Origin of the sequence: Haliscomenobacter sp., assembly GCF_965225875.1 — a bacterium.
Lineage (GTDB): Bacteria > Bacteroidota > Bacteroidia > Chitinophagales > Saprospiraceae > Haliscomenobacter.
Genome location: NZ_CBDDBS010000003.1, coordinates 1095761 through 1557133 on the forward strand (window position 1 = coordinate 1095761; position 461373 = coordinate 1557133).

Genomic DNA, 461373 nt, shown 5'->3' on the forward strand with positions numbered 1-461373 from the left:
ATTGTATGCCACAGACGGGAAAATGAGTGCCGAATTGCAGGCCGATTGGTTGACTGGATCAGCTGCCAGTGGCTTAAAGGCCGTGGTGGAAGTGCAACTGCGCGAGTCCAGCACCCGATTTGCCAAATACCCTAGCTTCGACTTTGACGATCCTGCCCGCAAACTGACCAAAACGGAGCCCAAAGTCATTTTTGACAACGTATTGGATGGCTCAGGGCACGCCAAAGTCAGCGCCACTTTATTGGAAGAAGACCTTGCACCCGGTATGTTGAGCGCTTCTTTCCAAACCCGGGTGTTTGAAAAAGGTGGCGACTTTAGTACTGATAACATGACGGTGAAATACTCTCCCTACGACAGCTACGTGGGCCTGGAGATTCCCCGCAACAAGTATGGTAGCCCACAATTTGAAGTGGGCAAAAACAACACCATCGGTCTGGTTAACGTGGACAAAAATGGTAAACCCCTGACCAATCGCCGCTTATCCATTGGCTTGTACAAGGTAGAATGGCGCTGGTGGTGGGATCAATACCAGGAAAATGAAGCGAACTACAATTCGGGCGAGCACGTTGGTGCCGTAAAAACTGCTGCCGTTACCACGAATGCCAAGGGTGAAGCTTCCTGGAATTTCAAAACCGAAACCTGGGGCCGCTATCTGGTCCGCATCTGTGACACCGAAAGTGGGCACTGTACCGGTGGATACGTTTACATTGGCACCCCCTGGTACGAAGGCGACGAAATGGATGAGAGTTTCCGCGAAGCCGCAGCCATGCTGAGCTTCCGCGCAGACAAGGAAAAATACAATGTGGGTGAATCGGTAACATTGACAATCCCAGGCGGTAAAAACGGTCGGGTACTGGTTTCGCTTGAAACGGGTACTAAAATCCTGAAAACTTTTTGGGCTAAATCGGTAGAAGGAGAAAACAAAATCACCTTCAAAACCACACCCGATATGTCACCCACGGTTTATGCCAACGTAGCGCTGATTCAACCGCACGGACAGGTCGAAAACGACTTGCCGATTCGTTTGTACGGGGTTACGCCGATACAAATTGAAGATGCGGAAACCATCCTTACGCCAACCATCGAATGTCCCGCTGAATTCCGGCCTGAAACCACGGTAAGTGTTGAAGTGGCTGAAAAATCAGGCAAAGCCATGGCATACAGCCTCGCAATTGTGGACGAAGGTTTGTTGGGTTTGACGCGCTTTAAAACGCCCGATCCCCACTCTGCTTTCTACGCTCGTGAAGCACTGGGTGTACAAACCTGGGATATTTACGACAAAGTCCTGGGCGCTTTTGCCGGTGAACTGGAAAGCATCCTCAGCATTGGGGGCGACGGAGCCATTGACCCTAGTGCCTTGAACAATACCGCCAATCGTTTCAAACCAATGGTAGTCTGCCAGGGGCCCTTCCAATTGGGCAAAGGCCGCAGCAACAAACACCAAATCAAAATACCCAACTACATCGGAGCAGTACGGGTAATGGTGGTTGCAGCCCAGGATCATGCCTATGGCTCGGCGGGCAAGAGTGTGCCTGTACGCAATCCGTTGATGGTGCGCACTACCCTACCCCGGGTGATTTCGCCGGGTGATCAGTTTGAGTTACCCGTCAACGTATTTGTGACCGACGCCAAAATCACCAATGTGCAGGTGAAGGTGAGCGAAAGTTCTGGCCTGGTTTCGGTAGAAGACGGGGACCAAAGCATGAGTTTCAGCCGCAACAATTCGGATCAGATTACGGGCTTCAAAATCAAGGTGAAGGATAAAATTGGCGTTGCCAAATTCAAAATTGTCGCTACGGGCGGAGGCGCTTCTTCTTCGGAAGAGATCGAAATCGCTGTGCGCAATCCTAATCCTTACCAAACCAAAGTCTTCACCGAAGTGGTTGAAGTAGGCAAATCCTGGGAGCAACCCTTGGAAGTATTTGGGACTGCTGGCACGCGTAGTGCGATCCTGGAAGTGTCCAATGTTCCACCGCTCAACCTGGGTGAACGTTTGGGTTACCTCCTCTCCTACCCTTATGGCTGTATTGAACAAACCACCTCGGCCGCTTTTCCGCAATTGTTTGTTGGCAACATGATGGAATTGAATGAGGAGCGTCAGCAGCAGGTCGCAGAAAACATCAAGGCAGCCATCGAACGCATCAAAGGGTTCCAAACCAACGAAGGTGGCTTTACTTATTGGCCGCGCGGCAGTGGCACGCCCGATCAATGGTCAACCAGCTACGTGGGGCATTTCCTCGTTGAGGCCAAAGCCAAAGGGTACGATGTACCACAAAACATGCTCAAGGACTGGGTGAAATTCCAGAAAAAAGTATCCAGGATGTGGGATTCCAAACTCCCAGCTTACGGATTCTGGAGCAATGAAGGCCACGAATTGAACCAGGCTTACCGCCTCTATACCCTGGCCTTGGCAGGTGAAGCTGACATGGCATCAATGAACCGTTTGCGCGAAAATCCTAAACTTACATTGAGCGCCCGCTGGCGTTTGGCAGCGGCTTATGCCTTGGCGGGCAAAGCTGAAGTTGCCAAGGAATTGGTTCAAAATCAAGCTACTGAGGTGCCCGATTACACCGAATTGAGTTACACTTATGGCTCAGGCATGCGCGACCGTGCGATGATCCTGGAAACCTTGGTTTTGCTCAAAGACATGAAAAAGGCGGGTGCACTGGTGCAATACATCTCCAAGGGGCTGAGCAGCCAAAGCTGGTACTCTACCCAAACTGTCGCTTACAGCCTCATGGCGGTATCTAAATACCTGGGCGATGACAAGGCGACGCAGGCCTTCAGCTTCAGTTATTCGCTCAGCGGAGGTACTTCAACTTCGGCCAACTCCAAAAACGCGGTGATGCAAATCAACCTGCCGACGGGTGGAAGCAATACTTTGATGGTAAAAAACACCAGCAAAGCCAAACTCTTCGTGCGGGTGATGCAAAAAGGTCAACCTACTGCCGGGCAAGAAACACCCCAGGCAAATGACCTGAAGATCAGTGTAGTCTACACGGATATGGCCGGCAAAGTATTGGATCCAGCCAATTTGCCCCAAGGCAAGGACTTCATCGCCGAGGTGCGGGTGAATCACCCCAACTCTCGTCCGATCCAATTCGACGAGCTGGCGCTGAATCAAACCTTCCCCTCCGGTTGGGAAATTTCCAATAGCCGCATGACGGATATTGAAAGCACTTCCTCTTCAGGCTACGACTACCAGGACATTCGCGATGATCGGGTGAATACCTTCTTCGACCTGGGCCAAAGCCAAAACAAATCCTTCAAGGTGCGGCTGAACGCGGCTTATCCCGGACGGTATTATTTGCCTGCGGTGTCCTGTGCAGCGATGTACGACAATTCGATTAGTGCAAATACGAAGGGAATGTGGGTGACGGTGAGTAAGTGAAAGTGAAAAGTGAATAGTGAAAAGTAATTGGCAAGCAATGTTCTGGGATGTTGCTTGCCAATTGTTTTTTCGCTTTGCTCAATGCTAATGTGAAATCAACAATTATCTATAAGCTCAAGGGGTGACAACACCGTATGACATGAGTGCAGAAATCTTAAACCATACACCAACATCGGGAGACTATCCGGAAAAACATTTTGGCCTGGGTTTCACTTCTTGCCTTTGGGTAAAGTTTATGGACAATGACTTTCAAGAATGGGTTGGTTGCTTCTCCAGTAATTACCGACCGTTCAACAAGGTTTTAATTGACAATGCCAACAAGACAGCTTTTGTAGTAGCTGGTGGGCAAGGTTATTTGATTGACATTTCGACAAGAGAGTTATTAGACGAAATAGAGGGTGTTCCAGGTATTGAAAGTATAATTCATACAACAAACCCTGAATATTTTTTAGCTGGGTCTTGCTGTTGTATCTACATTTTTGACAACAGGAAACTTATCAAACGCTACGACCCTGACTTCACGGTCGATGGAATTTATTTTACAGAGCAAAAGGGCCAAAAAGCAATCGGGCATTTATATTCCTATGAACATCAGCAAGACTTAAATATTGGCTTTTCATTTGACCTTGTGACAAATGAATTGACCATAGACAAGAATGTAAAAATTAGAAAACTTGGGCCTTTTGAATTTGTAACAGTGACAGAAAAAGAAATAAAAGAAAATGAAAGCTTTTTCACCAAAGTATTAAGGCGACTAACGGACCAATGAAACGAAAGTTTGCACTTAAGTCTAGGCGCTGTGGTGCCTCTTCAGTGCCTAAGGTTTCTATGGCTTGCTGAAAACTTTTTCCTATTCATAGATATATTGGAGTTTTTCCTTGAACATCCTGCGCTAAAGAGCTTTTCGAAAGTCTGAAACTTTCGAAAAGGTCAAGCATGCACCATTTTGAAAAAAAAATTTCTAGGCTTACACTTTTATAGCAGAAAAAAGTGTAAGCCTAGAAACGTCATTGGTAAAAGAAACAATAGCACGAGAAGTTAAGCAGCTCTAAAACATCCCACCCTTTTTGTATTTTTGCACCCAAAATCACCCCAGCTACTCATCAAAACCAAATAAGCCATGCAAAGCCCAACAATGGTTGCTTCACTGGAAGCCTACTTCCAAACCTTCCGTAAAAACGTCATTGGTGCGAATCAAAAATTCCAGAGCCCTTATGGCGAAAAAAGCATCATTTACGCCGACTGGACGGCCAGTGGCCGCTTGTACCAACCCATTGAAGACATTCTGACCCATGATATTGCGCCATTTGTAGGCAATACCCATACTGAAACCACGATTACTGGGAGTGCCATGACCCAGGCCTATCACCAGGCTAAGGCCATCATCAAATCCTACGTGGGCGCACAAACTTCGGATGTACTCATTTCCTCCAACTCAGGCATGACCGGAGTAGTCAATAAATTTCAACGGATTTTGGGGCTCAAGGTCCACGAGCGACACCAACACCTGGTCAAATTGCCTGAACACCAGCGGCCGATTGTGTTCATCAGCCACATGGAGCACCACTCCAATCAGACCAGCTGGCTGGAGACCCTGGTGGATGTAGAGGTGATTGCGCCAACGGCAGATGGCTTGGTCGATTTAGACAATCTGGAGGCCATGTTGCGGCGTTACGCCAATCGTGAAACCAAGATAGCCGCGGTGACTTCCTGTTCCAACGTGACGGGTTTGTTCACCCCTTACCACGAGATTGCCAAAATCATGCACCAGCATGGCGGGCTTTGTTTTGTGGACTTTGCCTGCTCGGCGCCCTACATCGACATCAACATGCGCCCGAAAGATCCGCTAGAGCATCTGGACGCCATTTTCTTTTCGCCCCACAAGTTTTTGGGTGGACCTGGTTCTACGGGCATTTTGATTTTTGACGCCAAATTGTACAAAAACCGCATCCCCGACAACCCAGGTGGTGGTACCGTAGATTGGACCAATCCCTGGGGTGGCCACAAATACATCGAAGAAATTGAGGCCCGGGAAGACGGTGGCACACCTGCCTTCTTACAAACCATGCGGGTTGCGCTCTGCATGCAGCTCAAGGCTCAAATGGGCGTAGACAACATCCTCCAGCGCGAGCACGAACTCCTGGATCTCATTTGGGATCGCCTCGAAGCCATTCCCAATTTACACATACTGGCTCACGGGCACCGCGACCGTTTAGGAGTGATTTCCTTTTACATCGATGGGCTGCACTACAACCTGGGTGTACGGATTCTCAACGACCGTTTTGGCATCCAGGTCCGGGGTGGTTGCTCCTGTGCGGGTACTTACGGGCATTACCTGCTGGAAGTTTCCCGGGATCATTCCCGCTCTATCACCGATAAAATCAACATTGGCGACCTGACTGAAAAACCAGGCTGGATTCGGATGTCGATCCATCCGGTGATGAGTGATGCAGAAGTGAAGTACCTTGTGAGCGCAATCGAACAATTGGCTCAGGAGCATGAAACCTGGGGCAAGGATTATGTGTATAATGTGCATACCAATGAGTTTCAGCACCAGAGCAACCTCAATGTGGAGGAGGAGTTGGTAAATCAATGGTATAGCAAATTGCAATAAAACGGATCAATGCGTATTTTTTTCGACAATGCCGCCACTACCCCCATCGACGACCGCGTGATTGAAGTGATGGTGGATGCCTTACGCCACACCAATGGCAACCCCTCCTCCATTCATCAGGAAGGGCGCACGGCCAGATCAGCCATTGAACAGGCCCGGCGGCAAATTGCCCGTACTTTGAATGCTTCAATTGGGGAGATTTTTTTTACTTCGGGCGGTACAGAATCGAGCAACATGGCGCTCAAACGTTCGGTGCAAGACTTGGGCGTGCGTCGGATAATCAGTGCGCGTACGGAGCATCATTGTGTCTTACATTCTTTGGAAACGCTGGCGAAGGAAGAAGAAGTGAAGGTGGTATTTGTGGATCAGGCTAACAATGGCCACATCCAAATCAACCATTTGGAGGAGCTTTTGCAAGATGCTACGCATAAGACCCTCGTTTCTTTGATGCACACCAACAATGAGGTGGGCACTTTATTGGATTTGGAACAGGTTTCGGCACTTTGTGCTCAGTATGGGGCTTTGTTTCATACCGATACCGTGCAGAGTATGGGTTTTTACCCTATCGATGTGGCTAAAACCAAAATCGCCTTTTTGACGGGTTCAGCGCACAAGTTCCACGGCCCCAAGGGGATCGGCTTTATTTACATCAACAGCGAGAACATCATCCACCCCTACATTGACGGCGGTTCGCAGGAGCGCAACATGCGGGGTGGAACCGAAAACATTTCCGGGATTTTGGGGATGGCCAAAGCCTTGGAATTGGCGACGACAGAAATGGAAACACGTCGCGCTCACATTCAGGGTTTACGCGATTATTTTGCGGAGCAATTACAAGCTCATTTTGCCGATCTGGAATTCAACGGCGATCCATTTGGGCAGGGGCATTACAAAATTCTTAGTGTGGGTTTTTCTCCGAGTCCGCGGGCTGATTTGTTATTGCTCAACCTCGATATTGCCGGGGTGGCTGCTTCGGGTGGTAGCGCTTGTAGTTCAGGGGTAGATGTCGGGTCACACGTCATGGATGCATTGAAACATGGGTCGCCTCGGCAGACGCTGCGCTTTTCCTTTTCGTACATGAATAGCAAGGAAGAGGTGGATCAGGTTGTTCAGCGTTTGAAGGAGATTTTAGGTTAATAGTCATTTGTGGCTGAATAATTGTGCTCGTTTCATCAATGTGTTTTATGAAAAAAAACCTACTTCTGCTCTTCGGACTTTTCTGCTTTGGGATTTTGTTCGCTCAAAAAAATGAACCCAAATTCAAGGTTCTCGCCTTTTACACCGCCCAAAACGACCGCGCCCACATCAGCTTTGTGCATGAAGCCAATCGTTGGTTTGCTAAGATGGCAGAGTCCCATCATTTTGCCTACGATTCAACCAACAACTGGAGTTTGTTGAATGCCCAACATTTGGCCAACTATCAAGTCGTTGTGTTTTTGGATACCCGCCCTGAAGCTCCCGATCAGAGGGCTGCTCTACAAACTTATCTGGAAAACGGCGGTGCCTGGCTGGGTTTTCACTTCGCGGCTTTTGCCCTTACCCCTTCCAAATTCAACCAGGACTGGGACTGGTACCACAATCAATTTCTTGGCGCTGGCGAATACAAAAGCAATACCTGGCGGCCAACTTCGGCCATTTTGCGCAAGGAAGGCAAACATCCGGTTTTGAAGGGCATCCCCAGCACTTTTAAATCCTCGCCCAATGAGTGGTACCGCTGGAAAAATGATTTGCGCAGCAATCCGGATATTCAGGTTTTGTTGTCCATTGATCCCAGTAGTTTCCCTTTAGGTACCGGCCCCAAACCTCACGAAATATGGCACAGCGGGGATTACCCGGTGGTTTGGACGAATAAAAAGTACCGCATGTTGTACGTCAACATGGGGCATAATGACATTGATTATGAAGGAGGGACAAACAAGGAGTTGTCTTTTCAATTTGGGAATTCTGTGCAGGACAAGTTGGTTTTGAATGCGTTGAAGTGGTTGGGAAAAAGTAAATAAGCATTCCTTTTTCACTCCATAAACTTCACCCCATACTTACGCTTCACTTCCTCAATTCTTCCAGCCAAAGCCTTTTCTTTTTGATTCATTTCGTTCAACACCAGTTTTGGCATGGGGCATTCCAATAGTGTTTTGTTGCCTTCGCTGGAGACGAGGATGTTTTTTCCATCACCAGAAAAAGCAGCTATAGGTGGAGTATCATTATCTCCCGTGTTGAGTTCCATCCAAAGATTGCCGTAGATGTCCCACAAACGCAGTACTCCGTCTGCGGAAGTGCTCAATAGAGATTGACCATCCGGTGAAAAAGCCAAACTCGTGATTTCGGCCTGATGACCAGACAGCAATAAAACCTCACCCCGCTCAAAATGCTCCAGGTAGATGTTGTGATCCGCATCAGCGGTAGCCATAAATTGATCCTTGGGATCCAGGACGGCTAACACCTCATGACCTTCTTCACTGTAATTCGCTTTTCGAAACAAGTCCCCCTCCGGAGAAAGCAGAGCCATACTTGAATCAGCTGCGATGGAATAAATAAAGCGTTTTTGCTGAGATACGTGCAATTGACGAATGGGGCTGTGGTGCAAAGTCAGATTTGGCAAGGAATTGCCTTTAAGGTCCCAGCGGTACAATTTGCCATCGTGCCCTCCAGCCAAAATCCGATTGCCCTTTTCGGAAAAAAGAACAACATAACTATAAGCCGGAGCATTGGGCAATTGAATAAATGTACCTGCGCCAAGATTCCAGAGTTTGAGGCTTCCATCGGCGGAACGAGTCAAAATGGACTGTCCGTCCGGGCTGAAAAGCGCATTGTAGGTATTGACCTTGTCTGGGAAAACCCCCTTAAGTTGCCCATCTTTACTCCAAAGTTTGGCCTGCTTGTCCCGGGAAGTAGTCAGCCAAGATTGACCATCCGCAGCGGCATTGGTGCTCAAGACCGATGCTGTGTGGGCCTCAATGGGGTTGGCTACATTGGTCGAAGCATTCCAAAGCCAGGCTCGCCCCGATGTGCTGCCCAGCAGGTAGTTGTCGCCGGAACGGGCAATCGCGTTGGCCAAAATCAAAGTGTCTTTACCTGTTTGAACCGGGCTACTTTTGCCTTTGCTCAGGAAGACCAATTGCTGCTGATCCTGGACAGCCAAATAGTCCTGGCCATTCGCCAGCGGGTAAATGGCATTGAAAGATTGCGCGGACTGGGCTAAAGGATGATTTAAGGTATCCCACACCGCTTGTGAAAAGGCGCGCATCTGAGCTGGAGAAATGGGCCATTTGTCATTCAACTTGGTAGACAAAAAGGCCAAAAACAAGGCATCTCCAGCTTTGTTGTTCGTACGCAGATTGTCGGAAAGGATGGCCAAACGGAGCATTTCGGCCTGTTTGCTTTGGGCCCGGGCGATTGCCGCATTTTTTTCAGCTTCCACCTTGGCCAGGGCTTCCGCATTCTTGGCTTTATCGGCCAGGTCTTGAGCTTTTTTAACCTCCTCGCCAGCCTCGGCAGCCTCGGCCACTGCTTTTTTTGCAGCCTCACTTTTTACAAGCAGGTCCGTATCAATGGCTTTTTGAGCCTGCCTGATGAGGTCGTATAGGTCATTTTCCAGTGGTTTATCCGGGCAATTTAAAGCGGCGATGTAACTGTCGATGGCCCGGTTGTAATTTCTTTTTTTAAACTCCACTAGTCCATCCTGACGCACATCTTCAAAACATTTTTTGGCTTGTGCGGATAGGTCGTTCAGCGCTCCTAAAAAGAAGCAGCAAGCCACCAAAATCCAAGCCTTTTTTATCATCTGGTGCATAGTTGATCATTTTAGGTTAAACGCCAATTGAACTTTCATTGCATTGCTGCCATCGCCTAATGGCCTAGTATCCAAGCGCAGGGAAAAAGATTGGTTGCCACAATATTTGTCGTATTGCTTTTGCCTGGCCATGGTGTTTAAGGCTCGATAGAGGTACACTGCTGCATCCAGACTCAATACCGCCCAACCCGCATAAGTGTACAAGCGGGCCTCCTTTTCATAATCTTTTGCCTGATCAAAGAAGGGTTGGGCCAATTTATAGGGTTGATTATTGGAATAGTAACTCTTATAGGTATTGTATGCGTCGATTTTTTTACTTTTTTGGAACTGGCCAATGCCCGTCAGAATCAAACCTCCGGCAGCAATTCCCAAATGCGGCAACTGTTGGCCTAGGGTAAAAGCTGGCCGAACATCCGCACAATCTACATTCCCCCATAGCTCTGCACTGAGCACCAACTGGTATTTTTGGCCAAAAATGAGTACATCTTCCAGCGCATCCAACCAGGTCATACTCCGTAAACCAACGGTGCCTTCAGTCAATGACCCTAAAGCCCCTTTGGCTTTAAAGGGCAAAGGTGTGATCACTCGGCCAGTTTGATTGAGCAATAATACACTGGTTATGTAGTTGAAGCCTTTTTCCGTGGAACCCAATTCGTAGGCAAGCTGCAAATCGGCATCTTCCAAACGAAGACCAGTGATGGCCATAAAATAACTCGTGGTGAAGTCAACATGTTTGGTTTGCTCGGGATTGAACTGTAGGGCCAATTTACCGGATTGTTCCACGACCTCAAATTGGATGGTGTCCCGTTGGGTATAGATCAAAGCCTTCTTCTGCGCACAGAGGAGTCCGGGAAGCAGGCCTAAGAGGAATATGGTGATGATTTTTTTCTGCATGGCTAGTTGGTTTCGGGGGTATACATCCAGAAGTCGGGATACAGGATAAATTCCAGGTTATTGTTTTTGATTTTTATGCTGCGTCCACCACCTACATAGGCCTTGTTCCCAATTACAAATGATACAGCATTTGAACGGCCTCCACCCAAAAGTGAAGTTCGAATTCTCCATTTTTTTCCAGAGATGGCGTTAGGGTTGAACTCCCACAAGTCAGCCAAATAGGTACCAGTTTCAGCCAAAAAACCCATTCCGAGATATCCTTTATCTCCAATACTGAAGCCGAGGGCTCCTCGACGAGGGCCTCCCGGTAATGCATCAATCAACAACCATTGATTGCGATTTGGATCAAAACTCCAAAAATCTTTTAGGTCTTCAAAACCACTTGTCCCAGTGCCTACATAGCCCATGCCGCCCAAAGAAAAAGCAGCCGCATTTTTTCTACCTAAGGTCTGTTCAAGAGTGCCTGTTGAAAGTTGTACGGGCAAAGATTTTACCTTTTTCCAGCGAGCACCTCTTGGTGTTTGAGGGTTGTATTCATAAAAATCATTCATAAAAACCTCATTTCCATTTGTATCGATACTTCCTCCTGCTCCAATGTAAGCTTTGTTGTTGATTACAAAAGCCACTGCGCCATCTCTACCTCCACCAGGAAAAGTATCCACCAGGTTCCAACTGCCACCAATGGAAGCAGGATCAAAAGCCCAGATTTCGTCATAATATCGTCCATTGCCTTTATTGCCCAAACCTACGTAAAGTCGGTTATTGAGGTTAAAGGAGATAGCGCCAACAGTAGGAATACCATTGAAGGATTGAATTTCTGTCCATCTACCCAAAGTATCGTTTAGCGGGTCATACTGATAGGATACATCTACAGCATCTGAATTGGTAAGCAAACAGTCCTCCTTATTGCATCCAAGACTGATGTAAGCCCGATTTCCCACCGCTCCACCTATCATATGTGCCCTGTTTTCTGGCATGTTTTTAACCCTGAGCCAACCATCCCTAATTTTTACAGGAATCACTTTTTTGCTGTATACGATCTGGCCATCCCTAGTTTGGACGTAGGCTTTGGTGTAATAAAGCGTATTGAAAGCCAGGTTTTTGAAGGTGCTATAAAAAGTACCATCATCGTTGGAACTTTTTAAGCTGGTTTTTTTTACTCCAGGCTTTAAAAACAATTTAGCAGTGTCTGGGTCAAGGATATGCCCTCGGTCAATGATAGAGTCTTGCAAAGCTTCAAGCCCAAATAAATTCGCCGACACTGTAACTTCATTGTTATAACCATTGGTAATGGTATCTGTTTCAACCAGGAAATTGAAAGAAAAACTCTCTAAATTCCCGTAAATAGGTCCAACATCGGTGACGGCATAAGCTCGGAAATGATAAACTATCTGGTTTGGCTCCAAGGAAGGAAGTGTATCTTTAAATCCTTCCTTATTCAAAGCACCGAGTCGAAGTGTTTCAATGCCAGCTCGCCCCATCTCAAAATCTTTGAGTTCTCCGGACCAATTTTTAGCCCAAACGAACCCGTGATCACTCAATGGGTTCTTATTCCCAATTGTCCTTTTTACATTTCCAGACAAGATAAGGGTACCTAAACCGAGCCCTCGTGGTTTTTCAGTAAAGACCTCGACAAAATCCAGTTCCACTAATTCCGGGCCAATGCAACCACTACTCAGTAAAAGTAGAAACAGGCATATTTTACTTTTTAGGTGATATCCCAGATTTTTCATTGGCGAATTATTTTCTTGTAAAATGTCAATTGACCTGTTTTAAACTGAATCAAATAAATGCCTGGAGTATGTGTCGATAAATCTACTGCAAGTGTTTCTTCTTTAAACCCTCTGCGGGCCTGACGCCAAAGGACCTTCCGTCCTAATGCATCCAGGATATTTATTTCAATAAGTGTGTTTTGTTCTAGATGAAACTGGATGTTAAACTGCCCATCATTGGGGTTAGGGAAAACCTGGATTGCATTAGCGAGTTCAAGATCCAGTGTCCTGGTTACCAATTCCGGACCATAAGTAGCCTTACAGCCATTTGCATCAGTAACAATAAGCTTAAAAATCCCTGTGCGCAATCCGATTAAATCTTCTTGAGTAGAAATCAGGGTATCATTTCTGAACCATTGGAATTGATACCCCGGAGTGCCTCCACTTACTCTTACCTGGATGTTTCCGCTCTCCCCCGCAGCAGGATGGATTGATTCTTTGATCACTGATGGGTTGGGATTTACTTTTATTTCAACCTGATCACTTGCTTCACAGCCATCTTGCGTCACTGTGACGGTAAAGTTGGTACTCGTTCCTGGGCTAACTCTGATTTCAGAGCTACTTGCATTGTTGCTCCAACGGTAATTAGTGCCGCCGCTGGCACGCAAAATGGCATTTTGGCCCGAACAGATACTTTGGTCAAGACCCGCATTGGCTGCGGGGAGCGATTTGACGGTAACCCGAACCTGATCAGTTGCTTCGCAGCCATCCTGGGTCACTGTGACGGTAAAATTGGTACTTGTTGCTGGATTTACACTGATTTCAGAACTTGTTGCATTGTTACTCCAACGGTAACTTGTGCCTCCACTGGCGCGTAAAATAGCATTTTGACCTGCACAGATACTCTGATCCAGCCCTGCGCTGGCAGTAGGGAGTGATTTGACAGTAACCCGAACCTGATCAGTTGCTTCGCAGCCATCCTGGGTCACTGTAACGGTAAAATTGGTACTCGTTGCTGGATTTACACTGATTTCCGCACCCGTTGTATTGTTGCTCCAACGGTAGCTAATACCACCAGTAGCACGTAAAATAGCATTTTGGCCCGCACATATAATTTGGTCCAGGCCTGCATTGGCGACAGGGAGGGATTTGACAGTAACGCGAACCTCGTCCGTTGCTTCACAGCCATCTTGCGTCACAGTAACTGTAAAATTGGTACTCGTCGCTGGATTTACACTGATTTCCGCACCCGTTGTATTGTTGCTCCAACGAAAGCTCGTGCCTCCAGTGGCTCGCAATATGGCACTTCCTCCAGCACAAATACTTTGGTCAAGTCCGGCATTGGCGGTAGGGAGCGATTTGACGGTAATCCGAACCTGATCAGTTGCTTCACAGCCATCCTGGGCCACGGTGACCGTAAAATTGGTACTTGCTGCTGGATTTACACTAATTTCAGCACTAGTTGCATTGTTACTCCAACGGTAACTTGTGCCTCCACTGGCGCGCAAAATAGCATTTTGCCCTTCACAGATACTCTGATCCAGCCCTGCATTGGCAGAAGGGAGTGATTTGACGGTAACGCTAACTTCGTCCATTGCCTCACAACCATCCTGGGTCACCGTGACCGTAAAAATGGTACTCATTGCAGGGCTTACGCTGATTTCAGCACTAGTTCCATTGTTGCTCCAGCGGTAACTTGTACCTCCACTGGCGCGCAAAATGGCATTTTGCCCTGCACAGATAATTTGGTCCAGCCCGGCATTGGCTTGGGGAGGTGATTTGACAATGACGCCAACTTCATCTGTTGCCTCGCAACCATCTTGCGTCACGGTAACCGTATAATTGGTGCTCCTCGATGGATCTACACTAATTTCTGAACCCGTTGCATTGTTGCTCCAACGGTAATTGGTGCCGCCACTAGCACGCAACGTAGCCCTTTCACCGGGACAGATGCTTTGGTCTATTCCGGCAGTGGCATTAGGTGTTGGTTTAAAATTAACTGATACCTCACCCATACCAGTACAGCCATTTACCTCTGTTACTTTTAGGGTATATTTTCCGGCTACACTTACAGGGATTGTACTTGAGGTGGCCCCGGTAGACCAAGAAAAGAGATAAGGAGTAGTGCCTCCAGTTATTTGAGGGCTTATGGTCAAAGGTGTTCCAGCGCAACCTGAACGATTGTCACCAAGGGCCACTACAGGTTTGGGCCGAACATTGACGGTTACCCTGGAAGTAGCGGTACAACCAGATACAGTAGACTTTACTTGATAAGTGGTTGGGCCCACCACATTCGCTGTAAAAGTAAAGGTGGAGCCAATGCTACCATCTCCCCAAGTGTAATTTCCAGTCCCTTGAGGAGTTAAAGTAACGCGGTCTCCTTGGCAAACGGAAAAACCTTCACCTAAATTCACACTGGCGGCGGCACAAGCTTTTTGCTTTAATATTATTCTGCGCAATTCTTTATTTTGCCCCAATAAAACGAGCGTATCAAGTCGTGGAGTAGCGTTCGGATTGGGACTCAACACATTTATTGTCAATTCATCATCTCTGTTACCAGCACCTCGGATGGCTTGAGCCCACGAGCCAAGCCCCGACATCTCCCACTTGATATCTGATTGAACCAAAGCTTTAAAAGTTATGGGGAATGTGGTGGCGTTTGCATCCAATTCTTTAAAAGCTGGTGTAACACGGAGGTTAGAAGGTGTCCCAATGACTTGAAAACGATTTATAACTGACTGAGCACCAGGATTAAATTTTTCACTGGTATTTGAATTAAAAACCGGTTTTACCTTAAAGTTTTTCTCGTCCTTGATGATACGGATGTTAAAACTATCATTAGGTGCATAACCACATTTTAGCCCATCACCAGTCTGGTCTGCAAAAAACTGGAATATCAATTCCTGGCCATTCCAGAATTTTCCATTTTCCAAAACGTAGTTTCCTTGACCCTTATCATACACAAAATTGATTTTATCTCGTAAAGTGAGGCTTAGATTATCCATTAACAATCCACTAATTGCCCTTACTCTAACCGTGTGTGGATTTGTGGTGACGGTAGGACAAGCTGTTTCATCAAATTGAAAATCGGGGTTTTGGTCTTCTTCGCATTTTAATTCCAATCCATAGGTAGTTCCACCAGTACCTTTTGGTGCCTCCTTGTCTACAATTACGTAATAATCTCCTGCATCCAAATCAATGGGGCCGATCGAAGCAACCCCTCCAGATGAGCTGGTTTCTGCCGTAGCGAGACAGTTTTGTCCACAATTCTGGTTGTATAGGAACATACCCATAGCAGAAGAAAACCCATTAAGTGTCAGCGTTATCCGCGACGGGACACTAAGCGTGAATTTATGTACCAAATCCTCACCCAGGTATTTGCGGTTGCTTTGGGCACAAGTACTGTATACCGCAGAATCATCCTTGCTGAATTCGGATCCTTTAGTTGCCAGATTGCCATTTACGACAGGCTTGGAACAATCAAGGATGATTGGATTATTCGTTAAACAAGGACCACAAGCCCCTTCATCTTCCAATTTGGATTTGGGGCTCGGCTCCTGAAGTCCGGGGATGGCAATACAGGTATTGATTCTTAAGGTAAAATTAGTGGGCGTATCACTAAGCAAAACCACATAATACAGTGCTTTTTTAGTGACATCTAATCGGATATCCTGAATTAAATTTTCTTTGAAAGTTGGTACTCCAGGATAAAATTCATTGGCAGGAATACAATTTTGAAAGCATAGATTACTAAGGGGGTCATCACAATTGCACTTGAACACAAAAGGTCGGGATTTCCCCTTTTCTGTGTACCAATATATTCCAATTGAAGAATTAACTTTTGGATCATATTGAAATACAAAAATCTCGCCATAAAGCTCACCAGGCGCTTTATTGCCAAAGACATCTCGAACACAAAGCTCATTGGCCAAAGAATTAGGTAGAAGCCCTGATTCCAGCCTGCCTTGAGCAGGTGGCCCCTCAATTTCTATAAAACTTCCGCCATAATTGCAAACCGTTTCATTGGCACAAGGTTTGGCTGTAAATTCTCTGTTGGTGTAAAGGTCGCAGCCTGCCAAAGAAGAATTATCGTATTGAATCCCGGACTTAAGACACACTGGGGAATAAATGAGCGTAGCTTGACAGGGCAAGGCTCTCCATAAACAAATGTTATCTATCGCATAGTTACAATTGGTGTCCGCATAAAAATTAACTGCACCCAAAACCTTCAGTGGGTTGGTGCCGCGGTTAAAATCCCAGGCACTAACGTACTCATCATTGATCCAAAGCTCTGCCCGGTTTTTGTTGAGATCAATAATTTGCATCACCCGATTCCAGCCACCGTTTACATAATTGAAACTATCACGTTTTGCAGTTTCGGCCTGGTCGCCAATTCTCAAATAACCTACTCCATTGCTTTCAAAAGAAACATGGTAAGCCCAATTGGGGCCAGCGCCAGTGCCTCCATTTTGGTTGTGCTGCAGGTTATAATAGGCTCGCTTGTTTTGGGTCACAAAAAGATCCCAGGACAACCTGTAACGGCCGCTGTTTCGGTTTCCTAACAACAGAAGTACATCAGGGTCGGAATTTCCGGAATTCAGCATTCCCAAAAATTGAATATTTTGATCAAGCCGAATGAAAGGTCGATCTGAATTGGCATCCCATAGTTTCCATAAAGGATTACCACTTGCCGGAAAAACTGCCTGGGTACTGTAACTATTGAAATTTTCGCAAATATCAACGTTTGCTCGGTTGGTAAGCGACACGTTGAGGCGCTGTTCGTAACATGTCCCACATTGTTGTTGAGCAAAAATTTGGAAATTAAATCCTAGGAAAAGGTAAAATGCTGATAGGCAGCAAATGAGGAGTTGGGTCTGTTTCATCTGTGGGTTTTTTAGTTTCGTGTCTAAAAATAACTAAATTGTTAAAGCTTTGCAATTCAACAATGAAAATTCTTTAAAATTCAATATAAATTAGTTCAACAAGTTCAACTTTCTCGTTGCCAGACCATCTCCTGGTTTGAGCCGCAATGCCTTTTCATAACTTTCTCTGGCCAGATCATTGTAACGCCCTACAAAACCATCGCCGGCATCAATCAATTTCTTGTAGGTTATTTCCAGTTTATTTTCTGTCTCTTTGATCAACCCTGCAATTCTTTCATCTGCACTTATCATTTGAGCTTTTTGATACAGCTTAATTACTTCAAAAAAATCTTCATCCTGGGTTAAAGCAGTAGCTTGTTCAACCAATTTTTGTACTTCCCCCCATCTTTGGGTTAGCTTACTCAAGGTATCTTGTAAAGGTTGGGTGATGCCCACATTCAAATCATCTATTGCCCTCAGTTTTTCCTGAGCAGCTTCATATTTTCCTTCAACTTTTAAGGTATTAGCAACTTGAATCTGACCATTTACAAAAGCTTTTGCCAACTCATTTTTTGCTCTTCTCGTTTGTTCAGCTTTAACTATAGCGAAAACCAAAGCAGCAATTGATAAAGTAGCCAAAACAATCGCCACCGCAGCCGCACGCGTTGCCCGTCTTCTTTTTTCACGTTCTGCCAGCAGTTCAGCTTGTTCTTTTTGTAAAAGTTCAGCCTTGCTTTGTTCCACAAAAGCCAACAAGTCAGCGCTGAGGCGAGGCTTCAAAGTAGGCCACAGTTCCTCGATGACATTGATTTGTTTTTTGCTCAGGGTTTCTTTGGTTTCCAGAAACTCCTTATGCGCAATCAGCAGGCGGGACAAGACCTCATTGACCCTGCGCTGGGTTTCACTGCGCTTTTGGTCAATTAAAAGTGCCAGTGCATCGTGGGCCAGTTCCAGTGAATGTTCAGATTGTCGAAGGATCCGCCGGTTAATCAATTGCCGGATAATGTAACCAAGTGTTTGGGGATTTATACCGCTCAGCCACTGGGCTACTTGTGCGTCCAAAACCAGATTTGCCTCCGTACCCGTGTAAGTTACCGGTCGTTTGGTGCCTTCGGGGGTAACAAATGCGTCCAAAACGGTACTTACTGCATCCTCCGGGCTATCGGTGTATTGTTGCCCGACGTTGCTCTGCAGTTGCCATTTTTGCTCGTCCAGAAATCGCCCCAATACATCTTCAATATCGCCCAGGGCTTTGATTCCAGAAAGATTAAAAGTCAGTTGAGGCCAAGTTTCGGTATTTGGTACATTTTGATCCGGATATTTTTTCAAAAAGGCATCGCGGTACAACTGATCCAGGTAAACTTGCAAATAAGGCAATTGTATCCCGGACTTTCCTCCCGAAATATTGTCATATATGGCTTTGGTGCTTTGCTGGATCGGCTCCTCAAGGCTGATGTGGTAATTTTTACAGGATTTTTCTACAACTTCAGTCACTTTGGAATAACCCATAGGCTCTACTCGTAGCCGGAAATCAAACAATCGGGGAAGTTGTTTTTCCAGGTTGTACAATTGCCCGATAAACTCCTCCCGAACGATCAAAATGACCCTGCAAGCCGCTTCCATTTGGGTCAATTTAACGAGGGTTTCAGCTAAAATTTGTTGTTCTTTTTCTGTCCCCAGAATGAACAGCTCTTCAAATTGATCAAAAATCAAATAAACAGGCCGTAGGTAATACCGGAACAAGTAGCTTATCCGATCAGGAAGAGCAGTAATTGCAGCAGCATCTTTAGGCATTACCCCCTGGATGGTTTGGTCAAGTGATTGGTTAAAATCGGCTCCACGGCGCAAGAAAAATGGGAACCAATCGGGGCCATCAAATTTACTGGCCAAGCCACATTGAACCAGGCTGGTTTTCCCCGTTCCGGACAGCCCATAAATCAGAATCAAAGAAGATTTAAATACCATTCGGTACAATTCTTCGGTTTCATCTTCTCTTCCAAAGAAATTATCGCGGTCCTGGTAGGCATAGGCATCCAAAAATTTAAATGGGGTTTTCATAGCAATTGTCGCATGGAGTGATGGAATAACATTTCAGCAAAAGCTTCAAATTGCGCTTTAATTACCAGGTAGTTTTTTTGGTTGGCAATCAAAAGATTAGAGTCGTTTGGCTTGTAAACATGTCGGTAGACGTACATGTCCTTATCCCGGTTGTAACGATCAAAATAATACAATTTTGCAATAGTGGCCTTTTCATCAAAGGCATTTTCATCAATGATAAAAGGTGATAAATTTAAAAATTCGCTTTGACCGGACTTCTCTTTCATTAGCAATATAGAAGCTGTATCCATGTATTCCTCCAGGATACTAATTTCTTCCTCTAAGCCTACAAACCTTTGCACCAGTCGAACAATATGATGTTTGAATTTGGCTTCTTTCAAATGCCGATATTTAACGACCCCGATGCTTTTTACCGAGGCAAAAGTATAGCGGGCGATAAAGCCCAATTCTTTTAATACTTCGGACAACTCCTCTTCAGCCAAAATGCACAAAGTAGTGGCTTCATCTTCACTGATTTTTTTACTTAAAGTGCGGCTTTTGATTGAATCCAAAAATTGGCATGCTTCAAAAAAGGGCTCACCTTCCTTAACAATATCCGCAATGTGTTGTAATTCATCAATAAAATATTGGATCTTATTCTCATTAAGGAATTTCCGAATTTTGTCGATCAAGGGAATGAAATTGAATTTCTCCCGTTCATCCGGATTCAAGGTTAAAAATTTTTTAACCTCTGCTTTCGTATCATCGTTGATGGTTAAGGCAGGGAGATGACTGAGCGATTCCCACAATTGTGCCAGCATGATGAAGCCAGTCAACTCCATGATGGTGTCATACACTGTAGCAATCTGGCCCAAACGAGGTAAGCCAATCTTGTCAAAAAACACCAAACCATTTTCTGCCACCGGATCAGGAACCAACAGTTTCCGTACTTGTTCACTTACCGGGTGCGGCAAACATCTCAATACTGTGTCTCTTTTATCCAATAAACTCACGGTACCACCATAGGCTTGATTTTCCCAGATTTTTTTCACATCCGAGTTATAAGAAGCAAAAGTAGACACCATGGTATCCAGCAACAGTTCATTGACGACCAGTTCTGTGCCTGAATTATTTGCTGTTCCAACTGGCAAAGACCACTCATGGGCATCCACTTGATCTGCCTCATAAAAAATGCCCCAAACTGGGGTTTCATGAGCCTGTTTGGTCAATATTCCACGCGTAAAAGGAGTACTTGCTTCGATGGTCAACACTTTAGCCCGGGCAGCTTCAAATGCCGCGTTAATGGATTCCTGATTGCTCAGGGATCGATAAAATTGGATTGCAAATTCTTTGGCTTTATGGTCTTCAACTGGAGAACTGGTTGCAATGACCAAAGGAATTTGTTTTTCCAATAGCCTGGCAACCTGGCCAGCCGTTGAGCATCCATTTAAAATTACTGCCTTTAATCTGGGACAATTGCCCAACATCTCCGCGATGCCGAGTGCACTTGCCTGTTCATCATCAAGGGAAAGGTGTTCTTTACCGGCATGGCCACTGTAATGGAAAAGCACAATGTTATTGCGATACAGGGTGAGGTATTCTGCCAATTTTTCTATACTAACCGATTGATCGCGGTGAATCACAAAATGGGCTTGGGCCTGTCTGGGCGCAAGCAAACTATAGATAAAATTATCTTCAGCTTCCAGCGCAGCGAGGGGGTTGTCCCGGTCATTTGCAAAGGCAAAAAAAAGTATGTCCATATGACCTAAATTTGAGTAGGCTCTAAGCGTTTGTTTAAGTTTTTTGTTCGGTCTACAAACGGCCCAAAACTTAAACAAACTCTAATTTATATTTATTCCAACACAAATCTGTAGAAAAATGTATTGTACTATTGTGCAGATGAAAATCGCTTATGGATTCTACGCTTAGTTTACCCTTAAAAGGCTTAAAAGTCCTCGAACTCGCTACCGTTCTGGCTGGCCCGGCGGTGGGCATGTTCCTGGCTGAACTGGGGGCCAAAGTCATCAAAATAGAAAATCTGACTACCAATGGCGATGTTACCCGCAGTTGGAAACTGACCACTGAAGACCCCAATTGGGCTTACTCCGCCTACTATTGCAGCGTCAATTGGGGCAAGGAAATCCTGCTCATGGATTTGAACCAAGCACAAAACTTGGCCTGGTTGCAGGAACAAATCAAAACCACCGATATCGTTCTGGCCAATTTCAAACCCGAGTCTGCCCGGCGGATGGGTTTGGATTATGCCAGTTTAGCCAAACTCAATCCCCAATTGATCTACGGGGATATCACTGGTTATGGCTCTGGCGACGAACGCCCAGCTTTTGATATGGTCTTACAAGCAGAAGCTGGTTTTTTGTACATGACTGGCGAAAAAAATGGTGCTCCGGTAAAAATGCCCGTGGCTTTGATCGACTTGTTGGCTGCGCATCAACTCAAAGAGGGCATCTTGCTAGCCTTGCTGCAAAAGGAAAAAACCGGGTTGGGCACTAAAGTAACGGTATCCCTGTACGACACTGCCCTAGCCTCCCTCGCCAATCAAGCCACCAATTGGTTGATTGCCGGAAAAATTCCCCAACGGATGGGCACCTTACACCCAAATATAGCGCCTTATGGCGAGTTGCTGGAATGTAACGATGGTGGGCAGATAGTGCTGGCGGTTGGCAATGATCGGCAATTTCAGCTATTGTGCAAAACCCTGGATCTAGAGGACCTGGCACAGACACCTCAATATTCTGACAACAAACAAAGGGTACTAAATCGGCAGGAGTTATTCGTGCAATTGCAGGCAAAAGCCGGGCAGTTTAGTCGGGAAGAGTTGCTAAATAAATTGCATCAAATGGGGGTGCCTGCCGGGGCAGTGCGGACCATGCCCGAGGTATTTGCAGAATCGGCTGCACAGGAATTGCTATTGCACTGGGCTTTACCGGATGGGACAGAAGTCAGGAGTGTTCGATCGGTCGTGTTTGAGTTGGAGCAAAACCCAAATGAATAAAACCCAATCAAGAAATGACCAGCACATGTTTGAACGGCGTTTTGCCAGTCAAATAGACATTCAAACCAGGCTGGCGCAAGGTGCCATTGTGCGTCGTATACACTTCACCATCGAGGCTCCTCAGCCTATTGTGGGCATAAATGCCAGGGCCAAAGTTGATGGTATCTTTTCCCAAAGTATAGGTCCCTGTTCCTGATTGCAAAAAGTAGTTTTGGGGCTGATCTTCAAAAGTTTTCATTTCCGAAAGTTGTCCTCCCTCTTTGAAACACAATTCTATAGTTATGTCGACGCCTTCAATGCCTGTGGTCCCAAATTCGAGTTCAAACCCATTTTGTACGGCTTGAATACGAATGCTTGTTTCAATGCTTTTCACATTGCTTACGGGCCTATTTTCAAAATCCATTTTGTTCCAAAACCGGTGGTCAATGCTTTCGGAAAGTGGGTAGTCTCCGTCTTTGCGGCGTTTATTTTTGGGCAAGGGTTGGTAATACGGCACGTCAATTTTCTGTTTCAAAACGTACATATTGCCCTCTTTTTTTACTCCATCACTGCGAAAGTAGCCCGTGGAGAAAAAATTGCTTGACAAGCGGACGTGTTTTAACACCGCCTCACCTTTGCGGAAAGCAAAAAAAGTGGGATTACTCGAGCGTCCCGACGCGATGATTAAGGGTTTGTCTGTACCCCCAAATACCGTTGCAGTCTGGTCATTTTGGCGGAAGCGTACCAGACTATTGGCCGGAAAAAATTGTTCATAGTGGGTATTCAGTGGCTTTGGGCTAGGCATTTCTTGTTGCAGAGAGCGGTCCTCCAGGAAATAAAATAAGGATTGACTGCGTACCCTTTCATCAAAACCACCTTGCTCTTCTAAAAACTGGGCAATGGCAGCAAATGTCTGGTTCTTATCCAAAATAGCCATATAACGATAGAGCACATAATAAGTCAAGGCGCTCCAGCTGCGGTATTGATCCTGGCGGCGACTGTCTACCGTAACCAATTCACCATTGGGTTCGAGGTGGTAAAACACTCTTTCGAGGTTTTTGCGAACTGGTTCCAATAATTTTGGCCTTTTCAACAAGCGGGCAAGGGTAATCAAAGCCTTGTCAATGTGCTCTGAATAGATCATGCTGCGCTCCAGATAGTGCCCGTCGCTGTCAATAAATACCCCTTCAGACAGCCACTCCTCGATGCGATCGAGGTATTTTTTGTGGGGATACAAGTGATTGACACGCGCCAAAGCCGAAGAGACCACCCAACGGTGATTGGGTGTGTGAACGCCTCCCTCCACAAGAGCATCTCCTGCCTTTATGATGAAGGTTTTCGCCAAAGATTTGACTTTATCCAATTCTATCGCTTTGTTTCGCTCCAAAACAGCAGTAGCGGCGCAAACCGGTTCTAAGATGAAGGCTGTATCGGGTGGAGATTCGACATTCCCAAGATTTAAAGTGCCATCCGCTGTTTGAACTTTAATCAGAAAGTCCATGATGCGCTCCATCAAGGGGATCAAAGTGGCAGCTTGGTAATATTTTGAGCTTGGTTCGCAATAAGCACAAGCTAAATTAGCGTAATCGTGACCCAATTGCCGCTCCAAAACCTGGATATCTCTGGAAAATTTGCTAAACAGTTTTTCAATTTCTTTGGCATTGGCAGCCACAAGGCCCTGGAAAAAATCTATTGGCTGAGCAGAAAAAAGTGTATTACCATTTAAGTCCAGGTAAGCAAAAGAAGGGATGGCAAAGGCAATGGTTTTGATTACGGCTCTCCTTTTCATTTTTACACCCGTTTAAAAAGAGAAACATGCCCCGAAGAGCATGTTCCTCTCAATATTTAGCAGCCTAATATCCAGGATTCTGTTTCAAAGCTGGATTAAGCACAAATGCATTCGTTGGAATGGGCAAAATACGGCGATAAGTATCCGTATTCGTTTTAAAGCCCCATTTTCCTTCAAATTTTCCGTAACGAATCATATCGTTGCGGTGCCAGCTTTCCCAGGCCAATTCGCGGCATCTTTCACTGTACACGTCTTCCAAAGTGACAGCTGTCCAGGCTGGACTTGTTGATCTTTGTGCCCGCAATTGATTTACCAGGGAAAGTGCAGTTGCGCCTCCAGTTGCAGCCCCACCCCTCAGAATGGCCTCCGCTTTCATCAAAATAATGTCGGAATAGCGCAAAAATGGAATGTCATTGTTCTGATTGCGGCTGGTGGAGCTTGCATCAGGATAAAACTTGACATTGCGAATGCCCATGTTCCAGGCAATTTCATCGTTGCCACAATCGAATAAAGTTGGACTTTGTCTCAGGGTAATATCCGGTGTGATTTCGACATGGTAAGTAAGCGCAGCGCCGCCATCTGAACCTGTGTAAAATTGGTCATACCCCTTTTTGGTGGTTGTCACCATCAGTGGCGATCCATCCGCATTGTATTGTTTGCCAACCAACCACTGTTTATTGCGAATGTCGTTGGAGTCTCTGGTGAAATGAGCATAAAATTCAGGCAAAGTACTCCGTGGTGCACTGGGTGTAAAGGGCAGACTGTAACGCTTGGTTTGTGAGCGCAACACATCATAACGAGCATGGTATTGGAAGCCATTTGTGCCTGGTAATGAGGCCATTGCCGGATCGTAAGGTATGGCAAAAATGAATTCCTTCATGGCTGGTCCATTGTTAGGATAAAACATTTGCAGGTAAGAAGCCCGCGGTTCGATGGCAAATTTGCCGGAGCTAATTACGGCATCACAAGCAGTAATGCATTCATTGTATTTGGCTGTACCTGTATAGTATTCCGCGTTCAAGTACATTTTAGCCAACAAGGCCTGGGCCGCAAATGCCGTGGGCCTACCATAGGTGCTTACATCTACTGTAGTGCTCAAGCTGGGTAAAGCATCCTTGATTTCTTTTTCAATAAAAGCGAAAACTTCGGCACGTGGAGCATTGGCTTTGGGGGTAAAATCGCCATAGGTTGTGATGATTGGTACATTGCCAAACAAATCCATCCACATGAAGTAAGCAATCGCCCGCACCATCCGCAGCTCTGCCAACATTTGTGGCTTGGTCGTATTGTTGTCAGGCATGTTTTCACCCAAAATAGCCAGGGCTTGATTGGTAGTCCCAACGATATTGGAAAACCAGCTCCAGGCAGAGTTGGTCATCCCGTGATCGGGCGTCCAGGAATGGTAGTGCGGCATTAAATAACCCTGGTTGTCGTACCAGTTGCCACCACGTGCGGGCATGATGGACTCATCCGTACTTTGTGACTGCAAGAAGTGATAATCCAAAGCAAAGTTGCCCCGCAGCGCCGCGTAAGCTGGTCCGGCGGCCTGGACAAATTGTGCTTGGGTTTTAGGAAAGGCATCGGGAGTCAAAGCGGATGTGATCGGAACATCCAAATCATGACAAGCTGGCATTATAGAAATGATACCGGCCAGTAAAACTATTTTTATAAATGACTTTTTCATGGTGTCAATGATTTAATATGGTTAGTGATTGGCCTTTAGCGTTCTTCACACCAAAAACCCACCATCCACTAATGAATTAAAAAGAAGTGTTCAAACCCAACATCAGGGTACGTGTTTTGGGATAAAAGTTGTTGGTATCTACCCCTGGAGCAATACCGCCTTGATTGACTTCAGGGTCAATGCCGGTGTATTTTGTCCAGGTAAAGGCGTTATTGACCGCTGCATAAATCCTTACAGATTGCAGGTATTTGCTGATGCCTTTGATGGTGTACCCCAGGGTCGCATTGTCGAGACGCACATAAGAACCATCTTCAACGAAACGGGAAGAATACCGATGCGAATTGACGTCTTTGGCTGATTCGGAAGCGACATCAGTCAAGATATTGGTGAATTGTGCGGTAGTTGGTCTGAACAAATCGGCGCGAGTAGCATTGAAAATTTTGTTGCCAAAAACCCCTCTGATGAAGAAGTTGAAATCAAAGTTGCCAAACCGCAAAGTATTTGTCCAACCCAACAACAACTTAGGCTGAGGGCTACCAACGTAGTAATAATCCGTTCCAATGGCCGGTGTAGTTGTCAATTCTCCATTTTTCTTGAAGTATTGAGATATGCCATTGGCATCTTTTCCAGCATAGCTAAAGGAGAAAAATTGGCCCAATGGGTAGCCTGCTTTCAAAATCTGGAGGGTACTACCCGTTTGGCCACTGCCTTCAGGCTGGGTCAAACGCACTGCATCACCACCAGAAAACAGCGGGTTGCTCAGACTCACAATTTTGTTGGTGTTGCTGGCCAGGTTGATTCCAGAAGTCCAATACAAGTTTTTAGAGCTGATGGGCGTGATGTTAAGGCTCAATTCTACTCCTTTGTTGTTCATGCTCCCACCATTGGCAACGATGCTACCTGCGGGTACTAAAACCCGATCCACGGCATAACTGTAAATCATGCCATCAGTGGTTTTTTCGTACACTTCCACGGTACCGCTGAGCTTACCTTTCAGGATAGAGAAGTCCAGGCCAATGTTTTTGGTTGTTGTTTTTTCCCACTGCAAATCTGGATTAGCTGCTTTTGTCGGGCCTAAAGCTGCCGTAAGGGTGCCGTTGTTGTAATAAGAACCGAGGCTACCAGATAGGAACAGGGCCGTATAGGCGTTGAAACCCGAAGAGTTACCCGTTACTCCATAGCTGGCTCTGATTTTCAGGTCATCAAAGAAGTTCTGATTTTCCATAAATCCTTCTTCGATAACCCGCCAAGCGGCTCCTACTGAAGGGAAGTAACCCCACTGGTTGTTCTCACCAAACACCGAACTACCATCCCGGCGGATCGATCCTTGCAACAAGTATTTGTCGTTGAAGCTGTAGTTCAAACGGGCAAAATCAGAGATCAAACGGTTTTGCTGATAAATGCCATCCGCGCCAAAATTGATGCGGTAACCATTGATTGCATAAGGGTTACTCAAGGCAAAGTTGTTGAAACCGATGTTGTCAACCGGGAAGTTGGTACTGGTCACCTGGAAACCATCCCCGATGGTGTTGTCCTGCCAGGAATAACCGACCACCGCTTTGATGTCGTGGCTACCAAAGGTTTTGTTCCAAGTCAAAAAGGTCTCCAGGATGTTGTTGGTGTTCTCGTAAGTGTTCCGCACCGCCGAGCCATTGGTGCCAAAGTTTTGCAGGAAGTGGACAGCAGGTGGTTCCGGTTTGTAGTAAAAATTGGCACTGTTGTACTGGGAGTAATAACTGCCATAATACTCACCATGCAAGGAGGTTGACCTTTGGTGGGAAAAATTCATATTGTAACTCAAACCAAATGGCAACTGCACTTGCGCGGTAAAAGCGCCAATCAAGTTGTTGAATTTGGTCTGATCCTGGCCATTTTCAACCATCGCTACCGGGTTGAAATACCCCCCGGTCGTAAAGTTTTCAAAGAAAGTACCATCCGGGTTTCTAACCGGGGAGGTAGGTAAATAAGTGATCATCTGGCCTAAAACGCTGTTGCGTTGAGGGGTATAATCCGATTTTGTTGATGCGTTTGACACCTGCATCCCCAACTTGACCTTGTCATTCAACAAAGATTGGTCAAATTGCAGACGGGCGATAACCCGCTGAAAATTGCTTTCCAACAAAATCCCTTCCTTGTTCATGTAGTTGAGGCTGGCGCTGTAGGTATGGTGCTCGCCGCCGCCGCTGAAGGATAAATTGTGGTTGTAGGACATCGCCTGCTCTCTTTGTACCGCTTTTTGCCAATCGGTATCAGCCCCTTTGTCATTGGCAGGGGTCATGGATTGCCCATTAGCAGCCAAAAAAGCTTTCAACTCAGCTGAATTCATCATATCGAGGCGGCTGGCAACCGTTTCCGATCCTACAAAACCATTGTACGAAACAACACCTTGGCCTTTTTTGCCTTTTTTGGTGGTGATCATAATGACCCCATTGGCTGCACGATTCCCGTAAATAGCTGTTGCCGCTGCGTCTTTCAACACATCAATCGTGGCAATGTCGTCTGGCGCAATGGTTGAGATGTCGGCACCGGGTACGTTGTCAATCACGTAAAAAGGGCCTTGTGAACTATTGATGGTAGATGCCCCTCTCAGGATCACGGCAGCGGGGCGATTGGGGTCGCCACTTGCCGAGATGTTGAGGCCAGGAACCTTGCCTTGTAACAATTGGCCAACATCGCTGATGGCCCCCCGGTTGAGGTCTTCGGGTTTCATGGTGGTTACCGCACTGGTCAAAGTCTTGCGGGAAGATTGTCCGTAACCAACTACCACAACCTCATTCAGCGCACTTGCCGCATTGGCCAAAGATACATTGATCACTTTTTGGTTGTTGACTGAAACCTTTTGTTCAGCGTACCCTAGAAAGGAAAAAACCAAAGTTGCATCAGACGCGCAAGTAAGGGAGTAATTGCCATCTATATCCGTCACGGCACCATTGCTGGTTCCTTCGACGCGGATGTTGACCCCGATCAAAGGCTCGTTGTTGTCAGCAGCAGTCACTTTTCCCGATACAGTTATATCGGCAGAAGCTGAATCTGCAAATGTTGGTAAGGAAAGTAATGCGCATAGGCATAGCAGTAGCATCCTGTGCAGGAGCATTGGTACTTGTTTCATGCTAATGTTGTTTAAACTAGTGAAAGAAGGTGTTTGGTGTTAAAAAATTTGGTGTTAAAAAATAAAGTTTACGTTACGCAAGCCATGGTCAGTAGCTGCATTGAATCAAAATTTTGTAAAATGGCTTTAATAGTAGAAAGTAGTAGGGTTACAACTGCCTTTGGTGGCTTATTTCAAGATTTGAACCTTTAAATAAGCCATCAAAAGCACACTTGAGCTGTTGATAATTTGGTGTCCAAAGCTAAGCTTAGTTGGTTTTAGCTAGTGGTAACTTTATTTGGCAAGAACTCCTGGAGAGAAATTTAAAATTTCAAGGTCTCTGGCAAGTATTTCGCAATGAGATCCTCGTAGTAGGGTTTCAACTCTTTTACATTCGGTGGAACAGGCACTTTTGAGTACAAATCATACGGATTGAATTTGTTGACCCATTCAAACATGGCATGATCGTGTGCATCCATCAAATGGTCGTATGCATGTTCGCGGTGCTGTGCATAAAATGAATGGTAACGAATCATATACAAGGCTGGCTCAGGCAAGTAGTCTTTGAGCATTTGGTACAAATACTCATCATGCCCCCAGGACATGTGTACATTACGCAAACCGCAGTTTGGCTCGTAAACGCCGTATTTTGTATTGTAACGGGCATCCTTTGAATCAGGATTGGCCTCAAAAAATTCTGGGTAAACAATCTTGTCTGAATATTGGCAACCAACCGGGAAGGTATCCCCTACTACAGCCCATTGGGGCTCGCCAAATAAGCACAAGACCTTGCCCAAATCATGCAAAAAGCCGGTTAAAACAAACCAATCGGGATGTCCATCGGCTCTTATGGTTTCAGATGTTTGTAACAAATGTTGCAATTGATCGAGATCAGTATCTGGATCCGAATCGTCCACCAGCGTGTTCAGGAAATCACAGGCATCCCAAACCCGCATTTCCTTTTTGTCAAACTTCAAAAAATCAGCTTCTTTCTCCCTTACGAAATCATAAGTTTGATAGGTATGATTCAAGCGATAAAACTCTTTTACAGTATCGCGTTGTGGAGTATCATAGTTGCGGTATTCTTCCTTGGTTTTGGCGGGTTGGTGGGGCTCTGGGTAACGAATGAGTACATCGTCTTCCCATTCTTCAATGCTGGCTAAAGGTGCAATTTCATTTTCTGTAAACGTTGCCATTATTGTTTGATCTGAGTGATTGGAATGCAAAACTTGCACTTAAAGATAAGACGAATACCTAGGCTTGGGCGACCAGATTTAATGCAAACGTTTGCAAAAATGAATTAAACCGGATTTTGCACATAAATTCAAGTCAAAGTAGATTCTCTAATAATTAGTTCAGGAGGCAAAATAATATGCTCTTTTTGCTGGGTATTGCCTTCCATATTGTTTAAAAACAGACGGGCAGCTTCCTCACCCAAAATCTTGCTGGAGCGATTGACTGATGACAAGGAAGGATTGACATAAGCTGAAAATGGTGAGTTGTCAAAACCAATGACTGCTACCTGTGCAGGGATGGAAAAGCCCATGCCCAGAATGACTTGCATGGCTGCGATCGAAACGTAGTCATTCACCCCAAAAACGCCATCAGGTGGCTGGCTCAAAGCCATCAATCGACGCATGGGGACAATTGCACTTTCAGCTTTAAAATTGGTGGTTGCAATCAATTCTTCGTTGAAGTCCAGGGAATATTTGGCCAAACATTCCTTATACCCCCTGAATCGCTGCTCGGATACCGCCAGGCCGTTTGGGCCTTTCAAATGGGCGATGCGCCGACAGCCCCGCTGGATCAGGTGCTCAGTAGCCGCGAATGCACCCAGGTAGTCATCAACAGTTATACTACTGGTTGCTACTCCATCGTATTCTCTATCAATAAAAATAAGGGGAATGTTCCTTCGACTCATGTCATCGAGGTGTTCATAATGCCCAGAATCGTAGGTTTCTTGCGAGATGGATAAAAAAACGCCCTCTACCCTATTGGCAAGTAATTTATCAATATATTGTTTTTCAAGCAGGTAACTCTCATTGGTCACACAAATCGCCAACATATATCCGTGGATTTGAAGGACACTTTGGAGCCCTTCAATCATCGCTGTTTCATGAAAATGGTTGAGGGTTGGTACAATCACCCCCAAGGTTGCCGATTTTTTATTCAGCAAGCTCAGGGACACTGAATTGCGCTGATAACCTACTTTTTGAGCGTAATCCTGAATGTTCCGCCGGGTATCTTCATTGATCAGCGGATGATTGTTCAAGGCTCGTGATACTGTGGAGGGAGAGCACTTAAACTTTTTGGCGATGTCCTTTATGGTTACGGGATTTTTGCTGTTCATTCCTTAACGATTATTGCAAAATCCCCCCGTCTGCCATAAACATCGCGCCGGTGGAATAGGTCGAAGCATCCGAGGCCAAAAAAAGCGCCAGATTAGCTATTTCCTGCGGCTCCCCGATACGACCAAGTGGTGTTTGTTTGAGGTAATACTTCAGCATGGCTTCATTGGACCACAGGGCTTCGCTAAATTTGGTTTTGATCAAGCCCGGGCAGATGGCATTTGCCCGGATGCCATATTTCCCCCATTCTTTGGCCATCGATTTGGTTAGCATATTCAAAGCTGCTTTACTCACGCTGTAACAGCCTAGGCCTTCGGTGGCAATAAAAGCTTCAACGCTGCTGATGTTGATGATGGCGCTATTGGGTTGGGCTTTGAGATAAGGAAGGGCAAACTTAGCGAGTTCGAGGGGAGCTTTGACGTTGATTTGCATGATTTTATCCATGGCATCCACGCTGTCTTCCAGGGGGCCAAAAACGGGATTGGTTGCGGCATTGTTGACCAAAATATCGATCCTGCCGTACTGTTCAACGGCGAGTTTAACGAGATTTTCCAGCGCTTGGGTATCTCCCACATGGGCGGCAACAGCCAATGCTTCGCCCCCCGCAGCCTGAATTTCAGCAACGACTTCATCTACCGCAGCTTGTTTGCGGCTGCTGACGATTACTTTGGCACCGTTGCTTGCAAATGTTTGGGCGATTGAGGCCCCGATGCCTTTACTGGCACCCGTAATGATGGCTACGCGGCCATCGAGGCGAAAGGGATTTTGCGACATGAGTGAGCGTTTTACGGTTCAATTCGTGTCGCAAAATAGCGGATATTCGCTAAGGAAAGAAAAAAGAAGGCGTATAGGAAAAGAAAAAACTTATGGGATGAGGTTTTTGCCCATCTCAACCAGTTTTTCCAGTAAAAATACTTCAGGCAGGATTTTCTTCTCCTCCAGTTCATCAATCTGCTCCATGATTTGTTTTTCACCAAATTGGAGCACCTGGCCATCTTCTGAAGATTTGGCGACCGTATTGAGGTATAAAAAGGAGTACAAACCGCCGAAGGCAACGAAGCTAAAAAGTGCAGTTTTGAGTATCAATTTCCTTTTCATAATGTACAACTTAAATTGAGTTGTGGTTTCGGGAACGAAATTAGGTCTTTTTCTACTTGCAGTCTGGTTTAATCGACTGAAGTGTTGAATTTTCGTCTTGAACCGTGTAAAAGGAAAGACGAGTCAACAAACCAATTGGTTGCAGAAGAATGCAAAAAATTACGAAAAAGTTCCAAAAAGATGCAAAAAGATGAAATGTCTATTTTACAGTTAATTTAAGAGCCTATTTTTCAGGTGAATCAGGAGCAGTCCAACTAAATAGACGTACAGGATTATCATCCCCAGACATGTTCATGTAGCGCTCAAAAACAAAGTGCAGTTTCTCCAATACCCGAATGGATTTTTCATTGTTCAGGCTGGTAATGGCCATCAATTTTTCAATTTGTAACTGCTGCTCAACATAAGTCAAGTAAGCACTGGTAGCTTCGGTGATGTACCCTTTGCCTTCGTAAGCAGGCAATAAGGCATAACCTAAATCCGGCAAAGGTAGAGTATCTCTTTTGAGCAAACCACACATCCCAATTGGGGTTCCTGTCGTTTTGAGTTGGATCAATAAAAGTCCGAAGCCGTGTTGCTCATAACTTTTAAGAGGACCATCCCCGAGGTATCTGATGGCATCTTCCGTAGTGTGGATATTGCGGTAACCAATGTATTGCAACCAGCCGGGGCTGTTGACCAATTCAATGATAAAATCGGTATCGTTGAAGCTCAATTTGCGCAAAATCAGGCGCTGGGTTTGAAGGATTTCAGGCATGATATTAAAATTCAATGTTTCTTAATCGGGCGCTAACCAGTTCCCGGAAGGATTTTCCAATTGGCAATTTGCGATCGGCGATGCTTACCTCTTGCTGATCGTAGTTTTGCAAAAATTTGAGGTTAACAATATAAGAGCGGTGAATGCGCAGAAAGAGCTGATCGGGCAGTTCCTTTTCCAGTTGAGACAGGGTTATTTTGGGTAATAGGCTTCCTTCCGTGCTGATGATTTTGACGTAGTCATCCAGTGCCTGCAAATACAAAATGCGCTGAAAAGGCAAACGATGCACTTTTCGATCAGCCCGAATGCTCAAAAATCCACTGTCTTGACCGGTTTTTTCCAAAATCCGTTCCTGTTCCAAACGCTCCAGTGCCCGCTCCATGGCTTTTTGAAACCGTTCGGGAGAAATGGGCTTCAATAGGTAATCCAGGGCGGCCAGCTCAAAACCTTCCACCGCATACTGGGGATAAGCCGTTGTAAACACAACCATAGGTGGATGCGACAATTGACGGAGCACATTCAAACCACTTATGTCAGGTAAATGAATGTCCAAAAACAACAAATCAGGAGCCTCCGCTTCGAGTACAGTCATTGCCGTTTTTGGGGAATGGTGCACCCCCATACAAGTCCATTCGGGATAGTCTTGCAGGTAGCGCAACAGCACCCGGGCGGCGGGTGGTTCATCCTCCAAAATCAGGCAGCGGTAACTTGGTTTCATTAGCCGTTTTTCAAAAAATCCAGGAGTTTTTGCACTGCCCTACCCCGATGGCTGATGCCATTTTTTTCATTTTTGTCCATTTCAGCGAAACTCAGCGAGTAGCCATCGGGCACAAAAATGGGATCGTAGCCAAAACCACCTTCACCGTATTGTTCTTTGCGGATTTGACCGTACACCAGGCCTTCAAACAAGTATTCCTGACCATCCAAAATCAAGGCGATTACGGTTTTAAAGCGGGCGCTTCGGTCGGCGTGAGGCTCCAGATTTTTTTGCAATAAATCTATATTCGCCTGAGGATCGCGGTCTTCGCCTGAATAGCGGGCGCTGTGTACCCCAGGGGCGCCGCCAAGGGCAGTGACTTCGAGGCCAGTGTCTTCAGAAAAACAATTCAGCCCGTAATTTTCCACCACGTACCGAGCTTTTAGCAAGGCATTGCCTTCTATAGTGTCAGCCGTTTCTGGAATATCTACGGTACAACCGATGTCGTGCAGGCCCTTTACCTCATACAGGCCGTCTAGCATTTCGCGTACTTCGCGGATTTTATTGGGGTTTGCTGAAGCAAAAATCAAAGTTTTCATGGCGGGTTATTTGCGCGATCAAGGTAATTAAAAAAAATAAACTGCACCAAGTTCCAAGTTGGTGCAGTTTATTTCTAAGGTGTTCCTTCAGTGCCTCAGGTTTCTTAGGTGGTAAAATTATTCCTGCTTCGCAGGCTTTTTTCTTTTCACCACCTAAGAAACCTGAGGCACTGAAGAAGCACCTTAGTTGTGGTCCGCCCCATCATTCTTCACCCGATTGATGATAGCGGTCCCAACCTTTTTCCCCAATTCCAATCCCACTTCGTTGTCTGTGCGGAAATGGATACCCCCTTGAAAACGGGATTCAGCCCCATCCTTTGCCCTTTGCCGAAACAAGTCACTTTCAGCAGGGAAAAAGTAGGCATATAACTCCCCCATGACCCCACCAATGGCAGCGTGACCTGAAGGGTAGCCGGGGAAAGGAGGTGTATGGATCAACACTGGTTGAAAAGTGGTGTCGTATTGATCTGGACGAATGCCCCAGTAGATGTATTTGGCATCCCAACAGGCGCTGAATCCATCGTAAATGCCTATCGCAGCAATGGCGTAGATCCGGGCAGCACGTGGTGGATTGAGATGGAGGTTGTTTTCAAAGATTTTTTTCTCCAGCAAATCCTCCCAAACCGACTCACTGGCAAAATGGAAGGCATTGGCAATCGAGTTGAAAGTAGGTTTGTGCTTTTTGAGCTCCTCCATGTCCTTGGCAAAATCAGGTGGTGGGCCAGGCCGATATTGGCTGCTGCTTGCCAGAACCACTGTTTTGTTCAAACCAGCCAAGGGAAGTGCAGCGTATTTGCCTTTCCAGAGACCCGGCTCACTTGGCATTTTGCCATCCCAAACTTGCTTGGTGGTAAAATCCTTGGTGTGTTCGATTTCCTTTTCGGCAATCTTTTTTCCCAAATCAAAACCTGCCTTAGTGTCGCTGGGAAACGCCACCCCAGCGGCAACCCGCGAAGCCATTAGTCGCTGGGCCATGTGTTGGACCGAATCGGCCAGGTTTGGATAAAAATGGCTGATGATTGTAACCGCGACACCTGCCGCAACCGAGTGCTCACAAGGATAACTCGGGCTGGGGGAGTTCACAATCAACGCCTTGATTCGTTTGTCTGCCACATAAGGTCGAGGGCGCTTGTAGGTGTATTTGCTATCCCAAGCACTGATGGTGGCGTCATAAATGGCTACGCTGAGCAGCATATTGGCCAGAGCGCCGTTGTTGCTGGCGTCATTCATCCACAATTGGCCCATTAGGTGTTGCCAATGGTAGCCGGGGGCGCCAGCATTCCAATACATGATTTGTTGGCGGCTTGCTGCATCAAGCTTTTGCTGCTGAGTGAGCACTTGTGCAATCTCGTCTTTGTAAGTGCTTGGAGCGGGCAATCGATAGGTTTGGCCAGATGGGATAAACCAGGTTTTCCAGGTACCTGCACTAGATCCTTCCTGGGCATACAATGGAGCAACCAGTAAAAACAGGGCTGCTAACATGGGTAATTTCCTTTGCATAAATGAAGTATTTTGGGCAATACTATCTCTATTGGAAAAACCCTTCAAGTGTGCGTCAATCAACAACCAATTCCGGTAAACGAATAACAAGAGTTGGTCAATGAGTGCCCGCCGCACTATTGGACACTTTTGTATTTCAGACTCGAAGGACATGAATTGCCACGTGCTTTAGCGCGTGGCAACTCATGTCCTCCGAGTAAAATGTCCAGTAGTATGGTGCAGCACAATCCAATTAGTAAACCGTTTCTGGCGATAGCGAAAAGAAAAAGTGCAGTGTTTGCCGAAAATAAACCCAATGCGAAACAAAAAAATTGAACCAGTAGCTATCTTGCACTCGATATCGCAATTATCAGGTAACCTTTCATCTGCGCGCCAACAACATGAAGAAGATCATCTATTTACTGACGCTCCAGATCAGTCTTTCTTTATCCAGCTCCAGTTATGCCCAGGTCTCCAATGAGCTGCTCTTTGGGGTGGCGTACTACGACGAATACATGCCCTACGAGCGCCTGGATAAGGACATCGCGATGATGAAAGCCAGCGGTATCAATTTCGTCCGCATCGCCGAATCCACCTGGAGCACCGTTGAACCACAGGACAACGTGTTCAATTTCTACCACATCGACCGGGTGCTGGATGCCATGCACAAAGCCAACATCAAGGTGATCATTGGTACGCCGACCTATGCGGTGCCTACCTGGTTGGTCAAAAAGTATCCCTCCGTTTTGGCGGTGACCCCACAAGGTCCCAGGCAGTACGGTGCCCGGCAAAACATGGACATCACCAACGAGCACTACCTCTTCCATGCCGAGCGGGTAATCCGCAAAATGATGGAACACATCAAAGACCACCCGGCGATCATTGGCTATCAGGTGGACAATGAAACCAAATCTTACCAAACTTCGGGGGATAATGTACAAAAGCAGTTTGTTCAGTACATGAAAACCAAGTTCAAAACCCTGGACAACATCAATAAAATTTATGGCCTGGATTATTGGAGCAACCGCATCAACAATTGGGAAGATTTTCCTTCGGTGAACGGCTCTATCAATGCGAGTTTGAGGTCTGAATTTGCCAGATTTCAACGGCAACTGGTGACCGATTTCCTGGCCTGGCAAAGCAAAATTGTAAAAGAATACGCCAAGCCAAATCAATTCGTTACTCAAAATTTTGATCTGGAGTGGCGGGGTTATTCTTTTGGGGTACAACCTGATGTTGATCACTTTGCCGCAGCAAAAGCGCTGGACATTGCGGGTATCGACATCTATCACCCTACCCAGGAAAGTTTGACGGGTATTGAAATCTCCTTCGGCGGCGACATGGCCCGCTCGATGAAAGGTGGCAAAAACTATTTTGTGATCGAAACCGAAGCGCAGGGATTCCCACAATGGGTGCCCTTTCCCAATCAACTGCGTTTGCAGGCATTCAGCCACCTGGCTTCTGGGGCCAACATGGTGGGTTATTGGCATTGGCATTCGATACACAACTCAGCTGAGACCTACTGGAAGGGCTTGTTAAGCCACGACTTTGAGCCCAACCCAACCTACAATGAGGCCCAAACCATTGGCAAAGATTTCCAGCGATTGAGTCCTAAACTGATCAATCTCAAGAAAAAAAATGAGGTAGCGGTTTTGTTCAGCAATGAGGCACTCACGGCCTTCAATGCCTTTAGTTTTGGCTGGGGTGCCCGTGAAACCTACAATGACATCTTGCGGCCCTATTACGATGCCTTGTACAACCAAAATGTAGGCACAGATTTTATCGACCCATCAGTAGAAGATTTCAGTGCATACAAACTCATCATCGTCCCCGCATTGTATGCTGCCAGTGACGCTTTGCTGCTCAAACTCAATCAATTTGTCAAAAACGGCGGCCATGTCTTGTACACTTTCAAATCTGGCTTTTCGGATGAAAATGTCAAAGTGCGCAGCAGCATTCAGCCTGGAATCATCAACGAAGCTTGTGGGATCAGTTACAGCCAGTTTGTCATACCCAACAAGGTCAGTTTGAAAGGTGATCCTTTCGGAGTAGGCGCCCAGAATAACATCCACACCTGGATGGAATTGCTTACACCCACTACGGCTAAAGTACTGGCTTATTACGATCATCCGGTTTGGGGCAAATACGCTGCAGTGACTCAAAATCAATACGGTCAGGGGGTAGCTACCTACGTGGCAGCCATGACGACGCCCTTGCAAACCGAAAAAATTGTCAAAGCCGCCCTCGAAAAAGCAAAGCTTTGGGGTGCCGATCAGCAGTTGCATTTCCCACTCATCACCAAAATGGGTGTCAACTCAGCTGGTAAAAAAATCCACTATTACTTCAATTATTCCAGTGCGGCTAAAAAAGTGATTTATCCGCACAAAGCTGGCAAAGAGTTACTGGGCGACAAAGTGGTTTTGATGAATGCTGCTCTGGACTTAGAGCCTTGGGGGGTAAGGATTGTGGAGGAAAATTAAGTTATGCGTATATCGCAAAAAAAATACTGAGATGAAAGCCCTTTTTATAAATTTTGTTTCATCACACCTGTGCAGTTATGGAAAAACGCCAGGTACAAACACCACACAAATGAAAAAGATTTTTGCTTTAATCCCCGTATTTTGTCTGTTTAGCGTTTTGGCTTTTGGCCAATGGGTCAACGACAAAGGCCACTCCAGAGTAGCCTTCATTGTACAGCACCACGGTATTTCGGAGGTGGATGGCTTTTTTAAAAAATACGAAGCCACTTTGACTGCCACCAAAGACGATTTATCCGATGCTGCTTTTGAAGTGACCATTGAAACGGCGAGCCTCAATACCGAACTGGAAATGCGCGACAATCACCTGCGCAGCCCGGATATTTTTGATGTTCAAAAATTCCCGACCATTACCTTCAAAAGTACTTCCTTCAAAAAGAAAAAAAAGAACCTGTACACCATGACCGGGAACCTAACCATCAAAGGCATCACCAAGCCTCTGACATTGGATGTGACCATGAACGGCCCGGTAGAAAACCCGAACAAAAATGCCAAGAACATCCAGGTAGGCATCAAGGCTTTGGGAACCATCAAAAGAAGTGAGTTCACCGTGGGCCAAAACCTGACCACGGCTTTTGTTAGCGATGAGATTCAACTGCGGATTACCGGGGAGTTTAATAAGGCTTTGCCGAAGTAATCCTTGAAGCTAAAACCAAAATTTTAGGTTTTTAGATCATCCCATAGGGGGAAGAGGACAATGCTGCATCTTGTCTGTGATCCTTTAGAAAAAGGTTCGAATCACCGACTGTGTAAACTTTGTTCTCTTCCTCGATTTTGTATTGAGGGGCAATGGATTACACATTTCAGTAACCAAAGCCCACGTACAATGCGTAAATTCCTTGGCATTTTTTTCTATTTCCTTCCATTGCTGAGCTTTGGGCAAGGAAACAAACTCATCCCCTTCAACCTTTCCTTTTTCAACGAAGCCACTGCCATCCCATTCACCCAGGCATTTTCTACCCCGATTCACCCTGGTCTGCAAATCGGAACCGAGTTCAACCTAAAGACCAAACCCTCGGCCCGTCTTTTCCAAACTGCCAACCTCAGCTATTTCTACCATCATCGCCTCAACCACGGCATAGGTGTATACTCTGAGCTGGGCTACGAGCAACGGTTAAAATCGGGCCCTGCTTTCAGTGCCTTATTTGGGCTGGGGTACTTGCACACTTTTGCTACGGCGGAAGAATTCAGTTTTCAGGATGGGCAATACCTCAATAAAAATGATCGGGGCAATGCCCGCTTGCTGGCCTCCCTGGCTTTTGATGTAGGTTTTTATTTAAAAAAAGACCAGCCCAATAGCCCTAAAATCTTTTTGCGCTACCAATCCTGGCTGGAATATCCTTATTCCCCTGGCTTTATTCCCTTGATGACCCATACGAACTTGCATGTGGGCACCAAATTTTTCCTCACCAAAAAGAACCTGAGACAATGAAAACCCTATCTATACTCGGTTTACTGATTCTGACCTTGTTTTCCTGTCAAAAAGGAGAAGTCATCAGCCCGAATAACTACACTTGCAACTTCAATTTTGAAGACAGCAGTCAATCCCATCCCCGCCGCTCAAAATACCAGGCCCAAATCGACGACATGACCCAAAAAGGTGGCGTGGTAGGCGTGAGTATGTCGGTGCAGGATCAGGACGGCCTCTGGCTCGGCAGTAGCGGCAAAGCAGATTTATACAACAACATTGACTTGATGCCCTGCCACATCACCAGAGTCGGCTCCACCGTGAAAATGTACACGGCGACCCTTATCCTTAAATTGCAGGAAGAAGGGAAGTTGAATTTGGATCAAAAAATTGCGGAGCATTTGAGTGGAGCCTCCATCAAACGCATCAAAAACGCCGAAAAAGCAACCATCCGCCAGCTTTTACAACACAGCAGCGGGATTTACAACTACATCCAAAGTGCCCAGTTTCAAACGGCGTCAATCAACAACTTGATCAAAGAATGGCACGCCGAGGATTTGCTGCAATACGCCTACGACAAACCTGCTTATTTTGAACCCGAGGCCGACATCCGTTATTCCAATACCAATTACATCTTACTCGGGCTATTGATCGAAAAAATCGAGGGCAAAGCCCTTTATCAGGTTTTTGATGAAAAAATTTTCCAGCCACTCAAATTAAAATATACCTCATTCGCTGGAAAAAACCCTGTTCCACACAACATCATTCGAGGCTACATCGACTTGTACAGCAACTTGCAGGTGATCGAAAGCACCTATTACAGTGGTTGGGATTATTATACCGCCGATGGTGGTTTAATTTCAAATCCTTATGATATGACGGTGTTTTTTAAGGCCTTAATGGCCGGAAAAATCATTAAACCGACTTCGCTGCAGGCCATGTTGAGCTGGAAAGCGCCTAAGGAACAAGATCCTGAGTTTTATCCCATTCAATACGGTTTGGGCATTTTCAGAATGGAAACACCCCGCGGCATAGCTTATTTCCACAGTGGTGACGCCATCGGGTATTACGCCAATATGATGTATTTTCCTGAAGATGGGACTACAGTCGTATATGCTGTGAACAGCAATTATGGGAAGATTGACCAGGCTGTTTCGACTAAAAGTGCCATGGAAAAAATAATTTTGGCGACAAAAAAATAAACATTATCCCAGCACAAAACGACAAAAGGCCACAGCAGATCAGTGCTGTAGCCTTTTGTCAAATTTGGATAAATAGAGTGTTATGCTCTACCTGGAAATTAGTTTCATATACTACTTGGTTCCAACTGCTGAAACCACGATTCTTTTTCCAGGCCAGCGTAAGTTCGTTCGATTCCTTCTCTCAATCCAATTTTGTGTTTCCATCCCAAGGCATGGATTTTTGACACATCCATCAATTTACGTGGTGTGCCATCTGGTTTAGAGGTATTTAAACGAATATCCCCGGTATAGCCAACAATCGTTTTAATGAGTTGAGCCAATTCTAAAATGCTTAAATCCTCACCAGTGCCGATATTGATGTGACCGATTTCGTTGTAATTGAGCATGAGGAAAAGACTAGCTTCAGCCAGGTCATCCACGTGTAAAAACTCTCGTAGCGGTTTCCCGCTTCCCCAAATTTCTACATAGCCTTCTTCTTTAACTTTGGCTTCGTGAAATTTTCGGATAATTGCGGGTAATACGTGGCTCGTTTGTAAATCGTAATTGTCGTTGGGTCCATAAAGATTGGTAGGCATTGCAGAAATAAAGTTACAGCCAAATTGACTTCGATAAGCTTCACATAATTTGATGCCTGCAATCTTTGCAATGGCGTATGGTTCATTGGTAGGTTCCAGAAAACCTGAAAGGAGGTGTTCTTCTTTGAGTGGTTGTGGTGCCAATTTTGGGTAAATACATGATGAACCAAGGAACAACAGCTTTTTCACACCTGCTTCTTTCGCTGCATGAATGACATTGTTTTGAATCATCAAGTTGTCGTACAAGAACTCCCCTCTATAGGTATTGTTGGCAATGATCCCTCCAACTTTAGCAGCCGCGAGAAAAACATATTCTGGCTTTTCATGTTCAAAAAATGCCTCAACGGCTGCTTGATTGCGTAAATCAAGTTCAATTGAAGTTCGCAAGACCAAATTTTCGTGCCCTTGCTTTTTTAAGCAACGAAGAATGGCTGAGCCCACCATTCCTCGATGACCAGCAATGTAAATTTTGCTAGACTTTTCCATCACATTTAAATTTGCCTGTTATTGTTTTATTCAAATTCATTTTTTATGGCGAAACCAGCATTTTTGAGTACGCGGTTTTGATGGAATAAATCCAAATCAGCTACTACCATTTCACTCACCAACTCATTCAAATCATACTTAGGCTCCCAACCCAGTTTTTGGCGGGCCTTGGAGCTATCACCAATCAATAAATCAACCTCGGCAGGTCGGAAATACCTTGGATCGATGGCAACGACCTCACGACCTGGCTCTAAATGAAATTCAGGATCATTTGATGCTGCAACTATACCAATTTCATTACTCCCTTCTCCTTTAAATTCCAGTTCCACGCCTATTTCTTGAAAGGCCATTCTCACAAAATCACGAACCGAGGTTGCTACTCCAGTCGAAATCACGAAATCTTCAGGGCTTGGTTGTTGAAGCATCAGCCACATTGCCTCTACATAGTCTTTGGCATGTCCCCAGTCTCGCTGAGCATCAAGGTTACCTAGGAAAAGTTTGTCCTGTAAACCCAACCCAATTTTGGCCACTGCTCGGGTAATTTTGCGCGTAACGAAGGTTTCACCACGTAGTGGGCTCTCATGGTTAAATAAGATGCCATTGCAAGCATAAAGACCGTAAGCCTCTCGGTAATTGACTGTGATCCAGTAGGCATAAAGTTTGGCTACCCCATATGGAGAACGCGGGTAAAAAGGAGTACGTTCGGTTTGAGGCACTTCTTGTACCAAGCCGTACAATTCTGAGGTAGAAGCTTGATAATATTTTGTTTTTTTCTCTAAACCCAAAAATCGTATGGCTTCCAACAAGCGAAGTGCCCCAGTTCCATCTGCATTGGCGGTGTATTCGGGCGATTCAAAACTAACCTGCACGTGTGATTGAGCTCCGAGGTTATAAATTTCATCAGGCTGGACTTCCTGAACGATCCGAATTAGGTTAGATGAATCGGTCAAATCCCCGTAATGGAGAAAAAAATTCAAACCCCGGTCATGAGGGTCTTGATAAAGATGATCGATCCGGGTGGTGTTAAACAAGGAAGAGCGACGTTTAATTCCATGTACTTCATACCCTTTGGCTAGAAGCAATTCACTGAGATAGGCTCCATCCTGGCCTGTAATCCCGGTTAGTAAGGCTCGTTTTTTGTTCATGTCAATTAAAATTTTCGAATTACTATAGTTGCTTGGTTTGCCGCCAATTTTGAAATAAATTTTAAGCCTTTACCCCTGTCATTACCAGAGATAAAGGCTCAAAAAGAAATGCTTTTATTCTTATTTAAGTGCTAGTTTCTGCCCACCACAAAAGGAAGGGCCTTACTGAGCAAGATGCCAGAATGGTGGAGATAATACATTCCAGTATACAAATCTGGCAAATTCCATCTGATTGTATTCCAACCTGAAATGGTTTCTGCTTGGAAAGATTTGATTTTACGACCAAATTGATCAATGATCGTGAAAATGACCGAAGACTCCCGAGTAAACAACTTGATGGTTAATTCGGCGTTTCCCCCATTTAAAGGGTTAGGATAAATTTGCCAGTCATCTGCTTCACAGTCTGTTTTTTCTTCCAAAATTTCGGAATAGGAAGATTTTCCATCTTTGTAAACATACTTCAAGCGGTAATAATTCAGCTTCTGAATTTCAGCATCCAGAAATTGAAAGGATTGTAAGCCCGTTTTTCCATTGTTTTTGATCTTTGCAATTGAAACAAAAGTATTTCCATCCCTACTCTCCTCCAATTCAAAATGGTCGAAATTGTCATTGAGTGTCCAAGTCCAATCCAACAGTACCCGGCAGTCATCGATGCGGGAATTGAACCCTTCCATGCTACCCGAGGAATTGGGAAGGTTCCCGTTTTTTTTCATTAAAACAATTGAAGTATAAGGCTTCAAAACCACTTTGTCGGTATAGGTAGTATTTTTTACATCCACATAACTGGTTGCCAGTGGGACTGTCTTATCTGATGAGGTCGGGTTGTATTCGAATCTGATGATTTCATCCTCTTTCACATTAACCGCAGAGGCTTCAAATAGACCTACATTGTCCAACCAATAGGAGAAATTCTCATTGAATGCTTGAAAGATCAAGTGGCCTGCGGATACAGAGCTTGGAAATGAAAAGAGTACCTCGTATTCCGTTCTGTTTGGGTTGAGGTAAATTTTCTTCGAGTTGGAGATAGGATTCCATGGGGAGGTACTTTGTCGTAAAAACACCTCAATCTGGGTTTCTCGTTCTGCTTTGGCACTGAAACGTAGAATGTACTGCTTGGTTCGATCAATCGCCCCACAATTCAAAGCCACTACTCCCTGGGTTTTTCCGGAGATTTTTACGGCTCTTTTATCCAGCACACTGTTGGTAGACCAGGTTGTCGCACAATCGCCATTGGGCGACCAACAAGACACGCCCATTGAAGTGTTCTCAAATCCGGGATTGTTGTATTTATTGCGACTGGCGTCAATTGAGACCAAGTTGTAGGGCCGAAATCGCATTGTGCCTCCGCCACCATCGAGGTTTTTTCCATAAGGGAGCATCGGTCCTCGGGTATCGTACATTTTTTTAACACTACCCACCCCAGCCTGATTGAAATCCGCCATAATGGTCAGGTTTTCGTCAAAGGGGCGGACATAATAATTCCCGGAAAAGCTTCCCATGGTGGCAAAGTCATTTGCGTCCGACTTGAAATAAAAGGTTGTTTGATTGGTCGTTTTTGAAAAAAGGTTATTGGCCGTAAAAACCGCATTGGTGATGGGATTCCCTAAATCGTCATGTACCGTTTTGATTTGTACTTTATTGTTGTACAGGGTGTTATTTTGGATTTTGATGTTTCTTGCATTGTGAATATAAATGCCATTGTTGACACAATTCGCAACGGTATTCCCAATGACATCAACATTTGTGGCATTGTCATCCAGGTAAATTCCTTCCGCAGCAGCATAATCGGTGCGATTGGTGCCTTCGGGTGCGCCCAAACCATTCAACACAATATTGCCAACAACACTCCGATTCAAAAAAGTAGTATTGGGCTTCCCTGTCCAGGTATAAATTCCACTTCCATCATCAATAACCAGGCAAAAAGTGTCAATGTAGTTGTTTTTGATGAGGTTATTGTCGCCAGCAAATCTGATGCCAACATATCCTGTTTTGACAATGTGGTTGTATTCTGCTTTAAATCCTTTTGTATAACTGATGATCCCATAGGCCTGATTTTCCGTAATCATACCTGGAAAAACACCCGTATTTCGGATTTTATTGTTGGTTAAAACGGCATTAGTAGCGTCGTATTTCAGATTAACGGCAATGCTGTTGGAATTGATGATTTCGGAGTTTTCCAAGGTGAAATTCGCACAGTTGTGCACACGTATGCCATCTATTCCTGAAAACAGGATCTGGGTGTTTTTGATTTTCAGGTTTTTCAAATTGGCTGCATTGGAATAAACTCCGTATTGGTTGGCCCCTTTGATAACCAAATTGGCAATTACAATGTCATTGGCTTTTGACTCAATCAGGGTATTGGTCGTTGCAATTTGAACACTATAGGCCGAGGGAGATTTTGTACCAAAAAAAACATTGAGTTTTTTTGTCGTCGGATTGTAATACCACTCCCCAAATTGATCAAGTGTTTTGAGGTCATTTTGAATGAAATAGCCATAGCCATCCACTAAATTGTAATCGGTAGCCTTACTGTAGTTAATTCTGGCTTTAGTCGTAGTGGTAATTGGTACCCTTTCGATGGTCCATCTGGAAGTTCGAACCACCAATTCTGCATTATTCCAGGCAGGGCTTTCGGGCAATTGATTGTCAATGAGGTACAAACTTCCATGCCCTTCAAAAGTTAAAAATCCTTTATTGCTGGCATCGGCGTTGGGATATCGGCCCATGGCGTAGCTGACATTGTTGATTGCCACCATGTTTACTTTTCCTGCGGTATTGATCACTGGACTTTCAAAAATACCACCACCAACCGGAGTCCAGGTTGAAATATTGGAAAATCCACTGATCACGGGAGGTACACCATTTCCGTAAGCTGCAAGAACGATGGGTAAGGAAGCCGAGCCAGATTTAACGATTTGTATGCCACCGGAAAAAACCTCTCCACGTTTAAACAGCACAGAATCTCCGGGCTGAAGTTGGGAAAAGAAGGTATTTAACTTCGTAATTGTTTTCCAGGGAGTTTGAGCATTTCGCGCCTGTAAAGGGCTTCTGTTGTCATCTCCTGTTGAGGCAGAAAAATAGTAATTGGCTGCAAATGAGTTGAGTGCGCTGCTAAGAACTAGCAGCGTCAGAAGTGTGAATTGTTTCATAATCGGTTTTTTAATATAAGTTACTCGCTAATAAGAACGCAAAGTAACTTTCTTTGTTATCCGAAATACTTCAACAATTTATTATCAATGAGGAGTTTACTACATTTCTGCATCAATTTAAATGCTATTTTAGATTTTTCTGCAATATCTAAAAGGGAGTTTTTGCCATCTGCAAAATTCAATAACCAAAGCATTGCCATTTGTAATTCTTTTTGGTCACTATCCCCTCCAATGGCTGCATACAAGCCTCTTTTTCCCAATTGTGGTTCACATTTTGGGTGAAGATTTTGAAAAAAGAAGTTCTGTTCCAAAATCTCAACAATTTCCAAATAGATGTCAAATGAGGCTTGCAGAAAATTGGGCTGAATCAGTTGGAGGTTGTCGCCAGAAGTGTGGTATTCGGGATAACTGCCAAAAGGCGAACGCGTTAAATTGCCAACTGGGAGATTGAATCCTGGCGAGCAAAACTGACGCTCATCATAACCGTAAGGAAAAAAATCGATGACTTCACAAGGGTAGCCAGAATTCCTCAATACATAAGAAACCACCTGATCAATTTCGGAATCACCCCTCCGGCTTTTTTTAAAGGTAAATCCGCCAGCATCCCCGACCAGAGAAACAACCAGGCCATGTTTAATGTGGTCAACTTTATGTTCATTCCGGGCCAGCCAGGTAATGGAACCGATGGTTCCAGGAATAAACAGAAACCGATAAGAGTACCGGTTTTTTTGTTCCCGAAGTAGTTGAGCCAAAAAGGTCAATAAACCAATCCCCGAAAGGTTGTCATTGGCCAACGAAGGATGGCAAATATGGGCCGAAAAAAGTACCTCTTCTTGCGAAGCGCCTGGAATATAAAGCTCGCCGTAAGTCAAACTGCCATCTTCCAAGGTTGAATCAATATAGACTTCATATTCTCCATCCTGCAAGTCCAGATATTGATTGTGGGCCATACAAAAACCCCAATTTTCCTGATAGTAAGAAGTTCGGTAAGGAATCAAATCAGGTTTATCGGGCAGTGTGAAGAGGTGCTTCTTCAAATCTTCCAAGCCCATCACTTGGTGTATAGGTGTGCTGTATTGTAGGATGTGGAGATTGTGGTCCTTAAAATCAATTATTTTCTTCCCATCAGGGCCGATAATCCATGCATCTCGAATATTCCATTCCTTAGGCACCGTCCAATCGAAAACGGGCGTATTACTGGGCACTTCGTGTATTTCGATGGGAATGTATTCCTGAAGTATCTGTAAGGATTGGCGTACTCCATTTCCAGTGATGCTTCTACAAATCGGGAACAATCTTTCAGCTAAAGCATACATGCTTGCGCCGGTTGAAACTAGGCTCTCCATAAATCCAAATTAATGGTTTTTCTCCAACTGGTTCCATCTGCGGTAAACTGGCTGTACCGACTCCCCTTCTAAATAATTTTCTACACCTTCCGTGATTGCTTTTTGATAAATGCCAAGCGCTTCATGGAAAATTTCGACGGTTTGATCAATGTCTTTTTCCTTGTGTGCATAACTCAACACCAGGTTTGGAGCGATGACTCCTCCTTTGATCAATTCTTGCAACAATAAGGTTCGGAAAGGTTGCGAGGGGCGGCGTTGTTCGTCGCGGGTAGAAAAAACCAAACATACCGGAAAACCATGTATCCCTACATAGTCTTGTAGGCCATGATGGGCTATCGATTGATTAAGACCCAGCCGAAGCCGTTCTCCTTGAACTTGCATGTGTCCGATCACGTCTTTTTCCTGGTATTCTTTAACCACTGCGATAAAAGCTGCCAAGGCGTGATTTTCAGCTCCGTGCGTAGTAGACAGTAAAAACACCCTTTCCTTGTCGTGGTGCAAACCACCCAGCTCCATAATTTCTCTTTTCCCGGCCAGAGCCGAAATAGCAAAGCCATTGCCCATGGCTTTGCCAAAGGTAGAGAGATCAGGAACGATATTGTACAGGGTTTGTGCACCTCCGATATGCCAACGAAAACCAGTGATCATTTCATCGAGGATAAATACCGTGCCATTTTCCTTACACAATTGTTGGACTCCATGAAGGAATTCTGGGTCAAAAGGGTCGTTTTTTTCTACTTCCATGATCAGGCAAGCCAACTGACCTGGGTATTGGTTAAACATGGACTTGACACTTTCCAGGTTATTGAATTGGAAAGTTACGGTCAGGTCGCGTACCGATTGGGGTATTCCTGCATTGACCGCAGTGGTGCCAATGAACCAGTCGTCAACCGAAAAGAATGGATGGTCCGCACAAATGGCTACCATATCCCGCCCAGTGTAAGCCCTGGCCAGTTTGAGTGCCGCTGTGGTGACATCCGATCCGTTTTTAGCAAATTTGACCATATCGGCACCGGGCACCACTTTTAAAAAAGCCTCGGCTGCCTCCAGCTCAATCGTGGCTGGGCGGGCAAAATTGATGCCCTTCCACATTTGTTGGCAAGCCGCGGTAATTACAGCTGGGTATCCATGGCCCAGCGCTACAGCGCGCAATCCCATCCCGTATTCGATGTATTCGTTGCCATCAATGTCCCAAACCCTACAACCCTCACCTCTGGTAAGATAAGGCGGATGGAATTCTGGGAATTGATCGTCCCCCTTTGCATAAGTATGACAGCCCCCAGGTATGAGTTGATGAATTTTTTTCTTCAACTCAAGCGATTTTTCGAAGTTTTTGTGTTGCATGTGTGTGGTGAGGTTTTTTATTCCCGTTTTAATCGCCTGGCATCACCCAGGTTAAAGCCCAAAATAGGAAGCCATAAAAAGAGCTCCTTGCTAATCCAAGACCTGGACCTCAGGAATTGGGATTACAAATTTCCCTCCCCAATCCAGTACATGCGCCATTTGTTGGCTGATTTCTTTTTTGAGATTCCAAGGAAGGATCAATACATAATCAGGACGGGTTTCCTTGATTTTATCTGGAGCGTAAATTGGAATGTGGGTTCCAGGAAGAAAATTTCCTTGTTTATGAGGGCTCCGATCAACGGTATAATCCATAAAATCGGTGCGAATACCACAATAATTCAGGAGTGTATTGCCCTTCCCTGGGGCGCCATAACCAACCACCGTTTTCCCATTCCTTTTTGCTTCGATTAAAAAACTGAGGAGCTTACGTTTGGTTTCTTTGACCTTTTCTTCAAAAGTTGCGTAATACTCCAGGGTTTCCATCCCAAGTTGTTGCTCACGTTGAATAAGTTCGGCTACGCTATCGCTGACCGGTTTGGATTCATCGTCGGTATGGCGGCCATAAATACGCAAAGAGCCTCCGTGGGTAGGTAACTCCTGAACATCAAATAAAGTAATGCCGTGGTGTGCAAAAACCCGATTGACCGCTACAAAGGAAAAATAGGAGAAATGTTCGTGATAAATGGTATCGAATTGGTTTTCTTCGATCAACCTTTGTAAATGAGGAAACTCCATGGTGATCACCCCACCTGGAGCCAACATTTCCTTCATCCCCCGCACAAAGTCATTTAGGTCAGGAACGTGGGCCAATACGTTGTTTCCCAACAACAAATCGGCTTTGCCATATTGGTTGGCCAAATGGTGAGCGGTTTGAGTACCAAAGAACATTCCTTCGGTCCGAATGCCTTTTTCACGGGCTGCAGCAGCCACATTCCCGGAGGGTTCAACCCCCAAAACTGGGATCCCTTTTTGGACAAACCACTGTAAAAGGTATCCATCGTTGCTGGCAATTTCCACGACTAGCTTATCCGAATTGAGGCCAAAACGGTCAATCATCAACTCCGTATACAAGCGGGCATGCTCCAGCCAAGAATCTGAGTAAGAAGAAAAGTAGCCATATTCCTCGGAAAAAATTTCATCCGGTGCGGCAAACTCTTCCAATTGTACCAACCAGCACTCATGACAAACATAGGCGTGTAGAGGATAAAATTTTTCAGCCTCATTGGCTTGTTCTGGTTTAACGTGTTTTTGGCATAAAGGCGACATGCCTAAATCGACTACACCAAACTTCAATTCATTCGCACAAAAGCGACATTTACTGCTACCCGATGGGTCGTTTTTTTGGGTTTGTGTTTGCATAAAAGTTGATATTATAAATTCCAATCAAAAAAATCACAATGCGATGCCTTCAAAAGCATCAGAAAGTAAAGGAAGGTTTTTGTCTTTTTCAGAAATGGTGCTTACCTCCAGAGGCCATGCTATTTCGATTCTAGGGTCGTTGTAACGAACACCTCCATCTGAACCAGGTGCATAGAAGGCTGTATGGTGGTAAATGAGTTCACAATGATCCTGCAAGGTTTGAAATCCATGGGCAAAACCCTCTGGCACGTAAATCATTCGCATATTTTGTTCGGACAATTCAACCCCAATATGCTGTAAAAAAGTTGGCGATTGGTGCCTAAGGTCAACGATAACGTCGAAAACACTGCCTTTGATGCAGCGGATCAATTTGATCTCGGCGTGCGGCGGCATTTGAAAATGCAAGCCGCGCAAAGTCCCCTTTTGATTCGAATGCGAATGATTAAACTGGACAAACTCTTTATTGTGGCCGATAGTGGCGAATTCCCGCTTGCAAAAGGTACGTGCAAAGAAACCTCGTTCGTCACTGAACGGCTCCAAATCAATGATGTAAGCACCTTCCAATACTGTTTCATGAAAAATCATACACCAGCTTTAGTTGACTATCCATGGTTTGGCGAGCCAGCAGATCCTTAATGACATTTAACCGAATCAGTTCGGACTGATGGTAATTGGCGTCCTGAAAGTGAATAGATTCCAGCCCTTGGATCAATCCCTTCACAGTATCCTGAAGTTGATATTGCGGTTGATGATGTGGCGCCAATGATTCAAAAAGGTCGAAGCTCACGCGATAGGACCGTTTATCAGGTTGTGCATCGGGGTTGATGGATACGGCAATTCCTGGCAAGATTTTCTGAATCTCTAAAGCCAAGTCTTTGATCTGATAGTTCCATTGATTGCTTCCTGTGTTCACGGTAATGAAGGTTCCTCCATTTCGATTCTCGCGTTCTGCTGCCCAACGGATTGCTCTGGCCATATCCAAAACATTGATCAGTGGCCGCCAGGGTGAGCCATCGCTGAGGATAGTGATCTTGCCGGAGGTTATGGCTCCGGCTACGAAATCGTTGAGCACCAGGTCCAGGCGCAAACGATCGCTCATGCCGCAGGCAGTTGCGAAGCGCAAACAGGTAATTTGAAAATCCTCCGCAGCAAGTCCTTCCAGTCCAGCTTCAGACATTACTTTAGACTTGGCATAAGCCGTTAGAGGATCTAGCGTAGAAGATTCAACCCGGGGTGCGTCTTCAGCACTTCCATAAACACTACAGCTGGAAGCAAAAATGAATTTTTTCACCCCTTGCCTTTTGGCCATTTTGGCGATTTCAATATTGGCCTTGTAATTGATCTCCAGAGTAGGCTCTTCGAAGCGATTGCCAATTGGATCATTGGAAATCGCGGCCAAGCTGACCACTACATCCACCCCTTCCAGCAAGTGTTCCGGGAATTGCCGTACGTCTCCGTAGTACTGTGCATTGAGTAGCGAATCAGGGCTGATTGTATTGCTGGTAATGTATTTGGAAAAATATCCGATATCATAACCAATGAGGAAAGCATCGGGGTGAAATTTTCGAAATTCTTTGACAATACCTGGGCCAACGTAGCCGAGGTTACCTGTGATGAGTATTTTCATGGTGAAACGATATGAATTGATTGTATAATTCGACACTGCCTAGCTTGGTTGCGTGTTTTTTTTGTACAGCATATACAATGAAAAACTTGCAACCATAAAAAGAAAGGCGCAATTGGTTTCCTTAAATTCAGCCATCGGGTGAACTGGAAATAGTTGCTTTGCTTTAAATAGCGTGTAGATAGCTTGATTCAATACAAAGAAGAGACCGACCCAAAGTGGGACAAGTGGAAAATAAATTTTACCGGTGAAATTCCTTACCTTCTGGGATAGTGCGTTGATTGTAGGAATAAACAAACAGAACCCCAGCCAAAATAAGATTAAAATTCCTTCAGGTGACAACCAATGGCTAAGGCCTAATTGTACCTCGCCAGTAGTACTTCTATCCTTTGCATAAAGAACTTTTAAATTGTGAAGATTGGTTTCTCCTTGCAGATTGTGATCAGCAAGCCATTCTGTTGTGGAAATTCCAATGATGCGTTGGCCCCAACTGATTTCTTCACCTGCACAAAAAAAGAAAAGGAGCCCTAGTCCGAGATAAAAATAATTCCTTCTGCTTTTTAGGAAGTAAATTTTCTCAGCAGATCTGGATTTAATAAAGACCAAAATGCATATACAACTTGCAATAAAATAGAACAAAGCAGATAAGTTTTCAACAATTCCATCTTCTACAGTGAGGTTCTCAATTTGTTCTTGTGTTTGAATAAATAACAGTGAATAAGGAAAAATCAACAAGAAAAATACAATCGTAGGGAGGAGGTAAGCTCTGGTAAAAGTGCTTGTTTCCATTCTGATAGCTGTTTGATGATTGAGGTAATAAAATGTTCACAGATGGAAATAGGAATAGTCAAAAAAATTGGAGTCAGTCAATAGGAATAGGGGTATTGTGATTATTGCCAAACCTTCCAGGGTGCCTTGCCTGATTCCCACATTTGTTGGAGTTCATTTTTATCACGTAAGGTGTCCATGGGAAGCCAAAACCCATCATGTCGATAGGCCATCAACTGGCCATCTTCAGCCAAGCCAGTTAGGGGTTCATGCTCCCAAAATGTTTGGTCTCCTTCAATGCGTTGAAGTACTTGGGGCGACAAAACAAAAAAACCACCATTGATCAATGAACTTTCGCCTTTGGGTTTTTCCATAAAGCTGTTGACTTGTTCCTTTTGGATATCCATGACCCCAAAACGGCCAGGTAAAAACGTTGCAGTAACGGTGGCGTCTTTTCCATGTTTAAAATGGAAATCAATCAATTCACTGACATTAATGTTTCCCACACCATCTCCGTAGGTGAAACAAAAGGCTTCCTCATTCTGAATGTGGCTGCTCACCCGTTTGAGTCGCCCTCCTGTCATGGTATCCTCTCCAGTGTCTACCAGGGTAACTTTCCAGGGCTCAACCCTTTTTTGGTGCACTTCAATGGTGTTGGTTTCCAGGTTAAAAGTCACATCAGATTGATGGAGGGCGTAATTGGCGAAATACTCCTTAATTACATACCCTTTGTATCCACAGCATATGATGAAATCATTCACCCCATAATGAGAATATATTTTCATGATATGCCATAAAATAGGTTTTCCACCAATTTCAACCATGGGTTTTGGCTTGAGGACTGTTTCTTCGGATAAGCGGGTACCAAGGCCGCCGGCTAGAATAATTGCTTTCATTATGGTGCTGTTTTAATTTTTGCTTTAATCATTCCATAGATAAAGATGGGACCGTAGTAGAGGTATCGTCGCCACAGTCGTTTTGGCTCACTAATCAGCCTTCCGAACCATTCCAATCCCAAATTAATCCACAACTGGCTTGGGCGCTTCATGCTTCCTGCATAAAAATCAAAGACAGCGCCAATGCAACAGGTTATTCTGACATCCAAAGCTTTGTGAAATTGGTAGGCCCATTTTTCTTGCTTTGGAGCGGTCATGCCTACAAACAATACCTCCGGTTGAAAAGCATTAACAGCTTCAATCATCACTTGACTATCTTCCGCTGTGAACGAAGTTTTATAGGGTGGGGAGAAAAAACCTGCGCTAACTCGGGGGTATTCTTTTTTAAGGCGGTTTTGAATTTCCAACAATACTTCTTCTGAAGACCCCAAATAAAAGCATTTTCCACTTTTATTATTCAGGTAGGCTAACAAGTAATCATGTAAATCAGCACCAGCAATTTTTGGTACTTTTTCTCCGCTTAAAAAGCGAATAGAGGCCGTAATAGCTACCCCATCGGGAAGCAATATTTCTGAGTTAAGGAGCGCTTTTTTAAATTCAGGATCTTTTTCTGCGATGCAATAAGAGTATTGATTGAGCGTATTGACCAGAATTTTCTGATCAGAAACGAGTTCATCTAGTGATCCTGAAAAAAGCCTGAAATCAAAAAATGGAGTAGATGTATAGTTCATTGGTAACTGTTGTAGTAATCCAAATTGCAAGCAACTCCATTTTTCGCCCCTTCGTACACGGAGCGTAGGCTTTTTAAATTGCCTTCTGGAGTGTAACCATCTTCATATGTTTTCCTTGATCTTAGTCCGTATGCTTCTTTTTCCGTTTCGGGCAAGTTATTCCAGTACTCCAATTTTTGAGCTAAATCGGTTGCATCGCCCATTCTAAAGTGCAGTCCATTGTGGTGATCCTCAATCATGAATGACATGGCACCGATGTTACTGGCGATGATTGGAGTTCCGGTGGAAAAAGCATGCAATAACGTTAAGGGCATTCCCTCATACCAAATAGAGGGGAAAACAAGGGCGCTGCAATTGCGCAATTCCTCAGATAATTTATCGTGGGGCAAAGCTCCCAGGTAGCTGATGTTTGGATGCAAGCGTGTACTATTTCTGACCTCTTGGTCCATTGGGCCATAACCATAAATCACCAGTTTAAATGGGGCTTTAGAAAATGCCTCCAACAACACCTTTACACCTTTTTCAGATACAAACCTTCCAATGAATAAAAAATGGTCATTCCTTTTGATTTCCTTTTCAAATGATGGGTCGGGAATAGAATTGTTTTTAAGCGAAAACTTGTTTTTCGGAACTCCCAGGGTCGATTGCATAAAAACTTTAAGCTCAAACTCTGAGTTGACAATGTAAGCGCTCACTTTTTGCCAGGTTTTTAGTTTTTTATGCAAATAGACGGTGAAAGCCAACCAGAAGGTCTGAATAACAGAGTCACGATATACTCCAAGGCGCACTCCTTTCCAGGGGAATTTTTTCGTAATGCTATCCAAAAACAGCTCTCCATTGTGCAAAAGTGTTCCTGAGGGACAGATGAGCCTGTAATTGTGTAAGGACAATACAACTGGAGTCTTGCAAAAGTGGCACGCTACAATAACCGAGGGAGAGGCTGCAAAATGCCAATTGTGTACATGCACAACATCGGGCTGAAATTTGCGGATTTTTTTTACAGTGGCCCAAAATGAAAACAGGTTAAATGGCAGAAAAAAAACTGGCAGTAGAGCACCCAGGAAAGTGCCTGGATTTTTAAATTTCAATAGCTCAACCGTAAATCCCGCGTCCTGTAACAATGCCATTTCATCAAGGACCAAATTATCCTCCCCACCTTTGAATCGGTAAAAAGTATGAATGAATAATATTCTCATATCACTTATCCTTACAGATTAACAATTAAATTTTATTGCCTCGACAACCCGGTTTTGATCCTGTTCAGTCAGGTCATAAAACATGGGTAATCGAAGCAAACAATCTGTATATCCATCACTATTGCTTAGTTGCCGCTGGTCGTGCTTGTCTGCATAAAAGGAGCTTTTGTGTAATGATAAATAATGGAAAACCGCGTGAATGTCTTTTTGCTTAAGTTTCTGAATGAGGTCTGTTCGTTGTTGTAAATCCTTTAAAACCAGGTAAAACATATGCCCATTGTTCGTAGCGTATTTCGGAATGTAAGGAAGCTGAATGTTTTCTTCCCCGGCAAAATCCTTCAAGCCTTCGTAATACCTCTCCCAGATTTCTAATCTTCTTTTTTGAATGGCGGCCAGGCTTTCCAGCTGGGCATATAAAAAGGCAGCAATGATCTCGGAGGGTAAAAAGGAAGATCCCATGTCCACCCAACCATACTTGTCCACTTCCCCTCTAAAAAACGCAGAGCGGTTGGTTCCTTTTTCCCAAATGATTTCAGCACGTTTGACAAAACGTTCGTCATTTATCACCAATAATCCACCTTCCCCACTGATGATGTTCTTCGTTTCGTGGAAAGAAAAAGCAGCTAAATGGCCAATTCCACCCAAAGGCCTGCCTTTGTAATACGCGTCAATGGCTTGGGCCGCATCTTCCACTACCCACAATCCATGGGAATTGGCAAGGTCCATGATGGCGTCCATATCGCAAGCAACTCCTGCGTAATGAACCACTACAATCGCCTTGGTTTTGGGTGTGATCAATGCTTCGATGCTGCTCTCGTCAATTCCAGGGTGGTCTGCTCGGGAATCCGCAAATACAATTTTTGCCCCTCTTAACAAAAAGGGGTTTGCGGTGGATACAAAAGTGTAGGAAGGCATGATGACCTCATCTCCGGGCTCGATGTCAAGCAATATGGCGGCAATTTCCAGGGCATCGGTACAGGAAGTTGTCAAAAGGCACTTGTGGAAGTGATAATGCGATTCAAAAAAGTGCTGACATTTTTGTGTGTAAGCTCCATTACCACAAAGTTTTCCAGACTTCAAGGCCTGACCAATGTAGTGTTCTTCCGTTCCGGTAAGAAATGGTTTATTGAATGGGATTTTCGATTCCATTTTTATAATTAGGGTTCAACAATTGGTTTATTGAGAGAGAATCAATTGAGAGCTTTCAGTATGCCCGTTTTAAAGTTTTCGACCATGGTTTCAATCGTGTATTTTTTAGCACTCTCCCTACAGTTTCCTAGCATCTGTTTATAATCTCCACTAAGCAAAAGTTGGGTAACTGCTTGGCTGTAATGATCGATAGTATTGTCAACGATTAAGCCATTTTTCCCCTGTTCGAGGTATTCTATTTCCGGGCTGTGGAATTCGTAGTGGGTAGTCACGATTGGGGTTTCAAGTGCAAATGCGTCCAATATTCCCAAGCCTACCAGACCGGGCATAAGAAAGAGGGCTGAAATTTTGAAATATTTAACCCTGTCTTTGCCAAATTTTGGACCTACATAATGAATCCAGGAATGCCTGGCGGCAGCCTGGGTTATTTTAGAGGCATCTACACCCGAGCCAATAAAGATCATCTGGAAATTGGGCACTTCCTGTTTAATCCTCAAACAAGCTTCCAGCAAAAAATCAATCCGTTTTTCTGGATAAATTCCTCCGCAAAAGATACAAACCTGATCTCCCTCTATACCCAATTCTTCTTTCAGTGCGGCCACTTCCAGGTCAGTAATTTGGGCATATTCCTGCTGAATAAATTGGGTATCTATTGCATTTTGCACAATGGTGATCTGTTCCCCTGGGTAACCTTTTTCAACAAGAAAATCTTTAACTCCGCTGGTATAGGCAAACCACCAATCGCATTGTTTCAAAAAAAGATATTTGAATTGATTGGCGAAACTATTCGCATTATCCTGCCTGTTTCTGCCATGCCCCCAAAAGCCTAACCTGACATTGGAAAGCCGCCTTTGGACCATTAACAGATAATTCAAAATCAATTTGTTTGCAGATTCAACCACAATTAAATCCTTGTCTTTCAATTCCTGCAAACAAGGTTGCCAAATCAGGGTTCGGTTGCCCAATTTGATCTCTTTATTGGGGACGTACTTACTCCATTCCAGCTCGACTTCATCATTTTTCAGTCCTTCTTCGCTGTTCTGCTTTCCATAAATCAAGGTCAGTTCCACACCTTCTTCAGCAAGGGCATTCTTCAGTCCATCAAAGAACTCTCGTCGATACTGAACCAGGGTTCTCTGAATGATGGCTACTTTTTTCACGGGACTATAATTTTATACGTGTTACTCACTTGTCGATTGACTGAAGTTTCAATTGGTATTCATTTATCGCTTCCTTGTATATGGCCGTCAAACGTTGTAGATTGACTTGTTGAGTATGGTTTTCTTCATATGTGGCTCTTGCTCTTTGGGAATATTGCTCCTTTGCTTCTTCTGGAAGGGCACTCCAGTAAGCCAATTTTTGCGCTAAATCTTGTGGGTTCCCAGCTTCGAAATGCAATCCATTGTAGTGGTCACGGATCATTGTTGACATAGCCCCCAAATTACTCGCAATAACCGGTGTGCCCGTTGAAAAGCCTTCAATTACGGTCAGGGGCATTCCTTCATACCAGATCGAAGGAAATATAAGTGCGCTACATTTGCGTAATTCTACAAACAAGTCATCATGCGGCAGTGCTCCCTTGTAACTTATGTTTGGATGTAGTTCTGCAAAATCTCTCACCCTTTGCGTCAAAGGGCCATAACCATAAATATGCAGTTGAAAATCAGTGTTGGCAAAGGCCTCCAAGAGGACTTCAATCCCTTTTTCAACCACTAATCTGCCTACAAATGCAAAATATTTGCCTCTGCCATTTTTTGCCCAATGGTTGGGGTCAATAATAGCGTTTTGCTTAACGACAAACTTATCGGCAGAAATACCAAAATTAGATTGTAAAAAGACGTCTTTCATGAACTCTGAAAAGACAATGAACTTGCTTACTTTTTGCCAGGTTTTTAATTTTTTATGCAAAAAAACGCTGAAAGCTAACCAAAAGGTCTGCAAGCTTGAGTTTCGATAGGCCCCAATTTTAACGGCAGTCCAGGGAAATTTTTCATTCAAGCTTTCTAAAAAAAGTTCATTTTTATGAAAAAGTATGGCAGACGGGCACAGCAATCGAAAATTGTGCACGGTCATTACCAATGGTGTTTTTAAAAAATGAGCAGCTACAATAACGGAAGGTGAAGCAGCAAAATGCCAATTGTGTAAATGAATGATATCCGGTCGGAATTTGCTTATCTTATTTATTGTTTTTATAAATGAAGCCACATTGAAAAGCAGAAAAAATAGATCAACAATTGCACTCAAAAAGTGCGTAGGGTTTTGGAATGCCAAAAGTTCAACAATAAAACCAGCGTCTTGAAGTAAAGCTATTTTTCCAAGCACCATATTGTCTTCTCCACCCGTTTCCCGATAAAATGAGTGAATGATCAAAATTTTCATCTAAAACAGTTTTGGACATGAGGAAAAACCTTGTACCATTTTGGGAAAGCAGGAAAAAACATTCAAGCTGTTTTTTTGAATAGGTCATATACAATAGGAAATAAAGTCTTCACCCATAACTTGAGGAAAGATGCAGGTAAGTTTAGCGGAAAATGTTTTTTTATAAATAACAAATACTCTTTATAAGCCAGGCCTTTTACACTATACAAATATTTAACTCGTTCTGAAAGTTTCACCTGGCCAGATTTCCAGTTTTTCTCATGATCATTGGCACAGAATCCAAGAATACCTGGTGCAACAATTACCGAAAACCCAGCCTTTTTGGCCCTTAGGGTATAATCGAAATCAGCAATCGCATGGGTGAATTCCTTCGACAAAATGCCAATTTTAGCCACAATTTCAGCAGGAACCAGCATAATGTTCGAATTGGCCATGTCGCATTCTATGCTATGCGCTTGGGGTTGCACCCGGTAACTTTTAGGCTGATATTTTGAATACAATTTTCTACCTCCATAGGTAATTTCCTCAGAATTTGGGTCTTTGGTTGTTCCAACAGTAATGGCTTGCTGGCCATGTTTGGCATAATGGTCAATACAACTTTGCAACATTATCCTTACTGTATCCCTTTGCAAGAAAGTATCATCATTCAATAGCAAATAATAATCTGCATTGGAAGAGAGCGCATTCGTCCATGAATGGATCATTCCTCCAGCCCAAAACAAACGACCATTGCCATGGTAGACATGGGTATCTGGATATTGTTCCAGAATTGCCTGGGTTGTCCCGTCAGAGGAAGCGTCATCCGTCAAAAATACTTCCAAATCCAGGTCATTGGGGATTTCCTGATCTTTTAGATTGCTCAAACAGGTAAGCGTTTTGTCTTTCCTGTTGTATGTTGCCAACAAAACAGCAATTTTCATAAGCGTTATTCAACTTAGTTTGCAGAAGAATATTCACTATTTAACAGAACTGGCCTTTTAACCAGTACATAAATAGGGTTGGGTAATTTGTAATAAGGGAGGAATAAAAACATCAGTACTATCGGTGTGGTTAAGATTGGAGAACCAAAACCCAGTACAACAATGACCAATAAACAGTAGACCACGCATTCAATGTACTTTACATTCCTTTTGCAAAATCTTGCATAGCAACTCATCAAATATAAAAAACCAACTACGCCATATTTGGCCATAAAATCCATAATACCGTTGGATATATTGACACTGTATACCTTATTCATCAATTCATCATACATGTTGCTAACTCCCAAAATCAGTTTGTGTCCGAATAAATTATAGATGTAGGTGATACTCGCGAAACGGTTTAAACGCATTTGCATTTCTATTTTATCATAATAGCGCGACAAGTGGTCAATGTTTTCCAGTTTATCCATATCGCTGCTGTAAAGGGCCACTATTTTTTCGCCTATAAATGGCGTTTTTATCATGATCAGCACCAAAAGTGGGATCATCAGGATTATTCCAAAATTAATTTTCCGGTTTCTGAAACGGTATACCATAAACAAGATGATCAATAACGCCAGGTAAGCTGTTGTAGAAACAGTTGTAATGACCCCGATGATGAGAATAATGGAACTGCGGTCAAACTTAAATTTGTTGATGAATAAATTCAACATCAGCGTAATAATCAAAAAACAACCAAAGCCCCCCGGCTCCCACACAAAGCCCGAGTTTCGGTAATCATGTAACTCCTTGGTGTAGGTAAAAATCAGGCAATTGGAAAAAATTTCGCTATAAGGTTCACCAGGAGTCAAATGAAACATTTTGATAAAATTGAAAAAAGACTCCCCTACAATCAATTGACAGGCAAAAAAGAAAAAGGAAACTAGGGTTAAATCAGTCATTACTTTGACAAGGTTTTGACTGACTTCATGTTTTAAAATAGCCACAAATAAAAAACACAAAAAAAGAAACTTGAATAAAAAAAGCACATCACTGACCAAAAACGGCATGGGCAGGGTATTAAACACTACATTCCTAATCAAAATAAATGCAAAAAAAGCGGCTGAAAACCCGCCAAATATCCTCAATTCTTTCTTGGTTAATGCATTGAATTTCAAGGCCACAAAGAGAAAGGAAAGCAGAACCATGAACCACAGCAAATTGCTGGATGACAGGATATTGGATTTTGCCCCCAACAACAAAAAAAGAAAAGTCAATAAATAATTTATCCTGCTTCGCTTCATGAATAAAGGTTTTTCAAGCCCATTAGGAACTAGCTTGCGTCTTTTGTTCCTGAGACAAGTTGGTGGTTAATTTTTGGAATCGCCTTTCATTAGGAGTCTTAATGTGTAGCGTCCTCAAAATTTTTCCGGCCCAGGTTCTGGGTTTAATCACCAAACCATAATGTCCTAAAATCAGCAAGCATCCTGCGCATCCCGCTATCACCCTGACCAATGGGTTAAGATCGTGGTAGACACGGTTGCTCCAACCAATCTCACTAATGGTATCCTTGGCTGCTTTCAGAATTGGGAAATAGCCCCAGATCTTTTTTTCGCCTAAGTTCCTGGCATAGCCATGAAAACCCGCAGATACACCACCCGCTTCCTTATTGTAGCCAACAAAATCAAGTCGTTTTACCTTGCCTTGGTAAACCAAACTCGCCACAAAATGCCAGGCAGCGCCCAGGGTAGAATAAAAAGGGATTCTTTGGCCCTGTTCCCGGCGCATCAAACCATGAAAAATGGACCCCAGGGTTACTTCAGCATAAAACTTGAGGGTACGTAGAATTGGAATAGACCCTCCGTAATCAACCGCTAACTCTCGAAAAATTAATTTCCCCTCATCAACAAGGTCAAAATCCCCACTAACCAGTGAATAGTCGGGATTAGCTTCCATGAAGTCAACGTATTTCTCAATGGTCTCAGGCTCAAAGGTGTCGTCATCGGCCAGAAAAATAAAATACTTCCCGGTGGCTTTTTCCAGAACGTATTCAAAATTCCGGGCCAAGCCAAAATTTACTGGCTGGCGATAGTACCGAACCCGCGGTTCCCTTTTCATCAGCTCCCTAACATAATCTTCGGTCTGATCAGTAGAAGCATTATCCGAAATCACAATTTCTAGATGCTGATAAGTTTGTGCCAAAATAGAATCGATTGCTCTTTCCAGAGACTCCACCCGATTGTAACTTGGCACACCGACACTTACTATTGGGAGATGATTGCTTGATGACATGATGAAAGATTTTACTTTAAGAATTCGGACTAGCTGAATTAGTTGCTTGGCTAAAATGCATCAGCCATAAACTATTTTTTGGCCCAGATACCTTTTGCTTTGTTTTCCAGCAACAAATAACTTTGAACAGGATAGATACAAGCGGCTATGACCAGGATTACGATTGCCCCCATGACAATGCCGCCCAATCCCATATTAAAGGTTTTTGCAAAAAGAAAACACAAGGGAATATTGATGACGATACCCACTACCGCTACCAGTATTTGGGTGTACAATACGCTCAGTCCATTCAAAACTTTATTAAAAATATTGTTCCAAAACCACAACACAACATAAAGGCCCATAAACCACTTTAGGGATTCGGGCACGACCACTGTTTCTCCAACCCAAATGTTTTTAATGGGTTGAAAAAACAAGATAAGCCCAAGTACCAGTACAACGTACCCTACAAATACCTTAAGCAAGAATTTCAGCTTGTTTTTTATCCAGTCCAAATCACCTTTTGAGAAGGCTTCCGTACTGGCTGACCAAAGCGGTTGAACCAAAATGCTTGCAAGAATTGTAGCAACCTGAAAAATTTTTTGGGTCACATAATAAGGGGTAACCTCAGCAGCACCATACAGTTGGGAAATGATCAGGCTATCTGTCGTCAAAACAACCACCACCGATACCTCAAGGATAAAAAAGCGGCCACCGAGGTTGGCGATACTCCTGATTTTATCTTTATCGAAAAATCGAAAACTTGGGATCAGGCGGGGATTGTATTTAAACGTAAAATAGCTCAACAAAATCGACCCGGCCATCAACGAAAGGCTGTACCATTTTGCAACAAACAAAAACCTGGACTCCATGGAAATGGAATTCGAAAACAGCAAAAAAACAAGCAGCATTAGAAAATTCCCAATGATCAGCCCCAACGAAATGAAACTATTTTTCTGGAGGGCATTCAAAACAGCATTCGTCAGACTTAGCAAGAAATTAAAAATGATGCTCAGCACCACGATTAAAACACCCACTTTCAATTGATGGGCATCAATAACAGTTGTGTTGAAAATGGCCTGGAAGTTTAAAAAACTAAACAATGAAACCGTCAGCACTGCAATGGTGATCACTATTGCGCCAAGCGAAATATAGGCAGTAGATACATATTCCCTGGCAGCATCAAAATCACCCAGTGCCAAAGCTTCGGATAGTTTATTCCGCATACCATTTCCAATACCGATATCCATAAAAATGATCCAGTTGGCGCTAGCAATAAGGGTAACCCATACCCCATAAAGTTCTTGCCCGAGAAACTGAATGTATAGTGGAACCAGCAACAAATTGAGTGCTACACTTGCACCTTTTAGGATTAAAGAGATAAAAACCTGCTTGTTAAAATTCCTGTCTCTCGTTCCTGACGTATAACTTTCAGTTTCCCCTTTCATTTTTGGCAAGCCCCTATTTTCCTGGATTTAGAATGCATTTTTCTCTCCTTTCAACATGTTGAATACCGTCAGGAAAATGCATTTACAATCGAACCAGATGCTCCAGTTTTCAATGTAATCAACATCAAATTCCACACGTTTGCCCATCTGGTGTAGCTCTTCGGTAGGGCCACGCCAGCCATTAACTTGAGCCCAACCTGAAATTCCCGGCTTCACCTCATGACGAATCATGTATTTGTCGATCAAATTGGAATAAATTTCCGTGTGCTTGATCATGTGTGGTCTTGGACCAATAACCGACATGTCGCCCAATAACACATTGAAGAACTGCGGGAACTCATCAATATTGGTTTTCCTTAAAAAGGCCCCAATCTTGGTAACCCGGGCATCGTTTTTGACCGCCTGTTTCTGGTCACTTTGTTCATTGACCGTCATGGTCCTGAATTTGATGCAACCAAAAGGTTTATTCCAGTAACCAGTCCGCTTTTGTATGAAAAAAACGGGGCCTTTTGATTCAAGCCGGATCAACAAAGCAATAATGGGAAAGAATGGCAAAATCACCAGGAGCACCATGATGCTGAATAAAATGTCAAACCAACGTTTGAGCAATTTATTATGGGGTATGCACAAAGGTTCCTTTTTTCGCCGCACAATCGGTAGGTGCGCCAACTGTTCCACATGAACACCGCGTTCAAAAAAGTCAACACCAATTGGCACAATTTCAAAATCGATGTAATTATTCCGGCAAAGTTGAATGATGCGTTGCACCATCTGTTTGGGCAAGTCGCTGTAGAAATAAAATAACTTCTTGATGTGGTAATGGTTTTCTACCAGGTAGGTTTCTATGTCATCATAGGTGCCTAAACTGGGAACACCGGGAAGGTTTTCCTGAGCAAAGCGCCCTAAACATGACACATTTCCATCTCCATAAATGGACGAAAGCCCTTTATCCAGGTATTTAAGGTTGGTGTTCCCTCCTCCTACCACCGCATAGGTCAAATCAATAACCTTGTTCCGGTTGTAATACCGAAAGGCATAATGGGAAACGGTTGAAAGGAGCATGAATGCAGAAAAAGACTGCATCAAAAAATGTACCTGGAAGGCCTGGAAAAAAAACTGGTAATAAACCAGGGTGATTAGTCCGAAAAAAATCAAGGTATTCCAAAATAAATCCCTGATTTTCAAATCCAATCTAGCTCCCTCAAACACCCGGTAAGTGTCCGTAAATGGGAGATAGATAAACCAGATTGAATTGAAAATAAGAAACATTAGATTAAATTCCCTGGCCATTTCCCGGCCAGCTAGCTGACTAAAGGGAACTTGGAGCAATAAAAAACCAAGCAAAGACAGATTCAAGATTACCCAATCAAAAAAAACTGCAAGTGTAAGTTGCCGGGCAGTGTCTCTTTCCAGCTTCCCTGGGTCAGCTTGGTGTGAATGTTGGTGAATGACCTGTTTGCGTAAAACAGGCATTTGTGTAAGTGAATGATTCATGGCGAGAATAATTAATTTAAACTGGTTGGTTGTTCATTCCATAACTGGAAAATTAGTTTCTGTAATGGTTATAGGTATATCCATAGGCGTCATCCTGTTTTTTCACACCATTAAAAATGATGGAAGGGTTAACTAATTTATGTTGTTCGAAAAATTCTTTGGCTTTCTCAATCATGACCTTCTTTGTATAACTCGAACGTATTACAAACAAGGACTTGTCCACATACTTATTAAGTAAAATGCTGTCGGCGATGATTCCAATTGGGGAACAATCAACAATGATGACCTCATAATTCTCTCTCAGATAGAAAAACAAGTTGGACAATTGTTCCTCAGTAATGATTTCCAGGAGGTTGACAATAACCGGTCCTCCTGAAATGAAATGCAGGTTGGGGATTTCACTTGAAATTTGGATGACTTCGTCCAACTTCAATTCATTCAGGAAGAAATTGCTTAGGCCGATTTCTGCATTCCCATTGAAAAATTTATTAACGGAAGGCCTCCTCAGGTCGAAATCGACAACTACCGTTTTTCTTTTGCCAAGGGCAAAACTCCGGGCCAGGTTGGTAGCAATAAAAGTTTTCCCCTCGTTACTTGTACTGGAGGTAACCATAATACATTTGGTTTTCTCCCGATTGTAAAATTGCAGGTTCGTTCTTATGGTTCGGAACCGCTCAGTGGCTAAATTCTGTGGATCGCCTATCAAAAGCTGTTGGCTTTTTTTGTTTTGGTGATTGACCACCCCCAGGATTTTATTCTCTGGAAGAATTTGTTTGATGTCTTTTTCCGTCCGAATTGCCCCTTTAAAAAAGTCAAGGAGGACAATCAGGAAAAAGGGAATGGCCATCCCGGCCAAGCCAGCTCCGGCAAAAATCTGCACCTTTTTTAATCCAACCGGATCAATCGAACTATACGGTGGATCTACAATCATCGAGTTGGCGTAATCACTCACCAAAGCCATGGATACTTCCTCTCTCTTTTGCAACAAATACACATAAAGGTTTTCTTTTACCCCTTGAGTACGCATTTTATCTGCCAAACCTCTTTCTTTCATGGGTACGCTGCGCAATCGGCTATTGGATTTATCATATTGGTTTTGGAGTTTACTCAAATTCAGTTCAATATCATCTTGCATGTTGCCAATTGCGGCCACGATTGAATTGCGTAAACTTCTCAGTTTTTGATTCGTCGATTGTACAACCGGATTGGAGGGTTGACCTGACATCAAAAGCCGTTCTCTTTGCAAAACGAGGTCGTTATAAGGCTGAATCAAGCTAAGTACCTTGCCATCGTACAAAGAGGGATTGATGGGAAGCATTTTAAAGTTGTCACTGGTATCCCTCAGCTCTGAACTTACCGATTGGAGCATTCTTGATTGCAGCTCCAAATTTCGTTGTTCCCTGGTCAGGTCTTTTACATCTCCCAATGTTGTTTCTAAATCAGATGTGGTTGACGAGATAATTTCGTTGTTCAGTTTGAAAGCTTCCAGGGTGCTTTCCGCAGATTCCAGTTCCTGGCTAATGTCCCGAATCCGGCCATCCAACAGTTCGAGGGTTTTAAGGGTGATGTCGGTATTTGCCTGGCTTTTGACCTGGTCAAATTTTTCCATCAAACTGTTCAATACCTCTATGCCTCGCTGCGGAACTTCGTCAACCATAGTCAAAATCCTAACCGAGGAGTTGTTTTTCTCGCTGCTCAGCTCAATATTTAAATTATCCAGGTATTTCTTTGCAACTTTTTTGGCATCCAAAAACTCAACATGCATGGTTTTTCCTGGCGCCAGGCGCGAAGATTCAACTCGGGAAATGCGGAATTTCCCAAATTCATTTGAGAATAGTTTGCCAAAATTGTAGGTTCCAGATTTGGATCCCTGAGAAAACTTAAAGGTGTATTTGTTGACCGGGGTTATTTCAAAAGTGGTATTGTCGATGTGGTTTAGTAAAAAGGAATCAACAACAATTGGGAAGTCCTTATACGCATCACGTTCCGATAATTTGTCCTTCCAGAAATACCTGGTTTCAAGGCCCAACTTTTCCACTACAGATGTCATCAGGGAAAAAGAAGTCAAGATTTCAATATCATTGCTGGCCTTATCCGAGGTTGCCGAAAGCAGCAAATTGCGTTTGAGGAAATCATCATCTGATCCGGAATTCTCTTCACGTTCTCTGATCAATAGTTTGCTGGTAATTTGATAAACTGGCTGCAATTTTTTGTAAATGATATAGGCCAGTCCCAAGCTGATGATACCGCAAACTAGATAGATGTACCATTTGTTGAGAACGTAATTCCTGAACATTCCGAAGAAATCAATTTGACCTTCCGCAGAATCATTTCCGCTTTGGTTAAGTAACACCGCTTTCTGATAGTCAAATTCGTTCATGGTACAATGTTTCTAGTGTTATTTTTTAAAAAGGGCAATCAATACTGCGGCTACTGTTGCCGCCGCAGACAAAATAGGCACCGCCTTAGAACTCTGGTCTTGGACAGCACCAGCCTTGGCCCTCAAGGGCTTTACATAAATCAAATCATTCTGTTTAAGGAAGTAATACTCTGAATGAAAAAAATCAGCTGATTGAAGGTTAATATGGTTCAATGACCGCACTCCATTGCTTTCCCGAACAAGCAAAATGTCTCTTCGATCCGCGTAATCGGTTAAATCACCAGCCAAGGCTAATGCATCAAGTACAGAAATGCGCTCGTTGACAACATTAAAGGCGCCTGGATTACGAACTTCCCCTGAAACAGTCACCCTGAAATTTAGTAACCTCACGTTGACTACTGGGTCTTTCAGGTATGTTTTCAGCCTTTCCACCAGTGAATCCTTAACTTCCGTAACGCTTAGCCCCTCCAGTTTCAGCCTCCCTAAAACCGGAAAATCAATCATTCCTTGTTGATTCACCAGAAACCCCGTCAGTTGGATGGCTTCGATATTGACAAAACTCTCACTCTGCTGACTAGAAGTTATATTAAAGGGGGCAACAAGCTCCATTTCGGAGCCGAAAACCTTAATTGATAACACGTCATTGGGCTGAATTTTGATATCTGGTAACTTGTAAGTAAGCAATTGGGTAGTATCGGGGAAATTTTCCTGATAACTTACCAATTGTTTATGTGACAAACAGCCTGAACCAGTAACAAGCAAAATAAAAACCCAAATTGATATTGAACAAATGCGCATTTTTAAATATATTAACAGTGTTTTTCCACCAAGGAACGAATCAATTTTTTCGAGATATGGCTTCGCCATTGATAAGTCGCTGTACATTCCTGTACGCAAAGCTTACCCAGCCCTCAAGGCAGCTGCCCTAAAGGAAATTCAGATTGTCTTAATTGTGAAAGCCTGGATGCACATCATTAGAATAAATCCAATAACAAGCCACTGGTTACCACTGCAAAGCAGACAACCATTTTTGAACCAAAATTGAATTAGTTTTAGCGTAATAGTAAATACTCACAAGTGTGAACAGTGCAAGGGAAATCTTTGTACAAAGGTAGTGTTGGGAGTCAATATATGAAAAAAGAGTAAATTAAAAACAATGTAAATCAGGGGGGGGAGAACAATTACATAACATTTAAATTAACTTAATTTGATTAAGGTTTTTGTGCAAAAGCACGATTAAAATACAAATATAGGGGTTAAAATTGAAAAATAAAATACCTGCCGTTAAAAAAAATATTAACAGCGTAAGAAGAAGATTACCAATTATACCCTTCGGAGAAACTATGGACCGATGAAGTTGTAATCCTTCAGGATATTTTTGCGCATAAAATTTGGTGTATCAACATTAGATACTAGTTTTATCCGGTATGGAAAAGTTGAACACTACTTTTTTCTTAAACACCCTATTTTTCACCTAAATTAGGAACCCTGATGTCTGCTACCTCTGCCAATATGCGTTTGGCCATCATCGCCTCGGCTACTGGAACACTGTTGGAATGGTATGATCTTTTTTTAGCGGTGATTTTGGCCAAAACCCTTAGCAGCCAACTCTTTCCAAGTGGAGAAAGCACCTACTTTTTGGAAACCTTAGCCATTGTAGGCTCATCGTTCTTCATCCGCCCATTGGGTTCTTTATTCTTCGGGAGTATGGGCGACCGCAAAGGCCGCAAGCAGACTTTTTTGTTGTCCTTGTTAGTGATGGGGGGTGCTACCTTTTTAATTGGTTTGATACCTACCTACCAGCAAGCTGGTTGGCTGGCCCCCTTGTCATTACTGGTTTTGCGCCTGGCTCAAGGCTTTGCCCTCAGTGGCGAATATTCTGGAGCCATTATTTACGTATCTGAAAATGCACCTGCCGACAAACGCGGTTTTTATACCGGGTTTATCCAGGCCACAGTGCCAGTCGGATTGTTGCTGTGTTTATTGGTGGTCATTGGTACCCAGTCTTTAATGAGCCCCGAAAGTTTCAATGCCTGGGGTTGGCGTTTGCCTTTTTTGTCAAGTGCTGTTTTGGTGTTTTTCTCTTACATTGTGCGGAGAAGGATGGAAGAAACCCCAGTTTTTAGCCAATTAAAAGACAGTGGCAATGTTTCCAAATCCCCCATTCGCGAATCCCTCAACAGTTTCCCCAAATGGCGATTGATTCTGATGCTCATTTTTGGTGGCAACGCGGCTCAAAGCTCCATCATGCAAACCTCCCAGTTCGTCACCCTTTATTTTTTACAAAGAGCTGTAAAAATTGAGGAACAACTCAGTTTTATCATTTTAGCGACGGCGCTGCTCCTGGGTACACCCTTCTTTCAATGGGCTGGAGCTTTGAGCGACCGGATTGGCCGAAAAAAAGTGATCTACGCCGGGATATTGCTTGGGATGATTTCAATTCCGCTTTCTTTTTACTTATTCAATACGCTGGGCAATCCCGGCCACTTGACTGAGCCTCATTCCATCAGCATTGGCCTGACGCTTTTGTTCATTTTGCTTTGTTTTGTCAATATGTTGTCCAGCGCTTTGGTATATGGCCCGATGGGGGTTTTCATGACCGAGTTTTTTGAAGGAAGAACCCGCTACACCAGCATGGGCTTTGCCCACAACATTGGCAATGGTGTCATCGGTGGAGCTACTCCATTGGTTACTGAATTTCTGAAAGCAAACCTGGTTGTCGGGGCGCTATTGGCACCTTATATTGGGTTGCTGTATCCACTGGGGTTAGTGGTGCTTGCTTTGATCATCAATCCTTTTTTGAAAGAAACCGTAGGGAAAAATTAAGATCATGCAAAAACAGTTTGCCAGCGTAGCCGATCAGGAGGAAAAGCAAATCAGTTTCCTCGAAATCGCTAAAGATGTGTACGCCTACACCACCCAAGGCGATCCCAACAGCGCCGTAGTAGTTGGGGATGATAGCGTCTTGGTGATGGAAGCTCAGGCAACCCCGGTGATGGCCAAAGCTTTGATCGAAAAAATCCAGACAGTAACCGATAAACCCATCAAATACCTCGTACTCAGCCATTATCACGCCGTGCGCGTGCTGGGTGCGTCCGCATTCAAGGCCGCTGAAATCATCGCTTCAGAACAGACTTACGAAATGATCCTGGAGCGGGGTGAACAAGATTTTAAAAGTGAAACGGATCGTTTTCCACGTCTGTTTCGCTCGGTGGAAAGCATTCCCCATCTGACCTACCCTACTCAGACTTTTGCCAATAGCATGACGATTCACCTTGGAAAGAGAAAAGTTGAACTTAAACACCTCGGTGCAGGCCATACTCGTGGAGACATCGTTGCCTGGGTGCCCGATTGCAAAGCATTATTCAGCGGCGATTTGTTGGAATACGGTGCCACTCCTTACTGCGGAGATGCCCAATTGGAAGAATGGCCACAAACCCTGCAAAAAATCAGTGCACTTCATGCCGAAACAGCGGTGCCAGGGCGTGGAAATGCCTTGATGAACTCCGCAGAGGTCAAAGCAGCCATCGAGAGTACCCAAAACTACGTAGCCATGTTGCTCGATACCGCCAAAGCAGCTGTAGTGAAGGGCTTATCCCTGACCGATGCTTACCGCGAAATCTACGCCCAGATGAAACCAATTTTTGGCCACTACGTTATTTTTGAGCATTGTATGCCCTTCAACGTGACCCGTGCTTACGAGGAGGCACAAGGCATCAAACATCCCAACATTTGGACGGCTGAAAAAGACAAAGAAATGTGGTTTGCCCTTCAAGCCAGTGTATAGAATGAGTTATGCCTACCAAAGCTATCCATTTGTAGCGCCACCCGAATTGGGTGGAGAAACTGGCTTTGTTCACGATGCCGTGGTCATTGGTGCGGGACCGGTAGGTTTGACCATGGCTCTGGCTTTGGCCAAACAAGGCATTAAAGCACTGCTCCTGGACGACAACAATCAGGTGAGCGTAGGTAGCCGGGCGATTTGTTTTTCCAAAAAAAGCCTGGAGATTTTCGACAAATTGGGCGTAGCCAAAACCATGCTCAGCAAAGGGGTGCGCTGGAATGTAGGCCGGATTTTTTTCCGCGATATGGAAATCGATCGCTTTGACTTGTTGCCCAATAAAAGCTCCAAATATCCCGCCTTCATCAATTTGCAGCAATATTACGTAGAGCAGTATTTGATTGAAGCGGTGCTGAAGGAGCCTAACATTGAAGTTCGCTGGTTGAATAAGTTGCTAGCCATTCAACAGTGCCCTGAATATACCGAACTAAGCATTGAAACCCCATCCGGGAATTACATTTTGCGAACCAGGTACCTGATTGCTGCCGATGGAAGCCGGAGCACAACCCGGAATTTATTAGGTTTGGAACTAAAAGGTGAACAATTTGAAGAGCGTTTTTTGATCGCCGATTTTGTAATGGAAGCTGATTTCCCGGCAGAACGCTGGTTTTGGTTCGATCCTCCGTTTGCTCCGGGCCAAAGTATCCTCCTGCACAAACAACCCGATAATCTTTGGCGTTTGGATTTTAAACTGGGCAAAAAAGTGGACAATTCGATCCTTCAAGACCAGGATTTCTTTCGCCAAAAAATCAAAAGTGTGGTGGGTGATCGACCATTTGAACTCGATTGGACCAGCATTTATAGCTTTAGTAGCAAAATGTTGGATCGTTTTGTGCATGATCGCATCTTGTTTGTGGGAGATTCTGCGCATGTGGTAAGCCCATTTGGCGCCAGAGGTGCCAACAGTGGCATTGAAGACGCCGACAACCTGAGTTGGAAATTGGCCAAAATCCTAAATGGAGAGGCCAGCGAAAAAATACTGGAAACCTACAATGCCGAGCGAACTGCCGCTGCCCAACAGAACATCACCTGTACCGGGGCATCCAACCTCTTTATCGCTCCCCCCTCCAAAGAAGCTCTTGCTTACCGAAACAGCATTTTGGAAAAAGCCAAAACCGATCCTCTCGCCAAAAAACAGATCAATTGTGGTCGCTTGAGTGTACCTTGTGTTTATGGGAAGTATCCTGGTTCTGTAGAAGGCGATTGGAGCAAGCAGGAGGTGGCACCGGGGCGGGCTTTGATTGATTGCCCTTGGGAAAACGAGGGTAGTTTTTTAATTGACCAAATGGGCTACCATTTTACGCTCCTTATCTCAAACCAAACTTTGAGCCAGAGCGAACAAAAACGTTTGGAACAAAATGGAATCCACATTTTAAACATTGACTCAGTGACAAACGCAGCATTGATCGAGCAATACGAACTGAGTCCCGGAGCTGCCTATTTGATTACACCTGATCAGTACGTTTTGGGGCGTTGGAAACGTTTTTCTCTTGATGTGGTGCTCCTTTTGCACTATACTTATCTGTCGGGCGAATTGGCCGCAATCAATATCTGGGAAGAAACTGAACAGGAAAAAATTGATGCTGCCGTAACACAACGAATAATTTCCAGTTAAAACCAAATTCCACCGCAGGTGGCCATAAACTTTTTCAACTCCTAACCATATGCCAATCTACCACAAACTTGGAAAAATCCCCCCCAAACGGCATACCCAATTCCGCAAAGCCGACGGGGGCTTGTACTACGAACAACTTTTTGGCACCATTGGCTTTGACGGAATGTCCTCGCTGCTGTACCAGGTGCACCGGCCAACGATGGTGAAGGAAATTTTTTCCGAAACCGACATTTCGCCTAAAATCGCCGTAGCAAAAAGTATGCAGGCCCGGCTGCTGAAGGGATTTGAAATAGATCCTCAGGACGACTTTTTGCAAAGCCGAACGCCGCTACTGGTCAACAGCGACATCCACATTGGCCTGGCCGCACCCAAACAATCCTTGCGAAGCTATTTTTACAAAAATGCCGACGCTGATGAGCTGCTGTTCATCCATCGGGGCAAAGGTACCCTGCGCACTCAATTGGGCAATATCCCCTTTGAATACGGCGACTACCTGCTCATTCCCAGGGGGATGATTTACCAGATCGATTTTGATGGGGAGGACAACCGCTTGCTGTACGCCGAGAGTTTTCATCCCATTTATACCCCTAAGCGCTATCGCAACTGGTTTGGGCAATTGCTGGAGCATTCGCCTTTTTGCGAGCGGGATTACAAGCTGCCGCAAGACTTAGAAACCTACGATGAGAAAGGTGACTTTGTCATCAAAATCAAAAAACAAGGGATGTTGTACGAAATGCTCTACCCTACCCATCCTTTCGATGTGGTAGGTTGGGATGGCTACAATTTCCCTTATGGCTTTTCCATCCATAACTTTGAACCCATTACCGGGCGGGTGCATCAGCCACCACCAGTGCATCAAACTTTTGAGACCAAGGCCTTCGTAGTCTGCTCGTTTTGCCCCCGTTTGTACGATTACCACCCCCAAAGCATCCCAGCCCCTTACAATCACTCCAACATTGACAGCGACGAAATGCTGTACTATGTAGATGGCGATTTTATGAGTCGGAACAACATCGAACAAGGGCACATCACCCTTCACCCCGCCGGGATTCCGCACGGGCCTGCTCCAGGTGCCTATGAACGCAGCATCGGCCAAACCAAAACCGAAGAACTGGCCGTGATGATCGATACTTTCCGCCCGCTTTCCATTACCGAAGCTGCGCTAAAAATCGATGATGGAAAATATTACAAAAGTTGGTTGGAGTAAATCGCAAATGAGATGTCCGTAATGAAAACATACGCTTTTGCTTTTGGCATTTTTTCCAAAGGACGACAAAAAAAACGCCTGGCTGCTCGCTTCAAGGACCAGGTGGTAGACTTATATGCTTTGGCTGAGGCCGGTTACTTCGGTGATTTGGGGATCAAAAAATCGATTTTCCGTCAAGATTTTTTGAATGACTTTATTGGCCTGGGCAAAGCTAAAACCAATGCAGTTAGAGCCAGATTGGGGGAATTGTTTGCACAGCCAAATAAGCAGTTGAGCGCTTTTTTGTATCCAGAAAATGAGGTCAAATTACACCTGCCCGTCAAAATTGGTGATTACACCGACTTTTACTCCAGCGAGCAGCATGCTTATAATGTTGGGGTAATGTTTCGTGACCCTGACAAGGCCTTGTTGCCCAATTGGAAACACCTGCCGGTAGCCTACCATGGGCGGGCCAGTTCAATTTTTGTTTCAGGCACCAATTTCCACCGGCCCAAAGGACAAATCAATGCTTCGGATGCAACTTTACCGATTTTCGGGGCCAGCAAAAGGGTAGATATTGAGTTGGAGATGGCTACCATTATTGGCAAAGGTAACCCAATCGGCGAAGCCATAGATGTGAATAAAGCCGAGGAACATGTTTTTGGGTTTGCTCTTTTCAACGACTGGTCGGCCCGCGATATCCAGCGTTGGGAATATGTGCCATTGGGGCCATTTTTAGGCAAAAATTTCATGTCTTCCCTGGCTCCCTGGGTAGTTCCCATCGAAGAACTGGAGGCGTTCCGGGTGCCTGCCGAAGTGCAAAATCCAGCCGTTTTACCCTACCTAGAGGAGCAACAGCATAGAAATTTTGATGTACAACTGGAAGTTTACCTCCAACTACCTAAGGGAGAAATAGTAAAAATCTCCAGCTCGAATTTCAAAAACATGTATTGGACCGTAGCCCAACAAATCGCCCACCACACCGTCAATGGTTGTAATTTAAATGTAGGGGATGTCTTGGCTTCTGGTACCATTTCGGGTAAAAATCCAGATAGTTTTGGATCTTTGTTAGAACTGAGCTGGGGAGGTAAAAAACCCCTTCAATTACCCGATGGGACTACTCGTAGTTTTTTGGAAGATGGTGATACCGTCATCATCAAAGGATTCGCAGCGAAAGATGGAATCAGGGTTGATTTTGGTGAAGTTCGTGGGACGGTTTTGCCCGCACGATAAAAAAGACAAACAATGGAACGAAAAACGGCAACACTCATCGGAGCAACTGGATTGATTGGCAGTCAAATTTTACAACAGTTGATCGATGATGCTGATTTTAGGAAGATCAAAGTTTTGGTGCGCCGCCCATTCAAATTTGTTCACCCCAAGATAGAACTCATCCAGCTGGATTTTGGGGATGAAGTGGCCTACCAGGCTGCCATCGCAGGGAGCGACGTGGTATTTTGTTCGGTAGGGACCACCCTCAAACAGGTAAACAGCGACATGGTCGCCTATCGCAAAATTGACTACGACATTCCTGTAAATGCAGCCCGATTTTGCGTGGCTACCGGATGTCCGAAGTTTCTTCTGGTTTCCTCTATTGGTGCCAATAGCCAGAGTTCCAATTTTTACTTAAAGCTTAAGGGTGAAGTGGAAGAGAAAGTTGGCAGCTTGGGAATCCCCTCCGTTGCCGTTTTTCGCCCATCGATGTTGCTGGGAGAAAGAGCAGAATTTCGGCTCGGAGAAAAGGTTGGACAGGCTTTGATGGGTGTTTTGGGTTTTATGATCCCCAAACCCTACAAAGCCATTGATGTAAAAATGGTCGCAAAAGCCATGATTGCGGTGGCAAAAAAAGAAACTCCAGGCCTGGAGTTTTATACTTACGCAGAAATGCTCAGCCTGGCTGTTTAAAAGCGCTTTTTCAACCTTCACTAGCGCTCTTTTTCTAATAAATCTTTTGCTTGTTCAGGCACAGCACTTAAATTTACCCATCAAACATTACCTGCAACATGACTCTGCAAATCCGTACCCTTGAAGAATACCACGCGGCCTACCAACGCGCAGTTGACCATCCTGAAGCATTTTGGGCAGAACAAGCTGAAACCTTTCAGTGGCGCAAATCCTGGGATAAAGTATTGGACTGGAATTTTGAGGACCCCGATGTAAAATGGTTTCTTGGAGGACAGCTCAACATCACTGAAAACTGTTTGGACCGCCATTTGGCCACCCGGGGAGACCAAGTTGCCATCCTCTGGGAAGCCAACGACCCCGAGGCCCCTAATCGCAGTTTCACTTACCGCCAGCTCCATTCCGAGGTTTGTAAGGCCGCAAATGCACTTAAAGCGAATGGCATTCAAAAAGGGGATCGGGTGTGTTTTTACATGCCAATGGTGCCTGAACTGGCCATTGGCATCCTGGCCTGTGCACGAATTGGTGCCATTCACTCGGTGGTATTTGCAGGTTTTTCGGCTCACTCTTTGTCGGATCGCATCAAGGATGCTGAATGTAAAATGGTGATCACCTCGAATTACAACAGCCGTGGAGCCAAACATATTCCAGTCAAAAAAGTGGTTGATGAAGCCATACTCATGGGTTGTAGTTCGGTGGAAACCGTACTGGTGTATCAATGTGTAGAAGATCCTGTGAGCATGCAAGCTGGACGAGACAAGTGGTGGCACGATGAGGTCGACCATCAATCCAGTGACTGTCCCGCTACCGCAATGGACTCCGAAGACATGCTCTTCATCCTGTATACTTCCGGCTCTACGGGCAAACCCAAAGGAGTTGTCCATACCTGTGGCGGTTATATGGTGTACACCGCTTACAGTTTCCGCAATGTATTTCAGATTCAGGATGGTGACATCTATTGGTGTACTGCCGATATTGGCTGGATCACCGGCCACTCTTACATTGTTTATGGGCCGCTATTGAGTGGAGCTACTTCCATCATGTTTGAAGGGGTACCTACTTATCCTGATGCGGGTCGTTTTTGGGAAATCTGCGACAAACACCAGGTTACCCATTTTTATACCGCGCCTACTGCCATTCGGGCCCTACAGGCTCAAGGCGATTCCTGGGTAGAAAAGCACAGTTTGGCTAGCATCAAGGTACTTGGCAGTGTGGGCGAGCCCATCAATGAAGAAGCCTGGCGCTGGTACAATGATAAAATTGGAAAAGGGAAAGCCCCTATCGTGGATACCTGGTGGCAAACCGAAACGGGAGGGATTCTGATTTCCCCCTTGGCGGGCATTACCCCGCTCAAACCCTGTTACGCTACCCTACCCTTGCCAGGGGTTCAACCTTGTTTAACCACTTCCGAAGGAAAAGAAATTGAAGGAAACGATGTGGAAGGTTTGTTGTGTATGAAATTCCCCTGGCCCTCCATTTTGCGGACGACCTATGGGGATCACGAACGTTGCCGCCAAACCTACTTTAGTCCCATAAAAGGTATGTACTTCACTGGTGATGGGGCACGCCGCGACAAGGATGGGTATTACCGCATCATCGGTCGAGTAGACGATGTAATCAATGTATCTGGCCACCGATTGGGAACGGCGGAAGTAGAAAATGCCATCAATCAACACCCAGGAGTGGTCGAATCCGCAGTAGTTGGTTATCCCCACGACATCAAAGGTCAAGGTATTTATGCTTACGTCATTACGACCGACCCGGTCAGCGATGAAGACAAATTCCGCAAAGAGGTATTGGATGTGGTGAGCAAAGAAATTGGTCCCATTGCCAAACCTGATAAAATACAAATCGTGAGTGGTTTGCCCAAAACCCGTTCTGGCAAAATCATGCGCCGGATTTTGCGCAAAGTAGCCGAAGGGGATACTTCAAATCTTGGTGACGTTTCCACGCTCCTCAATCCGGAGGTAGTAGAGGAAATCAAGAGTGGGGCGGCGCAGCTTTAAGCTAGGCTTAGCTGGTACAAGTCTGGAGACTTGTACCAGCACCAGTGCCGACGTGGCACACCTTTAACAGGCTTTTGAATTCCCCTAAAATCCCCATCACCAAAAAAACACTCTTGCCATGACTTACCAGGAATTTCATGCACGCAGTTTAGCTTCACCGGAGCAATTTTGGGGGGATCAAGCCAAATTGATTCACTGGTTCAAATTTCCTGAAAGTATCCTTTCTAAAGATGAGCATAAATTGTACCGTTGGTATCAGGATGGAATGCTCAATACCTCTTATCTCGCCCTGGACCACCATGTAGCCTCAGGCCGGGGCGATCAGGCTGCTCTGATCTACGACTCTCCGGTTACCAACAGCAAGAGCGTTTACACCTATTTGGAACTACTGCAAGCGGTTGAACTTTTTGCCGGAGTCCTTAAAGGTCAAAAGGTGCAAAAAGGAGACACGGTAATCATTTATATGCCAATGATTCCCGAAGCGGTCATTGCCATGTTGGCTTGTGCACGCCTGGGAGCCATTCATTCAGTAGTTTTTGGCGGGTTTGCCGCCCACGAGCTGGCGATCCGGATTGAGGATGCAAAACCCAAAGTGCTGCTTACTGCCAGTTGTGGAATTGAATTCACCCGGGTCATAGACTACATGACGATCATCAATGAGGCCCTAGATGAAGCAGTATTTCAACCGTCCAGTGTGATTGTTTATCAACGAGAACAATATCAGGCACCACTCAAAAGTGGTCGGGACTACGATTGGGAAACATTGTTGAAGAGCGCAAAACCTGCAGATTATGTTCCTTTAAATGCAGGCCATCCGCTGTACATCATTTATACCTCTGGCACTACGGGTGCCCCCAAAGGCATCGTACGCGAAAACGGCGGACATGCCGTTGCCATGCAATTCAGCATGAAATACATCTATGGCATTGAACCCGGCGAAGTATTTTGGGCAGCCTCCGATGTAGGCTGGGTAGTGGGGCATTCCTACATCGTTTATGGCCCCTTGATCATGGGAGCTACTACTGTGTTATACGAGGGAAAACCCATCAAAACCCCTGACGCAGGTGCATTTTGGCGCATGATTGAGGAATACCAGGTCAATGTATTTTTCACAGCACCAACTGCCATTCGAGCCATAAAAAAGGAAGATCCCGAAGGCAAATTGAAGCAGGAATATGATACAGCTTCTCTCCGGTACTTGTTTTTGGCTGGCGAACGTTGTGACGTATCCACTTTAGAATGGTCAAAATCCGTATTGAACATTCCGGTTATCGACCACTGGTGGCAAACCGAGTCCGGTTGGCCCATGTTGGCCAATATGGTCAATGTGGAATTGTTGCCCATCAAACCTGGCTCGGCTACCAAACCAGTTCCGGGCTTTGATATCCGGGTAGTCGACAGCGAAGGAGAGAGTATGCCCCCAAACCAGGAAGGAGCAGTAGTGATCAGATTACCTTTGCCTCCGGGGTGTTTGCCCACCTTGTGGAACGACACTGAGCGGTTCATCAAGTCTTATTTGGCGGCATACCCCGGATATTACTTTTCTGGGGATGGAGGCTACACCGACGAAGAGGGCTATATTTTCATCACTGGCCGCATCGACGATGTAATCAATGTAGCGGGCCATCGGCTTTCTACCTCCGAGATGGAGGAAATTGTAGCAGCCCACCCTGCAGTGGCAGAATGTGCCGTAATTGGGGTAAAAGAGGAATTAAAAGGGCAGGTTCCGGTGGGCTTTGTGGTGCTCAAATCCAATGCAAATATCAATGAGGCAGACCTGGAACAAGACCTGGTTGAGATGGTTCGAAATCAAATTGGTCCCATTGCTTGTTTTAAAAAGGTGATGCTGGTACCCCGCCTGCCTAAAACTAGGTCTGGCAAAATTTTGCGTAAAATCATGCGACACATTGCTGATGGTGAAAAATACGCCACGCCCTCTACCATTGAAGATGCCAGCGTACTCAGTGAGCTCACCACAATCATGGTGGACATGAAAGTGCAATAGTAGTGGGGCAAAATGATCACTTATTTTTTTATCGCCCCAAAAAGAAATGTATGAAAGGAAATGTGCCTTCTCAAAAAAAACAGGTCTACCCCATTCAGGAACACTTGCTGGAGTATTTGAACAAATACAATCGTGCGGCTGACCTGCCATTGCAATACGCCGATTTGTTACGCTACAATACTGCGATACCCCTGATTGATCAAGAAGGCAACGACACCCTTTGGGAAACAGTGTATTATCCTGAGTACGATCAAAAGGAAATTTTCCAGGCGCTGAAGTACATCTATTCGCTCCTCAAGGTAGATGGCAACGTGGAATTGTTAGACCACCTGACCATTGCCCGGATCGACTACTGCAATTTTGGCAATTCCAAACCTTTCCGCATCCGCATCATCAACCGCATCAATGACAATTACGATCACTTTTACGTCAAAAAGGCGGATGCTTCAAGGGTGTATGGACTGGAACTGGAAGACATTCTTTCACCCAATACCATGATTTATATCGTGAGTGGCAGCACCCTGATCGAAGAACACATTGCCGGGGTACCGGGGGATGATTTTATGAAACGCCACTTGAATGAATCCGTTTTTAACAAAACCCGGATCGCCAAGGAGTTTGTAAAATTTAACGAACGTTGTTTTGCCCGGCTTTTGGGGGATATGCGTTCATACAACTACGTGGTAGACATCACCCCTGATATCGAAGGCAACCAATACCGCATGCGCGCCATTGATTTTGACCAGCAATCTTATGAGGGGCGTAAAAGTTTTTATCTCCCCCAATATTTCAGGGAAAACAACCCAATTATCTTTTTAGGCATCAACAACATGGCGCCTGAATCTGTTTTACAGTATCAATTGGAAGAACGTAGTTTGATGGCAGTCCGAATGAAAACACAACCCAATCGTACTGCACTTTTTTTCCAAACCATGATGGCCGATGACATCGCTCCTTCTGAAAAAATCCAGCAATTACGGGAAGAACTGATTTATCACCACAAGAATGACATTTTTGACAAGTGTTTTACGATGGGACAAATTGTGGTGAGCAATATCAATTTGTTGACGATGAAATACCATCGGTAGAAAAAAAAAGGCCTCCCCCGAATGCGGAAAGAGGCTATCCCAAAAACCGATTATACGTTACTGTGGTGTTGCAAGTGCTCAGAATCAGACCCCATTAAACCCTCGATGAAATCGTCAAACCCTGGTCAATTCTTTGCGCTGAGGTAAAATTAATCAAAGTTTTTGTTATATAAAAAAAATATTTCTCTTTCGTCTAAAGTTGCACTATGATTTACGGATCGGAGGTTTTACCAAGGTTAACGGCAGTGGAGGAGCAAAGATACGCCCGACACCTGGCTCTACCTGATTTTGATTTGCTTGCCCAGCAAAAACTGAAGGCGGCAAAAGTCCTGGTTGTGGGGGCTGGCGGACTGGGCTCTCCTCTCCTACTCTACCTGGCTGCGGCAGGAGTAGGTAAGATCGGCATTGTGGATTTTGACACCATCGACCTCAGTAATTTACAACGCCAGATCCTTTATACGCCCGAGGATTTGGGTAGATCTAAAGCCCATACTGCAGCACAACGCGTTCAGGCTTTAAACCCACATGTGGAAGTTCAGGTTTACGACAATGCCTTAAATGCTGACAATGCCTTGGAAATCATCGCCGAATATGACCTGGTAGCAGATGGGACCGATAATTTCCCTACCCGTTACCTTGTCAACGACGCTTGTGTACTAACCGGAAAAATCAACGTATACGCCTCCATTTTCAGGTACGAAGGGCAAGTTTCGGTTTTTAATTTCCCCTTCCCCGATGGCAAACGCGGACTCAATTACCGAAATCTTTACCCCGAACCGCCGCCGCCTGGCACGGTACCTTCTTGTGCAGAAGGAGGAGTCCTGGGGGTTCTTCCAGGAATCATTGGAAGCATCCAGGCCAATGAGGTCATCAAAATCATTACAGGTATCGGTGAGCCGTTGGTGGGAAAACTGTTCCTTTTTGATGCAGCCAGTATGAGTACCCGCAGCATCAAATTGATCGCTCAGGAACCTTACCCGGTCACCACCTTACGCGAAACGAGTTATTACTGTACACCATCTCAACTGGAAGTTCCGACCATTGCAATGGAAGAGTTGGAAAATTGGCGTGCTCAGGGACACAGTTTCCAGCTCATCGATGTACGTCAACCGGAAGAATACGCCCGTTATAACCTGGGTGGGGTGCTAATCCCCCTAGGCGAATTGATGGAAAATCTGGACAAAATTGATCGACAACACCCGGTTGTCATCCATTGCCAAAGTGGAGCTCGTAGCAAAGAAGCCATTCTGCTTCTCCAGCGGCAAATGGGTTGGCAACACCTGTACAATTTGATAATGAACTGATGTACATTGAAAAAGCATACAAAGAAATTAACACATCACGATAGTAGCAGATTAGCCTATTAGCACACTATCTTTAGCCCAACAAAACCAACTTATGATCAATATCCTCGACCTTCAATTTCTGGGCGCTTCGGAAGCAATCGCTGTTTTTTTGATTGAAACTGATAGTGGTCCAATTTTGATCGAAACTGGTCCCTATTCCACCTTTCCAGCCTTGGAAGCAGGGTTAGCCCGACATGGCTACACTCCTGCCGACATCAAACACGTTTTTATCACCCATATCCATTTTGACCACGCTGGCGCCGCCTGGGCTTTTGCTCAACATGGCGCAACCATCTACCTGCACCCCTTCGGCGAAAAGCACATGAACAATCCTGAGAAATTGGTCAATTCTGCCCGGCGCATTTATTTGGACCAAATGGATGTGATGTGGGGAGAAATGAAACCAATCCCGCAGGCTCAATTGCGCGTAGTGGCACATGGTGAAACCATCTATTTGGATGGAATAAACCTCAAAGCCTGGCACACCCCAGGGCATGCAGTGCATCACCTGGTTTGGCAAATTGGCGACAAAATTTTCACTGGTGACGTGGCAGGAGTTAAAATTGGAACAGGACTTGTGGTTCCCCCTTGCCCCCCGCCAGACATCAACGTCGAAGATTGGTTGCAGTCCATTCGTTTGTTGTCTAGTTTAAAACCAGCCGAATTGTACCTTACCCATTTTGGATTGGTCAGAGCGGATATCACCAATCATTTGTTGGACCTGGAACGGCATTTATTGGATTGGGCCAATTGGATCAAACCTTATTATGAAGATCAAACCCCGGCGGAAACGATCATTCCCATATTTGAGCAATACGTACAGCAACAATTGGTAGAGGGTGGCGCTACACCGGTTGATTTGGAAAAATATGCCGCCGCCAACCCTGCGCACATGAGTGTGGCGGGTTTGTTGCGGTATTGGGCCAAGAAGACGGAACAGTAAACCCATCAATTCCCCAAAATCAAATCTGCTGCCTTTTCAGCAATCATGATAACCGGGGCGTTGGTATTCCCCGATACAATGGTCGGCATGATCGATGCATCTACTACTCGTAGGCCTTCGATCCCATGCACTCGTAATTCTTCATCCACCACTGCCATCTCGTCGGAGCCCATTTTGCAGGTTCCGACGGGGTGGTAAACCGTTTCTACCCGGCGCCTGATGTGTTCGATGATGGCCTCTTCTGAAGCGCCTTTGGCGGGCGGGGTCACACTTGACTTCGTGACAGAATTTAAAGGAGTTTGGTCCATCAATTCCAAAGCCAATTTTATTCCTTCCACCAATATTTCCAGGTCCTGCTCTTCGTTAAGAAAATTGGGCTGAATCAGTGGTGCCGCATTGGGGTCAGCTGATCGCAAACCCAAATAACCCCGGCTTTTGGGTTTAAGTAAGGTAGGCAGAATGCTGAAACCATCTACCGTTGGTAGGGTTTTCCAATTGTGCAGATCCGTATTGTAATCCGCCTGGATGGGCGCAAAATGCAATTGCAAATCCGGCCGATCATTGTCCTTTAAAACCTTGGTAAATGCAACTGCCTCCAATGGGCCGATGGTCATGGGGCCGGATTTTGAAATGGCGTATTGCAGTAAATACTGCAACTGGCTTAGCGGCTTCAGTGCGTGATTGAGTCCTTTGGTATGCGTAATGGCCGAAGCATTGACAAATAAATGGTCTTGCAGGTTTTGACCTACTCCTGGTAAGGCTTTTTTCAAGTCAATTCCCCATTTTTTGAGTTCCTCTACTGGCCCAATGCCCGAAAGGAGCAATAATTGCGGACTTTGAAAAGCGCCCGCACACAAAATGACTTCCCGGTTTGCTTTGGCAGTTTGAAGGGTTTTCCCAGCTTGTAAAAACTCCACACCTACGGTCCGGTCTTTTTCGATCAGCAAGCGCTGGGTTTGCGCCTGGGTAATCACCTGTAAGTTGGGCCGGGAAAAGGCTGGTTTTAAAAAAGCAGTGGCCGTGCTGTGCCTTTTTTGGTCTTTGATGCTAAATTGAAAATATCCCGCCCCTTCCTGTTCAGCGCCATTTACATCGTGATTTTCCGGTATTCCTAAGGCTTTGCAGGAGGCCACAAACGCTTCAGCGGCTGCGGATCGGTATTTTTGATTATACGTTATATTGAGCAAACCACCCTGGCCATGGTATTTTGGATCCAATTCCGCCAACTGCTCATTGTGCTCAGAGCGTTTAAAATAGGGTAAAACCTGATCAAAACCCCAGGATAGGTTGCCCAATTTGGCCCAATCGTTGTAGTCTTCATGATTGCCCCGAATGTAAGCCATCGCATTGGTCGAGCTACAACCTCCCAGGGTTTTGCCCCTGGGTAAATATACGCGACGGTCGTATAACTGCGCCTGAGGTTCGGTTTCAAAACCCCAGTCCACTTCCGAACGGTGCAGTTTGGCGTAACCCGCCGGGATGTGGATTTCCAGTTTGCGATCCGGTCCACCAGCTTCCAGCAATAGGACCTTATTTTCAGGATTAGCCGACAGGCGGTTGGCCAATACGCAACCCGCCGAGCCTGCTCCAATGATGATGTAGTCGTAAGTCATGCGATCAAGAGTTAAAAGACCAGTTTCAAAACAAGGTTATGCCAAAAGCTCATCCACCAGTTTGCGTACTCCGGTGCTGGCCTTTTCAGCAATTATTTTCACTTCAGGATACAATTGAGTGGCCAAACTAGGTTTGGGATCAACATAATAAATCGGCGCACGACTCGGCGCGTAATCCACCAGACCCGCCGCTGGATACACCTGCATGGAAGTACCAATGATGATCAAATGATCACATTCACCCACCAGCAGAGCACCATCGGTGATTAGAGGTACCATCTCTCCAAACCAGACGATGTGTGGCCGCAGTTGTTTTCCTTTTTCACAAAGGTCACCCAGATTCAGGTCATCCTCCCAATGGTATATCAGGTTCTCATGCACCGAACTACGGACTTTGCGCAATTCCCCATGCAAGTGGATGATGGAGCTACTGCCCGCTCGTTCGTGTAGGTCGTCTACGTTTTGGGTGACAATATGCACTTCGTATTTTTGCTCCAATTCAACCAAAGCTCGATGCGCCGCGTTGGGTTCCACCGTCTTGAGTTGTTGCCGTCTTTGGTTGTAAAAATTAAGCACCAAACCCGGGTTTTTACGCCAACCTTCGATGGAAGCCACTTCCATAATGTCGTGTTGCTCCCAAAGTCCATTGGCGTCACGAAAAGTACTGATGCCGCTTTCGGCACTCATTCCGGCACCAGAGAGGACCACAATTTTTTCTTTTCTCATGGGTATTTAGTAGGATTTTTATTTGAGGGCTTGATAAACAGCCACCCGAAATTTACGGACAAATTCTGAATAATGCGCATAGGGGTGAACGTTGGTAAACACCAACATAATCAGGTTTTCCTTGGGGTCAATGGTGTATTCCGAACAATACATCCCACCCCAGGTTACTGCACCCGGCGTTGCATTGTCTCCATAGTGACTTTGTTCCGAAATCACTTGTAAGCCCAGGCTAAATCCATCATTGCGGTCCCATACTTTTAGGTCGCCAATTTGGTTGCGCAAAAACAGGGATGTAGTATTTCGACTCAACAAACGTTGGCCATTAAAAGTGCCCTGGTTGAGTACAAATTGGCACAAACGGCCGTAATTTTCAATGGTACTCACCAAACCTGCGCCGCCTGAAAAATAGGTTTTGGCTCCCTCAATGGCAAAATTGCGATAGGTTCGATTTTCATTTAGGCTTAAAGTACCTCCAGCGCTTCCTTTTGAATACAGTTCCACCAGCCGCCCTGCTTTTTCAGTTGGCAGGTAAAAATAGGTATCGTTCATCCCCAATGGTTTGAAGATTCTTTCCTGAAAAAAGACATCCAACGGTTTTTTGGAAACAATTTCTATCACTCTACCTAAAATATCCGTATTCAGCCCATAGGTAAATTTTTCACCAGGATCATGTAAAAGTGGTCTGGCAGCCAGTTTTTTAATCCCGTCTTCCAGTCGCTCTGCCTCAGTGGAACAAAAAAAAGGCAGTTTAAATTCCGGAACCTGATCCAGTGGATGCTCATAGGGTATTCCGGCGGTGTGAGTCAACAAATGCCGAAGGGTAATGCGACCTTTTGCCGGGCGGGTTTCGTATTTCCCGGTAGCTGGATCATGTTTGGTCAGCACTACAGGATTAGAAAACTCTGGTAGATACTGGTCTAGCGGGTCATCCAGCGTCAATTTGCCTTCTTCCAATAACATCAAAATCCCAATGGAAGTTACCAATTTACTTTGGGACGCAATGCGAAAAATGTCGTCCTTTTTTAGCGCTGTTTTTTGTTCCAAGTTGGAGTAACCATATGCTTTATGATGGATTATTTTTCCATTATGCGCCACAAAAGTCACTGCATTGGGGGCTTTGCCCTCCCGAACGAAGCCATTTAATAAGTCATCTATTCTTTGTAAGCGAGCCGTGTTGAATCCTGCTTCTTCCGCAGTTTTGGCAGGTAAAAATGCATTGGCCTGGCCTAGACTAAGGTCAATTAACCAAAAGTAAACAATGCAAAAAGTGATAATCAAACGCATGACAACTATTTTTATGCCAATATAAGGCACTTACCGAAAACATTTTCATCCCTTCCTTCCTTATAGTGGTAAATAGAACGCCCATGAAGACCAATTTAAACCTAGCCCTTTCCCTATCTGGTGGAGCGGCAAGAGGTGCTTATCAAATCGGAGTATGGCAAGCCCTGTACGAAAATGGTTTTCAAAACAACATCAAGGTAGCTACAGGTTCTTCCGTAGGGGCCATCAATGCCGCCCTTATCGCCCAGGGCGATTTACCCAAGGCACTGGACCTTTGGACCAATAGCCAACCGGAAGAAGCTTTTGATCAATTGCGCGAAAAACCAGAAGAAGGATACTTGGGTTTGGTCAAGGATGGGCTGCTCAATCGGGGCATTCGCATCAATGGTTTGAAAAAAATACTCCGCAATGCGCTTAATGAGCAGAACATCCGCAAGTCCAACATTGATTTTGGTTTAGTAGTATACAACCTGACCAAACGGCGAGGAGAATCGTTCTTTCAGGAAGATATCCCAAAAGACCTATTGGTAGAATACATCATAGGTAGCGCCAGTTTCCCTGCTTTTCAATCCCATCAAATTGGGAAAAATAAGTACATCGACGGCGGGCTTTACAAAATTATGCCCGTGGATTTGACCTTTCAAAAACCCAACATTGACCTTTTGATTGGCATCGACGTCGCCGAGGCCTCCAAGTTTTTACCCTTACTGTGGGGAATGAAACGCAAATACGGGGAAAAACTCCTCTATTTGCGTCCATCCCGCCCATTGCCCAATCCAGCCAATTTCTCTGCAAAAGCGAGGGCGGTGCAGCTGGAAATCGGGTACGAGGATGGGTTAAAACTGGTGAAAAAAATCACTTATTAGACTTTGTTTAGTTTTTTGTTCCAAAAATAGTAAAATGGCAAACCTGTGGCAATCAGGCCTATCCCCAATAGCGCTTCGCGTGGTTGGTTGATCAAGGTATTGCCAATTAAAACGACACAAAAAAAGATAAAAACTATAGGAACAACTGGATAACCCCAAACGCGGTAAGGGCGGTGGGCATCCGGCATTTTGCGCCGCAAAACAAATACACCCATTGTCGTGGCTCCATAAAACAGGAAGGACGCAAAAATCAGCATATCCGTCAATTGATCAAAACTTCCGGAAAACACCAGGCCACAAGTCCAGATACACTGATAAACCAAAGCCTTACTTGGCGTTTGATAAGTAGGATGAATTTCGTCCGCACCTTTAAAAAACACCCCCTCTCCAGCCATGGCAAAATAGGTGCGCGCAGCCAACAAAATTGTCGTATGTGTAGAAGCCAAGGTGGTCACTAAAATCAAAATAGAAATAAAGTAACCTCCACCAGCGCCCCAAAAGGATTTTATGGCCTCAACAGCAGCAATACTATTGGTTGATCTTTTGATCTCAATGAGTTGGTCCACGGGTAACAATACCAAATAAGTGATATTGGCCAAAAGGTATACTGTAATTACTGTCATTACACCCCAAAACAGGATAATTGGCAAATTGCGGTTAGGGTTTTGGATTTCACCACCAATGTAACCAATCGTATTCCAACCTTCGTAAGCCCAAAAAGCGGCCAGCATGGCCGTAAACATGGCCGAAACCAAGCTGCCCCAGCCGGGGCTTACGTACCCCGTGGCATTTTGACTCAATCGGCTCCAGTCCGCCTGAGCACTACTCAAACCAAATACAACGATGGTCATGATGCCCAAGAGTACCAATATAATCAACCATTTACTGATTTGCCCCCCCAGCTTCACCCCTCTAATGTTGACAAACGTAAGCAATACAATGACAAGTACAGTAAAGAGTTTAACACTCAAGTTGTCAAATGGATAAATCCAACCTCCTATATTTATACCTGCCCATTGTGGTAATAATTCCGGAATTGGAAATAGTGAATTAAAAGATTGGGTAAATACATAGGCAATCGAAGCAATGGCAGCAGTTTTAATTACAGCAAAATTCGCCCATCCGAATAAAAATGCAAAAAACTTGCCGTATATTGTTCTATAATAGCGGTATTCGCCGCCTGTTCCAGCCAACAAACTTGCTACTTCGGCATTGCTAATCGCTCCAGCCAAGCTGATTAACCCGCCGAGCAACCAACAAATCATAACCAACCAAGGCGATTGAAGTGTTTCAGACATTGGGGCTACTTTTTTGTATACCCCTGAGCCGATCATCGAACTTATGATCAAGGCTATTGCTGTCGGCAAGGTAATGGCAGCGGCCAGTTGTTTGGTGTTGTTGGTGTTTGACATACTCAATCTTGTAATTTTTTTTTGCTAGTTAGTTCCAAAAATACAACCCCATGCCAAAGACACAAGTTTTATTTTTCCCCTAATTCTAAATTTATAAAAATGCTGAAAATTGTGAACCAAACATCAAGAGGATAATCATTCTCTTTACCCTGTGGAACTGTGTAGTTATTGGTTATGCCAATCCTTTTTCGTTCCCGAATGAACCTGTTTTACCCGATTTAATGATCACTGAACCTGCTCACTATGATTTCACGTACGACGACGTTGATTTTATGTTGCAACTAATTGAAAAACACCGCAATCTTAAGCCCTCCAATGCTTTTTTGGACTATGGTGTGATGTTTTTTCCCGAAACCGATCCTGCTAGCAATCAATTGCGTTTAATTGCTAGAGCTTGTATTGTTTTTCCTTATGAAGCGGTGCCACTTAATTTACCTGGGAATTATTTCCCGGGAGTGCTAAGCGGTGAAAGTTTTTTTGATGATGGCTTTTTGAAAACCTTCAAAAAAGACCCTAAACAAGCCAATGGTGCTGCTCAGGCTTATACTTTTGCTGTGCTGTACGAGAATCAGCTCCAAATTTTACTTTCAGGGTCTGGTACTGTGGGCATAAAGGCTTATCAGGCCAAAGTGGATTACGGGGCACCTGTAGCGCCAGCCACTACATCGGTTTTTTACAACCTCAATATTGTAAATGCTGTTCCTGGGGTTAATTTTGGACATGGTGGTATGTTTTTTCTAGCATGGCCTTGTCCGCCAGTTTGGCGTGAATAATCAGGCTATTCATCGAACAAATCCTACCTACGGGCGAAAATCCAGGCATTCCTTCCTGGGTTTTCGCCTTCTTTATTACCTTGCTGATGAATTTACATTTAAGGTAATCTGTGATTAAGACGCCTGTCATTCCTTTCATTTACTGGTTATACTCATTCCTGTTTTTGAGTGTAAGCAGCTCCGTGTTTTCACAAAATGACCTTATATTTAATGAACTTAGCTCCAACAATGGGCTGGAAGACTCCAAAACGGTTTTCGTTTACAAGGATTCCCGAGGCTTTACCTGGATTGGAACCTTAGGTAGCCTTTACCGCTTTGATGGATCAGAAGTATTGGCTTACGGTTCAGCTAAGGGGGTCACTGAGTCTTATTTGCAAAGCTCAATGTTTGAAGACAAGCGGGGCAATTTGTGGTTTTGTACCTTTGATAAACTTTTTTGTTACGAAAGACAGCGAGATACTTGCCTGACCTTTGGGGGATTCAAAGAAAAAAATGGGGTAGAAACCATTGCTGATTATGGCCTAATTCACCTGGATAAACAAGACCAACTATGGGTAACAGCGGGTGGCAATGTTTTCCGATTGAATTTGAGTCAAACTTTAAAGCACAAAAAGCTCTCTTTCAATACAATTGCCACAGGAAACGCTAAAATTGAAGGCAAACGGTTTTATCCACTCCTCAACCAACAAGAAGAATTAACAGGTTTTTTTGAATATTTTCTGATCGGATCTGGAATGAAATTGTGGACCAGGAGTACAACAAATCAGGGATTTACAAGTAAAGCTTTTTTTAGCGCTGATCATACCCAATCACCTCCTTTAAAAATCAAAGAGGTGTTACCTATTTCCGGGCAAAACAATCAATATTTCCTGATTACATCAGAAGGTATTGTAACATTTAGCAGCAGCAAGGAACATTTTTCTACTTTTTTTAAGCCTCCAAGTGACTTACGATTGTTCTTTGCCATTTATGTTCAGCCCAATGTTTTGTTGTGCAGCACCAATGAGGGTCTCCATTATTTAAACATCCAAACCAAACATTGGTCCAAGGCTACGGATTGGTCTGCTAAGCTGAATACAAATGAAATTTCCCGAAAGAACATTAGAGATTTGTATTTAGACCGCGACAATGTTCTTTGGGCCATGGTGTACGATGAAGGTTTGTGCTTTACGAATCCAACCTTATTTAGGGCCAGTTTTACTCCGCTGGATTATAAAGTTGAAAATTGGTTAGAAGTATCAAAAAACGAATGGCTATATGGTACGCCCAATGGCCTTCTTTTGATAAAAAATGGAGAGGAAAAAAAACGCTTTTTGACTGCAAGAATTACGGGTATTCATAAAGATCATAAAAATAACATCTGGGTCATAAGTGATACAGGGCTTTACACTTTTAACGCTCAAAGTCAAACCTTAACTAAAATCCGGGATGATTCTGATTATTTGTTTGGTTTTTATCAAAGTTCAGATGGCACGTATTGGATTGGTACCACTAAAGACACCAAAAAATGGGATCCAATTCAAAACCAAAAAAAAGACATCAATGCCTACACTGCAATGTTGTTAGGTGGCAGGAGTTTTTGGGAAGATCCAATTTACAAACGTTTTTATCTCCAAGAAAATAGCAGTAATCTGCACATCATGCATTACCATGAGGGGAACTGGAAAAAAGATACCGTGTTCTCAATCAAAGGTTTTTTAGCTGGGTATTTGCTGCCTAAAGGGTCCGACAAAGTATGGGTAGGCACTGTTAGCGGTATAAAATTGATTCATCGTACCAAAGCTACAATCGAAGACCTCCCCTTTCCCCCCACCTGGCCAAATACCAATATTACCGGAATGGTCCAAGACCCACAAGGCACCATTTGGGTGAGCACCAATTCCAATATCCTGAGTTTCGATGCCAAAGGCAAACCTTTACGAATGTATGCTGCTCGGGAAGGGTTTATTGCCGGTCCTTTCCAAAATGAAGGTATGCGAGTGCTGGCAGATCAAAGCATTGGCATAATTGGGAAGTACGGGCTCAACCGTTTTGAACCAGCCCGCCTAAATCAAAAACACCCCTTGCCCAAAATACAAATTACCCGTTTATCGATTCAAGGCAACCCTTACCAAAAATTATTTCCTCAAGACACCAGCATTTCAGAAAAAAAGTGGATCCGCTTGAAATACCGGCAAAATTCCATAGCCCTGCGCTTGGTTGGCATAGAAATGGGGCAGCCCAATCAGGTTAAAATCCAGTATTATTTAAAAAATTGGGAAAAATCGAGCGAAGCCAGTATCCGCAATCAATTCGCAGAGGTTCGTTATAGTAAACTTAATCCGGGCACTTATACCTTATTGGCTCGTGCCGCCAATGCGAATGGAGAATGGACTCCATGGACTCCAAAACTGCAAATCGAGGTGGTACCTCCAATTCGAATGCGTTGGTGGTTTAAATTAATCGCTGGATTGGCTGGAGCAATGGTTGTCGCAGCTGGAGTTCAGTTTTATTACCGTGCTAAACTTCTCGATGCGCGCATCCGCAATGAAGAGCAAGAACGAATCCTCCGGGATATTCACGACCTCACGAGCGGAAAAGTGGTATTCTTTCAGGATTTTCAATCTTTTGCAGAACAGGAAATCCCCGGAACTGAGGCAAAAGCTAAAGCCCTCGGCATTGCCGATCAGGCTTTGCAATTGTTCAAACGAATTTCGGCAGCCGTCCGCAATAGCACAGAATCAGATAGCACCCTGCTGGAGTTTTTGCAGCAACTCATCGCCGAAAGCAAAAAGAATGTTGGAAATAACCTCATTTTTTCCACCAAACTCGATTCCAGTATTCCTTATGCCTGGGTAGCCGGCGAATACAAAAAGCACTTGCGCCTCGTGCTACAAGAAGCCATTGGAAATACGCTTAAACATGCAAAGGCCACAAACCTTCTGCTAAGCATTAAAATTGAGGAAGGAATATTAAAAATAGCCTTAAAAGACAATGGTATGGGCATTCTAGAATCTAAGATCGCTCAAATTAAACCCACGGAAAAAATTCAGGATTCAGGAAATGGTTTAGGAAATATGTTGGCAAGGATAAAACAAATCGGAGGGGAAATTAAGTGGAGCAATGATCAAGGTACCGTGGTTTTAATTTCAATTTCTTTGCATAAAATACGTCCAAGGCGGAAAATTTTCTTCAACTTTATGCGGTTTTAATTATTTTAAAACCTGATTTGCGTTTGGGAACTCGGAAAGTTGAACACATGGAAAAAATACACGTAGCCATCGTCGAAGATCTGGATGATTTTCGAGTAAGATATAGTCGTCTGATCAATACTACCCAATCATTCGTTTGTTTACCCGAACATCAATTTTCCAACTGTGAGGATTCTACTTCCACTCTTGTGAACGACCAAAGAATTAAAGTGGTCATTCAGGATATTGGGATGCCCAAAGGACATATCAACGGCATTGCCAGCATGCAACAAATCAAACACAAACGGCCAGAATTGCTTTTTATGATTGCTACCGTTTATGTAGATGACCTTTATTTGTTTGAAGCATTGTGCGCTGGTGCCGATAGTTACCTGCTAAAAACTGACCCCGATGCGGTTTTTATGCAACATTTGCATGATTTAGCACTTGAGAATGGGCGGCCTTTTAGTGGAGCACTGATGCGCCGCATTCTGGATGTTTTCCGGAGCCAAGAGTCCGATTCGGGTAAAGTTAAACTCAGTCCAATCCAATCCAAAATCCTGGAAACCATGTTGGAAGGGGAAGTCAACGACACCCCCTATTCTTATGAAGAGTTGGCGGAAATTACAAGGCGAGATGTAAAAGACATCACTCGTGAAATCAGAACAATTTATAAAACGCTGCATGTCAACAATCGAAAGGAAATGATCAGGAAGTACCAAACCTTGAAAGTTCGTTTTTTTGGATTCAATTAATTGTGGTTGGCAAGGCGCTGAACTGGTTTATTTTGATTAAAAGGATACGAATCAAAATAAGCACTGGTTTCTGGGTTGCACCCCTGGTTGTATTGAGCAATCAAGTTTTGCAGGTCTTCGTTCAATAACTCCAGATCAAGATAATCGGCTTTTTTACTTTTTAATTCTGGGGCGATAAATTCCTTCAAGTACTGATGCCATTTTTGACTAAAACCATTGGTTTTGACCCCTCCTACTGTTGTACGATGGTAAATCAGGTCATTGAGGTTGCGTAAAAAAGAGCTGAATGGGTGGGATGCAAAACTAAAAAATTCAGGGTCATCACTTGTTTCCACCCGCCTGATGCGAATTCCATGCTGCTCATAGAAGGGGAAAATGGTTTTTTTCAAAAACTCTGCGCATAGGTATTTATCCGGGGCATAAGCCACCATTGCCTGTATATAACCGGAATAAGCATCCAGCCCGAAATAAAGGTGTACCTTCCCTAACCAAGGCAATTGGCCTAAAAAATAAGAAAATACAGTAATTAAATCACCAGGCGCGTGGATTTTTCGATCCATCTCTAATAAGACAGGATTGTGTTTGGCCACAAATTCTATTTGCTCAGCATTGAGTACATATTTGTTGGTTTCAAGAACTTTTTTTTCCAAAGCTTTATACCGAGCCTTAGCTGTGCCCAATTTGTGGACATTCAGAATTTTTTGGACACTCACCGAAGATACCCTGATCCCTTCTTCTAGCAGTTTGTACCTGATCCCATGGCATCCAAATGGAGAGAGTAAAGCAAGGTCTAGGATTCGTTCGACTGCTTCTTCGCCCATTTTTAGCGGCTCATACGGTTTGGGGCAGGCTGGTTCAGGGTCTTTGAGCAACTTGTAGTATTGACTCCTACTGATACCCAAAGTCTTACAAGCCTCACTTACATTTTTGCTCGATTGAATGATATCCAGGTAATCCCTTCCTTTTTTGTTTTTTGGCATAACGAATAAATGTCTACAAATTTAATTAACTCTGTTCATACCTTCAATAGGGTCTGAAAAAAAAAAAGCCTCCATATTTGCATCATGGATTCGTGACAGGCATATTTTCCTTCAACTTTCCTACAAACGCCTATTCCCAAAACCAACGCTTATCTACATGAATCACTATCACGAAAAAGCAATTGAACACTGTAGTGCTACTTGCACTCAAATTCGTGAAGTTCCCTCTTTTTTAATTAACTCCTCCTCCCTCATCTTTTAGCACGCTAATTATTAGTTTTGAGGGAGGGGTTTTTTTAACCTTTGTTTATTGCGGGTTAGTATAAAAAGTAGTTTTTTTGTACATATCCATATAATCCCTTGTATTCCAAGTTGTAGAACACTGTACTAATTTTGGCCCTGAGTGAACTATTCTTTTTTCCAGATTAATTTTCTACTAAGCACTTGTCCCTAAACACTCAGGAAATGTTGAAAGTCCCCCTCAAATTGGGTATAATTGGCGTCAGATCCTTATCAAATTGATCTGACGCCTACATGCTCTCGCTTCTGTTCAAATTCCAATCTTTTATTCTCCTTTAAAGTCACTTTTGGCAATGTAAACCAGCAAAAAGCCAATCACTACCATCATTGTGCGTGCAATAAAACCAAAAAAATGCCCTGGAGCATCCAACCAGGTCAAAAAGGAGAAACGTAGGCCAACAAAACTTAGCGCCAGGGCGCCAATGCCTAAAGTTACCAAAATAAAGCCAACCAAGCTGAGCAGTGCGGCGTTCTTTTTCATAGTGCAAAGTATTTTCTTCCGTTATACCACCCTAACACTTCTGTTGGATTGTGGTTGAGCAAAATTAGGAGCTTTGCTGGTATTTCACAGAAATCACTACTTTTACACACCGTCTGTGGTGTATTTCGGACTAACATTGCTACATGAGTCAATCAAACCAGTCGTTGAAAATCATTGAGTGCCCCCGCGATGCGATGCAGGGTTTAAAGGATTTTATTCCAACTGAGCTGAAAGTGAATTACATCAACCTCTTGCTGAAAGCGGGGTTCGACACCCTGGATTTTGGCAGTTTTGTATCGCCTAAGGCCATTCCTCAAATGCGCGACACGGCCGAAGTACTCAGGAAATTGGATTTAAGTGGCAATCCAACCAAATTACTCGCCATTGTCGCCAATAGCCGGGGTGCCGAAGATGCAGCGGCCTTCGAAGAAATAGACTACTTAGGCTACCCATTTTCCATTTCCGAAACATTCCAATTGCGCAACACCAACGCCACCATTCAAGAATCACTGGAGCGGGTAAAACAAATTCAGGAAATTTGTACCAGTACCGGCAAAGAATTGGTGCTCTACATCTCAATGGGCTTTGGCAATCCTTATGGAGATCCCTGGAATGCTGAAATTGTCAAAACCTGGGTAGATCAGCTACAAGCCCTGGACATCCGTATTTTTCAACTTTCAGACACCATAGGTGTGGCTACACCACAAAGTATTCGCTATATTTTTTCAGCCTTGATTGCATCCTACCCAAATCTGGAATTCGGTGCTCACTTTCATACCGTTCCACAGCTTTGGCACGAAAAAATCGAAGCTGCCTACCAGAGTGGTTGTCGCCGCTTTGACGGTGCCATCAAAGGATATGGGGGCTGCCCAATGGCCAAAGACGATTTAACTGGAAACATGCCAACCGAAAACATGATCGCCTATTTTCACGAAGTCAATGAGCCAACCGGTGTCAATTTGGAAATTCTGTTGCGGGCCCTAGCCAAGGCACAGGAAGTTTTTCCAGCGCATTAGTCTTCTTTCATGAACACTTTTTTATACATTTTTTGCGTTATTGCCGCAAATTTTTTGTTCAACCAGTTCCACGAAGCATGCTGATGAGACCTACTTTAGTCCGTTTTTCCTTTCTGTTGTTTGGCTTTTCCGGCCTTTATGCCCAAAACGAACCCATGCAGGTAATCCGTTGCCTGGCTATTGAACCCGATCAAAGTATTCGGAACATCTACGTTGACGAATCCAATCAAAAATGGGTCGGCAATGGTAGTGAGGTATACCAGGTCAAAGCCCTTGATTTAGCCAATAAATTAGTATTAAAACCAGGTGAGCAATCCCTTCTCTCGGTAGCTGGTGGAAATGCGGATGTTCGTTGGAACATTGAACAGTTGCAGAGTTTGCTCAAAATCAAACTCAACGCCGACAATCGGATAAGTACTGGCTACTACGATACCCAAAAAGACTTGCTGATTCTTGGAACAAGTGGGAGTGGTTTTTTTGAACTCAAAACCAAGCCCACTCTACAATTGGTTGGTTCTTATACTACGGCCAATTCGAAATTGCGCTCCAATCACATTAACCTGATTTATGCGGATAGCTACAACAAAATCTGGGTTGGAACCGATCAAGGTCTGCTCCAGGGTAGCTCTGGCAAATGGGAATTGGTGAATAAATATTTCAATGTCAGTGGTCTCCAAACTTATTTGCCCTTTACTTATGTGCTTTCTGATGGCCAACTTTGGCGCTGGGATGGCAAAGGAGAATGGGAAGATTATGGTTTTGACGAGCGGATGGTTGAAGGAAGCATCGAAGCTTTTGCCCTCGATGTACAAGGTCGTTTTTGGGTAGCCTCTGAAATACTGGCCCGTTACGACCCCGAAAGTGATAAATTCCAAACCTTTGGTCCGGCAGATTATTACACCAGCCAGTTCCCTTCGGTCATCACCATCGATAAAGAAAATGCCATCTGGGTTGGAACCGATGATAAGGGAGTGTATCTGGTAGAAAAAGCCAGCGCGATGACCCTTAACCTCATCACTGGTATCGTAGCCGGATGTGACCCCAAGGGGATGACCATCAAAGCCAAAATCACGGGGGGAAAAGCACCCTTTACCTATCAGTGGAGCAACGGCCAGAATGCCGAAACAGCCAAAGACCTCGGCCCCGGAGAATATGCCGTGACCGTAACCGATGCAGCGGGTTTGAGCAAAAACAGCCGGGCTGTCTTGCCTGACCCCCGGATTACCCTCAAGGTTAGTCAACAAAGCGAGGAATCAGGTGCCAACGCCAAGGATGGTGTGGCCGCAGCTATCGCCACTGGAGGTAGCCCCTCCTACACCTACCTTTGGGACAATGGAGAGACCAGCAACATCGCCAAAAAGTTGGCAGAAGGCACCCACACCGTGGTTGTCAAAGATAAACTCGGCTGCTCCGCTGAAGGTACTGTAAACATCACCCAAAAGACGGCCGCATTGCGCGTCGTGCTTGCCGAAAAGCAAAAACTCAATTGTAATGGGGATAAAAGCGCGGCTATTGGCCTTACCGTTTCTGGCGGCAAAGCACCCTTTCAATATCAATGGAGTAATCCCGCAATAAGTGGCGAAGCCCCAACTGGACTGGCTGCCGGCGATTACCAGGTGACCATAACTGATGCTAGCGGGCAAAAGACCAGCAGCACCATAAAAATTGACCAACCTGCCGCACTAAGCCTCAATTTGCGGGTACAAACTCCCGCCAGCACCAACAATGCTGACGGTAAGGCCCAAGCCCAAGTGAGTGGGGGCACTGCTCCCTATACCTATTCCTGGGACAATGGCGAAAACACCACCCTGGCCAGCAAACTAGCTCCAGGTCAACACAATGTGACGGTCACCGATAGCAAAGGCTGCCGCACCCAAGGCAGTATTGAAATTTCTGAAAATGTGCTTGCGCTCAATGCCAATTTGCGGGAAACCAAAAAATTGGATTGCGCCGGGGCCAAGGACGCAGCCTTACAAGTAGAGGTGAATGGTGGTAAAGCGCCCTTCACCTACGCATGGAGTATTGCTGGCAATAGCGGAACCCAAGCCAGTAACCTGGCTGCTGGCGATTACAGCGTGACCGTTAGTGATGCCAGTGGAAAAAATGTAACCGCAACGGCAAAAATTGAACAACCCGCTCCCTTGCAAGTACAAGTCAATGTAACTGCGCCTGCCAGCACCAACAATGCCGATGGCAAAGCTACCGCCCAGGTAAGTGGGGGCACATCAGCTTACAATTACCGCTGGGACAACGGCGAAACGTTGCCTAGTGCCAGCAAGTTAGCTCCTGGAAAACATAGCGTTACCATTACAGATGCCAAAGGTTGTAAAGCCGAAGCAAGTACCGAAATTTCCGAAAACATCCTCGCCCTGGAAGTAAAGCTGGTTGCACAAACAGCCATCAATTGTAATGGTGCCAAGGAGGGTGCACTACAGGCGAGTGTCAGCGGAGGTAAAGGACCATATACCTATACCTGGAGTGCCAAAGGTTTGAGTGGCAACCAGGTCAAAGGATTGGCTGCCGGGGATTACAGTGTGAGTGTGAGTGATGCCAGCGGCAAAACCGCCAGTACTTCCCTCAAACTAGAACAGCCTAATCCCATCCAGGTAAAAATCAATGTCCTGTCTCCAGCCAGCACCAACAATGCTGATGGCAAGGCAACAGCTCAAGCCAGTGGTGGTTCTGGAACATTTACCTACAAATGGGACAATGGTGAATCATTACCCAGCGCAACAAAATTGTCTCCCGGTAGCCATACCCTCAGCGTAACGGATGCCAAAGGTTGCACCTCAACGGCCAATGTCGACATCACGGAAAATATTCTACCTCTGGTGATCGAACTGGAGGAAAAATCGTCGATCCCTTGTTTTGGTGCCAAGTCAGGTGCAATCCTCGCTAAAGTACAAGGAGGTAAAGCCCCCTACCGTTTCCAATGGAGTGACCCCAATACCAGGGATGAAGCCGCAATTGGTTTGTCTGCGGGGAATTATAGCTTAACAGTAACAGACGCAACTGGTGCTCAAAAAACAGCCCAAATGAGCCTTAACCAGCCTGAAGCAATGAGCCTTAGTTTGAGCAAAAAATACGGCGTAACGGCTGAAACGGCTAAAGATGGATTGGCAACGGTGCAAGTAAAAGGAGGAACCGGTCCACTCAAATATGCCTGGAGTACCGGAGAAACCCTGCCTACTGCCCAACAGCTTGGTATGGGTAAAAACACCGTTACAGTAACCGACGCCAAGGGTTGTGCGGCCACCTTAGGGGTAGACATCAATAAAAAGAACATTCCCGAACTCACGGCAGGTCGCATCCGCAATGGTCAAGCCATTCGGGTGGAACAACTCCAGTTCGACATCGATAGCATCAACATCAAAGCTTCTTTTATCCCAATCCTGGACGAAGTATTTGAGTTTTTAACCGATAACCCTGGCATTACGGTAGAGGTTGGCGGACACACCAATGGTTTGTGTCAGGACGAGTTCTGTATCCGATTGTCCACAGCCCGTGCCAAATCGGTTGCCGAGTACCTGATCAACAAAGGCATCGATGCCAAACGGGTCTTGTTCAAAGGATATGGCCGTACCATCCCCATTGCTACCAACTCCACACCTGAAGGTCGCCAAAAAAACCAGCGGGTGGAAATCAAAATTGTCCGCATGAATGGATGAGAATGGGTGTAAAAGTGTGATCGTGTGGGTGTGGGTGTGTTGGGGTAACTCTAGGTGGTTGCTCTAGGTCCAGCTAAGTGCTGTATCAAAAAAATCGAGGGCCTAGGGTCAAAAAATCGATAGCATCAGAGTTATTCAGCCAACCCACGGATTCATCCGTGGGAGGCCCCCCACCGCCCCAACCCACGAATTTATTCGTGGGGAAATCCGCGCCAACCCCTCCTCCCCAAACTTTTTTCCCACATCCTTTGTCCGTGTGAAATTTTTCCCTATGTTCAGCCTGAGAAACCAAATAATAATTTAGAGCTGTTGCTTTAGCACCTCTAATAACCCTTCAACTCAAGCTGGCTTATGAGCGGACAATTGGACACCAAAGACATCATCGTCTTTCTCATTTATTTCGTCTTAGTCTCAGGTTATGGCTATTGGATTTACCGTCGTAAAAAAAGCGCCACCGCCGACACCAAAGACTTTTTCCTCGCCGAAGGCACCCTCACCTGGTGGGCCATCGGTGCCTCCCTGATTGCTTCCAATATCTCCGCTGAACAATTCATCGGTATGTCGGGCTCAGGTTTTGCGATGGGTTTGGCCATTGCTTCCTACGAATGGATGGCTGCAGCAACCTTGATCGTTGTTGCTGTTTTTTTATTGCCCATCTACCTGCGCAATAAAATTTACACCATGCCCCAATTTTTGGCCCAACGTTACAGCCCTTTGGTCGCTACGGTGATGGCTGTATTTTGGTTGGTGGTGTATGTTTTTGTCAATCTTACATCTATTCTACACCTGGGTGCATTGGCCGTGAGTACCATTTCAGGCATCAGTTATGAAGGTTGCATCCTGGGATTGACCATTTTCGCGGTCTTCATCACCCTGGGGGGTATGAAAGTGATTGGTTACACCGATGTGATTCAGGTGTTGGTCTTGATTTTGGGTGGACTGGCCACAACTTACCTGGCCCTTGATTTGGTAGCACAGCATTATGGCTCCAGTGGCGCCTTGAAAGGCCTGAGCTTGCTGGGTGAAAATGCCAGCAGTCACTTCCACATGATTTTGAATCCTGGCCAGATGATGATGCCCGATGGTGAAGGTGGGCAAAAAGATGCCTACCAGGATTTGCCTGGCATCGCGGTTTTGTTTGGAGCCATGTGGATTGCTAACCTGAGTTACTGGGGGATGAACCAATACATCACCCAACGGGCCTTGGGGGCTGACTTAAAAACTGCCCGGGCTGGGCTCTTGTTTGCTGCATTCCTTAAATTGCTGATGCCCATTATTGTGGTGTTGCCCGGGATTGCTGCATTTCTCTTGTTCCAACAAGGTGAGTTCCAAACCGAAATCACCGAAAATGGGTTCGTCAAACCGGATAAAGCTTATCCTGTTTTGATCAACTTATTGCCAACTGGGTTAAAAGGGCTTTCTTTTGCAGCGCTTACGGCTGCCATTGTAGCCTCCTTAGCCGGGAAAGCCAATAGCATTTCAACCATTTTCACCCTGGATTTGTACAAAAAGTACTTCAACCGGGATGCCAGCGAAGCCAATCAGGTCCGCGTGGGGCGCATTGCCATCGTTGTAGCCTTAATCATTGGGGCTTTTGTAGCACCTGTGTTGCGCAACTTTGGTCAGGCCTTCCAGTTTATCCAAAACTTCACTGGTTTGATTTCTCCAGGGATTACCGCAATCTTCTTACTGGGCTTTTTCTGGAAAAAAACCACTGCCAATGCTGCACTTTTAGGTGCTATTGTCACCATACCAGCAGGCATTGCTTTGGAGCAGTTGATGTCAAATCTGCCGTTTATGCACCGCATGGGTTGGGTGTTTTTAATCGTAGCCGGCTTAATGGTCTTGACCAGTTTGCTGGATAAAAAAGGCCGCGACAATGTCAGGGCTATTGAAGTAGATACTTCCGATTTCAAAACTGCGCCGGGTTTTACCATTGGTATGATCGTAGTAGCAATTATCCTCGGGGTATTGTACTCCGTTTTCTGGTAATAGCAACTTAAGACCTGGAGCACAAATGGTCAGCATTGAAATCTAGTTTCATTGCTGGCCATTTGTGTTAGTTCCGACAATTCTAGGTTTAAGACCATTCCCAAATAAATTTAAACACATAGATTTCATCCTTTTCTTTACATTTGTGCACCCGGTATTTGCGTTATCAAGATTCAGGTTTTTGCTTCAGCGCTATTATGGGGCAAAAAAAACTCATGTAATTCCGAAAACCAATACACCCATGGTGAGAACGATACGCATCCTGGTGTTTCTGCCGATGTTGTGCTTTTCAACAGCTATTTTTGCCCAATACATCCCTCTGGCCGATACGACCATCCGCGCTTGCGGCGGATTTTTGACCGATTCTGGTGAGCGCAACTTCAATTACCGCGCCAACGAGAATTTGGTTATGACCATTTACCCGGATCCAAGTCAAGGTGCGCGGGTACGCCTCAATTTTCCAGCCATAAATTTAGGTAGAGGAGATCGGCTTTGCTTTTATGATGGCAAAGACACCCTGGCCCCATTGTTGCAATGTATTGACTTCTCACGGGGCAATCAGCCTTTCTACGTCCAATCTTCGGCAGCAAATCCCGATTCTTGTATAACCATAGCGTTCCGTTCTGATGGCCAGCTCGAAGCGGCAGGTTGGGTTGCTTCCATTGAGTGTATTCAGGTTTGTCAAAATTTTGAAGGCGCTGTTCTGTTCTCAGACCCTGCCCCAATCCCCCAGGATACCAATAGCATCAACCTTTGTCCTGGTGACAATTTGTTTTTACGGGGGCGTGGTTTTTACCCCCAAAACAATACCCTGTATGAGGAAAGCGACAGTAGTTCGGTTTTTTCCTGGGATTTTGGCAATGGTGATGTAAAGACTGGCAAAAACGTAGACTATACCTATCTGGAGCCTGGTGGCTACACCGTTCGTTTAAGGGTGGCCGATATCCGTGGCTGCCAAAGTACCAATGTGGTAGAGAAAAAAATCCGGGTTGCGCCCAGACCCCGTTTTAGCACCGATACCAGTTTACTTCCAGAGATATGTGCTGGAGACACCTTGCGGATCCTGGCCGGAGGGCCGAATACCCCTGGGGCAGCCGTTAAAGTGACCGCACAAACGACCAGTTTTCAAACTGAACTGGTTAAAGGAGACAACCAGTTCATCCCGGATAACGATGGTCGAAAGCTGGAGTCAACTTTGGTGGTCGATGGCTTCTTTGTGGGGCAAAACATTACCGAAGTAGACAACCTGGAGGGAATTTGTATCAATTTGGAGCACTCCCAAATGCGGGATTTGAATATCGTTTTGCGTTGCCCCAGTGGTCAAACAGTCACCTTACAGAACTTCAACGGCCCCGTTGGAAAAGCAGTTGAGCTCGGTCAATCCAATCCGAACGACGATGCCGCTCCCCGCCCAGGGCGCGGTTATGAATATTGCTGGAAAACGCCCGTGTCCAACAACAACTGGAGCGATTATGTCGATTCCTTTAATCTGGATAGCTTACCCATTGGAGAATATCGTCCCTTTCAATCTTTGAATCAATTGCTGGGTTGTCCGCTCAATGGCAACTGGACCCTGGAAGTAGAAGACCTCAATACGGGTGAAAATGGCTTCATCTTTGCCTGGAGCCTGGATTTTCAACCCGCCATTTTTCCTAAAATTGAAACCTTTAGACCCGGTATTGCCGATTTAACCTGGCGCTTTCACCCTACCATCTTGTTTCAGGATGAAAACAGCGCTTCGGTTTCTCCATCAGATGGTGGCCTGGCCTCTTATCGTTTGATTGCACAGGATTCATTTTTGTGCACCTTTGATACCACGATCACCCTGCGGGTAAAACCCAAAAATGATCCATCATGTGGAACTTGTTTGTTAACTTTTAACCCGCTGCCAGATACCACAATTTGCTTGGGTGATAGCCTGGCAATGTCCTTTGTCCCCAATGAGCGTTTGAATCAAGTCCTGGTGTACACTTCTTTTCCACAATACAGTTTCAACTTTACACAACACCCTCCTGGTTCGCCTTATGAATCGATTATTCCTGTGACTAAGGTTGCCCAGAGTACGCTGACCGATCCCCGCAATCAAATTGAATCCGTTTGTATCGACCTGAATTCCGATTGGAATTCCGACCTCAATATTTTTTTACGTGCACCTAGTGGTGAGTTGCTTGAGTTAAGTACAGGGAACGGAGGTTCAGATGACAATTACATATCCACCTGTTTTTCCCCACGCGCAAGTGCCCCCATCAATTCGGGTACAGCTCCTTTTACTGGCGACTGGCTGCCCGAAGGCAGTTGGAACGACTTGCGTGGTGCCAAAATTGAAGGCAATTGGACCTTGCTGATCACCGATGCATTTAGCTCCTCACTACAGGAAATCAACGAATTACTCAGCTGGTCGATCCGTTTTCGATCAGTGGATACCTTGACTTACCAATGGTCCCCTGCAAACAGTTTGTCTTGCAGCGATTGTGCCGAGCCAAAGGCCTTGATCCCTACAAACACCCGTATCCGGGTGCAGGCACAAAGCCGTTACGGCTGTACTTTTGAAGACGAATTCCAGGTAACGGTGCGCGACACTTTTCCTGCCCCAAAAGTCACTTGTGCTCAGGTTGGGGCACGGAGTATTCGTTTTTCCTGGTTGCCAACCGCCGCCAGCCAATACAGCATCCGCTTTTCGATCAATGGGCGGGATTCCATTTTACCCATCGCCATTAGTGATACCTTCTTCAGCGTACACAATTTGATGCCCAACGATGAAGTAAGGATTGCTGTGCAGGGTTTTAGTACCGATTCCAGCAATGTTTGCAGCTCTGGCATTGGCGTTGCAGCTTGTAACATTCAACCTTGTGGTATCAATGGCATCATCACCCGCACCAAAAACATCTCCTGTGTAACCGCCAACGATGGCGCTTTTGAACTTCAATTGAGCGGTGCGGTAGGAACCGTACAGTCCGATTTGACTGGCCCCATTGGTTTGATCCAACCCTATCGCAATGATAAACTAGATTTTGGTAATTATCAACTGATCCTTGTTGACGAAGCGTTGTGCAGTGACACCCTTAACTTTAGCATTGGTCAAAACGATTCGCTCAACCTGACCCTTAGCCCAGATCGAACCCTCAGTTGTGCCAAGGATCAAAATGTCAACATCGCTTCCAGCATTACAGGTGGTACTGCTCCCTTCCGCTACACCTGGAATAATGGAAGCCCTAGTTCTGTTTTGAGCAACGTTGGTGCAGGTCGTTATACCCTAAGTGTGTCTGATGCCAATGGATGTAGAGGAACCCGTGCCATCGTTATCAACGAACCCGCTCCCCTAATGCTGGCCATGATTCCAGAAAATGTATCTTGTTTTGGGGCAAATGATGGGAGCATCATCGCTACAGGAATGGGGGGTACTGGAAATCTGAATTACCTTTGGAGTGATGGCAACGTACAAAACAACCGCAATAGTCTCCGTGCAGGCAACTACTGTGTAACAGTCACAGATGCCAATGGTTGTCGGATGAGTGATTGCCGAAACATCACCGCTCCCAGCGAACTCAAAATAGATTCCATCCGTTTACGCCAGCCCACTTGCGCTGACCGCAGGGATGGACAAGCGACGGTTTTGGCCTCAGGTGGCACCGGAGTTTTGGATTACCTGTGGAATGATCCCCAGGGACAAATTAGTCGGACCGCCAATTCTCTGGCTCCCGGCCAATACCAGGTGATGGTTTCCGATTCCAACAATTGTATGGTCAACCAAACCATCAGTATCGTCGCACCCACTGCCTTAGCCCTACAAATCACCCCCCAATCGGTAAAATGTAAAGGTGGCAACGATGGCCAGGCCCGCATCCAGGTCAATGGAGGCACCAAACCCTATCGTTACACCTGGGAAACGGCCAATCAAAATGACACCACGGCCAGCATGTTGAGTGCAGGCTCTTACGGCATCACCATCACCGACGCAAACAATTGCAGCACCGAAGGCCGAGCCATCATCAATGAACCCGCCAATGGGCTTTCTCTGAGTTTGGAACAAGTGCAACAAGGTTGTTTTGGCGCCAAACAAAACAGCGCCCGGGCCCTCCCTTCAGGTGGATCGGGGGCACCTTATACATTCCAATGGAGCAATGGCAGCACTGCTCAGAACCCAATTGCCCTGGATTCACTTTCCTACACCTTGACGGTAACTGACGCTACGGGTTGCGCCCAAAGCAGCTCCATCAAGCTGAAGGATTTGCCCGCTATGGAACCCAATACCATCATCTCCCAACCTTCCTGTTTTGGCGGCTCTAATGGGGCCATTGGCATCAATTTAATCATTGGCAGACCCAACGCAGACCTCAACCAATACCGTTTCCGCTGGAGCAATGGTGAAACCACCCCCATTATCCGGGGACTCCGTGGCGATGAAACCTACTCAGTCACCATTACCGATCCACAAGGCTGTATGGCTTCTACCACCCGCACGGTACGCCAGCCCAAAGCCATCACTTTTGAAATAGCAGCAGATACCCTGGCTTGTAATGGTGCAGCTACTGCAACTGCTACCATTCGCAATATCGTAGCCGACACCCGCAATTTTACCTTCAAGTGGGATGCGAGGGCTGGAAATCAGACGACCCAACAGGCGACCAACTTACGGGCTGGAATTTACTCGGTTACCGTAACCGATGAATTTGGTTGTTTTGGCATTGGTGCGGTACAATTGCAAGAACCAACATCGGTGCAAGCATCCGTGCAGGCATCTGGGCCATTGTGTAATGGAGACAGCACCGGGCGGGCTGCCATCAATGCATCCGGCGGAAATCCTGGATATACCTACCGCTGGAGTAATGGGGCCAGTACTGCCTTCGTCAGCAATGTACCAGGAGGTCTGTATAGGGTGACAGTAACCGACCGCAAGGGCTGTACCAGCATCAACAATGTAAACATCCCCATTCCGAACCCGATCAAACTCAACATCAAAACCCAGGATCCTACTTGTAACGGCGACCTGGATGGTTCGATAGTTACCAATCCAAGTGGCGGGAAAGCGCCCTATTTATTGAGCATCAACCGAGGTGTTTATCGTCCTACCTTAAGCGCAATTGGATTAAAGGCGGGAAATTATGATGTATACATCAAGGACGCCAATGGTTGTATTACCGTGGAATCTGCCCAAATTGTGGATCGTCCTGCCTTTGCGCTCGATTTGGCCCAAACCAGCTTCACCATCCAATTGGGAGATACCCTACAACTAAAAGGTGAAGCCATCAACAATCAAGGGAATGTCACTTATACCTGGATTGAACCGTACACCGGAACGCTCAGTTGTACAACTTGCGCCTCCCCTACCGTTCGCACCCAAAATGGCATTGAGTACAAATTGACTGCCAAAGACGAAAAGGGCTGCATCGACGATGTCATTGTCAAAATTTTCGTCCGCAAACAACGAATTGTGCTGGTGCCAACTGGTTTTTCCCCCAATGGCGACAACAACAACGACCTCTTGTTGGTACATGGCCAAAATGGCGTCAAGATCAAAACTTTCCAGGTATACGACCGCTGGGGAGAAGCCGTATATATCCGCGAAAACTTTGACATCAATGACAGTAGTGCTGGCTGGGATGGGAAGTACCGCGATCAGGCTTTGAACCCGGGAATTTACATGTGGTTTCTGGAAGCAGTGTACCCCGATGGGTTTACCGAAATCCGTAGGGGCCAAACGACTTTATTGCGCTAATAATGAATACTCTGAATACCGTATTGTTGAGCACCCAATTTTGTCCGCCGGTGCAGTACTTTGCCAAAATTTTGCAGTATGACCACATTTGGGTAGAGCACCGCGAAAACTACCAAAAAGGCAGCTACCGCAACCGTTGTCACATTGCTTCAGCCAATGGCTTATTGCGTTTGTCCATTCCACTGGTCAAAGGCAAAAACCATCAAACGCCCATTTGGGAGGTGCGGATTGACTACAAAACTAGTTGGCCCGCGAAACAATGGGAGGCTATTACTTATGCCTATGGCAGTGCACCTTATTTTGAAGAATATGCCGCTTTTTTGGCGCCACTACTAAATGGAGACAAACGTTTTGAATACTTGTTTGAATACAATGCGGCGCTATTGAAGGCCTTTCTTAAGTTGCTTAACCTGCGAAAAAGCATTCATTATACGGAGGATTATCATTTTACCGCACCGGATGGAATACTAGATTTGCGACAAGTCATCTCCCCGAAACTCGAGTTGTCCAGCGATCCACATTTCATTCCCGATCCCTATCCCCAAGTATTCAACTATAAGTATCCCTTTATGGAAAATTTGAGTATATTGGATTTGCTTTTTTGCACCGGACCTCAAGCTTTGTTGGTGCTGCAAAAAAGCGCCCGATAGCCACCCGTGCAAAACTGCCTTCACATGTCTTTGAAAAGTATTCAAACCGAAATTGATGCCGCTTACCTGTATCAAAAGCTAGCTGAGCACGAAGAAGATTCGGCCATAGCCCAGGTATTTGCCCAAATGAGCAGCATAGAAAAAGGGCACGCCCTGGCTTTTTTAAAAGCCCAAAACTTGCCAGAAACGGCCTTACCCGGCCCCTCAGGGCGTGCGAAAACCTTAAATTCCATCGGGCGTATCTTTGGGTATGACTATGTGCTCGGCGTTTTGATGGATACCGAAAAAAGCATCTCCAATGCGATGTTGGTAGCCAAACGAAAAACCAATAGCCCGGTAAGTGGGACAGAAACCAACCACGTCAAAATATTGCGCAACATTTTGAATGGCGATGCCAAGGTTGGCAGCAAAGCCATCACCAAATTTGAAAGCCGGCACCGTTCCGTAGGGGGCAATGCTTTGCGCGCAGCAGTTTTAGGTGGCAACGATGGTTTGGTCTCCAACTTTAGTCTGGTCATGGGGGTTGCAGGTGCAAGTGATGGCGAAAGTGGGGTTTTGGTAGCTGGTTTGGCGGGTTTGCTGGCCGGAGCTTTGTCTATGGCCTTGGGCGAATGGATCTCGGTGAAAAGCTCACAGGAGTTGTATGAAAACCAAATTCAGCTCGAATTGGAGGAACTCGAAACCAATCCCGAAGGCGAGCAACAAGAATTATCCCTGATCTATCAATCTAAAGGCATCAATAAAACCGAGGCTGAGCGGATGGCTGCCGAAGCCATGCAGGATACCGCCAGAGCCCATCAGGTTCTGATCGAAGAAGAATTGGGCATCAATCCCGAAGAACTCAAAGGGTCGGCTATTGAAGCGGCTTTGTACTCTTTTGTTTTGTTTGCCATCGGAGCCATAATCCCCGTTTTTCCTTTTTTGTTCATCAGTGGATTTAAAGCCGTATTGTACAGCTCCGCCTTGAGTGCTTTAGGCTTATTTGGCATTGGTGCGGCCATCACTTTATTTACGGGAAAAAGTGTGTGGTATTCTGGTTTGCGACAAGTGTTTTTTGGACTGATCGCCGCCGCCATCACTTTTGGTATCGGAAAAATCATTGGCGTTTCACTGGCTGGATAAATTGCGATTGCAGGTATTTTGTGCTAAATGCCTGCAATCAACTCTTATTTTATTTCGCTTCATCCCATCTTTTCTACATTTCAACCCAAATTTTATTCATTTCGACGAGTACAATAGGGGTAGATGCATCCTTATGCATCTATACTACGTCTTTGATGGCAAATCAGTGATGTTAAAGAACTCACCGGATTTTAACCAACCAATTGCAACTAAATCATAGTCTTTATAGACAAAAAAAGCCAGCGATTGGAACTTTCTTTTGGCAAAACACACTAAAAGAAAGAAAAAATACCAAAACGAAATCCGAAAGCGGATTTGCTCCGTACTTAATTTCAACAATCGATCTTGTTTAACGTTTAAAAGAAAATGCTTAAACAAAAATCGAAACCCTTTGGAAGTTCGCGCAATGAAATGTTAAGGTTTTTAAAAAACATTAACAGTACTTTAAAACTTCATTAAGCAACATCCGCCCAATAAAATCAGTTTTATTGGAAAGCTTTTGAGAGAAAATTTTTGTCCAAAACCCATTTACATATCCAAACGTCATGAACATCCGAAAAATCAAATTGGCCCTTACGGTAGGGCTCTTAAACCAAGAAGCGGGGAATGTCGTTCACGACATTCAAGCGATGATGAGCGACTTCCGCGAGGAAGTAGGTGCTTATGTCGGTGCCAAAGTGGTTAAAATGGCCAAACTGAATCCAACCCACGTACAACAAACTTACGCCCTGCAATACGAGCGCTGTACCTTAAAAGTTGACCTGATTTCTAATCCGGCTACCAACTTGCAAGTTGTACGGAACTTCTCCCTTGCATCTTAATCCCATTGTCCTTTTTTAACCTTGTTCGTTTCATTCAAGCTAGCACAATGAACATTTCTAAAAACTAAGCGGAATCGCGCGTCATGCCCGGTTCCGCAATTTTTTTTAGGCCCCTTCGCTACCCTTTTTCAACCCGCCCAGCATTTCTTTTCAAATAATTAACATCTTTTTCGTGCATGGTCTTGGAATTATGAGTACTTTTGCGCCTTGTTTGAGTAAAGGGGGGTGACGCAATCGCATTTTTGCCGTCAAATCCCGACGAAAAAATTCCTATGGAACTGCGCAACATTGCTATTATCGCCCACGTAGACCACGGCAAGACCACCTTGGTTGACAAAATGATCGCCGCCGGCCGTTTGTTCAAAGATCACGAACGCCCCGGAGAATTGATCATGGACAGCAACGACCTGGAGCGGGAACGTGGCATCACGATCCTTGCCAAAAACGTGTCTATCCGGTACAAAAACTACAAAATCAACATCATTGATACCCCTGGTCACTCCGATTTCGGCGGAGAGGTTGAGCGTGTACTCAATATGGCCGATGGCGTGCTACTTTTGGTGGATGCTTTTGAAGGTCCAATGCCACAAACTCGGTTTGTGTTGCAAAAAGCCCTGGAGATGGGCAAAAAACCAATCGTAGTAGTCAATAAGGTAGACAAAGAAAACTGTAAGCCCGACGACGTGCATGAAGCCGTTTTCGACTTGATGGTGAACCTAGATGCTACCGAAGAACAATTGGACTTCCCTACCCTTTTTGGTTCTGGTAAAGGTGGCTGGTTCAGCCTCGACTGGAAACAAAAGACCGACAGCATCGTGCCTTTGTTGGATGCTATCGTTGAGCACATTCCTGCCCCACAAGTGAGCGAAGGCAACACCCAGTTGTTGATAACTTCCCTGGATTATTCCAGCTTCATTGGCCGGATCGCCATTGGACGCCTCAACCGGGGTACGCTGAAGGATGGCCAGTTTGTAACCTTGTGCAAAAAAGACGGTAGCATGGTGAAAAGCCGGCTCCGTGGCCTATATGTTTTTGAAGGTTTTGAAAAAATGAAGGCCGAAGAAGTACAGGCTGGTGAAATCTGTGCATTGGTTGGTATCGAAGGGTTTGAAATTGGCGATACCATCGCTGATATCGAAAACCCCGAAGCATTGCCACCGATCTCCATCGACGAGCCAACCATGAGTATGCTCTTCACCATCAATGATTCACCATTCTTTGGTCAGGAAGGGAAGTTTGTTACTTCTCGCCACATCAAAGAGCGTTTGGAGAAAGAGCTGGAGAAAAACCTGGCTCTGCGTTTGATGGAAACCGATTCTGCGGATTCCTGGCGGGTGTTTGGCCGGGGTGTATTGCACCTTGCGGTACTCATCGAAACCATGCGCCGTGAAGGTTACGAAATGCAGATTGGCCAACCACAGGTAATCATGAAACGCATCGACGGCCAACTCCACGAACCAGTGGAAGAACTGACCATCGACTTGCCCGAAGATGTATCCGGTAAAGCGATTGAAATGGTTACACGCCGCAAAGGGATGATGACCTCCATGGAACCAAAAGGCGATCGCATGATCTTGCGTTTTGAAATTCCATCTCGGGGTATCATCGGCTTGCGCAGCCAAATGTTGACTCAAACAGCTGGCGAAGCCGTAATGACCCACCGCTTCATCGCCTTCCAACCACACCGTGGTGAGATTCCTGGACGTACCAACGGATCGTTGATCAGCAAAGACCCAGGTAAGTCTATCCCTTACTCTATCAACAACTTGCAAGAGCGTGGCACCTTCTTCATTGGCTCCAATGAAGACATCTACGAAGGCCAGGTTGTGGGGGAAAACAGCCGTCCTGGTGACATGATCATCAACCTGACGGTGACCAAAAAATTGACCAACGTACGGGCTTCTGGCTCCGATGATAAAATCCGTCTGATTCCACCCCGTCGCTTCACCCTTGAAGAGGCATTGGAATACATCCAGGAGGACGAATACGTAGAGGTAACGCCTGCAAACATCCGCTTGCGTAAAATCTACCTGAAAGAGCACGAGCGCAAGCGTTTCTCGAATAAGCAGACGGTTGAATTGGTGGAAGAATAGTCTTCCTCACTTCGACGAAAAATGAAAAGGCTTTCAGCAAATTGCTGGAGGCCTTTTTGTTTTTTTGGCTAGGGTGCCTCTTCGGTGCCTTAGGTTTCTTAGGTGGTGAAAGAGTATCCTTTTTCACCACCTAAGAAACCTAAGGCACAAAGGAACACTTCAGGAGAGCGCTCGAATATTTTTTTACAAAAAATTCCTAGGCGGGAACTTAATCTGCCGCCCCCCGGTTAACACCTACAATTCAACAATTGAAGGTCAAAAACTTGTCCACATGACACGCTCATCATTGTTCACCGCAGTACTCCGACGCCAGGCTTCTCCAGCAGCGCGACCGATCCGAGATCGGGAGGGTGCTGAGGTTCGGGAGCGTGGGTAATCTTTCCTGATCAATCTCCACGGTAAATACAACGATTATCCCACGGCTAAAGCCATGGGCTGAGGTGTGATGTGGCCTCCCACGGATAAATCCGTGGGTTGGCGAAGGCATCTGCACGGTGAAAAACCAACTCTTTCACACCAACATTTTCACACTTCACATTCACATACGATAGGGTGCCGTAGTTCAATGGTAGAGCAGGGGATTGTCTATCCTCAAGTTGCGGGTTCGAGTCCCGTTGGTACCGCTGGGATATTGGGCAGCCACATTGGGCTGCCCCAACACACCCAACCCACACCATCACACTTTCACACCCACACCCATTCTTGTAGGAGTCATCTAATTGGCTAAGAGACTTGCCTTGGGCGCAAGGGAATGCCCGTTCGAATCGGGCCTCCTGCACTGTATAGCTTTGTCGTTCAATGGAAGGACGTCAGATTACGAATCTGAGGATCGGGGTTCGAGTCCCTGCAAGGCTACAAGAAGACTAAACCTTGGGTGTTGGGCAGCAACATTGGGCTGCTCCAACACACCCACACTTTCACACCCATTTTGCTCCTGTTGGCAAACTGGCTAAGCCTCCGCACTTTCTATGCGGACATTGCGGGTTCGAATCCCGTCGGGAGTACTATATTTGTCTTTCTCAAGGGTAAATATGTCACGATTTTTTACCCTTGAGAAATTTGATACAGTGCAAGCAAACAAGGCCCTATCTTGATTTTGTAAACTAACCATCTTCTATGTCATCAACACTTCAGCAAATCCCCATTTTCGATGCTCTCAAATCCAGTCAAAACATTCTACTGGCAGGTGCTGGTGGAGGATTCGATATTTTCAGTGGCATCCCGCTTTATTTCAGCCTAAAAAAGCAGGGCAAAAAGGTGGTATTGGGAAACCTATCCTTTACCTGGCTCCATGAGTCAAGTTCTGAAAATGTATTCCCATTCTGTTACAAAATTCGAATTGGAGATAGCGATTTGTCTGGAAGAAATTATTTCCCGGAGCGCTACCTCAAACTGTGGCTGAGCCTCCAGGGAGAGTATCCCGATGTGTATGCATTTGACCGAATTGGTGTCAACCCCTTAAAAGAAGCCTATCAATACCTGATTGAAAAACACAACATTGATACGGTCATTTTAATTGATGGCGGAACGGATAGTTTGATGTTCGGCGACGAGGAAGGTTTGGGCACACCCCAGGAAGACATTTGCTCTATGGCCGCCGTGTATAAAACTGGTATTTCCAAACAGTTTTTGATCAGTGTAGGTTTTGGGGTCGACCATTACCATGGTGTGTCCCATTATCGGTTTTTGGAAAATGTTGCTGAATTGATCAAAACTGGCGGTTATCTGGGGCTTTTTCAAATAACCAAGGAAATGGATGAAGCTCAAAAATACCTGGAAGCCATCCAATTCGCCAATGAAAGAATGCGGGGAATGGAGAGTATTGTTTCCAATTCCATTGCCAGCGCATTAGAAGGTGAATATGGTGATCACCACAAAACCCGGCGTACACAGGGCAGTCAGCTTTGGATTAATCCTTTGATGACCATTTATTGGTGTTTTGACTTGCCCAAAGTAGTCGAAAAAATCAAATACTACGATTGGATCAAGGATGTGAATACCATTGGGGAGTTTAATGGAAAATTGGCACAGTATCAAAGTAGTTTGAGTGAATTCAGACGGGGTTGGCAGTTACCGCTATAATTTTGCTAGAATCATTTGAATACAAAACATGAATCATCCCGAATTTTCAAAATAATTCCAAAGCGACATAATTTTCACAAAGAAAGCACAAAGGACACAAAGCGAAGCATCGTCTAAGTCTAACTTTGGGTCCTTTGTGCCCTCTCTTTTCCCTTTGTGATAAAAAAATGTCGCTTTTATAATGTTCTAAGAAATTTGGGATGACTTAAGTTTCTACCCCCCGTTCAACACCTCCACCGGGTTACTCCTCGCCGCCTTCATCGTCTGCGACCCAATCATCAAAAATGCAATCAGCAAAACCGCCAATAAACCCACAACCAACTCTGCGATTTGCACTGGAGTATGATAAGGAAATCTCCTCAGCACCACGTTCTCAAAGAAAACATAAGTCACTGGTAGGGCTATCAGCGCCGAAATAGACAACAGCGTTAAAAAACCACGGCTCAGCAAGAATACAAGATTGCCAGAGCTTGCCCCCATCACCTTGCGGATGCCGATCTCTTTCAGTCTGGTTTCCGTAGTAAATACCACCATCCCGAACAAGCCCATCGACGCGATAGAAATGGCCAGGAAGGCCAGGAAACCTATAATTTTGATCATGGACGAGAATTCGCTATAGGCCTCTTCTATTTCCTCATCATAAAATTTAGCATCAAATGGATGGACCCGATCGATCTTTTTCCAGGTGGATTCGATTTTTGCCAGAGTCGCCAGCAGGTCGGCACTTTGTATTTTGGCATTGATCATGGTCCGGTCTTCGGGTGTCCAGGGCATAAATGCAGTCGGCCCGATGAGGTTGTCCACTTTGCCGTAATGAAAGTCTTGCATGACACCTACAATGGTCAACTTCTGTCCATGCAAATTGAAATTGCTGAAGGTGATCTCTTCCCCAATGGCCTTTTCAGGGTCGCCATTTGCGATGTTGAATCGTTTTAAAACCTGCTCATTAACAATCACCTCTTTGACCGCCTGGGCCGTGCTAGGTCGTGCAATAAAATTTCCGCCAGCCAAGAGTTTATACCCATGCAAAGGCAAATAGTTTTCGTCAACCTGGTTGGTCAAGACCAGGGCCGAGTCCCTTGAATTGCCGTATTTCACCATACCTCCCCAGGCATTCCCAACGGCGGTGACAATCAACGAACGCGACAAATCTGTTACTTCCGGCATTTCGCTCAGCTCCTTGAATAGTGCATCGGATTGATTGCCCTGCATGTTTATGTTCAGGACGTTTTCGGTGTTGAACCCAAGATCGAATGCAAGGATGTTTTTATACTGCACGTAGCTGACTGCCGTTGTGGTGATAAAGATCAAGGTGACCGTATATTGAATCAGCACCAAAGCCCGCCGTAGCGTAAGGTGTTTGAATACCTTGATGGAGGAAGTATTTCCTAACGCACTGATCGCACTAACCTTCGAAAAGAATATGGCGGGCAAAAAACCTGCAATCACCCCTACAACGATCGAGAAGAGAATAAAGGCTGCAACCATACCAGGACTGAGGTTGAGTTTCACCGTACGCTGCATTTCTGGCGCAATGTTGATCAACTGTGGCCGCAAGATGAGGAATAGTAAGAATGATAGAAAAAGGGCTGCCAGAGAAATCATAACCGCCTCGGCAAGGAACTGCATGCGCACCTGGCTCTTCTGAGCCCCGATGGCTTTGCGGAGGCCAATTTCCCTGAAACGGCGCATGGCTCGCGCAATCGAGAGATTAGTATAGTTGAAACAGGCCGACAACAACACCACGAAGGCCAATCCGCCGAGTATCCAAAGCGCAATAGTAGGCATATGAGGGCTTATGGGGCCGCTGGGACTGGGATCGCGGAGCCCCTCTCCTACTACAATTTTGTACAAAGGAAGGAGCTCAAGTTGGACCTTGGTGTTTTCTTCGGCAAGATTTTCCTCCGCTGCAATGGCGTCGAGTTGGGTCTGGATAATAGCCTTATCTGCTTTTTCAGGCAGCAAAAGGTAGACATAACTAGTTCCAATGCTCGTCCAAGCCTCAAAACGTTGATCTCCTTTGTTGAGTTGCTCCGCCGTGGAAAACGATACCAGGGCTTCAAAGCTGATGTGCGAAAAGAAAGGCACATCCTTCATGATACCGGTCACCTGGTAATCGAGGGTATCCAACTTAATTACCTGGCCAAGTGCAGATTGGTCGCCGAATAACTTCTGGGCAGCAGTTTCAGTAAGTACAATCGAATAAGGGTCTTTCAGTGCCGTTTCGGGATTTCCTTCCAGCATCGGAAAAGTAAAAACCCGGAACACCGAGGGCTCCGCCCAAAAACCCTTGATGGGGAGAATGTTCTCTCCAACTTTCGCATCCCCCGAAAAGTCGTTGCGCAGGATCGCCACCTCTTCTACCCCGGTCACTTTTTCTCGAATCAATTTCCCGGACTTGATTGAAGCAGATGCAAATTTGCTGCTTCGTTCACGATTGGAAGTTTCTATACTGGTGATGCGATAAATCCGCTCCCCATTTTTGTGGAATCGGTCATACGAGCGCAAATCGAGCACAAACGCAATCAGCAGTAAGCCGACGGACATACTGATGGCCAGGCTGACGATATTGATGGAGGAAAATAGTTTGTTGCGCAGCAAATTGCGTCCCGATGTTTTGATGTAACTTCCAATCATGATGTAGTTGATTAAAAGGTTGACAAATGTTGGTTTGCGCACCGTATAACTCCTGAAGAACTTGATGGCATCAATGATGTAGATCAGTTTCGCGCGACGCGGCCCGAGGGACTGTACATTGCGCTCAAAGTATTCATGGAGATCGCCGCTCAGGTCCTCCAGAAGCTCGGGTTTACAATACCACTCGATGAAGCGCTGCGTCCAGAGTGGCGGTTGGTGTTCCTGCTGCTCTTTCATCTTAGGTGCTTATCCAGGTAAAAGGTGGTATCCGGTCCCACAGCTGATCGCGTATCGATTTGGCGTTGATCAGGGCTGCTTTCCCTGCTACCGTGAGTTGATAGAATCTTTTGCGTTTACCACCCCGGTTTTTTGTGGCTTCACCCAGCTCGCTGTTCACCAGTCCTTTTTCTTCAAGGCGGTTGAGAACTGCATGTACCACGCCGAGTTTTACGGTGCGGCCGGTGTGGTTCGAAAGCTCATCGCAGACCGCTACGCTGTAGGCCTCTTCCATCAGTGCGGCGACAGTGAGCAGAACTAATTCTTCAAATTCTCCAAGGTTGGTTCCTTTCATGTGTGGTATTGATTGGTGAAGATATGGGTGTGGAGAGATATTACATACAAAATGGGATGAAATGGTGGAAAAATGGGGTGGAATAATCAGGGTCAGCATGCACCATGTCAGGGAAACTTGGTAATTTGGTTGGTTCATTTCCCAACCATATTTACACATTCCTGCGTCTATAGATACGGACATTACGCATGCAAGTTGTAAAACAAAAAAACTGATTATGAAAAAGATAGCCCTCACTTTTAAAGCTATAATTTTGTTGATCCTCGTGCTGCCCAGTTGCCAAAAAGAAGATATAAAGTGTTCTGGCGACACAGAATTTTGCTCATTTATTGACAAAGAAGAGTATAACAGGACTGGGTCTGTCATCAATAAATGGCTTGCAGGGCAGAAAAAAACGCTTTCAGAAAATGAAAAATTGGAACAACTCAGGGATTGGCTGGAATGTAAAAATTGTGTTTCAAATGTAAGAATAGACTGTAATTCTTGCATTTATACTTACCCTGCACAAAGCGAGTTAAAAATTTCATTTATTATTAAGGGACAAAAAATAGAAAAATGCCTTGATGTCATTATGGATGATCCTTTAAGGGTTAGAGGCTATCACGACTAGAAAATAGCCGTAAAAATATACGTTTACTGCGCCTCTAGTACCAAGATTGATGGCAAACAAAATTTGTTCGCCAGTAAAACACAATCAAGTGAAAAAACTCATTGCAGCAATCAATATGAGCCTGGATGGGGTATGCGACCACACTGCTATGGCTCCAGATGGTGAAGTTCATCAGCATTATACCGACTTGTTAAAAGAGGGATCTGCCATATTGTATGGAAGGATAACCTATCAGCTCATGGAAGATTTTTGGCCAAATCTGGTCAAAAACCCTAGTGATAATCAGGCTCTAAATGATTTTGCTGAGGCCATTAATGAAATTCCCAAAATTGTTTTTTCCCATACCTTGAATCACTTGGAATGGGAAAACTCGAGTCTGGCCCAAAAAGCCCTTCATGATGAAGTTTTAACGCTCAAACAAATAGCAGACAGGGATTTTTTTGTTGGAAGCCCAGGTCTAATCATCAGCTTGATGAATCTAAATTTAGTGGATGAATTGCAAATCTGTGTTCACCCGGTAGTGGCAGGAAGCGGCAGGCTCTTGTTTAACAACATTCAAGAAAGGAATGAACTGAAGCTGGTCAAGACAAAAATCTTTAGTTCCGGGGCGATTATTCTTTATTATGAGCCAATTAATGCGCCAGAACTTTAGCCGCCATTCATGCTTAAAGTAGATGAAGAAATTTTTGATTGTGTCGGAGTGAGGATCAGCCAAGGCGACACCGCCAGCATAATCCTAAAAAACCATACGATTGCAAAAAGTAAATTAATGGAAATGCACCATGTCGGTATCGTTGTTGAGTCCCTCGATAATGCAATTTCTTTTATCTATTTGAGCAGACAGAAAATTTGATTGCTCGGGAGGACAGGAGGTGATGCAAAAGAAAATAAAAAAATATGTTTAATAAAATAGCTGTAAATTAGATTAGACATTTTCGCATTGCAATAAAAAAAACGCTTCTTCTTAACAATTTGCCTACCCTATCATCACCTGCTTACCTTTCACTAAACTGTTGCAACATGAGAAAGAAGTTCATCTTTTGGGTGCTACTATCATTTTGTTTTCCCTTTATTTCGGAAGGTCAAAGTTTAGTAGCCGACATCAACCGTTCTGAGCAGGGAGGGCGCCCCCTTATGTTAACATCTGGGTCCAATCACGTTGTTTTTACTGCTGAACATGAAATTTATGGCCGGGAATTGTTCGTCAGCGACTCCACCCATTTCACAGCACATTTGATTAAAGATCTTAGTCCTGGAAATGCCAGCACCATTTTTATAGAAGTTGCCATAATTGATACGAACTGTTATTTCATTACTTACCATGACGCTGGGATTTTACAACTTTGGGTTACCAGCCTGATTCACACCAATCCAGTATTGTTAAATACGTCGTCTGCAGCTGGTTTTAGTAAATCTGGAGGCAGTCAAGTTGGGCAATTTACCCGGCTTGGTGATGAAGTCTACTTCATATTCCATTCTTTGGGTTTATGGAAAACCGATGGTACGCCCGAAGGCACCCAATTGATAAAAAACTTTGACTTCAATGTTAGTCCCAGCTGTCTGGGAGTGTACAACAACCAGTTGATATTCCTGGCAGAAAACAGTTTGGGTGTGAGCCAGCTTTGGAAAAGCGATGGCACGGACACAGGGACTCATATTATCAAATCGATAGATACCCAATTTGGAATTCAGGCTTATGTTCAATTTAAGGATAAGCTCTATTTTGCAGCTGATAATGGAACAAGTGGTTTGGAACTCTGGCAGTCCGATGGCACTGCAGCGGGAACCCATTTGTTTGTTGACCTGGCGCCAGGAAATGCTAGTAGCTCTCCTTCTTTCCTAACCGCCGTTGGAGAAAATTTATTCTTTGCGGCAAGTACCGACAACAACTATAAACTCTGGCGAACCCAGGGCACTCCTGAATCTACCCAATTGGTGAAGGATATTCGACCAGGTTTAGCCTATACTCCATTATCTTTCCAAGGTTTTAAAAACACCTTATTTTTCCTGGCTGATGATGGCATTCATGGAATAGAATTATGGAAAAGCGATGGAAGCGCAGAGGGTACAAAATTGGTAAAAGACATTTTTATTGGTCCAAAAAATGCTTATGACTACCTGGTTTTTAAAACCACCACTACCGATGATTTTTTATTTTTTGTAGCCAGAGATAGCCTGCAAGGCAAAGGATGTTGGCGCACCGATGGAACAGAGGAAGGGACCATCCGCCTTCATGACCTGGCGGCTTGGCCCAATTATGCCGATTATGGCGTGGCCATCAATGATATGGTCAGTTTTCAAAATGCGGCTTATTTTGTGGATTTGCATGAATTCAGCGGTCTGGAGTTGTGGAAAACAGACGGGACAATAAAAGGAACGGGCATTTTTACCAAAATAAAAAATAAATCGGCAGGTTCCTTTCCTGGTAACTTACTTGCACTCAACGACCAGTTTCTTTTTTCAGCGAGAACTCATCCGGATGGCTTTGAACTGTGGAAAAGCGATGGGACGGCCAATGGGACCCAACTGGTAAAAGACATCAATCCGGGTGCTGAAGATGCTAATCCACAATTTTTTACCCGATGCAAAGACCATGTTTATTTTTCTGTACAAGATTCTCTGGTTTTCCAGCACATTTGGAAAAGTGACGGCACGGCAAAGGGTACGGTAGAGCTTAAAGACTACCTGGGAAGAAAATTATCATCTTTCAATACCATGGCCGTTGTCAACGATAAATTGCTAATTAATGCCACTCATGTAGAAAAAAATGAATTATTGTGGGTTTCAGATGGAACAGCTGAGGGTACAAAGGTTTTAAAGGAGCCTTACCCGGCTAACTCCCGGCTACATAACTACCCTGGATCGATTCAGGACACCGTATTTTATTTTACCGCTACGGATGCTTCCGAGCAGCCACAGCTTTGGAAAACCGATGGCACCCCTCTTGGTACTCATTCGGTTACAAGCAACAAGCCAATTAAAAGTGTAGGAAGAGTGTTGGCCAAAATAAATAACAATGTATTTTTTACAGCTGTGAGCCAATCTTTTGGAGAAGAATTATGGGTGAGCAATGGAACATCTTTTGGAACCCGCCTGTTGAAAGACATAAATCCTGGCCCCGAGCATTCCGGTATACAAAACGAAATTATCGTAAATAACAATCTGTACTTTACAGCTACCGACGGTGTTAATGGCCATGAACTTTGGAAAAGCGACGGCACCGCGCAAGGAACTATTCAAGTTAAGGATATTGTTCCAGGCAGTTTTTCTTCTTACCCTTACCAACTAACCGCCCATAAGAACGAGTTATTTTTTTTAGTAGACAGGGATACAACAGGAACTCATGCGCTTTGGAAAAGCAACGGTACACCTGAAGGCACTCAACAAGTGAAAATTATCGCAAATTCAGGGGATAGTGGCAATTTTATTCGTCATCTTTTTTCCTGGGGGGCTTATCTTTATTTTTCGGCCAGTGATGGCTTACATGGGCGGGAACTTTGGCGCAGCAATGGTACGGATACGGGTACTGTAATGCTCATCGACCTGTACCCCGGCTCCGCCTCCAGTGACCCGGAAAATTTCTTGGTATTCCACACCCATTTGTACTTTTCCGCCAATGATGGCCAACACGGAAACGAACTTTGGCAATTGGTACCAGGCAATGTAGTTTCAGTCAAAGAAACTCTTGCTGCGCAGGTTCTGCTTTTTCCCAATCCTGCTACTGATCAACTTATTGTCCGGCAAATCAATGACTATAAAACTTTACATATTCGTTTATTCGATGCTGCTGGAAAATTAGTAATTCCAGAGGTTGTCACGCACAATTCCGATGCGCCACTACAGGTTAGCCAACTGTCAAGCGGGCTTTATTTATTGGAAATCCGTGAGAAAGGCACGAAAAAAAGGAGGATTCAAAAAATCTTTATAGTGCATTAATTCCTTTTAAGTAGTTCACGACATCAAATGAAGCAAACATTTTGATTGAGACAAGTTTTGCGCAGGTTTGAAAGGATCAAACCTGCGCAAACAAAACCAGGATGCCTTAAGCGTTTAATTTCCCATCATTTCTGAACAATACTTTAGCGATAGTTCCAGGCGTTCAAACATCTTGTTGAAGTGCCCACCTTTGAACGTATAATATTGATGCGGTACATTGTGATTGATCAGACCATCGTGGAATTTTGCCGGAAGATCTTTCCATGGGTCATCCAAAGCAGCATCGATGTATAAACCGTTTAAAGTACGCAAGTGAGCAGCATGGCTGTCGAGTAAAGTATAAGGATCATGAGCCAACCATTTGTTGAATATGTCTTGCCGGCTAGCCCCAGAAGGGTAGTCCACGGGGATATCGACATACCAAGGTGGGTTATTCATATTTGGCGACCAGGCTGCGGCCATCCCATAAGTTACAGCCGTTAGTGAATATCCAGGAATAGGTCCATTGAACCCATTCGGGTTTTCCAACAGGAGAAAGGGGTTTCCTTCTTTCAGCCCATCCAACCACAATATACCTACATGGGCTGCCACAGTACCAAAGGTTTCGGAGCGCATCAGGCCCATCCGAACTGCGCCGTACCCGCCCTGCGAATGCCCAATCACCGAGCGCCCGTGTCGGTTGGCGATGGTTTTGTAATGGCCGTCCATGTAATCCACAAGATCTTCTGCGATAAAGTCCTCATAGTTGCCTTGTAACACCGAGTTGGTATAAAAACAAAAACCGTATTTGGTTTTGGCATCTGGCATCGCAACCAACAAGGGGGCGATGGCCTTGGCAGTGATAAGACTATCGAGCCAGGCTTTAAAACCTTGCTTGGGAAAATCCGGCTTTTCGTACATAGTTGCCCACCGGTTGGGGTCTACATAGGAACTGTCTCCGAATGGCATTCCGTGCAGCAAGTAAACGACTGGATAGGTTTTAGTTCCTTTGGGATCGTAGCCGGGAGGGGTATAAATCAATACCTTACGTTCGGCGGGGTCACCAAAAAAGTTACCCACCAGGGCAGAACTGGTAAATTTTATTTCTTCCAGTTTACTGGGGTAATTGACGCCAGGGGTATCATCATCGTCCTTTTTGCAAGCCGTAAAAGCAAAAAAGACGCCCAAAGCCAGGGTAAGCAAGTTTTGCAATTTCATGATCATTTAGTTTTAGTGGTGAATTTTTACATTTTAAAGAGGCTTAATTCATTTAAAGGGATTTAAATTTCCACCTGGTTTTATTGGAGAAATACCGATTCCAGTTGTACTACCTTATAACGAAATTCCCTCTTTCCTTTTGGCGCATCATAAGCCATAAATATGGCCTCTGGTTTGCCATCCAAATCAATATCATAAATTGCCAAATCAGCACCTTCCCCAACATCACCTACCCCTGTAGTTGTATAATATGCAGGCAGTGGCCATTTAGTTGTAACCCCATTTTGATCTACATCCCAGCCAATTTTATACCGGAAATTGTTGTCTCCATTTGGTGAATCATAAGCCATAAATATCAATTCTGGCAGTCCATTTTTATCTAAATCTTCAAAAGCAAGTCCAGCACCTTCCCCAAGGTCTCCCACTCCCGGTATAAAGACCGGATTTGACCAAATACTTGTCTTACCCTGAGTATCAATATTTTTCCCTACCTTGTACCGAAACTGATTACCACCCACTGCCCCGTCGTAGGCCATGAGCACTATATCAAGTTTTTTGTTTTTGTCTAAATCATAGAGTGCAATTCCTGCTCCGTCACCTACAGCTCCCAGCCCTTCAACATGCACTATTTCGCCCCATTGAGTAGCGATACCTGCATAATTCAGGTTTTTCCCTACCCTATAACAAAACTCATTTCTCCCTGCTTTATCAGCATAGGCCATGAGGATCAGGTCTGGTTGATTGTTATTGTCAATATCTCCAATAGCTAAACCAGCTCCCTCTGCCATACCTACTCCATCAATTGCATACACTGGACTCCATGATTTTGGTTGCCCTTTTGCATCTACGTCAAAGCCAACTTTGTATTTAAATTGACCGGGCACTTGAGAAGCCTCATACGCCATTACTATTAAATCAGGATATATGTTTCCGTTCAAATTTGCAAAGGCAACTCCCGCCCCTTGTCCAAGGTCTCCTACCCCCGGGGTTGAAATGTAAGATTTGATTGGGGCGCTGACTCCGCTGATTTTTATTTTCATATTTGGACTGGAAGGCGGAATCGAGCTTATTTCAAAAGGAGCATTCGTTCCATCAGCCCATTGAAGGTTTACCTGTCCAGGCGTGTTATTTAGAGGAGAAATATCGTAACCAGTTGTTTTATTTGTTCCGTCCCATAATTCCCAGTGGATTGGAGGGCCGTATATCGGCCGGATCATTCTAATGCTTCTTCTTCCCCAATTGTTATATTCCATTTTCACCCAATCATTTGGATTTACACCTAATGGGCAGGGCAGGTTGTTAAAAATAGCAGGATTTTCAATGATATGCCAAATAGCTATACCGAAGAAAGGCTGGAGTTTATTATATGATGTACCTTTCCAGCGATTTTCTATGATAAAATATTCATCGGATCCTCTTTTTGGATCATACAAAATAAGCGCTTCAAAGCTGGTCGCTATGTCTTTAACCTCATACCAACCATCACTTTTAACTACTTTAGGATTTAACCAACCTAGTTTTAATTTATGAAAAGGATCTAAATGGGAGGTCGCTTGATCCATCAGAGAATAAGGACCGGCTGCATAAGGTTGGACGAAATTAAAATACATATCGTCCGCATTAAAGATCAGATGCGCTAATTCGTGCGCAGCCGTTCCCAGACTAATTGGGTTACCAATATAGGCTTCTGATAGGGCATGGATTTGAACTCCATCCACGGTAAGATAGGCTTCATCCGGAATTTGTCTTCCCACTACAACAGGAAAACTACGCTTTGTTCCAAAGGGGCCGTTCTGAGGTATTATGATAATGATTGCCAACTCGTTAGGAGAAAGCACCCCATCTTTATTGAGGTCATAAGCTTTGAAGTTAAATTCATTGTCTGCCATTCTAACAGCTTCCATATATTTATTCCGGTGACCATGAATAAATCCTTCTGCATCTAGGTAATACTTGGCATACTTTTGTCCGTATTTGCCGTTGACATCGACCCAAAGATGCTGATCACCCGCTGCCAAATTATTCGGGTCATAATTTCCTTGTCTCCAATAATATTGCCAGGGTTGTTTGGCTTGATACCACCCTAAAACAGCGGCTTTTCTGATGGTAAATTTATTTCCTGAATTTTCAGAATAATAACTACTTACGCTTGATGAAGGTCCAAAAAGTAATTTTTCAATACTATTCTTATCTGGTACAAATTCTCCGGGGCGCTCAGGGTTCCACAAAATAGCTAGAACATTATTACTCCCCACTGTTTTAGTCAGTCCAAAAGCTGGCTTGGTAAAATCCGGAACTAATCCCGATTGTGCCATGGGTTTACTGCTCCACAACAGGAGCAATATTAATAACGTAAAAAGACTAAACGTTTTCATAAAAAAAGTTTTGAATGAAAATTATAGGTGTATTGAGTCAGGCCAGTTCAAAGAAGTTTTGAACGTCCTGATTCTACGCGTTACGCTTATCCGCTTTGGGTAAGCGCAACTTTTGTCAAAGCCTAAAATTGTATTCAAAATTTTTAAGTTATTTTGCCTGGCGTCCCAAATGCTTTTCTAATCGTCCCAAAGCGTTTTTTTGCCTCTGATTTTACCTGGAGGCGTTCCCCAAGCTTCAGAAAATACCCTACTGAAATGAGAGAGATTTTTAAACCCTACTTCAAAAGCGACATCTGTTACAGTCAGTTTGGTGGTTGTCAACAATTCTTTTGCCTTGTAAAGGCGGATTTCTTGTAAAAATTGGTGTACGGTTGTATTGGTTAGTGCCTGAAATTTTCGGTACAACTGCGAACGGCTCATGCCCAAGGTCCGGCACAGTTGTTCCACCCCAAATTCCTCCTCAGCAAGATGGGCTTCCAGCGCATGGCGTACTTTTTGCAAAAAAGCATGTTCCTGTTTTCGCTCTTCTACAGGCCGTTCTGCATCCTCGTGGCCAAAATTCTTGAAATGCTCCTGTAAGGCTTTTCTCAACTCGATCAATTTTCGCACGTGTACAAGCAGCTCTTCCCGATCAAAAGGTTTGGCCAGGTAAACATCGGCGCCCCGCTCCAGGCCTTCGAGCTTGGATGGCATATCCGCTTTAGCTGTCAATAAGATAATGGGAATATGACTGGTTCGAATGTCCTTTTTCAAGCGAGAGCACAATTCAAATCCGTCCATTTCGGGCATCATTACATCGCTGATGATCAGGTCAGGTACTTGCTCCAGGGCCAATTTCCAGCCCGCAGCTCCATCGTAAGCCACTGCAATATGATGATAAGGCGAAAGCAGCCCTTGCAAGTATCGCACTGCATCCGGATTATCTTCTACCAGGAGCAACTTGAGGCTTTTGCCCTCCTCCGGTTCATGAATATTGCCTGTTTGGCTGAGGAAGTAGTGATCCGTCCCACTGGTTGGCAACTTATTCTGTATTTCCGTATGACGGGCTGTAGACAGGTGGGTTATCGGCAAGATTAGCGTAAAAATTGAGCCCTCCCCTACTTTGCTTTCCAGGCGGATCCTACCACCCATTAACTGTGCCATTTCCTTGCTAAGTGCAAGACCAAGGCCAGTACCTGCTGTTGCCGGAGTAGAATGGCTTTCCACCTGAAAATAACGATCAAAGACCCGGTTTAGTAAGTGGGGGGGAATTCCAATGCCAGTATCCCGCACGCTAAGCAATAATACTTCTGACCCATTGCTCCCTTCAACATTCAATTGAATTTCAATTTTGCCCCCTTCCGGGGTAAATTTAATGGCGTTGGAAAGCAGATTGGAAAAAATATTGCTGATTTTTTCCGGATCTAAATCCATGTCAAATTGCGGTCGAACCGATTTAAAAATCAACTCAATCTGTTTTTGCGTTGCTATTAAATGGAAGGATTCGCTGAGGTGGCGAATGTAAGCAACAATGTCATCATGGACCATGGTAATCGGCATTGCCCGGGCCTCCAGTTTCGACAAATCAAGCATCTGATTGACCAGGGCCAATAGCCGAATGCCGTTACTTTTGATCAATCGGGTACCTTCTTCCAGCCACTGTTCCGGCTCCCGTTTCACCTGATCGGCCATCCCCAGAATGATTGAGAGAGGAGTCCGGAATTCGTGGGTGATATTGGTGTAAAATCTGGTTTTCAGGTCATCAAGTTCCTTCATCCTACCGACTTCCGCAGCTTTCATTTTTTGCAACTGTGCGGTGAAATAGTTCAGGGCAAAAAAGACAAAGAAGGTGCCGAAAACAAATTTTGTAATGTAAGTTTCAATAAAAAAAAGATCGGGTGCCTTGTATCCTGGCCAGATGTAAGGCTGAGCCAAAGTGCCGCCGATCACAGCAATGATGTACAAGGCAAAAACCGCGATGGCACGTTTTTTATTAGGGAAAATGATGGCCTGAATGGGGCCTACAAGGCCTACATACACCACTCCTGCAGAATAAATCAGTCCTCCTGTAAGTATGGTTTTCACCGAGGTAACTGCTACCACAAGCAGCTGAAAAACCAGACCATAGGTTTCAATGTTTTTCCGGTAGAAATGAAAAATCACCAACAATAATGAACTAAACACCACAACAATGCCACTCAAAATCACCACATCCTTTTCTCCTTCGAAAAAACCAAAAATTACTTCAACACTAGGAAAAAGCACAAAACTAGCTACAAAAATCCACCAAATCTTTTTGAGTAAAACCGTATCTTCAGTATCTCCTGGTAGGTACACCAGTTGGTACAAAACATGTTTGAACCACTTTTGTAGAAGTAGCCTCATGATTTTAAGCCCTTTTTGAACTCCCGAAATTCCAATCCTAACCATTGAAAAAACCTCATCCTACTGCATTTTAAACCTGCGCAAACAACACCATGTAGTTTTTCCCGTATTTTTTGGCGCATTGTGGGCAATAAGCGTAGTGGATGTAGTAGTCCTTGGCTTTTTTGCCCTCCTCAGCTAAGCGTTTTTCCATGGTTTTGATGTGCTGCGGTTCTGAACCATACGGTCCATCAAATACACCAGCTACAAAAGTGCCTGAAAGGCTGGTGTTTTCAGCTCCTTCCACATCTTTACTTACTGAATAAAAGATTTCCGATTGAAAGGCTGAAGGGTCGTGAAACAGTACCAAAGCATCTGACCGTTCAGGGATATTGGCGTTTGCTTTGTCGGCCAAATCACCCAATTTTTTCATCCTTCTTCCAATCGTACCAGGGAGTGGAATGTGTAAAAAAGTAGGAACTGTTGCTTTAATGAAAGTTTTATGGTCCCATTTAAAGGTTTTATTGTCCCACTTGGTGACTTCAAATTTGGGGCAACATATTTCGGATTGAGTTGTCATAGTTGTATCGGTTTTAATGGGTTATTCTTTGAAAAAAAAGGATACACCAACTTGCACCATAATTTCGCCGAATGCAGCGAGAATAGCCTTAAAAAAAGTCAATATGGAGGGTAATAGTGGTCATAGGTTTATTCCAATAAATATTGCCAGCAAGCGACCAATAGCCCAGCGATTTGCATTGGTGCACATACCTTTTCAGGGTGTTTAAGCGTATAAATGAAACGAATCTAGCCAAAACACCTTTACATGCAACACCACAAAATCACCCTCTTCTTGTTCCTGTTTGTTTTCCAACAAATTGCCGCCCAAACCGAAACCGCCATCCTCTCCGCCATCCGCCAGGAATCCGCCCGCAATTCGCAGGTCATGCACACCCTGAGCCAATTGTCTGACGTACACGGACCCCGGCTGATGGGAACACCCAACTATTACAAAGCCGCCCTCTGGACCCAACAGCAGCTAAAATCCTGGGGCATTACCAAGATTGATTTACAATCCTTCGACCGAGGGCATCGCGGTTGGGCGGTACAGCATTTTCAGGTGGAAATGACTGCGCCTCAATACAGCCATATCCCGGCTTATCCCCTCGCCTACACTTCTTCCACGGATGGAATCAAAGAAGGCGAAGTCATTTACCTCCCAAGCCTGGATTCCGTCTATGGACTCAGCGGCAAATTGCAGGGCAAAATCCTGATGCTGGGCTCCTATTACCAGCCAGTCAGCAATGTCTACCATCCTTTTGCGCAACGCTTATCCCCCAACATTTTGCAACAAGCCGAACAAAACCCCGACCCCAACGACCTGATCATCGGCTACCACAGTCGCCGCTCCACCCCTCAGGTGTTTCAATTGCAAAACCTGATCCGCAAGCGCCGGGAGCAATTTTTGAATTTTTGCAAAAACCAAAAGGTACTGGCACTACTCGAACCCAGCGATTTTCCTTACGGCATCCTGCACGCCGACGGCAATCGGGCCATTCCTTCCTACATCCGTGTGGGCGACATCCAGCCCATTGCTTCCTTTGTCATTGCCAATGAGCATTTCGGGCGTTTGCTGCGCCTGATCAAAATGGGGATCAAACCCAGACTAAAGGTCGAGCTCAAGGCCCAATTTTACCAGGAGCCCAAATACAATGTCAACGTCATTGCTGAAATAGAAGGCAGCGACCCGCTGCTCAAGGATGAATTGGTGATCATCGGGGCCCACCTCGACAGCTGGCACTCTGGAACGGGTGCAGTCGACAATGCCTCGGGTTGTGCGGTCATGTTGGAAGCCTTGCGGCTCTTAAAAGCTAGTGGAGCAAAGCCCAAACGAACCATACGCCTGGCTTTATGGGGTGGCGAGGAGCAAATTTTTGCTGGTTCAGCCGCTTATGTAGAACAAAAAGTGGGCGACCTCAACACGGCCAGCCCGCAAAAAGAACAAGCCAAAATTTCGGCCTATTTCAACCTGGACAATGGCGCGGGAAAAATCCGGGGCATTTACCTTATGGCCAACCCGGAGCTCAAACCCATTTTTGCCAGCATGCTCCGTGCTTTTGCACCCGACACCATTTTGACCCTACAAAACGCCAATCAAACGGATCATGAGTTGTTTGATTTTCAAAACATTCCCGCCTTTCAGTTCATTCAGGACCCGCTCGACTACATGAGCGCTGTGCACCATACCAATTTGGACCTATACGAGTACGTCCCAGCCAAAGACCAACAGACCAATGCCGAATTGGTGGCGTACCTGGCCTATCAGGTGGCCCAGCGGGCAGATCTTTTGCCCCGCAAAAAGTTCAACTCGCCTATCCCCAGCCTTGTGGGCAATGCCCATTTTCAGGTTAAAGGTTTTTTACAGGCCCAGCAAGTCAGTTTGGTCAGCGATTTCAACAACTGGAACATGTTCGGCACCCCCCTGGCCAAAACCGCAGATGGTTGGGAATGCCGCCTGGAGCTTCCACCCGGCAAATACCTCTACAAGTTCATCGTGGACGGAGATTGGACGGCTGACCCCAGTACGCCCAGTGATAAACTGGTCCGGGACGGAAAAGGGCATGCTGGTTTGACGGAATTTTGGGTAAAATAACCCTATCAAGCAGAAGGGTACAGGAAACTTCCCACCAAATTATTCCTACTTTTAAGCCGAACAAAACAAAAAACCTATGTCAGAAGTCCAAATGGAGCAAACAATCGTCGCTCAAAGCGAAGAATTTGAACGCGAGCCAGTGCCCCAATCAAAATGGAAAAGTTGGAAAAGCTTTTTGGGGATGTACGCCGGTGAGCACGTAGCGGGTACCGAATTCATCATTGGCCCATTGTTTCTCACCACCGGGGTTAGCGCTTTCGACCTCATTGTCGGGCTATTGATAGGCAATCTCATGGCCGTTTTGTGCTGGCGTTTTTTGACCGCTGAAATCGCGGTCAAACATCGTTTGACGCTTTATTATCACCTGGAAAAAATTTGCGGCAAAAATCTGGTCAAGTTCTACAATGTAGCCAATGGAGTCCTGTTTTGTTTTTTGGCGGGTTCCATGATCACCGTTTCCACCACAGCAGTAGGGATTCCTTTTGACCTTCCCATGCCCGCCCTCAATGATACGATGCCCAATGGAATTACCTGGGTTGTCATTGTGCTGATCACTGGAGCCCTGACCTCCGTTATTGCAGCACGGGGGTATGATTCGGTGGCCAAAGCTGCTAACTGGATGGTTCCTTTCATTCTGTTTGCTTTTGTTGCAGCAGCAGTAGTAGCATTGGGGCAACTGGGGGTAAAAAATTTCGGTGACTTTTGGAACATCTGGGGCGAAGGCTCTGAACCTTTCCCCGGTAAAATCAAGTATACATTCTGGCACGTAGTGCTATGGTCCTGGTTTTGCAATGCGGCCATGCACATTGGCATGTCTGACCTCTCGGTGTTGCGCTATGCCCGCAAGGCCAGCGCGGGTTGGACAACCGCGGCGGGCATGTTTGTCGGGCATTACATGGCCTGGATTGCCGCAGCTTTGCTGTATGCGGTGTACCTGAAAAGTGCTGAAGCACAGGAGATGTTGGCTCAAGGCATTGCACCTCCGGTCGCTCCCGGCCCACTGGCCTATGGGGCCATCGGCTATTTGGGCATTCTGGCCGTTATTTTGGCTAGTTGGACCACTGCCAATCCTACGATTTATCGGGCAGGCCTGGCTTTTCAGGCTATCTTCCCAAAATCTTCTACTTTCTGGATGACCATGCTGGCCGGAGGTATCGCCACCATTGCAGGGATTTTCCCAGCTTTTGCCATGAAATTGCTTGATTTTGTAGCCCTATATGGGTTCATTTTAGCACCAATTGGCGCCATCATCGTTTTTGAACATTTCTTTGGCGACAAATATGGCATCATCAGCAATTACGCCGAAAAAGCGGGGATTTCCTTTAACGTGATCGTGCTCTTATCCTGGATTTTGAGCGCAGGTCTTTGTTATGTGTTGTCGGTATCCCAGGGCATCTTTTTGTCGTTTTTGACGCTGCCAGCCTGGTTGGGTTGTGGGGTGCTGTATTTGGTGTTGAGTAAGTGGTGGCAGAAGAAGGTGGCTTAACATAAGATTTTTTAGCTCTGGTGAGCATAAGATTTCCTCCTTATTTGGAACCTCCCGAAAGTTTTAAACTTTCGGGAGGTGTGTTTTTGGGATAGTGGCGCCGTATGGTAACTTAGGTAAGCTTTGCACGAGCTGAAAATTTCCGTGCAATAACTCATTATTTTAACTGCCCAAGCAATAAGCCAGGAGTATAACGCAGGTCGTTTTTTGGGTTTACTGTTCGTGAGCTCAGGTTGGGGATATTTACATCGTACAAATATTTTAAAGCGCTGGGATGACCATCGTAACGCCCATCTACCGAGACAAAGACCCAATAGGGGGTATGAGATGGATTGTTGTAAAAATAAAGATTTCCAAGTTTTTGGCCTTTTTCTAGGTTCCACAATTGAAAGGGCTCGTCTGGAGATTGGATAATTCCAAATTTGTCTAAAAAAGGTATAGCTCTGATTGAAATAAACGGGTAATAGTTCTTTACTTCTTTCAGAACTCTACCATTTTGATAATCTACCATTTTTAAAGATGAATGCCATTTTACGAGTAAATAATTATCCCTTCGGGAAAAGCTCAGTTCAGTTCCGATCACCCCCGACAAAACATGTATAGCTTGTTTTTCAAGGTCATAAACATGGACAAAATCCTTGTCCCGAAGCCTCAAAGCCAGCCACCGGCCATTGTTTGAAATGACAAACGATTGCAATTCGTATTTCTCCCACAGGCAGACTTTAGCAATTAATTTCTCCGTTTTAACGGAATAAACCATTAATGTATCATCCTCAAAAGGTGCATTGTATGCGAGGTAGCTTCCATTCGCAGAAAATGTCACATTTTTAAGGCCTTGATCGGGCAGCTTCCATACAAATTCGGGGTTAGGGAGATTCTTTTTACCGTGTCCAGGTAAATCCCCATCAAAGTAACCAACAAAAGTAAGTTGGTTGTTTTCCCTGCTCAGGTGCCCATAGGTATCATAACCTGCTGTATTGGTAATTGTTTGATGATTTCTTAAGTTTATTCCTAACAGTTTTAATCCCTTATTAAATTTGGCATTGTAATAAAGTACATCACCCAAAAGACTAATTTGTCGTAGCTCCACCGCCGAATCCCCAACGGAAAAAACAAGATTCTTTTCCAAGTCCATCCCCTTAATGCCGTTGTTGGTGCCCATAATTAGGTATCTACCACTGCCCGAAATGCCGTACAAGGGGTTTATCTTTCCTATTGAATCCACGTTTTTACCTTGCTGCTGATCGTAGGTCAATAATTTATCACCATAAGGTTCTACCTTAAAATACATGATCTGGTCAGGTTTTGACTCATTGAAGTAGGCATCCAATCCAGGTCTTTTTTTAAGGCTTAGTTCCTGATGATTGGGCTCCTTAGCAGCATAGTCTAAACTAAAAATGTGTGTTAAAGAATAAGCCAGGAGCTGAGCCCTTTGGGGATGAAAATGCAATCGTTCGATTGCTCCCTTAGACCCGCGATTTGCCACAAAAGTTGGCTTGAAGGTCTTTAAATCTACCAGGTACACATTGTTATTCGCATCGGCAAAAGCCAAACCAACATTGTCTTGTTTTATTGCAATGGCGAGAATGGGTGCAGAAGTAATTTTTAGTTGATTCAAAATATTGGCTTGTTCAATTCCACAGATCAAAATACTGCCCCGAGAGCTTCCCACAAAGAAAGAGCGACCATCGGCGCTCAAGGCTAATGTAGTGATAAAATGCCCTTCCAAGACCAGTTTTCGAGCTGTTTGGGAAGTGCTTAGATCATAGATCCAGATTTCATTTGCCTTCACAGCCTGGATCAAATAACGATTATTGGCAGTCAACAAGGGAATAATTTTCTTGTAATTGTCAGAGCCACAAGACTTGATCAATCTACCAGTTGCCCGTTCAATAATTTTGCAGCCCGTTTCTGTGACCAAAACAATTAATTTTTCATCCTTTGAAAAAAACGCCTTTTTTACATAAAGTCCTTTCCAAGTAAGTGAAATTTTGGGGCCAACATCTGGCTTATTCAGGAGAGGCTCTTGCAAGTTTAATTCCCAATATGCATTTATAACGGCAAAATCCCCTGGCGTTTCAGTCGAATCCACGCTTGCTGTTACAGGTGTTTTTTTCGGTACAATTCCATTTAGTAAGGCAGGGATCGTGCTTTTTTGAGTAAATCCATTTGCTGCTACTGGGCTGATCTTGCCCTCTTTATCAAGGTAATGCAAATAATGAATTGCATCAGGTGAAGCTTCTACTGCCCCATTCTGGCTTTTAGATAGCCACTTATCTGCTTCACCCAGGTAGATTTGTTTTTCAAGTTGCCCCGTCAATCCATTGATCAAATAAATCACCCCACTGGCTGCGGCAGCTATGATCTTTTTTTGGCTGGGAAAATAATGAGCATCGATGCCTCGGTTCACCAATACCTTGTAAAAAACCATTGCCCCAGAAAAATCATAAGTAATCAGTGCCCGACCAGATAAAGTGTAAATCAACTGATCCGCTATGGAAACTCCGATTACTCGACCAAAATTGAGCTGGGGCTTAAACCTGAATACTTCGCTGTTTTTTTCTATGTCCCAAATAACGACCTGCTGGGTTTCAGAGTCGTCAACCAAAACCCTGGTATTGTCTGGAAAAAAATGGAGGTACAATCGGCCTGGGTCTTTACAGGTATAAGGGATTTTTAGTTTTAGTTCCCCTGATTTTAAAAAGTGTACATTAATACCTGTAGCATCAATTAATGCCAGTAATTGATCAGCTTCGTCGATGTAGAAATGATAAAATTTATACTTCGTGTTAATACTGTACCATTCTCTCATGTTTTGAGCATCCCAATAGATAAAGCGCTCAGCTCCGGGAGTAATTAGAGCCAGGTTTCGCCCAAATTGGGTGGCTTGAACTTCTTTTGCATAAGTTATCGCAGGGGGTAATGGGTAAGAAAGCTGATCCAAAACACTGACATAAGCCCCATGTGTATAGTCAACACTCAGCACTTTGTGTCCTCTTTTATTTCCTTCCGGATTCACTCCTTCAATAGAAGAAAAATGTGCCATCCCAGAGCTCAAATCTACCTGTTTTAAGTAAGCCCGATCTGAAGGGTGTTGTTTGTTTGGATGCACAAAAAAAACCGCACCGCTGGGCATTACATATGGCTGAGTATATGAATCAATATTGGCAAAAAAATCAGAACAAGTGTGCACTATGGTTTCGAGTTCCCAGTCCCAAAGCCAAATTTTTTGTCCGTCGGAAAGCAGCAACAAGTTTCCCTTTTCATTAAAATCAATTAAACTAATCTCTTTGGTAGGGAAATCTCCAAATTTGAGCAGTTTAGGTCCTTCGGTCGACCAAAGTTCTACTCTGCCATCATAGGACCAGGGCTTAGCATAGTATTTGGAATGGTTTTTAATTTTATTTTCCTCCTGCAAGATACTTTCGTTAGATGCTGAAGGAGTATCATCATCCAAAGTCGATAGGTATTCTCGTTCAGCTATGCTTGGGTCTACCGTAAGCTTGCCGGTAGCTAAATTGATCCAGCATTGCTGATCACCATAGCTGTAGGTCAAAATGTGGGCTTCTTTGGTTGTTGAAAAACGTGTACTAACGCTAATTGTAGAATCTTCAACTGTATACAATTCTTTACCACTTGCCACATCCCAAATTTTAAGGATTGCATACTCATCCTGGCTGATAAAATACTTATCCTGATTGACAAATTGGAGCCTTTCGATTGGCCGCTGATGGCCAATATTCAGTACTATTTCTCTCGTGCTGGAATGAGCGTTTTGTGCAGGCAAAATGAAGGGGGAATAAAAAATGCTGAGGTAGAGCAGCAACCCGAATAAATTGAGCGTTTTGAGATGCATAAAGAGGTATTAGAATGTACGCTTCAAAAATACAACAAGGTATTTAACTAAGAAAGCCCCTCTGCACAACTCAGATCGGTCTCCCCATCAATCACCCGCCCTAATAAGGCCCCAGCCGTCCCATTTCCCCTCTAGAATAACGCCCCTTCGCCTCAACCATCTGCTCAGGCGTTGTCATCACAAAGGGGCCGCCATACACAATCGCTTCATTCAGGGGTGTACCAGTTCCGAACAAAAACTCAAAACCTTCCGGGCCTGCCTGCAGGGTCGCTTCATCACCTTCGGGGGAGTAATTGACCATCATTTGCGCTTTGAGGGTATCTTCGGAAGCCGCCTGTGCCGTCCCCTTCAGTCCGTATACAAAAGCCATGGCGGCTGCGGGCAGGGTGATCGATGTTTTGGGTGCTAAAAAAACGTGGAGGAGGTCCACCCTGGTGAGCACCTCGTTTTTTGCAGGTATACCTTCATATTGCCCCAGGATCACCCTTATCTGGGCCCCTGGCTGCTCCACTACGGGGATTTCCACGGCGTCAGCATGTTTGGCCAAAGGCTCAACAAAACGATCGGCCTTGGCATGATTGATCCAAATCTGAAAACCATGACATTCCACCCCGGGCACCTGAGGAAACTCATCATGGTGCATCCCACTTCCGGCCTGGGTGATGTGCACCGCACCTGGCCCAATGGTGCTAAAATCCCCCTTGCTATCGCGATTGATAAAACCGCCCTCACTATCGGGAAGCATGTACGTCAATACGGAGATACCTGCGTGGGGATGGGGACCAAAAACCGGTTTTTCCATCCGAAATTCGGTGATGACCAAAAAAGGCTCAATTGGGAATTGTCGAGCCATCATGTTCACGCCCCGGAGCCCGGGAAAATCTTGCGTAAAATTCAATTGGCTAAGTTCAATGATGTTTTTGTTCATTTTGTTAATGAGTTGAATGTTAAATACGCAACAAAATGTGCAAAAAAAACCTTAGGGTCGATAAAAAAATAAATGTCCATTTTGCCTCACTACTTACTGCTACCTCAGGTTTTCAATGCTGTGCTTTAGTACCTTCAGTACGATTGTTTTTTCTTCATCCGAAATCCCCCTCAGGGCATCCTCAATGGATTGTTTGGCACAAGTAGCGGTATCTTTTTCCAGAGCCTTTCCTTTTTCCGTCAAAAATATGTTGAATACCCGGCGGTCTTTGGGATCGTCCCGGCGTTCAACAATCCCATCTCTTTCCAGAATGTCCACAATTCTGGTCACGTTGGCCCGGTTGCGATTTGTACATATAGCCAATTCATTTTGGGATCGCCCATCTTTTTGCCAAAGGTGACTCAACACACTGAACTGTTCCGGGCTGATCGGCAGGTTTTTGGCTTTCATAAGTTTGGCCAAATGCCTCACCAAAGCAGTATGTGCAATTCCTAAAATTCGACCATATGAATGCTGAAATTGAAAATCCGACATACAAAACTGTTAAATAAAAAACCGTTAAATACGCAACAAATTTAAATGCTTTTTTTTAGAAACGCAAGTCAAAAAGAGTCGCCCCCAAAAAAACCATAAAATCCAGATTTAAAATCCCTAAAAGTCAATTAATCGTGGTAAGATAAGGAGAGAAGTTGTTCTTTTGTGTTCCATTCAACCTCCAAGCCATGCACCACATCCGCCAAGCCACGCCCTCCGACGCACCAGCAATTTCCGCTCTCCTCACCCAACTCGGCTACCCTGGCACCTCGGACTTTCTCCCTCAAAAACTGATCAAAATGCTCGAGCATCCTGATGAAATCTTGCTTGTTGCTGAAATGGAGGATCAAGTGATTGCCTTTATTTCTTTCCACATCATCCCCCAGATTGCCCTCCCTGGTGATTTTGCCCGCATCAGTTATTTTGCCGTTGATGCCCATGCCCGCAGCCTGGGTGTTGGGAAAGCGATGGAGGAGTATTGTGCGGCCCTGGCCCAGACCCGACAATGTGACCGCATTGAAGTACATTGCCATTCTCGCCGTACCGATGCACATCGTTTTTATTTTCGGCAGGGTTATGAAGAATCCCCAAAATATTTGATCAAAAAGCTGAGGGATTGAGGGCGCAGTACTGTAGTTTTATAGCAAAATCGAATGACGAATTTTTCGAGTGACGAATGACGAATTTGGGCTACCCGGTATTCGTCATTCGTCACTCGAAAAATTCGTCACTCAAAAACACTCAGGCCATGCCTAACCGTCGTCGATTCATCCAACAACTCAGTGTAGCAGCTGCTGCCGCTACAGTTCCTTCCTGGTTTTACATTCAGCGCAGTCCAGATTTGCGGCCACTGTTACCTGGCGGAGTCAGTGCCGGGGATGTGATCCAGGATCGGGCCTTGATTTGGTCGCGCAGCGATCGGCCTGCCCGCATGTGGATCGATTGGTCGACGACCGAAAGTTTTAAAAAATTCAATACCATTCAGGGGCCTGCAGCATTGCCAGAGTCTGATTTTACCAGCAAAATTGACTTGACCGGTTTGCCCACTGGTCAAGAGATTTTTTACCGAGTGCGTTACCAAAGTTTGGAAGACCTCAAACTCTGGAGCGAACCCAGTATTGGCCGATTACGCACGGCTCCCGGGAGCTTCCGCAATGTCCGTTTCCAATGGGGTGGCGATACCTGCGGGCAAGGTTGGGGCATCAACCCCGAACTGGGAGGCATGAAAATTTACAGCCAAATGGCCCAGCGTAACCCCGATTTTTTCATCCACAGTGGCGATACCATTTATGCCGATGGCCCCATCCAGGCCGAAGTCAAACTCCCTGATGGAAAAATTTGGAAGAATATTGTAACTGAGGAAAAATCAAAAGTGGCGGAAACCATGCAGGAGTTTCGAGGCAACTACCGCTACAATTTGCTGGATGAAAACCTGCGCAATTTCAACGCCAAAGTGCCCATCCTTTACCAATGGGACGACCACGAAGTACTCAACAACTGGTATCCCGAGGAAATCCACGACGACAAACGGTACAGCGAAAAAAACGTGGCCTTGCTGGCCGCCCGCGCCAAACGGGCCTTTTTGGAATACAATCCCATTCGTAGCAATGGCGAGGACCCCGAACGCATTTACCGCCGGGTGTCTTATGGCCCACTCTTGGATGTATTCATGATTGACATGCGCTCTTACCGTGCCGCCAATGGCCCCAACAAACAAACCCAGGCTGGGCCAGATACCGCCTTTCTGGGTCGTCAACAAATCCAGTGGCTCAAGGAAGGGCTGCTTGCCTCAAAAGCGACCTGGAAAGTGATCGCCTCCGATATGCCCCTGGGCTTGATTGTGTATGACGATTATGCGACCAAGGGTACTTTTGAAAATGGGGCCAATGGCAATGGGCCTGCCCTGGGAAGGGAGCTGGAAACGGCGGATTTGTTGCGTTTCATGCTCCACAACGAGATCAAAAATGTGGTTTGGCTGACCGCCGATGTGCATTATTGTGCGGCGCATTATTACGATCCGGCCAAGGCGCAGTTCAAGGAGTTTCGGCCTTTTTACGAGTTTGTGGCGGGGCCGCTGAATGCGGGCACTTTTGGCCCGGGCGAGTTGGACAATACTTTTGGTCCGCAGGTACTTTTCCAAAAAGCGCCTCCAACTGGGCAGGGCAACCTTTCTCCACTGGCAGGCCTGCAGTTTTTTGGAGAAGTGAACATCGATGCAGAGACGGCGGAGATGAAAGTGGCCTTGTGGGACAATCTGGGCCAGCGTTTGTTTGAGCAGAAGATTGTGGCTCAGTGAGCCAAAGTTTAACAGCAATTAGGTTGTCCAGTTGCAACCTTTTTATCACCACAAAGAAAAAAGAGGCCACAAAGGACACAAAGAAAAGCGTTGTCAACGTCCAACTTTGTGTCCTTTGTGTCCTCTTTTTTAACCTTTGTGGTTATAAAATGTCCCTTTGGTGGTATTCTTTAGTTCGTCTTCCAACGTTCCGCCCGCCACTCTTCCTGCTGCGCCTTATTCATAAAAGTCCAGGCCAAAATCCGGCTGGATTTATTGCCTTGCCCCATCTGAATGACTTTGATGTCGCTGACGCCAATTTTTTGCAAAGTTTTATAAGCGCTCTTGAGGTGAGACTGTTTCAACACCAAACTTGAGAACCAATAAACCGAAGTGCGGAATTGCTGGCTTTGTTTAACCATCAGCTGCAAAAAGGCTTCCTCGCCCCCTTCATAACTCAGTTCATTGCTGAGAATGCCCGTGAGTGGGCTGAGTTGGGCGTTCTTTTTGCTCTTGGGTGCAGCTTCTTTCGCCGGAGCAGTTTCCACGGCAGCACCCATGTGGTAAGGAGGGTTACAAATGCACAAGTCGAATTTTTCATCCGCTTGAACAATCCCCTGGAAAAGGTCTTTCACATTGTTTTGCACCCGCAATTCGACAAATTCTTGCAAAAAGGCATTGCCTTCCAAGATCTGCTTGGCTGACTCAATGGCGACTGGATCAACCTCCGAGCCCACAAAAGACCAACCGTAAGCCTCGGCACCAATGATGGGAAACACCAAACTGGCACCTACTCCAATATCCAGGCAACGGATGTTTTTGCCCAGTGGAATAGAGTCGTGGTTGGTGCCCAACAAAGTGGCAATGTGGTGAATGTAATCTGCCCGCAAAGGCACCGCAGGGCACTGGTAACCAGCAGGAATGTCCCAGGTTTCAATGCCATAATACTGCTTGAGCAGGGCTTTATTGAGCAATTTGACCGCCTCCAGATTGTTAAAATCAATGGATTGGTCATTGTGCATGTTCATTTTGATGAAAGGCTCCAACTCTGGGCAGGCCTCGGTCAACAGTTTCAGGTCGTAACGATCCTTGTGAGGGTTACGGGGGTGAAACTTAGGGATGTCCTTGGTGTTGTCCTTTTCTTTGGGCTTGTCTTTGGCACGGCCCTGATGGGGTATGCTGGATTGAACCTTGGCGTTGGGTTTGGCCTTGGGTTTGCCACGATCTTCCCACTTGCGTTCGGGGCGGTCGTTGTATTTGCGTTCGGGGCGATCATTGGATCTCCATTCGGAACGGTCTTCTGATTTCCCTTTGGAGAAGTCGCCAGATTTGCGCTCGGGGCGGTCCCCAGATTTTCCCTTTGAATAATCGCCCGATTTGCGCTCGGGTCCATCACCCGTTCTCTTTTTGGGATACTCGCCTGATTTTCCTTTAGGATATTCACTGGATCTCCGTTCAGGATTATCTCCTGTTCTCTTTTTAGGATATTCGCCTGATTTTCTTTCTGGTCCGTCGCCAGATTTCTTTTTGGGGTATTCTCCTGATTTGCGTTCAGAACGTTCTCCATCTGGGCCTTTGGAAAATTTCTTGCCCTTATTGTCTGAGCCTCCAGCAGATTTTCCGCCTGAAAATTCACCAGGCTTGCGCTTGGGAGGGCCGCTGCTTTTCTTTTTGGGCTTCCCCTCTGACTTCCCCTTCGATTTCCCTTTGAAATCGTCTTCGTTTATCTTTGACATAAAACCTTTTTCGATTTGTAGGGGCACAAGGTAATACTAAAAGCCGACACTATTGGTTTTTTATTCAGAATCAATATTTTCTGCAAAACAAAGAGCTTGGTTGAGCCTTTATTGAAAACCCAAAAACTTGGTGAATTTCCCCAAACGCAGGGAATCACTGGAAGGGCCACTCAATTGTAAACCTGTACGCAACAAGCCCGAGCGAGAGGAGAAGACCCCTACCCCATCCGTAACATTCGTGTATTTGGCACTGGCCTGTGAGCTGGTAATGCCTAGATTTGCCCGGCTAATGCGTACAAAATCAGCCATTTCTTTGCCTCCAGCAGTAATCAGCACGTCAAAACCGTCAAAAATACGGCGGCGACTTACACTGCCATCGATATTGCTGGCCAGGAATTTGTAAAATTGTTCTCCAGTGATGGTGTAAGCTACCCGCAGGTCCTCGTCGGTGCGCTCCAGGTCCTTCACCACTGGCCATTCCAAAGTTTTGTCAACAAAAGTATTGGCAGAAGTCGACTCGCGATAGTGAATCCGTAAGCGCAAATCGAACAAGCGAGCTGTAGTTGGCGCATTCCAGGCAAAAGTGATGCTGCGGTTGTAATCCACCATAGTGACTGGGCTAGCTGGTCGATCCAGGGATTGTAAATCACTCAAAACCGTGGTTTGGGCGCTAGCTGGCGCAAGTCCTTCGCCCGGGGTGACGGTCACTTTTAAGGTCTCTCCACCTTTTAAGTTAAGTTGGTTGGCTTTGATTTTATACAAGTAGTTGGGTGCTTTGGCAAATGGGCCTTCCTCGCGGACGTAGCCCTCCAAATTTCCATCCACGCGGGTGAGCACAAATTTTTGAGTGGTACCCACTTTTTCCAACTCCACTTTGGCATTGGGAAAATAAAGGTTATTGGGATCAAGGGCCAATTGAGTAGCATCGGCACCTCCTGTCAAAAACGAGCGTTCCACCCGGATGTAATGAGCGGTATCCTGTTTATTAATGAATGAATATACTACTGGTAAGGACTCAAAATCTCCTTCCAGGTCAAAATCGGTGGTACAAGCCACACAACAAAGCAACAACAATGCCCATACAATGCGCATAAAGTCTAGCATTTTTTCGTTCAATTGGAGTTTGTTTTGATGCCTCAAAAGTAACAAAACTATTCATGCCTTGTCTAGGAAAAGCAATGATGGCTTTTTGTCAGACAAACTTGATTATTTTTTATCTTTGCGCCTCAAATTTTCAACGATTTATCATGTCCGTCAACAAAGAGGTTAAACGCATCACGACCCACGTGTTGCAGGCGATGAAAGCTAAGGGAGAAAAAATTGCCATGCTGACCGCATACGATTTTTCCCTGGCAGGAATCATCGATGCCGGAGGGATCGACATTATCCTGGTTGGCGACTCTGCCTCCAATGTCATTCATGGGCATGAAACCACCTTGCCGATTACCTTAGATCAAATGATCGATCACGCTTCAGCGGTGGTACGCGCAGTCAGTCGCGCTTTGGTTGTGGTGGATTTGCCATTTGGCACCTATCAGGGCAATTCCAAATTGGCACTGGAATCTTCCATCCGCATCATGAAAGAATCTGGTGCCCACGCCGTAAAAATGGAAGGTGGCGCTGAAGTGGCGGAATCCATAAAGAGAATTCTAAGTGCAGGTATCCCGGTAATGGGCCACCTCGGGCTGATTCCTCAGTCCATTTACAAGTTTGGCACTTACGCCGTACGCGCCAAGGAGGAAGCGGAAGCCACCCGTTTGGAAGCGGATGCCAAATTGTTGGAAGAACTGGGCTGTTTTGGCATTGTGCTCGAAAAAATCCCGGCTCATTTGGCCAAAAAGGTCAGTGAAAGCCTCTACATTCCCACGATTGGTATTGGTGCTGGCCAACATTGTGATGGGCAGGTACTGGTCACCCACGATATGTTAGGCATCAACAAAGAATTTTCCCCACGTTTTTTACGCCGCTACGCCGATTTGTTCGACGTGATCAAAGGAGCAGTGGAGCATTACGTCAAGGACGTGAAAGCCCGCGAATTTCCTAATGATCAAGAACAATATTAGGAGTAGTTGGGGAGTTGAGGCGTTGAGAAGTTGAGGCTACCGCGAGCGACTCAGACAAGGACTATGTCAACGCCGCTCGCGGCAGCCTCAACTTCTCAACTTCTCAACTCCTCAACTGAATTCACCCACTTTTTGAAACCCAAAAGTTCATTTACATTCTATGAAAATCCAGGTCCGCACACTGTTGATTGTGCTGTTGTTGTTGCTGGTTGGCGCATATGCTGGCTACCGCATCATTTTGGGAGGTTCGGAAGTACCTTCCAGCATCGGAAAAGACTTTCACGTTCAAATTCCCCACAATGCTACTTTTGATGAAGTGGTCGCCTTGCTCAAAAAAGAAGGTGTGGTCAGAAAAGAAGGTGTATTTAGGCAAGTAGCCGAACGTATGGCTTACAAGCAAGATCCCATGCGCAGTGGGCGCTACAAAATTGAACCCGGTTGGACGGTCATCCACCTGATCCGGCATTTGCGCAGTGGGGAGCAAGCTCCAGTGAAAGTAATCCTTACCACCGAACGAACCCTGGAAGAGGTAGCGGAAAAAGTATCCCGTTTTATTGAACCCGATGCCAAAACCCTGGAGGCGCTTTTTTTCAACGAAGCTTACCTAAATAAAATCGGCTACACCAAAGACAACCTCATGTCGATTTTCATCCCCAATACCTACGAGGTGTACTGGAACCTGACTCCTGAAGAATTTATGGAGCGCATGATCTTGGAACACAAACGTTTTTGGGGTCAAAATGACCGCCTCGCCAAAGCCAAGGCAATGAACATGACTCCTGAAGAAGTATACACGCTTGCCTCAATTGTGGAAAAGGAAACCCTCAAGGAAGAAGAAAAACCCACCATAGCAGGGACCTACCTCAATCGACTCAAAATCGGCATGCGTTTGCAGGCGGATCCAACGGTGGTTTTCGCCACCCGCGACTTTACTACCAAACGGGTTACCAACTACCATACCAGTTTTGAATCTCCTTTCAATACCTATATGAATGCGGGTTTGCCGCCAGGCCCCATCACCATGACTTCCATTTCCAGCATCGACGCGGTGTTGAACCACGATAAACACAACTACACCTATTTTTGTGCGATTGGGGATGGATCGGGTTTGCATGCTTTTGCGGAGGACTATGATCAGCACTTGGTCAATGTGCGGACTTATGTAAGAAACCTGGAAGCTAGAGGCCTGCGCTAGGCTCTAATTTTTTTATAATTTCTACTTATGGCATCGCTAAGGTGCCTCTTTGGTACCTTTGGTTTCTAAGGTGGTGAAAAAGAAAAAAATATTTCACCACCTTAGAAACCAAAGACACTGAAGGAATCACCTCAGGAAAGGTATTTCAAAATCTTCCCTAAATTCTAACTAAAAATAAGTCGGTTGTTTCTGCGGCATATTTGAAAAAATACTTGCATTGTAAAAAGTTTAGGTTTAACTTTGAATTACAAAGTACTTTATGAAATCGAGACAAGCCTTAATCTTCACGCTACTTGCCATCAGCCCCGCCTTGCTCTTCAAGTGGTTGCAACGCGATTGGAGCAGCGATGAATTGCGCTTTTTGCTCTATCCGGTGCAATGGCTCGTTGCTGTTTTTACTGGCCAATCCAGCGTATACCTGGCTGGCGAAGGTTACAAATTCAGTGGCTTCATCATCGAAAAATCCTGCGCGGGAGTCAATTTTTTGGTCATTTGCTGGTGTACTTTGGCTTATTTGAGCATTCAAAACCAGCATCAGCAGTCAATCAAAATCAAAGCCTTGTTGTGGAGTATTCCGCTCAGCTACAGCTTGTGTATTCTGGCCAATACTTTCCGTATTCTAAGCGCTCTGGTTTTACAACGTTTGCCTGGAGTGCATGGCCCCAATGTACACGAAGCATTAGGCGTAGTGGTTTACCTTTCCATTTTATTGTTGGCCACTGCTCTTTTTCATCACTTTTTAAATTTTTCCAAAAATGCAAAATTGGCGTAGCCCCTGGTGGATTTTGGTGAGTGGTGTATTTCCAGTTGGTGCCTTGTTGGCCCTTGCAACGCAGATTTTTTACATCATTGCACCACAGCTGGATGGAGAAAGTAAAACTGCCTGGTATATCTTGGGTATAAGTTTAAGCCTATTGGGTTTGGGGCAGTTGGGCTATTACCTTTTTTTGCATTTCAATCGAGCGAAGAGTAATTTGTATTACCATATCGCTGTTTACATCCTGTTTTTTTGCTGGTTATTGGGTTACCTACTCAATGGCGAAACCCTTATTCCCAACGATATCCCGACCTGGATGCTCAGCGACGAAGCCCGCTTCTATCCTATCGGTTTCCTGATGCCCAACATGGCCTTTTCCATGTACAGCATCATTGCGTTTTTAACCAATTTTGAAATAGATCCCAAACCGCTGCACAACCTGTTTGGGGCCTTCAGTGTAGCATTGATTTCCTACATCGGGCTCAATGTAATGATCATTAGCGGCATCCCTGAACGGTATTTTCCACATATTGCCATCCTGGGTTTGTTCTCCATGTCGACCCTCTTCTTTTTCTTTTTGGGCCGCAGTATTTACATTTTTGGCCACCGTCCCTGGTCGGCCTGGTCACAATGGGATGTGCTGATTAAGGGAATTTTGGGAATCGCCTTTCCCATCTGGGGTTTGATGTTGAACAACAGCCAAATTGGCTACCTTCCCGAGCATGTGTTTGGCAATTTTTCCAGCCCCTGGTTTTATGCATTGGCAGTGGTGAATGGGGTATTGTTCACCCTTCCCAATTACCCTCATCCCCTTTATCGACTGGTTCTTTTTCTCTTGCGCAGTCTATTTTTCCCCTACATCCTTTATTTTGCTTTGGTTTTTTTGCCGTTTTTACCCTTGGCAATCCCGGCCATTCTGGCCATTGGAACTGGTTTTTTGATGCTGACTCCGGTTATATTGCTCGTTTTACAATCAGCGACCTGGATTAAAGACTTACAGTTCCTGCAAAATCATTACCCAAAGTTCGGCATGATCATGAGCGCGGTACTGGGTGCTTGCTTGCTCCCGAGCTTTTTGTATTTCTCAGCCGTTCAGGATCGGAAAGCCTTGCATCAGGCGCTTGACTACGTCTATGCCCCTGATTTTGACAATCCCAGCACTTTTAAAATCGCCGATGCCAGATTGGCTAGAGTTTTTGCCGCCATTCAACAAAACAAACGCCGCCGTTCTATGGACATTGGCGGCAACAGTACCCCTTACCTCTCCCATTTTTACAACAGCATGGTACTGGATAACCTGACCCTTTCCGACCGCAAGTTGAACAAACTCGAAGCGATCTTTTTGGGCAAAGACCTACAATTTTTCCCCGAAACCATTCAGCGCAATTCCATTCCCCAAATCAAAACGGCACAGGTCGAGTCCAAGTGGAATGAAATTGACCAATCCTGGACCAGCACCCTACACCTTGAACTGGAAAACCCGAGTAGGAATCTGGAAGAATACCGCACCCTCTTCTCTTTGCCCGACGGCGCACTCATCCAGGATTATTACCTCTATATTGGGAAAGAAAAAGTGAAAGGTGAACTGGCCGAGAAAAAAACGGCTACCTGGATTTATGAGCAAATCCGCAACAATACCAGAAGAGACCCGGGGTTGTTGAGTTATCTGGATGCCAAAACTTTGTCTTTGAGGGTCTATCCTTTCCAGGCCAAGGAAGTCCGTAAAACCGGGTTTACCGTCATCCACAAAGAGGCCTTTCAATTGACTTTGGATCAAAACCACGAATTGACTTTTGGTGAACTCCCCAGAAATCAAAACCTAACAGCCCCCATCATCATCGGCAATGGACAAGTGGCTTATATTCCCATGGCCCTGTGTAAAACCTTACCCAAGGTCAAATTAATGCCTCATTATCATTTCATTGTGGATTGCTCCGCCAAAAGCAAGAAGCACATCAATGCGCAGATTGCCGACCTGGAAAATTTGATTCGGGAGCGAAAACTGCCAAAAGAAACCCTTCATTTCCACTTGGCCAACCGCGATGTGAATACCCTCACTCAAAATGAAAACTGGCAAGCGGCCATCCGCAATGAGGCCAAAGTAGGCGGCTTTTTTGCCGAAAGGGCTTTTGAAAAGATACTGTATTCCTATACCGATCAGCCTTTGAAGCATTATCCTGTAATGGTGCTGGTAACGGAAAACTTACCCATTCTGCCTGAATTCACACCCCGTATGGCTCATTTCGTATACAATGGCTTGCAGTACTATCATTTGGGGCATAAGGCTTTAGAGGAAACTGATTTTTGGGGAAACTCGGCGCCAAGCGGTGCAGAACCACAAGCCATTGACGCAGTAGCTTACCCCAATGCACAGCAGCCTTTGGCTTATTTGTCCACGCAACAATTGGTCCACCTTCCCAAAAACCAAGCTGCTTCGAGCCTCAAAAAAGGAAGCTGGGAATCCGCTGCACTACTCCAGGCAGAATGGCGACACTTGGAAGCCCATCCTGAATTAGGTGAAACAACCTGGCAAAATTTGATCAAAAAAAGTTTTAACACAGGCCTGCTTACCCCCGAAACTGCTTATTTGGTTTTGGAAAATGAATCCCAGCGGCGCTTGTTGAGGATGAAACAGAAACAAGTGTTGCAGGGGAAAAAAGCCTTTGATGTAGGTGAAGAGCCAGTGCGGATGTCAGAGCCAGGGTTTTGGGTGTTATTGGGCTTGATGTTATTGATTGTTTATTGGAGGAAAATGCGGGTTTAATTCATTGCTCTTATTTTTCATTTAAAATCTGGCTTTACAATTGAAATTGCCCTAAAAACCCATAACAAAACCAGCAAAAAAACACCTGTGGATTGATTTTGCACAGGAATAACCCATATTTGCCTACCCAATATCCTATCACTAAGCCTACTTTTGTCGAAATTTAATTCCCTAAATTTCAACTCTGGCAACAAGATGGCTCGAAATCCGCATTACTTTTCTCAATTGGCGCATATAGAAGTACTGAGCACCGATTTGGAGGCTTCTGTACGTTTTTTCACAGAAATAGCCGGCATGGACGAAACCGGCCGCGAAGACAACTCCGTTTACCTCCGCGCCTGGGGCGATTATTTTCACCACTCCCTCAAACTGACTCAAAGTGATCGTCCGGGGATGGGCCATCTGGGCTGGCGGGCCGACAGCCCCGAAGCACTGGAAGACGTGGTTCAGTACCTCGAAAGCATTGGAGCAGGCATTGGCTGGCATGAAGGTGACCTGGGCCATGGCAAAGCCTACCGCTTCAAATCCCCTGATGGTCATCTCCACGAAGTATTTTGGGATGTAGTATGGCTGCGGGAAGAAGGCAAAAGAGGAAGTGTATTTGCAGATCGTTACGCCAGCAATCGCCGCATTGGTGTCAATCCCCGGCGTTTTGACCACATCACTTACAACACCAGCAATTATTCGGCCGAAAAGGCATTCTGGAAAGGTTTGGGCTTGCGCAACCCTGATGAAGTGCGCATTACGGATGAAATTCCGCCAGTAGGTGGACTTTGGACCACCGGAAACCTTTCCCACGATATTGCCATCTTTACCGATCCGAGTCTGAAACCTGGAGAGGCCGCCTTAAATCACGTTGCCTATAATTTTGACAGTCGCGAAGAGGTTCTGCTAGCTTGCGACTGGATCATTGAAAATGGCTATAAACTCGCCATGGGTGCGCCTACTCGTCACAAAGCTGACGAAGGTTTTTTCATCTACGTCGATGAGCCCGGCGGCAATCGTTTCGAATTCTACGCAGGCGCCCGCCTGATTTTCGCCCCTGACCACGGGCCAGATATCCACTACCTGAAAGACAATCCAAACGACGCATGGGGCAATACCAACCCCTGGGCCGGCGGCGATGGTTCTTTCAAAAAGGAGCACGCATCACACAAACATTAATTTAGGGTTGAGAAGTTGAGGAGTTGAGGCTGCCGCGAGCGACTTAGACAAGGACTATGTCAACGCCGCTCGCGGTAGCCTCAACGCCTCAACTCCTCAACTCCTCAACTCCTCAACCATGTGGCACTATTTTCCCAACCAATACATGCCCTCCTATCAGCTGAACCGGGCCCTGAGTCAAGCCCATTACGGCGGCGGGGAATTTGCGGAATGCCTGGAGGCAGCGGCTGAAATCACCCCTGGTGACAACGAGAGTTTTCACCAGGCCTGGTCCAAAATTGGCAATAAAATATACGCGGAAGGCGAAACTGCTGCCCAAAATGGCAATCGCGCCACCGCCCGGCGGGCCTACCTTCGCGCCTTCAATTACCTGCGCACTTCCGAATTTTTTCTCAAGCCAGCAGATGCCCGCAAATTGCCGACTTACAACAAATGTATCGATGCCTTTCGCAAGGCCATTCCCTTGATGGACAATCAGCCCTTGCAGCTTAAAGTGCCTTTTGAGGGGTCTTATATGCCGGGCTATTTGTTTAAACCTGCAGGAGTAACCAATCCACCCATGATGATCATGTTTGGGGGTTTGGACAGCCTGGCTGAAGAGCTATATTTCGGGCCAGCCAACTGGCTCAATGAACGGGGAGTTGCTCTAATGGTGCTCGATGGCCCCGGTCAAGGCGAAAGCCTGCGCATCAACCACGTTCACTCGCGTTACGACTACAATGTGCCTGCCACTGCTGCTTATGAATGGGCCATAGCCAATTTGCAAACTGAAATTGATACCCAGAGCATTGGGGTAATGGCAGTGAGCATGGGAGGTTATATGGCGGCTCGTTCAGCAGCTTTTGAGCCACGTTTCAAAATCTGCGCCATCTGGGGAGCAGTTTGGTCCTATTACGACATTTGGAAGAACCGTCCGGACAACCACCCGCTGGCCGAAATTGTGATGCACATCGTTGGTGCCGATAACATGGCCGACGCCCGCGAACGCCTCAAAAATTTCACATTAGAAGGCGTGGCAGAAAAAATCTCCATGCCCACCTACATTTTGCACGGGGAAGATGATCGGCAGAATTTTGTCGAAAACGCCTACAAAACCTACGAGGCGTTGACCTGTGAAAAATACCTGGAAATAGTCCCGAAGGAAAGCAGTGGTTCCGCCCATTGCCAAGTCGACAATTTCACCAAAGTGTTCAACCTTTACGATTGGATTGCCAAAAAACTGCACGAATGATCCATCAACTCAAAAAAGGCATTACTTACGCAGAAAGCCAGGATGCCGATGCAAAGGTACGAGCTACTGTGGAAAGCATGTTAAAGGCGGTGGCTGAAGGGGGCGATGCAGCTGTGCGGGAGTACTCGGCCAATCTTGACAAATGGTCGCCCGTAAGTTTTCGCCTGTCACCCGCTGAAATTACCAACATCATCGAAGGCTTACCCAAACAAGTGATTGATGACATCATTTTTGCACAAGCTCAAATCCGCAATTTTGCCCAACATCAACTGGCTGCACTCAAAGACATTGAGGTAGAAACCTTGCCCGGGGTGTTCCTGGGCCACAAAAACATCCCTGTAAACAGTGTGGGTTGTTACATCCCCGGTGGGCGTTACCCGATGGTTGCCTCAGCGCACATGAGTGTGTTGACAGCCAAGGTGGCAGGTGTCAAACGAGTGATTGCCTGCACACCTCCGATCAATGGAGCCATTCCAGCAGCTACTGTAGCCGCTATGCACATGGCTGGTGCGGATGAAATCTACTTGCTCGGCGGTGTGCAAGCAGTGGCCATGATGGCCCTCGGAACGGAAACCGTGCGAAGTGTAGACATGTTGGTCGGCCCCGGCAATGCGTATGTAGCGGAAGCCAAACGGCAGCTTTACGGAAAAGTGGGAATCGACCTTTTTGCCGGCCCAACCGAAACCCTCATTATCGCCGACGATACCTGCGATGTGGAAACCTGTGCAACCGACTTGCTAGGACAAGCGGAACATGGACCAACCTCCCCTGCCATTTTGCTCACGACCAGCAAAAGTATTGCCGAAGGCATCGAAGCTGAAATCGAGCGCCAATTGACGGTATTACCTACCGCGGATGTGGCTGGGGTGGCCTGGCGCGATTATGGCCAAGTTATTCTGGTGGATACGGTAGATGAATTGGTACAAGAGGCCGACCGGATCGCTAGCGAACACGTTCAGGTAATGACCGAAAACCCAAGGTATTTCCTGGAAAAAATGACAAATTACGGTGGTTTGTTCCTGGGGGAAAAGACCAACGTGGCATATGGGGACAAGGTCATCGGCACCAACCATACCCTGCCAACCCGGGAAGCGGCGAAGTACACTGGTGGACTTTGGGTAGGCAAATTTTTAAAAACCTGCACCTACCAGGAGATCCGCACTCCGGAGGCCAGTGCAATGATTGGGGAATATTGCTCAAGGCTGTGTGCGATTGAGAATTTTGCCGGGCATCAGGCTCAGGCGGATTTGCGGGTGCGCAAGTACAAGTAAACTTCTAAGGTGTGACTTAGGTGCCTTAGGTTTCTTTGGTGGTGAAGAACATTTTTTCACCACCTAAGAAACCTAAGGCACTTAAGAATCACCTCAGGAATAAGTGTTTTGTTCAAATGGATTTAACCGGAAAAATTGCGTTGGTTACGGGTGGTGCAGGCGGCATCGGCTCCGCTATTTGCCACAAATTGGCGGCAAATGGGGCCCAAGTCATTGTCACCTACAACAGCAATGCGGCCAAAGCCGAAGCCTTGCTGCAAAGCCTACCGGGCCAGGGCCATTCCTGTTTCCATGCCCCAAATACGGATGCTTCCAAATTGGCCGAGATGGCCCATTTGATCCAGGAAAAATGCGGCAAATTGGACATATTGGTCAACAACGCAGGCATCACAACTCCCGTTCCTCATGCCGATTTGGATGGGCTGAGCGACGAATGGATTGACCGCATTTTTCACACCAATTTGCGTGGTTCTTTTGCCATGATCCGGGTTTGTAAAAACCTTTTGTTGGAGGCAGCAAAAGAAAGCAATTCGCCCAGTTTGGTGGTGAATATCTCCTCCGTTGCCGCCGTCACGGGCATCGGCAGCAATGTAGCTTATTGTGCTTCCAAAGCGGCCATCGACAGCATGACTCGCTCTTTGGGCCGGGCCTTGGCGCCACAAATTCGGGTGGTTTCGGTTTCCCCAGGCTGGGTGCTCGGCGAATACACCCAAAACATTGATCCAACGTATTTGAAAAAGCAAGAAGAACTTACTCCACTAAACCGATTAGCCAATCCTGAAGACGTCGCCAATGCCATTTATGCCTTGGCGACCACTCTTACCTTTACCACTGGTTCAATCATTCCGGTGGATGGGGGCAGGGTACTTGGGTGATCGGTTCAAGTGTTCAAAATTTAAACCTATGTCAGCAGCAAAAAAAATACTCATCGTTGGAGGCGGAATTGGTGGACTTTCCGCAGGCATCGCCTTGCGCCGGGCCGGCATCGAGGCAGAAATTGTTGAATTGCAGTCGGAGTTCAATGTATACGGCGTAGGCATCATCCAACAGGCCAACGCCTTGCGCGCACTTGACGCTCTGGGAGTAGCCGATGAAGCCATGCGCCGGGGCTCACCGTATGGCAAAGTCAAAATGTGTGCGCCGCATGGTTTCCAATTTGGGGAAACAGGCACGCCACCCATTGGTCGATTCCCCAGCCACAATGGTATTTCCCGGAAAATTTTGCACGATGTACTCTATGAAGCTGCGCAGGAAAATGGCGTGGTATTCCGCATGGGCATCACCGTTGAACACATCGACAATCAGCCTGATCGGGTTGTGGTTCAATTCACTGATGGCAGTTCCTGCACTTACGATCTGCTGATCGGTGCCGACGGGGTCAATTCCAAAGTGCGGAATTTGATTTTCGGGCAATTTACCCCCAAGTACATCAACGCCTCGGTATGGCGTTATGCCTTCCCACGTCCAGCAGGCCTGGAAACTGGTTACATGTATTTTGGCAAAAAAACCAAACTGGGTTTGATCCCAATGACGGCGGATACCATTTACATGTTTGTGGTTTCTTCGGAAGGTGAAGACAACCCCTTCATTCCTGAAGAAGAATTGGTGCCTCGTTTAAAAGCCTATTTGGAAGAATACAGTGCTCCCTTTGTACAAGAGGTTTTGCCTCAAATTACCGATCCCAAAGGGGTCATTTACCGTCCATTGGAAACCCTGATGACTCCGGCACCCTGGTACAAAGATCGGGTTGTTTTGATTGGAGATTCTGCCCATGCCACCATTCCTCAATTGGGTTCTGGAGCGGCGTTGGCTATTGAAGATGCAGTGGTATTGGCGGAATTGTTGCAAAAAGAAAGCGCCATGTCCAGCGTTTTGGAGCAATACATGGAGCGACGCTACGAGCGTTGCAAATTGGTGGTGGATGTATCCAATACCCTCTCCGAATGGGAACAAATGGAATGGAAGGGTATCCCGCTGCCGGAGGGAGCCAACATAGGGGCACTGATGGGTAAAACCTTGATGACTTTGACGCAACCGATTTGATTGACCTGAGAAATAATCACATACGGCTACACCCGCCCTACTTAAGTGCCTCTTAGGTGTCTTTGGTTTCTTAGGTGGTGAAAAAAAGAAGAAACCTGCGAAGCAGGGAAATTTCACCACCTAAGAAACCAAAGACACCTAAGAGGCACTTAAGGGAAAGCTGGATTTAGCACATTCCCTACAATCACATGAAACTGGTAACTTTCAAAAATAAAAGCGGGGAAGCCCGCAGCGGCTGGCTCAGTGGTGACGGAGTCGTTGACATGCAATTGGCCGACGCTCAATTGCCCACCGACATGCTCAGCTTTATTGACGAGCACGAGCGTTTTTTCGCCTTGATTGAGGAAAAAGGTTTGAAGAACCTGGCGGCCCATTACTCCTTGTCTGAAGTTCAACTCCTCGCGCCCCTACCCAATCCCCGCAGTTTTCGGGATTACATCGGTTTTGAGCAGCACATGCTGAATGCCTCCAAAACCTTTGGCCACACAGTAGGTGAAGCCTGGTACGAAATGCCCATTTTTTACTTCACCAATCACCACGCCATTTACGGCCCCAATGACGACATCAAACGCCCGGCCAAAGAAACCCGCATGGACATAGAGTTGGAAATGGCGGTGATCATGGGCAAAAAAGGCAAAAACATTAGCGCTGCCGAAGCCAATGACTACATCTTTGGGTACACTGTTTTTAACGACTGGACCGCTCGGGCCATCCAACGCCGGGAAATGGAAGTGCCGCTTGGCCCGCACAAGGGTAAGGATTTTGCCAACGCCATTGGTCCATGTATTGTAACCAAAGACGAAATGGAGCAATACCGAATAGAAAACGACCGCTTCGATTTGGCCATGACTGCCCGCATCAACGGAGCAAGCATCTGCGAAGGCAATTACCAAACCGTGTATTGGACCTTCCCACAAATGATCGAACGTGCATCTGAAAATGATGTAACTTTAATGCCGGGCGAAATCCTGGGCTCTGGCACCGTAGGTTGGGGTAGTTTGATTGAGAACAACTTTTCCGTGCATCGCCCCCTCGAACCCGGGGACGTGGTAGAATTGGAAATCCAGGGAATTGGAATTTTGCGCAACCAAGTAGTGGGGTAAAATAAGTGCTCTAAACCATGGTCAACAAAAACAAAGAGTGGCAAGCGACTTTATTGGATCCAACAGCATTGGGTAAATTCCTGAGTCCTGAGCCGGGTTGGGAACAACAAATCCTCACCCCCTTGCACCCTTGGTTCCAAATCAACCCCATTGAGGTCTTTCGGCCTTACCTCAAGTTCCCTTTGGCCCCACACCGCAAAACGGTATACGACTTTTTATTCCTCACCGCCGGAAGCACCACTCGCAACAAGGGCATCGACAACTACACCCTTGGTCCCAACAGTTTTTTCTTTTTGCCCGCTTATCAAATTCTGACCAGCGAGGCCATGAGTGAAGATGTAAGGGGGTATTATTGCCATTTTGACCCGGAGATTTTTAATAAAAAATTCATCCAGAGCGATTTGTTCAACGAGTTCAACTTTTTGAAATACAATGGGCACCCGGTAGTGACGATCAGTGATGAAGCGGTGCCCAAAGTTGAATACCTGCTGAATCGCCTGGTTGAGGAATACCGCACCGGGCGCAAGGAATCGCTGGATTTGATTCGCTCCTACCTGCTTACCCTGTTTTATGAGTTGCGGCGCTTTAGCCAACATGCAGATGTTAGTTCCAACGACTCTGCTGCACAACTCACCCAGCGCTACAAAGAGGCCTTGCCACAGCAGGTCTACACTTTTCAAAAAGTATCTGATTTTGCCAAGTATTTAAACGTATCACCAAACTACCTCAATCGCTGTGTCCAACGCACCATGGGCAAGTCTGCCCACGATTTATTGAATGAAACCATGCTGCTGGAGTCCAAGGCACTGCTTAAACAATCTGCACTCAGTATCAGTGAAATTGCTTACAAAGTGGGCAAAAAAGACCCCAGCGATTTCAGCCGTTTTTTTAAAGCCCAAACGGGAATGACCCCCAAGGAGTACCGGGAATAAATCTATAGGTTTTCCTGACGGCAACGTATAAATTTTAAGTTTCATACAATTCAATTTTTCTGCCGGATAGCGGGGAGATGGGCGATTGCTCCTCTCTTTTTTATTCTTGGGAAAAAGGCTACTTTGTTGTGTATTCTAAGTTAAAAACAATTGCGTATGAAACACACCTCTTTTCACATTTCCCTAATTGGAAAAAGCATTCTGCAGCTGCTGCTTTTTTTGGCTTTATCCGTAAATCTGCTCGCACAAAACAAGGGCTTTACAAACCTCAAAATTGAGTCAGTGCAGGTGGTTCCAATCGAATCCAAAGCCACAGCAGATGCAGATTTGACTCAAATCTGGAAGCTGGGCGTATGCTTATATACCTTTAGTAATTTTTCATTTCCAGACCAGCTCGCTAAAGTAGATAGCGCTGGATTGACTTACGTGGAAGGCTATACTTTTGGCAAAGCTGGAGTAGAATTGAAGGATTCCATGATCATGAGTTTATCCCCATTTGGCATTGAAAAATTAAATGCATTGATCAAACGACATGGGCTCATCATGGAATCCATCTATGTCGTTGGGGGCAATACAGTAGCAAAATGGAAAAAAGACTTTGAACTGGCCAAACAACTCAAGGTTAAATACGTAACCGCCGAACCCGCTGTCCATCAGTTGGATATGGTCGATAGCCTGGCGGGTATTTATGGCATAAAAGTGGCCATCCACAACCATTGGAAGGGCAACAGCGCATATTGGCATCCTGATTCGGTATTGCTGGCTTTGAAAAACCATCCGAATTTTGCGGCTTGCCCCGATCTCGGTCACTGGCCAAAAAGTGGCATCAATCCAGTGGAGGGTTTAAAAAAACTGGAAGGTCGGATCATTGCCATTCACCTGAAAGACATTGCCGAATACAATAACCCTAAACTCACCGATGTCCCAGTGGGTACTGGAGTGATCAATTTTCCTACCGTTTTTGAGGAGCTAAAAAGGCAAAAATTCAAAGGCCACATCATGATTGAACGGGATACAAAAGAGAAACCGAGCAATCTGGCTTCGGTCATTCAAACTGTAAACTATTACCGGGAAACTTTGAAGTTGCCTACTCCAAAAAAATAGAGCTAAGCCACTCAGGATTGATTCTGCACAGGTTTGGTAGCAAAATGTCTACCCTATCGGCATGAAGCTGAGTATTTTGAGAACCAATCAGTTCCTAAAATTTCACCTACATGCAGATTTACAAACACTCGGATTATCGATCCATCCTTACTTTGTCCTTCGGCTTCATGCTACTCAACCTAGACAGGTGGATCATTGCTCCTCTTTTCCCCGTTATCCAAAAAGATTTGGGATTCAATTACCAGGATTTAGGTGCTGTGGTGGGTGTAACTGCCCTAGCCTGGGGCCTGGTTTCGCTCATTTTTGGCGGATTGTCGGATAAATTAGGCCGCCGAAAAATATTGATTCCGACCTTGGCTGCCTTGTCCATTTTTTCCGGCATCACCGGTTTGGCTTCGGGTTTGGGCACCATGCTGCTGCTCAGAGGGGTGTTGGGCATTTTTGAAGGCGCATACGTTCCAACAGCATTTGCAGCCGTCAAAGATGCTTCGGTTCCCCATCGGGTAGGTTTCAACATGGGTTTGTTGGGCGCAGGCAGTGGGTTGGCTACGGCGATTGCCCCCATTTTGGCAACCCAACTCTTGTCTGCCGTTCCTTCCTGGCACTGGGTTTTCGTGTGGGTATCCATTCCTGGATTGATCGTGACTTTTTTGTTGTATCGTTTCATCAAGGATCAGCCCCAGGTTGAAAACCTCCCAACCAAAAACATCAACATCAAAGCCGTTTTTAAATACCGCAACATCAAAGTTGGAACCATGGTCATGTGTGGGGTGATGGCGGCCATTTTTGTGCTGACCGCGATGATGCCCAATTATTTGACCGATTACCTGCATTTAAGCCTGCAACAAATGGGCTTTGTGGCTTCAGCCATTGGGATCGGTGGCTTCTTGGGTATTCCCTTGGTCAATGGCTTGTCGGATCGTTTGGGGCGAAAGCCCGTGATTATTGGGGCCCTGGTGGCTGCGGCTCTGGCGATTGTCATTTTATCCAATATCGGTGCCAATCCCCTCGCGCTGTTTGTTATCCTGTTTTTCGCCAGCGCTTTTATTCTGGGCAGCCTGGTCATGTTGGACGGCCCCATTGCTACCGAGACGGTTCCACCTTCGATGATCAGTGCGGCATCGGGGTTGATCATTGGGATTGGAGAAATTTTTGGGGGTGGCGTGGCTCCGGTGATTTCGGGGATAGTGGCAGAAAAATTCGGGATTGAGCAGGTGCTGATGGTCGCGCTGGTTGGGATACTGTTTGCGATTGGCTGTGCTTTCTTTTTGGTGGAAACGGCACCGGAGAAGCAAGGTGATTAAGCGTAATCCAAGGTGAATCCTTTGGTTAATTAGGTTTCTTAGGTGGTGAATGCTTCTTTTTCACCACCTAAGCAATGGTCGTAAAAAATCAGTGAGTCTTTTTAACTTTACAGAGACCATTCATACCTAAGCTACATCATGAATCAGACCTATCACCAAGTACTCCTGTTTTGCCTCTTCAGCCTGTGGTCCACTGGTAATATCCGGGGCCAGTCCAATCCATGGCCCGTGCTCAAACATTATGACGAACAACATTTGTTGAACGTCGCCCTTCCCTTGGGGGGCATTGGCACAGGCACCGTTTCCCTAGGTGGCCGTGGAGAATTGCGCGATTGGGAGATCATGAACAAACCTGGCAAAGGTTTTAGCACCCTTACCGATGGCAATCAGGCTCCGTTTTTTGCGGTGTACGTTCGCCCAGAAGGCAAAGCCCCGATGACCAAAGCTCTGCTTGGGCCACTACACCCCAGTGAATACCAGCATTACGAAGGCCGGCCAGTCAATCACCACGGCATGCCCCGCTTCAAATCTGCATCTTTTGACGCTGCTTATCCCTTTGGGCAAGTGAATCTCAAAGACGACAAATTGCCCATCCAAGTCAAAATCAAAGGTTTCAACCCGCTGATACCCGGCGATGCCGCAGCCAGTAGCATCCCCATGGCTGTTCTACGATATGAGGTACAAAATACCGGAAAAGTGCCAATTGAAGTGGCCGTATGTGGCACCATGCGCAACTTCATCGGCATTGATGGGAGTAAACAAGGCAAAAACTGGAAAGGCGACCTCACTTACACTGGAGCCAAGTCCAATCAAAATGAATACCGCCAAAGCCCACAGGTGCGTGGCATTTATATGTACAGTAATGAAGTTGACCCACAGGACCCCGCCTGGGGAAGTATAGCCCTCACCACCCCCGAGCAGGATGGCATATCCTGGCGGCGCTCTTCTACCCCCAATGACTGGGAAAATTCCATTCTTGATTTTTGGGATGATTTTAGCGCTGACGGAGCATTAACAGATAAAGACAAGTTGGTAGACGACAATCCCATGGCCTCTCTGGCTGTCAAAAAACAGATTCCCGCTGGTGGGAGCATCAGTTTTACATTTTATCTGAGTTGGCATTTTCCCAATCGACTCGATTGGAACAATGCCTGGAGTTTTGGTTACCGGGGTAAGGTGATTGGCAATCATTATACCAACAAATACAAAGATGCCTGGGATGTAGTGGAGAAAGAAACTCCTCGTTTGCCCAAGCTGGAGGAGAAAACCCGGGCTTTTGTCCAGGCTTTTTTAGAAAGCGATTTGCCCGAAGTGGTGAAGGAGGCAGCTTTATTCAATCTCTCTACCTTGCGTTCTCAAACCGTGTTCCGCCTACCTTCTGGCCACCTGATGGGCTGGGAAGGAATAATGAATGAAGCCGGTTCCTGTTATGGCAATTGTACCCACGTCTGGAACTACGAAACCGCCACAGCCTTCCTGTACGGCGACCTGGCCAGGTCGATGCGGGAGGTTGAGTTGGTATACGGCACCAAAGACAATGGCAAGATGATGAACCGGGTCAGTCTGCCCCTTGAAGCCAACCTCAACATTGACCACGTAGCCGCAGCTGACGGGCAAATGGGTTCCATCATGCGCTTTTACCGGGAATGGCAACTTTCTGGCGATCTGGAATGGCTAAAAAAACACTGGCCCAAGGTCAAAAAAGCCATGAGTTATGCCTGGATTCCGGGTGGTTGGGACGCCAATCAGGATGGGGTACAGGAAGGCCGCCAGCACAACACCATGGACGTTGACTACTTTGGCCCCAATCCCCAAATGCAATTCTGGTATTTTGGTGCCCTCAAAGCTAGTGCTGCTATGGCCCGGGCGATGAATGAGCCGCAGTTTGCTGCGCAATGTGAACAGATCTGGGCCAAAGGCAACAAATGGGTAGATGAAAACCTCTTCAACGGTGAATATTACGAGCACAAAATCACCGACCCTAAAACCTTCCAATTCCTCAACACCAGCGACCCGAAAACGGAAATACCTACCTTTCAATTGGGCCAAGGCTGTTTGGTGGATCAATTGGCTGGGCAATACATGGCCCACGTTTGTGGCCTGGGTTATCTGGCCAAAAAAGAGAACATCCAGACCACCCTGCGCAGCATTATGAAGTACAATTACGTGGAAGGTTTTAATGAAATATTCAACAATATGAGGTCCTATGTGATGGATCAGGAAGCGGGCTTGATCATGGCGAGTTGGCCCAAAGGACGGCTCAAAGTACCCTTTCCCTATTTTGCAGAGTCCATGTCTGGCTTTGAATATTGCGCTGCCATAGGTATGCTTTACGAGGGCATGCAAGAGCCTGGGTTGAAATGTATCCAAAGCATCCGTGACCGTTTTGACGGGCAAAAACGCAACCCTTTTGACGAACCAGAATGTGGGCACCACTACGCCAGGGCGATGGCCAGTTGGTCAGCAGTGTTGGCATTGACGGGTTTCCACTATTCAGGCATCGATAAATCCTTGCAACTGAGTCAAAAGCAAGGACATTTTTTTTGGTCAAATGGTTACAGTTGGGGAACGTATCGGGTGCAAAAAACGGGTGATGTCGTCGAGTTTCGCATGAGTGTCTTAAATGGAAATTTGGCTTTGAATAAAATTACCCTGGAAGGTTTGCCGCCACACGACTTCAAAAAAACGCTCCTGCTCGGGGAGGATGGGCAAGTGGTCATTGATTTTAAGGGGAAGTAGGCGTTTAAATTTTTTTTCAGCAAAAATTGCTAAAACACGGGTTAATTGCACTTTCTTCGATATCCTTAACCACACAAAACCTTAACCATATGCACAATCGCAGAAATTTCCTCAAAAACATTACCTGGGGAGCAGGGTTTGCTTCCTTGGGATTGCCACAATTGGTGCAAGCCAAACCAGTTTCCAATACTGAACAGCGTGATACTCCAATACTCGATGCCGGCAAACAGCAGTTCAACATGTGTGGCTTCGCGGCCCCTAAACTCGATAAAGTACGCATCGGTTTCATTGGGCTTGGCAATCGTGGGCCCGGCGCAGTTAGCCGCATGAGCCGCATTGAAGGGGTGGAAATTGTAGCTTTGTGCGACAAAGACCCCAAACGGGCCAGCAAAGCTCAGGCAATTGTAGAAAAGGCTGGGCGCCCCAAAGCCCGCGAATACAGCGGCAATGACGGCTGGAAAGCCATGTGTGAAAGCGCAGACATCGACCTCGTGTACATCGCCACCCCCTGGAGCCTACACACACCTATGGCAGTTTACGCCATGCAGCAAGGCAAACACACCGCCACAGAAGTGCCCGCCGCCAAAACCATCGACGAGTGTTGGCAGCTGGTGGAAACCTCTGAGAAGACCAAGCGGCATTGTATGATGTTGGAGAACTGCTGCTACGATTTCTTTGAGCAACTGACTTTAAATATGGTGCGCAATGGCATGTTTGGTGAGCTGGTCCACGCCGAAGGGGCCTACATCCACAACCTCTTGGAGATGAATTTCAACAAATCCTCTTATTCGGACATGTGGCGCCTCAAGGAAAATTTGCGCAACGGCAACCTCTACCCTACCCACGGACTGGGACCAATTGCCCAATGCCTTGATATCAACCGAGGCGATCGTTTTGACCACCTGGTGGCCATATCCAGCAACGATTTCCAAATGGGCAAAATGGCTCAGGAAAAAGCTAGCTCGGATGCTTTTTACCAGGAATATGTGGGTAAAAGTTTCCGGGGCAATATGAACACTACCATCATCCGTACCCAAAAAGGCAAAACGGTCATGCTCCAACACGATGTGACCTCTACCCGCCCCTACTCGCGCATCCACGTGTTGAGTGGCACCAAAGGGGTAGCCCAGAAATGGCCCAATCCCGCTAAAATCGCCATCGGTGAGGAATGGTTGAATGAACGGGAAATGCAGGATTTGGAGGAAAAATTCAGCACCCCGCTGGTCAAACACATCGGTGAAATTGCCAAAAAAGTGGGCGGCCACGGTGGCATGGACTTCATCATGGACTGGCGTTTGATCGATTGCCTGCGCAATGGGCTTCCCCTGGATCAAGATGTGTACGATGCAGCAAGCTGGAGTGCAGTTGCCCCCTTGAGCGAACAATCAGTGGCAAAACGTGGAAAATCGATCGATGTACCCGATTTCACTCGTGGTGCCTGGCAACAAAACAAACCAGTCAGTTTGACGCTGGATGGTGGGGCAACCACCGAGGTGCGGGCGCTGGCCAAGGGATAAGGTATCTTCTTAGGTGTTTCCTTGGGTGCCTTCGGTTTCTAAGGTGGTGAAAGTTTTTTTTTACCACCTTAGAAACCGAAGGCACCCAAGGAAACACCTAAGAAATTAAAGCTTTTCTCTATTTTTACACAAACAACAAAAACATTAGATCCAATGTACAAAAAGCAAGTCCTGCTGAGCTTGTGTCTGCTTTTGTTAGGCAGCAGCACTATTTTTGCCCAAAAAACCATCAAGACCCTGATCGTGGATGGCCAAAACAACCACAACCAATGGGCCAAGATCAGTTTTATGATGAAAAAATACCTGGAAGAAACGGGCAAGTTTTCGGTGGATGTGCAACGCAGCTACTACACCTGGAACGGTGGAGAATACATCCAGCAATATCCCATTCCTGGTTTGCGCAAAACGGTGGAGTTGCCAAAATCGCGCCCAGATTCCAGCTACATTATCGACTTTTCCAAATACGACCTCGTGATCTGTAATTTTGGTTGGAATGCGGCTCCCTGGCCCGATGCAACCCAGGCCAATTTTGATGCCTTTATGAAAAAAGGGGGCGGCCTGGTGGTCATTCACGCTGCAGACAATTCCTTCCCAAACTGGCCCGCTTACAACCAAATGATTGGTCTAGGCGGCTGGGGTGATCGTACGGAAAAAGATGGTCCCTATGTGTATTATGACGACAAAGGCCAATTGGTGCGGGACATGGCTCCCGGACGGGCTGGTTCCCACGGTGCCCAGGCCGAATTCCTGATCACGGTTCGTGATAGCAAACACCCCATCACCAAAGGTATGCCCCTGAATTGGCTGCACAGCAAGGATGAAATGTACGATCGATTACGTGGACCTGCCGAAAACATGCAGGTGTTGGCCACAGCATTTTCCCCAAAAACCAATCGGGGAACCGATCGCCACGAGCCCATGCTGATGACCATCAAATATGGCAAGGGTAGGGTTTTTCATACCCCACTTGGCCATGCTGATTATTCGGTTGAGTGTGTGGGATTCATCACTTGTTTGCAACGGGGTGCGCAGTGGGCAGCTACGGGTAAGGTAACGATTCCAATCCCAGCGGATTTTCCCACGGAGAAAGAATTGAAAGTCAGAAAATTTCAATAGTTTTCATTCAGGGTAAAGGTGGGCTTTTTACGTCTGTTCTACAATCGTATTTGATTTATTCTATCCCACATCGACGATAGAACAAACAAAAAAGCATAGCAAAAAAGCTCATTAGCCTAAATTCTTTAAGGATAAAACTGAATTTGGCCACATCAATTGATGGTACAGCAAAATCACTGTATCTTCATTGGATGTGGCCAAATAGGTGTTTAGCGATATTGCAAATATTTCAGTATCCCTTTCTCTTACTCCTTCAATTGGGTTTCCAAATCCTGCCAGCTCCTATTTTTTGTATGCCTAAATTGGTTTATATTCAACCCAACTTTGTTTACAACCAACATAAATAAATGAAAAATATACACTTGATCTGGGGTGTCATAATCCCACTGGGGCTGCTTCTAAGTAGCAGTATACGACCAACTGCAAGGCAATCCTCTGGAGCCTGGATGCAACTCATCAATGGAAAAGACATGAGTGGTTGGAAAGCCAGTGAGAACAAAGAAACCTGGTCCGTTACCCCCGAAGGTTATTTGCAGGCAGTAGGCAAACGCTCACACCTGTTTTATGAAGGAGAATACCTCAATGGCGCCTTCAAAAATTTCGAATTTGAAGCGCAGGTACGGACCTTTAAATTGGCAAACTCAGGAATTTATTTCCATACCAAGTACCAGGAGTCTGGCTGGCCAGGTCAGGGTATCGAAATCCAGGTGAACAACTCCCACATTGGCGAAGGAGATTACATCGAGCTCAAACGGATGGGTAGCCTCTACGGCGTGCGCAATGTATACAAAACTTTCGCTAAGGACGATGAGTGGATAACCGTAAAAGCCAGGGTAGAAAATGACCGGGTGCAGATTTGGGTGAATGAAATCAAAACCGTGGATTACATTCAGTCTGAGCGCCGGATGGCTGGCATCAAAAAATTATCTTCTGGAACTTTTTGCCTGCAAGGGCACGACCCCAACAGCAAAATGCAATACCGCAGTTTTAAAGTCCGCCGCTTGCCCGACGCTGCCAGTTCAAATCTGGCACCCCTCACCTATGCGCCCTGGCAGGATACCTTGCTTAAATATCAGGGACAGCAATTTGCTTTTATCGATTTGAACCCACGTACCAGTTTGTCCCCCCAGGATTTGGCCAAGTACGTTTATTCCACTGGCATCAATGTAGCGCTGCTCAAAAACCCAAAAACGGCCAAAGAACTCTCTGAAGCCAAAAAACTGCCCCTTTTTACTGGAATCAAAGTCAATGCCGACAATTTGGCGAACTTAAAAGCCAATACTGCGGACTACATCATTGGGGAAAGCACAGGAATCGAGTCAGCCCGAACTTTGCTGAATAGTAAAAAAATCAATGTTTGGTCAGACAAAGGCCAGGACTTAAATACCGATCAGGCAGACGAACTACTGGACCTCGCCAAACAGAACAATGTAGCCATTGAAATAGACAACGTTAGCAAAACTCCTTCTTTGGCTGTATTGCGCAAAGCCAAAGCCAAGGGCTGTAAATTCACCTTTGCTGGATTGGTTCCAGCTGACAAACTAAGCCAGTCTTTGTATGTGGTGGAGGCAATCAGAGGCGCAAAATTGAGTTACAAGGATCAGTATGTTCCAAAATGGTAATGAACAATATGGAGTATCGAGCACTTGGAAGAAGTAGTGTACAAGTAAGCAAAATTTGTCTTGGCACCATGACTTGGGGCCAACAAAACAACGAAGCTGAAGCACATGAACAAATGGATTACGCGCTGGAGCAAGGCATCAACTTTTTTGATACTGCTGAGTTGTATGCAGTACCTCCGCGCCCAGAGAACAATGGTTTAACGGAAGCGTACATTGGGACTTGGTTTAAACAATCGAAAAAACGTGGGGAGGTCATTTTGGCTACCAAAATTGCCGGGCTTCGTGCCGACCTCAATTTTATCCGCAATCATGATTTGGCGTATGGTAAAGCTCAAATTCATCTGGCTTTGGAAGGAAGTTTGAAGCGATTACAAACCGATTACATTGACCTTTACCAACTCCATTGGCCGCAACGCAAAACCAATACTTTTGGAAAATTGGGGTATCGCCACGATCCGGATGACGCATGGGAAGACAATTGCCTGGAAGTTTTAGAAACCATGGATGGCCTGATCAAGGCTGGAAAGATCCGTTATTTTGGGCTATCCAATGAAACGCCTTGGGGACTGATGCACTTCATTCGACTGGCGGAAAAGTACAATCTGCCGGTACCGGTAAGTGTGCAAAACCCCTACAGCTTGCTCAATCGCTCCTTTGAAGTGGGCTTGGCCGAGTGTGCCATCCGGGAGAATTGTGGCCTCTTGGCTTATTCACCCCTGGCCTTTGGCTTGTTATCGGGTAAGTTTCACAAAAAGACGGACACGCCCAATGATCGGATCAATCAGTTTAAAGGTTTGTCGCGGTACAATGGGACATTGTCCTGGGCAGCTACCGAAAAATACCTCGCGCTGGCTGAACAACATGGACTAACCCTGGTCGAAATGGCGCTGGCCTTTGTGACCCAGCAAACTTTCACCACCTCGAACATCATTGGCGCAACGACAATGGAACAATTGAAAGAAAACATCAAAACGGCGGAGCTGGTGTTGTCGGATGAGGTTTTGGCCGGAATTGATCAAATTCAAGTGGAGATTCCGAATCCGGCGCCTTGATCAAAACACAAAAAAAACCTGAATGTTGGTAATTTTCACGACTGCTTAGGTGATTCCTTTAGTGCCTGAGGTTTCTTAGGTGGTGAAAGAATGCCCTGCTTCGCAGGTTCTTTTCTTTTTTACCACCTAAGAAATTGTAGAAACCATAGACTCACCTCAGGTTATGAATCTTTCATCAAAACCTCCGCAAATTCCCCTTCACAAAATCCCATTCCGGTGTCAGCACGGCCTCACCACTGGTGTTTGTGCTGTACCAGGGGCTTAACTTTGGATCATTTGGGTTTTGCAAAATATGAATGTCCTGTGCGGGCATGTAGCTTTGGGCCAACAAGAATAGCTTTTCGCCGGTTTTTGGATTTTGCGCCATATCCACTACGATCACGGCATGGCCAGGGCTGCCACCGCGAATCAGCACATCGCCAATGGTCATTTCGTTGTATTTGACGGGCTTGAGCTCCTTTTCTAGAGACAAAGTGCCAGCATAGCTGTACACCATATCGAGATAGCTGCGGAAGGTTTTGTAGCTTCCATCCACTGCACCCTTTTTGTACCAACTCACCTGATTGCCACTTACTTTGACGCGATACCCTTCCCGCCATTTGCTGTAGCTACAATTGAAACCATTGGTAAAATTGAAATGGATGTCCGCGTAGCGTTTTTGGGCGAAGAGGTAATCGGCACGCAAGCGCATCACTGCATCAGCGCATTGTTGCAGGTCGCGGTTGCCCACGTCAATGTCCATAACGGCTACGTGCACCTGATTGAGCTTGGGTAAACCATTGTACAAAAACACGCCAGTACCGGCCGGTTTGAGGGTGATTTTGCGCAAATAGGCTGCAAAACTGCCCGGGGCCGTAGCAATTCGTTCAAAACCAACTGGGGGCTTGATGCGGGTTTCTATGTTGGTTCCTTCCACTTGAATAAAAGCGGAGTTCTTTTGGCATGCAGCAAAATTTAGTGCGCTTAAAAAGCACAGCAAAATGAGGTATTGTTTTGGGTACATGTTTAGGTTATGAGGATGAAAAATACTCATTTCCACCAGGAATACAACAAATGTACTTCAAAAGCACCGCCAAAATAACGTGGTAAAGGTTCTACTAAAGGTTGATCATAAGCTAGTCCGATTTTGAACTGCCCATTTTCAATCCGTACTTGTTCCCCTAGCACGAAGCCGGTTTCTAACCGAGCTGATCCTGTTAATTTTTGCCCAAACGCACCGCCAAAACCAATCCCGGCCCAGTACAATTCACTGATTTGCAAACGTGCATTAACATCCACACTAATTGGCGCATTGGGTACATAGCGCAACCAACCTGAAGTTTCGAGAAAAGAGGTACTGTTGCCCAAAAAAGTATCAAAATATTTTCCAGCTACGGCATAAACGTGAGGCAAACGTTTGACATCATAACGACCATTTTCCGAAACAAAGCGGGTATCCAGTCCGAATACCTGTGGGATGGAAACCCCCAGATAATATTGATCTTCTTCATAAAAAAAGGCACCCAATGAAAAATCAGGATACATCAAATTGTCATCGACGCTGGGGCGATTGGCGAGGTCTGGAAAGTCAATTTCGCTCAGTTTGGCCCCGTATTGCACCAAACCAGCGCCCAGGCCAATTACCAATGCCCGATCACTGCGGCCACCCATATCGAGAATGTAGGCGTAATTTCCATAAAATCCAGTTTGGCCCAATTTTCCAGTGCGGTCATTGATGACGTGGGCACCAAAAACAGCATTGCGGTCATCCAAAACCATTTCAAAATTGAGGATTTGAGTTTCGGGTGCATCGTTGACATTGAGCCAATTGCGCCGATAAGCCCCACCTACCGTAAAATTCAACTCATTGATGATGTAGTTATTGGACAGTGCCGCGGGGTTGATCACGTTCCATTGGTCGCGGTAAATGGTGAAGTTGGGGAGTTGTTGGGCACTGAGTTGTGCCACGCTCAACAACAATATGCCGATAAATAGGTATTGGATTTTCATGACCTTGGGTTTTTAGGATGCGGTGTAAGACCAAATGCTTGAATTACTAGGGGTTTTCTTTTTTGAACAAATAAATCGCTCCGGTTTGGGGTTTGCCAACCAGTTTGCCATCGTCGTAAGCCCGGATGACGTAATAATAAGCCCCAGGCGGTAAAAATGGCCCCATGTCTCCAGACCGACCTCGCCAAGGAGCATTGTTGTCATAATCATCGTTGCGGTATACAATATCTCCCCAGCGGTTGGTGATTACAATGTCTACTGAACTGAAGCCTTGTAAACCCCTTATTTGTAAAGTTCCGTTGGGGCCAGGATCCTCCAACACCATCCCTTCGGTAGGTTTGGGCAAATTGAATACTTCCATGGTTACAAGTGCCGAATCGCAAGGACTGGCACATTTTGAAGCCTCATTGCACACCGTGTACGTAAAGGTCAATACTCCGCGGAAATCGGTCTCAGCAGTGTAGCGGAAACTTTTATTCCCTGGCACGTATTCAAAAACACCCATCGTTGGTGCACCCGACCAGGAAATACTGGTATCCTGGAGACCAGTCAGGTTATCATTGAGCAGGATGTTCATCGCAGCAATGTCCTGGGCCCGTTCGATGGTGTATTTGTCATCAACCAATTGCGGACCTTTCTCCAAAAATACCGTTACTGTATCCGAAGCAGCTTGAATACATTTGCCGATGGCGATGCGCCATACAAAACGGTTGGCCCCAATTTGTAAGTTTTGAGCCGTTGCATTCGGCGAGTTGGCATTTTGAATGGAGGTTCGGGTAGACAAGGCAAACCAGGCAGCTTTGCCAGATTGGGGCGCTTGGGCCCTCAAGGTAATGCTGGTGCCCTGGCAAAGCGTAGTATCCCTTCCGGCGCTAAAACTATTGGGTGGCAAAGAAATCACATCCACAATCACTGGGCCAAAAACACTGGAACGACAACCCGCCGAATCCCGCAATGCAGAATATTCACCAGAAAACGCACTACTGGCCGCTTTTAGCTTGAGTGAAGGGGTAGTGGAAGTCATTTCTTGACCATTGGGCAATTGCCAGATGTACAACACATTAGGCCCTTGAAAGAGGTCATCGGCGCGCAAGGTGAAAGTTTCGTTGCCACAAACCGTATCGGGTGCAACAATGCCATAGAGAGGTTTGGGCATTCGGCTACCTGCCTTCAGGGTTGTGGAGTAGTTGCCCGTACAGCCATTGGCATCACTTACGGTTACGCTGTAAGTGCCTTCGTTGAGTTCGGTCAAATTGGCGGTAGTTTGACCATTGCTCCAGGCATAAAAGTAAGGGGCAGTCCCACCAACCACTGTCAAAGCAATTGAGCCGGATTCTGCTCCTGCACAACCAAGGTCCGTAGCAATACCTGAAACACTCAGTCCTGTACAATTGTCCCCACTTACTGTACCTGAACGTACCACTGAGCAGCCATTTGCATCTTCAACAGTGACGGTATACACTCCAGCTGCCAAACCGGTAATTGCAGCAGTACTTGCCCCGGTACTCCAGGTGAAGCGATACGGGCTGGTTCCACCACTTGCGGTAGCAGTAGCTGTGCCATTGCGGGCGTTGGGGCTGGTTTCACGAGTAAAGGTAGCATTGGCTTGCAAGGCTGCGGGTTGGGTAATGCTCACATTCTGGGTACGGGTGCACTGATTGGCATCGGTGATGGTCAGGCTGTAATTACCCGCGGCAAGAGCGGAAATACTGCTGGTTGTTGCGCCATTGCTCCAGCGGTAGGTATAGGGTGCTACCCCTCCACCCGCCGTGGCCACGGCCTGGCCCTGGTTTTGGCCATTGCAGCGGAGATTGGTAGGCACAATATTCAAGGTCAGGGCAGGGGGTACAGTGATGGTAGCACTGGCACTTTCTTTACAGCTCGCCGAATTGGTCACCGTTACGGAATAGGTCCCAGCTGCCAGGTTATTAATGGCCGAGGTAGTGGCACCATTGCTCCAGTTAAAAAAGTGAACCCCAGTTCCAGAAAAGGTGACCGAAGCCTGGCCATTGCTTTGGCCATTACACAAGATATTTGTGGTACTGATTTGAGGATTGATCCGGGAAGTGGAGTTGACTTTTTTGGTATCGTTGACCACACAACCTGCGGCATCGGTGACCGTCAAGCCATAATCGCCAGGAGCTAAATTAGTCAAAGCCGAAGTAGTGGCACCATTGCTCCAGGCGTAGCGATACGGGCTAGTTCCGCCACTGACCTGCGTTGTAGCCCGGCCCGTATTGGTTTCATTACAGGGGATATCGAAAGTAGTTAATACCAGAGTCAAGACTGCAGGTTGAGTGACGGTAACCGTACCATTGGCCTGACAGGCACGACTGTCGGTGACCGTCACGCCATAAGTGTTCGCAGTCAAATTACTGATGGCCGAAGTAGTTGCCCCATTACTCCAGGCATAAGTATAGGGCACGGTACCTCCGACAGCTATGGCTTGGGCACTACCGGTGGCAGTTCCATTACAATTGACATTGCTTGCAGTAGTGCTTATTTGTAACTGAGTGGGTGCAATCAATACAACGCTGTCCTTTTTGGTACAAAGGAAGGCATCCGTAACGGTCAGCACATATTTTCCAGCAGCCAGATTCGAAATGCCTGAAGTGGTAGCCCCGGTGCTCCAAAGGTACGTATAAGCTGGGGTGCCTCCGCTGACCGTCACACTCACCTGGCCATTGGTTTGTCCAAAACAAGCTGGATTGCTTGCGCTGATTGTGGTGCTGATTGCCGGCTTTTGCAGGATATTTACATTGGCCGTGTCTCCACACCCCGACTGATCAGTCACGGTCACTACGTAATTTCCAGCTGGAAGATTTGATAAATCAGCCTGGGTAGATCCATTTGACCATTTGTAGGAATATGGCTCTTTTCCTCCGGTGGTATTGGTCGTGATTTGCCCGGTGCTTTGCCCAAAACAATCGATGTTGATGGACTTGGTGGTGATGGATAAACCAGCGCTAGGTGCGTTGAGGACAAAGGGGAAGGTAGCCTTACATCCAATAGCATTGGTCACGGTCAGGTTGTACCTTCCAGCCCCTAGGTTGCTGATGGCTGAAGTAGTAGCACCAGTGCTCCATAAAAAAGTGTGGGCCCCGGGGCTACTTACTGTCACGGTAGCGGTACCATTGTTCTGGCCAAAACAAGCAGGATCAGTCGAACTTACGTTGGCACTGATTGGCGCGGGGTCTTTCAGCGTGAATACCCAAGAATCAGAACAACGGTTGGCATCGGTAACGGCTACTTTGTAATCGCCAGCAGGTAGATTGGTGCGGTTAGCTGTGGTGGCACCATTTTCCCATAAATAAGTGTAGGGTGGAATTCCCCCGTTTTCTTTTAACTCAATCGAGCCACTGGCTTCCCCTACACATTTGGGTTGAACTAGATTGGAGTCAATTTTTAGGGGGGTGGTTTCTATGACCAAGATGGTGCCCGTTTTTTGACATTTGTTTTGATCGGTCAGGGTGACCGTGTAATTGCCTTTGCTTAAATCGGTAATACTGGGGGTAGTTGCTCCTGTAGACCACAGGTAAATGTAAGGCGCAACCCCTCCGGTAACCGTTGCCAGAGCCGTACCATTTTTTGCTCCAGGGCATAAGGTATCATTGCCACTAAGTAGCAGGCTAATGGCTGGGGGTTGGGTAATGGTGACTGAGGCTGTTTTGGTACAATTGTTCTGATCGGTAACCGTGAGGGTGTAGGCACCTGCGATCAGGGAAGTGATGGCCGATGTAGTAGCCCCATTGCTCCAACGATACGTATAGGGGGCGATTCCCCCAGTGACAGCGGCATTAATCAGTCCCGACTTTTCTCCATTGCACGCCACATTGACGCTACTGGGTGTAATAATGATGGCGGCCGGTTGATTGATGTTGACCGATTGGATCGACCTGCAACCTGCAGCATCGCTGGCGGTAACGGTATATGTACCTGCTTTGAGGTTGCTAATGGTTGCTGTGGTAGCCCCGGTACTCCATAAAAAGGTGATGCCCTGATTGAGTCCACCACTGGTACTTGCCGTAGCTGAACCATTGGTACCACCATTGCAGGTGACGTCGCTGGATTTGATGCTGGCTAAAAAATTGGCGCAGACATCTACCACGGTACGGCAAGCTGAAAATTCAGAAGTGTTGCTGCTTTGAGTCATGGTGGCTGTTACCAAATCACCCGCGCTCAACCCCGAGGAGATCGTGAGGTTCCAGGAACCAAATGTATTGGTAGTAACAGTTCCGATAAAAGTTCCGCCCTGACAAGGTGCATTTGGGCAATTGGTATTGTTGACTTTAAAAACCTCTACTGTGGAACCAGCCGGTGCAGTACCAGTGATCTGCGTTGTGGTGGCGTTTGTAATGCTGGGCGTGGTGATGGTGGCTAGGCGTTCAATCCCTATTTTGCTGTTGCAAAAAATGCTATTCCTGCTAATGATTACATTACGACCGGTGCCTACTTGGATACCATTGGAGCTATAAGCAATAATGTTGCTGGAAATGGTTCCAGTAGGTGCCCCGGCGGTTCCCGCAAAAGTGGCAACATCAATACCTGCATTGGTATTCGAAAGGTTGGTGCCACTTTTGTCAACACCGATGTAATTGTTACTAATGGTGAAAGAACCGACGCTGCGCGCAACGGATATCCCAACCAGGTTGTCAAAAATCTGACAGGTACTGATGTCATGGCCATTACCAGTGCTGAGGGCCAGGCCATTAGGGAAGGCAGTAGTGGCAAAATTCCTTAGGGTCAAACCATTGACTTTTACATTATTGGCGGCAAGAACCAAACCCTGAGCTTGCCCCAGCGAACCATCAATGACAATATTGTCGGTACTACCATCAATGTGCGAATTGGCTTTGGTAACAGTAGGCAAAGGAGCATTGGCGATGGGTTGAATGATGTGTGGCCCGGAACCAGTGATGCTGAACTGGATGGTATTGAGGGTAGTAACGTTGTTCATACAGTTGATGGCCCAAGGCAAACTTCCATTGACACCAGTTCCCCCGGTGGTGCGGGTTACCGTAATTGGGTTTGCAGTTGGACAGGCCACCTGGGCAATTAAGGTGGAACTACACAAAAAGAGTAAGGTAAAAAGAGCAATTTGGGATTTTCTCATGGGTAGTCGGTGTAATTTTGTTACCCTTTGGTCCCTCCTCTGGCACTTCGACTTCGCTCAGTGACCGGAGGAGGGACCAAAGGGTAACAAAAACTATTTTTGAATATAATAAAGCGGCATCGCTCGATCCAGCTGGTCTTCCGGCATAAATGGAGCCTGACTGGTAGGAGCGTTCGGGATTACGGATTTTACCAATTGTGGGACGCGGCGTTGCAGGAAATCGTACAACTCACCCAGGTTGATGATGCGGTCCCGATTTACGTCGGCATTGTAGTTACCTCTTGCATCACTAAGGGTTTTATCGGCAAAAGCTTCCAGCATGGCTTCGGTAAAGGCGCCATTTTCCCAATTCTGTGCCTCATATGATTTTTCGTCGGCTTTACAGGAAGAAAGGGTACTCACGCCGGGTTGGGTCTTTGCCAAATCGATCACGGCTTTGCTCAATCCACCAAATCCTTCCTTGGCCCCCCCGCTGTGGCAGGCATCCAGAAAAATGAGTTTTTTACAACTCAAGCGATTGAGTACATCGAGCACTTCTTTTTTGTAATCAATGGAAACGTCCTCGTATTTAGGATTGTAGCCCGTTTGCAGGATTTTAAACTGGTTTTCATAAATTTTCCCATGCGAAGAGATGAATACAATCACCACATCGTTGGGCGTAATCAATCCGTCTTTCCACATGTAACTCAGATCGTACATGGCCTGCTTGATTCCGGTTAAATTGGTGGTTTCGGGGGTAGTGATTTCCTGGACGTGGACGTTGGGATACAATTTATCTACCCCACCTTGATCACGGAAAGCTTCGGCAAAATCTTTGGCGTCCTTGGAGGTATACATCAAGTCGTTGTGAACCGGGCCAATCGCAAGGATGAACAGGTTGGAACGCTGAGGAGCATATTCCACTTCGATATAAGAAGACACTTTTCCATCAACAACTACTTCCAGGCGGTTTTTGCCGAGTATCAGCGGGATTTTATTCCGGTAAGTGTAGGAGTAATAGCCCGTATCCCGCTTCGGTGCAGACAAATCTTGCTCGTTGAATTTGGAGCCTTCCATTTCTACCCCATTCATGCGGAGTTTGAAGTCTTTGGGTTGGAGGCTCTTGTCGTGCAAGACGTTCATTTTGAACTCCATTTGATTGGTTGTCTTCTTGATCTTATTGCCTACTTCATTGGGATCAGGATCGGTCCAGATCATGATGGGGCCATCACCCCCTACTCCACCCCGGCGATCTTCCAGGGTTTTGCGAATTTTTTCAACGCCATTTTCCTTGACGATACAAATGATTTTTACCGAAGGGCCAGAAAATTGGGCTGTTTTAGTAAACAAAAAATCAACTTGTCGCTTGGCACGGGCTGCCACAGCGCCGATGGTATTGCTTGCTGATGCACTTGGTTTGATTCCGGGAGGATACTGAAAGGTAATATCGGTAGGTCCAGAATTGGCATCACCGGAATTTTCCAAAACCACCCGAAGGGTCAGTTCATCGGAGCGAGTACTGGAAAAGAAATTGTGATCGGCAATTTGCAAGTTGGCGGGCAAGGGTACCCGGGTAACAATTTTTACATCCTGATCGGTGAGGTATTTATCGCCTGCTGATACTTTTACATTAAAACTGTGTTCTCCATTGGCGATGTCTTTGCTTCGAACGGGGATTCGAACCATTTTGCCAGCCCGCTCATTGCCAAGCTGCCCCAGGTAATTAACCGTCCAGTATTCCAGCCGGGAGGCACCCATTTTATCTTCAATTTCTACCTTGAGGTCGGACAAATTTGCACCTGACTTGTTGTTCAAGCGAAAGCTCAAATAAGCATTTTCGTTTCGTTGGATGCTTTGATTGTCCAGGGAATTCAGCTTAAGTTCGACAATCTCTACCGCATTCTGGTCTCGAACCCCAACGATGGGCGGATTGTCCTCATCTTCAAGGGGTAAACGCCCAACGAAGGCACCCTGGGGGCTTTTTCCTGCCACTACAACACTGCCCTCGTGGAGAAGGGTTGCTGCTTCCCAGGATTCATTGCTCCCATTGCCCCAATAAACAAAGGATTTCAGCGTCCCATCACTGGTAGCTCTTATCCCGATTGCTTTGGCGTCGCGGGCACCGGTACGGTAAGAATTCGAGTAGCCAAAGAGCCCAAAAGCGCCGTTGTTGTACTGTAGCACGGCGGCGGCAAGATCAAAGCCCCTTTTTCCTAAGGGTTTGTCCCACAACAAACTACCATCTTTCCCAATTTTCAACAACCAGGCATCAGCATCTCCTTCCCCTTTTGATTTGGTCAGTCCGGCCAGGGCATAGTTGCCATCACTGGTGTTGATCAAATCCAAAGCCTCGTCATATTTGGCCTCCTCGTAAACCTGAGACCAAACCTCTGCGCCCCGGGCGTCGATCTTCGCCAAATACACATTGTCACCTTTGCTGGTATTGCCACTGAATACCGCTCCTCCATCATTGGAAAGCACCAAACCACTGGGAATGCCATACTTGTCTTTTCCGATCTGTTTTTCCCAAATCATTTCGTACTTAAGGCTCAACTTGACCAACCAGGCATCGCCATCTTTCTGGTCATTTTTAAAACCAGCCAATACCATAGCTGAGCCGTCGGGCAAAATTTCGATCTGCCGCAGTTCATCCTTACCTACTCCACCGATGCTTTTTTCGTCAATTTTCCGGCCTTTTTCATCCATTAGCAACAACCAGCCATCGTGGCCACCTTTGCCGATTGACTCCGTATAACCAACGAGTAAAAAGAAACCCTGTGGGGTGGCGGCTATATCGTAAATGACATCGTCTTTGGCCCCACCAAAGCGCACTTCTTTAACCACAGCTCCAGTGCTGTAATTGAGGATGGAAACCAGGCCGTCTTTTCCTCCCTGCGATTGCGTACTGCTTTCGCCTACTGCAATGACCGAACCATTGCCAGCTTCAATGACGCGGTGGAACACATCCCCGGCACCGCCAAAGTTCTTGAACCAAACGGGTTTAATGTCTTGAGCAATTGAACTGATTGATAATAAAATACCACCAAGCAGTACGATAAACTTGTTCATTTTGGAAAATATTTAGGTATAATAGTGGTGCAAAGCGAATCCACGTGCTAGATTATTGTTGATCAGATTTCAACAGACTGTGCGGGAACATTTCTCCTGGTATTCAAACGTTTCACAGCGCAAAAGAATTACCATTTGCTTCAAAAGGCTGGGTAAATCTAATACTTTCCGTGAATTTATGAATACTCTACAGCCACAAAGTATGGCGCAAAGTCTATTTGGCATCCACTTCGAGCAGCAAAGGGACAATGTAGCCATCTCCCCGGGTAGATGCCTCAAAAGCAATTTTTCGAGGATGATAACGAATATCACTGGGTGGAATCGCATGTCGATTGAGCGTTCTTAACAAATGTTGCCAAAAATCGCCCTGGTACTGCACCAAAGCTTGGGCTAGACCCTTTAAATCGTTGATGGGGCGCTTGCTGTACAACACAATCAAACGATCTGTTCCTGGGTTCGCAATCTTCAAAGCCTTGTTGGGGCCGGGCACCAATAAAGTGCTGCCTTGACTGAGCACCAAAGCACTGGTGTTTTGGCCCGTGAATTTATCATTCAGGGCTTCCTGCCGAGGAAAATGTACATGGATTTGTCGTTGGGCATCAATGCTTAAAACGTAGAGGTATTCCTCCTCTTTGAGCGTATTGACTTCTAGTTGGAACAATTGCCCCACTGGCCAATCGGTTTTATTGAGTACATAGCGTCCATTCTGAAAACGGACACTGTCCAGCTCAAACTGCGCCTGGTTGCTAAAATTGTCATAGCCGGTAAAATGCTGGAAGCCGAAGGCACCACCCAATTGAACCAGGGGGCGCGTTTCCGCTACGGCGTTGCTTACCTGGTTCCCTGTGGCTGCCTGGCTTCCAGCTTGCATACCCGACTGTGTATTACTCAATTGAATGATGTATGCATACTTACAAAACTGGGCAAAATGTTCGTATTTCACCCAGATGTATCCTTTGTCGCCCCAGTTTTGGCCCCAACTGTTGAAGAGGCGAAAAGCACCAGCACGGTCGTCGTAACCCACTACCACCATGGCGTGGCCACCCGCCGGGGTCACATTGCCCAATTCGGGCCACCAAAACTTGGCGTTGGCCAGGTTGTAAAAATTCCGACGTACGTTCATGCCGATGATCACGGCTTTGAAGCCAGCGAGCGCATTTTTGACCTGTTTGACCTTGGTTTCAAAGGAGGCATCACTTTCAAACAGGGTCAAATAATCGCTGACTGCAAATCGAGTAGCCATTTGGGCCAAATTGGGAGCGGGCGCTTTTTGACAATCGTTGACGTCAAAATCGAATTCTTTGGCCAGGCAGTCGCCTCTTTCTTTGAGGAAACGTAAGGCATCGGTGAGGCGGGCGCCTTTGGCGCAATCTTGTTTGACCTGATTGAAGACAAAAAGAGCGGAGTGGGCATTTTCATTGATCAGCTGGCGGTCGATGCAACGGTTGTGGATGGCCCGCTGGATGGTCATGCCCGCGTAACCTACGGCCCAGCCTACGCAGGAATAGATGTCGCCCTGATGGCGGACTTCTGGGCAAAATTTTTCAAGGCTTACTGCTACGGGCAAATCAGCTTTGCTGTTGACTTGTGCATCCAGTCGCTGGGTTTGGTTGTAAGTTTTTTCGTCGTCCAAAATTAAACCAGCAGGGTACTCTTGGGCAAAGGTGTGGCTCAGCAAAAACAAGTTGCAGAGGATGAGGAATAACAGCCGTTTCATGGTTTTAAAGTTTTAGGGTTCAGGGTTGCGTTTTAAAATTTTGGAGGTTTTCAAAGTTCAAGTTATGCCATGAACTTTGAAAACCAAACGCTTAGTTATTGTTTTTAATCGGAGCAGTTGTGTTCTCTTTAACTTTTGGTGGCACTGCACCTGGCTGATTTTTTACTGGTTGTTTGCCGGGAGGAATAGTAGGTTTTCCTTTTTGCCCGGCTCCATCGTATTTGAAGGGGTCCTTGGCCAAATTGGAAGTACTGTCAATGGGCGGCATGGTTGTGATGGTATCTCCTGGCAGTGGTGCAGGAGTTGTATTTGCAGGGTTGGTGTTCCAGGGATCGGTAGTCGTTCCTGGGGTATTCGTATTGGTGTTTGTATTGGTAGTGGTATTGTTCCAGGTTCCGGTGTTGTTGGCATTGTTGGTGTTGTTCCAATCGGTTCCGGTATTGTTGGTGGTGTTGTTCCAGGAGTTGTTGTTGTACCCGTTGTTGTTGGTCGTATTCCAGGCGTTGTTCAGGTTATTCAAGTCCGTGGCGGGGAAGCCATTGGTTGCGTTGGGATTATTGGTCTGAATGTCGTGGTACTGGATGTAATCAGTGTAGTGATCTCCGTTGCCTTCTCCGGCCTGCACTTCATTCCAGTAGCGCCAGCGGTGGGGTTTCACCAGGTGTTGATTGAGGTAATCTTCGGTATACATGCGGGCTTCGCGTTGCATTTGAGCAAAATATACGGTAAGACCGCGGGTCAGGTTGATCAATTCGGTTACGATCAACAATAAGGCGCTTCCATCCACCTGGTCAGCCGTTGCATCGGCCAGGGTTTGTTGGAAATGCATGGAATAAAATTCTTGCAACTCAATCAGCCGGAGTTTTAATCCATCCGAATAGAGGTCGGGCATTGCTTCAATGGATTTTAATTTTTTGGGATCCAGGAAGTCTTGTTTGACTCCTTCCAGGATTTTATTGGCCCGCTGAGCGGTTTGGTTGAAAGCAGTACGAACTTTGGCCACATCATCTGGTTTCATTTTTTGCTCCTTGGCAATGACATTCATGGCGGCACTTTCAGCTTCCAGTTTCAAATCGTGGAACTTGACCATGAATTCAGTGTTCAGAAATTTGCCCAAGGCGGGGGCTAGTTTCTTGTTGGGTTGTGCGCTCAATCCGGTGATGAGCAATAAAGTGGCGATGAGGGTACACAGATGGGTTTTCATGACAGTTGAATTTTGTATGATGTGTTGAAAAGCCAGGCTTGCGTTCCCAGCCTGATGATCTTTTTTAATAATAACCCTGAAATGTTTAAAATAAGAAGGGCAAAGACGAGGAGACTAGAATATAATCATCACATTTTCAACAAACTTACAAAAAAAAGAGGAGCGCTGCACGGTTTTTTATTCCACTTTGGGGCAACGCGCCGTAGAGACGCACGGCCGTGCGTCTCTACAATCGGGCATCCTCCATTATTTTTACGTTGCCCCGATTTTGTCATGCACTCAAATTTTATTGTCGTACCAGCCGCCCGGTAATCGGCGCACCGTTTCCTGGCTTCAATTTATAAAAGTAAATCCCCGGCGAAAAGCGGGAAATATCAAGCGGCAAAATTTGTGGGCCACTCCCGATGTATTTTTTGGAAAAACTGTACACCTCACGGCCACTCGCATCCACGATGAGCAGCTCCACCGTTTCCCCCAAACCCGCCAAACGGTACTCAAAAGTGACCGATTCGCGGCCGGGATTAGGGTAGAGCTTCACTTCACCAAAAGCCACATTACTCACCCGGTCCGGGATTTCCGCCATGGCAGCATCCAACCAGGTGATGCGGTTGCGGGTCCAGTCTTTTAAAAAAGTAATCTCATTGGCATAGGTTCCACCCACGTAACTATTCGGCCACACGGCTTTATTTAAAATCGGATACAACTGAAAATTCAATGTTTGCGCCGGGCCAATCACGTTCGCCAGTGAATCAATATGCCCAAGTACCCGATCGGTAGCAAAGACGTTTTTGCGCAGTTCAAACCAGCGTTTTTTCATCTTTACCCGAAAAGCTGGGTCGTTGATCAGTTTGTCCCACCAAAAATGAATCACCCAATAGTCCTCTGGGCAAACCTTATTAAAATCGTAAGCCCAGCCCACATAGTATTCGCCCCTGCAATAATTGGCATTGCCAAAGGCGAGGTTGTAATCCCAAATGGGGCCTGCAAAAATTTTGGAATTGATGGCATCATTGTCCTTGTAAAAATAGGCGCTCAGGCGGTAGCCATCCACGTTTTTGGACAACTCGTTCAAGAGAACCATATCAACAAAGGACGGCACATCAATCCATTTGGCATACCCTTCCTTGGGATCGTTAAAAGTTGGGGAATCCATCACCCGCTCAAAAGCCCGCACATGATCCTTGATGTATTGCAGCTGCGAGGGGCGCAGGTCTTCTTCATTGGGGTACACCACTCGGTAGTCGGGAGGGTAGGTTTTGCCCGGCATGGGAAAGGCAGAACGAAAAGTGATATCGCCTGGGTCCAGTTTATCCAGGGCGATGATGTAGCCACCCGTCACTTTTTGCCCCGTGGTGTCCTTGGTACCAATTTTATTAATGTTGACCCGCACCTTGTTGCGCTTGATGCGTTCGGTGAGCATAAATATGCCTTTGTATTGGCCATCCACCTGTACATCCACAAAACGGTATTTGGGTGCCCAGGGCATAATTTGTTGCCCAAGGCGGTACAAAACGGCATCTCGGATCAAGGACTTATCGGCAAAAGGTCCAATGAGGGCCCAATCGCTATGCGCTGGCATGCCCAGGATGGCCACGTCCTGTTCCTCTCCCTTTGCATCCAGGAACTCGATGGAATAAGGTTTTTTGTCACTCAGGTCAAAGGAAGATTTGCCCCGGTACCGGATACCCAGCCGACCTGACAGACTGGGCTGATCGCTGAGCGTGTTGTCCTTGCCCGTCGCATTGGCACGCAACTGGTAGCTGGCGGGCACATCCGTATTCCGGTTGAGGATGGAACCTTGATCGAGGGTGACGGAAAAAATAGGAAGATTGGATTTTTCCAATTTAACCTGGGCGAAGCCAAGACTTGAATGGAGGGTTAAAATGGCAATCCATGCAGGTAAAAATCGTCTCATACATTTTTAAAGCCGAAAATAGAGAAACACTTCCAAAAAGTCTGCCGCCTAAATAACATTTACCGTTTTAGAACTAAAATTGGTGGTTTCTGTTACTCTTACGCTTCAGCTTGTATGACGCGAAAAATTACTTCCCGATTTTTTTTGAGGCTTTTGAATAGGAAGCTCACTTGAAATGAAGCGTTCGACTTCCTATTCAAAACCCAAAATCGGGAAGCTAATTTTTCTGCGTTGCTTTCCGCATTTAATGTAATTTTGCACAAATTTTTTTCCAGCATGGGTCAGATTACCCCTTACAATGAGCAAGAATCCAAAACCAAGCAGGTTTCCCGCATGTTTGACCGGATTGCTCCCTATTACGATTTTCTCAACCACTTTTTGTCTTTGGGCATTGATCGGGGTTGGCGGCGTAAAGCCATCAAAGAAGTCGCTGAGAATCAACCGCAACGCATCCTCGACATCGCAACGGGTACCGCAGATTTAGCCATTGCTATGGCTGAACAAATCAAACCGCAGGAAATCATTGGGGTAGATATTGCCCCAAAGATGTTGGAAATCGGGCGGGTGAAGGTACGCGATAAAGGTTTGAACAAAGTAGTCCATCTCGAAGACGGCGATTCACAAGAATTGCATTTCAAAGACGATCAATTCGATGTAGTCACTGCTGCATTTGGGGTACGCAACTTTGAAAACCTGGAATTGGGGCTCTCCGAGATGTACCGGGTGCTCAAGCCAGGAGGCAAAATTGTGGTCCTGGAATTCTCCCGGCCCAAACTTTTTCCCTTCAAACAAATATTTAATGCCTACTTCAAATACATGTTGCCGCTGATTGGGCGTTTTACCTCCAATGACCAAAGGGCGTATTCCTATTTGTACGAGTCCGTGCAAGTATTCCCCGAAGGACAGGTATTCCTGAACATATTTGAGAAAACTGGATTTAAATCTAACCGATGCACCGCATTAACTCTGGGCGTTTGTTCCATCTACGTTGGGTTCAAGTAATAATTGTACTGGTTTTGGCCGTAGGTAGTCTACAAGCGCAGAAATACCGAGGCAATCCCAACTTTCTGGATTTCAATCAAAAACCATACTATTTCGGCATCACGCTGGGGATCAACTCCTCCAACTTCAAACCCTTTCGCTCCAAACAGTTTCTGATGAGCGATAGCATCCAAACCGTCGAATCAGTAACCGGGCCAGGCTTCAACCTCGGGATCGTAACCAACCTGAAAATGGGGGATTATTTCGATTTCCGTTTTCTGCCAACCCTCTCTTTTGCCGAACGCAACATCAATTACGATAAAGCTAGCCGTTTCCGCGATTTTAGCCAACGTACGGTGGAATCCGTGTTTGTAGAAATGCCCTTTCAGGTGCGCTACAAATCAGCGCCATTTCATGACAAACGGGTCTTTGTGATTGCTGGGGTAAAATACTCATTTGACGTAGCGAGTGATTCCCGCTCCAAACAAGCCGAAACACTGGTACGCATCTCCCCATCCGACTTTCAGTTGGAATACGGGGCTGGCTTGCAGTTTTTCTTCCCTTTCTTCATTTTTTCACCGGAGCTGAAAATTTCCCAAGGAATTGGCAATACCTTGATTTACAACCCTGCATTGCAAGAATCAACGGTACTGGAAAAATTACTCTCCCGTACCTTTACGATATCCTTACACTTCGAAGGGTAATCAATTTTGGTCTACCTGTAAAAAGGGAATGGGCTACGGTGACAAATTGCACCGTAGCCCATTCTTTTTTTCATCTTTCCTCTTCCAAAATCGACCTAGCTTTCCCCTCGCAACTAGATTGATTCAAATTGGCTTTTTGTACCATTGCTAAAACAATCGAGCAAAAAGCCGTGAATTTGCCCAATTTTATTTCCCTAAAAATGTGGATTTGTCAATATAGATGCTAACATTGTAATTGATTTCAACTCTGATCCTAACCTAACTTTTTTTAATTCTATGAAAATAGGTGCCATTAAGGAAACTAGGCCAGATGAAAACAGGGTTGCTCTATCGCCAACTGTATGCAAACAATTGATTAAGAACGGATTTGAATGTGTCATCGAAAGTGGTGCCGGGCTCAATTCCTTCTTTTCCGACGAGGCCTACGTTGAAGCGGGTGCAACAATCCTTTCTTCTGCCAGTGAAGTATTCAGTTCCGCTGACGTGTTGTGTAAGTTAAACCCTCCCAACGAGGAGGAGATTGAAAAACTCCGCGCAGGTACAGTCCTCATCTCGTTCGTTTACCACATGACCAATAAGGCCCTGGTAGAAAAGATCAATGCCCGCCAAGTAGCCTTGTTTAGCATGGACGCTATCCCGCGCATCTCCCGCGCCCAAACGATGGATGCCCTCAGCTCCCAGGCCAACCTCGCCGGTTACAAAGCCGTCACCATCGCCGCCAACGAATCGGGCAAAATTTTTCCAATGCTGATGACCGCTGCCGGGACCATTACGCCCTCTAAAGTGCTCATTTTTGGGGCCGGAGTAGCAGGGCTGCAAGCCATTGGTACCGCCCGACGCCTAGGTGCCGTAGTAGAAGTCACCGATATCCGGCCTGAAACCAAGGAAGAGGTGGAATCCCTGGGGGGCAAGTTCATTTCTTTTGACACAGGCGATGGGGTGAAAATTGAAGGCGGCTACGTCAAAGAAGCCGGTGAAGATGTACTGACCCGTCAAAGGGAAATCCTCAAAAAACACCTGGCGCTGGCGGATGTGGTGATCACTACTGCACAGGTTCCGGGGCGCAAAGCACCAGTTTTGGTCACCGAAGACATGGTCAAGGTGATGAAAACCGGCTCCGTCATCGTAGACATGGCGGTAGAACAAGGCGGCAACTGTGAACTGAGCGAAGTCGGTAAAGTAGTGATAAAACACGGAGTAAAAATAGTTGGTTATGCCAATTTGCCCTCCTTACTGGCCCCCAATGCCAGTGAAAGTTACGCCAAAAATGTATATGCCTTTGTGACCCATTTGGCCAACAATGAGGGCTTCAAATGGGACATGAACGATGAAATCACGGTGGGTACCCTCATTTGCCGCGATGGCCAAATCCTTAAACCCTAAATTTTACACATCAGATGCAAGCAATTTTTGAATTCATATCCCATCATCAGTTGATGATTTACCTGATCGTCCTGATGATTTTTGTGGGCGTTGAACTCATCGAAAAAGTTCCGTCCGTATTGCACACCCCGCTGATGAGTGGGGCCAATGCCATTCACGGCGTCATCATCATTGGGTCCATTATTGTGATGGGGCAGGCAGAAAACCTCTTCGCCACCATCCTGGGCTTCATTGCCGTGTTTTTGGGTACCCTCAACGTAGTCGGCGGCTTTGTAGTGACCGACCGCATGTTGGAAATGTTCAAAAAGAAAAAATAAGCCGCCGTGAAACTATCAATTCTTGATTTCATCTATATCCTTTCTGCCTTCAGCTTTGTATTTGGCATCAAGCTGTTGGGCAAACCCAGCACGGCTCGGCGAGGCAACACCATCGCTGCCGTAGGGATGACTGCCGCCATTTTGGGCACCATTTTCCTGAATGATTCCGTGATGGTCAAAAACTATCCCTGGATTTTTGGAGCGCTGATACTGGGCTCCATTGTGGGTACATTGATGGCCAAAAGGGTTCAAATGACCCAGATGCCACAAATGGTTTCCTTTTTCAACGGGATGGGGGGCGCTTGTGCAGCCTTGATTTCGATTGTAGAGTATGACCATTTTTTGCACCATTCATCCGGCGGTGATTCCGCTAGAATCGTGATTTTGCTGTTGGGCTTGATCATTGGCTCGGTGTCTTTTTCGGGTTCCATGATCGCCTTTGGCAAACTAGAGGAAAAAATCAAAGACCTACACCTGCCCGCCCAACAAGTCATCAACATGGTGGTTTTGCTCGCCATCGTGGCACTGGTGGTTGGTATGGCTGGGGGCTATTTGAGCAATCCTGCTTTCATTTACCTGATTTTGGGTTTGAGTTTGATATATGGCTTGTTGTTTGTGTTCCCGATTGGTGGCGCAGATATGCCCGTGGTCATTTCGCTGCTCAACTCCTTCACCGGGGTGGCAACCGCCTTTGGTGGCTTTTTGTACGACAACAAGGTGATGCTCTTCGGTGGTATCCTGGTGGGTAGTGCCGGTACCTTGCTCACAGTAATGATGTGCAAGGCCATGAACCGCTCCCTGACCAATGTGCTCCTGGGCAACTTTGGTGGTGGAAGTGCAGCGGCTGCGGCAGGCAAAACCGTCTCGGGTTCCATCAAAGAAGTCAGCGCTTCGGATGCGGCCATTTTGATGAAGTATAGCAAAAGGGTGATTGTAGTGCCCGGTTATGGTTTGGCCGTAGCGCAAGCTCAGCACGTTTGCCATGAACTGGAAAGTTGCCTGGAAGCGGAGGGCGTAGAGGTCAAATACGCCATTCACCCGGTTGCTGGGCGGATGCCGGGGCACATGAACATCCTGCTGGCGGAAAGTAATGTGAGTTACGATAAATTGGTGGAAATGGAGTCGATCAATCCCGAGTTCAAAACAACGGATGTGGTGCTGGTTGTTGGTGCCAACGACGTGGTGAACCCGGCTGCTAAAACCGATCCTGCTTCGCCCATTTACGGCATGCCCATCCTGGATGTGGAAGATGCTGCGAATGTCATCGTCATGAAGCGGAGTATGCGCTCGGGCTATGCGGGTATTGAAAACGAGTTGTTCTACTCTCCCAAAACCCGGATGCTTTTTGGTGATGCCAAAAAGATGATGACGGAGTTGGTGAATGAGTTGAAGGCTTCGGCATAGTTCAATACGATCCTTTTTTGATTCGGCTTCGCCAAATCTTTTAAAAGGTCGATTTACGCGCTTCGATCTCTAATTTCAAAAGCGACAATAATAGCAGCACGGATGACACGGATAAAGCGGATCTACGCGGATTTTCATCCCGCCTGCGGCGAAACGTTTTAGCCACTAAGGCACAAAGACACAAAGTCGTTTACCCGAAAATGGTTTCTTGGTGGCTTTGTGCCTTAGTGCCTTAGTGGCTATTTTATCTTATCACGCCGTAGGCGGGATGAAAATCCGCATAGATCCGCTTTATCCGTGTCATCCGTGCTGCTATTATTGTCGCTTTTGTATTGAAATGCGGAGCATCCCCCTCAATCCTGATTGCTCACCTGCACCTCCTTGGTCCTTCCGGCCCGGCTAAAACCCATATCCACCAAAAACTTGGCACTCGCCACCGCCAGGCCCACCCACTTCGAGTCCGACCAAGCCGGAAATTTGGGCAGCAAATGCATGGTAATCGGCATGATGATCGCCAACAAAACCAGCAGGTAGACAAAAGTTTTCATCAGCTCTCCAGCTGGATGCGCCGTTTTAAAGCTCCCGTTGGCAAAATAATTCAATACCAGCCCGGCCAGGTAATTCACAAACAGGACAATGATTTGTGGCTGCAAACCCATCATACTGCTGTTGCCTTTTCTTGCCATGTCAATTCCATTGATCGTAAAGGTGACCGTGAGCATGATGAAGGCGATGCCTAAAAACGCCCCGGCTCCCGTCCAAAAAACCCGCATCAACAGCGTATTCAAAAAAGGCTGCCCCTGCAAAGCAAAAAAAGCCCGAATCAAACTGGCGCCCACAATAAAAATCACTTCAAACCAGAGGAGCCAAACCACCGTCTCCAGTTTCCAGCCCAAGAAAAAGAGGCCAAATAAATTGACCAGAAAACCGATTACGCCCATCCAGAATGGGTGCATGGTGGGTGTGTTGAACCAGGGTTTGTCCTGTAATTCTGCCTTCATAGCATGTTTTTTTACAAAAGTGAGCTTGGACAGTGGGAAGACTTACCAAAGATAAATCTCTTTTTTATATTGCCCCCTATTTACACTTCACCAACTAGTTTGAAACCAATGCGAAACCAATTTACCAGACTCACGTTTTTGTGGGCAAGCCTTTTCATGAGTTGCCTTTCGGCATTTGCCCAAAATACTCCTTCCTGGCTGCGTTACCCTTCCATTTCACCCGACGGCAAAACAGTAGTGTTTACCTACAAAGGTGACCTGTGGAAAGTATCCGCAGAGGGCGGAAATGCCAGCCCACTGACGTTTCACGAAGCCCATGATTTTATGCCAGTATGGTCCAGAGATGGCAAAACGATCTGCTTCGCCTCCGATCGTTATGGCAATTTTGACCTCTTCAGCATTCCTGCCGAAGGGGGCGAAGCCAAACGTTTGACCTTCCACTCGGCCAATGAATACCCCTATGAGTTCAGTACCGACGACAAAAACATCGTCTTTGGCTCGGCCCGTATGGATTTGGCCAGCAACCGCCAGTATCCCACCGGATCACAACCAGAATTGTACCAGGTATCCATCAATGGAGGCAAGGTCAGCATGCTCCTGCCCACCCCGGCTGAAGATGTGAAGTACAACAAGGATGGCAGCAAGATGGTCTACCACGACAAAAAAGGAGGCGAAAACGCCTGGCGCAAGCACCATACCTCCTCGATTGCCCGCGACCTGTGGGTGTACGACAGCAAGACCCAGAAGCATACCAAGTTGACTAGCTTCAACGGTGAAGACCGCAACCCCATTTTTGCGGATAATGACAGAAGCATCGTGTACCTCAGCGAGGCCAATGGTTCTTTCAACGTACACAAATTTGCGCTCGACAATCCAGCCAAGATAGAGGCCCTGACCAGCTTCAAAAAACACCCGGTTCGCTTCCTGAGTCAGGCCAAGGACGGCACCCTCTGCTTCAGCTACGCAGGCAACCTGTACACCATGAGCCCCAAAGGCAAGCCCGTACAGCTCAAAATCAACATCGCTGCAGATGCCCGCCGCAACAACGAACAAATCGTGCCAGTGAGCGCGGGTGCACGCGACATGGCCGTTTCCTCCAATGGCAAGGAGGTGGCTTTTGTGTTTCGCGGCGAAGTGTTCGTCACATCAGTGGAAGGCGGGGTGACCAAACGCATCACCAATACGCCCGAGCAAGAACGCAGCGTGAGCTTTTCACCCGACGGCAAAGCCCTGCTCTATTCCTCCGAGCGCGGCAACAGTTGGAAAATCTACGAGACCAAAATCAGCCGCAGCGAGGAGCCTTACTTCTACGCCTCTACCCTATTGAAAGAAACGCCGATCATCGAAAATGCCAAGGAGAACTACCAGCCGGAATATTCGCCAGACGGCAAGGAAATCGCCTTCATCGAAGACCGCATGACCCTCAAGGTGTACAACATCGCCAGCAAACAAACGCGTACCCTACTCACCGATCAGGAGCTCTTTTCGATGGGCGACAACGACCAGTATTTCTCCTGGAGCCCGGATGGCAAATGGATCCTGTTCGACTACAGTATGCCCGGTGCTCCAACCGGAGAAATTGGCATCATCGCCAGTAATGGCAAGGGCAAAGTGATCAACCTGACCGAAAGTGGCTTCCAGGATTTCCGGCCCAAGTGGATTTTGGGCGGCAAGGCGATGGTTTGGTTCAGCAACCGCGATGGGTTGAAGTCGGTGGCGCAAGGAGGCAATTCACAAGTGGATGCCTACGCCCTGTTTTTCACCCAGGAAGCTTTTGACAAGTACCGCCTGAGCAAAGAAGACGCGGCACTGGCCAAAGAAATGGAGGAAAAAGCCACGAAAGCCGACACCACCAAGAAAAAAGACAGCCCGAAAAAAGACAGTGTAGTGCTCGACTTCGATGACCTGGCCTTGCGCAAAGTCAAACTCACCATCCACTCCTCCAACATGGCCGACGTGTTGGTGAGCAAAGACGGCGAAACCTTGTATTACCTGGCGCGTTTTGAGCGGGGCTACAACCTCTGGAGCACCAACCTGCGCACGAAGGAAACCAAAATGCTGATCAGCCTCAATTCCAACGGTGGCGGCTCGATGGTCTGGGACAAGGAGCAAAAAAACATCTTCCTGAATACCGATGGCCGCATCGTCAAAATTGACCCGGCTGCTTCCAAACAGGAGAGCATCGGCATCAATGGCGAAATGGTGTTGAACGTAGCCGCCGAACGTGCCTTTATGTTTGAACACGTGTGGCGCCGCACCAAAAAAACCTTCTACACCGCCAGTTTCCACGGGGTGGATTGGGACAGCTACAAGCCGGATTACTTGCAGTTTTTGCCCCACGTTGGCAACAACTACGAGTTTGCGGAACTGCTCTCCGAAATGTTGGGCGAACTAAATATTTCCCACACCGGGGCCAGCTATGCTTCTTTCAATGCCAATGGCGACCAAACGGCTTCCCTGGGGGCCTTTTATGACCCAAACTACACGGGTTCAGGCGTTCGCATTGAAGAAATTGTCAAAAACGGCCCGCTAGACAAAGCCAGTTTGAACCTGCAAGCCGGAGCCATCATCGAGGCCATCGACGGCGAGACCATCGTAGCGGGCCGCGATCTGGCGCAATACTTGAACCGCAAGGCGGGCAAAAACACCCTGCTGAGCGTACTGGAAGGTACTACCCGCCGGGAACTGATTGTAAAACCCATCTCGCTTGGGGAGGAAAACGGCCTGCTGTACCGCCGCTGGGTGTTGCGCAACCAGGAGGAAGTGGAAAAATTGTCCAACGGCCAACTGGGCTACGTACACATCCCCGGCATGAACGACGGGGCTTACCGCACCACTTTCGAGGACGTGATGGGCAAATACTTCAATAAAAAAGGCATCGTGATCGATACGCGCTTCAACGGCGGCGGCGACCTGGTGGCCGACCTGGCGACCTTCTTGTCGGGCAAAAAGTTCATGGACTATACCACCGATAACCGCAGCATCGGCTACGAACCCAATTACCGCTGGACCAAACCGAGCATCTCGCTGGTCAATGAAGCGAATTATTCGGATGGCCACTGCTACGCCTTCGCGATGCAAGACCAAAAAATTGGCAAACTGGTGGGCCAACAAGTACCAGGCACTTGTACTTTCGCTGCTTGGGAATCGCTACAAGACAATAGCATCCGCTGGGGTGTGCCGCCCGTGGGCGTAAAAGCGATGAATGGAAAATACCTGGAGAACTGGCCAACGGAGCCGGATATCAAGGTGTGGAATGAGTACGAAATGGTGTGGAAAGGTAAGGATCAGCAGCTGGAGGCGGCGGTGAAGGCGTTGCTGGGCGAGTTGAAGTAGTTTTTTACTTCCTTCAAAATTCATCATTCGCCTTTCACTTCAAAACTCTAAAGTCATGTATTCGGAACTCATGTACTCAAAAAAGATTTTTTTGGTGAAGAGTTAAGCATACATGATTTTAGAGTTTTGAAGTGGGGAGGCAGCTTACAAATTAGGGTTCATTTGACGATGACAATTTAGGCGCTTCGCGCTTTTTTGAGGCTTCGCCGCTTTTTGCAAAAAGCGACGCAATGGGAACACGGATGCCACGGATGCCACGGATTAGAACGGATTTTGACTCACCTTCGGCTCGTCTTTTTCCGCCTGCGGCGGAAAAAAATCCGTTTTTATCCGTGGCATCCGTGTTGCCATCCTGTCGCTTTGGCTGAATTAAGCAGCGCGTTTGAATTTCTAAAAAACACTCCACCGAAGGTGGCTGCTAAACTTTTACATTTCTTCAATACCTCAATCATGACAAAAAAAATCTGTTTATCCCTCCTATTCCTCCTCTCCCTCACTTACTGCTTCTCCCAAAATCTGCAAAAGGACAGCTCAGCAATCCGGCAAGTGCTGACCAGTTTTTTTGAAGTTTTCACCAATCCGGACATGAAGCATTTTGACAACAACTGTGTCCCCAACTTTGAACTGTACGACATGGGTGAAATTTGGAACCGCGAGAGGGTTGCCAAATACGTCAAAGATAGTCAAAGCAAACCCAAAGACTGGACCCGTACCAACCGCTTCGAGTTCATCAAATTCAATTTCCGAAAAAATATTGCCTGGGTGAGTTACCACAATTATGCCGTCATCAACAACTCAAAAACCAATACGACGAGGAATATCCACTGGTTGGAAAGTATGATTTTGGAAAAGATAAAGGGGAAGTGGGTGTTGGTGCAGATGCATTCGACTTTGGTGGAATGAGGGGGCATTCATCCAAAACTCCTTGATTCGAGCTTTTTTGTTTGCTATTTTTTTGTAAATTTGAAAAAAACAAAAAAATGGAAGTTGTTTCCAAAAATTACATCTCCATTGATCCTGAGATTTGTAGCGGGAAACCGCACATTATTGGCCGCCGCATTACGGTGCCGCAGATTGCGATTTGGCACGAATTTATGGGCAAATCAGCCGATGAGATTGCTACAGAGTATGATTTGAGCTTGAGTGAGGTTTATGCAGGTTTGGTTTATTATTTTGATAATCGCCAAGAAATGGATGATTTGATTGCGGAAAGTGAAAGCTTAGTATCGGCTTTGATCCAAAACACTCCTTCTAAAATCAAACTAAGCAATAGTGCCGCGTAAAATCCGCTTTTATTTGGATGAACAGGTCAGCAAATCGATTCAATCAGGCTTAGCTCGGCGGGGTATAGAAGTTTTGACTTCCAAAGAAGCAGACATGTTAGGTACTTCCGACCTTGAGCAACTTGCATTTTGCGAGCAAAATGATTGGGTTATTTTTTCTCAGGATGATGATTTTCTGAAGTTGCATGCTGCTGGCCATAATCACAATGGCATTGTTTATGCCCGCCAAAGAACTTCAATTGGATCTATTATTCAGGGATTGCTGCTGATCTATCAAGTTTTGGATATGGATGACATGGAGAATCATGTTGAATACATTTGATAAGATTAGAGGAGGCAGATGAACTCGACTTTGGTGCATTGAGTTGTGTTCTCCGATGAAGGATTTTTTGAGTGGAGCGTGACTGAATAGCTTACCCCATCTTATTCCGCATTTTTTCAAGCTGCTCCTGCTTCCGCTGCTTTGCATTTGCCAGTGCGGGCCGCAAACGTTCCGATACTCTTGTCCAGGCATCATCGCGTTTGTTTTTGGCCAGGGAATTGATCCATTCTCCCGGCACCCCCTGGATTTCTGATAGCGGTAAATCCTGCCAATCCGTCTTCCGCCACATCACTGGAATGATTGCTTTTTCGCCTTTTTGATGTGCTTGCAAAGCCGCGCCAAATTCCGTTTGGTAACAAAAATCAGAAGCCACAAAATCGGCGCTGACCAAACAAATGACAATATCAGACTCGGCCATTTGCTGAAAAATCTCTTTGCGCCATTCCTCACCCGCATCGATGTCACGGTCGTCCCAAAGTTGGAGTTTTTGCAGACGTACAAGTGGCGACAGGGCGGTACGCAGTTCTTTGAGGGCATCTAAATCGTTATGGGAGTAGGAAACAAAGGCTTTGATGGGGAGTTGTTCTACCTCATCGCGCATGGCTGGATCTTCTACCCCAATCAATAATTCAGCAATGCTTACTCTCTTTTTCAGCTTTTTAACAAAGACTTCCGTTTCTCCAGCAGTTTCTGCTTCGACCAAATAACTATATTCTTCATAGTCATCACACCCAGGGATCGGGACCATTTCTTCAAATTCCAATTTCGTAAACCCTTCCACAATCTCCTTCAGCGTTTCGCGGATATAACTCAAAAAACGCCGTCGTTCCTCGCCACAAACTTCTATCCGAATTTTTTGGTCTTCCTTGTCCCAACGCACCCTGGCCAATGCCTTAAACACATTGGGCTTGTGCAAAATCATGCCCGTGCGCCAACGTTTGGCATCCTGGATAAAGGTATGCAACTTGACCATCAGGCGCGGAAAAATGCTGTCGGGCATAAAATCCGGAAAGTGGATCACAAACTGCAACATGGCCCCTTCCGCTTGCCAATCCGGCGCTGCCACGGGCAACAATTGTGGGATGACATAACTCCGGTTTTCCAACATAAAACACAACTCAAACTCCTCCATCACCCGCACAATGTAGTGCAGTTTGTCTTTGGGATAGTTAAACTGCCGCTCTGTCGTATCACTTTTTTGATAACGTGGATCGTTGATGACTGCGTCAAAGTCGCCTTCGCGCAGGATACCCTCATTTTCCACCACTTTGCTGGAGTTGATGATGCGGTATACCCCATTGGTCAACCAAAGGGGATTGAGGATTTGAGTATCAAAATATTGCAGGTTGCGGAAGTTGATCACCACACCCAGGTCGTGTAAAAACTGCAAGAGCACATCCTGGCTGACTTGCCTACTTACCCCTTTTTCAATGCATACTTTTTGGTATTCCGCTGAGCCAATGTAATCAGCCTCCATATTGGAAAAATGTTCCTTGACCGCCAGCCAGTTTTGGGGAAAAGGCGTCAGGCGGGTGGTGGCACCATCGATGGCCTCACGTAGGGCTTCTTTAAAATCTAAAAGCCCTCGGTCGTTTTCTGTTTTGCAGGATACCCGAAAAAAAGCTTTGATTTGCGGGTATTTTTCTTGTAAGGTTTTGCGCTCCACCTCAAAAGATGGATTTTCATCGATTTTATTCAAGACCACCAATACCGGAGAATTGCCTCCAAAACTGGCGGCGTGTTTGAGCCATTTTTCAGCCAGGTCGTCATTGCGGCTATTGAGCAAAAGTACATACACACTGCGTTGCGAAAGAAAAAACTGGTGGGTAGCGTGCATGACTTCTTGCCCGCCAAAATCCCAGAGGTGGGCGGTGACCTGATCGCCATCGTTCATCCCAAAAGGCACTTTGCGGATGCGGATGCCGTGGGTTTGGCTTTCTTTGCTGTCGAAGTCTTCGCCCATCAGGCGTTTGACTAACGAGGTTTTACCAGCAGAAGCTTCGCTGAGGAAGATAACTTTGACTTCGTTGAGTTTGCGGCCATCATCCCCGAGTTCTTCGAAGTAGTCGCGGACAGCTTGGGGAGAGTCTTTTGCAATTTCGACGGGGGGGCAGATGAGGGGCCAGTCTTTGACGAGGATAGCGGGGGCTGCAGCAATCTTGTCAGCATTTTCATTACAATGATCACTCCAGTCTTGCCATTTTACCGGTATATTGTTTTGAATTAATAAATAAACAGGAAATAAATCATTAATAGTCAAACTCTCACATCCAAGCTGACGTATGTTTTTTAAATTCCTAATCGGATTTAGATCAACAATTGGGTTTTCTTCAAAGAATAACCGAGTTAGTTTATTTAAATTAGTAATAGGTCCCAAATTAGTAATTTGATTACCATCGATAATTAATTCCTTTAAATCTTGGAGATTTGAAATAGGAGCTAAGTCATTGATCTCATTATGAGAGAAATAAAGTAAGGATATTTTTTTGAGATTTTTTATTGGGTTTAAGTCGCTGATTTGATCGAACGAACAGTCAAGTGAAGTCAGGTTACTGAGGTTCGCGATGGGGTTTAAGTCGCTGATTTGATCGAACGAACAGTCAAGTGAAGTCAAGTTGCTGAGCTTCGCAATTGGATTTAAGTCGCTGATTTGATTGCCTCCGCAGGAAAGCGAAGTCAAGTTGCTGAGCTTCGCGATGGGCTTTAATTCTCTGATTTGATTGTTCGAGCAGTCAAGCTCAGTTAGCCAAACCAATTCCTCCAATTCCTTCGGCAATTCTTTCAACTCGCAATTTGAAAGATCAAGCTCTTCCGCCTTACTTTTTTTATTCTCTCTAATCCGTTTAAAGGCTTTTTCCGACATGGTGCCTGATTTAGTTTTATTGACTAAAAGTATATTAGACTTGAGGCGAGTTAATTATCAAGGGATTGGGAGACCTTAGGCATTTCGACCAGCGGCAGCGCCGCCAAAACATCGATAGTTCAAGGAACGAAACTAGGTTTTAAGGTACGTAGTACCGGAACTTTTGCCTTTTATTCCGGTGCGCTGCACCTTAGATGCCTTGCTTGGCCTATGTGCTATCGACGTTTTGGCGGCGCTGCCGCTGGTCGTTGATCCTAAGGTCAGAACTTACTGATTACCAATTCGCCCAAAGTCTATTGTATTTTTTTGCTAAAATAAGCTAAAGCCTCATTACATGTCTAAAAAAATAGGCATGTTTTGAATGAAAATGAGCCTTGCTAGCCCACGTCCTTCCGACTTGCCACAGGTTCATGAAAATCTTTACAGAACCCTAGCCCAAAACTAATCCTTCCTAGGGCCCCCACACACAACTAATTTATAATAATCCGGTGCCAACATTTCAACCTTCTTTCCATACTCCACAGCCTTTGCCAAATTCTGGCTTTCTCCGGAAGCAAAATAATACTCCACCAAATAGGCATAAGCCGTGACCACATTCCTTTTAGTAGCCACATCCGTTTTATCAAAAGTAGGCTCCACCAATTCCAGGTATTTTTGGTAAAAAGGTTTGGCCCTGGTTTTTCGTTCATTGTCCATATCCAATGCCACATTGATTCGAGCACGAGTATACCAGCCTATGGCATAAGTGGGATTCAACTCATTCACTTTGGCATACATAGAATCGGCCATTGGGAAATTTTTAAGCTGCATCTGGCAATTGCCCATGTAGAAGTAATCCCTTTCGGATGGTTTTACCATTTGGATTTTTTCGAGGTAGGCCTCAAATGCTTGAGTGTAACTTTTGGCATCGTAGTACATTTTTGCAATTGTATCAAAAATGTCGGTGCGGCTGGGATCCAGGTCAAAAACCTTCTTGTAGCAGAGCATTGCCAGCTTATGGTCTCTTGATTTAGCGGCTTCTTGAGCCTGTTGGGACAATTGCTCAATGGCTCTTTGAACCGTTGAGGAATTTTCTAAGGTTTGTGCAAATCCGGTTTGAATAAGCAGAACCAGTGTAAACCATGATACCATTTTTTTCGCCAGCATAAGTTCAGGATTTTAATGAATTAACGATTTCTTCAAGGTTTTTCTTTTCATACATGTGAAAATGAGGAAATATTTAAAATTCCCTCTAGTCTCTATCGAAATAAGGATCCACTTTTTTAATTTTTTCCATGTATCCCAAAGCCTTGGGAATATCCTGGCTTTCCCCGGAAACAGCATAAAAGCGGGCCAAATATTGATAAGCATTGATTGCATTTACTTTGGTTCTTTGATCCGCATTGTCCAGATTTGGCTCTACCAATTCCAGGTATTTTTCATAAAAAGGCTGGGCTTTTGTTCTTGGTTCATTTCCTTCATCTAAAGCATCCTTGATTCGTGCTCGAGTATACCAGCCTATAACATAAGTGGGTTCCATCTCATTTATTTTGGCATACACAGAATCGGCCAAGGGGTAATTTTTAAGCCCCATATAGCTGTTTCCTATGTAGAAATAATCTTTGACCGTTGGAGAGACTTTTTGGGCTTTTTCACGGTAGATCTCCAATGCCAGATGGTAGTTTCTAGTTTTGAAATAAATTTTACCAAGCGTATCAAGAATTTCTGTACGACTTGGATCGAGGGCTAAAATTCTTTTGTAGCAACGAATTTCAAGTTCTAAGTTATAGCTTTTTGCGGCCTCTTTGGCTTGTTTGTAAAAGTGTACAATAGAGTCTTGAGCAGAGAGGGTGTTGCTTACAGTTTGAGCATGTCCTGCTCGGGATAGCAAAACCAGGGTGAAAAGTAGTACAATGTTTTTCACAAGCATAGCTGTACTTTTAATGAATGTAATATTATTGGATTGAATGAGGTCTATTACTTTAAATCCTAACATAAGTCATTGAAATAGCAATAAAAACAGAACAATTTAACAAAAAAATTGGGTAAACGAACCACGTCAAGCCCAAAATGCATGTTTTCTAACAACATAGCATCCATTTTAAGCCAAACAAGCATCCGAAAAACCCGTATTTTAGCCCTGGAAACCAAACTTTGACACCATCCAAACATGATACCTCCATCCCCTCCCCAAGACCCCTTCCATCTCGAAATGATCCTCATCCCTGGCGGTAACTTCGAGATGGGTGACATTTTCGGCGAAGGCCCTTACTGTGAACGCCCCGTGCACCAGGTAAAACTCGCCGATTATTACCTCTCGCGTTACCCGGTCACCCAAGTGCAATGGGTGAAACTGATGGGCAAAAACCCCAGTCGGGATCAATCCGACCCTCAATTGCCCGTGGTAGAGGTGACCTGGTACGAAATTCAGGCATTTTTAGAAAAACTGAGCCAGCTTAGTGGCCTCACCTATCGCCTGCCCAGCGAGGCTGAATGGGAATACGCGGCGCAGGAAAGGGGCCAAAAAATTCGTTTTGGCAACGGGAAAAACCAGGCCTCTGCCGAGGAGATCAACTTTGATGCCCAGCACAAAGACAATCAAACATTCGGTTTTGCCAGTACGGGTGAGAACCGCAAAAAACTGAGCCGGGTAGGCAGTTTTTCACCAAACACCCTGGGGCTATATGACCTGAGCGGCAATGTATGGGAGTACTGCGCGGATGTATGGCATGAAAGTTATTTCGATGGCCCCAAAGATGGCAGTGCCTGGGTGGAAGGCGGCGACCAAGATTTGCACATCATCCGGGGCGGATCCTGGAAAACGAGCGCGTACCATTGTCGCTGTACGCACCGCTCACGGGGGCTTCCTGAGTACCGCCTGGATGACCGGGGCTTTCGGTTGGCACGAACCGCGTAGGCGAACTGAAAATGTTGTTTCAACTGAAGTAAAATTGCCACTAGTCCCTGTCTCCCAAAATGAATTCAGTATCCACAAAACGAGTCAGCGGTTTCATCATCTCACAATAAGGCACTTCTCCGTTTTTGCGGTTCCATTTTTAAAGGTGATTTCAATCAAATAAAGACCTGGGTTTTGCAACAAAATTCCTGAGCGGAGGGCATCGCCAGACAAGGGCATTTTCCCACCATACTGGTTGTAAATGGCGATGGATTGGATCTCTTGGCCATCATGCTTAAGGTAAACCAAGCCAGTGGATGGATTGGGATAAATCATGGTTTGGGAAGAAACAATTTCATCAAGAGACGTACTCAGACAATTGGGATCCGATTTCTTCACGGGCTCGTTTTCCATTGTACTCAGCACCATACCACTATTCGCCGGAACGATCAGTTGGTATCCATCAGAGAGTCTGACCGAGGAAGCACTCACTTTAGGAAGGGTTAGACTAACTCCATCTCCCTGCTGATCCTCAGAATAAGTATAGCTGTTGAATGTAGCCAATCCACAATATGCGGGTATTTTGATGCTTATACATTTAGAGTGCCGTGTTTTGTTGACCAAGGCAAACGAAAAATGAGCTGAATTGCTGTCGGCAAGCATGATTTTTGCCCCGGTGATTCGAACCTCATCATCGGGTTGTGACATCATCAGGATTTCAGTTTTCCCTGCCGGAAAATATCGACTGAGTAAAGACCAAGTATAATACCATGGGCGAAGTTTCATGCCGCCATTGTCTCCGGCAACGTTCCACATTCCGGGATCTTTGCCGGCGCCATAGCCGTCTAATGCCCACATCAGTACGGCACTGTTTCCCGCTCTGGCCGCCTGAATGCCATAGTCTAAGGCGTTTAGGCCATACGCGTACCGGGTGGGGTTGTAAGGGCTGCCTACTTTGTTGAAGAAGTACCAGTAATCTACCCCATTGCCCGAAGCGCGATCGGGGGCCACTTCACTCAAAAAAATGGGCTTTGTAGCATCGATAGCACGAACCTTGGCAACATAGTCACGAAGGTAGGTTTCCAATCCTCCGCCCAGGAGCATTTGTGTGCCTGCATTTAAATAGTGGTGGTACTCATAAGCACTAAGTTCTAGAGGGTTGTACTGTGCCGCGTACTGCGTCCAATCATCCCATGAGTCGGCACCTACGAGCAGTTGGGTAGGCAGTTTATAAGCTGTCAGCTTTTTGTGCAGCTTTTTTATCATCAAAGACCAGGCGTCGAAGGAATAATAGGCCAATGGTTCATTGAGCGGCGCGTAGTATTTTATGTTTTTTAAGGCCTTGGTTTTTAGCAAATACTCGATTAAATCCGCCTGGAGGGTAGCAAATTTGTCCGATGTGATGAATGCATCATTGTTTTCAATGCCTGGACTTGTCAAAAGCGCTGGGTTCCAAATCCCCGTCATTACCGCTATACCTTCCGATTCATAGAACTTCAACATCCTGATGGCTTCCTGCATGTAGGTAGATTCCCAGGTATAGTCGCCTGCATTTCCGGATGGATTGAACCAGTCGCGGTAAAAAACAATCCTGACCAACCCTGGCCGCATCTGTTTGATCCGGCTCGTGGTGGTATTCCAAAGGTCAGTGTCCCAGGTCGTAAATCCTTGCTTGTTGCGCATGACCGCCTCCTGATTCCAGCCGAACCCCAGCCAATTCACATTGCTCACTTTGCCACTTGGGCTACTGGTAAAAAAGGCGCCTGGCAAACAATCTTCACTACAATCATTATCCACAAAGACGGTCACGGCAGCGGTACTTTTACACCCACTGTCCTTAAAGGTGGCAGTTACGGCGTAGGTAGTGCTCGAAGTGGGTTGGGCTACTATTCCGTAAGCGTTTTCGCCCGTACTCCACAAAAAATCTACATTCTGATAGTCAACTTTGGCCGTTAGGTCAATTTCTGCTCCAGGGCAAATTTGCAGGTCTGGCCTCAACTTCACGGTATAGTCGGGAATTACCTTCCATACTTCATTTTGTACCCATTGCCAGGTGCAAGTACCGATTTTTACTTGTGCGACATATTTGGTAGTCGTGGATAGATTGGCTTGGGGCGTGTAACTTTGGCCCGTAGCTCCCGCAATTGTCTCAAAAGGATTCATTTGTTTGGTAAGCGGGTTATAAGTTGATTTCAACCAGCGGTATTCTATCGGGCTGTTGCAGGTCGTATTGGGCAAGACCAAAAAAGTTATTGTGGTCGGTGTGTTATTTGGGGTGCATAAATTCGTTTCGGTGGTATTGGTATTTAGGCTTCCAGCATTTAAGCCATCACAGCATAAAGGGTTCTCTTTCTTATCTGTTGCAAGGGAGGTATTCAAATCTATTGTATTGTCTTTAAATGCCTTCCCGGCAAAACCACAATTAATCACCACAAATGCCCCTAAAAGGCAGGAGAGCATTAAGCGGCGCTTCATGATGGATCGTACCAAAATGGAAAAAAATGAATTGCTCATTTGTGAAAAGGTATACTTGGGAATGAGGGAGTAGTCCGAATGTGTTGCTCATGAGGACAGTAAAAAAGCTTCAAGAATGCAGGCCAATGCTCAAAACTACATAAATGTTCCTACTCCCCCACTCATTTCCCCTTCCTGAAATAATTGTCGCAGCCATCCACATAGCTGTCATTGAACTCCAGAACATCCTTACAAAACATAATCCGCCCCACTACCTGGGGCACCAGGGGCTCGGTTTTGATCAGGAAAAATTCCGGGTCACCGCGAAAAATTTTCCAGCGCGCTGTTTGGGTGATTTTGCCACTCTCTTTTACAATCAAGGTATGATCGGCTTTGAACTCAATGCTCAGGCATTTATAGTCTTCACCATTGGCTTTTTCGGTTTTCCAAAAACAACTGATGTACTCCCAATCCCAAACGCCGAGTAGGGCACTTTCGGTGGCTACCGAGTCTCTGGAAATGCTGCGGTGGCAAGACAGCAAATTGAGCTCCGCGGGAGGGGGAGCGGCGGGTTCATTGCAGGGGTTTTCTTCTTTTTCGGGAGCTGGCTCATCGGGATTGCAGTTCGCCAATACCAGGAACAAAAAAAGCGACAGGCTGAAAATGCGGTAGTGTGGCATAGAATTTTTTTGCAAAAGATACGCGATTTTGGATTGTTATACCACATTCAGTTGAGGGTATGACCAGATGGCACAACGCACCGTAGAGACGCACAGCCGTGCGTCTCTACAATCCAGCATCAACCATCAAGTTTCACATTGCCCGATTTTTTCATGCACTCAATTCAATTGGTTCTTGTTTGCTGGATTTTCCATGATTTCCAAAAAGTCTTTCTATTTTTGAAACGAAGTAATTTTTTGTTAAAGAGCTAAGAGCTTGTCTAAGGCTCTAATTCACCCGACATCATGCAAACCAAACACTTTCTGCTTTGTGTACTGATCAGTGCTGCCAGTACACTTTGGGGCCAAAGCACCTATCAACTACAGGGCAAAGTCGCCAATGCCCAAAATGCGCCGCTCGATCTGGTTGCCGTTTCCCTGTTGAGTTCAGCGGACTCCAGCATCCTCAAATCGGTTTACTCGGATGAAGATGGTAGTTTTGTATTTTCTGGGGTTGCCGCAGGCACTTATTTCATCAAGGCTTACCTACTGGGTTATGCCGAATACCAGGAAAAAAAACTGGTGGTAGAGGGCCAGGCTACAACCATTCAACTGCCCAGCATTCAATTGCAAGAAAGCATCAAACAACTCCAGGAGGTCACCATCGCCTCCAAAACGCCTTACGTCGAGCGCAAAATCGACCGCACCATTGTCAATGTTGACGCCTTGCTGGCCAATGCGGGCAGCAACGCCCTGGAGGCGCTTGAACGTGCACCTGGCATCGCAGTGGACCAGAATGGGGTGATCACGCTCAAAGGCCGCGCCGGAGTGGCCGTGTTCATTGACGACAAACCAACTTACCTGTCGGGCGCTGAACTGGAAAACTACCTCAAGTCCTTGCCCGCAGGCACCGTCAAACAAATTGAAATCATGACCAATCCGCCCGCCAAATACGAAGCAGCGGGCAATGCGGGGGTGATCAATATTGTCCTGAAAAAAAACCGGGCTCCGGGTTTCAATGGCAATACCAACCTCAGTATGCAACGTGGGCGATATACACGCAGCAACAACAGTTTGAACCTCAATTTTAACCAGAAAAAGATCAGCCTTTCGGCCAATCTCAACGGTGGTTTTCGCAACTCCTTCCAGGATCTGAACATCAATCGTTATTACAAAAACCCCGACGAGACGCCCAGCTCTTCTTTTGCCCAAAATTCCTTCATTGTTAAAACCGGGCAATCGGCCAATGCCAAACTCGGCCTGGATTATTACCTCTCCGAGCGCACGACCATCGGCCTGTCTGCCAAGGGTTTGTTCAGCCCCTCGGGTTCCAATACCGACAACAATGCCCAGGTAGCCGGTGCCGACCGCAATTTGCAGCAGTTTGTAGACGCCCTGAACCTGGACGATGGCAAATTCAACAATGGGACCTTCAATGCCTACTTCAAGCGGCAATTGGATTCCCTGGGCAGTAGCCTCACTGTAGATGCTGACTATGTGGTCTACGCCTCAAATCGCGACCAAGTCTTCAACAATTTTATCCTCAATCCCAGCAGGGTCTTGTTGTACCAGGATCGCATCAATGGCCAGTTGCCTTCCGACATCAGCATCTACGCCGCGAAGGCGGATTATGTTAAACCACTGGGTAAGGACGCCAAATTTGAGGCAGGGCTCAAATCGGCCTTCACCAAAACCGACAATGAAGCAGCCTACACCAACACCGTCGATGGCGTCACTACCCTCAACTACGACCTGAGTAACCGCTTTTTGTACGACGAATGGATCCACGCCGCCTACGCCAATTACTCCCGCAGCATCGGTCGCTGGGGAATCCAGGCCGGGCTTCGGGCCGAAACCACCAGTCTGAGCGGTGATCAGTTGGGCAACCCGGAGCGGCCCGCCAGCAGTTTCAAGCGCAGTTACACCAATCTTTTCCCCACCATTTACGCAACCTGGAACGCTGACTCATTGGGGCACCACGTGTTCTCCTTCTCCTTTGGGCGACGCATTGACCGACCTTATTTTCAGGATTTGAATCCTTTTGTGAGCCCCTTAGATAAGTTCACTTTTTATGCCGGAAACCCGAATTTGTTGCCTACCTACGCCAACAATTACTCCATCTCCCATTCGTACAAGGGCGTGCTCAACACCACCCTGAGTTACGCTAAAACCATCGACGGCATCAATGAAACCCTGGAAATTGTGGATGGCATTTATTACAGTCGGCCCGGCAACATCGCGACCAACCAAAGCTTCAACCTCGCCATGGATGCCGCCATTCCCGTCACTTCCTGGTACAACATCAACAGCAATGCTGAGCTGGGGTACCTGATTTTTGAGAGTAAATTGTATACCGAGCAACTCAACTCAAGTGGAACCTATTTTCACCTGGTGGCCAACAACAGTTTTCAATTGGGCAAAGGCTGGAGCGCCGATTTACGTGGCGAATACATGAGCGATATTGTGTATGCGCAGTTGCTGATCAAAAGTTGGGGAACCTTGAATTGTGCTTTCCAGAAAAAACTGTTCAAGGACGCAGCGAGCATCAAGCTGAGCATTAGCGACATCTTGTACACCCGCCGCGCCGACGGCATCATCAACAACCTGCGGCTGACCGATGCGGATTGGAACAGCACCATCGATACGCGCTCGGTGACCCTGGCCTTTTCGTACCGTTTTGGCAAAGCCACCAACAACCGGCCTAAACACTCGGGTTCGGGCTCAGAAAGTGAACAGCAGCGGGTGAAGAATACGTGATTTTTCAATACATTACACCTCAAACTCAAAACTATGTCGTCCTTCAAAAACTGCTTCCTGCTGATCATACTCAGCACTTTGACCTTCAGCCTTGGCGCGCAGGTTTTACAGCCCAATACCAAGCCCAACCCTAAGGTCAATTACGAACGGCTCAAGCGCATCGATGCTGTGGTTGAGGAATACGTTCAGCAGAATAAAATCATTGGAGCAGTCACTTTGTTGGTCAAGGACGGTCAGGTCGTGCAGCACCGCAGCTACGGCATCGATGACATTGAAAGCAAAAAGCCGATGGCCAAAGATGCCATTTTCCGCATCGCTTCACAAACCAAGGCCATCACCACGGTGGGCGTCATGCTATTGATGGAAGAAGGTAAAATCTTACTCAGTGATCCGGTTTCCAAATACATCCCCGAGTTTGCCAAGCCGGTCGTGCTGGCTACTTTTAATGAAAAAGACAGCTCTTATACCACAGTTCCAGCCAAGCGCGAAATCACGATTAAGGATCTGCTGACGCACACATCGGGTTTGGGTTATGCCGGGATTGGGTCACCAACCATGCAGGCCATTTACGCCAAAAACCGCATCACTGGCGGGGTGGGCGAAATGACCAATGAAATCGATGCGACCATGAAACGTTTGGCAAAGCTGCCATTGGAGGTGCAGCCCGGCGAAAAATGGAATTACAGTCTGAGTACTGATGTGTTGGGGCATGTCATTGAAATCATCAGCGGTATGGATTTGGAGACCTTTTTCCAAAAACGCATTTGTATTCCACTCGGGATGAAAGATACCTACTTCAATCTTCCTGCCGATAAACATGCCCGCCTGACTGCAATTTACACCCCCGACAGCACCGGGCGACTCAAAAAATGGGCAAATGGCCTGGGCATTCCAGCCGATTTTCCCAATATCAAAAAGTCCTATTTTTCTGGCGGTGGCGGCCTGGTCAGTACGGCTTATGACTATGCCATTTTCCTGCAAATGTTGCTCAACAAGGGAACTTACAACGGGGTAAGCTTGCTTTCGCCACGTTCGGTGGAACTCATGACCACCAATCAAGTAGGTTCACTTTACGGGAGTGGGGCCTTTGGTTTGGGCTTTCGAATTGTTACTCCAGCCATGTCTGATGAACTGAGCAACATAGGAAGTTATGCCTGGGGAGGAGCGTTTTCTACCACGTATTGGGTGGACCCAAAAGCACAGTTGATTGGTTTATTCATGACCCAGCAGTTTCCGGGTACTCCGGCTATAAGTGAATTACAAGGGAAGTTTAAGGTGGCAGTCTATCAGAGTTTGCGGTGATGCAGCGGTTCCGTTCTGTGTTAGCTGGTACAAGTCTCCAGACTTGTACCAATATCAACACGTCTCTGACGTGTCTATTCTCGATATTTTCGCGTTGCCTTTGCGTCAGAGACGCGGAAATGTTGGTACAAGTCTGGAGACTTGTACCAGCTAACAGCATAGTCGACCATTGTAATCAATCAGCTTTGGGTTAAACCTGCTCTTGCCAGTAAAATAATCGATCATGAAAATCAAAAATGCCACCCTCTTTCTTCTTCTTTTATTGTCTTGTAAAAATTTCCTTTTTGCTCAGGCTTTCGCTGAAAGGCCGAACATCCTCTGGATATCGGTGGAAGACATCAGTCCCTTATTGGGAGCGTACGGCGATAAAAGCATTCAGACCCCCAACATCGATCGGCTGGCCAGGGAAGGAATTACCTATACCAATGCATTTGCCACGGCAGGGGTATGTGCGCCCAGCCGGAGTTCCATCATCACTGGCATGTATCCGGTGAGCATCGGCACACAAAACATGCGCACCGGGCCTCATTATGCCTACCGGGAACCAGAGGCAGAGACCTACAAGACTTACATCAGCCTGAAAGACATTCGAGGCAGAAATGTACCAGAATATGCGGCCGTTCCACCACCTTTTGTCAAAGTTTTCACCGAGTACCTGCGGGCAGCAGGCTATTTTACCAGCAACGCCGCAAAAACGGATTACCAATTCAATTCACCCATTACAGCCTGGGATGAAATCGGTAAAGATGCGCATTACAAAAACCGCAGCGCCGGACAACCGTTTTTTGCGGTCTTTAACCACGAGATCACTCATGAGTCCCGGGTATTTATGAAGAAAGCTGACCCTATGCTGGTAGATGTCAACAAGGTAAGAATTCCAGCCTATTTCCCCGACCTGCCAGTGGTTCGTCAGGACCTGGGAAGGGTGTATTCCAATATTGTTGAACTCGATCAACAAATCGGTAAATTACTGGATGAACTGAGTGCCGCAGGGCTGCTGGAAAAAACCATTATCTTTTTTTGGTCGGATCATGGAGGCCCTTTGCTCAGACAAAAAAGGGCGGTAGGGAATTCCGGGCTCCGCGTTCCCTTGATTGTGCGCTTGCCAAATGGAGCGATGGCGGGTACCAAAGTTGAGAATATCGTTTCCCTCATGGATTTGGGGCCAAGCGTTTTGTCATTGGCTGGGATTGAACCACCTGCACACATGCATGGAAAAGCTTTCCTGGGCACCTTCAAAACGAAGACGCCCCATACTTTTGCTTTCGGTGCGGCGGACAGATTTGATGAGGCTGCGGATATGAGCCGCTCCGTGATCGACGGTCGTTTTGTGTACATCAGAAATTTCCGGCCGGAATTGCCCCTGATTTACCGGAATGCTTACCGGGAACAAATTGACATGACCCGCACCCTCATTGAAATGGATCAGCAAGGAAAACTCAGCGGGAATGCGGCCTATATTTTCATGAAAACCAAACCTGAGGAAGAGCTGTATGATCTGGCTAGCGACCCGGACGAGGTTCACAACATTGCGCACTTACCCGAGCAGCAGGCCAAATTGAAGGAAATGCGCGCTGCTCTGGGGGCCTGGCAGTTGGAAATTGGTGATCTGGGATTTATCCCCGAGTCTGATCTGGTCAATATGATGTGGCCGGGAATGGTACAACCCGCTACGGAGCAGGTGACCTTCAAAAAAGAAGCAAATCAACTTAGATTATCCTGCTCTACCGCAGGGGCCAGCATTGCTTACCAGTTAGACGACGAGATAGGTGGAAGCAAATGGCGATATTACCACAAACCCCTAGCTCTGGGGGAATTCAAAAAAATTGCCGCCAGGGCGGTTAGGATAGGCTACAAAACTTCCGCTGTTTCCTATTTGTTAGCAATGAAGTAAGTTAAGTTACAGCAATGCAGTGAGTTTTATCATTTACCCCTTGCTGCATTGTATGCATTTTCATTGCAACAAGTGAACCATACAAAATTTAAACGAACCAGATGGAATTCATTGATTATTACCAAATACTGGGTGTGCCCAAAACCGCTTCTGATGCCGAAATCAAAAGTGCTTACCGCAAACTGGCCAGAAAATACCATCCGGACTTAAATCCAAACAACAAAGAAGCAGAAAGAAAATTCAAAGAAGCCAACGAAGCCAATGAAGTATTGAGTGACCCCGAAAAAAGGAAAAAGTACGATGCCTACGGAAAGGACTGGCAGCACGCAGACGAGATAGAAAGAGCCAGACAACAACAACGTCAACAATCCCAACGGCAATCCGGCCGGCAATTCAGCGAAGAAGACTTTGCAGGCGGCGACTTCTCCGACTTTTTTGAATCCTTGTTTGGCAACCAGGCCAGAGGTGGAACGGGCAATCGGCAAAGCAGATTTAGAGGGCAGGATTTGCACGCTGAGTTGCAGCTCGACTTAATCGATGTGTACCATAGCCACCAGCGCACTTTAAGCGTGAATGGTAAAAATATCCGCCTAACCATACCGGCTGGGGTTGAAAATGAACAAACCATCAAAATTGCCGGGCACGGTACCCCTGGCGCGAATGGAGGCCCCAATGGGGATTTGTACCTCACTTTTTCGATTGCGGACCACCCGAAATTCAAAAGGGAAGGCAGCAATTTGTATACAACGGTAGAATTGGATTTGTACACCGCGCTGTTGGGAGGGGAAACAACCATCGATACCCTGGACGGAAAAGTAAAATTGAAAGTAGCGCCCGAAACCCAAAGTGGCACCAAAGTGAAATTAAAGGGCAAGGGGTTCCCAGTATACAAACAGGCCAATACTTTCGGCGATTTGTACCTTACCTATCAAGTCAAATTGCCTACCCAACTTAGCGAATCTGAAAAAGCATTGTTTAGTGAATTGGCCAAAATGAGAAGCAATGGAAACTAACAATTTGATCCAGCTTGCACAATTTTGCAGCATCCAAAATATAGATACGTCCTTCATCCTGGCCTTACAGGAATATGATTTGGTGGAACTGGTAGTCGTGGAAGAAATCCATTATTTACCAGTTACACAACTGCCGACGGTAGAAAAAATGGTGCGTTTGCATTACGAACTCGACATCAACTTAGAGGGCATTGACGCCATTGCTAGCTTACTGAAACGAATCGACGCCCTCGAACAAGAACTCATTGCGACCAAAAACAGATTGCGGGTATTTGAGCACGGCGGAGTTTGGTGAGCGATATAAAAAGTGGAGGCCAATAATGGTTTGCACAGATAGGTCTCCACTCTTGGGTGACATTTTTAATCAAAACATCAAATCTACCATCACTACCCCATTCTCCCGGTCTTCTCCTTCCACCTCAGCTACGGTAAAGTAAATGGCATATGCTTCGTCGTCCACTTCTTCACTTTCCATTAGGGGATCTTTTTCAGAATAGAGTATATCAAGTTCGTCACCAGCCTTGGGCAGGCCAGGATACAATTTTTCAATGCGCCAGGTCAATAGTTGAGCGCAATGGCCGATCATCTCTTCGGGCATTCCTGCTTCCTCGGCATTGGTTAGTACAATTTCCATGGGTTGTGTTTTGGGTGTTTAAAATACAGGAGCTAAAGGCTAAACCAAAGATAAAATCTTTTGCAATTTATCGGCTGCCCCTGGTCAAGGTAATTTAAGCTGCGGATAGCCTAGAATTGTTTACATTTACCCCTAACAGCATCAGTCTCTACTTCAACTACGCGCAAACAAACACAGCAAAAACTACTGCATGAAATTGAAAGTTACTTGCCAACTGGATTATCAAACACTCCAGAACGTCCCCTTGATTTTTTTATTGAGACTGCGATCAGGATTCAATCAAACGATTATTTCAGAGGAGTTTATCGTTGAACCAGCCGTACCCGTAAAGGAGTACCTGGATTTGTATGGAAATTACTGCCAACGCCTGCTGTCCCCAATTGGTCAATTTTCGATCAAAACCAGTGCATTGCTTGAAACAGCTTCATCGATTGAAGTTGATTTTAATGCAAATTTTGTATTGATTCAGGATTTGCCAGACGATATCCTGCTCTATTTGTTGCCAAGCCGTTATTGTGAGTCGGACAAATTGCTCGCAAAGGCTTCTGAAATCATTTATTATTTATCCACTGGTTATGAAATGGTGGAAGCCATTCGGCAATGGGTTAGGCTCAACATTCAATACGCGTACAATTACAGTACCCCTTCCACTTCTGCCATGGATACGCTGGATAGTCAAATTGGGGTTTGTCGGGATTTATCCCATTTGGCCATTGCCCTTTGCCGCAGCATCAATATCCCAGCGCGTTTTACAGTGGGGTACTTGCACAACTTAGAGCAGATGGACTTACACGCCTGGTTTGAAGCCTATTTGGGCGGCAAATGGTACACTTTTGATGCCACTCAGGAGCTTACTACCGGCGGAAGGGCTGTTTTGGCGTATGGCAGAGATGCTGCTGACGTAGCCACCACCACTTATTTTGGCGACCTACAACTGGATAGTATGTTTGTAGGCGTGGAACAAATTGAGGCTTAGGTGTTTTTGACGTTGTTACTATGCAGTGGGGCAAAATGATCACTTGTTTTTTTTATCGCCCTTATGACAAAACCAGGCCCAAAAAATGAATACAAACTGCACGGGCAATCTGATCAGGGCTGCTTGGTGGCTGCCTACTGCTGGGTTGCTCCTGAACACGTCAATCACGTGTAAGGGCAATAGCAACACCATCAACAAAAGGATGCCAAGCGTGGCATAATGCCGGAAACGGGGAATCATTGCACCAAGGCCAAGGCCAATTTCTACCACTCCTGCAGCAATATTGAGTTCGTCATTCAGCAAAAATTCAGGAAAAAACCCGGCATACATCAATGGATTCAGAAAGTGCGAAACACCTCCCAAAACCATGAGTAAGCCCAATAGAATCGTTAACACCAACTTAAAGATTTTCATTCGGTTTGATTTGAAGCACGATGTGTAAAGACAATAATGTTTTTAAAAGTAAGATAAAGTTTTGTGCAAAGATGCTTACAAGGGGTTTTTCTTTATTTGCCCTAGAATGAGTCCCTATAAAACTACATATCTTTGTGCCAAATCAAACACAATGTCCCAAGTACCCCTCGTCGACAATCAGTTTTTAATCGAAAAAAGGGCTGCGCAAAGTGGGTTTGACATGAGCAATTGGACTTATGTGATTATTCCCGGTATCCCTCCCGAATACAAAGCTCGCGGGGGCACCATTCGGGTACGTGGGTTTATTGATGCTTACGAACTCAAGCAATACAATCTGCTGCCCATGAAAGACCAGCGGATGTTTTTGCCCTTGAACGCGACCGTCCGCAAAAAAATTGGCAAAAAAGAGGGGGACTACGTCCATGTTGTTTTGTTTCACGATGTTTCGCCAGTCGTAATTCCAGAGGATATTTTGGCTTGTTTGCTGGATGCCCCTTTGGCACACCAGTTTTTTTCATCCCTTTCAGAAAGCAACCAGAAATACTACATTGACTGGATCGAGGGGGCAAAAAAAATGGAAACCAAGGTAGAAAGAATTCAAAAAGCCATTGAGCGTTTAGAGAATGGCTTGAAATTTTACGATTGGGTCAATCAGGAATAAACGCCCTACTCTATTTTGTCAAACAATCTCATCGCATCATGCTCATTTTCCTATTCATTTTAGCCTTGTTTATTGGACTTGTTGTGTTGTACCTGCAACTGCCCCAATTTGGCAAAGCGCCTTCGGGTGAAAGGCTGCAACGCATCAAACAATCCCCTCATTACAAAGAAACTGCATTTGCCAACGAGGAGGCAACAGGTACCTTTTCAGAAGGGCACACCTTTGGTGGAGTACTGTACAGCTTCCTGTTTGAAAAAAAGCCTGATCAAATGCCAAAAGAAAGAGTACCCTCCACTTTTACCGATTTGCATCAACTTCCTGCTGATGTGGATGCCTTGGTCTGGTTTGGTCATTCTTCCTATTTCCTACAAGTTGGAGGTATAAAATTCCTGATCGATCCGGTTTTTAGCGGCAATGCCTCCCCCATCTCAGGTTCAAACCAGGCTTTTAAAGGCAGCGACATTTATGCCGTGAAAGATATGCCAGCCCTTGACTACCTGCTAATTACACACGACCATTACGACCATCTTGATTACCCAACGGTCAAAGCTTTGCAAGACAAGGTACAAATGGTGATATGTGGTTTGGGAGTGGGCTCACACCTGGAGCGTTGGGGCTATCCGGCAGATCGAATCATTGAAAAAGACTGGTATGAAAGCCTGACCCTGGGAAAAGGGATGACCCTGCATACCTTACCAACCCGTCATTTTTCAGGGCGCACTTTCAGGCGCAACAATACCCTATGGCTTTCCTTTTTGTTGGAAAGTCCAAATGGAAAATTTTACCTCGGCGGCGACAGCGGTTACGGGGAGCACTTTGCCAAAATCGGCGACCAGTTTGGCCCCATTGATTTGGCCATTCTCGAAAATGGCCAGTACAACCCGGCCTGGCACGAGATCCATTGCTTTCCCGAAGAAACCTTAAAAGCAGCCAAAGCTTTAAAAGCCAAACGCCTGATGCCCGTTCACTCGTCCAAGTTCGCCTTGGCCATGCATCCCTGGTACGAACCCTTGACGGAAATCACCCGCTTGGATAGTGGATATGACGTACCTTTGGTTACACCCATGATTGGAGAATGTGTCAACCTGCAAGAAAGTGGGCAGGTCTTTCAGGAATGGTGGAAAACGCTGCGGTAAATTGATCAGGTTTTATGCTTCATTTATGAAACAGACTATTCATTTTCTTTTGCTCATCCTCTCCTTGCATACCAGTTGCAGCGGCCAGGCGTCCCTATCCGGAAAACTCACCTTCGCTCCCAATGATCAATGGGCCCCTACCCTCTTTTTGATTCAGCCGCGCAGTTTGGATGAGGTGGCAACCAGTTTTTTAGGGCAGGTGATTGATTCGGCCAAAGTAAAAGCAGATGGCAGTTTTGTTTTTAACAAACTACCAGATAGCCCAGAGCCTATATTGCTCGAATTGGCCGTGCAAAAAAAAGGCGAGCAGTTTGTCAACCGCTTGAACAACGAAAATCCGGGCAGCGACAACTATTGCCCAATTATTTGGAAAAATGGGCTCAAACTCAAAATAAAGGCCTCAATAGCCCAATTCCAAAGCACTTTTACCATCGAAAACCCCTCCCCTGAAAATGTAGCCCTGCTAAAATTAAGGGACATTCGCCAGTCCGCTTTTCAGCAATTCCTATCCAAAAACAAGGAAGAGGAGCACGAAGAAACAAAATTACTCGAAGTCGAAGCGGCAAAATTGAACTTTCAAAAACACTTAATTGACTTTGCGCAACAAACCGACCATTTGCTGCCCGCACTTTTGGCCATCCGCTGGGTAAGTCCGAATCAGGATTACGAACGCATTCCCGAATTTCTATTTTCCCAATGTCAAAGATGGCAAGGCAGCCATCCTGGCCATCCCTGGGTGGAGCAACTCTGTCAAAAAAGCAAGCGTGAGCGCCTCCCGGTCTTGATCGGAGATAAGTTACCCGACGCTCTTTTACCCATGCTGGCTGGCGATACCCTTACCCTGGCTCAACTCATTGGCAACCGGCGTTTAACCCTTTTAGACCTTTGGGCTTCCTGGTGTGCCCCTTGTCGGCGCGAAAACCGCGACTTTTTGGTGCCTATGTGGGAACAGCACCACAAAAATGGCTTTGAAATCATCGGTTATGCCTTAGATGCCAGCGCAGCAGCCTGGAAAAAAGCGATTGAAGCGGATGGTGCCTACCGATGGGTACATGCTTCTCACCTGCGGGGAGATGATGCTCCTTTGATGGAAACGCTGCGCATTCAAACGATTCCCGCAAATTTTTTACTGGATGCAGAGGGAAAAGTGATTGCGAAGAATTTGCATGGCCAAGAGCTCGTGAAATTTGTAGCAAAATACCTTGGAGAATGAGCTAAGCGATCAACATCAATCTTCAACCCCCAGTCATCATTTTATTGTTTTTGCAAAAAAACAAACGGGACAAGTGCAATTGAAACCACAAGAGAAAACAAAAGAATGCTCACGAAATAGATCAAGACCACTTTAAAAAAAGCAGCAATCCAGCCTTGTTTAAACAGTTTGTGAATGGCGTAAGTATAATACAGTACCATAATCAGCATGCTCAGCATAGTGATCCAATCCATGTTCAAGTTGAGGAAAAGAACTGGCATAAATACGATTGATGCCTGGGCATTGAAGTAGGCATTAGCCACCAAGTGTTCTGCATAGTTGAGCCCAAATTTTTTGAAAAAAAACCGGGTGAAAATCGCAAAAAACGGGATATACAAAATGGATACAAGCTGAAAATATTGTTTCATTAAATCGTTGTACAGCGTGGCAAATTCATTCGCTTTTTGGTTTTCACTTTGCTGAATCATGTCAGCCATCCCCGCAGCTTGTTGATCATAAAAACCAAATCCAATGTAGATCAATGCAGCAACAGCCGTCCAGAATATAAGGTATCTAAACGGAGAACTATATTTTATCGTTTTCCCAGCAAGGTAATCCAACACTACCTGATCTGGCTTTTTAAACAACATGAAAAACGTATAAATTAACCCGTGATCCACATTGCTGATCTGATTGAAAATATCTTCAAAGATTGCGCGTATGGTGATGCGGCGCTGGATTACTTTTTGGCCGCACTGCCCGCAATAGACGCCAGAAAGGGGGGCTGCACAAGATTTGCATTGAAGGATGTCTACTTGATTTTCCATCGTTGAGCTTTAGTCGCGCAAGATAGTTTTATTTGTTATCTGTGCAAAAATTGGCGTTTTATCCTTTATTTAGCTTGAAACAAAAAAATCATGAAAGTTTTAAAAATCACCACGACTCTTAGCCTTTTTTTGTGCTTTTTTTACAACCTAGCCCTTGCTCAAGTTCAAAAGGGAGAGCTATTTAAAGGCAAAACTGTTTCAGCAGAAATCGATCCGCAGGAGCAACACCGCTACTCCGTCAGCCTGGAGAAAAACCAATTTGCTTTTTTCAAATTGATGCAGGAAGGAGTAGATGCAAAAATTGTTACCTACACACCACAAGGAAAAAAAATCGAAGAATTTGATAGCCCAAATGGAAACAATGGCGCCGAGTTGTTTGCCATAAAATCGGATGAAAAGGGGAAATATGTGGTAGAAGTTACGCCATTAGAGGAAAATGATTCCAAAGGAAAGTATACCATCACCTTAAAAATTGTCAAACCCAGGGCACTCACTCCTGGTGATCAAGTGGATGAAGTTTTTGCGCCATGGGACAATAAAGACAGCCCTGGTGCGGCAGTCGCTGTAGTTCAAAACGGTGCAATTGTGTACAAAAAAGGTTACGGAATGGCTAACCTTGAATACGATATTTCCAATAGCCCTTCCACAGTTTTCCACATCGCTTCGGTTTCAAAACAGTTTACAGCTTTTTCCATTTTGTTGCTGGAAAAGGCGGGCAAGCTCAATCTGGACGACGACATCAGAAAGTACATTCCTGAAGTTCCTGATTTTGGCAAAACCATCACTTTGAGGCATTTGGCTACCCACACCAGCGGCCTACGCGACCAATGGAACTTGTTGGCAATGGCCGGTTGGCGGCTGGATGACGTGATCACCAAAGAGCATGTGTTAAAACTGGTAAGCAAACAAAAAGCGCTCAATTTCAATCCAGGTGAAGAATTTGTGTACTGCAATACGGGTTTCACACTACTGGCCGAAGTTGTAGCCCGAGTGTCTGGCCAATCCTTTGCGGAATTTACCCAAGCCAATATTTTCAGTCCTCTAAAAATGAAAAGCACCTTGTTTTACGATGACCATGAAAAAATCGTAAAAAATCGGGCCTATTCCTATTATGACAACAATGGCTACAAAAAAAGTGTGCTGAGCTATGCCAATGTGGGTGCCACCAGTCTTTTTACCACCGCTGAAGATTTGAGTTTGTGGGCTTTGAATTTTGGGAACCCGGTAGTGGGTGACACCTCCCTAATTCGCAAATTGAATACCCTGGCAGTTTTGAACAATGGAAAAACCTTTGGTGGGGCTTTAGGCCAGTTTGTAGGCAAGTACAAAGGTTTAAACGAAATCCAACACGGCGGGGCGGATGCTGGCTACCGCTCTTTTTTAACCCGTTTTCCGGATGAAAAATTGTCGGTGGTTGTTTTGAGCAATGCCGCTGAATTCAATTCTGGCGATATGGCTCACAAGGTCGTGGACATTTACCTGAAGGACAAGATCAAAACGGAACCAGTGACAGCCGCCAAAAAAGAAGAAAGCCCCAAGACCGCTGGAGTTGCGGTAGACCAGGCCACATTAAACACTTACCTCGGAGACTTTGAGCTTCAGCCTGGCTTCAACATCAGCGTCACCTTAAACAATGGCCAGCTGTTTGGGCAAGCAACCGGGCAACCTGCTTTTAAACTCACTCCCTTGTCAAATACCGAGTTTAAAGTGGAAGGAGTAGATGCAAAAGTGGAGTTTGTGCCGAATGGCGGAGAGAAGGTCAATACCCTTAAACTCCATCAAGCCGGGCGCATAATGGATGCACCGCGTTTAAAGGGCTTTGATAAAAATGCAGTAAACCTGGCCGAATTCTCCGGCAGTTTTTACAGCGAAGAATTATCTACCACTTATGATTTTGTGATGGTCGGGGGAAAACTGATGGCCCAACACAGCAGGCACAGTGATTTTGAAGTACTGCCCATAAAAAAAGACATTTTCTCGGGGCAGGCCTGGTTTTTTGGGCAAGTTGAGTTTGTCCGCGATGCAAACAATGGCATTACTGGCTGCAAAGTAAGCAATGGTCGGGTGAGGAATTTGTATTTTAAAAAGCTGTAAGTTTTGAAATAAAATAGGGGCTGGCTCAGAAATTCTGTTCTGAGCCAGCCTCTATTTTATTGGCGTATTAGCCAATCCCTTACTTGAATAACTTCTGAGCAATCGTAATCAAATAAAGTTTGCAGTTCATCCAGGTGTGCCCACCGTCAGAAATAAAGGTTTCGTGTTTGATGTTTTTTTGTTTCAACACTTCCATAAATTTCTGGTTCACAGCGTACAGCCCGTCCTCTTTACCCACGCCGATCCAAAACAACTTGAGCATTTTGTTGGTCTTTTCAGGATTGGCAAAAGCGACTTCGTTGTTGCGCTCAAATTCGTTTTCAAGCATACCAGGTGCAAATCCACACACATAACTGAACTTGTCCAGGTTGTTTAAGCCAAAGTATAAAGTTGTCCCTCCTCCTCCGGAAAAACCAGCAATAGCGCGACTGTCTTTGTCATTTTTGGTCCGATAATTTTTCTCCACAAAAGGCATGAGGTTATCAAAAAAGTCAGGCTTAAATTCCTGGAGGTTATCCCAATTGCGGAGGCTGCCCGCGGATTTGCTGATTTTTGGAAAAGCCCGGCCATAAGGCATCACAATGATCATCGGTTCAGCCTTGCCCTCCGCAATCAGGTTGTCGAGGATGATGTTGGCCCGCCCTACCTTGGTCCAGGTTTCTTCGGTATCCGTGGTTCCATGCAACAAATACAATACGGGGTATTTCTTTTTCGAGTTTTCCTCATAACCTGGCGGTGTGTAAATCACAACGGGGCGGAGACCCAATGCCAGTGAGTTGTAATACCGGTAGGAGACCGTACCATGGGGCACATTTTTAAGCGTATGCACCAAAGGGCTATTCCCGGTAACTTCCAAAATGCTGTTTTGGAAACCCTCATTGGGGAAAATAGCCGAGTTTTTTGGATCGGCTATCTGAATTCCGTCAACATTGAAGGCATAAGGGTACATGTCGGGTTTTACCGGCCCTACCGTCACGCTCCATACCCCTTTGTCGTCTTTTGCCATGGCCACTGGAGCCTTTTCAAATTGCGCATTAAGCTTAACATCAGTGGCTTTGGGAGCCCAAAGTTTGAAGCTCACTTTTCCATCCGGGTAAACTTCAGGAGAAACAAAGGTGGGTTGCTGGTTAGGCTGTGACCAAGCCAGGGTAACTGCTCCACAAAAAATCAAGAGAAAGATGTTCCTTTTCATATGTTGTTGAATTAAAGTCTGAGAAATTGTTTGAGTTGTTAGGACTTATTTTGCCCATGCTTTACCTTCAGCTGTACGCCTCCAAGCATAATACGCATCCAGAACTTTTAATGATTCCTCACTAGGAACAGCGCCCATTTGAGGGCTTTGTTTGAAATGCATCACTGCATGCTTCTTGCTCGTGAATTTTTCCCATTTTGGCACTCCAGGTCCATTGGGATCACCAAACTTGGCAAAGTTGGTCCAATAGGTCATGATTGCTTCAGATATGGCCTGGTCCGTAGGGGAAGCCTGCTTGCTTTCTGGATTGACATGACCGAATACAAACGCTACATCCTGCCCATGTGGAGAACCTGTGCCAAAAAGGGGCGAATCGGCCGGAAATTCAGGGTGTTGGTCAAAGTAATAGTAAAACACCTTCGATTTTTTGCTGGTTTGAGCCTGCATCATGGCCCATTTCCAGGTGTGCCAGCCAAAGGCTGCGTCACGGGCCAGGTCGCGGGCAGTTTTAGGCACATTTTTTTCACCAACCGGGTAGGCTTTAACCAGGTCATCAGCAAATTTCCCGTACCTTTTTTGCACTCCGTCCAGGTAATCTTTTGGCGTTTTGGGAGGCATAAAACTCATCCCTTCATCGGAATTGTAGCCAACCAATATAGGAGTAGCGTTGTACTGTCCCTTAGCATAAAGTGTACTTTGATCCGCAGGAATGACGTAGCCATCAATGGTCGGCCAGGATGTACCCAAACCTCGAACTCCTGGCAATTGATCAGCCGGGATTGCCCTCAATTCTTTCAGATTGGCTACTCCGGCTGTTTTCATGTATTCCAGACCCATAGTCTCCGCATCAGCGAGCAGTTTTTGGTTTTCGCCTGGGTAGGTGGTCACCCGCGGAGGGCCAAATGAACCACCACTTTGGGAAATGGCGCCATGGAAAAGCCCCTTGGCCAGGGGTGAAGCACAAAGCATACTTACTGCAATCCCACCGGCTGATTCTCCAAAGATGGTCACTTTTCCAGGGTCACCTCCAAAAGCCGCGATGTTGTTTTGCACCCATTGCAACCCTGCTATCATATCGAGCAGGCCGTAATTGCCAGATGCCTTGTTGGGCGACTCCGCGCTCAACTCCGGATGGGCGAGAAAACCCAGCTGACCAACCCGATAGGCAATACTCACCAAAACCACCCCTTTGGCAGCCAGTTTTTCTCCAGTGTAACCCGGTTCGGCGGTAGACCCAAAACTGAAACCACCACCATAAATCCATACCAAAACGGGCAGTTTTTCAGTGGGTGATTTTGCCGGGCTCCAGATGTTGAGGTACAGGCAATCTTCACTTTTCCCGGCTGGAGGGTTGCCTCCCTGGAAAGGGCTGGGGCCGTACTGGGTTGCCATTTTAACCCCCTGCCATTTTTCAACGGGTTGGGGGGCTTTCCAGCGGTTTTGCCCAGAGGTAGGAGCACCAAACGGAATTCCTTTGAACACCTGTTGGCCATTTTCGAAGCTGCCTTGTACCAATCCATACTGGGTCTGGATGGGCTGCCATTGCTGAGCGTGGCCAAACAATGGGCCCATGATCAGCATTAAAAAAAGTATGTTGAAACGCTTCATAACCTTTGATTCAAATTATTTAAACAGCTGTTGGGTAAACTGATACAAACACCGTCTCCAGGTGAGCCATTCGTGTGCCGTGTTTTCAGACACGTAATAGGTGTTGTTGATTCCGGCTTTGGTAAAGGCATCGCTGAGTGCTTTGGTGCGCTGGCCTTCATGGGAGCCAATCCCCAAAAAGAACACTTTGACCTTTTTGTTAAAATCGGCACTATTGGCAAAGGCACCATTGTAAGCCGTTTTCATTTCAGTTTCCGGGTTAAACATTCCAGCTCCACTAAAACCACCGATGTAGGCAAACTTGTCCAGGTTGGGCAGAGCAGTCTGGAATGTTTGGAAACCTCCCCAGGACAAGCCAGCCATGGCCCGGCTCAAACGATCGGTTTTTACTCTGAAATTCTTTTCCACATAGGGGATGATTTCATTCATTAGCATGGGCGTAAATTTTGCTCCGAATTGTTTCCTCGCTTCGTTGACGTCCTCACCAACCGCTGGCTTAAACATGCCGCCAGTGCCTCCATCTGAGATGACGATGATCATCGGTTTGGCCTTTTTGTCGGCGATCAGGTTGTCCATGATGATGCTCAACTTGCCTTGTTCCACCCAACCCCGTTCGTCTTCGCCCATGCCGTGCTGCAGGTACAAGACAGGGTATTTTTCAGTAGCATTTACATCGTAACCCGGAGGAGTGTACACAAAAAAACGTTCATAACCGCCTACGGTCTTGGAGAGGTAATAGTTTTCCCTTACCTGGCCATGGGGAATGTCACGTGGTGCATAAAATGCCTGATCCGGGGCCGGAATTTCAATGCCACTCATCATTTTGCCAATCCCAAAGAAGGATTCGGAAGCAGGATCAGAAAAACGGTAACCATCAATCAACAAGTAATAATAATGGAAGCCTGGCTGCAAGGGTTCGGTGGTAACTGTCCACAAACCTGCTTCGTTTTTCACCATGTCATATTTTTTGGCCAAATCAAGTTGCACATTGCTCGCCCCGGGAGCATCAATTTTGAAAATGGCGCGGCCTTGAGCATCTACCCGCGGGTATTGCATGCCGGGAGCATTGGTTTCGGCGGCAATGGATTGAGTCGGAAAGGCTTCAATGTCGACCCCCATAGAGTACAACATCCGGGTAGCGTAACGTTTCCCAAATTTGCGGATGGCTTCAGCGGTGAAATGTAATTTGTCGGGCACAGCCTCCAGGCCATAAGAAGGAATCACCATGGCGCGTGGGAGGGTTTGAGGCAAAGTGGCGATGATCTCATTCATGCTGGCGCAGCGCCCACCCTGGTCGGCATTCACCAATTCGCCTGCGAGGAGGGGAATTGAATTGGGCGCGAGTTTCAGGTCGGCGAGTAAGTCGTCGTAGATTTTTTTGACTTTGGCGGGCCAGGCTTTGTCTCCAGTATTGGATTCGCCCTGGTGCAACAAAATGCCCTTGATCACCCCTTTTTGCTGGGCGATTCGGGCCATGTCCACCAGTCTTTGGTACGGGTTTCCACCATAAGCATCGGACATTTTAATCATCCATGGCCTTGAAGCAGCTGAGGTATCCAGGTAGGTCTTGTACAATTCTTTGTCAAAAATCTCAATCTTGCTCCCGGCCACGGCCACATGCACCAAACCAACACTGATTTTTTCTGGAAGGTACTGAACCATGGTGCGGCCAAAATAGTCCGCGGGAGACAGGCGGGTATTGCAGCGGCAAAGCGGTGGCTTGGCATCATACCAGTTGCCCATGGTACGGCCCAACTCGGGGCAATCCAGGGCCGATAACAATTTCAACCTTTTATTGGTTATCGTGTCCTGTGGGCCAATCGGCGCCGGGCCTTCCATATTGGACTGGCCAATACACAGGTAAATGTGGAAATTCGGGTCTTGGGCGAAGCCTTTTTGCGCAAAGAGGCTTAAGCCCATCCCAAACAGGATGAGTAAAATGTTAGTTGTTTGTTTCATAGTTATAGTTTATCGATAAATGTAAATTTAATTTTTATTCTCATTGTCAGGAAACCTTCGATGTAATTTTCTACCGGTAAGCCCCCAAAACTGTTTTTTCAGGAAAGTAATGCCGTACTTGTATTCAAAATCAGGAAAAGAATCTATTTTCGGGCGAGTACAAATCCAATCCATCATGCGTTATCACCTGCTGTTTTTGCTGCTTTTAGCATCATTTTTTTTCGTTTTTTCCCAATCCAAACCAACTCCTTCCCCTCAACTTGCCACTGCAAAAAAATTCAAAACCCTGGATAGTCTGTTGCAAAGCGAGGTAAATGGGGACAAGATTCCAGGTGTAGTCATTCAGGTCAAAAAAGGCAAACAAGTCCTTTTCCAGCGTGCCTACGGGCTTTCCCAAAAATACAACGCTCAGCACCAGCTCCTCCCCAATCCTGAGCCAACCACCCTTGAGCACCTGTACGATTTGGCTTCCTTGACCAAGGTAGTTGGCACCACCACTGGCATCATGTTGCTGGTGGATCAAAAACAGATTGGGCTCGATGATGCGGTAGGCAAATACATCCCCGCATTCGACACTCCAGAAAAGCGAACAATCACCATTCGGCACTTGCTCAGTCATTCCGCTGGGCTAAAGGAATGGTACCCACTTTATTACCGCGCCTCGAATAAACAGGAAACTTATCGATTGATTGGAGAGCTCCCACTAGCCTTTCCGGTAGGAAAACAGCGCCGTTACAGCGATTTGGGGTTTGTGCTCCTGGGGCAGATCATTGAGCAGATTTCTAAAATGCCTCTTGATCAATTCCTGGATCAGCAAGTGTTTAAACCTCTGGGAATGATCCACACGACCTATAATCCGCTGAGTAAGGGAAGTTTCACTAAAATCGCCGCCACTTCCCACGGAAATCCCTACGAAAAAAGGATGGTTTATGATCCCTCACTTGGTTTTACGGTGAAAGAAATTGATCCCAAACAATGGGACGGCTGGCGCAATTATACCCTAAAAGGTGAAGTGAATGACGGCAATACCTGGTATGCCAACGGAGGCATCTCTGGAGCAGCAGGCCTGTTTTCCACGGTGGGTGACTTACAAAAATTGGTAGATATGCTCCTGGCCAAAGGAAAAGTGGGTGATCGAAAATTCATTTCCGCACCAACCATTGAGCAATTTTTGACCAAAGACCAATTCAACAATGGCCTGGGTTGGATGATGGACCCGACCAACCCAGTTATGAAAAACGCTCCCGCTGGCACTTTTGCCCATACGGGGTTCACCGGGACCAGCATTGTGGTGGTGCCGCAGGCGAATATTTCAGTGATTATGCTCATCAATAGGCAGAACATGGGCCTGTCAGCCAAAGGCAGCTATTACGACCTCGGTCCATTGCGCCAGAAGGTTATTGCTGCCGCATTAAAACTATAAGGTCTTTTTAAATTTCAACTGGGTATTGATGATGCTGTGCCGAAGGGAATCTGGCAAGTAGCGCACCATCCAATGCATCAGTTTTGAATCGGCTCCAATGAAGTATTTGAGCTTGGGCTTGCGGCTCTCCAGTACTTTTTTGTAAACCAAAGCTGCGGCCTCCGAGCTTACTCCCTTGTTTTCTAATTTGTTGGATAACTGAAGGGCAGATACGACGTTGTCCCGATACAAGTGAGCGCCTTCAGGGGACAATTGCTGCAAGCTGTTTTTAATGCTGTTCTCCGCATTGTTCCAAATCTCCGTTTTTACAGCCCCCGGCAAAATGGCCGAACAACGAATGTTTTGCGGGGCCAACTCAAATCGGATGGATTCTGTAAAGCCCAAAATGGCAAACTTGGCGGCATTGTAAAACTGAATAAAGGGAAAGGAAGAAATGCTGCCCGCCGAGCCGATATTGATGATTCTGGCGCTAGATCCATTAGTCCGCACGTATTGGCGTAACAGGGGAATAAATGTTTTGCAGAGCTTGGCCATGCCCCAAAAATGGGTTTCCATCAGGTGCTTGGCTGCCGCTTCATCAAATAGTTCAGTGGGAACACCGATGCAGCTTCCCGCATTGTTGATGAGGGCATACAAGCCATTTTCTCCAACAGTTTTAGCTACCTCCTGATACGCCTCCTCGATTGCGGTAGCATGAGTCACATCCAGTTTCAATGGGATGATATGAGGGTGATTAATTTCCTGCCAGTTCTTCAATGCCTTTTCATTTCTAACCCCGGCAAAAACGGTATAACCTGAATCGGCCAATAGTTTTACCGTTGCTGCTCCCATTCCGGAGGAAGTGCCCGTGATGAGCACGTATTTCTGATGCATACTTTTCAATTTTGTGTTGGATTGCTGGTAAAAACGCTATAAAGACTGCCAGGTCAAACATCCAAAATCACTCTGGCCATCGGATGTATTCGCTCCAATGTTTCGGACTGAATGTATCTTTTTTGATCAATCTGTTGAGGTTGGTCTCTTCGGCAAAAATAGCTATGGATGGCTCGACGGGGCTGTTCGGTTCTGTTGTTGGTCCCGCCATGCCAGGTGTGCGAGTTAAAAATAAAGACAGAACCTGCTGGTGCTTCAATCAAGACCTCTTTTGGATGGGTCGCCAGCGGGTCTGCCAGAACCTCCTGGGGCATTTCACCAGTCAAATGGGTACCTGGAACAATGCGGGTAGCTCCATTTTCTTCAGAAAAATCGTCCAACAACCAGATGGAATTGCATACCTTAAAATCATCCGCAGCAACTGCCTCATGCCAGTCCACATGCAATTTTTGGAGCCCCTTACCTGGTTTTGCAGCTCGATAATTTAGAGAGGACAATTTAAACTCCTCTCCCAAAACCTCGGCCATTGCAGCCAATACCCTGGGATGCGTATAAAACACATCAAACGCCACACCTTTATTCACCAAATCGGCCAATCTATCCGCGCCTTCTTCTTTAGGGTGGCGGATGTAGGGCGAATCCATCAATTCGGAACCGGAATTTTCACCTTCCTCGTCCATGAGTTCTTTCAATCGTTGCTGAATGGACGCCAACTGCTCATCCGAGAGCAATTTGCCCAGATTCAAATATCCATTTTCGGCTAAAAACGCTTTTTCTGTTGAAGAAAGCGTAGCTTCAGTTACTCCAAGTTTTGACAACAATGTATTCATAGGTTTAATATTTTAGGGTTTATCGCCAAAAATACCGCTGCATTATTCCACAGCTAAGAAATGAGATATATCATTGAAAATAGGCATAAACTTGATCAATTTAAACAAAATGGACAAACCCATTTGGAAAGAAGATGAAAACTTTATTCAACTTTTCCCGGTGCAGATCAGTCTCCTTTTTTTTGGCACTGATTATGCTTTTTTATGCTATAAGTTGCAACAGGTTTGCATTCCAAAGCATCGAAACAAAAAGATTGATAGCAATTGAAAAAAATTCAATCAACCCCAAACGTTTCATCGTTCATGCCGGGGAATACCTGTATCAAATCAGTAATTTATCGCTAGATAAAGATAATTTGATGGGTACATTGGCTCCCGTTACTGGCTCGGTGTTTTACAGTTCCATGATGACAAAACCCTATATTATCGAGCATGAAGGTATTCTTAACGAAGTTCACCTGTATTTAAACTCAACTATGGAGCCTCCGAACTATGGCAAAATTACCGTTCCGCTGAAAGACATTAATGAAACCCGGGTCATTGTCCGTGATAACTCTGGGACAGTACTCGGTATATTGATTTTTGCCGGGGCAATGGTAGGTTTAGGTGCCCTCCTCCTCTCCACCATTACCTTCACTTCCTGTCCATTCGTATATATTCAGTATGGCGAAAAGTACCAATTTGCTGGCGAAATATTTGGTGGTGCGGTAGGTCAAAATCTTTGTCGCAACGACTACCTTCCCTTGCCTACTTTACCAACCAAAGACGGGTTTTACCAACTTCAAGTCAAAAATGAATTGCAAGAAAAGCAATACATTGACTTGTTGCAATTGGTTTTTGTACAACACCCCGCAGGCACCAGAGTAGGAATGGATCAAAGTGGACAAGTCCATCTTTTAGGTAATGAGCAAGTCCCAGTAAGGGCACACACCTTTGACAATGTGGATGTACTATTTACCCTTCAAAGCAAAACCAACTATTTCTATTCTTTTAACAACGAGGAATCTTCCAGTAATGGAGTCTTTCTTACTTTTAAAAAGCCACAAGGATCCCAAACTGCCAACCTTGTGTTGAATGTCAAAAACAACCTATGGGTCGACCATGTCTTAAACGAGTACTTTAGCAAGTTTGGCAACAAATTTGACTCCTGGATGGAGCAACAGGCCAAAATCCCTGCTGAAGAACGACTGCAAACTATTCGCAATGGCGATTTACCGCTAAGTGTTTATCTTAAAAAACAGGGAAAATGGCAAAAAATCGAGGAATTGAATGCAATAGGTCCATTGGCTTTGAAAGAGTTGCTTATTCCTTTGAATCTGTCGGGCATTGATTCGGATGAAATTGAGTTAAAATTGGAAAGTGGGTTTATGTTTTGGGATCTGGATTATGCCGCCATGGATTTTACTACAGCTAGCCCTAAGCAGCTTTTTATCACTCACCTCGATCCCATTTCAGCGCTTGATTCTGCCAATCAAGACCAAACCAGGGTGCTCAAAGCAGCAGATCAAAACTACCTGGAGCAAAAATCAATAGGAGAATCCATAACGCTTCGGTATCCACAGGCTCCTACCCTAGAAGGAATGAACCAAAGTTTTTTCTTGCAAAGTCGGGGCTATTATGAATTGATCCGCAAGTTCAAGGGTACTCCACAATTCGAGGAGTTGAATCAATTGAAAGCACCGGGAGCTTTTTCGGATTTTTCAAGAAAAGAATACCTGAAATTCATTGCGCCACTGTGGGTTAAGTAGCCTTTTTATGTGCAAATGTTTAACTCCAGCGTCTGCTTTTTAAAAATTTAGCAGTAATACTTGCAAATGTAGTTGCCAAGTCTTTACTTTGTATTTCAAAGTACTTTAATAACCAATAAAACAAACAACCTATGACTTGGCAAAATGAGTTGCTGCAGGTTTTCCAATCCAAACTTCTGATCAAACGTGCCGGGCAAGGTGCAGGCATTGCCCTTTTATTGGTGAGTTTGTTCCTTGTAATCATTAGCAAGGCGCATCTTGAGCCCTGGATGCTCGTATCAGTATCCATTGTTACGATTGCTGGGGCTATTGCCGGAGCATCCTATTACATTCAGATGGAATTGTTTCGCAATTGGGCCACTTGGTTAAGGGTGTTGTTGAATAGCCTGGGTGTGCTGACTTATCTTGTGGTGTTGTTTTTAAGTTTGGTTTATGCGCTTAGTTTGACTGGGCACTGGAACTAATTTCATCGAAGTCCAAAGTACATTTAAGATGCTGTATGAGTTTGTATTCCACAATGCAAACTCATACAGCTTTAAGAGATGTAAGCATAGCATCTTTTAAGGAAATTCAAACAACTGCATGAGCATAGCATCCAAACTTGATCAAATTCACTCAACAGTACAGGCAAACCGCTGGCTTGGGTATTTCGCCATTTTCAACCGCATTGCCTTAGCCGCCGGTTTTTTGCCAGCGGGTTGGGTTAAAATCATTGGCGAGCGTTTTACCGATTTACACAACAATCAGCCGATGGGTCATTATTTAGAGGCCCTCCACCATACTGGTTATTATTATACGTTTATCGGGGTATTACAAATGCTCGCAGCGGTTTTATTGCTGATCCCACCTACGGCATTACTTGGCGCCCTGCTCTATTTTCCCATCATTTTGAACATTACCATTCTATCCTTTGCTGTGCGTTTTGAAGGATCTTTGCTCACTGCCCCGATGATGGTGCTGGCCAATTTGTACCTGCTTTGCTGGGATTACGATAAGTTGAAGTTTATTTTTCCTTTTAATCGCCCTGCCAATCAAGCAGAGTTACCCGATCGAAAAAATCTAAGCAAAAAGTTTCCTGTCCTGTTTTTTAGTGGTGTGTTTGCGACCATAGTCCTTTACGTCCTGTTCATTACCAATGTGTACAACATCATGCCCCGCAATACCCTGCCCGATTGTGTGACGCAATGTGATGACAGCAGCAATCCTCAGGCTTGTGAGGACTTTTGTGATTGTATTCACAACCAGGGTCAGTCGCTTGACAAATGTTTGGAGAAATACAATAAAGCAATAAAGGCTACCAACAGTACGCGGTAGCCTTCTTGGTTCAAACCATTGCCTGCCTCTTATTTCCCCAACATTTTTTCAATTTCTCCGGAGAAAGCGTTCAGCACATCCGCAGTATTCTTGATTTGCTGATCTACCTCTGTAAATTCGCGCTGTTCAATGGCTTCTCGGATGCCCGGCAGGGTTTTCACTCCGTACCCAGTATAAAAACCTGGCGCATAGATAAAGTGCTTAAACCAGGGGCGTTTGGGCAAGCCACTTGAACGGGTTAGTTTTTGTTCCAGGTGCATCAAGGCCTGATTGATGAGTGCCGGATTAGCCAGGGTTTTTGATGTAGAAGCCTGGTACAAGTCAGCCGCTTGTTTCAGGCGGGCCAGAGCGCTTTGTAAAGGTGCAAAGTTGAAATACGGCGTTTCAGGCTGCACTTTGGGGCCTTTTAAGCTTTCGCTTGGGTTGAGTGCCAGGTCGTACAGTCCACTTTGGATGTTTTGGTTTTCCTTTTGGGTGCTATTCCGCTGGTCATCGGCAAGTTTCATCACTTCATCGGCATAGGTTTTTACCGTGGTGTAAAATTTCTGAAACTCAAAAGGAAGTACCTCGGCATTGGCCAGGCGCAGCGCAGTGCGTGCTCCTACTTTAGCAAGTGCGAGGCCATACATAAAGTTTTTGTCCTTGAAACGCACATAATCCAGGTAAGTATCGTACATGGTGTGGTATTCCCCTCCGGAGCCTTCTCCTCCGAACCCAATATTCAACGAGGCAATACCCAGGTGCTGAATGAAGGGCGTATAATCAGAGCCTGAGCCCAAGGCACTGAGTTTCAAACCCGGGCTTTCCTGCTTCAAAACGACCTTTTCCATGGCCTTTCTGCGATCATAGATGCTCTTTTGGGTTTGGGGATCTTGAACATCCTTGGACACCTGTTCAACCATTTGTTCAAGCGTATGTGATCCGCCAGCGAACAAGAACCCTGAACCATTGCCATCTGAATTGATGTAAGCAACTGCTTTTTGGCGCAATTCGTCTGCATGTGTTTCTACCCATTCGGTTGATCCGAGTAGTCCAGGTTCTTCTGCGTCCCAGGCGCAATACACGAGGGTACGTTTGGGTCTTTGGCCATTTTTGGCCATAAGTCCAATGGCCCGGGCTTCCTCTAATTCCGCTACCAGGCCGCTAAGCGGATCGGCGGCGCCATGTACCCAGGCATCGTGGTGGTTGCCACGAATAACCCACTGATCAGGAAATTCTGAACCTTTTAGTTTGGCGATGACATTGTAGGCGGGTTGTAAATCCCAATTGAACTCCAACTTGAGGTGTACTTTGCCCGGGCCAGCTCCAAGGTGATAAGTAATGGGAAGTGTACCTCTCCATTCTGGCGGAGCTACCGGACCAGCCAAGGCAGCCAGGATGGGTTGGGCATCTTCATACGAAATGGGCAATACAGGAATTTGGGTCAAGGTAACCGCATCCTTCCGATCCAGGCGTTTGGCGTCTTTAGTTGCTCCGTATCCAGGAGTCAGTGGATCACCGGGATACAAAGGCATGTCTAGCACCGAACCGCGTTGAGCACCTGTTTCGTTTTTATAGGCACCTTTGGGGTATACATCACCTGCGCTATATCCGTCGTCCTTAGGATCGGAATAGATGATGCAACCAATGGCACCGTGTTCAGCGGCCACTTTGGGTTTGATGCCCCGCCAGGAACCACCGTAGCGGGAGATGACAATTTTTCCTTTTACATCAATGCCATAGCGCGCTAACAATTCATAGTCTGCTGGAACGCCGTAATTGACATAAACCACCTCTGCCGTTACGTCTCCATCAATAGAAAAACAGTTGTAGGTGGGAAGCATGCCGGGCGTACTAGTGGAAGGATCTTCCTTGAGTGGTTTTTCAACCAGCTTTGCCTTATAAACGGTGGGCGATACCACTTCCAAAACCCGCATTTTAGGCGTGGGAAACAGGACATCAAAACGCTCAATTTCTACTTCCCAGCCCCAGGAACGCAAGAGTCCCGCCATAAATTCTGCATTGGCTTTCCCATGCGGTGAGCCTACATGATGGGGCAAAGAGGACAATTGTTTCATCCATTGATCGAGGTTTTGGGTCGATAGTTGCTGGTCGACTTGCTTTTCCAGTTCTATTTGTTTGCTGGAACCAGCTTTTGAAAACCCGATTAGCTCTTGTGATTGGCTAATGGCCAGAAAGGGCAGTGCTAAAAAGCAGAAAAGGAATTTCATTTTATTCATACTATCCGTTTTGAAAAGGCATGATTAATTTTGTTCCAAGATTAGACATTGGCCAATCTTAGCTTAAAAATTCAAATTAAAATATACCTGGTAATTTTTAATGTCTTTACCTTTTTTATTTTTCTTTTCCTGCTCCCAAAAAGAGCACCATTCGCTGCGTTTACCCACAAATTCTAAGCTAGTTCCTACGAAATATTACACTACGTATAAATACCCGTTTTGACAAATGGGTATTTATACGCATATATTTATTTTCCACTGCGTCTACTTTTGTACCTGACAAGAGATTGGAACATACCACTCCAATCTGCATTTGATTCAATCAATCATCAACACACGATGGCAACTGTAACATTCTGGAACAATGACGATTACGGCGGCATGTCTGACACCTTCAATGGTGCGCAACGCCGCTCTTACAACACTTCCCAAGCTTGGGATTCGCTAAAAACGGGAGCCAGTACCTGGCTGGTCGTATGGAACGGGAGCAATTATACCGGGGATTACCTGAAAATTGGCCCGTCAACCAATAATTCTGACCTCAACCACACTGATCGTGGGAGCAAAGGAGACTGGAAAAATCAGATTACCTCCTTCATTATGTACGGGCATCAGCCTTCATGGTGGAACAGTAGCTCTACCCCTCCGAACAATGACCTGAACCTGGAATCCAATGAAGTAGTATTTTGCTCCGACTCCAATTTCAACGGAGACACCGCTACATTTTTCGCAAATGTTTCCAAATCAGATCTTAATAGCGTCTATTATCCTACCAATCCTGGTCGGGACATGAAAGACAACATCGATTCTTTGGCTACGGGATCAGCGGCCTGGTTAGAAATCTGGAACGAAACGAATTACACGGGCAGTACACTCCGCATTTATCCCAACCACAAGTACACAGACCTGAACCATGTGTCGCGCCAGCCAGAGGGGGATTGGAAAAATCAAATCCAGAGTTTCAAACTCTACAGTGCCCAGCCAGCTTCCTGGAACCTGGGATTCAATGAGAGTCAGTTTTATGGCGCATTTCCAGGTGCCCAGAAGATGCAAGACTCCAGTGGCCCATACTACCACTACAACACCCAGGACTGTGGTTATGACATTCGAATCACCAGCCAGAGCTACGATTCCTCAACGATGACCATGTCCTTCAGGATAGATTATGACCTCTTTGGCCACAACGATAAGGTGTTGTTGGACCTAGTCATAAATGCAGATGGCACCTTCAACAGTGTATCGTACGAGTATCAACAAGGCGGAGCGGTACAAATCCCTAAATCAGTAATCAAAGCCGTGGATGTAAGCGCTGAAGTATTGGGTGCAGTAGGTGCACTGGAGACCGCGGGAATTTCAGAAGAAGCGGCCAATTCGTTTATCGAGGCTTTTGATACCTTCTGCAAGGTCTTCAATAAAATCTCGAATGGACTCTACAAGCTTTCCGAGTCCAATGATGGCCGATTTTACATGGTAGCGGTTTGTACACAAACGCTCTGCCGCGCATTTTCAGCGGTAACAACAAACAATTAAAACCCAAATTCCGGCAACTTTAAAATTCGAAAAAAATGAACTTTTCCAGAAATACATTTACCACCCAGTTAGGGAATTATACGGGCATCAGTTTTTCAGGCGGCACTGCTGATTGGGATCAGTGGTCTGGCACTACTGGCGACCTGAACACCCAACTCAGCTACAGCAAAGGTGGCTTCAATTACCGGACCTGGAGCCCGGAAACGTCCACTATGCCCACCGATCTCGGTTTGGTTGTTTCTTGCAAAATTGATTTTGCAAATGGAATTGGCGACGATCACATGATCTTGATCGTAGGTTTTCTTAAAGTCGCAGGTGCGGCCCCTACAATCAATTTCATCCAGGCATCGGTCCAATTTTACAACGACGATGACCAAAACATCATGATTGATCCCATAAAGAGTGACCCCAACAATCCCACCCAGGATCTTGGTCAGGTGCTCTACGATTCCCTCAACAGCCAAATTATGGCTGACAATTTTGGCACAGACTACACCTCTGAAGGTCGCAAGACCTTTCCTGATATCGCCATGGCGAATGTCAATTCGATGATTGGCGCGGTGTCGGCTTAAATTGGAAGCAAACCATAATATGAAACCCTATCATAATTAAAAACTATGATGGGGTTTCTTGTTATTCCCTTTATATTTAAGCCCACACTTCCATATTTACCAAAATGAAAAAACTTTATCTCTATTTGATTTTCATTCTTTCGACAGGGCAAATCCAGGCTCAGGAGCCTCTGCGCTTCAACTTCCCCAGTGCCAACAACCCCATCATCCCGGGCTATTTTGCCGACCCCACCATCAAAAAATTTGGCGACCTCTACTACATTTACGCCACTACCGACAATGAAATGCTGGCCTCGGGGGCTCCAACAGTTTGGTATAGCAAAGACTTTCAAAATTGGTACAACTACACCATGGAGGTTCCCTCCCTATCTTCGGTCAATTTGCGCAACTTTTGGGCACCCGATATCCTACAAGGGAAGGATGGAAAATATTACCTGTACTTTGGCAACTGCCAGGCGGGCTGCAACATTTACGGGTATGTTTCGGATACTCCATTTGGCCCCTGGACCAAATTACATGCCGACGACACTCCAGTCATCGCACATGACTACCCCATAAAAGGTTTTCCCTCGCTCGATGCCCAATTTTTTCAAGATGATGATGGAAAAATTTATGCTTACTGGGGAACCTGGGTGCATTACAACAGCGGCTATGCGGTAGGAGAACTCCAGCAACAAACCATGGCTTCAATGAGCAGCGCGTCAAACATTCCGCTTGCACAAACGCCCAAGCCTTTCGAAGCAGCCTACCTGCTCAAAAAAAACGACAAGTACATCCTGATGTATTCGTCCGCATCTTGCCATGATGAAACCTATAATGTCCGTTATTCCTATTCCAACAATCCCTATGGCCCTTTTACGCCCGGTGCCAACAATCCCATTTTGAGCACCAATGCAGATAAATCGGTACACGGCCCAGGTCACCATTCTGTGCTCAAAAACAAAGACGACTACTACATCGTCTACCATCGTCACGATTACCCCATGACCCGAGGTGGCTTATCCCGGCAAGTGTGTGTAGACAGCATGATTTTTTTAAATGATTCAACCATCCAGGCGGTTGTACCTTCCCATCGTGGCATTGCCCCTATTGCCCAATCTGAAGTGCCCAAAAATTTGGCTTATTTGTCCAAGACTTCCGCTTCTTCCTTTTACCAAATGCAAACCCCGGAGCGCTACGACTACAAGCCTTCTTTTGCTACAGATGACAACAATGCAACCTTGTGGAAAGCCGCCAATAACAGCTTCCCTCAGCAGCTCACGCTTGACTTGGGCGAGCTTAAAAACATAAAAAGAGTATGCACCCAGTTTGAATTTGCCAGCTACTATTATCAGTATAAAATTGAATACTCCAAGGATGGGAAAAAATGGGACTTGTATGTAGATCGCTCCCAAAACCGAATTCCAGGAAGCCCTATGATTGATGATAAAAATGCCACAGCCAGGCACCTGAGATTGACCATTACAGGTGCTGAAAAAACGGGAATTCTCGCCTCGGTTTGGAACATCAAGGTATACGATTCCTTGTTCGACATCCCTCTGAATCTGCGCAACAAACCCTCCTCTGAAGGGCCGGGCATTGCCAGTTCAAAAAAATTATTGATTGATTTAAATCCAAATAAAGTCCCCGCTTCCAGTCCCTTGATCTCCTTGCCTAACCGGGGATCAATAGGTGGAATTTTCACCAAAAGTGGCGAAGTTGGAATAACACAAGACCCGGAAACCGGGGTCAAAGCAATAGCCTTTACCAAGGGTGCTTTAACGCTGGAAAAAGTTCCCGTGCCCCGCAGTCTGGCCTGGAATGGGGCCTACACCATTGCTACCTGGGTAAAAACACCCAACGTTCCCAAAGAAGGAGGTTGTCTGGCTTCCTGGTGCGACAGGACCGAATTTTACCTGGCCAACTCTTACAATGCCTTGTTTTACAACAGCGGAAACTATGGTGCTGCCGCCCATTTGGATGGCCATTTTGATATGCGTTACAAAAAAGTACCCGCTGAAAACCAATGGCATCACCTGGTATTGACCTTTGACGGGGTGGTAGAAAAAATCTATGTCGACGGGGTTTTGGACAATTCCCAAATCATGACACTGGCTTCTGCGATTGATAAGGCTAAAATCATTATCGGAGCTTCGGATACAGGGGAAAGCTACATGGGTTTAATGGCTTCGTTGCACTTGTATGACCACGCCTTGGATGAAGCTGAAATAAGTAAACTTTTATTAAAAACCAGACCTAAAACAAATAAAAAACCATAGCAAGTAGGGCGGCGTAATCTGGCAAACATTGAGATAGATTGAAGAAATACTGCTAATTTTCTACACCTGCCCTCAAATAATTTGCCCGTTCCACAACTCAGCCTTATCTTCACCGCTCCGACTCTCACACAACAAGCCGATTAAAATCAAGTTACCAAGGCAAAAACTTTTTGTCTTTGGTAAAGTTGATATTTGAACCTACTATTTTCAACTTATTCAATAAACAATACAACGATGAGATCGACAGCAACAAATCTTGCTTTCTTCTGCTTCCTCTGCCTGACATTTTCTTCCTGTGTCATGAAAAAAGAGTACCTCGCCATGCAGGCCGACCTAAAAACTCAGTTGGATGCGGCGAACAAAGACCTCGGCAAATTGGGGGCTAGCCTCAATGAATACATGAGCCGCTTGGCTGCCTGCGAACGGGAAAAAGAAAGACTGGGTGGCGACATCCGGACGAATCAAAGTGCAATGCAATTGCGCGAAGAACAAATCAACGACCTCAAGGCTCAAATCGCAGACCTGAAGTCTCAACGGGAAAAGCAACTGAACACCGTAACCGACTTAACCAAAATTTCCTCTTCAGCCAACGACAACATCAAAGAAACTTTGGCACAACTGGAGAAAAAGGACAAATACATTCATTTGTTGCAAGCTGCACGTACCCGTGCAGACTCCATCAACCTGGCCCTGGCTGTTAACCTGAAAGGGGTTCTGAAAGAAGGTTTGGATGACAAAGACGTAGATGTAAAGGTGGATAAGACCGTCGTGTTTGTCAACCTGTCAGACAAGATGCTTTTCCAATCTGGTAGTGCAACCATGACCACCAAGGCGAATGAAGTATTGGGTAAAATTGCCAAAATTCTCCAATCTCGCCCTGATTTGGAAGTTATGGTTGAAGGTTACACCGACAACAAGCCAATCAAAACCGCATGTTTGGACGACAACTGGGACTTGAGTGTAAAACGCGCCACTGCAGTAGTACGCACTTTGCAAGTTACCCACAAGGTTGACCCCAATAAGTTGATTGCTGCTGGTCGTGGCGAGTACAATGCCCTGGCTACCAACAACACCGAAGAAGGTCGGTCTACCAACCGCCGTACCCGCATCATCATCATGCCTAAGCTGGATCAATTTTATGATCTGTTGAATCCTGCTAAGGTGCCTAACTAATTTAACGCGAACAACCATTGTTTAGCTCAAAAGGGGCACAAAGGACACGAAGCGAAGCGTTGTCAACGTCTAACTTTGTGTCCTTTATGCCCCTTTGTGTTTCTTTGTGAAAAAGAATATCGCTTTTGCAAATACATTTAAACTTACCATCCCTAAGATGTTCCTCAGATGCCTTAGGTGGTTCAATCAAAATGTCTCTTTGGTTTTAGTGAAAATTGCCTCCGCGTTTGGAACCAAAAGCCCTTCCTTCTTGTCCTATCCGAAAAACCACTCCTTATGATCGTCAAACTCGCCGAAGGCGACATCAAAACCAAATTTGGCCCCTTCCAGGAATTCCTCTATTACGACGGCCAAAAAGAAACCATCGCCCTCACCATGGGCAACATAACTGGCGCTGAAGATGTATTGTGCCGCGTTCACTCCTCCTGTCTTTTCGGCCACGCCTTCAACAGCATTGAATGTGATTGCCGGGAGCAGATGGAAATCTCGCAACAACTCATCCAACAAGCTGGCCGAGGCATCATCATTTGGCTGGAACAGGAAGGTAAAGGCAATGGACATTTTGCCTTACTCAAAAGTGTAGAACACAAACGCAAAGGAATCGCCCAAGCCGATGCTTACGAAGCCGTGGGTTTCAAACGGGATGCCCGTGACTACACCAAAGTTGCAGAAATTTTAAAGGATTTAGGTGTCAAATCCATCCGCATGCTGACCGATAACCCCAAAAAAGTGGAGTCCCTTACCCAGCACGGCATTGAAGTTGTTGGAATAAAAAAGGTCAGCTTGTAATGGCTTGTTTAATTTGTGCCTACTTTTGCTCCAACATTTTCCAATTTTTACATGAGTCAAACGATCATCATCATTGGTGGCGGTGCCGCCGGGTTTTTTACAGCCATTCGGGCAGCCGAATGTGATCCAAATGCCCAGGTCATTATTTTGGAGAAAAGTAAAGATGTGCTGGGCAAGGTCAAGGTATCCGGAGGGGGGCGTTGCAATCTGACCCATGCCTGTTTCATCCCTCGTGAACTCAGCAAGTTTTACCCTCGCGGCGAAAAAGAATTGCTCGGCCCTTTCAATCGTTTTGCCTGTGGCGACACCATCGACTGGTTTGAAAAAAGAGGAGTCTCCACCAAAATCGAGGAAGATGGCCGCATGTTTCCCACCAGTGACGACTCCCAAACGGTCATCGATTGCCTCTGGAGCGCTGCACGCAAAGCCGGCGTAAAAGTATACACCAACACCCCACTAAAAAACATCAAAGCCCCTACTCAGGCAGGCAAAACCTGGGCCATTGAAACCAACAACCAGACCCTTCATGCGCACAAAGTGATGCTGGCTACGGGTAGTGCGCCGAGCATGTGGGATTTGTTGGCCAAATTGGGTCATCAAATTGTTCCCCCAGTTCCGTCCCTCTTCACCTTCAACATCAAAGATCCCCGTTTGAGCGATCTATTAGGTGTATCCGTTCCCCTGGCCGAAGTTCAAGTGGAAGGGCAAAAGTTGCGCAGTTCCGGCCCTTTGTTGATCACCCATTGGGGTTTGAGTGGTCCAGCTATTCTCAAGTTATCAGCCTGGGGTGCCCGCGAATTGGCAGCCCTGAATTACCGTTTTGAGGTTAGGGTCAACTGGATCATGTCCAAACTAGAAAGCACCCGGGAAGACCTGGAAGCCTTAAAACAAGAAGATGGCCGCAAAATGGTCATGGCCAATGCCCAATTCGGTCTGGCCAACCGCCTGTGGAAACGCCTGGTGCAAGCCGCGGGCATTCGGGAGGAAAAACGTTGGGCTGATTTGAGTAAAAAAGAAATCCAGGCTCTAGCGGAAGAGTTGACCCAAGGGCGTTTTCAGGTCAATGGCAAAAGTACTTTCAAAGAAGAATTTGTGACGGCAGGTGGTGTAGATTTGAAAGAGGTGGATTTTAAAACCTTCGAAAGCAAATTATTTCCAGGGCTATTTTTTGCGGGCGAAGTATTGAACATTGACGCCATTACCGGCGGTTTTAACTTTCAGGCAGCCTGGACGGGAGGCTGGATTGCGGGTGAAGCGATGGCCAAACTTGAGGGATAATTAAGGATTCAAATCCACTCCTTTGTAAATGCCTAACATTGAGATTTCCAGCCCCATAGATTGTAAGGGAATCATATCTTCCAAGCTATAATAGTCAGAGGTGCGCCACAAGTCTGGAGCTTCACGGAAGAAGCGAGATACGTGATACTTTTCCTGGCTTACGATCAGGTATTCCTGGAAAAAAGAAATTGTACGATACATGTTGAATTTATCTCCTAAGTCAAAGGACATTGAACTATTGGAAGAAACCTCAACTATCAATAAAGGATTTGTAATGATGTCTTTACGTTTTTTATAGAATTCAGGCTTAAGCGTTACAACAACTGCGTCCGGATAGACAAATCGATTATTTGACTCAATTCGGATTTTCATATCGCTACTATATACCTGAAAGGCAGCATCCTTAGCATCTATGGCATTATTCAGTTGGGTAATTACTTTACCTCCTAGTTGGTTGTGCACTACAGTTCCTCCAGACATTTCAATAATTTTTCCATTATGGTACTCGTGTTTAGAAAGGCTGTGTGCTTCTAACTCCAGGTATTCCTCGATGGTGAAAATTTGACTTGCCGAAATTGTCATGGCTCGGAATTTATCAGCACAAGTTAATGCATTTTTAAAACAAACTCAACTGCCCATTTTTGAATTGTTGGTGCAACTCCAGGTTGTAAGCAGGCAGTTTATTTTCCTTGAAGTACAACTTCTTGGCCAATTGGTACTGCTGAGCAATGATGTCCGCAATCTTGCCTTCGCCCCGCATGCGGATCCCCGGGCGGCTGTCGTTGAGTTGGCCATTGTGGCAATCGCGGATGCGGTTGAGTACCCGTTCGGCGCGATCCGGGAGGGCTTTGTGGATCCAGTCTTCAAAAATGGGGCCGATGTCGCCATTGAGGCGCACCACCTGGTAGCCAATAGCTCCAGCCCCCATTTCTGCCGCTTTTTCTGCCATTGGAATCAATTCATGGTCGTTCAAGCCCGGAATGATTGGAGCCAGTAGCGCCATCACCGGAATACCATTGTCAGCAAGCGTTTTTAAGGTTTTGAAACGGCTGTTCACCGAAGCAGTCCGTGGTTCCAGTACCCTGCGCAGGTCTTCATCCAGGGTGGTGATCGAAAGGCAGACGTGAACCAGATTTTCAGAGGCCAATTGTTTCAACAGATCCAAATCCCGCAGTATGAGACTATTTTTCGTAATCATACCCACCGGGTGGCGGTATTTCCACAGTACTTCCAGGATTTGGCGGGTGATTTTATATTCACGTTCTGCCGGTTGATAACAATCGGTGTTACCGGACAACATCAGCGGCACCGCTTTCCAGGTGGGTTTGCGGATGGCTTCGGTCAACAAGCGGGGCACATCTTTTTTGACCAGTATTTTTTGTTCAAAATCCATCCCGGCACTATAGCCCCAATAAGTGTGGGTGTTGCGGGCATAGCAATAAATACAGCCATGCTCGCAACCCTGGTAGGGATTGAGCGAAAAACCCATGCCTACGTCTTCACTTTCGACCTTGTTAAGGATGGTTTTGGGATATACTTCGATGTACTCGGTGGGCAATTGCAGGCTCTCTTCCCATTCTTCAGCCGGAATAGGCGCACTATCGTACACGAGTTTGTGGTACGGATTAGGCGTATTGATTTGGGCTCCACGGCCTTTGAAGTAGGGCGTTTCTGGCATGGTGTAAATTTGAGTGAATTCCCCTCACCGGCACTTCGGCTTCGCTCAGTGACCGGTGAGGGGAATTCACTCAAATTTACACCAATTGTTTTTAAAATAAAAAAATAAAAAACAATAACTACAAACTAATCCCAAACACTGGCCCCACATTCCATTTTCCCCCTGCCTGCCGGGATACCGCCATGTCAAAACGAAACAAGCGGAACACCCCAAAACCCACGTTTTCAATCCCCGCAGCCAGTTCCAGGTAGTTTTTCATTTGCTCTACTTGCAACAAATGGCCGCTCAAGACCAGTTTCCAGCCCAGTTTTTTAACCAATGGAATCCAATCCAGGATTGCACCCTCAAAATGATGTTGCCAATGCGCCTGGAAAAAGGATCGATCCGTGGAGTAATCATAATAGGGCAAAAGCAAAAAGCTGTTCATGTAGCGTTCTTGATCCCCCAGAATGGTTTGGTTGCCATTGAAGTGCATAAAGTCCATAAATTCCAGCTCTCGACGTTGCAAAAAGGTGCCTGCCTGAACCCTGAATTGTGAAAAGCCCCAGGCACCCAAGGGAAGTTCGTCTTCTTCGATGGCAACGCTGAGCAATTGATAGTTTACATCACCAGCACCCAGTCGGTAATTGAGGAAGAATTCGGGTGATTTGTTTTCTGCCGCATATTTGCGCCCGGGATACACGTAATACTTCTGACCAGGGCGAAAGCTGAAATTCAAATCAAAAGTCAGTGCCCGGCTTTGATCGAAATTTCGTGGTGCTGCTGCAGGCTGATTGGGCGTAAAGGCACGGCGATTGGGATCGTCACGTTGGTACCAACTTTGGTCAGTCGTATTTTCCAGGCTACTTCGATTGGCCCATTCCAGGGCGGTGTTCATGCGAATGCCATTGGCCAGTTCGCGGCCAAAACCCAATCTTGCCGAAACCTTATCGTATAGCTTCATGTAGTTGTGCCGTGCCAATAAAGAATAAACTGAATTAACAATCGGCGTAATTGGTTCTCCAGCATTGAATTGTACGACCCTACGCCCACCACTGAGCGAAATCTGGGTGCGCCGATTCCCTTCCATTTGCCGCAAATAGCTCCCCCAAACCCGCAGCTCTTTTTCTGAAAATCCGTAACTCAGTTCTCCATTCAAACGGTACCACTTCATGTTGTATTCGTCGTAGTCCTTGTTGTAACCAAGTTTGAGCGCCGCATTGTATCCCTGCACAGTATTGTACTGAATGGTTCCGATGGGGGAACCCACACTGAAATACTCCCGATAAAACGAGCGATTGTAGTTGTAGCCCGTCAGGAGTTTCATTAAAGTAAATTTGTTGTTTTTACGGTCAATGGAATCCTTATAGGGCTTGGATTTCCAGATGGTTTGCAGGCTGTCTTTTTTGACGTAGTCCCGCGCTTCTTCAGCGGTGAGTGGAATAGGTCGAAGGGTATCCCAAAATGCCTGAGATTGATCATTGGCACCCTCTTTGACTATGAACACTTCTTTGCCAAAAAACTTTTTATCCAAAGTTGGTTTAATGTCGTAGTTGCTCAAAACTGAGGTAAAACTACCCACCAGTTTAAAACCCAGCGCTCCCGCTTTAAAACGAATATTAATCGAAAAAGTCCGCCACACATCTTCCACATTGGGAACCGGGAAAAAGAGTTGTTTGATCCACAGGGAATCCAGTCCGGGCTGTTTTATGGCCGATTGCAGCAACATAAAATCCACCGACTGCACCGCCCAATCCTGATCCACGATGTAAATGTAACCGCGATAAACGGGGTCCTCACTGCGTTTGGGAATGACCTGAATTTTATTGATCACCTGCCCTTGGTCATCTTTGATCGTGCCGATGAGTTTGTATTTGTAGTAAAAAAAGGCATTGTCGGCAATGGGAGAAACGATCCGCCGACCCAAATTGGAATAAGGATCATAGGGGCTAAAATCCATATCCTGCGCCCGATTGAAGCCAAACCCTTGGTCATTTCCCGCTACTTTGGAGTAAATCATCTCCTCCCGGTACTGATCGGGTTGGCGAAAGAACAGGGTCGAGCGCGACTCCGACAAGTAAATTATGCCTTTGCCAGTACTGTCCAAAACGCCCCCCATGTTGCCAATTTCCTGGCCCATGATCTTTTTTGGCGTTTGGGCAAAACCAATATTGCCCTTCACATAAGCATCACAGCGGTATTCTTCCACCTGATCGCGGTAAAATTCTCGCTTCTTGATGGCGGCCCGAATGATGGGATAAGCCGGGTCTTCGGCGTTGGAACGCACTACAAACTCACTGAGTTCTATTGCAGATTCCTTTAGTGATACATCAAGTTTTTGTGGCTCGCGGGTCATGATCACCCGAATCGTTTTTGGCTCGTAACCAATGTACTGAAAAATCACATCATAAGTTCCCGGGCCAAGACTGAGGCTATATTCACCATTGACATTACTGGTGGTTCCATTGGTACTGCCTTTGATGTATATACTCGCAAACGGCAAAGGGCTACCTTCAGCATCGGTCAACTTGCCCGACAACTGAGCAAACAATCCACTACAAGCAAGGGTAAATAGGAGTAAAAGGGTAAATTTTTGCATACACAACGAGGTTTTCAAAAGAGAACCCCAAAAAAGAAAAAAGGATGGTTTAACGCAAACACTTTAAGATAGGCTTAACTATCTGTTCGACGAATAGCATGGGGGTGATAAAAAAATAAGTGATCATTTTGCTCAACTGCTTTGTGTAAAAAATACACATTGCAGTATTGCCTTGCTGATTTTTTTTTTCGACCTTTCTCCAATCAAAAAATTTTCAACCCTGCAAAATCCTGAATCATGCTGCATCGTCGACAATTCATCAAAAGCACAGGCTGGGCAACAGCTTTCGCACTGAGTCCTTTTGCCCAAAACCTAATGGACGATATGACCAAAAAGAAGAAAAATCTGGGTGTACAATTGTTCTCCATTCCCCAAATGGTAGACAAAGACCTGAAGGGCACCCTGCAATTGCTGAGTGAAATTGGCTACAAAGAGGTGGAGTTTTTTGGCCCCTACCCATTCAGTGCCCCCGAAACCATTGAAAGTTGGAAGGGCCTGGCCGCCCAATTGGGCATCAAACGCAATGCCTTTTATGGCTACAGCATTCCGGAAATCAAAAGCATGTTGAGCGATTTTAAACTAAAAACGCCCTCCATGCACCTGGATCTGATTACTTTCCGCAAAAACCTCAAAGCAACCCTGGATGCAGTTGCACCACTTGGGGTAAAATACCTTGCCCTACCTGCCCTTAGTGACATCAATGATCGACGTACTTTGGATCATTACAAACGCCTGACGGATGAATTTAATGGCTTTGGCAAACAAATGGCGGAATACGGCATGGCTTTCGTTTACCACAACCACGGCTTTGAGCACGCCAAAATGGACGGAGTCGTCCCCATGGATTACCTCCTACAAAATACGGACAGCAAAAACGTCAAATTTGAATTGGATATCTTCTGGATGAGTGCAGCTGGTGCCGATCCGGTGGATTACCTGAACCGTTACCCCGGACGCTTTAAATTGATGCACATCAAAGATGCTGCAGAAAAAGTGCGTTTTACTGGCGATGGAGGAACTCCAGATCAGTGGATGGCGGTTTTTTCTAAAATGGCTGATCCGGGAACAGGCGTTTTTGATATCCCAAAAATGCTCCAGGCTGGTCAAAAATCCGGGGTGGAGCATTTTTACCTGGAAAGAGATTTGACGCCAACACCGGAGGCGACTTTGAAAAATTCATTCGCGAATTTGAGCAAAATGAGCTTCTAATTAAACACTTCTAAGGTGTTCTAAGGTGCCTAAGGTGGTTCAAAATAAACAATGTATAATTTGAACCACCTTAGGCACCTTAGAACACCTTAGGGCTGATTTGCTTAACTATCTGGTGTAAAATCACTCGATTTTCAAACTCTTCACCTCCCCAGTCGGCGTCACCAAAATGAACTCCTTTTTCACTTCAGTTTTCACCTTTGGCTTCGCTTCCGGCATTTTAAACCTTACCGCCAGGTTGTACGAAAACTGCACCGCTGGCTCCAATATTTCCGGATTGATCACAATGTCGTAATCATTTGCCGCTACGGCATTGTAAAAACGTAGGGTAGGTTTATCGGCAGGTTGAACCACTGAGTTGTTTTTTTCTGAAGCATCCAATGACTGGGTGCTAAAGGCCTGGTAACTCTCATAACGATTTGTTGGGTAAGCTACCCAGGCATTTTCTGCGGTGATGGTGTAGGCTGAATCCAGTTTAATCCCCATTTTTGCGTAGGAATCCTTGATGTTTTCGAGGTAATCAAAAGAGAGAGAGCGTAGTTCCTGATACACTTTCTGCTGGTCTTTGATGAAATAATCCACTTTCACAATGTCATAAATCTCCTGCTTGGCAGCAGCAGTAACGATCTGATCCAAAATGCTAGGCTTGGTGTAGCGAATGTGGATGTTTTTTTGCAATTCAAAACCTTTGGGGATTTCGGTAAGGGTCTTTTTGGAAAAAATCTTCTTGCTCACATCATACTCATACTTGGGCAAAAAATTGACCATATCCACATAAACATCCGTCTCGGGGATACCCAGTCCTTTGAGGTCGTTGAGGAAATTATTCAAACGATTGTTGAGTAAAGTATTGGTCTCATCGGCTGTTTTGGCAACTTGTAACATGGTGAATACAGCTGTGTAAGAACTTGCCCGCTGATTGGACATCGTATTGATCGTGATTTCAATGCTGTTGTCGTCCTGCAATTTGGCGCTGCGGGGAATGGAGCGGTACTGGGCATTCAAATTGGCATTCGACTGGATTTGCTGGTATTCATTGCTTTGCTTTTTTTGCTCGGCATAGTTGCCCATTACCTGGGCCTGAAGGGAAGCAAAAAAGCAGGTTCCAATGACCAAAGGGATAAGGTGTTTTCTCATGACTGGATTGTTTTTAATCATTTAACCAGAAGGTAACGCATCCATAGTTCCTTTAATTTTTGAGGTCAAAAAATATTTTTAGCGAAAATTCGCTAAAAATTTCGATCAGGGCTTTACAAATTCAAAACTTGCGCTTATTTTTGTAGCGAATTTTCGCTAATTCTTTCATTGAACGAACAAACACAATATACTTATGGAAGCTGTGATGAGCAAAACCGCACTTCAGGGAGGTGAATTTTTAATCAAGGACTCCCTGGCTGAAGACATCTTCATCCCCGAAGAATTGAACGAGGAGCAACGGATGATCCAAGAAACCGTCCGGGATTTCCTGCACAACGAAATTTTCCCCAACATTGAAAAAATTGAAAACCAGGAAGACAATATCGCCCCACGCTTGTTGGAAAAAATGGCGGAATTAGGGCTCCTGGGTACCCATATGCCTGAAGTTTACGGCGGAATGGAATTGGATACCAATACCAATACGCTGATTGGTGATGCACTCGGCCCAGCTGGAGCATTTACCGTTTCTTTTGCGGCTCATATCGGCATCGGTATGTTGCCGATCCTGTATTTTGGCACCGAAGAGCAAAAACAAAAATACCTGCCCCGCCTGATCAACGGCGAACTCAAAGCAGCGTATTGCCTCACCGAGCCAGGTTCTGGTTCAGATGCCCTAGCCGCCAAAACACGGGCAGACTTAAGCGCCGATGGTAAAAACTACCTGCTCAATGGACAAAAAATGTGGATCTCTAATGCGGGATTTGCTGACCTGTTCATCGTTTTTGCCAAAATTGATGGCGATAAATTTACCGGTTTCATCGTAGAGCGGGATACCCCCGGTTTGACTTTGGGCGCCGAAGAAAAGAAATTGGGCATCAAGGGATCCTCTACCCGTCAGGTGTTTTTTGAAAATGCGCCAGTGCCCGCCGACAATGTTTTGGGTCAAATCGGCAAAGGCCACCTGATCGCCTTTAATGCCCTGAATATTGGCCGTTTCAAATTGTGCTCCCTCAGTTTAGGTGGTGCAAAATACAGTGTTACCACTGCGATTCGTTACGCCAACGAACGCATCCAGTTTGGTGTGCCAATCTCTAGCTTCGGAGCCATCCAACATAAACTGGCTGAACAAACCATCCGCATTTTTTCCACCGAATCAGCCCTTTATCGGGTTTCCAATTTGCTGGAATTGAAAAAGCAGGAGTACGAAGCCCAAGGACTGGATTTTGCCCAATCCAAACTAAAAGCTGCCGAGGAATACGCCATCGAATGTTCCATCCTGAAAGTAACTGGTTCCGAAGCCCTGGATTTTGTAGTGGATGAAACCCTACAGGTACACGGTGGAATGGGCTTCTCCGAGGAAGGAACTGCTGCACGTGCTTACCGCGATGCCCGCATCAACCGCATTTACGAAGGCACCAACGAGATCAACCGCCTCTTGAGCATCGACATGTTGCTCAAACGCGCCATGAAAGGAGCACTCGACATCGTAGGGCCAGCCTGGCAGGTGCAAAAAGAATTGGCTTCCATGCCTGGTTTTGAGAAGGAAGAAGGACCTTATGCTGAAGAGCGCAAAGCGGTCAAAGACTTCAAAAAAGCCGTTTTGATGGTAGCTGGCGCTGCTGCAAAATTGCAGATGGAAGGCAAACTCGATCTAAAAAATGAGCAGGAGATCATCATGAACGTTGCCGATATGTTGTCGGATCTGTTTTTGGCGGAATCGCTCTTGCTGCGGGTTGAAAAACTGGCCGGGATGACGGGCAAAGTAAAACAGGAAGTATACGATGCCATCCTGAGCGTTTTCATCCACGATGCGACCCTGCGCATGAACAAAAATGGTACCGATGCACTGGCTTCTTTTGCTGAAGGAGACCTGCTGCGTACGATGTTAATGGGCTTGAAGCGCTTCACGAAGTATCCTGCCCAAAACGTCAAAGCCTTGCGTCGAATGATAGCTGACGTATTGATTGACGCAAATGAATATGCATTGTAACCTTTGAGTTTGTTTAAATTATTACGGTCTAGTTTTTTACTGACCTAGCGTATTGTATTCATAAGTTACTAAGTGTTTGTTGAGTGCGCTTCAGTCGATTGGACTGAAGCGCTTTTTTTTTAACTTATTTTTTGCAATAATAAAATGTACTTCTGTCGTTAATGTGGCGTAATAACCATCAATTCAAGCCATGCGTAATCTGTTTTTCTTGCTCGTTTTCAGCCTTTTGATTCCAGTATTTGGCCAGGCCCAAAACAAAACCAAACTGAGCCCTGCCGCTCAAAAAGAACTCAAACTCTACGAAGATACCCTAGGGGTGCTCTCTTTTTTAGTGATCAATGATTCACTGCCGGAGAGTCGTTTTGCGGCAACCCGGAAGATGATCCTGACCCTCAAAAAAGCCTTGAAAGTTACCAATTCCTACCAATACAAGTTTGCACGGCTCAAGCCGATCTCTATCCAATACGCACCCGACAGTACCTTCCGGATTTTCACCTGGCAGCTTTTTGTTGACGATAATACTTACCATTATTATGGAGTTATACAAATGAATAGCCCCGAACTAAAAATGTATCCCCTGGTGGATCGCTCGGCCAAGATGGAAGATGTGCAACAAGCCATCAACGGGCCAGACAACTGGTATGGGGTGATTTATTACAACATACTGAAACTCAAAGACCCCGCTGGACCTAAGTATTTGCTTTTCGGACTGGATACTTATTCCTTTTTCAAGCGCCGTAAAGTCATTGATGTTTTGACCTTCAAGGATGATCAAGTAGTCTTTGGTGCGCCCGTTTTTCCTAAAACCATCAACAATGAAGGGCCCGTAAACCGCTTACTCCTGGAATACAGTGCCGAAACCAGTGTAAAAATGAACTGGGACGAAGCCATGGGCATGATTGTTTACGACCACCTGATCCCCTACAACGGCACTGCCAAATCCGGGCCAGTAAATGTACCCGATGGTACTTACGAAGGTTTTAAAATTGAGCAGGGGAAGTTGGCCTATGTGGATAAGCTGGAGACACAAATTCTGGAAGAAGCCCCAACACCAACACCGCTGAACGCCAAAAAGAACGTCATTTACGATCGAAATAATCCGACGGGTAAGAAGAAAACGGGGCAAAACTAGGCTAACGTGATAAAAAGAAAGAACGGAAAGCTTCTAACGCTTTCCGTTCTTGTTCTATCATTTACACATTATTCAAATCAATCGGCAACTTCCGCAAACGCTTGCCCGTAGCCGCAAAAATGGCATTCGCCAAAGCAGGCGCTACTGGCGGCAAGCCAGGCTCGCCTACCCCACCGGGTACTTCTCCACTGTTAACAATGTGAATTTCCATCTCCGGTGCTTCATTGATGCGCATGATTGGGTAATCGTTGAAATTAGACTGTTGCGCCATGCCTCCAGCGTAAGTGATGCCAGGTTTAATAGCTGCAGTTAAGCCCATTACGATGTTGCCTTCGGTTTGTGCCTTGACGTTGTCAGGGTTAACGTGCCAGCCACAATCGATAACGGATACTACTTTATCAATTTTGACACTGCCGTCGCCTTGTTTGGAAACGGTCACACAACAAGCGCTGATGCTACCAAAACTTTTGAACATGGCAACACCCCGGCCTTGCCCCGCGGGTAGTTTTTCCTTCCAGTTGGCTTTTTCGGAGATTACTTCCAGCACTTTTTTGAAACGAGCATCCTGAAGTACCCCCAAACGAGCTTCAATCGGATCCTGACCCGCTGCATGCGCGAGTTCATCCATAAAACACTCTTGTCCAAAGGCAAAATTGGAAGCATATACCGAACGCCACCACACGATTGGAATATCAGTTTTGACATTGCTCCAGCTCAGTTTCCAAACCGGGAGGTTGTATTTGTGGTTTTCAGCACTCAACTCGCCAGTAATCCAATCATCTACTTCGTGGTCCTTCAAGCCATTAAACACCTGGCGATTAATAGACTCACCGATGGCATGATGGTGGAATGCCGCGATTTTTTTGCCGTTTACTGCGCCACGCATCGCGCTCAACATACCTGGGCGATAAGGCCCTTGGCTAATGTCATCCTCACGAGTCCAAATGACTTTGACCGGTTTTTTCAATTCCTTGGATAAAAAGCAGGCTTCCAGCAAAAAGTCGTGATAAGCTTTGCGGCCAAAGGCTCCACCCAACAAAAAGACGTTGATTTTGATCTGTTCTGGTTTCACTTTGAGGTAACCCGCTACGTCCCTCAATGCCCAATCTGGCCCTTGAATCGGAGCCCATATTTCCACCTCCCCATTGTCTTTGACATGAGCGATGGCGTTTTCAGGTTCAATCGGGGCATGCGCCAGGAAAGGTGTTTCATACACTGCCTCCAGCGTCTTTTCAGCATGCGCCAAAGCTTGATCGATGTCCCCTTTTTCTTCAAAATTGATGCCTTCCGCTTTAGCGGCTTCGTAACTTTTGGCGAAATAGCTGTCCGTGGTCATTTTATCAAGGCCACTGTTGTCCCAAGTTACGTTCAGGGCTTTTTTGGCTTTGAGGGCAGCCCACCAGTTGGTCGCGATCACTGCAACTGCTTCTGAAGTCCGGTGGGGCATGGGGCGCTCCGCCTTCATAACCTTGATGACTCCAGGGATTTTTTTAGCAGCTGTATCGTCAATGGAGACGATTTTGCCATGGATGGCTGGAGCATGCAGAATAGCCGCATAAACCATTCCAGGCACATCTACGTCCATCCCAAAAACTGCTTTGCCAGTTACCCGATCGGGCACATCCAGGCGTGGTTTGGTTTTGCCAATGATTTTAAAATCCTTCGGATCCTTCAGTTTAGGATTTTTGGGGATCGGCAATTTGGAAGCTTCATCGGCCAATTCGCCGTAGGAGAAACTTTTATCGCTGTTGCGTTGGTGAATGCGACCATCTTCAGCGTAACATTTGTCAATTGAGACTCCCCAGCGTTTGGCGGCAGTTTCTGTCAGCATTTCTTTGGCTGCTGCGCCAGCTTTGCGCAGTGGCTCCCACAATTCACGTACACTACTGCTACCGCCAGAGGTTTGGCTACCGTATTTGGATTTTCCATCCGACTGGATGAGTTTGACTTTTTCCAAACTCACTTCCAGTTCTTCCGCCAAAAGGGAAGGTACCGCCTGGGTTGAACCCTGCCCCATGTCTGGGCGTGGGTTGACCAGGGTGATGTTGCCCAAATTATCGATGATGATAAAAGGGTTGATTTCAAGTTGTAAGGCTTCTTCCGTCAATTTGACGATCGAAGCATTTTTGGCGATTGAGGAGACCCCCAGCATCAGTCCCAAACCGGACAAACTGCTTAGCCTCAAAAATTCGCGACGACTATTGGAATTTGGTGCCATAAGCTCTTGATAATTGAGGATGAGGGATTATTTACCGCCGGCTTTGCCTACTTTCTGGCTGCCACCGCCACTGGTTTTGGATAAATCAGCGGCACGGTGAATGGCTTTGCGGATGCGGTCGTAAGTGCCACAGCGGCAGAGGTTACCACTCATGGCACTGTTGATGTCTTCGTCTGTTGGATCAGGAGTGGTTTTGAGCAAGGCAACTGCTGACATGATCTGGCCGGATTGGCAATAGCCACATTGCGGCACTTGCTCTTCGATCCAGGCTTGTTGCACGGCATGGAGGGTAACTCCATCCGAAATGCCTTCAATCGTGGTCAGTTTGGCACTTTTGGCCAAAGAAGATACAGGAGTTTGACAGGAACGGATGGGCTGACCATTCAAGTGGACGGTACAAGCGCCACAAAGCGCCATACCACAACCAAATTTGGTCCCTTTCAGTCCTGCAAAATCGCGCAGAACCCAAAGCAAAGGCATGTCTGGCTCAACATCCACCGTTACTTTTTTCCCATTGACATTTAGGTTATAAACAGCCATTGTGATGAATTTTGGGTGTAAAACAGCATTAAAGGTACTCAATTCTAAAAGTCAATACCAGATAAATGTTGCCATTTGGGGCAAAAATGCAATTTAAAAGGAGGATAGATGACGTCTTCGAAAGTCCTTCGGGTTTTCGCCATTTAACTTTTTAAAGGTTTTATTAAAATGAGACAGGTTTTCAAACCCACTTTCGTAACAAGCTTCTGATACATTGTATTGCTTTAACAACAGGCGTTTAGCCGTATTGATTCGGTATTGGTTCAAAAATTCGGTAAAGGTCATACCCGTCATTTTTTTGAAATACCGGCAAAAGGCAGCGTTCGATAAATTGGTCAATGCGACGATTTCCTCCATCCTGATTTTAGCCCGGTGGTGTTTTTCTACAAAATGATAAATCCGCTGCAGCCTTTGTTGGTCCTGAAAGTATTGCTCATTTTGGATGGGCGTTGCACCTAGCTTTTGTGCATCAGTACTCAAAGCCAGGGTTTGAAAAATATCCAACAACTCCATAAGCTGCTGAAAGTGACTCAGATTGACTAAGCGTTTTAGTCGTTGCCCAATCGTGGTTTTGGTTTCTCCCAAAAAAGAGACCCCTTCCCTACCCTGTTCAAACAAATGCCGCACATCGCTCAGCTCTGGTGCCAGAAAAAAGCTTTTGCCCAAAAAATCCTCCTTGAGTTGAATGACAATTTTGTAATGTTCATGCTCTACCCCGTAATCAAAATTGAGGTGTGGCACATTGGGGCCAATAAAAACCAAATCGCTGCCTTCGTAACGCGAGATATGATCTCCGATGTGTCTGGTGCCATTGGCCCCTTCAATGTAAACCAGTTCGTATTCGGGATGGTAATGCCACAAAAAGGTGTTGTGCAAACGTGGGGTGAGCAAAATCCGGAAAGAACGATCCGTATCAGGTCGAATGTCTTCAAACTGGATTTTCATGCTTTTTTGTTCAAAAATAACTAATCAAATTGATTTTCTAGCCCAAATAGGTCAATGGAGAACAAAAAAATGCAATTCTGGGGGTGGAAAAGGCACTGTCGCTTGGATAATTTTGCTTTATCAATCAACAGTTCCTTTTTCACCATCAAATCCAATACCATGCAACCTGAAACACCCACCATGGCACCCTCGATGACACCAACAATGACCTTTGACCACAATCACGAAGATATCCCCGGTAACCCCTCTACCGCAAAAAGCAGTCAGGCCAAGCTCAGTGATCGTTCGAATGGCCAACCGCTCCGCGTGTTGTCAGAAGAAGATTGGCAGTTTTGGCAACACAATGGCTACATCGTTGTCAAAGGTGCTGTACCCAAGGAAAACTGCGCAAAAATGGCTGCACTACTTTGGGAGTTTGAAGAAAAAGACCCGAAAGACCCAGAAACCTGGTACGCCCCCGCTCGCGCCGAAATGCGAATGAAGGAGTTGACCAACAGCGGAATGGTAGAAATATACAACCACCAATACCTCTGGGACAATCGGCAATCTGAACGTTTGTACAACGCTTTTGTGGACATTTGGGGTACCGAAAAATTGTGGGTAACCATCGACAGGGCCAATTTGAATTTCCCCTCTCGCCCCGGGCATGAGTTCAAAGGTTTTATCCACTGGGATTACGACCCTGAAACAAAACCCCAAAATGTCCAAGGCGTACTGGCTTTGGCCGACCAAACCGATGAAAACATGGGGGGATTTCAGTGTGTCCCTGAATTGTTCCGCACCTATGATACATGGAAGCTCACGCAACCAGCCGACCGCGATCACTTCAAGCCAGATGTGACTGGATTTGAACTGGTAAAAGTAAAAATGGAAGCCGGCGATTTGTTGATTTTCAACTCCAGCCTGGCCCACGGCATCCGCCCAAATATGAGTAAGGATAAGGTGCGGATCGCTCAGTACATTTCCATGATGCCAGCCCAGGAAGAAGACCAGGCATTATTGAACTGGCGCCTCAATTCCTGGAGAGATCGCATTGCACCTGAAGGTTATGCTTTCCCGGGCGACCCTCGCAAGTGGGAACAAACCCGCTACCAAACGGCTGAATTAAGTTCATTGGGCAAAAAGTTGCTGGGATTGGAAAAATGGTAATTTTGCACATCCATTTTAACCCATCCTTATGCTGTTACCATCTTATCAGGATTTTTACACCGAGCTCAACAATGGCGTTTCGATGCCCTTGTTGGGCTTGGGTGTTTATGACATGTACAATCAGGAAGCCGAAAGGGCCATTCTTCAAGCCCTGGAAATAGGCTATCGACTGATTGATACCGCCAGCATGTACACCAACGAAGTTGAAGTTGGCAATGCCATTCGTCAATCCGGGATTCCTCGTCAGGAAATTTTCCTGACCACTAAAGTCAATGACTCGGATCATGGGTATGACGAGGCCTTGCGGGCTTTTGAAAACAGTCAACGCAAATTGAACTGTGAGTACATTGACCTTTACCTGGTCCATTGGCCGATCAAAAACAAAAGACAGGATACCTGGCGGGCGCTGGAACGCTTGTACCAGGAAGGGCAGGTCCGGGCCATTGGGGTTGCCAATTATTTGGAGCCTTTTTTGGATGAATTGTTGCCTAGTGCCGCAATCGTCCCAACAGTTAATCAAGTGGAATTCAGCCCCTATTTGTTTTTAGCCAATTTGCTGCAGCGTTGTCGAGGTGAAAGAATTGTGCTGCAGGCCTACACCCCCTTGGTGCGTGGCGAACGTTTTAATGACCCAAAATTGCTGAGCTTGGCCCAAAAATACGACAAAACGCCTGCTCAAATTATCCTGCGTTGGGCCCTCCAACTGGGCGTTTCCACCATCCCTAAGTCAGCCAATCCAAAACGTCTGCAAGAAAATTTTGATCTTTTTGATTTCTCCATCAGTGATACAGATATGGCATATTTGGCTACCTTTAACGAGGATTACCGGATAGTCCCGAGTCCAATCTCAATGCTTTAAAGTTGAGGAGTTTAGAAGTTGAGAAGTTGAGTACGGTAATGCCCAAGTCGCTGCGGTAGCCTCAACTCCTCAACCTCTCAACTCCTCAACTAATTTTCAAATTTTCAACATGAAACCAACCTTACTAACGATCGCCTTACTACTTTGTGGGCTCACTGCCACAGTGCAGGCCCAATCACCTAATGCAGGAAAAAAGATGCTCCTACGTCACGCAGTATTGTTCAAGTTCAAGGACAGCAGTAGTCCAGCCGAAGTGAAACAAGTAGAGGACGCCTTTCGGGCCCTGCCCAAGCAGATCAAAGAAGTTAAAAGCTTTGAATGGGGCACGAACAACAGTCCAGAGAACCTCAACCAAGGGTTTACCCACTGTTTTTTCGTCACTTTTGCTTCGGAAGCAGATCGGGAAGTATACCTCCCCCACCCTGCACACAAAGCTTTTGTGGAGGTGTTAAAACCTCATTTGGACAAAGTTTTGGTATTGGATTATTGGTCAAAAAAATAGCAACACAATGAACAACCGTACTGCGTTGTACACCCTGATGAGCGTGTGGTTCTTTTGGGGTTTTATCGCTGCATCAAATGGCATCCTGATTCCGATGTTCAAAGAGCAGTTCAATTTGCAGCAATGGCAATCCCAATTGGTGGATTTCGCCTTCTACGCTGCTTATTTTGTAGGTTCAATCCTCTATTTTTTGGTTTCTGCCGCACTCAAGGGTGATATCCTCAACCGCATTGGTTACCGTCAAGGGATCATGTACGGTTTTATCATTTCTGCCGTAGGTACCCTGCTGTTTATCCCTGCTGCTTCCTTGCAATCTTTCCCGCTGCTTTTGGGTGGTTTGTTTGTGGTCGGCCTTGGGTTTTCACTGCAACAAACGTCTACTCAGCCCTTTATGATTGCCCTCGGCGATCCAGCAACGGGTGCACACCGCATCAACCTGGGTGGCGCGGTCAACAACCTGGGGACAACTATCGGGCCAGTGTTGATCAGTTTTGTCATTTTTGGCTCGGTTGGTGATGCAGCTCCCGAAGGGGTCGGTATTGAAGCGGTAAAAATGCCTTTCCTGGTGATTGGGGTGATTTTTATCCTCTTTGCCCTGTTTTTCCGCTTTTCCAAATTGCCTACCATCACCAATGACGAGGACGTCCAGATTGGTACCGGGGTGTTGAAATACCCGCAATTGGTGCTCGGAATGATTGCCATTTTTTGCTATGTAGGTGCAGAGGTAACCATTGGTAGCAACCTGGGCGAATATTTGAGCAAGACCCAAAACCTGGATTCTTCTCAAATTTCTGAATACATCTCCCTGTTTTGGGGCAGTATGATGATGGGGCGTTGGACTGCAGCCTTGAGCAATTTCAATTTTAGACCTGCGGTAAAAACCCTCTTGACCTTCGTTACTCCTTTTGTAGCCTTCGGAGTGGTGTTATTTGTCAACGCTCTGCGTGGATCAGATGTTTCGCCGCTCTATACCTATGCATTCTGTGTATTGATCATCATCGCCGCGTTTTTTGCAGCGCAAGAAAAGCCCATTCGCACTATGGTGCTCTTCTCTTTGTTGGGTGGAGTGGCCATGGTTATTGGTATGCTCACTTCCGGGCAAGTGGCTTTGTTTGCCTTCATTAGCGGCGGCTTGTTTTGCTCAGTACTTTGGCCTTGTATTTTTTCGCTGGCTACTGCAGGTTTGGGCAAATACACCAACCAGGGCTCCGCTTACCTGATCATGATGATTTTGGGTGGTGCGGTGGTTCCGGTTACCCAAGGGGCACTGGCAGATGGAATTGGCATTAAACTGTCTTATGTTGTGCCATTGCTTTGTTTTGCTTACTTGTTGTTCTTTGGTGTGCGGGTTCAAACCGTTCTGAAGCACCAAGGGTTGGATTTTGACCGCGATGTGGCTGTGAAGGCGGGGCACTAATACGCTTCAGCCTTTTGAGGTAATTCTTAAGTGCCTAAGGTTTCTGAGGTGGTGAAAAAACTGCATAGCAATGTTCTTCACCACCTCAGAAACCTCAGGCAATTAAGGAAACACCTAAGTAGCTTCAAAATTCGAGATACTAAGATTTATGTAAAAAATGTCGCTTTGATATTTACTTTTTGCCACCAACCAGACTCCCTAATTGTCTCATGTGGAAAAAAGAAAATGGCCTACCCATCCAAAATTGTCACCAACCCCATCACCGGGCAATCCATAAAATTCATTCAAACCAGCCGCGACACTCAAGGGCTTCTCCTGGAAATGGAAAGCACCTACCAACCCCATTCCACTGAACCAATGCCTCACTTTCATCCGCAACAGGAAGAGCATTTCAAAGTTTTAAGTGGTAGCGTTTCTGTACGTCTCAATGGTGATTTAAAGGTTCTTAATGCAGGCGATACCCTCACTATTTTCCCCAATCAAGTCCATTCCATGTGGAACCATTCAAAAGAAAAAACAGTCTTAAACTGGCAGGTCCGACCCGCCCTGGATACCGAGTATTTTCTGGAAATGGGCATGGGGCTAGCTCAAGCAGGTAAGGTAAAAGCCGATGGCATGCCCAATTTATTACAAAGTGTAGTCCTTGTCACTCGTTTTAAAAACGTGTACCGCCTGGCCAAACCTGGCCCGATTGTGCAGAAAATCGTATTCTCCATCCTTGCCCCCTTTGCTCGACTAATAGGCTATCGAGCCATTTATCGGGAATACCTGGATTGATCAAACAAGCCTCACAATCTCCCGGTTGGAACCTCACCTAGTTTGATCAATGCCGTTTGTTGCGCATTAAAAGGTGGCCAAAAGAGGTGCGCGTTCTGCTGTGCCGATCGAAAAAAGTCGGCGATAAAATTCATTCTTTCCCCCAAATCTCCCCAATCTTTGGCAGCGCTTCCTTTGCTGGAATTTATGCTATGATCCAGCTCTTCCAGTACCTTTAGCAGTGCTGGATTGCGAATCTCGGCCAATTCTTCCGGGAACATTTTACCTGACTCATAAGCAATGAGCGGGATATCCTCAGATAAATCCAAATGCCCGTCTGGAACTTCAATCCGCATGAGGAATTTGGTTGAAATCTTCCGCCAGTCGGTAGACATTCGATGAACAACTGGTGTTACGCTGTTTTTAAGCAATGGAGAAATCAGTGTGAACAAAAAACCGGGAATACTTGCTTCAATCAACCGCTCTAATCCACCCAGCAATTCCTTTTTAAAAATCTGCTCAACGGGTGCGTCCAAAGAGTTGTTGATGGCTGGATTTAGCCGGATTTGTTCGTGATAGCCAACCAATACATTGGCATAAAAAATCAACTCTGCTTTAGCTTTGGGGTCAGTCTCAAAAATTGCTTCTTGATAGGCGGTATAGGCCTGGACCAGTTTCTGGTAGGAATTTTCTTCGGTTTGGTTTTGGTGCAAATAATTTAAAAATGCCGCTAGATTTTGATCTTTTTGATTAGGGTCTGTTGTAATGAGTTGCAAAAACTGCGCGTACAAAGGGGCCAATTCAGCAAAAACCAATAGGTTTCCTTTCGCAATTTCAGTTGCCGCAGCCCTTGCTGTTTTGTTGAGGATATTGAGTAAAAAAGAATCATTGATTTTAACTCTCCAACCAAACCAAGTCATGGCACCAGGGATTACTCGAGTCAATTCTTTTACCCAGTCCTTTCCGCGCAAAAACTCTTCAATTGCTGCATCTACATTTTCCAATCGAATAAATTTTCCAGCAGTTTTGGATGCCCAGGTGGCATAAGCGCACCAACTGACATTGTTTTTTCCCAAAAGCTTACTTAAAGCCAAATTGATTTCGCTGTAGGTTTGGGTAATTAGCAGGTTGCGCAACACGGGTTCAGGATGTTCAGCAATGCTAGAGATTTGTACCGGGTCAATCCGAGGATGCATAGCATTTAAAGTTTATACCAAGATAGCATTTTTACCTATTTTAGAAAAGTTAAAAGGCCAGGCATGAGGATTTTTCTGTAATTTTAGAACATGAAGTACTTAGATCAACAACAGATAAAAGCCCTCCTGTCCATGTCCGAATGTATTGCGGTCATGCGCAATTTGTTCAGCCTGGACCCTGAAAAAGACCTTATCAATCCTTTGCGCCCCAAGATGATGTTGCCCAATGGCGGCATTCTCGGCATGATGCCTGCTTCCATACAGCCCTATGGCGTAATGGGCATTAAAATCATCAGCGTGTATTTGCAGAACTATGAAAAAGGTCTGAGCTCTCACCAGGGAATCATTCACCTCTTTGATGCTGAAAACGGAATGCTTTTATTGAGTATGGATGCGGATGAAGTGACCGCCATTCGCACCGCCGCGGTCAGTGCCCTGATGACGGATCTGCTTGCTGAAGACAACGCGAAAACCCTTTGCCTGATTGGTACGGGTACTCAGGCGGTCACTCACCTGGAAGCCATCCGGTTGGTAAGGCCAATCAATCGGGTGCAGGTTTGGAGCAAAAACCAAGCAAATGTTGAGCGTTTTGTGCAAGAGCAATCTTTACACCACAATGATATTGAATTGATTGCTTGCCAAAGTGCAGAAGCTGCCGTGAAGGAGGCCGACATTGTTTGTACCCTGACCTCCTCGGCAGAGCCTTTGGTCTTTAATCCCTGGTTAAAAGCCAATGTGCATGTAAACGCTGTTGGTGCCAGTACGCCCAATTTCCGGGAATTGGCACCTGAGATCATTTTTGATTCCGATGTATTTGTCGACAATTACGAATCCGCCAGCAATGAAGCTGGGGATTTGATCCTGGCCGTGGGTGACAAAGCCAAAGTTAGGCCCTTGATCAAAGGGGATATTCACGAGATTTTGACCAAGCCAGATCTTGTCGATAAATCACGCAAAACCCTGTTTAAATCCCTGGGTTTAGCCATTGAAGACATTGCTGTGGCGCACTATTGTTGGCAAAAAATCACCTGACCGAAACTCCAAACCAATGACCAATTTCCATACCCAAAACATTGCCAAAAGCCTGGAATTGCTCAAAACCGAGCTGGGAGGTTTACCTACTCCCGAAGTAGTCAATCGCCAAAACTTGTACGGCCCCAATGAATTGGTACAGAAAAAGCCCAAGCCGCCCTGGCTGATGTTTTTGCTTCAATTCAAAGATTTTATGATCTTGATCCTGATGGTTGCCGCCATTATTTCAGGAATTGTAGGAGAAACCACCGACACCATCATCATTTTGATCATTGTTTTGTTGAATGCAGTTATCGGTTTTATCCAGGAATACCGGGCCGAAAAAGCCATTGACGCGCTCAAAAAAATGAGCATCACAATGACCAATGTCCGCCGAGACGGCGCTGTGCAGAACCTCTCTTCCACTGAGCTTGTCCCCGGCGATGTGGTCTTGCTGGAAGCGGGCAATGTAATCCCCGCCGATTTACGCTTGCTGGAAGCCAACAACCTGCGCATCGACGAATCAACCCTTACCGGTGAGTCCGTTCCAGTGGATAAACTGACCGAAACTTTAGAACTGGCTGATAGTCCATTGGGTGATCGTTTCAACCTCGCCTACAAGGGCACCTTACTCACCAACGGGCGTGGTCTGGGAGTAGTCACGGCCACGGGTATGCAAACGGAACTGGGAAAAATTGCCCAGCTCCTCCAGGGCGACGAGGTTGACACTCCGCTGAAAAGGCGCATGGCTGCCTTTGGCAAAAACCTCACTTACATCATTCTGTTCATCTGCGTCATCATCTTCGTTGCGGGTTGGTTGCGGGGTGAAGACGAGTTAAAAATGTTGTTGATTTCCATCAGCCTCGCCGTTGCAGCTATCCCGGAGGCTTTGCCCGCCCTGATGACCATCGCGCTGGCCCGTGGTGCCAATCGGATGGCCAAAAAGAAGGCTTTGGTTCGCAAGTTGCCTTCTGTCGAAACCCTGGGCTCGGTGTCTTACATCTGTAGTGACAAAACCGGGACTTTGACGCAAAACAAAATGAAGGTGGTCAGCAGTTTTGCAACGGAGCCTTTTATTGATGGCATTGAAGTATCCCCCCTCTTGCTGGTCATGTCACTCAACCAGGACGTCAATGTAAAATCAGAGACTGAACTTCAAGGGGATTCCACTGAAGTGGCTATCGTAGAATCAGCTATTGCTCAGTTGGGCTTTGAAAACTTTCAAAAACTTACCCAACAATTTCCCAGGGTTGCGGAATTGCCATTTGATTCCGACCGCAAGTGTATGACCACAGTACACCAGTTTGGTGAGCAGTTTTTGGTGTTGAGCAAAGGGGCAAGTGAGTCCTTAATGCCTGTACTGAATTCCCCCCTCAACCAGCAGCATCTGGAAGAAATGTCCAATTCCTGGGCTCAAGAAGGACAAAGGGTCCTCGCCTTTGCCTATAAAATTTTGACGGCTTTGCCCCAGCCCTTTTCGTATGAAACCGTAGAAAATCAAGTAAATTTTGCCGGGGTGGTCGGCATCATCGATCCACCTCGGGAAGAAGTTAAACGTGCAATAGCGGAATCCAGGGCCGCAGGCATCCATCCGGTGATGATTACCGGAGACCACCCGGCTACCGCTGCTGCCATCGCCCGGGAAATCGGGATCTTAAAACCGGATGACCAAACCTTGACCGGGGTAACCCTGGCCCAACTCTCGGAAGAAGCGTTTTTGGAGCAGGTGGAAAACACCACAGTGTATGCCCGGGTCTCACCCGATCAGAAACTGCGCATCGTCAAAGCCTTACAAGCCAAAGGCCACTACACCGCCATGACCGGCGATGGAGTAAATGACGCTCCTTCACTCAAAGCTGCAAATATTGGCATCGCCATGGGCATCAACGGCACCGATGTAAGCAAGGAGGCAGCGCACATGATTTTGCTGGACGACAATTTTGCCACCATCATCAAGGCTGTCAAAGAAGGTCGCCGGATCTACGACAACATCCGCAAGTTCATCAAGTACATCATGACTTGCAACAGTGCCGAACTTTGGACTATTTTTTTAGCCCCCTTGATTGGTTTGCCGATGCCCCTTTTGCCCATCCATATCTTGTGGATCAATCTGGTTACTGACGGCTTACCCGGTTTGGCCCTGGCGGGCGAAAAAGCAGAAAAGGATGTGATGAAACGTCCACCAAGGGGTGTCAATGAGAACATTTTTGCCGAAGGATTGGGTTACCACATCATCTGGGTGGGCTTGTTGATGGCGGGGGTTACGCTGGGGGTTCAGGCCTGGAGTTTAAAGGAGGGCGGACATTGGCAGACGATGGTTTTTACGGTGCTTTCTCTTGCTCAGTTGGGCCACGCCTTGGCTGTACGCGGTGAGCGGAGTTTCTTGTTTCAGCAAGGTTTGTTCAGCAATTTACCTTTGATTGGTTCAGTCTTTTTTACTTTTTTGCTACAATTGGCGGTGATTTATGTGCCTTTCCTCAATACTATCTTCCGGACCCAGCCCTTGTCTTTACGGGAGTTAGGCATTTGTTTGGGCTTAGCAGCAGTCGTATTTCATGCGGTGGAATTGGAAAAATGGGTAAAAGGTAATTTGCGAAAACGAGGCAAAAAAACCATTACCAAAATGTAACTATTTAGCAGCCGCCTGCGGCGGTTTTTTATTTTATACCACTAAGACACTAAGGCACAAAGACATTAAGCGCAAAAATGTTGTCTCTTCGTGTCTTTGCGTCTTAGTGTCTTCGTGGTGAAAAATCCCGCCGCAGGCGGCTGCTAAATAGTTACACCAAAATTTAATATCGGGCACTTTCTTGGTCTAAAATATCAATGGTTTTGGCAAAATAAGCCTGGGCTTCGGCAATGGTGCGTCCGATACAGACCATACCCAATTTTCCATATTGCGAAAGCGCTCCAATCATGTGAAAAGTAACCCCACATTGGGTAACTCCATCATACTGAATGCGGTTACAATGGGCGATGTCGATCAGGTCTTGGGGACACAGTCCCCGGTATTTTTCATTGACCACATTATCCGAGGCAAAATAACAGCGGGTTTGGCCATTCGGCATTTGGTAAATTCCTTTTTGCCAGTCAAACACCCCATTCGTCAAAAACTGGAGCATCAAAAAAGGGTGGGTTGTTCCTCCTTTGCGCAAGTTGATTTCAATCGCGTAGTGTTTCCAGGTATTGCCTTCTTTTACCGAAATAAAATCAATGCCAAAACGGCCTAAAACGCCCTCTTTCCGCAATTCATCCGCGACCTTTTTGCCAATAGCCGCAATCTCGTAAGTGTATTCAAGGTTTGCCGGGAAGATGGCCCCCAGAAAAACCTGCCCACTTTCCCCTCCCAGAACCTGATCGTGGGTGGAGATGACTTCACTTTCGCCCAAAGGATTGATGCGCAATTGAACCGAGGGGGATTCTTTGATTTCCCCTTCGATGAATTCCTCCACAATACCTCCCATGCTTTGGAATTTCTGCATAAAACTGCTGTAGTCCAAGCCATCTGCTACTATGCTGGTTTGTTGAGCCAATCGTTCTTGAATCATCGCCAATGGATTTGTCTCCTCCAGCAATGATTTCGGAAAACGAAAGATGGCATTTCCATCTCCCGAAAAACCATCGTTCATTTTGATGACTGCCTTTCGCAATGCTGGATTGTTGCGTTTGAGTTGCAACAATGCCTGGGCAACCTCTGTCTCGGAATGAATGTTTTCGATCCCGGCGGGCAAGTTCAGCTTCAGTTTTTTAAAAATCCTCCGACTTCCTGTTTTGGTTCCCAGGTACAACAAAGCGGGATCGCAGCCATACACCGGGATGTCTAAAGCCAGCGCCAATTGTTGTTCGTATTGCGTCTCGTTAAAACAGACCAAATGGGTCAATTCCTGCCCTTTGATGTTCGCTTTGATTCGTTGAATCAACCGAGGCCGGGCGAGGATTTTTTCGGTCAGGGAAATTTGGCTGGCGTCGTAACAACTGAGCAAAGTAAGCCGTTGCCGAGCATGAAAGCCAGTGACCCCTGGCAACAAATGCAGGTAATAATCAATGATGATTTCGTCGATGGGCATACTGGTCACGTAAATTACCCGGGTGCGGGGCATACGCAAGAGCATTAACAAACACAAAAGCCTTTCTTCGTAAAACTGAGCACCTTGTAAGGCTTTAAGGATTTTTTGGTCCAATGTCAGACTTGGAATAACCACCACGGTTTTTTCAGCCAGGTCATTGGAAAAAATATGAGAATACTGCTCCACAAAGCGCTGTTGGAGAAGCTGGTATTGATGATTCGAGTGGTTTATGCCTGTTTTTTGCATCATCGGCTAATTTGTGGAAACTCCAGCAAATTTGGCAGATGAAACAAACTATGACAATGACTTTACAACTGATAATTCGATGATTTTCAGGCGAGAATAGGGATTTTAAGCTTCTAATTTTAAACTCAAAATTTTACCCCAACAAAAACACCGTCATCGTCCGCGCACCATGCGCACCCAGCACCAGCGATTGTTCAATATCTGCAGTTTTGGAAGGCCCGGCAATAAACACCCCAAAACCATACTCCTGGCCCTGCAATCGTTCATAAGCCTGATGCATATTGGCGACGATGGCATCTATGGGCAAAACAATGGCCAGGTGTTGGCAAATAAAAGGCACAGCCCGTTGTTGAAAATTGGCCTCGGTCACCCAAATCGCTGAATTTTCCGCGACACCAAAAGTACCGGTAATAATGGCCAATTCTACATTGGCCAACTCATGCGGGGCCGCATTTTCTAGAATAGGCTCAGCCAAATTTTGCAAGGCAGGAATGGAACTGATGATGCGTCCCGGATATGGGTTTTCTCGCAAATAAGCTTCAATACCTGCAAAATCCTTCACTTGCACGGGTTTACCACCAATGGTGCTCAATACCGTCATAAACTGATCCAAGACTTCGCTCGTCCGCACTGGAAAGGAAGTCAAATCCGGCAAGGGGCGTTCATCTACTGGTTGGTTGGCCCGCACTTTGGCCAATATTTGATCTCGAACTGACATAGGCTTGCTGTTTAGTAGTGGGGCAAAATGATCACTTATTTTTTTATCGCCCCTTAACTTCTGTTTTTAAGGTACCATTCCCGAAATGATTCTTTGGGTGGCTCCGGCATTTCCCGTTGTTTGAACCAGGGATTGAAAGAATTATTGACCATACCTGGAATGATGCGCATGGTCCAACGCCCCATTTTGCCCATACTGCGGTAAACCATTGGACTGGACAACACGCTGGACATCATTCTGAGTCCCATTTTTTTGCCAAAATCAACTTTGCCTTGGCGGGTCAATTCCTGTCGCCATTCGTACAACTGCTCGTGGATGTTGATCTTCACCGGGCAAACGTTGGAGCAGGAACCGCAAAGTGTAGAAGCAAAAGGTAAATCAGCGTTTTTGGTCATGTCCAGATTGGGAGCCAAAATCGCACCAATGGGTCCCGCTACCGCGTTGTGGTACGAATGCCCACCACTGCGGCGATACACCGGACAAGTATTCATACATGCTCCACAACGGATACATTTGAGGGAATTGCGGAAGGCCTCGCGGCCCAGCTGACGGCTGCGGCCATTGTCTACCAGTACAATGTGTAACTGCGCGCCCGCTCGTGGGCTTTTGAAATGACTGGAATAAGTGGTGATCGGTTGCCCCGTAGCGCTACGCGCCAATAGGCGTAAAAATACCCCCAGGTGTTCGCGACGAGGGATGATTTTTTCGATACCCATACAGGCAATGTGAACATCCGCGAGGTGAACGCCCATATCGGCATTGCCCTCATTGGTACATACCACAAATTCTCCGGTTTCGGCTACGGCAAAATTAACGCCGGTCAGGGCTACCCGTCGGCTGAGGAATTTGTCGCGCAAGTGCTGGCGGGCGGCTTCGGTCAGCAATTGAGGGTCAGCACTGCCTTTTGGAGTGCCCAAGTGCTGGTGGAACAATTCGCCAATTTCTTCTTTTTTCCAGTGGATGCAGGGCATCACGATGTGACTGGGTGGTTCGTCGGCCAACTGCACAATGCGTTCACCCAGGTCAGTATCCACTACTTCAATGCCATTTTCGGCCAGGTATTCATTGAGGTGGCACTCTTCGGTGAGCATGGATTTGGATTTGACCATGCGGGTAGCGCCAACTTTTTGCAGGAGGGAAAGTACGATTTGATTGTGTTCTGCTGCATCGGCCGCCCAGTGTACGGTGGCACCATTAGCAATGGCCTGCCGTTCAAAGGACTCCAGGTAATCTGCAAGGTTACCCAACACATTGTCTTTGATGGCGGAAGCCGTGTTGCGCAGGGCTTCCCAGTCTTCGTAAAGGGTATGGGCGGCTTTGTCCCGCTTTTGGCGAATCCACCATAGTGTAGCATCGTGCCAGTCTACGCGGGGTTCGTCCGCGTTGAAACGTTCAGATAATTCGGGATGTTTGGGCTTGGTAGACATTGCTTGCAGTTTACGGTCTAAAGTAACTGCTTTCTCCCATAAAATCCTACTGGTACTCTCCTGTGTGTTTCACTTTTTGGTTAAAAACATAACCTTAGGTGCCCCTTTAGTGCCTTCGGTTTCTTAGGTGGTGAAATAATGATTCTTTTTCACCACCTAAGAAACCGAAGGCACTAAAGGGGCATCTAAGTAGCTTTTATTTCAAAGCCAGAACCACCACTGAAAATGGTGGCACTTTCACCTTCAACTGGCTACCACTCAAGGTTGCACCATTGTATGCTGTAGGCTTGATTTTTTCAGGATTTTCAAAAGTATTGTGATCCTGCAAGGTAGCTGCCGTCAAAATCCGACCATTCACGCTGGCATACTTGGCACCGCGCAAATCGATGGTGATTTCCTGGGCCTCCCGAGCGTGGATGTTGGTCAGTGAAATATGCGTTACCCCTTCTTTGTTTTTGGAAGCAGAACAAGTCAAGGCAGGCAATTGGCGATTGTCCAGCTTATACTGGTTCGTCTGAATCGTCAGTGGCAGCATCGTAGCCTCCTGATGCACATTGTACATTTCCATCACGTGGTAAGTCGGCGTCAGGATCATCTTTTCCTCTTTGGTGAGGATCACTGCTTGCAGTACGTTGACGATCTGAGCCAGGTTGGCCATTTTCACCCGGTCACAATGGTTTTGGAAAATATTCAGGGTCATACCTGCCAATACTGCGTCACGCATGGTGTTTTGCTGGTACAAAAATGCACCATTGGTACCTGGTTCTACATCGTACCAGCCTCCCCATTCATCCACGATCAGGTCAACCCGCTTGTTGGGGTCGTACTTGTCCATGATGTTGCTGTGGCGGGTAACCAGTTCTTCCATTTGGTAGGCCCGCTGCATGGTGGTGAAGTATTGATCTTCGGAGAAGGTGGTAGAAGGTCCTTTTTTGTTCCAGTCGATGACGGAATAGTGGTGCAGGGCCACGGCATCGAGCATGTTGTGAGGAATGTCGCGCATCAAGACCTCCGTCCAGTTGTAATCTGCGTCGCTGGCACCAGATGCGATTTTGTACAGGCGGGTATTGCCCGTTGAAGTCATAAAGGTGGCATATTGGCGGTAAATGTTGGCATAGTATTCAGGCTTCATGTTGCCGCCACACCCCCAGGCTTCGTTGCCCAAGCCCCAAAAGCGGACTTTCCAGGGTTTTTCACGACCATTTTCCTTGCGGAGTTTGGACATGGGACTGACTCCGTCAAAGTTGGTGTACTGCACCCAATCGGCCAATTCCTGAACGGTACCACTGCCTACGTTGCCAGACAAGTAGGGTTCGGTGCCCAGTTTTTCACACAAGTTCAAAAAGTCGTGGGTACCAAAACTGTTGTTCTCGGTTACATTTCCCCACCAGGTGTTAACAATCGTAGGGCGATTGGCGAGGGGCCCAATACCGTCTTTCCAATGGTAGGTATCGGCAAAACAACCACCTGGCCAGCGCAGGTTCGGAATTTTCAATTTGATCAAAGCGTCGATCACGTCTTTGCGCACCCCGTCCACAGTGGGGATTTTGGGGTTGTTTTGGCCCACGTAAATCCCATCGTAGATGCACCGGCCCAGGTGTTCGGAGAAATGGCCGTAAATGTGCTTGCTAATGGTGTGTTTGCCCAAGTCGGCATTGAGGACTATCTGGTTTTGAGCAAATAGGCCCAGGCTGCCAATAGTCAGCAGCAGCGTCAGATGCAGGTTTTTCATTGTTTACGTTTACGTCAGAATAATTGTAAAAATAACATTTAAAACGAAAGTGGCAAAAATTTTGGAGAAATTTTGAAGAAAGGTAAAATCTCGCCTAAATGTTTGCCAAAGATATCCTTTGTGCAAGATATTCACAGTACCCAATTTCTACTTAAATTTGGTCATGAAATAGGGATTAAGTAAGTTTTCTAGTTTTTGCAGCAGTTCCAATTTTGTACCTTCGAACATTTGGGCGGTGGAATTAATTTTGAGCCTTTCCAGAGTTTTATCCTTGGTTATAAATCCTTTTGCTGTCAATTGATTGAAAATAAAGCTGCGTAAATAATCTTTATCTCCTTCGACTAAATCCTCTTGGTTGGAATTCTATCTTTAAACCTCCTCCATCAAAACCTACGATCACATGAAAGCAAGCCTTTTTATAGCCATAATCTGGATTTCATGGTTAAATATTCTTCCCTTGGAAGCCCAAATCCCCACCCTGGAAACCGGCGCCCAAAAGCCCATGCCCGCCGAATGGATCGATCGTAGTACCGGGCACCACATCAAAAGGCTCACGCCCATCGACCAGCCCAACGAGAGCTTTTATTTCCACAACAATCCATTCCTCAAAACGCCGGATGGCAAAGCCGATTTGATGGTTTATTACCGTGGGGCACAGCTCTATGTGCTCAACCTAAAAACGATGAAGCATACCCAACTTACCCATCAGTTGGAACGCAAAGCCGGAGAAATTGTCGGAAAAATCCGTCGGGAGGTTTTTTATCAGGTCAAAGACAGTGTATTTGCCACCCATATTGACCGAGCCAGTACCCGCCTGGTTTGTGTTTTCCCTGCTGATTTTAAAGGATCAATCTCTACTTTGAACGCTGATGAGACCTTGCTCGCGGGCAGTTGGGCTGCCCCCGCCAAAGACTCCATTTATAAGCTTTATCCCGCCAAAGGTGAGTACTTCGATCGAATTTTTGACGCCAAAATCCCCCATACCCTCTTCACCATCAACCTTAGAACCGGCGCATTGGAAAAAATCCACAGTGAGAACACCTGGTTGGGCCACATCCAGTTTTCAGTCACCGATCCAAATATGCTGATGTTTTGCCACGAAGGTCCCTGGCACAAGGTGGATCGCATCTGGAACATCAACCTCAAGACCAAAGTGATTCAAAAAATCCATACCCGTACCATGGAGCGCGAAATTGCCGGCCACGAATTTTGGAGTTGGGATGGCAAAACCATTTGGTATGATTTGCAAATTCCACGGGGAGAAACCTTCTATCTAAATGGGTACCGGGTAGCGGACGGCCTACAAACCCGCTATCAAATGCTCCGCGATGAATGGTCGATCCATTTCAATATTTCACGGGATCAAAAACTGTTTTGTGGCGACGGCGGGAACCCCGGTCAGGTGGCAAAAGCAAAGGATGGTATGTGGATTTACCTTTTTTACCCCGAGAAGGATCATTTGAGGTCGGAAAAACTGGTCAACATGAAACAGCATGATTATCGACTGGAGCCAAATGTGCATTTTTCGCCAGATGGGAAATGGGTGATTTTCCGGGCGAACTTTGAGGGGGTGAGTCAGATTTATGCGGTGGAACTTTAGGTGGCCCTTTGGTGCCTTAGGTTTCTTAGGTGGTGAAAGAACTCTTTTTTACCACCTAAGAAACCTAAGACACTTAAGATTTCACCTAAGAGGTTTTGCGTCGAAGGAGCATGTTTATCGACTATTTCGTCAAGGTCCCCAGCAAGCCAGCAAACTCCCCTGCCAAATGCCTTCTGGTAAACTGCTGAATTCCTTCCGCACTTCCCTTCAATTCTCCCTTTTGGTACGCCGCAAAAAACGCCAAAATGCTGTTTTTCAACCCTTCAACGTCCTCATAATTGTGCAGCGCCCCTCCTTTTGTCAACTCTACCACCTTGGCCGAGTCACTGTCTTTGGGGCCAATGGCCAACAAAGGCCTGCCCGAGCCCAGATATTCGTACAATTTGCCCGGGATAATCGTGCGGGCATTTGGTGAATTATTGATCAACAAAAGCAAGACCTGAGATTGTTGCTGGTACAAAACGGCATCTGAGTGGGGCACAAAGTCGATGAACTCAGTATTGGCTTCAAGGCCATATTTTTGCACCGATTCCCGCACGGAAAAATCGGTCGGGCCAATCAGGCGAATTTTCAGTTTTTGCTGCAATCCGGGTGCCGTAGCCAATGCGGCCTGTACGGCTTGCCAAAACACTTCAGGGTTTCGATCTTTGTTCATCGAACCGATGTGGGCTATCGAAAATTCGGCATCCAGTTTGGCTGTTTCTGCTTGTGCAAAATCAGCATCGTCAAAACCGTTCGGGATGACCGCGATGTCTTTCCGTCCACAAAGTTCTACAAATTCATCCCGCGAGCGCCAGGTAACCGCCACCACTCGGGATGCCCTGCGCAGCACCTTTTGTTCCAATGCTTTATGGCGGGCATCCGCCCAGGAAGTGAGGCGCAAGTCTTTGTAAAAATCGATATTGGTCCAAGGGTCCCGAAAATCGGCCACCCAGGGAATGCCAGTTGCCTTATGCACGCCCTCTGCAATCAGGTGCATGCTGTGTGGCGGCCCAGTGGATACGATGGCGTCTACCGGGTGCTCTTGCAGGTATTTGGTGAGGTATTTGATTGAGGGTTTGATCCAAAACATGCGGGCATCGGGGATAAAAAAGTTGCCCCGGATGAAGACGGATACTTTTTGGGCCAGGCTTTCTTTTTTCCCTTCGTTGATGAAACCGGAGTAGATTTTTTCCTCCTTTTTCCGCCCTAAAAATTGCTTGTACAATTGATAAGGCTCCCAAATTGGGGTTTTGACTACTTGCAAATCGGGCGCAACTTCCTTGGCCAAGCTTTCGTCAAAGGCCGCAGTTTCACCATTTTCAGGTGTGTAAACGACAGGTTCCCAGCCGTACTGCCGGATGTATTTGGTCATTTTGACCCAACGCATTACGCCACCGCCGCCAGCGGGGGGCCAGTAATAGGTGATGAGTAGAAATTTTTTCATAAGGCTGCAAAAGTAGAGAAAATGGTTGAGAAGTTGAGAGTTGAGAAGTTGAGGCTACCACAAGTGATTTTGACAAAGTCCTTGTCTAAGCTGCTTGCGGTAGCCTCAACTTCTCAACCCCTCAACTTCTCAACTTTTTAAAAATAAAGCATGGCCAAAGAGCCGCAGACTGCTTTGACCAACAATAAACCGTCGATAACAATGAGATAGTACAAAATAGAGCGTCTTTTTTTCAAAGCTTGCACAGCAAACAGCATAGCTACAAAGGGCAGTGTATTCAAGCTGATTTTCATCATCGAAAAGTTGTGGGTAAAGCCGTACAACCAAAAGGTGGCCAGTCCGATGATGCTTAGGGGAAGTAAAATGCTAAAGAGTGTATTCCGAAGTCCCCGCTTCACCACGAAAGTATTCAAGCGTTGCCGGGCATCACTGGCATAATCCTTGATATCGAACATAATGCCAATCAGGGCAATGAACATCAAATTTTTAATGAACAAGCGAAAACCCACCCCATCCAGTCCGCCCGCTTGAGCATGGGTAATTTTGAACCACAAAATTGGATACAAGGTGCAAATACCGGCCCAACAAAAGCCAATCACAAAGGGTTTGAGTGCTCCAATTTTGCGCAGATTGTATTGTTCATTAAAACTGATGCCGTAGTAACAAACGCCCAAAAAAGGGATAGACAAGCTCAGGACCCATTGTAAGGCACTCATTTGTAGCATAGCACGGCCATAGGAGAGCACAAAATAAAGGGCATATCCGCAACAAATCGACAACAAAAAGCCCTGACTAAATCGTACAAAAGACCTGTTTTTCAAATACCACTTTGCTCTTAAATCTGGAGTGGTTTCGGTTTTGTCCAAAAGATAAGGTAAAGTATAAAACCATGTGGTGAGGGCAAATACAGCGAGGTAATAAGCCCAGTCCGCCAGCGGATATTCTTGTTGCAAAGTGGCTTCGACAGAAAGGGCTACTGCACACAATCCATAGAAGTAATTGCCGTAAAAAAAGCCCTGAACAATGGAGCGAATTTGCATGGAGTTTTGGGTCTAAAACCTTATTCATTCCATGTAAAATTACAGCAACTAGATCAAAAATGAAACGATTCAATTTTATCCCCCAGCACAAATTGCCGCATTTCCGCATCCAACTGCTGAAAATCCTGCTTTTCTACCCTTTGGGCAATTTCACCGCTCCGCAATACGTAGATTTGGTCACAGGTATCATTCAGCGTGGAAAAAATGTGTGAGGAGATCAGGATGGTTTTTTGTGCTGCTTTCAAATGTTCAATGATGGCCGTAATGAGCATATTACTTTGGATGTCAACGCCATTATAGGGCTCATCCAGAATAAAAAAATCATTTTTTTGCAACAAAATGCCGGTGAGTGCCAGCTTTTTTTTCATACCTGTTGAATACGTTTCTGCATACTGGCTCAAAGGCAAATCGAAGATGTTCTTTTCGGTAAAATTACTCAAGGGAATATTGCGGGCGTTGCACAACAATTGCAGGTATTCTGATCCGGTGATTTTGGGCAAAAAATAAGGGTTAGTGGGTAAAAAACCCAAGTGGTTCTTCAATATTGGATAGGGACTGTGGATACTCCCGGAGCAAGGCTCCAAACCTGCAATGCATTTGAACAGTGTGGTTTTGCCTGCGCCGTTTTCGCCCACGATGCCGTACACTTTTCCTGGCTCAAGCTCGAAGTTGATTTGTTTCAACACTGTTTTTGGGCCGTAATTTTTACTCAAATTTTCAATCTGAATCATTGCAGGTAAGTGTTTAGCTGCTGAACAGCTCGTTTGTAAAACAAGGGCATCACAATCAACAACAAAGGTGGGAACCACATGCCAAGTCCAAAAAACAGCGCCTGAGGCAGGCTCATCTCCCGAGGGTAAGCGGAATATTTGGCCAGAATCATTGCCCCAATCAAGAACAAACCCAGTCCAAGAACCAACAATAAAATCCAGCTTTTATCCCAGAAAAAAATGCTCATTATCAACACCAAGGGTAAAGCCAGCAGACTCAAATAAAGCCAGGCGGTGGCCATTTTTTTGAGTAAAAATTGCCCTGGAGTGCAATTGTACATCCAAACGTAATACTCATTTTCCGGCATGGCGTAATGACTCATGCCCAATAAACACAGAAAGGCCAGACTACCGGCGCCAAGGTTGAAATTGTCAACTTCAATGGCCTTCCAGGCTACAAAATAAGCGATCAAATAGAGCAGCCAGTATTTGCGAAACCCCGTGGTAAACTCAAATGGAAAGCGAAAAAAGGGCGTGGGAATGGTCAGGTTAAGGCGACTAGTTGAATTAAACAAGCTCAACAAGAGGGCACTCAGCAATAAGCATCCTGCCAATAAAAATTCAACTTTGTAGCACAAAAAGATGACAAATGGGATAACCAGTAAAGCATTTTCAGCAGCCCGGACTTGCCGATAGCTGTTTAGCGGGAAGGTCGTTTTTAAAAAGTCGTTCCGCTCCTTTTCACCAAAACCAAATGTCAGGCTAAGTCCAATAGCTGCATAAATGTAGCCAGCATAAGTCATTTTATAAAACAGATAAAAAGATAAACCGAGGAAAACCAGTATGCCAAGGAAGTAACCCAAAACAGGATGCAGCCCCAGCTCTTCCATTTTCCGACTCAGGATCCGTTGTTGAAGGATAAAATAGTAGTACATGCGCCGATTAGTTGCCTACAAGTCCAAAAAATTACAAAGGGGCGATAAAAAACAAGTGTTCATTTTTCCAGTACCTCCACCGTATTCAACTCCGGCCCACCGCCCCGATTCTTTGATCCAGCGCCGATGTACAATTTCCCTTTGACTTGCACGACTTGGGTGCCGTGGCGGGTAGTAGTGAGTTTGGCCCATTTTTCCCAAACATTCTTTTTTACATTGTAAGCTTCTACCTCATTGTGGGCTTCCACATGGGCAGTCGATTCCCCTCCAATGACTACAACCTTTCCTTTGTAAGCAATAGCAGTGGCTCCGGCACGAGGCGTGGGGATGTTTTTGCTGGCATCGAGCGTCGTCCAGGTATTTGTTTTAAAATCGTAAACGTCCACCTCATTCAGGGTAAGTTGTAACACCTGGTTTGTTTTAGCCCAGGAGGTGCGGCCACCAGCCACCACCAATTTGTCCTTGACCACCGCTACCGAAATGTGATCGCGGGCATGCGGTGCATCGGGCAATTTCCGCCAGGTGTTTGTAGCCGGGTCGTATTCGTCAAACCAGCCCACAAAGCCGTCCCAGTGCCCGTCCTGGATGCCACAAACGATGTAAAATTTGTCATTGCGGATGAAGGTGCCCGCTGCACCGCGCAGGCGATCTTTGGGAATCTCGGGGCCTTTGCGCCAAGCATTTTGTACGGGGTTAAAAATGTAAATGTTTTCAATGGGCTTCTCGTGTGGATAGCTGCCCGTAAAGGCCCCCAACACATAAATTTCCCCTTTGTAACTCAAAGCCTGAAAGTGACTCATTTCCATCGGCGTTTGTTGCAAAGCCTTCCAGGTTTTGGTTGACAAATCGAGTTCATCCACTGGCCGCATGCCCCTGCCGCCCAACAAATACAGGCGATTGCCGATTGCGGCCATCGCGTTTTCGTGGCGGGTGCTGCATTCATTTTGGGTAGGTAAAATCTGCCAGCTTTGAGCTGTAAGAACCCCGCTAAGACCCAGTACGCTGAGGAAAAGAAGACCAATACGCATGTTTGTTTAAATTTGGCTAAAGATAATCAAGATAAAAAAGGTGAATCACATCTTCAGGGGCGATAAAAAAATAAACTGTTCATTTTGCCAAAGGATTAGATAAGTAAACGCTTCATTTAAAGTGTCTTATCTAATCCTTTGGCTCAAAGAAAATGAACAGTTTATTTTTGCCCCACTAATCAGCAAAATTATGTCGCAATTGCCCCACAAGCTGTCGCATTTACACCACATTTTGTTTCTAAAATAAAGCTATTTTTGCATTGTTAAACTTTTTTTAAAGATATTAATCACCCACAAAAATTTAAAACATGGCAAGCGTAAGCACCTATCTCAATTTCCCTGGCAACACCGAAGCCGCATTTAATTTTTATAAGTCAGTATTTGGTACTGAATTTAGCAGCGACGGCATTGTGCGTTTCAGCAGCGTTCCACCACAAGATGGTACGCCTCCAATGTCCGAAGCAGACCTCAACCTGGTGATGCACGTCGCCTTGCCCATCATCGGCGGACACAGCATCATGGGCACTGATGCGACCGAATCGATGGGCTTCAAGGTTCAATTTGGCAACAATTCCTACATCTGTCTTTCTCCCGATACCAAAGCCGAAACCAAACGCCTATTTGATGCACTTTCCGTTGGTGGTAAAATAGAAATGGAGTTGCAGGAGATGTTTTGGGGCAGTTTATTCGGTAGTTTTACCGACCAATTTGGCGTACAGTGGATGTTTGATTGTGTAGAAAAAGCTTAACAACCACCCAAAAACAGTCCTGATGCAAAATAAAATCTATCCCTGCCTCTGGTTTGACGGCCAGGCCAAAGCAGCAGCCGAGTTTTACTGCTCCGTTTTTGGAGATGGTAAAATTACCACCAACAGTGGCATGGTGGTCAACTTTGAACTGAGCGGCCAAAAATTCATGGGTCTCAACGGCGGGCCTCAGTTCAAAATCAATCCTTCCATTTCTTTTTATGTGGTGTGTGAAAGTGAGGCCGAAATTGATGCCACCTGGACGCAGCTCAGCAACGGAGGTATGGTGATGATGCCCCTTGGCAAATACGCCTGGAGTGAAAAATACGGTTGGTTGCAAGACCAATACGGCGTATCCTGGCAATTGACCCTGGGTAAATTGGAGGATGTTGGCCAAAAATTCACACCGCTGATCATGTTTGCCAATGAGCAATTTGGCAAGGCCGAAGCAGCCATCAATGCTTATTCCAGTTTGTTTCCTGAATCTTCTCTTGTAGGTATCGCCCGTTTTGAAGAAGGAGAGCCCAGCCCCGGTATGATCAAACACGCCCAGTTCAAACTACATGATCAGGTCTTCATGGTCATGGACGCTCCGGGTACCCATAATTTTAATTTTAATGAAGGTTTGTCTTTGGTGGTGGATTGCCAGGGACAGGAAGAAGTTGACCATTATTGGAATGGCTTCACGGCCAAAGGTGAAGAAAGTATGTGTGCCTGGTTGAAGGATGAGTTTGGAGTTTCCTGGCAAATTGTGCCCCGCGAATTGATGTTTGCCCTCGCCGATCCTGATCCTGATGCAGCCCAATACGCGATGAATGCCCTCTTTCAAATGCGGAAAATCGAAATTGCCAAGCTCAAACGACCTACCGTCATTACCGTAAGAAACACTGTCAAGGTGCCCGTTGAAAAAGCCTGGAAACACTGGACCACACCGGAACACATCATGCAATGGAACAATGCCTCCGACGACTGGCATACGCCCAAAGCGGAAAACGACCTGCGCCCAGGTGGCCGTTTTGTGTACACCATGGCAGCCAGGGATGGTAGCATGAGCTTTGATTTTGGGGGTACTTTTGATGAAGTGCGTCCCAATGAACGCCTGACTTACACCATTGACGATGGGCGCAAGGTTGAGGTGACTTTCAAGGAAAATGGCCAAAGTACTGAAGTGATCGAGGCTTTTGAAGCGGAAAATATCCATAGCCATGAACTGCAGGAGGCTGGGTGGCAGGCGATATTGGATAACTTTAAAAAGCATGTAGAACAATAAAGCGAGATTGCAAGCTTATACAAGAAACAAAGGCAGCACTGGGCACAAAGCGACGTCAACGTCTAACTTTGTGGTCTTTGTGCTGCCTTTGTGTGCTTTGTGAAAAAATGTCTCGGTGGTGGTTTTAAGCTCCCACCATCTCCCGTTCCAATTCCACCCCCTTCACAAATAAGATATTATTCTCCAAATGCACATGTTCGTGCAACTTCTCCTCGAACTCTTTCAACATCGAAAACAACACCCGATAAGTCGTACAAGCCTCCTCCGGCGCCTGGTATTGATTGGTCAAATCGGAAATGTGTTGCATCAGCGCGCCAGCGTTTTCATGCTCGGATTCCATCACGGCCAGTGGATTTTCGATGGTGCCAAAGCCAGGCTGTTGCCATTCCGTTTTGTTTTCCAGGGTTTTGATGTAAGGAAACAGAATTTGTTCCTCCTTGGCCAGGTGCTGGAGCAATTCTTCCCGCAGTTCATTCCAGGATTGTAGCACTTCAATCAACTCCGGGTGTCTTTGTCCGTGTACCCGTGCGACTTTTACGGCAAATTCGGTGATCGGGTTAACCGTCCGCTGGATGTAATGGTGGTACTTGTTGATGATGTAGTCGATGAGGAAGCTCAAAGACCATTCGTTGTATTCTGTTTCCGGGGCAAAGGCGGATTGTTCCAGTTCCTTCAAAGCAGCTGCTACTTCCTGCGGGTCTACCCCTTTGGACTCACAGCTTTCAACCAAGGTGCGCCCACCGCCACAGCAAAAATCGATGCCGTAGTGTTTGAATATGGCCGCTTTGCGAAAATCTTCGGCCACGATTTGGCCTACGGTTTGGTTGCTATTCATTAGACAAACTATTTAAGTTTTTGAAAATCAATTTATTTACGCTTCCCGCCCTTAGGTACCTCTTTAGTGCCTCAGGTTCCTTCGGTGGTAAAAAAAATGGCGCAGCCCTCAAAAGTCCTTTCGACTAAAACTCCGCACACTTCCCCACAGCGGCAAAGCGAACCACATCAGCATGATCAATACCGCATACAACACGCCCCAGCCACTGCCAAAAAACTGCTGCATCACCGCCCCGGTGAAGCCCATCAAAGCCGAAGCATCGGTGTGCAACATGACCAGGATACGCCCCAAATCGATTGGATTGAAGGAAACAAAAGCAATCACTGCCTTTTCCAATGGGTAATCACTAAAGGCGAAGAGCAAAAAGAGCACGATTCCATTGTAGAGCAAGGCAAAATAGAACCACAACAGCAGCGCCACCCCAATGCCTCGGGCCTTATCCCGGGTACGCACCGCAGCCAGTAGCGCCAGTGCCACAAAAATGAAACTGAGCATCACCCCCGTCAATACCAAACTCAGGGCAGCAGCGCTAAAACCAGTCAGCAAAACGGGTATCCCAACCCCGATCAGGTAAGCCAGTGCCAAAGCCGTACCCACACCCAAAAACTGTCCCAAAGCCAAACGCTGACGCGGAATCGGCTGCGCCAACAACAACTCGATGAACTCGTAAGAATTGTAATAATGGATGGTGCTAAAAATGATGCTCACCAGCGGCACCACAATCAATACAATGTTCAACAAATTGAGCAAACCTTTGCCGGGGTTGCTTTCGATGCTGAACATCGTAGCCGACATCAGCAGCAAAAAGAGGGTGTATGCAATGATCATGCGACTGCGCAGGATGTCATAGGCGATGTAACGAAGCAGGGTTTTCATAGGGCGGCTTTTTGGAGTGAAGGAATGTGCTGGTTTTGGCCCTGTTTGGTCATGATTTTGGCAATCGCCTTAGCAAACCGCCGCTCCTGGGTTTGTTCCAGGATGGTTTCCACCGATTGGAAAAACAGGAGGTTGCCTTCCACGAGGTACATTACATCGGTGGTGAGTTCTTCCAGGTCATTCAGGATGTGCGAGGTCATCAGGACGAGTTTGCCTTTTTGTTGCTCGCGCAAAACCTTAGCTTTGAGCGCTTCGGCGGCAATGGGGTCCAGGCCAGCAGTGGGTTCATCCAGAATCAACACCGCAGGGTTGAATAAAAAGGCGAGACAAGCACTGACCTTTTGGCGGGTTCCGCCAGAAAGGGTACGCATGGGTTTGTCAAAACTGCCTTTTAAGCCAAATTCTTCAATCAATTCTTCGTCCAAAGCACCGCAGTGGCAATCTTTGCGCAGGTCAATCATCAAGTCGAAAACCTGCCGCACCCGCATGTTGTCCGGGTAACGCCCGATTTGGGGCATGTAACCAATGTGTTTACGGTAATCCCAGGATTGGGCGATCGACTGGCCTTCAAAACAAATTTGGCCAGCATCTGGCAATACCATGCCCAGCAAACACTTAATAAACGTGGTTTTGCCCGAGCCATTTGGCCCAATCAAAGAGATGCCCTTGCCCTGTTGTAAGTCTACACTTATTCCGTTGAGGGCACAAAGTTTGCCGAATTTTTTGCGCAAGTCGCGAATCTGGATCATGGTCGTAATGGTTTGAGACGGGGTTGACTGTCTTTCAACTCGCTCGGGGTGAGCGTAGGAAATACTTTTTCACTTTCATCAATCAGGCGCACGACAAAACTGTGTAAAAACATCAGTCCCGCCGGAATGCGCTCCACAATCATCGCGTAAAGGCTCACCGGGTGATAGGGCACATCCCCTACTCCATCGCGATTGAGGTCGTAACCCGCGTACTGATCCCAATAGTTGTGCGAAAAACGGTTCATGACCGTACCGCCATTGGTGGCTACGTCGAAGGTGTTGGCCAGGAAGTTGTTTTTTTCAAAAACATTGTCGCTGCAATTGGCCTGCAGGCGCAAAGCCCAACCGTTGTTTTCGAGCGTGTTGTGCGCCAAGTGAATCCGGCTGGAGCCCTCCATGTAAATCCCGGTAGTATTGTTGTCGAAGGTATTGTGCTCGATTTTGCTGTCGGATATGTCTTTAAGCAGCAGGCCGTAAGCCGCGCTACCCCAGTTTTGTTCAAAATGGTTGTATTGCATCACCACATTGCGGGTGTACATCACCGCTACGCCAGCACCGTTTTCCTGAAAGCGGTTGTAGGAATAAGTATTGTTGTGGGAAAACATAAAATGCAGGCCGTACCGAATGTTGTTCTGGCAAAAATTGCGTTGCATGTGGCTCTCGGTCACAAATTCCAGGTAGATGCCATCCCTGTGTCCTTTTACCGTGTTGTCACTGAATGACAAATGATTGCATTTCCAGGCATGGATGGCGTTGCCCGTGTTTTGTTCCTCGGAGGGTTTTCCCTCAATGGTGTTGTTGCGGGCAGTGCAATGGTCGGCGTTGGAGAAATAGATCCCAAAATAACTTTGGCTGATGTGGTTGTTGAGTACTTGAACATGTTTCGAACTGAGCACTTTTACGGCTGCCCAATCCGTGATACTGGTACGCCCGGTCCGCTGAAAACGGAAGCCTTTCACCACAACTTTATCCGCGCTGACAGTCAGAATCTCCCCTTGCCCACTGGCATCGAGCAGAGGTTTGTCTTGCCCCATGAGGGTCAGGGATTTGTTGATTTTGATGCCGTATTGGTAGTACGTTCCGGCGCACACCAGCACAGTATCGCCCACAGTGGCCCGGTCAATGGCTTGCTGAATCGAAGCACCGGGCGCAACCTGGATGGTTTTTGCTTCCAGATTGGTGATCAAAAATAGGCTGAGGATGTAAAAGGGAGTACGCATTAGGAATGACGAATTATAGAGTGACGAATGACGAATAATCGCCTGTGTCTGAGGATGATTGATTTTTAGGGCTATTTTTTCAGATTGGACCAGTTAGTCGTTTCAACTTTCCACTGTTTTTCAACCTCCAATGCATTTAGCTTTTCCAGCGAGGAAAAGGCAGCCATGTTTCCACCCATCGGGCTGCGCAGGGCTTCTGCTTTCAACAGATGCGCACTACGTAGGTTGATGAGGGTGCCTTTCTGCAAGTAGTCATTCACTAAAATGTGCTGGTAATCCGCGTCTTTGGCCCGCTGCATTTGGTAGTATTTGTTCAGGCAAAACAGGTCGTCAAACTTGTACACTTTTCCTTTGGTCGTGACCAGTTCTGCCGCAAAACGATCGTCCATGATGGTCATTTTGCAAAATTCACATTGGTCATGGCCGTACTGGATTGGGCTGGGTTGGGCAGTGCAGGCAAACAGGAATAGCAAGCCAATTGCAGCCACTGTACGTATGGATTTTAATTTGGTTTTTGAATCAGGGCGGAGGTTTTTACAAAAATAATATTCACAGGCGACCACCAGCGTCAGCACCACGGCAGCAAAAATGAACAGGAAGCCTCCCCAGTCTGGCACCGAATACGCACCAAAATTGAGCAGCTTTTTGTAGCCAATCAAAGGTGGTTGGTAGGCCATGCCGGGTACATTGATTGCTGCAGTAGGATCGAGGTTGTGGCCATACTGGTAGCCCCATTGGTAAAAATCGACCATGGCGACAATGCCCGCAACGACGATCAGCCCCAGATAAGCCAAAGACCCAACCCGCTTGTTTAGCCAGGCCGCCACCAGCCCAAGCAACACAAATAAAGCGGCGAGGTACGGCAGGACAATGAACTCCGGAAACATCTCCTCCTTGATGTGGGCCATACCGATGTAGTGGTTCAATCCATTAATGATTTCCACATCGCCAGAAAGGTGGCTCAGCCATATTTTCATCATCAAACCCTCGGGATACTGGGGTGCCCACAGTTCTATTCTCCAGATGGGCAGGAAAAAGGAACCAATCATGGCCAAAGATGCAATCAGAATTGCAATGCGGGATGAAGTGCGCAGTGGCTTCATAATGTGTCAATTTTGTTGAGAAGTTGACGGGTTGAGAAGTTGAGGCTACGGCAGCCTCAACTTCTCAACTATTTTTATTTCAAACTCACTTTGGCTTCTTCATCCAGGTTGACACCCGTACCCCAGCGCAATGCTACATTGCTGTTGGCTGGCGAGACCCTGACGTAGCCTTGCATTTCCTGGTGCAGGGCCGAACAGAAGTCGGTGCAATACATAGGCACAATACCGGCTTTGGATGGAATCCATTTCAGGGTACAAGTCTCCCCTGGCATGATCAGGATTTCAGCGTTGTTGGCCTTGCGGATGGCAAATCCGTGTGGTACATCCCAGTCTTGTTCGAGGTTGGTGACGTGGAAATACACTTCATCCCCCACTTTGATGCCTTCGATGTTATCCGGGGCAAAGTGTGAGCGAATAGAGGTCATGTACACGTGTACATCTTTGCCCTTGCGTACAACCTTGGATTCTTTCTCGCCTTTGGCGACATAAGGGTGGAAATTGTCTTCCAGTTTGAAAAATTTCACACTATTCGGTTCAACCAATGCCGCCGGAAGCGCTTCCGCGTAGTGCGGTTCACCCACGGTGGGGAAGTCAAGCAGGAGCTGCATTTTATTGCCATCAATGGAGTACAACTGCGCCGATTGTGCCAATTCAGGCCCAGTAGGCAGGTAGCGGTCTTTGGTGATTTTGTTGTAGGCAATCACGTATTTACCGTGTGGTTTCATGGTGGGACCACCAGGAATACTCAAGTGACCTACCGAATAATAAGTAGGCACACGATCGAGTACCTCCAGTTTTTCGATGTTCCACTTGACCAACTCAGACGATACAAAGAAAGAAGTAATGGCATTGCCTTGTCCGTCAAACTCGGTGTGCAATGGGCCCAAGCCAGGTTTTTGTACTTCACCGTGCAACACTGCTTCGTAGTTCAATACGGGAATGCTTTCAAACTCGCCGTCGAATTTTTTAGCGGCAATGGCTTTTTGCATTTTGCTGAAAGAAAATACCGGAATCACTGCGGCCAACTTGCCACTACCGACGATGTATTCACCGGTAGGATCGACATCGCATCCGTGGGGCGATTTGGGGCAAGGAATGAAGTACAACATGTCTGGACAATCTTTGGGGTCCAGGGTCATTACTTCCTTGATCATGGTAGAAGTAGCCGAGTGGGTTCTTTCGTCGTACACGTTGTGGGCGTATTCGGCGGGTTCTTTTTTGCCTTTGCCAGCTTTTAGGTATTCCTCAGCCTTTTTCCAGTTTACGGCCAGGATGAAGTCCTTGTCTTTTTGTGAAGCATTCACTTCCAGCAAAGTATTGGCTTGTTCCGTATTGTAACAAGAGAAGAAAAACCAACCATCAGATACCCCACGGCCGCAACGCGACAAGTCGAAACTTACCGCTGGTGTTTTTAACTGAAACCCAATGGACATCCGCCCGCTGGTTTTGTCAATTTTGACAAAACTGAGGTAACCCTTAAAGTTTTCCTTAAAACTACTGATCGGCACGTCGGCAATCTCATCCGGTGGGACAGAAAAACGGGTACCCGCTACGGCATACTCGGTATTGGCGGTCAAAAATGGAGAGGAGTGGTTGCCCCCGCTGTTGGGCAATTCGATGATCTCTTCGGTGCGAAAGGTTTTGAGGCTGATGCGCGCTATTCTTGGTGTGTTGTTGCCATTGATAAAAGCCCAACGGCCATCGTGTTCTCCTTTAGTCGTGGACAGTGCTACGTGGTGAGAATCGTCCCAAGGCACAAAACCTTCTGAGGTATTCAACATAGGTTTGGTCTCTTCACTGTAGCCATACCCACTTTCAGCGAATTGGGAAAAAACCGGAATAATACGCAACAAACGGCCCGACGGGATGCCATAAACCGACATTTGGCCGTTGAAACCACCCGATACAAAACTGTAAAATTCGTCTTTCTGCCCTGGTGCTACATACACTTTGGCAGCTGCATCGCCCGATATGGTTGTGCCCAAATCTTTGGGCTTACAGCTGAATATCAGGGTCAACAAAGAAAGGAATCCAAAACTAGGGATGACCCATTGCAATTTCATAGGTGCGAGATTTGGTGATGAAGAATTTGCTTTTCGTTCAATTGTTTGAAGACAAGCATGTGTTTGATGGTTCAAATATATTAGGACAAAAAGGTCTTAATATATGATAAACTTCAACCACCCCACTGACAATTGTCAACCTCAACAATAAAAGACATAAATATCTTTATCTCCGAAAAATAACTCATTTATCAGCAAAACTAGTTGATTATGAAATCACTAAGAACCACAACTATAGGTTCATTGGCACTATTCCTGGGCCTATTTGTATGGGCCTGCCAGTCCAACACCTCAAATTCTACGGAGACAAAAGTCAGTGCTGCTACCGGTGCCGGACAATCAGCGGTATCCGATAATGAATCGGCTAAGGATGTTGTCAAAGTTGCGGTGGCTTCACCCGACCACAAAACACTGGTCACCGCTGTGCAAACCGCAAACCTGGTAGACGTGCTCTCCAACGCTGGCCCTTTCACGGTTTTTGCCCCAACTGATGCAGCCTTCAATGCCTTACCCAAGGGTACGGTTGAAGACCTATTGAAAGAGAAAAACCGGGAAAAACTGACCGACATCTTGCAGTACCACGTAGCGGTAGCGGGTTATCCGACCGAAGCGCTAACGGATGGCCGAATTCTCAGCATGGTCAATGGCGGGTCGGCAACCATCAGCAACAAGGACGGCGTAATTATGATCAATGATGCCAAGGTGGTCGGTACGGTCAAAGCCAGCAATGGCATTGTACACGTCATCGACAAGGTGATTTTGCCGAAATGATTTTCCAACTTGTTGAGTATCTTACGCACTGATTTTTTCGCTTTTGATTTTGAGCTTATGTTTTCCAAATCTTGTCAATACGCCATTCGCGCCGTGCTCTATCTTGCCGATAAGGGGAAGGATGGCCAATGTGTAGGGGTGAAAGAAATTGCCGAAACGCTGGAGGTTCCAGGGCCTTTTTTGGCCAAGTTGTTGCAACAATTGTCCCGCAATCAGCTCATTGGTTCCACCAAAGGGCCACATGGTGGTTTTTGTATGACCTCAGCACACCTGCAAGCCTCGCTGATTCGGGTAATTGAATGTATTGACGGTCCGGAGGTATTCAGCTCTTGTGTATTGGGTTTACCTGCCTGCAATGCAGCGAATCCTTGTCCTTTGCACTACCAATCCCTGGCTTACAAGCAGGGGATGCTCAAAATTTTGAAAGACAAAACCATTGCGGAAGTTGCTCAACAAGTCCCTGAAATCGTGTAATTTTTAAATTCATTCCTCATTCACTTTTTCAATACTTGTTTATCATGAATAAGCACTTAGCACTGCTATTGGGCCTGGGCATTTTTTTGTCCGCTTGCGGCGGGAATTCCAATCAAACTACAGATCAGAACAGCGAAAAAGCGCCAGCACCTGCAGTCAGCGACAAAGGCATCGGTGAAATCAAATCCGTCACCTTGAACAGTCCACTCAAACCCGACATGGTGGCCAAAGGGCAAGCCATTTACGACATGAAATGTGCGGCCTGCCATAAGTTGGACGAGATGCGGGTGGTTGGTCCGGGTTGGAAGGGCCTCACTGAGCGCCGCAAACCCGAATGGATCATGAACATGATCACCAATGTTGAAGTGATGCTGGACAAAGATCCTGCCGCTCAGGCTTTGCTCGAAGAATGTCTCACCCGTATGCCCAATCAAAACGTATCCGTTGGGGATGCGAGGGATATTCTGGAGTTCATGTACTCCATTGATGAAAAGAAGTAGTGTATCATTTGGGTTGGATCATCTATAATCACCTGGGTGATCCAACCTATAACTTTTAAGCCATGCCCTCTCTTTGGTTCCGAGTCGCCCTGGGTAACTTTTTCATCGCCGCACTCCTGGGGCTAACCCTTCGCTTCGCCTTCATCCAGGAAATCCCTTTTTTTAACTACAAAAACATCCTGCATGCTCACTCGCACGTAGCCATGCTGGGCTGGTTGTATTTGGGCTTGTATGGGCTGGTGGTTACTTTTTTTGTACCAAAAGAAAAGGCGACATCCCGATTCTATCGGCGTCTCTTTTGGCTCAGTCAAATCAGTGTATTGGGAATGTTGTTCAGTTTTCCCTTTCAAGGGTACGGCCCGGTATCGATCAGTTTTTCCACTTTACACATATTCTGCGCTTACACCTTTGCCGCCAATGTATGGATGGATAGCAAGGCAACACCGGGTTTTAGTCGACTCTTGCTGCGTAGCTCCCTGGCCTTCATGGTACTGTCTACCTTCGGCGTTTGGTCCATGGGCCCTCTGATGGCTTTGGGATTCAAACACAGCATTTGGTACCACCTGGCCGTGCAGTTTTTTTTACACTTCCAGTTCAACGGCTGGTTCATCATTGCGGTGTTGGCTTTGTTCTTTCAGTGGATGGAGCAAAAAGGGCATATGCCTTCCAAAACATTCCGGGGATGGTTTTATGGATTACTAATTGGTGCGGCCATTTTGACCTTCGCCTTGGCGGTAGCCTGGTCTGAGCCCCATCCCCTGGTATTTGCCTGTAACAGTATAGGTGTATTGCTCCAATTAAGCGCTTTGGTGTTGTTGCTTCAACATTTTTGGCCAATCCTTTCAAGCATTAAAGCAGCCTTATTGCCAGTTCAATTTCGCCTTTGGCAATTGTCCTTACTCAGTTTGTGTTTTAAAATAGTCGTACAAGCAGCTGTGGCACTGCCGATCGTAGCCCAAATGGCCTATACCATCCGCAATTACATCATTGGTTTTATCCACCTGATGATGTTGGGCATTTTAAGCTTTTTCATCCTGGGTATCCAATACGGGCAAAGTTCTAGTTTAAGCAAAAATCAAAGCTGGGGCTTGATCGCGCTGGGCAGCGGAATCATTGGATCAGAGGCTTTGTTGTTTTTGCAAGGCACCTTGTTTTGGGCGGGTTGGGGTTTTATGCCGGGATATTATTTGCTGCTGTTTGGCGTAAGTGCGTTGATGCCCATTGGGGTTGGATTGTTGTTGGTAAAAAGCGGCTAATTTTCACCCCACTCAATCACACAAAAAACGTATCTTTGAAAGAAGAAAATCACCATGGCAAGAGACCTTTACCATGAAAAAGTACGAATTGCACTTGAGGAAGAAGGCTGGTTAATCACTCATGATCCTCTTTACCTCAGTGATTTTGCCGCTAAAATCGATTATGAAATTGATTTAGGTGCAGAAAAACTGATTGTAGCCGAAAAAGGACCAGAAAAAATAGCAGTTGAAGTAAAAAGTTTTCTTCGAACTTCAATCAGTCACGAATTTCACAGTGTATTCGGCCAGTACCTTGTTTATCTCGAAGTGCTAAAAAAGCTTGCTCCTGAGCGGATTTTGTTTCTTGCTATACCGGACTTTGCTTACGATCGACTACAAGATTATTCCTTCATTTTGGACATATTGCGTAATTACGAAGTGCGGTATATCGTTTTTGATTCAAAACAGCCAAACATTGTTACATGGAAAAAATAGAAAAATACCAAGCCATCATTCTAAACTTTCTACAACAGTATGAAGGTGAACACAAAGATGGAGAAACTTATGTCCTAACGGATACGACCCATCATCATTACCAAATCATGCGCGCAGGCTGGGATAATTTGAACCATTATTTTTTGAGGGTCCGAATCCACCTACACATTAAACCTGATGGTAAAATCTGGATCATGGAAAATCGAACAGAGGACGAAATCGCAGAAATTTTGGTAGATCTAGGGGTTGACAAAAAAGATATTGTGTTGGCATTGTTGCCGGAGCATGTTAGAGAACTTTCGGGGTATGGAATTTAGGTGCTTGTAATTCCTCATGCAAATCTCCCTATTAGTCGAATAGGCCCGATGTTTAGGTTTGCTGTTGTATAAATCTAACTTTAGCTGTTCGCTACAACAGTCCTTGTACTGCTTGGTTTTATTATAAAAAATTCAATGATGAGCAATAGTGAAACACCTCTTGATTTTGATCAAATAAAAAAGAAGATTTCTACAAGCTTAAATAATAAATTGGCACGACGAAATGTGCAATCATTAGACGATATCGCTAAGATTGATTTATCAAGTTTTGCCAAAGAAGTTGGTGTTGGAAAAACACTTGTTCAAGAACTTCGTGAATTACAGGATTGGCTACTTGCTAACAAAAACATGTTAATTGTTAATTTTTCAAGCAAAGAACCAATTATCAACTTCATTGTGGATCCATCAATTGAAAAAATAGAGTTCAAATACATTCCAGAATTTTTTCCAGGTAAGCTTTTGAATAATTTAATAAAAAACAACATAAATACAGTTGAAGACCTAAAAAACCAAACATATGAAAGTTTATTAGCCACACCAGGCATAGCAAAGCACAGTATTGACACCCTAAGCAATTTTGCATCTAATTTAAAAGCAGACCCTGACAAATTTCTAGAAATATACAATGCCGAAAAAAACGGAACAAAAATCCCATCCAACCCTGATTTTAATGAGCCTTTTTTAAAGCTCTTTAAAGATACGATTGATGATTATATTAAAATTACAAGCAAAAACGACCCTAGAAGAGGCGAGTCCTTTATGAAATATTTTGGTTTGATGGGTAGTTCTAGTTATTTCTTAACTGACATTGGCTTATTTTATGATGTGACGAATGCAAGAGTTAGCCAATTGGTTGCAATTTCCATTTCTGAGCTGAAATCTATTCTCAAGGGAAATTTATCTAAAAAATTAAAAATCAGATGTGATGAGAAGATTGTCCGTACAATCAATTCACTACTTTCAGAACTCAAATCTCAAAAGGTATTTTCAAAAACTGTTTTGATTAGTATCCTCAAGGAGAACTACAATTCTTCTTTTGAAAAAAGTATTACCCGTATCTTATTTTACTTTTTGAATTATTTGATATAAAACCAGGCGGAAATGGGCCTTCACTCTCAGATGTGGAGCTTTTCTTTGCTGACAAAAAAATTGACAAAGATAAATTCTTTCAAGCTAGCAAAATTATTTTTGACACTTTAGAAGAAAGCGTTTTGCCGCTTTCAATTTTTGACCTGATTATTAGAGTTAAACGAGCGGATAGTTCTATTCAAAGAAATGTTTTAGAACTCGTTTTAAAAGTCTTTCCTGAAATCGAAGAAATAACCCTAAATTCTCAGGAAATGTATCAGATCCGGCTTGATAAATTATCATCAGCAGCTGATATGGCCGAAAGAATCCTATTCCAATTCGGAAAAAGTGCTCATGTAGATGAAATCGTTAGAGAAATTAATGTCAGCCTCTATAGATTAGGTTCAAACAAATCAGTCAATAAAAGCTCCGTTTTGTCTCAGCTAAAGGATAAAAAGGACATTGTTTTTCAAGGCAGAACAGGAGTGTATTCTTTCCTTGAATGGGAAGAGAACACAGATAGTATTTCTAGTTTAATTCGAAAGGCTTTTTTGCACTATAACTACCCTCTTTTGCACAAAGAAATAATTGAATACGTAAAAAACATTAGACCTACATTAAAAGAAACTTCTATTCGGACTATTACAGCAATGGAATACACTAAATTGAATGGCGACAAATTCATTCTCCCAGAATGGTTAAGTAATTATAAAAATGATGTAGCTCCTAAGCTAAAAAAAATGCCAGTACAGCTGTCAACATCAAAAAAAGACATTGCTTTATTAGAAATAAAAAATTACATAAATATGTCTGGTCCATTTGGATGCCAACTTATTGAGTTGACAAAAAAGATGGCAAGCAAGTTAAATTACAAAAAACAAACAATTTACACAATTATAAGTGAAAATAAAAATGAGTTTGTCAAATTCGACAAAGAAAATAAAACATGGATAAGGCTCTCAAGTATTCAAAATATTACAACAAATGTGTATAACTGGCAAGAAATCCAAAAAGAGCTTTCTCATGATCTAGAGGGTCGCTTTAACAATGTATATCAAACTATTCCAAACTCAGCAAATTTTCAAGATGTACTCAATATGTTGAAAGCTTTGATTGATGCGACAACAGCAGAATCAGGTCTTGATGGCCTCAATGAGCAACTCTTGCCAACTTTTTTTAAATTTTATAGGCATTCAAATGACAAAAGTGATTTACTGAATTATTTCAAACAAATATCAACAAGTCTTGACCCATTCTTAAAAAAAATCTTGTTCTTTGTTGACAATGCTGAATACAACCGCATTACATTACATAAACAAGGACTGGGTGCTGTAATAAAATCTCTTGGAAAACTTGACCCTGACGGAAATAGACGCGCACAAATAACAAATTATAGATTTGCAGAAGACATGTATTATGCATATTCAAATCGAAATACTATAACTCACGATGCAAAGCTCTGGGGAAAGCAACAATTAGTTGTCAACACGACCTATGCAATCACTATATACATTTTCTCCATATACGAGTATTATTCAGAGTTAGAAGCCCATCTTGCCTAATAGACATCCAAAACAAAATCCAATAAGTCATTCAAGCCTCTTCCATAAAGTAGGTAAACAAAATTTGCGCTTTCATGCCTCAAAACAAACCCTTCACATCCTTTTTCGTCACCTTCCCCATCGCATTACGCGGCAATTCTGCCACCAAAAGGTACTGCCGAGGCACCCGATAAGCAGGCATTCGTTCCCGCATCCAGGTATTGAGGGCTTTTAGGTCGATTTCTGCTTTGGTGACCAGCGCAGCCGCTACAGTTTCACCCCACTCTTCACTTGGCAAGCCTACTACTGCACAATCCGCAATGGCTGGATGGGTTCGCAAAACTTCTTCTATTTCCAGGGCTGACAACTTATAACCTCCAGATTTGATGATGTCCATCGAAGTGCGGCCGAGGATGCGGTAATATCCTTCCTCTACCACAGCAGTATCGCCCGTCATAAACCAGCCATCGGTGGTAAAGCTTTGCGCGGTAGCATCCGGGCGTTGCCAGTATTCCAAAAAGACATTATCGCCCTTGATTTGAATTTCCCCAACTTCGCCGGGGCCGATTTCTTGTTGGTGATCATCAACCAAACGTACTGCCACCCTTGGCAAAGGCATTCCAATATATCCAGCCCTCCTTTCCCCAACATAAGGATTGCTGATGGCCATACCAATCTCGGTCATGCCATAGCGCTCCAACAAACGGTGGCCACTGATGCCTTCCCATTTTTCCATCACCGACACAGGTAAGGCCGCTGACCCCGAAATCATCAAACGGAAAGCTTGCAAGCGAGTCTTCAATTGCGCTCGCGCCTCCATTGACATCGCCTCCACAGCTTCGATCAATTTAAAATAAATGGTGGGTACGGCCATGAAAACATTCAAGTCACCCTGCAAAAAAATATCCAGCACTTTTTGAGCTTCGAAATGGGGCAAAAACTGCACTTTCCCCCCAGCCCACAAAGTGCAGGATACCACATTGATGATGCCATGCACATGGTGAAGCGGTAAAATGCACAGGGTGTGGTCCGTATCGGAATAGGCCCAGGCTTCGATCAGGGATTCAATTTGTGCAGCAATGTTCTGGTGGGTAGTTACTACTCCTTTCGGCAAATTGGTGGTGCCGCTGGTGTACAAAATCATGGCCCGGCGGCTTAAATCCACTTGAGGCAAAATTCCTTTTACCATTGGTTCTTCATTGCCCAGAATAATCAAGCGAAGTCCTTTTTGCCGGCAATAATCGCCCAAGACGGCCTCAAATTCCGGCGAAACTACCACAATCTCCGCTTGGGTATCCTCCAAAACATACTGCAAAGAAGGTAAGGGGTAGGTAATACACAATGGTACAACAACGCCGCCTGCCAGCCAAATCCCCCATTGGGTGCGCACGTAGTCGAAGCCGGGCTTGACCATAAAGGCGACGCGGCGTTCGGCAAGGTCGGCTTCATTTTGCAGTAAATTATGGGCAAAAGCTACGGCTGCGTTTAACAGATTACCGTAGGTATACGATTCGCCTTCCTCCTGGATGGCAATATGGTCTGGATGTGTTTCGGCGTAGTTGAAAATGGGTAATGGCATAGTGAATCGGAATATTCAAAAATGAGCTGCCAAAATAAAAATCCTTATCGAATCAGTACTGGAATCCACCCAAAATCGGCTAACTTTCCCTCAAACAATCACGGATTCCGTATGAAAACCAATAAAACCATTCAACTTCTACTCTTTTTCATCCTGGCATTTTTCCAGGTACAGGCCCAACCCTACGACGCCAAATTGTTCAACTCCATGCGTTGGCGCATGATTGGACCGCATCGGGGAGGCCGTACGGTAGGTGCAGTAGGTGTACCTCAGCAACCCAATGTTTTTTACATCGGGGTCAACCACGGTGGCGTTTGGAAAACCACCGACTACGGCCGCACCTGGGTGCCTATTTTTGACGACCAACCCACTGGTTCGATAGGCGATGTTGGCGTAGCGCCTTCCAACCCAAATGTGCTCTATGTAGCCAGCGGCGAAGGCCTTCAACGGCCGGACTTATCGGTCGGTGATGGCATGTACAAATCCGTTGATGCAGGCAAAAGCTGGCAACACATTGGCCTGCGCGAAGGCCAACAAATCGGAGGCATCGACATTGATCCACGGAATGAAAACCGCGTATTTGCAGCTGTTCTCGGTCGCCCCTACGGCCCCAACACGGAACGCGGCGTTTACCGAACCACCAACGGTGGCAAAACCTGGGACCGGGTATTGTACAAAGATGAAAACACCGGAGCCATCCAAGTGACCATCGACCCCAGCAACTCGAATATCGTTTACGCCAGCTTATGGGCAGCCCGCCAGGGTCCCTGGGAAAATGGCGCCTGGCAAGGCCCCGAAAGTGGGTTCTACAAATCAACCGATGGTGGGACTACCTGGCAAAAAAAGGCCACAGGTTTGCCCACTTTTGCCGAAGGTTTAGGGCGCATTGGCTTTTGTATTGCGCCCAGTCAAACCAAACGCCTTTACGCCACGGTCGACGCCCCAACCAAAGGGGGCATCTACCGTAGCGACGACGGTGGTGAATCCTGGGCCCTGATGAATCCCGACGCCCGGCTTTGGGGGCGCGGCAGCGATTTTGCCGAGGTAAAAGTGGACTCCAAAAACCCCGATATCGTTTACTCAGCCAATGTTGTGGCCTGGAAATCAACGGATGGCGGTAAAAACTGGTCCGCTTTCCGCGGTGCACCCGGAGGCGACGACTACCACCGCATCTGGATCAATCCCAACAACCCGGATATCATTTTACTGGCCAGCGACCAGGGAGCCATCATCACGGTCAACGGTGGAGAAACCTTCAGTTCCTGGTACAATCAACCAACCGCACAGTTTTACCATGTCAGTACAGATAATGCTTTTCCTTACAATGTCTACGGCGGCCAGCAGGAAAGTGGTTCGGTGGGGATTACCTCACGAGGCAACGATGGCCGCATCACCTTTCGGGAATGGCACCCGGTGGGCGTAGAAGAATATGGATATGTAGCTCCCGATCCGCTTGACCCCAACATCATTTACGGCGGAAAGGTCACTCGCTTTGACAAACGTACGGGGCAAACCCAAAACATTGCTCCAGAAGCAGTTCGATCTGGAAAATATCGCTTCATTCGCACGGCCCCAATCCTGTTTTCCCCCATCAACCCCAAAACCTTGTATTACGCAGGCAATGTATTGTTCAGAACTCGGAATGGTGGTAACTCCTGGGAAATCATCAGTCCGGATCTGACTCGAGAGACTTACGATGTCCCAGAGAGTGTGGGCGTTTACACCACTGCAGACATGAAAACAATGCCCCGGCGAGGCGTCATTTACACCATTGCACCCTCTCCTTTGGACTCAAATCTCATTTGGGCAGGTACGGATGATGGGTACATTCAAGTAACAAAGGATGGCGGCAAGAGCTGGAGCAATGTCACTCCACCTGCGGTTACCTCCTGGAGTAAGGTTTCGATCATGGAGGCCAGCCATTTTGACAAAAACACTGCTTATGCTGCCGTCAATCGAATCCGTTGCGATGATATGCGCCCACACATTTACCGCACTCGCGACGGGGGAAAAACCTGGCAGGAAATTGTTACGGGTTTGCCCGATGACCCGATCAATGCAGTCAAGGAAGACCCGCTCAAAAAGGGTTTACTTTTTGCAGGTTCGGAGCGGATGGTTTCAGTATCCTTCGATGACGGTGAGCACTGGCAATCTTTGCGTTTAAATATGCCTGCCACTTCGATCCGCGATTTGGTGATTAAAGACGATGACATTGTGGTGGGTACCCACGGACGTTCCTTCTGGATCCTGGACGACATCACTCCACTACGGCACCTGACTCCAGCTTTAGCCACCCAAAATTCAATTTTGTACAAGCCACAGCTGACTTACCGCGTACGCTGGAACATGAATACCGACACACCCATTCCTCAGGAAGAACCCTCCGGCGACAATCCACCCGATGGTGCAGTGATCAATTATTACCTCAAAGAAGCTGCCACTGTGAGTTTGGAAATTTTGGATGCTTCAGGGAATTTAGTGCGCAAATTTACGCCAAATGACCCAGCAGACAATATTCCTCCGAACAACGTCCCGCCCTATTGGATTCGCCCTCAGCAGATTTTATCGGGGGCAGCTGGTTCACATCGCTTTGTGTGGGATTTGCACTACACACCTCTACCTGGGCCAGCGAATTTTCCGATTGCAGCCACTTATCGAAATACTGCGCCACGACCTACCGGACCTTGGGTAATGCCGGGCAATTATACGGTGCGACTGACCGTCAATGGTCAAAGCTTTACACAGCCTTTGGGGATCAAGATGGATCCTCGAGTGCAAACCAGTACTGCTCAATTGCGGCAACAGTTTGACTTGTCGATGACTTGTTATGATGGGCAAAAAAAATTAAATGCTTTGCTAAACCAGACGGCAGGATTGCGTGCGCAAATCAAAACCAATCTGGGCCTGCTCAAAAATGGGGTACTGGCGCCAAAATTGCACGATTTGAACGAATCCCTGGTGGCCCTGGAAAAAGAATTTGGGCCAGCGAATCGGAATTTTGCGGGTGTTTTTGGTGTTTTGCAGGATGCGGACATGCCGCCTACCCAACAGGCAATTGAGGCCGCTTCAGCGGCTCAAGCCAGTTTGGAGGGCATCAATAAAAAAATGGAAGCCATCAAGGCAAAATTGCCAGAAATCAATACAGCCTTGAAAAGAATGAATTTGAAAATCCTTGAATAGAGTAAAGGATAGCCACTTTTTCCAAGTCTCTACTGGGCAGAACCTTCCGAAAGTGGAAGACTTTCGGAAGGGCAATCCTGGATTTTGAGCGTATAACCCAAATCTGAAGGCCCCTTCCCGAAAGTTTTCCACTTTCGGGAAGTTCTTTTACCGCAAAATTTTGCGCATAAAGTTCCCTAAAATCACCGCAAACCCAACACCACCACTACTCCCCACATCAAGCCAAAACTGATCAGCAAAGAAATATTCAATAGTGTACCCGCAATTCGCGAATCAAAATTCATTTCATCCGAAAAGGGTAGAATGGTCAAACCAATTGGCAGCAACACACAAACGATCAAGACGCTGCGCATCTGAGAGTCAGCGGGTAGCAAAAAATACAAAGCCGCAACTGCTGCAAAACCCACCACATATCGAATCGCCAACACTTTGGAAATGGCCTTCAGCTTGTTTTTATCTAAAGCAAAACTCAGGTAAAGGCCCATGAGTAAAAGTACCAGCGACTTGTTAGCAGAAGCCAAAACATCCAGGCCATCCATCATTAACTTCGGTACTGGAATGTTCAGAAGATTGATGGTAAGGCCCACAAACATGGCTAAAAAGGGTGGCAAACTAAACACCCGTTTGAGAATCATCCGCCAATCGACTGCTTGTGCTCCGCTCGATGCGATGTAACTCCCCAATGGGTAAACAATTCCAAAGGCTATGATGGTATTCCCAATATCGTACATCACCGCGTAAACCAGGGCTTCTTTGCCAAACAAACCTTCAATGATCGGGAAACCAAACAGGCCCACATTCGCAGTACCTGCGCCCATGGTGAGCACTCCACGTAATTCGTTCGAATAATTGCCAAACCAAAACCAGGCAATTGTAAGCATCAGGCTACAAAATCCGATACAAAACAGCGGCAGTAAAAACAATGAGGGCGTCAGCTCTACTCGCACCATGGACACCAACATCAAGGCTGGAAAAGTAGTGTGCATCAAAAACTTGGAAATGATTTTGCCTTCCTCTTCTTTGACGAAACCGTATTTTTTCAACAAAAAACCTAATGCGATGATGCTGAGTGTGATGATAAAGACGTGGTTGGCTTGGGTCATTACAAGCGTGTGTTTTTGTGTTTATGGGCACAAAGATAACAGCCAATATCCAAGCATTTCGCTCAAATATTGGCTGTCGTGAAATTTGAAAAAAAGTCCTGCTATTTAAACTCAAACTTTTCTACTCCTCCCAGGAAATTCCCCTTCGCATCCGGGTTTCGGAATACAATGAAAATATCCTGTTTTCCGGCGGGAGCAGCGGCGGTCAATTTTAAGGGCACATCTTTTTTGTCTCCTTTGGGGAAACTGGTTTCGGCCAGTAATGCACCTTCTGGAGAACCTGTGCGCAATTCAATCTTTCCACCAACGCCAAAACCCTTGGTGTACACCGTGACTTCGGAAACACCCGTCAGGTCAATGCCATTGTAACGCAGGTAAGCATTATCGTTGGCCACTTGCATCGGGCTGTTGCCCCGTGCACGCATCATTTCTCGGTTGGCATCCGCTTCGGTTGCATAAAGGATTGGTGAACGTAAGGCAATCGTCTGGCTGGCGATCAAAGCGCCCACCATTGGAATCCCTTTGTCGGTATAACTGGCACTCAGAATGTACATCCCTGGCTGCTTTTTCTCGTGCTCGCTCAGGTTGACGGAAGCTGCAAGTGGGCGGTTTTCCGGTTTTTTGTCCTTGGACAAAGACAGGATGTATTCAGCCATCGATTCTGCCTCCGACTTGGACAATTGTGGGTGGGCATTCATGGCTTGTTCGCCCCAAACACCTTTACCACCTTTGAGGATTTTATTGGCCAAAATTCCGGCAACTGGTTCCCAGCTGTCCTTGTATTTCTTGGAAATATCCATGAAAGATGGACCAACTGATTTTTCGCTCATCTGGTGGCAAGACTTACAGTCGGAGAGTTCGATCAAGCGTTTGCCCGCGACAAAACCTGAGTTGGTTTGATGCCCTTGAGCCACACCGGTACGGTCGAAACCTTCGATGTAGTTCAAACTTACCGCCACATCTTCGCTGTTAATTCCTTTGCCTACTTCACCGTCTTCCTTGTCACTTACCTTAATGGCGTATTCCAGTGGTTTTCCTGGGAAGAAGAAGGTTTGATTGCCTTTTACGGTCAAGTCCAGTTTTGGCATTTCATTGCCTACCCGAATCCCAACTTTTGAGCTGGAAGTTTTACCTTGGGCGTCCGAAACGGTTACTTCGGCCTCATAATATCCTGGCTTTTTGTACTTCGCAACCGCATTGGGGCTGCTACTGCCTTTGCCATTGCCAAAATCCCAGGCGTAGGTCAAAGCTTGACCTTCGGGGTCTTTGGAAGCAGAAGCACTCAAGTTTACACTAAGTGGCTTTTTACCGGCGGTTGTACTTGCTTCCAATTTTGCAGTTGGTGGCAAATTGCCCGGATTGTACTCGATTTTGAACAAGGTGGCGTCTTCATTGGCTGAAAACCACTTTTTGCCATACTCCAACATGTATAAGGTACCATCGGTATGGAAAGCCATGTCCATTGGGTTGGATAAGGGGACATTGGGCGCAAAACGCTCCATGTCAGCGTATTTGCCATTTTCATCCAGGGTAAACACCATGATCCAATCGCGCATCCACTCGTAGGCAAAAAACTTGCCATTGTAGTAGTTGGGGAAACGATTGGGAGCGTTTTTGAAATCGTCGGCATAATACACAGGGCCAGCCATAGGGTTGCGACCTCCTTTGCCCATCAACGGAAATTCATTGGATGCCGCGTAGGGATACCATACCAGGGGCGGCTGTGCAGCAGGCAATTCAATCAAACCCGTGTTGTGTGCACTTTCATTCACTGGTGCCTTAGGGTCGTAGGCGGTACCCGCAGTTTTGGTGTCAAAATCCCAGCGGCGATAGGGTTTATTATTGGCTACAAAAAGTGGCCAACCGAAATAACCCGCTTTCTGGGCCTGATTAAATTCACAGTGACCACGGGGCCCACGCTCGGCACTGTCTTCACCTGCATCAGGGCCTACATCGCCCCAATACACAAAGCCAGTATGTTTGTCTACCGAAATGCGATAAGGGTTGCGGCAGCCCATTACAAAAATTTCCGGACGGGTTTTGGGCGTACTTGGTAGGTACATGTTGCCCTCAGGAATGGTGTAAGTTCCGTCGGGTTGAACTTTGATTCGCAGAATTTTACCCCGCAAATCGTTGGTATTTGAGGAAGTATATCTGGCATCAAAACCGGCACGACCAGGACGGCCATCCATTGGGCCATAGCCATCTGACTCAAAAGGATTGGTATCATCACCCGTGCTCAAAAAGAGATTGCCTTTGCCATCAAAATCGATGGAACCGCCGGTGTGGCAGCAGCCGTCTTTTTTAACTTGAACCCGCAAGACGACTTTTTCAGTAGCAAAAACCAGGGTATCCTTGGCATCATCATAAGTGAATTGCGAAAGGCGGTTTTCCCTTGAGTTGTCATTGGGTGTGTAATACAAAAACAGGCGTTTGTTCTGAGCGTAGTTCGGGTCAGCACCCAAACCCATCAAGCCGTATTCGTGGGTGGAAAAGACGGGCACATTGGCCACTACTTTTACATTACCGGTTTGGGGATTCCACATTTTCAGTTTACCCTTGCGCTCGGTGAACAACACCTTACCGTTGGGCAAAACGGCCAACTCAGTTGGCTCATCGAGGTTGTTGACCAGTACCGTTTTGGTGAAGCGAGCTGGATCAGGCACCTGTTCACTTTTGGCTTTGCTGTAATCCAGTTTTTCGGACATGGCCCAGGTCAAACCACCGATGAAGTGTTTGGCAATTTTTGGGTCGGAAAAAGATTCCCAGGTGTGGCCATAATTGGAATAAAAAGACTTGCCTCCATCGAATTCATGGTACCAGGCCATAGGGTGAAAATCGCCCATTTTGCCATCCTTGTATGATTTTTCATCCACTTTGATCAGTGGCTTAATCAAATCAGTACGCAGTGATTTGAAGTCGTAGAACTCGTCCGTGTGGTCGAATGTGGCATCAAGGTGTTGCGTGGAGGGGTGATTCCGATCCATTACGGTCATGGTCCCTTTTTGTACGTTGGGATTGCCAGGGTGACTGGCGAAATACCCACCCATGAGCTTGTTGTACCAAGGCCAGCCGTATTCGGTATCGGAAGCGGCGTGGATGCCCACATAAGCCCCTCCTGCCTGAATGTAGCGCTCAAAGTTGACTTGTTGCGACGGGCTCAGTACATCGCCGGTGGTGTTTAGCCACACTACCGCGTTGTAACGTTTGAGGTTTTCCTCGGTAAATTTGTTGCTGTCTTCCGTAGTGTCCACTGCTACTCCAGCAGTTTTGCCCCAATCCTGAAAGAATTGAATGCCACGCTGAATGGAGTTGTGACGCCATCCCATGGTTTTGGAAAAAACCAAAATTCGCTTTTGGGAAAAAGCGCTCAATGAAAAAAGACAGAGAAACAGCAGGATGATGTGATCTTTGCGCATTTTATACATTATTTAACAATCATTTTTAACAATAAATCTGCTACCAACTGATTGCCTGCATCGTTCAGGTGCACCCGGTCGGTGGTCAAAATACCCGACTCCTGGTTTTTTGGATTGTTTTTCAGGTTGTAGGCCAAAAACTCCTTGCGCAGGTCAGCCAAAGGGCAATCGAATTTGGCAGCTATGTCCCGAATCATGCTGGAATAGCGATTGAGGTCACCATCCTGTTGGTTGCTGTGATCGGTGCGCTCACCAATCACGGCCGGGGTACAACAAATGACCTTGATGCCATTGGATTGGAACTTTTTAATCAAGGCGACGTAGAATTTTTCGAACTTGTCCGGATCAGTCCCCGTCTGATGGCTGGTTTTGTGCCAAACATCGTTGACCCCCACATAAATCACCACAACATTGGGTTTGTGGGCCAGCACATCCTCTTCCAGGCGAAGGTACAAGTCATAAACTTTGTTGCCACCAATTCCCGCTCCAATGAGTTGGTATTTGTCCTTGATGCCCTGTTTGATCAGTGCATCTTTCATTTTGGTAATGTACCCTCCGGGTTGCACGCCCGCCTGGGTGATCGAATCCCCAAAAAACACAACTTTCACTACTTCGTCTTTGGTCATGGCCAAAGAGAGCAAACTCAAGGCCAGGGTAAACAATAAGGTGCTAGATTTGAACATCATTAGAAGTTTATGTTGAGGGGTTGAGAAGTTGAGGAGTTGAGGCTGCCGCAGGGACTTGAACAAGGGTATTGTCAAAGTCCCTGCGACAGCCTCAACTCCTCAACTTCTCAACTCTCAACTCCTCAGTTTAAAAATTGTCACTCTCTTCATACGCCTTAATCAAGGCCATTTCGCCGTCTTTACCAGGTTTGGCATTGCCATGTTCCATCCCCATTACCCCTTTAAACCCTTTATCATTGATGAATTTAAAGACGTTTTTGTAGTTGATTTCTCCGGTGGTAGGTTCTTTACGGCCTGGGTTGTCACCAATTTGGAAATAGGCGATTTCATCCCAGGCACGTTCGATGTTCGGGATGAGGTTGCCTTCGGAAATTTGCTGGTGATAGATGTCGAAAAGGACTTTACATGAAGGACTATCCACAGCCTTACAAATCTCGTAACCCTGTGCTGCTTTGGAGAGGAACAGACCAGGGTGATCCCGGAAGTTAAGCGGTTCCAGAACCATGACAATACCATGTGGTTCCAGAATGTCACAAGCTTGTTTCAGGGACTCCACCACATTGGCGGTTTGATAGCCCATATCCTGGCGCAAATCCACATAACCGGGCACCACCGTGGCCCATTTGGCATTTACCCGTTTGGCAACTTCCACCGATTCTTTGATGTGCTTGAGGAATTCATCCCGTTTGTCTTGTTTGCCGCTGGTCAAACTGGGTTCCGTCCAGTAGATTTTATGCGCTACAAAAACGCCCATTTGCATGCCCAACTTGGCCATGGTGTCGGCAATTTTGCTTTGCAATTCTGGGGTACGGTCCTTCATGCCATTGTCTTCCAGGGCTGTGAACCCTTGGTCGGCCATGAATTTCAATTGATCAATGGGATCGTCTCCTGCGCTATTTTTGAACATCCCAAAATGTGGCGCATATTTCATTTTGAATTGACGCTTCGACGAAGCTGGGCTATTTGGAGTTGCGGCATTTAAAGTGGCACCGGAGGCGATGGCCGCAGAGGCAGCAAAAGCTGATTGGACGAATTTCCTTCTAAGCATTTGTACTTTTGTTTGTTCGGTACAAAATAAGGAAAAGACTTTGAGGGATAAAATGTTATTTGCAGATATTCCGAGTGCAAATGCTTAATCTTTTGATTCATATACTTCTAGCTTGTATCTAGAAAATTTTTTCATCAAAATTTTTCGCTCTTCCTCATTGGAAACATTGATTGCCGTAGCCAGCGCATCGGTCAGCGTTGCCTTGGGGCCGGTTAATCGACTGAACTGCCGGTGCTGAATCCCGAGTCCAGTGTGGGGATCGATGATGTGGGAATAGCGCTGGCCTTCCCAATCCAAAAAGCGGTAAGTGTCGCCGGAGGTTGACACCGCTTGATGCTCTAAAGACAGTTCTACATCTACCGTTTCCCCTTTTCCATTTAAGCCCTTACTGGCGATGATCCAGGCGGTTTTACCAGGTGGTACCGCCCCTACCCTGATGTCACCTCCTGCCGCCACCAGGGCGCTGCTTATCCCAGCCTTGCGCAGGATTTTAAAACATTCATCTACGGCAAATCCTTTGGCAATGCCCCCTGCGTCCAGGCGCATACCCGTTTCAGCCAGGCGAATTTTTTTGCTTAAAGGATAGCGTTGAATGAAGTGGTAGTTGACTTTTGCCCTGGCTGCTTCAATTTCTGACCTGGCGGGGAATTGACTTTGTCGAAAAGCTCGCCGCCACAGTTTGCTCAGTGGGCCAATGCTGAGGTCAAAGCTGCCATTGCTTTTCCGGGCAATTTTTTGAGAAAAGGTGATCAGACGCCACATCTCGGGACTTACTTTTACTTTTTGCCCAGTTCCTGCCGAAGCCGAGAGCCGATTGATTTCGCTTTCTTCTACATAATCACTAAATAGGGCATTGAGGGTATCGATGTGATTAAATAGCTCTTGAGCTACTGTCTTGCCCTGCACGGTATCTTTCGCGTACAAAATGACCTGAAACAAAGTCCCCATTTGAGGATGAAAAAATTCCTGCCTTTGCCCATGAGCCAAGACAGGAATCAAGAATAAAAACCAACAAAAAAATCGCATTCGAATAAATTTAGTAGTGGGGCAAAAATAAATGTTCATTTTTTTTAGGCCAAAGGATTAGCTAAGACACTTTAAATGGAGCGTTTACTTAGCCAATCTTTTGGCAAAATGAACATTTATTTTTTTTGCCCCTTATATTTTCACCATACGGAGGGTCTGCACCTCACGTCCGACCTGGATGCGGCAAAAATAAATACCAGCAGGCCATTGTTCACCTTGAAAATCTAATTGGTGATCACCTGCGCCCAGTTGTTGATTCATCAGCACTTTCAACTCGCTGCCAATATTGTCAAACACGCTGATGCGGGTCCAGGCAGAGCCATTCAGGCGGAAGCTGATGCGAGACATCTCCCGGAATGGGTTTGGATAAGCCTTAACGGAAGTAGCTTCAAAGCTTAGATCCTCGGTATCCGTTGCCACAGCACAGTTTTTGACAATGGGCAAACGAGTGTAGTTAGCAAACAGATAATCTTTGATTTCCGCTTCGCTGACGCCGAACCAATCCTGCAAAATAGAGCCATAGACATCGCGGAAGTCAATTTGCATCGGCACCCCGGTTTGATCGGGCACAGTGGCCGGAATTTCCGGGTTTTTACCCACGATCTGTTTGCCTACACAAGAGCCAAATACAAAGAGTGGAGCAGCAGTACCGTGGTCGGTACCCATACTGAAGTTGGACTTGATTTGGCGGCCAAACTCAGAAAAGGTCAAACCCAGCACCCTTTCTTCTATTTTCATCAGGCGTAAGTCTTCCTGGAAGGCCTTGATGGCTTCGGATAAAATCAGCAGCAACTCACGTTGGGTTCCCCGCGTGGTATCGCTTGCATCTACCTGATTGGCGTGAGTATCAAATCCGCCAAGGTTAGCCACAAAAACCCTGGTTTTGATCCCGCCAGAAAGCAAAAGGGCTACGTTTTTGAGTTGGGAAGCCAGATTGGAGGTTGGGTAAGTGGCCAGGTTTTTGCCTTTTTTGGATGCGGCACCAATGACATCTGCATACTGATTGGTCTGCGAAATCGAGGTGCGCAAAAAGGACAACTCCTGACCATAGGGTGTTTCGGGAAACAGCGTTTCTTTGCCTTCGGTCAATTTGCCAAAGTTAAAGGGATCGGTCAGGGTTAAACTAAAATTGCCCACTGTACCTTGACAAGTTTCAGATACTGTGCTCCCAAGAGTAATGGCAAAGGGGTCCGGGAATTCCCCATTGGGATAACCCTCCGGATAAGTTGGGTGATCATCCTGGAGGTAGCGGCCAACCCAGCCGGTGTTCACGTATTCATTGGCACTTGAAGCTGATTGCCAGATGTCGGTAGAGCGAAAGTGGGAGCGGTTTTGATTAGGATAACCTACGCTATGCACCACACTCAATTTCCCGTCCTGAAACAATTGCTGAAAGCCAGTCATCGCTGGATGCAAGCCCGTTTCAGTGGAGATTTTTATTGCTTTGGTATCGGGAATCAAGATGTTGGTGCGCAATTTTGACAGATTGCTGTATTGGTCCAGCGGCAACACAACATTTAGTCCATCATAACCTCCACTCAAACGAACGATAACCAAAACTTTATCCGAATAGGGATCAACACTGCTAAAAAGAGGGCTCATGGGTGCAGCGGAAATTTTCATCCCGTTTAACACCATCGGAACTGTTGCAGCTACCCCTGCCGTTTTGATGAAATTTCTTCTTTTCATGGTTTTGAAGGTTTGTTCTAGCTAAGGAAAAATTCAGGCAAACTCAAAATGGCTTTCACCAAATTCCGCAACTTGGTTTCCGCACTTGAGCGCGCGGTGTTGTTGCCAGGATTTTTGGTGTAGTTCGTCCAAATGGTATTCCATTCGTAGTCCGGTGTTCCTGCCAGAAAAGCATTCATCAAATCGGTCATTTGTGGATCGGTCAAAGACTGCGGCAGCAGTACACTGACCATGTCTTCTACCAGTAAGTATGGGTCGTTGGGATTGGGCATGGTGTTGGCAAAATTCAACACATTCAAGCCAGTCCGCACGCCAACGGTGTAATTGTTGGTGGCCATGCGGTCGGTGAGTCGCATTCGGGCTTGTAGCGTAGTGGCGTTGATCCAAATGCGGTAAAAAGCCGGCTCCTGGTAATAAGGCTTCCAACCCGCCACATCTGGTGGATCAAAGTAGACCATTTGTTGATTGTTCACCTCCCTGATTAAAGCAGCCAAAGCCTTGTGCCGGGTAGCTAAATCCGAAGCCTCCAAAGCATTCCAACCTATCTGTTTGAGCAAATTAAGGCTGAACACAATGGGGTTTTTAATCATCGGCCCCATATTCAAGACATCAAAAAAGTGCTCACTTTTCAGCAATGCCATTAATGCTGGCTTGATTTCATAGTTGTTTTGCACCAGAATATCCGCCATCGGCTCAATCACATTTTGCTCCACATCGGTACTGATTTCGTAATAAACGAACCAACGATACAGTTTTCTGCAAATGAAGCGCGCCACCTCTTTTTTGGTAAAAATGATGTCCACCACAGTTTCGTGTTCTTTGTCAAACCCATTGTTGATCACGGTTTCGTCAAAGCGGTGCGACAGTTTTTTGGTCTTGGCATCGTGGGAAGAAATGCGGAAGAAGGAGCCTACTTTGGTGGTGGCATCCGTCACGTTGTAGCCCTGATCGCGCCAACCCGTGAGCGCGCGGGCGAACTCGCGGATGTCTTGCTCGGTATAATTGGTATAATCACCTGGGCCAACCAATGGCCCTTTGCCAATGGTAAATAACTCCAGCACTTCCCGGGCGTAGTTTTCGTTGGGCGCGTTTACCGTATTTTGATTGCTGTTCAAAAAGCGCAACATCAGGGGATCGATGTTGATTTTTTTGATCAATTCCTTAAAATTGCCCCAGGCATAGGTGCGCAAGAGGGTGATGTGACGATACCAAAATTTGGGATCCTGGTTGTCGCCAATCCCAAAATGGTTGTGCCAAAACAAAGTCAGTTGCTCTCGAATTGAAGTGCCCTCGTTCAGGATGGTTTCGTAAGTCCAGGTGCGTAGCGAAGTGTTGCGGTAACCCTGGTGCAAAAGTCCACCATTTGAAGTGTCCCTTACGTAAGGTGCATCAATCCAGGTAGAGCCTACAGGCACATTGGGATCGGTAGTATAATCGTAATTCAGCGGAGGGTTCGGAAGCGGATTGTCCTTGAACAATTCATTCAAAGTCGCATTCAGGCCCTTGCTCACTGCATCTTTAATTTGGGCGTATTTTGGCCCAAATGTAGTGCGGCGCAAGAGGTGAGCGGCTTGTTCAAACCCAAAAGTACCGGCATAAGGAGCAAGTCCAAACACGGGTGGTTTTGGCGTTTCAATGGGGGAAATTGCTTTCGCAGCATGGGAACGGCCCAATAGAGTAGAAAGCGTAGCTCTTCTATCCATAGGTTAAGAGTTTGGTTGTGAGGTGGAAAATGACCGTGCTGGATTAGACGACACAAGTTAATAAAAGTTTAATGGGCTTGAAAAAAGATTGCTGCCGGGTTAATGATGATAAATTTAAGCCTTACTTTTGCAGCATCACCAAAGCACCAAATGATTTATGATCAAAGCCTGTATTTTTAACCTGGAAGGGGTCATCGTAGATACGCAACGTATCTTTTATGAGGCTTTGGACGATTTGGCACTGCGATGGGGCATAGATTCCATAGAACATCCGGCTGAAAATGAAGTCACCTACGGTGAGGCCCGGAAAATAGCCCTGGAGGCGTTAATCCAGCGCAGTGGCAAAATAATTGATGCGGCTCAACGTTCCGACATCATGGAAGCCATTGACGCGGAGATTGCTGCACACATTGCTGGCATTACTCCCGATGACATTGAAGACGACGTTTTTGTTTTCATCAAAGAACTCAAAAACAAGGGCCTCAGTTTAGGCATCGTTTCCACCTATCCCAACACAACCAAAGTACTCAACCGATTAAAGATTACCCACCTTTTTTATTCTGTCATTGAAATAGAAGGTACCGGGTTTTCTTCAATTTCGTCCGAGGTGTACCTAAGGGCAGCCAAAGAATTAGGCATGTCTCCCGAAGAAACCATCGTGTTTGAACACACCAAAGATGGGGCAGCGGCAGCAGGAGAAGCCAATTTTTTTGTAGTGGGGGTAGGTAAGGCCAATGATTTACAAGATGAATCAGATTTGGTGATTCCTGACTTTGACAGTGTACGGTTCCGCAAAATCATCACTGCATTGGGCACAGAGTAAATAACTTTTTTCTACGACAAAAAATAATCCTTCATGATCAAAAGTGTACTGCTGATAGGATTTACCGCACTGATGGCGGTAACCGGCTGCAAACCAGACAAAACCGGTTCCAGTTCCGAAGATGTGAGTGCTGTAACTGGTTTGGAAAAAAAGGGAATCGCCGCTGCGCCAGTAGCACCCCCTAATCATCCAGTGATCCAAAGACTCCAAATGAATTATTGGGTTTTTGAGCATTACCTGGTGCCAACTGGCCAGGAGAGTTACATCCGCCAACGGACCAATAAAGGGGTTTGGTTCCAGTTCCATTCCGATGGTACTTACATCTCTGGACAATGGGGCAAAACCCTGGACGAAGGGACTTACTTCGTACACGAAGAAAAAAACCCTTATATGGGGCGGATCATGCAAAACGTGTATCTGGATTCAGCTATCGACGACAATCGGGATGTCGAGTGGCAAATTCAGGGGATGTCGGAAGATGGCGGTTACATGTCCTGGGTAAAAATGGTCAAAAACTCGGCGAATCCTGAACCGGGAATGGCTAAAGCGATTTCGATGATGACTTTGCCGACGCCGGCTTCGTTGCGGGTGGATTCGTTGGGGAATCCTTTGTATTAAGGTGGATGGATCGGGTAACACCAGAATATACCTATACCAAAGCGACACGATTTAAGCACAGAGGACACAAAGGCAGCACAAAGGACACCAAGTTAGACGTTGACGACGCTTCGCTTTGTGTTCTTTGTGCTGCCTTTGTGTCCTTTGTGCTTAATAAATGTCGTTTTGGTATTATTTCAAAAAATCTCCATCCACAATCAACAATTTCACTCCCTCCTCTGTGACCGAGCGATGAGAACTCAAGTCATCCGACACAATGTAACTCATCCCTTTGCTCAGCACAAATTGCTCTCCATCTTCCATTTCGCTGACAAATTCACCTTCCAGGCAATGTACCAGGTGTCCTTTTTGGCACCAGTGATCGGCGATGTAGCCTGGGGAATATTCCACGATGCGGATGCGTAGGCCGAGCAGTTGGAGGGTTTGCCAATGGGCGATGCCGGATTCGCCGGGGTGCTCGGTTTTGGGGATTAGGGACCAGTCAATGGATTGAAAAGGGATGGGTGGCATGGGTATTTGTTTAAAATTTGCATTCATTTCTATTACTCATCATTTGTCTTCACCCTACCAACTCCTCTACCCGATCCACAAAAAAACAATACTCATGTCGGCTCATCCCGATCTTCGGATAATACCCAATGGCTTTTGGCGCTGACAAAAGAATCAATTTCGCCTGTGGGCTCGCCAGTTTGGTTTGCCGAATCAACTCTGTTCCAATACCCTGGTGTTGGTACGCCACATCCACCGCCAAATCGGACAAATAGGTGCAAAAAGCAAAATCACTCAAGGAACGGGAAACCCCAATCAACTTGCCCTCATCCCGGGCCGTTACAATCAAGTTGGCGTGTTCCAGCATTTTTTGCAGGCGCTCGGGTTCGTCGATGGGGCGGCGTTCGCCGAGGGTGGAAGCGATTAGGACAGCGCGAAATTCGGCGACTGAGAGGTCATTTTCAATTTGATAACTAAGCATATGGTTATGGATTGGGTTAGCGTGTGATTTGGTTTTGGTGCCAGCCAAGGCCTCGGCAAACGAAGCATGACGATGTGGAGTCAACCCACCCCTTGCCATCACAGTTTATACATGCCAGCGCTCCGTCTGGGGCGGGCGGAAGCAGTTCTGCAAGCGCCGGATAGGTATTAGCTCCGTGAAACAATGCCGCATAACAGGCTAGGGAGTCTTGCTCCAATTCTATTGGATGGCCAAATGCCTCATGGTCCATACAATACACCTGGCCATCCAACTTCAAAGTCCAAAGGTAAATGTTTGTGGCGTGCAACGGTAACATTTGATGTTCCTTGCACACTTTGTAAAGCCATTGAGAAAGCGCTGAACTTGGCAATTCCTGAATCCATTTCAGGATTTGTTCGGCCAGTTTTGCTGAAGGTTGCTGCATGGTGTAGGTTGATAATTCAGTCCTTATTTTTTCAATTGCCCGAGCCAAGTTTCAATAGCCTCCTTTTCCCCAGATCGCATCGGTAATAGGTAAGTGCTTCCAACTAGCACGTCGGTAAGGAGTTCAACGATCATTCCAGAGCCTTTGAGCCTTGAATTTTCATGGATGGTTTTATGGGCCACACCTACTTTCAGCAAGGTTTCAATTTCAGTGAACTGCGTTTCGGATATATTTTTTTCAAAAGGTTCACCTCCGCTGTAAGTACCTGTTGAACTCATGGCTGGAGTGACGGGGTAATAAACGATTTTTTTGGGGCCAATGCTCCAAACATTGTTAGCTCCATCGTGATAGCGATAAACTAAATTGTGAGGGAGATTGGCAAATTTAGCGCTATCCAATAGGTTACAAAATAGCTGGTGGTATTGAGTCGTATCAGTGGTTGGATTCAATGGCAACAATGCTTGGGCATTCACGGCAAAAGCTTCTACATTTTTTTTGTAAAAGACAATGCTTTTTTCGCCATCCGCTTCTTCACGAACCGTGTATTCAAAACCTTTTCCGAGTAATACTCTTCGGTTCTTGCTCAATCTTTTTGCGGTTTTTAATTTCCATTGGGCATAGCGTAAAGTAAGGCTATAGTTTTCTGCGGAAAGGCATTGCGGCATAGGTGTCCGGTTGAGTACGAAATTGGCAAAAATGTTTTGCTCCAGATCGCCCTCAGTATTGAACACTGGGCAATACCAAATCAAAGTACAAAAAAACAAAAGCAATTTATTTTTCATTGTCGGAGCAGTATTAGGATAAAATTAGGGGCATTTTTTATCATTTGCTAAAAAAAGAAAGCAGGGTTGGAATTACTATGAAGAGAAGTAAATTACTTTTTGCTATTTTTGAAAACTGAAAGCCTTTATACCCATGCCTAAAAACGTTTTATACCCTACCCTACTAACTTTTTTGTTCCTTCTGGGCGTATCCTGTCTTTGGGCAGCGGACGAAAAGCCCAAAAAAGAACCTCAAAAAGTCTACACCGGCATTTACCTGATGAATGTGTACGACCTCGACATCAATGGGTATTCCTACTATGCCGATTTTTACCTATGGTTTCGCTGGAAAGGCAAGCTAGACCCTACCAAAATTGAATTTGTCAATTCGATTGAAAAATGGGGCTCCACCCAGGTTGTTTTCCACGACTCTACCAAAGTTCTGCCTGATGGTTCTTTTTACAATGGCATGCGGTTTGAAGGCAGGTTTTACCATTCCTTTGAGTTGAAAGACTTCCCGATGGATCGACACCCTTTAGATATTCGCATTGAGAGTGTGGAATACCCTAAGGATTCTTTGGTTTATGTGCCGGATACCAGTAAAACCCTTTTGCGCGAGGGCTTTAACATTCCTGGCTGGAAAATCAAAAGTGCAGAAATTGATACCCACGACAACGCTTACAAAACCAACTTTGGAGAACCCACCGGCCCACCCACTTTTTCCAATTTTACCTTTAAATTGACTATTGGCAGGCCCTTGAGTTATTTTTTACTCAAACTCTTGTTGCCACTGCTGGTCATGCTGATGGCCAGTCTGTTGGGTTTGTTCATCCACCCTGATTACATCGACGCGCGCATTTCGCTGCCAATTGGTGGTTTGCTGAGTTGTGTCTTTTTGCAACAATCTTACAGTACTGCCCTACCTGATGTTGGGTACATGGTACTGATGGACCGGATTTATTTGGTGGCCTACGTGTTGATTGCCATCATCATGATGCGCATCATTCGAGGGTCAAACCTCTTGACCGATAAAGAGCAGCGTGAAAACATCCAGAAAATCTGGGCTTCCGACCGCCGCAGAGGTTACCAGCTCATGTTTTTTATTGCTTTGGCCATTTTGATCCTGGTAGTGATCAGGTAGGTTTGGATTTTTGTTCTACAAAGTGGTGATTTTAACAAGCACATAAATGCATTAGGTCGCGGATTGGTCATTCAGGAAATATTTATTTTTTTCCCTTGCATCATTCCTCCAGCATACTTACATTTGTGGTATCCACACAGGTGGCGAACATTTTATTTTGACTCTAACAATTGAACAAAATTAGGGGGAGATTCGGTGTAACTAGGGCGGGCCTCAACTGCTTGACTTGTCGCAGTTCTCTTCGGGGACAAGAGGATTACCGAACCACGCTGACTACCTTATTCGTGTGCTATCGAGGGTCTCAAAATAACCCTTTAGTTGCTTGTGTGGTGTTTTTTTTCTTGTGAAAGGGGTGCGTAGTGATCTACACACCCCTTTCGCATTTATTATGGTTCCATTTTTGATCCAATCAACTTGTTGCCTTTCCCTTCAGCGCAATTTTATTTTCACCTGCCCACTGCATCAAATCCTGTTGCGCGATGGCTGCCGCCATTAAATCCGGAAACTGGTCGGGCGTACAGCCAAAAACAGGTACACCCAAAGCAGCCAGGAACTGTGCGTTTCCCCGATCATAGCTGGGTGATCCATCGTCATTGAGTGCCAACAAAACCACCAATTGAATGCCCGCAGCCACAATTTCGGCCATGCGTTGGCGCATTTGATTTTGGTCGCCGCCTTCATACAAGTCGGTGATCAGTACCAAAATGGTATCCGTTGGCCGGGCAATGATGCCCTGGCAATAACCCAAAGCGAGGTTAATATCCGTTCCACCTCCCAATTGCACCCCAAAAAGCAAATCAACCGGGTCTTTCAGGTCTTCGGTTAAATCCGCTACTCGGGTATCAAACACCACCATTTGGGTTTTTACATTGGGCAAAGAGGCCATCACCGAACCAAAAATCCCGCTGTACACCACCGAAGTGCCCATTGACCCGCTCTGATCCAAACAAAGCACAACATCCTTCAGTGCCCGGCGTGTTTTTTTGCCATATCCAATCAATACCTCGGGAATGATCGTGCGGTACTCAGCCTGGTAATGTTTTAGGTTTTTTTGAATGGTGCTGTGCCAGTCTATTTCATTGTGTTTGGGGCGGCGATTGCGCACACTGCGGTTGATGGCTCCGGTGATAGCTGCGATGGTCTTTTGTTCCAAGCGTTTCAATAATTCGTCCACCACTTTGCGTACTACGATGCGGGCAGTGTCCTTGGTGCGTTCGGGAATCAGTTTGCCCAACTCCAATAAGGTGGCTACCAGATGTACATCAGGACTGGCTTGTTCCAATATTTCCGGTTCCAGCATCAATTTTTCTTTCAATGCAGGTTTGTTCAAGGCATCGTGCTGCATTACTTCGGCCACTTCTTGCGGAAAATACTGACGGATATCCCCCAACCAACGTGCTACATTGGGCGCACCAGAATCAGAACCACCAGGGCCTTTGGCGCCGGGAGCGTATTTGAATTTGCCACCCCGGCCATCAAAATCGTATAAGGCAGAAAGTGCTTCGTCCATTAGAGCTTCCTGGTCACTCAATTGAGCCTGGGTGCCATCGGCGGCCTCTCCACCCAGCACCAGGCGCCAGCGCGTTAAAATGTTAGACATGGCTTTCGGGTTGTTTTAGTCCAAAAATCAAGGCCAAGGTTGGCAACACACTGGCACCTTGTTCTTCATTAAAGCTCTGGTAATCATTTTGTTCAGCAGGCTTATTCCCTGTATTCTGTGTACCCTGTCGCGCCTTTTCCCCAATCTGTTTGCGCTCTGCAGTAGGGAATTGCGCAAAAGTGCGCCGTAAAATGGGCAACATGTGGTTGAATACATCGTCCTCCAATTCAGCCATCCAGCGGTACAAGAGGTTCCACAAGTGTGGGTCAAACAACAAAATGGTGCCACTGCCACTCAAAAAACCTTCCAACCAGGCAGCACTTTCCATTGCCTGATTGCCATTGGAAAGCGCCAAACCAAATTGAGTGGTGGTTTCTTCCTGCGAGACTACTTGAGCATCGAACAACAAGCGGCTGGTACAACCGCGGATGATGGCCGGAGTGCCTTCTTTGATGGCCAAGGTTTGCAGAACCTGTTGCCACTGCCCTACCAAATCTGGATTTTCAATAAGGCGCACCGCATCGTGTACACTGCGGATGAGCTTGAACATGCTTTGTGCACTTTGTTCATCCATACCGTAACAGGCAGTGGGAAGCCCCACGCACACCCGAATCAACATACTTTCCACGACCTTGGCAATGGCTTGCAAATCGGTACCCCGCACATTGCCATAACGGCTGACATGGCTCAATGGTCCAATTGCAGCCATCAGTTGCTGAATATCGGCCACTACTGCCGACAATTCATTAATTTTCAGCAATAAATGATCGATCGCTACGAATAACTCGGCGGGAATGGCATGCCGGATGTACTCCGCCAAATCGGTAATTGCAGTGGATTGATCGGCTTTGGAGATCAGATACTTACTCGCCGCTTCTTCGATGGTGTTGCCCCAAATGCCTTTATCGACAATTTGAATGACAATCTCAGGTCGCCATTTTAGCTCCCAACCTTCCTTAAAAGTACCCCGGCTGCGCACGCCCGTCTGTTGGGCCCATTGCACTTCCAGCACTTGAAGCTGAAAGAAAAAGATGGAACGTTTGAGGTCCAGGTCTTTGCGTAAATCCAGTTCCAGCAATTTTTTTCCCTCAGGTTGAGGCAATCGCAACTTTTCAATATTGTGCTCAAAATCAGCATGCAGAGGCAACTTGGGCAAGTCCTTGGGTACTTTACCAATGTCTTTGCCCACGATGAGTTCTCGTTTCAACAACTCCATCTGAATGGCCTCCCCCATACACATCACCGCAATGGTAGCTTCGTTGAACTCCAGCAAGCCCGCACGAGGACGATCGCGTAAGGCTGCCAGGGACTCAGCCAGGCGGGTACTTTCAATCACATGGGCCGTCGACACATCCACCTTTTTGCTGCGAAACAAGCGGGCCACTCCCGACAACCACTGAACGCCCGTCGTATCTTTAGGATGTTCCCAAAGGTGGCTGTACCAACCCGGTGAGGCTATCCCGGCACCGTAGCCACTCCACCAGGTCAGGCGCTCGTTGGTCCAGGGAACCCAGGAGGCATCAACCTTGATTTTGGATTTGGGCAATTTTTGGAGTATTCCCTGGTGCTGGCTTGCACTTGCTTCCAGGTTCAGCAAAGCAGGCCCATGCCAGGCCCCACATACCACTACGATGTTTTGGTACATTTCCTGTTGCGCCTGCCGGATGCATTGAGCCATGTACGCTTCGCGGTATTCATTTTCCAGCTCCAAATGGGAGGGTAATCCAGCATCGCGTAGCGTTTGCATGGTCAGCATAACTGCTTCAAAATGCGCATCCGCTTCTTTTGGTAGGTAACGATTTTCAAAATGATCTTCCCACCATAAATCGGAATCCTCATAACCCGCTGCCTCAGCAAAATGGGTTAAAGGTGATTTGAGTACACTTGCTTCTGTGGTAGGCTGAAAGGTTCCGTCACGTTCCATTTGCCAATGAATGGCCAAAGGCAAATCCATCATGCGAAAAGGGATTTTTTTCGCATTGGCGTATTGGATGGCCACCCACTCGGGAGAATAGACCGCGAATGGATAAAATGCAGCCTGTTCAGTGCGCTCCTGGTCATAACACAACACTGCAACTGGCGGTTTGAGGGCTTTGTCCCCAATCCAGCGCGCCATTGCCTCCATTTCGGGAGGGCCTTCCACCAGAATCAAATCCGGTTTGAGTTTTTTCAAAACCTCGGCGACATAATGTGCTGAACCTGCTCCGTGATGCCGAACTCCCAATATTTGTACCGACATGTTGAATCGTTTTGGGCTTACTTATTGTTCTTTGCAGGCACGGTAGATGTCACGCCAATCTTCCCGGGTTTTGATGACCGTTTCCAGGTATTCGTTCCACACCACTTGATCTTGCACTGGGTCTTTCACCACGGCTCCAATCAGACTAGAAGCCAAATCATCGGCATTCAATCGGCCATCCCCAAAATGAGCGGCCAGGGCCAATCCATTACCCACCACCGAAATCGCTTCGGCAGTGCTCAAGCTACCCGATGGGGATTTGATTTTGGTTTTCCCGTCGGCAGTTATGCCTGAGCGCAATTCTCGGAAGATTTGCACCAATCGCTGGATTTCCTGTAAAGCGGGTGCTTCGGCAGGCAATTTGTAGGCTTTTTTCAAGCTATCTACCCGGCGGTGCACAATGTCTACTTCCTCTTTGAGGCTTGCCGGAACGGGTAAAATGACCGTATTGAAGCGCCTTTTTAGTGCACTGGAGAGTTCATTAACACCTTTGTCTCGGTTATTGGCCGTGGCGATGAGATTGAATCCCTCCGTGGCTTGGACTTCGGAGCTTAGCTCAGGAATGGGTAAAGTTTTTTCGGATAAAATGGTGATCAAAGTATCCTGCACATCGGCGCCAATCCGCGTCAATTCTTCGATCCGCGCAATTTTGCCGAGGCGCATGGCTTTGATCATGGGCGATTCAACCAAAGCCTGTTCCGAAGGCCCTTCCGCCAGCAAGCGGGCATAGTTCCAGCCATAACGAATGGCATCCTCTCCCGTGCCGGCCGTGCCCTGAATCATCAGGGTAGAATCTCCGGCAATGGCTGCGGCCAGGTGTTCTGCTACCCAGGATTTGGCCGTTCCGGGCAAACCATAGAGCAGGAGGGCTCGGTCGGTGGTCAGCGTAGCTACCGCGATTTCCATCAGGCGATTGTTACCGATGTATTTGGGCGTGATTTCATAGCCGTTTTTGAGCTTGGTTCCAGTCAGGTATTGCACCACCGACCTTGGCGACAGCAGCCAGTTGGGCGGGCGATGGCCAGAGTCCTGTTTGCGCAGTTCCTCCAGTTCCTCTGCAAATTGTTCTTCAGCGTGTTGGCGTAAAACCGTTTTCATAGTTGTGGGAAATTAGTTGGTGGTGTTAAAAGCTTGCAGGATTGATTGTTTGATCAGTAAATGATTGTACAAAGGTTTGACGTAATTGTATACGATGGTAGCCTCGGGGCTGTACCCTGTGGTGGCGTTGATTGTATTGGCCATTTCAGGCAAAATCCCCAGGTGCAAATGCGACCAGGCTTCTTTGAGCAAGTATTTCTGAAAGCCTTGTTGATCTTTGGTCGGATCAAGCATTTCAGTATAAAGCAATTGGCTGGTTTTTAAGGACCACTCGCCTACTGGTGCAGGGATAGATTGGTAAAAATAACCCAGTTGCCGGGAGTCCAAGGAACGAATGAATTTTTCCAGTTCCTCCTGAGGTAAGAGTGCTAAAGCCGATCGCAAACGCGCAAAAGGGCTGGTTTCATGGTGCAACAAGTCTCTTTTGCGCAATTCAATCAGTACCTCTTCAGATGTGGCCGCAAGCAGCGGTAAAGTGGTGAATACCTTCAAACCCTCACGCTGGACGGCTTTTCCCAGGGCATGTGCCAGGGGGACATAGTATGTGGGTGGAAAAAGTGAAAAAATTTGTCGCCAATCTTCCCCTAGCACCTCCTCCCAACAGGTGGGGTGCAAATGAGTCAGTATTTGGCCAAACCATTTTTTAATTTGTACGGATGGGCTCCCCCCCTTTTCTGTGCTTAAACCCAAAGTTTGGGCCGATTTTTCATTGAAAAAATCGTCAAAAGTATTGGGCAATTCCAGGGTGGCTTTTTCTTTTAGTCCAAAAAAACCCTTGCTGCGTTTGATCAAGTTTTGCAGTGAAGGGCTGATTTTTTGATACAATTGCGAACGAGGTTGTGACAACAGATAAGCTGCCGTGATGGCCAGTTGTTGTTCCAAGCTCTCTTTACCCTTGGTGCCCGTATCCAACAAGTTTTGGTACAAGTCTTCTGCAAAATCAAGGGCGTCATCGCTGCGTAAATGAATCAAGCCATTTAGCCAGGACAAACGTTCTTTAACATTGGCCGTAGCCCAGGCCTCTGTGATGTATGCTAAAGCTTGATTCGGCTCATTTTTCCACAGGTGCTGGATCAATTCATTTCGCTCGGCGCTACTGCCTTCTTGCCAAATTTTTTCAGGGCTGGTTTCCAGCAAGGTCCACTTTTTACGTTGCACCGAAAGCCACAAGCCCCGTTTACCCAGCACTTCGGTAAAAAAAAGCAAATGCGCAAAAGTGGATTGAAAATTCAATAAGTCTGGCAAAAAATCGGGAGTCACGATTCGTTTGCTCATAGCGCAATGCTGTAACCACAGCCCAATCAAGGCCTTGTTTCGGTATACATCTTCATCCAACAATTTCCTCAATATGGCACTCTGCCGGTTGTTGACGTAGGGGAGTTCTTCTTCGGGAGCGGGGCTTAGGCGTGGAAAAGGAGGACTGGCAGCCTGGGTTCCGGCCCGGCGATAGGCCAGGAGCAGAGCCGCAGCTTGTAAAAAATCGCCTTCCCGGTCAGCTACCTCTAGAGTTGGAATGTAGCTTTGTAATGAATCAGGCAAAAGATCGGGCGAAATCACCGCCTTTTCCGTACCCAACATTCCCAACTTAACCATTTCGTTCCAATCGTTCATCAATTTGATCTTTAGTTGGATCAGCAAATGAATTTATATCGACTTATACCCTTCTTTCACCAATACCCCTAAGGGCACGACCGCATCCCGTTTGCGCAGCACTGCGGTTGGGCAAGGGTGCCCACCAGTAATGGCCAAAAGCAACCAGCGCTGTTGTTCCGAAAATTCCGGATGCAGCGGCATCAAAGCCTGGTTGGTATCAGCAAGGTACCAGCGCTCTTCCACATGGATCAGTTGGAGCGATTGCATGAAATACAAACTCGACTCGACCCAGGGATATTGACTGAGGTCTTTGGCCAAAGCTGTCTGGGCCGCAGACCAATCCGTAATTTCCTGGCAGGTTCGGGGCAATTGGTTGTGCGTTTTTGTTTCCGTTTTGACGATGGCTCTAAAAGGGCGTTGTGAAGGGAAAAAAGCCAGGGTGACCTCCAGCACCATACCCGGTGCAAAAAGGTACTTCGGGGCGGTTCCAGGGGCAATAAAATCCAGTAGCAAGGCAGCTTTCCCCGTCTGGCATCCCCACAAATAAAGCCGAACTACCGTAATGTTGTTTTCGACACTGCTCTGTTTGCCCACTACCAGCCATTGATCTTCTACACTCAGCACCTGCTCATCGGCCAAGATTTCTTCTTGTTTTGGAGCCCAACCTAGCAAACTGCGTACATCTTCCTGAAGCAGTTCGGGCAGTTCGTCGATGCGTTTAAATGCTTGTAATACTTGCCAAAGCTGCACCATTTGTTCCAGGGCTTCGCTGTGCCAGGCATTGCCAGTACTGTAGTTGATTTTGGTGAATTGACGCAACATTTGAGCCAATCCATTGGCTTGTTGGTCGACCATGCGAGCGGCGGCTTGCTCAAAAAAGCCATTTCCACGATTGGGGAGATTCAGCAAGCCCGAACGCAGCACATCCCGCAGCAACAATTCCAACTCGGCAGCACCAGCTTTGACCAACTCCAAGCGAACTGCTTCCCGTTTGGCTTTGCTTTTGACGTCTTTTATAGCAGGGTGTAAACGCTCAGCTTTGGCCTTTTCGACTTTTTCTTCACGGGTGTTCATCCACTTTTCTACCCAATCAGGCTCAGCATTGCTTTGTTGGAAAAGGTCGGGACGGCGGGCAAAGATGAACAAGAGCCCCAGTGCATGTTTGCAAGGAAATTTACGGCTGGGACAAGTGCAACTATAACCCAATGAGCCCTGGTCTACCTGGGTACGATATGGCTGAGAGCCCGAGCCTTGTGCTAAACCCCAAATAACGCGGTGATTGTAATGCAGGGCCGGCCATTTTTTTTCATTGGCTAAGTCGCGACCTGCCTTTAAAGAGGAGGCATCAGGGGCCAACTGGGCAATTTGTTCTTCGGTAAAAGTAGCCATTGTTTTACTCCACAGGATTTAGGTTAAGGGTATCATGGTTTGAACAAATTTAAAACAAATAATTTAATAACAAAATGATTTTATGCCATTTTTACAAAAAAAACAAAACCCCATTTACAACTTAAACTGCAAATGGGGCTTTTATATTTTGGGCAAGGCAATTAAGCTCTTTGGTTCCGATGCAATAAATCGTACAACATGCCATTAAACCCATCCTGCCCCAGCAGGTTTTCTAGCGTCAGATGCATGCGGTAGCGCCAATAATAAGGCATGATGGCAGGTACATTGATCCGTTCTTCCGCAGGATTTTCCCGGCGCAGTTCTAAATCCATCGCCAGCAAATCTTGCAGCGGGAATACCGTCCACATGCTCGGCCAGCGCAAGTGTTTTTCCACTACAGCTTTGGCAATAAAAGGCTCACAGGTGTAAGGCTCCTGGCCCATGAATTGCAATTCGTTGTGAAAAAAGCGGCTGATCAACGCGGGATCTTCTTCTTCCCACCAGGCCCGGATTGGGGCCATATCGTGGGTGGAAGGACTCGCAACCGAGAGGTAAGGAATATCGGCTTCCTGCAAAAACTCAGTGGCGGGGTTTTTAGACATGCGCTGGATTTCGAGGGTCAAAATCCCCATTTCTCGCATCACGCCCGGCACACAGGCGGGCACCATGCCCAAGTCTTCACCACAAATCAACATGTCCGTAGCTGCCTTGAGCGCAGGCAATTTTTGCATGGCCTGAGCCCGCCAGAAATCCTCCTGACGGCGGTAGAAATAGTCGATGTACAAGTCTTGCAACTTGTTCTGTTGGCTATAATCCAGTTGCTGGAAGGAGTAGGTTTTGTTCAGATCAATCCGTGGGTGAAACTCCCGGCCATTGCTACCCGGAATTTCCAACAACAACACATTGCTGATCAACTTGAATAAACCCGTTTGCAAGTGGATTTTATCCTGATTTTCGGGTGCTTTAAAAAAGGCTTCAATTTTGCGCTGGGTGTCAAACTCAGGTTTAAAGGCAAAATAATTAAAGCGGATTTCGTCCAGGAATTGGGTGCGTACGTACGCTGCTTCCTCTCCAAAACGCTCGTCAAGCAATTGTTTGGTGATGTAAGGTTTGCAGTAACGCTCATGGTCAAAATAGATGCCGCGAGCGTCCAACTCTTCCCGCACGATAGGTAATGCGGGGTTAAAAAAGCCTAGAGTACCTTCCACTTGATCGAGCGGAATCTGCCAGATGCGGAAAAAGCCCAGGATATGGTCGATGCGGTAAGCGTCGAAATAACGGGACAATTGTGACATGCGTTGCCGCCACCAGAGGTAGCCATCTTTGGCCATTTCGGCCCAATTGTAGGTGGGGAAACCCCAGTTTTGGCCATTGTCGGAAAATGGATCGGGTGGTGCGCCTGCCTGCCCATCCATGTTGTACAATTCCGGCGCCACCCAGGCATCCACGCTGTGGCGGTAAATGCCGATGGGCAAGTCGCCTTTGAGGATCAAACCCTTGGAACGGGCGTAATCGGATGCTTCGCGCAATTGTTTGTCCAGGTGGAATTGCAGGTAATAGTGGAAAGCAACATCGGCATAATCCGGTGCATCCGGCGAGGCCAACTCAGCCAGGACGGCTGGAGAATATTGGGCGTATGGGCCCCAATTTTCGGCAAATTCTACTGATTTGAATTTATCCCGCAGGTAGCAAAATACGGCATAGGGTTCCAGCCAATGTTTGCTTTCGGCAAAAAAGGCCTGGAACTCGGCGCTGGCCAGAAAAGCCTTTTGGGTTTTGTTAAAAGCTTCCCGGGCTAGACCCAGTTTGGACTTGTTGACTGCCTCGTAATCCACCGCGGGGTGGACATTCAGCTTTTTGCGCTCAGTCGCTACTTTTTTGGCGTTGATGCCTTCCAAAACATCCAAGTGCAAAAACTGGGGATGCAAACCAAACACGGTAATGGCCGCATATGGATAGGAATCTGTCCAGGTATGGGTAGCCGAAGTATCGTTGACGGGCAGGATTTGCACCATGCGCAAACCCGCTTTTTGTGCCCAGTCGATCATTTTTTTCAGGTCGTTGAACTCCCCTACCCCGAGGCTGTCTTCAGTGCGCAGGGAGAAAACGGGGACTGCCACTCCAGCGCCCTTCCAGTTACCTCCGGTCTGGGCGTAGTACTCGTCACAAACGATGAGTGAATTCACCAGTGCATCCAGTGGTGCACCATCCAATTTGCGGTTGGGGCCAGCCTCCAGCTCTACGATCCGTTTGAGTTTGGGGTCGTAAAAGCCGTATTTGTATTCAAACCCCTGGCGGTAACTGATGCTGATTTCCCCCGTCCAGGTAGGAAAATCGGCATTGCCCAACAACACAGGGTGACCATAATCCCAGGAACCTAACTCAGGCAAACTGCCCAACAAAGCCAATTGCAGCCCCGCCGGAACCTGTACCGCCCGCATTTGGAAACGGATACTCAAGCGCAGCTCGTCCGGCGCAACGGAGATACTTTTATAGGTAGCTTGTGGTTTAAAAATTACTTTTTCAAACGCAGCGGTGTAAAAAGCATTTTCGGGATGGTCGATGGCCCGCCAGCTGTCTTTCAAAAACAGGTGCTCGCCCGCAGCACGGGAAATGCGCAATTTGCGGCGGTTGCCCCATTCGGCACTAAATGCAGAGAGGGTGCTATCATCCTTGATCAGGTATTTGTACTCCAGGTTGCTCGGAGCTTTTTTAAAGGGGATGGAAATCCGCCAGTAGCCGCCACCGATGTATTGCATCACCTGGGCCTGTTGTTCGTTGCCGCTGCCCAGTTCGGGTACATTGCCTACAATGGCAAGTTGTTGCCCCCATTTGGTCAGATAGTGGATTTGAAAAGTAATCGTCATGTTTCATACATTGAAGTGGGGCGAAAGATAATAAAAGTTGGGGAGTTTGGGGAATATGTTGATGGAGAGAGAATACTTTCAATTTCCTTGTTGTATAAATTCAAGCAACTAAATCTATCATTTTACAACTCAATTAAACACGAATCATCGCGGATTTTTCAGAAATCATAAAGCAGCATTTTTTTAGCACAAAGAACCCAAAGGCAGCACAAAGGACACAAAGTTAGACGTTGACAAGGCTTTACATCCAAAATAAGATATAGCCCAGGCGAAATGCTTTGTCAAAATCGCGCCTTTGTGCCCTTTGTGCTGCCTCTGAGTTCTTTGTGCTCATTTTTTCATGGTGGTCTTGTATCAGGTTTTTCCAAAAAAATCAATAAAACTCAGCGCAACAAACTTACGCTACCCTCCAAATCCACCGCATTTCCCAAAACATCCACTCCCCGCAATCGGTAATAATACATCCCTACATCCATTGCCCGTCCACGAGAGCTTCCATCCCAACAAGGCTGAGTCTCATTGGGATTGGATTGAAAAACCAAATTCCCCCAGCGGTCATAAATCCACAATTGTGCCTCTGCAATACAAGGACTATACGCGCAAAAGGCATCATTGATTTGATCGCCATTGGGGCTAAAAACATTGGGCACATATACCTGGCATTCGCCTTCAATCGTAACCTCAGTACACGCCTCGCTGCGGCAATTGCTCTCGCTGACGACGGTGACGCAGTATTTCCCGGATTGGGTGCTGCGCAGCTCGGGGTCGGGGCAATCGGTACAACTCAAGCCATCGGCAGGCGTCCATTGGTAGTTCCCAAGTTGAGTTCCAGCAATCAGTTTCACGCTTTTGCCCAGTTTAAGTTTGTATTCTGGCAAGAGGGTCAACTCGGGATGAGCTTGCACCTCCAGTGTATAACTTGCGGTATCCCGGCAGGCATTGGCATCCTGCACAATCAGGGAATAGGTACTGGTTTGCTGGGGAGTTACTTCGATTTGTTCCGTACTTTGGCCATCCTGCCAGCTGTAGCGATAAGGCGCTCGGCCAAGCGCGATGGATTTTTTCAAAGTGGCCTTTTCTCCCACACAAAGCTGTTTAGGTCCGGTGATGGATAAGTCAGGTTGGGCGTTGACCAGGATGGAGACATTGCCAGTGGTTTTACAACCTTGAGCATCAGCAATTCGAAGCCCCAGCGAGGAACTGTTGGTGGGGCGAAATTGGATTTTATTGCCACTTAAACCATTGCTCCAGATAAAAGTGTATGGCCCGATGCCTCCAGTGACTTGTGGCTCGATGCTCACTGTTTCCCCCGCACAAACCATAACAGCAGGAGGAAGTGCTAGTTTGGGGACAGGATTGACTTGCACTTGTACTTGATCAGTATCTCTACATCCTTCGGCATTGGTGCCTATCATTGTATAAATCTTGGTGTCCTTAGGGAAAAAAGCCTTGCCATCAAGTACACCATCATCCCAAATGTAGTTCAAAGCTCCACGCCCTTGCAAAATCAATGAATCTCCTGCACAAATTTGGCGATCTGGACCGGCGCTTACTTCTGGTCGTTCATTTACCCTGACCGTAATTTGGGTCGTATCCTGGCATTGATTGGAACCGGTAAAGGTCAGTTTATACGTTTCGCTGCGGATGGGTTTCAAGCGAAGTTCCCTGGTTTGTGCCCCTGTACTCCACAAATAAGTACCACCCTGAAGGCTTGACAAAACCAGGCTATCCCCACTGCAAATGCTGGAAGGGCCGACGATCTCCGCCAAAGCAAACGGTGGCGTGGTGATTTGAAAAGAGGTATTTGCGCTGCAGCCTCCCCGGATATTTATTCCAGCTATATCATATCGGCCTTGCATGGGAACCCTCATGTAAACTGTGGAATCTGTAATTTGAAATCCGTCCGGGCCTCGCCAAATGTATTCGTCTGCACCAGAAACTTTTACAGTTAGGGGAACCCCAGAGCAAATGACAATATCCAGCCCTGGTTCAACGCGTAATTCAGGGGTAGCAAAAACCTGCAGCGTATACCTCGCCGTATCCCGGCATCCATTGCCATCCTCTACGATCAAAGTGTAAGTGCTGGTTTCACGAGGCACCACCGTAATTTGTGCGGTGCTTTGGCCATCCTGCCAGGTGTAGCGATAAGGGGGCCGACCTACGCTGATTACCCTTTCCAAAATGGCCTGATCGCCTGCGCAGATGGAGTCGGGGCCAGAAATAGACACCTGTGGTGCCGCATTGACCACAATAAAAGCGGTATCCCTGGCTTCACAGCTTTTTTGGTCGGTAATCAGGAGCCTTAACTCTAAATTGTACTCCACTTGAATCTGGACGCTGGTCCCCTTAAATCCTCCACCCCAGGTATAGGTGTATGTTCCCGTACCTCCACTTACCCGAGGCTCAATGGTCACGGTTTCTCCGATACAAGCACCGATGGTGCCAGGGAGTTCGACGATCGGTCGAGGGTTTACAGTTACCTGTACTTGTGCAGTATCGGTACAATTGTTGGCATCGCGCCCAAATACGGTGTAGATCGTAGTACTAGATGGTCGAAAAAGTTGATTGTTGATCACTCCACGATCCCAGGTATAGGTCAGGGCCCCTTTACCTTCCAGGAGGATTTGTTCCCCTTCACAAATGACCCGGTCGCTTCCAGCACTGATCCGGGGGCTGGGAAGAACTGAGACTTGTACTTGGGCGGTATCCCGGCATTGATTGGAGTCTATCCCAACAACGGTATAAAGCCGGCTTTGGGTAGCCTGAAAAGGTTGCGCATTTTTGACACCCCAGTCCCATTCGTAAGTGATTGCACCTGAGCCGCGCAAACTCAAGGTGTCTCCAGCACATACCCGGCGCTCCGGGCCAGCATCCACACTCGGTTGGGACATCAGTCTAATCGTCATACTCGCAGTATCTCGACAGCCATTGTTCGCTTGACCAATCACGGTGTAGGTCCCCCCAGAAGCAGGCACAAAACGCTGCCCGTTTACAATGCCCCGATCCCAGGTATACCGCAAGGCACCAGTTCCCTGCAACACCAGGCTTTCTCCTGGACACAATCGGCGATCCGGCCCGGCACTGACCTCGGGTCGGGGTAGTACCGTAACCAACAACTGTGCAGTATCCCGACAACCGAAACCTCCGGTACCCACCACCGTATACGTCCGCGTTTCACGGGGGGTAAAGGGAATACCGTTGATGGCCCCGCCATCCCACAGGTAAAAAATGGCACCTCGGCCACTGACCACTACCCGTTCACCTGCACAAACCGTTTGAGGTGAACCAGGATTGACATCCGGTCGGGGATCTACCTGTACCGTGACGGCAGTACGGGTACGGGAACGCCCACAAACACTGTCTTGAACATAAAAAGTGGTGGTGGCAAAGAGCGGGATGGTACGCAAACTATCCCCTTCACCCAATAAACGGCCACCTTCGGGCTGATCAAACCATTTGATAACTCCTTCACCTCTGGCTTTCAGGGTGGTGCGCAAGCCGCCACAAATGCGCAGGCTTGTAGCGGGAGTTGTATTTTGAGGCGCCAAGGGGGCGTAACAATCTTTAAAACTGCTCAACAGCAGATCAGCACCATCCCCACCGTAATAATTTTGTTGCGTGTTTGGAGTCCCCATCCCTTCCCGGGAACTCGTGTATCCGAGACAGTAGATGTTCTTACTGCTATCGACCTCCATCGCGTAAAATCCATCATTACCCGCTCCACCGTAGTAAGTAGACCACAACAACTGCCCACTTGCATCCAGTTTTGCCAAAAAGGCATCTACAAGTTCTCCACCAAATTCGGTTTGCCACGCTTTTGAGCCAACAAAACCAGGGCTTTCGGTGCTGCCTCCTGCTACAAAAATCGCCCCAGTACCGAGGGGATCTAGTTTCAGATCATTACCGTATTCATTCCCAAAACCACCTAAATAGCTAGCCCATAACAATTGACCATCGGCAGAAAATTTGGTAACCTGAGCGTCATACGCCCCCCTTAATACATTCATTCCTGCATTGCTTCCCAATGGGTAATTGGCGGAGGAAGTTGTTCCTGTAAAATAGAGGTTCTTCTGGGCATCTAAAAAAAGAGCCACTCCCGAATCATCACCACTACCACCACAATAGGTACCCCAAATCATGTTAAAACTGGAGTCCAGTTTCCAGAGCCAAACATCTGCACCTCCCGCATTGCGGGGCTGGTAAGCATTGCGAGAAACCGCCGCATTTAACAAATAAGTAGCGCCTACCCCGTAAATATTGCACTGTTCATCACAAAGCAGGTCGTAAACGCCAGCATCATTATTTCCACTCCAAAAAATGGAATTGATGTAGCGCCCATCGGTAGTAAAACTGGCTAAAAAGTCTTCAGTTGAAAAAGAAAGTGGATCATTTGGCAAACCAGGTATCCACTTAACTCCGCCGATAAAAATATCTCCTTGTTGGTTTGTGGTTAGAGAAGAAGCATGATCATAATCGGGCCATCCCCAATACCGACTCCAAATACGGTTCCCGTCTGTCGTAAATTTAGCCAAAAAAACATCATCTTTTCCATTGGATTGGGACATCTCAGCCCCTGGACTGGCAATGTCATCATTGGACTTGGTGCCTCCCGTAATGATGAGTTCACCCGCTGAATTTAGCTTGATTTTTTGAGCATAATCATCACGGCTACCACCAAAATAGCTGGCCCAGATGCGTTGTCCAGTGGTGTCAAACTTGGCAATCAATGCATCAAAGTCGCCATTGTTGATGCTTTGGTGGACACCTCTAGTCGCTATGTTGCTAGTCGATTGAGCGGCTCCGCATAGATACAGTTGCCCTTTCCTGTCGTATTCCAAATCCCATCCATAATCATACCCAATACTTCCAAAATAGGTCGACCATTTTAGGCTGGGAATTGGGTCAATGACCAGGGTTTGGTTCAGGGCGCCACTTGGGCCACTAAATCCGACGGTAATACTACCTTCTGGCTTTTGGTCCTGTTCAATCAAGCGGTAACTTAGTGGTACTTCCTGTTTGCTTTCGGCCCAAAAACTAGCGGGTATACTTTCCCGAAGGTTGCCCATGCTGAGTTGCAAATCCAGGTAATCGGGGTGAAAGTGAGTTTTTAAAGCCCCTTGGTAGCGTATTTTTATGTCAGCCAAATCAGCGCCGGGATGCAGGATGAAATTGTATTCAAAAGCTTTTTCCGTGCCTGGGTTGGCCACGAGCTCCAGGTCAATATGTGAATAAAGGTTGTGGAAAATTACCTTTCGATGGTGCCGAACCCGCAGTCCAACCGGGTGTTCTGCCAAGTAATAAACCAGGTAATCCTTGGCCGCTTCCAGTGATTCAATTTGAACATCAGGATTCGATCCGGGAAAATCAATATCTACCCGGTGAAACTGGTAAGTCCTGGGCAATTTCCGGGATTTTTTGGTTTTTGGGTCAACGATGAGGGTGTCCCGAATAATTTGATAGGCATCGTAACTGAAACCTCCTTCGTGTACCTGAACATTTAATCCCGATTGAGTGGTGTAAACAAAGCGGATTGGCGATTTGGTATTGTCCTGAGTATGGATTTGGCCCCGGTTTTCAATGAATCCATAGGGTTGCATGCTTTGGCTCCAGGAGAGGGGGCTGAACAGCCCAAAACAAGCCCAGAGCAAGGGGGTAAATATTTTCATGGGAATATGATTTGCAGTTTTTGGGACTAGCCTGTAACAAGGTATTCAGGCTTGCAAACCAAAGGTAAGATGCTCGCGGATGGAATGACCAAAGTAATGTATAAACGTAAGCTTACGCTTTGTATACGTAGGGTTTCGTTGAAGCAACGTAAAAAATCCCCGCCTTAATTAATTGTGAACCAGCCCCGAAGGGGCGACATCTCCTAAGAGAGGGCGCAGCCCTTTCCAGGTCGCACGATCACGGGACTCTGATGGATCACAGCTCCGCCATCCTCCCGCCCCAAGGCATCGCCTCCTCCAACTGCGTCGCCAACCGCAGCAACAAATCCTCCCGCCCCTGCATGGCCGTAAACATAGTCCCAACAGGCAGGTTCTCCTCCGTCCACAAAGTAGGAATCGTCATCGAAGGTTGGCCAGTCATGTTGGCAAAGGGAGTCCAGGGAATGTAGCCAAAAGCTTTATCTGCCAATTGCCCAATGCTGGCTTTGACCATAAAGCCCAAATTGAAGGCATTGACAAATTTGAGCAAGGTTTGTTCGGCAGTGGTGTTTTGCAAGGCTCCAATTTTGATCGGGCGGCTGGCAAGGGTTGGGGTGAGCAACAAATCGTACTGTTGGTGGAAACGAGCTACTCTTTGGGCTATCTCATTCCATTCCTTTTTGGCCTGGGCAAAATCACCGGCTTTGAAGGTACGTCCCAACAAGGCCAGAGCGTAGGTATTTGTCTCCACATCCGAGGTAGTCGGACGGCGTTTGAGGAATTTACTCAATTGTTGCAATTCGCCTTCGGCTTCACCGGATACCACCACCAAAAAACGTTTCAATAAATCTTCCTTAAAATAGGGTAAAGGTTTTGCCTCTTCCACATGATGCCCAAGATCAGCAAGTTGTTTCGCTATTTTGGATACAGCATCCTTACAGGCCTGATCCACTTCGAGCCCAAGAGGGTGAACGGTACTAAAGGCAATGCGCAGTTTTCCGGGATTTTGACCCAATTGAGAAACGTAAGTACCCTCCGATGGCGTCGTAAGGTATGGGTCGCCTGCTTGAGAGCCGCCGATGGCATCCAGGTATGCTGCCGTATCGCGCACTGAGCGGCTGACACAACCCTCAACCACTGCCCCGCTCCACATTTCCCCTCCCACAGGCCCCAGCGAAATACGGCCACGCGTAGGTTTTAGCCCAAACAAACCACAACAAGAAGCGGGAATCCGAATGGAGCCACCGCCATCACTGGCCGTAGCCATGGGTACGATCCCCGCTGCAACAGCTGCACCAGAACCACCACTACTCCCCCCTGGTGAATGCGCCAAATTCCAGGGATTGCGGCTGGGGCCAAACAATTCTGGTTCAGTATAAGGCGTCAGTCCAAACTCGGGTGTATTGGTTTTGCCCATAATGACCAGTCCAGCATCGCGGATCTTCTGGATGGCATAACTGTCTTGTTTGGAGATGTATCCTTCATAACCCCGGCACCCGGTCCGAATTGGCGTGTTTTTTATTTCCAGGCCCAGGTCTTTCACCAAAAAAGGAACCCCGGAAAATGGTCCGGTCCCATCTATTGCGGCTGTAATCCTAGCTGAATCAAACAATGGATAGATAATGGCATTGACCTTTGGATTGACTGCTTCAGCCCTTTGGATGGCTGTTTCCAGCAATTCGCTGGCGGTAAGCTCTTTTTTCCGGATCAGCTCGGCCAGTCCAGTAGCGTCGTATTGTCGGTATTCGGTGTAGTTCAACATTGGATTACAATTGGATTTTCGTTGAATAAAACTAAGCAATCCAAGATATATTCCAGCTTTTATTTTACCAGATATTTTATTTCCCTAAAAAATAGCGCATAATTGAGCCATTTTCCTTTTTTTATTCTTCAAGATTTAACTAGGTGTAAGAAATACACTATCTTTCCCTCCGTTTTTTAGTTAAACAAATAACGTTCAATTTTAGAACTATGGATAGACGTACATTCAACCAGTTGGCAATCAGTGGCAGTATGGCTGCCTTTTTGCCCGAGTTTGTACTGGCGAAAAAAAACGCCATCAGCGTACAATTGTACAGTGTAAGAGGTGACATGCAAAAAGACCTGGTTGGCACCCTCACAGCAGTGCGCAAGATGGGCTACCGCCTGGTAGAGGGCGCAGGATATGCTCAAGGAAAGTTTTATGGCAAAACGCCACAGGAGTTCAAAATGATCCTGTCTGATTTGGGTCTAAAGATGCCAAGTGGCCACTTCGGCTTCGGTAGTGCCAACTACGATCCTCAAAAGAAGACGATCAATGATGAGTACAAAAAAGCCATTGATGATGCCGCGTCTATTGGGCATGAATACGTTATTGCACCGTACATGAATGACCCCGACCGGAAGGGGGATAAACTGAAGCAGTACATTCTTGGCTTGAACAAAGCAGGTGAATATGCAAAACAAGCCGGGGTGAAATTTGGCTACCACAACCACGCATTTGAATTTGAAATGGAGGATGGTCGCCTCATTTACGACGCCATACTCCAAGACACGGATCCCAGCCTGGTTTTGTTACAAATGGACTTGTACTGGACCGAAAAGGGCAAGGCGAACACCATCGAGTTGTTGAAGAAAAATGCTGGTCGGGTACATCTCGTTCACGTGAAAGACATGGCCAAAACCAAGGATCAAGAAACTGTCGAGGTGGGTCAAGGCAGTATCAATTTCCAGGAAATCTTCAAATACACTCCTGCCGCTGGTGTAAAATATTATGTGGTGGAATTGGAACACTACAAGACGACCCCAATGCAAGGAATTGCTGAAGCATACAACGGGTTGAAAAAGCTGAAATTCTAATTCGGTAATTTTCAGTGTTTTCTATTTGCGGAAAAGAGCCTTAGGGGTTTTTTCCGCATTTTTTTTTGTCAAGACCTCAAAAGCACTTTAACAAAATTTTAAGAGTCAATACTTAATAAAGACAGAAGTAAATTATAAGAAATTTTAAAAATTGATATTTTTTTTTGTTAACGTCGATCTTTTTTTACCAAATCTACGTTTATGTAATAACTTTACCCCGCTTGAATAGCACTAACCTTAACCGAACATTGTACCGTAATAATTATGGTCACGAACAAAATCAAACGGCGATTGCTCCGTGCGAGAGTGGTTCTGAATCAGGCCATTCGTCAAATTCTGGAGATCAACCGCATCCGCAAGCAGCTTCCATTTTTCCAAAATCGTGAAGCAAAAGAAAAAGAGATTGAGCAGGACTTAAAACTGCTTAATAAGATTGCGCAGCAACAAGCTGTGCTGATTAAAAAATACGAAGAGGAGTTGGAGACAACCGGGTAAAAAAGTTGAGGAGTTGAGAAGTTGAGACTGCCGCTGCGTTGTTGACAAAGACCTTGTCCACGTCGCTGCGGTAGCCCCAACTTCTCAACCACTCAACTCCTCAACTTTTTTAGCTTCTCAACGCCTCTATCTCTCCAATTTCCTTTGGAATTCCAGGACCCAAAACCCTTGGCTCATCGGGAGTAACCAAGACATCGTCTTCGATGCGCACACCTGAAAAATCCCGATAAGCCTGTAAGGCTGGATAATTGATGAATTGACTGAAGCGACCTTCGGCCTGCCACATGTCGATCAGTTGTGGAATAAAATAGATACCAGGCTCTATGGTCATCACAAAACCAGGCTGCAATTCGCGGGCCATCCGCAGGGATTTTAAGCCAAATTGGGTGCTGCGCTCCAAGCCTTCTGTATAGCCCACATAGCTTTCACCCAAATCTTCCATATCGTGTACATCCAAACCAATCATGTGCCCCAATCCGTGAGGGAAAAAGAGGGCATGAGCACCTGCCTGGATAATTTCATCGGTATCCCCAATCAGCAGACCCAATGATTTCAAACCGTTCGTAATGACTTTAGCGGCGGCAAAATGTACATCCAGATTTCGGACACCCGGACGGCTGGCGGCAATGCCCGCCAATTGGGCATCCAGTACAATTTGGTAAATTTCTTTTTGTCGTTGGGTAAACGTAGCATCTACTGGCCAGGTTCGGGTGATGTCAGCGGCATAATGCATGCTGGATTCAGCCCCCATATCAGCCAGAACCAGTTGGCCAGATTTCAGGATATTATGGTGGTGGTGGTTGTGCAATACCTGGCCGTTGATGGTCAGAATGATCGGGTAAGCCAAATCTCCACCACCAGCTACCGCAATGCCTTCCGCAATTCCGGCCAATTGCGCCTCTTTGACACCGGGTTTGGTTTGTTTCATGGCTGCCAGGTACATGGCCTTGGTGGTCACCAGCGCCTTTTCCATTTCGGCAATCTCTTCGGCTGTTTTAACAGATCGTTGAGCCACAATGGCTTTGATCAAAGTAGGCGAAGCTTCCTTGTGGATATCCAATAAGGGCAAATGCAGCCAATAAGCCAAATTGATCTTGTTTTCTGAGCGGTAAGGAGGCAAAAAATGAATGGCTCGGTTTTGTTTATTTGCTGCCCGGAGCACTTCGACCAGCAGGTCATAGTCCTGCACCTCCCGGATCCCCACGTTTTGAGCTTGATCTTTTAAGGAGTCCTGTGGACCCATCCACACAATGTCTTCGATGGTTAATTCATCTCCGAACAGAACAGTTTCGCCAGTCTCAGTGTCCAGAATAGCGGCCAAATGGGCATGGTCCAAACCGATGTAATAGAGGAAATTGCTGTCTTGCCGAAAAGGGAAAGTGTTATCCAGGTAGTTTTTAGGGCTGTATTCATTCCCCATCAGTAGGATGAGGCCCCTTCCCACCTGGTGCATCAATTGCTCCCTGCGGCGGGCATATGTATTGGCAGAAAACATAAGTTAGATTTACGATATTTGGCAATTTTGCAAAGGGGCAATAAAAAAATAAGTGTTCATTTCGCCAGAGGATTAGACAAGTAAACAATTCATTTCAAGTGCTTTATCTAATTTTGCGGCTTAAAAAAAATGAACACTTATTTTTGCCCACTACTTAGTCTCGTAAAGCTAAAAAAGGATTTGATAAAATAAGAAAAATTAACATGAATTGTCAAACGTCCCACAGCCCAACCAAATGGACATTGGTGCGACGGGTTTCCATTACCTGGCCGTTGTTGGGATTGATCCTAAAAACCCTATTGCCCCAAATGGCATACAAATTTCCGGACTGAATGGTAATGTCTACTTGATGGGATTCATCGGAAGCAAGACCAAAACAGCGCAAGGTTCGTGACCATTTGCGGCTGCCATCTTCGGCATCCAGGGCAAATACCTTCCCGTCCCATCCGACATAAACTACCTCTCCGTTTTCGAGGGCAGAAATTTCGGATTCTCGGTCCTTGGGCAAGCCGTAACGTTTAATCGATTTGAGCCACACAGGAGCTCGGGAATAATCTTTGAATACCATAACGATTCCTTTTGGTGAATGAAATCTCAGGAATTCCATCTGGGATTTACGTTCAGACTACCCTTTCATTTCTGGGGTAGCCAGACTTAAAGGGCTGGGTTTGTTTTACAATTTTGTGACAATTTAAAACCGTTTCCTCATAAAAGCAACCGATTTCTAATTTAAACGAACAAAATACCTAATTGGGTTCCCTGTTTGTCATTTTTTTTTTACAATTAAGTGTTAAAATTAAGAGAAGAATATTTGTAGCTGAATAGTGTTATTTTTGCCTCGCCGCTATACTTCGCGCGGGATAGTTTAAACCCAAACAAGATCCATGAAACACATCCATGAATTGCTTTCTTTGTTGGAATTGGAACAATTGGAAGAAGACCTTTTCCGAGGCACCAGTAAAAGTGTGGGGAGCAGCACCGTTTTTGGGGGCCAGGTTCTGGCTCAGTCCCTGTACGCAGCAATGAAAACTGTACCAAAGGATCGCGAGGTACATTCTTTACATTCCTATTTTATTTTGCCCGGTGATTTGGAAATCCCTATCGTTTTTCAGGTCGAACGCATCCGTGATGGTGGTAGCTTTACGACGCGCAGAGTAAAAGCAATTCAAAAAGGAGAGCCCATTTTTTTCATGTCAGCTTCCTTTCAGCTGGCACAGGATGGTTTTGATCACCAAATTGCCATGCCCAATGTATCGCCCCCCGATTGGCTGGTCAGTTGGGAGGATTTAGCGCAAAAATTTGGGGAAATGCTGCCTGAAAACATCCGCAATTTTTTAAACCTGGAGCGCCCGATTGAGTTCCGACCAGTAGAGCTGGTCAATCCCGCTTTACCGACCAAAAGCCAACCCTTCCGGCACATCTGGATGAAAGCCAAAGGAGCAATGCCTGAAGACCCTCAAACCCATCAATGCGTCCTGGCCTATACTTCCGATTACAACTTGCTCACCACCGCATTGTTGCCCCATGGAAGCGAGGCTTCTTTTGGCAATGTAAAAATTGCCAGTTTAGACCATGCCATGTGGTTTCACCGGCCCTTCCGGATGGATGAGTGGTTGTTGTACGCTATCGACAGCCCAAGTGCTTCCAATGCCCGTGGATTTACCCGTGGAAATATCTTCACTCAGGATGGGCTGCTGGTTGCTTCAGTGGTGCAAGAAGGATTGATTCGACCTAAAAAATAAGTATTTTGCGGCCTCAATAATAACCTGATTACCCTCATGCAAACGATCTACGAGACTAGACTTTTTCAACTCGCATCTGAGTATGAACACATGATGCGTCGCTCTAACGATTACAAAGGACTGAGTAATGGTATTTTAGATCGTTATGCGCATCCTGTACTAACCACCGGGCATTTACCCCTTACCTGGCAATACGATCTCAATCCCGAGACCAACCCGAATTTGATGTTGCGCCAGGGGGTACTCTCCATTGCCAATGCCGGAGCAATTACCGTAGGTGATAAAATTGCCCTGATGACGCGGTTACAAAGCTTTGATGGGCAATTCTTTTTTGCCCTGGCGGAAAGCAGTACAGGTGTTGATCGGTTTCGGTTTCGCACCCACCCTACCGTAATCCCAATTATGACTACGGTACGCACCAACATTTTCAATTTGCGTTTAACTCCGCATGAGGATGGTTGGATCTACGCTTTGTACAATCTTCGCCAAAAAGATCAAAACAGTGCCGCAGCGACCTACCATCACGCTGTTGCGAGAACGAAGGATTTACAAACCTGGGAAAGTTTACCCGATTTGGTTTTTAACGCCCCGGCGCAACGTTTGTGTTTGTTGCACCCAGCATTGGTTGATGGAAAATACATGGTATACAGTCAGCAAATCGATCAATTGCAGAGCGGGATGGGAAGAAGGCCCATTACGATTAATAGTTTTGAGGATTGGGCTCACGCCACCTGTACCGAAGAAAGTACCATCAAAGGTATTGCCTTCCCAGAAATAGAAACCCCCGCCTATGTTTTGGGGCCTTGTCCCATCAAAACGGAGCTGGGTTGGATCCACCTGTGCTCCGGCTTGCGGCGCAGTTCCTATGGTTGGCGGCATATTTTACAAGTTTTTTTAACCGATCTGCATGATCCTGCCAAGGTCATTGCCCAACCTGGTGGCCATTTTTTGGAATTAAACGAAAAAGACAAGTCAAGTCCAGCCTTACGGATGTTACACTCCAATGGTTGGGCCATGTTCAAAAACAAAATTTATCTGTATTACACCAATTTGGACAACCGGGTCAAGGTAGTCAGTACTCCTTTAGATCGTCTGCTGGACTACGTGGTTAATACCCCTCAAAATCAAACAGATGCTTCAACGGGTTTAAAAATTCGCCTCGAAATGATTGACCAAAATCAGGCTTTTATGAACAAGTTCCATTTATAACCGTCAGGCAAAAAACAGTCTTTTTTTACCAAAATGAATCCTTTTTGCAATACCCGCAATTTGGCCAATTGCTAATTTTTTGCCCAAATATGTGGTGATCTCAAACTTCTATGTTATTTTAGCCCGCACAAACTATAAGTAACAAAACGCATTTAAGGGTTAAAATTACGTTATTGAGCGACTTTTGAACACCATTTGTCTTCCTTTCCATTTCTGCACCAATTCCAAGATCAACACTGGTAACTATGGATTTACCTCCAATGTGGTAACTGTTTTTTTCTAAATAAATGTCCAAATTATGCAAAAACGAGTACGTTTTTTTTCAGTAGTGTTTACACTGCTGCTCACTAGTAGTGCTTTGTTGGCACAAGCTACTTTAAAGGGTTCGGTAAAAGACGAGAATGGTGAAGCCCTGATTGCCGCATCAATCAGCGTTGCTGGCACCTCCACTGGGGTCATTACCAATTTGGAAGGCCTGTATGAAATGCCATTGCCAGCCGGAACCCACACCATCAATGTATCTTACACTGGTTATGAGGCGATTGCTCAGGTGGTAACCATTGGCACCCAGGATGTGGTTCTGGATTTCATCCTCAAATCAGCAGTGACCAATCTTAACGAGGTGGTCATCAGTGTAGGTAGCCGCAATACCTTGCGTACTTCTACCGACACACCCTTGCCCATCGACATTCTGGGGGCAAAAGATTTGGTTGCGAGCGGCCAAACCACTTTTGACAAGGCTTTGACCTATCGGGTTCCATCCTTCAATAGTGTACAAACGCCGGTCAACGATGCGACTTCTTTGCTCGATCCTTATGAAATCCGCAACATGGGGCCAAGCCGTACCTTGATTCTGATCAATGGAAAACGGAAAAACATGAGCTCCTTGTTGTACACCCAAACCTCGCCCGGTCGGGGGGAAACAGGAGCAGATATCTCAGCTATTCCGCAGGACGCCATCGAAAGGGTTGAAATCCTGCGCGACGGGGCCTCTGCCCAGTATGGCTCGGATGCTATCGCCGGGGTAATGAACATCATTCTGAAGAAGGATGTCGACAAAGGCGGCGTTACCCTTCGCACAGGCATGACCAGTGAAGGTGATGGTGAAATGTTTGGGGTTTCAGTGAACAATGGTGCGCGCTTGGGGGCCAGAGGTTTCCTCAATTACACCCTCGATCTTTCCAAAATTGGTTTGGCCAATCGCCCCGGTACCGTAGATGCCGAAGGTGAAGCTGCTGACTTTGGGGCCAGCATCAACGATGTGCGCTCCTTTTTGAAAGATTTCCCCGATGCGGGCAACATCAATGGATCACCAGCTACTACTGCCATGAAGTTCTCCATCAATGCGGGTGGAAAAGTTAATGAACACAGCGAAGTGTATGGCAATGCGGCTTACATTTTCAAAAAGGTCAACAGCTACGCCAACTACCGTACCCCTTACTGGCGGAGCTTGGACGATTTCCCCTATTTGCTTGATTTCTTTGGCGTCAATGGAAAATACGTGGGCTATGTTCCCACTTTCGACGGCGACCTCATTGATTACCATGCTACTGCCGGGTTCAAGTCAAGCAGAAATGGTTGGAATACGGATGTCAGCTTCACCGTAGGTGGCAACCAGCAGACCTACACTGTCCGCAATTCACACAACCGCAACCGCACCCTCAACCCGGATGGCACATTCAAGTATCGGGAAAACAGCCCGATCAACTTCCGTCCAGGTGGAACCCGCTTTACCCATGCAGTTGGTAACATTGACGTCAGCAAGCGGGTTTCCAATGTGTTTAGTTTTGCCTTTGGTTCAGAGTTCCGTACGGAAGACTTCACCATTCTTGTAGGTGACGAAGCTTCTTATGAAGATGGCGGTGCCGACTCTTTTGCAGGCAACGACCCTCGCAACTCGGGTCATTTCAATCGCTACAATGTTGGAGCTTATGCTGATTTGGCCTTTGATTTGACCGACAATTTCCTGATCAACGCTACTGCGCGTTTGGAGAATTACAGCGATTTTGGCGATGCTTTTGTCTGGAAGATCAGTTCTCGCTACAAATTGGCTGACGACAACGTTGTACTCCGTGGATCACTTTCTACTGGTTTTAAAGCACCAACGCTGCACCAGATTTATACCCAAAAAGCGCAGTACAGCTTTGTACCTGGCCAAGGTATTCAAGTAGGTGGTTTGGTGAGCAACGTTTCACGGGAAGCTCGTTTGTTGGGTATTCCTAGCCTTGATCCAGAAAAATCAACCAACTTCACCTTGGGTATTGGACTTAAACCTGCTCCTAATTTTAACATCACCCTCGACTATTTCAGCATCAATTTGACCGATCGGATCATTTTGAGCACCGAAATCAAGTCTACTGGTGGTAATACTGCGCTGGATCAGATTTTGTCATCCAATAACCTGTCTGACCTTAGCTTCTTCGTCAACGCTTTGGATACCAAAACTTCTGGTCTTGACTTTGTAGCCAATTATCGTGCGATCAAATTTGGGGCAGGAAAACTGGGTGTAAGCCTGGCTGGAAACGTCATGCTGCAAAACGAAAGAAGTGGCGCCGTGAAGAATCCTAAATTGATTTCGGATGCGGGTCAATCCGTGGCAAACTTGACTCAAGAAGCCCTGTTTTTTACTTCTCGCCCCAAATTCAAAACCATTTTGGGATTGGATTATGAAACTGGCCGCTTCATCTTCACACTTGGTAACACCCTATTTGGGCCAACCAAATTCAAACAACAAGGTTTGGATGCCAACTTGTACACCGAGTTCAAAACCAAGTTGGTTACCGACTTAGCGATTACTTTCCAGACAAGCAAAACATCTACACTTGCATTGAACATCAATAACTTGTTCAATGTATTGCCAGAATGGGAGTTTAAAGCCGAAAACTCAGCAGGTGAAACCCTGTTGAAAGATGCTGCTGCACTGAAGGTTAATTCCAACCTGATCACCTTCAACCAACGGTATTCGATTACCACTTATGATGGTTCTCACTTTAGCCAGTTGGGAACTATCTTTAATTTGTCTTATAACTTCCGCTTCTAAGGGAGAGAGGTTTATAAAAAAAAAGAACCGCCACTTTTCCGTTTGGAGAAGTGGCGGTCTTTTTTTATCGGATTGATAAAAACCAAATGGTTTATCAATTTTTCACTCCTTGGTTTGACGCAAAAAATTACTTCCCGATTTTTTTTGAGGCTTTTGAATAGGAAGCTCACTTGAAATGAACCATTCGACTTCCTATTCAAAACCCAAAATCGGGAAGTTAATCTTTCTGCGTTACTTAGTTTTTCTCAGGACGCAAGCCCCGAACAACCTTTCCAGCCTGCCACATCTCACTATTGTGAAGGTCAGCAAGTTCTTGGTCCAGTTTTTCGCGGTAATCCGTCTGGCTATTGGAGTCGATAGAACGCTGAGCTTCTTCGCCAGCAGCTACACTATCGTACAATTCTTTGAATACAGGTGCAGTAGCATCGCGGAATTTCTTCCACCAATCCAGTGCACCACGCTGAGCAGTAGTAGAACAGTTGGCATACATCCAGTCCATGCCGTTTTCAGCAACCAATGGCATCAGCGATTGAGTCAATTCTTCTACCGTTTCGTTGAATGCTTCAGATGGGCTATGGCCACGCTTGCGCAGTTCATCGTATTGTGCAGCAAAGATACCCTGAATAGCACCCATCAAGGTACCACGCTCACCGGTAAGGTCAGAGTATACTTCGTTTTGGAAGGTCGTTTCAAACAAGTAACCGGAACCAATGCCAATACCCATGGCAACAACCCGATCCTTGGCGCGGCCAGTAGCATCCTGGTGGATGGCGTAGCTGGAGTTCAAACCACGGCCTTCCAGGAACAAACGACGCAAACTGGTCCCCGAACCTTTAGGCGCAGCCAGGATTACATCGATGTCAGCGGGAGGAATGATGCCGGTACGCTCTTTGTAAGTAATCCCAAAGCCGTGAGAAAAGTAAAGGGCTTTTCCAGGAGTCAGGTATTTTTTCAAAGTAGGCCAAATGGCGATCTGAGCAGCATCAGACAAAAGGTATTGGATGATGGTACCACGTTCAGCAGCTTCTTCAATGCTGAAAAGGGTTTCACCAGGTACAAAACCATCGGCAATTGCTTTGTCCCAGGTTTTGGAAGGGTAACGTTGACCCACAATCACGTTAAAACCATTGTCGCGCAGGTTCAGCGCCTGACCAGGGCCTTGCACACCATAACCAATGATGGCAATGGTTTCGTCTTTTAATACTTCCAGAGCCTTTTCGAGCGGGAACTCTTCGCGGGTAACCACGTTTTCTTCTACGCCGCCAAAGTTGAGCTTTGCCATAAGATATTTGTGTTTATAATGAGTTTTCAAAAAAGGATGGGCGCAAAGATAGAATAAATGCACTCTTTACAAAGGATGGAAAAAATTGGGGTTTTACAATTTCAAAAGCCTGAAAAATCAAGATTACTTGTGCATTGCCTCGATGAACAAATCAAGTTTGTACAAATCCAGATAGCGCAAATCCACCAATTTGGGCCGCTGTAGGTATTTTAAAATGAAGGGCCGGTACAATTTTAGTCCCCATCCCACTACAAAGAGCAGCTTCCAGCGGGCAATTAGGGCATAGGTTTTGCTCAAGCGTGTTTCTACCCTTTTTCCTTGCCGCTGCAATTGAGCCAAATTGCAGACTGCCATTTTGGTTTTGGACAAAAAAACTGCCATACTTTCCAATCCCAGATGCAACAAAGGGTTGTTGAGGTGCTGGATTTCAATGTTCTTTTTGGCCAATTCCATCCCAAATAAAGTGTCCTCGTGCCCGTAAGTGCGCAAACTTTCGTCAAAAGTAATGCTGGCAAAGATGGATTTGGGGATCAAAAAATTGTTGGTCATAAAGGAATGGTAGGGATTTTTTTGCCGTTCCAGGTAATCTTGCTGCTCACGTTGTCGGCCATAATGCCAATGCAATAGATATTGTGGGTCGGAAGGGGGCTTGGGCAGATAAGCACGGCCGCCATACAACAAACGTTTCGGGTGTAAGGCCTTGACATAGGTTTTTAAATAATGCGGCATCAATACCCCGGAATCACAATCCATATACAACAAGTAATCATATTGAGCCATTTCAACCAGGCGATTGCGGATGGCGGAGCGGCCGATATTTTGGGGCAGTTCCTCGTAGTGGACATTGGTTTTTTGGGCTACTTCCCGGTTCTTCACCTTAAATTTTTCATCCGAGGCATCATCCAATAAACAAATCTCATACAATTCACCCAGCTCTTCAGCTTGTCGGTGCAATTCTGTCACCAAATGAGTGACATCGAAGTTATAAACTGGTATGAGAATGGAGAGCAAGTTGAAAAATTTAGGGTTAAACTATTGAAGCGTGGTCACTCACACAAGTTTCGGAATTCTCTTTAAAAATTTGTGGCTAAATCGTGATAAATTTTGTCACCCATAACTCTTCTACTTTTCAAGCCTAAACGCTAAAACTTTCCCTTAACTTTGCGGAGTTGAAAAAAACTACCTTTCAATTAAAACTGAAACTTCAGAAAGTTTGTTATATTTGTATGCCGCAAAAAATTACTTCCCGATTTTTTTTGAGGCTTTTAAATAGGAAGCTCACTTAAAATGGACCGTTCGACTTCCTATTCAAAACCCAAATCGGGAAGTTAAATTTTCTGCTTTACTTTGCAAACAAGTTCAACACACGCTCATGTCATCCACCGCAACTTTGGATACTTTACTCAAAGATCCGTCATTGGCCAAACCACTACGCGACATTGCCGAAAAAGTGGCACAACAACAACGCCTTAGCCCAGCTGAAGGAATTTTTCTGTTTGAAGAGGCCGATTTGGGCTATCTGGGCGTTTTGGCCAATTTTGTTCGTGAACAAAAACAAGGTGACAATACCTATTTTAACCGCAATTTCCACATCGAGCCTACCAATCTTTGTGTGTATACCTGCAAGTTCTGCTCTTATTCCCGGCTGATCAAACAGCGCCACGAAGGTTGGGAATACACCGCCGAGCAAATGTTGGATATTGTGTATAAGTACGACAATGAGCCAGTTACAGAAGTACACATCGTTGGAGGGGTATTGCCACAATACGATTTGCCTTTTTATGTGGACTTGTTCAAACGCATCAAGGCGCACCGGCCCGAGTTGCACATCAAGGCACTCACACCGGTTGAATACCACTACATCTTCAAAAAGGCCAAAGTGAGTTATGAGGATGGCATGAAGATGATTGCCGATTCAGGGGTTGATTCGCTGCCAGGTGGTGGTGCCGAAATCTTCCACCCGGAAATCCGCGAACAGATTGCGGCGGATAAGTGTACCGGCGAACAATGGTTGCGTATGCACGAAATCTGGCACGAACTGGGTCGAAAGTCCAACGCTACCATGCTTTATGGCCACATTGAAAATTATAGCCACCGCATCCATCACCTGGATGAATTGCGCAAGCTTCAGGATAAAACGGGCGGTTTCCAGACCTTTATCCCACTCAAATTCCGCAATCAGGACAATGAAATGTCCCATATCCCGGAAGTGAGTACGATTGAAGATTTGCGCAATTACGCGGTGAGCCGCATTTACCTCGACAATTTTGGCCACATCAAAGCCTATTGGCCTATGATCAGCCGGAATGTGGCGCAAATGGCCCTTTCTTTCGGTGTAGACGACATCGATGGCACCATTGATGACACCACAAAAATTTATTCGATGGCTGGTTCTGAGGAACAAAATCCGGCAATGAGCACCCAGGAATTGGTGAAACTCATTCGCAGTGTGGGCCGCCGCCCTATCGAACGAGATACCTTATACAATGTGATTCAAGACTACAGCGATGTTGTTTTTGAAGAAGACAATCAATTCCGTGGCTACCTGGATTTGCCGGTGGTCAACAACTAATGGTTGAGGAGTTGAGAAGTTGAGGAGTTTAGGCTACCGCAACGGCTTAGACGCAAGGGATTCTAAACTCCTCAACTTCTCAACCTTCTCAACTACAAATATTTATGAAAAGCATCTATATCATCCGACACGGCGAAACTGACCTCAACCGCAATGGCATTGTACAAGGCAGTGGCGTAGATACCCATTTGAACGAATTGGGAAGGCAACAAGCCCAAGCATTTTACCAACGCTATGCTGATCTGCCTTTTGAAGTAGTACTCACTTCGGCCTTGCGTCGTACGCATCAAAGTGTACAGGGCTTCATCGATTCCGGGGTTCCCTGGGAACAATGGCCGGAAATCAACGAGATCAGTTGGGGTATCCACGAGGGCCAACAGAACACCCCTCAAATGCACGAAGAATACACCACCCTGGTCAGGCACTGGAAATCGGAAAATTACGACGCCAAAATAGATGGCGGGGAAAGTGCACAGGAATTGGCAATCCGCATGCAGCGTTTTGTGGATCACCTCAAAAGTCGCCCTGAAAACCTGGTTCTGGTGTGCAGCCACGGGCGGGCGATGCGCTGCCTGATGTGTGTCCTCAAGGGCAAACCACTGTACCAAATGGATCACTTCAAACACGCCAATACTGGCTTGTACAAGTTGAGCTACGATGGCGAAAGCTTTCACTTTGAACTGGAAAATGACCTAAGTCACCTGGAAAGTATTCCAAGTCTTTAGGCCTTAGCAAAGTAAACATGAACGACAAAATTCGGGTTACCGCAGTTAGTTATTTGAATACCAAGCCACTGCTTTATGGATTGTTCAAAAGTCCGGTAGCGGCGGAGTTGGACTTGCAGTTGGATATCCCCTCCATTTGTGCCGAAAAGCTGCGCAGTGGGCAAGCCGATTTGGGTTTGGTGCCCGTAGCCATTCTGCCAGAATTGACGCAGGCTTATATTGTTTCAGATTATTGCATCGGTGCTGAGGGAGCAGTCAAAACGGTATGTATTTACGCTGAGAAACCACTGGAAGAGCTCAAAACGATTTACCTGGATTACCACTCTCGGACTTCTGTGGAGTTGGCGCGAATCCTGGTGCGTGAATATTGGAAAGTGGATGCAGAATTGCTCCCAGCCAAACCCGGTTTTGAAAACAAAATCCAGGGTGATACTGGTGCATTGTTGATTGGTGACCGCACCATGGGGCTTGAATCAAAATACCCTTACGTGTATGACCTGGGTGAAGCCTGGCTGCAACATACCGGTTTGCCCTTTGTATTTGCAGCCTGGGTAAGTACCCGGCCCCTCGATCCAGCTTTTATCCAACGGTTTAATGCGGCTCTAAAAACCGGGCTCGACTACATTCCTGAGCTTATTTACCTGCTGCCAACCCAGCCCGATTTTGACCTGAATACCTATTTTACCAAATACATCAGTTACCCATTGACCCAGGGCAAAAAAGAGGCTTTACGTTTGTTTTTGGAAAAAATCAATCCAGAAGCGCAAAACCACATTCAGTTTTTTCAGGAAGACGCCCTAGCCCTTGCTGCTGCACGTTAGTGTTTGTCGCCGCTGTACCGTTTTCGCTACTTGTTCAAAACCGAAAAGCACCTAACTTCGTTTGTACCTTTGATGAAAGCGAAGATTCTACATTCTTGCTTTGTCATTTCTTTAGCCTAACATCAATCACCAATGAAGAACAAACTTTTTGCCCTGAGTTTGGGTTTCTTATTCTTTGCGAGTGCCTGCCAAAACCAGGCCCGCATCAACGCACAAACCAAGGATATGAAAACAGATAAGATTGCCGCCACCGACAAAGAATCCATCACCCTTGCTGGTGGTTGCTTCTGGTGTGTAGAGGCGATTTACCAGGATGTGGAAGGGGTTTATTCCACTGTATCCGGTTATTCAGGTGGCTCCGACATCGATGCCAACTACAAAGCCGTTTGCTCCGGAATGACTGGCCACGCCGAAGTAGTACAGGTAACCTTTAACCCCAAAGTCATTGCCCTGGAAGACATCTTGCGCATCTTCTGGAGCACCCACGATCCCACGACCCTCAATCGCCAGGGCGCGGATGTGGGTCCACAGTACCGTTCCGCTATTTTTTACCAGGATGATCGCCAAAAAGCCATTGCAGAAAAGTCGATCAAGGAGGTTGCTTCCACTTTGTGGGACGATCCGATTGTGACCACTCTGGAACCACTGGTCGATTTTTATCCTGCTGAAGACTACCACCAGGATTATTACAGCCTGGTTGGTAATCGGAACTCCTACTGCACTTTTGTAATTACGCCAAAGGTGACGAAGTTTCGAAAAGAGTTTGCGGATAAGCTGAAGAAGCACTAAGACAGAATTTTTTCACCACCTAAGAAACCTAAGGCACCTGAGAAACACCTCAGGATCTCTTCTGTGCCTAAGGTTTCTTAGGTGGTGAAAAAAAACTACCCGTTTACCCCAAAAACCAGGCGCGTCACCCTCCAGCGCTTTATTAAGAATTCATACAAAGCCCAGCACAATCCAAAAGTCCCCATTGCAAGGCACAAAAATTTCAATTCTGGTGACCAGCTCCAATTGGTCATTGGGTAAGCCAAACAGATGATCACCGTTTGGTGCAAAATGTAAAAAGGATAAACGGCCCGATTGGCATAGGTCAACAACGCACTCGGGCGATTCAAATAGCGATCGCCATACCCAAAAATGGCCACCAAAGCGCTCCAGCTATAGGAAGTGTTCAAAAACTCATACAAGGCCTCCAAACTTGCCGTCCATTTTACCTCGGGCAACCAGAAACCAAAGGTCAGTACCAAGCCCAAACCAATCGCTACACTCAATGCCCATACCCTCCAACGGGTCATCGCTAGTCGGAACCCATCCTGAGTACCCAACACAAACCCAAGGATAAAAAGGGAGAAGGAATGAAAATGGTTTTCCCAATCCCAGGTCAGGTTGTGCGTGGTTGGGAAATCGATCACAAAATTCGCGGCCCAATGCCAAAGTACCACGGGAAAAAATAACCACAGGGGGTTTTGGGCTTTTTCCGCCAAATACGCGGTCAATTTTTGGCCTCCAGCACTGCGCAGCCAACTCCAAAGGGGAATGCCGATTAAACTATACACCAATATATAGGGTAAGTACCACAAATGGTGCCAGCTAAAATTTCCCTCAGGGTAAGGTTGAAATTGAAAAACCGTAGCCCAAAACTCCAGGTAATTGTAAGTCTCCCCCTGGGTCAATCTTTCGAAATAAATCTGCGGCGGCACCACTACCAACATTCCAAACAGCAAAGGAATACCTAAACGTTTCAATCGATCCAAGGCAAAGGCTCCCGAACTGCGTTTGCGCAATAAAAACTGAATACTTATGCCTGAAATCAAAAACAACAAGGGCATTCGCCAGCGGTTGAGCCAGGCCATCGGGAGTTCCATCCATTCGGCTAGAACATTGTTTTTGATGTGCCATTCCCAAGACACGAAGAACATCCCGGTGTGGTACAAAATCAAAAGTGTAAAGGCAATGACGCGCAGCCAGTCCAGGTCGTAGCGACGGGTACTTGCAGAGCTGCTCAATGGTGTTTGGGTGGGTGTTTCTAAAACTTGTTGATGCATGTTTCTTTTTTTTAACAAACTTCGGGGAAAACAGGGCAAAGTTGTGCATGTGCCCGTTGGCGAGATGTACGCGACAGGTGGGAAGTACTAATCCCGTGCGAAAATTGCAGGGGTGCCCCTTTAGTGCCTTAGGTTTCTAAGGTGTTAAAGAATTTTTTTTCACCACCTTAGAAACCTAAGGCACTAAAGGGGCACCTCAGTAGCTATTCATCCAAACTTGTATTTCATTCCAATCTATTTCGCCACGCCGTCGGCGTCATCCCGGTTTGTTTTTTAAAAGCAGCGTTAAAGGCAGATTTAGATAAGTAGCCCACCCGCTCAGCGATGTCTTCAATGGTCAAGTCACGGGTATCAGGGTGGCGCAAGAGGGCCTGAGCCTCTGCGATGCGGTATTGAGCGGTCAATTCAAAAAAACTGGTGCCCAGGTTCTCATTCAAGGTTTGAGTGAGGTGATGCGGCTGCACTTTCAACAATTTGGCCAAACTTTGTAAGGAGAAGCCCGGTTGTAAGTAAGCCTTTTGTTCCTCCATCAGCATCCGCAGGCGTTGGGCAATGTCCATCTTGTCATTGTCTTGCAGAGAAGAGCGGTTGTAGCTTTTTTTTTCGGGTTGCAATTGGTCAAACAAGGCGGTTCGGCGCAACATGGTTCCCATGATCAAATACATGCTCAGAGAAATAAAACTGGCAATGATGTGATCACCGCGATCGTCATCGTTGTACAATTTGGTCAAAAACAAAACAACCAGGATCACCACACTGATCAGCACAATGCCTCGCGACCAACTCAATCGGGTGTTGCTCGTAGCCCAAAAAGAAAGTTGAGCTTTGCGAAAAGCTTTTACCAGTACCCATGCCGATAACCCCACGTAAACCGCTCCCTGAATAAGCATGGCTTCATCGAGCCATTCTTGCAACATAAACCGCCAGCTCATCCCAGTATAGTCGAGGGTTAGTTCTGTCAATTCTGGGTGCCAGGCATCAATATTGCTGTTGTATTTGTAGGGAATGGGCAGGGAGTACAATCCAAAGCAAGAATACAAAAAGTAAATCCCCGCCGGAGCAAAATGCAACCAATTATAGCGGCCACTTTTTCCGCCCAAATAAGTTTGCAAAGCCAGGAAAAGCGCAGGTGCAAAGATAAAATTACCCGGTTCAGAAAAATCAACCAACCACAAGACCTGGAACATCAAATTGGAATACCCCAACCAAACGTCAAATACAAGAATACTCAGTATCAGCAGTGCCAGGCCAAAATAGCGATTGGCAGTCTCTTTTTGCCGCAAAAAGAAATAAGATAGGAATAGTCCTTGGACAATGCCCAGCAAGATGAAGAATACAAAAAAATCAGCATAGAAAGGTGGAAAACTGTTGGGCATAGGGCGATGGTCATTTCGGGTAGAAATTTACAACAGAATTCTTCTTCGAGAAGAAATAACCAAGTCTAAATTTAGTTTGCCTACTTCACCACCATCACCTCCACCCGCGACGCAAACGTCCCACTCCGATACACCCGATGTTCCGCTTTTACATAATCACTTTCTTTAGCCAAAAAGATATTCGGTACAAACTTTTGGGGGTTCCGGTCAATCAGCGGGAACCAGGTACTTTGCACCTGCACCATAATTTTATGGCCTTTTTTGAAAACGTGATCTGCTTGTAGCAAGTCCACGGTATAGGCATTGACCTCATTGGGTTTAACTGGCAGTGGTGTTTCAAAGCCTTTGCGGAAACGCCCCCGCAGCACGTCCGCAGTCACCATTTGCTGGTAGCCACTCATGCGACGGTTTTTTTCATCCATAGCAGGGTGAACGTCGATGAGTTTGACGATCCAGTCGGCGTCGGAGGCGGAAGTTGAGGCATACAATTGGGCCAGCACTTTTCCTGAAATGGTTACATCATTTTCCAGCACCTCCGTTTCCCAACTCAGTACATCGGGGCGATGGTGCACAAATCTTTGGTCTTCCGTCATCCAGGTAAACCAGCGTGAGCCGGGGCCATAGGTTTGTTCGATGGGTCGACTACGGTAAGGAACGGGATTCGCGGGATCAGAAACAAAAGCATCGAAAATATTGGCTATCGTACTGGCTGGTTTTTCGAAGGATAACTTTCCTTTCGGGTGAAAGTATAGCGCCTGCGGAATTGCTTGTTTGGGCGTCCAGGAATTGTATTTTTTCCATTGGTTAGCTCCGGTTTGAAAAATGGTCGCCTCGGCAAATTGCCCATCTCCTTTACCTTTCAGGTGATAACTGAACCAGGTCAATTGCATGGTTTCCCGAAAGTTTTTAGCAGTGGGTACCCCGAATTGCAAATTGCCGAGTGAACTTCCTTCGCCCCGCGACCAGCCACCGTGATTCCAGGGACCGATCACGATGTAATTGAGGTTGTTTTGATCTTTTTTTTCCAGCAGATCGTACATGAACAGTGGCCCAGCAAAATCTTCCTGATCGTACCAGCCTGCTACGTGTTGTGTGGGGACCGTAAGTGGCCGGTTTTCAAAGCGGTACAGCAAGGATTGTTTTTTCCAAAAAGCATCGTAGTTCGGGTGGTTTACAAAGTTGTTCCAGCTTGGAATGGTATTTTTAAAGTACTTGTCGTTCACGTTGGACAAAGGCCCCAGGCGCAGGTACCATTCGTAGTTGTCGTGGGTATCAAAAGGGAATAGGGTATCCGTTTTGCCTGCTTCTTCCATAAAGGCATAGTCAAAGCCATAACTGAGGCGAAAGGCGCCATTGTGGTGCATGTCGTCGTTGATGAACCAGTCGGCGGGAGTGGCTTGTTCTGAAACTGCTTTTAGCGCAGGGTGCGGATCAATAAGGGCCATCATGCTGGTCCAACCATCGTAAGAAACGCCAAAAATTCCCGCCTTACCATTGTTGTTGGCGATGTTTTTCAACAACCAATCGATTGTGTCATAGGTGTCCGTACTTTCATCAATACTGTTGGGTACTTTGGAGTCGCGGGTCATGCGCAACATTTCGAATTTGCCTTCCGACAAATAACGCCCTCTGATGTCTTGTTTGACAAAAATAAAACCTTCTTTGGCCAGCTCAGGTTGGCTACGCTCAGGAAATGCAGCATCTGCCACACCATATGGAGTTCGGCTGAGCAAAAAAGGCAGGGGCTCCTGGCTTTCTTTGGGCACAAAAATGACCGTATGCAATTTAATGCCGTCACGCATAGGAATCATGACGGATTTTTTTTCGTAGCGAGATTCAGGAATGGATTCCTGAGCCCAAAGGGGTAACCCAATAAGCCAGGAAATGGCGAGAAGTAAATAAGGTTTCATTGGTGTTGGATTTGTGCTCAATATACCAAATTCCCCTTAAAACACCTCCAATCCAATTCCCTCAATTGCTCAATAATCAAAAGCAGCCTCCCATTCTTTTTTCAGCAATTTTTGCAATTTGGGCATTTCGTTGCAGGCATTTTCGTAGCCCAGGTTGAAAGCTTTATCAATTGCTTTACGGTCGAGCATCCCAATGGCTTCGATGCCTGGAGGTGCAAACAAGAAGTGACAGGAAGCCAATTTCGGTTGCACGATAGCGAAACGCGATAAATCCATTGCACGCATGGCTACCTGCATTGAACTTTTAACATCACTGCCCTTGATTGGCGAAATGGGGTGTACATAGCTACCCATCAAAAAATTACAACGCTCTTGCAGTGGTTCTAATGGAAAATTGTTCATGATTCCTCCATCAGCGTGCATGGCGCCATCGATCAACATGGGCGAAAAAACGGGTGGCAAAGAAGCCGAAGCCAACAACACATTGATGAGTTCTCCACTGTTGTGTACCTCCCAATCCCCTTTCTCCAAATTGGTCGTGGTGACATAAAGGGGTTTTTGTAATACTTCAAAAGCATCGTCCGGGAAGTATTTTTCAAAAATGGGTCGGAATTTTTCGGAGTCAAGCAGGCCGGGCTTGGAAGTTGAGTAATAATAAATGCTAAACAGTGGGGTGGCTTTAAAAAACTCCAAGCTCTCCTCTGGACTATGACCTGCGGCGATCAAAGCTCCCGTCAAAGCTCCTGCGCTGGAACCTGCAATACAATCAAAATCAATTTCGTGTTCTCTCAGGGCTTTGACCAGTCCCAAATGGGCCATTCCTTTGATGCCGCCCCCGGATAATACAAGGCCAGTGTTTAACATAGTGGGCAAGTTTTGGGTGATAGAATTGTGAGAGAAGTTAAACGATTTTGAGGTGGGATGCAAGTATGTGGGGAGATCAAAGGATGAATTTTTTCAAAAAAAACAATCTCAATGCGACATATGAGCACAAAGGACACAAAGGCAGTACAAAGAGCACCAAGGAAGGCGTCGTCAACGCCTAACTTTGTGACCTTTGTACTGCCTTTGTGTCCTTTGTGCTTAAAAGTGTCGCTTTGGTAAAGTTGTATAGTGAACCTAAACGCTTACTTTATCCGATACCGCAGTCCCAAATCCACCCAACTCGGTTTCAACAACAAATCACTCGTTTTCGTGAAGTGCTGCAAGGACTGCCGATAACCTAAGCTAGCGCTCCAGCGTGTAGAGATGCGGTACGACACAGCTCCTTGAGCCGAAAAGCCGAAAGAGCGGAAGCTGTTTTTTGACAAATTGTCGTCTTGAGGTTGAGCCAATGAATTTCCAACTGTTGTTGAGAACTGCAAGCTGTTTTCAACATTGTCAAAAAGGGTGCTCCGAATGTACTGGTTGCCCAATTTTATTCCACCCAGGTAATGCAAATTACCGCCAAAAGCAACACCAAATCGTTTTCCGATGGGATGATACAAGGATAAACTTAAATTGACCACCTGAAAATGGATACTCGACACAGATTGGCTATTGTTCTGACCTGCTGAAACAGAGGTTCTATCTGCAACAGCCACTTTTATCCCACTAATGTTTTCTTTACCGGTCAAAATATCCCGTTGGATACTTTGTATGCCTACTTCGGTCATTTCATAGTTCAATCCAGTTAGAATGCGCATCCGTCCAATTGGAATGCCGCTCAGAATACCTGCCTTATAACCACTCAGTCCTTTTACCCCTGAAGCCAACTGGGTGCCAGCCTCGGCCCACCACTCCAGTTTTTGCCTGGCCCGCTGGGGTTTGATGCTGACTTTTTCCATTTCCACTGAGGGCAGATTTAAATCCGGCTTGCGGGTGTTCAAAAACTCGCTTGCGCTCCATCTTTCCACGGAAGGTTCATCCAGGGCTGTATGATCTTGCTCCGCAGAATTCGAGCTGGGAACACCTACGTTACCTTCAATAGCTGCAACAGTAGGAATGGCTTCATTTTTAAGGACATTAGCAGGGAGCAGATCACCTGATGTAGCTGTCCTATCGACAAGAATCTGGGGCTCTTGTCGGGTTTTCGTACCAGTGCTCAATCTGTTCTTGCCCGTTTTTTGCGATTTTTCTACTCCACGAGCAGGTGCCAATGCAGCAATGGCCTCAGTTTTACGCTCGGCTTGCTGCACAGGCGCTGATGTTGGCTCTTCGGGGTTGGTTTTGCTGTGTTTGTCAGCAGGTTGTACAGTGTGCTTTTTCCCCTGTGCAATGACAGGTTGGCTTTGCTGTGGTTTTTCTTCGGCAACGGGAATTTTGCCCTCCAATAAGGTATCACGGCCCAACAACACACACAAGCCGAGTGCAGGCAGGAACCACAACCAGAAGGCTCCCCTACGCTTGCGCTGCGGCATTTCCCGATCCAATAACTTGTGCATTTCCTGCCAAGCGTGATCGGCGAACAAATCCTCGTGTAAATTATCCCGCATAGTTCCGTTGGTTATTGAGTTGACGATTGATCATCTCTTTCAGTTCTTTTCGTGCAATAGACAGGTACCATTTGGAAGTACCCTCACTCATGTTCAGTAATTCGCCAATTTCAGCATGGGTATATCCTTCAATGGCGTACAAGCGGAATACCCGTTGGCTGACATCTGGCAATCGATCTACCAGGCTCAAAATGTCTTCCAGGTATAAATTGGACAAAGCAGAGGATCGGGTTGGTGCGTCCCGTCCATCTAATTCCAAAAAGTCGAATTTTCGAGTGCTGTTTTGCCGGAAATAGTCTGACAAACAGTGAAATACCACCCTGCGGATCCAGCCTTCCAATGACCCACTAAAAGTGAAGGTGTCGATTTTTTGAAAAACCTTTAAGAAGCCATTGTTGATGATTTCAAGTGCCACGTCGCGGTCTTCCGTATAGCGCATACACATCCTCAACATCACCGGGAAGTACTGCCGGTAAAGGAGTTCCTGATAGTAGCGACTATTGGCTGCACAGCCTGCCACTATCTCTTTTTCGGTGTGTTGTTGTTGCGGGTTTTGCGCCATGTTTCTAGTCCTTGGTGTAGTGTTTTGATCTAAGCGGCACTTCGACTTCGCTCAGTGACCACTGAGATCAAAACAGTAGACCCATTTTTAACACCCAACGATTCAATTTGTAGTCATTTTCTCTCCGCCAGCGGCTAGATTCCCACCAGTCTTCAACCAGGGTAGCCCGTTGGTGCCAGTATCCAATCTCTGTGGTAAAACGGGTGGTCTTGACGTTGTGCCAAACAACGCCTAAAGCAGGGTGAATACGCCACCCCCCTTTGAAAGCGTATGCCTCCGTTTGTTTGTCAGCTGACCAGCCCACACTGTAGCCGCTATCCAGTAGTGCATAGGCCCGGTGGCGTCGCTCAGGCTCGTTGTAATACCTGATTTCAGCTACAATAGGAATAAGTCGATCAGAAATTCCTCCGAACATGAAGTTCATCCCGGTACCCAAGCCCACGCCCAAACGGGGGGTCATTTGCATCCCAAAACTATATTCAAAGCCCAGACCTGATCTGCTGTTTGCGGTTGTTTTAACCCCAAAGGGCATAAACAAAGCGAAGTTATTGTAAAAAGTCTCCGCTTCCAAAAAAGGCTTTTCAGGCTTTTCAGGTTTCAAAAAGTATTCCACATTTGTGGTGTGCGCTCCAGCTACGAACTTATCTAGAATTTCAAAGGGAATTTTCATCAAAACTCCATCATCCGTGCGGAACACCATGGCTTTTCCTAGTTCGTAAAACTGGATTTCGCCCCAAATTCTTTTCCCTGTTTTTAAGACGACCAAATCTTGTTTGGGTATCTTACTTTGGGCTTCAAGCTTGGTCTTGTTTTGCCCTACAACATGGGAAAGTGTGAAAAACAACAGCACAAATAGGTAGGTGTACTTCATTGGCTTTATTTTTTACCGCAAAAACACGGAGGTTCAAAGAAAGTATTAAGCTCCGTGTTTTTGCAGTTAAACTGATCATTTCGAAACATTCAACACACTCAAACGCACCATTTTCTTTGGATTGGAATAATCGTACTGATAAATTCCATTTTTCCCGGTGATGATCGCCAGGCCTTCTTTTTCCAGTGCAATGACATCAAACGCATCAAAATCGTCCAGATGTGACAATTGATTTTTGTCTATTGCAAAATCATCTTTGGCATCAAACACCTTTAATCCCTCGTCACTATCACAAATCATCAACACATCGCCCGTAATCGACAAACCAATAGGCTTGTGCATCTTGTAAGTTGTAAGCAATTTAGGGTTGGTGATTTCGGTAATGTCCAACACATCCAATTGATTGTTGAAGCCTTGACAAACCGTACCTTCTCTCAAGGTTACATAAGCCCGATTGCCTTGAGCCACGACGGGATCACAAGCTCTTGCGTGTTGGAAGTTGGCCAAAAACTTGGGTGCCTCAGGGTCAGTTGCATCAAAAATCTGCATCCCTGACATACCTCCAATAAAGAGTTTGTCCTCGTATGGGTAAATCGTTTCGATGTCCCAACCAATGCCAACATTGCTAGCCATTTTAGGTTCGGTTGCGTTCAACAAACTGAACACCCGTAAGTTAGAACGATCTACGGTGTACAAATGGTTTGCAGTGATCGTGAATCTTGCAGTGGAGCCACCAATACCTACCGTACTTCCTCCAGGTGCGCCTACTTTAGAACCACTTGCTGATCCATTGCTAAAGGTTCTGATTGCAGCATCTGCTTGCAGCCAAAGTCCTCCGCCCCGGAAAAATACAATGCCGCCCTGGTCACAAGAAGGCACCACCTCGGTGGTTTCAGTTTCTTTATAGGTAACCAAGTATCCTTTTTCTGGATCAACTCCATAATTGGGAAAAGCATCCTTGACCCGGCCTGCAAATTTTGGGTTCTTGGGGTCTTCAATATTGATCATGACCAAATCTACCCAGCTGTCGGCGTAGAGGATATTGTTCCGTACCGCCATATCGATATTCCCAGGGATGGGCACAAATGCAACTGGCACAGGTGCTTTGGGGTTGCGATTGTCCACTATATGGAATCCTTCTTCAGGTTCGTTGATGAACAGGTACTCTTCATAAACGTATATCTTACCTGCATCCTTGATTGCTCTGGGTGCTTCTGGCAAAATGTCTTTGCGCAATTCTTTGCCATTAATGTATTGCGGATCATACCGAATGTAGGTCGTAGAGGTTTCACAGGAATCCTTCAAACAACTGGTCAGCCCTGTCATCAACAACAGTCCCAATAGTCCAGTGAGAAAATGTTTACGTAGCATCATGTCAGGTTTTTTGCTCGGCTTTAGATTTCACTCAGTTAAAATCCAAAGTCAATGAGTTATCAGGAATTATAAATGCAAAGTAGCTACTTCATTTTCGGAAGACGGGCCTTGTTCGAAAGAGGTTGGTAAATTGTAGATTTTTTTGCGCCAATCCACTTATTTTAAATTGATTTGGTGGGGAACAGTTATAAATGCGCAAAAAAATAGGCTTGTATGGCAGCATACAAGCCTATTGGAATTAGTATATGGTTAATTGTCTTGCTTAGATTTAACCCAAAAAAGACTTAATGTACGATCAGCTTTCTCGAAATAGCGCCTTTTTCTCCCTTTAACCACAAATGATAAATGCCCGCTGGAAGCAAATTGGGATTAAGCAAATAATCATTGTTTCCGACGCTAGTCTGGATTTTTTGTTGGTGAACCACCTCACCTAAAGCATTGGCCAAAACAGCATTCAAAGCCATGTTTTCATCCGCCTCAAATCGCAAACGAATGGATTCGCCTGCTTGAATTGGATTGGGATAAAGTTCAAGTTTGTGGATTGTTTCCAATAAAGGTACTCCCGTAGTGGATTGATTGATGGTAAACGAGCGAGTAGAGGAATAAGACTTGCAGGCGTACATGGCATTGAAGGGCCGGATCCGCCAATAATAAGGCCGGGAACTGCTCAAATTAGCTACCTCTACAGCGGTATCCCGCGTAATCCCCCGGTACACCACAGTCCCAAAGTTGGCCAACAAACTCACTTCCAACAAGTAACCACTAGCATTTTCTGCGTGGTTCCACTGAAACATGATTTTGCGATTGTAAGAACTCACCACTACCTTATTGCCAGGGAATTGAAGAATGTCTCCTATTGGTTCTATGTTTTGGCAAGGTGCGGTTGGCATAAAATGGTGGGGCAATGCCTCTCCCAAATAGCTGTGCATGGCACCAACCTGACTGGGTGAAAAGCGATTGGCACAGATTCCCAAGGAATAAGACATGATCAAGGAGCCGTCCGAACAAAAGTAATTTCCATCGGGGTCCATTTGTTTGATGATACTTATCCCTTTGCCGTCACATTCCCAACGGCCGGATAAGTAATCGGAAGGTGTATCACAAAAACCATCACCAGCAAATTCACAATTGCTGCCATTTGACATTTCGACTTCAATACCCATTTTGGTTTCATGTGGGGCAGGTTTTGAAGGGTCGACATTTTCCATTTCCCAGCCATAGAAGGTATGTGGTAAAGACAAATAATGCCCCATTTCATGGGCCCAGTTGGCGTCTTTCCCATTGGTGCAATCATTACTGAGCACAATGGCCATACTTTGTCCGCCAGGCATGTAGTTGTATCCACAGGCATCCATTGGGTCGCGTACAAAGTAGACGTTTACTGTTTCGGGTACATTGTAGCGGGAAAACAGATTGGGAATTTGTGGAAATGTGGTTTTATCGTGGTCAAAAAGGATGCTGTTGTTGATGTATTGAATATCTCCTTTGACAAAAAATTGTAGTCCAGTAGATGCATACTTGTCATTGAGTGAGCACAAAGCATCCAAAATGATGTTGCCCCCAATGTACTCCTTGCCTTCATCAGTACCAACGACGTGAATCGTCATGGCGATGTATTTGTTCTCATCAGAGCGCAATTGTGGCGTCCGCTGTCGTTTTTGAAACTCGGTCAACCAGCTTGATTTAATTGCAGGAGTGGCGCAAGGAATGAGGGGCTGGCCCTGTAAAAACAGGCATCCCAACAGTATAAAACAGAATGGTAACGTATAGCGTACAAAACGCATACAGGGGGTGTTAAGTGGTGATGTAAACTAGTGTCTCTCAAAAAGCTCGTAAAACTGAGGGTGAAGCTACTAATAATCGGGCGAATTTGAAAGTTTTGCAAAAATTCAGTAAATCTTTTGTCCTCAGCCGAACATTGCAGAAATAATTCCCTAATATTGCGGGGAATCCTCAAAGGGCAGTTTAATGGGGCTTTTCTGACCATTTAAACGTCCCTTACACCTTCAAATCAGTCAATTTTAACTTTCATAAAAGAATATAAAATGAGCAAAGTAACCGTTGTTGGCGCTGGTAACGTAGGAGCTACCGTAGCCAACGTACTGGCACACCGGGACATTGTTAAAGAAATCGTATTGTTGGACATTCAGGGCAACATGGCCAAAGGCAAGGCCCTGGATACCTGGCAACAAGCCCCCATCGATTATTACAGCACCCACCTGCGTGGTACCGATAATTATGCGGATACTGCAGGTTCCGACATCGTGGTGATCACTGCTGGGGTTCCCCGCAAACCTGGGATGAGCCGCGATGATTTGATTTCGACCAACGCAAAAATTGTCAACAGCGTTACCCGCTCCATCCTTGAGCATACTAAAGCGCCGATCATCATTGTGGTGTCCAACCCACTGGATGTAATGACTTACGCTGCTTACAAAACAGCAGGTTTGCCAGCTACCAAGGTATTTGGTATGGCTGGTATTCTGGATACAGCGCGTTACCGTGCTTTTTTGGCCGAAGCCTTGCAGGTTTCGCCTAAAGACATCCAGGCAGTCCTGATGGGTGGCCACGGCGACACCATGGTGCCACTGCCTCGTTATACCACTGTGGCGGGTATCCCAGTTACCGAACTGATCGATGCCGACAAGCTCAATGCAATCGTAGAGCGCACCAAAGTAGGTGGTGGTGAACTCGTCAACTTGATGGGTACTTCCGCCTGGTATGCTCCAGGTGCTGCTGCTGCGCAAATGGTTGAGGCCATCCTAAAAGATGAAAACCGCATCTTCCCTTGCTGTGTAAACCTGAGTGGCCAATACGGCTTAACAGATACTTTTGTAGGTATTCCCGTCAAATTGGGTAAATCCGGTATCACCGAGATGATCGAATTGAAACTGGATGCCGATGAAATGAAATTGTTGCACGATTCTTCCGTTGCTGTGAAGTCGGTGATGGATGTGTACGACAATATGGGGCTGTAGCCCTCAGCTGTCAGCAATGAGCTGTCAGCAATCACGTTGGTGCTAAATTCGATCTTATTCGATCACCCACCTGATTGCTGATCGCTCATTGCTGATCCCTTCTGAACCTTTTCCACTCTCCTTTGTTACCTAGTAAAACTCTGTTTTATGGTTTCGGTTGAAATGCAAGGAGAGATTCTTGATCAAATGATCACCAACACTGGAGAAAGCTTGCGCAAGGCGGCCGCTGAAGCTCCGGTCTTGCTCGTCTTTCTGCGCCATTTCGGCTGTGTATTTTGTCGCGAAGCCTTATCCGATATTTCCAAACGCCGCAAGGAAATAGAGTCTACCGGGACCAGAATTGTCTTTGTCCACATGACTGACGCTGACATTGCCGAACGTTATTTTTCCCGTTACAATTTAGAGGATGCCATTCATATCAGTGACCCGGACTGCACTTTTTACCGTGCCTTTGGTTTGATGAAAGGCAATTTCAACCAGCTTTTTGGTTTGCACTCCTGGATTCGGGGATTTTCTGCAGCAGTCGTAGCGGGCCATGGTGCCGGGCCTCAATTGGGTGATGGTTTTCAAATGCCTGGCGTTTTTGTAATCCAAAATGGTGAAATCCGGGAAAGTTTTATCCACAACCTTTCCTCTGATCGCCCCGACTACGAGGAGCTGCTCAAGTGTTGTGTCCTGGATTGAATCAATCCTTTTACAAGTTTTTCTTACCTTCGATAAACCGAACACCCCTGCTTTGGTGTTCCAATTACTTTAGAACCTGTTTAGGGCTATTCTGCCTAAAATTTTCACAACCCAGAGTCCAATGATTGGATGGAAATTTGGTGAATATCAACCCGGCGAAGAAGGAGGAACCCCCTTCGAAAAGCTGCTCAAAATATTTCAGGAATTGTTGCTGTACACTTCTGGCGACGTCAACGAAGCCATGTCCTGGTTGACCGAGCTGGACAAAGAGTACAAGCTTACGGATGAAAACTATGGCATCGCCGACTTTTTCCAAGACCTGATTGACAAAGGGTACCTGCGCCAACCCGATGAGAAACAAGGTGGCTTCAGCATTGCCGCCAAAATGGAAATTGCCTTGCGGCAAAAAGCCCTGGAAGATATTTTTGGCAACATCAAAAAAGCCAAACAAGGCAACCATAGCACAAAATCGGAAGGTCGTGGCGATGAGCTCACTGCCGAACTCCGACCTTATGAGTTTGGAGACCAACTGGACAAACTGGCCATCTCCGAATCGCTCCGCAATGCCCAGATCAACCACGGCATCGAAGAATTCAAACTGGCACACGAAGACTTGGAGGTACACGAGACCTTCTACCAAAGCCAAACCAGCACCGTATTGATGATCGACATTTCCCACTCGATGATTTTGTACGGTGAAGACCGCATTACGCCTGCGAAGCGGGTAGCCATGGCACTTTCTGAATTCATCACCACCCGTTACCCCAAAGACACTCTGGACATCATTGTCTTTGGCGACGACGCCTGGCAAATCGAAATCAAAGACCTCCCCTACTTACAAGTTGGGCCTTATCATACCAATACCGTTGCCGGACTTGAGCTGGCCATGGACATCTTGCGCCGTCGACGCAACCCTAACAAGCAGATCTTCATGATCACGGATGGTAAACCGACTTGTATTAAAAAAGGGAAAAAATACTATAAGAACAGCTTTGGCATTGATCGGAAAATCTTGACGCGGACGCTGAACCTGGCGCAAAGTTGCCGGAAATTAAGCATTCCGATCACTACCTTTATGATTGCTCGGGACCCTTACCTGGTCAAATTTGTAGATTCCTTCACACGGGCCAACAATGGCAAGGCTTTTTACAGTAGCCTGGAAGGCTTGGGAGAGTTTGTGTTCCGGGATTACAAGACGAATAAGTCAAAGCGAGCACGCTAACTCAGGTGTCCCTTAAGTGCCTTAAGTTTCTTAGGTGGTGAAAAGAAAAGCCTGCTTCGCAGGCATGGTATTTTTTCACCACCTAAGAAACTTAAGGCACTCAAGAGACACCTGAGAAAGTTATACATTGAAGCGGAAGTGCATGATGTCCCCGTCGGTAACGACGTATTCCTTACCCTCTACACCCATTTTACCTACTTCTTTTACCGCAGGTTCAGAGCCATATTTGATGTAATCGTCGTATTTGATCACTTCAGCACGGATAAAGCCTTTTTCGAAGTCGGAGTGAATTACACCTGCCGCCCCTGGTGCTTTGGTGCCCTTGCGGATCGTCCAGGCGCGTACCTCTTTTTCACCAGCCGTGAAGTAGGTGATCAGATCCAGTAACTTATACGCAGCGTGGATCAAGACATTGACACCTGGTTCGTCCAGGCCCATATCTGCCAAGAACTCCATGCGCTCTTCATAACTCTCCAGCTCCGCAATATCCGCCTCGATGGCAGCACTGATCAAGATAACCTCCGCGGGTTCAGCGGAAACGGCTTTTTTGAAGGCTTCAGAGTGCGCATTACCACTAATTACTGAGGCTTCGTCCACGTTACACACATAAAGAATAGGCTTACCCGTGAGCAACATCATGTCTTTCAAAATGGCCTGCCCTTCATCGTCCAGGTCACAGGAACGAGCTGGTTTGGCGTCTTGCAGGTGGGCCAGAATTTTTTCCACATGGTCAACCACACGCAGTTCTTCCTTTCCACCACTTTTTGCCGCTTTTTTAGCTTTGTCAAGGCGTTTTTCAGCTGTATCGATGTCTTTGAGGATCAATTCGGTATCAATCACCTCCTTGTCGCGCACCGGGTCTACGCTGCCATCCACGTGTACAACATTGCCGTCTTCAAAACAGCGTACGACATGAATGATGGCGTCCACCTCCCGGATGTTACCCAGAAACTGGTTGCCCAAACCCTCACCCTTGCTGGCTCCCTTGATCAACCCGGCAATGTCGACGATTTCTACAGTGGTAGGCACCACGGAGCGCGGGCCAATGAGTTCCACCAACTTGTCCATCCGGCGGTCAGGCACGGTGATCATACCCACGTTGGGCTCCTTAGTGGCAAAGGGATAATTGGCCGCCAGTGCCTTGGCATTGGTCAACGCATTAAAAAGGGTAGATTTTCCTACGTTGGGTAAACCAACAATTCCACATTTTAGTGCCATATTGCGAGAAAGTTGTGAAAGGTTGAGGAGTTGATGCCTCGGCTACCTCAACCATTTTTTAAAAGGCGCGGCAAAGATAAACTTTACAATGAATTTTTTGGCTCATTTTTTCTTATCTGGCGACGATCCAGCTCTGATGGCAGGAAATTTCCTGGCTGATTTCATCAGTAACCGGGAAGTGAACGAGTTGCCAGCTGAAGTGCGACGGGGCATAGTGCTGCATCGCCAGATTGACCATTATACCGATAGCCATGCCGCAGTGCGCCAGAGCATCCAGCGCCTGTATCCGCGCCACCGCAAATACGCACCCGTGTTGGTAGATGTATATTACGACTATTTTTTGGTGCACAATTGGGCGGAGTATACGTCGGAAGACTTTAGCGCCTTCCGCCAAAAAGCTTACTCTGCTCTGCATCAGTACCTGCCAAGTATGTCTGCCGTAATGCAAAAAAGGGTGCAGGGGATGGTCGAAGCGGATTGGTTGCGCAGTTATGGGCTGTATGAAGGGTTGGAGTACACCTTTATGCGCATGAAAAGCCGGACCTCCATGCCGGAGCATTTGGAGGGCGCAGTGGATACGTTGAAGGTATTTCGGGAGGAGATGGATGAGGAGTTTCGGTGGTTTTTTCCGGAGGTGTTGGGGTATGTGCGGGATGTTTTTCCTGTGACCCACGACACCACCCACGATACACCCCACGATACCACCCACGACTAAAGTCATGGGCTGGATTGGGATGTGGCCTCCCACGGATATAACCCACGATTTAAATCGTGGGATTCTCGTGGGTTGGCGGGTTACTTCAGGGAATGAAAGGCCAACACACCCACACTTTCACACCTCACACACGCACCCTTTCTCGTGGGTTGGCGGTTTTTGTAAAAATAACTGATCCTTTTGGAACTAAAAGACCATGTACTTCGTTTTGATTTAAAACTAAGTATATGATCCAACCACCCTCCCACCCCACTATCCTTGGCGCCATTGCTGGCGATGTCATCGGTTCCATTTATGAGATGAAGGAAATTGACAGCTTCTACTTCGATTTTTACGATGAAAGGTGCCGTTTTACGGACGACACTATCCTCACCGTTGCCGTCGCTGATTGTATCCTGCACCAAAAAGATTATGCCAAAACCATCTGGGAATATGGCCGAAAATACCCTGGTCGAGGTTTTGGTGGTACCTTTCGCAAGTGGCTTGAATCAGAGGAACGGCAGCCTTATGGCAGTTTTGGCAATGGCTCGGCCATGCGAGTGAGCGCGGTAGGTTTTGCTTATGATGATCTGGATCAGGTGTTGGAGGCTGCGAAACAATCCGCCGAAGTCACCCACAACCACCCCGAAGGCATCAAAGGTGCCCAAGCTACTGCTGCTGCGATTTTCCTGGCTCGAACAGGTAAAAGTAAAGCTGAAATCCGGCAATACATCGCCCATACTTTTGCATACGATCTGAACTTTACCATCGAGTCCCTGCGGCCACACTATGGCTTTGATGTTTCTTGCCAGGGTTCTGTACCCCAGGCGATTGTAGCTTTTCTGGATAGCAGTGATTACGAAAATGCTATTCGATTGGCTATTTCGCTGAACGGGGATAGTGATACCTTAGCTTGTATTGCGGGAGGAATCGCAGCGGCGTATTATAAGGCAGTTCCTCAAAAAATATTGGAGTTTGTAGTGGGAAAACTGAATGAGGAATTGTTGAAGGTGGTGCTGGAGTTTGAGAAGCAATATGCGTAACCCAAGCCTCGAAACAGCAGAATTCATCTCAAAACGCATTAATTTGCCTGGCAATGATGAGGCCAAGAATCAAAAGAACCAAGGCAAAATTTAAACCAATTCCCAGGCGCTCCATAATTTTTGGGTTTTCTTTTTTTATCAAACTTATTAAACCAAATAAGAAACCAAACAATAAGGAAAACAGAATTATGTTTAGTGCCAGCATATGGTGACTTATACCATAACAGGCATGCATCTTGAGCGGCCTTGTCATCCATAAATATACCAGCAAACACAAGGTCAGCAAAGCTGCGGCAAAGGATAATTTAGCAAATAAATCACCTTTTTTCTTTTCATAAATATCTTCATCCAATAGTTCTTTCATGATTAATAAATTTAGGCATACTATTGGACTAAATACCTGGTTTGAGAAATACCTCCAGTATTTACCTCCCAATTACCCGATTGTATGGATTAAAGCCCTACCTTACCCTTCCTCAGGGTTTTACGCCATGCAGACCTCAATCCAAGCTATTGCACGAGCAGTTTGATTGCCTCATCGACAGTTTTATCGCAGACAAAGTAGGATTAAGTGAAAATTTTCTTGAAGGGCAACTTGCTGCCCAGCTGAAAGCCCATTTGATCGATCTGCACACTGGCCAACAATTCCACGCTGCCGGAATCGGCAATCAGGATATCCACCATCAAGATCAAAGCACCCGGGGCGACCAGATTTATTGGTTGGATCGCCAACACCAGCATCCCCTGGAAAACCGCTTTTTTGAGCTATTGGATAGCTTTGTACTTTACCTGAATCAAAGTTGTTACACCGGCATTACGGGCTATGAATTTCATTATGCCTTGTATGAAAAAGGCAGTTTTTACAAACGTCACCTCGATCAGTTTCGCAGCGACAAAAGCCGGGCTTTTTCCATGATTTTATACCTCAATGAGCATTGGGTACCCGAAGATGGTGGTGAACTGTGCATTTACCATCCTGATAGGGTGCAAACCATTGCACCACTCAGTGGCCAATGTGTCTTTTTCAAAAGCAGCGAATTGGAACACGAAGTGTTGCTGACCCAGGCACCACGGATGAGTATAACCGGTTGGTTGAAGGTAGGTTAAATGAAAAAGGTTCGAGAAGTACCCTTGACTGGCACTCTACGAACCTTTTTCATCAACTATTCAGTCGGTATTATTTCTGATACAACTCAAACTCCGTCCGGCGGTTCAAGGCCCGGCCTTCTGGCGTGGCATTGTTGCCGACTGGCCGCGTTTCTCCAAAACCATCGTGCGTAATCCGGGCAGCATTGATGCCTTTGGATACCAGGTAATCGTTGCAAGCTTTGGCCCGCGCTTTGGACAATTTGAGGTTCAAATCATCACCACCTGAACTATCGGTATGGCCACTGATGCGTACACTGTAATCAGAGTAACGCTTCAAAATGTCTACTACCTGATCCAGAATCGCATTGGAGCTGGCCTTCAGCACTGAGCTACCCGTTTCAAACTGTACATTGCGGGCCGCAAAGCTCAGGGTTTCTTTGTCTTTTTGGGTGATCTCTGGACAGCCGTTGTTGCTGGCAGGACCAGGCTGATTAGGGCACTTGTCTACACTATCAATCACGCCATCACCGTCCGTGTCCGGGCAACCACGGTTGGTTGCTGCCCCTTTTACATCGGGACAAGCGTCATTTTTATCAGCAATACCGTCTCCATCGCGATCTGGGCAACCCTTGGTAGAGGCAGGACCAGCCAGATTGGGACATTCGTCGTTGGCGTCTAAAACGCCATCTCCGTCAGCATCCCGAATTGGGCAGCCATTGTTACTGGCGGGGCCTGCTTCGTTTGGGCACTGGTCTTTGCTGTTGATGATGCCATCGTTATCGGAGTCAGGGCAACCGTTATTTGCAGCAGTACCAGCCTCAGTGGGGCACTGATCCTTGCTGTTGATGATGCCATCGTTGTCGGTATCGGGGCAGCCGTTGGTGGAAGCTGGTCCGGCTTCTTCCGGGCAGGCATCTTTGGTATTGGCAATGCCATCATCGTCGTTATCAGGGCACCCCATCGCTTTGGCTGTACCGGGAATGGTAGGGCATTGATCTTCCGTATCAACGATTCCATCCTTATCGGTGTCTTTGCCCGCAGTGGTGTCATCGCCTCCGCCCAGGTAAAACTTAAGGCCAGCGCCCAATTGGATGTTGTCGCGCAGGTCGGAAAATCCAATGCGATATTCTCCTTTGGTGGTGAAATAAACCGCTCCGCCCAATTTAAAATCGAGCCCAATGCCCACTGGAAGAGCAAAATTTACGCTACGTAAATCTTCATAATTGGCACCTAAACCCGCAAAAAGATTGGGGCTAAAAAAGACATTCGGCTTCAAGGGACGCAGCTGCAATAGCGCATCCAGGTTGAATAAGCCACCTGCGCTTAAGGTTTTACCGGTGGCGTCAATGGGGTACTTGACCTGTCCTATCTTTAGTGGAATAGCCAAACTGAGTGGGCCAGTCAAATGCCGACCATACTCAAATTCAAAACCCGAGGTAAAATCATCCCAATTCCAGTCCTTGGCAATTTGGTATTGGTAGTTGGGGAACAGGGCACGAACGGCGATGTAATCTTTGGTCAAATCGTGTTGTGCATGCACGAGGGGTAGGCTCAGCGCAAATGCGAGCGTCAGGGTAAGTAGAAGCGTTCTCATGTTGCAGTAGATTGGTTTCAAATAGGTTTTGTAAACAAATATAACCATAACCCATCAGAAAAATGGTTTTCCCCAATGATATTTGTTATAGTCAATTGTAGACGAAACCTATTACGTTTAGTCACCAATCAAGCCACGGCCTTCCTTTGAAATTTTGCCTTCGTCAGCCAATTGTTTGAGCAGGCGGTCCAAGATGCCGTTGATGAAGTCTTTACTTTTATCAGTGCTGTAATTTTTGGCAATTTCAACAAATTCGTTGAGGGTAACTTTGGAAGGAATTGATTTAAAAGTCATTAGCTCGACCAAGGCCATTTTAAGCAAAATCATGTCGATAACTGCTACACGTTCCACATCCCAGTTGCGCAGCGTCGGTTCGATTACTTTGAGCAATTGTTCATCTTCATGGTACACTTTGCGCAAAAGCAATTCCCCAAAATCCACCGTAGCTTCAGCATTGGGTTTGTAAGCTTCGAAAAAATCCATTTCGGCAGGCAATGCCTTCAGGGTTTTTTTGATGGAACCAATGATCAGTGATTCGTCATCCTCCCATTGGGCAAAGGTATCATCGTTTAACTCTAAAAACAGCTCATTGGCACACATGGTACGGTACAACAACAACAGCATCTCTTCGTGATCTTTGTTGGTTGTAGCATCATTGTAAACGTATTGGCTGTATTCCTCCTTTTTGGCCAATTCATTGTAAAACGAACGAATATGGTCTTCGTCAAGGAAAGTTTCAGTCTTGTATTGTTTGAACAGGCGATACAGTCCTTCATTTCTGCTCAAGGACTCCATGAGTGGATTGTGGGCCAATTTGGCCTCAAATTTTTTGTCTTCTTCGCTTGGTCTGAGCTTGGTCCGCCGGGAATCGGCATCTTGAATGGAAAATTGGGCAACCCGGATCAGGTACAACAAATTGAAAAGATAAAGCTCGAACGATTTGTTCACCTTATCGCGATACCTCAATAGCGCTTCATCAAATTTCAGGCTCTTATCTCTCCCTAAGGAATAGAGCATCTGCATGACTTTTATGCGGACGTTCCTACGACTTAACATGTCAATATTTATTTAGCTGCAAATATAGACTTTCTTGTGCTCATTTAGTTATTTAGGCGCGATTTCTAATGGATAAAAAAACCATACACATGCAAAACGCAGTTCGCAATTCTATCACTTATTGTTTATTTTGTCTTGTAATACTCTGGCTATTAGCTCCTTGTACTGTTTTTTCCCAAACACAAAAAAGCAGCTTTGCCAAAAAAGCAGCCTGGAAAGATGAGTTCAAAAAGGCGGGCAAACCCGATGAAAAAAATTGGAGCTACGACCTGGGTTGTAATTGGTACAACGACGAAGTGCAATGCTACACCGATCGCCCAACCAATGTAAGGGTTGAAAATGGCCATTTGACCATTGAAGCCCGCAACGAAAAAATGGAACACCGGGAATTCACTTCCGCCCGTTTGGTGAGCAAAGGTAAGGGCGATTTCACCTATGGCCGTTTTGAGGCCCGAGCCAAATTACCCAAAGGAGTGGGCACCTGGCCTGCCATTTGGATGTTGTTCAGCGATGCACCTTATGGCAGCAAGGGTTGGCCCGACAATGGTGAAATCGACATCATGGAACACGTGGGTTTTGATGTGGAGCACGTCCATGGCACCATCCATTGTGCCGCTTTCAACCACGTACAAGGTACCCAAAAAGGCACCAAAAAAGCCGTTCCAGGCCTGGAGGAGGATTACCATACCTTCCGCTGTGACTGGACGCCCAACAACATCAAAATTTTTGTGGACGATCAGGAGTATTTCAGTTTTGACAAACCCACTAATGCCACTTGGAAGGAATGGCCTTTTGACCATCCTCATCACTTGATCCTGAACATTGCCGTAGGTGGCGGCTGGGGCGGCCAAAAAGGAATCGACAAAGCGGCGTTCCCAGCGCAGATGGAGATTGATTATGTGCGGTATTATCCGTATGTCGGAAAATAAAAAAACCGGAGGGGTTCAAATACCGCCCCTCCGGCCAAATGTATGAAACTTATTCATCTAACTTTAACACTCCAGTGGCTACGGGGGCTACCAAAAAATACCCGCGTGCACCTCCACTCAAATTGGTATACACATTCGCGGGTTGGCCGCTGAACATCCCGCCATCATTGCCCAGGTTGGCCGCCAGGTCGCTGTAAAACTTGTAGGCATTGCGCGAGATGTTTAAAATTTCAATTTTCGCCTCGTCGTGGGCCGCGTAATAAATGGGAAAAGGCAAACCATCCACCCGGCCATTCAACAGTTTGTCTTCGCTGAAATAAATGGTTCGGCCTTCGTCATTCTCCAGCTTCCCGTTGCGGTAAAAATTGAAGAGGTAAAAATCCTCAGTTTCCTGCGGTTCTTTAACGTAAAGCAGCACTTCGTAAAAACGCGAACTGTCCTCGGGATCTTTCATTTCCTGCTCATCAAGGCGGTAGGTCAAGCTGTCGTAATCTACGATGTGGTTCATTTTGTCGGAAGCCGAATAGGTTTTCCCTTCTGCTTCGATCAGCAAAGTGTAGGTACGACCTGCCACCCCGGCAAAGGCCTGCTCCGACACATACAAGCCCGGTTCTTTTTCCACAAAACGAAACTCATGATTGGCGTCATCTTTGACTCGCACCATTGCTCCCGAAACCACCGGCGCTTTCCCCGTCGAGCCAAAAGACCGACTTTTGCTAAGCTTTACACTTTGTGGCTGGTACTGGTTGTTCACACTCCCCTCTACAATCAGGACGCCGTCGAGTTGTTCGAGGTCCAATTGGATGGTTTTTTCACAAGCCAAAAGGCTCAATAGCGCGAAAAGCGCAAACAGGATATTTTTCATATTGATTTTGCTTTTAAGTCAAAAATTCATTGCTTCACTTTCAGGCTTTCCTTTTCTAAGATGCCCTTAGGTGCCTTAGGTGGTTCAAAAAAAAATTAAAATTTAAAACTCCAGGTCACATACGGCAACACCGAAAACAAGTACACCAGCCGCGCCTCTTTCTCCGTACCATCCCCAATGACATTGCCTTCGTCATCCTGCCTGGTGCGGGTATAAATAGTGAATGGATTCTGCCGATTGTACACGTTGTAGATGCCAAAGACCCAGGTGTTTTGCCAGCGGCGCCCCTTGTTTTTGGCAGGATCAAAAGTCGCCGCGATGTCCAGGCGATGGAAATTGGGCAAACGGTATCCATTGCGGCCCGAGTACAAATTCGCCTCGTAATTGCCAAAACTGTATTTACCCGTAGGCAAAGTGATCGGGCGCCCCGTAGCATAAGTAAAATTGCCCCCAATGCTCCAGCGAGGGCTCAAATCGTAGGTCAAGGAAAGATTGAAACTGTGGCGGCGATCGTAATTGGCCGGGAAAGCCTGGCCATTGTTCACGGTGGGGATTGTTACATCCGTTTTGCTCAGGGTATAGCTGGCAAAACCACGCAGGTCGCCCACATTGCGGCGCAACAATAATTCCAGTCCATAAGAAGTCGCCTTGCCTTGGCGGAATTCAGTGGCAATGTGTTCGTTGAAAAAAATGTTGGCGTTGTCCGCAAATTCGGTGATGTTGTCCGAAGCTTTGTAATAAGCTTCTGCCGAAAACTCCCAGGTGTTTTTGTCCAGGTTTTTGAAGTAGCCAATGGCCACCTGATCCGCTTTTTGCGGCTTCAGATACGGCGAACTGGGTGACCAGGTATTGAAGGGAATCGGCACCGTGGAATTGGACAACAAGTGGATGTACTGCACCATGCGATTGTACGAAAACTTCAAGGAACTGCTGTTGTTCAACTGATACCGCGCAGCAAAACGGGGCTCCGGATTGGCAAAAGAAGCAATCACCTGCCCTTTTTTGTAACGGGTTGAATCGGTAATCGTATAATTCACATTGTCAGAAGCATTGGCATAGGTATAAATGGTTTCTGGTCCCAGATGCTGGAAGAGGGAAAAGCGGACTCCATATTGCATCGACAAGCGCTCGGAAACCTTTTGCTCAGCCCCCACGTACAGCGCCTGATCTAATGCATAACGAGCCTGCAATTTGGTGGGTTTAAAAATGGTGTTCTCCCCATTGGGCCGGATGTCGCCGGGTTGAAACTGGCGGTAAGTACCCTGGTAACCAAACTGCAAGGTGAATTTCGGACTAGGGAACCAGGTAAAATCCTGCTTCACAGAATACTCCTTTTGATTAGCATCCCAACGGAATCCCTCCAGAGCGTCATTCTGCTGCAAAGTGTAATCAAAATCGCTGTACACCAGCGTGGTATTGGCAAACAAACGTTCATTGAACAAATGGTTCCAACGGAAAGTGGTGGTTTTGTTGCCCCAATCCATTTGGAAATCATCGTTGAATTTCCAGATGTCGCGCCCCGCATAGGCGGAGAGGAAGAAGCGGTTGTTGTTGTTGATTTTCCAGTTGAGCTTGCCGTTCAGGTCGTAAAACTGGACGCCGGTGCCCTTCAAATCCGGGATTTGTTTCATGATCAAATCCACGTAAGAACGGCGGGCAGCGAGGATAAATGAAGCCTTGTCTTTCACGATCGGCCCTTCCAGACTGGCCTTCGCCGCCAATGTGCTCACACTGCCCGCTGCTTCCAATTGCCGGGCATTGCCATCTTTGGTGCTGACTTCGAGCAGGGAGGACAAACGCCCTCCATACTTGGTGGGAATCCCACCTTTGTACAGTTCGGCACTTTTTAAAATGTCGGCGTTGAACACCGAAAACAAGCCAAACAAGTGCGATACATCGTACACCGGCGCTTCGTCGATCAGCACCAGGTTTTGATCCGCTGCCCCGCCCCGCACGTAAAAGCTGGAAGTTCCTTCGCCAGCGCTGGTCACACCGGGCAGGGTTTGAATGGTTTTGATGATGTCGGGTTCGCCCAGCAGCGCGGGGAGTTTTTTGACCTGGGCAATGGGAACATCCAGGCGGCTCATGGCGACTTCGCGCACAGCCTCATCGGCTTTTTTATCCGAAATCTGCACCTCTTGCAAAGTCTGGGCATCAGCCTGCATCTCAACATTCAATTCCAGATCGCGGTCCAAATTGATCTCCTTGCTGATGTTTTGGTAGCCGAGGTAAGAAAAGGTCAGGCGGTAAGCGCCGGGTGCCAGGGTCAGGGAATAAAACCCGTAGGTGTTGCTCGTCGCCCCGCTTTTGAGGGGCTCTACCCATACGTTGACGTAGAGTAGCTCTTCTGCCGATGCGGCGTCTTTGATGTACCCGCTCAGCGTGTACTGTTTTTTGGCGGCGCTGCCTGAGTTCTGGGCAAAAATAGTCCCAAGACTCAAGGTCAGCACGACCAGAGTGGCGATGGTTTTCATAATAACAGTCGGTGTTGGTTGGGTTGGGTTCCGGTCACTGAGCGAAGTCGAAGTGCCGTGAACTCAACCCTCTTTTTAAATCCTTTCATCAAGTTAGATGGAAAAAAGAGGGAGTCCCCCTACGTGATGGTTTAAAAAAAAATTTATTCGAACCCTGAAAAGGTGCAATCGAGGAAGGTACAGTTCAAATGTTAAAAAATAAAACAACATGCTTTTAAATTTGCATGACATCCATTTATCCCTTATACATCACCAAATCAAAACAAAATCCATAAATTTCCCCTTTGAATGCACTAGCCAAGCACCACAAAGCACCATTTTCCCGCCACAACGATTCGTAAGAAAACATCATTTAAGCACCTATTATTCAATCTTTTACAATCAAAAACCTAAAATTACTGCTTCGTAACACTCCCCAAATTTTAATTCGCTGGAAAACAAATCCAGGCTTACCTTTGAATAACGCAGGATTTAAGCAGCAATCCGCTTTTTGACTGCTAGCACAAAGGCACTAAGACAACAAAGTACTCAATCTTAGTGCCTTTGTGGCCTCTAGATAAAAGCATTGCCAGATTTCAACGAAAACACGGACATGGAATTGAACAAGTACAGCAAGATCATTACGCAAGACCGCTCACTACCCGGCGCACAAGCCATGTTGTATGGCATTGGTCTGAGCGAGGAGGATTTGAAAAAGGCCCAGGTTGGCATCGTCAGCACGGGCTGGGAAGGCAACACCTGTAACATGCACCTGAATGGTTTGGCCGATCTGGTCAAACAAGGGGTGTTGGAAAGTGACCTGGTGGGTTTGATTTTCCATACCATCGGGGTCAGTGACGGGATTTCAAACGGCACCTCCGGGATGCGGTATTCTCTTCCTTCCCGCGACATCATTGCCGATTCGATTGAAACCGTAGCTGGTGCCCAGTTTTACGACGCGATTGTCCCCATTGTGGGTTGTGATAAAAACATGCCCGGTGCGATGATCGCCCTGGGTCGCCTGAATCGCCCTTCGATCCTGGTGTACGGGGGTACGATCAGTTCCGGCCACCACAACGGCCGCAAACTCGACATCATTTCCGCTTTTGAAGCTTATGGCCAATCGGTAGCCGGAAAACTGGAAGACGACGAGTACAAAAAAATCGTACAAAACTCCTGCCCAGGCTCTGGTGCCTGCGGCGGTATGTATACGGCCAATACCATGTCTTCGGCCATTGAGGCCCTGGGTATGTCCTTGCCATTCAACTCTTCCATCCCGGCCAATCACCCCGAGAAATTGAATGATTGCCACCGGGTAGGAAAAGCCATCCTGAACGTCCTGGCCAAAGACCTGAAACCCCGCGAAATCATGACCCGCGAAGCATTTGAAAATGCCATTCGCGTCATCATTGTGCTGGGTGGTTCGACCAATGCGGTGCTGCACCTCATTGCCATGGCCAAATCAGTTGGCGTAAAATTGAGCATCAACGACTTCCAGGCCATGAGTGACAAAACGCCTCTGCTGGCCGACCTCAAACCTTCTGGCAAATACGCCATGGAAGATTTGTACGGCGTAGGTGGTGTACCGGGAGTGATGAAAATGATGTTGGCGGAAGGCATGCTGCACGGTGATTGTATGACCGTTACGGGCAAAACCGTTGCGGAAAACCTCGCTGAAATAGACGGACTTACCCCCGAGCAGCCCATCATCAAGCCACTCAGTGAGCCGATTAAAGAGTCGGGTCACATCCAGATTTTGTATGGCAACCTCGCTACTGAAGGGGCAGTAGCCAAAATCACTGGTAAAGAAGGTGAATACTTCCGCGGCCCTGCGCACGTTTTTGATTCAGAAGAAGCATTAAATGCTGCCATCGCCGCTAAACAATTGAAGGCTGGTGAGGTTATAGTCATCCGTTACTGTGGTCCACGTGGTGCACCAGGTATGCCCGAAATGCTCAAACCAACTTCCGCCATCATGGGTGAAGGTTTGGGTGACAAGGTAGCCCTGATCACCGATGGCCGTTTCTCGGGTGGTACCCACGGCTTTGTCGTTGGCCACATTACCCCTGAAGCAGAACGTGGTGGCAACATCGCCCTCGTCCGCAATGGCGACGAAATCAGCATCGATGCCCGGAACAATACGCTCATTTTGCACGTTGATGACGACGAGTTGGTCATCCGCCGTGCCGAGTGGATTGCACCACAACCGAAAGCAACTTTTGGAATCCTAGCCAAATATCGACACATGGTCTCATCTGCCAGTGAGGGATGTGTTACTGATCAATTTTAACTTAAGTTGAGAAGTTGAGGGGTTGAGGAGTTGAGGCTGCCGCGAGAGACTTAGACAAGGAAATTGTCAAAATCGCTCGCGGCAGCCTCAACTCCTCAACTTCTCAACTCCTCAACCCTCAAACAGTCCATGTATGGAAAGTTCGCAGGCGACAGCCACTTTAGAGCCACAGGCCGCCCCAAGTGCCCCTAAAATTTCGGGTGCAGAAGCGGTACTCCGTTGCTTTTTAGAAGAAGGAGTAGATACTATTTTTGGTTACCCCGGCGGCGCGATTATGCCTATTTACGATGCCCTGTACGATTATCAGGATCGACTGCGGCATGTGCTTCCCCGCCACGAGCAGGGAGCGGTACACGCTGCCGAAGGTTATGCGCGCGCTACCCGCAGAATTGGGGTCGCCATGGCCACTTCAGGCCCAGGTGCCATGAACCTGGTCACGGGTCTTGCTGATGCTTTACTGGATTCTACCCCGATCGTCTGCGTCACCGGTCAAGTCTTTTTTCACCTGCTGGGAACCGATGCCTTCCAGGAAACCGACGTGATCAATACCACCATGCCGGTTACCAAATGGAACGTACAGGTTACCCGCGCCGACCAGATTCCAGCAGCGATGGCCAAGGCTTTCCACATTGCGAACACTGGCCGTCCGGGTCCCGTTTTGGTCGACATCACCAAAAATGCGCAAAACGAGCTCATGGAGTTCTCGTACCAGCGCAAACCGCTCATTCGCAGCTACCATCCTGCTTCCAAGCCAGATGCTGAAGCGCTGCGCGATGCTGCCGAGTTGATCAACAACGCCCAGAAACCAATGATTCTGGCGGGTCATGGCATCCAGATTGCCCATGCCCAGGAAGAATTTAAAGCTTTTGTAGAAAAAACGGGGATTCCGCTGGCTTGCACCATCCACGGTTTGTCCAGTATTCCCAACGACCACCCCTTGCACATGGGGATGTTGGGCATGCACGGCAATTACGGCCCCAACATCAAGCAAAACGAATGTGATGTGCTCATTGCCATCGGTATGCGTTTTGACGACCGTGTAACGGGTCGCCTCGACAAATACGCCAAACAGGCCAAGGTCATCCACATCGAGATCGACCCTTCGGAGATCCATAAAAACGTCCACGCACATGTGCCCATTTTGGCGGACGCCAAACAGGCATTGAAGGGTTTGTTGCCACTGGTCAAGGAAAAATCTTACCCTGAATGGCTGGCAGAATTCCATGCCTGCGACGACATCGAATACAGTAAAGTTATTCACCGCGACATGCAGCCTTCTCCCAAGGGCGAAATCCGTATGGGCATGGTGGTCAACGAAGTATCCGAACAAACCAAGGGTATGGCCATCGTTGCTACCGACGTAGGCCAACACCAAATGGTAGCTGCCCGTTACTATAAGTTTAAGGGCACCAATCAGTGGGTGTCTTCAGGTGGAGCAGGTACCATGGGTTATGGTTTGCCTGCTGCAATGGGCGCCAAGATGGCTGAACCACACCGCGAAACGGTCGTTTTTATCGGTGATGGCGGTTTTCAAATGACCTTACAAGAATTGGGCACCTGCGCTCAGTGGCATATTGGTGTCAAAATCATCATCCTGGACAATAACTTCCTGGGTATGGTACGCCAATGGCAGCAATTGTTCTTTGAACGTCGCTATTCTTCGGTGGAATTGGTCAATCCCAATTTTGTCAAAATCGCCGAAGGTTTTGGGGTAGCTGGCAAACAGATCACCAAACCAGAGGAAGTAAAAGACGCCATTGCTGAAATGTTGGCCCACGATGGTCCATACCTTTTACATGTAAGTGTAGAAAAAGAGGAGAACATTTTCCCAATGGTACCAGCGGGGTGTGCAGTGGATGAGATAGTACTTGAATAAAGGGTTGAGAAGTTGAGGAGTTGAGAAGTTTAGTCCATTTGCTCCTCAACTCCTCAACTCCCCAACCCCTCAACTAAAAAACATGACCAAAGAATATACGCTCACCGTTTTTACGGAGCATCAAACGGGGATGTTATCGCGGGTAGTATCCATTTTTACTCGTCGTTACATCAATATTGAAAGTTTAACCACCTCCAAGTCTTCGATGCCGGGCATCCACCGTTTTACCATTGTGGTGAATACGACAGAAGACATGGTGCGCAAATTGTGTGGCCAATTGGAGAAACAAGTGGATGTACTCAAAGCCTTCTACGACGAAAACGCGGAGATCGTTTACCAGGAAATTGCGCTGTACAAAATTCCAACGCAGAAATTCATGCAGGGCAATCGCTTGGAAAAATTGATTCGCCAGCACAATGCGAAAGTGTTGGAAATCGAAGAAGAATACATCATTGTGGAAAAAACCGGGCACGCTGAAGAGACCGAAGCGCTGCTGGAAGCCTTGAAAGAAATTGGGATTTTTGAATTTGTCCGCTCGGGTCGAGTAGCTATTCCACGACCGATGGAGCGTTTGAGCAAATACTTGCAGCAATTGGAGCTGGAGGCGGAAGAAACTTTGTAAGTCGGCCAATTGCACTTTAATAAAAGCCGAGGGGCATCGTACATAAGTTTTACTTCGTACGATGCCCCTCAATATTTTAGATTATAGTCAGTCAGCCTGTTAAATCAACGCATCAACCTCCATCTCAACAGGAACCATCCAGCCTCTTGTATCCTCAATCCGGCCGGTACGCAAGCCTTCAATTTCAGATTTCAACATGCTACCAATTTTACGCGACTCTATGGCAGGCAAAGTCATCAGGTGGCCATTGTAGCTGATTTCGGATACGTGGGAAACCACTGCCGCAGTTCCCGCGCCAAAACACTCCTGCAATTTGCCAGCTGCGTGTGCTGCAACCACTTCATCGATGGTGATGGTTCTTTCTTCAACGGGAATACCTTTGTCCCGCAGAATGTGCAGGAAGCTATCCCGGGTAATTCCTCTCAGGATGGTGCCGTCTGTGTATGGCGTAACCACTACGTTATCGATCACAAAAAAGATGTTCATCGTACCCGACTCCTGAACGTTTTTGAACTCAGGGCCTTCCAGCCACATCACCTGGTCGAAACCTTGCTTCAGGGCATTTTGGGCAGGCAACAAAGACGCTGCGTAGTTTCCAGCAGATTTGGCCTCTCCAGTGCCTCCTTTACCCGCACGGATGTACTGGGTTTCAGCCAACAAACGGACTGGCTTGGAGTAGTAAGGCCCAACCGGGCAGGTAAAAATGATGAACTTGTAGGTATCTGATGGTCTTACACCAATGAATTCATCCGTTGAGAACATGAAGGGGCGCAAGTACAGCGCACTTTCTTCACCAGAGGGAATCCAATCAGCTTCCAGACCGACCAGGGCGTGTAGCGCATCCAAAAACAGGTCTTCGGGAAATGCAGGCATACACATGCGCGCAGCCGAAGCATTGATGCGGTGCAGGTGCATTTCTGGACGCAGCAGCATGGGATGGCCTTCCTGGTTTTTAGTGGCTTTCATACCTTCAAAAATAGATTGGCCGTAATGCAGGACCATTGATGCTGGGTGCATTTCAAATGGTGCAAATGGCTCGATGCGTGGGTTCACCCACTCTCCCCCTTCATAATCCGCCACAAACATGTGGTCGGTAAATACCCGACCGAATGGAAGGTTATTAAAGTCCAGCGTTGAGAGTCTGGAATTTTGGGTCCTCTTGATCTGGATTTTGTTTTTCATAGTGATCAACAAATTTTCAACGAAATTACATAAATTTATGCAAAGATTCTAGCTTTCAAAGCAAATACCGATTTTTATTCGGTATAATTTGGATTTACAAGCAGATTAAAGAATTTAATTTTGAACACTTCGTTTTTAGACTACAAAGTATTCGTTCCGGGGGAAAGTGCAGAGCAGCAGCAAAAACTCAAGGGTAAACATACCAAAGGGCTATTATTGCTTTTTGTAAGCCATGAGCAACAGGCCGAGCTTTTGGATTTTTTGAAAAAAATCCTCCTTGCCGTACAGTTTGACCTTGAGGAAGATACTGCCTATTTAGACTTTAACGCAACAGCCGCCATAAACGTGGCCTCACTTGCTGCAATAAATGCATCCAAAACGGTAATTTGTTTTGGTTTCCCCTTGCCACAGCTCGGGTTTCACTTCGAAATCCCCAATTATTACCCTTTTAAACACCAGGGCACTACATATTTGTTCGTAGATGATCTGCTCACCATTTACGAAGAACGGCAGGCTGGGGGTAAAAAGTTGTCGGGTGCCTTGTGGAAATGTTTGCAGGAGATGTTTAAATGAGTAAAAATGGAAATTGTCAATTCAAACAAGCGCAAATTTGATGCCATCGTAATAGGCTCCGGAATGTCGGGCGGGATTGCAGCCAAAGAGCTGTGTGAAAAAGGGCTAAAGACGCTGGTACTGGAACGTGGGCCCAAATTGGACCACATTGCCGATTACCATACCGCCAATACCCCGTTGTGGGAATTGCCTCACCGCAATCGCCAAACCTGGGAAGATAAAAATAGCACCCACCCGATCCAGTCCAAGTGTTACGCCTTTAATGACGGCACCCGGCATTTGTTTGTCCGCGACGACGAAAATCCCTACCAACAAGTCAAACCTTTTTCCTGGATACGTGGCTACCATGTGGGTGGGAAAAGTTTAATGTGGGCTCGTCAGAGTTACCGTATGGCGCCCCTTGAATTTGAAGAAAACGCAATTGATGGGCATGGCAACGATTGGCCCATCCGCTACAACGACCTTGCCCCCTGGTATTCCTACATCGAACGATTTGTAGGCATCAACGGCATGAAAGAAGGCCGGGAGATGTTGCCCGATGGAGAATACCTTCCTCCAATGGAGTTGACACCCATTGAAAAAAACTTCAAAGCTGCAGTAGAGCAAAAATACCCAGGTCGTTATGTCGTCACCGGGCGCAGTGCCAACGTAACGGTCAAACACAATGGCCGAGGCCCCTGCCAGTACCGAAACCTGTGCCACCGGGGTTGTCCATATTCCGCTTATTTCAGCAGCCAGTCCGGCTCCCTACCCGCTGCTGCGGCCACTGGAAAAATGACCCTGCGGCCGGATAGCATCGTCCATAGCATCATTTACGACGAAAGTAAAGGCAAAGCCACGGGTGTTCGGGTCATTGATGCGAATACCAAAGAGATGGTGGAATATTCTGCCAAAATCATTTTTGTAAATGCGGCTACTCTCAATACGACTTTGATCCTGCTAAATTCAACCAGCAACCGTTTCCCCAATGGTTTGGGCAACGATTCGGGGGTACTGGGCCATTACCTGATGGACCACAATTACCGGACCGAAGTGTCAGGAACCCATGAGGGGTATTTGGACAAATATTACAAGGGGCGGAGGCCAAATGGATTTTACGTTCCCAGATTCCGCAATGTAGGCAATGACAAACAAAAAGATTACCTGCGTGGCTTCGCCTTCGGGGGCAGTTGTGAGCGATCAGGTTGGGAGCAAGGTCTTGGACGGAAAGGCTTTGGAGCTGATTTTAAAAACGCGATCACCAAGCCCGGCCCTTGGAGCATTTTTATGCAATCGCAGGCAGAAATGCTGCCCGAATTCCACAACCACGTCAAAATCAACCGCAAGATCTCCGATCCCTGGGGCATGCCAACCCTGGATATTGACTGTGCCTACGGACAGAATGAAGACAAAATGGACAAAGACATTGCTCTGGTTGCCCAGGAAATGTTAGAGGCAGGTGGGTTCAAAAACGTCAACATCAACTACAACAACGGGAAACCGGGCATTGGCATCCATGAGGTGGGCACAGCTCGAATGGGCAAAGATCCCAAGACCAGTATCCTCAATGGCTGGAACCAGGTTCATACGGTGAAAAACGTTTTTGTTACCGATGGCGCGAGTTTGCCATCACAAGGCAGCCAAAATCCAAGCATCACCTTTATGGCTTTGACCGCCAGGGCTTGTGATTATGCGGTGAAGGAATTGAAAAAGAGGAATTTGTAGGTTGAAAACACACTCTGGACATTTTGCTCGGAGGACATCAATTGCCCCAGGCTTCAGCCTGGGGGGGTAGGAACCCCTCGGATTTGGGCTTTAGCCCTGGCTTGAAAATTAAGACTTGGGCTAAAGCCAGATCAAAAAGGGAACCTCATCCACGCGCTAAAGCACGTGGCAATTGATGTCCTCCGAGCAAAATGTTGGTGTGAGTTAAAACATAGAGGTCCAAGCCTTCGTATTTTCATCAATCGGTAAATCAGGAATCCACACTCCCGGAACCGGGTCATAATTCAAGGCCTGGGTAGCCCCAATCTGGGAAGTAAAATAACCATGCAAGGTCAATTCCTTAAGCAACTGAAAGAATTGGGGCTGGCCGTTTTTTGCCGGTGCTGCCTCCAATTGGGTCATCATTTGAAAGCGCTCATTGTCATTAAACTGCAAATAACTTTGGCTCATTTCCCGCTGGCATTTTTCCTCCACTGCGTTTAAATCAGCCCAAAATTGATCGCGTTGTTGGGGAGAAAAACAAGCCTCAACAGCCAGGGCAATAAAATCGTGCACCCCCGCGGCTTTTGCACCTGGGGTATCTGTAGGGGGAATGATGGTATCCGCTAATTCAGCCAATAGTTCTATTTGCGCAGTGGGAACAGCCGATAAAATCGGCTCCGGGTTGGCCAAAGCCTTGGCCAGCATTTCGGGCAAAATGGTGATGGTTCCAGCCAAAAGTATGGTTTTTTTCAGCGCATTCCGACGGTGCATAAGAATGGATTTTGATCAAAGATAAACAAAATAAGTTCTGACAAAAAACCAGTGATCCTATAAATAAGCCATTGAGTCTACGAGTCAGGCTCCAGCTATTCAAAAAAATACCCCGAGCAATAGCCATTGCCCAGGGTATTTTTTGATCTATTTCAATTCGTTGATTAGTCGTTCAGTACCTTAGTCACCAAAGCAGCAGCATCAGCCAATTGGATCGCAGAGTATACTTTTAAGCCTGACTCGTCGATCATCTTTTTCGCCATATCCGCATTGGTTCCTTGCAAACGTACGATGATGGGGACATGGATGTTGCCCATATTTTTGTAGGCATCGATTACCCCTTGTGCCACCCGGTCACAACGTACAATTCCACCAAAGATGTTGATCAGGATTGCTTTTACAGCTGGGTCTTTCAAAATGATTTTGAAGGCATTTTCTACCCGGGCTGCATCTGCAGTACCACCTACATCAAGGAAGTTAGCTGGTTCACCACCAGAGAGTTTGATGATGTCCATGGTAGCCATGGCCAAACCCGCTCCGTTCACCATACAACCTACGTTACCGTCCAGTTTTACGTAGTTGAGTTCAAACTCTTGAGCCTCTACGTCGGTTGGGTCTTCTTCAGCCGTGTCGCGCATCGCTTCCAGGTCAGGGTGGCGATACAGGGCATTGTCGTCCAGAGACACTTTGGCATCTACCGCCAGAATCCGCTCGTCACCTGTACGCAAGCATGGGTTGATCTCGAACAAGGCTGCATCAGAAGCAACAAAAGCAGTGTACAACTTGGTGATGAAGGTGGTAAATTCTTTAAACGCTTTACCACTCAGCCCTAAATTGAAGGCAATTTTACGCGCCTGAAAACCTTGAAAGCCTACGAGGGGATCAACCCACTCTTTTTGTACTTTTTCCGGTGTATGTTCGGCAACCGCTTCAATGTCCATGCCACCTTCGGTAGAATAGATGATTACGTTGCACTTCTTCTCACGATCCATCAGGATGGATACGTAGTATTCTTTATTGGCACTGAAGTCAGGAGCGTAACAATCTTCAGCGATCAACACTTTGCTCACCAGTTTGCCGGGGCCTTCCATGCCACCTGGAGTCTGAGGCGTTTTCAGCATCATGCCCAGGATATTGCCCGCGTGGGTTTTGAGGTCATCCAGGTTTTTAGCCAATTTTACACCACCTCCTTTACCGCGTCCTCCTGCATGGATTTGGGCTTTCACCACTACTACACCGCCACCTAGCTGTTGCCAAGCTGCTTCAGCTTCTTCTACGGTGTTTGCCACAATGCCCTTCTGTACGGCTACTCCGTAGCGGGTGAGGATTTCTTTTCCTTGATATTCGTGAAGATTCATAACAAATCAGATATGTGTTTTTGGAGGATTTGGGTTATGCTTTTAAAAGCGGGTCAAAGCTACACATCTAAAGTGGAATGCGGAAAAGGTGGAGGAAAAAAGTTTAGACAATTTAGGAACGGAAATGAATTAAAGTTACAACCTGGCAGGCTCTTTTTTGATTTTGCTGCGTTACTCGTCAGTTGCGTAGTTCACTATGCGCCTTCCTCACGCCTCGCTAAATCAAAAAATAGCCGAGCCAACTTTATAACTTTATTTCATTTCCGTTCCTAAATTGTGTTCTTTTCAAAAAAATCAGCTTTTTTTTCCAAATTTTATTTAAAAACTTGGATTCTAGCGTACTTTTAGCACCTGAATAAACATAAACAACTCATGCAAAAAATTAAAGCTGCGGTAGTAGGGCTAGGTTTCATTGGCCCAGCCCACGTAGAAGCGCTGCGGCGCGTACCCACGGTAGATGTCATTGGAGCCTTGCATTTTGATTTGGAAAGCAGTCGCCAAAAGACCCAGGAACTCGGTATTGCCAAGGCTTACGGATCATTTGAAGAAGTGATCGCCGATCCAGAAGTGCAGGTTGTACACATTTGCACCCCCAATGCCATGCACTACCACCAGGCCAAAGCGGCCTTGCTGGCGGGCAAACACGTGGTGTGTGAAAAACCATTGGCTACCACCATCGCCGAAGCCGAAGAGCTGGTGGCACTGGCAGCCAAAACCGGTTTAGTCAATGCCGTTCACTTCAACATCCGCTACTACCCTATCGTTCGTCAAATGAAAGTGATGCGCGAAAAAGGAGAATTGGGTGATATTTATTCCGTGATTGGGACTTACCTGCAAGACTGGTTGTTCAAAGATACCGATTACAACTGGCGCCTGGAGCCTGAACAATCGGGCGAAAGCCGGGCCATTGCCGACATTGGCTCGCACATCATGGACTTGTTGGAGTACATCACCGGGGTGAAAATTGCAGCCGTTATGGCGGATTTCAATACGGTTCACAAATTCCGTAAGAAGCCATTAAAACCAGTGGAAACTTATTCCGGCAAAATGTTGACCGCCGAAGATTACAAGGACGTGCCCATTACCACCGAAGACCATGCCAACGTACTGGTACGCTTTGACAATGGCAACCGTGGGGTGATTACCGTAAGTCAGGTGTCAGCTGGTCGTAAAAACCGGATCGACCTGGAAATTTCCGGCTCGGTTTCTACCTTCCACTGGTGCTCCGAATCTCCGAACAATCTCTGGATTGGTAACCGTGATGGCTTCAACGGCCAACTGATGCGCGACCCATCCTTGTTCCACGGCGAGGCCAGAAGTGTGGTTTCTTTCCCAGGCGGCCACAACGAAGGTTTCCCGGATACCTCTAAACAATTGTTCAAAGAAGTATACCAGGCCGTTGCTGAAGGCAAACAACCTGCCAATCCTACCTTCCCTACCTTCGCCGATGGTTTGCGCGAGCTGCTGATCTGCGAAAGAATTGTGGAAAGTAATAAGAAGCAGGCTTGGGTTACAGTTTAATAATTACGAATTTTTCGAATGACGAATGACGAATACCGGGAAGCTCTGGTTTTATTCGTCACTCGTCATTCCATTATTCGTCATTCCAAAATTATGTTAGATCTCGGTTTTGTATCCGCCATTCTCGCCGATCACAGTTTTGAAGATGTGATGGCCTATGCCGCCGCCAATGGTTTCCGTTGTGTAGAAATCATGTGTTGGCCCAAGGACAACAGCGACGCTCGGCGTTATGCCGGGGTTAGTCACATTGATGTGGATGCATTGGATGCTGCGGCCATCCAGCACATTAAAGCTGTTCAGCAAAAAACAGGGGTATACATTTCCGGATTGGGCTATTATCCCAATCCATTGGATGCCAATGAGGCGCAGGGAGCGTTTTTCCGGGCGCACATTCAAAAGGTGATTAAGGCTGCGGCAGCGCTAGGTATTCCTGTAGTCAATACCTTTATTGGCCGGGATCAATCGCGCAACATTGCAGACAACCTGAGCAAATACGCGGAAGTGTGGCCGGAACTCATTCAAACCGCAGAGGCTAATGGGGTAAAAATCGGTATCGAAAATTGTCCCATGTTTTTTACCAACGACGAATGGCCGGGCGGCAAAAACCTGGCGATTAGCCCTGCAGTGTGGGACAGAATGTTCGAACTCATTCCAAGCCCAGCTCTTGGGCTCAACTACGATCCTTCACACCTGGTTTGGCAAATGATGGACCCCATCAAGCCCATTTACGACTACAAAGATCGTCTCCACCATATCCACCTCAAGGACGCCAAGGTTTATCCACACAAGTTGAATCGAGTAGGCATTATGGCCAATCCGCTGGAATACCACTCCCCAAAATTGCCCGGCTTGGGCGATGTTGATTGGCGCAAGTTTTTTGCGGCGCTGACCGATGTTCGCTATCGCGGACCGGTGTGTATTGAAGTAGAAGACAAGGCTTACGAAGGTTCCGACGAGGATGTCAACAGCGCGATTTTGACGGCAAGGAATTATTTGCGGCAGTTTTTGGCCTAATCCAACGCCTTGCAAGTTTGGGCGCTAAGCATTAACTTGCAATAAATAAACAAGGCATGGCGGCAGCATCGACCAACATTCAACGGTTCAAATTTTCCACTGAGGCGTATCATCAGTTGGGAGAATATGGGCTTTTGCCTATCGATGCCCGTGTTGAATTATTGGATGGTGAAATTGTAGAAATGAGCCCTATCAATAGCCCCCACAGTGGGACAATCAATCGTTTGCAGAAAATATTAGAAAAATTATTGGGTAAGACCCACATCATTGCCAATCAAAATCCCATTCAATTAGGAAAATACTCTGAGCCTGAACCGGATTTAGCCGTTCTACTTTGGCGCGATGATTTCTACTTCGACAAGCACCCTGTACCAAAAGAAGTGGCCTTCCTGGTTGAGGTGGCTGATTCCACGCTGGAAAAGGATCGGGAGTTCAAACTTCCACTTTATGCTCAAGCCAATATCCCAGAAGTCTGGATCGTTAATTTGAAGGCCAAGCAACTCGAAGTGTACACTTTGCCAGTGGAAGCCACTTATTCCCAGACCAAAGTTTATCAGGTTGGTGATTTGTTGGAAGGTACACTGGTGCCTACGCTCAAGTTTGATCAAATTCTTCCCAAATGAGGAATTGAGGATATATTATGTCAGAAATTAATCCCACTTTTTATCTTTCCAGAGTCGCCCTGGTGGTTCAACCCGGGCAAAATCAATTGCGTGCTTTCAGTGCCGAAAAAGGAGCCTGGGTCAGCCAGGAGGTAGTCATCAACATCGATGAAGATGACCGTTATATGGTAGATACCAATGTAGCACTGGTCGTACAACCCGGGCAGAATCACCTGCGTGCATTCAGTGGTATCCTGGCTACCTGGGCCAATCTTGAAGTGCCCGTCAACAACCGCGAGGGGGACCACTACGCCGTGCGTGGCAATGTAGCCTTGGCCGTCCAACCCAGTCGCAACCGCATCCACGCTTACAGCTCTTTTTCAGGAGTCTGGTCCACCATCAACATAGAGGTCAACAACAACGAGGGTGATGTTGAATTGATTGAACAAAATTTGGCGCTGGTGATTCAACCGATGCGGGATCGGCTTTGTGCATACAGTGCGTTTACAGGCACCTGGGAAGTAGTCAATGCAGCTATTGACTCGAATCGGGGTGAAACCTATCTGATAGATACCAACATTGCCTTGGTCGTGCAACCTGGCCAAAACCACATCCGGGCTTATAGTGCAGCCACTGGCACCTGGGCCCACCTCAATGTGAGTGTAGACCCTCGCCATGGCGACGCCTATCGAATTGGAGCCAATGTAGCCTTGATCATGCAACCCTTTCAGAATAAAATCCGGGCCTTTAGTGCCATTACAGGTGCCTGGAGCACACTGGAGGTTGCAGTAAACCCGAGTGAAGGTGACCAATTTTTTGTATCTGGCAATGTGGCTATGGTTATCCAGCCTGGGCAAGACAAAATTCACGCATTTAGTGCGATGAATGGGCAGTGGGCCAGTTTGGCCGCATCGGTGGATGCGCGAGATAAGGATGTGTATTTGATGGGTAAAGATGCGGTGTTGGGATAAATGAAAAATAAAAAAAGGCAAGAAACTGATTACCAGTAACTTGCCTAATTTTGCGGAGGAGGAGGGATTCGAACCCCCGGTACCTCTCAGTACGGCAGTTTTCAAGACTGCTGCAATCAACCGCTCTGCCACTCCTCCGTAGGGCAGATTTGCTACACCTTTTCGGCGAAGCGAGTGCAAAGATAGATGCCTTTGTGAAAAAAGGAAATCTTCGCCTAAAAAATATTTTTTCTAACCCATTTCTTTCGATTATGGTTCCTTCCACTCCAGGGGTTGAGGTTTGATGCCTGCTTTTTTCAACAAGCGCAGCATGCCATTTTGGCCACCCAAATGGGCCGCACCAACTGCGCAGAAAACTGAGTTGGACTCAATAAGCTCCAGCAAACGAGCTACCATAAAGATGTTTCGGTCGTAAAGCAAAACTTTCCTGGCGCCACCCACATGTTTTTTGGCTGCTTTAAACAGCGCCTGATAATCTCCACTCGCGTAAATATCCACCATTTTGAACAACTCGCGGCGCTCCTTGCCAATGTGCTTTCCCAGGTACAATAAGTCCTTAATCTGATCTTCCAAAGGGATTTTGTGCAAGACCAGTGCCTGTTGTTCTACGGTTTCCAGGCCGGTCGTTACTTTGTTCATGCGGATGGCATAATCCCAGAGGTAACGATCGAGGGAGTATGGCTGGTCGGCTGGCAGGAGGTTGTCGTGTACAAGATTCACCAGTAAGATGGGTAAAAAACGATCGAACAACCCAATGTCCTGACCACAGGCCTTACGGATGATGTTGCGCAGTTTGGCGTACTTCTTGGGTGGTAAAATACTGGAAAGGGTGCGGTAATCCGGCAGAAGCGCGTGTTGTACAAAATCGGAGGAGCCCATTTCGTCAAGATTGATTTCAGCCGCAAACACCTGAGCCTTTTCAATCAAGGCACAATAATCGTTGATTTGAAAAAAAGCTTCGTCACACTTGGCATGAATCGTGCCCAACAAATAAGAAGTCTGGCCACCATCTTCCTTTTCCAATTGCCACAATAAAGTCCGCTTTTTTTTCTTCATAACATGATGTGATCTCGTGCCGCTCCGGGTTAGGCAAAAGATGAGTTCCTCCTAATATGTAAAGCCGCTGAACAAACTAAATCATTTGTTCAGCGGCTAAGATACAAAAGGGAAAAGGCTTTTAATCGTATTTGTAGGGTAAAACCTTTGAATCTTTTACCGTAGAAAGGGTCATCAACGTTTTTAAGCGTTCAATCTCTTCAATTTGCGAAAGGGTTTTGAACAAGAGTTGTTCGTAAGTGGGAATATCACGACAAACAATTTTGATCAGGAAGTCGGCCTCACCGGTGATAATGTAGCATTCTACAATTTCCTCGATCTGTTTGATTTTATCCAAAAAGTTGTTGAGGGCGTTTTCTTTCTGCCAGGCCAGGGAAACCAAAACGAAAGTTTTTACATTCAGGCCAATGGTTTGAGGATTTACTTTGGCGTGGTAGCTTTCGATGATTTCACTAGATTCTAGTTTCTTGACTCGTTCGAGTGTAGGAGCAGGTGAAAGGCCAATTTTTTTAGAAAGATCAAGGTTGGTGATCTTTGAATTATCCTGAAGTATTCTCAGAATTTTCAGGTCAATTTTATCCAATTTTTCCGACATGGGTACGGTAAGTTAACTGAACGATATGAATTAGCATGCAAGATAGGGACATAAACATAATTTTACAACTGTGCAATCAAATAATACCTAATTTTATTTTAAAAAATTTCAATTTCCTGCAACCTAGCACTACAAAATTCCGAATGAGATAATATAACATCACTATATGAGCTCAATTCCCAAAAACATAGCTTTTTTCTAAAAATATAATTTTGGTTTTTAGAGCCCAGACCACACAAATCTAGTTGCATGGCCTGGGCTTTTACTCCACTTATGGCCAAATGCCTAAAGACATGTAGTCATTGCTGATTTTGTTGATCGCATTAACCATGGCAGCGGTTCGCAAATCGTTAATTTTGGGGTGTGAAACCATCACTTCGCGGATTTGGTGATAAGCTGTAATCATGGTTTCTTCCAAACCAGAACGCACCAGGTCAATTTCATCGGCCCCACGGGCGATTACTTTCATTTCCTCGGTTGTCACGTCGCGGCCAGTCATCCGTTCTACCAGATTGACCATGTCCATCATTCTGCCCTGGTTAAAACGTTTGTCCATGCGACCAAAACGCATGTGCGACAGGTTTTTTAACCACTCAAAATAGGAAACCGTTACCCCACCTGCGTTGAGGTAAAAATCGGGAATGATCAGTTTTTTCGCCGCCAGCAGCACTTCTTCTGCATCAGCCGCTACGGGGCCATTGGCTGCTTCAGCGATGATTTTAGCCTTGATTTTACTAGCGTTTCCACTGGTAATTACACTTTCCAAAGCAGCGGGGATCAACACGTCACACTCGAATTCCAGTGCCAGTTCACGTTGGGCTTTGTCAAAAGTTTGGGCACCTGGGTAATTCAGGATTGACCCATTGTATTTGCGGTATTTGAGCAATTCGTGAACATCGATGCCATCTGGATTGTAAATGGCACCTTCCACCTCTCCTACCCCAACCAAAATCATTCCACCTTCGTCCTGGCAAATGGTGCCAGAAAAAGTTCCTACGTTACCTAAACCTTGGAGTACAAAGGTTTTGCCTTTGGTTCCCGGGCTCAGGCCTATTTTTTTCATGTCCTCGGCTACGCTGCACGCCTCGCGAATACCATAAAAAACGCCACGCCCGGTTGCTTCCTCACGTCCACGCACTCCATTTTGAGTGACAGGCTTGCCAGTCACACAACCGGCTGCGTCGATTTCTTCACCCTTAAATGCGCGATAAGTGTCGTAAATCCAAGCCATTTCACGGGAGCCCGTTCCGTAATCTGGTGCTGGTACATCCACCGATGGCCCAATCATGTTGCGCTTAATCAGTTCAGCGGTGTAACGGCGGGTGATTTTTTCCAATTCCTCGGGGGTGTATTCCCAGGGATTGATTTTCACCCCTCCTTTGGCTCCGCCAAAAGGTACATCAACAATGGCACATTTGTAAGACATCAAAGAAGCGAGGGCCATCACCTCTTCTTGGTTGACGTGGTTACTAAAACGAATGCCACCCTTGGTGGGCGTGCGGTGGTGGCTGTGTTGTACCCGATAGGCTTCGATCACTTTCACTTCGTCGCGCAGTTTTACCGGAAAGTTCATCCGGTAAACCGAGTTACAAACTTTGATCTGGTCTAGCAGTCCCTGTGGCAGTCCGGTGTGTGGTGCCGCCCGGTCGAAGTAGTATTCTACACTTTCGTAGAATCCGCCTTTTTTACTCATTGTCTTTAATTTGGTTTTCCAATTTGGTTAGCTTACGGTCCAAGTATAATAGAAAAAGGACAATACCCAAAAAGATGATCAGGATGACAGCTACTACCACATATATATGGCCTATGCTACGCAAAAAATCGCCACTCGCTTGTTGAGCAAAGGCCATTTGCTGAAAAAGTAGCGTCATTACACAAACAAGTGAAAGGCGATTCCAGATCATGATACATTAGATTTATTTTGAAGAAAAGAAAGATTTATGGTAAACGAAGTTTAAGCATCCAATAGTTTCTGCTGTAACTTTTCAACTCGGTAAGCCACCGAAGCGATCCAGAAGCCCAGCAAAGTCCAACCAATGCCTGCCGGGTAAAACACCATCCGCATCGTATTGTCCAGGTCCTCCCCACCAAAAGCAGGGTTGCCACCGTTACCAGGGTGCAAACTGTCGGTCATCCGGGGAATGACAAAAATGAGTGGAATGAGTGCTGCGAAAGCAAATATATTGTATACCGCCGACAAGCGGGCTTTCTTCTCTTCGTCTTGAAAAGCACCGCGTAAAATAAAATAGGCGGAATAAATCAGTAGGGCAACCGCGGTCATGTTTTGTTTGACATCCCAACTCCAAAAAGCCCCCCAGGTGTACTTGGCCCAAATGGCTCCAGTTACGGTGCCTAAAAGCCCAAAAACAAATCCTGCCCGATTCAGTGCCAGGGTACGTTGATCTGCATCCGGGTCGTATTTGCGCAAATAACGAACGCTAAAATTGACCGAGAACATAAACAGAAAAATCATGGCGAACCAAAGTGGGACATGAAAATACTGGTTGCGAATGGTTTCGTACAAAACTGAGCGGTAAGGAAAAGTCAGTTTGGGGCCAGCGTTGAGCTGATCCATTTTATCTACGGACCAAAGTTTTTTTCCTTCCAAAAGATTCACCGAGTCTTGGGTAAGGGCAATTCCTTCAGGCAGCACAATGGCCCCATCAATCGGGCTATCCAGAATCAAACTGCAGGCATCGTCCTTGGATTCCGATGGTAAGTACTGCGGCAGATTGAAATGTAACTTCATGGTGCGGTCATTAACCACTTCAATTCGCGCCGCTTTCAATACCACATCGCCCCTCAGTTTCAACCAGGCGCGCAGTTCATTTTTAGCCTTGGAATAGTAAGAATTGTAACCCGTTACGGTCAATTCCACCTCGGTTCCTGCCTGCAATGCCCTTGGTGTAACTTCAGCAATGCCCGGCTTGAGCGGTATCAAAAGGCCTGCCAAAAAGGTATACAGCAATATGATTACTGCCAATATTTTCCACCAGCTCTGACGTATCATAGTTGTTTTTTTAGTCTCTCCACAAAAAAGGGTATAAAACCAGGGTTAGTCCAGCCAATACCAAGTCGATTGCCACTAAAATGCCAATGTCTTTACCAACTCCGGTGTCTTCCAACATCCCGGTAGCCCCAACTGAAAGTTTGATCAAAGTCATCAAAATTGGGATGACCAGAGGAAAGCTTAAAATGGCCAGGAGTGTTGAGTTATTGTCTGCTTTAGAAGAAATGGCCGCCACGAAGGTAAACAATATCGAAAAACCTGCACTACCTAAAAAGAGGGCCAGCAGGAATGCCGAAAATTCTTCCACTTTGTTGCCAACGATGAAAGCCAAGGCTGCCCAAGTCAACAAGCTCAGGAAAAACAAGAGGGAAATGTTGTAAATCATTTTGGAAACGATCACTGCGAGGGGATCCAGCAATCCGTAGTAATACAATTGCCGCGCACCGTTTTCCTGTACAAAACTTTTGACGATGGCATTGACCGAAGCAAACAGCATGATGATCCAGAATAAAGTGACCCACAACATGGGGCTATTGACGCCCTGAAAAAAAGCTGCATACACAATGAATACGGTAGACAGTACATACAACAGGATGCCACTGATGGCATACCCCATTCTTAGTTCTAAGACAAGTTCCTTGCGGAGTAAGATGCCGATTTGAGTAAAAAAGTTCATAGCAGCAAATTTAGGAACGTGTGGGAAATAAGTTATAGATTATAGTGAATAAATGTTTATTCCTACTTATCCGGCTTTTTCCTCAATTACCTTAGATGTTTTTCCAAAGCCAAACGTTGCATCTAGGTATAACTATGAATGGTTTTAACCTACACCGCGCTTAAATGTGATTTGCCAAAACATCACCCCATTTTGGGGTAAAATTCGATCACATGCGAGTGCATTTCAATTTAAGGGACAAAAACGCGCTTGAAAAAACCAGCATCTTTTTAGTTGCGCGGCATTTCGGGAAAAACCTCCGATACTCAACCGGGTTGAGCATATCCCCCACCCTATGGGATGTCAAGCGCAACCGACCCAAGGCCGGTCAATTGGCCCACATCCGGGTGGCGTTGAACCAATTGGAAGAAAAGGCAGAAAAAGCCCTCATGGATGCTGGGCACCTTTCACAAACTGAGTTCAAAGCCATGATGGATCGCGTTACGGGCAAAGTTCAGAGTGAAGAAAAAACCCCTTACCTATTGGCATTTGTTCGGAGCTACTGCGAGGTGAACCCACGAGCTGCTTTGAAAAGCGCGGGCACCATCTTGGTGAACTTCACTTTGGGCACCTCCTACCCAAGATGGGGACTAATTGAATGGGACAAGTTAAAAGGGAATGACGTTCGATTTGATTCAATAGACTGGTTTTGGCGTCAACGGTTCTATAATTATTGCGTTGGGCAAAAACTGAAAGCATCGTACATTGAAGCAATACTATTTAGCGTCTCTCACTTTCTCAATGCTTCACGGCCAACCCATCACACCAACGAAGTAAACAAAATTGGGGGGTGGTCGAATACCAAGAACGCAGAAACCCGTCATACTCCCATCACTTTATCGGTTGAGGAAATAAACCGCCTGGCAGGGCTTACCGGGCTTTCTGATCTTGATACCAGAATTAAAGATTTGTTCTTGATCGGCATCATGTGCGGCCAACGATTCTCCGACTTTTCCACCATTAAGCCCAACCAGGTCAAAGACGGTCGAGTACACTTCCTTCAACAAAAAACCAAAGTCAAAACCGCTATACCGCTCAACCTATGGGCGGGGCTGGTTCCTAAAACATTGGGAGAAATCCTGGAGCGTTACGGCAATACTTCACCACTGATTGAGGGGAAACAACCGGATGCAATTCTAAACGAGCGGATAAAATTCCTTTGTCGGCGCGCTGGCATCACTGAACAGGTGGAAGTTATCTCAACCGTTGGTGATGATGCAAATTTGACCTATTGCGAAAAATGGCAGGTCATTAGCAGCCACACGGCGCGACGGACATTTGCAACCGTATGGCATCGCGGCAAAATGTCGCTTGCCTCTATTGCCCTTTTCACCGGCCACAAAAGCGTAAACCAGTTAAAAACCTATATCGGGTTGACCAACGAGGAACATCAACAGGCAGCCGAAAGTGAAGCCCTAGTGGCGCGGGAACTGCTGTTATCCAAAGCAATCTAACAACCCACAAAGGCAAAAACCATGACTGATTCACCACTATCAATTTTTGATGAAAGCTTTGCCGAATCGCTGGAGCTACTGAGGGCAAAAGTACGCATAGGCATACACGCGCAATGTCCAGTCAACTTAACCGGATGTTGTGAGCAGATACACGCGGCTTACATATGGCTCAAGATGCACAACGACCCGCTTTTCGGGCAATTCCTGGACTTACTCTGCGAAGCCCAGGACGCACTAAGCGACATTAAACAGCATCAATTTTCAAACCAATAAATTCAATTCAATGAATGCACTACAATTTGCTCAAGTGGCCAAAGATCACTTTGAAGCCATTGCGCCCAAAAACATCATTAATGGGTACGAAAAGTTTGTGGTTACCGATGGGGTGAACTGTCTGATTGTTCGGAGCGACTACCGACCAAAGGCGGGTGAATTTGTCTTTCACTGCTCAATCAAGAATGGTATTCCATGTGCTGAGCTGTACCGAACCGGAAAAGCAAAAGAAGCGCCGCAAGCAGCCTAAAGGGGCATGACTGAACCCTGGAAGGTAGAAACAAAAAGCCCTCACTTGAGCAATAGCAGGCACCAAGCAAGGGCAATTTTCTAACGAAAATCTAATCAAAATTATGAAATCCTTTCTAACGCTGCCCAAAGACAGCGACTTTTTTAACCGTTATGCCCGATTGATTCCCGCGCTCAAGGTATCGGGCTATTTGGCCCAGGTTGTTTCAGCCCTCACCGAATTGGGGGTTTTGTTCACCGCCATTCATTCCAGCTTAGTATTTTTCGTTCCCAAACTTGCTACTGGAGGGGCTCTGATCGGGGCCCTCATTGGCGTGGCCATCATTGAAACCGGATTGCGGGTGCTTTTGCCTTTCAGCATTCGTGCAATACTCCACCGTCGCTTTGCCGGGCTTGACTTGCCACTTACAATCATCGTTTGGGCTGCCTGTGCTGTACTGCTTAGTGCGGGTACCTTAATGAGCTTTCACGGTAGCCGGGATATTGTGGAGAAAGTCAAACCCAAACCAAAGCAGGAAAACAGCACTAAAGCTGAACGAGTGTACAGCCATGCACAAAAAAACGCTGTTGGTGCCTACCGGGCTGACAGTACCGAAATAGACCAACGGTACAGCGTCCAAATTGAAGCGATCAAAGCCCAATACGCTGCCCAACTTAGCCAGGCCAATGGCCAAATAAAGGGCATTGAAGCAAAGGAACGGCGCGGGCAGTCCTTCGCCACCGCCAAAGGTAATGCACGTGAACGTGTGGCCACCCTGGAGGCTGAACGAGCCACAAAATTGGCCACATTGGAAGCGGATAAAGGCAAAGAGCTAGGCACCGCCGCTGATCGGAAAACGACTGCAATCGAAAAAGCATCGAATGACCTGGAGCAAGCCAGGCTCAAAGTAAGTGTGGCCAATGACAAAACCGCGCAACTCAATGAAGCCACCACCAACCGCTATAAAGGCGGGCTAAGTTGGTTTACAATCATTTGCCACCTGATATTGATAGTTTCCGTTGCAGTGGATGAAATCCACAAAAAGGGATCAGGCATCGAAGCAAAGGTGGTGCCAACTCAATACGATTTTTCCGGCAGCATTTTGGGCGAACTTTTTCACGCGCTGGGTTGTCGCTGGAACCAATTCATTCGTGAGCGGATCCGCCGTATCGAAGAAAGCACCCCACCACCACCCCTTCCCCTTTCACCCAATGAGCTGTACAGTCTGGACAACATGCAGCAACCTGTTTTCAATGTAAATTTTGAACAGCTCCCCGATGCCTACAAAAACATTACCGTTCCACATCGGGCACCGGGCGGTTCTGTACCTACTCCAGCTCCACCGCCAAACCAACCAGGAACCAATACAGGAACGCCACCACCAACCCAAAACGGAACGCCGGGAAACGGATCGACCCGGCGCAAGAATGGTCAACAAACGCCGGGGGGCTTGAATGGGTATTCACTCAATGGAAGTGGAACCGGGAAACATTAAACCCGATACCCTTTATAGCACACGAAATTGGCCTAAATGACTGGCAATTGCGCCAACGATTGAAGATGTACAAAAAGAGGCATGCCCGGTTTGTACAGCAACGTTTGGCCAATGAACGAGCCGGGCGAAAGACAACAATCCGAACATTGCAAGCGGAAGCCAATAACCTGGAATGGGTGGATTTTTTTATTTATCAATTAAATCGAAACAATGGACTTAGCACAAGTAACCGAACATTTGAAAGCACTGGATCAACTTGTTCAAAACATTGGTCAACGTTTACGCAAACTTGAACAATCAGTACAAGAAATCAAAGCCAACAGTGATGACGACTCGAAAGTGACCGACCTGCAATGTGATATGGATATTTTAAAAATGGATGTCGAAAGGCTGAAACAGGATGCTGGCTTTTACGACAAACCAGAACATTCACCCATTAAAAACTAATTGGGCCATGGAACCAATGCTAAATGATACCATAATTTCTTCAATGATCGATCGTGAACTATGGATTCAATCACAACTCGAGACAATGCAAAATCAGTTGGATTTGATCCGGAAAAGCGTTGAAGACTTAAAAAGCATTCAATGCTTTGATGGAAAATCAGAAGACAACGCACGTGTAGAATTGACCACTTCAAAGTAATAAACCATGGATAGTTCAGAACTTTTGGTGCAGGAACTTAGGCGTTTTTTGGATGCTCAATTGAAAACGCGGGAAGATATGGAGCACCTGAATAAAGAGGTGAAAAGGCTCACAAAAGCAGTCGAGGTACTTGAAAAAAAGTACAATGACGCATGTGCCCTACCTGATTGGCTGGATGCTCAAACAGCAATGAAGATATTGAACATCAAGGACGTTGATACCCTTCGCACCTATGCAAAGCGGGGATTGATTACACAGCAGAGGGCATGTGATAGGCGTAATTATTACCCCAAATCTGAGGTGATGAGTCTACCTTCCCGGTTGGTGATGGAGGTACAATGAAAAGGGGGGGGAGGGGTAAATCTCTAGGGCGGCGGCGGGCGCATCGCCGCTGCCCCTCTTTTCACCCACCCGAAAAAAAGGGGGTGGGGGGGGTAACCCTGCTTAACCCTTGCCATAACTACAAAGTTGCCTTTTTAAAGGGCTAAAAATTTGTATTTTAAACCCCATTTAACGCGAAAATCACAAAGGATGGAAGATAACAAAGACTCTGTGGGGTGGACAGAAGAAGCATTGAAGATGTTTTCCACTAGCACCTTCAATACAGACAAGAGCCGGAAAACATCGGAGATTGTAGAGGAAATTCTAGGGCATGCTGAGGTGATGACGCAAAGGTGGTTTGATCAATTTTTGGTTGATTTGAATGGAAGGCTAAAGCACCATTCGCCCCAAAGAGCTATGGAAAAATTAATGGAACAATACGATAAGTGGCAAACGTTTTGGGATGACAGAATAAAACCTATACATCCTTATTCAGGTACCAAAGAGCAAGTTAGGTTTTACCTGGAGTGTGATGTAAGGGACTGGAAAGCGGGGGAAATGGAGTTGAATTTTCTTTTCAAAATAAACAAAATCGCAGCTCACCAAAAAGTCAGGAGAATTATAGAATACTTGGATAAGTTAATACCAGAAAAGCAGCAACAATTGCAGTTAAGCATCAAAAAGGAGATAAATTTTGAAGCTTTATTTGGTGCCCACAGCAGTTATGTAATAGAGTTAGCCCAAAAAGCTAAAATCACAAATGAGCAAGGGTTATTTGTAAAAAATGACAAAGAAAAATATTTCATTGTAGCCTTCTGGATGCACGTAAAAACATTAAAATCAGTCAATTGTACTGATAAAAAAGCCTGTGAAATCATAGCAGCACAATTTGGAACTAGTATAGGGAAAAACCTATGGGGTGATAAAAAAGAATCTCCTGATGTGGGCAGAGCAATAAGGAGATTTCCCAAACTAGACTTGTAAACAGGAAAACGGGACAAACGGGAATCCCTTTTTAATACGAACCCGATTAATGAACTTTGAAAAAACAAAAGCAATGGAACCTATTTTAACCATGACTCGGCGGGAATTGGAACAATTGATAGAGGATAGATTAAGATATTGCTTTATGCGCTATCTATCCGATTTGAATGAACTGAAAGTATACCACCAGGCGGGCGAACTAATGACTAAAAAAGAGGCCGCAAAAGCATTAGCGGTGCCTCTGGGAGTAATAAGCCGCTATTGTCGTCAAGGAGTGCTTACGTGTGAATTTAAAGGGCGGGGGGGGAAGTTGCTACGCACAGAGGTTGAAGCATTGGTTAAAGGAAAGAACAGGGTAAGCCCTCAATGATAACTCGCAAATGGGCTACCCGGTGGAACTGTTTAGGGGTATTCACGACCACCGGGTGAACTCGTGTAGATGCGAACCCGCTGGGGGGGATCGGGGCAAATATCCCCCCACTTTTTGAACTCGAATTTCGTGCTTTGGCGTGTATAATCGCAGATCACAGATTCACCTTGAAAAATACCCTATGTCGCTTTGGTGGGCCTCTTTTTGGCTGCTAAGGTTGGCGAAATCGACTTTTCAAAAACAAAAAAGCCGGGCTTTGTAAACCCGGCGAAATCGACTTTTCAAAAACAAAAAAAGCCCTCGCGGGCTAAATCTGTTTTGAACATGACAAATATAGGCGAAAGGCTTGAAAAAGCAAATGTTTCGGCCTGTAATGACATTGTTTTGGGTGATTTTTGCCCAAATAGTGGTCAGAACAGCCCAACCACCGGGTACACTCCTTTGCCCGATCCGGTTCACCTCGACCTAAACCCGGACGGCGCCTCACAGCTCAGCCAGGGCGTTGCAAACCAATCACCATGTGCATTGGTCCAATCCATGGCCATGGCCAACGATAACCACGACAACAAGGCCACCAGGACCCCTCCTTCCCCTGATCCGGTTCCCATCGATCACCAACCTACCATGATCAGCCAGGGCATTACAAACCAATCACCATGTGCATTGGTCCAATCCATGGCCATGGCCAACGATAACCACGACAACAAGGCCACCAGGGCCACTCCTTCCCCTGATCCGGTTACCATCGATCACCAACCTACTATGATCAGCCAGGGCATTACAAACCAATCACCATGTGCATTGGTCCAATCCATGGCCATGGCCAACGATAACCACGACAGCAAGGCCACCAGGACCACTCCTTCCCCTGATCCGGTTCCCATCGATCACCAACCTACTATGATCAGCCAGGGCATTGCAAAACCACTGCTCGCTAAATTTCCCCCAATAGGTAAAACGGGGGAAAACTGGACAACTCCACAAAAAACGCTTATTACCCTTGATTGGCTTGAACTCAAATTAGATTCTGGATTTCTTTCCCTGGAGGCATTCAGCAGTAAGGGAATATGCAGGTTTGGCAAAGGAACTGAGGTGTACAACCTGGAGCTTTTACCCTTTGGCGGAAAAACCTACCGTACGGGTGCAGTGGTTTATTATGGTAATACAAAACTTGGGACAATACACTTTGATTCAATCTTTGAAAACCTTGCAAAAACGGCAAAGTTTCAGATTGAAAATGCTGCTTTTTACGATGATTGGGCCAACCTCACATTGCATTATTTAATTCAAAATTTCGTGAAATGCATAGGCTCTAAAGTGCTGGGGGTGCTTCGTGCTGACATTGCCCTGGATGGTCACCAATTCGCAGATTTTGCCCACAATGTTGGAGAATGTCACATCACGCCATTGCGGCAAAAATCTTTACACTCTGCCCATTTTTCCCTAAAGGATGCAAAACGAGAAATTACGGGTTTTTCCTATGGTTCCAGACAGTCCGGGCGGCTGATCAGGTGCTATAACAAAAGCCGTGAAATAGCAGAAAAATCAAAGCATAAATCCTACATCTTGGATTATTGGAAAGTGAACCAGGTCAACCAAAGCGCGGGCAATATTTGGCGGCTGGAATACGAATTAAGAACCGATTTCCTAAAAACAGTTGACGGGTTTTCATGGGATCAACTTTTTGACAAAAAACGCCTGTTGGGCTTATCACAAGTGGCAACAAACGGCTTTTTCGAATGGGTGCATGCTGACGTTATCCGCAATGCCAAAAACGCTTCACAACGCCAAAAACGCTTACAAAGGGCCGAACGAATCCGGGTGGTGGATTTTAGCCAGGTGCAAACGAACAACTACCAACGAATAAGGGCTAAACAAAAACCAAAGACTGACCGAACGGCCAAAATAATGATAAAACAACTCGCTTTATCCGCTGCATTGTGTACTGAAAGCGAGCCTGAAAAAGCCCTGAATTATGCGAAGGTGGCAGGTTTACTGATGGAAGGAAACGATTTGCAAAGCTACGTTGCCATGAAAAATTATTTCTGGCAACCTCAATTTGAACGTGAAGCCTGGAGGAAAGGCCGGGGGGTTAACTCTATGCTTGACATTGCAAATCTGGCAACCTCATTGACCGATCTCCAAAACGTGTACGTATGAGAACGGCAAAACGAACCAAATTCAACGAGCTACCAACGACTAAAAAGGGCGACGCTGGGGAGCTGATAATAGAGGCCCATTTACATGCTCAAGGCTGGCATGTATTCCCGCACATGGCAGGTATTGCTGCTGCTGTGGATATTGTCGCAATGCGCCCAAAAGAGGATGGTTTTGATGTAATCTCAGTGGAGGTAAAAACTTATCCACGCTGCCATTCGTACGAACGCACCGGAATTGATGCGGCTGATTATTGGACATACCGCGAAGTGATTAAAGTGCTCAAACTTACCATTGTCTTTGTTGATCCATTTGAGCAGTGCATTTATGCGTTGCAGTTTCACAAAGCACATGATCGTGTGACGTTCGACCGTAACAAATGCTATTTCGATTTATCCGACTGTCAAAAAATGCGCAACCTGACTAAGGCTGAGCTTTCCCGTATTAATTGGCGGTCAACTACTTATTACACCAACGTTCAAAAGTATTTCCAATGAGCTTTGAAGATACGATGCGGGCTATCATTTCGGAACAAGTCGAGCCACTCAAAAAAGCGTTGCAAGATGCATTGAACGCAAAAAGCAAAGGTGCGGAGGATGATGTATGGCTAAAAGTTGGTCAAGCTGCTAAGCTACTTGGTTGTGATTCAAAGCACGTTCAAAAGCTGATTGATATGGGTTTTTTATCACTGGCTTTCTTGCCGGGAACGGATAGAGGTGATAGGCGAATTTCGAGAAAGGAAATTGAGGAGTTGAAGGAAAAGTATACGATCCTGGAACGATCAAGAAAATAGGCTGATTGGGGTTGTCTGGAAACGGGCAACCCTATTTTTTTGACCACTCACCATTTAAAAAATACCGCTTCATAAATAAGTTGTCACACTTGCGGATTCACACTAATTTGGGGTTGTATACATCAATCAAAACCCGTAATGTTGTGAACAACAAGGAACAAAAGAACATGAAGCGTCAATACTCAGAGCGCGGTTCACGTCGCGAATACAATCATGTAAGAATCGACGCGGATTCACACAAAGAGCTTCAGGAACTTTCCGAAAAGCTAGGGCTACCCATCATTGAAGTGATGCGCCTGGCAATCGAAAAGCTCAAAAATGAAGAAAAAACCGACTTTCAAAAGTGAAAGTACACGCATTTAAGCGCGGCGACATTAGGCCTAAATTTAAAAGCCTGAAAAACAGCGCATTGAAAAGGCAGCTTTGGTAATAAGGAAATAAGTTATACATTTGTAAGCTTCTTTTCATCACGAAAAATCGAAAGGATGCCTTTTTTTTTATTCATCCTGCTTTCTTACTTATTGACGCCTGCCGCTAAACCTTTCGTTGCACCAGAATACCTTACTGTTGTTCCGCAAGCTGGTGACGGCATACTTTCCATTCTGCGCAGGTATGAATTGGACAAATACCGCTGCAACCTCGACAAATTTTGTGAACTCAATAAGGTTACATTAAAAAATAGCTTGATCAAGGGCAAAAAATACCTCCTCCCCATTCAAATCAGTGCTTTTGATGGCAAATCCATCCGCAGTTCTTTGGGGATCAGCAATTACGATGTGGCCAAGGGCATTGAAATCTACAATACTTTAATGGTTAGCAAAGGGCTGAAGAACAAAGCTTTTAAAGCGGATAAAATACTCTGGGTGCCCTATCACACGCTGAATAATTGTGCAGCAACTGAGTCTAAAACAACGGTAACTACCAATCAAGCCGGTAAAGCACCCATGTCGGAGAATGAACGGGTTGACCCGGAATTTCAAAAGTTGAGCAATCCGGGTAAACGCAAGTTTCCCATTTTTGGAGAAACCTTTGCTTATACCCCGCAGTTGAGCAGCCGTCTTCAAGGCAGGATTTATTACATCGATGCTGGTCACGGTGGGATCGACCCTGGAGCCATTGGTCGTTATGGCGGTTACGACCTTTGCGAGGACGAATACGCCTACGATGTATCATTGCGCCTCTGCCGCAAACTCATCGAGCACGGCGCAACCACCTATATGATCACCCGCGACCCTAATGATGGCATTCGGGGGGGAACCATTCTCAAATGTGACAAGGATGAAGAAGTATGGGGCGGACAGCGCATTAAAACCGGGCACGCCGATCGTTTGCATCAACGCTCCAACATCATCAATCAATTGTACGAGCAAAATCGAAAAGCTGGTATAACCCAACAATTTACCATTAGTATCCACGTCGATTCCAGGGGAAAGAAACAAGTTGACTTGTTTTTGTATTATCAATCCACCAGCGAAACCAGTAGAAAACTAGCACTGAATTTGCATCAATCAATTAAAAGTAAGTACCAGATTTATCGCAAAAATGGCCGCTATCAAGGCTCAGTGAGCACCCGGAATCTACACATGCTCCGTGAGTGTAAGCCAGTTGGTATTTATCTAGAACTAGGCAACATTCAACATTCGCTCGATCAGCAGCGAATTGTGCTGGAAAGCAACCGGGAAGCTCTGGCCAAATGGCTGTTTGAAGGTTTGGCGGGGCAATAACTACTTGTTTTTTTGCTTTTCCAAACCGATAATTTGTGCAGCAATTTTTCGGCACTCACCGGTCAGATTTTGCCAACATGCTGCTGACCAAACCGGTATTAGTTCCCAAGTTTTTTGCCTTAGTTGATCTTGTTGTTGCCATTCCCAAGCATAATCAGTTGCATCAATTTGGCTCAAAAATCCATCACCCAGAAAGGCAATTTCTTGCTCCATTGCTTGCTTTTTTTGCAAAGCCAGGGGCAAAGTCAAGCCATTATCAAGTACCACAGCTTGTTTTGGCCGATCCATTCCAAAATAAGGATGAATACCTTCTTGAAATTTGGACCAGAACAAATCCATGGCCTTTTCAGGCGCTGGGGCTAAAGTTTCTTCACCTTGATTCAGGTCAGTCTTTTGAGGAGCGCGGAATACGATTACTCGCTTTGCCAGACTCGCGTATTTTTTCAGATCGTTTTGGCTGTCTTCCTGATTTTCCCAGACAAGTACCCAATCAAAAATGGCCGTAGTTGACTGAGGTATTGTTCCTGGCTCAGGTTCGGTACCCAAGCAAAGTATTGGGAATAATTCAGTGTATGTTTCAAGCTCAGGTTGTGTCAGTGGTTCAGTCTCATTTTCAATTTGGACTTTAAACCCCTTGAAGTTTTTTTGTACAGCTAACTTCCGTTGTAACCAGAGGTCATTTATCTGCTCAGGCAACTGCGCCTTGAATTGGGACGACAATTGATGGTATTCTTTTAGCGGTGGGACACTTAAAGGCGCTTCGATACTTTTTGTTTGGAGCAATATTTGGTGCATGTACCAATTTTGAAAGGAAAGCGGCCATGGGTCTTGGCTGTTTTCCGCCAGGGCTTTTAGTAAGTTTTGTTCCAATACCGAGCGTTGTAACCAAAAGCGTTGCCAATCGTAAAAAGGGGCAAAATCTGGCATGTTTTGTTGTAAAGAAGCCAATTTTTGCTGCACCTGGTCCAGGTATTGTTTCCGTTTGTTTAAGGTCAGCATTTTGTTGTCCAACCTTAGGCTCAGCAGCTCGGCTGTGTTGAGCTCGGCCAACAATTCATCCATTTCTTCTTCAAGTTCAGCGATTTGAATTTTTGGCACCAAAGCTGGCAATACTGATTTTGCATTCAGGCGCAATTGTTCTTCCTGAACAAATTGGCCAAGTTCAAGGTGGCTATTTTTTAAAGTGTTTTCAAAGGATTCCAGCGCCAATTTTACTGGCGCAATAGACCTTATTTTTTCCAGGGCAGGCCAAGCAAAAGAGAACCAGCCCAAGCCTTCAAATTTCTTTTTCAGGGATCCGTAATTTTGGATCAATTGTTTGTAGCTGCCTATCGCCGATTTTCCCTGAGCAGAAAGGGATCCATACCATTTGATTTTGCCCAGTTTTGCATTCAAAAAAGGTGCCCCATATTTGCTTGTATTGTCCTTGATTTGGTCCAGTAATTGATCTGTTTCCAGCAAAAACTCCTGGGTATATTGCTCAAAATACTGGCGCAGCAACCGGCCATACTCCTCAATGCGCTGCTTGTATTTCTGTGACAGGGTGTTGAACCTCGCCTGATAAGCGCGCAATTTTTCCTGGCAAAAACTTTGTGCTGTCTTTCCGTCTTTTTTTAGAAAAATTTGAGGGTGTAATTGCTGTAAAGGATGGTCCAGTCTTCGCACCAACTGGTACAAAGATTGGGCTTCCTGTGTCAGAAGAAGGAGCTGTTGGTATTCCTTATAGTTAAAATCATAAGCGTCCTGAATCATGGAAATATTCAGTAGTGCCTTTCCAGGTTGAGCCTCGTTGCTCCAATATAAACCGAGCAGTGCGGGCCAGCTCAGGTTACCAAAAACTGGTTTGCGCACAGCCTGATACATTTTATTCAAACGCCCACGGCATCTTTCCAACTTATCCAGGTTGAGCTCAAAATCGCTTGCTTTCGTTTTTTTAGGTGATTTCTGCTTTAAAGAATTTTGCGCATTGATACTGCGAAGTAAATTTTTAGTCAGTCTGGTGGCGTTTTGGTGCAAGGCACAAAAATCGGCCACCTGGTGTTCTTCCAGTTTGCCCCTCAGGGTTGTCGCCAGCTCAGCCTCATTAAAGAGCATTAAACATTTTTCTCCATGAATCAATGCACTCAAGATAAGTTGCTCAATAAAATGTAATCGTTCAGGGGTGGTCCATCCTTTAATTTCAACCTGGTTTTGACCGAGTATTATTCTCCACGCCTGGGCCTGTTTGGGATTCAATTCAATTGTGCTTGATCTTAGCATCATTTTGCAATAGATTTTACAACTTGCTGCAACATTGTTTTACTTTTGGACCAAATATAGTATTAAACCAAGATTGAATCAAAAAATGATACCTAACATCGCGGTGATTTTGACGGATCCTCAACAACGGATCATCTGGATTAATGATGATTTTACCGCTATCACAGGATATAGCCTTGGTGAAGCTATTGGGCGTATACCTGGCAAAATGCTCCAAGGGCCTAAAACAGAACCGGAAGTCATCGAACGGATCAGGAAAGCTATTCAGCAACGAATACCATTCCGTGACCAATTGACCAATTATCGAAAAAATGGTGAGCCCTACCTTTGTAAACTGGTTATCCATCCCATATTCGATCGCAATCAGGAACTTACCAACTTTATTGCGTTTGAAGTAGATGGCAACCTTGTGGTAGATGAACACCACATTCCTTTGATGAATTTAAGTGAAAAATACCGCTCCAGTAGCCTGCGGAGCATCGATGAAATAAAATTGTACGATCAACTTAAACAGCTATTGGAAACAGATAAATTGTACCTGAACCCCGAACTCAGCCTTAAAACGGTTGCGGATTTGCTGAACACAAACACCAAATATTTGTCGCAGGTGGTCAACCATCAGGCTGGCATCAATTTCCAGCAATTCATCAATTTATACCGGGTTAAGGAGGCCAAGCATAAGATTGTCAAAGACTCCTTCAGCAACCTTACATTGTATGGAATTGCCCTACAATGTGGTTTTAAAAATAAATCGACCTTTTATAAAGTCTTTAAAGAAGTAACCGGATATACTCCTAAAGATTTTGTACGTATCAATCGTTAGGGGCAAAAAAATAAGTGTTTCATTTTGCCCCACTACTAAGGCAATTTTAGGCCTTCAACCTGTTGCCTTATTGCTGTTTGCCATTCTTATAATTGTACTCCAGGTTTATTTTTCCGTTTTCATCGTAATACCGAAAGGGGCCATCCAGTTTACCTTCTTTGTAGTTGATCTCTTTTTGAATCCCCCCACTTCGGCTGTACTCTTTGTAAACTCCATCTAAAACACCATTTTTGTAGGTAGATTCTTGAGCCAAATTCCCATTTGTAAATTTTGCTACTTTCCCGTGCAGCTGATTGTTTTTGTAGCTTGCGCTGAGTGAAATTTGCCCAAATCCATCAAATTCAACGTAAGGGCCATTGTATTTGCCATCTATATAGCTTGCAATTTTTTCTGGGTACCCTCCTTCTCCTTGGTAAATCACCCAAGTCCCATTTTTAAGTCCTTTGGAGTCAGTAATCCCTTCTTCTAATATGTTACCTGAAGCATCCTTTTTGACAGCTATTTGATTACCTGTCCCAGGGATCTTTTCCATCTCAAACAAAGCGTCCTTTTTAATGGCATCACCATTGGTTGACGGCAAATTTTGCTGTGTATCAGCTCCAGAATTACAGGCTGTTACCAATATCATTAAACACAAAAAGGCAGGATAAGCTTTCATTTTTTTTCAATTTCGTCGAGCAAAGAAATCTATTTTAGGGCAAATTGGGAACAAAGAATTTAGGTGTGGACATCTGAACTTGTCGAACTGAATCAATTGGCATATTTTAAGATCTTAAAAATCAATTATTTGCAAAAACAAGTAACCACAAACTAAAAAAATAAAAATTTTTTCGGCTCTAGATTACTCTAGTTTCGCTAGGTTCAATATTTTTGCAGAACATTGCTAGGCGTTGATTGATTTTTTTTTTGCTCATGTCAAATCGAAACCTCCCTCCCTACCATTCGGGATACATAGGTTTCAGCGTTCTACCCCCCTCAATCAGGGAGTGTATTTTCCACACCTGATGGGATTTATTGCAAAACAGATATTGCGACAGTATGTGCTAATTACTGAACGTTGAACTTTTGTATAAAGCTTATATAACCAAATTTTTTTAATCATTTTCTTATGAAACAAACGACCTTTACTAGCTGGATGACCAGAACAGCAAGCGCATGCTTGATGGTTTTGGCTTCTCTGGTTTTTGGTTCCAACCTGACTGCACAGTCAACCAATTGCGGTTGTTACAATGTGACAGTTACCTTGGATGCCAATTGCCAATTCACGCTTACCCGTAACTTGGTATCCGACGGTTCTTGTACCGGCGCTGTGGTACGTGTTATGGACAACAACCAAAGCAACGGTGCAGTTATCGACTGTGCTGGTGTTTGGACTTACGGCTTGTTCTCAAGCTCCTCTCCAGATGCAACTGTAATTTGCTGGGGTAAAGTAACTGCAGAAGACAAGACTGCACCAGCTCTGGTGTGTGCTCCTGCGGATTTCACTTTGGATTGCTACGATGTAAACTACGTGTTGAACAATCGTTTGACGATTGGTAACGTAGGTGCATTTAGCTCTCCACGTCCTGCTGCAACGGGTAGCCAAACCATCAACAACGCTGAAGGTGTTGCTGGAACTGGTGACAACTGCCAATTGGGCTTGATTCCTCCAGGTTTGACCTCTGACAACATCAAAAACCTGGGTTATGCTTACTTCAAAGACAACTGCTACAACTGTGGTTGCCGGGTAACCCTGAAGTGGAGCGACAAAGTGGTTTTCTACAACTGTGATGACATGAAGGTGAATGGCGGCATCTATGCTACGATCTCTCGCGAGTGGGTAGCTACTGATTGCAACGGCATGCGTTCTGACTACACACAGAAAATCCACTTCACTCGTCCAGACCTGAGCGATTTTGTGTTCAAGGATGAGAATCCAGAAGGTAAGTACGATCATGTTGTTGAGTACAACTCTTGTACTCCAGACAAGAGCCTGATCAAGAAGGAAGATGTAACTCCATATGTATGCAGCTACTTCAACAATCCTCCTTCTAACCCACGTTGTTTGTTCATCGACCAGGTTGAGTGCAACTATTCTGTATCGATCAAAGACACTGAGTTCCCAATCTGTGGTGGCAAAGGTGTGAAAATCGATCGTGAACTGTATGTATTTGACTGGTGTGCAGGTGGTATCGTAGATACTTTCCACATCCTGATCAAAATCGGTGACTTCACTGCTCCAACTTGTGAGTATGCACATGGTGCTCCTTACGACATTTCTACTGGCCCAATGGATTGCACTGCAGCCATTCCAGTAACTGTTGCTGGCATCAAAACTGCCTTTGGTGTAACCATCAAGGACAACTGTGCGCTGGGTAATGTAAGCGTAAGTGTTTACACCAAAGATCGTTATGTAAAAGGTATTTTGGTTTACGAAGGACCAGAAGATCCTATTTGTGAAGTGCCTAAGGCTCGTGGTGCAGAACTGCGTGGTGACCACGAAGCTTACCAATTGGGTGACTGTACTGGCGAAGATATTTGCTGGGACAAAGTTGAGTATGCTGTAATGAACGGCATGATGATCGGCCTTCCAGTGGGCAAGCACCTGATGGTGATTGACGCTTTCGATGGTTGCTACAATGCTTCCAAGTGCTGCTTCATCTTCGAAGTTAAGGACAAGATTGCACCTGTAATGAAGTGTGACGATGACTTGCACATCACTTTGAGCAATGCCAATGGTTACACCAACGGTTATGCACAAGTTAGCGCTGACGACATCGACGAAGGTTCTTGGGACAACTGCAAACTGGCTTGGATTGCAGTACGTCGCAACGTGCCAACTGCTTGTGCAGCTAGCTTCATTGCTAAAGGATACGACACCAACAACAACGGCAAATTGGACCCTCTGCCAGCTGATGGCGACTGGACCAAAGCGGACGGTTTTGACAGCAACGGCGACGGCGATTTGGCTGACTTCGGCGAAACTTTCATCCTGAAGGGTGGCAAGTTGATGACTCCACTACAAGACATCGTTGAGTTCTTCTGCTGCGATTTGGCAGAGCGCGTAACGATCGAATTGTGGGGTGCTGACATATATGGCAACACCAACTACTGCTGGGATGACGTGTTGATCGAAGACAAAGTGGCTCCAACTTGTTTGGCTCCATGGGATGTTACCGTTTATTGCGATGACAAAAACCTGGCTTTGATCGATGATATCAAAACATCTGCTGCTGCATTCGGTGATGTAATCATTCCTTCTGGCAACGATTGTGCTGCTCTGGATACTGTTTACACTACTGAGAAGAAATTGAAGTGTGGCTATGGCTGGATCGACCGGATCTGGACTTTGACCAAAGAAACGGTTAAAGGCCCAATCAGCGTAACTTGCAAGCAACGCATCAACATTCTGCCAGTACACGAATACAACATTTGCTTCCCTAAAGACGTATCTACCGATTGCAAGACTCCAATCATTGATACGGTTATCACCGACGAATTGGCTTGTGACATCTTGGCTGTAAACGTAAGCGACAAGCGTTACGATGCATCTGACGATGAGTGCTACAAGTTGTTCCGTACTTACTCTGTAATCAACTGGTGTACTTACGACGACCGTTGTGGTGACCCACTGCTCCAAACCAATATCTCGATCATCGATCGGGCAGTGTTTGGCAACTATGGCAAGAACCCAATCTACTTGTTGGTTCGTGACCGCGAAAACAACCGTCGTGATGGCGTTGAAGAGTTCTACATCTCTAAGGACTTGGTTCACAACAATGCTGATGACATCCGTGTTTATCCACCATATTGCGAAGTAGCACGTGAATTCTACCACAGCTTCATCTATACTCAGATCATCAAGGTATACGATGACACTCGTCCAGTTGTAACTGGTGACCCAGGCAAATTCTGCATCCGTGAGGGTGGCGATTGTTTGGCCAACCTGAAAATGGTGATCACTGGTAAGGACAACTGTTCTGACAAAGTGACCCTGGAAACTCAGTACCTGATGATTGCTCCTGGTCAGACTTTGGATGCCAGCAAAATGATCCTGTACTCTACTCCACGCTGGAGCACCAAAGATTTGGGCAACGGCCAGTTCGAGATCAACGTTGCTAACTTGCCACAAGGCAAGCATGACCTGATCGTAGTTGTACGTGACGAGTGTGGTAACTTGAGTGTTGCAACCCGCATTCCATTCACAGTTGAAGACTGCAAAGGTCCAGCACCAATCTGTATCAACGGCTTGAGCACTGAACTGATGTCTGACGGCAACGGTGGTGGTATGATGGCAGTATGGGCATCTGACTTCGTTGCTTCTAAGATTTACGATTGCAACGGCCAAGGCCCAGAAACCAAAGATGGTTTGAAACTGGTTACCAAGTACTCGCTGAACCGCGTAGGTCAGCCAGTAGTTTCTACTCAAACTGGTTTGAACCTGACTTGTGCTGACAAAGGCAAAGTAATTCTGGTTGAATTGCACGCATGGGATGAAGCAGGTAAGGATGACTTCTGCGTAACTTATGTTGAAGTTCAGGACAACCGTGGCGTTTGCCCAACAGTTGGTTCTGCTGCTGCAATCGCAGGTACTATCGCAACTGAAGGCAATGCTAACCTGCAAGGTGCAACCATCACTTTGAGTGGTGCTGCTTCTCAGGCTGCTACTTCTACGGCTAACGGTGGTTACTCTTTCGTTAACCTGAGCAAAGGAGCTGACTTCACGGTTACTCCACAATTGGACAAAAACCATCTGAATGGTGTATCTACTTTTGACCTGGTATTGATCCAAAAGCACATCTTGAATGTACAGGCTCTGAACAGCCCATACAAAATGATTGCTGCTGACGTGAACAACTCTAAGTCAATCACTACTCTGGACTTGATTGCCCTGCGTAAGTTGATCCTGAACATCGATCAAACTTTCCAGAACAACACTTCCTGGAGATTCGTAGATGCTGCTTACAGCTTCCCAACGCCAAGCAACCCATGGGCTGCTGCGTTCCCAGAAGTTGTGAACATCAACGACATCGCTGCTAACGTAACTGCAAACTTCGTAGCCATCAAAGTGGGTGACGTTAACGCCAGTGCAACGGTAAGTGCTGCTGCTGCTGCAGAAGCTCGTACTGCTGGAACATTGGACATCAATGCTGCTGATGCTGCCCTGAAGGCTGGTCAGGAATACAGTGTTGAATTCAATGCTGCTGAGTTGAAAGACATCCAAGGCTACCAGTTCTCATTGAACCTGGACAAGAGCAAAGTTGAGCTGGTTGACATCGTTTACGGTGTTGCAAAAGCAGAAAACTTTGGTGTATTCACCAACGAAGGTGTAATCACTACTTCTTGGAACGGTGAAGCTAAGCAAGGTGCACTGTTCACTTTGGTGTTGCGTGCAAAAGCTGATGCTCAATTGAGCAACGCTTTGAGCCTGAACCGCGTAGTTTCTGCAGAAGCTTACAACCAGAACAACGAGCAACTGAATGTTGCCCTGAAGTTCAAAGGTGCTGACGTAGCTGCTCAAGGTTTCGAACTGAAGCAAAACACGCCAAACCCATTCAATGCAGAAACAGTGATCAGCTTCAACCTGCCAAAGGCTGCTGCTGCTACCCTGACTGTTAGCGATGTGACTGGCCGAGTGTTGAAGACCGTTCGTGCTGATTATGCTAAAGGTTTCAACCAAATCACTTTGAAAGCTGCTGATTTGAACGCTACTGGTGTGTTGTACTACACCCTGGAAGCTGACGACTTCACTGCTACCAAGAAGATGATTATTGTTGAATAACCCATATGGGTGATAGTAGAGACGCAAGATCTTGCGTCTCTACTCCTTCCACGATAATAAGAGCGAAGGGCTGCCAAATGGCAGCCCTTCGTTTTTTATTTCAGTTTTTCGATTATTTCTTTGATGCTTCGATAGATAGCCAATTGTGGCTGGGCCAAAAAAGGCCCTGGAAGCACCCATTCTGCGACCTCAATATCTTCTTCCGTTTGAGGCGTTAAATTACTTTGAGGGGTTTGCATGCGGTACCAATAAGTACGTTTAAGGATTCGCCTCTCTTTGGGGTCCCGATAAGTATGGTAAGTATGGCCTAGAAAATCACCTAATGAAATTTCACCGATCCCTGTTTCTTCTTCCACTTCCCGCACCGCAGCTTGCTCGGGTGTTTCCCCCGGATCAATTTTCCCTTTGGGCAAATCCCAGGAATCGCGCCGGTAAATCACCAAAAGTTGATCCTGATCGTTAAAAACACAACCTCCCGCAGCTTCAATTATTTTGAAATTAGAACAAAAATCGCCCCACAACGACTCCAGATCTTCTGAAAAGATGGTAATGGAATCCAATTGCCTGCCTTTTTCCAACATGTCTGCATAGTTCAGAAAAATTTTGGGTGAGCCATTGTAGCGTGCCACAATATGCGTTTTGTCCCCAGGAACTTTTTGAGCCAATGCTAAATCGGAGGATAAAATGAATGGAATGTCGTTAATGTAGATTTTGTACATTTGTGTCTTTATTTTGTCGACTAAAAATCAAAGTCCGTTTGGAAATGAATTTTGCCACCGAAGTAGCCAAAAGATTATTGCAAATAAAGGCAATAAAATTAAGTCCTCAAAACCCTTTCACCTGGGCTTCTGGACTGAAATCCCCTATTTATTGCGACAATCGTACACTCCTATCCTACCCTCATATTCGAGACATGGTGGTTGAAGGATTGGTTGAAAAAAGCAAACTTTTCCCCGATTTCGATCTGGTGGCGGGAGTTGCAACTGCGGGTATTCCGCACGGTGCGTTATTGGCCGACCGACTAAAACTTCCCTTCGTATATGTACGAGCGAAAGCCAAAGAACACGGTCGTCAAAACCTGATCGAAGGTGAGATTAAACCGGGCCAAAAGATTTTAGTGATTGAAGACTTGATTTCAACAGGAGGAAGTAGTTTGCAGGCAGTTGAAGCCTTGCGAGCTGAGGGATGTTCCGTAGTTGGGGTGTTGGCTATTTTTTCTTACGAATTTGATGCAGCAAAGGTAGCATTTCAAGAGGCTGATTGTTGCTTGGAGACCCTCAGTAATTACAGCATCATGACTCAAGTAGCCATTGAATCAGCCTATGTAAGCCCGGCTGATCAAGAAACGCTCAAACTTTGGCGTCATGATCCTAAACAATGGAGTGCCCAATGGGAAAACTAAAAATATAATTCTGTTCACGAACTAGGTCTACAGCGGATAATTTCTATATTTATCCGTTAGTTTCGCACCAACCAATTTATTATGTCGGTAATTACAGCTAAATCTGAACAATTCTTGTTTCAGTATCTCAATAATGCCTCTCCGACCGGGTTTGAGTCTGCCGGGCAAAAGCTCTGGTTAGCATACATCCGCCCATTTGTCCACGAAACGGGCTTGGATAATTATGGTACGGCATACGGCATCATCAACCCTGGCAAGGATTTTAAGGTAGTCATCGAAGGACATGCCGATGAAATATCCTGGTTCGTCAACTTCATCACGGACGATGGTTTTTTGCACGTGGTACGCAATGGGGGCTCTGATCAAATGATTGCCCCCTCCAAGCGAGTCAATATCCATACGCCCAAAGGGATCGTCAAAGGAATTTTTGGTTGGCCCGCAATCCATACCCGCAATGGAGAAGAGAACAATCTGGCCCCAAAAGTTGACAACATATTCATCGATGTAGGTGCTAAAAACAAAGAGGAAGTGCTCGAAATGGGCGTCCACGTAGGTTGTGTACTGGTCTATGAAGATGAGGTAATAGCCCTAAATGATCGTTATTATGTAGGAAGGGCACTGGACAACAGGATCGGAGGGTTTTGTATAGCTGAGGTGGCTCGTTTGTTGCACGAAAACAAAATTGAATTGCCTTACAGTTTATACATTGTCAATTCGGTGCAGGAAGAAGTGGGATTGCGCGGTGCCGAAATGATCGCCCAAAGCATCAAACCACAAGTTGCCATCATCACCGATGTGACCCACGACACCAACACCCCATTGATCAGCAAGAAAAAGTTTGGTGATGTAAAATGTGGCAATGGGCCTTCGGTTACTTATGCCCCTGCCGTTCACAATAAATTGCTTTCCCTGATCATTGATGCGGCAACCGCCAACGAAATTCCTTTTCAAAGGGAGGCTGCTTCCCGCCGAACGGGTACTGATACTGATGCGTTTGCTTATTCCAATGGAGGTGTACCTTCAGCTTTGATTTCATTGCCTTTGCGCTACATGCACACAACTGTGGAAATGGCACACAAAGATGATGTCAACAATGTAATCAACCTCATCTACCACTCACTGCAAAAAATTGAATACCAGCATAATTTCAAATATTTCTAATAAAAAATTGCCTCACAAAGGAGCAACGCATCGCAGAGACGCACGGCCGTACGTCTCTGCGATCCAGCATTTTTGCACTGCCCCGGTTTTGTCATGAACCCTTATTTTTTTTCGCCCCTTATTTAAGTTCCTGAATGGCTCGTTCGATCACGGTATCTACCCCTCGATCCCGATCACCTTTAGTCAGGACAACCTGAATATCGGGTGGTACACCATTTTCAAAATTTTCGCCTGCAGGGCTTAGCGTTCTGGAAATTGAAAATCGATAGGTCCAGCCATTCGGTAACTGCCCACCATTGGGGATGCCGAGGCCACCTCCTGTACGGTCACCGATCAACACCATGTTGTCTACCTCTCTGGCAGCCAATGCAAAAAAAGATGCAGCACTAAACGTACCGCGGTCGATCAGCACTGCAATCTTTTTGTTGAATTTGAAGCGATCTTCATTGGGTTCAGCATAGGCAGGTTGTGGCCCTTCAAAATCTTCTGGCCCTGGACCTGATTTAAGGTAAGAGTTATACAAAAGCGTTTTTTTAGATACGATCTGATTGAGGATTTTAAAAACATTTGCCGCACTGCCACCCCCGTTTTGGCGAATATCGAAAATCAGCCCAGACATATTCCGGTAATAACTCAGCAAGTAGTTGACATGAGCAGGGGAAACCTTGCCTTCAAATGAATCATAACGTACATAAGCTACTTTTTTATCCGCACCTACCACATTGTGCTCAAATGGCCCCGTGATGACGTAATCGCTCTTTAGGTAATGCTCCCGCACCACTCTGACATCAATGTTTTCAGGGCCAAGCAAATCAAAGTCATAACGCGACTGACGGAAAGGTGAGATCAGGTTGACATGCCCATCCTTCAACTCGTTCAGCATGGCAAACAAAACCTTGAACAACTCATCGCTGGTCATCTTGTCTTTGATTTGTGGCTCGTACTTGCTACGAATCACCGACCAGTCAATGTTCTTATACGCGAAAAAAGAGTACTTGTCATTGCATTGTTGCCACAAATAATCAAAATTTTCGCGTGGATTGTCTGCTACTTCTTGTTCAAAAACCAAAGTTTCACAGGAAAACAGCAACAACAAGGCTGTACAACTCAAAATCGTACTAAACTTCATGATAGTTGAATTAATTTAGTCGAATCATTATTCCCAATACCATTTGATGGTGGGCCAATTCAAGGCGATTGATTGCATTGGCGCTGCGTTGAGCATCCCAGAGGTAAGTCAGGCGCAAAGCATTCCCGTTCAATAAATAATAGTAGGCATCAGAACGCCAGTGCAAACGCAGGCCTCCAAAATTCAGTTTATTGTTGGCAAAAACGTCGGCATCGCCATCCGAGAAGTCGTCGATGTAAGCGTAATCAGGTCGCCAAACGGAATTCAACAATGGTAAACTGAGCTGAGTACTCAATTTGATGTGCCTCAGCCCTTCCCGCTGTCGAATGAACAAAAATTTACCCGCCGATTGCGTATGGCTGAGTCGCCAACTGAGTTTGCCACTGGCAAAAAGTGTATTGATGCTTTCCCAAACCAAAGAGGCATTCAAAAAGGCGGGCGTAACGCGTTGTGCAGCATAGCCCCCCAAGTGTAATCCAGCGCGGAAATCGAGCTTACCTTCATCTTTATCCCAAATTTTGCGCAAAAAGCGGGCGTTGTAATAAAAGACGGTAGATTCTGAATTAAAGATGGCTACTTTGGTCACACTGCTCTCCCCCACTCCAAGGCCACCATCTACAGAGATATCCCAGCGAGGGCCTTCAAAGCCCAATTCTGCCATTCCTCCGTAGTGAAATCCGCGATAAACGAGTGGGGAAACCCCAAAATCCCGGCTACTTTGATAGTCGAGTAAGGCTGCTACATTGAAATACTTCCCGTAACGAAAATCAGCCTGATTGCTTTTCTCCTGAGCCGACAATTGTACAAACAGGAAAAAGCTAAAAATGACAATACCGTATGAAACTCTCTTCATTTGAAATGGGTTAGTATCAGGCAATAAGACTACAAAAATCTTGGGAAATTGTGATAGCTTATTCATAAAAAACCTGATTTTCGTACAAAGCACTACAAACACCATGCAAAACGACACATTTTTTATTCGGCCAATCGAATCCAGTGACAATCAGCCCATGGCCAAAATTATCCGGGAAGTGATGACCGCCTACGGGGCAGTTGGAGATGGTTTTTCCATCAACGATCCCGAGGTTGATCATATGTACGACTATTATCAGGCGGATGGATCTGCTTATTTCATTTTGAGTGATGCTCAAAACCGGATATGGGGTGGCGGCGGAATTGGCCCTTTAGTCGGTGGAGATCCTGCAACTTGTGAGCTCAAAAAAATGTATTTCGTGCCCGAGGTACGGGGACGTGGAATGGGTCAAAAAATGGTGGACCATCTACTTGAGGCCGCTAAAAGCCTGGGCTACCAGACCTGTTACCTCGAAACCTTGGAAAGGATGACGGAGGCCAAGGCTTTATACATTAAAATGGGATTCGAAAAGCTATGCGGCCAAGTGGGTAATACTGGTCACAGCGGCTGTGACTCCTTTTACTCGAAAAAACTCTAACGCTGAATCTGAGGTGCCCCTTTGGTGTCTTAGGTTTCTAAGGTGGTGAAAAAGATTACGTGTTCTTCACCACCTTAGAAAAAACCTCAATAATGGCTCTCGTAATATTGCTGATAAGCACCAGAAGTCACGGCTTCTAACCAATCGCTGTGCTCCAGGTACCATTCTGCAGTCATTTTTAGCCCATCTTCCGGGTTGACCTGGGGCTCCCAGTTGAGCTCGTTTTTCAATTTGCTGGCATCAATGGCATAACGACGATCGTGCCCAGGGCGGTCTTTCACAAAGGTGATCAACTGCCGGGAAGTGCCTTGGCTACGGCCTAATAACTCGTCCATCGTGTCGCAGAGGTAATGAACCAGGTCTATATTCCGGCGTTCATTGTTGCCCCCAATATTGTAGGTTTCCCCAATTTTTCCCTGGTGATAGATCAAATCAATGGCTGCAGCGTGATCCCCTACCCACAGCCAATCTCGCGTATACAACCCATCCCCATACACAGGCAGTGTCTTGTTGTTGCAAATATTATTGATTATCAATGGTATTAGCTTCTCCGGAAACTGGTATGGGCCATAGTTGTTGGAACAATTAGACACTAAGATAGGCAAACCAAAAGTGTGATGGTAAGCCCGCACCAACATATCTGACCCCGCTTTAGAAGCAGAATAAGGCGAGCGGGGGTCATAAGCAGTTTGTTCGGTGAAAAAACCCGTTTCGCCCAATGAACCATACACCTCATCGGTAGAAATGTGGTAAAAACGCTGATGGGTCGGGTTAACCCAACTGGCTTTGGCCACATTCAACAAATTAAGGGTACCCAGAATATTGGTTTCCACAAAAGCCATAGGGTTGCTGATGGAGCGATCTACATGCGACTCAGCGGCCAAGTGGATCACCCCGTCAAAGGCATATGTAGCAAAAAGCTTCTGTAACAAATCATTATCGCGAATATCCCCCTTACAAAAAACGTAATTGGGCGCGTTTTCTACATCGGTCAAATTGCTCAGGTTGCCCGCATAGGTCAACAAGTCAAGATTTACAATACGGTATTGAGGGTATTGTTTGACCATTCTTTTCACCAAATGGGTACCGATGAATCCGGCACCTCCGGTAATGAGGATGTTTTGAGTAAAGGACATGGTATTATATGGTTCTAAGGCGCCTGAATTCCAGGATTCCAACTTCGCTTCAGCTTCGCTCAGTGATCAGTTGGAAACCTGGAACTTTGGAACCCTATCCGGGTTTTACAACCGTTTTAAAATAGTCAAAAGTACGCTGTAAACCTTCAGCTCGAGGAACTTTTGGTTCCCAACCCAGGAGGTTTCTGGCTTTGGTGATGTCTGGTTGACGCACTTTAGGATCGTCTACGGGTAGAGGCCGATAATCAATAAAGGCTTTGGGGTTACCTACTAGATCGAGAATTTCCTGGGCAAATTGCAAGATGGTGCACTCGTCAGGGTTACCAATATTGACCGGCTGGTTATAATCGCTCAAAAGGAGGCGGTAAATACCTTCCACCAAATCATCAACATAACAGAAAGATCGGGTCTGGGAGCCATCGCCAAATACAGTAAGCCCCTCTCCACGAATGGCTTGTGAAAAAAATGCTGGCAGTACCCGTCCATCTTCAACCCGCATCCGGGGGCCGTAAGTATTAAAAATTCTAATGATTCGGGTATCCACCTGGTGAAAAGTATGGTAAGCCATCGTAATCGCCTCCAAAAAACGTTTGGCTTCGTCGTAAACTCCACGTGGACCAATCGGGTTCACATTGCCCCAGTATTCTTCAGATTGTGGATGCTCCAGAGGGTCTCCATACACTTCGGAAGTCGAAGCCACCAAAATCCGTGCTTTTTTCTCACGTGCCAATCCCAGCAAATTGTGTGTACCCAATGCCCCTACCTTCAAGGTTTGGATAGGCATTTTCAGGTAATCAATCGGGCTGGCCGGTGAAGCAAAATGCAGGATGTAATCAAGTTTACCTGGGACATGTATAAATTTGGTAATGTCGTGATGGTAATATTCAAATTCCTTGAGGGGAAATAGGTGTTCAATATTTTGAATATTTCCCGTCAGGAGATTATCCATGCCTACGACCTGATAACCTTCTTTGATGAACCGATCGCTGAGGTGCGAACCTAAGAATCCGGCTGCGCCGGTAATGAGAACTCTTTTCACTGGACAATTTTTACAGCTGGTTTTTAATTATTGCCCTAAAGATAAACTTCGACGGCTGCTTTACCTAAAAGTTTTTTACTAGCCCAGAGGAAAAGCTTAGTTTTGCCCCATAAAAGCCCTGTCCTGTATGAGAAGAGGTCTATTCTTACTGATCCTTATTTTGATGTACGTTAGTGAACTCTCCGCTCAGGCTTCCAACAATGAACCCAAAGGAGTGATTTTGAGTAAATTTACCTACGGCGCTCAACTTCCTGCTGGAACTTTAAAAGAACGCTTCGGAACCAATTTCATTGCCGGAGGAGGCATCGATTGGCAATGGGGACCAAAAAATTGGGTATTAGGAGTGGATGCTCAATATCTTTTTGGCAACCAGGTAAAGGAAGACCCTCTGGTTGGTTTGCGCACCAAAGAAGGCTACATTATTGGCAACGATCGTGAAGTCGCCGATATTCCCATGCGGGAGCGTGGTTTTTATGTTGGACTTACCGCAGGGCGGGTATTTCCAGTAAGTGCCAGGCAGTCTTCCCGGGCAGGTTGGCGCATCAATTTTGGCATTGGCATGCTCCAGCATAAAATTCGCATCCAGGACGACCCCCAGCGCTCGGTTGTACAATTGACTGATGTGTACAAAAAGGGGTACGATCGCCTGAGCAATGGACTGGCATTGCAACAGTTTTTTGGCTATCAGGCCATGAGTAAAGATCGACGTAGTAATTTTATGGCGGGGTTTGAGTTCATGCAGGGTTTTACCCAATCGCGACGCAGTTTTGATTTTGCTACGCAAGGTCGGGATGGGAAAAAGCGAATCGACCTGCTCTTTGGTGTCCGCTTGGGCTGGATTCTCCCATTCTACGCCGATAAAGCGGAAGACATCTACTATTAACATGGAATCATCCAAGACCAAATCTAGCGCTCATCATGTCCATTTTATACACCCTCGGAATCTACCTATACCTACTTTTCATCCGAGTAGCCGCCATCTTCCACCCCAAAGCAAAGCTCTGGTGGAATGGCCGAAAAAATTGGGCCGAAAAATTAAGCACTGAAATCTCCTCCAAAAGAAAAGCAGGCCAAACCCTCATCTGGGTACACAGCGCTTCCCTCGGGGAATTTGAACAAGGCCGCCCCTTGATGGAAGCCATCAAAAAGCAGCAGCCCGAAGTGTTCATTCTACTTACCTTCTTCTCCCCTTCAGGTTATGAAATTCGAAAAAACTATACACACGCTGACTTGATTTGTTACCTCCCTGCCGATTTGCCTGGCAATGCACACAAGTTTTTGTCCATTGTACAACCACAACTAGCCATATTCGTGAAATACGAGTTTTGGTACAACTTTTTACAAGCTTTGCACAAAAAAGAAATACCCGTGTGGCTCATCGCCGCCTTATTTCGACCTCAGCAGCCTTTTTTCCAGCCCTGGGGCGCTTGGTACTTGCAGATTTTAAAAGGCTTTGATCATTTTTTTGTGCAAAATCAAAGTTCACTTGAGTTGTTGAAAAAATACCAACTTCAGCAATATACACTGGCTGGTGATCCCCGTATTGATAGAGTGTTACAAATTGCTGCCGAGGCAAAAACTTTCCCTACGGTGGAATCCTTCGCCCAGAATAGCGCTGTTTTGATGGCGGGCAGTACTTGGGGGCCAGACGAGGCCTTCTTGGCGGGTTTGTGGGAGAACCAGGAATTGTGCAAAGGTTGGAAATTGATCATAGCCCCACATGAAATTGGAGCCAGCCACCTAGAACAAATTGAACAAAAATTTGGTGCACAATGCATTCGTTATTCACAGTTTCAGGCTGATGAGCATTCCAATCATACAGTACTGATCATTGACAACATAGGCATGCTTTCAGCCTTGTACCGTTACGCAAGCATTGCTTACATCGGTGGTGGTTTTGGATCAGGCATTCACAATACCCTGGAGCCAATGGCCTTTGGTTTACCCGTTATTTTTGGTCCAAAGTACCAAAAGTTTGAAGAGGCGGTAGTGAACGTAAAAACGGGGGGAGCCTTTGTGGTGGAGGAACTGGCAGGCCTCGACCTGATTTTCAAGCAATTAAAAGATAGCATATTTAGAGCCCAGGCCTCCGCAGCAGTGCAACAATACTTGGAGGAAAATCAGGGTGCTACCTTGAAAATCATGACTAAATTAAAAAAGGCCATCAAAGATTAAGGGTAAGCTCCAGCTCTTTCAGGTATTTCGGAATATCCTCGTTATTTTTGTCCTCCCAAATAAAAAATGGCGCATGCTCAATTTTGATGATTTCAACCAGGTCAAAGTATTGATCGTTGGTGATGTGATGATCGACCGCTATTTGCGCGGCAATGTAACCCGAATTTCACCGGAAGCACCAGTTCCTGTAGTCAACCTGGAAGGAGAAGACCTACGCCTGGGTGGAGCAGCCAATGTGGCCTTGAATGTACGAGCAATGGGTGCCACACCCATTCTGTGTAGCGTGGTAGGCGATGATGAGGATGGCCAGGTTTTTCGTCAATTGTTGCCTGAATACGGCATGAGCAATCAGTCCATTCTGCACTCCAAGGGGAGGCGCACCACTGTCAAAACCCGGATCATGTCAGGGGCTCAACACCTCCTACGGGTGGATCAGGAAGATACGCATGACTTGAGCGACAGCGAAGTGGAGCAATTGCTGGAAACCATCCAAGAGGTATTGGATACTCAAAAGATTCATGTGATCCTGTTTCAGGATTACAACAAGGGCGTACTTTCACCTAAGGTTATTCGGGAAGTCATTCTGGAATCCATTCGTCGGGGCATTCCTACCGCAGTCGACCCCAAATTCAACAATTTTTGGGCTTACAAACAAATCACTTTGTTCAAACCCAACCTGAAGGAAATTCGCGCCCAATCTCCTCAACCCGTACAAACCAATCTAGCTTCGCTACAAGCCGCTGCGACTTACATTAAAGCCCAACTGGGTAATCAACATACCCTAATCACCTTGTCGGAAAAAGGTTTGTTTTTGGAAACCGCTGGTAAAGGCAGCATCATCCCTACAGAACCACGTGCGGTAGCCGACGTTTGTGGCGCAGGGGATACCGTGATCAGTATTGTAGCCCTGGGTTTGGGGCTAAGATTGGATTTGCAGGAAACAGCCCTACTCGCCAATTTGGCTGGTGGCCAGGTTTGTGAAAAAGTCGGCGTAGTCCCCGTGGATAAGGAACAATTGGAGAAGGAATACTTAATGTTAAAAAAATAAGCTTCACCGTTTCACAAAGCGCTCCTTCAACAGGCACAATGCAATGGTATCGCCTACACTCAAATTGCTTTGCGCCCGAATTTGATCCAGGTGTTCTTTTTCGCTCAGGTAATCCGCGTACAAATCGACCGAAGAAACCATCGATTTGGAAGTTTGATAAATACGGTAAGGCAAGCCAATTTCCCGGTTTTTATTCCCCTTGGGACAGGCCACTTTTAAACCTACCGGAGCTTCACCGATGGAAAGGGTATCTCCCTGAATGGAATAGGAACCGCTCACCACCTGAATGGCTTCAGCAGGGCCATAAAACAAAGCCAATTCAACCCCATCGGGACCAAACTCTATGTAGGGTTTTTCTAGATCAGGATATTGACCACAGTCGTAAAAAGTAGTCCCAAATTGATCCTTATCACAAAAAGGTAGGACTTGAATTTCACCGATTCCAGTCGTTTTGGCCTCCACCTCCCGGTAGGTGCCACCCTTTTCTACCCGAAAAAAATGAAATTTTTTATTGTCAAGTCCAACGTATTCGTAACGTCCTAATTCCAGTGTAGGTGCATTGCCGGACTGAAATGTCCAAAGCAGGATAGAGAACAGTGTTAGAATTTTTGTGCCGAAAAACATGCTAATCTATTTCCTAATGAATCAATCAAAAGTCGAACAAAGTTCGGTCTGAACCCGACCTAACCAAACAGAAATGAATTCCCCTTGGATATTTCCGACAAACATCCCAAAATTATAAAGTAAAACAAATTTATTCTGCTGGTTTTTCGAAAAAATGATATTTTTAGCGAAAATTCGCTAAAATCAATTGAATTATGTCTGCTCTGCGCCACGCTTTTTTACAAAATTTGAATAACCCCTTCAAAATGAAATGGTACTTCTTGCAGAAGTTGCCCAGTTTATTCTTTTGGGGGGTGCAAATCAAATCCGTTACATCGGAACGTGGTCAAACCCGCATCCCTTTTCGCTGGCGAACCCAAAACCCCTTTCGTTCCACCTATTTTGCGGCGCAATGTGGAGCAGCCGAGTTGTCCACCGGCTTGTTGGCCATGACAGCCCTTAGTGATCAGGTGCCTTGCTCCATGCTGATTGTGGGTATGGAAGCGACTTTTGTCAAAAAAGCCACCTCTTGGGTCACCTTTACCTGTGAGGAAGGTGCCGCCATTCAAGCGTGTATTCAAAAGGCCATCGAAACCAATGAACCACAAAGCATCACCGTCACCAGTACGGGGATACAAGAGGATAACGGGGCAGTAGTCGCTAAAATGACCTTCATATGGTCTTTTAAACGGAAATAGTATTGTTGGGGCGATAAAAAATAAATATTCATTTTGCCATAGAATCAACCAAGTAAACCGTTCAATCTAAGTGTCTTATCTAATCCTATGGCCTAAAAAAACGAACATTTATTTTTGCCCTACTACTTGTTGAGTAGAGTTCTGCTATTTTTGCATTGTCATTGAGCTGTCACCTATAGCTCTTGTTTTTCTCTACCAAATAAAACTTATTCCAAATGATCATTGGAGTACCAAAAGAAATCAAAACCAATGAAAACCGCGTAGCCCTCACACCAGCCGGAGCATTGGAGTTCACCAAAAGAAAACACACCGTATATGTACAATCTACCGCTGGCGAAGGCAGTGGATTTGACGACGATGAGTACGAGGCAGCGGGTGCAAAAATTCTGCCCAGCATTGAGGAAGTATATGCCGTTGCTGAGATGATCATCAAAGTGAAAGAACCCATCGAGCAGGAATGGGCCTTGATCAAGCCGGATCAACTCCTGTTTACTTATTTTCACTTCGCCTCTTACCAGCCATTGACCGAGGCCATGATTAAAAGTAAGGCAGTGTGTCTGGCCTACGAAACGGTGGAATTGGCCGATGGTTCTTTGCCCCTCTTGGTTCCGATGTCGGAAGTAGCTGGCCGTATGGCCATCCAGGAAGGCGCCAAATACCTGGAAAAGCCCGTTAAGGGCCGGGGCGTATTGCTCGGCGGTGTACCCGGAGTAGCGCCAGGTAAGGTATTGGTGCTGGGCGGTGGGATCGTCGGCACCCAGGCTGCAAAAATGGCTGCTGGATTGGGTGCAGAAGTATCCATTCTCGACATCAACCTGCCCCGCTTGCGTTACCTTTCCGAGGTGATGCCACCAAACGTCAACACGATTTTTTCAAACGAATACACCATTCGCCGCATGATCAGAGACCACGACTTGATCATCGGTGCCATCCTGATTCCGGGAGCCAAAGCGCCAAAGTTGATTACCGCAGACATGCTCAAAACCATGCGCCCAGGTACTGTACTGGTGGATGTAGCCGTGGATCAAGGCGGTTGTTTTGAAACGACCCACCCAACTACCCACGACAATCCTACCTACATCATCGATCATGTGGTGCATTACTGTGTAGCCAACATGCCCGGTGCAGTACCTGCTACCTCTACCCTCGCGCTGACCAACGCTACCCTACCCTACGCCCTGCAATTGGCGAACAAGGGCTGGAAAAAAGCTTGTCAGGATAGTTTGCCGCTGCGCAAAGGTTTGAATATTGTGGGAGGCAAGGTAGTTTACCAGGGTGTCGCGGATGCCTTTGGATTGGATTATACGGATGTGGAGGGCTTGATGTGATTAGTCTCCCAAAAGCCTAATAAAAAAGGGCATCTTGCAGAATCCCAAAATTCCAGCAAGATGCCCTTTTTTTATTCATTCAGTAATCAGCAAATTACTTTGCCCTCACCAATTGTCCATTCAAATCTTCCACCACAAAAGCGCCACTAAATCCGGCTTGCTGTACTCGGCCCAACGCATTAAACGCCTCAGCCGAGGAATTGTAGCAACATAGCAGTTTAATGGTCAAATCCTGGCGTGGGCGATCCACGATGGTCCCCATACCAACCAGTTTGCTGCCGTTAAAATTGCGCAAGTCGCGGTAGGCACCCAATTGAATCATAAAGCGGCCACCTGTATTGGTTACTGGTGGGTTGGTCACGGGAGGATTCGTTACCGGAGGATTCGTGGTTACAGGTGGATTAACAGGTCCAACTGCCCCACCGAGTGATACTCCATCATCAGTCACAATGAAAGCACCAGGATACCCCATGCGCTTCACGTTTTCCAACTGGCGTTGTGCTTCCTCACGGGTAGGGAAATTCCCAACCTTGATTTTATTCTTTCCAGCCTCATTTTTTGCATACACACTAGCAATGCTGCGCAAGTTGCTGAATTTCGACAGGTCGGGTTGCCCTGTAACTGCGGATACCTGAATCGCGAAACCAGCGCGTTCCAACTGGCCTCCAGTGTTGCCTGGATTGCCCGTATTGCCGGGGTTACCCGTATTGCCCGGGTTACCGGTTCCAGGGTTGGTGTTCCAACCGCCGTTGCCCAGAGGCACCATACTCAATACCCCAAGAACGGTTCGGTCGGTACCGTTGAGTACGTTGATGTTGCGGGTTTCTTCATTGAAGTTCTGGGCAGTATACGTGATGGTATAAGGCGTATTGCGTGACAAGCTCAGCACATAATTGCCGGAATAATCTGTAGAGGTGCGGGTGATGTTACCTGTATAGGTGTTGCGGGCAGCAATTTGTACGTTAGGAACAAACTCCCGGGTATTGCTGTTCACCACCCGGCCATAGTATTCTTCACCAGCTTTGGTGAGTGGAATTTCAATGTCGCGGCTCGGCGAAAAATACGCTGAAAGCGCCCCACGCAATTGCATGTAGCCATCAGCCCGTACAATCACTTCGCACTCGGTGCCAGCACCAACTGGTAAATCAATATACCCTTGTGCATCGGTCAGCAGGATATAGTTGCTGGAGCCGCGCATACAATTGGTCAGGTCAACCGAAGCACCAGGTAGTGCAATCCCATCTGAGCCACTGAATACTCTGATGCGGGTTCTTCCTGTATTAGGATTACCCGATCCTGGGTTCGTGCCTGGGTTTGTACCTGGGTTAACTCCTACATTTGAACCACCTTTGGTTACCCGATAAATGTCTTCCATACCTACTCCGCCACTGCGGTTGGACACCAGGTAACCAAAATTGCGGTAGGAATCCAAAATCATCCCGTAATCGTCAGCAGAAGAGTTGACGGGTTGCCCCAGGTTGGTCGATTTTAACCAGCGGCCTTCGCCTTGATCCGCCATAAAGACGTCGAAACCACCAAAGCCCAGGTGGTAATCCGATGCGAAATACAAATTCACCCCATCAAAATAGGGGGTGATTTCATCGCCAGGAGTATTCACTGCAGGCCCCAGGTTGACAGGTTTGGACCAAGCGGTGCCTTCTTTGTAAGAAATGTACAAATCCCAGCCGCCAAATCCGCCTTCACGATCACTGGCAAAAAATAGCGCATTGCCATCAGGAGTCAGACAAGGAAAACCTGTACGGCCTTTGGTATCGTTGTTGGGAAAAGTCCGTTCGTTGTACCAGGAGCCGTTGAAGTTGACATCGGCCAGGATAATACTCAAATCCAGGCCAGTACCCGGAATTTGTCTAACTCCAGGTGTGAAGTTATTTTTGGTGGTTGCCGCGCTGCGTCCGTCCGAAGAGAAAGAAGCTGGCCCCATGCTGAAATCACTGATGCCGGGGCGTACCACAATGGCCGGTTGTAAAGAACCATCGGAGCCCATCCCGGCAGAATACAAGGAGCTTTTGGTGGAACTAAAAGTCTGACCTTCCGTGCGCAATGAAGCAAAAACCAATTGGTCATTCATAAACGCCGGGCCAAAATCCGAACTCGTGCTGTTGATTCGCTCACTACTCACCATGTAGGCAGTGGGGATGTTCAGGTTTGTTTTTGAAAAATCGCAACTTTGTACGTATTGATTGCCAACGGTTGGGTTGATTTTGGCGTAGCTTTGGTAGTATACCTTTGCTTCGTCATAACGGCCCAGGCCTTTTAAACAGTGTGCATACAAAAGCAACTGGCGATCTTGATACTTGCGGCTACGAATCAATTTAAGATAAGTGGCCTCCGCCTCATCCAGGCGGTTGAGCAAGCGATAACACTCTGCCAATTTTCCCAAGGCATCGGGATCAGTGGCGTCTTTTTCTAGAGCCTGCCGATACACATCGACAGCTGGGGCAAATGCATTAGTTTCATACAATTGGTCTGCCTTGCGCATCAAACCTCGAAAGGTGGTTTGGGCCTGCAGGGTGGCCATGGCCAGTAGAAAAAGGAACAGAAAACATGCTTTCAGATTGTGTGGTCTCATACCAAAGGGATTTGCTGTGGAATATGTAAAAGGCCCGGGCTTTAGGTACCTTGCCCTTAACAGGTAAAAATATTACAAAAAGGAAAATACTGCTAGTTAAAACGTAAAAATTTGAAATAAATAGTATGAAAAGAGGTGAGTAAATGATGTTAGAAGGAAAAAAGCACCAATTTTTTCTAAAATAGCACATCAAAAATTACCAAAGTGCCAAAAATCAGGCTGGCAACCCCATTGGTCGTAAAAAATGCCCGGTTCACTTTGCTCAAGTCGTTTGGTTTTACCAGGGTGTGCTGATAGATCAACATACACATAAACACCCCAGCCGCCAACCAGTGCAACCAGCGAAAATGTTCGTATTGCAAGCCTTGTTGCCAACAGGCCAAAAGAATCATGGTAGCGCTGAGCAGGTGTAGTATTTCCGACAAGCGTAAAGCTCCTTTGCGCCCCAAAACCACCGGTATAGAGTTGAGTTGTTGGGTCCGGTCAAATTCTTCATCCTGCAAAGCATATATAATGTCGAAACCTGATACCCAAAACAGCACGGCAAAAGAATACAACAATGGAATCAGGTCAAAGCCTCCTCCTGTCGCCAGATAGGCTCCAATCGGGGCCAAAGCCAAACCCAAACCCAATACAAAATGACAGAGGTAAGTGAATCTTTTGGTATAACTGTAGCCCAAAACAACCAGAAGCGCAATTGGTGTCAGGTAAAAACAGAGTGGGTTGATGAACCAGGCCGAAGCCATAAAAAGCAATGCATTGGCGATCACAAACAATAAGGCTGAGCGTGGAGCAATTACCCCGGCAGGAATTTCACGCACTTTGGTACGCGGATTCAGCTCATCAATATCCCGATCCAGGTAACGATTAAAAGCCATAGCTGCACTGCGTGCAAAAACCATACACAATACAACCAATCCCAAAGTTCTCCAACTGAATCCCTCTTCCGACTGCAAGGTACCCAAGGTAAAACCCAACAAAGCGAAAGGCATTGCAAAAATGGTATGGCTGAAGGTAATCAGAGAGAAGTAGGATCGCATAAAAAGGGTTGAGAAGTTGAGAGGTTGGGGAGTTGAGAAGTTGAGGCTACCGCGAGCGACTTAGACAAAATCCTTGTCAAAAACGCTCGCGGTAGCCTCAACTTCTCAACTCCTCAACTTCTAAACTAAAATTATTGTTGTTTCGCCGCAGCTGGGTCTTCTTCCACTTCACCTTCCATGTAGCAGTAAGTTTCTGGTGGGTTGGTATTGGCTACGATGGTCACTCGTTTGCTTTGACCTCCAAATTTTCCTGACGAATCGAATACAACCACCAATTCTCCAGTCTTACCAGGAGCAATGGGTTCTTTTGGCCAGCTAGGTGTAGTACAACCACAAGAAGCTTTGGCATCGGCAATGATCAGTGGTTCTTTGCCCGTGTTTCTGAACTTGAATACGTGGCGTGCTTTGGCACCAGATTTGATTTTGCCAAAATTGTGGCGATCGCCTCCCAGGAACTCAATTGAAGTGACGGGGCCGGATGGAACCTGGGTGCTTTGTGGTTGCTCTGCGGTAGCTTCGATCGGTTGAACTTCGCCAGTTACTTCTGCTTGAGCTTCTTCGCGAATCTCCTTATCCTTGTTGTTCTGACAGGCGAAAACTGCCACTGCCAACAACAAAATCATGCTTGCTTTTTGAATAGCCTGCAACATTTTTGTGAGTTTTATGATGAAAACTAAAGAACTATAAAAAAGGTTTAACCATTTACCTTTTCGCGCACAAATGTAGCGAAAATTAGCTATTGCGTACGCGAATTGATCCACATTACAAAGTCGTTAACACCCTTTGCATTCAGGCACTGTTCTGCACTCAATGCACCTTTGCGGGCAGATAACACGCCATAATGAATGTCGTGAATCCCTTGACGACTATGTGCATCTGGATTGATCGAGATCAGCACCCCTTTATCCAATGCATAGGGAATCCAGGCCCAATCCAGATCAAGGCGATATGGGCTGGCATTCAACTCGATGGCTACCCCATTGGCAGCACAGGCATCAATCACTTTTTGGTGATCCAGCGGGTATCCTTGGCGGGAAAGCAACAAACGCCCGGTTGGGTGGCCCAGAATGCGGGTATAAGGGTTCTCAACCGCTTTGATTACCCTTTGGGTAGCTTTGGTTTCGTCCATCCGCAAATTGGAGTGGACCGAGGCGATGATGACTTCAAACTTGGATAAAATATCCTCCGGATAATCCAGAGAACCATCGTTGAGGATATCACTTTCAATGCCCTTAAAAATGCGGAAAGGAGCCAACTCCAAATTGAGGGCATCTATTTCGGACATTTGGTTGAGTACCCGTTCGGGTTGTAGACCATTGGCGTAAAAGGCTGACTTGGAGTGGTCGCTCATCACCAGGTACTCATAGCCCTGTTGTTTGCTGTACTCCGCCATTTCCCTAAGGGTATTGATCCCATCACTGTAGGTTGAGTGGGTATGAACAACGCCCTTAATGTCTTTGGCTTCCACCAAGATTGGAATCTGGCGGGTCAAGCCCCAGGCCTCTTCTCGCAATTCGGCGGGGATAAAGTATTGATTGACTTTGGCAAAAATCTCCGTTTCATCAGCCAATTCCCGAAAATCCTGATCGGGGTATTTTTCCAAAAAGGCCTGCATAAAATTGGGAGTTGCCGAATATTTGAATTGTTTGGAGCCAAATTCTGTGGCTGCACACTGAAAAATCCGTACTGGATATTCATTGGTCGACAATGCACTGGTATGATCGGCCTGGCTTTGGATGCTTTGTAAGCCTATCTTGGTTAAAACAGGTTCTATTTCGGCTTTGGAGCCGAGCAAGATATCAATGGATTCAAGCACATTGGCACAACGCCGAAAAGCACCTGTGAATTCCATTTTCAGCTCCGGCAATGCTTTTTGTAGTGCTTCCAAAATTTGTAAGCCCTCTTTTTCCAGCGTAGCAAAATGAAATTGATTGCGCGATTTGAGGAAATACTGCAATTGTTGTCGCAACTCATTCTGGGTCTTTTCACCAAAACCTTTCAGCTCCAGCAAACGGTTTTCATTGACGGCGTACAACAACTCTCCGATGGTTTCAATGCCCAATTCCGACCAAATGACCTTGATTTTTTTCGGCCCAAAACCTTTGATGTGCAACATCTCCTGCACTCCCTCGGGGGTTTTGTCCAGGTATTGCTGGAGCGTATTCATTTTGCCTGTGTCCAGCAATTCACGGATTTTCTCCGCGATGGCTTGCCCAACACCTTTGATCGCACTGATTTCAGCGGCCTCCATTTCGGTGAGTGGCCGCTCTAGTTTGCGGAGGGTCAGGTAAGCATTTTGGTAGGAGCGAATTTTGAATGGGTTTTCGCCGTGCAATTCCATGATGTCGCCAAGGAATTGAAAAACTTTGGCAATTTCCTTGTTGGACATGGCCGGGTGTTTTATGCAGTGAAATACTCGATGATGGTGCGTACCTGGGCTTCAGCAAAAAGATCGATGATGTTGTCGTCCATCAACAACATAGCATCTTCATAGTTGTCAAAAAAGAGGTGTTCGACCAAAATGGCAGGCATATTGGTTTTGCGCAGGATGTAAAAATTGGCCTCATTGTCATGCTCACTCCCACTTGGAGTAGTCCGCATGGTGATCGAGGTGCCTTTGGCGTACAATGAGCGCAAGGAATTCACATTGTTCCAGTGAATAGAAGCGACTTTGTCAGACTCAGTTGTGCCCGGAGAGGTATAAATTTCGAAACCTCTTGCAGTATGGTTGGTAAAGGCATTGGCGTGAGTGGAGATGACCAAACTGCGCTGAAATTTCTTGCCGTACCAGTTGGCCATATCCACCCGGTGTTGGAGCGAATTGTCCAGGTAATCGTGGTGCAAAGGCATGTAAGTGATCCCCAAACGATCCAGTTTCCGCATGACCTGGTTGGTCAAAGCGCGGTTCCACACCCCTTCAAAGAAGGTACTTCCTTGATGAAAAGTCCCTCGGGCGTGGCGAAACATCTTGGAGGGTGCAGTGGTGTACTCTCCAGCGCGATTGAGCCCGCCATGACCGGCGTCGATAAAGATGATGGTGTTGGGAAACATAGGTGTGGTTTTTTGGCTGCCAAAGATCCCGAGTTCAGTTGGCACTTCGACTTCGCTCAGCGACCAACTGAGCGGAGCCGAAGTGCCAACAGAATTCAGGATCTTTGTACCTTATTCTATTACGCCTGCGCCTTTGGAGTACTGAAGTTCAGTGGAAAAGCTGGTTGCTCCTGCTCATCGATCGCACCAAACTGGGCTTCATAACGTTTCACGTTGTCGGCGAGGGCCCGCATCAGCCGTTTGGCATGGTCTGGTGTCAAGATGATGCGCGCTTTCACTTTGGCCTTGGGCACATTGGGCACCAGCCTTACAAAATCTACGACAAATTCTGAATGGGAGTGCGAAATAATAGCCAGGTTGGAATAAGTTCCTTCGGCGATATCTTCAGGCAATTCGATGTTGATCTGGTTTGGATTGTTTTTATCGTCCATCGCGGATGTTTTTGAAAGTTTAGAAGTTGAGGGGTTGAGGGGTTGAGGCTACCGCAACGATTTTGACAATGTTCTTGTCTAAGTCACTGCGGTAGCCTCAACTCCTCAACCTCTTAACTCCTCAACTATTTTTTAGCTTTCGCTCCCTTCGCTGGCGCTTTTTTGGCAGCAACCTTTTTAACCGGTGTTTTTTTGGCAAAAGCGTCAGGAACTTGTTCTTCAATGATTTTTTTCACTTCTTCCAGTGAAAGCAATGCTGCATCTTCGGCCTCCATTTTTTTACCATCGAGACGTGGCAGTTTCAACATGTCTTTCTTAAACCGGATGAAAGGCCCCCAACGGCCATTTTCGATGCTTACCTTTTCGTCGGGCCAGTTTTGGATGAAGCGATTGGCTTCTTTTTCCATCTTGGCTTCAATGAGTTCGTGCATTTCCTCTGGAGTCAGGGTGTCGAGGTTGTATTTTTTGGGTACATTGATAAAGGTGTCATTCCATTTGATGAAAGGGCCAAAACGGCCAGTACCTTTCGTGATTGGGAAACCTTTATAACTTGCAACAGGGGCATCGATTTTTTCTTTTTCCAAAATCAACTCCATTGCGCGCTCAATGCTTACACTCAAGGGGTCTTCACCTTTGGGAATGGAAATGAATTTCTCCCCAAAGCGGACATAGGGACCATAACGGCCAGTACCCACTGCCACTTCCTGTCCTTTGTAATCACCTAAAATTTTGGGCAATTCAAACAACTTCATGGCCTCTTCCATTTCAATGGTATCGATGGATTGGCCTGGTTTGAGGTTGGCATAGCGGGGTTTCTCCCCAGGGATCAGTTCTTCGGGTGTACCAATTTGTACCACTGGCCCCAAACGCGTCATGCGGGTGAGCACTGAATACCCGGTACCTTCTTCTTTGCCCAAAATTCGTTCGCGGGTAGGGCGATCGGCATTGGCCATGGTTTCTTCCACCACTTCGTGAAATGGCCAATAGAAGGTCTCCAACATTTTGGTCCATTCCCGGCTGCCAGCGGCAATATCATCGAACAACTTTTCGATTTCAGCCGTGAACTTATAGTCCATGATCTTATCGAAATGTTGATCCAAAAAGTCGCTCACTGTAGTACCCATATCGGTCGGAAACAAACGGCCTTTGATTACGCCCGTCATTTCTGACAATTCCTTTTTGCTGATTTGAGCATCCTTCAGGGTCAATTCGCGGTATGGGCGTGGGCTGCCATCGCGGTTTTCTTTCACCACATAGCCCCGGCCTTCTTCCATAATTTTGCTGATGGTTGGTGCGTAGGTGGAAGGGCGGCCAATGCCTAGTTCTTCCAGTTTTTTCACCAATCCTGCTTCTGTATAGCGGGCTGCCGCACGGGTAAATCGCTCCGTGGCGGTCATGAAGTTGAGCGGCAACAACTGCCCTACCTTCAGAGGAGGCAAAACACCATGTTCTTCATCTTCCTCGTCGTCGTCGTTGGATTCGAGGTAAACCTTTAAAAAGCCGTCAAACTTCAGCACCTCACCTTCAGCCTGCAATTTTGCAGCGGGTTGGGTAGAAATGCCAATGTCAACTACCGTTTTTTCCAGTTCTGCCTCAGCCATTTGGGAGGCGATGGTACGCTTCCAGATCAATTCGTAGAGGCGTTTTTCGTCGCGGTCTCCGGGAACAGTCTGGTTTTCAATATAAGTTGGGCGAATCGCTTCGTGTGCTTCCTGGGCGTTGGCAGATTTGTTTTTGAACCTGCGGATTTCGACGTACTGCTTGCCAAATTGTTTTTCGATCTCCTGAGCAATCGAAGCAATGGCTGATTCACTCAAGTTGATCGAATCCGTACGCATATAGGTGATAAAACCAGCTTCATATAACTTTTGAGCCGTCACCATGGTGCGGTTTACCGAAAAACCCAATTTGCGGCTGGCTTCCTGCTGTAAGGTAGAAGTGGTAAAGGGTGCAGTTGGCCGCCGTTTAAGGGGTTTCACCTCAATGCTGCGAATTTTGTATTCAGCACCAATGCATTTTTTGAGGAATGCCTCAGCGTCACCTTCCGTTTTGAGGCGGTCAGGTCCTTCGGCTTTTAGCCCTACGGTACGACCTTGCTCATTTTTTACATTGAATAAGGCGTCGATTTTGAAATAGGGTTCGGACTTGAAATTGTTGATCTCCCGTTCTTTTTCCACCACCAACTTCACTGCTACGGATTGAACGCGGCCTGCAGAAAGTTTACCTTTAACTTTTTTCCACAGAATTTCTGATAGTTCAAACCCTACCAAACGATCCAATACTCGTCGGGCTTGTTGCGCGTTGACCAGGTTCAAATCAACGGTACGCGGCTGTTTTACGGCTTTTTCAATGGCGGGCTTGGTGATTTCGCGAAAGACAATGCGTTTGGTAGACTTGGGATCCAAGCCCAACACCTCACACAAATGCCAGGAAATTGCTTCTCCTTCGCGGTCTTCGTCCGTTGCTAGCCATACCTCGTCGACCTTCTTGACCCAATCTTTTAACTCTTTGACTACCTTGTGCTTCTCTGGAGATATGGTGTATTTTGGCCGAAAACCATCCTTTACATCCACCGCCTGATTGCCCTTGTCAAGGTCTCGCACGTGGCCATAGCTCGAACGCACCGCAAAGTCCTTTCCGAGGTACTTTTCGATGGTTTTGGCCTTTGCTGGCGACTCTACAATGAGCAAGTTCTTCGACATATTGTTTCGTTTTAAAAAGGATTAGTTTTAACTCGACGGCACAAAAGTATAAATTTTATGATAAAACCTACACCTTCACAATTCACACTTTATACTGGGGAAGCGCAAGGGATTGCCCCAACTGTTTTTTATCTTTGCGTTTTTGAAACGAAAAAGAATGAAAAACATATACGTAGCTGCAACCAGTCAACATGTGGGCAAAACCACTACAACGCTGGGTTTGGTGGCCAATTTTATTGAAAAAGGCTACAAAACCGGTTATTGCAAACCAGTGGGACAACAGCACGTAACCATTAACGGAATTACTGCCGATAAAGATGCAGTATTGTTCTCAGAAGTGACCGGATTCGAAATTATTCCTGATTTGCATAGCCCGGTAATCATTGGTCGGGGGGTGACCAAAGATTTTCTGGATCACCCGGATCAGTATCACTTTGAAGAAAAACTCCTGGCAGCCAAAAAAGTTTTAAGCGAGCAGTACGATATTGTAGTGTATGAAGGAACCGGGCATCCCGGAGTGGGTAGTATTGTTAACCTAAGCAACGCCAGGGTGGCCAAAATTCTGGATGCCGGGGTTATCATGGTCGTAGAAGGAGGGATTGGTAGCACCATCGATATGCTGAACATGTGTGCTGCGTTGTTTAGAGAGGAAAATGTGCCAATCGTAGGGGTGATCGTGAACAAGGTCAGGCCGGAAAAAATGGAAGAAACAAGGTTCTACCTCCAGCGCAAACTCGATCAGATGGGGTTTCCACTCCTAGGCTTGCTGCCCTATGAACAATCTTTGTCCCTCCCCATTATGGAAATGATCCGCAAAGCGGTGGATGGCAAAATCCTGATGAACGAAGACTGTATGAACAATAAGGTGGAAGACATCATTGCTGGTTCGCTGGTAGATGTGGATGAATTTCACAAATTTGAAAACCTTTTACTGGTCACGAGTACCATTCGGCTCAATCAGGTCATCGAAAAAGTAGAATCCGTAGCCAGAATGAAAAACTTAAAAACTTCCCCTTTGTCTGGTGTCATCGTGACCAGTGATGGTCGGCATCACCGTTGGCTGGACTTGGCGGATCTGAACCACCCTTATTTTTCCAAACACAAAATCCCGGTCATCACCACTACTTTGGACACCTATGGATCCGTGGTAAAAATCACCCGCATTGAGGTCAAGATCAACAACCGTACTCCCTGGAAAACCAAACGTGCCGTTGAATTATTCCACGAGCATGTAGACTTTGATAATCTACTTAAAAGTTATGAGTGATGAATGATGAGTGATGAATTTAATGGGATTCTAATCCGGCATTAAAACATTACTCAGGCTCCAATTCATCATTCATCACTCATCACTCATAATTTCACAATCGTGCTAACCGCAATCTCTCCCATCGACGGCCGCTACGCCGATAAAACTGCCGCCCTGAGCAATTATTTCTCCGAATACGCGCTGATTCGATACCGCGTATTGGTTGAAGTGGAATATTTTATTGCCCTGGTACGCTATCCTTTGCCTCAATTGGCCAGTTTTCCTGAAGAAAAAGTGGCCGATTTGATTCGCATCAGCAATCAAATGACGCTGGAAGATGCACAACGCATTAAAGACATCGAGCGCATCACCAACCACGATGTAAAAGCAGTTGAGTATTTTTTGAAAGAAAAATTTGACGAACTCGGCTTGCAACGCTACAAGGAGTTCATCCATTTTGGTCTAACCTCACAGGACGTCAACAATACGGCCATTCCACTTTCCACCCGGCATGCACTGGAGCAGGAATATTATCCTGGTTTAGAAAAGGTCCGCAATGAGCTGGCAACCATGGCCGATACCTGGGCTGACATTGCCATGCTGGCTCGAACCCATGGACAGCCAGCCTCCCCTACCCGCCTGGGCAAAGAAATCCAGGTTTTTGTAGCTCGTTTGGATCAACAACTGGAGCTATTGAAAACCATTCCCCACAGTGCCAAATTTGGTGGTGCAACTGGCAATTTCAACGCCCATTATGTAGCCTACCCCAACATTGACTGGCAACAATTCGCTTGGGCTTTTTTGCACGATGATTTGGGCCTGGAGCGCTCAGAGCCTACCACCCAAATTGAACATTACGATAACCTTGCGGCCCAGTGCCAGGCCCTCATGCGCATCAACACCATTTTGATTGACCTGTGCCGGGATATTTGGACTTATATCTCGATGGAGTATTTCAAACAAAGGGTGGTGGCTGGCGAAGTGGGTTCATCTGCCATGCCGCATAAGGTCAACCCCATTGATTTTGAAAATGCGGAAGGCAACCTGGGGCTGGCCAATGCAGTTTTGGCACATTTGGCCGAAAAATTGCCGATTTCCCGTTTGCAGCGGGATTTGACGGATAGCACAGTGCTGCGCAACCTCGGGGTACCTTTTGCACATATCCTAATTGCTTTCCAATCCATCCGCAAGGGTTTGAGTAAATTGGTGCTCAATGAAGCCCAATTGCGCCAGGACCTGGAGGACAACTGGATGGTGGTGGCTGAAGCGATTCAAACGATCTTGCGCCGGGAAGCGTATCCAGAACCTTACGAGGCACTGAAAGCACTCACCCGGGGCAAGGCCAAAATTGCTGCGGAAGACATTCATGCTTTCATCGATACCTTGGAAGTGAGTCAGGCGATCAAATTTGAATTGCGGAACATTACCCCCTGGAATTATACTGGCAGGTAAAACTTACTTAGGTGTTTCTTAAGTGCCTAAGGTTTCTTAGGTGGTGAAAAAGAAAAAGCCTTGCGAAGCAAGGTATTAATTTCACCACCTAAGAAACCTTAGCCACCTAAGAGGCACCTAAGAAATCCTACCACTAAAAATCCAATAAAAACCATGAAAGCACCTATTGTCATAGCCTTTCTTTTTTTAAGCTTTATCTCCCTGCAAGCCCAAACATACGCCCCCAATTGGGCCAGCCTCGACCAACGCCAAACACCCGCCTGGTTTCAAGACGCCAAGTTTGGCATCTTTATCCACTGGGGCGTATTTTCTGTCCCAGCCTGGGCCACCACCTCCAATGCTGATGGTTTTGGCAGCGGGTATTCAGAATGGTACTGGCAACGTTTGTTTGCCACCAATCTAAAAATCCATCCCGAATTCCTGGAATTTCACCGCAAGAACTACGGGAATGCCTCCTATCAGGATTTTGTACAACACTTCAAGGCAGAGCTCTACAAACCTGAAGACTGGGCAAAAACATTCGAAGACGCTGGAGCAAAATACGTAGTGCTGACCTCCAAACACCACGAAGGTTTTACCCTATGGCCTAGCGCCCAGTCCTGGAACTGGAATGCGGTAGATGTGGGTCCACATCGCGACCTGGCGGGGGACTTGTCCAAAGCAGTGAAAGCGCGCAACCTGCGGATGGGCTTTTATTATTCCTTGTACGAATGGTTCAATCCGGTATACAAAGCCGATGTCAACAAATATGTGGCCGAACGGATGCTGCCCCAAATGAAAGACCTGGTCACCCGTTACGAACCCGACGTACTTTGGACCGATGGAGAATGGGATCATCCCGCCAAAACCTGGCAAAGCGAAACTTTCCTCGCCTGGTTATTCAACGAATCAGCCGTGAAAGACCGGGTGGTAGTCAACGACCGCTGGGGCAATGACACCAAGGGGGCGCATGGTAGTTTTGCTACCTCTGAATATGGTCATGGTGGTACGGACAACAAAGAAACGACCAAGGGGTTTGTGCGCCCCTGGGAAGAATGCCGGGGTATGGGCGAGTCCTTTGGTTACAACCGCAATGAGAACTTACACATGTACCAAAGTGGCAAACAGTTGGTGCATCAATTGATTGATATTGTTGCCCGTGGTGGGAATCTGTTGCTCAACATCGGCCCAAGTGCCGATGGCCAGATTCCCGTGATCATGCAAGAGCGTTTAGCCGAAATAGGCGCCTGGCTGAAGGTCAATGGTGAGGCCATTTATGGTACACGAAAATGGGCAAAAGCGCCTGTTTACAACAAGGATTCGCAAGTGTATTTCACCCAAAAAGGGCAAAATTTGTACGTCATTCAGCGGAAATGGGCGGAGCAACTACAAGTAGATAATGTGGCCAAACCAAAATCGGTTCGTTTGTTGGGTTATGATGGGCCGGTGAAGTTCACTTACAAAAACAACGTTTTGCAAATCATCGCTCCACAATTGAATCCGAATACAATTCCTTGTGATTATGCGTGGACTTATGTTTTGGAAGGAGTGAATTGATTCTAATTACACAAACCAAAGCGACAACAATAGGAGAACGGATGACACGGATTAAGGCGGATTTTATTTCGCCTGCGGCGAAATCATTTTTAGCCACAAAGGCACAAAGACACAAAGCCGCCAAGTAGACCATTTTCGGTTTATCCAGCTTTGTGCCTTCGTGCCTTCGTGCCTTCGTGCCTTTGTGGCTAATTTTTCTCAATCACGCCGAAGGCGTGAAAGCGGTTAGAGCTTATTTCTTCTTTCCGCCATTCCGCACCAAATACGAAAAACTCAACATCACGTAACGCGACAGCGCATTCACCTGCTCATCCACCAGGGTATTCAATTGAGCATTCCGGCTCACCCCTTGATTGCGGCCCAGCAAGTCGTAAGCAGATAGGCGCAACTGACCTTTTTTGCCCTCCAATACATAAGCACTAAATGAGGCATTCCAAATCGGCAAACTGCGTTGGAATCCATCACCCAAACCACTGTAAACAATGTAATTGAACTGCGATTCGACGCTGTATTTTTCCTTAGCGAAAGGTCGGCGAAAGTAAGAACCAAAGGTGCTTTGTAAAAAGTTGCGGTTCAATTCGGCATTGGTGGAATAAGTATTCGCCGTAAAATTCATTCTGCTGCTGATCGACCACTCCCATTTTTTTTGTTTCTGATTGGTAATCGACAAACTGCCCCCATGGCGGCGGGAGTAGGTGGTATTTTGTAAACGGTTGATAAAAGTCAAATTGCGGCCAAAACCATGATCCGTGCCCAGACTGAAACGAATCCCCCAGGCTTTTACGGGAAATACATAATAAACGTTGCTGCTGGTAGAATAGTCGTTGCTGACGTTTTGAGGTGTAGATTTGGTTACCAATTGTTCATCTACCTCCTGGACCGTTTGGATTTTATCGGTAGTCAAAGTGCCATTTATGCTAAAAAGGAAAGTAGTACCTCTTTTTGAATCGAATAAATTGTACCGCAAGGAGCCATTGTAACGCAATTCCGGTGTAAGTGTAGGGTTGCCAATGTAATAACGCAGGGCGTCGGTAACTTCCTGTACGGGTTGCAATTGCCGGATGCTGGGCAAGTTCAAACTTTGGTTCAAGTCAAAGTTGATCGTTTTGGATTGTTTGGGGCGGTAGGTCAAGTTAAAGGAAGGCAACAAATAATCGTAGCGTCGATTCACTGCCGCTTCCTGCAAAAACAAACCGCCCTTCAGGAAGGTGTTTTCCCAACGTACCCGGCCCCCAAAGTCCAGTTTTTTGTAATCTGCCTGCACCCCTAAAGTGGTAATGTGCTGAAAAACATCGCTCAATAGATGATTGCTTTGCAACTCATTGAGCACCAATTGCCCCGAATCCTGCACATCCGACACCAGGCGTTTGTCGTTGTTAACCGAAGCGCGGTAATTATAGGTGGTGTGGAGCGAAAATCGTTTGCTCAAAGGCTCCGAAAAAGAAATTTGTGCACTCCAGTTTTCAGCATCATTCCCTGTATTGCGTTCTTGATGGATCAATACTTCACGTTCAGCGGCGGTGGCGGTGGCAAAAAAGAAGTTGCGCGATTGATTGGAGGATAAATTCTGGTTGTCGTTGGTATCCCAGTCTAGGTCGAGGTTCAGGTTGCGGCCTTTTTTACCCAAACGTTTGCGAAAAGTGAATTCGAGGTTACCGCCCAGGTTTTCGCTTTCACCCCGATTGGTCCGCATACTGGTATTCCGAGGCCCGGTCGATAGGTCACTGGCGAGGGATTGAAAGTCATAAACATTGTTGCCATTGCGCATAGACATGCCCCCAACCAATCGAAAGCCCCACAGGGTATCCCTCCGATCGGATTCAAAGGTCATATTCAGATTTTGATTAAGGCTAAAGTTGTCGCTTTGACTGGTGTCCTGATTGATAATGGTTTGGTTGGCCAGATAACGCTCCACTCTAGCGATCCGATCAACATTCCGATCCGACAAATTCAAACGGTAATTGCCATAAATCTGCCATTTGCGGGGCAGTTCCTGGGAAAAATTCAAACCCGTATTCACATTCGTGTTGATCCCTCCCGAAGGCAAGGCGGTAGATTCTGTTAAGCCCCGTTCCGACACGTCGTTGTTGCCATTTCGGTTAACGTTGTTGGCCGAAAAAGTACCGGTTAGGCGGCGTTTGGGGGAAAATTTATTCAAGGTACCCACTGCATCAAATTGTTTTGGAGGACCTACGCCAAGGGTTGATTTGCCAAAATTGGCCTTTTGCCGATCGGGTTTGGTTTTGATGTTGAGGATTTTTTCCCTTTGTCCATCGTCGATCCCGGAAAATTCAGCCTTATCGGATTTTTTATCGATGATTTGAATTTTGGCTACTGCGTCAGCTGGCAAAACCTTGAGGGCCATTTTGATGTCGGTGCCAAAAAACTCCTTGCCATCCACCATGATTTTTTTGATGTCTTCGCCTTGAGCTTTGAGCGTACCATCCTGGTCGAGTTCCATGCCGGGCATTTTTTTGAGCATATCTTCCACCGCGTCGTGGGGCTGTACTTTGACCAAACTGGCACTCAGTTCCAGGGTATCACCACGCACCGTGATGGGGATACGGTTGGCGGTGATCTCGGTGGTTTGCAGAAGGTTTTGTTTGGTTTTGAGCTGAATATCACCCAGGTTGATTTCGCGGGTTCCTTTTTCGATGGTCAGGATTTGCTCCCAGGTTTCAAAGCCCAAATAGCTGATTTGCAGCCGATACAAACCCGGTCTAACCCCAGACAATTCAACCAATCCTGCATCATCACTCAAATCATACCCAAACAAGGAGGAATCCTGAACAACATACAAAGCGGTAGTGGCGCGAGGTAGAATTTGAGAAGCTGAATCGATGATTTTACCAAAAATCCGGGTCTGGGCTTGAATCTCGGACACCGTAGTAACGAGCAGAAAGAGCAGCAAGCAATAGGTATACTTCATGTACAAGTTAAGTCTAATGGCTTCAAAGACAAAGATTGGAATTAAAGTGTTGCAGTGAAACGAAAGGACCGCTTGATTTTTGTTGTAAAATATACATTTATTCAGAATTATATTCCATATGCTTAAAAAAAGATGCGCCTCCCCCACTCCTAGCATTGGGGAGGCGCCTTCACATAAAGCCAGTAACTAAACCCATTAATCAGTTATCATTGAAAGCGAAAAGTGAAAAGCGAGAAGCAAGTCATTATCACTTTATTCTCAGAGATAACTGGTTTGTCCTGGCGTCAAAAAACATTTTCTTGACTTTTTTTATCTTTGAACGGTTGTTGTAGGAATAGCCAAAGGCAATTTGTAAAAGAAATCCAGCATTCAAGCTTACCATTTCGCTTTACTTTTCGCTATTCGCCCTACGCTTTTCACTGTTTAAATAATCGTGCCAAAATGAAACCAAGCTTTACTTTTTTTTCATTTTTTCTTTTTTCCCTGCTTTTTTACGCCATTTTACCACAAAAAGGGTATGCTCAAAAGGTAGAGCAGCCTGGGGTTTATTCCATCAGTAAAAGTACCATTGCCGATCGGGCGATGGTAGTTGCCCCGCATCCCATTGCATCACAAGTTGGACTGGATATTTTGAAACTAGGGGGGAATGCGGTAGATGCTGCCATCGCCGTACAGTTTGCGATCGCCGTGGTATATCCCCGTGCGGGAAACATTGGTGGAGGTGGTTTGATGGTATTGCGCACCAAAGACGGCAAGTTCAATGCCCTCGATTACCGCGAAAAAGCCCCCGCCAAAGCTGGCCGCGACATGTACCTCGACAGCCTCGGCAACGTGGTACCACGCCTTAGCACTGAAGGGCATCTGGCAGCTGGCGTACCGGGCACGGTGGCAGGAATGATTGCTGCGCATAAAAAATACGGGAAATTGCCTTTCAAGACCCTGATTCAACCTGCCATCGATTTGGCAAAAAAAGGGTACGCCATTACCCAAGGCGAAGTAGATCGCCTCAATGGCAACCAAGCCAATTTCAAAAAATACAATGCCGAAGACAATGCTTTGGTCAAAGCTGAACCCTGGAAACTGGGTGATTTATTGATCCAACCCAATTTAGCAGCCACCCTGGAACGCATCCAGAAAAAAGGGAAGGCTGGTTTTTACAAGGGTCAAACCGCCAATTACATCGTAGCAGAGATGGCCCGGGGAAATGGACTTATTTCGCTGGATGACCTAAAAAATTATGACGCCCGCTGGCGGGAACCTGTGGATGCCAATTACAAAAATTACCATATTGTATCCATGCCTCCTCCCTCTAGTGGCGGTATAATCATTTTGCAGTTGATGAAAATGATGGAACGTTTCCCTTTGGCTGAGTGGGGCTTCCAATCCCTCAACGCGGTACACCTGATGGCAGAGGCGGAACGCCGAGTATATGCGGACCGGGCTCAGTACATGGGCGACCCCGACTTTTTTAAGGTACCGCAAGACTCATTGTTGAATGACAAATACCTGCGTCAGCGTATGGCCAATTTCAATCCCACCAAAGCTACCCTCAGTAAGGATATTTTGGCGGGAGATTTTCGCAGCATTAGCAAGGAAAGTTTTGAAACCGAACACACTTCCGTTGTAGACGCAGAAGGCAATGCGGTAGCAGTTACGACCACTTTGAACTCCAATTTTGGCAACAAGGTGATGGTGCACGGTGCCGGCTTTTTGCTCAACAATGAAATGGACGATTTCAGTGCCAAAGCGGGTGTACCCAATCAATTTGGACTGGTAGGCAGTGAAGCCAACTCGATTCAACCCAATAAACGAATGTTGAGTGCCATGTCACCCACCATTGTTGAAAAGGATGGACAATTGTTTTTGGTGATTGGTGCACCGGGTGGCTCCACCATCATCACCGCCGTCTTTCAAGTGATGATGAATGTGATGGAGTTTGGACTACCGATCGATGAGGCCATTAAAGCGGGTCGTTTCCACAACCAATGGTTGCCCGACGAAATTTGGGTGGAAAAAGCGGCCTTAACCCCGGAACTGCGCAAGGAACTGGAGCAATTGGGCCATAAATTGCGCGAGGTGAATTATATGGCAGTAGTGAAAGCAATTTTGCGTTTGCCCAATGGGAAATTGCAGGGGGCGGGTGATCCAAGGAATCCGGATGATGACGCGAAGGGGTATTGAAATTTGAATCTGATATAAAACACGAAAGCCCCTCCGCACAAGTCAGAGAGGCTTTCGTGTTTCTGGCGCTAAGCGCCTACTCAACGAACAACTTTACTTCAATGGAATCGCCAGCACTGGAATTGCAGCGTGGTTGATGGTATCCTCGGTCAAACTGCCCAGCAAAATGTGGGCCAAGCCGCGGCGTTGATGTGTTCCCATCACGATGAGATCGGCGTTCCGTTCTTTAGCAAAGTCGAAAATCACTTGTTCTTCGTTGAGTGTAAAAGTTTCCGTTTTGTAAATTTCGACATCTTTCAAGCCAGTAGCTTCCAGCAACTGTTTTTCCCTTGCTTCGATGTCGTGATCGCCCCGATATGCTCCGGGATTGTTGATGTACAAAAGATAGAATTTACCCCCAAAGACGGCTTCCCATTCCCGCAGACCTTCGAACATTTTTTTCTGGTCGGTTTCGAGGGTGGTAGGCACCACTATGTTTCTAAATTCTGAGATCTTATCGTCGTGTACAGTCAGCACGGGACATTTGGCCGTACGGACAATTTTTTCAGTGTTGGAGCCCACAAAGAACTCTTTGAGTCCACTAGCCCCTTTGGTACCCATCACAATCAAGTCTATGCCTTCAGTTTGCACCAGGTCAGTAATGATGGTCGTGAATGGGCCACCAATGACCGCAGTACGGATGTTGTCGGCACCCAAACTGGTGGCTACCTCGTCCAACATCCTTTCCAGGTTTTCATGTACCATATTGAGGTATTTTTCCTCAATAGCCCGGTCGTAAGTATAGTAGTATTCGGATACTGGCAATGCGGCACCTACTTGTTCATTTACGTGCAACAGAACGATCTCAGCGTCCGTTTTTTTGGCGATTTTAACCGCTACATCCAACGCCTGACGCGCGTTTTCGGAGAAGTCGGTAGGAACTAGAATCTTTTTCATGGCTGCTTTGATTTTCTAGTTCAAAGGTAAGGGTCATGGGGAGCTGCTTGCGTTGATCTTCAGGGGGTACAAAAGGTGATTTTTGTCACCTCTTTTAAATACCCCTATATCTTTTCTAAGGTGAACCCCTAAGGTGCTCTAAGGTGCCTAAGGTGGTGAAAAAAATGTGCTCTTCGCGCTTGCGCACAAGAGTTTTTATTGAACCACCTTAGGCACCTTAGAGCACCTTAGGAGGTTGACAAGAATCAGGAACCACTTTTCTTTTTGTCTTCCCGGTGAAATACTTTACTTACAATCTTCCAGCCCTCCGGTGTTTTTAACAAACTCATAAAATCGTGAAAAACCACCTCAGGAGTTTCCACCTCCAGCCGTGCCTGAGCTGAAGTACCTTGAATTTGAATGCTTACGATGCGGTTTTTGCGATCCCCCTTTTGGCCATTTTTGGTACGCGTCATAAACTCCCGCAGGGGAACCACGTTCATTTTCCCATCCCGCATAAAAGTCATTTGCCCATCGGGATGGAAAGCCGAGGCGAACAAGGTGGAATCGCCCAGGGTAGCTCCATCCATGTAGGCGCGGAGGGTCTTTTCTACAGCTTCGAGGTCTTTGGTATCCGTTTGGGCGCTGAGCTGAGCGATGGAAAAGGATAAACACAAGGTCAATAATAACAGTTTGGTTTGCATATGCTATTTGTATTGGTTGCTGCAAAGAAACTGCCCTCTACAATTGCGGGAGGGTAAAGTAGCTTGAGTTGCCCTTTTTGCGTTTAGATGTTCATATTCCTAGAAAAGCGGCAGCAATTGTTGCATTGAGCGAAAAAAAAGCGTTTTATGTCGCCAAAGCCCACGGAATAGCCATCGAAAGTGGCATCTTTAAGAACTGAATGGGCGATAAAAAAATAAATGTTCATTTTGCCCCACTACAATGAGTAGAAGATGTTAGAAGCATTGGTTTTTTCACCTCGCTGGACTTATCGCCTGAGTCGCCACCTACTGTATTGGTTGTTTTGGTGGTTCCTTCTGGCCCTGATCTACGGCACCAAGTATGCCCTGGAAGATCCAAACGTTTGGTGGGGCATCAACCGCAGTTACTGGATTGCCGCCATCGACATGGCACCCAATATGCTGGTTATTGCCCTGTTTATGTACGGATTACAATACGGCATCATCCCGCGCACCTATCCTCAGGGGCAGTGGTTGTTGTTGGTGTTGGGAGCAGTTGTATTGGCTGCCGTTTGTGTGGCCATTGAAACCCAGATTGCCCTACATTGGATCAACCCCTGGAAACAAAGCCTGGGGCGGCCCTTCAATGAAGGATGGATGGCTTATTTTTTTGCCTTCACCAATTTGCTCAAACACGGCAGTGCCACCAGTGGTTTGGCCGCGGCTATTCGGCTGCTCAAACAAAACCTGCGCGAAAGAGAAATCAACCTGCAACTGCAACAGCGGCAACTGGAAACTGAACTCGAAATGCTGCGCCTGCAACTCCATCCCCATTTTTTATTCAACAACCTAAACAACATCTATGGCCTGATCATGGACGGCGACAAACTCCAGGCTGGAGATGTGGTGATTCGGCTGTCGGGCTTGTTGCGTTACATGTTGCACGAAAGTGCCGCACCACAGGTTCCGCTGGATAAGGAGCTTGAACACTTGCACAGTTATGTTTTATTGGAACAAATCCGTTGTGCCGATCGCCTGGAATTGGGGTATTCGGTCCAAGGCAAAGCACAGGGCAAACAAATTGCACCTCTGATTTTGTTGCCCTTTGTTGAGAATAGCTTTAAACATGGCCTGGCCAACGCGGTAGAAGGTGGTTGGATCAATATCGATATCCAGATTCGCGAAAACAGCCTCCATTGTTGGATTGCCAATAGCAAACCTGAACAAATTGAAGCGACCAATGGCTGTGGAATCGGTTTGAGCAATGCGCGCAAACGCCTGGAAATGTTGTACCCGGAACGCCACCAACTCAAAATTGCCGATTCGGAGGATTCTTTTTCCGTCACCCTTGAAATTCCCCTCAACACATGACGCAGCCTGAGCACCAAAGTTCTCCCAGCTTCCGTTGCCTGATCGTAGACGATGAGCCCCAGGCCCGGGTGGTGCTCCGCCGACACGTGGAAGCCCTGGACATGCTGGAATTGAAAGGGGAATGCCCAAATGCCCTGGCTGCGTTTCAGTTTTTGCAACAACAGGAGGTCGACTTACTTTTCCTGGATGTCCAAATGCCCAAAGTGAGTGGTCTGGAGTTGTTGCGCTCGTTGCAACAACCGCCAAAGGTTATTTTCACCACCGCCTTCCGCGAGCATGCGGCCGAGGCTTACGAATTGGATGTAGTGGATTATTTGCTCAAACCCATTGCTTTTGACCGTTTCCTGCGGGCCATTCAAAAGGCATTCCGGCATGTTCCCTTACCAGCCAGCGAAGATGCTGAGGCCAGTCCCGGACAGGCTCCCTTTCTTTATTTTCGCGCCGATCGGCGCATGATCAAAGTGTTTTTGCACGAAATTTCATACATCGAAAGTTTAAAAGATTACGTGAGAATCGCTACTACAAAGGGAGAAAGCATCATCACCAAACAATCGATTTCGGGCCTGGAGAGCACCCTGCCCGCCCATCGTTTTTTCCGCATTCATCGCTCTTTCATCGTCAATTTGCAACACGTGCAGGCTTTCAACGCCACGGAAGTGGAGATTCAGGAGCAAAAACTGCCAGTGGGAAGGTTGTATCGGGCGGCCTGGATGGAGCGGAATCGGAATTTTTTGTAAAAAAATGACGATCCTGGAACTTTAGCCTAAAAGCGCTGGTTAAGACCATATCCTTAGAAAACAACAATTCAATCAACAAACTAAACGACCATGATTGCATCTCAACGAAAACGCCGGAAGACTTCCACCAATCTCAATTAGTCTCCGGTTCCGTAGCTCAACAGGTAGAGTAGCTGGCTTTTAACCAGTGGGTTGAGGGTTCGACTCCCTCCGGTTCCACTTCAATCAGTATGGGGGTGAATGTACCAAGGCTTGGCGACACTGCTTTGCACGCAGCGTGTGGTGGGTTCGATTCCCACGACTTCCACTTTTATTACAACAATTATCATACTGGTCTGTAGCTCAATGGTAGAGCGGTGCTTTGTTAAAGCAAGGGTTGTAGGTTCAAATCCTATCGGACCAGCTTATTTACCACCATGCGGCTGGACATTTTGCTCGGAGGACATGAATAGCCCCTGGCTTATGAAATTTTTAAAAGAAAGCGTTCCTAAATGAGCCAGAAATTGAGAAAAGCTGGTAGCTACAAAAGATCGTTTATTTCCAAGACTCCAAAGATCTGACAATTTAAAACCTCCAGGCTTCAGCCTGCAAGGCGATTGAATAGCCCCAGGCTTCAGCCTGGGGATTACGGTAATCGCTCTCTTTGGGCTTTAGCCCCACTCTTTAAACACCTTATGAATATTGGGCTAAAGCCCAGATCGGGGGGCATTACGCCAACCCCAGGCTAAAGCCAGGGGCTATTCATGTCCTCCGCGTCTGATAAACAAAAATATCCAGTAGTGTGATTTATCATTCTAAAACTGCTGCAGTACACTGCGCACCGCTGGTACATAGCTTCGCCCAAATAGGTTGACATGAACCAGCAAATAATACAATTGATAAATTTCCATTCGCTGCTCAAAGCCGGGTTCTAAAGGCCAAGCCTCATCGTAGGCACGATAAAAAACTGCATCAAACCCACCAAATAAGCGGGACATAGCCAGATCCATTTCCCGATGGGCATAAGCCACCGCTGGGTCGATCAAAACAGGTCCTCCCCTTGCATCACACAAAAAATTCCCACTCCACAAATCGCCGTGGATCAAGGATGGAGCTTCGGTTGGGCAGATGGAATGCAATTGCTGGCAGAGCGAGTGGAGCCTTTTTTCATCGTTTGAGTCTAGCAGTTTTGCAGTTCTGGCCAGTTGCATTTGAGGCAAAAGTCTTTCTTCAGCATAAAAAAGAGCCCAAGTGTCCCGCCACTGATTGCTTTGGGGCAAAGAGCCGATAAAATTGGAATGGTCCAAACCGAATTGAGGGGAAGTATTGCGGTGCAATGCAGCCAGGGAGGCACCAAATTGTTGCCAAAAAGTAGATCGCCGAGACCCCGATTGAATGTATTCCAGCAGCAAAAAAGCAATCCCATCGGGAGTTTGACCTTGCGTGATGATCTTAGGGATACGAATTGCCTGCGCTGCTTGTAAAACCTGAAGTCCTTTTGCCTCTGTACTCAACATTTCAGAAGCGACCTTAGTGTTATTGAATTTGACAAAAAATTGCCTTTGATCGACACAATCGAGCAAGGCTGCATGATTGATATCACCGCCAGATATGGGTTGGCTGTTTTGTATAGTAATGCCAATTTCTTGTAAATGACTTTGCAGCGATTTGGGCAGCATATTTTTCTATTGAATCAATGAAAAATTGCCAGCACTATCCCGCCCCACCCTACCCTGTTCCAGACTTGGGTCATGTTCAAAATATAGCGCAAAAGCCCCATCCGCCGCCTCATTCAACAAACGTTCCTTCTCTTTCATGGTGTCCAAAGGCCGCAAATCGTAAGCCATAATATAGGGCATCCGCACATGCCAACGCGAAGGAATCAAATCGGCACAATACATCACGGTACCATTCGGGGTATCGATAATTGGCAACATCATCGCCTCAGTATGCCCATAGACAAAGCGTAGCCGAATCCCGGGTAACCATTCCACATCCTTATCACTGGGGTCAATCATTTCCAGCAGGCCCAAATCGCGCAGAGGTTGAATGTTTTCCTTCAGAAACGAAGCCGCTTCGCGGGCATTGGGATTCAGGGCCCAAGCCAAGTGAAGTGGGTTTGACCAATAACGTGCTTTTGGAAAAGTGGGCTCAGGATTGCCTTTGGCATCCAGTTGAATGGCACCGCCCACATGGTCAAAATGGAGGTGGGTAAGTAGCACATCGGTGATGTCCTCGGGGCGATATCCTTCAGCGGCCAGGTTTTGCAAAAAGCGCTCCTGACCCCAAGGCGTAAAATGGGAACGAAAGCGGGCGTCCTGCTTGTCGCCAATCCCGGTGTCTACCAAAATTTTGCGTGTACCTGTATCAATCAACAAGCAGCGCATGGCCCAGGTGCAGAGGTTGTTTTCGTCGGGCTCGTTCAACTTTTGCCACATACGTTTGGGCACTACGCCAAACATGGCACCTCCATCAAGTTTTAAATAACCGGAATTGATCGGTATGAGTTTCATGGTGTCCTGGATTGGATTTTCAAGATGTAAATAAAGCAGGAATTCTGCTATGCTTTGCAGTTTTTTGTTCAAATTTGAGCTCAAAGCAATACCATGCCCAAGATCAAATTGCCCGTTTTTTTGCCACCTGCTCTTTTGTTGCTTGCTTCCACCATTTATAGCCTTTACGATCCTGCCGATTTTTTGGTCAAAGTGAAAGCTGCCAACGACTGGATTTTGTACCATTTTGGCTGGTTGTTCTCCAGTGGCACCTTGTTCTTTTTTTTGCTCTGCATCTGGATTTATTTTTCGCCACTGGCCAAAGTAAAAATTGGAGGCAAAGACGCTCAGCCCATGCTCACGCGCTGGCAGTGGTTCAGCATCACTTTGTGTACTACGATTGCGATCGGCATTCTGTTTTGGGCCACTGCGGAACCTTTGTACCACTTACATACCCCACCTGGAGGAATTGGGGTAAAAGCCGAAAGCCCGGAAGCGGCTCGCTTTGCCCTTTCGACCATGTTCCTACATTGGACCTTCACACCTTATAGTATATACACGGTGGCGGGATTGATGTTTGCCATTGCGTATTACAACCTGAAGCAGCCCTTTAGTTTGGGTTCTATGTTGTACCCGCTGATTGGTGCCCGCAAACCGGGAGTCTGGAGCCATACCATTGATGCGGTGTGTTTGTACAGTTTGGTGGCAGGTATGGCTGCTTCACTGGGCGCGGGAATTCTGACGGTTGCAGGTGGGATGGAGCGCTTTTTTGGTATCCAGGACAGTCCAACTTTGTTGTTTCTGATCGCTTTGGTGATTGTGTTTTCCTTCATTGTTTCGGCCATAACCGGCTTATTCAACGGAATTCGCATTTTGTCCAACATCAATACTTATGCGTTTTTTGTCCTGGCCTTGTTTGTTTTGTTTTTTGGGCCTACCCGCTTTTTGTTTGCTTATGGTGCGGAAAGTATGGCAGATTATGCCCGAACCTTTTTCCCTCGCAGCTTGAGTCTTGGGGTTGACAAATCCTGGGCCGATAGCTGGACGGTATTTTATTGGGCCAATTGGTTGGCCTGGACGCCAGTAACGGCCTTATTTCTGGGCCGGGTGGCGATCGGCTACACGGTGCGGGATTTTATCAATTACAATCTGGTACTTCCTTCCTTGTTCTCCATCGTTTGGATGCTCATTTTTAGTGGCAGCGCGGTGTACATGGACTTTGTGGGTCATACTGCCAATTTATACAGCACCCTGCAAAAACAAGGTCCCGAGGGGGTGATTTACGCGGTTTTAGATCAGTTACCGCTGGCTCAATTGACGGGATTGGCTTTTTTGAGCACCGCCTTTTTGTCCTACGTTGCAGGAGCGGACGCCAATACCTCGGCCATGAGCAGTTTGTCAAGTACGGGCATCTCCCCAGAAAGTCCGGAGGCGCCTATTTGGATCAAAATCGTGTGGGGAAGTTTAGTGGGTTTGATCGCTTGGGTGATGATCGCCAATGCGGGGATTGATGGGATAAAAATGGCCTCGACCTTGGGTGGATTTCCGGCGTTGTTTTTGGTGTTGGCGGTGGCGCTGGGGCTGGTGAAGATTTTGTTGAAGCCGGGGAAGTATTTGGAAATATAAAAACAAATAGTTTTATTTTACAAAAATAAGTTTTACCTTGCGAAGGTTTTTATCTCAAAACTTTTACCCAAGCTAAAATGAACCCATATAAACATGCTGAGATTTCAGTAAAAAACTGGGGTGGAAAAATTGAAGACTACTACCCTATCCATCAGTTTATGGATTGTACCAAGGAAGTTTGCAGTGACAATCGGCATCGAATTTTACACACCCATTGGGGGATTTTCCGAGTCATTAACCCGATTTTTGGGGAAGTAATTAGCAACTCAGATGGAAAATTGATCAACGTTAAAGACTTATGCGAAAGGGATCATATTTTGCCAGATTTTAAAAACAAATTCATCCCTACACTCGCCGATTTTGTGGCTTGTATTGAGGAACGAGAGATTGACGATTGGAAGCAAAAAATTGAAACTTTGCATCAAAAGTATGCCAGTAGCAAACAAGTAAAAGACATATTACTTTCTCCTTTGCACCTCACTGGCCAGTTGAAAGCCTTGCTCTTAACTCATAACAGCTGGTTTTTGAACTACATTTTACCCAAAATCCAACCTATTGAAATCCAGCTGCTTGACTTTGAAATCTCGGCTCATGAGATTTTCCAAGCTATGCGCTTTGAGCTATGGATGGACAATGGTACGACCTTCCCTCCAAGTGCAAATAAACTCAATCAAATTAAAACCTTTTAAATAATGGAGAAGTCTTTTGTGATCCGCCAAATCGCTTATCTATATGATGATGAATGCCTTCGATTCCATACATTAGGTGGAGTGAAACAAGTTTTTTCAAATGAAGAAGAAGCCAAAAAAGCACTTATTCAATTAGAGCGGGCTGCTTTTGAAAAATTTGATTTATCTGACCTTGAACAATTTTCAGGATGTGGTCGTCGAGGTGATATGACAGCAAATGTGTTCAACCAATATTTCCAAAAAAGATTTGGAAAAGAAATTGTAAAAACATCGCAATATGGTGCTTATTGTGAACGGGGAACTTATTTGCCTAAAAATTTAAAAGATGAAGACATATTGGACATCAGAGAAATTGGGAAAATAAAATTTTATGAACTCGCAGAATTTCAAGGTAAGCCTTTTTTTTGGGGAATTTGGAAGCATGAGCAGTATTTTGCTAAACCAGGGTGGGTAGACTATTTAGATGCGCCCCTGTTTTTCAATTCAATTGAAAATGCTTTGGAAGTCGCTACCCAAAAGCTTGCTCAGATTTTTTACCTCTTGGAAATTCATGGAAATTTAGAAGAACTTTCAGAAACCCCTTCCATTCTTAGATCATTAATTGAAAATTCTTCCTGTATGAATTACGACGGTGAAAAAAAACAATTAACCATTCAATATCTTCCTGACAGAGAAGCACAGGCACTAAATGAAATGCTTAGAAAAAAAGTTTTTGAAATAAAAAAGATTGAGCTTGAAGAAGTCGAGTCGATCAGCCATTGGGTTTATGAACAAACCTGAAAAGCTGTTTGAGTTTAATAAAAAAAGCTAACTTTGGAAAGCTAAGTTATTTTTATTACTTGGTTTTTAAAATCAATCAAATAACCACCTGCACCATGGATCAACGCATCATCAACCTTTACGACGAATACACCCACAAGCCGCTTACCCGCAAGGAATTTATGCAGCAATTGGTGATGCTGACGGGTAGTACTGCCGCAGCCATGTCCGTATTGCCCTTCCTGGAATCGGATTATCAAACGGCCAAGGTCACTACCGAAGGGGAATTGTTTACCGAATACATCACCTATCCCGGTGCCCAGGGCGAAATGAAAGCCTACGTAGCCCGGCCGGAAAAGAAGAAAAAATACCCCGCCATCATCGTCATCCACGAAAACCGCGGACTCAACGCACATATTGAAGATGTAGCCCGGCGGGCAGCACTGGCAGGTTATCTGGCCATTGCCCCCAATGCCCTGGCACCACTCCTGACCAAACCCGAAATTACCGAAGATGAAGCAAGGCAACTTTTCACCACCCTTAAAGCCGAAGACAACCTCGAAAATTTCATGCGTTGCATCGATTCCCTGCCTGCACGGGAAGACTGGAATGGCAAGATCGGTTGCGTTGGTTTTTGTTGGGGAGGCGCCATGGCCAACACCCTGGCGACAAAGGTGCCCGCCCTAGGTGCAGCCGTAGCCTTTTATGGCCGTCAACCCGAAGCAGCCGAGGTGCCCAAAATCAAGGCTGCGGTGCAGTTGCACTACGGCGCTTTGGATGAGCGCATCAACGCAGGAATGGCTGCTTACGAAGAAGCCTTAAAAGCCAACAAAATTGTGTACGAACAATATGTATATGAAGGGGTAAACCACGCCTTCCATAATGATACTTCTACCGCTCGTTACAATGCGGAAGCTGCTAAACTGGCATGGAGTCGGACTTTGGCCTTTTTTGAGAAGCATTTAAAATAAAACCATTTACATAACAGGTTAAGAATAGGCTTTTTGGGGACCCCAAAAAGCCTATTGTCTTTAATGTATTCAGTTTTTCCTAAAAAAGGCCGACAGTCGCCCGACCGTCCCCTTCTCCACCCATTTTTCAGTTCTCCACTGACAAAAATCACTCTCACCCCTGACCCCTGTCATCCAGCCCTAGCTTTTGCCCTGCCTACCTTGCATCAACAAATTGACAATGGTATGACAGTCATTTTTTTGCTCATTCTGATCAGCCTTATCCTAGCCCTGGGCTTTTTAGGCGCTTTCTTCTGGGCCGTCAAAGGTGGACAATACGATGACGATTATACTCCGTCGATCCGCATGCTCCTCGACGACGACAAACCAACTGACACAAAACTTTAAAATCACAAACCTGATGGCACAAGTAGAGACCTTTTACTACGACAATGCTATCGTGCGCAAATTTGCGTACGCGACCATGCTTTGGGCTGTTGTCGGGATGCTGGTGGGCCTTATTGCAGCTTTTCAACTGATTTGGCCTGAATTAAACCTAGGCATTCCGTATACCACCTTCGGTAGAATCCGCCCTTTGCATACCAATGCAGCAATCTTTGCTTTTGTTGGAAACGGCATTTACATGGGGGTTTATTATTCCCTACAACGTTTGCTCAAAACCCGCATGTTCAGTAATGCACTGAGTAACATCCACTTCTGGGGCTGGCAGTCCATCATCGTGATGGCCGCACTGACCTTACCGCTGGGGATCACCAGTGCCAAAGAATACGCCGAACTGGAATGGCCAATCGATATCGCGATTGCGCTGGTTTGGGTGGTCTTTGGGATCAACATGTTTGGAACCATTCTCAAACGCCGTGAAAACCACATGTATGTAGCCATCTGGTTTTATATTGCCACCTGGATTACGGTAACCGTGTTACACATTGGCAACAACATCGAAATTCCGGTTTCGGCAACCAAGAGTTACAACATCTTTGCTGGTGTACAAGATGCATTGGTGCAGTGGTGGTATGGCCACAACGCGGTGGCATTCTTCTTGACCACACCTTACCTAGGATTGATGTACTATTTCTTGCCTAAAGCAGCCAACCGGCCAGTGTATTCCTACCGCTTGTCGATCATCCACTTCTGGGCATTGATCTTCATCTACATCTGGGCTGGTCCTCACCACTTGTTGTATACCTCTTTGCCTGATTGGGCTCAATCATTAGGTTCGGTATTCTCGGTGATGCTGATTGCACCTTCCTGGGGTGGTATGCTGAACGGTTTGTTGACCCTGCGTGGTGCCTGGGACCGGGTACGCCAAGATCCAGTTTTGAAATTCATGGTAGTAGCCATTACGGCTTACGGTATGGCAACCTTTGAAGGGCCCATGCTCTCGATCAAATCTGTCAACGCCATCAGTCACTTTACGGACTGGACCATTGGTCACGTACACATTGGCACCCTGGGCTGGAACGGCTTCCTGACCTTTGGTATCCTGTACTGGTTGATCCCTCGCCTGTTCAATACACAACTGTATTCTGGCAAACTGGCCAACGCCCACTTCTGGATTGGCACCTTGGGTATCGCTTTCTACGCCATTCCATTGTATTGGGCAGGCTGGGCACAAAGCTTGATGTGGAAAGAATTTACCCCTGATGGCTTCCTGAAATACGGTAACTTCCTCGAAACGGTAACCCAAATCATGCCGATGTATTACATCCGGGCATTGGGTGGTACCTTATACTTTGCAGGTACACTGGTGATGGTTTACAACCTGATTGCAACCATCCGCCAGGGATCATTCATTGGTGATGAAGCAGCCGAAGCTCCGGCCAGAGTAGCTACCGATGGTACTCATAAAGGCGAACACTGGCACCGCTGGATCGAACGCCGGCCTATGCAAATGTTGATTGGTAGTGCGATTGCAATCTTGATCGGTGGGATCATCGAGATTTCTCCAATGGTGATGATTGAATCCAATATACCAAAAATTGCTTCTGTAAAACCCTATACACCACTGGAATTACACGGCCGCGATTTGTACATCCGTGAAGGCTGTTTGGGTTGTCACTCACAAATGGTGCGTCCATTCCGCTCTGAAACTGAGCGTTATGGCGAGTACTCCAAATCTGGTGAGTTTATCTATGACCGTCCTTTCCTTTGGGGTTCCAAACGGACTGGTCCGGACTTACACCGCGAAGGTGGCAAATACCCGGACAGCTGGCACTACAACCACATGGTGGATCCACAAAGTATGTCACCTGGTTCGATTATGCCAGCTTACCCCTGGTTGCTGCGCGATGAGATGGACCTGGGCACTATGCCTAAAAAGATCAAGGTGTTGACCATGTTGGGTACCCCATACCCAGAAGGTTACGAAGATCAGGCAGTTGCTGATTTGAAAAAACAAGCCAGTGAAGTTGCTGAACGATTGCGCAAAGATGGAGTCGAAGACGATAAACTGGAAAAACGCGATATCGTGGCTTTGATTGCCTACCTGCAAAGATTGGGTACGGACATTAAACCAAAACCACAGGTAACCAACTAAATCAAGTTGAGAAGTTGAGGAGTTTAGAAGTTGAGAATAGTCCTCGTCCAAGACGTTGTGCAATTCTCAACTCCTCAACTCCTCAACTTCTCAACCCCTCAACTCCTCAACCATGTACAAATACATTCTCGAAAGCGCTGGAAGCATCAACTGGATGGCCATCTCTGCCCTAATCACCTTCGTCACGGTTTTTTTGGTGAGTGCCATTATGGCTTTCCGCAGCCCGCTCGGATACCTCAATAAAATGTCGAATCTTCCTCTGGACGATTCCTATCTTCAAACATCGGAAACTGACATTCGCCATGAAGAAAAATAAGCTCAAAAAACAATTGGTCATCACCCTCCTGGCTTTGCTTTCCTCTTCCCTGGTTTTTGCCCAAGGGGCAGGTGCCGCAGGGGCGGCTACTCCGGCCAGCAATGAGACCTACAACTCACTTTTGGCCAACGGCCTGATCTTTTTTGCTGGCTTGACCATGTTAGGGGCAGTGTTGGCCCTGTTTCACTTGCTCAGCATGATGATCAAGGTGCAACAGATCAAAATCTATCAGGAACAAGGTGTAGAAGCCTATCTTGAGAAGGTTGAAAAAACCAACCAGGAGCCTTGGTGGAAACGCCAATACAAAGCCTGGACCAATGTGGTGCCCGTAGAAAAAGAGGACAGTGTAATGCTGGATCACAACTACGATGGCATCCGGGAATTGGACAACAGCCTGCCACCCTGGTGGGTAGCCATGTTTTACATCACCATTTTCCTGGGGGTAGTATTCTTGGCTTATTACCACGTTTTGGGAGGCCCCAGCCAGTCCGATGAATACAATGCGGAAATGAAGGTGGCCGAGCAAGCCAAAGCTGCCTTTGCTGCTACGCAAGCCAACAACATTGATGAAGATAACCTCGAAGCCAGTGCGGATGCCAAAGATTTGTCCATTGGTCAAACCATTTTTAGCACCAACTGTGTGGCTTGCCACGGCGCTAAAGGTGAAGGCGGGGTAGGTCCAAACCTGACCGACGAGTTCTGGATCCACGGTGGCGGTATCACCAATGTATTCAAAACTGTAAAAAATGGGGTGCCTGAAAAAGGGATGATCGCCTGGAGTGCACAACTCAAACCAGCGGATATCCTGAAGGTAAGCAGTTATATCCTAACGCTTCAAGGTACCAATCCACCAAACGGCAAAGCACCACAAGGCACAAAATACATTGCTGAAGGTGAAGAAGCTCCAGCGGATACTACCGCAGTAAATTAACTAGTTTCAAGGCTCCAGGGCTCCAAGGTTCGAACCCTGGAAACCTGGAGCCTTGAAACCCTGGAATCTAAATTTTTATTGCCATGAGCGAAATCACCCCTTTTGAAGATGTTGAAGAATACCGCGATCACATTGCCACGGTAGACGAAAAAGGCAAGCGGATTTGGGTTTATCCAAAAAAACCAAAAGGAAAATTTACTTCAGCCCGAACCTATCTAAGCTGGGCCTTTTTGATTTTTTTATTTGGGGTCCCTTTTATCAAAGTGAATGGCGAACCTTTGATGCTCTTTAATATTCTCAAGCGCCATTTTATCATTTTTGGGGTGAGTTTTGCCCCTCAGGATTTCCATTTGTTTGTATTGGCGATGTTGACCTTTGTGGTCTTCATTATCCTGTTTACTGTCATTTATGGCCGTTTGTTTTGCGGTTGGGTATGCCCCCAAACGGTGTTCATGGAGATGGTTTACCGCAAAATTGAATACCTCATTGAAGGCGACGCCAATGCCCAACGACGCCTCAACAACAGTCCCTGGACCAGCGATAAAATCATCAAAAAATTGAGCAAGCAGGTGATCTTTTTCGCCATTGCCGTTTTGATTTCCAATACCTTCCTGGCCTACATCATTGGAGTAGATGAGGTTTACAAAATTGTAAGTGAACCCGTTTCCCAAAACCTGACTGGCTTTATTGCCATGTTGGTCTTTTCCTTCGCTTTTTATTTCGTTTTCGCCTGGATGCGGGAGCAAGTCTGTGTCGCCATTTGTCCATATGGCCGTTTGCAAGGGGTGCTTTTGGACAAAAACTCAATTGTGGTTCACTACGACCACGTACGCGGCGAACCAAGAGGAAAAATCAAAAGAGAAACGGGCAACAACCCCATTTCACCCATTTCAAGCATCCAGTCTTCGGTATTGCAAAGCGAAAAAGCAGTAGCGCTGGAAATGGTCGAAGCCCTTCCTCCTGCTGCCAATCCGATTGAGGCGGTGCAAAAGAGCCTGGGTGATTGTATCGACTGCAAATTGTGCATCCACGTTTGCCCAACCGGTATCGACATCCGCAACGGCACTCAATTGGAATGTGTGAACTGTACTGCCTGTATCGACGTGTGTGATGAGGTAATGGATAAGGTGAAACGCCCGCGAGGCTTGATCCGCTACGCCAGTGCAACCAGCATCGAGACCAAAACCCAAAAAGTATTCACTACGCGGGTTAAGGCCTATACTGTTGTTTTGGCCCTGATGGTAATTCTGAACATCGTGCTACTCTCCATGCGTACCGATGTGGAAGTACTCCTTCTGCGTACCCCAGGAATGCTGTTCCAAAAGGTGGGCGAAAATAAGATCAGCAACTTGTACAACTACGAAATCATCAACAAGACCCGGGACACCTTCCCGATTGAGTTCCGCATGGTGAAGCCTCAGGGTGTCATCAAACTGGTGGGTAAAACGCCATACACCAAAGCTTCAGATGTAACCAAAGGAGCGATGTTTGTTGAGATTGAACGCAAAAACCTGGGAAGTCGAAAAACCCGTATCGAAGTTGACATTTACTCGAACGGCAAAAAAATCGACCGGGTCAAGACCAATTTTTTAGGACCTATTTAGTTGAGGAGTTGAGAGGTTGAGGAGTTGAGGCTACCGCAGCGATTTAGACAAGGGTTTTGTCAAAATCGCTGCGGTAGCCTCAACTCCTCAACTCCTCAACTCCTCAACTCCTCAACTTTCACTAAAATAACAACACCATGAAAATCAATTGGGGCAGCGGCATTGCCATTTTTTACAGCCTTTTCGTCATCACGATGGTGTACGCAGTAGTCCGTTCGACGCAGTTCGACAATAGCCTGGTGTCTGATCATTACTACGCTGATGATCTCAAATACCAGGAAAGGTTTGACAAACTGAGCAATGCACAAGGCTTGAAAGAAGACTTAAAAATTCAGGCTGCTGAATCTGGTTCTCAGGTTGAATTGTTTTTCCCCTCCGAGCTCGAAAAAGTACACGGCGAAATTTACTTTTTCTGTCCTTCCGACCAAAGCCGTGATTTTAAGGTCAACATTGCTCCCAACCTCAATCATCGCCAGGTCATTTCCACCACTGGGTTAAAAACAGGTTTGTGGCGGGTAAAAGTGGACTGGAGCGACGGCACGAAAGCCTATTACAAAGAAGAAGTCATTCAATTGTAGAAAATCATTGAAATAATAAACTATGCTACTCTCTGCATTTTTGCTGGGTTTTTTGGGGAGTTTGCACTGCGTCGGCATGTGTGGCCCCATTGCACTGGCACTCCCCAAAGCCGCCCATGGCTGGGGTGCAGCAGCGGGGGCATTGCTCTACAACCTCGGCCGAATCCTTACCTATCTGTTGTTGGGACTAATCATTGGGGCTTTTGGCCGAGGTTTGTTTTTGGCCGGGATTCAGTCCTGGTTTTCAGTGCTGATCGGGGCTTTATTGATCCTGGTCGCCCTATTGTCTTTGAATGTGGAATCCTACATCAAACGATTTCCAGCGGTGCAATTGTTGCAAAACTGGGTATCCCGCAGCATGACGAAACTACTGCGACGCGAAGGTCTATCTACCCATTTCCTGATCGGAGCACTCAATGGTTTATTGCCCTGCGGTTTGGTGTACGTGGCCATCGCGGGTGCTGTGCTGAGTGATTCCTGGCTGCAAAGTGCCTTATACATGGGTGGATTTGGAGCGGGCACCTTCCCGCTAATGTTGGGTACAGCATTGGCTGGGCAATTCATCAGCTTGAATTGGCGGCAAAGGTTGCGGCGTTTGAGTCCAATTTTGTTGGGCTTGTTCGGACTTTACTTCATGGCTCGAGGCATCAATTTCCATTTACCGGAAACGATGCGATTTTGGGAGATTGGGCAGGAGGTGCCGATGTGTCATTAAAATCATAGCAACACCTCCGTTAGATTATGCTAATATTTCAAATGAAAAAACTCGTTTGCCCGCGCCTCTCCCCTACTCTTGCTTTGCGCCTCATTCGCCCGCAATTCCACCCTACGGATTTTTCCACTGATGGTTTTCGGTAAGGCCTCCACAAACTCAATGATGCGCGGGATTTTATAGGCTGCCAAATTCTGTTCACAGTGCGCAAATAAAGCCTCAGCCAGGGCTTGATCCCCCATCAATTCCGGCCGCAACAACACAAAAGCTTTAACCGCAAAGCCTCTTAATTCGTGCGGACTGGCCACAACTGCCGTTTCCACCACCGCATCGTGTTCAATCAATACACTTTCCACTTCAAAAGGCCCAATCCGGAAATCGGAAGCCTTGATCACATCGTCGTCGCGGCCTACAAACCAGATGTAACCTTCATCGTCTTTGTAGGCTTTGTCGCCAGTGTAATACAAACCATGATGGAATACTTTGGCCTTGCGTTCGGGTTCGCCCAGATATTCCAGGAATACGCCGTTTTTTCGCCCATCGTCCATCCGAATACAAATGCTGCCTTCTTCAAAAGGTGGTTGTTCCACTCCTTCCTCATCGGCAATCACAATGTCGTACAAAAAGGTCGCCTTGCCCATCGAGCCGTATTTGACCACATTACCGGGCATATTGGCCACCAGACAGGTGGTTTCCGTTTGGCCGTAGCCGTCGCGGATGAGGATGCCCGTACCCTTTTGCCATTTTTCGATGATCTCGGCATTGAGCGGTTCACCCGCCGCCACACATTGCCGGAATTTGAATTGATAGCCGGAAAAATCTTCCAAAATCATCATGCGCAAAACCGTGGGTGGAGCACAAAAGGTAGTGATCTGGTATTTTTCGATGGTTTTTAATTGTTCTTTTGCATCAAATTTGTCGACCTGGTTGGCAAAAATAGTCGCCCCCATGTTCCAGGGTGCAAAGAAGCTGCTCCAGGCAAATTTGGCCCAGCCCGGCGCGGAAATGTTGTAGTGGATGTCGCCATGCCGCATGCCTACCCAAGCTGCGGTGCTCAGATGGCCAACGGGATAAGTGAAGTGGGTATGGATCACAATTTTGGGCAATCCCGTGGTGCCCGAGGTGAAAAAGTAAAACAAGTGGTCATCGGGGCGGGTAATGGCGGCGGGGGCATCTTCCGATTCCTGCGCAATCACCTCGATGGAATGCCAGCCAGCGCGACTGCCATCCACCACAATTTTCACTTTCACCTCCCGGCCCAGCATTTTTTCTGCTGCTTCTATTTTACCAGCATTGGCCAGATCCGTGATGACGACTTCCGGGAAAATGGTTTGAAAACGATAAGCAATGTCTTTTTCAATCAGGTTGTTTGCCGCTGGGATGAGGATCAAACCGCCTTTGATGGCAGCCAAAGTGGCGATCCAGTTGGCGGGGTCAAGCGGCAATTGGGTGTAGATGCAGCTTCCTTGCTGGACGCCGTGAAGGCGGAGGAAGTTCAGAAATTGGTTGGCTGTGGCGTAAATGCTTTTGAAGGTGTAGCGCTTTTCTTTTTCGTTGTGTCGCCAGATGAGGGCTTCGGCATCAGGGTATGGTTCCAGGTTTAGGGGGCAAAATACGTCCATCACCCAGTTAAAGGATTCTGGTTGATCCAGGTGGAATGCTGGTAGGTCCTGGATTTGTTCATTGGCTATGGCCTCGCGGATTGTTTTGAAATAGGTTTTGATGTTCATGTTTGCGATTTTCTAACTGAAAGCAAAATGAAGGTAAAGAAAAATCAGAAAGCTTTATGGGATTTTTTGTCGCCACCTTTTTGGATTGAAACTGCACACAATTAGCCTCAAATCAGCTACTCATTTCCCTCAACTCCTTTTAATTTTACCCACCACCAATTGACCTACACAGATGCAGTATCTTTTTGATTTACGCGGCAAAACCGCCCTCGTAACGGGTGCCAGTAGCGGCATGGGCAAAGCTATTGCAGAAGCCTTGGGTATCCACGGTGCAAAGGTGATTGTCAGCAGCAATGATGCCAGTGCCTATCAGGATACGGTGGAAGAATTCGTTCAAAAAGGCATTTCTGCGCTGGCCTTGCCTTGTGATGTAGCCCAATCCACCGAACGCCAGCAGTTGTACACCTTGGCTACCCAGGCATTCGGGGTCATTGATATTTTGGTCAGTTGTGTGGGCGTCGCTGCGCCAAGCCCGTTTTTGGACATTAGCGAAGAAAGTTTCAACCAAACCATAGAACTGAATCTGCACAGTGCCTTGCACCTGAGCCAGCTCTTTTTGCCGGGCATGCAGGCCCAAAAAGATGGGGTCATCATCTTTCTGGCCAGCATCGCCAGTGTACGCGGCAACAAAAGCATCGGATTGTACGGCGTCACCAAGGCGAGTATCGCCCAAATGGCGCGCAACCTCGCCGTAGAGTTTGGCCCCGACAACATTCGGGTCAATGCCATTTCACCAGGGCTAATTGATACCCCTTTTTCCAAAAGCCTGCTGGAGAATTCCCCTTTTATGGAACGACGACTTGCCCTAACGCCCTTGCGGCGAGTGGGTACACCTGAAGAAATTGCTGGGGTTGCCGTACTATTGGCTTCAGCTGCTGGCGCTTTTATAACTGGACAAAACATCATAGTGGATGGTGGCACGACCATCAGCGATGGAAACTGAGTGACCATGTTGATCCAAAATAAAACACCCAATCCGCTCAAAGGCTGGCAAGTCCAGCGCGAAAACATCCGCTACCTAGGCCAGGATTTGCAGCGGCCAGAATGTATCCTTACCGAGCCCAATGGCACGGTTTGGTCGGCAGATGCACGGGGTGGAATGATGCAATTGAATCCCGATGGTTCGCAGGAATTGATCGCGCCATTTTTTGAACAAGTTGCCGATTCGGCCAATTCCTACGAAAACCGCTACATCCAGGCCAAAGGTTCTTTACCCAACGGCGTTTGTTTTGATCAAACCGGGGATTTCATCATTGCCAACTGGGGCACTAATCACCTCGAACGCATGACGCGGGAGGGCAAAATGAGCACCCTGTTGACCGAAATTGACGGCATTCCGCTGGGCAAAACCAATTTCCCCCTGCGCGACAGCAAAGGCCGCATTTGGTTCACCGTAACCACCCGCACTGAACCCTGGTCGGATCAAATCAATACTCGCGCCACCGATGGCTACATTGCATTGATCGACGATCAAGGGGTACGGATTGTAGCGGACGGTTTTTGTGGGACCAATGAGATTCGTTTTGATGACAATGAAGAATGGTTGTACGTGGTGGAAAGTACGGGCTGGTGCATCTCGCGCTTGCGGGTGCACGCGGATGGGAGTTTGAGCAACCGTGAGGTGTACGGCCCTTCGCGTTTAAGTGGCTTCCCGGATGGTTTTGCTTTTGATACCTACGGCAACCTCTGGATTACCCTGATTTTCACAGATCAGCTCATTGCACTTACCCCGGATGGGGAGGAATTGATGTTACTCGACGACAGTACCCCAAGCACCCGCCAGCGTTTGATTGAAGCCTATGGGCAACGCAAAGTTACCCCGGAAATCCTGGGGGCTACTCAGGGCAGCATTTGCCCCTGGATGGCAAGTTTGAGCTTTGGGGGAAAGGATTTAAAAACGGTTTATCTGGGTAGTTTGCGGGGGACGCGGATTCCGTATTTTGAAAGTCCGGTAGCTGGGCAGAAAATGATTCACTGGAAAAGTTGAGAAGTTGAGCGGTTCAGGAGTTGAGGCTACCGCAGCGTTTTTGACAATATCTTTGTCCAAGTCGCTGCGGTAGCCTCAACTCCTCAACCGCTCAACTCCTCAACAGTCAACTAATAATATGCAACGTTTTCTCCATAAAGTCTGCCTCGTCACCGGTGCCGGATCCGGCATTGGCAAAGCCACCGCCCTGGCCTTTGGTTGCGAAGGTGCGAAAGTTGTCGTCGCCGACCTGAACCTTGAACAAGCCGAACAAACGGCCATTGAGCTCCGGCAGCAAAACATTGAATCCCTTGCCATTGCCGTCAACATTGCAGTGCGGGATGAGGTGGAAGGAATGATCCAAGCCGTAGTAGCTAGTTTTGGGAGACTTGATTGCGCTGTAAACTGCGCGGGCATCGCTGGCCCGGTTTCACTGCCTCTCCACGAATACCCCGACGAATACTGGCACCAACAAATCAACGTCAACCTGACCGGGACCTGGTACTGTATGAAGTTTGAGCTCATTCAGATGTTGACGCAAGGTGGCGGTAATATTGTGAATATGTCTTCCGCAGCTGGATTGATTGCCCAACCGGAAAATTCTCCCTACGCGGCCTCCAAACACGGAGTGGTGGGCATCACCAAAACTGCTGCCCGGGAATACGCCACCAAAAACATCCGAGTCAATGCCATTTGCCCTACTGCCATCGAAACGCCGATGATCATGGAGGGGCGGCGCAAACTGGCGCACAACCCGGAAGCCAAACAGGCAGCCATCAATTACCAGGCGATGAAAAGGATGGGGCAGCCGGAGGAAATCGCGGAGATCGCGCTTTGGTTGTGCTCTGATCAAGCGTCATTTATTACAGGTTTGGCCATGCCCGCCGACGGTGGTGCCCTGGCTTAGGTGCCCCTTCGGTGCCTTAGGTTTCTTAGGTGGTAAAGAAAAAAAGCCCTTCGCAGAAGGGTTCTATTTTAACCACCTAAGAAACCGAAGGCACCGAAGGGGCACTTTAGAAGGGGAAGCTGATTTTTCCCTATTTTGCTCAAAAAAACAAACACATGATTCTCGAAGTTGCCACCATCAACATCAAACCCGGCACGAATGCCGAATTCGAAACCAATCTCCAGGCAGCCCAAGGGGTAATCAGCCAGGCCAAAGGTTACCTTGGGCACCAGTTTCACCATTGCATTGAGGTACCTAGCCGTTATGTTTTGCTGATTCGTTGGGCCAGTTTGGAAGACCATACCGAAGGGTTTCGCAGTTCCAACTTGTTCGTAGAATGGCGGGCGCTGATTGGTCCATTTTTCGATGGGCCACCCAACGTGGAGCATTTTTCCCTAAAATTTGAAAATTAGTACTTTATGAAAATCATCGATTTGTCGGTTACCATTTCAACAGACATCAAAGAGCCCCTGCCCACTACCATCGAATACGAAGACCACAAAGAGGGGGCGAAAAAGATGGGTTCTAAACTCTTCAAAGGTTTACCGACCGATGCCTTTCTCGAAGGCAATGGCCCAGCCGGGGAGTTTTTGTACGTAACCGGCCATACCGGCACCCACATCGATGCACCCTGGCATTATTTCCCTACCTGTGCCGGGAAGCCATCCCGCACCATTGAGGAGTTGCCTTTGGAATGGTTTTTTTCCGACGGAGTCGTGTTGGATTTCACCGACAAACCCGATGGGTATTGCATCACAGTCCAAGACTTGCAAGAAAAACTGGCAGCCATTAATTATACCCTCAAACCTTTTGACATCGTCCTGATCCGTTGTGATGCCTATAAGCGCCTGCACGACGATGACTTTGTCAGAATCCACGTAGGCGCCTCTGCCGAAGCCACTCACTGGTTGATCGATCAGGGCATCAAGGTGATGGGTACCGATGGTTGGGGCTGGGATATTCCCATGCACATCCAGGTGCAGGATTATTTGCAAAATCCGCGGCCAGGAGTGATTTGGGCAGCTCACTACGTAGGTCGGGAGAAAGAATATTGCCAGATTGAAAAACTGGCCAATCTGGATCAATTGCCACCCTTTGGGTTCAAAGTGGCTTGTTTTCCAGCGAAGATTAAGGGTGGAAGTGCGGGCTGGACACGGGCGGTGGCGATATTTGAATGACGAATT

General features: G+C 46.3%; 356 protein-coding genes, 6 tRNA genes and 1 pseudogene (1 of these 363 running past the window's edge). 191 read left to right on the forward strand and 172 right to left on the reverse strand.

Going from position 1 to position 461373, the window contains the following annotated elements; translation table 11 throughout:
• The 5 genes from ACO08K_RS24770 to ACO08K_RS24790 form a co-directional block, all read left to right on the forward strand.
• Nucleotides 1-3391 carry the 3' portion of an alpha-2-macroglobulin family protein gene (locus ACO08K_RS24770; protein ID WP_421799171.1) on the forward strand. Its footprint begins 2222 nt before the window's first position, so the window shows 3391 of its 5613 coding nt (coding positions 2223-5613); its start codon lies off the left edge, out of view; the stop codon is at nucleotides 3389-3391.
• Nucleotides 3392-3530: 139 nt separating this feature from the next.
• Nucleotides 3531-4160, forward strand: a complete 630-nt coding sequence (locus tag ACO08K_RS24775; protein WP_421799172.1) for a hypothetical protein — start codon at nucleotides 3531-3533, stop codon at nucleotides 4158-4160.
• Nucleotides 4161-4511: 351 nt separating this feature from the next.
• Entirely contained in the window at nucleotides 4512-6005 is a 1494-nt protein-coding gene (locus ACO08K_RS24780) for an aminotransferase class V-fold PLP-dependent enzyme (RefSeq protein ID WP_421799173.1), read from the forward strand.
• A gap of 9 nt (nucleotides 6006-6014) precedes the next feature.
• A complete protein-coding gene (locus tag ACO08K_RS24785) occupies nucleotides 6015-7142 on the forward strand; it encodes a cysteine desulfurase family protein (RefSeq protein ID WP_421799174.1) in 1128 nt (375 codons plus the stop codon).
• A 47-nt stretch (nucleotides 7143-7189) separates the two neighbouring features.
• A complete protein-coding gene (locus ACO08K_RS24790) occupies nucleotides 7190-8005 on the forward strand; it encodes a ThuA domain-containing protein (protein ID WP_421799175.1) in 816 nt (271 codons plus the stop codon).
• Nucleotides 8006-8016: 11 nt separating this feature from the next.
• On the opposite strand, the gene ACO08K_RS24795 is transcribed toward ACO08K_RS24790, so the two are convergent.
• The 6 genes from ACO08K_RS24795 to ACO08K_RS24820 all read right to left on the reverse strand — a co-directional run bounded on the left by ACO08K_RS24795 (nucleotide 8017) and on the right by ACO08K_RS24820 (nucleotide 21060).
• Nucleotides 8017-9795 (reverse strand): WD40 repeat domain-containing protein, encoded by a 1779-nt coding sequence (locus ACO08K_RS24795; RefSeq protein ID WP_421799176.1) that lies wholly within the window; start codon nucleotides 9793-9795, stop codon nucleotides 8017-8019.
• A 6-nt stretch (nucleotides 9796-9801) separates the two neighbouring features.
• Entirely contained in the window at nucleotides 9802-10689 is an 888-nt protein-coding gene (locus ACO08K_RS24800; RefSeq protein ID WP_421799177.1) for a hypothetical protein, read from the reverse strand.
• Nucleotides 10690-10691: 2 nt separating this feature from the next.
• Entirely contained in the window at nucleotides 10692-12422 is a 1731-nt protein-coding gene (locus ACO08K_RS24805) for a Kelch repeat-containing protein (protein WP_421799178.1), read from the reverse strand.
• Entirely contained in the window at nucleotides 12419-17005 is a 4587-nt protein-coding gene (locus ACO08K_RS24810; protein WP_421799179.1) for a T9SS type A sorting domain-containing protein, read from the reverse strand. Before ACO08K_RS24810 ends, ACO08K_RS24805 begins: the two co-directional genes overlap by 4 nt.
• A gap of 369 nt (nucleotides 17006-17374) precedes the next feature.
• Nucleotides 17375-19321: an ATP-binding protein gene (locus tag ACO08K_RS24815; protein WP_421799180.1), complete on the reverse strand. Its 1947-nt coding sequence runs from the start codon at nucleotides 19319-19321 to the stop codon at nucleotides 17375-17377.
• Nucleotides 19318-21060 carry a CHAT domain-containing protein gene (locus ACO08K_RS24820; RefSeq protein WP_421799181.1) on the reverse strand — a complete coding sequence of 581 codons (1743 nt, stop codon included), beginning with the start codon at nucleotides 21058-21060 and terminating at the stop codon, nucleotides 19318-19320. The genes ACO08K_RS24815 and ACO08K_RS24820 overlap by 4 nt, the downstream gene beginning before the upstream one ends.
• 152 nt (nucleotides 21061-21212) lie before the next feature.
• Between ACO08K_RS24820 and ACO08K_RS24825 the strand changes: the two genes are divergently transcribed.
• Entirely contained in the window at nucleotides 21213-22313 is a 1101-nt protein-coding gene (locus ACO08K_RS24825) for a CaiB/BaiF CoA transferase family protein (RefSeq protein WP_421799182.1), read from the forward strand.
• A gap of 7 nt (nucleotides 22314-22320) precedes the next feature.
• Here ACO08K_RS24825 and ACO08K_RS24830 read toward each other — a convergent pair whose 3' ends face one another.
• From ACO08K_RS24830 to ACO08K_RS24880, 11 genes are all read right to left on the reverse strand, one after another.
• On the reverse strand, nucleotides 22321-24081 hold the full coding sequence (locus tag ACO08K_RS24830) for a hypothetical protein (RefSeq protein WP_421799183.1): 1761 nt from the start codon (nucleotides 24079-24081) through the stop codon (nucleotides 22321-22323).
• A gap of 64 nt (nucleotides 24082-24145) precedes the next feature.
• Complete coding sequence (locus ACO08K_RS24835) at nucleotides 24146-25765, reverse strand: RagB/SusD family nutrient uptake outer membrane protein (RefSeq protein WP_421799184.1); 1620 nt, start codon at nucleotides 25763-25765, stop codon at nucleotides 24146-24148.
• Nucleotides 25766-25841: 76 nt separating this feature from the next.
• On the reverse strand, nucleotides 25842-28874 hold the full coding sequence (locus ACO08K_RS24840) for a SusC/RagA family TonB-linked outer membrane protein (RefSeq protein WP_421799185.1): 3033 nt from the start codon (nucleotides 28872-28874) through the stop codon (nucleotides 25842-25844).
• A gap of 302 nt (nucleotides 28875-29176) precedes the next feature.
• Complete coding sequence (locus tag ACO08K_RS24845; protein ID WP_421799186.1) at nucleotides 29177-30049, reverse strand: inositol oxygenase family protein; 873 nt, start codon at nucleotides 30047-30049, stop codon at nucleotides 29177-29179.
• A gap of 128 nt (nucleotides 30050-30177) precedes the next feature.
• A complete protein-coding gene (locus ACO08K_RS24850) occupies nucleotides 30178-31203 on the reverse strand; it encodes a LacI family DNA-binding transcriptional regulator (protein WP_421799187.1) in 1026 nt (341 codons plus the stop codon).
• Between the two features lie 10 nt (nucleotides 31204-31213).
• The gene (locus tag ACO08K_RS24855) at nucleotides 31214-31975 is read right to left on the reverse strand and encodes an SDR family NAD(P)-dependent oxidoreductase (RefSeq protein ID WP_421799188.1); all 762 of its coding nucleotides are present in this window, start codon (nucleotides 31973-31975) and stop codon (nucleotides 31214-31216) included.
• 90 nt (nucleotides 31976-32065) lie between these two features.
• Entirely contained in the window at nucleotides 32066-32299 is a 234-nt protein-coding gene (locus ACO08K_RS24860; protein WP_421799189.1) for a hypothetical protein, read from the reverse strand.
• Between the two features lie 223 nt (nucleotides 32300-32522).
• Nucleotides 32523-33053 carry a GNAT family N-acetyltransferase gene (locus ACO08K_RS24865; RefSeq protein WP_421799190.1) on the reverse strand — a complete coding sequence of 177 codons (531 nt, stop codon included), beginning with the start codon at nucleotides 33051-33053 and terminating at the stop codon, nucleotides 32523-32525.
• 4 nt (nucleotides 33054-33057) lie between these two features.
• Nucleotides 33058-33771: a LytR/AlgR family response regulator transcription factor gene (locus ACO08K_RS24870; RefSeq protein ID WP_421799191.1), complete on the reverse strand. Its 714-nt coding sequence runs from the start codon at nucleotides 33769-33771 to the stop codon at nucleotides 33058-33060.
• Complete coding sequence (locus tag ACO08K_RS24875) at nucleotides 33771-34349, reverse strand: non-canonical purine NTP diphosphatase (RefSeq protein WP_421799192.1); 579 nt, start codon at nucleotides 34347-34349, stop codon at nucleotides 33771-33773. The genes ACO08K_RS24870 and ACO08K_RS24875 overlap by 1 nt, the downstream gene beginning before the upstream one ends.
• 183 nt (nucleotides 34350-34532) lie before the next feature.
• Nucleotides 34533-35849: a phosphatase PAP2 family protein gene (locus ACO08K_RS24880; protein WP_421799193.1), complete on the reverse strand. Its 1317-nt coding sequence runs from the start codon at nucleotides 35847-35849 to the stop codon at nucleotides 34533-34535.
• Nucleotides 35850-36229: 380 nt separating this feature from the next.
• On the opposite strand from ACO08K_RS24880, the gene ACO08K_RS24885 reads away from it, so the two are divergent.
• The 4 genes from ACO08K_RS24885 (at nucleotide 36230) to ACO08K_RS24900 (ending at nucleotide 40975) form a co-directional block, all read left to right on the forward strand.
• Complete coding sequence (locus tag ACO08K_RS24885) at nucleotides 36230-38308, forward strand: beta-galactosidase (protein ID WP_421799194.1); 2079 nt, start codon at nucleotides 36230-36232, stop codon at nucleotides 38306-38308.
• A gap of 109 nt (nucleotides 38309-38417) precedes the next feature.
• Nucleotides 38418-39002: a YceI family protein gene (locus ACO08K_RS24890; RefSeq protein WP_421799195.1), complete on the forward strand. Its 585-nt coding sequence runs from the start codon at nucleotides 38418-38420 to the stop codon at nucleotides 39000-39002.
• A 189-nt stretch (nucleotides 39003-39191) separates the two neighbouring features.
• Nucleotides 39192-39797, forward strand: coding sequence for a hypothetical protein (locus tag ACO08K_RS24895; RefSeq protein WP_421799196.1), 606 nt, complete (start codon nucleotides 39192-39194; stop codon nucleotides 39795-39797).
• On the forward strand, nucleotides 39794-40975 hold the full coding sequence (locus tag ACO08K_RS24900; protein WP_421799197.1) for a serine hydrolase domain-containing protein: 1182 nt from the start codon (nucleotides 39794-39796) through the stop codon (nucleotides 40973-40975). Before ACO08K_RS24895 ends, ACO08K_RS24900 begins: the two co-directional genes overlap by 4 nt.
• Nucleotides 40976-41079: 104 nt before the next feature.
• On the opposite strand, the gene ACO08K_RS24905 is transcribed toward ACO08K_RS24900, so the two are convergent.
• From ACO08K_RS24905 to ACO08K_RS24985, 17 genes are all read right to left on the reverse strand, one after another.
• Complete coding sequence (locus ACO08K_RS24905) at nucleotides 41080-42036, reverse strand: GDP-L-fucose synthase family protein (protein ID WP_421799198.1); 957 nt, start codon at nucleotides 42034-42036, stop codon at nucleotides 41080-41082.
• Nucleotides 42037-42062: 26 nt separating this feature from the next.
• Nucleotides 42063-43181: a GDP-mannose 4,6-dehydratase gene (gene gmd, locus ACO08K_RS24910; RefSeq protein ID WP_421799199.1), complete on the reverse strand. Its 1119-nt coding sequence runs from the start codon at nucleotides 43179-43181 to the stop codon at nucleotides 42063-42065.
• A gap of 131 nt (nucleotides 43182-43312) precedes the next feature.
• Nucleotides 43313-46330, reverse strand: coding sequence for a right-handed parallel beta-helix repeat-containing protein (locus tag ACO08K_RS24915; RefSeq protein ID WP_421799200.1), 3018 nt, complete (start codon nucleotides 46328-46330; stop codon nucleotides 43313-43315).
• 56 nt (nucleotides 46331-46386) lie between these two features.
• The gene (locus ACO08K_RS24920; protein WP_421799201.1) at nucleotides 46387-47646 is read right to left on the reverse strand and encodes a DUF4910 domain-containing protein; all 1260 of its coding nucleotides are present in this window, start codon (nucleotides 47644-47646) and stop codon (nucleotides 46387-46389) included.
• A gap of 39 nt (nucleotides 47647-47685) precedes the next feature.
• Nucleotides 47686-49020, reverse strand: coding sequence for a glutamate-1-semialdehyde 2,1-aminomutase (locus ACO08K_RS24925; protein ID WP_421799202.1), 1335 nt, complete (start codon nucleotides 49018-49020; stop codon nucleotides 47686-47688).
• A gap of 90 nt (nucleotides 49021-49110) precedes the next feature.
• A complete protein-coding gene (locus tag ACO08K_RS24930) occupies nucleotides 49111-50379 on the reverse strand; it encodes a methyltransferase domain-containing protein (protein WP_421799203.1) in 1269 nt (422 codons plus the stop codon).
• Nucleotides 50380-50412: 33 nt separating this feature from the next.
• On the reverse strand, nucleotides 50413-50964 hold the full coding sequence (rfbC, locus tag ACO08K_RS24935; protein WP_421799204.1) for a dTDP-4-dehydrorhamnose 3,5-epimerase: 552 nt from the start codon (nucleotides 50962-50964) through the stop codon (nucleotides 50413-50415).
• Nucleotides 50951-52006, reverse strand: a complete 1056-nt coding sequence (locus tag ACO08K_RS24940) for an NAD-dependent epimerase/dehydratase family protein (RefSeq protein WP_421799205.1) — start codon at nucleotides 52004-52006, stop codon at nucleotides 50951-50953. The genes rfbC and ACO08K_RS24940 overlap by 14 nt, the downstream gene beginning before the upstream one ends.
• A 39-nt stretch (nucleotides 52007-52045) precedes the next feature.
• Nucleotides 52046-52792: a hypothetical protein gene (locus ACO08K_RS24945; RefSeq protein WP_421799206.1), complete on the reverse strand. Its 747-nt coding sequence runs from the start codon at nucleotides 52790-52792 to the stop codon at nucleotides 52046-52048.
• A 101-nt stretch (nucleotides 52793-52893) separates the two neighbouring features.
• Nucleotides 52894-53667 carry a glucose-1-phosphate cytidylyltransferase gene (gene rfbF, locus ACO08K_RS24950; RefSeq protein ID WP_421799207.1) on the reverse strand — a complete coding sequence of 258 codons (774 nt, stop codon included), beginning with the start codon at nucleotides 53665-53667 and terminating at the stop codon, nucleotides 52894-52896.
• Nucleotides 53667-54398, reverse strand: a complete 732-nt coding sequence (locus ACO08K_RS24955) for a WecB/TagA/CpsF family glycosyltransferase (protein WP_421799208.1) — start codon at nucleotides 54396-54398, stop codon at nucleotides 53667-53669. The genes rfbF and ACO08K_RS24955 overlap by 1 nt, the downstream gene beginning before the upstream one ends.
• Nucleotides 54395-55594: a glycosyltransferase family 4 protein gene (locus ACO08K_RS24960; RefSeq protein WP_421799209.1), complete on the reverse strand. Its 1200-nt coding sequence runs from the start codon at nucleotides 55592-55594 to the stop codon at nucleotides 54395-54397. The genes ACO08K_RS24955 and ACO08K_RS24960 overlap by 4 nt, the downstream gene beginning before the upstream one ends.
• 18 nt (nucleotides 55595-55612) lie before the next feature.
• Nucleotides 55613-56743: a dTDP-4-amino-4,6-dideoxygalactose transaminase gene (gene rffA, locus ACO08K_RS24965; RefSeq protein ID WP_421799210.1), complete on the reverse strand. Its 1131-nt coding sequence runs from the start codon at nucleotides 56741-56743 to the stop codon at nucleotides 55613-55615.
• A gap of 41 nt (nucleotides 56744-56784) precedes the next feature.
• Nucleotides 56785-57903 (reverse strand): glycosyltransferase family 4 protein, encoded by a 1119-nt coding sequence (locus ACO08K_RS24970; protein ID WP_421799211.1) that lies wholly within the window; start codon nucleotides 57901-57903, stop codon nucleotides 56785-56787.
• Nucleotides 57904-57928: 25 nt separating this feature from the next.
• Complete coding sequence (locus ACO08K_RS24975) at nucleotides 57929-59122, reverse strand: glycosyltransferase family 4 protein (protein WP_421799212.1); 1194 nt, start codon at nucleotides 59120-59122, stop codon at nucleotides 57929-57931.
• A gap of 62 nt (nucleotides 59123-59184) precedes the next feature.
• Nucleotides 59185-60042 carry a glycosyltransferase family 2 protein gene (locus ACO08K_RS24980; RefSeq protein ID WP_421799213.1) on the reverse strand — a complete coding sequence of 286 codons (858 nt, stop codon included), beginning with the start codon at nucleotides 60040-60042 and terminating at the stop codon, nucleotides 59185-59187.
• Nucleotides 60043-60056: 14 nt separating this feature from the next.
• Nucleotides 60057-60986 (reverse strand): O-antigen ligase family protein, encoded by a 930-nt coding sequence (locus ACO08K_RS24985; protein WP_421799214.1) that lies wholly within the window; start codon nucleotides 60984-60986, stop codon nucleotides 60057-60059.
• Nucleotides 60987-61056: 70 nt separating this feature from the next.
• On the opposite strand from ACO08K_RS24985, the gene ACO08K_RS24990 reads away from it, so the two are divergent.
• Nucleotides 61057-61308 carry a hypothetical protein gene (locus tag ACO08K_RS24990; RefSeq protein ID WP_421799215.1) on the forward strand — a complete coding sequence of 84 codons (252 nt, stop codon included), beginning with the start codon at nucleotides 61057-61059 and terminating at the stop codon, nucleotides 61306-61308.
• 42 nt (nucleotides 61309-61350) lie between these two features.
• Here the strand turns inward: ACO08K_RS24990 and ACO08K_RS24995 are convergent, their stop codons facing one another.
• The 5 genes from ACO08K_RS24995 to ACO08K_RS25015 all read right to left on the reverse strand — a co-directional run bounded on the left by ACO08K_RS24995 (nucleotide 61351) and on the right by ACO08K_RS25015 (nucleotide 68484).
• Complete coding sequence (locus tag ACO08K_RS24995; protein ID WP_421799216.1) at nucleotides 61351-62316, reverse strand: glycosyltransferase family 2 protein; 966 nt, start codon at nucleotides 62314-62316, stop codon at nucleotides 61351-61353.
• Between the two features lie 71 nt (nucleotides 62317-62387).
• The gene (locus ACO08K_RS25000; RefSeq protein ID WP_421799217.1) at nucleotides 62388-63743 is read right to left on the reverse strand and encodes a lipopolysaccharide biosynthesis protein; all 1356 of its coding nucleotides are present in this window, start codon (nucleotides 63741-63743) and stop codon (nucleotides 62388-62390) included.
• A 27-nt stretch (nucleotides 63744-63770) separates the two neighbouring features.
• Nucleotides 63771-65237, reverse strand: coding sequence for an exopolysaccharide biosynthesis polyprenyl glycosylphosphotransferase (locus ACO08K_RS25005; protein WP_421799218.1), 1467 nt, complete (start codon nucleotides 65235-65237; stop codon nucleotides 63771-63773).
• Nucleotides 65238-65289: 52 nt separating this feature from the next.
• Entirely contained in the window at nucleotides 65290-67617 is a 2328-nt protein-coding gene (locus tag ACO08K_RS25010; RefSeq protein ID WP_421799219.1) for a GumC family protein, read from the reverse strand.
• A gap of 18 nt (nucleotides 67618-67635) precedes the next feature.
• On the reverse strand, nucleotides 67636-68484 hold the full coding sequence (locus tag ACO08K_RS25015) for a polysaccharide biosynthesis/export family protein (RefSeq protein WP_421799220.1): 849 nt from the start codon (nucleotides 68482-68484) through the stop codon (nucleotides 67636-67638).
• A gap of 624 nt (nucleotides 68485-69108) precedes the next feature.
• Here ACO08K_RS25015 and ACO08K_RS25020 point away from each other — a divergent pair.
• From ACO08K_RS25020 to ACO08K_RS25070, 11 genes are all read left to right on the forward strand, one after another.
• A complete protein-coding gene (locus ACO08K_RS25020; protein WP_421799221.1) occupies nucleotides 69109-70443 on the forward strand; it encodes an MFS transporter in 1335 nt (444 codons plus the stop codon).
• A gap of 4 nt (nucleotides 70444-70447) precedes the next feature.
• The gene (locus ACO08K_RS25025; RefSeq protein ID WP_421799222.1) at nucleotides 70448-71404 is read left to right on the forward strand and encodes an MBL fold metallo-hydrolase; all 957 of its coding nucleotides are present in this window, start codon (nucleotides 70448-70450) and stop codon (nucleotides 71402-71404) included.
• 1 nt (nucleotide 71405) lies between these two features.
• Complete coding sequence (locus ACO08K_RS25030) at nucleotides 71406-73073, forward strand: FAD-dependent monooxygenase (RefSeq protein WP_421799223.1); 1668 nt, start codon at nucleotides 71406-71408, stop codon at nucleotides 73071-73073.
• Nucleotides 73074-73122: 49 nt separating this feature from the next.
• On the forward strand, nucleotides 73123-74280 hold the full coding sequence (locus ACO08K_RS25035; protein WP_421799224.1) for a homogentisate 1,2-dioxygenase: 1158 nt from the start codon (nucleotides 73123-73125) through the stop codon (nucleotides 74278-74280).
• A 21-nt stretch (nucleotides 74281-74301) separates the two neighbouring features.
• On the forward strand, nucleotides 74302-75492 hold the full coding sequence (gene fahA, locus ACO08K_RS25040; protein ID WP_421799225.1) for a fumarylacetoacetase: 1191 nt from the start codon (nucleotides 74302-74304) through the stop codon (nucleotides 75490-75492).
• Nucleotides 75493-75504: 12 nt separating this feature from the next.
• Entirely contained in the window at nucleotides 75505-76164 is a 660-nt protein-coding gene (locus ACO08K_RS25045) for an NAD(P)H-binding protein (RefSeq protein WP_421799226.1), read from the forward strand.
• Between the two features lie 98 nt (nucleotides 76165-76262).
• On the forward strand, nucleotides 76263-78167 hold the full coding sequence (gene acs, locus ACO08K_RS25050) for an acetate--CoA ligase (RefSeq protein WP_421799227.1): 1905 nt from the start codon (nucleotides 76263-76265) through the stop codon (nucleotides 78165-78167).
• Nucleotides 78168-78285: 118 nt separating this feature from the next.
• A complete protein-coding gene (locus tag ACO08K_RS25055; RefSeq protein ID WP_421799228.1) occupies nucleotides 78286-80172 on the forward strand; it encodes a propionyl-CoA synthetase in 1887 nt (628 codons plus the stop codon).
• Between the two features lie 50 nt (nucleotides 80173-80222).
• A complete protein-coding gene (locus ACO08K_RS25060; protein ID WP_421799229.1) occupies nucleotides 80223-81260 on the forward strand; it encodes a hypothetical protein in 1038 nt (345 codons plus the stop codon).
• Between the two features lie 206 nt (nucleotides 81261-81466).
• On the forward strand, nucleotides 81467-82564 hold the full coding sequence (gene moeB, locus ACO08K_RS25065) for a molybdopterin-synthase adenylyltransferase MoeB (RefSeq protein ID WP_421799230.1): 1098 nt from the start codon (nucleotides 81467-81469) through the stop codon (nucleotides 82562-82564).
• A gap of 94 nt (nucleotides 82565-82658) precedes the next feature.
• A complete protein-coding gene (locus tag ACO08K_RS25070; protein ID WP_421799231.1) occupies nucleotides 82659-83549 on the forward strand; it encodes an MBL fold metallo-hydrolase in 891 nt (296 codons plus the stop codon).
• A 5-nt stretch (nucleotides 83550-83554) separates the two neighbouring features.
• Here the strand turns inward: ACO08K_RS25070 and ACO08K_RS25075 are convergent, their stop codons facing one another.
• From ACO08K_RS25075 to ACO08K_RS25085, 3 genes are read right to left on the reverse strand one after another with little or no spacing between them, the layout of a single operon-like run.
• Nucleotides 83555-85162, reverse strand: a complete 1608-nt coding sequence (locus ACO08K_RS25075) for a GMC family oxidoreductase (RefSeq protein WP_421799232.1) — start codon at nucleotides 85160-85162, stop codon at nucleotides 83555-83557.
• Nucleotides 85163-85198: 36 nt separating this feature from the next.
• Nucleotides 85199-85888, reverse strand: coding sequence for an SIR2 family NAD-dependent protein deacylase (locus ACO08K_RS25080; RefSeq protein WP_421799233.1), 690 nt, complete (start codon nucleotides 85886-85888; stop codon nucleotides 85199-85201).
• A gap of 18 nt (nucleotides 85889-85906) precedes the next feature.
• Complete coding sequence (locus ACO08K_RS25085; RefSeq protein WP_421799234.1) at nucleotides 85907-87172, reverse strand: serine hydrolase domain-containing protein; 1266 nt, start codon at nucleotides 87170-87172, stop codon at nucleotides 85907-85909.
• An 83-nt stretch (nucleotides 87173-87255) separates the two neighbouring features.
• Between ACO08K_RS25085 and ACO08K_RS25090 the strand changes: the two genes are divergently transcribed.
• Complete coding sequence (locus ACO08K_RS25090) at nucleotides 87256-88038, forward strand: patatin-like phospholipase family protein (RefSeq protein ID WP_421799235.1); 783 nt, start codon at nucleotides 87256-87258, stop codon at nucleotides 88036-88038.
• On the opposite strand, the gene ACO08K_RS25095 is transcribed toward ACO08K_RS25090, so the two are convergent.
• Nucleotides 88035-89450 (reverse strand): APC family permease, encoded by a 1416-nt coding sequence (locus ACO08K_RS25095; protein ID WP_421799236.1) that lies wholly within the window; start codon nucleotides 89448-89450, stop codon nucleotides 88035-88037. The two genes, ACO08K_RS25090 and ACO08K_RS25095, sit on opposite strands and share 4 nt — an antisense overlap.
• 272 nt (nucleotides 89451-89722) lie before the next feature.
• On the opposite strand from ACO08K_RS25095, the gene ACO08K_RS25100 reads away from it, so the two are divergent.
• The 3 genes from ACO08K_RS25100 to ACO08K_RS25110 all read left to right on the forward strand — a co-directional run bounded on the left by ACO08K_RS25100 (nucleotide 89723) and on the right by ACO08K_RS25110 (nucleotide 94148).
• Complete coding sequence (locus ACO08K_RS25100; RefSeq protein WP_421799237.1) at nucleotides 89723-90223, forward strand: hypothetical protein; 501 nt, start codon at nucleotides 89723-89725, stop codon at nucleotides 90221-90223.
• Between the two features lie 110 nt (nucleotides 90224-90333).
• Nucleotides 90334-93414 (forward strand): ligand-binding sensor domain-containing protein, encoded by a 3081-nt coding sequence (locus ACO08K_RS25105; RefSeq protein ID WP_421799238.1) that lies wholly within the window; start codon nucleotides 90334-90336, stop codon nucleotides 93412-93414.
• A 47-nt stretch (nucleotides 93415-93461) separates the two neighbouring features.
• Entirely contained in the window at nucleotides 93462-94148 is a 687-nt protein-coding gene (locus ACO08K_RS25110; protein WP_421799239.1) for a response regulator, read from the forward strand.
• Here ACO08K_RS25110 and ACO08K_RS25115 read toward each other — a convergent pair.
• Together ACO08K_RS25115 and ACO08K_RS25120 are read right to left on the reverse strand one after the other, a co-directional pair.
• Nucleotides 94145-95128 carry a hypothetical protein gene (locus ACO08K_RS25115; protein ID WP_421799240.1) on the reverse strand — a complete coding sequence of 328 codons (984 nt, stop codon included), beginning with the start codon at nucleotides 95126-95128 and terminating at the stop codon, nucleotides 94145-94147. The genes ACO08K_RS25110 and ACO08K_RS25115 overlap by 4 nt on opposite strands.
• Before the next feature lie 565 nt (nucleotides 95129-95693).
• Nucleotides 95694-95909, reverse strand: a complete 216-nt coding sequence (locus ACO08K_RS25120; RefSeq protein WP_421799241.1) for a hypothetical protein — start codon at nucleotides 95907-95909, stop codon at nucleotides 95694-95696.
• A 143-nt stretch (nucleotides 95910-96052) separates the two neighbouring features.
• Here ACO08K_RS25120 and ACO08K_RS25125 point away from each other — a divergent pair, with 143 nt between their 5' ends.
• The 13 genes from ACO08K_RS25125 to ACO08K_RS25185 all read left to right on the forward strand — a co-directional run bounded on the left by ACO08K_RS25125 (nucleotide 96053) and on the right by ACO08K_RS25185 (nucleotide 115069).
• Nucleotides 96053-96925, forward strand: coding sequence for a hydroxymethylglutaryl-CoA lyase (locus tag ACO08K_RS25125; RefSeq protein ID WP_421799242.1), 873 nt, complete (start codon nucleotides 96053-96055; stop codon nucleotides 96923-96925).
• Between the two features lie 83 nt (nucleotides 96926-97008).
• Nucleotides 97009-100593, forward strand: coding sequence for an OmpA family protein (locus ACO08K_RS25130; protein ID WP_421799243.1), 3585 nt, complete (start codon nucleotides 97009-97011; stop codon nucleotides 100591-100593).
• Between the two features lie 351 nt (nucleotides 100594-100944).
• Nucleotides 100945-102585, forward strand: coding sequence for a sodium/sugar symporter (locus ACO08K_RS25135; RefSeq protein ID WP_421799244.1), 1641 nt, complete (start codon nucleotides 100945-100947; stop codon nucleotides 102583-102585).
• Nucleotides 102586-102826: 241 nt separating this feature from the next.
• On the forward strand, nucleotides 102827-108301 hold the full coding sequence (locus ACO08K_RS25140; protein WP_421799245.1) for a proprotein convertase P-domain-containing protein: 5475 nt from the start codon (nucleotides 102827-102829) through the stop codon (nucleotides 108299-108301).
• A 2-nt stretch (nucleotides 108302-108303) separates the two neighbouring features.
• Nucleotides 108304-108951: a WbqC family protein gene (locus ACO08K_RS25145; RefSeq protein WP_421799246.1), complete on the forward strand. Its 648-nt coding sequence runs from the start codon at nucleotides 108304-108306 to the stop codon at nucleotides 108949-108951.
• 24 nt (nucleotides 108952-108975) lie between these two features.
• Nucleotides 108976-110073 (forward strand): VIT1/CCC1 transporter family protein, encoded by a 1098-nt coding sequence (locus tag ACO08K_RS25150; protein WP_421799247.1) that lies wholly within the window; start codon nucleotides 108976-108978, stop codon nucleotides 110071-110073.
• 545 nt (nucleotides 110074-110618) lie between these two features.
• Nucleotides 110619-110894, forward strand: a complete 276-nt coding sequence (locus ACO08K_RS25155) for a hypothetical protein (protein WP_320032909.1) — start codon at nucleotides 110619-110621, stop codon at nucleotides 110892-110894.
• 272 nt (nucleotides 110895-111166) lie between these two features.
• Nucleotides 111167-112987: a translational GTPase TypA gene (typA, locus tag ACO08K_RS25160; protein ID WP_421799248.1), complete on the forward strand. Its 1821-nt coding sequence runs from the start codon at nucleotides 111167-111169 to the stop codon at nucleotides 112985-112987.
• 551 nt (nucleotides 112988-113538) lie between these two features.
• Nucleotides 113539-113610, forward strand: a tRNA-Asp gene (locus tag ACO08K_RS25165).
• A gap of 81 nt (nucleotides 113611-113691) precedes the next feature.
• Nucleotides 113692-113765: transfer RNA gene (locus ACO08K_RS25170), tRNA-Pro, on the forward strand.
• 6 nt (nucleotides 113766-113771) lie between these two features.
• Nucleotides 113772-113842 (forward strand) — tRNA-Arg (locus tag ACO08K_RS25175).
• A 75-nt stretch (nucleotides 113843-113917) separates the two neighbouring features.
• Nucleotides 113918-113991: transfer RNA gene (locus tag ACO08K_RS25180), tRNA-Glu, on the forward strand.
• Between the two features lie 112 nt (nucleotides 113992-114103).
• A complete protein-coding gene (locus ACO08K_RS25185; RefSeq protein WP_421799249.1) occupies nucleotides 114104-115069 on the forward strand; it encodes a DUF1152 domain-containing protein in 966 nt (321 codons plus the stop codon).
• 213 nt (nucleotides 115070-115282) lie between these two features.
• On the opposite strand, the gene ACO08K_RS25190 is transcribed toward ACO08K_RS25185, so the two are convergent.
• Together ACO08K_RS25190 and ACO08K_RS25195 are read right to left on the reverse strand one after the other, a co-directional pair.
• Nucleotides 115283-117943 (reverse strand): ABC transporter permease, encoded by a 2661-nt coding sequence (locus ACO08K_RS25190; RefSeq protein ID WP_421799250.1) that lies wholly within the window; start codon nucleotides 117941-117943, stop codon nucleotides 115283-115285.
• A gap of 1 nt (nucleotide 117944) precedes the next feature.
• Nucleotides 117945-118277, reverse strand: coding sequence for a PadR family transcriptional regulator (locus ACO08K_RS25195; RefSeq protein WP_421799251.1), 333 nt, complete (start codon nucleotides 118275-118277; stop codon nucleotides 117945-117947).
• Between the two features lie 217 nt (nucleotides 118278-118494).
• Between ACO08K_RS25195 and ACO08K_RS25200 the strand changes: the two genes are divergently transcribed.
• The 4 genes from ACO08K_RS25200 to ACO08K_RS25215 all read left to right on the forward strand — a co-directional run bounded on the left by ACO08K_RS25200 (nucleotide 118495) and on the right by ACO08K_RS25215 (nucleotide 122823).
• The gene (locus ACO08K_RS25200; protein WP_421799252.1) at nucleotides 118495-118887 is read left to right on the forward strand and encodes a hypothetical protein; all 393 of its coding nucleotides are present in this window, start codon (nucleotides 118495-118497) and stop codon (nucleotides 118885-118887) included.
• Between the two features lie 88 nt (nucleotides 118888-118975).
• Nucleotides 118976-119539, forward strand: coding sequence for a dihydrofolate reductase family protein (locus ACO08K_RS25205; protein WP_421799253.1), 564 nt, complete (start codon nucleotides 118976-118978; stop codon nucleotides 119537-119539).
• A 9-nt stretch (nucleotides 119540-119548) separates the two neighbouring features.
• Nucleotides 119549-119740 (forward strand): hypothetical protein, encoded by a 192-nt coding sequence (locus tag ACO08K_RS25210; protein WP_421799254.1) that lies wholly within the window; start codon nucleotides 119549-119551, stop codon nucleotides 119738-119740.
• A 167-nt stretch (nucleotides 119741-119907) separates the two neighbouring features.
• Nucleotides 119908-122823 carry an ELWxxDGT repeat protein gene (locus ACO08K_RS25215; RefSeq protein WP_421799255.1) on the forward strand — a complete coding sequence of 972 codons (2916 nt, stop codon included), beginning with the start codon at nucleotides 119908-119910 and terminating at the stop codon, nucleotides 122821-122823.
• Nucleotides 122824-122937: 114 nt separating this feature from the next.
• Here ACO08K_RS25215 and ACO08K_RS25220 read toward each other — a convergent pair whose 3' ends face one another.
• From ACO08K_RS25220 to ACO08K_RS25235, 4 genes are all read right to left on the reverse strand, one after another.
• Nucleotides 122938-124020, reverse strand: coding sequence for an alpha/beta hydrolase (locus ACO08K_RS25220; protein WP_421799256.1), 1083 nt, complete (start codon nucleotides 124018-124020; stop codon nucleotides 122938-122940).
• Between the two features lie 80 nt (nucleotides 124021-124100).
• Nucleotides 124101-126395: a hypothetical protein gene (locus ACO08K_RS25225; RefSeq protein ID WP_421799257.1), complete on the reverse strand. Its 2295-nt coding sequence runs from the start codon at nucleotides 126393-126395 to the stop codon at nucleotides 124101-124103.
• A gap of 177 nt (nucleotides 126396-126572) precedes the next feature.
• Nucleotides 126573-128759, reverse strand: coding sequence for an ATP-binding protein (locus ACO08K_RS25230; protein ID WP_421799258.1), 2187 nt, complete (start codon nucleotides 128757-128759; stop codon nucleotides 126573-126575).
• Between the two features lie 70 nt (nucleotides 128760-128829).
• The gene (locus tag ACO08K_RS25235; protein ID WP_421799259.1) at nucleotides 128830-129318 is read right to left on the reverse strand and encodes a hydrolase; all 489 of its coding nucleotides are present in this window, start codon (nucleotides 129316-129318) and stop codon (nucleotides 128830-128832) included.
• Nucleotides 129319-129564: 246 nt separating this feature from the next.
• On the opposite strand from ACO08K_RS25235, the gene ACO08K_RS25240 reads away from it, so the two are divergent.
• Both ACO08K_RS25240 and ACO08K_RS25245 read left to right on the forward strand, forming a co-directional pair.
• Entirely contained in the window at nucleotides 129565-131391 is a 1827-nt protein-coding gene (locus tag ACO08K_RS25240) for a M20/M25/M40 family metallo-hydrolase (protein ID WP_421799260.1), read from the forward strand.
• A 76-nt stretch (nucleotides 131392-131467) separates the two neighbouring features.
• A complete protein-coding gene (locus ACO08K_RS25245) occupies nucleotides 131468-132877 on the forward strand; it encodes a purine-cytosine permease family protein (protein WP_421799261.1) in 1410 nt (469 codons plus the stop codon).
• A 157-nt stretch (nucleotides 132878-133034) separates the two neighbouring features.
• Here the strand turns inward: ACO08K_RS25245 and ACO08K_RS25250 are convergent, their stop codons facing one another.
• The 3 genes from ACO08K_RS25250 to ACO08K_RS25260 all read right to left on the reverse strand — a co-directional run bounded on the left by ACO08K_RS25250 (nucleotide 133035) and on the right by ACO08K_RS25260 (nucleotide 138111).
• Nucleotides 133035-136733 carry a hypothetical protein gene (locus tag ACO08K_RS25250; RefSeq protein ID WP_421799263.1) on the reverse strand — a complete coding sequence of 1233 codons (3699 nt, stop codon included), beginning with the start codon at nucleotides 136731-136733 and terminating at the stop codon, nucleotides 133035-133037.
• 100 nt (nucleotides 136734-136833) lie between these two features.
• Complete coding sequence (locus ACO08K_RS25255) at nucleotides 136834-137661, reverse strand: pirin family protein (RefSeq protein WP_421799264.1); 828 nt, start codon at nucleotides 137659-137661, stop codon at nucleotides 136834-136836.
• Nucleotides 137662-137760: 99 nt separating this feature from the next.
• Nucleotides 137761-138111, reverse strand: coding sequence for a MarR family winged helix-turn-helix transcriptional regulator (locus ACO08K_RS25260; RefSeq protein WP_421799265.1), 351 nt, complete (start codon nucleotides 138109-138111; stop codon nucleotides 137761-137763).
• A gap of 272 nt (nucleotides 138112-138383) precedes the next feature.
• Between ACO08K_RS25260 and ACO08K_RS25265 the strand changes: the two genes are divergently transcribed.
• Both ACO08K_RS25265 and ACO08K_RS25270 read left to right on the forward strand, forming a co-directional pair.
• Nucleotides 138384-138815, forward strand: a complete 432-nt coding sequence (locus ACO08K_RS25265; protein WP_421799266.1) for a GNAT family N-acetyltransferase — start codon at nucleotides 138384-138386, stop codon at nucleotides 138813-138815.
• A gap of 128 nt (nucleotides 138816-138943) precedes the next feature.
• Nucleotides 138944-140491: an alkaline phosphatase D family protein gene (locus ACO08K_RS25270; RefSeq protein ID WP_421799267.1), complete on the forward strand. Its 1548-nt coding sequence runs from the start codon at nucleotides 138944-138946 to the stop codon at nucleotides 140489-140491.
• Nucleotides 140492-140661: 170 nt separating this feature from the next.
• Here ACO08K_RS25270 and rlmF read toward each other — a convergent pair whose 3' ends face one another.
• Nucleotides 140662-142206 carry a 23S rRNA (adenine(1618)-N(6))-methyltransferase RlmF gene (gene rlmF, locus ACO08K_RS25275; protein WP_421799268.1) on the reverse strand — a complete coding sequence of 515 codons (1545 nt, stop codon included), beginning with the start codon at nucleotides 142204-142206 and terminating at the stop codon, nucleotides 140662-140664.
• A gap of 108 nt (nucleotides 142207-142314) precedes the next feature.
• The gene (locus tag ACO08K_RS25280; protein WP_421799269.1) at nucleotides 142315-143298 is read right to left on the reverse strand and encodes a DUF4249 family protein; all 984 of its coding nucleotides are present in this window, start codon (nucleotides 143296-143298) and stop codon (nucleotides 142315-142317) included.
• 155 nt (nucleotides 143299-143453) lie between these two features.
• Here ACO08K_RS25280 and panB point away from each other — a divergent pair, with 155 nt between their 5' ends.
• The 18 genes from panB to ACO08K_RS25370 all read left to right on the forward strand — a co-directional run bounded on the left by panB (nucleotide 143454) and on the right by ACO08K_RS25370 (nucleotide 167183).
• Nucleotides 143454-144269, forward strand: a complete 816-nt coding sequence (gene panB / locus ACO08K_RS25285) for a 3-methyl-2-oxobutanoate hydroxymethyltransferase (RefSeq protein WP_421799270.1) — start codon at nucleotides 143454-143456, stop codon at nucleotides 144267-144269.
• Nucleotides 144270-144429: 160 nt separating this feature from the next.
• On the forward strand, nucleotides 144430-145464 hold the full coding sequence (mltG, locus tag ACO08K_RS25290) for an endolytic transglycosylase MltG (protein ID WP_421799271.1): 1035 nt from the start codon (nucleotides 144430-144432) through the stop codon (nucleotides 145462-145464).
• Nucleotides 145465-145723: 259 nt separating this feature from the next.
• Nucleotides 145724-146236: an exosortase K gene (xrtK, locus tag ACO08K_RS25295; RefSeq protein WP_421799272.1), complete on the forward strand. Its 513-nt coding sequence runs from the start codon at nucleotides 145724-145726 to the stop codon at nucleotides 146234-146236.
• Nucleotides 146220-148985, forward strand: coding sequence for an MSEP-CTERM sorting domain-containing protein (locus tag ACO08K_RS25300; protein ID WP_421799273.1), 2766 nt, complete (start codon nucleotides 146220-146222; stop codon nucleotides 148983-148985). The genes xrtK and ACO08K_RS25300 overlap by 17 nt, the downstream gene beginning before the upstream one ends.
• Before the next feature lie 195 nt (nucleotides 148986-149180).
• Nucleotides 149181-150149, forward strand: coding sequence for a VOC family protein (locus ACO08K_RS25305; protein ID WP_421799274.1), 969 nt, complete (start codon nucleotides 149181-149183; stop codon nucleotides 150147-150149).
• 118 nt (nucleotides 150150-150267) lie between these two features.
• The gene (locus ACO08K_RS25310; RefSeq protein ID WP_421799275.1) at nucleotides 150268-151380 is read left to right on the forward strand and encodes an alpha/beta hydrolase family protein; all 1113 of its coding nucleotides are present in this window, start codon (nucleotides 150268-150270) and stop codon (nucleotides 151378-151380) included.
• Entirely contained in the window at nucleotides 151377-152651 is a 1275-nt protein-coding gene (gene hisD, locus ACO08K_RS25315; RefSeq protein WP_421799276.1) for a histidinol dehydrogenase, read from the forward strand. The genes ACO08K_RS25310 and hisD overlap by 4 nt, the downstream gene beginning before the upstream one ends.
• Nucleotides 152652-152767: 116 nt before the next feature.
• Nucleotides 152768-153526 (forward strand): SDR family NAD(P)-dependent oxidoreductase, encoded by a 759-nt coding sequence (locus ACO08K_RS25320; RefSeq protein ID WP_421799277.1) that lies wholly within the window; start codon nucleotides 152768-152770, stop codon nucleotides 153524-153526.
• Between the two features lie 28 nt (nucleotides 153527-153554).
• Nucleotides 153555-154694 (forward strand): FAD-dependent monooxygenase, encoded by a 1140-nt coding sequence (locus tag ACO08K_RS25325; RefSeq protein ID WP_421799278.1) that lies wholly within the window; start codon nucleotides 153555-153557, stop codon nucleotides 154692-154694.
• A gap of 188 nt (nucleotides 154695-154882) precedes the next feature.
• Nucleotides 154883-155797 (forward strand): fumarylacetoacetate hydrolase family protein, encoded by a 915-nt coding sequence (locus ACO08K_RS25330; RefSeq protein WP_421799279.1) that lies wholly within the window; start codon nucleotides 154883-154885, stop codon nucleotides 155795-155797.
• A 17-nt stretch (nucleotides 155798-155814) separates the two neighbouring features.
• Nucleotides 155815-156729, forward strand: coding sequence for a helix-turn-helix domain-containing protein (locus ACO08K_RS25335; protein WP_421799280.1), 915 nt, complete (start codon nucleotides 155815-155817; stop codon nucleotides 156727-156729).
• Nucleotides 156730-156885: 156 nt separating this feature from the next.
• Nucleotides 156886-157833: a sugar phosphate isomerase/epimerase family protein gene (locus ACO08K_RS25340; protein WP_421799281.1), complete on the forward strand. Its 948-nt coding sequence runs from the start codon at nucleotides 156886-156888 to the stop codon at nucleotides 157831-157833.
• 110 nt (nucleotides 157834-157943) lie between these two features.
• Nucleotides 157944-159137 (forward strand): MFS transporter, encoded by a 1194-nt coding sequence (locus tag ACO08K_RS25345; RefSeq protein ID WP_421799282.1) that lies wholly within the window; start codon nucleotides 157944-157946, stop codon nucleotides 159135-159137.
• Between the two features lie 138 nt (nucleotides 159138-159275).
• Entirely contained in the window at nucleotides 159276-161876 is a 2601-nt protein-coding gene (locus ACO08K_RS25350; protein WP_421799283.1) for a GH116 family glycosyl-hydrolase, read from the forward strand.
• Nucleotides 161877-161965: 89 nt separating this feature from the next.
• The gene (locus tag ACO08K_RS25355) at nucleotides 161966-163393 is read left to right on the forward strand and encodes a Gfo/Idh/MocA family protein (protein ID WP_421799284.1); all 1428 of its coding nucleotides are present in this window, start codon (nucleotides 161966-161968) and stop codon (nucleotides 163391-163393) included.
• Nucleotides 163394-163546: 153 nt separating this feature from the next.
• Nucleotides 163547-164509 carry a ThuA domain-containing protein gene (locus ACO08K_RS25360; RefSeq protein ID WP_421799285.1) on the forward strand — a complete coding sequence of 321 codons (963 nt, stop codon included), beginning with the start codon at nucleotides 163547-163549 and terminating at the stop codon, nucleotides 164507-164509.
• 347 nt (nucleotides 164510-164856) lie between these two features.
• Nucleotides 164857-166131 (forward strand): family 16 glycoside hydrolase, encoded by a 1275-nt coding sequence (locus ACO08K_RS25365; protein ID WP_421799286.1) that lies wholly within the window; start codon nucleotides 164857-164859, stop codon nucleotides 166129-166131.
• An 8-nt stretch (nucleotides 166132-166139) separates the two neighbouring features.
• Nucleotides 166140-167183: an aldo/keto reductase gene (locus ACO08K_RS25370; RefSeq protein WP_421799287.1), complete on the forward strand. Its 1044-nt coding sequence runs from the start codon at nucleotides 166140-166142 to the stop codon at nucleotides 167181-167183.
• A gap of 175 nt (nucleotides 167184-167358) precedes the next feature.
• Here ACO08K_RS25370 and ACO08K_RS25375 read toward each other — a convergent pair whose 3' ends face one another.
• The 7 genes from ACO08K_RS25375 to ACO08K_RS25405 form a co-directional block, all read right to left on the reverse strand.
• Nucleotides 167359-168186, reverse strand: coding sequence for a DUF4846 domain-containing protein (locus tag ACO08K_RS25375; RefSeq protein ID WP_421799288.1), 828 nt, complete (start codon nucleotides 168184-168186; stop codon nucleotides 167359-167361).
• Nucleotides 168187-168212: 26 nt separating this feature from the next.
• Complete coding sequence (locus ACO08K_RS25380; protein ID WP_421799289.1) at nucleotides 168213-169172, reverse strand: PorP/SprF family type IX secretion system membrane protein; 960 nt, start codon at nucleotides 169170-169172, stop codon at nucleotides 168213-168215.
• A 46-nt stretch (nucleotides 169173-169218) separates the two neighbouring features.
• Nucleotides 169219-174285: a gliding motility-associated C-terminal domain-containing protein gene (locus tag ACO08K_RS25385; protein WP_421799290.1), complete on the reverse strand. Its 5067-nt coding sequence runs from the start codon at nucleotides 174283-174285 to the stop codon at nucleotides 169219-169221.
• Between the two features lie 93 nt (nucleotides 174286-174378).
• The gene (locus tag ACO08K_RS25390) at nucleotides 174379-177333 is read right to left on the reverse strand and encodes a caspase family protein (protein ID WP_421799291.1); all 2955 of its coding nucleotides are present in this window, start codon (nucleotides 177331-177333) and stop codon (nucleotides 174379-174381) included.
• Between the two features lie 214 nt (nucleotides 177334-177547).
• Nucleotides 177548-179050: a C1 family peptidase gene (locus tag ACO08K_RS25395; RefSeq protein ID WP_421799292.1), complete on the reverse strand. Its 1503-nt coding sequence runs from the start codon at nucleotides 179048-179050 to the stop codon at nucleotides 177548-177550.
• Nucleotides 179051-179141: 91 nt separating this feature from the next.
• A complete protein-coding gene (locus ACO08K_RS25400; RefSeq protein ID WP_421799293.1) occupies nucleotides 179142-180254 on the reverse strand; it encodes a hypothetical protein in 1113 nt (370 codons plus the stop codon).
• A gap of 286 nt (nucleotides 180255-180540) precedes the next feature.
• Nucleotides 180541-182169, reverse strand: a complete 1629-nt coding sequence (locus ACO08K_RS25405) for a CotH kinase family protein (protein ID WP_421799294.1) — start codon at nucleotides 182167-182169, stop codon at nucleotides 180541-180543.
• Between the two features lie 276 nt (nucleotides 182170-182445).
• Between ACO08K_RS25405 and ubiE the strand changes: the two genes are divergently transcribed.
• The 5 genes from ubiE to ACO08K_RS25430 all read left to right on the forward strand — a co-directional run bounded on the left by ubiE (nucleotide 182446) and on the right by ACO08K_RS25430 (nucleotide 186958).
• Nucleotides 182446-183171: a bifunctional demethylmenaquinone methyltransferase/2-methoxy-6-polyprenyl-1,4-benzoquinol methylase UbiE gene (ubiE, locus tag ACO08K_RS25410; RefSeq protein WP_421799295.1), complete on the forward strand. Its 726-nt coding sequence runs from the start codon at nucleotides 182446-182448 to the stop codon at nucleotides 183169-183171.
• Entirely contained in the window at nucleotides 183120-183854 is a 735-nt protein-coding gene (locus ACO08K_RS25415; protein ID WP_421799296.1) for an outer membrane beta-barrel protein, read from the forward strand. Before ubiE ends, ACO08K_RS25415 begins: the two co-directional genes overlap by 52 nt.
• 276 nt (nucleotides 183855-184130) lie before the next feature.
• On the forward strand, nucleotides 184131-185237 hold the full coding sequence (locus ACO08K_RS25420) for a Re/Si-specific NAD(P)(+) transhydrogenase subunit alpha (protein ID WP_421799297.1): 1107 nt from the start codon (nucleotides 184131-184133) through the stop codon (nucleotides 185235-185237).
• 14 nt (nucleotides 185238-185251) lie between these two features.
• On the forward strand, nucleotides 185252-185554 hold the full coding sequence (locus tag ACO08K_RS25425) for an NAD(P) transhydrogenase subunit alpha (RefSeq protein WP_421799298.1): 303 nt from the start codon (nucleotides 185252-185254) through the stop codon (nucleotides 185552-185554).
• A 6-nt stretch (nucleotides 185555-185560) separates the two neighbouring features.
• Entirely contained in the window at nucleotides 185561-186958 is a 1398-nt protein-coding gene (locus ACO08K_RS25430; RefSeq protein ID WP_421799299.1) for an NAD(P)(+) transhydrogenase (Re/Si-specific) subunit beta, read from the forward strand.
• A gap of 353 nt (nucleotides 186959-187311) precedes the next feature.
• Here the strand turns inward: ACO08K_RS25430 and ACO08K_RS25435 are convergent, their stop codons facing one another.
• The gene (locus ACO08K_RS25435) at nucleotides 187312-187959 is read right to left on the reverse strand and encodes a DUF6498-containing protein (protein ID WP_421799300.1); all 648 of its coding nucleotides are present in this window, start codon (nucleotides 187957-187959) and stop codon (nucleotides 187312-187314) included.
• A gap of 108 nt (nucleotides 187960-188067) precedes the next feature.
• Between ACO08K_RS25435 and ACO08K_RS25440 the strand changes: the two genes are divergently transcribed.
• The 4 genes from ACO08K_RS25440 (at nucleotide 188068) to ACO08K_RS25455 (ending at nucleotide 192900) form a co-directional block, all read left to right on the forward strand.
• Entirely contained in the window at nucleotides 188068-191295 is a 3228-nt protein-coding gene (locus ACO08K_RS25440) for a S41 family peptidase (RefSeq protein WP_421799301.1), read from the forward strand.
• A gap of 450 nt (nucleotides 191296-191745) precedes the next feature.
• On the forward strand, nucleotides 191746-192198 hold the full coding sequence (locus ACO08K_RS25445; RefSeq protein ID WP_421799302.1) for a nuclear transport factor 2 family protein: 453 nt from the start codon (nucleotides 191746-191748) through the stop codon (nucleotides 192196-192198).
• Between the two features lie 77 nt (nucleotides 192199-192275).
• Nucleotides 192276-192578 carry a DUF433 domain-containing protein gene (locus tag ACO08K_RS25450; RefSeq protein WP_421799303.1) on the forward strand — a complete coding sequence of 101 codons (303 nt, stop codon included), beginning with the start codon at nucleotides 192276-192278 and terminating at the stop codon, nucleotides 192576-192578.
• Entirely contained in the window at nucleotides 192568-192900 is a 333-nt protein-coding gene (locus ACO08K_RS25455; protein ID WP_421799304.1) for a DUF5615 family PIN-like protein, read from the forward strand. Before ACO08K_RS25450 ends, ACO08K_RS25455 begins: the two co-directional genes overlap by 11 nt.
• A 91-nt stretch (nucleotides 192901-192991) precedes the next feature.
• Here the strand turns inward: ACO08K_RS25455 and ACO08K_RS25460 are convergent, their stop codons facing one another.
• From ACO08K_RS25460 to ACO08K_RS25475, 4 genes and pseudogenes are all read right to left on the reverse strand, one after another.
• A complete protein-coding gene (locus ACO08K_RS25460; RefSeq protein ID WP_421800579.1) occupies nucleotides 192992-195160 on the reverse strand; it encodes a COR domain-containing protein in 2169 nt (722 codons plus the stop codon).
• Between the two features lie 243 nt (nucleotides 195161-195403).
• Nucleotides 195404-195763 (reverse strand): annotated as a pseudogene (locus ACO08K_RS25465) (leucine-rich repeat domain-containing protein); the annotation flags it as partial.
• Between the two features lie 441 nt (nucleotides 195764-196204).
• Complete coding sequence (locus tag ACO08K_RS25470) at nucleotides 196205-196909, reverse strand: tetratricopeptide repeat protein (protein ID WP_421799305.1); 705 nt, start codon at nucleotides 196907-196909, stop codon at nucleotides 196205-196207.
• Between the two features lie 85 nt (nucleotides 196910-196994).
• Nucleotides 196995-197672 (reverse strand): tetratricopeptide repeat protein, encoded by a 678-nt coding sequence (locus ACO08K_RS25475; RefSeq protein WP_421799306.1) that lies wholly within the window; start codon nucleotides 197670-197672, stop codon nucleotides 196995-196997.
• Between the two features lie 240 nt (nucleotides 197673-197912).
• On the opposite strand from ACO08K_RS25475, the gene ACO08K_RS25480 reads away from it, so the two are divergent.
• Nucleotides 197913-198659: a formylglycine-generating enzyme family protein gene (locus ACO08K_RS25480; RefSeq protein WP_421799307.1), complete on the forward strand. Its 747-nt coding sequence runs from the start codon at nucleotides 197913-197915 to the stop codon at nucleotides 198657-198659.
• Nucleotides 198660-198755: 96 nt separating this feature from the next.
• Here the strand turns inward: ACO08K_RS25480 and ACO08K_RS25485 are convergent, their stop codons facing one another.
• Together ACO08K_RS25485 and ACO08K_RS25490 are read right to left on the reverse strand one after the other, a co-directional pair.
• A complete protein-coding gene (locus ACO08K_RS25485) occupies nucleotides 198756-201113 on the reverse strand; it encodes a T9SS type A sorting domain-containing protein (protein ID WP_421799308.1) in 2358 nt (785 codons plus the stop codon).
• A gap of 161 nt (nucleotides 201114-201274) precedes the next feature.
• Nucleotides 201275-201772: a hypothetical protein gene (locus tag ACO08K_RS25490; protein WP_421799309.1), complete on the reverse strand. Its 498-nt coding sequence runs from the start codon at nucleotides 201770-201772 to the stop codon at nucleotides 201275-201277.
• A gap of 285 nt (nucleotides 201773-202057) precedes the next feature.
• On the opposite strand from ACO08K_RS25490, the gene ACO08K_RS25495 reads away from it, so the two are divergent.
• From ACO08K_RS25495 to ACO08K_RS25515, 5 genes are all read left to right on the forward strand, one after another.
• Nucleotides 202058-204508: an outer membrane beta-barrel protein gene (locus tag ACO08K_RS25495; protein WP_421799310.1), complete on the forward strand. Its 2451-nt coding sequence runs from the start codon at nucleotides 202058-202060 to the stop codon at nucleotides 204506-204508.
• 33 nt (nucleotides 204509-204541) lie between these two features.
• The gene (locus ACO08K_RS25500; RefSeq protein ID WP_421799311.1) at nucleotides 204542-205810 is read left to right on the forward strand and encodes a serine hydrolase domain-containing protein; all 1269 of its coding nucleotides are present in this window, start codon (nucleotides 204542-204544) and stop codon (nucleotides 205808-205810) included.
• A 223-nt stretch (nucleotides 205811-206033) separates the two neighbouring features.
• On the forward strand, nucleotides 206034-207704 hold the full coding sequence (locus ACO08K_RS25505) for a sulfatase (protein ID WP_421799312.1): 1671 nt from the start codon (nucleotides 206034-206036) through the stop codon (nucleotides 207702-207704).
• A 101-nt stretch (nucleotides 207705-207805) separates the two neighbouring features.
• Nucleotides 207806-208717 carry a DnaJ C-terminal domain-containing protein gene (locus tag ACO08K_RS25510; RefSeq protein WP_421799313.1) on the forward strand — a complete coding sequence of 304 codons (912 nt, stop codon included), beginning with the start codon at nucleotides 207806-207808 and terminating at the stop codon, nucleotides 208715-208717.
• The gene (locus tag ACO08K_RS25515) at nucleotides 208707-209012 is read left to right on the forward strand and encodes a chaperone modulator CbpM (RefSeq protein ID WP_421799314.1); all 306 of its coding nucleotides are present in this window, start codon (nucleotides 208707-208709) and stop codon (nucleotides 209010-209012) included. Before ACO08K_RS25510 ends, ACO08K_RS25515 begins: the two co-directional genes overlap by 11 nt.
• Nucleotides 209013-209081: 69 nt before the next feature.
• Here the strand turns inward: ACO08K_RS25515 and ACO08K_RS25520 are convergent, their stop codons facing one another.
• On the reverse strand, nucleotides 209082-209351 hold the full coding sequence (locus tag ACO08K_RS25520; RefSeq protein ID WP_421799315.1) for a hypothetical protein: 270 nt from the start codon (nucleotides 209349-209351) through the stop codon (nucleotides 209082-209084).
• A 190-nt stretch (nucleotides 209352-209541) separates the two neighbouring features.
• Here ACO08K_RS25520 and ACO08K_RS25525 point away from each other — a divergent pair, with 190 nt between their 5' ends.
• Nucleotides 209542-210327 (forward strand): transglutaminase-like domain-containing protein, encoded by a 786-nt coding sequence (locus tag ACO08K_RS25525; RefSeq protein ID WP_421799316.1) that lies wholly within the window; start codon nucleotides 209542-209544, stop codon nucleotides 210325-210327.
• 39 nt (nucleotides 210328-210366) lie between these two features.
• Here the strand turns inward: ACO08K_RS25525 and ACO08K_RS25530 are convergent, their stop codons facing one another.
• Nucleotides 210367-210741 carry a hypothetical protein gene (locus ACO08K_RS25530; protein WP_421799317.1) on the reverse strand — a complete coding sequence of 125 codons (375 nt, stop codon included), beginning with the start codon at nucleotides 210739-210741 and terminating at the stop codon, nucleotides 210367-210369.
• A 151-nt stretch (nucleotides 210742-210892) separates the two neighbouring features.
• On the opposite strand from ACO08K_RS25530, the gene ACO08K_RS25535 reads away from it, so the two are divergent.
• The 3 genes from ACO08K_RS25535 to ACO08K_RS25545 are packed head-to-tail and all read left to right on the forward strand — an operon-like array spanning nucleotide 210893 to nucleotide 213751.
• Entirely contained in the window at nucleotides 210893-211402 is a 510-nt protein-coding gene (locus ACO08K_RS25535) for a YdeI/OmpD-associated family protein (RefSeq protein WP_421799318.1), read from the forward strand.
• Nucleotides 211403-211440: 38 nt separating this feature from the next.
• Nucleotides 211441-212538, forward strand: a complete 1098-nt coding sequence (locus tag ACO08K_RS25540; RefSeq protein WP_421799319.1) for an MBL fold metallo-hydrolase — start codon at nucleotides 211441-211443, stop codon at nucleotides 212536-212538.
• Nucleotides 212539-212563: 25 nt separating this feature from the next.
• Nucleotides 212564-213751, forward strand: a complete 1188-nt coding sequence (locus ACO08K_RS25545; RefSeq protein ID WP_421799320.1) for a TlpA family protein disulfide reductase — start codon at nucleotides 212564-212566, stop codon at nucleotides 213749-213751.
• Nucleotides 213752-213792: 41 nt separating this feature from the next.
• Here ACO08K_RS25545 and ACO08K_RS25550 read toward each other — a convergent pair whose 3' ends face one another.
• On the reverse strand, nucleotides 213793-214557 hold the full coding sequence (locus ACO08K_RS25550; RefSeq protein WP_421799321.1) for a DUF3667 domain-containing protein: 765 nt from the start codon (nucleotides 214555-214557) through the stop codon (nucleotides 213793-213795).
• A gap of 90 nt (nucleotides 214558-214647) precedes the next feature.
• On the opposite strand from ACO08K_RS25550, the gene ACO08K_RS25555 reads away from it, so the two are divergent.
• Nucleotides 214648-216651, forward strand: coding sequence for a serine hydrolase (locus tag ACO08K_RS25555; RefSeq protein ID WP_421799322.1), 2004 nt, complete (start codon nucleotides 214648-214650; stop codon nucleotides 216649-216651).
• Nucleotides 216652-216730: 79 nt separating this feature from the next.
• Here ACO08K_RS25555 and ACO08K_RS25560 read toward each other — a convergent pair whose 3' ends face one another.
• Genes ACO08K_RS25560 through ACO08K_RS25570 form a run of 3 tightly spaced genes read right to left on the reverse strand, consistent with a single transcriptional unit; the run spans nucleotide 216731 to nucleotide 221371 of the window.
• Nucleotides 216731-217843 carry an esterase gene (locus ACO08K_RS25560; protein WP_421799323.1) on the reverse strand — a complete coding sequence of 371 codons (1113 nt, stop codon included), beginning with the start codon at nucleotides 217841-217843 and terminating at the stop codon, nucleotides 216731-216733.
• A gap of 45 nt (nucleotides 217844-217888) precedes the next feature.
• The gene (locus tag ACO08K_RS25565) at nucleotides 217889-219451 is read right to left on the reverse strand and encodes a carboxylesterase/lipase family protein (protein ID WP_421799324.1); all 1563 of its coding nucleotides are present in this window, start codon (nucleotides 219449-219451) and stop codon (nucleotides 217889-217891) included.
• Nucleotides 219452-219466: 15 nt separating this feature from the next.
• Nucleotides 219467-221371 carry a sialate O-acetylesterase gene (locus ACO08K_RS25570; protein ID WP_421800580.1) on the reverse strand — a complete coding sequence of 635 codons (1905 nt, stop codon included), beginning with the start codon at nucleotides 221369-221371 and terminating at the stop codon, nucleotides 219467-219469.
• A gap of 214 nt (nucleotides 221372-221585) precedes the next feature.
• Here ACO08K_RS25570 and ACO08K_RS25575 point away from each other — a divergent pair, with 214 nt between their 5' ends.
• Nucleotides 221586-222833 (forward strand): serine hydrolase domain-containing protein, encoded by a 1248-nt coding sequence (locus tag ACO08K_RS25575; RefSeq protein WP_421799325.1) that lies wholly within the window; start codon nucleotides 221586-221588, stop codon nucleotides 222831-222833.
• On the opposite strand, the gene ACO08K_RS25580 is transcribed toward ACO08K_RS25575, so the two are convergent.
• Together ACO08K_RS25580 and ACO08K_RS25585 are read right to left on the reverse strand one after the other, a co-directional pair.
• Nucleotides 222828-223706 (reverse strand): SDR family NAD(P)-dependent oxidoreductase, encoded by an 879-nt coding sequence (locus ACO08K_RS25580; RefSeq protein WP_421799326.1) that lies wholly within the window; start codon nucleotides 223704-223706, stop codon nucleotides 222828-222830. The genes ACO08K_RS25575 and ACO08K_RS25580 overlap by 6 nt on opposite strands.
• A gap of 53 nt (nucleotides 223707-223759) precedes the next feature.
• Nucleotides 223760-224536, reverse strand: a complete 777-nt coding sequence (locus tag ACO08K_RS25585) for a phytanoyl-CoA dioxygenase family protein (RefSeq protein ID WP_421799327.1) — start codon at nucleotides 224534-224536, stop codon at nucleotides 223760-223762.
• Between the two features lie 254 nt (nucleotides 224537-224790).
• On the opposite strand from ACO08K_RS25585, the gene ACO08K_RS25590 reads away from it, so the two are divergent.
• From ACO08K_RS25590 to ACO08K_RS25600, 3 genes are all read left to right on the forward strand, one after another.
• Nucleotides 224791-226284, forward strand: coding sequence for a hypothetical protein (locus ACO08K_RS25590; RefSeq protein ID WP_421799328.1), 1494 nt, complete (start codon nucleotides 224791-224793; stop codon nucleotides 226282-226284).
• A gap of 131 nt (nucleotides 226285-226415) precedes the next feature.
• A complete protein-coding gene (locus ACO08K_RS25595) occupies nucleotides 226416-226748 on the forward strand; it encodes a hypothetical protein (protein ID WP_421799329.1) in 333 nt (110 codons plus the stop codon).
• A gap of 118 nt (nucleotides 226749-226866) precedes the next feature.
• Nucleotides 226867-227598, forward strand: coding sequence for a DoxX family protein (locus tag ACO08K_RS25600; RefSeq protein ID WP_421799330.1), 732 nt, complete (start codon nucleotides 226867-226869; stop codon nucleotides 227596-227598).
• 29 nt (nucleotides 227599-227627) lie between these two features.
• On the opposite strand, the gene ACO08K_RS25605 is transcribed toward ACO08K_RS25600, so the two are convergent.
• The gene (locus tag ACO08K_RS25605) at nucleotides 227628-229817 is read right to left on the reverse strand and encodes a transferrin receptor-like dimerization domain-containing protein (protein WP_421799331.1); all 2190 of its coding nucleotides are present in this window, start codon (nucleotides 229815-229817) and stop codon (nucleotides 227628-227630) included.
• 339 nt (nucleotides 229818-230156) lie between these two features.
• Between ACO08K_RS25605 and ACO08K_RS25610 the strand changes: the two genes are divergently transcribed.
• From ACO08K_RS25610 to ACO08K_RS25635, 6 genes are all read left to right on the forward strand, one after another.
• Nucleotides 230157-231347 (forward strand): hypothetical protein, encoded by a 1191-nt coding sequence (locus ACO08K_RS25610; RefSeq protein ID WP_421799332.1) that lies wholly within the window; start codon nucleotides 230157-230159, stop codon nucleotides 231345-231347.
• Nucleotides 231348-231382: 35 nt separating this feature from the next.
• Nucleotides 231383-231919 (forward strand): hypothetical protein, encoded by a 537-nt coding sequence (locus ACO08K_RS25615; RefSeq protein WP_421799333.1) that lies wholly within the window; start codon nucleotides 231383-231385, stop codon nucleotides 231917-231919.
• Between the two features lie 104 nt (nucleotides 231920-232023).
• A complete protein-coding gene (locus ACO08K_RS25620; RefSeq protein WP_421799334.1) occupies nucleotides 232024-234177 on the forward strand; it encodes a family 43 glycosylhydrolase in 2154 nt (717 codons plus the stop codon).
• 234 nt (nucleotides 234178-234411) lie between these two features.
• A complete protein-coding gene (locus ACO08K_RS25625; RefSeq protein WP_421799335.1) occupies nucleotides 234412-235350 on the forward strand; it encodes an OmpA family protein in 939 nt (312 codons plus the stop codon).
• Between the two features lie 276 nt (nucleotides 235351-235626).
• A complete protein-coding gene (locus ACO08K_RS25630; protein WP_421799336.1) occupies nucleotides 235627-236139 on the forward strand; it encodes a GTP cyclohydrolase in 513 nt (170 codons plus the stop codon).
• 51 nt (nucleotides 236140-236190) lie between these two features.
• A complete protein-coding gene (locus ACO08K_RS25635) occupies nucleotides 236191-237417 on the forward strand; it encodes an NAD(P)/FAD-dependent oxidoreductase (protein WP_421799337.1) in 1227 nt (408 codons plus the stop codon).
• Here the strand turns inward: ACO08K_RS25635 and ACO08K_RS25640 are convergent, their stop codons facing one another.
• The 3 genes from ACO08K_RS25640 to ACO08K_RS25650 all read right to left on the reverse strand — a co-directional run bounded on the left by ACO08K_RS25640 (nucleotide 237418) and on the right by ACO08K_RS25650 (nucleotide 241673).
• Nucleotides 237418-237999 carry a Uma2 family endonuclease gene (locus ACO08K_RS25640; RefSeq protein ID WP_421799338.1) on the reverse strand — a complete coding sequence of 194 codons (582 nt, stop codon included), beginning with the start codon at nucleotides 237997-237999 and terminating at the stop codon, nucleotides 237418-237420.
• Between the two features lie 34 nt (nucleotides 238000-238033).
• A complete protein-coding gene (locus ACO08K_RS25645; RefSeq protein ID WP_421799339.1) occupies nucleotides 238034-239095 on the reverse strand; it encodes a PA0069 family radical SAM protein in 1062 nt (353 codons plus the stop codon).
• A gap of 118 nt (nucleotides 239096-239213) precedes the next feature.
• Complete coding sequence (locus tag ACO08K_RS25650; protein ID WP_421799340.1) at nucleotides 239214-241673, reverse strand: DUF5686 and carboxypeptidase regulatory-like domain-containing protein; 2460 nt, start codon at nucleotides 241671-241673, stop codon at nucleotides 239214-239216.
• Between the two features lie 237 nt (nucleotides 241674-241910).
• Between ACO08K_RS25650 and ACO08K_RS25655 the strand changes: the two genes are divergently transcribed.
• Nucleotides 241911-242882, forward strand: a complete 972-nt coding sequence (locus ACO08K_RS25655) for a sugar phosphate isomerase/epimerase family protein (protein ID WP_421799341.1) — start codon at nucleotides 241911-241913, stop codon at nucleotides 242880-242882.
• A gap of 123 nt (nucleotides 242883-243005) precedes the next feature.
• Here ACO08K_RS25655 and ACO08K_RS25660 read toward each other — a convergent pair whose 3' ends face one another.
• Nucleotides 243006-244019: an SIMPL domain-containing protein gene (locus tag ACO08K_RS25660; protein WP_421799342.1), complete on the reverse strand. Its 1014-nt coding sequence runs from the start codon at nucleotides 244017-244019 to the stop codon at nucleotides 243006-243008.
• A gap of 193 nt (nucleotides 244020-244212) precedes the next feature.
• Between ACO08K_RS25660 and ACO08K_RS25665 the strand changes: the two genes are divergently transcribed.
• Nucleotides 244213-246009 (forward strand): acyl-CoA dehydrogenase family protein, encoded by a 1797-nt coding sequence (locus ACO08K_RS25665; protein ID WP_421799343.1) that lies wholly within the window; start codon nucleotides 244213-244215, stop codon nucleotides 246007-246009.
• Between the two features lie 190 nt (nucleotides 246010-246199).
• Nucleotides 246200-247141 (forward strand): hypothetical protein, encoded by a 942-nt coding sequence (locus ACO08K_RS25670; RefSeq protein WP_421799344.1) that lies wholly within the window; start codon nucleotides 246200-246202, stop codon nucleotides 247139-247141.
• Between the two features lie 61 nt (nucleotides 247142-247202).
• Here ACO08K_RS25670 and ACO08K_RS25675 read toward each other — a convergent pair whose 3' ends face one another.
• The 3 genes from ACO08K_RS25675 to ACO08K_RS25685 all read right to left on the reverse strand — a co-directional run bounded on the left by ACO08K_RS25675 (nucleotide 247203) and on the right by ACO08K_RS25685 (nucleotide 250844).
• Entirely contained in the window at nucleotides 247203-249359 is a 2157-nt protein-coding gene (locus tag ACO08K_RS25675) for a molybdopterin cofactor-binding domain-containing protein (protein WP_421799345.1), read from the reverse strand.
• Nucleotides 249360-249386: 27 nt separating this feature from the next.
• Nucleotides 249387-249899 (reverse strand): (2Fe-2S)-binding protein, encoded by a 513-nt coding sequence (locus ACO08K_RS25680; protein WP_421799346.1) that lies wholly within the window; start codon nucleotides 249897-249899, stop codon nucleotides 249387-249389.
• Between the two features lie 93 nt (nucleotides 249900-249992).
• Nucleotides 249993-250844 carry an AraC family transcriptional regulator gene (locus tag ACO08K_RS25685; RefSeq protein WP_421799347.1) on the reverse strand — a complete coding sequence of 284 codons (852 nt, stop codon included), beginning with the start codon at nucleotides 250842-250844 and terminating at the stop codon, nucleotides 249993-249995.
• Between the two features lie 159 nt (nucleotides 250845-251003).
• On the opposite strand from ACO08K_RS25685, the gene ACO08K_RS25690 reads away from it, so the two are divergent.
• From ACO08K_RS25690 to ACO08K_RS25710, 5 genes are all read left to right on the forward strand, one after another.
• Nucleotides 251004-251993 (forward strand): phytanoyl-CoA dioxygenase family protein, encoded by a 990-nt coding sequence (locus ACO08K_RS25690; RefSeq protein ID WP_421799348.1) that lies wholly within the window; start codon nucleotides 251004-251006, stop codon nucleotides 251991-251993.
• A gap of 28 nt (nucleotides 251994-252021) precedes the next feature.
• The gene (locus ACO08K_RS25695) at nucleotides 252022-252852 is read left to right on the forward strand and encodes an aldo/keto reductase (protein WP_421799349.1); all 831 of its coding nucleotides are present in this window, start codon (nucleotides 252022-252024) and stop codon (nucleotides 252850-252852) included.
• Nucleotides 252853-253048: 196 nt separating this feature from the next.
• Nucleotides 253049-253354, forward strand: a complete 306-nt coding sequence (locus tag ACO08K_RS25700) for a Dabb family protein (RefSeq protein WP_421800581.1) — start codon at nucleotides 253049-253051, stop codon at nucleotides 253352-253354.
• A gap of 7 nt (nucleotides 253355-253361) precedes the next feature.
• Complete coding sequence (locus ACO08K_RS25705) at nucleotides 253362-254771, forward strand: MFS transporter (protein WP_421799350.1); 1410 nt, start codon at nucleotides 253362-253364, stop codon at nucleotides 254769-254771.
• A 225-nt stretch (nucleotides 254772-254996) separates the two neighbouring features.
• Entirely contained in the window at nucleotides 254997-255548 is a 552-nt protein-coding gene (locus tag ACO08K_RS25710; protein WP_421799351.1) for a cupin domain-containing protein, read from the forward strand.
• Nucleotides 255549-255559: 11 nt separating this feature from the next.
• On the opposite strand, the gene ACO08K_RS25715 is transcribed toward ACO08K_RS25710, so the two are convergent.
• Complete coding sequence (locus tag ACO08K_RS25715; RefSeq protein WP_421799352.1) at nucleotides 255560-256723, reverse strand: hypothetical protein; 1164 nt, start codon at nucleotides 256721-256723, stop codon at nucleotides 255560-255562.
• 90 nt (nucleotides 256724-256813) lie between these two features.
• On the opposite strand from ACO08K_RS25715, the gene ACO08K_RS25720 reads away from it, so the two are divergent.
• Both ACO08K_RS25720 and ACO08K_RS25725 read left to right on the forward strand, forming a co-directional pair.
• On the forward strand, nucleotides 256814-257755 hold the full coding sequence (locus ACO08K_RS25720; RefSeq protein WP_421799353.1) for an ornithine cyclodeaminase family protein: 942 nt from the start codon (nucleotides 256814-256816) through the stop codon (nucleotides 257753-257755).
• A gap of 16 nt (nucleotides 257756-257771) precedes the next feature.
• Nucleotides 257772-260363 carry a cation-translocating P-type ATPase gene (locus ACO08K_RS25725; RefSeq protein WP_421799354.1) on the forward strand — a complete coding sequence of 864 codons (2592 nt, stop codon included), beginning with the start codon at nucleotides 257772-257774 and terminating at the stop codon, nucleotides 260361-260363.
• Nucleotides 260364-260526: 163 nt separating this feature from the next.
• Here the strand turns inward: ACO08K_RS25725 and ACO08K_RS25730 are convergent, their stop codons facing one another.
• The 4 genes from ACO08K_RS25730 to ACO08K_RS25745 form a co-directional block, all read right to left on the reverse strand.
• A complete protein-coding gene (locus tag ACO08K_RS25730) occupies nucleotides 260527-262050 on the reverse strand; it encodes an ATP-grasp domain-containing protein (RefSeq protein ID WP_421799355.1) in 1524 nt (507 codons plus the stop codon).
• Nucleotides 262051-262180: 130 nt separating this feature from the next.
• Complete coding sequence (locus ACO08K_RS25735; protein ID WP_421799356.1) at nucleotides 262181-262765, reverse strand: LutC/YkgG family protein; 585 nt, start codon at nucleotides 262763-262765, stop codon at nucleotides 262181-262183.
• A 53-nt stretch (nucleotides 262766-262818) separates the two neighbouring features.
• Nucleotides 262819-264192: a lactate utilization protein B gene (locus ACO08K_RS25740; RefSeq protein WP_421799357.1), complete on the reverse strand. Its 1374-nt coding sequence runs from the start codon at nucleotides 264190-264192 to the stop codon at nucleotides 262819-262821.
• 196 nt (nucleotides 264193-264388) lie between these two features.
• The gene (locus tag ACO08K_RS25745; protein WP_421799358.1) at nucleotides 264389-265924 is read right to left on the reverse strand and encodes an alpha-N-arabinofuranosidase; all 1536 of its coding nucleotides are present in this window, start codon (nucleotides 265922-265924) and stop codon (nucleotides 264389-264391) included.
• A 400-nt stretch (nucleotides 265925-266324) separates the two neighbouring features.
• Here ACO08K_RS25745 and ACO08K_RS25750 point away from each other — a divergent pair, with 400 nt between their 5' ends.
• The gene (locus ACO08K_RS25750) at nucleotides 266325-267524 is read left to right on the forward strand and encodes an oligogalacturonate lyase family protein (protein WP_421799361.1); all 1200 of its coding nucleotides are present in this window, start codon (nucleotides 266325-266327) and stop codon (nucleotides 267522-267524) included.
• 121 nt (nucleotides 267525-267645) lie between these two features.
• Here ACO08K_RS25750 and ACO08K_RS25755 read toward each other — a convergent pair whose 3' ends face one another.
• The 5 genes from ACO08K_RS25755 to ACO08K_RS25775 form a co-directional block, all read right to left on the reverse strand.
• Complete coding sequence (locus ACO08K_RS25755; RefSeq protein ID WP_421799362.1) at nucleotides 267646-268950, reverse strand: glycosyltransferase; 1305 nt, start codon at nucleotides 268948-268950, stop codon at nucleotides 267646-267648.
• 137 nt (nucleotides 268951-269087) lie between these two features.
• On the reverse strand, nucleotides 269088-269990 hold the full coding sequence (locus ACO08K_RS25760; RefSeq protein WP_421799363.1) for a hypothetical protein: 903 nt from the start codon (nucleotides 269988-269990) through the stop codon (nucleotides 269088-269090).
• 53 nt (nucleotides 269991-270043) lie between these two features.
• The gene (locus ACO08K_RS25765; RefSeq protein WP_421799364.1) at nucleotides 270044-270721 is read right to left on the reverse strand and encodes an ATP-binding cassette domain-containing protein; all 678 of its coding nucleotides are present in this window, start codon (nucleotides 270719-270721) and stop codon (nucleotides 270044-270046) included.
• Nucleotides 270718-271635 (reverse strand): hypothetical protein, encoded by a 918-nt coding sequence (locus ACO08K_RS25770; protein WP_421799365.1) that lies wholly within the window; start codon nucleotides 271633-271635, stop codon nucleotides 270718-270720. The genes ACO08K_RS25765 and ACO08K_RS25770 overlap by 4 nt, the downstream gene beginning before the upstream one ends.
• Before the next feature lie 59 nt (nucleotides 271636-271694).
• The gene (locus tag ACO08K_RS25775) at nucleotides 271695-272663 is read right to left on the reverse strand and encodes a Kelch repeat-containing protein (RefSeq protein ID WP_421799366.1); all 969 of its coding nucleotides are present in this window, start codon (nucleotides 272661-272663) and stop codon (nucleotides 271695-271697) included.
• A gap of 308 nt (nucleotides 272664-272971) precedes the next feature.
• Here ACO08K_RS25775 and ACO08K_RS25780 point away from each other — a divergent pair, with 308 nt between their 5' ends.
• Together ACO08K_RS25780 and ACO08K_RS25785 are read left to right on the forward strand one after the other, a co-directional pair.
• A complete protein-coding gene (locus tag ACO08K_RS25780; protein ID WP_421799367.1) occupies nucleotides 272972-273412 on the forward strand; it encodes a VOC family protein in 441 nt (146 codons plus the stop codon).
• A 22-nt stretch (nucleotides 273413-273434) separates the two neighbouring features.
• Nucleotides 273435-274679, forward strand: coding sequence for a VOC family protein (locus ACO08K_RS25785; protein ID WP_421799368.1), 1245 nt, complete (start codon nucleotides 273435-273437; stop codon nucleotides 274677-274679).
• 124 nt (nucleotides 274680-274803) lie between these two features.
• Here ACO08K_RS25785 and ric read toward each other — a convergent pair whose 3' ends face one another.
• The 6 genes from ric to nosZ all read right to left on the reverse strand — a co-directional run bounded on the left by ric (nucleotide 274804) and on the right by nosZ (nucleotide 281525).
• Nucleotides 274804-275514, reverse strand: a complete 711-nt coding sequence (gene ric / locus ACO08K_RS25790; RefSeq protein ID WP_421799369.1) for an iron-sulfur cluster repair di-iron protein — start codon at nucleotides 275512-275514, stop codon at nucleotides 274804-274806.
• Between the two features lie 108 nt (nucleotides 275515-275622).
• Nucleotides 275623-276390, reverse strand: coding sequence for an ABC transporter permease (locus tag ACO08K_RS25795; RefSeq protein ID WP_421799370.1), 768 nt, complete (start codon nucleotides 276388-276390; stop codon nucleotides 275623-275625).
• Nucleotides 276387-277139, reverse strand: coding sequence for an ABC transporter ATP-binding protein (locus tag ACO08K_RS25800; protein ID WP_421799371.1), 753 nt, complete (start codon nucleotides 277137-277139; stop codon nucleotides 276387-276389). Before ACO08K_RS25800 ends, ACO08K_RS25795 begins: the two co-directional genes overlap by 4 nt.
• Nucleotides 277136-278359 (reverse strand): nitrous oxide reductase family maturation protein NosD, encoded by a 1224-nt coding sequence (locus tag ACO08K_RS25805; protein ID WP_421799372.1) that lies wholly within the window; start codon nucleotides 278357-278359, stop codon nucleotides 277136-277138. Before ACO08K_RS25805 ends, ACO08K_RS25800 begins: the two co-directional genes overlap by 4 nt.
• A gap of 71 nt (nucleotides 278360-278430) precedes the next feature.
• On the reverse strand, nucleotides 278431-279462 hold the full coding sequence (locus ACO08K_RS25810; protein WP_421799373.1) for a nitrous oxide reductase accessory protein NosL: 1032 nt from the start codon (nucleotides 279460-279462) through the stop codon (nucleotides 278431-278433).
• 74 nt (nucleotides 279463-279536) lie between these two features.
• Entirely contained in the window at nucleotides 279537-281525 is a 1989-nt protein-coding gene (gene nosZ, locus ACO08K_RS25815; RefSeq protein WP_421799374.1) for a Sec-dependent nitrous-oxide reductase, read from the reverse strand.
• Nucleotides 281526-281735: 210 nt separating this feature from the next.
• Here nosZ and ACO08K_RS25820 point away from each other — a divergent pair, with 210 nt between their 5' ends.
• From ACO08K_RS25820 to ACO08K_RS25855, 8 genes are all read left to right on the forward strand, one after another.
• Nucleotides 281736-282296, forward strand: a complete 561-nt coding sequence (locus ACO08K_RS25820) for a fasciclin domain-containing protein (RefSeq protein ID WP_421799375.1) — start codon at nucleotides 281736-281738, stop codon at nucleotides 282294-282296.
• A gap of 57 nt (nucleotides 282297-282353) precedes the next feature.
• Entirely contained in the window at nucleotides 282354-282770 is a 417-nt protein-coding gene (locus tag ACO08K_RS25825; RefSeq protein WP_421799376.1) for an RrF2 family transcriptional regulator, read from the forward strand.
• 44 nt (nucleotides 282771-282814) lie between these two features.
• The gene (locus ACO08K_RS25830; protein ID WP_421799377.1) at nucleotides 282815-283270 is read left to right on the forward strand and encodes a c-type cytochrome; all 456 of its coding nucleotides are present in this window, start codon (nucleotides 282815-282817) and stop codon (nucleotides 283268-283270) included.
• Between the two features lie 62 nt (nucleotides 283271-283332).
• Complete coding sequence (locus ACO08K_RS25835) at nucleotides 283333-284526, forward strand: hypothetical protein (protein ID WP_421799378.1); 1194 nt, start codon at nucleotides 283333-283335, stop codon at nucleotides 284524-284526.
• A 54-nt stretch (nucleotides 284527-284580) separates the two neighbouring features.
• Complete coding sequence (locus ACO08K_RS25840; RefSeq protein WP_421799379.1) at nucleotides 284581-285000, forward strand: element excision factor XisH family protein; 420 nt, start codon at nucleotides 284581-284583, stop codon at nucleotides 284998-285000.
• A complete protein-coding gene (locus tag ACO08K_RS25845; protein WP_421799380.1) occupies nucleotides 284988-285317 on the forward strand; it encodes a XisI protein in 330 nt (109 codons plus the stop codon). Before ACO08K_RS25840 ends, ACO08K_RS25845 begins: the two co-directional genes overlap by 13 nt.
• A gap of 138 nt (nucleotides 285318-285455) precedes the next feature.
• On the forward strand, nucleotides 285456-286406 hold the full coding sequence (locus ACO08K_RS25850; RefSeq protein WP_421799381.1) for a hypothetical protein: 951 nt from the start codon (nucleotides 285456-285458) through the stop codon (nucleotides 286404-286406).
• Between the two features lie 32 nt (nucleotides 286407-286438).
• Nucleotides 286439-287947, forward strand: coding sequence for a hypothetical protein (locus ACO08K_RS25855; protein WP_421799382.1), 1509 nt, complete (start codon nucleotides 286439-286441; stop codon nucleotides 287945-287947).
• A 79-nt stretch (nucleotides 287948-288026) separates the two neighbouring features.
• On the opposite strand, the gene ACO08K_RS25860 is transcribed toward ACO08K_RS25855, so the two are convergent.
• A complete protein-coding gene (locus ACO08K_RS25860) occupies nucleotides 288027-289505 on the reverse strand; it encodes an acyl-CoA synthetase (RefSeq protein ID WP_421799383.1) in 1479 nt (492 codons plus the stop codon).
• Between the two features lie 111 nt (nucleotides 289506-289616).
• Between ACO08K_RS25860 and ACO08K_RS25865 the strand changes: the two genes are divergently transcribed.
• On the forward strand, nucleotides 289617-292685 hold the full coding sequence (locus ACO08K_RS25865) for a WD40/YVTN/BNR-like repeat-containing protein (RefSeq protein ID WP_421799384.1): 3069 nt from the start codon (nucleotides 289617-289619) through the stop codon (nucleotides 292683-292685).
• A gap of 182 nt (nucleotides 292686-292867) precedes the next feature.
• On the opposite strand, the gene ACO08K_RS25870 is transcribed toward ACO08K_RS25865, so the two are convergent.
• The 7 genes from ACO08K_RS25870 to ACO08K_RS25900 form a co-directional block, all read right to left on the reverse strand.
• Nucleotides 292868-293788 (reverse strand): AEC family transporter, encoded by a 921-nt coding sequence (locus ACO08K_RS25870; RefSeq protein WP_421799385.1) that lies wholly within the window; start codon nucleotides 293786-293788, stop codon nucleotides 292868-292870.
• Between the two features lie 101 nt (nucleotides 293789-293889).
• Entirely contained in the window at nucleotides 293890-297207 is a 3318-nt protein-coding gene (locus ACO08K_RS25875) for a ThuA domain-containing protein (protein ID WP_421799386.1), read from the reverse strand.
• Nucleotides 297208-297215: 8 nt separating this feature from the next.
• Nucleotides 297216-297890, reverse strand: a complete 675-nt coding sequence (locus ACO08K_RS25880) for an SGNH/GDSL hydrolase family protein (protein WP_421800582.1) — start codon at nucleotides 297888-297890, stop codon at nucleotides 297216-297218.
• A gap of 130 nt (nucleotides 297891-298020) precedes the next feature.
• Complete coding sequence (locus ACO08K_RS25885) at nucleotides 298021-298941, reverse strand: hydroxypyruvate isomerase family protein (RefSeq protein ID WP_421799387.1); 921 nt, start codon at nucleotides 298939-298941, stop codon at nucleotides 298021-298023.
• A gap of 84 nt (nucleotides 298942-299025) precedes the next feature.
• Entirely contained in the window at nucleotides 299026-299967 is a 942-nt protein-coding gene (locus ACO08K_RS25890) for an FAD:protein FMN transferase (protein WP_421799388.1), read from the reverse strand.
• A 132-nt stretch (nucleotides 299968-300099) separates the two neighbouring features.
• Nucleotides 300100-301656: a DUF1501 domain-containing protein gene (locus tag ACO08K_RS25895; protein ID WP_421799389.1), complete on the reverse strand. Its 1557-nt coding sequence runs from the start codon at nucleotides 301654-301656 to the stop codon at nucleotides 300100-300102.
• 17 nt (nucleotides 301657-301673) lie between these two features.
• On the reverse strand, nucleotides 301674-303359 hold the full coding sequence (locus tag ACO08K_RS25900; RefSeq protein WP_421799390.1) for a DUF1800 domain-containing protein: 1686 nt from the start codon (nucleotides 303357-303359) through the stop codon (nucleotides 301674-301676).
• Between the two features lie 157 nt (nucleotides 303360-303516).
• On the opposite strand from ACO08K_RS25900, the gene ACO08K_RS25905 reads away from it, so the two are divergent.
• Entirely contained in the window at nucleotides 303517-304182 is a 666-nt protein-coding gene (locus tag ACO08K_RS25905; RefSeq protein WP_421799391.1) for an HAD family hydrolase, read from the forward strand.
• 33 nt (nucleotides 304183-304215) lie between these two features.
• On the forward strand, nucleotides 304216-304800 hold the full coding sequence (locus ACO08K_RS25910) for a hypothetical protein (protein ID WP_421799392.1): 585 nt from the start codon (nucleotides 304216-304218) through the stop codon (nucleotides 304798-304800).
• A 171-nt stretch (nucleotides 304801-304971) separates the two neighbouring features.
• Here ACO08K_RS25910 and ACO08K_RS25915 read toward each other — a convergent pair whose 3' ends face one another.
• From ACO08K_RS25915 to ACO08K_RS25930, 4 genes are read right to left on the reverse strand one after another with little or no spacing between them, the layout of a single operon-like run.
• Complete coding sequence (locus ACO08K_RS25915; RefSeq protein ID WP_421799393.1) at nucleotides 304972-305310, reverse strand: DHCW motif cupin fold protein; 339 nt, start codon at nucleotides 305308-305310, stop codon at nucleotides 304972-304974.
• Nucleotides 305311-305359: 49 nt separating this feature from the next.
• Nucleotides 305360-305770, reverse strand: a complete 411-nt coding sequence (locus ACO08K_RS25920) for a GNAT family N-acetyltransferase (RefSeq protein WP_421799394.1) — start codon at nucleotides 305768-305770, stop codon at nucleotides 305360-305362.
• 16 nt (nucleotides 305771-305786) lie between these two features.
• Nucleotides 305787-306194, reverse strand: coding sequence for a hypothetical protein (locus tag ACO08K_RS25925; RefSeq protein ID WP_421799395.1), 408 nt, complete (start codon nucleotides 306192-306194; stop codon nucleotides 305787-305789).
• A gap of 23 nt (nucleotides 306195-306217) precedes the next feature.
• A complete protein-coding gene (locus ACO08K_RS25930) occupies nucleotides 306218-306976 on the reverse strand; it encodes a hypothetical protein (protein WP_421799396.1) in 759 nt (252 codons plus the stop codon).
• A 133-nt stretch (nucleotides 306977-307109) separates the two neighbouring features.
• On the opposite strand from ACO08K_RS25930, the gene ACO08K_RS25935 reads away from it, so the two are divergent.
• Nucleotides 307110-308096 (forward strand): hypothetical protein, encoded by a 987-nt coding sequence (locus ACO08K_RS25935; RefSeq protein ID WP_421799397.1) that lies wholly within the window; start codon nucleotides 307110-307112, stop codon nucleotides 308094-308096.
• Between the two features lie 409 nt (nucleotides 308097-308505).
• Here the strand turns inward: ACO08K_RS25935 and ACO08K_RS25940 are convergent, their stop codons facing one another.
• The 8 genes from ACO08K_RS25940 to ACO08K_RS25975 all read right to left on the reverse strand — a co-directional run bounded on the left by ACO08K_RS25940 (nucleotide 308506) and on the right by ACO08K_RS25975 (nucleotide 326289).
• The gene (locus ACO08K_RS25940) at nucleotides 308506-309696 is read right to left on the reverse strand and encodes a VWA domain-containing protein (RefSeq protein WP_421799398.1); all 1191 of its coding nucleotides are present in this window, start codon (nucleotides 309694-309696) and stop codon (nucleotides 308506-308508) included.
• Nucleotides 309689-311935, reverse strand: a complete 2247-nt coding sequence (locus ACO08K_RS25945) for a DUF5682 family protein (RefSeq protein WP_421799399.1) — start codon at nucleotides 311933-311935, stop codon at nucleotides 309689-309691. Before ACO08K_RS25945 ends, ACO08K_RS25940 begins: the two co-directional genes overlap by 8 nt.
• Nucleotides 311936-311956: 21 nt before the next feature.
• Nucleotides 311957-313033, reverse strand: a complete 1077-nt coding sequence (locus ACO08K_RS25950) for an ATP-binding protein (protein ID WP_421799400.1) — start codon at nucleotides 313031-313033, stop codon at nucleotides 311957-311959.
• A gap of 12 nt (nucleotides 313034-313045) precedes the next feature.
• A complete protein-coding gene (locus ACO08K_RS25955) occupies nucleotides 313046-314644 on the reverse strand; it encodes a DUF5691 domain-containing protein (protein ID WP_421799401.1) in 1599 nt (532 codons plus the stop codon).
• A 33-nt stretch (nucleotides 314645-314677) separates the two neighbouring features.
• Nucleotides 314678-316015 carry an SWIM zinc finger family protein gene (locus ACO08K_RS25960; protein WP_421799402.1) on the reverse strand — a complete coding sequence of 446 codons (1338 nt, stop codon included), beginning with the start codon at nucleotides 316013-316015 and terminating at the stop codon, nucleotides 314678-314680.
• 161 nt (nucleotides 316016-316176) lie between these two features.
• A complete protein-coding gene (locus ACO08K_RS25965) occupies nucleotides 316177-318882 on the reverse strand; it encodes a 4-alpha-glucanotransferase (RefSeq protein ID WP_421799403.1) in 2706 nt (901 codons plus the stop codon).
• Between the two features lie 383 nt (nucleotides 318883-319265).
• Nucleotides 319266-324548 (reverse strand): gliding motility-associated C-terminal domain-containing protein, encoded by a 5283-nt coding sequence (locus ACO08K_RS25970; protein WP_421799404.1) that lies wholly within the window; start codon nucleotides 324546-324548, stop codon nucleotides 319266-319268.
• A gap of 256 nt (nucleotides 324549-324804) precedes the next feature.
• Entirely contained in the window at nucleotides 324805-326289 is a 1485-nt protein-coding gene (locus ACO08K_RS25975) for an amidase (protein ID WP_421799405.1), read from the reverse strand.
• A 209-nt stretch (nucleotides 326290-326498) separates the two neighbouring features.
• On the opposite strand from ACO08K_RS25975, the gene ACO08K_RS25980 reads away from it, so the two are divergent.
• A complete protein-coding gene (locus ACO08K_RS25980) occupies nucleotides 326499-327365 on the forward strand; it encodes a sugar phosphate isomerase/epimerase family protein (RefSeq protein WP_421799406.1) in 867 nt (288 codons plus the stop codon).
• Between the two features lie 264 nt (nucleotides 327366-327629).
• A complete protein-coding gene (locus tag ACO08K_RS25985; protein WP_320028225.1) occupies nucleotides 327630-327860 on the forward strand; it encodes a hypothetical protein in 231 nt (76 codons plus the stop codon).
• 109 nt (nucleotides 327861-327969) lie between these two features.
• Here the strand turns inward: ACO08K_RS25985 and ACO08K_RS25990 are convergent, their stop codons facing one another.
• Together ACO08K_RS25990 and ACO08K_RS25995 are read right to left on the reverse strand one after the other, a co-directional pair.
• The gene (locus ACO08K_RS25990) at nucleotides 327970-329355 is read right to left on the reverse strand and encodes an aminopeptidase P family protein (protein WP_421799407.1); all 1386 of its coding nucleotides are present in this window, start codon (nucleotides 329353-329355) and stop codon (nucleotides 327970-327972) included.
• A gap of 211 nt (nucleotides 329356-329566) precedes the next feature.
• The gene (locus ACO08K_RS25995) at nucleotides 329567-329923 is read right to left on the reverse strand and encodes a PQQ-binding-like beta-propeller repeat protein (protein ID WP_421799408.1); all 357 of its coding nucleotides are present in this window, start codon (nucleotides 329921-329923) and stop codon (nucleotides 329567-329569) included.
• 316 nt (nucleotides 329924-330239) lie between these two features.
• Here ACO08K_RS25995 and tesB point away from each other — a divergent pair, with 316 nt between their 5' ends.
• From tesB to ACO08K_RS26010, 3 genes are all read left to right on the forward strand, one after another.
• Complete coding sequence (gene tesB / locus ACO08K_RS26000) at nucleotides 330240-331097, forward strand: acyl-CoA thioesterase II (RefSeq protein WP_421799409.1); 858 nt, start codon at nucleotides 330240-330242, stop codon at nucleotides 331095-331097.
• 36 nt (nucleotides 331098-331133) lie between these two features.
• Nucleotides 331134-332306 (forward strand): glycosidase, encoded by a 1173-nt coding sequence (locus ACO08K_RS26005; RefSeq protein ID WP_421799411.1) that lies wholly within the window; start codon nucleotides 331134-331136, stop codon nucleotides 332304-332306.
• Between the two features lie 298 nt (nucleotides 332307-332604).
• Nucleotides 332605-335346: a TonB-dependent receptor gene (locus tag ACO08K_RS26010; protein ID WP_421799412.1), complete on the forward strand. Its 2742-nt coding sequence runs from the start codon at nucleotides 332605-332607 to the stop codon at nucleotides 335344-335346.
• 235 nt (nucleotides 335347-335581) lie between these two features.
• Here ACO08K_RS26010 and ilvC read toward each other — a convergent pair whose 3' ends face one another.
• Nucleotides 335582-336628: a ketol-acid reductoisomerase gene (gene ilvC, locus ACO08K_RS26015; RefSeq protein ID WP_320032989.1), complete on the reverse strand. Its 1047-nt coding sequence runs from the start codon at nucleotides 336626-336628 to the stop codon at nucleotides 335582-335584.
• Between the two features lie 123 nt (nucleotides 336629-336751).
• Nucleotides 336752-337639, reverse strand: a complete 888-nt coding sequence (locus tag ACO08K_RS26020) for a glycosyltransferase family 2 protein (RefSeq protein ID WP_421799413.1) — start codon at nucleotides 337637-337639, stop codon at nucleotides 336752-336754.
• Nucleotides 337640-338000: 361 nt separating this feature from the next.
• Here ACO08K_RS26020 and mqnE point away from each other — a divergent pair, with 361 nt between their 5' ends.
• The 4 genes from mqnE to msrA all read left to right on the forward strand — a co-directional run bounded on the left by mqnE (nucleotide 338001) and on the right by msrA (nucleotide 341535).
• A complete protein-coding gene (gene mqnE / locus ACO08K_RS26025) occupies nucleotides 338001-339200 on the forward strand; it encodes an aminofutalosine synthase MqnE (protein ID WP_421799414.1) in 1200 nt (399 codons plus the stop codon).
• Nucleotides 339201-339304: 104 nt separating this feature from the next.
• Nucleotides 339305-339925, forward strand: coding sequence for a histidine phosphatase family protein (locus tag ACO08K_RS26030; protein ID WP_421799415.1), 621 nt, complete (start codon nucleotides 339305-339307; stop codon nucleotides 339923-339925).
• A gap of 17 nt (nucleotides 339926-339942) precedes the next feature.
• Complete coding sequence (locus ACO08K_RS26035; protein ID WP_421799416.1) at nucleotides 339943-340746, forward strand: menaquinone biosynthetic enzyme MqnA/MqnD family protein; 804 nt, start codon at nucleotides 339943-339945, stop codon at nucleotides 340744-340746.
• A gap of 132 nt (nucleotides 340747-340878) precedes the next feature.
• Nucleotides 340879-341535: a peptide-methionine (S)-S-oxide reductase MsrA gene (msrA, locus tag ACO08K_RS26040; protein ID WP_421799417.1), complete on the forward strand. Its 657-nt coding sequence runs from the start codon at nucleotides 340879-340881 to the stop codon at nucleotides 341533-341535.
• A 95-nt stretch (nucleotides 341536-341630) separates the two neighbouring features.
• Here the strand turns inward: msrA and ACO08K_RS26045 are convergent, their stop codons facing one another.
• From ACO08K_RS26045 to ACO08K_RS26085, 9 genes are all read right to left on the reverse strand, one after another.
• A complete protein-coding gene (locus ACO08K_RS26045; protein WP_421799418.1) occupies nucleotides 341631-342794 on the reverse strand; it encodes an acyltransferase family protein in 1164 nt (387 codons plus the stop codon).
• A 224-nt stretch (nucleotides 342795-343018) separates the two neighbouring features.
• Nucleotides 343019-344170, reverse strand: a complete 1152-nt coding sequence (locus ACO08K_RS26050) for a helix-turn-helix domain-containing protein (protein ID WP_421799419.1) — start codon at nucleotides 344168-344170, stop codon at nucleotides 343019-343021.
• Nucleotides 344171-344250: 80 nt separating this feature from the next.
• Entirely contained in the window at nucleotides 344251-346080 is a 1830-nt protein-coding gene (locus ACO08K_RS26055; protein ID WP_421799420.1) for a CocE/NonD family hydrolase, read from the reverse strand.
• A 69-nt stretch (nucleotides 346081-346149) separates the two neighbouring features.
• Nucleotides 346150-346944: a patatin-like phospholipase family protein gene (locus ACO08K_RS26060; protein ID WP_421799421.1), complete on the reverse strand. Its 795-nt coding sequence runs from the start codon at nucleotides 346942-346944 to the stop codon at nucleotides 346150-346152.
• A 263-nt stretch (nucleotides 346945-347207) separates the two neighbouring features.
• Nucleotides 347208-348554, reverse strand: coding sequence for an outer membrane protein (locus ACO08K_RS26065; RefSeq protein ID WP_421799422.1), 1347 nt, complete (start codon nucleotides 348552-348554; stop codon nucleotides 347208-347210).
• Nucleotides 348544-349116, reverse strand: a complete 573-nt coding sequence (locus ACO08K_RS26070) for an RNA polymerase sigma factor (protein WP_421799423.1) — start codon at nucleotides 349114-349116, stop codon at nucleotides 348544-348546. Before ACO08K_RS26070 ends, ACO08K_RS26065 begins: the two co-directional genes overlap by 11 nt.
• Nucleotides 349117-349183: 67 nt before the next feature.
• The gene (locus ACO08K_RS26075; RefSeq protein WP_421799424.1) at nucleotides 349184-349987 is read right to left on the reverse strand and encodes a hypothetical protein; all 804 of its coding nucleotides are present in this window, start codon (nucleotides 349985-349987) and stop codon (nucleotides 349184-349186) included.
• A 75-nt stretch (nucleotides 349988-350062) separates the two neighbouring features.
• Entirely contained in the window at nucleotides 350063-351361 is a 1299-nt protein-coding gene (locus ACO08K_RS26080; protein ID WP_421799425.1) for an LVIVD repeat-containing protein, read from the reverse strand.
• 284 nt (nucleotides 351362-351645) lie between these two features.
• Nucleotides 351646-353145 (reverse strand): T9SS type A sorting domain-containing protein, encoded by a 1500-nt coding sequence (locus ACO08K_RS26085; protein ID WP_421799426.1) that lies wholly within the window; start codon nucleotides 353143-353145, stop codon nucleotides 351646-351648.
• 261 nt (nucleotides 353146-353406) lie between these two features.
• Here ACO08K_RS26085 and mdh point away from each other — a divergent pair, with 261 nt between their 5' ends.
• From mdh to ACO08K_RS26100, 3 genes are all read left to right on the forward strand, one after another.
• Nucleotides 353407-354339 carry a malate dehydrogenase gene (mdh, locus tag ACO08K_RS26090; protein WP_421799427.1) on the forward strand — a complete coding sequence of 311 codons (933 nt, stop codon included), beginning with the start codon at nucleotides 353407-353409 and terminating at the stop codon, nucleotides 354337-354339.
• 147 nt (nucleotides 354340-354486) lie between these two features.
• Nucleotides 354487-355023 (forward strand): SelL-related redox protein, encoded by a 537-nt coding sequence (locus tag ACO08K_RS26095; protein WP_421799428.1) that lies wholly within the window; start codon nucleotides 354487-354489, stop codon nucleotides 355021-355023.
• Between the two features lie 121 nt (nucleotides 355024-355144).
• Nucleotides 355145-356245 carry a vWA domain-containing protein gene (locus tag ACO08K_RS26100; protein ID WP_421799429.1) on the forward strand — a complete coding sequence of 367 codons (1101 nt, stop codon included), beginning with the start codon at nucleotides 355145-355147 and terminating at the stop codon, nucleotides 356243-356245.
• A gap of 120 nt (nucleotides 356246-356365) precedes the next feature.
• On the opposite strand, the gene ychF is transcribed toward ACO08K_RS26100, so the two are convergent.
• The gene (gene ychF / locus ACO08K_RS26105) at nucleotides 356366-357463 is read right to left on the reverse strand and encodes a redox-regulated ATPase YchF (RefSeq protein WP_421799430.1); all 1098 of its coding nucleotides are present in this window, start codon (nucleotides 357461-357463) and stop codon (nucleotides 356366-356368) included.
• Between the two features lie 88 nt (nucleotides 357464-357551).
• On the opposite strand from ychF, the gene ACO08K_RS26110 reads away from it, so the two are divergent.
• Entirely contained in the window at nucleotides 357552-358178 is a 627-nt protein-coding gene (locus ACO08K_RS26110; RefSeq protein WP_421799431.1) for an ACP phosphodiesterase, read from the forward strand.
• Between the two features lie 227 nt (nucleotides 358179-358405).
• Nucleotides 358406-359200 (forward strand): ADP-ribosylglycohydrolase family protein, encoded by a 795-nt coding sequence (locus ACO08K_RS26115; RefSeq protein WP_421799432.1) that lies wholly within the window; start codon nucleotides 358406-358408, stop codon nucleotides 359198-359200.
• 28 nt (nucleotides 359201-359228) lie between these two features.
• Here the strand turns inward: ACO08K_RS26115 and ACO08K_RS26120 are convergent, their stop codons facing one another.
• Nucleotides 359229-359564 (reverse strand): hypothetical protein, encoded by a 336-nt coding sequence (locus ACO08K_RS26120; RefSeq protein WP_421799433.1) that lies wholly within the window; start codon nucleotides 359562-359564, stop codon nucleotides 359229-359231.
• A 41-nt stretch (nucleotides 359565-359605) separates the two neighbouring features.
• On the opposite strand from ACO08K_RS26120, the gene ACO08K_RS26125 reads away from it, so the two are divergent.
• A complete protein-coding gene (locus ACO08K_RS26125) occupies nucleotides 359606-360307 on the forward strand; it encodes a 2OG-Fe(II) oxygenase (RefSeq protein ID WP_421799434.1) in 702 nt (233 codons plus the stop codon).
• 70 nt (nucleotides 360308-360377) lie between these two features.
• Here the strand turns inward: ACO08K_RS26125 and ACO08K_RS26130 are convergent, their stop codons facing one another.
• Together ACO08K_RS26130 and nusB are read right to left on the reverse strand one after the other, a co-directional pair.
• Nucleotides 360378-361883 (reverse strand): OmpA family protein, encoded by a 1506-nt coding sequence (locus ACO08K_RS26130; RefSeq protein ID WP_421799435.1) that lies wholly within the window; start codon nucleotides 361881-361883, stop codon nucleotides 360378-360380.
• Nucleotides 361884-362000: 117 nt separating this feature from the next.
• Entirely contained in the window at nucleotides 362001-362900 is a 900-nt protein-coding gene (nusB, locus tag ACO08K_RS26135; RefSeq protein ID WP_421799436.1) for a transcription antitermination factor NusB, read from the reverse strand.
• 128 nt (nucleotides 362901-363028) lie between these two features.
• On the opposite strand from nusB, the gene ACO08K_RS26140 reads away from it, so the two are divergent.
• Entirely contained in the window at nucleotides 363029-363868 is an 840-nt protein-coding gene (locus ACO08K_RS26140) for a glycoside hydrolase family 16 protein (protein WP_421799437.1), read from the forward strand.
• Nucleotides 363869-363917: 49 nt separating this feature from the next.
• On the opposite strand, the gene ACO08K_RS26145 is transcribed toward ACO08K_RS26140, so the two are convergent.
• On the reverse strand, nucleotides 363918-364733 hold the full coding sequence (locus ACO08K_RS26145; protein WP_421799438.1) for a DUF4249 domain-containing protein: 816 nt from the start codon (nucleotides 364731-364733) through the stop codon (nucleotides 363918-363920).
• 95 nt (nucleotides 364734-364828) lie between these two features.
• Nucleotides 364829-367207 carry a TonB-dependent receptor gene (locus ACO08K_RS26150; RefSeq protein ID WP_421799439.1) on the reverse strand — a complete coding sequence of 793 codons (2379 nt, stop codon included), beginning with the start codon at nucleotides 367205-367207 and terminating at the stop codon, nucleotides 364829-364831.
• Between the two features lie 592 nt (nucleotides 367208-367799).
• Here ACO08K_RS26150 and ilvD point away from each other — a divergent pair.
• The 3 genes from ilvD (at nucleotide 367800) to ilvN (ending at nucleotide 371974) form a co-directional block, all read left to right on the forward strand.
• Nucleotides 367800-369476, forward strand: coding sequence for a dihydroxy-acid dehydratase (gene ilvD, locus ACO08K_RS26155; RefSeq protein ID WP_421799440.1), 1677 nt, complete (start codon nucleotides 367800-367802; stop codon nucleotides 369474-369476).
• 133 nt (nucleotides 369477-369609) lie between these two features.
• Nucleotides 369610-371352, forward strand: a complete 1743-nt coding sequence (gene ilvB, locus ACO08K_RS26160) for a biosynthetic-type acetolactate synthase large subunit (RefSeq protein WP_421799442.1) — start codon at nucleotides 369610-369612, stop codon at nucleotides 371350-371352.
• A gap of 82 nt (nucleotides 371353-371434) precedes the next feature.
• Nucleotides 371435-371974 carry an acetolactate synthase small subunit gene (gene ilvN, locus ACO08K_RS26165; protein ID WP_421799443.1) on the forward strand — a complete coding sequence of 180 codons (540 nt, stop codon included), beginning with the start codon at nucleotides 371435-371437 and terminating at the stop codon, nucleotides 371972-371974.
• A 99-nt stretch (nucleotides 371975-372073) separates the two neighbouring features.
• On the opposite strand, the gene ACO08K_RS26170 is transcribed toward ilvN, so the two are convergent.
• Nucleotides 372074-373156, reverse strand: coding sequence for a branched-chain amino acid aminotransferase (locus tag ACO08K_RS26170; RefSeq protein WP_421799444.1), 1083 nt, complete (start codon nucleotides 373154-373156; stop codon nucleotides 372074-372076).
• A gap of 120 nt (nucleotides 373157-373276) precedes the next feature.
• On the opposite strand from ACO08K_RS26170, the gene ACO08K_RS26175 reads away from it, so the two are divergent.
• Nucleotides 373277-373729 carry a hypothetical protein gene (locus tag ACO08K_RS26175; protein ID WP_421799445.1) on the forward strand — a complete coding sequence of 151 codons (453 nt, stop codon included), beginning with the start codon at nucleotides 373277-373279 and terminating at the stop codon, nucleotides 373727-373729.
• 6 nt (nucleotides 373730-373735) lie between these two features.
• Nucleotides 373736-375433 (forward strand): GMC oxidoreductase, encoded by a 1698-nt coding sequence (locus tag ACO08K_RS26180; RefSeq protein ID WP_421799446.1) that lies wholly within the window; start codon nucleotides 373736-373738, stop codon nucleotides 375431-375433.
• Nucleotides 375434-375637: 204 nt separating this feature from the next.
• Here ACO08K_RS26180 and ACO08K_RS26185 read toward each other — a convergent pair whose 3' ends face one another.
• Both ACO08K_RS26185 and sucC read right to left on the reverse strand, forming a co-directional pair.
• Nucleotides 375638-376186, reverse strand: coding sequence for a gluconate 2-dehydrogenase subunit 3 family protein (locus ACO08K_RS26185; RefSeq protein WP_421799447.1), 549 nt, complete (start codon nucleotides 376184-376186; stop codon nucleotides 375638-375640).
• A gap of 164 nt (nucleotides 376187-376350) precedes the next feature.
• Nucleotides 376351-377544: an ADP-forming succinate--CoA ligase subunit beta gene (sucC, locus tag ACO08K_RS26190; protein ID WP_421799448.1), complete on the reverse strand. Its 1194-nt coding sequence runs from the start codon at nucleotides 377542-377544 to the stop codon at nucleotides 376351-376353.
• A 372-nt stretch (nucleotides 377545-377916) separates the two neighbouring features.
• Here sucC and ACO08K_RS26195 point away from each other — a divergent pair, with 372 nt between their 5' ends.
• The 4 genes from ACO08K_RS26195 (at nucleotide 377917) to ACO08K_RS26210 (ending at nucleotide 381652) form a co-directional block, all read left to right on the forward strand.
• Entirely contained in the window at nucleotides 377917-379065 is a 1149-nt protein-coding gene (locus tag ACO08K_RS26195) for a Gfo/Idh/MocA family protein (RefSeq protein WP_421799449.1), read from the forward strand.
• Between the two features lie 93 nt (nucleotides 379066-379158).
• Nucleotides 379159-380079, forward strand: coding sequence for a sugar phosphate isomerase/epimerase family protein (locus tag ACO08K_RS26200; protein ID WP_421799450.1), 921 nt, complete (start codon nucleotides 379159-379161; stop codon nucleotides 380077-380079).
• A gap of 56 nt (nucleotides 380080-380135) precedes the next feature.
• The gene (locus ACO08K_RS26205; RefSeq protein ID WP_421799451.1) at nucleotides 380136-380702 is read left to right on the forward strand and encodes a Uma2 family endonuclease; all 567 of its coding nucleotides are present in this window, start codon (nucleotides 380136-380138) and stop codon (nucleotides 380700-380702) included.
• Between the two features lie 17 nt (nucleotides 380703-380719).
• On the forward strand, nucleotides 380720-381652 hold the full coding sequence (locus ACO08K_RS26210; protein WP_421799452.1) for a hypothetical protein: 933 nt from the start codon (nucleotides 380720-380722) through the stop codon (nucleotides 381650-381652).
• Nucleotides 381653-381705: 53 nt separating this feature from the next.
• On the opposite strand, the gene ACO08K_RS26215 is transcribed toward ACO08K_RS26210, so the two are convergent.
• From ACO08K_RS26215 to ACO08K_RS26245, 7 genes are all read right to left on the reverse strand, one after another.
• Nucleotides 381706-381790 (reverse strand) — tRNA-Ser (locus tag ACO08K_RS26215).
• A 111-nt stretch (nucleotides 381791-381901) separates the two neighbouring features.
• Nucleotides 381902-382708, reverse strand: a complete 807-nt coding sequence (locus tag ACO08K_RS26220) for a TraB/GumN family protein (protein WP_421799453.1) — start codon at nucleotides 382706-382708, stop codon at nucleotides 381902-381904.
• A 121-nt stretch (nucleotides 382709-382829) separates the two neighbouring features.
• The gene (locus ACO08K_RS26225) at nucleotides 382830-383303 is read right to left on the reverse strand and encodes an Lrp/AsnC family transcriptional regulator (protein WP_148270552.1); all 474 of its coding nucleotides are present in this window, start codon (nucleotides 383301-383303) and stop codon (nucleotides 382830-382832) included.
• Between the two features lie 271 nt (nucleotides 383304-383574).
• Nucleotides 383575-384996 (reverse strand): Glu/Leu/Phe/Val family dehydrogenase, encoded by a 1422-nt coding sequence (locus ACO08K_RS26230; RefSeq protein WP_421799454.1) that lies wholly within the window; start codon nucleotides 384994-384996, stop codon nucleotides 383575-383577.
• On the reverse strand, nucleotides 384989-385207 hold the full coding sequence (locus ACO08K_RS26235) for a CcmD family protein (protein WP_421799455.1): 219 nt from the start codon (nucleotides 385205-385207) through the stop codon (nucleotides 384989-384991). The genes ACO08K_RS26230 and ACO08K_RS26235 overlap by 8 nt, the downstream gene beginning before the upstream one ends.
• Before the next feature lie 50 nt (nucleotides 385208-385257).
• Nucleotides 385258-386313: a cytochrome c biogenesis protein gene (locus ACO08K_RS26240; RefSeq protein ID WP_421799456.1), complete on the reverse strand. Its 1056-nt coding sequence runs from the start codon at nucleotides 386311-386313 to the stop codon at nucleotides 385258-385260.
• Nucleotides 386314-386323: 10 nt separating this feature from the next.
• Nucleotides 386324-386989 (reverse strand): heme exporter protein CcmB, encoded by a 666-nt coding sequence (locus ACO08K_RS26245; protein WP_421799457.1) that lies wholly within the window; start codon nucleotides 386987-386989, stop codon nucleotides 386324-386326.
• 212 nt (nucleotides 386990-387201) lie between these two features.
• Here ACO08K_RS26245 and ACO08K_RS26250 point away from each other — a divergent pair, with 212 nt between their 5' ends.
• From ACO08K_RS26250 to ACO08K_RS26310, 13 genes are all read left to right on the forward strand, one after another.
• The gene (locus ACO08K_RS26250) at nucleotides 387202-388482 is read left to right on the forward strand and encodes a tyrosine-type recombinase/integrase (RefSeq protein WP_421799458.1); all 1281 of its coding nucleotides are present in this window, start codon (nucleotides 387202-387204) and stop codon (nucleotides 388480-388482) included.
• Nucleotides 388483-388765: 283 nt separating this feature from the next.
• Entirely contained in the window at nucleotides 388766-389005 is a 240-nt protein-coding gene (locus tag ACO08K_RS26255; protein WP_421799459.1) for a hypothetical protein, read from the forward strand.
• Nucleotides 389006-389108: 103 nt separating this feature from the next.
• Entirely contained in the window at nucleotides 389109-390479 is a 1371-nt protein-coding gene (locus tag ACO08K_RS26260) for a hypothetical protein (RefSeq protein WP_421799460.1), read from the forward strand.
• A gap of 210 nt (nucleotides 390480-390689) precedes the next feature.
• Nucleotides 390690-390926 carry a hypothetical protein gene (locus ACO08K_RS26265; RefSeq protein ID WP_421799461.1) on the forward strand — a complete coding sequence of 79 codons (237 nt, stop codon included), beginning with the start codon at nucleotides 390690-390692 and terminating at the stop codon, nucleotides 390924-390926.
• A 7-nt stretch (nucleotides 390927-390933) separates the two neighbouring features.
• Complete coding sequence (locus tag ACO08K_RS26270; protein WP_421799462.1) at nucleotides 390934-391125, forward strand: hypothetical protein; 192 nt, start codon at nucleotides 390934-390936, stop codon at nucleotides 391123-391125.
• Nucleotides 391126-391131: 6 nt separating this feature from the next.
• Nucleotides 391132-391467 carry a hypothetical protein gene (locus ACO08K_RS26275; RefSeq protein WP_421799463.1) on the forward strand — a complete coding sequence of 112 codons (336 nt, stop codon included), beginning with the start codon at nucleotides 391132-391134 and terminating at the stop codon, nucleotides 391465-391467.
• Nucleotides 391468-391656: 189 nt separating this feature from the next.
• Nucleotides 391657-392430, forward strand: coding sequence for a hypothetical protein (locus tag ACO08K_RS26280; RefSeq protein ID WP_421799464.1), 774 nt, complete (start codon nucleotides 391657-391659; stop codon nucleotides 392428-392430).
• Between the two features lie 49 nt (nucleotides 392431-392479).
• Nucleotides 392480-392800 (forward strand): hypothetical protein, encoded by a 321-nt coding sequence (locus ACO08K_RS26285; RefSeq protein ID WP_421799465.1) that lies wholly within the window; start codon nucleotides 392480-392482, stop codon nucleotides 392798-392800.
• A 324-nt stretch (nucleotides 392801-393124) separates the two neighbouring features.
• On the forward strand, nucleotides 393125-394960 hold the full coding sequence (locus ACO08K_RS26290) for a hypothetical protein (RefSeq protein WP_421799467.1): 1836 nt from the start codon (nucleotides 393125-393127) through the stop codon (nucleotides 394958-394960).
• Nucleotides 394957-395454 (forward strand): hypothetical protein, encoded by a 498-nt coding sequence (locus tag ACO08K_RS26295; protein WP_421799468.1) that lies wholly within the window; start codon nucleotides 394957-394959, stop codon nucleotides 395452-395454. The genes ACO08K_RS26290 and ACO08K_RS26295 overlap by 4 nt, the downstream gene beginning before the upstream one ends.
• On the forward strand, nucleotides 395451-395750 hold the full coding sequence (locus ACO08K_RS26300; RefSeq protein WP_421799469.1) for a helix-turn-helix domain-containing protein: 300 nt from the start codon (nucleotides 395451-395453) through the stop codon (nucleotides 395748-395750). The genes ACO08K_RS26295 and ACO08K_RS26300 overlap by 4 nt, the downstream gene beginning before the upstream one ends.
• Nucleotides 395751-395893: 143 nt before the next feature.
• Nucleotides 395894-396097: a hypothetical protein gene (locus ACO08K_RS26305; RefSeq protein ID WP_421799470.1), complete on the forward strand. Its 204-nt coding sequence runs from the start codon at nucleotides 395894-395896 to the stop codon at nucleotides 396095-396097.
• Nucleotides 396098-396235: 138 nt separating this feature from the next.
• Nucleotides 396236-397474: an N-acetylmuramoyl-L-alanine amidase family protein gene (locus ACO08K_RS26310; RefSeq protein ID WP_421799471.1), complete on the forward strand. Its 1239-nt coding sequence runs from the start codon at nucleotides 396236-396238 to the stop codon at nucleotides 397472-397474.
• Here ACO08K_RS26310 and ACO08K_RS26315 read toward each other — a convergent pair whose 3' ends face one another.
• Nucleotides 397475-399736: a hypothetical protein gene (locus ACO08K_RS26315; RefSeq protein ID WP_421799472.1), complete on the reverse strand. Its 2262-nt coding sequence runs from the start codon at nucleotides 399734-399736 to the stop codon at nucleotides 397475-397477.
• An 82-nt stretch (nucleotides 399737-399818) separates the two neighbouring features.
• Between ACO08K_RS26315 and ACO08K_RS26320 the strand changes: the two genes are divergently transcribed.
• Nucleotides 399819-400556, forward strand: a complete 738-nt coding sequence (locus ACO08K_RS26320) for a PAS domain-containing protein (protein WP_421799473.1) — start codon at nucleotides 399819-399821, stop codon at nucleotides 400554-400556.
• 67 nt (nucleotides 400557-400623) lie between these two features.
• Here the strand turns inward: ACO08K_RS26320 and ACO08K_RS26325 are convergent, their stop codons facing one another.
• Nucleotides 400624-401214: a toxin-antitoxin system YwqK family antitoxin gene (locus ACO08K_RS26325; RefSeq protein WP_421799474.1), complete on the reverse strand. Its 591-nt coding sequence runs from the start codon at nucleotides 401212-401214 to the stop codon at nucleotides 400624-400626.
• A 450-nt stretch (nucleotides 401215-401664) separates the two neighbouring features.
• Between ACO08K_RS26325 and ACO08K_RS26330 the strand changes: the two genes are divergently transcribed.
• A complete protein-coding gene (locus ACO08K_RS26330) occupies nucleotides 401665-406317 on the forward strand; it encodes a T9SS type A sorting domain-containing protein (protein ID WP_421799475.1) in 4653 nt (1550 codons plus the stop codon).
• Nucleotides 406318-406412: 95 nt separating this feature from the next.
• Here the strand turns inward: ACO08K_RS26330 and ACO08K_RS26335 are convergent, their stop codons facing one another.
• Nucleotides 406413-407036: an NUDIX hydrolase gene (locus ACO08K_RS26335; RefSeq protein ID WP_421799476.1), complete on the reverse strand. Its 624-nt coding sequence runs from the start codon at nucleotides 407034-407036 to the stop codon at nucleotides 406413-406415.
• A 44-nt stretch (nucleotides 407037-407080) separates the two neighbouring features.
• Here ACO08K_RS26335 and pyrE point away from each other — a divergent pair, with 44 nt between their 5' ends.
• Both pyrE and ACO08K_RS26345 read left to right on the forward strand, forming a co-directional pair.
• Nucleotides 407081-407719 (forward strand): orotate phosphoribosyltransferase, encoded by a 639-nt coding sequence (gene pyrE, locus ACO08K_RS26340; RefSeq protein WP_421799477.1) that lies wholly within the window; start codon nucleotides 407081-407083, stop codon nucleotides 407717-407719.
• Between the two features lie 81 nt (nucleotides 407720-407800).
• Nucleotides 407801-408880, forward strand: coding sequence for a M42 family metallopeptidase (locus ACO08K_RS26345; RefSeq protein WP_421799478.1), 1080 nt, complete (start codon nucleotides 407801-407803; stop codon nucleotides 408878-408880).
• Between the two features lie 118 nt (nucleotides 408881-408998).
• On the opposite strand, the gene ACO08K_RS26350 is transcribed toward ACO08K_RS26345, so the two are convergent.
• Both ACO08K_RS26350 and ACO08K_RS26355 read right to left on the reverse strand, forming a co-directional pair.
• A complete protein-coding gene (locus tag ACO08K_RS26350) occupies nucleotides 408999-410009 on the reverse strand; it encodes a S41 family peptidase (RefSeq protein ID WP_421799479.1) in 1011 nt (336 codons plus the stop codon).
• A 10-nt stretch (nucleotides 410010-410019) separates the two neighbouring features.
• Nucleotides 410020-410862, reverse strand: a complete 843-nt coding sequence (locus ACO08K_RS26355) for a hypothetical protein (protein ID WP_421799481.1) — start codon at nucleotides 410860-410862, stop codon at nucleotides 410020-410022.
• Nucleotides 410863-410965: 103 nt separating this feature from the next.
• Between ACO08K_RS26355 and ACO08K_RS26360 the strand changes: the two genes are divergently transcribed.
• Entirely contained in the window at nucleotides 410966-411460 is a 495-nt protein-coding gene (locus ACO08K_RS26360; protein ID WP_421799482.1) for a GNAT family N-acetyltransferase, read from the forward strand.
• 86 nt (nucleotides 411461-411546) lie between these two features.
• Here ACO08K_RS26360 and rfbB read toward each other — a convergent pair whose 3' ends face one another.
• The gene (gene rfbB, locus ACO08K_RS26365) at nucleotides 411547-412596 is read right to left on the reverse strand and encodes a dTDP-glucose 4,6-dehydratase (RefSeq protein WP_421799483.1); all 1050 of its coding nucleotides are present in this window, start codon (nucleotides 412594-412596) and stop codon (nucleotides 411547-411549) included.
• Nucleotides 412597-412690: 94 nt separating this feature from the next.
• A complete protein-coding gene (locus ACO08K_RS26370; protein ID WP_421799484.1) occupies nucleotides 412691-413635 on the reverse strand; it encodes a UDP-glucuronic acid decarboxylase family protein in 945 nt (314 codons plus the stop codon).
• Nucleotides 413636-413762: 127 nt separating this feature from the next.
• Between ACO08K_RS26370 and ACO08K_RS26375 the strand changes: the two genes are divergently transcribed.
• The 3 genes from ACO08K_RS26375 to ACO08K_RS26385 all read left to right on the forward strand — a co-directional run bounded on the left by ACO08K_RS26375 (nucleotide 413763) and on the right by ACO08K_RS26385 (nucleotide 416858).
• Nucleotides 413763-414518 carry a hypothetical protein gene (locus ACO08K_RS26375; protein ID WP_421799485.1) on the forward strand — a complete coding sequence of 252 codons (756 nt, stop codon included), beginning with the start codon at nucleotides 413763-413765 and terminating at the stop codon, nucleotides 414516-414518.
• A gap of 35 nt (nucleotides 414519-414553) precedes the next feature.
• Nucleotides 414554-415810, forward strand: coding sequence for a 3-deoxy-D-manno-octulosonic acid transferase (locus tag ACO08K_RS26380; protein WP_421799486.1), 1257 nt, complete (start codon nucleotides 414554-414556; stop codon nucleotides 415808-415810).
• A gap of 73 nt (nucleotides 415811-415883) precedes the next feature.
• Nucleotides 415884-416858, forward strand: coding sequence for a bifunctional heptose 7-phosphate kinase/heptose 1-phosphate adenyltransferase (locus ACO08K_RS26385; RefSeq protein ID WP_421799487.1), 975 nt, complete (start codon nucleotides 415884-415886; stop codon nucleotides 416856-416858).
• A 3-nt stretch (nucleotides 416859-416861) separates the two neighbouring features.
• On the opposite strand, the gene ACO08K_RS26390 is transcribed toward ACO08K_RS26385, so the two are convergent.
• The gene (locus ACO08K_RS26390; RefSeq protein ID WP_421799488.1) at nucleotides 416862-417482 is read right to left on the reverse strand and encodes a hypothetical protein; all 621 of its coding nucleotides are present in this window, start codon (nucleotides 417480-417482) and stop codon (nucleotides 416862-416864) included.
• A 194-nt stretch (nucleotides 417483-417676) separates the two neighbouring features.
• Here ACO08K_RS26390 and ACO08K_RS26395 point away from each other — a divergent pair, with 194 nt between their 5' ends.
• Nucleotides 417677-418159, forward strand: a complete 483-nt coding sequence (locus ACO08K_RS26395; protein WP_421799489.1) for a DUF4442 domain-containing protein — start codon at nucleotides 417677-417679, stop codon at nucleotides 418157-418159.
• 215 nt (nucleotides 418160-418374) lie between these two features.
• Nucleotides 418375-419487: an alanine dehydrogenase gene (ald, locus tag ACO08K_RS26400; RefSeq protein ID WP_421799490.1), complete on the forward strand. Its 1113-nt coding sequence runs from the start codon at nucleotides 418375-418377 to the stop codon at nucleotides 419485-419487.
• A gap of 94 nt (nucleotides 419488-419581) precedes the next feature.
• Here the strand turns inward: ald and ACO08K_RS26405 are convergent, their stop codons facing one another.
• The 7 genes from ACO08K_RS26405 to topA all read right to left on the reverse strand — a co-directional run bounded on the left by ACO08K_RS26405 (nucleotide 419582) and on the right by topA (nucleotide 429301).
• Complete coding sequence (locus ACO08K_RS26405) at nucleotides 419582-422077, reverse strand: carboxypeptidase regulatory-like domain-containing protein (protein WP_421799491.1); 2496 nt, start codon at nucleotides 422075-422077, stop codon at nucleotides 419582-419584.
• Nucleotides 422078-422253: 176 nt separating this feature from the next.
• Entirely contained in the window at nucleotides 422254-423117 is an 864-nt protein-coding gene (locus tag ACO08K_RS26410) for a UbiA-like polyprenyltransferase (RefSeq protein WP_421799492.1), read from the reverse strand.
• A 131-nt stretch (nucleotides 423118-423248) separates the two neighbouring features.
• Complete coding sequence (locus tag ACO08K_RS26415) at nucleotides 423249-423767, reverse strand: DUF1573 domain-containing protein (RefSeq protein WP_421799493.1); 519 nt, start codon at nucleotides 423765-423767, stop codon at nucleotides 423249-423251.
• A gap of 86 nt (nucleotides 423768-423853) precedes the next feature.
• On the reverse strand, nucleotides 423854-425506 hold the full coding sequence (locus tag ACO08K_RS26420; RefSeq protein ID WP_421799494.1) for a helix-hairpin-helix domain-containing protein: 1653 nt from the start codon (nucleotides 425504-425506) through the stop codon (nucleotides 423854-423856).
• A gap of 11 nt (nucleotides 425507-425517) precedes the next feature.
• Nucleotides 425518-426168 carry an N-acetylmuramoyl-L-alanine amidase family protein gene (locus ACO08K_RS26425; RefSeq protein ID WP_421799495.1) on the reverse strand — a complete coding sequence of 217 codons (651 nt, stop codon included), beginning with the start codon at nucleotides 426166-426168 and terminating at the stop codon, nucleotides 425518-425520.
• Between the two features lie 119 nt (nucleotides 426169-426287).
• On the reverse strand, nucleotides 426288-426599 hold the full coding sequence (locus ACO08K_RS26430; RefSeq protein WP_373552835.1) for a DUF3467 domain-containing protein: 312 nt from the start codon (nucleotides 426597-426599) through the stop codon (nucleotides 426288-426290).
• A gap of 125 nt (nucleotides 426600-426724) precedes the next feature.
• Nucleotides 426725-429301, reverse strand: a complete 2577-nt coding sequence (topA, locus tag ACO08K_RS26435; RefSeq protein WP_421799496.1) for a type I DNA topoisomerase — start codon at nucleotides 429299-429301, stop codon at nucleotides 426725-426727.
• A gap of 157 nt (nucleotides 429302-429458) precedes the next feature.
• Here topA and ACO08K_RS26440 point away from each other — a divergent pair, with 157 nt between their 5' ends.
• The 3 genes from ACO08K_RS26440 to ACO08K_RS26450 all read left to right on the forward strand — a co-directional run bounded on the left by ACO08K_RS26440 (nucleotide 429459) and on the right by ACO08K_RS26450 (nucleotide 433538).
• A complete protein-coding gene (locus ACO08K_RS26440; RefSeq protein ID WP_421799497.1) occupies nucleotides 429459-430568 on the forward strand; it encodes an AAA family ATPase in 1110 nt (369 codons plus the stop codon).
• Between the two features lie 102 nt (nucleotides 430569-430670).
• Complete coding sequence (gene purB, locus ACO08K_RS26445; protein ID WP_421799498.1) at nucleotides 430671-432002, forward strand: adenylosuccinate lyase; 1332 nt, start codon at nucleotides 430671-430673, stop codon at nucleotides 432000-432002.
• A 153-nt stretch (nucleotides 432003-432155) separates the two neighbouring features.
• Nucleotides 432156-433538 (forward strand): alpha-L-fucosidase, encoded by a 1383-nt coding sequence (locus ACO08K_RS26450; RefSeq protein ID WP_421799499.1) that lies wholly within the window; start codon nucleotides 432156-432158, stop codon nucleotides 433536-433538.
• 232 nt (nucleotides 433539-433770) lie between these two features.
• On the opposite strand, the gene ACO08K_RS26455 is transcribed toward ACO08K_RS26450, so the two are convergent.
• The gene (locus ACO08K_RS26455; RefSeq protein ID WP_421799500.1) at nucleotides 433771-436467 is read right to left on the reverse strand and encodes an outer membrane beta-barrel family protein; all 2697 of its coding nucleotides are present in this window, start codon (nucleotides 436465-436467) and stop codon (nucleotides 433771-433773) included.
• Nucleotides 436468-436908: 441 nt separating this feature from the next.
• Here ACO08K_RS26455 and ggt point away from each other — a divergent pair, with 441 nt between their 5' ends.
• Complete coding sequence (gene ggt / locus ACO08K_RS26460) at nucleotides 436909-438648, forward strand: gamma-glutamyltransferase (protein WP_421799501.1); 1740 nt, start codon at nucleotides 436909-436911, stop codon at nucleotides 438646-438648.
• Between the two features lie 93 nt (nucleotides 438649-438741).
• On the opposite strand, the gene ACO08K_RS26465 is transcribed toward ggt, so the two are convergent.
• On the reverse strand, nucleotides 438742-439584 hold the full coding sequence (locus ACO08K_RS26465) for a universal stress protein (RefSeq protein WP_421799502.1): 843 nt from the start codon (nucleotides 439582-439584) through the stop codon (nucleotides 438742-438744).
• 245 nt (nucleotides 439585-439829) lie between these two features.
• Entirely contained in the window at nucleotides 439830-440267 is a 438-nt protein-coding gene (locus tag ACO08K_RS26470; RefSeq protein WP_421799503.1) for a nuclear transport factor 2 family protein, read from the reverse strand.
• Nucleotides 440268-440519: 252 nt separating this feature from the next.
• Here ACO08K_RS26470 and ACO08K_RS26475 point away from each other — a divergent pair, with 252 nt between their 5' ends.
• The 3 genes from ACO08K_RS26475 to ACO08K_RS26485 all read left to right on the forward strand — a co-directional run bounded on the left by ACO08K_RS26475 (nucleotide 440520) and on the right by ACO08K_RS26485 (nucleotide 442757).
• On the forward strand, nucleotides 440520-441617 hold the full coding sequence (locus tag ACO08K_RS26475; protein ID WP_421799504.1) for a sensor histidine kinase: 1098 nt from the start codon (nucleotides 440520-440522) through the stop codon (nucleotides 441615-441617).
• The gene (locus tag ACO08K_RS26480) at nucleotides 441614-442354 is read left to right on the forward strand and encodes a LytR/AlgR family response regulator transcription factor (protein WP_421799505.1); all 741 of its coding nucleotides are present in this window, start codon (nucleotides 441614-441616) and stop codon (nucleotides 442352-442354) included. Before ACO08K_RS26475 ends, ACO08K_RS26480 begins: the two co-directional genes overlap by 4 nt.
• 331 nt (nucleotides 442355-442685) lie before the next feature.
• Nucleotides 442686-442757: transfer RNA gene (locus ACO08K_RS26485), tRNA-Asn, on the forward strand.
• 391 nt (nucleotides 442758-443148) lie between these two features.
• Here the strand turns inward: ACO08K_RS26485 and ACO08K_RS26490 are convergent.
• Nucleotides 443149-444012, reverse strand: coding sequence for a fructosamine kinase family protein (locus ACO08K_RS26490; RefSeq protein ID WP_421799506.1), 864 nt, complete (start codon nucleotides 444010-444012; stop codon nucleotides 443149-443151).
• Between the two features lie 6 nt (nucleotides 444013-444018).
• Nucleotides 444019-444846, reverse strand: coding sequence for an MBL fold metallo-hydrolase (locus ACO08K_RS26495; protein WP_421799507.1), 828 nt, complete (start codon nucleotides 444844-444846; stop codon nucleotides 444019-444021).
• Nucleotides 444847-444939: 93 nt separating this feature from the next.
• Here ACO08K_RS26495 and ACO08K_RS26500 point away from each other — a divergent pair, with 93 nt between their 5' ends.
• From ACO08K_RS26500 to ACO08K_RS26550, 11 genes are all read left to right on the forward strand, one after another.
• Nucleotides 444940-446451, forward strand: coding sequence for a BCCT family transporter (locus ACO08K_RS26500; RefSeq protein WP_421799508.1), 1512 nt, complete (start codon nucleotides 444940-444942; stop codon nucleotides 446449-446451).
• A gap of 77 nt (nucleotides 446452-446528) precedes the next feature.
• Nucleotides 446529-447140 (forward strand): DUF6915 family protein, encoded by a 612-nt coding sequence (locus ACO08K_RS26505; protein ID WP_421799509.1) that lies wholly within the window; start codon nucleotides 446529-446531, stop codon nucleotides 447138-447140.
• Nucleotides 447141-447143: 3 nt separating this feature from the next.
• On the forward strand, nucleotides 447144-447920 hold the full coding sequence (locus ACO08K_RS26510; protein ID WP_421799510.1) for a hypothetical protein: 777 nt from the start codon (nucleotides 447144-447146) through the stop codon (nucleotides 447918-447920).
• 95 nt (nucleotides 447921-448015) lie between these two features.
• The gene (locus ACO08K_RS26515; RefSeq protein ID WP_421799511.1) at nucleotides 448016-448870 is read left to right on the forward strand and encodes a dienelactone hydrolase family protein; all 855 of its coding nucleotides are present in this window, start codon (nucleotides 448016-448018) and stop codon (nucleotides 448868-448870) included.
• Nucleotides 448871-449095: 225 nt separating this feature from the next.
• Nucleotides 449096-449257 (forward strand): cbb3-type cytochrome oxidase assembly protein CcoS, encoded by a 162-nt coding sequence (gene ccoS, locus ACO08K_RS26520; protein ID WP_320033081.1) that lies wholly within the window; start codon nucleotides 449096-449098, stop codon nucleotides 449255-449257.
• A 13-nt stretch (nucleotides 449258-449270) separates the two neighbouring features.
• Complete coding sequence (ccoN, locus tag ACO08K_RS26525) at nucleotides 449271-451406, forward strand: cytochrome-c oxidase, cbb3-type subunit I (RefSeq protein WP_421799512.1); 2136 nt, start codon at nucleotides 449271-449273, stop codon at nucleotides 451404-451406.
• A 112-nt stretch (nucleotides 451407-451518) separates the two neighbouring features.
• Nucleotides 451519-451722 (forward strand): hypothetical protein, encoded by a 204-nt coding sequence (locus ACO08K_RS26530; RefSeq protein ID WP_421799513.1) that lies wholly within the window; start codon nucleotides 451519-451521, stop codon nucleotides 451720-451722.
• On the forward strand, nucleotides 451709-452653 hold the full coding sequence (locus ACO08K_RS26535; protein ID WP_421799514.1) for a cbb3-type cytochrome c oxidase N-terminal domain-containing protein: 945 nt from the start codon (nucleotides 451709-451711) through the stop codon (nucleotides 452651-452653). Before ACO08K_RS26530 ends, ACO08K_RS26535 begins: the two co-directional genes overlap by 14 nt.
• Nucleotides 452654-452736: 83 nt before the next feature.
• On the forward strand, nucleotides 452737-454257 hold the full coding sequence (locus ACO08K_RS26540) for a 4Fe-4S dicluster domain-containing protein (RefSeq protein WP_421799515.1): 1521 nt from the start codon (nucleotides 452737-452739) through the stop codon (nucleotides 454255-454257).
• 137 nt (nucleotides 454258-454394) lie between these two features.
• Nucleotides 454395-454835: a FixH family protein gene (locus ACO08K_RS26545; RefSeq protein ID WP_421799516.1), complete on the forward strand. Its 441-nt coding sequence runs from the start codon at nucleotides 454395-454397 to the stop codon at nucleotides 454833-454835.
• Nucleotides 454836-454857: 22 nt separating this feature from the next.
• Entirely contained in the window at nucleotides 454858-455550 is a 693-nt protein-coding gene (locus ACO08K_RS26550; protein WP_421799517.1) for a sulfite exporter TauE/SafE family protein, read from the forward strand.
• A 29-nt stretch (nucleotides 455551-455579) separates the two neighbouring features.
• On the opposite strand, the gene ACO08K_RS26555 is transcribed toward ACO08K_RS26550, so the two are convergent.
• Nucleotides 455580-457277, reverse strand: coding sequence for an AMP-binding protein (locus ACO08K_RS26555; protein ID WP_421799518.1), 1698 nt, complete (start codon nucleotides 457275-457277; stop codon nucleotides 455580-455582).
• Nucleotides 457278-457449: 172 nt separating this feature from the next.
• On the opposite strand from ACO08K_RS26555, the gene ACO08K_RS26560 reads away from it, so the two are divergent.
• From ACO08K_RS26560 to ACO08K_RS26580, 5 genes are all read left to right on the forward strand, one after another.
• Nucleotides 457450-458220, forward strand: coding sequence for an SDR family NAD(P)-dependent oxidoreductase (locus tag ACO08K_RS26560; protein WP_421799519.1), 771 nt, complete (start codon nucleotides 457450-457452; stop codon nucleotides 458218-458220).
• A 6-nt stretch (nucleotides 458221-458226) separates the two neighbouring features.
• Nucleotides 458227-459264, forward strand: coding sequence for an SMP-30/gluconolactonase/LRE family protein (locus ACO08K_RS26565; protein ID WP_421799520.1), 1038 nt, complete (start codon nucleotides 458227-458229; stop codon nucleotides 459262-459264).
• Nucleotides 459265-459382: 118 nt separating this feature from the next.
• Nucleotides 459383-460150 carry an SDR family NAD(P)-dependent oxidoreductase gene (locus ACO08K_RS26570; RefSeq protein WP_421799521.1) on the forward strand — a complete coding sequence of 256 codons (768 nt, stop codon included), beginning with the start codon at nucleotides 459383-459385 and terminating at the stop codon, nucleotides 460148-460150.
• A gap of 155 nt (nucleotides 460151-460305) precedes the next feature.
• Nucleotides 460306-460602, forward strand: a complete 297-nt coding sequence (locus tag ACO08K_RS26575) for an antibiotic biosynthesis monooxygenase family protein (RefSeq protein WP_421799522.1) — start codon at nucleotides 460306-460308, stop codon at nucleotides 460600-460602.
• Nucleotides 460603-460608: 6 nt separating this feature from the next.
• Entirely contained in the window at nucleotides 460609-461367 is a 759-nt protein-coding gene (locus ACO08K_RS26580) for a cyclase family protein (protein ID WP_421799523.1), read from the forward strand.
• Nucleotides 461368-461373: the final 6 nt, after the last annotated feature.

Bases quoted from the DNA above. Each gene is read 5' to 3' on its own strand.
- ACO08K_RS25675 (WP_421799345.1), bottom strand. From the start codon at position 249,359: ATGGCACCAAATTCCAATAGTCGTCGCGAATTTTTGAGGCTAAGCAGT.
- ACO08K_RS26560 (WP_421799519.1), top strand. From the start codon at position 457,450: ATGCAGTATCTTTTTGATTTACGCGGCAAAACCGCCCTCGTAACGGGT.
- ACO08K_RS26245 (WP_421799457.1), bottom strand. From the start codon at position 386,989: ATGAACTTTTTTACTCAAATCGGCATCTTACTCCGCAAGGAACTTGTC.
- xrtK (WP_421799272.1), top strand. From the start codon at position 145,724: ATGAAATCGAGACAAGCCTTAATCTTCACGCTACTTGCCATCAGCCCC.
- ilvD (WP_421799440.1), top strand. From the start codon at position 367,800: ATGGAATTGAACAAGTACAGCAAGATCATTACGCAAGACCGCTCACTA.
- ACO08K_RS24885 (WP_421799194.1), top strand. From the start codon at position 36,230: ATGAAGAAGATCATCTATTTACTGACGCTCCAGATCAGTCTTTCTTTA.
- ACO08K_RS25485 (WP_421799308.1), bottom strand. From the start codon at position 201,113: ATGAAGCGCCGCTTAATGCTCTCCTGCCTTTTAGGGGCATTTGTGGTG.
- ACO08K_RS25660 (WP_421799342.1), bottom strand. From the start codon at position 244,019: ATGAGAAAACACCTTATCCCTTTGGTCATTGGAACCTGCTTTTTTGCT.
- ACO08K_RS25335 (WP_421799280.1), top strand. From the start codon at position 155,815: ATGGTCAACAAAAACAAAGAGTGGCAAGCGACTTTATTGGATCCAACA.
- ACO08K_RS25695 (WP_421799349.1), top strand. From the start codon at position 252,022: ATGCTGTTACCATCTTATCAGGATTTTTACACCGAGCTCAACAATGGC.
- ACO08K_RS26500 (WP_421799508.1), top strand. From the start codon at position 444,940: ATGCCCAAGATCAAATTGCCCGTTTTTTTGCCACCTGCTCTTTTGTTG.
- ACO08K_RS24825 (WP_421799182.1), top strand. From the start codon at position 21,213: ATGGATTCTACGCTTAGTTTACCCTTAAAAGGCTTAAAAGTCCTCGAA.
- ACO08K_RS26110 (WP_421799431.1), top strand. From the start codon at position 357,552: ATGAATTTTTTGGCTCATTTTTTCTTATCTGGCGACGATCCAGCTCTG.
- ACO08K_RS25355 (WP_421799284.1), top strand. From the start codon at position 161,966: ATGCACAATCGCAGAAATTTCCTCAAAAACATTACCTGGGGAGCAGGG.
- ACO08K_RS25350 (WP_421799283.1), top strand. From the start codon at position 159,276: ATGAATCAGACCTATCACCAAGTACTCCTGTTTTGCCTCTTCAGCCTG.
- ACO08K_RS26070 (WP_421799423.1), bottom strand. From the start codon at position 349,116: ATGGCGCAAAACCCGCAACAACAACACACCGAAAAAGAGATAGTGGCA.
- ACO08K_RS26515 (WP_421799511.1), top strand. From the start codon at position 448,016: ATGGATCAACGCATCATCAACCTTTACGACGAATACACCCACAAGCCG.
- ACO08K_RS24845 (WP_421799186.1), bottom strand. From the start codon at position 30,049: ATGGCAACGTTTACAGAAAATGAAATTGCACCTTTAGCCAGCATTGAA.
- ACO08K_RS25990 (WP_421799407.1), bottom strand. From the start codon at position 329,355: ATGTTTTCTGCCAATACATATGCCCGCCGCAGGGAGCAATTGATGCAC.
- ACO08K_RS25950 (WP_421799400.1), bottom strand. From the start codon at position 313,033: ATGAAAACGGTTTTACGCCAACACGCTGAAGAACAATTTGCAGAGGAA.
- sucC (WP_421799448.1), bottom strand. From the start codon at position 377,544: ATGAATCTTCACGAATATCAAGGAAAAGAAATCCTCACCCGCTACGGA.
- acs (WP_421799227.1), top strand. From the start codon at position 76,263: ATGACTCTGCAAATCCGTACCCTTGAAGAATACCACGCGGCCTACCAA.
- ACO08K_RS24880 (WP_421799193.1), bottom strand. From the start codon at position 35,849: ATGCAAAGGAAATTACCCATGTTAGCAGCCCTGTTTTTACTGGTTGCT.
- ACO08K_RS24805 (WP_421799178.1), bottom strand. From the start codon at position 12,422: ATGAAAAATCTGGGATATCACCTAAAAAGTAAAATATGCCTGTTTCTA.
- ACO08K_RS25890 (WP_421799388.1), bottom strand. From the start codon at position 299,967: ATGCGATTTTTTTGTTGGTTTTTATTCTTGATTCCTGTCTTGGCTCAT.
- ACO08K_RS25520 (WP_421799315.1), bottom strand. From the start codon at position 209,351: ATGGAAATTGTACTAACCAATGCCGAGGAAGCAGGAATGCCCGAAGAG.
- ACO08K_RS26505 (WP_421799509.1), top strand. From the start codon at position 446,529: ATGAACCCATATAAACATGCTGAGATTTCAGTAAAAAACTGGGGTGGA.
- ACO08K_RS25480 (WP_421799307.1), top strand. From the start codon at position 197,913: ATGATACCTCCATCCCCTCCCCAAGACCCCTTCCATCTCGAAATGATC.
- ccoN (WP_421799512.1), top strand. From the start codon at position 449,271: ATGGCACAAGTAGAGACCTTTTACTACGACAATGCTATCGTGCGCAAA.
- ACO08K_RS26540 (WP_421799515.1), top strand. From the start codon at position 452,737: ATGAGCGAAATCACCCCTTTTGAAGATGTTGAAGAATACCGCGATCAC.
- ACO08K_RS25360 (WP_421799285.1), top strand. From the start codon at position 163,547: ATGTACAAAAAGCAAGTCCTGCTGAGCTTGTGTCTGCTTTTGTTAGGC.
- ACO08K_RS25535 (WP_421799318.1), top strand. From the start codon at position 210,893: ATGTCCCAAGTACCCCTCGTCGACAATCAGTTTTTAATCGAAAAAAGG.
- ACO08K_RS25870 (WP_421799385.1), bottom strand. From the start codon at position 293,788: ATGACCCAAGCCAACCACGTCTTTATCATCACACTCAGCATCATCGCA.
- ACO08K_RS25570 (WP_421800580.1), bottom strand. From the start codon at position 221,371: ATGGGCTTAAGCCTCTTTGCGCAAAAAGGCTTCGCCCAAGACCCGAAT.
- ACO08K_RS25260 (WP_421799265.1), bottom strand. From the start codon at position 138,111: ATGAAAGCCAAAAACCTGCCGATCAGCCCGGAACAGTTCAGTGTGTTG.
- ACO08K_RS25060 (WP_421799229.1), top strand. From the start codon at position 80,223: ATGAAAGGAAATGTGCCTTCTCAAAAAAAACAGGTCTACCCCATTCAG.
- ACO08K_RS25985 (WP_320028225.1), top strand. From the start codon at position 327,630: ATGGTCACGAACAAAATCAAACGGCGATTGCTCCGTGCGAGAGTGGTT.
- ACO08K_RS26385 (WP_421799487.1), top strand. From the start codon at position 415,884: ATGCTCAATTTTGATGATTTCAACCAGGTCAAAGTATTGATCGTTGGT.
- ACO08K_RS25645 (WP_421799339.1), bottom strand. From the start codon at position 239,095: ATGCCAGAAACGCCCTACTTCAAAGGCCGTGGAGCCCAAATCAATACG.
- ACO08K_RS25325 (WP_421799278.1), top strand. From the start codon at position 153,555: ATGTCAGCAGCAAAAAAAATACTCATCGTTGGAGGCGGAATTGGTGGA.
- ACO08K_RS25710 (WP_421799351.1), top strand. From the start codon at position 254,997: ATGGCCTACCCATCCAAAATTGTCACCAACCCCATCACCGGGCAATCC.
- ACO08K_RS25150 (WP_421799247.1), top strand. From the start codon at position 108,976: ATGTCTTTGAAAAGTATTCAAACCGAAATTGATGCCGCTTACCTGTAT.
- ACO08K_RS26185 (WP_421799447.1), bottom strand. From the start codon at position 376,186: ATGCACCGTCGGAATGCGCTGAAAAAAACCATACTTTTGGCTGGAACC.
- ACO08K_RS24785 (WP_421799174.1), top strand. From the start codon at position 6,015: ATGCGTATTTTTTTCGACAATGCCGCCACTACCCCCATCGACGACCGC.
- ACO08K_RS26570 (WP_421799521.1), top strand. From the start codon at position 459,383: ATGCAACGTTTTCTCCATAAAGTCTGCCTCGTCACCGGTGCCGGATCC.
- ACO08K_RS26230 (WP_421799454.1), bottom strand. From the start codon at position 384,996: ATGAGTAAAAAAGGCGGATTCTACGAAAGTGTAGAATACTACTTCGAC.
- ACO08K_RS25375 (WP_421799288.1), bottom strand. From the start codon at position 168,186: ATGTACCCAAAACAATACCTCATTTTGCTGTGCTTTTTAAGCGCACTA.
- ACO08K_RS26225 (WP_148270552.1), bottom strand. From the start codon at position 383,303: ATGTCGGAAAAATTGGATAAAATTGACCTGAAAATTCTGAGAATACTT.
- ACO08K_RS26100 (WP_421799429.1), top strand. From the start codon at position 355,145: ATGATTGGATGGAAATTTGGTGAATATCAACCCGGCGAAGAAGGAGGA.
- ACO08K_RS25910 (WP_421799392.1), top strand. From the start codon at position 304,216: ATGATCAAAAGTGTACTGCTGATAGGATTTACCGCACTGATGGCGGTA.
- ACO08K_RS26235 (WP_421799455.1), bottom strand. From the start codon at position 385,207: ATGATCTGGAATCGCCTTTCACTTGTTTGTGTAATGACGCTACTTTTT.
- ACO08K_RS25715 (WP_421799352.1), bottom strand. From the start codon at position 256,723: ATGCATCCTCGGATTGACCCGGTACAAATCTCTAGCATTGCTGAACAT.
- ACO08K_RS25025 (WP_421799222.1), top strand. From the start codon at position 70,448: ATGCAAAAACAGTTTGCCAGCGTAGCCGATCAGGAGGAAAAGCAAATC.
- ACO08K_RS24830 (WP_421799183.1), bottom strand. From the start codon at position 24,081: ATGAAAAGGAGAGCCGTAATCAAAACCATTGCCTTTGCCATCCCTTCT.
- ACO08K_RS26035 (WP_421799416.1), top strand. From the start codon at position 339,943: ATGAACGACAAAATTCGGGTTACCGCAGTTAGTTATTTGAATACCAAG.
- ACO08K_RS26415 (WP_421799493.1), bottom strand. From the start codon at position 423,767: ATGTTGCAGGCTATTCAAAAAGCAAGCATGATTTTGTTGTTGGCAGTG.
- ACO08K_RS25225 (WP_421799257.1), bottom strand. From the start codon at position 126,395: ATGAAAACGTTTAGTCTTTTTACGTTATTAATATTGCTCCTGTTGTGG.
- ACO08K_RS25755 (WP_421799362.1), bottom strand. From the start codon at position 268,950: ATGAAAAAATTTCTACTCATCACCTATTACTGGCCCCCCGCTGGCGGC.
- ACO08K_RS25925 (WP_421799395.1), bottom strand. From the start codon at position 306,194: ATGCAGCAACCTTCAGCAAAACTGGCCGAACAAATCCTGAAATGGATT.
- ACO08K_RS26265 (WP_421799461.1), top strand. From the start codon at position 390,690: ATGGACTTAGCACAAGTAACCGAACATTTGAAAGCACTGGATCAACTT.
- ACO08K_RS25280 (WP_421799269.1), bottom strand. From the start codon at position 143,298: ATGCGCATTGTATGGGCATTGTTGTTGCTTTGTTGTGTGGCTTGTACC.
- ACO08K_RS25525 (WP_421799316.1), top strand. From the start codon at position 209,542: ATGAAATTGAAAGTTACTTGCCAACTGGATTATCAAACACTCCAGAAC.
- ACO08K_RS25615 (WP_421799333.1), top strand. From the start codon at position 231,383: ATGAACTTTTCCAGAAATACATTTACCACCCAGTTAGGGAATTATACG.
- ACO08K_RS25690 (WP_421799348.1), top strand. From the start codon at position 251,004: ATGCAACCTGAAACACCCACCATGGCACCCTCGATGACACCAACAATG.
- ACO08K_RS26270 (WP_421799462.1), top strand. From the start codon at position 390,934: ATGGAACCAATGCTAAATGATACCATAATTTCTTCAATGATCGATCGT.
- ACO08K_RS26280 (WP_421799464.1), top strand. From the start codon at position 391,657: ATGGAAGATAACAAAGACTCTGTGGGGTGGACAGAAGAAGCATTGAAG.
- ACO08K_RS26335 (WP_421799476.1), bottom strand. From the start codon at position 407,036: ATGTACAAAATCTACATTAACGACATTCCATTCATTTTATCCTCCGAT.
- ACO08K_RS25240 (WP_421799260.1), top strand. From the start codon at position 129,565: ATGCAACACCACAAAATCACCCTCTTCTTGTTCCTGTTTGTTTTCCAA.
- ACO08K_RS26205 (WP_421799451.1), top strand. From the start codon at position 380,136: ATGGCGGCAGCATCGACCAACATTCAACGGTTCAAATTTTCCACTGAG.
- ACO08K_RS25555 (WP_421799322.1), top strand. From the start codon at position 214,648: ATGAAAGTTTTAAAAATCACCACGACTCTTAGCCTTTTTTTGTGCTTT.
- ACO08K_RS24920 (WP_421799201.1), bottom strand. From the start codon at position 47,646: ATGTATGCTTTAGCTGAAAGATTGTTCCCGATTTGTAGAAGCATCACT.
- ACO08K_RS26565 (WP_421799520.1), top strand. From the start codon at position 458,227: ATGTTGATCCAAAATAAAACACCCAATCCGCTCAAAGGCTGGCAAGTC.
- mdh (WP_421799427.1), top strand. From the start codon at position 353,407: ATGAGCAAAGTAACCGTTGTTGGCGCTGGTAACGTAGGAGCTACCGTA.
- ACO08K_RS26180 (WP_421799446.1), top strand. From the start codon at position 373,736: ATGGAAATTGTCAATTCAAACAAGCGCAAATTTGATGCCATCGTAATA.
- ACO08K_RS25840 (WP_421799379.1), top strand. From the start codon at position 284,581: ATGGCAAGAGACCTTTACCATGAAAAAGTACGAATTGCACTTGAGGAA.
- ACO08K_RS25515 (WP_421799314.1), top strand. From the start codon at position 208,707: ATGGAAACTAACAATTTGATCCAGCTTGCACAATTTTGCAGCATCCAA.
- ACO08K_RS25905 (WP_421799391.1), top strand. From the start codon at position 303,517: ATGATCAAAGCCTGTATTTTTAACCTGGAAGGGGTCATCGTAGATACG.
- ACO08K_RS25750 (WP_421799361.1), top strand. From the start codon at position 266,325: ATGAAAGCAAGCCTTTTTATAGCCATAATCTGGATTTCATGGTTAAAT.
- ACO08K_RS26010 (WP_421799412.1), top strand. From the start codon at position 332,605: ATGCAAAAACGAGTACGTTTTTTTTCAGTAGTGTTTACACTGCTGCTC.
- ACO08K_RS26470 (WP_421799503.1), bottom strand. From the start codon at position 440,267: ATGCAAACCAAACTGTTATTATTGACCTTGTGTTTATCCTTTTCCATC.
- ACO08K_RS26360 (WP_421799482.1), top strand. From the start codon at position 410,966: ATGCAAAACGACACATTTTTTATTCGGCCAATCGAATCCAGTGACAAT.
- ACO08K_RS26210 (WP_421799452.1), top strand. From the start codon at position 380,720: ATGTCAGAAATTAATCCCACTTTTTATCTTTCCAGAGTCGCCCTGGTG.
- ACO08K_RS25475 (WP_421799306.1), bottom strand. From the start codon at position 197,672: ATGCTTGTGAAAAACATTGTACTACTTTTCACCCTGGTTTTGCTATCC.
- ACO08K_RS26330 (WP_421799475.1), top strand. From the start codon at position 401,665: ATGAAACAAACGACCTTTACTAGCTGGATGACCAGAACAGCAAGCGCA.
- ACO08K_RS25805 (WP_421799372.1), bottom strand. From the start codon at position 278,359: ATGCGTACTCCCTTTTACATCCTCAGCCTATTTTTGATCACCAATCTG.
- ACO08K_RS24940 (WP_421799205.1), bottom strand. From the start codon at position 52,006: ATGAAAATACTCATCACAGGTAACCTCGGCTACGTTGGCCCAGGTATT.
- ACO08K_RS26030 (WP_421799415.1), top strand. From the start codon at position 339,305: ATGAAAAGCATCTATATCATCCGACACGGCGAAACTGACCTCAACCGC.
- ACO08K_RS24925 (WP_421799202.1), bottom strand. From the start codon at position 49,020: ATGCAACACAAAAACTTCGAAAAATCGCTTGAGTTGAAGAAAAAAATT.
- ACO08K_RS25130 (WP_421799243.1), top strand. From the start codon at position 97,009: ATGAGACCTACTTTAGTCCGTTTTTCCTTTCTGTTGTTTGGCTTTTCC.
- ACO08K_RS25640 (WP_421799338.1), bottom strand. From the start codon at position 237,999: ATGACAATTTCGGCAAGTCAAATTTTCACCATCGAGGAATACCTGGAG.
- ACO08K_RS25785 (WP_421799368.1), top strand. From the start codon at position 273,435: ATGCAAAATAAAATCTATCCCTGCCTCTGGTTTGACGGCCAGGCCAAA.
- ACO08K_RS26255 (WP_421799459.1), top strand. From the start codon at position 388,766: ATGAATGCACTACAATTTGCTCAAGTGGCCAAAGATCACTTTGAAGCC.
- ACO08K_RS26275 (WP_421799463.1), top strand. From the start codon at position 391,132: ATGGATAGTTCAGAACTTTTGGTGCAGGAACTTAGGCGTTTTTTGGAT.
- ACO08K_RS25875 (WP_421799386.1), bottom strand. From the start codon at position 297,207: ATGCGCAAAGATCACATCATCCTGCTGTTTCTCTGTCTTTTTTCATTG.
- ACO08K_RS24800 (WP_421799177.1), bottom strand. From the start codon at position 10,689: ATGCAGAAAAAAATCATCACCATATTCCTCTTAGGCCTGCTTCCCGGA.
- ACO08K_RS24840 (WP_421799185.1), bottom strand. From the start codon at position 28,874: ATGAAACAAGTACCAATGCTCCTGCACAGGATGCTACTGCTATGCCTA.
- ACO08K_RS25385 (WP_421799290.1), bottom strand. From the start codon at position 174,285: ATGAGAAAATCCCAAATTGCTCTTTTTACCTTACTCTTTTTGTGTAGT.
- ACO08K_RS26390 (WP_421799488.1), bottom strand. From the start codon at position 417,482: ATGTTTTTCGGCACAAAAATTCTAACACTGTTCTCTATCCTGCTTTGG.
- ACO08K_RS26355 (WP_421799481.1), bottom strand. From the start codon at position 410,862: ATGAAGAGAGTTTCATACGGTATTGTCATTTTTAGCTTTTTCCTGTTT.
- ACO08K_RS26375 (WP_421799485.1), top strand. From the start codon at position 413,763: ATGAGAAGAGGTCTATTCTTACTGATCCTTATTTTGATGTACGTTAGT.
- ACO08K_RS24865 (WP_421799190.1), bottom strand. From the start codon at position 33,053: ATGCCTGAAATCCTTCAAACCCAGCGCCTGATTTTGCGCAAATTGAGC.
- ACO08K_RS26580 (WP_421799523.1), top strand. From the start codon at position 460,609: ATGAAAATCATCGATTTGTCGGTTACCATTTCAACAGACATCAAAGAG.
- ccoS (WP_320033081.1), top strand. From the start codon at position 449,096: ATGACAGTCATTTTTTTGCTCATTCTGATCAGCCTTATCCTAGCCCTG.
- ACO08K_RS25610 (WP_421799332.1), top strand. From the start codon at position 230,157: ATGGCAACTGTAACATTCTGGAACAATGACGATTACGGCGGCATGTCT.
- ACO08K_RS25650 (WP_421799340.1), bottom strand. From the start codon at position 241,673: ATGCAAAAATTTACCCTTTTACTCCTATTTACCCTTGCTTGTAGTGGA.
- ACO08K_RS25310 (WP_421799275.1), top strand. From the start codon at position 150,268: ATGTGGCACTATTTTCCCAACCAATACATGCCCTCCTATCAGCTGAAC.
- ACO08K_RS25550 (WP_421799321.1), bottom strand. From the start codon at position 214,557: ATGGAAAATCAAGTAGACATCCTTCAATGCAAATCTTGTGCAGCCCCC.
- ACO08K_RS24900 (WP_421799197.1), top strand. From the start codon at position 39,794: ATGAAAACCCTATCTATACTCGGTTTACTGATTCTGACCTTGTTTTCC.
- ACO08K_RS24780 (WP_421799173.1), top strand. From the start codon at position 4,512: ATGCAAAGCCCAACAATGGTTGCTTCACTGGAAGCCTACTTCCAAACC.
- ACO08K_RS24960 (WP_421799209.1), bottom strand. From the start codon at position 55,594: ATGAGAATATTATTCATTCATACTTTTTACCGATTCAAAGGTGGGGAG.
- ACO08K_RS25500 (WP_421799311.1), top strand. From the start codon at position 204,542: ATGTCGTCCTTCAAAAACTGCTTCCTGCTGATCATACTCAGCACTTTG.
- ACO08K_RS26060 (WP_421799421.1), bottom strand. From the start codon at position 346,944: ATGTTAAACACTGGCCTTGTATTATCCGGGGGCGGCATCAAAGGAATG.
- ACO08K_RS25320 (WP_421799277.1), top strand. From the start codon at position 152,768: ATGGATTTAACCGGAAAAATTGCGTTGGTTACGGGTGGTGCAGGCGGC.
- ACO08K_RS25565 (WP_421799324.1), bottom strand. From the start codon at position 219,451: ATGAAGCGTTTCAACATACTTTTTTTAATGCTGATCATGGGCCCATTG.
- ACO08K_RS24995 (WP_421799216.1), bottom strand. From the start codon at position 62,316: ATGTCATCAAGCAATCATCTCCCAATAGTAAGTGTCGGTGTGCCAAGT.
- ACO08K_RS26490 (WP_421799506.1), bottom strand. From the start codon at position 444,012: ATGCTGCCCAAATCGCTGCAAAGTCATTTACAAGAAATTGGCATTACT.
- ACO08K_RS25345 (WP_421799282.1), top strand. From the start codon at position 157,944: ATGCAGATTTACAAACACTCGGATTATCGATCCATCCTTACTTTGTCC.
- ACO08K_RS25800 (WP_421799371.1), bottom strand. From the start codon at position 277,139: ATGATCCAGATTCGCGACTTGCGCAAAAAATTCGGCAAACTTTGTGCC.
- ACO08K_RS26345 (WP_421799478.1), top strand. From the start codon at position 407,801: ATGTCGGTAATTACAGCTAAATCTGAACAATTCTTGTTTCAGTATCTC.
- ACO08K_RS25765 (WP_421799364.1), bottom strand. From the start codon at position 270,721: ATGATTCAGATTGAAAATTTGAGTAAAAATTACGGCCCAAAAACAGTG.
- ACO08K_RS26220 (WP_421799453.1), bottom strand. From the start codon at position 382,708: ATGAAGAAAAAAAAGCGGACTTTATTGTGGCAATTGGAAAAGGAAGAT.
- typA (WP_421799248.1), top strand. From the start codon at position 111,167: ATGGAACTGCGCAACATTGCTATTATCGCCCACGTAGACCACGGCAAG.
- ACO08K_RS26290 (WP_421799467.1), top strand. From the start codon at position 393,125: ATGACAAATATAGGCGAAAGGCTTGAAAAAGCAAATGTTTCGGCCTGT.
- ychF (WP_421799430.1), bottom strand. From the start codon at position 357,463: ATGGCACTAAAATGTGGAATTGTTGGTTTACCCAACGTAGGAAAATCT.
- ACO08K_RS24815 (WP_421799180.1), bottom strand. From the start codon at position 19,321: ATGAAAACCCCATTTAAATTTTTGGATGCCTATGCCTACCAGGACCGC.
- ACO08K_RS25490 (WP_421799309.1), bottom strand. From the start codon at position 201,772: ATGCCACACTACCGCATTTTCAGCCTGTCGCTTTTTTTGTTCCTGGTA.
- ACO08K_RS26420 (WP_421799494.1), bottom strand. From the start codon at position 425,506: ATGTCCAACAAGGAAATTGCCAAAGTTTTTCAATTCCTTGGCGACATC.
- ACO08K_RS24860 (WP_421799189.1), bottom strand. From the start codon at position 32,299: ATGAAAAGGAAATTGATACTCAAAACTGCACTTTTTAGCTTCGTTGCC.
- ACO08K_RS25740 (WP_421799357.1), bottom strand. From the start codon at position 264,192: ATGTCTACCAAGCCCAAACATCCCGAATTATCTGAACGTTTCAACGCG.
- ACO08K_RS26145 (WP_421799438.1), bottom strand. From the start codon at position 364,733: ATGAAAAATATCCTGTTTGCGCTTTTCGCGCTATTGAGCCTTTTGGCT.
- ACO08K_RS25265 (WP_421799266.1), top strand. From the start codon at position 138,384: ATGCACCACATCCGCCAAGCCACGCCCTCCGACGCACCAGCAATTTCC.
- ACO08K_RS24820 (WP_421799181.1), bottom strand. From the start codon at position 21,060: ATGGACATACTTTTTTTTGCCTTTGCAAATGACCGGGACAACCCCCTC.
- ACO08K_RS25420 (WP_421799297.1), top strand. From the start codon at position 184,131: ATGAAAATAGGTGCCATTAAGGAAACTAGGCCAGATGAAAACAGGGTT.
- ACO08K_RS24870 (WP_421799191.1), bottom strand. From the start codon at position 33,771: ATGAAACCAAGTTACCGCTGCCTGATTTTGGAGGATGAACCACCCGCC.
- ACO08K_RS26195 (WP_421799449.1), top strand. From the start codon at position 377,917: ATGCAAAAAATTAAAGCTGCGGTAGTAGGGCTAGGTTTCATTGGCCCA.
- tesB (WP_421799409.1), top strand. From the start codon at position 330,240: ATGAAACACATCCATGAATTGCTTTCTTTGTTGGAATTGGAACAATTG.
- ACO08K_RS24930 (WP_421799203.1), bottom strand. From the start codon at position 50,379: ATGCAAACACAAACCCAAAAAAACGACCCATCGGGTAGCAGTAAATGT.
- ACO08K_RS25035 (WP_421799224.1), top strand. From the start codon at position 73,123: ATGCCAATCTACCACAAACTTGGAAAAATCCCCCCCAAACGGCATACC.
- ACO08K_RS25680 (WP_421799346.1), bottom strand. From the start codon at position 249,899: ATGGCTGTTTATAACCTAAATGTCAATGGGAAAAAAGTAACGGTGGAT.
- ACO08K_RS26475 (WP_421799504.1), top strand. From the start codon at position 440,520: ATGTTAGAAGCATTGGTTTTTTCACCTCGCTGGACTTATCGCCTGAGT.
- ACO08K_RS25880 (WP_421800582.1), bottom strand. From the start codon at position 297,890: ATGTTCAAATCTAGCACCTTATTGTTTACCCTGGCCTTGAGTTTGCTC.
- ACO08K_RS25900 (WP_421799390.1), bottom strand. From the start codon at position 303,359: ATGGATAGAAGAGCTACGCTTTCTACTCTATTGGGCCGTTCCCATGCT.
- ACO08K_RS25655 (WP_421799341.1), top strand. From the start codon at position 241,911: ATGCTGCATCGTCGACAATTCATCAAAAGCACAGGCTGGGCAACAGCT.
- ACO08K_RS26085 (WP_421799426.1), bottom strand. From the start codon at position 353,145: ATGCGTTTTGTACGCTATACGTTACCATTCTGTTTTATACTGTTGGGA.
- rffA (WP_421799210.1), bottom strand. From the start codon at position 56,743: ATGGAATCGAAAATCCCATTCAATAAACCATTTCTTACCGGAACGGAA.
- ACO08K_RS25810 (WP_421799373.1), bottom strand. From the start codon at position 279,462: ATGAAGCCACTGCGCACTTCATCCCGCATTGCAATTCTGATTGCATCT.
- ACO08K_RS25030 (WP_421799223.1), top strand. From the start codon at position 71,406: ATGAGTTATGCCTACCAAAGCTATCCATTTGTAGCGCCACCCGAATTG.
- ACO08K_RS25995 (WP_421799408.1), bottom strand. From the start codon at position 329,923: ATGGTATTCAAAGATTATTCCCGAGCTCCTGTGTGGCTCAAATCGATT.
- ACO08K_RS26425 (WP_421799495.1), bottom strand. From the start codon at position 426,168: ATGTTTCCCAACACCATCATCTTTATCGACGCCGGTCATGGCGGGCTC.
- ACO08K_RS25255 (WP_421799264.1), bottom strand. From the start codon at position 137,661: ATGAACAAAAACATCATTGAACTTAGCCAATTGAATTTTACGCAAGAT.
- nusB (WP_421799436.1), bottom strand. From the start codon at position 362,900: ATGCTCTATTCCTTAGGGAGAGATAAGAGCCTGAAATTTGATGAAGCG.
- ACO08K_RS25975 (WP_421799405.1), bottom strand. From the start codon at position 326,289: ATGTTGAACTACACCGAATACCGACAATACGACGCTACTGGACTGGCC.
- ACO08K_RS25380 (WP_421799289.1), bottom strand. From the start codon at position 169,172: ATGAAAATCCAATACCTATTTATCGGCATATTGTTGTTGAGCGTGGCA.
- ACO08K_RS25470 (WP_421799305.1), bottom strand. From the start codon at position 196,909: ATGCTGGCGAAAAAAATGGTATCATGGTTTACACTGGTTCTGCTTATT.
- ACO08K_RS26150 (WP_421799439.1), bottom strand. From the start codon at position 367,207: ATGAAAACCATCGCCACTCTGGTCGTGCTGACCTTGAGTCTTGGGACT.
- panB (WP_421799270.1), top strand. From the start codon at position 143,454: ATGTCCGTCAACAAAGAGGTTAAACGCATCACGACCCACGTGTTGCAG.
- ACO08K_RS25530 (WP_421799317.1), bottom strand. From the start codon at position 210,741: ATGAAAATCTTTAAGTTGGTGTTAACGATTCTATTGGGCTTACTCATG.
- ACO08K_RS25850 (WP_421799381.1), top strand. From the start codon at position 285,456: ATGAGCAATAGTGAAACACCTCTTGATTTTGATCAAATAAAAAAGAAG.
- ubiE (WP_421799295.1), top strand. From the start codon at position 182,446: ATGGGTCAGATTACCCCTTACAATGAGCAAGAATCCAAAACCAAGCAG.
- ACO08K_RS24810 (WP_421799179.1), bottom strand. From the start codon at position 17,005: ATGCTGAATTCCGGAAATTCCGACCCTGATGTACTTCTGTTGTTAGGA.
- ACO08K_RS25970 (WP_421799404.1), bottom strand. From the start codon at position 324,548: ATGAAAATATTTACCCCCTTGCTCTGGGCTTGTTTTGGGCTGTTCAGC.
- ACO08K_RS25545 (WP_421799320.1), top strand. From the start codon at position 212,564: ATGAAACAGACTATTCATTTTCTTTTGCTCATCCTCTCCTTGCATACC.
- ACO08K_RS25775 (WP_421799366.1), bottom strand. From the start codon at position 272,663: ATGCGTATTGGTCTTCTTTTCCTCAGCGTACTGGGTCTTAGCGGGGTT.
- ACO08K_RS25070 (WP_421799231.1), top strand. From the start codon at position 82,659: ATGATCAATATCCTCGACCTTCAATTTCTGGGCGCTTCGGAAGCAATC.
- ACO08K_RS26395 (WP_421799489.1), top strand. From the start codon at position 417,677: ATGTCTGCTCTGCGCCACGCTTTTTTACAAAATTTGAATAACCCCTTC.
- ACO08K_RS25930 (WP_421799396.1), bottom strand. From the start codon at position 306,976: ATGAAAAATAAATTGCTTTTGTTTTTTTGTACTTTGATTTGGTATTGC.
- ACO08K_RS24775 (WP_421799172.1), top strand. From the start codon at position 3,531: ATGAGTGCAGAAATCTTAAACCATACACCAACATCGGGAGACTATCCG.
- ACO08K_RS26315 (WP_421799472.1), bottom strand. From the start codon at position 399,736: ATGATGCTAAGATCAAGCACAATTGAATTGAATCCCAAACAGGCCCAG.
- ACO08K_RS25250 (WP_421799263.1), bottom strand. From the start codon at position 136,733: ATGCATCTCAAAACGCTCAATTTATTCGGGTTGCTGCTCTACCTCAGC.
- ACO08K_RS25390 (WP_421799291.1), bottom strand. From the start codon at position 177,333: ATGAACAAGTTTATCGTACTGCTTGGTGGTATTTTATTATCAATCAGT.
- ACO08K_RS25795 (WP_421799370.1), bottom strand. From the start codon at position 276,390: ATGAAAACCCTGCTTCGTTACATCGCCTATGACATCCTGCGCAGTCGC.
- ACO08K_RS25270 (WP_421799267.1), top strand. From the start codon at position 138,944: ATGCCTAACCGTCGTCGATTCATCCAACAACTCAGTGTAGCAGCTGCT.
- ACO08K_RS24850 (WP_421799187.1), bottom strand. From the start codon at position 31,203: ATGAACAGCAAAAATCCCGTAACCATAAAGGACATCGCCAAAAAGTTT.
- ACO08K_RS26300 (WP_421799469.1), top strand. From the start codon at position 395,451: ATGAGCTTTGAAGATACGATGCGGGCTATCATTTCGGAACAAGTCGAG.
- ACO08K_RS26055 (WP_421799420.1), bottom strand. From the start codon at position 346,080: ATGAAACCTTATTTACTTCTCGCCATTTCCTGGCTTATTGGGTTACCC.
- ACO08K_RS25585 (WP_421799327.1), bottom strand. From the start codon at position 224,536: ATGAATACATTGTTGTCAAAACTTGGAGTAACTGAAGCTACGCTTTCT.
- ACO08K_RS25825 (WP_421799376.1), top strand. From the start codon at position 282,354: ATGTTTTCCAAATCTTGTCAATACGCCATTCGCGCCGTGCTCTATCTT.
- ACO08K_RS25935 (WP_421799397.1), top strand. From the start codon at position 307,110: ATGCCTAAAAACGTTTTATACCCTACCCTACTAACTTTTTTGTTCCTT.
- ACO08K_RS24905 (WP_421799198.1), bottom strand. From the start codon at position 42,036: ATGGAAAAGTCTAGCAAAATTTACATTGCTGGTCATCGAGGAATGGTG.
- ACO08K_RS25115 (WP_421799240.1), bottom strand. From the start codon at position 95,128: ATGCCAAAAAACAAAAAAGGAAGGGATTACCTGGATATCATTCAATCG.
- ACO08K_RS25435 (WP_421799300.1), bottom strand. From the start codon at position 187,959: ATGAAGGCAGAATTACAGGACAAACCCTGGTTCAACACACCCACCATG.
- ACO08K_RS26140 (WP_421799437.1), top strand. From the start codon at position 363,029: ATGCAAAACGCAGTTCGCAATTCTATCACTTATTGTTTATTTTGTCTT.
- ACO08K_RS25920 (WP_421799394.1), bottom strand. From the start codon at position 305,770: ATGCTTAGTTATCAAATTGAAAATGACCTCTCAGTCGCCGAATTTCGC.
- ACO08K_RS25015 (WP_421799220.1), bottom strand. From the start codon at position 68,484: ATGGCGAAGCCATATCTCGAAAAAATTGATTCGTTCCTTGGTGGAAAA.
- ACO08K_RS26380 (WP_421799486.1), top strand. From the start codon at position 414,554: ATGTCCATTTTATACACCCTCGGAATCTACCTATACCTACTTTTCATC.
- ACO08K_RS24855 (WP_421799188.1), bottom strand. From the start codon at position 31,975: ATGTCGCAAAATCCCTTTCGCCTCGATGGCCGCGTAGCCATCATTACG.
- topA (WP_421799496.1), bottom strand. From the start codon at position 429,301: ATGTCGAAGAACTTGCTCATTGTAGAGTCGCCAGCAAAGGCCAAAACC.
- ACO08K_RS26480 (WP_421799505.1), top strand. From the start codon at position 441,614: ATGACGCAGCCTGAGCACCAAAGTTCTCCCAGCTTCCGTTGCCTGATC.
- ACO08K_RS25495 (WP_421799310.1), top strand. From the start codon at position 202,058: ATGCAAACCAAACACTTTCTGCTTTGTGTACTGATCAGTGCTGCCAGT.
- ACO08K_RS25860 (WP_421799383.1), bottom strand. From the start codon at position 289,505: ATGCCATTACCCATTTTCAACTACGCCGAAACACATCCAGACCATATT.
- ACO08K_RS26455 (WP_421799500.1), bottom strand. From the start codon at position 436,467: ATGAAGTATACCTATTGCTTGCTGCTCTTTCTGCTCGTTACTACGGTG.
- ACO08K_RS26410 (WP_421799492.1), bottom strand. From the start codon at position 423,117: ATGCGATCCTACTTCTCTCTGATTACCTTCAGCCATACCATTTTTGCA.
- ACO08K_RS25080 (WP_421799233.1), bottom strand. From the start codon at position 85,888: ATGAGAAAAGAAAAAATTGTGGTCCTCTCTGGTGCCGGAATGAGTGCC.
- ACO08K_RS25450 (WP_421799303.1), top strand. From the start codon at position 192,276: ATGGAAGTTGTTTCCAAAAATTACATCTCCATTGATCCTGAGATTTGT.
- ACO08K_RS25075 (WP_421799232.1), bottom strand. From the start codon at position 85,162: ATGACTTACGACTACATCATCATTGGAGCAGGCTCGGCGGGTTGCGTA.
- ACO08K_RS26045 (WP_421799418.1), bottom strand. From the start codon at position 342,794: ATGCATCAACAAGTTTTAGAAACACCCACCCAAACACCATTGAGCAGC.
- ACO08K_RS26440 (WP_421799497.1), top strand. From the start codon at position 429,459: ATGAAAAACATATACGTAGCTGCAACCAGTCAACATGTGGGCAAAACC.
- ACO08K_RS24795 (WP_421799176.1), bottom strand. From the start codon at position 9,795: ATGCACCAGATGATAAAAAAGGCTTGGATTTTGGTGGCTTGCTGCTTC.
- ACO08K_RS26200 (WP_421799450.1), top strand. From the start codon at position 379,159: ATGTTAGATCTCGGTTTTGTATCCGCCATTCTCGCCGATCACAGTTTT.
- rfbC (WP_421799204.1), bottom strand. From the start codon at position 50,964: ATGATTTTTCATGAAACAGTATTGGAAGGTGCTTACATCATTGATTTG.
- ald (WP_421799490.1), top strand. From the start codon at position 418,375: ATGATCATTGGAGTACCAAAAGAAATCAAAACCAATGAAAACCGCGTA.
- ACO08K_RS24980 (WP_421799213.1), bottom strand. From the start codon at position 60,042: ATGAAAATTGCTGTTTTGTTGGCAACATACAACAGGAAAGACAAAACG.
- ACO08K_RS25730 (WP_421799355.1), bottom strand. From the start codon at position 262,050: ATGATGCAAAAAACAGGCATAAACCACTCGAATCATCAATACCAGCTT.
- ACO08K_RS25600 (WP_421799330.1), top strand. From the start codon at position 226,867: ATGAGCATAGCATCCAAACTTGATCAAATTCACTCAACAGTACAGGCA.
- ACO08K_RS26005 (WP_421799411.1), top strand. From the start codon at position 331,134: ATGCAAACGATCTACGAGACTAGACTTTTTCAACTCGCATCTGAGTAT.
- ACO08K_RS25055 (WP_421799228.1), top strand. From the start codon at position 78,286: ATGACTTACCAGGAATTTCATGCACGCAGTTTAGCTTCACCGGAGCAA.
- ACO08K_RS26320 (WP_421799473.1), top strand. From the start codon at position 399,819: ATGATACCTAACATCGCGGTGATTTTGACGGATCCTCAACAACGGATC.
- ACO08K_RS25960 (WP_421799402.1), bottom strand. From the start codon at position 316,015: ATGGCTACTTTTACCGAAGAACAAATTGCCCAGTTGGCCCCTGATGCC.
- ACO08K_RS25845 (WP_421799380.1), top strand. From the start codon at position 284,988: ATGGAAAAAATAGAAAAATACCAAGCCATCATTCTAAACTTTCTACAA.
- ACO08K_RS25620 (WP_421799334.1), top strand. From the start codon at position 232,024: ATGAAAAAACTTTATCTCTATTTGATTTTCATTCTTTCGACAGGGCAA.
- ACO08K_RS26080 (WP_421799425.1), bottom strand. From the start codon at position 351,361: ATGATGCTACGTAAACATTTTCTCACTGGACTATTGGGACTGTTGTTG.
- ACO08K_RS25045 (WP_421799226.1), top strand. From the start codon at position 75,505: ATGGAACGAAAAACGGCAACACTCATCGGAGCAACTGGATTGATTGGC.
- hisD (WP_421799276.1), top strand. From the start codon at position 151,377: ATGATCCATCAACTCAAAAAAGGCATTACTTACGCAGAAAGCCAGGAT.
- ACO08K_RS25685 (WP_421799347.1), bottom strand. From the start codon at position 250,844: ATGAAAATCCAGTTTGAAGACATTCGACCTGATACGGATCGTTCTTTC.
- ACO08K_RS25670 (WP_421799344.1), top strand. From the start codon at position 246,200: ATGCGTAATCTGTTTTTCTTGCTCGTTTTCAGCCTTTTGATTCCAGTA.
- ACO08K_RS25405 (WP_421799294.1), bottom strand. From the start codon at position 182,169: ATGAGACGATTTTTACCTGCATGGATTGCCATTTTAACCCTCCATTCA.
- ACO08K_RS26575 (WP_421799522.1), top strand. From the start codon at position 460,306: ATGATTCTCGAAGTTGCCACCATCAACATCAAACCCGGCACGAATGCC.
- ACO08K_RS25305 (WP_421799274.1), top strand. From the start codon at position 149,181: ATGGCTCGAAATCCGCATTACTTTTCTCAATTGGCGCATATAGAAGTA.
- ACO08K_RS24955 (WP_421799208.1), bottom strand. From the start codon at position 54,398: ATGAACTATACATCTACTCCATTTTTTGATTTCAGGCTTTTTTCAGGA.
- ACO08K_RS25005 (WP_421799218.1), bottom strand. From the start codon at position 65,237: ATGAATCATTCACTTACACAAATGCCTGTTTTACGCAAACAGGTCATT.
- ACO08K_RS26450 (WP_421799499.1), top strand. From the start codon at position 432,156: ATGAAAGCACCTATTGTCATAGCCTTTCTTTTTTTAAGCTTTATCTCC.
- mqnE (WP_421799414.1), top strand. From the start codon at position 338,001: ATGTCATCCACCGCAACTTTGGATACTTTACTCAAAGATCCGTCATTG.
- ACO08K_RS26465 (WP_421799502.1), bottom strand. From the start codon at position 439,584: ATGAAAAAGATTCTAGTTCCTACCGACTTCTCCGAAAACGCGCGTCAG.
- ACO08K_RS25940 (WP_421799398.1), bottom strand. From the start codon at position 309,696: ATGTCTAACATTTTAACGCGCTGGCGCCTGGTGCTGGGTGGAGAGGCC.
- ilvB (WP_421799442.1), top strand. From the start codon at position 369,610: ATGGAAAGTTCGCAGGCGACAGCCACTTTAGAGCCACAGGCCGCCCCA.
- ACO08K_RS26325 (WP_421799474.1), bottom strand. From the start codon at position 401,214: ATGAAAGCTTATCCTGCCTTTTTGTGTTTAATGATATTGGTAACAGCC.
- ACO08K_RS26310 (WP_421799471.1), top strand. From the start codon at position 396,236: ATGCCTTTTTTTTTATTCATCCTGCTTTCTTACTTATTGACGCCTGCC.
- ACO08K_RS24835 (WP_421799184.1), bottom strand. From the start codon at position 25,765: ATGAAAAAGTCATTTATAAAAATAGTTTTACTGGCCGGTATCATTTCT.
- ACO08K_RS26555 (WP_421799518.1), bottom strand. From the start codon at position 457,277: ATGAACATCAAAACCTATTTCAAAACAATCCGCGAGGCCATAGCCAAT.
- msrA (WP_421799417.1), top strand. From the start codon at position 340,879: ATGAAGAACAAACTTTTTGCCCTGAGTTTGGGTTTCTTATTCTTTGCG.
- ACO08K_RS25965 (WP_421799403.1), bottom strand. From the start codon at position 318,882: ATGACGATTACTTTTCAAATCCACTATCTGACCAAATGGGGGCAACAA.
- ACO08K_RS25575 (WP_421799325.1), top strand. From the start codon at position 221,586: ATGCGTTATCACCTGCTGTTTTTGCTGCTTTTAGCATCATTTTTTTTC.
- ACO08K_RS25220 (WP_421799256.1), bottom strand. From the start codon at position 124,020: ATGAAATTGCAAAACTTGCTTACCCTGGCTTTGGGCGTCTTTTTTGCT.
- ACO08K_RS25945 (WP_421799399.1), bottom strand. From the start codon at position 311,935: ATGTCGGTACAAATATTGGGAGTTCGGCATCACGGAGCAGGTTCAGCA.
- ACO08K_RS25340 (WP_421799281.1), top strand. From the start codon at position 156,886: ATGAAACACACCTCTTTTCACATTTCCCTAATTGGAAAAAGCATTCTG.
- ACO08K_RS24975 (WP_421799212.1), bottom strand. From the start codon at position 59,122: ATGAAAATTTTGATCATTCACTCATTTTATCGGGAAACGGGTGGAGAA.
- ACO08K_RS25120 (WP_421799241.1), bottom strand. From the start codon at position 95,909: ATGAAAAAGAACGCCGCACTGCTCAGCTTGGTTGGCTTTATTTTGGTA.
- rlmF (WP_421799268.1), bottom strand. From the start codon at position 142,206: ATGTCAAAGATAAACGAAGACGATTTCAAAGGGAAATCGAAGGGGAAG.
- ACO08K_RS25095 (WP_421799236.1), bottom strand. From the start codon at position 89,450: ATGTCAAACACCAACAACACCAAACAACTGGCCGCTGCCATTACCTTG.
- ACO08K_RS26260 (WP_421799460.1), top strand. From the start codon at position 389,109: ATGAAATCCTTTCTAACGCTGCCCAAAGACAGCGACTTTTTTAACCGT.
- ACO08K_RS25605 (WP_421799331.1), bottom strand. From the start codon at position 229,817: ATGAATAAAATGAAATTCCTTTTCTGCTTTTTAGCACTGCCCTTTCTG.
- ACO08K_RS25700 (WP_421800581.1), top strand. From the start codon at position 253,049: ATGCTCCTACGTCACGCAGTATTGTTCAAGTTCAAGGACAGCAGTAGT.
- ACO08K_RS25510 (WP_421799313.1), top strand. From the start codon at position 207,806: ATGGAATTCATTGATTATTACCAAATACTGGGTGTGCCCAAAACCGCT.
- ACO08K_RS25885 (WP_421799387.1), bottom strand. From the start codon at position 298,941: ATGCTTAGAAGGAAATTCGTCCAATCAGCTTTTGCTGCCTCTGCGGCC.
- ACO08K_RS25760 (WP_421799363.1), bottom strand. From the start codon at position 269,990: ATGCAAATTCGCTCCATTGTTCAGGGCTTTTTTTACGGCAATTACTTC.
- ACO08K_RS25155 (WP_320032909.1), top strand. From the start codon at position 110,619: ATGAACATCCGAAAAATCAAATTGGCCCTTACGGTAGGGCTCTTAAAC.
- ACO08K_RS26495 (WP_421799507.1), bottom strand. From the start codon at position 444,846: ATGAAACTCATACCGATCAATTCCGGTTATTTAAAACTTGATGGAGGT.
- ACO08K_RS26095 (WP_421799428.1), top strand. From the start codon at position 354,487: ATGGTTTCGGTTGAAATGCAAGGAGAGATTCTTGATCAAATGATCACC.
- ACO08K_RS25580 (WP_421799326.1), bottom strand. From the start codon at position 223,706: ATGCATCAGAAATACGTGCTCATCACGGGCACTTCCTCCGGAATGGGA.
- ACO08K_RS26405 (WP_421799491.1), bottom strand. From the start codon at position 422,077: ATGAGACCACACAATCTGAAAGCATGTTTTCTGTTCCTTTTTCTACTG.
- pyrE (WP_421799477.1), top strand. From the start codon at position 407,081: ATGAATTTTGCCACCGAAGTAGCCAAAAGATTATTGCAAATAAAGGCA.
- ACO08K_RS25010 (WP_421799219.1), bottom strand. From the start codon at position 67,617: ATGAACGAATTTGACTATCAGAAAGCGGTGTTACTTAACCAAAGCGGA.
- ACO08K_RS25090 (WP_421799235.1), top strand. From the start codon at position 87,256: ATGAAGACCAATTTAAACCTAGCCCTTTCCCTATCTGGTGGAGCGGCA.
- ACO08K_RS25630 (WP_421799336.1), top strand. From the start codon at position 235,627: ATGATCGTCAAACTCGCCGAAGGCGACATCAAAACCAAATTTGGCCCC.
- ACO08K_RS25415 (WP_421799296.1), top strand. From the start codon at position 183,120: ATGCACCGCATTAACTCTGGGCGTTTGTTCCATCTACGTTGGGTTCAA.
- ACO08K_RS25635 (WP_421799337.1), top strand. From the start codon at position 236,191: ATGAGTCAAACGATCATCATCATTGGTGGCGGTGCCGCCGGGTTTTTT.
- ACO08K_RS25955 (WP_421799401.1), bottom strand. From the start codon at position 314,644: ATGAACGATTGGAACGAAATGGTTAAGTTGGGAATGTTGGGTACGGAA.
- rfbB (WP_421799483.1), bottom strand. From the start codon at position 412,596: ATGTCCTTTACTCAAAACATCCTCATTACCGGAGGTGCCGGATTCATC.
- ACO08K_RS25720 (WP_421799353.1), top strand. From the start codon at position 256,814: ATGAAGTACTTAGATCAACAACAGATAAAAGCCCTCCTGTCCATGTCC.
- ACO08K_RS26530 (WP_421799513.1), top strand. From the start codon at position 451,519: ATGTACAAATACATTCTCGAAAGCGCTGGAAGCATCAACTGGATGGCC.
- ACO08K_RS25365 (WP_421799286.1), top strand. From the start codon at position 164,857: ATGAAAAATATACACTTGATCTGGGGTGTCATAATCCCACTGGGGCTG.
- ACO08K_RS24915 (WP_421799200.1), bottom strand. From the start codon at position 46,330: ATGAAACAATTCACACTTCTGACGCTGCTAGTTCTTAGCAGCGCACTC.
- rfbF (WP_421799207.1), bottom strand. From the start codon at position 53,667: ATGAAAGCAATTATTCTAGCCGGCGGCCTTGGTACCCGCTTATCCGAA.
- ACO08K_RS25745 (WP_421799358.1), bottom strand. From the start codon at position 265,924: ATGAAAAACCTGCATCTGACGCTGCTGCTGACTATTGGCAGCCTGGGC.
- ilvC (WP_320032989.1), bottom strand. From the start codon at position 336,628: ATGGCAAAGCTCAACTTTGGCGGCGTAGAAGAAAACGTGGTTACCCGC.
- ACO08K_RS25215 (WP_421799255.1), top strand. From the start codon at position 119,908: ATGAGAAAGAAGTTCATCTTTTGGGTGCTACTATCATTTTGTTTTCCC.
- ACO08K_RS26240 (WP_421799456.1), bottom strand. From the start codon at position 386,313: ATGATACGTCAGAGCTGGTGGAAAATATTGGCAGTAATCATATTGCTG.
- ACO08K_RS25230 (WP_421799258.1), bottom strand. From the start codon at position 128,759: ATGAGGCTACTTCTACAAAAGTGGTTCAAACATGTTTTGTACCAACTG.
- ACO08K_RS25980 (WP_421799406.1), top strand. From the start codon at position 326,499: ATGGATAGACGTACATTCAACCAGTTGGCAATCAGTGGCAGTATGGCT.
- ACO08K_RS25125 (WP_421799242.1), top strand. From the start codon at position 96,053: ATGAGTCAATCAAACCAGTCGTTGAAAATCATTGAGTGCCCCCGCGAT.
- ACO08K_RS26065 (WP_421799422.1), bottom strand. From the start codon at position 348,554: ATGCGGGATAATTTACACGAGGATTTGTTCGCCGATCACGCTTGGCAG.
- ACO08K_RS26130 (WP_421799435.1), bottom strand. From the start codon at position 361,883: ATGAGAACGCTTCTACTTACCCTGACGCTCGCATTTGCGCTGAGCCTA.
- ACO08K_RS25725 (WP_421799354.1), top strand. From the start codon at position 257,772: ATGACCAATTTCCATACCCAAAACATTGCCAAAAGCCTGGAATTGCTC.
- ACO08K_RS25425 (WP_421799298.1), top strand. From the start codon at position 185,252: ATGCAAGCAATTTTTGAATTCATATCCCATCATCAGTTGATGATTTAC.
- ACO08K_RS24945 (WP_421799206.1), bottom strand. From the start codon at position 52,792: ATGGAAACAAGCACTTTTACCAGAGCTTACCTCCTCCCTACGATTGTA.
- ACO08K_RS26550 (WP_421799517.1), top strand. From the start codon at position 454,858: ATGCTACTCTCTGCATTTTTGCTGGGTTTTTTGGGGAGTTTGCACTGC.
- ACO08K_RS25625 (WP_421799335.1), top strand. From the start codon at position 234,412: ATGAGATCGACAGCAACAAATCTTGCTTTCTTCTGCTTCCTCTGCCTG.
- ACO08K_RS24790 (WP_421799175.1), top strand. From the start codon at position 7,190: ATGAAAAAAAACCTACTTCTGCTCTTCGGACTTTTCTGCTTTGGGATT.
- ACO08K_RS26545 (WP_421799516.1), top strand. From the start codon at position 454,395: ATGAAAATCAATTGGGGCAGCGGCATTGCCATTTTTTACAGCCTTTTC.
- ACO08K_RS25085 (WP_421799234.1), bottom strand. From the start codon at position 87,172: ATGCGTTTGATTATCACTTTTTGCATTGTTTACTTTTGGTTAATTGAC.
- ACO08K_RS25330 (WP_421799279.1), top strand. From the start codon at position 154,883: ATGAAACTGGTAACTTTCAAAAATAAAAGCGGGGAAGCCCGCAGCGGC.
- ACO08K_RS25245 (WP_421799261.1), top strand. From the start codon at position 131,468: ATGTCAGAAGTCCAAATGGAGCAAACAATCGTCGCTCAAAGCGAAGAA.
- ACO08K_RS24895 (WP_421799196.1), top strand. From the start codon at position 39,192: ATGCGTAAATTCCTTGGCATTTTTTTCTATTTCCTTCCATTGCTGAGC.
- ACO08K_RS25100 (WP_421799237.1), top strand. From the start codon at position 89,723: ATGTTGCAACTAATTGAAAAACACCGCAATCTTAAGCCCTCCAATGCT.
- ACO08K_RS25185 (WP_421799249.1), top strand. From the start codon at position 114,104: ATGTCATCAACACTTCAGCAAATCCCCATTTTCGATGCTCTCAAATCC.
- fahA (WP_421799225.1), top strand. From the start codon at position 74,302: ATGAAAACATACGCTTTTGCTTTTGGCATTTTTTCCAAAGGACGACAA.
- ACO08K_RS26295 (WP_421799468.1), top strand. From the start codon at position 394,957: ATGAGAACGGCAAAACGAACCAAATTCAACGAGCTACCAACGACTAAA.
- ACO08K_RS25735 (WP_421799356.1), bottom strand. From the start codon at position 262,765: ATGTCAGTTCGAGATCAAATATTGGCCAAAGTGCGGGCCAACCAACCA.
- ACO08K_RS26250 (WP_421799458.1), top strand. From the start codon at position 387,202: ATGCGAGTGCATTTCAATTTAAGGGACAAAAACGCGCTTGAAAAAACC.
- ilvN (WP_421799443.1), top strand. From the start codon at position 371,435: ATGACCAAAGAATATACGCTCACCGTTTTTACGGAGCATCAAACGGGG.
- ACO08K_RS25915 (WP_421799393.1), bottom strand. From the start codon at position 305,310: ATGCCACCCATCCCTTTTCAATCCATTGACTGGTCCCTAATCCCCAAA.
- ACO08K_RS25145 (WP_421799246.1), top strand. From the start codon at position 108,304: ATGAATACTCTGAATACCGTATTGTTGAGCACCCAATTTTGTCCGCCG.
- ACO08K_RS26535 (WP_421799514.1), top strand. From the start codon at position 451,709: ATGAAGAAAAATAAGCTCAAAAAACAATTGGTCATCACCCTCCTGGCT.
- mltG (WP_421799271.1), top strand. From the start codon at position 144,430: ATGAAAATCCAGGTCCGCACACTGTTGATTGTGCTGTTGTTGTTGCTG.
- ACO08K_RS25560 (WP_421799323.1), bottom strand. From the start codon at position 217,843: ATGAAAAGGAACATCTTTCTCTTGATTTTTTGTGGAGCAGTTACCCTG.
- ACO08K_RS25770 (WP_421799365.1), bottom strand. From the start codon at position 271,635: ATGTACTACTATTTTATCCTTCAACAACGGATCCTGAGTCGGAAAATG.
- ACO08K_RS25665 (WP_421799343.1), top strand. From the start codon at position 244,213: ATGGAAGCTGTGATGAGCAAAACCGCACTTCAGGGAGGTGAATTTTTA.
- ACO08K_RS26050 (WP_421799419.1), bottom strand. From the start codon at position 344,170: ATGCCCAACAGTTTTCCACCTTTCTATGCTGATTTTTTTGTATTCTTC.
- ACO08K_RS25395 (WP_421799292.1), bottom strand. From the start codon at position 179,050: ATGAAACGGCTGTTATTCCTCATCCTCTGCAACTTGTTTTTGCTGAGC.
- ggt (WP_421799501.1), top strand. From the start codon at position 436,909: ATGAAACCAAGCTTTACTTTTTTTTCATTTTTTCTTTTTTCCCTGCTT.
- ACO08K_RS25020 (WP_421799221.1), top strand. From the start codon at position 69,109: ATGTCTGCTACCTCTGCCAATATGCGTTTGGCCATCATCGCCTCGGCT.
- moeB (WP_421799230.1), top strand. From the start codon at position 81,467: ATGATTTACGGATCGGAGGTTTTACCAAGGTTAACGGCAGTGGAGGAG.
- ACO08K_RS25865 (WP_421799384.1), top strand. From the start codon at position 289,617: ATGAAAACCAATAAAACCATTCAACTTCTACTCTTTTTCATCCTGGCA.
- ACO08K_RS25210 (WP_421799254.1), top strand. From the start codon at position 119,549: ATGCTTAAAGTAGATGAAGAAATTTTTGATTGTGTCGGAGTGAGGATC.
- ACO08K_RS26170 (WP_421799444.1), bottom strand. From the start codon at position 373,156: ATGAAAAACAAAATCCAGATCAAGAGGACCCAAAATTCCAGACTCTCA.
- ACO08K_RS26510 (WP_421799510.1), top strand. From the start codon at position 447,144: ATGGAGAAGTCTTTTGTGATCCGCCAAATCGCTTATCTATATGATGAT.
- ACO08K_RS24890 (WP_421799195.1), top strand. From the start codon at position 38,418: ATGAAAAAGATTTTTGCTTTAATCCCCGTATTTTGTCTGTTTAGCGTT.
- ACO08K_RS26285 (WP_421799465.1), top strand. From the start codon at position 392,480: ATGAACTTTGAAAAAACAAAAGCAATGGAACCTATTTTAACCATGACT.
- ACO08K_RS26350 (WP_421799479.1), bottom strand. From the start codon at position 410,009: ATGAAGTTTAGTACGATTTTGAGTTGTACAGCCTTGTTGTTGCTGTTT.
- ACO08K_RS25440 (WP_421799301.1), top strand. From the start codon at position 188,068: ATGCGAAACCAATTTACCAGACTCACGTTTTTGTGGGCAAGCCTTTTC.
- ACO08K_RS25370 (WP_421799287.1), top strand. From the start codon at position 166,140: ATGGAGTATCGAGCACTTGGAAGAAGTAGTGTACAAGTAAGCAAAATT.
- ACO08K_RS25895 (WP_421799389.1), bottom strand. From the start codon at position 301,656: ATGAAAAGAAGAAATTTCATCAAAACGGCAGGGGTAGCTGCAACAGTT.
- ACO08K_RS25705 (WP_421799350.1), top strand. From the start codon at position 253,362: ATGAACAACCGTACTGCGTTGTACACCCTGATGAGCGTGTGGTTCTTT.
- gmd (WP_421799199.1), bottom strand. From the start codon at position 43,181: ATGAACAAAAAACGAGCCTTACTAACCGGGATTACAGGCCAGGATGGA.
- ACO08K_RS26115 (WP_421799432.1), top strand. From the start codon at position 358,406: ATGATCCAACCACCCTCCCACCCCACTATCCTTGGCGCCATTGCTGGC.
- ACO08K_RS24985 (WP_421799214.1), bottom strand. From the start codon at position 60,986: ATGACTGATTTAACCCTAGTTTCCTTTTTCTTTTTTGCCTGTCAATTG.
- ACO08K_RS26120 (WP_421799433.1), bottom strand. From the start codon at position 359,564: ATGAAAGAACTATTGGATGAAGATATTTATGAAAAGAAAAAAGGTGAT.
- ACO08K_RS25830 (WP_421799377.1), top strand. From the start codon at position 282,815: ATGAATAAGCACTTAGCACTGCTATTGGGCCTGGGCATTTTTTTGTCC.
- ACO08K_RS25195 (WP_421799251.1), bottom strand. From the start codon at position 118,277: ATGAAAGGAACCAACCTTGGAGAATTTGAAGAATTAGTTCTGCTCACT.
- ACO08K_RS25140 (WP_421799245.1), top strand. From the start codon at position 102,827: ATGGTGAGAACGATACGCATCCTGGTGTTTCTGCCGATGTTGTGCTTT.
- ACO08K_RS25300 (WP_421799273.1), top strand. From the start codon at position 146,220: ATGCAAAATTGGCGTAGCCCCTGGTGGATTTTGGTGAGTGGTGTATTT.
- ACO08K_RS26075 (WP_421799424.1), bottom strand. From the start codon at position 349,987: ATGAAGTACACCTACCTATTTGTGCTGTTGTTTTTCACACTTTCCCAT.
- ric (WP_421799369.1), bottom strand. From the start codon at position 275,514: ATGAATAGCAACCAAACCGTAGGCCAAATCGTGGCCGAAGATTTTCGC.
- ACO08K_RS25235 (WP_421799259.1), bottom strand. From the start codon at position 129,318: ATGACAACTCAATCCGAAATATGTTGCCCCAAATTTGAAGTCACCAAG.
- ACO08K_RS26430 (WP_373552835.1), bottom strand. From the start codon at position 426,599: ATGGACGATAAAAACAATCCAAACCAGATCAACATCGAATTGCCTGAA.
- ACO08K_RS25835 (WP_421799378.1), top strand. From the start codon at position 283,333: ATGCCCTCTCTTTGGTTCCGAGTCGCCCTGGGTAACTTTTTCATCGCC.
- ACO08K_RS25445 (WP_421799302.1), top strand. From the start codon at position 191,746: ATGACAAAAAAAATCTGTTTATCCCTCCTATTCCTCCTCTCCCTCACT.
- ACO08K_RS25540 (WP_421799319.1), top strand. From the start codon at position 211,441: ATGCTCATTTTCCTATTCATTTTAGCCTTGTTTATTGGACTTGTTGTG.
- ACO08K_RS25135 (WP_421799244.1), top strand. From the start codon at position 100,945: ATGAGCGGACAATTGGACACCAAAGACATCATCGTCTTTCTCATTTAT.
- ACO08K_RS25200 (WP_421799252.1), top strand. From the start codon at position 118,495: ATGAAAAAGATAGCCCTCACTTTTAAAGCTATAATTTTGTTGATCCTC.
- ACO08K_RS25110 (WP_421799239.1), top strand. From the start codon at position 93,462: ATGGAAAAAATACACGTAGCCATCGTCGAAGATCTGGATGATTTTCGA.
- ACO08K_RS25400 (WP_421799293.1), bottom strand. From the start codon at position 180,254: ATGAAAACCCATCTGTGTACCCTCATCGCCACTTTATTGCTCATCACC.
- ACO08K_RS25820 (WP_421799375.1), top strand. From the start codon at position 281,736: ATGAAATCACTAAGAACCACAACTATAGGTTCATTGGCACTATTCCTG.
- ACO08K_RS25000 (WP_421799217.1), bottom strand. From the start codon at position 63,743: ATGAAAGGGGAAACTGAAAGTTATACGTCAGGAACGAGAGACAGGAAT.
- ACO08K_RS25190 (WP_421799250.1), bottom strand. From the start codon at position 117,943: ATGAAAGAGCAGCAGGAACACCAACCGCCACTCTGGACGCAGCGCTTC.
- ACO08K_RS24875 (WP_421799192.1), bottom strand. From the start codon at position 34,349: ATGAAAACTTTGATTTTTGCTTCAGCAAACCCCAATAAAATCCGCGAA.
- ACO08K_RS25780 (WP_421799367.1), top strand. From the start codon at position 272,972: ATGGCAAGCGTAAGCACCTATCTCAATTTCCCTGGCAACACCGAAGCC.
- ACO08K_RS25595 (WP_421799329.1), top strand. From the start codon at position 226,416: ATGACTTGGCAAAATGAGTTGCTGCAGGTTTTCCAATCCAAACTTCTG.
- ACO08K_RS25505 (WP_421799312.1), top strand. From the start codon at position 206,034: ATGAAAATCAAAAATGCCACCCTCTTTCTTCTTCTTTTATTGTCTTGT.
- nosZ (WP_421799374.1), bottom strand. From the start codon at position 281,525: ATGAAATTGCAATGGGTCATCCCTAGTTTTGGATTCCTTTCTTTGTTG.